This is a genomic window from Hydrogenovibrio halophilus DSM 15072 (genome assembly GCF_000384235.1).
Taxonomy (GTDB): Bacteria; Pseudomonadota; Gammaproteobacteria; order Thiomicrospirales; family Thiomicrospiraceae; genus Hydrogenovibrio; species Hydrogenovibrio halophilus.
The window spans coordinates 746,835-1,208,207 of the sequence record NZ_KB913033.1; the positions used below are offsets into that span (position 1 = coordinate 746,835).

440 protein-coding genes, 4 tRNA genes, 1 pseudogene and 1 riboswitch (2 of these 446 running past the window's edge) are annotated in these 461,373 nt (G+C 55.0%); of the genes and pseudogenes, 204 read left to right on the forward strand and 241 right to left on the reverse strand.

Annotation, left to right across the window (positions count from 1 at the left end; all coding sequences use genetic code 11):
* The 3 genes from A377_RS11790 to A377_RS0103560 all read left to right on the forward strand — a co-directional run.
* Positions 1–279, forward strand: partial view of an ABC transporter substrate-binding protein gene (locus A377_RS11790; RefSeq protein WP_019894780.1) — the end only. 735 nt of this gene lie to the left of the window's left edge; only the last 279 of its 1,014 coding nucleotides appear in the window; the start codon falls outside the window, past its left edge; the stop codon is at positions 277–279.
* Positions 276–4,700 carry an EAL domain-containing protein gene (locus A377_RS12675; protein ID WP_051083139.1) on the forward strand — a complete coding sequence of 1,475 codons (4,425 nt, stop codon included), beginning with the start codon at positions 276–278 and terminating at the stop codon, positions 4,698–4,700. Before A377_RS11790 ends, A377_RS12675 begins: the two co-directional genes overlap by 4 nt.
* A gap of 87 nt (positions 4,701–4,787) precedes the next feature.
* A complete protein-coding gene (locus A377_RS0103560; protein WP_019894782.1) occupies positions 4,788–5,747 on the forward strand; it encodes a DnaJ C-terminal domain-containing protein in 960 nt (319 codons plus the stop codon).
* 65 nt (positions 5,748–5,812) lie between these two features.
* Here A377_RS0103560 and proB read toward each other — a convergent pair whose 3' ends face one another.
* From proB to rplU, 4 genes are all read right to left on the reverse strand, one after another.
* Positions 5,813–6,940, reverse strand: coding sequence for a glutamate 5-kinase (proB, locus tag A377_RS0103565; protein WP_019894783.1), 1,128 nt, complete (start codon positions 6,938–6,940; stop codon positions 5,813–5,815).
* The gene (gene cgtA, locus A377_RS0103570) at positions 6,927–7,970 is read right to left on the reverse strand and encodes an Obg family GTPase CgtA (protein WP_019894784.1); all 1,044 of its coding nucleotides are present in this window, start codon (positions 7,968–7,970) and stop codon (positions 6,927–6,929) included. The genes proB and cgtA overlap by 14 nt, the downstream gene beginning before the upstream one ends.
* Positions 7,971–8,069: 99 nt before the next feature.
* Positions 8,070–8,327: a 50S ribosomal protein L27 gene (gene rpmA / locus A377_RS0103575; protein WP_019894785.1), complete on the reverse strand. Its 258-nt coding sequence runs from the start codon at positions 8,325–8,327 to the stop codon at positions 8,070–8,072.
* 143 nt (positions 8,328–8,470) lie between these two features.
* The gene (gene rplU / locus A377_RS0103580) at positions 8,471–8,785 is read right to left on the reverse strand and encodes a 50S ribosomal protein L21 (protein WP_019894786.1); all 315 of its coding nucleotides are present in this window, start codon (positions 8,783–8,785) and stop codon (positions 8,471–8,473) included.
* Between the two features lie 327 nt (positions 8,786–9,112).
* On the opposite strand from rplU, the gene ispB reads away from it, so the two are divergent.
* Positions 9,113–10,078, forward strand: a complete 966-nt coding sequence (ispB, locus tag A377_RS0103590) for an octaprenyl diphosphate synthase (RefSeq protein ID WP_019894788.1) — start codon at positions 9,113–9,115, stop codon at positions 10,076–10,078.
* A gap of 11 nt (positions 10,079–10,089) precedes the next feature.
* Here ispB and A377_RS0103595 read toward each other — a convergent pair whose 3' ends face one another.
* The 3 genes from A377_RS0103595 to A377_RS0103605 form a co-directional block, all read right to left on the reverse strand.
* Positions 10,090–10,713 (reverse strand): hypothetical protein, encoded by a 624-nt coding sequence (locus tag A377_RS0103595; RefSeq protein WP_019894789.1) that lies wholly within the window; start codon positions 10,711–10,713, stop codon positions 10,090–10,092.
* Between the two features lie 185 nt (positions 10,714–10,898).
* Complete coding sequence (ssb, locus tag A377_RS0103600; RefSeq protein ID WP_019894790.1) at positions 10,899–11,510, reverse strand: single-stranded DNA-binding protein; 612 nt, start codon at positions 11,508–11,510, stop codon at positions 10,899–10,901.
* 61 nt (positions 11,511–11,571) lie between these two features.
* Complete coding sequence (locus A377_RS0103605) at positions 11,572–12,975, reverse strand: MFS transporter (protein WP_019894791.1); 1,404 nt, start codon at positions 12,973–12,975, stop codon at positions 11,572–11,574.
* A gap of 115 nt (positions 12,976–13,090) precedes the next feature.
* On the opposite strand from A377_RS0103605, the gene A377_RS0103610 reads away from it, so the two are divergent.
* The 3 genes from A377_RS0103610 to A377_RS11800 all read left to right on the forward strand — a co-directional run bounded on the left by A377_RS0103610 (position 13,091) and on the right by A377_RS11800 (position 17,519).
* Positions 13,091–13,810, forward strand: a complete 720-nt coding sequence (locus A377_RS0103610) for an SIMPL domain-containing protein (RefSeq protein WP_157760726.1) — start codon at positions 13,091–13,093, stop codon at positions 13,808–13,810.
* A 68-nt stretch (positions 13,811–13,878) separates the two neighbouring features.
* Positions 13,879–16,695, forward strand: coding sequence for an excinuclease ABC subunit UvrA (gene uvrA, locus A377_RS0103615; protein WP_019894793.1), 2,817 nt, complete (start codon positions 13,879–13,881; stop codon positions 16,693–16,695).
* Positions 16,692–17,519, forward strand: coding sequence for a DUF2927 domain-containing protein (locus A377_RS11800; protein ID WP_019894794.1), 828 nt, complete (start codon positions 16,692–16,694; stop codon positions 17,517–17,519). The genes uvrA and A377_RS11800 overlap by 4 nt, the downstream gene beginning before the upstream one ends.
* Here A377_RS11800 and A377_RS0103625 read toward each other — a convergent pair.
* From A377_RS0103625 to A377_RS0103855, 47 genes are all read right to left on the reverse strand, one after another.
* Positions 17,513–18,247, reverse strand: coding sequence for a tRNA threonylcarbamoyladenosine dehydratase (locus tag A377_RS0103625; protein WP_019894795.1), 735 nt, complete (start codon positions 18,245–18,247; stop codon positions 17,513–17,515). The genes A377_RS11800 and A377_RS0103625 overlap by 7 nt on opposite strands.
* Entirely contained in the window at positions 18,240–19,022 is a 783-nt protein-coding gene (locus A377_RS0103630) for a TatD family hydrolase (RefSeq protein WP_083919093.1), read from the reverse strand. Before A377_RS0103630 ends, A377_RS0103625 begins: the two co-directional genes overlap by 8 nt.
* Before the next feature lie 39 nt (positions 19,023–19,061).
* Positions 19,062–19,451 (reverse strand): 50S ribosomal protein L17, encoded by a 390-nt coding sequence (rplQ, locus tag A377_RS0103635; RefSeq protein WP_028485235.1) that lies wholly within the window; start codon positions 19,449–19,451, stop codon positions 19,062–19,064.
* Positions 19,452–19,465: 14 nt separating this feature from the next.
* On the reverse strand, positions 19,466–20,455 hold the full coding sequence (locus tag A377_RS0103640) for a DNA-directed RNA polymerase subunit alpha (protein WP_028485236.1): 990 nt from the start codon (positions 20,453–20,455) through the stop codon (positions 19,466–19,468).
* A 28-nt stretch (positions 20,456–20,483) separates the two neighbouring features.
* A complete protein-coding gene (gene rpsD, locus A377_RS0103645; protein ID WP_019894799.1) occupies positions 20,484–21,104 on the reverse strand; it encodes a 30S ribosomal protein S4 in 621 nt (206 codons plus the stop codon).
* A gap of 15 nt (positions 21,105–21,119) precedes the next feature.
* A complete protein-coding gene (rpsK, locus tag A377_RS0103650) occupies positions 21,120–21,509 on the reverse strand; it encodes a 30S ribosomal protein S11 (protein ID WP_019894800.1) in 390 nt (129 codons plus the stop codon).
* Positions 21,510–21,530: 21 nt separating this feature from the next.
* The gene (gene rpsM, locus A377_RS0103655; protein ID WP_019894801.1) at positions 21,531–21,887 is read right to left on the reverse strand and encodes a 30S ribosomal protein S13; all 357 of its coding nucleotides are present in this window, start codon (positions 21,885–21,887) and stop codon (positions 21,531–21,533) included.
* A 98-nt stretch (positions 21,888–21,985) separates the two neighbouring features.
* The gene (secY, locus tag A377_RS0103660) at positions 21,986–23,296 is read right to left on the reverse strand and encodes a preprotein translocase subunit SecY (RefSeq protein WP_019894802.1); all 1,311 of its coding nucleotides are present in this window, start codon (positions 23,294–23,296) and stop codon (positions 21,986–21,988) included.
* Positions 23,297–23,298: 2 nt separating this feature from the next.
* Complete coding sequence (rplO, locus tag A377_RS0103665; protein ID WP_019894803.1) at positions 23,299–23,733, reverse strand: 50S ribosomal protein L15; 435 nt, start codon at positions 23,731–23,733, stop codon at positions 23,299–23,301.
* A 2-nt stretch (positions 23,734–23,735) separates the two neighbouring features.
* Positions 23,736–23,924, reverse strand: coding sequence for a 50S ribosomal protein L30 (gene rpmD, locus A377_RS11805; RefSeq protein ID WP_033422828.1), 189 nt, complete (start codon positions 23,922–23,924; stop codon positions 23,736–23,738).
* A 1-nt stretch (position 23,925) separates the two neighbouring features.
* Positions 23,926–24,435 carry a 30S ribosomal protein S5 gene (gene rpsE / locus A377_RS0103670; protein WP_019894804.1) on the reverse strand — a complete coding sequence of 170 codons (510 nt, stop codon included), beginning with the start codon at positions 24,433–24,435 and terminating at the stop codon, positions 23,926–23,928.
* A 15-nt stretch (positions 24,436–24,450) separates the two neighbouring features.
* Entirely contained in the window at positions 24,451–24,804 is a 354-nt protein-coding gene (rplR, locus tag A377_RS0103675; RefSeq protein ID WP_028485237.1) for a 50S ribosomal protein L18, read from the reverse strand.
* Positions 24,805–24,819: 15 nt separating this feature from the next.
* Positions 24,820–25,353: a 50S ribosomal protein L6 gene (gene rplF, locus A377_RS0103680; RefSeq protein WP_028485238.1), complete on the reverse strand. Its 534-nt coding sequence runs from the start codon at positions 25,351–25,353 to the stop codon at positions 24,820–24,822.
* A gap of 9 nt (positions 25,354–25,362) precedes the next feature.
* Positions 25,363–25,758, reverse strand: coding sequence for a 30S ribosomal protein S8 (rpsH, locus tag A377_RS0103685; RefSeq protein ID WP_028485239.1), 396 nt, complete (start codon positions 25,756–25,758; stop codon positions 25,363–25,365).
* Between the two features lie 12 nt (positions 25,759–25,770).
* Entirely contained in the window at positions 25,771–26,076 is a 306-nt protein-coding gene (gene rpsN, locus A377_RS0103690; RefSeq protein ID WP_028485240.1) for a 30S ribosomal protein S14, read from the reverse strand.
* Between the two features lie 9 nt (positions 26,077–26,085).
* On the reverse strand, positions 26,086–26,628 hold the full coding sequence (rplE, locus tag A377_RS0103695) for a 50S ribosomal protein L5 (RefSeq protein WP_019894809.1): 543 nt from the start codon (positions 26,626–26,628) through the stop codon (positions 26,086–26,088).
* A gap of 12 nt (positions 26,629–26,640) precedes the next feature.
* Positions 26,641–26,955 carry a 50S ribosomal protein L24 gene (rplX, locus tag A377_RS0103700; protein WP_019894810.1) on the reverse strand — a complete coding sequence of 105 codons (315 nt, stop codon included), beginning with the start codon at positions 26,953–26,955 and terminating at the stop codon, positions 26,641–26,643.
* 10 nt (positions 26,956–26,965) lie between these two features.
* Positions 26,966–27,334, reverse strand: a complete 369-nt coding sequence (gene rplN / locus A377_RS0103705) for a 50S ribosomal protein L14 (RefSeq protein ID WP_019894811.1) — start codon at positions 27,332–27,334, stop codon at positions 26,966–26,968.
* A gap of 125 nt (positions 27,335–27,459) precedes the next feature.
* Positions 27,460–27,723: a 30S ribosomal protein S17 gene (gene rpsQ, locus A377_RS0103710; RefSeq protein ID WP_019894812.1), complete on the reverse strand. Its 264-nt coding sequence runs from the start codon at positions 27,721–27,723 to the stop codon at positions 27,460–27,462.
* A gap of 1 nt (position 27,724) precedes the next feature.
* Positions 27,725–27,913, reverse strand: a complete 189-nt coding sequence (gene rpmC, locus A377_RS0103715; protein ID WP_019894813.1) for a 50S ribosomal protein L29 — start codon at positions 27,911–27,913, stop codon at positions 27,725–27,727.
* Positions 27,914–28,327 carry a 50S ribosomal protein L16 gene (gene rplP, locus A377_RS0103720; RefSeq protein ID WP_019894814.1) on the reverse strand — a complete coding sequence of 138 codons (414 nt, stop codon included), beginning with the start codon at positions 28,325–28,327 and terminating at the stop codon, positions 27,914–27,916. It abuts the gene before it with no gap.
* Positions 28,328–28,342: 15 nt separating this feature from the next.
* Complete coding sequence (rpsC, locus tag A377_RS0103725; RefSeq protein WP_019894815.1) at positions 28,343–29,026, reverse strand: 30S ribosomal protein S3; 684 nt, start codon at positions 29,024–29,026, stop codon at positions 28,343–28,345.
* Between the two features lie 12 nt (positions 29,027–29,038).
* Positions 29,039–29,371, reverse strand: coding sequence for a 50S ribosomal protein L22 (rplV, locus tag A377_RS0103730; protein WP_019894816.1), 333 nt, complete (start codon positions 29,369–29,371; stop codon positions 29,039–29,041).
* 11 nt (positions 29,372–29,382) lie between these two features.
* Positions 29,383–29,655: a 30S ribosomal protein S19 gene (rpsS, locus tag A377_RS0103735; RefSeq protein ID WP_019894817.1), complete on the reverse strand. Its 273-nt coding sequence runs from the start codon at positions 29,653–29,655 to the stop codon at positions 29,383–29,385.
* An 11-nt stretch (positions 29,656–29,666) separates the two neighbouring features.
* Positions 29,667–30,494 (reverse strand): 50S ribosomal protein L2, encoded by an 828-nt coding sequence (gene rplB / locus A377_RS0103740; RefSeq protein WP_028485241.1) that lies wholly within the window; start codon positions 30,492–30,494, stop codon positions 29,667–29,669.
* Between the two features lie 11 nt (positions 30,495–30,505).
* Complete coding sequence (gene rplW, locus A377_RS0103745) at positions 30,506–30,802, reverse strand: 50S ribosomal protein L23 (protein ID WP_019894819.1); 297 nt, start codon at positions 30,800–30,802, stop codon at positions 30,506–30,508.
* Positions 30,799–31,419 (reverse strand): 50S ribosomal protein L4, encoded by a 621-nt coding sequence (gene rplD, locus A377_RS0103750; RefSeq protein ID WP_083919157.1) that lies wholly within the window; start codon positions 31,417–31,419, stop codon positions 30,799–30,801. The genes rplW and rplD overlap by 4 nt, the downstream gene beginning before the upstream one ends.
* Before the next feature lie 10 nt (positions 31,420–31,429).
* On the reverse strand, positions 31,430–32,068 hold the full coding sequence (gene rplC / locus A377_RS0103755) for a 50S ribosomal protein L3 (RefSeq protein ID WP_019894821.1): 639 nt from the start codon (positions 32,066–32,068) through the stop codon (positions 31,430–31,432).
* A 69-nt stretch (positions 32,069–32,137) separates the two neighbouring features.
* A complete protein-coding gene (rpsJ, locus tag A377_RS0103760; protein ID WP_028485243.1) occupies positions 32,138–32,449 on the reverse strand; it encodes a 30S ribosomal protein S10 in 312 nt (103 codons plus the stop codon).
* Between the two features lie 120 nt (positions 32,450–32,569).
* On the reverse strand, positions 32,570–33,760 hold the full coding sequence (tuf, locus tag A377_RS0103765; RefSeq protein ID WP_028485244.1) for an elongation factor Tu: 1,191 nt from the start codon (positions 33,758–33,760) through the stop codon (positions 32,570–32,572).
* A gap of 24 nt (positions 33,761–33,784) precedes the next feature.
* Positions 33,785–35,887, reverse strand: coding sequence for an elongation factor G (gene fusA, locus A377_RS0103770; protein WP_028485245.1), 2,103 nt, complete (start codon positions 35,885–35,887; stop codon positions 33,785–33,787).
* Between the two features lie 60 nt (positions 35,888–35,947).
* Complete coding sequence (gene rpsG / locus A377_RS0103775) at positions 35,948–36,421, reverse strand: 30S ribosomal protein S7 (protein ID WP_019894825.1); 474 nt, start codon at positions 36,419–36,421, stop codon at positions 35,948–35,950.
* Positions 36,422–36,494: 73 nt separating this feature from the next.
* Entirely contained in the window at positions 36,495–36,869 is a 375-nt protein-coding gene (rpsL, locus tag A377_RS12955; protein ID WP_019894826.1) for a 30S ribosomal protein S12, read from the reverse strand.
* A 140-nt stretch (positions 36,870–37,009) separates the two neighbouring features.
* The gene (rpoC, locus tag A377_RS0103785; RefSeq protein WP_019894827.1) at positions 37,010–41,257 is read right to left on the reverse strand and encodes a DNA-directed RNA polymerase subunit beta'; all 4,248 of its coding nucleotides are present in this window, start codon (positions 41,255–41,257) and stop codon (positions 37,010–37,012) included.
* Positions 41,257–45,318, reverse strand: a complete 4,062-nt coding sequence (gene rpoB / locus A377_RS0103790; RefSeq protein WP_019894828.1) for a DNA-directed RNA polymerase subunit beta — start codon at positions 45,316–45,318, stop codon at positions 41,257–41,259. Before rpoB ends, rpoC begins: the two co-directional genes overlap by 1 nt.
* A 185-nt stretch (positions 45,319–45,503) precedes the next feature.
* On the reverse strand, positions 45,504–45,878 hold the full coding sequence (gene rplL, locus A377_RS0103795) for a 50S ribosomal protein L7/L12 (protein WP_019894829.1): 375 nt from the start codon (positions 45,876–45,878) through the stop codon (positions 45,504–45,506).
* Positions 45,879–45,933: 55 nt separating this feature from the next.
* Positions 45,934–46,431, reverse strand: coding sequence for a 50S ribosomal protein L10 (gene rplJ, locus A377_RS0103800; RefSeq protein ID WP_028485246.1), 498 nt, complete (start codon positions 46,429–46,431; stop codon positions 45,934–45,936).
* A 160-nt stretch (positions 46,432–46,591) separates the two neighbouring features.
* Complete coding sequence (rplA, locus tag A377_RS0103805) at positions 46,592–47,281, reverse strand: 50S ribosomal protein L1 (protein ID WP_028485247.1); 690 nt, start codon at positions 47,279–47,281, stop codon at positions 46,592–46,594.
* A gap of 4 nt (positions 47,282–47,285) precedes the next feature.
* The gene (rplK, locus tag A377_RS0103810) at positions 47,286–47,714 is read right to left on the reverse strand and encodes a 50S ribosomal protein L11 (RefSeq protein ID WP_019894832.1); all 429 of its coding nucleotides are present in this window, start codon (positions 47,712–47,714) and stop codon (positions 47,286–47,288) included.
* 52 nt (positions 47,715–47,766) lie between these two features.
* On the reverse strand, positions 47,767–48,300 hold the full coding sequence (gene nusG, locus A377_RS0103815; protein ID WP_028485248.1) for a transcription termination/antitermination protein NusG: 534 nt from the start codon (positions 48,298–48,300) through the stop codon (positions 47,767–47,769).
* A gap of 1 nt (position 48,301) precedes the next feature.
* On the reverse strand, positions 48,302–48,685 hold the full coding sequence (gene secE / locus A377_RS0103820) for a preprotein translocase subunit SecE (RefSeq protein ID WP_019894834.1): 384 nt from the start codon (positions 48,683–48,685) through the stop codon (positions 48,302–48,304).
* A 52-nt stretch (positions 48,686–48,737) separates the two neighbouring features.
* Positions 48,738–48,814 (reverse strand) — tRNA-Trp (locus tag A377_RS0103825).
* A gap of 71 nt (positions 48,815–48,885) precedes the next feature.
* The gene (gene tuf, locus A377_RS0103830) at positions 48,886–50,076 is read right to left on the reverse strand and encodes an elongation factor Tu (RefSeq protein ID WP_028485244.1); all 1,191 of its coding nucleotides are present in this window, start codon (positions 50,074–50,076) and stop codon (positions 48,886–48,888) included.
* A 65-nt stretch (positions 50,077–50,141) separates the two neighbouring features.
* A tRNA-Thr gene (locus A377_RS0103835) sits at positions 50,142–50,217 on the reverse strand.
* Positions 50,218–50,279: 62 nt separating this feature from the next.
* Positions 50,280–50,354: transfer RNA gene (locus A377_RS0103840), tRNA-Gly, on the reverse strand.
* Between the two features lie 9 nt (positions 50,355–50,363).
* A tRNA-Tyr gene (locus A377_RS0103845) sits at positions 50,364–50,448 on the reverse strand.
* A 103-nt stretch (positions 50,449–50,551) separates the two neighbouring features.
* The gene (locus A377_RS0103855) at positions 50,552–51,037 is read right to left on the reverse strand and encodes a GlcG/HbpS family heme-binding protein (RefSeq protein ID WP_019894835.1); all 486 of its coding nucleotides are present in this window, start codon (positions 51,035–51,037) and stop codon (positions 50,552–50,554) included.
* A 48-nt stretch (positions 51,038–51,085) separates the two neighbouring features.
* Between A377_RS0103855 and A377_RS0103860 the strand changes: the two genes are divergently transcribed.
* The 3 genes from A377_RS0103860 (at position 51,086) to A377_RS0103870 (ending at position 54,605) form a co-directional block, all read left to right on the forward strand.
* Positions 51,086–51,841 carry a pseudouridine synthase gene (locus A377_RS0103860; RefSeq protein ID WP_019894836.1) on the forward strand — a complete coding sequence of 252 codons (756 nt, stop codon included), beginning with the start codon at positions 51,086–51,088 and terminating at the stop codon, positions 51,839–51,841.
* A 383-nt stretch (positions 51,842–52,224) separates the two neighbouring features.
* On the forward strand, positions 52,225–53,526 hold the full coding sequence (locus tag A377_RS0103865) for an adenosylmethionine--8-amino-7-oxononanoate transaminase (RefSeq protein ID WP_019894837.1): 1,302 nt from the start codon (positions 52,225–52,227) through the stop codon (positions 53,524–53,526).
* Positions 53,523–54,605: a peptidase M42 gene (locus A377_RS0103870; RefSeq protein ID WP_019894838.1), complete on the forward strand. Its 1,083-nt coding sequence runs from the start codon at positions 53,523–53,525 to the stop codon at positions 54,603–54,605. The genes A377_RS0103865 and A377_RS0103870 overlap by 4 nt, the downstream gene beginning before the upstream one ends.
* Positions 54,606–54,676: 71 nt before the next feature.
* Here A377_RS0103870 and A377_RS0103875 read toward each other — a convergent pair whose 3' ends face one another.
* The 17 genes from A377_RS0103875 to rpe form a co-directional block, all read right to left on the reverse strand.
* The gene (locus tag A377_RS0103875) at positions 54,677–55,093 is read right to left on the reverse strand and encodes an OsmC family protein (protein WP_019894839.1); all 417 of its coding nucleotides are present in this window, start codon (positions 55,091–55,093) and stop codon (positions 54,677–54,679) included.
* A 104-nt stretch (positions 55,094–55,197) separates the two neighbouring features.
* Complete coding sequence (locus A377_RS0103880; protein ID WP_019894840.1) at positions 55,198–55,587, reverse strand: hypothetical protein; 390 nt, start codon at positions 55,585–55,587, stop codon at positions 55,198–55,200.
* Positions 55,588–55,730: 143 nt separating this feature from the next.
* Entirely contained in the window at positions 55,731–56,774 is a 1,044-nt protein-coding gene (locus tag A377_RS0103885) for a restriction endonuclease subunit S (protein ID WP_019894841.1), read from the reverse strand.
* 1 nt (position 56,775) lies between these two features.
* The gene (locus A377_RS0103890) at positions 56,776–58,695 is read right to left on the reverse strand and encodes an HsdM family class I SAM-dependent methyltransferase (protein ID WP_019894842.1); all 1,920 of its coding nucleotides are present in this window, start codon (positions 58,693–58,695) and stop codon (positions 56,776–56,778) included.
* Positions 58,696–58,791: 96 nt separating this feature from the next.
* On the reverse strand, positions 58,792–60,660 hold the full coding sequence (locus A377_RS0103895; protein ID WP_019894844.1) for a site-specific integrase: 1,869 nt from the start codon (positions 60,658–60,660) through the stop codon (positions 58,792–58,794).
* Positions 60,657–62,252, reverse strand: a complete 1,596-nt coding sequence (locus A377_RS11810) for a hypothetical protein (protein WP_033422830.1) — start codon at positions 62,250–62,252, stop codon at positions 60,657–60,659. The genes A377_RS0103895 and A377_RS11810 overlap by 4 nt, the downstream gene beginning before the upstream one ends.
* Positions 62,249–63,415, reverse strand: a complete 1,167-nt coding sequence (locus A377_RS0103905) for a tyrosine-type recombinase/integrase (protein ID WP_019894846.1) — start codon at positions 63,413–63,415, stop codon at positions 62,249–62,251. Before A377_RS0103905 ends, A377_RS11810 begins: the two co-directional genes overlap by 4 nt.
* Before the next feature lie 132 nt (positions 63,416–63,547).
* The gene (locus tag A377_RS0103910) at positions 63,548–64,189 is read right to left on the reverse strand and encodes an MAE_28990/MAE_18760 family HEPN-like nuclease (RefSeq protein WP_019894847.1); all 642 of its coding nucleotides are present in this window, start codon (positions 64,187–64,189) and stop codon (positions 63,548–63,550) included.
* Complete coding sequence (locus A377_RS0103915; protein WP_019894848.1) at positions 64,186–65,289, reverse strand: DUF262 domain-containing protein; 1,104 nt, start codon at positions 65,287–65,289, stop codon at positions 64,186–64,188. Before A377_RS0103915 ends, A377_RS0103910 begins: the two co-directional genes overlap by 4 nt.
* Before the next feature lie 150 nt (positions 65,290–65,439).
* Positions 65,440–67,503, reverse strand: coding sequence for a hypothetical protein (locus A377_RS0103920; protein ID WP_019894849.1), 2,064 nt, complete (start codon positions 67,501–67,503; stop codon positions 65,440–65,442).
* Positions 67,500–68,129, reverse strand: coding sequence for a GNAT family N-acetyltransferase (locus A377_RS0103925; protein ID WP_019894850.1), 630 nt, complete (start codon positions 68,127–68,129; stop codon positions 67,500–67,502). Before A377_RS0103925 ends, A377_RS0103920 begins: the two co-directional genes overlap by 4 nt.
* A 45-nt stretch (positions 68,130–68,174) precedes the next feature.
* Positions 68,175–68,981 (reverse strand): indole-3-glycerol phosphate synthase TrpC, encoded by an 807-nt coding sequence (gene trpC / locus A377_RS0103930; RefSeq protein WP_019894851.1) that lies wholly within the window; start codon positions 68,979–68,981, stop codon positions 68,175–68,177.
* A 51-nt stretch (positions 68,982–69,032) separates the two neighbouring features.
* On the reverse strand, positions 69,033–70,055 hold the full coding sequence (gene trpD, locus A377_RS0103935; protein ID WP_019894852.1) for an anthranilate phosphoribosyltransferase: 1,023 nt from the start codon (positions 70,053–70,055) through the stop codon (positions 69,033–69,035).
* A gap of 45 nt (positions 70,056–70,100) precedes the next feature.
* A complete protein-coding gene (locus tag A377_RS0103940) occupies positions 70,101–70,688 on the reverse strand; it encodes an anthranilate synthase component II (protein ID WP_019894853.1) in 588 nt (195 codons plus the stop codon).
* Between the two features lie 9 nt (positions 70,689–70,697).
* Positions 70,698–72,227, reverse strand: a complete 1,530-nt coding sequence (gene trpE, locus A377_RS0103945; RefSeq protein WP_019894854.1) for an anthranilate synthase component I — start codon at positions 72,225–72,227, stop codon at positions 70,698–70,700.
* Positions 72,228–72,270: 43 nt separating this feature from the next.
* Positions 72,271–72,957, reverse strand: a complete 687-nt coding sequence (locus A377_RS0103950; protein ID WP_019894855.1) for a phosphoglycolate phosphatase — start codon at positions 72,955–72,957, stop codon at positions 72,271–72,273.
* Between the two features lie 101 nt (positions 72,958–73,058).
* Complete coding sequence (gene rpe / locus A377_RS0103955; RefSeq protein WP_028485249.1) at positions 73,059–73,763, reverse strand: ribulose-phosphate 3-epimerase; 705 nt, start codon at positions 73,761–73,763, stop codon at positions 73,059–73,061.
* Between the two features lie 218 nt (positions 73,764–73,981).
* Here rpe and A377_RS0103960 point away from each other — a divergent pair, with 218 nt between their 5' ends.
* The 3 genes from A377_RS0103960 to bioD are packed head-to-tail and all read left to right on the forward strand — an operon-like array spanning position 73,982 to position 76,034.
* Complete coding sequence (locus A377_RS0103960) at positions 73,982–74,446, forward strand: phosphate-starvation-inducible protein PsiE (RefSeq protein ID WP_019894857.1); 465 nt, start codon at positions 73,982–73,984, stop codon at positions 74,444–74,446.
* Positions 74,447–74,449: 3 nt separating this feature from the next.
* Complete coding sequence (locus A377_RS0103965; RefSeq protein ID WP_019894859.1) at positions 74,450–75,337, forward strand: phosphoribosylaminoimidazolesuccinocarboxamide synthase; 888 nt, start codon at positions 74,450–74,452, stop codon at positions 75,335–75,337.
* The gene (bioD, locus tag A377_RS0103970) at positions 75,330–76,034 is read left to right on the forward strand and encodes a dethiobiotin synthase (protein ID WP_019894860.1); all 705 of its coding nucleotides are present in this window, start codon (positions 75,330–75,332) and stop codon (positions 76,032–76,034) included. The genes A377_RS0103965 and bioD overlap by 8 nt, the downstream gene beginning before the upstream one ends.
* Positions 76,035–76,105: 71 nt before the next feature.
* Here bioD and fba read toward each other — a convergent pair whose 3' ends face one another.
* From fba to tkt, 5 genes are all read right to left on the reverse strand, one after another.
* A complete protein-coding gene (gene fba, locus A377_RS0103975; protein ID WP_019894862.1) occupies positions 76,106–77,170 on the reverse strand; it encodes a class II fructose-bisphosphate aldolase in 1,065 nt (354 codons plus the stop codon).
* A gap of 116 nt (positions 77,171–77,286) precedes the next feature.
* On the reverse strand, positions 77,287–78,729 hold the full coding sequence (gene pyk / locus A377_RS0103980) for a pyruvate kinase (protein ID WP_019894863.1): 1,443 nt from the start codon (positions 78,727–78,729) through the stop codon (positions 77,287–77,289).
* A gap of 204 nt (positions 78,730–78,933) precedes the next feature.
* A complete protein-coding gene (locus A377_RS0103985) occupies positions 78,934–80,115 on the reverse strand; it encodes a phosphoglycerate kinase (protein WP_028485251.1) in 1,182 nt (393 codons plus the stop codon).
* Positions 80,116–80,276: 161 nt separating this feature from the next.
* Entirely contained in the window at positions 80,277–81,281 is a 1,005-nt protein-coding gene (gap, locus tag A377_RS0103990) for a type I glyceraldehyde-3-phosphate dehydrogenase (RefSeq protein ID WP_028485252.1), read from the reverse strand.
* A gap of 70 nt (positions 81,282–81,351) precedes the next feature.
* Entirely contained in the window at positions 81,352–83,340 is a 1,989-nt protein-coding gene (gene tkt, locus A377_RS0103995; protein ID WP_028485253.1) for a transketolase, read from the reverse strand.
* Positions 83,341–83,755: 415 nt separating this feature from the next.
* On the opposite strand from tkt, the gene A377_RS11815 reads away from it, so the two are divergent.
* Complete coding sequence (locus A377_RS11815; RefSeq protein WP_019894869.1) at positions 83,756–84,196, forward strand: rhodanese-like domain-containing protein; 441 nt, start codon at positions 83,756–83,758, stop codon at positions 84,194–84,196.
* Between the two features lie 67 nt (positions 84,197–84,263).
* On the opposite strand, the gene A377_RS0104005 is transcribed toward A377_RS11815, so the two are convergent.
* Positions 84,264–87,413 carry an efflux RND transporter permease subunit gene (locus A377_RS0104005; protein ID WP_019894870.1) on the reverse strand — a complete coding sequence of 1,050 codons (3,150 nt, stop codon included), beginning with the start codon at positions 87,411–87,413 and terminating at the stop codon, positions 84,264–84,266.
* The gene (locus A377_RS0104010; protein WP_157760728.1) at positions 87,410–88,771 is read right to left on the reverse strand and encodes an efflux RND transporter periplasmic adaptor subunit; all 1,362 of its coding nucleotides are present in this window, start codon (positions 88,769–88,771) and stop codon (positions 87,410–87,412) included. Before A377_RS0104010 ends, A377_RS0104005 begins: the two co-directional genes overlap by 4 nt.
* Positions 88,772–88,969: 198 nt before the next feature.
* On the opposite strand from A377_RS0104010, the gene A377_RS0104015 reads away from it, so the two are divergent.
* The gene (locus tag A377_RS0104015; protein WP_019894872.1) at positions 88,970–89,524 is read left to right on the forward strand and encodes a Tll0287-like domain-containing protein; all 555 of its coding nucleotides are present in this window, start codon (positions 88,970–88,972) and stop codon (positions 89,522–89,524) included.
* A gap of 72 nt (positions 89,525–89,596) precedes the next feature.
* On the opposite strand, the gene A377_RS0104020 is transcribed toward A377_RS0104015, so the two are convergent.
* The 3 genes from A377_RS0104020 to A377_RS0104030 all read right to left on the reverse strand — a co-directional run bounded on the left by A377_RS0104020 (position 89,597) and on the right by A377_RS0104030 (position 92,985).
* Positions 89,597–90,559, reverse strand: a complete 963-nt coding sequence (locus A377_RS0104020) for a cation diffusion facilitator family transporter (protein ID WP_019894873.1) — start codon at positions 90,557–90,559, stop codon at positions 89,597–89,599.
* 1 nt (position 90,560) lies between these two features.
* Entirely contained in the window at positions 90,561–91,841 is a 1,281-nt protein-coding gene (locus A377_RS0104025) for a multifunctional CCA addition/repair protein (protein ID WP_019894874.1), read from the reverse strand.
* Positions 91,842–92,010: 169 nt separating this feature from the next.
* Positions 92,011–92,985, reverse strand: coding sequence for an SDR family oxidoreductase (locus A377_RS0104030; RefSeq protein WP_019894875.1), 975 nt, complete (start codon positions 92,983–92,985; stop codon positions 92,011–92,013).
* A 207-nt stretch (positions 92,986–93,192) separates the two neighbouring features.
* On the opposite strand from A377_RS0104030, the gene A377_RS0104035 reads away from it, so the two are divergent.
* The 4 genes from A377_RS0104035 (at position 93,193) to A377_RS0104050 (ending at position 95,328) form a co-directional block, all read left to right on the forward strand.
* Positions 93,193–93,480: a YcgL domain-containing protein gene (locus tag A377_RS0104035; protein ID WP_019894876.1), complete on the forward strand. Its 288-nt coding sequence runs from the start codon at positions 93,193–93,195 to the stop codon at positions 93,478–93,480.
* Positions 93,481–93,616: 136 nt separating this feature from the next.
* Positions 93,617–94,225 carry a superoxide dismutase gene (locus tag A377_RS0104040; protein WP_019894877.1) on the forward strand — a complete coding sequence of 203 codons (609 nt, stop codon included), beginning with the start codon at positions 93,617–93,619 and terminating at the stop codon, positions 94,223–94,225.
* A 79-nt stretch (positions 94,226–94,304) separates the two neighbouring features.
* Positions 94,305–94,862, forward strand: a complete 558-nt coding sequence (locus A377_RS0104045) for a thioredoxin family protein (RefSeq protein ID WP_019894878.1) — start codon at positions 94,305–94,307, stop codon at positions 94,860–94,862.
* 37 nt (positions 94,863–94,899) lie between these two features.
* Positions 94,900–95,328, forward strand: coding sequence for a YqaA family protein (locus A377_RS0104050; protein WP_019894879.1), 429 nt, complete (start codon positions 94,900–94,902; stop codon positions 95,326–95,328).
* Positions 95,329–95,357: 29 nt separating this feature from the next.
* Here the strand turns inward: A377_RS0104050 and A377_RS0104055 are convergent, their stop codons facing one another.
* The 3 genes from A377_RS0104055 to A377_RS0104065 all read right to left on the reverse strand — a co-directional run bounded on the left by A377_RS0104055 (position 95,358) and on the right by A377_RS0104065 (position 98,035).
* A complete protein-coding gene (locus A377_RS0104055; RefSeq protein WP_019894880.1) occupies positions 95,358–95,735 on the reverse strand; it encodes a DUF6746 family protein in 378 nt (125 codons plus the stop codon).
* Positions 95,732–96,856, reverse strand: coding sequence for a GGDEF domain-containing protein (locus A377_RS12680; RefSeq protein WP_019894881.1), 1,125 nt, complete (start codon positions 96,854–96,856; stop codon positions 95,732–95,734). The genes A377_RS0104055 and A377_RS12680 overlap by 4 nt, the downstream gene beginning before the upstream one ends.
* Positions 96,857–96,952: 96 nt before the next feature.
* Positions 96,953–98,035 (reverse strand): MBL fold metallo-hydrolase, encoded by a 1,083-nt coding sequence (locus A377_RS0104065; RefSeq protein ID WP_019894883.1) that lies wholly within the window; start codon positions 98,033–98,035, stop codon positions 96,953–96,955.
* 142 nt (positions 98,036–98,177) lie between these two features.
* On the opposite strand from A377_RS0104065, the gene A377_RS0104070 reads away from it, so the two are divergent.
* Both A377_RS0104070 and hisI read left to right on the forward strand, forming a co-directional pair.
* Positions 98,178–99,257: a 3'-5' exonuclease gene (locus A377_RS0104070; RefSeq protein ID WP_019894884.1), complete on the forward strand. Its 1,080-nt coding sequence runs from the start codon at positions 98,178–98,180 to the stop codon at positions 99,255–99,257.
* A 17-nt stretch (positions 99,258–99,274) separates the two neighbouring features.
* Positions 99,275–99,718: a phosphoribosyl-AMP cyclohydrolase gene (gene hisI, locus A377_RS0104075; protein WP_019894885.1), complete on the forward strand. Its 444-nt coding sequence runs from the start codon at positions 99,275–99,277 to the stop codon at positions 99,716–99,718.
* 34 nt (positions 99,719–99,752) lie between these two features.
* Here the strand turns inward: hisI and truD are convergent, their stop codons facing one another.
* Positions 99,753–100,787: a tRNA pseudouridine(13) synthase TruD gene (gene truD, locus A377_RS0104080; RefSeq protein ID WP_019894886.1), complete on the reverse strand. Its 1,035-nt coding sequence runs from the start codon at positions 100,785–100,787 to the stop codon at positions 99,753–99,755.
* Positions 100,787–101,254 carry a hypothetical protein gene (locus A377_RS0104085; RefSeq protein ID WP_019894887.1) on the reverse strand — a complete coding sequence of 156 codons (468 nt, stop codon included), beginning with the start codon at positions 101,252–101,254 and terminating at the stop codon, positions 100,787–100,789. Before A377_RS0104085 ends, truD begins: the two co-directional genes overlap by 1 nt.
* A 240-nt stretch (positions 101,255–101,494) precedes the next feature.
* Here A377_RS0104085 and A377_RS0104090 point away from each other — a divergent pair, with 240 nt between their 5' ends.
* Entirely contained in the window at positions 101,495–102,355 is an 861-nt protein-coding gene (locus A377_RS0104090) for a CHAD domain-containing protein (RefSeq protein ID WP_019894889.1), read from the forward strand.
* Positions 102,356–102,397: 42 nt separating this feature from the next.
* On the opposite strand, the gene A377_RS0104095 is transcribed toward A377_RS0104090, so the two are convergent.
* On the reverse strand, positions 102,398–102,991 hold the full coding sequence (locus A377_RS0104095; RefSeq protein ID WP_019894890.1) for a class I SAM-dependent methyltransferase: 594 nt from the start codon (positions 102,989–102,991) through the stop codon (positions 102,398–102,400).
* Between the two features lie 75 nt (positions 102,992–103,066).
* On the opposite strand from A377_RS0104095, the gene rep reads away from it, so the two are divergent.
* Both rep and A377_RS0104105 read left to right on the forward strand, forming a co-directional pair.
* Complete coding sequence (gene rep / locus A377_RS0104100) at positions 103,067–105,109, forward strand: DNA helicase Rep (protein ID WP_019894891.1); 2,043 nt, start codon at positions 103,067–103,069, stop codon at positions 105,107–105,109.
* 48 nt (positions 105,110–105,157) lie between these two features.
* On the forward strand, positions 105,158–106,351 hold the full coding sequence (locus A377_RS0104105) for an iron-containing alcohol dehydrogenase (RefSeq protein WP_019894892.1): 1,194 nt from the start codon (positions 105,158–105,160) through the stop codon (positions 106,349–106,351).
* Between the two features lie 45 nt (positions 106,352–106,396).
* Here the strand turns inward: A377_RS0104105 and A377_RS0104110 are convergent, their stop codons facing one another.
* From A377_RS0104110 to A377_RS0104120, 3 genes are read right to left on the reverse strand one after another with little or no spacing between them, the layout of a single operon-like run.
* Positions 106,397–107,086, reverse strand: coding sequence for a sulfite exporter TauE/SafE family protein (locus A377_RS0104110; RefSeq protein ID WP_019894894.1), 690 nt, complete (start codon positions 107,084–107,086; stop codon positions 106,397–106,399).
* A complete protein-coding gene (locus tag A377_RS0104115; RefSeq protein ID WP_019894895.1) occupies positions 107,086–108,630 on the reverse strand; it encodes a YifB family Mg chelatase-like AAA ATPase in 1,545 nt (514 codons plus the stop codon). The genes A377_RS0104110 and A377_RS0104115 overlap by 1 nt, the downstream gene beginning before the upstream one ends.
* Positions 108,627–108,884 carry an accessory factor UbiK family protein gene (locus A377_RS0104120; protein ID WP_281168789.1) on the reverse strand — a complete coding sequence of 86 codons (258 nt, stop codon included), beginning with the start codon at positions 108,882–108,884 and terminating at the stop codon, positions 108,627–108,629. The genes A377_RS0104115 and A377_RS0104120 overlap by 4 nt, the downstream gene beginning before the upstream one ends.
* A gap of 124 nt (positions 108,885–109,008) precedes the next feature.
* Between A377_RS0104120 and A377_RS0104125 the strand changes: the two genes are divergently transcribed.
* Positions 109,009–110,064, forward strand: a complete 1,056-nt coding sequence (locus A377_RS0104125; RefSeq protein WP_019894897.1) for a GGDEF domain-containing protein — start codon at positions 109,009–109,011, stop codon at positions 110,062–110,064.
* Here A377_RS0104125 and A377_RS0104130 read toward each other — a convergent pair.
* The 4 genes from A377_RS0104130 to dprA all read right to left on the reverse strand — a co-directional run bounded on the left by A377_RS0104130 (position 110,061) and on the right by dprA (position 116,476).
* Positions 110,061–110,801, reverse strand: a complete 741-nt coding sequence (locus A377_RS0104130) for an SPOR domain-containing protein (RefSeq protein ID WP_019894898.1) — start codon at positions 110,799–110,801, stop codon at positions 110,061–110,063. The genes A377_RS0104125 and A377_RS0104130 overlap by 4 nt on opposite strands.
* Positions 110,798–112,555: an arginine--tRNA ligase gene (argS, locus tag A377_RS0104135; RefSeq protein WP_019894899.1), complete on the reverse strand. Its 1,758-nt coding sequence runs from the start codon at positions 112,553–112,555 to the stop codon at positions 110,798–110,800. Before argS ends, A377_RS0104130 begins: the two co-directional genes overlap by 4 nt.
* An 88-nt stretch (positions 112,556–112,643) precedes the next feature.
* Positions 112,644–115,163 carry a type I DNA topoisomerase gene (gene topA, locus A377_RS0104140; RefSeq protein ID WP_019894900.1) on the reverse strand — a complete coding sequence of 840 codons (2,520 nt, stop codon included), beginning with the start codon at positions 115,161–115,163 and terminating at the stop codon, positions 112,644–112,646.
* 200 nt (positions 115,164–115,363) lie between these two features.
* Positions 115,364–116,476, reverse strand: coding sequence for a DNA-processing protein DprA (dprA, locus tag A377_RS0104145; protein WP_019894902.1), 1,113 nt, complete (start codon positions 116,474–116,476; stop codon positions 115,364–115,366).
* A 116-nt stretch (positions 116,477–116,592) separates the two neighbouring features.
* On the opposite strand from dprA, the gene def reads away from it, so the two are divergent.
* From def to A377_RS0104200, 11 genes are all read left to right on the forward strand, one after another.
* The gene (gene def / locus A377_RS0104150) at positions 116,593–117,093 is read left to right on the forward strand and encodes a peptide deformylase (RefSeq protein WP_019894903.1); all 501 of its coding nucleotides are present in this window, start codon (positions 116,593–116,595) and stop codon (positions 117,091–117,093) included.
* 70 nt (positions 117,094–117,163) lie between these two features.
* Positions 117,164–118,147, forward strand: coding sequence for a methionyl-tRNA formyltransferase (gene fmt / locus A377_RS0104155; RefSeq protein WP_019894904.1), 984 nt, complete (start codon positions 117,164–117,166; stop codon positions 118,145–118,147).
* A complete protein-coding gene (rsmB, locus tag A377_RS0104160) occupies positions 118,144–119,478 on the forward strand; it encodes a 16S rRNA (cytosine(967)-C(5))-methyltransferase RsmB (protein ID WP_019894905.1) in 1,335 nt (444 codons plus the stop codon). The genes fmt and rsmB overlap by 4 nt, the downstream gene beginning before the upstream one ends.
* Positions 119,471–120,112 (forward strand): DUF4390 domain-containing protein, encoded by a 642-nt coding sequence (locus A377_RS0104165; protein ID WP_019894906.1) that lies wholly within the window; start codon positions 119,471–119,473, stop codon positions 120,110–120,112. Before rsmB ends, A377_RS0104165 begins: the two co-directional genes overlap by 8 nt.
* 41 nt (positions 120,113–120,153) lie before the next feature.
* A complete protein-coding gene (locus A377_RS0104170; protein ID WP_019894907.1) occupies positions 120,154–122,388 on the forward strand; it encodes a sensor histidine kinase in 2,235 nt (744 codons plus the stop codon).
* Positions 122,385–123,740, forward strand: coding sequence for a sigma-54-dependent transcriptional regulator (locus A377_RS0104175; RefSeq protein WP_019894908.1), 1,356 nt, complete (start codon positions 122,385–122,387; stop codon positions 123,738–123,740). Before A377_RS0104170 ends, A377_RS0104175 begins: the two co-directional genes overlap by 4 nt.
* A 111-nt stretch (positions 123,741–123,851) precedes the next feature.
* Positions 123,852–125,249, forward strand: a complete 1,398-nt coding sequence (gene trkA, locus A377_RS0104180; protein ID WP_019894909.1) for a Trk system potassium transporter TrkA — start codon at positions 123,852–123,854, stop codon at positions 125,247–125,249.
* A 9-nt stretch (positions 125,250–125,258) separates the two neighbouring features.
* On the forward strand, positions 125,259–126,710 hold the full coding sequence (locus tag A377_RS0104185; RefSeq protein ID WP_019894910.1) for a TrkH family potassium uptake protein: 1,452 nt from the start codon (positions 125,259–125,261) through the stop codon (positions 126,708–126,710).
* 21 nt (positions 126,711–126,731) lie between these two features.
* On the forward strand, positions 126,732–127,325 hold the full coding sequence (locus tag A377_RS11825) for a class I SAM-dependent methyltransferase (protein WP_019894911.1): 594 nt from the start codon (positions 126,732–126,734) through the stop codon (positions 127,323–127,325).
* A gap of 199 nt (positions 127,326–127,524) precedes the next feature.
* Positions 127,525–129,021, forward strand: a complete 1,497-nt coding sequence (locus tag A377_RS0104195) for a SulP family inorganic anion transporter (RefSeq protein ID WP_019894912.1) — start codon at positions 127,525–127,527, stop codon at positions 129,019–129,021.
* Positions 129,021–129,887, forward strand: a complete 867-nt coding sequence (locus A377_RS0104200; protein WP_019894913.1) for a universal stress protein — start codon at positions 129,021–129,023, stop codon at positions 129,885–129,887. Before A377_RS0104195 ends, A377_RS0104200 begins: the two co-directional genes overlap by 1 nt.
* 85 nt (positions 129,888–129,972) lie before the next feature.
* Here A377_RS0104200 and A377_RS0104205 read toward each other — a convergent pair whose 3' ends face one another.
* Positions 129,973–130,872, reverse strand: coding sequence for a lysophospholipid acyltransferase family protein (locus A377_RS0104205; protein ID WP_019894914.1), 900 nt, complete (start codon positions 130,870–130,872; stop codon positions 129,973–129,975).
* A complete protein-coding gene (locus A377_RS0104210) occupies positions 130,865–131,665 on the reverse strand; it encodes a tRNA 2-thiocytidine(32) synthetase TtcA (RefSeq protein WP_019894915.1) in 801 nt (266 codons plus the stop codon). The genes A377_RS0104205 and A377_RS0104210 overlap by 8 nt, the downstream gene beginning before the upstream one ends.
* A 185-nt stretch (positions 131,666–131,850) precedes the next feature.
* Between A377_RS0104210 and A377_RS0104215 the strand changes: the two genes are divergently transcribed.
* Entirely contained in the window at positions 131,851–133,848 is a 1,998-nt protein-coding gene (locus tag A377_RS0104215) for an EAL domain-containing protein (RefSeq protein ID WP_169338006.1), read from the forward strand.
* A 1-nt stretch (position 133,849) separates the two neighbouring features.
* On the opposite strand, the gene A377_RS0104220 is transcribed toward A377_RS0104215, so the two are convergent.
* Together A377_RS0104220 and A377_RS0104225 are read right to left on the reverse strand one after the other, a co-directional pair.
* Positions 133,850–134,656, reverse strand: a complete 807-nt coding sequence (locus A377_RS0104220; RefSeq protein ID WP_083919094.1) for a heme ABC transporter ATP-binding protein — start codon at positions 134,654–134,656, stop codon at positions 133,850–133,852.
* Complete coding sequence (locus A377_RS0104225; RefSeq protein ID WP_019894918.1) at positions 134,649–135,689, reverse strand: FecCD family ABC transporter permease; 1,041 nt, start codon at positions 135,687–135,689, stop codon at positions 134,649–134,651. The genes A377_RS0104220 and A377_RS0104225 overlap by 8 nt, the downstream gene beginning before the upstream one ends.
* 109 nt (positions 135,690–135,798) lie before the next feature.
* Between A377_RS0104225 and A377_RS11830 the strand changes: the two genes are divergently transcribed.
* On the forward strand, positions 135,799–136,311 hold the full coding sequence (locus A377_RS11830) for a HugZ family pyridoxamine 5'-phosphate oxidase (RefSeq protein ID WP_019894919.1): 513 nt from the start codon (positions 135,799–135,801) through the stop codon (positions 136,309–136,311).
* 249 nt (positions 136,312–136,560) lie between these two features.
* Here A377_RS11830 and A377_RS0104235 read toward each other — a convergent pair whose 3' ends face one another.
* Both A377_RS0104235 and trmA read right to left on the reverse strand, forming a co-directional pair.
* Positions 136,561–137,328 carry a sulfite exporter TauE/SafE family protein gene (locus A377_RS0104235; protein ID WP_019894920.1) on the reverse strand — a complete coding sequence of 256 codons (768 nt, stop codon included), beginning with the start codon at positions 137,326–137,328 and terminating at the stop codon, positions 136,561–136,563.
* A complete protein-coding gene (gene trmA, locus A377_RS0104240; protein WP_019894921.1) occupies positions 137,325–138,452 on the reverse strand; it encodes a tRNA (uridine(54)-C5)-methyltransferase TrmA in 1,128 nt (375 codons plus the stop codon). Before trmA ends, A377_RS0104235 begins: the two co-directional genes overlap by 4 nt.
* Before the next feature lie 187 nt (positions 138,453–138,639).
* Between trmA and A377_RS0104245 the strand changes: the two genes are divergently transcribed.
* Positions 138,640–139,656, forward strand: a complete 1,017-nt coding sequence (locus A377_RS0104245; protein ID WP_019894925.1) for a Fic family protein — start codon at positions 138,640–138,642, stop codon at positions 139,654–139,656.
* Between the two features lie 64 nt (positions 139,657–139,720).
* On the opposite strand, the gene A377_RS0104250 is transcribed toward A377_RS0104245, so the two are convergent.
* Genes A377_RS0104250 through A377_RS0104260 form a run of 3 tightly spaced genes read right to left on the reverse strand, consistent with a single transcriptional unit; the run spans position 139,721 to position 142,181 of the window.
* Positions 139,721–140,014, reverse strand: a complete 294-nt coding sequence (locus A377_RS0104250; protein ID WP_211209280.1) for a DUF2442 domain-containing protein — start codon at positions 140,012–140,014, stop codon at positions 139,721–139,723.
* Between the two features lie 7 nt (positions 140,015–140,021).
* On the reverse strand, positions 140,022–140,282 hold the full coding sequence (locus A377_RS0104255) for a DUF4160 domain-containing protein (protein ID WP_019894927.1): 261 nt from the start codon (positions 140,280–140,282) through the stop codon (positions 140,022–140,024).
* A gap of 21 nt (positions 140,283–140,303) precedes the next feature.
* Positions 140,304–142,181: a sensor domain-containing diguanylate cyclase gene (locus A377_RS0104260; protein WP_019894928.1), complete on the reverse strand. Its 1,878-nt coding sequence runs from the start codon at positions 142,179–142,181 to the stop codon at positions 140,304–140,306.
* A 22-nt stretch (positions 142,182–142,203) separates the two neighbouring features.
* Between A377_RS0104260 and A377_RS0104265 the strand changes: the two genes are divergently transcribed.
* The 8 genes from A377_RS0104265 (at position 142,204) to A377_RS13335 (ending at position 149,596) form a co-directional block, all read left to right on the forward strand.
* Complete coding sequence (locus A377_RS0104265; RefSeq protein WP_019894929.1) at positions 142,204–142,647, forward strand: type II toxin-antitoxin system RelE/ParE family toxin; 444 nt, start codon at positions 142,204–142,206, stop codon at positions 142,645–142,647.
* Positions 142,648–142,652: 5 nt separating this feature from the next.
* On the forward strand, positions 142,653–142,964 hold the full coding sequence (locus tag A377_RS0104270) for a HigA family addiction module antitoxin (RefSeq protein WP_245546767.1): 312 nt from the start codon (positions 142,653–142,655) through the stop codon (positions 142,962–142,964).
* A 132-nt stretch (positions 142,965–143,096) separates the two neighbouring features.
* Positions 143,097–143,336 (forward strand): DUF2281 domain-containing protein, encoded by a 240-nt coding sequence (locus A377_RS0104275; RefSeq protein ID WP_019894931.1) that lies wholly within the window; start codon positions 143,097–143,099, stop codon positions 143,334–143,336.
* Positions 143,337–143,463: 127 nt separating this feature from the next.
* Positions 143,464–147,225: a methionine synthase gene (metH, locus tag A377_RS0104280; RefSeq protein WP_019894932.1), complete on the forward strand. Its 3,762-nt coding sequence runs from the start codon at positions 143,464–143,466 to the stop codon at positions 147,223–147,225.
* 13 nt (positions 147,226–147,238) lie between these two features.
* Complete coding sequence (locus A377_RS0104285) at positions 147,239–147,532, forward strand: hypothetical protein (protein WP_019894934.1); 294 nt, start codon at positions 147,239–147,241, stop codon at positions 147,530–147,532.
* Between the two features lie 108 nt (positions 147,533–147,640).
* Entirely contained in the window at positions 147,641–148,303 is a 663-nt protein-coding gene (locus A377_RS0104290) for a cupin domain-containing protein (protein ID WP_019894936.1), read from the forward strand.
* Between the two features lie 59 nt (positions 148,304–148,362).
* The gene (locus A377_RS0104295) at positions 148,363–148,644 is read left to right on the forward strand and encodes a GIY-YIG nuclease family protein (RefSeq protein ID WP_019894937.1); all 282 of its coding nucleotides are present in this window, start codon (positions 148,363–148,365) and stop codon (positions 148,642–148,644) included.
* Positions 148,645–148,783: 139 nt separating this feature from the next.
* Positions 148,784–149,596 carry a DnaJ domain-containing protein gene (locus A377_RS13335; protein WP_019894938.1) on the forward strand — a complete coding sequence of 271 codons (813 nt, stop codon included), beginning with the start codon at positions 148,784–148,786 and terminating at the stop codon, positions 149,594–149,596.
* Positions 149,597–149,688: 92 nt separating this feature from the next.
* Here the strand turns inward: A377_RS13335 and A377_RS0104305 are convergent, their stop codons facing one another.
* The gene (locus tag A377_RS0104305) at positions 149,689–150,366 is read right to left on the reverse strand and encodes a spermine/spermidine synthase domain-containing protein (protein ID WP_019894939.1); all 678 of its coding nucleotides are present in this window, start codon (positions 150,364–150,366) and stop codon (positions 149,689–149,691) included.
* An 89-nt stretch (positions 150,367–150,455) separates the two neighbouring features.
* Entirely contained in the window at positions 150,456–150,671 is a 216-nt protein-coding gene (locus A377_RS0104310; RefSeq protein WP_019894940.1) for a DUF3820 family protein, read from the reverse strand.
* A 358-nt stretch (positions 150,672–151,029) separates the two neighbouring features.
* Between A377_RS0104310 and A377_RS0104315 the strand changes: the two genes are divergently transcribed.
* Complete coding sequence (locus A377_RS0104315; protein ID WP_028485262.1) at positions 151,030–151,410, forward strand: DUF6627 family protein; 381 nt, start codon at positions 151,030–151,032, stop codon at positions 151,408–151,410.
* 89 nt (positions 151,411–151,499) lie between these two features.
* Positions 151,500–152,411, forward strand: coding sequence for a PA2778 family cysteine peptidase (locus tag A377_RS0104320; protein ID WP_245546768.1), 912 nt, complete (start codon positions 151,500–151,502; stop codon positions 152,409–152,411).
* A 6-nt stretch (positions 152,412–152,417) separates the two neighbouring features.
* Here A377_RS0104320 and A377_RS0104325 read toward each other — a convergent pair whose 3' ends face one another.
* Positions 152,418–153,725, reverse strand: coding sequence for a coiled-coil domain-containing protein (locus A377_RS0104325; protein WP_157760730.1), 1,308 nt, complete (start codon positions 153,723–153,725; stop codon positions 152,418–152,420).
* 116 nt (positions 153,726–153,841) lie between these two features.
* Here A377_RS0104325 and A377_RS12685 point away from each other — a divergent pair, with 116 nt between their 5' ends.
* Positions 153,842–154,933, forward strand: coding sequence for an acyl-CoA dehydrogenase family protein (locus A377_RS12685; RefSeq protein WP_019894944.1), 1,092 nt, complete (start codon positions 153,842–153,844; stop codon positions 154,931–154,933).
* 12 nt (positions 154,934–154,945) lie between these two features.
* Here the strand turns inward: A377_RS12685 and A377_RS0104335 are convergent, their stop codons facing one another.
* Complete coding sequence (locus tag A377_RS0104335; protein WP_019894945.1) at positions 154,946–155,251, reverse strand: hypothetical protein; 306 nt, start codon at positions 155,249–155,251, stop codon at positions 154,946–154,948.
* A 130-nt stretch (positions 155,252–155,381) separates the two neighbouring features.
* On the opposite strand from A377_RS0104335, the gene A377_RS0104340 reads away from it, so the two are divergent.
* The 8 genes from A377_RS0104340 to A377_RS0104375 all read left to right on the forward strand — a co-directional run bounded on the left by A377_RS0104340 (position 155,382) and on the right by A377_RS0104375 (position 163,257).
* Positions 155,382–155,870 (forward strand): YeeE/YedE family protein, encoded by a 489-nt coding sequence (locus A377_RS0104340; protein ID WP_019894946.1) that lies wholly within the window; start codon positions 155,382–155,384, stop codon positions 155,868–155,870.
* Positions 155,871–155,888: 18 nt separating this feature from the next.
* Positions 155,889–156,413, forward strand: coding sequence for a DUF6691 family protein (locus A377_RS11840; protein ID WP_157760732.1), 525 nt, complete (start codon positions 155,889–155,891; stop codon positions 156,411–156,413).
* A 100-nt stretch (positions 156,414–156,513) separates the two neighbouring features.
* Positions 156,514–157,152, forward strand: coding sequence for a zeta toxin family protein (locus tag A377_RS11845; RefSeq protein WP_019894948.1), 639 nt, complete (start codon positions 156,514–156,516; stop codon positions 157,150–157,152).
* Between the two features lie 231 nt (positions 157,153–157,383).
* Positions 157,384–159,210: a translational GTPase TypA gene (gene typA, locus A377_RS0104355; protein ID WP_019894949.1), complete on the forward strand. Its 1,827-nt coding sequence runs from the start codon at positions 157,384–157,386 to the stop codon at positions 159,208–159,210.
* Between the two features lie 16 nt (positions 159,211–159,226).
* Entirely contained in the window at positions 159,227–159,676 is a 450-nt protein-coding gene (gene dtd / locus A377_RS0104360; RefSeq protein WP_019894950.1) for a D-aminoacyl-tRNA deacylase, read from the forward strand.
* 78 nt (positions 159,677–159,754) lie between these two features.
* The gene (locus A377_RS0104365; protein WP_019894951.1) at positions 159,755–161,863 is read left to right on the forward strand and encodes an EAL domain-containing response regulator; all 2,109 of its coding nucleotides are present in this window, start codon (positions 159,755–159,757) and stop codon (positions 161,861–161,863) included.
* Positions 161,864–161,995: 132 nt separating this feature from the next.
* Positions 161,996–162,616: a hypothetical protein gene (locus A377_RS0104370; protein WP_019894952.1), complete on the forward strand. Its 621-nt coding sequence runs from the start codon at positions 161,996–161,998 to the stop codon at positions 162,614–162,616.
* On the forward strand, positions 162,613–163,257 hold the full coding sequence (locus A377_RS0104375) for a hypothetical protein (RefSeq protein WP_019894953.1): 645 nt from the start codon (positions 162,613–162,615) through the stop codon (positions 163,255–163,257). The genes A377_RS0104370 and A377_RS0104375 overlap by 4 nt, the downstream gene beginning before the upstream one ends.
* Positions 163,258–163,291: 34 nt before the next feature.
* On the opposite strand, the gene moaC is transcribed toward A377_RS0104375, so the two are convergent.
* The 9 genes from moaC to A377_RS0104420 all read right to left on the reverse strand — a co-directional run bounded on the left by moaC (position 163,292) and on the right by A377_RS0104420 (position 171,640).
* A complete protein-coding gene (gene moaC / locus A377_RS0104380) occupies positions 163,292–163,780 on the reverse strand; it encodes a cyclic pyranopterin monophosphate synthase MoaC (RefSeq protein ID WP_019894954.1) in 489 nt (162 codons plus the stop codon).
* Positions 163,781–163,820: 40 nt separating this feature from the next.
* Positions 163,821–165,191: an ankyrin repeat domain-containing protein gene (locus A377_RS0104385; RefSeq protein ID WP_019894956.1), complete on the reverse strand. Its 1,371-nt coding sequence runs from the start codon at positions 165,189–165,191 to the stop codon at positions 163,821–163,823.
* Between the two features lie 151 nt (positions 165,192–165,342).
* Complete coding sequence (locus A377_RS0104390) at positions 165,343–166,560, reverse strand: molybdopterin molybdotransferase MoeA (RefSeq protein WP_019894957.1); 1,218 nt, start codon at positions 166,558–166,560, stop codon at positions 165,343–165,345.
* 80 nt (positions 166,561–166,640) lie between these two features.
* Positions 166,641–167,117 carry a molybdopterin synthase catalytic subunit MoaE gene (gene moaE, locus A377_RS0104395; RefSeq protein ID WP_033422832.1) on the reverse strand — a complete coding sequence of 159 codons (477 nt, stop codon included), beginning with the start codon at positions 167,115–167,117 and terminating at the stop codon, positions 166,641–166,643.
* Position 167,118: 1 nt separating this feature from the next.
* Positions 167,119–167,370: a molybdopterin converting factor subunit 1 gene (gene moaD / locus A377_RS0104400; RefSeq protein ID WP_019894959.1), complete on the reverse strand. Its 252-nt coding sequence runs from the start codon at positions 167,368–167,370 to the stop codon at positions 167,119–167,121.
* A 17-nt stretch (positions 167,371–167,387) separates the two neighbouring features.
* The gene (gene moaA, locus A377_RS0104405) at positions 167,388–168,383 is read right to left on the reverse strand and encodes a GTP 3',8-cyclase MoaA (protein WP_019894960.1); all 996 of its coding nucleotides are present in this window, start codon (positions 168,381–168,383) and stop codon (positions 167,388–167,390) included.
* 144 nt (positions 168,384–168,527) lie between these two features.
* Positions 168,528–169,607 (reverse strand): c-type cytochrome, encoded by a 1,080-nt coding sequence (locus A377_RS0104410; protein WP_028485263.1) that lies wholly within the window; start codon positions 169,605–169,607, stop codon positions 168,528–168,530.
* Positions 169,594–170,955, reverse strand: a complete 1,362-nt coding sequence (gene soxC / locus A377_RS0104415; RefSeq protein WP_019894963.1) for a sulfite dehydrogenase — start codon at positions 170,953–170,955, stop codon at positions 169,594–169,596. The genes A377_RS0104410 and soxC overlap by 14 nt, the downstream gene beginning before the upstream one ends.
* Before the next feature lie 226 nt (positions 170,956–171,181).
* On the reverse strand, positions 171,182–171,640 hold the full coding sequence (locus A377_RS0104420) for a hypothetical protein (protein ID WP_245546770.1): 459 nt from the start codon (positions 171,638–171,640) through the stop codon (positions 171,182–171,184).
* 148 nt (positions 171,641–171,788) lie between these two features.
* Between A377_RS0104420 and hemB the strand changes: the two genes are divergently transcribed.
* From hemB to A377_RS0104435, 3 genes are read left to right on the forward strand one after another with little or no spacing between them, the layout of a single operon-like run.
* Positions 171,789–172,802, forward strand: a complete 1,014-nt coding sequence (gene hemB, locus A377_RS0104425; RefSeq protein WP_019894965.1) for a porphobilinogen synthase — start codon at positions 171,789–171,791, stop codon at positions 172,800–172,802.
* Positions 172,799–173,635: a shikimate dehydrogenase gene (gene aroE / locus A377_RS0104430; protein WP_019894966.1), complete on the forward strand. Its 837-nt coding sequence runs from the start codon at positions 172,799–172,801 to the stop codon at positions 173,633–173,635. Before hemB ends, aroE begins: the two co-directional genes overlap by 4 nt.
* Positions 173,636–173,656: 21 nt before the next feature.
* Positions 173,657–174,916: an MgtC/SapB family protein gene (locus tag A377_RS0104435; RefSeq protein ID WP_019894967.1), complete on the forward strand. Its 1,260-nt coding sequence runs from the start codon at positions 173,657–173,659 to the stop codon at positions 174,914–174,916.
* On the opposite strand, the gene A377_RS0104440 is transcribed toward A377_RS0104435, so the two are convergent.
* Positions 174,913–175,458, reverse strand: a complete 546-nt coding sequence (locus tag A377_RS0104440) for a gamma carbonic anhydrase family protein (RefSeq protein ID WP_019894968.1) — start codon at positions 175,456–175,458, stop codon at positions 174,913–174,915. The two genes, A377_RS0104435 and A377_RS0104440, sit on opposite strands and share 4 nt — an antisense overlap.
* A gap of 153 nt (positions 175,459–175,611) precedes the next feature.
* Positions 175,612–175,737: riboswitch (TPP riboswitch) on the forward strand.
* 187 nt (positions 175,738–175,924) lie between these two features.
* Here A377_RS0104440 and thiC point away from each other — a divergent pair.
* From thiC to A377_RS0104475, 7 genes are all read left to right on the forward strand, one after another.
* Positions 175,925–177,844: a phosphomethylpyrimidine synthase ThiC gene (gene thiC, locus A377_RS0104445; RefSeq protein ID WP_019894969.1), complete on the forward strand. Its 1,920-nt coding sequence runs from the start codon at positions 175,925–175,927 to the stop codon at positions 177,842–177,844.
* Positions 177,837–178,925, forward strand: coding sequence for a glycine oxidase ThiO (gene thiO / locus A377_RS0104450; RefSeq protein ID WP_019894970.1), 1,089 nt, complete (start codon positions 177,837–177,839; stop codon positions 178,923–178,925). Before thiC ends, thiO begins: the two co-directional genes overlap by 8 nt.
* A complete protein-coding gene (gene thiS, locus A377_RS0104455) occupies positions 178,922–179,137 on the forward strand; it encodes a sulfur carrier protein ThiS (RefSeq protein ID WP_019894971.1) in 216 nt (71 codons plus the stop codon). Before thiO ends, thiS begins: the two co-directional genes overlap by 4 nt.
* A 1-nt stretch (position 179,138) precedes the next feature.
* Entirely contained in the window at positions 179,139–179,930 is a 792-nt protein-coding gene (locus A377_RS0104460; protein ID WP_019894972.1) for a thiazole synthase, read from the forward strand.
* The gene (locus A377_RS0104465; protein WP_019894973.1) at positions 179,930–180,595 is read left to right on the forward strand and encodes a thiamine phosphate synthase; all 666 of its coding nucleotides are present in this window, start codon (positions 179,930–179,932) and stop codon (positions 180,593–180,595) included. Before A377_RS0104460 ends, A377_RS0104465 begins: the two co-directional genes overlap by 1 nt.
* Entirely contained in the window at positions 180,585–181,421 is an 837-nt protein-coding gene (thiD, locus tag A377_RS11850) for a bifunctional hydroxymethylpyrimidine kinase/phosphomethylpyrimidine kinase (protein WP_051083141.1), read from the forward strand. The genes A377_RS0104465 and thiD overlap by 11 nt, the downstream gene beginning before the upstream one ends.
* An 86-nt stretch (positions 181,422–181,507) precedes the next feature.
* Positions 181,508–182,029 (forward strand): DsrE family protein, encoded by a 522-nt coding sequence (locus A377_RS0104475; protein ID WP_051083142.1) that lies wholly within the window; start codon positions 181,508–181,510, stop codon positions 182,027–182,029.
* 88 nt (positions 182,030–182,117) lie between these two features.
* Here the strand turns inward: A377_RS0104475 and gorA are convergent, their stop codons facing one another.
* The 8 genes from gorA to mnmC all read right to left on the reverse strand — a co-directional run bounded on the left by gorA (position 182,118) and on the right by mnmC (position 190,536).
* Positions 182,118–183,488, reverse strand: a complete 1,371-nt coding sequence (gene gorA, locus A377_RS0104480) for a glutathione-disulfide reductase (protein WP_019894977.1) — start codon at positions 183,486–183,488, stop codon at positions 182,118–182,120.
* Positions 183,489–183,674: 186 nt separating this feature from the next.
* Positions 183,675–184,415 carry a glutathione peroxidase gene (locus A377_RS0104485; protein WP_019894979.1) on the reverse strand — a complete coding sequence of 247 codons (741 nt, stop codon included), beginning with the start codon at positions 184,413–184,415 and terminating at the stop codon, positions 183,675–183,677.
* A gap of 165 nt (positions 184,416–184,580) precedes the next feature.
* Entirely contained in the window at positions 184,581–185,246 is a 666-nt protein-coding gene (locus A377_RS0104490) for an OmpA family protein (RefSeq protein WP_019894980.1), read from the reverse strand.
* 292 nt (positions 185,247–185,538) lie between these two features.
* Positions 185,539–185,988, reverse strand: coding sequence for a hypothetical protein (locus tag A377_RS0104495; protein ID WP_019894981.1), 450 nt, complete (start codon positions 185,986–185,988; stop codon positions 185,539–185,541).
* Between the two features lie 51 nt (positions 185,989–186,039).
* A complete protein-coding gene (locus A377_RS0104500) occupies positions 186,040–187,236 on the reverse strand; it encodes a BaiN/RdsA family NAD(P)/FAD-dependent oxidoreductase (RefSeq protein WP_033423007.1) in 1,197 nt (398 codons plus the stop codon).
* Between the two features lie 44 nt (positions 187,237–187,280).
* Entirely contained in the window at positions 187,281–188,066 is a 786-nt protein-coding gene (locus A377_RS0104505) for a competence/damage-inducible protein A (protein WP_019894983.1), read from the reverse strand.
* Between the two features lie 34 nt (positions 188,067–188,100).
* On the reverse strand, positions 188,101–188,298 hold the full coding sequence (locus tag A377_RS0104510; protein WP_019894984.1) for a hypothetical protein: 198 nt from the start codon (positions 188,296–188,298) through the stop codon (positions 188,101–188,103).
* Positions 188,299–188,358: 60 nt separating this feature from the next.
* Positions 188,359–190,536 carry an FAD-dependent 5-carboxymethylaminomethyl-2-thiouridine(34) oxidoreductase MnmC gene (gene mnmC / locus A377_RS11855; RefSeq protein ID WP_083919097.1) on the reverse strand — a complete coding sequence of 726 codons (2,178 nt, stop codon included), beginning with the start codon at positions 190,534–190,536 and terminating at the stop codon, positions 188,359–188,361.
* A 316-nt stretch (positions 190,537–190,852) separates the two neighbouring features.
* Here mnmC and A377_RS0104520 point away from each other — a divergent pair, with 316 nt between their 5' ends.
* Entirely contained in the window at positions 190,853–191,182 is a 330-nt protein-coding gene (locus A377_RS0104520) for a carboxymuconolactone decarboxylase family protein (protein ID WP_019894986.1), read from the forward strand.
* 5 nt (positions 191,183–191,187) lie between these two features.
* Here A377_RS0104520 and A377_RS0104525 read toward each other — a convergent pair whose 3' ends face one another.
* Positions 191,188–191,775, reverse strand: coding sequence for an ABC transporter ATP-binding protein (locus tag A377_RS0104525; protein ID WP_019894987.1), 588 nt, complete (start codon positions 191,773–191,775; stop codon positions 191,188–191,190).
* Between the two features lie 5 nt (positions 191,776–191,780).
* The gene (uvrD, locus tag A377_RS0104530; protein WP_019894988.1) at positions 191,781–194,015 is read right to left on the reverse strand and encodes a DNA helicase II; all 2,235 of its coding nucleotides are present in this window, start codon (positions 194,013–194,015) and stop codon (positions 191,781–191,783) included.
* 611 nt (positions 194,016–194,626) lie between these two features.
* On the opposite strand from uvrD, the gene trxA reads away from it, so the two are divergent.
* The 5 genes from trxA to hemE all read left to right on the forward strand — a co-directional run bounded on the left by trxA (position 194,627) and on the right by hemE (position 198,847).
* The gene (gene trxA, locus A377_RS0104535) at positions 194,627–194,953 is read left to right on the forward strand and encodes a thioredoxin TrxA (RefSeq protein WP_019894989.1); all 327 of its coding nucleotides are present in this window, start codon (positions 194,627–194,629) and stop codon (positions 194,951–194,953) included.
* A gap of 152 nt (positions 194,954–195,105) precedes the next feature.
* Positions 195,106–196,365 (forward strand): transcription termination factor Rho, encoded by a 1,260-nt coding sequence (gene rho / locus A377_RS0104540; protein ID WP_019894990.1) that lies wholly within the window; start codon positions 195,106–195,108, stop codon positions 196,363–196,365.
* 136 nt (positions 196,366–196,501) lie between these two features.
* On the forward strand, positions 196,502–196,753 hold the full coding sequence (locus A377_RS0104545) for a type B 50S ribosomal protein L31 (protein ID WP_019894991.1): 252 nt from the start codon (positions 196,502–196,504) through the stop codon (positions 196,751–196,753).
* Positions 196,754–196,890: 137 nt separating this feature from the next.
* Complete coding sequence (locus A377_RS0104550) at positions 196,891–197,700, forward strand: thermonuclease family protein (protein WP_019894992.1); 810 nt, start codon at positions 196,891–196,893, stop codon at positions 197,698–197,700.
* Between the two features lie 85 nt (positions 197,701–197,785).
* Positions 197,786–198,847: a uroporphyrinogen decarboxylase gene (gene hemE, locus A377_RS0104555; RefSeq protein ID WP_019894993.1), complete on the forward strand. Its 1,062-nt coding sequence runs from the start codon at positions 197,786–197,788 to the stop codon at positions 198,845–198,847.
* A 118-nt stretch (positions 198,848–198,965) separates the two neighbouring features.
* Here hemE and A377_RS0104560 read toward each other — a convergent pair whose 3' ends face one another.
* From A377_RS0104560 to mutY, 3 genes are all read right to left on the reverse strand, one after another.
* Positions 198,966–200,174: an EAL and HDOD domain-containing protein gene (locus A377_RS0104560; protein ID WP_019894994.1), complete on the reverse strand. Its 1,209-nt coding sequence runs from the start codon at positions 200,172–200,174 to the stop codon at positions 198,966–198,968.
* 141 nt (positions 200,175–200,315) lie between these two features.
* Positions 200,316–200,585, reverse strand: coding sequence for an oxidative damage protection protein (locus tag A377_RS0104565; protein ID WP_028485267.1), 270 nt, complete (start codon positions 200,583–200,585; stop codon positions 200,316–200,318).
* 47 nt (positions 200,586–200,632) lie between these two features.
* Positions 200,633–201,727: an A/G-specific adenine glycosylase gene (mutY, locus tag A377_RS0104570; protein ID WP_019894996.1), complete on the reverse strand. Its 1,095-nt coding sequence runs from the start codon at positions 201,725–201,727 to the stop codon at positions 200,633–200,635.
* Between the two features lie 95 nt (positions 201,728–201,822).
* Between mutY and trmB the strand changes: the two genes are divergently transcribed.
* Positions 201,823–202,551 (forward strand): tRNA (guanosine(46)-N7)-methyltransferase TrmB, encoded by a 729-nt coding sequence (gene trmB, locus A377_RS0104575; protein WP_033423009.1) that lies wholly within the window; start codon positions 201,823–201,825, stop codon positions 202,549–202,551.
* Between the two features lie 59 nt (positions 202,552–202,610).
* On the opposite strand, the gene A377_RS0104580 is transcribed toward trmB, so the two are convergent.
* Together A377_RS0104580 and hemW are read right to left on the reverse strand one after the other, a co-directional pair.
* Complete coding sequence (locus tag A377_RS0104580; RefSeq protein ID WP_157760734.1) at positions 202,611–204,833, reverse strand: AsmA family protein; 2,223 nt, start codon at positions 204,831–204,833, stop codon at positions 202,611–202,613.
* Between the two features lie 2 nt (positions 204,834–204,835).
* Positions 204,836–206,101 carry a radical SAM family heme chaperone HemW gene (gene hemW / locus A377_RS0104585; protein ID WP_019895001.1) on the reverse strand — a complete coding sequence of 422 codons (1,266 nt, stop codon included), beginning with the start codon at positions 206,099–206,101 and terminating at the stop codon, positions 204,836–204,838.
* A gap of 245 nt (positions 206,102–206,346) precedes the next feature.
* On the opposite strand from hemW, the gene pta reads away from it, so the two are divergent.
* From pta to A377_RS11860, 3 genes are all read left to right on the forward strand, one after another.
* The gene (gene pta / locus A377_RS0104590) at positions 206,347–208,440 is read left to right on the forward strand and encodes a phosphate acetyltransferase (RefSeq protein WP_019895002.1); all 2,094 of its coding nucleotides are present in this window, start codon (positions 206,347–206,349) and stop codon (positions 208,438–208,440) included.
* A complete protein-coding gene (locus A377_RS0104595; protein ID WP_019895003.1) occupies positions 208,437–209,576 on the forward strand; it encodes an acetate/propionate family kinase in 1,140 nt (379 codons plus the stop codon). Before pta ends, A377_RS0104595 begins: the two co-directional genes overlap by 4 nt.
* Positions 209,577–209,658: 82 nt before the next feature.
* Positions 209,659–209,886: a YjfB family protein gene (locus tag A377_RS11860; protein WP_019895004.1), complete on the forward strand. Its 228-nt coding sequence runs from the start codon at positions 209,659–209,661 to the stop codon at positions 209,884–209,886.
* Positions 209,887–210,021: 135 nt separating this feature from the next.
* On the opposite strand, the gene A377_RS0104605 is transcribed toward A377_RS11860, so the two are convergent.
* From A377_RS0104605 to hemC, 4 genes are read right to left on the reverse strand one after another with little or no spacing between them, the layout of a single operon-like run.
* On the reverse strand, positions 210,022–211,206 hold the full coding sequence (locus A377_RS0104605; RefSeq protein ID WP_019895005.1) for a heme biosynthesis HemY N-terminal domain-containing protein: 1,185 nt from the start codon (positions 211,204–211,206) through the stop codon (positions 210,022–210,024).
* Entirely contained in the window at positions 211,207–212,643 is a 1,437-nt protein-coding gene (locus A377_RS0104610; protein ID WP_019895006.1) for a coiled-coil domain-containing protein, read from the reverse strand.
* A 39-nt stretch (positions 212,644–212,682) separates the two neighbouring features.
* Positions 212,683–213,477 carry a uroporphyrinogen-III synthase gene (locus tag A377_RS0104615; protein ID WP_019895007.1) on the reverse strand — a complete coding sequence of 265 codons (795 nt, stop codon included), beginning with the start codon at positions 213,475–213,477 and terminating at the stop codon, positions 212,683–212,685.
* An 8-nt stretch (positions 213,478–213,485) separates the two neighbouring features.
* The gene (gene hemC, locus A377_RS0104620; protein WP_019895009.1) at positions 213,486–214,424 is read right to left on the reverse strand and encodes a hydroxymethylbilane synthase; all 939 of its coding nucleotides are present in this window, start codon (positions 214,422–214,424) and stop codon (positions 213,486–213,488) included.
* 161 nt (positions 214,425–214,585) lie between these two features.
* Between hemC and A377_RS0104625 the strand changes: the two genes are divergently transcribed.
* A complete protein-coding gene (locus A377_RS0104625) occupies positions 214,586–215,113 on the forward strand; it encodes a thioredoxin family protein (protein ID WP_019895011.1) in 528 nt (175 codons plus the stop codon).
* A 156-nt stretch (positions 215,114–215,269) separates the two neighbouring features.
* Positions 215,270–216,676, forward strand: a complete 1,407-nt coding sequence (argH, locus tag A377_RS0104630) for an argininosuccinate lyase (protein ID WP_019895012.1) — start codon at positions 215,270–215,272, stop codon at positions 216,674–216,676.
* 74 nt (positions 216,677–216,750) lie between these two features.
* Here argH and A377_RS0104635 read toward each other — a convergent pair whose 3' ends face one another.
* Both A377_RS0104635 and A377_RS0104640 read right to left on the reverse strand, forming a co-directional pair.
* The gene (locus A377_RS0104635) at positions 216,751–218,142 is read right to left on the reverse strand and encodes a diguanylate cyclase (protein WP_019895013.1); all 1,392 of its coding nucleotides are present in this window, start codon (positions 218,140–218,142) and stop codon (positions 216,751–216,753) included.
* Between the two features lie 26 nt (positions 218,143–218,168).
* On the reverse strand, positions 218,169–218,690 hold the full coding sequence (locus A377_RS0104640) for an adenine phosphoribosyltransferase (protein ID WP_019895014.1): 522 nt from the start codon (positions 218,688–218,690) through the stop codon (positions 218,169–218,171).
* A 276-nt stretch (positions 218,691–218,966) separates the two neighbouring features.
* Here A377_RS0104640 and A377_RS0104645 point away from each other — a divergent pair, with 276 nt between their 5' ends.
* The 5 genes from A377_RS0104645 to A377_RS0104670 all read left to right on the forward strand — a co-directional run bounded on the left by A377_RS0104645 (position 218,967) and on the right by A377_RS0104670 (position 221,637).
* The gene (locus A377_RS0104645) at positions 218,967–219,404 is read left to right on the forward strand and encodes a hypothetical protein (RefSeq protein ID WP_019895015.1); all 438 of its coding nucleotides are present in this window, start codon (positions 218,967–218,969) and stop codon (positions 219,402–219,404) included.
* Positions 219,405–219,766: 362 nt separating this feature from the next.
* Entirely contained in the window at positions 219,767–220,216 is a 450-nt protein-coding gene (locus A377_RS0104655; protein WP_019895019.1) for a MotA/TolQ/ExbB proton channel family protein, read from the forward strand.
* Between the two features lie 77 nt (positions 220,217–220,293).
* On the forward strand, positions 220,294–220,719 hold the full coding sequence (gene trxC / locus A377_RS0104660) for a thioredoxin TrxC (protein ID WP_157760736.1): 426 nt from the start codon (positions 220,294–220,296) through the stop codon (positions 220,717–220,719).
* 62 nt (positions 220,720–220,781) lie between these two features.
* The gene (locus tag A377_RS11865) at positions 220,782–221,369 is read left to right on the forward strand and encodes a tetratricopeptide repeat protein (RefSeq protein WP_019895022.1); all 588 of its coding nucleotides are present in this window, start codon (positions 220,782–220,784) and stop codon (positions 221,367–221,369) included.
* A 28-nt stretch (positions 221,370–221,397) separates the two neighbouring features.
* Positions 221,398–221,637 (forward strand): hypothetical protein, encoded by a 240-nt coding sequence (locus A377_RS0104670; RefSeq protein WP_019895024.1) that lies wholly within the window; start codon positions 221,398–221,400, stop codon positions 221,635–221,637.
* Here A377_RS0104670 and A377_RS0104675 read toward each other — a convergent pair.
* The 7 genes from A377_RS0104675 to A377_RS0104705 are packed head-to-tail and all read right to left on the reverse strand — an operon-like array spanning position 221,634 to position 228,896.
* On the reverse strand, positions 221,634–223,181 hold the full coding sequence (locus A377_RS0104675; RefSeq protein WP_019895025.1) for a hypothetical protein: 1,548 nt from the start codon (positions 223,179–223,181) through the stop codon (positions 221,634–221,636). The genes A377_RS0104670 and A377_RS0104675 overlap by 4 nt on opposite strands.
* A complete protein-coding gene (locus A377_RS0104680) occupies positions 223,175–225,139 on the reverse strand; it encodes a VWA domain-containing protein (RefSeq protein WP_019895026.1) in 1,965 nt (654 codons plus the stop codon). The genes A377_RS0104675 and A377_RS0104680 overlap by 7 nt, the downstream gene beginning before the upstream one ends.
* On the reverse strand, positions 225,136–226,314 hold the full coding sequence (locus A377_RS11870; RefSeq protein ID WP_019895027.1) for a vWA domain-containing protein: 1,179 nt from the start codon (positions 226,312–226,314) through the stop codon (positions 225,136–225,138). Before A377_RS11870 ends, A377_RS0104680 begins: the two co-directional genes overlap by 4 nt.
* Complete coding sequence (locus A377_RS13340) at positions 226,311–226,445, reverse strand: hypothetical protein (RefSeq protein WP_281168792.1); 135 nt, start codon at positions 226,443–226,445, stop codon at positions 226,311–226,313. Before A377_RS13340 ends, A377_RS11870 begins: the two co-directional genes overlap by 4 nt.
* A gap of 7 nt (positions 226,446–226,452) precedes the next feature.
* Positions 226,453–226,887, reverse strand: coding sequence for a hypothetical protein (locus A377_RS0104695; protein WP_019895029.1), 435 nt, complete (start codon positions 226,885–226,887; stop codon positions 226,453–226,455).
* A complete protein-coding gene (locus A377_RS0104700) occupies positions 226,884–227,918 on the reverse strand; it encodes a DUF58 domain-containing protein (RefSeq protein WP_019895030.1) in 1,035 nt (344 codons plus the stop codon). The genes A377_RS0104695 and A377_RS0104700 overlap by 4 nt, the downstream gene beginning before the upstream one ends.
* Positions 227,919–227,921: 3 nt before the next feature.
* Positions 227,922–228,896 (reverse strand): AAA family ATPase, encoded by a 975-nt coding sequence (locus A377_RS0104705; RefSeq protein ID WP_019895032.1) that lies wholly within the window; start codon positions 228,894–228,896, stop codon positions 227,922–227,924.
* A gap of 238 nt (positions 228,897–229,134) precedes the next feature.
* Between A377_RS0104705 and A377_RS0104710 the strand changes: the two genes are divergently transcribed.
* From A377_RS0104710 to A377_RS13345, 3 genes are all read left to right on the forward strand, one after another.
* On the forward strand, positions 229,135–229,848 hold the full coding sequence (locus A377_RS0104710; RefSeq protein WP_019895033.1) for a DUF3581 family protein: 714 nt from the start codon (positions 229,135–229,137) through the stop codon (positions 229,846–229,848).
* 112 nt (positions 229,849–229,960) lie between these two features.
* On the forward strand, positions 229,961–230,608 hold the full coding sequence (locus A377_RS0104715; protein WP_019895035.1) for an ArsR/SmtB family transcription factor: 648 nt from the start codon (positions 229,961–229,963) through the stop codon (positions 230,606–230,608).
* A gap of 199 nt (positions 230,609–230,807) precedes the next feature.
* Entirely contained in the window at positions 230,808–231,950 is a 1,143-nt protein-coding gene (locus A377_RS13345) for a methyl-accepting chemotaxis protein (RefSeq protein ID WP_281168793.1), read from the forward strand.
* A 16-nt stretch (positions 231,951–231,966) separates the two neighbouring features.
* On the opposite strand, the gene A377_RS0104725 is transcribed toward A377_RS13345, so the two are convergent.
* Positions 231,967–233,229 (reverse strand): GGDEF domain-containing protein, encoded by a 1,263-nt coding sequence (locus A377_RS0104725; protein WP_019895037.1) that lies wholly within the window; start codon positions 233,227–233,229, stop codon positions 231,967–231,969.
* 135 nt (positions 233,230–233,364) lie between these two features.
* On the opposite strand from A377_RS0104725, the gene A377_RS0104730 reads away from it, so the two are divergent.
* The 11 genes from A377_RS0104730 (at position 233,365) to A377_RS0104780 (ending at position 246,208) form a co-directional block, all read left to right on the forward strand.
* Positions 233,365–234,261, forward strand: coding sequence for a DNA/RNA non-specific endonuclease (locus tag A377_RS0104730; protein WP_245546772.1), 897 nt, complete (start codon positions 233,365–233,367; stop codon positions 234,259–234,261).
* Between the two features lie 3 nt (positions 234,262–234,264).
* On the forward strand, positions 234,265–235,407 hold the full coding sequence (locus tag A377_RS0104735) for a murein transglycosylase domain-containing protein (RefSeq protein WP_028485270.1): 1,143 nt from the start codon (positions 234,265–234,267) through the stop codon (positions 235,405–235,407).
* Positions 235,408–235,778: 371 nt separating this feature from the next.
* Complete coding sequence (gene cmoA, locus A377_RS0104740; RefSeq protein WP_245546774.1) at positions 235,779–236,558, forward strand: carboxy-S-adenosyl-L-methionine synthase CmoA; 780 nt, start codon at positions 235,779–235,781, stop codon at positions 236,556–236,558.
* Positions 236,559–236,567: 9 nt separating this feature from the next.
* Entirely contained in the window at positions 236,568–237,566 is a 999-nt protein-coding gene (gene cmoB / locus A377_RS0104745; protein ID WP_019895041.1) for a tRNA 5-methoxyuridine(34)/uridine 5-oxyacetic acid(34) synthase CmoB, read from the forward strand.
* 142 nt (positions 237,567–237,708) lie between these two features.
* Positions 237,709–238,677, forward strand: coding sequence for an AAA family ATPase (locus A377_RS0104750; RefSeq protein ID WP_019895042.1), 969 nt, complete (start codon positions 237,709–237,711; stop codon positions 238,675–238,677).
* Between the two features lie 3 nt (positions 238,678–238,680).
* Positions 238,681–239,586: a DUF58 domain-containing protein gene (locus tag A377_RS0104755; protein ID WP_019895044.1), complete on the forward strand. Its 906-nt coding sequence runs from the start codon at positions 238,681–238,683 to the stop codon at positions 239,584–239,586.
* Positions 239,586–240,101: a DUF4381 domain-containing protein gene (locus A377_RS0104760; protein WP_019895045.1), complete on the forward strand. Its 516-nt coding sequence runs from the start codon at positions 239,586–239,588 to the stop codon at positions 240,099–240,101. Before A377_RS0104755 ends, A377_RS0104760 begins: the two co-directional genes overlap by 1 nt.
* On the forward strand, positions 240,098–241,129 hold the full coding sequence (locus A377_RS0104765) for a vWA domain-containing protein (protein WP_019895046.1): 1,032 nt from the start codon (positions 240,098–240,100) through the stop codon (positions 241,127–241,129). The genes A377_RS0104760 and A377_RS0104765 overlap by 4 nt, the downstream gene beginning before the upstream one ends.
* Positions 241,126–243,120, forward strand: coding sequence for a tetratricopeptide repeat protein (locus tag A377_RS0104770; protein ID WP_019895047.1), 1,995 nt, complete (start codon positions 241,126–241,128; stop codon positions 243,118–243,120). Before A377_RS0104765 ends, A377_RS0104770 begins: the two co-directional genes overlap by 4 nt.
* Positions 243,121–243,124: 4 nt before the next feature.
* A complete protein-coding gene (locus A377_RS0104775; RefSeq protein ID WP_019895049.1) occupies positions 243,125–244,840 on the forward strand; it encodes a BatD family protein in 1,716 nt (571 codons plus the stop codon).
* Positions 244,841–245,089: 249 nt separating this feature from the next.
* Positions 245,090–246,208, forward strand: a complete 1,119-nt coding sequence (locus tag A377_RS0104780; RefSeq protein WP_019895050.1) for a GGDEF domain-containing protein — start codon at positions 245,090–245,092, stop codon at positions 246,206–246,208.
* Here A377_RS0104780 and A377_RS0104785 read toward each other — a convergent pair.
* The 6 genes from A377_RS0104785 to A377_RS0104810 form a co-directional block, all read right to left on the reverse strand.
* Entirely contained in the window at positions 246,205–248,520 is a 2,316-nt protein-coding gene (locus tag A377_RS0104785) for an AMP-binding protein (protein ID WP_019895051.1), read from the reverse strand. The genes A377_RS0104780 and A377_RS0104785 overlap by 4 nt on opposite strands.
* Positions 248,513–249,799, reverse strand: a complete 1,287-nt coding sequence (locus tag A377_RS11880; protein WP_019895053.1) for an MFS transporter — start codon at positions 249,797–249,799, stop codon at positions 248,513–248,515. The genes A377_RS0104785 and A377_RS11880 overlap by 8 nt, the downstream gene beginning before the upstream one ends.
* Complete coding sequence (locus A377_RS0104795; protein WP_157760738.1) at positions 249,800–251,083, reverse strand: OmpP1/FadL family transporter; 1,284 nt, start codon at positions 251,081–251,083, stop codon at positions 249,800–249,802.
* 201 nt (positions 251,084–251,284) lie between these two features.
* Complete coding sequence (locus A377_RS0104800) at positions 251,285–253,354, reverse strand: M3 family metallopeptidase (protein ID WP_019895055.1); 2,070 nt, start codon at positions 253,352–253,354, stop codon at positions 251,285–251,287.
* 70 nt (positions 253,355–253,424) lie between these two features.
* Positions 253,425–255,074, reverse strand: coding sequence for an RNA-binding domain-containing protein (locus A377_RS0104805; protein ID WP_019895056.1), 1,650 nt, complete (start codon positions 255,072–255,074; stop codon positions 253,425–253,427).
* Positions 255,071–258,337, reverse strand: a complete 3,267-nt coding sequence (locus tag A377_RS0104810) for an Eco57I restriction-modification methylase domain-containing protein (RefSeq protein ID WP_019895058.1) — start codon at positions 258,335–258,337, stop codon at positions 255,071–255,073. The genes A377_RS0104805 and A377_RS0104810 overlap by 4 nt, the downstream gene beginning before the upstream one ends.
* A gap of 260 nt (positions 258,338–258,597) precedes the next feature.
* Between A377_RS0104810 and A377_RS0104815 the strand changes: the two genes are divergently transcribed.
* The 9 genes from A377_RS0104815 (at position 258,598) to A377_RS0104855 (ending at position 267,414) form a co-directional block, all read left to right on the forward strand.
* Positions 258,598–260,076, forward strand: a complete 1,479-nt coding sequence (locus A377_RS0104815) for a DUF3375 domain-containing protein (protein ID WP_019895059.1) — start codon at positions 258,598–258,600, stop codon at positions 260,074–260,076.
* A 104-nt stretch (positions 260,077–260,180) separates the two neighbouring features.
* A complete protein-coding gene (locus A377_RS0104820; protein WP_019895060.1) occupies positions 260,181–260,423 on the forward strand; it encodes a ribbon-helix-helix protein, CopG family in 243 nt (80 codons plus the stop codon).
* Positions 260,423–260,788 carry a type II toxin-antitoxin system PemK/MazF family toxin gene (locus A377_RS0104825; RefSeq protein ID WP_019895061.1) on the forward strand — a complete coding sequence of 122 codons (366 nt, stop codon included), beginning with the start codon at positions 260,423–260,425 and terminating at the stop codon, positions 260,786–260,788. Before A377_RS0104820 ends, A377_RS0104825 begins: the two co-directional genes overlap by 1 nt.
* A gap of 115 nt (positions 260,789–260,903) precedes the next feature.
* Positions 260,904–261,521: a DUF4194 domain-containing protein gene (locus A377_RS0104830; protein ID WP_019895062.1), complete on the forward strand. Its 618-nt coding sequence runs from the start codon at positions 260,904–260,906 to the stop codon at positions 261,519–261,521.
* Complete coding sequence (locus A377_RS0104835) at positions 261,518–264,949, forward strand: ATP-binding protein (protein WP_019895063.1); 3,432 nt, start codon at positions 261,518–261,520, stop codon at positions 264,947–264,949. Before A377_RS0104830 ends, A377_RS0104835 begins: the two co-directional genes overlap by 4 nt.
* A gap of 23 nt (positions 264,950–264,972) precedes the next feature.
* Positions 264,973–265,410 (forward strand): nucleotidyltransferase substrate binding protein, encoded by a 438-nt coding sequence (locus A377_RS0104840; RefSeq protein ID WP_019895064.1) that lies wholly within the window; start codon positions 264,973–264,975, stop codon positions 265,408–265,410.
* Positions 265,407–265,742: a nucleotidyltransferase domain-containing protein gene (locus A377_RS0104845; protein ID WP_019895065.1), complete on the forward strand. Its 336-nt coding sequence runs from the start codon at positions 265,407–265,409 to the stop codon at positions 265,740–265,742. The genes A377_RS0104840 and A377_RS0104845 overlap by 4 nt, the downstream gene beginning before the upstream one ends.
* Complete coding sequence (locus A377_RS0104850; RefSeq protein WP_019895066.1) at positions 265,739–266,908, forward strand: Wadjet anti-phage system protein JetD domain-containing protein; 1,170 nt, start codon at positions 265,739–265,741, stop codon at positions 266,906–266,908. Before A377_RS0104845 ends, A377_RS0104850 begins: the two co-directional genes overlap by 4 nt.
* An 86-nt stretch (positions 266,909–266,994) precedes the next feature.
* Entirely contained in the window at positions 266,995–267,414 is a 420-nt protein-coding gene (locus tag A377_RS0104855) for a secondary thiamine-phosphate synthase enzyme YjbQ (RefSeq protein ID WP_028485273.1), read from the forward strand.
* Positions 267,415–267,442: 28 nt separating this feature from the next.
* On the opposite strand, the gene A377_RS0104860 is transcribed toward A377_RS0104855, so the two are convergent.
* Positions 267,443–267,700: a hypothetical protein gene (locus A377_RS0104860; RefSeq protein ID WP_019895069.1), complete on the reverse strand. Its 258-nt coding sequence runs from the start codon at positions 267,698–267,700 to the stop codon at positions 267,443–267,445.
* A 32-nt stretch (positions 267,701–267,732) separates the two neighbouring features.
* A complete protein-coding gene (locus A377_RS0104865) occupies positions 267,733–269,580 on the reverse strand; it encodes a Na/Pi cotransporter family protein (protein ID WP_245546775.1) in 1,848 nt (615 codons plus the stop codon).
* A gap of 198 nt (positions 269,581–269,778) precedes the next feature.
* Between A377_RS0104865 and A377_RS0104870 the strand changes: the two genes are divergently transcribed.
* Genes A377_RS0104870 through A377_RS0104895 form a run of 6 tightly spaced genes read left to right on the forward strand, consistent with a single transcriptional unit; the run spans position 269,779 to position 275,659 of the window.
* Positions 269,779–272,592 carry a monovalent cation/H+ antiporter subunit A gene (locus tag A377_RS0104870; protein ID WP_019895072.1) on the forward strand — a complete coding sequence of 938 codons (2,814 nt, stop codon included), beginning with the start codon at positions 269,779–269,781 and terminating at the stop codon, positions 272,590–272,592.
* Complete coding sequence (locus A377_RS0104875; RefSeq protein WP_019895073.1) at positions 272,580–273,002, forward strand: Na+/H+ antiporter subunit C; 423 nt, start codon at positions 272,580–272,582, stop codon at positions 273,000–273,002. Before A377_RS0104870 ends, A377_RS0104875 begins: the two co-directional genes overlap by 13 nt.
* Positions 272,999–274,546, forward strand: a complete 1,548-nt coding sequence (locus A377_RS0104880; RefSeq protein ID WP_019895074.1) for a monovalent cation/H+ antiporter subunit D — start codon at positions 272,999–273,001, stop codon at positions 274,544–274,546. Before A377_RS0104875 ends, A377_RS0104880 begins: the two co-directional genes overlap by 4 nt.
* A gap of 1 nt (position 274,547) precedes the next feature.
* Complete coding sequence (locus tag A377_RS0104885; protein WP_019895075.1) at positions 274,548–275,057, forward strand: Na+/H+ antiporter subunit E; 510 nt, start codon at positions 274,548–274,550, stop codon at positions 275,055–275,057.
* Complete coding sequence (locus A377_RS0104890; RefSeq protein ID WP_019895076.1) at positions 275,051–275,320, forward strand: K+/H+ antiporter subunit F; 270 nt, start codon at positions 275,051–275,053, stop codon at positions 275,318–275,320. The genes A377_RS0104885 and A377_RS0104890 overlap by 7 nt, the downstream gene beginning before the upstream one ends.
* A 6-nt stretch (positions 275,321–275,326) precedes the next feature.
* On the forward strand, positions 275,327–275,659 hold the full coding sequence (locus A377_RS0104895; RefSeq protein ID WP_019895077.1) for a Na+/H+ antiporter subunit G: 333 nt from the start codon (positions 275,327–275,329) through the stop codon (positions 275,657–275,659).
* Positions 275,660–275,835: 176 nt separating this feature from the next.
* Here A377_RS0104895 and A377_RS0104900 read toward each other — a convergent pair whose 3' ends face one another.
* The 9 genes from A377_RS0104900 to A377_RS0104940 all read right to left on the reverse strand — a co-directional run bounded on the left by A377_RS0104900 (position 275,836) and on the right by A377_RS0104940 (position 286,926).
* Positions 275,836–276,630, reverse strand: coding sequence for an MlaA family lipoprotein (locus A377_RS0104900; protein WP_019895078.1), 795 nt, complete (start codon positions 276,628–276,630; stop codon positions 275,836–275,838).
* A 36-nt stretch (positions 276,631–276,666) separates the two neighbouring features.
* Positions 276,667–277,587, reverse strand: a complete 921-nt coding sequence (locus A377_RS0104905; protein WP_019895079.1) for a hydrogen peroxide-inducible genes activator — start codon at positions 277,585–277,587, stop codon at positions 276,667–276,669.
* A 343-nt stretch (positions 277,588–277,930) separates the two neighbouring features.
* Positions 277,931–279,982 (reverse strand): putative bifunctional diguanylate cyclase/phosphodiesterase, encoded by a 2,052-nt coding sequence (locus A377_RS0104910; RefSeq protein WP_019895081.1) that lies wholly within the window; start codon positions 279,980–279,982, stop codon positions 277,931–277,933.
* Positions 279,982–280,953, reverse strand: coding sequence for a phosphate/phosphite/phosphonate ABC transporter substrate-binding protein (locus A377_RS11885; RefSeq protein ID WP_083919099.1), 972 nt, complete (start codon positions 280,951–280,953; stop codon positions 279,982–279,984). The genes A377_RS0104910 and A377_RS11885 overlap by 1 nt, the downstream gene beginning before the upstream one ends.
* A 16-nt stretch (positions 280,954–280,969) precedes the next feature.
* On the reverse strand, positions 280,970–281,308 hold the full coding sequence (locus A377_RS0104920) for a hypothetical protein (protein WP_019895084.1): 339 nt from the start codon (positions 281,306–281,308) through the stop codon (positions 280,970–280,972).
* 31 nt (positions 281,309–281,339) lie between these two features.
* Positions 281,340–282,983 (reverse strand): acetolactate synthase large subunit, encoded by a 1,644-nt coding sequence (locus A377_RS0104925; RefSeq protein ID WP_019895085.1) that lies wholly within the window; start codon positions 282,981–282,983, stop codon positions 281,340–281,342.
* A 142-nt stretch (positions 282,984–283,125) separates the two neighbouring features.
* Positions 283,126–283,743 (reverse strand): thiol:disulfide interchange protein DsbA/DsbL, encoded by a 618-nt coding sequence (locus tag A377_RS0104930; RefSeq protein ID WP_019895087.1) that lies wholly within the window; start codon positions 283,741–283,743, stop codon positions 283,126–283,128.
* A gap of 12 nt (positions 283,744–283,755) precedes the next feature.
* On the reverse strand, positions 283,756–284,928 hold the full coding sequence (gene ccsB / locus A377_RS0104935) for a c-type cytochrome biogenesis protein CcsB (protein ID WP_019895088.1): 1,173 nt from the start codon (positions 284,926–284,928) through the stop codon (positions 283,756–283,758).
* Positions 284,929–284,937: 9 nt separating this feature from the next.
* Positions 284,938–286,926, reverse strand: a complete 1,989-nt coding sequence (locus tag A377_RS0104940; protein WP_028485274.1) for a cytochrome c biogenesis protein ResB — start codon at positions 286,924–286,926, stop codon at positions 284,938–284,940.
* 101 nt (positions 286,927–287,027) lie between these two features.
* Between A377_RS0104940 and yihA the strand changes: the two genes are divergently transcribed.
* From yihA to A377_RS0104970, 4 genes are all read left to right on the forward strand, one after another.
* Positions 287,028–287,636, forward strand: a complete 609-nt coding sequence (gene yihA / locus A377_RS0104945; RefSeq protein ID WP_019895091.1) for a ribosome biogenesis GTP-binding protein YihA/YsxC — start codon at positions 287,028–287,030, stop codon at positions 287,634–287,636.
* 696 nt (positions 287,637–288,332) lie between these two features.
* Positions 288,333–290,024: an AIPR family protein gene (locus A377_RS0104955; RefSeq protein WP_019895092.1), complete on the forward strand. Its 1,692-nt coding sequence runs from the start codon at positions 288,333–288,335 to the stop codon at positions 290,022–290,024.
* Between the two features lie 521 nt (positions 290,025–290,545).
* Positions 290,546–290,797 (forward strand): DUF6868 family protein, encoded by a 252-nt coding sequence (locus A377_RS0104965; protein WP_019895094.1) that lies wholly within the window; start codon positions 290,546–290,548, stop codon positions 290,795–290,797.
* Between the two features lie 16 nt (positions 290,798–290,813).
* A complete protein-coding gene (locus A377_RS0104970) occupies positions 290,814–291,560 on the forward strand; it encodes an alpha-ketoglutarate-dependent dioxygenase AlkB family protein (RefSeq protein WP_028485276.1) in 747 nt (248 codons plus the stop codon).
* 102 nt (positions 291,561–291,662) lie between these two features.
* On the opposite strand, the gene A377_RS12690 is transcribed toward A377_RS0104970, so the two are convergent.
* Positions 291,663–292,865, reverse strand: coding sequence for a plasmid pRiA4b ORF-3 family protein (locus A377_RS12690; RefSeq protein ID WP_019895096.1), 1,203 nt, complete (start codon positions 292,863–292,865; stop codon positions 291,663–291,665).
* Positions 292,866–293,084: 219 nt separating this feature from the next.
* Here A377_RS12690 and traF point away from each other — a divergent pair, with 219 nt between their 5' ends.
* Entirely contained in the window at positions 293,085–294,359 is a 1,275-nt protein-coding gene (gene traF, locus A377_RS0104980; protein ID WP_157760742.1) for a conjugal transfer protein TraF, read from the forward strand.
* Positions 294,360–294,559: 200 nt separating this feature from the next.
* Here traF and A377_RS0104985 read toward each other — a convergent pair whose 3' ends face one another.
* A complete protein-coding gene (locus A377_RS0104985) occupies positions 294,560–295,843 on the reverse strand; it encodes a HipA domain-containing protein (protein ID WP_019895098.1) in 1,284 nt (427 codons plus the stop codon).
* Positions 295,844–296,083: 240 nt separating this feature from the next.
* Entirely contained in the window at positions 296,084–298,912 is a 2,829-nt protein-coding gene (gene polA / locus A377_RS0104990; RefSeq protein ID WP_019895099.1) for a DNA polymerase I, read from the reverse strand.
* A gap of 120 nt (positions 298,913–299,032) precedes the next feature.
* On the opposite strand from polA, the gene A377_RS0104995 reads away from it, so the two are divergent.
* The gene (locus A377_RS0104995; protein ID WP_019895100.1) at positions 299,033–299,959 is read left to right on the forward strand and encodes a homoserine kinase; all 927 of its coding nucleotides are present in this window, start codon (positions 299,033–299,035) and stop codon (positions 299,957–299,959) included.
* Between the two features lie 48 nt (positions 299,960–300,007).
* Here A377_RS0104995 and A377_RS11895 read toward each other — a convergent pair whose 3' ends face one another.
* From A377_RS11895 to A377_RS0105025, 7 genes and pseudogenes are all read right to left on the reverse strand, one after another.
* Entirely contained in the window at positions 300,008–301,234 is a 1,227-nt protein-coding gene (locus A377_RS11895) for a sensor domain-containing diguanylate cyclase (RefSeq protein WP_169338008.1), read from the reverse strand.
* Positions 301,235–301,557: 323 nt separating this feature from the next.
* The gene (locus tag A377_RS0105005) at positions 301,558–302,319 is read right to left on the reverse strand and encodes a DUF4395 domain-containing protein (RefSeq protein ID WP_019895102.1); all 762 of its coding nucleotides are present in this window, start codon (positions 302,317–302,319) and stop codon (positions 301,558–301,560) included.
* Positions 302,320–302,884: 565 nt separating this feature from the next.
* Positions 302,885–303,043, reverse strand: a pseudogene (locus tag A377_RS13415) (IS256 family transposase); the annotation flags it as partial.
* Positions 303,021–304,253: a PDDEXK-like family protein gene (locus tag A377_RS12695; protein ID WP_019895104.1), complete on the reverse strand. Its 1,233-nt coding sequence runs from the start codon at positions 304,251–304,253 to the stop codon at positions 303,021–303,023. The pseudogene A377_RS13415 and the gene A377_RS12695, both read right to left, overlap by 23 nt.
* A gap of 52 nt (positions 304,254–304,305) precedes the next feature.
* Positions 304,306–305,307 (reverse strand): helix-turn-helix transcriptional regulator, encoded by a 1,002-nt coding sequence (locus A377_RS0105015; protein WP_019895106.1) that lies wholly within the window; start codon positions 305,305–305,307, stop codon positions 304,306–304,308.
* Between the two features lie 87 nt (positions 305,308–305,394).
* Positions 305,395–306,885, reverse strand: a complete 1,491-nt coding sequence (locus A377_RS0105020; RefSeq protein WP_033422833.1) for a DUF2779 domain-containing protein — start codon at positions 306,883–306,885, stop codon at positions 305,395–305,397.
* 112 nt (positions 306,886–306,997) lie between these two features.
* Positions 306,998–307,402: a hypothetical protein gene (locus A377_RS0105025; RefSeq protein WP_019895108.1), complete on the reverse strand. Its 405-nt coding sequence runs from the start codon at positions 307,400–307,402 to the stop codon at positions 306,998–307,000.
* A 196-nt stretch (positions 307,403–307,598) separates the two neighbouring features.
* On the opposite strand from A377_RS0105025, the gene A377_RS0105035 reads away from it, so the two are divergent.
* Positions 307,599–308,776 (forward strand): IS3 family transposase gene (locus tag A377_RS0105035; protein ID WP_096777466.1). Its coding sequence is split into 2 segments (ribosomal slippage): positions 307,599–307,896 and positions 307,896–308,776, totalling 1,179 coding nucleotides; the frame shifts between segments, so codons are not numbered across the junction.
* Here the strand turns inward: A377_RS0105035 and A377_RS0105040 are convergent.
* From A377_RS0105040 to A377_RS0105050, 3 genes are read right to left on the reverse strand one after another with little or no spacing between them, the layout of a single operon-like run.
* Entirely contained in the window at positions 308,773–309,156 is a 384-nt protein-coding gene (locus tag A377_RS0105040; RefSeq protein ID WP_019895109.1) for a hypothetical protein, read from the reverse strand. The two genes, A377_RS0105035 and A377_RS0105040, sit on opposite strands and share 4 nt — an antisense overlap.
* Positions 309,149–309,538: a hypothetical protein gene (locus A377_RS0105045; RefSeq protein WP_019895110.1), complete on the reverse strand. Its 390-nt coding sequence runs from the start codon at positions 309,536–309,538 to the stop codon at positions 309,149–309,151. The genes A377_RS0105040 and A377_RS0105045 overlap by 8 nt, the downstream gene beginning before the upstream one ends.
* Positions 309,535–310,188, reverse strand: coding sequence for a hypothetical protein (locus tag A377_RS0105050; protein WP_019895111.1), 654 nt, complete (start codon positions 310,186–310,188; stop codon positions 309,535–309,537). Before A377_RS0105050 ends, A377_RS0105045 begins: the two co-directional genes overlap by 4 nt.
* Positions 310,189–310,429: 241 nt before the next feature.
* Between A377_RS0105050 and A377_RS0105055 the strand changes: the two genes are divergently transcribed.
* A complete protein-coding gene (locus tag A377_RS0105055) occupies positions 310,430–310,753 on the forward strand; it encodes a hypothetical protein (protein WP_157760744.1) in 324 nt (107 codons plus the stop codon).
* Positions 310,754–311,016: 263 nt separating this feature from the next.
* Here A377_RS0105055 and A377_RS0105060 read toward each other — a convergent pair whose 3' ends face one another.
* Positions 311,017–311,724, reverse strand: a complete 708-nt coding sequence (locus tag A377_RS0105060; RefSeq protein ID WP_019895113.1) for a 2OG-Fe(II) oxygenase — start codon at positions 311,722–311,724, stop codon at positions 311,017–311,019.
* Positions 311,725–311,948: 224 nt separating this feature from the next.
* On the opposite strand from A377_RS0105060, the gene A377_RS0105065 reads away from it, so the two are divergent.
* On the forward strand, positions 311,949–312,416 hold the full coding sequence (locus A377_RS0105065; protein WP_019895114.1) for a Dps family protein: 468 nt from the start codon (positions 311,949–311,951) through the stop codon (positions 312,414–312,416).
* Positions 312,417–312,480: 64 nt separating this feature from the next.
* Here A377_RS0105065 and A377_RS0105070 read toward each other — a convergent pair whose 3' ends face one another.
* Both A377_RS0105070 and A377_RS0105075 read right to left on the reverse strand, forming a co-directional pair.
* A complete protein-coding gene (locus A377_RS0105070; RefSeq protein ID WP_019895115.1) occupies positions 312,481–313,851 on the reverse strand; it encodes an SLC13 family permease in 1,371 nt (456 codons plus the stop codon).
* Positions 313,844–314,830, reverse strand: a complete 987-nt coding sequence (locus A377_RS0105075) for an SLAC1 anion channel family protein (protein WP_019895116.1) — start codon at positions 314,828–314,830, stop codon at positions 313,844–313,846. Before A377_RS0105075 ends, A377_RS0105070 begins: the two co-directional genes overlap by 8 nt.
* Positions 314,831–315,074: 244 nt before the next feature.
* On the opposite strand from A377_RS0105075, the gene A377_RS11905 reads away from it, so the two are divergent.
* The 3 genes from A377_RS11905 (at position 315,075) to A377_RS0105090 (ending at position 319,697) form a co-directional block, all read left to right on the forward strand.
* Positions 315,075–317,540, forward strand: a complete 2,466-nt coding sequence (locus A377_RS11905; protein ID WP_019895117.1) for a bifunctional diguanylate cyclase/phosphodiesterase — start codon at positions 315,075–315,077, stop codon at positions 317,538–317,540.
* A complete protein-coding gene (locus tag A377_RS0105085) occupies positions 317,537–318,781 on the forward strand; it encodes a GGDEF domain-containing response regulator (protein ID WP_019895118.1) in 1,245 nt (414 codons plus the stop codon). Before A377_RS11905 ends, A377_RS0105085 begins: the two co-directional genes overlap by 4 nt.
* A 151-nt stretch (positions 318,782–318,932) precedes the next feature.
* A complete protein-coding gene (locus A377_RS0105090) occupies positions 318,933–319,697 on the forward strand; it encodes an EAL domain-containing protein (protein ID WP_019895119.1) in 765 nt (254 codons plus the stop codon).
* Between the two features lie 153 nt (positions 319,698–319,850).
* Here the strand turns inward: A377_RS0105090 and gluQRS are convergent, their stop codons facing one another.
* On the reverse strand, positions 319,851–320,765 hold the full coding sequence (gene gluQRS / locus A377_RS0105095) for a tRNA glutamyl-Q(34) synthetase GluQRS (protein ID WP_019895120.1): 915 nt from the start codon (positions 320,763–320,765) through the stop codon (positions 319,851–319,853).
* A 99-nt stretch (positions 320,766–320,864) separates the two neighbouring features.
* Here gluQRS and A377_RS0105100 point away from each other — a divergent pair, with 99 nt between their 5' ends.
* Positions 320,865–321,425, forward strand: coding sequence for a hypothetical protein (locus A377_RS0105100; RefSeq protein ID WP_019895121.1), 561 nt, complete (start codon positions 320,865–320,867; stop codon positions 321,423–321,425).
* Complete coding sequence (locus A377_RS0105105; protein WP_019895122.1) at positions 321,418–321,885, forward strand: YaiI/YqxD family protein; 468 nt, start codon at positions 321,418–321,420, stop codon at positions 321,883–321,885. The genes A377_RS0105100 and A377_RS0105105 overlap by 8 nt, the downstream gene beginning before the upstream one ends.
* A 9-nt stretch (positions 321,886–321,894) precedes the next feature.
* On the opposite strand, the gene A377_RS0105110 is transcribed toward A377_RS0105105, so the two are convergent.
* Both A377_RS0105110 and A377_RS12700 read right to left on the reverse strand, forming a co-directional pair.
* A complete protein-coding gene (locus A377_RS0105110) occupies positions 321,895–322,443 on the reverse strand; it encodes a hypothetical protein (RefSeq protein ID WP_019895123.1) in 549 nt (182 codons plus the stop codon).
* Between the two features lie 99 nt (positions 322,444–322,542).
* On the reverse strand, positions 322,543–323,697 hold the full coding sequence (locus A377_RS12700) for a polysaccharide deacetylase family protein (RefSeq protein ID WP_019895124.1): 1,155 nt from the start codon (positions 323,695–323,697) through the stop codon (positions 322,543–322,545).
* Between the two features lie 123 nt (positions 323,698–323,820).
* Between A377_RS12700 and A377_RS12705 the strand changes: the two genes are divergently transcribed.
* Both A377_RS12705 and A377_RS0105130 read left to right on the forward strand, forming a co-directional pair.
* Positions 323,821–324,726 carry a DNA-3-methyladenine glycosylase family protein gene (locus tag A377_RS12705; RefSeq protein ID WP_019895126.1) on the forward strand — a complete coding sequence of 302 codons (906 nt, stop codon included), beginning with the start codon at positions 323,821–323,823 and terminating at the stop codon, positions 324,724–324,726.
* Positions 324,723–325,307: an L-threonylcarbamoyladenylate synthase gene (locus A377_RS0105130; protein WP_245546777.1), complete on the forward strand. Its 585-nt coding sequence runs from the start codon at positions 324,723–324,725 to the stop codon at positions 325,305–325,307. The genes A377_RS12705 and A377_RS0105130 overlap by 4 nt, the downstream gene beginning before the upstream one ends.
* A 3-nt stretch (positions 325,308–325,310) precedes the next feature.
* On the opposite strand, the gene A377_RS0105135 is transcribed toward A377_RS0105130, so the two are convergent.
* The gene (locus tag A377_RS0105135) at positions 325,311–326,141 is read right to left on the reverse strand and encodes a M48 family metallopeptidase (protein WP_019895128.1); all 831 of its coding nucleotides are present in this window, start codon (positions 326,139–326,141) and stop codon (positions 325,311–325,313) included.
* Positions 326,142–326,245: 104 nt separating this feature from the next.
* On the opposite strand from A377_RS0105135, the gene hemF reads away from it, so the two are divergent.
* The 9 genes from hemF to A377_RS0105180 all read left to right on the forward strand — a co-directional run bounded on the left by hemF (position 326,246) and on the right by A377_RS0105180 (position 334,191).
* Entirely contained in the window at positions 326,246–327,190 is a 945-nt protein-coding gene (gene hemF / locus A377_RS0105140; RefSeq protein ID WP_019895129.1) for an oxygen-dependent coproporphyrinogen oxidase, read from the forward strand.
* Positions 327,187–327,561 (forward strand): RNA-binding S4 domain-containing protein, encoded by a 375-nt coding sequence (locus A377_RS0105145; protein WP_019895130.1) that lies wholly within the window; start codon positions 327,187–327,189, stop codon positions 327,559–327,561. The genes hemF and A377_RS0105145 overlap by 4 nt, the downstream gene beginning before the upstream one ends.
* A 212-nt stretch (positions 327,562–327,773) precedes the next feature.
* Positions 327,774–327,992 (forward strand): hypothetical protein, encoded by a 219-nt coding sequence (locus A377_RS0105150; RefSeq protein WP_019895132.1) that lies wholly within the window; start codon positions 327,774–327,776, stop codon positions 327,990–327,992.
* Positions 327,992–328,252 carry a Txe/YoeB family addiction module toxin gene (locus A377_RS0105155; RefSeq protein WP_019895133.1) on the forward strand — a complete coding sequence of 87 codons (261 nt, stop codon included), beginning with the start codon at positions 327,992–327,994 and terminating at the stop codon, positions 328,250–328,252. Before A377_RS0105150 ends, A377_RS0105155 begins: the two co-directional genes overlap by 1 nt.
* A 178-nt stretch (positions 328,253–328,430) precedes the next feature.
* Positions 328,431–328,691, forward strand: coding sequence for a phosphopantetheine-binding protein (locus A377_RS0105160; protein ID WP_028485280.1), 261 nt, complete (start codon positions 328,431–328,433; stop codon positions 328,689–328,691).
* 18 nt (positions 328,692–328,709) lie between these two features.
* A complete protein-coding gene (locus A377_RS11920; RefSeq protein WP_157760746.1) occupies positions 328,710–330,389 on the forward strand; it encodes an AMP-binding protein in 1,680 nt (559 codons plus the stop codon).
* Between the two features lie 18 nt (positions 330,390–330,407).
* Complete coding sequence (locus tag A377_RS0105170) at positions 330,408–331,334, forward strand: LpxL/LpxP family acyltransferase (protein ID WP_019895136.1); 927 nt, start codon at positions 330,408–330,410, stop codon at positions 331,332–331,334.
* On the forward strand, positions 331,331–331,927 hold the full coding sequence (locus A377_RS0105175) for a hypothetical protein (protein WP_157760748.1): 597 nt from the start codon (positions 331,331–331,333) through the stop codon (positions 331,925–331,927). The genes A377_RS0105170 and A377_RS0105175 overlap by 4 nt, the downstream gene beginning before the upstream one ends.
* On the forward strand, positions 331,924–334,191 hold the full coding sequence (locus A377_RS0105180; protein WP_019895138.1) for an MMPL family transporter: 2,268 nt from the start codon (positions 331,924–331,926) through the stop codon (positions 334,189–334,191). Before A377_RS0105175 ends, A377_RS0105180 begins: the two co-directional genes overlap by 4 nt.
* On the opposite strand, the gene A377_RS0105185 is transcribed toward A377_RS0105180, so the two are convergent.
* Positions 334,169–335,392, reverse strand: coding sequence for an NAD(P)/FAD-dependent oxidoreductase (locus tag A377_RS0105185; protein WP_019895139.1), 1,224 nt, complete (start codon positions 335,390–335,392; stop codon positions 334,169–334,171). The two genes, A377_RS0105180 and A377_RS0105185, sit on opposite strands and share 23 nt — an antisense overlap.
* A 127-nt stretch (positions 335,393–335,519) precedes the next feature.
* Here A377_RS0105185 and A377_RS11925 point away from each other — a divergent pair, with 127 nt between their 5' ends.
* Positions 335,520–336,521 carry an ABC transporter ATP-binding protein gene (locus A377_RS11925; protein ID WP_019895140.1) on the forward strand — a complete coding sequence of 334 codons (1,002 nt, stop codon included), beginning with the start codon at positions 335,520–335,522 and terminating at the stop codon, positions 336,519–336,521.
* A complete protein-coding gene (locus A377_RS0105195; protein WP_019895141.1) occupies positions 336,514–337,737 on the forward strand; it encodes an ABC transporter permease in 1,224 nt (407 codons plus the stop codon). The genes A377_RS11925 and A377_RS0105195 overlap by 8 nt, the downstream gene beginning before the upstream one ends.
* Positions 337,738–337,770: 33 nt before the next feature.
* Here the strand turns inward: A377_RS0105195 and A377_RS0105200 are convergent, their stop codons facing one another.
* The 14 genes from A377_RS0105200 to A377_RS0105265 all read right to left on the reverse strand — a co-directional run bounded on the left by A377_RS0105200 (position 337,771) and on the right by A377_RS0105265 (position 348,498).
* Entirely contained in the window at positions 337,771–338,781 is a 1,011-nt protein-coding gene (locus tag A377_RS0105200) for a BtrH N-terminal domain-containing protein (RefSeq protein ID WP_019895142.1), read from the reverse strand.
* Positions 338,774–339,199 (reverse strand): hypothetical protein, encoded by a 426-nt coding sequence (locus A377_RS0105205; RefSeq protein WP_019895143.1) that lies wholly within the window; start codon positions 339,197–339,199, stop codon positions 338,774–338,776. Before A377_RS0105205 ends, A377_RS0105200 begins: the two co-directional genes overlap by 8 nt.
* Positions 339,196–340,368, reverse strand: a complete 1,173-nt coding sequence (locus A377_RS0105210; protein ID WP_028485283.1) for a beta-ketoacyl-ACP synthase III — start codon at positions 340,366–340,368, stop codon at positions 339,196–339,198. Before A377_RS0105210 ends, A377_RS0105205 begins: the two co-directional genes overlap by 4 nt.
* Positions 340,359–341,306 carry a hypothetical protein gene (locus A377_RS0105215; protein ID WP_019895146.1) on the reverse strand — a complete coding sequence of 316 codons (948 nt, stop codon included), beginning with the start codon at positions 341,304–341,306 and terminating at the stop codon, positions 340,359–340,361. The genes A377_RS0105210 and A377_RS0105215 overlap by 10 nt, the downstream gene beginning before the upstream one ends.
* Positions 341,307–341,377: 71 nt before the next feature.
* Positions 341,378–342,130 (reverse strand): glycosyltransferase family 2 protein, encoded by a 753-nt coding sequence (locus tag A377_RS0105220; RefSeq protein WP_019895147.1) that lies wholly within the window; start codon positions 342,128–342,130, stop codon positions 341,378–341,380.
* Between the two features lie 9 nt (positions 342,131–342,139).
* Positions 342,140–342,817 carry a YdcF family protein gene (locus tag A377_RS11930; RefSeq protein WP_019895148.1) on the reverse strand — a complete coding sequence of 226 codons (678 nt, stop codon included), beginning with the start codon at positions 342,815–342,817 and terminating at the stop codon, positions 342,140–342,142.
* Positions 342,818–342,823: 6 nt separating this feature from the next.
* Positions 342,824–343,222, reverse strand: coding sequence for a hypothetical protein (locus tag A377_RS0105230; RefSeq protein ID WP_019895149.1), 399 nt, complete (start codon positions 343,220–343,222; stop codon positions 342,824–342,826).
* 44 nt (positions 343,223–343,266) lie between these two features.
* Positions 343,267–343,824 (reverse strand): hypothetical protein, encoded by a 558-nt coding sequence (locus A377_RS12710; RefSeq protein ID WP_157760750.1) that lies wholly within the window; start codon positions 343,822–343,824, stop codon positions 343,267–343,269.
* Between the two features lie 95 nt (positions 343,825–343,919).
* Complete coding sequence (gene fabG, locus A377_RS0105240; protein ID WP_019895152.1) at positions 343,920–344,657, reverse strand: 3-oxoacyl-ACP reductase FabG; 738 nt, start codon at positions 344,655–344,657, stop codon at positions 343,920–343,922.
* Complete coding sequence (locus tag A377_RS12715) at positions 344,654–345,115, reverse strand: hypothetical protein (protein ID WP_019895153.1); 462 nt, start codon at positions 345,113–345,115, stop codon at positions 344,654–344,656. Before A377_RS12715 ends, fabG begins: the two co-directional genes overlap by 4 nt.
* Positions 345,102–345,899 (reverse strand): beta-ketoacyl synthase chain length factor, encoded by a 798-nt coding sequence (locus A377_RS11945; protein ID WP_019895154.1) that lies wholly within the window; start codon positions 345,897–345,899, stop codon positions 345,102–345,104. Before A377_RS11945 ends, A377_RS12715 begins: the two co-directional genes overlap by 14 nt.
* Positions 345,896–347,101 carry a beta-ketoacyl-ACP synthase gene (locus tag A377_RS0105255; protein ID WP_019895155.1) on the reverse strand — a complete coding sequence of 402 codons (1,206 nt, stop codon included), beginning with the start codon at positions 347,099–347,101 and terminating at the stop codon, positions 345,896–345,898. Before A377_RS0105255 ends, A377_RS11945 begins: the two co-directional genes overlap by 4 nt.
* Positions 347,102–347,149: 48 nt before the next feature.
* Positions 347,150–347,653, reverse strand: coding sequence for a COG4648 family protein (locus A377_RS0105260; RefSeq protein ID WP_019895156.1), 504 nt, complete (start codon positions 347,651–347,653; stop codon positions 347,150–347,152).
* Entirely contained in the window at positions 347,653–348,498 is an 846-nt protein-coding gene (locus tag A377_RS0105265) for a MipA/OmpV family protein (protein ID WP_083919104.1), read from the reverse strand. The genes A377_RS0105260 and A377_RS0105265 overlap by 1 nt, the downstream gene beginning before the upstream one ends.
* A 108-nt stretch (positions 348,499–348,606) precedes the next feature.
* Between A377_RS0105265 and A377_RS0105270 the strand changes: the two genes are divergently transcribed.
* Positions 348,607–350,493, forward strand: coding sequence for a TIGR00341 family protein (locus A377_RS0105270; RefSeq protein WP_019895159.1), 1,887 nt, complete (start codon positions 348,607–348,609; stop codon positions 350,491–350,493).
* Between the two features lie 5 nt (positions 350,494–350,498).
* Here the strand turns inward: A377_RS0105270 and A377_RS0105275 are convergent, their stop codons facing one another.
* The 6 genes from A377_RS0105275 to A377_RS0105300 all read right to left on the reverse strand — a co-directional run bounded on the left by A377_RS0105275 (position 350,499) and on the right by A377_RS0105300 (position 356,674).
* Positions 350,499–350,762, reverse strand: coding sequence for a Txe/YoeB family addiction module toxin (locus A377_RS0105275; protein WP_019895160.1), 264 nt, complete (start codon positions 350,760–350,762; stop codon positions 350,499–350,501).
* Positions 350,752–351,009, reverse strand: coding sequence for a type II toxin-antitoxin system Phd/YefM family antitoxin (locus tag A377_RS0105280; RefSeq protein WP_019895161.1), 258 nt, complete (start codon positions 351,007–351,009; stop codon positions 350,752–350,754). Before A377_RS0105280 ends, A377_RS0105275 begins: the two co-directional genes overlap by 11 nt.
* 161 nt (positions 351,010–351,170) lie before the next feature.
* Complete coding sequence (locus A377_RS0105285) at positions 351,171–352,106, reverse strand: phosphoribulokinase (protein ID WP_019895162.1); 936 nt, start codon at positions 352,104–352,106, stop codon at positions 351,171–351,173.
* Positions 352,107–352,342: 236 nt separating this feature from the next.
* Complete coding sequence (gyrB, locus tag A377_RS0105290) at positions 352,343–354,799, reverse strand: DNA topoisomerase (ATP-hydrolyzing) subunit B (protein ID WP_019895163.1); 2,457 nt, start codon at positions 354,797–354,799, stop codon at positions 352,343–352,345.
* Positions 354,800–354,954: 155 nt separating this feature from the next.
* On the reverse strand, positions 354,955–356,037 hold the full coding sequence (locus A377_RS0105295) for a ChaN family lipoprotein (RefSeq protein ID WP_019895164.1): 1,083 nt from the start codon (positions 356,035–356,037) through the stop codon (positions 354,955–354,957).
* Positions 356,027–356,674 (reverse strand): lipid-binding SYLF domain-containing protein, encoded by a 648-nt coding sequence (locus A377_RS0105300; protein WP_019895165.1) that lies wholly within the window; start codon positions 356,672–356,674, stop codon positions 356,027–356,029. Before A377_RS0105300 ends, A377_RS0105295 begins: the two co-directional genes overlap by 11 nt.
* Before the next feature lie 255 nt (positions 356,675–356,929).
* On the opposite strand from A377_RS0105300, the gene A377_RS0105305 reads away from it, so the two are divergent.
* The gene (locus A377_RS0105305) at positions 356,930–357,586 is read left to right on the forward strand and encodes a rhodanese-like domain-containing protein (protein ID WP_019895166.1); all 657 of its coding nucleotides are present in this window, start codon (positions 356,930–356,932) and stop codon (positions 357,584–357,586) included.
* A 67-nt stretch (positions 357,587–357,653) separates the two neighbouring features.
* Here the strand turns inward: A377_RS0105305 and A377_RS0105310 are convergent, their stop codons facing one another.
* From A377_RS0105310 to A377_RS0105345, 8 genes are all read right to left on the reverse strand, one after another.
* On the reverse strand, positions 357,654–360,824 hold the full coding sequence (locus A377_RS0105310) for an efflux RND transporter permease subunit (RefSeq protein ID WP_019895167.1): 3,171 nt from the start codon (positions 360,822–360,824) through the stop codon (positions 357,654–357,656).
* 3 nt (positions 360,825–360,827) lie between these two features.
* Entirely contained in the window at positions 360,828–361,997 is a 1,170-nt protein-coding gene (locus A377_RS0105315; RefSeq protein ID WP_019895168.1) for an efflux RND transporter periplasmic adaptor subunit, read from the reverse strand.
* 177 nt (positions 361,998–362,174) lie between these two features.
* Entirely contained in the window at positions 362,175–362,459 is a 285-nt protein-coding gene (locus A377_RS0105320; RefSeq protein ID WP_019895169.1) for an addiction module antidote protein, read from the reverse strand.
* Entirely contained in the window at positions 362,440–362,736 is a 297-nt protein-coding gene (locus tag A377_RS0105325) for a type II toxin-antitoxin system RelE/ParE family toxin (protein ID WP_051083143.1), read from the reverse strand. The genes A377_RS0105320 and A377_RS0105325 overlap by 20 nt, the downstream gene beginning before the upstream one ends.
* Positions 362,737–362,866: 130 nt before the next feature.
* Entirely contained in the window at positions 362,867–363,979 is a 1,113-nt protein-coding gene (gene recF, locus A377_RS0105330) for a DNA replication/repair protein RecF (RefSeq protein WP_019895171.1), read from the reverse strand.
* An 18-nt stretch (positions 363,980–363,997) separates the two neighbouring features.
* On the reverse strand, positions 363,998–365,104 hold the full coding sequence (dnaN, locus tag A377_RS0105335; RefSeq protein WP_019895172.1) for a DNA polymerase III subunit beta: 1,107 nt from the start codon (positions 365,102–365,104) through the stop codon (positions 363,998–364,000).
* A gap of 124 nt (positions 365,105–365,228) precedes the next feature.
* Positions 365,229–366,677 carry a chromosomal replication initiator protein DnaA gene (dnaA, locus tag A377_RS0105340; RefSeq protein ID WP_028485289.1) on the reverse strand — a complete coding sequence of 483 codons (1,449 nt, stop codon included), beginning with the start codon at positions 366,675–366,677 and terminating at the stop codon, positions 365,229–365,231.
* Positions 366,678–366,977: 300 nt separating this feature from the next.
* Entirely contained in the window at positions 366,978–367,772 is a 795-nt protein-coding gene (locus A377_RS0105345; RefSeq protein WP_019895174.1) for a sulfite exporter TauE/SafE family protein, read from the reverse strand.
* Between the two features lie 148 nt (positions 367,773–367,920).
* Here A377_RS0105345 and A377_RS0105350 point away from each other — a divergent pair, with 148 nt between their 5' ends.
* From A377_RS0105350 to A377_RS11960, 17 genes are all read left to right on the forward strand, one after another.
* Complete coding sequence (locus A377_RS0105350) at positions 367,921–368,808, forward strand: transporter (protein ID WP_019895175.1); 888 nt, start codon at positions 367,921–367,923, stop codon at positions 368,806–368,808.
* A gap of 13 nt (positions 368,809–368,821) precedes the next feature.
* A complete protein-coding gene (locus A377_RS0105355) occupies positions 368,822–369,121 on the forward strand; it encodes an MGMT family protein (protein ID WP_028485291.1) in 300 nt (99 codons plus the stop codon).
* A gap of 299 nt (positions 369,122–369,420) precedes the next feature.
* The gene (locus tag A377_RS0105360; protein ID WP_019895177.1) at positions 369,421–370,386 is read left to right on the forward strand and encodes a zinc-binding metallopeptidase family protein; all 966 of its coding nucleotides are present in this window, start codon (positions 369,421–369,423) and stop codon (positions 370,384–370,386) included.
* A 76-nt stretch (positions 370,387–370,462) separates the two neighbouring features.
* Positions 370,463–371,785 carry an ATP-grasp domain-containing protein gene (locus tag A377_RS0105365; protein WP_028485292.1) on the forward strand — a complete coding sequence of 441 codons (1,323 nt, stop codon included), beginning with the start codon at positions 370,463–370,465 and terminating at the stop codon, positions 371,783–371,785.
* Between the two features lie 189 nt (positions 371,786–371,974).
* The gene (locus tag A377_RS0105370) at positions 371,975–373,972 is read left to right on the forward strand and encodes a hypothetical protein (protein WP_019895180.1); all 1,998 of its coding nucleotides are present in this window, start codon (positions 371,975–371,977) and stop codon (positions 373,970–373,972) included.
* A 223-nt stretch (positions 373,973–374,195) separates the two neighbouring features.
* On the forward strand, positions 374,196–374,330 hold the full coding sequence (gene rpmH / locus A377_RS12965; protein WP_068581062.1) for a 50S ribosomal protein L34: 135 nt from the start codon (positions 374,196–374,198) through the stop codon (positions 374,328–374,330).
* A 23-nt stretch (positions 374,331–374,353) separates the two neighbouring features.
* Complete coding sequence (gene rnpA, locus A377_RS11950) at positions 374,354–374,830, forward strand: ribonuclease P protein component (RefSeq protein WP_245546779.1); 477 nt, start codon at positions 374,354–374,356, stop codon at positions 374,828–374,830.
* An 18-nt stretch (positions 374,831–374,848) separates the two neighbouring features.
* Positions 374,849–376,543 (forward strand): membrane protein insertase YidC, encoded by a 1,695-nt coding sequence (gene yidC, locus A377_RS0105380; RefSeq protein WP_028485293.1) that lies wholly within the window; start codon positions 374,849–374,851, stop codon positions 376,541–376,543.
* Positions 376,544–376,553: 10 nt separating this feature from the next.
* On the forward strand, positions 376,554–376,895 hold the full coding sequence (locus A377_RS0105385; RefSeq protein ID WP_019895183.1) for a hypothetical protein: 342 nt from the start codon (positions 376,554–376,556) through the stop codon (positions 376,893–376,895).
* A 73-nt stretch (positions 376,896–376,968) separates the two neighbouring features.
* Entirely contained in the window at positions 376,969–378,363 is a 1,395-nt protein-coding gene (gene mnmE / locus A377_RS0105390; RefSeq protein WP_019895184.1) for a tRNA uridine-5-carboxymethylaminomethyl(34) synthesis GTPase MnmE, read from the forward strand.
* A gap of 13 nt (positions 378,364–378,376) precedes the next feature.
* Positions 378,377–378,538 (forward strand): hypothetical protein, encoded by a 162-nt coding sequence (locus tag A377_RS13100; protein WP_019895185.1) that lies wholly within the window; start codon positions 378,377–378,379, stop codon positions 378,536–378,538.
* Complete coding sequence (locus A377_RS0105400; protein WP_019895186.1) at positions 378,538–379,509, forward strand: cation transporter; 972 nt, start codon at positions 378,538–378,540, stop codon at positions 379,507–379,509. Before A377_RS13100 ends, A377_RS0105400 begins: the two co-directional genes overlap by 1 nt.
* 263 nt (positions 379,510–379,772) lie before the next feature.
* A complete protein-coding gene (locus tag A377_RS0105405; protein ID WP_157760754.1) occupies positions 379,773–380,915 on the forward strand; it encodes an efflux RND transporter periplasmic adaptor subunit in 1,143 nt (380 codons plus the stop codon).
* On the forward strand, positions 380,912–384,004 hold the full coding sequence (locus tag A377_RS0105410) for an efflux RND transporter permease subunit (RefSeq protein WP_019895189.1): 3,093 nt from the start codon (positions 380,912–380,914) through the stop codon (positions 384,002–384,004). The genes A377_RS0105405 and A377_RS0105410 overlap by 4 nt, the downstream gene beginning before the upstream one ends.
* Complete coding sequence (locus tag A377_RS11955; RefSeq protein ID WP_051083144.1) at positions 384,005–384,622, forward strand: YigZ family protein; 618 nt, start codon at positions 384,005–384,007, stop codon at positions 384,620–384,622. It abuts the gene before it with no gap.
* 207 nt (positions 384,623–384,829) lie between these two features.
* Positions 384,830–386,461 (forward strand): BCCT family transporter, encoded by a 1,632-nt coding sequence (locus A377_RS0105425; protein WP_019895193.1) that lies wholly within the window; start codon positions 384,830–384,832, stop codon positions 386,459–386,461.
* Positions 386,462–386,574: 113 nt separating this feature from the next.
* Positions 386,575–388,257, forward strand: a complete 1,683-nt coding sequence (locus A377_RS11960; protein ID WP_019895194.1) for an L-lactate permease — start codon at positions 386,575–386,577, stop codon at positions 388,255–388,257.
* Between the two features lie 46 nt (positions 388,258–388,303).
* Here A377_RS11960 and A377_RS0105435 read toward each other — a convergent pair whose 3' ends face one another.
* Positions 388,304–388,888 (reverse strand): invasion associated locus B family protein, encoded by a 585-nt coding sequence (locus A377_RS0105435; RefSeq protein WP_019895195.1) that lies wholly within the window; start codon positions 388,886–388,888, stop codon positions 388,304–388,306.
* A gap of 138 nt (positions 388,889–389,026) precedes the next feature.
* The gene (locus A377_RS0105440; protein ID WP_019895196.1) at positions 389,027–389,221 is read right to left on the reverse strand and encodes a hypothetical protein; all 195 of its coding nucleotides are present in this window, start codon (positions 389,219–389,221) and stop codon (positions 389,027–389,029) included.
* Between the two features lie 55 nt (positions 389,222–389,276).
* Between A377_RS0105440 and queF the strand changes: the two genes are divergently transcribed.
* The 5 genes from queF (at position 389,277) to A377_RS11965 (ending at position 397,082) form a co-directional block, all read left to right on the forward strand.
* Positions 389,277–390,098, forward strand: a complete 822-nt coding sequence (gene queF / locus A377_RS0105445) for an NADPH-dependent 7-cyano-7-deazaguanine reductase QueF (protein ID WP_028485294.1) — start codon at positions 389,277–389,279, stop codon at positions 390,096–390,098.
* A gap of 108 nt (positions 390,099–390,206) precedes the next feature.
* A complete protein-coding gene (locus tag A377_RS0105450) occupies positions 390,207–393,140 on the forward strand; it encodes an EAL domain-containing protein (RefSeq protein ID WP_019895198.1) in 2,934 nt (977 codons plus the stop codon).
* A 31-nt stretch (positions 393,141–393,171) separates the two neighbouring features.
* Entirely contained in the window at positions 393,172–393,597 is a 426-nt protein-coding gene (gene arfB / locus A377_RS0105455; RefSeq protein ID WP_033422835.1) for an alternative ribosome rescue aminoacyl-tRNA hydrolase ArfB, read from the forward strand.
* Positions 393,590–394,231 carry a class I SAM-dependent methyltransferase gene (locus A377_RS0105460; RefSeq protein ID WP_019895200.1) on the forward strand — a complete coding sequence of 214 codons (642 nt, stop codon included), beginning with the start codon at positions 393,590–393,592 and terminating at the stop codon, positions 394,229–394,231. The genes arfB and A377_RS0105460 overlap by 8 nt, the downstream gene beginning before the upstream one ends.
* A gap of 244 nt (positions 394,232–394,475) precedes the next feature.
* The gene (locus A377_RS11965; protein ID WP_019895201.1) at positions 394,476–397,082 is read left to right on the forward strand and encodes a sensor domain-containing protein; all 2,607 of its coding nucleotides are present in this window, start codon (positions 394,476–394,478) and stop codon (positions 397,080–397,082) included.
* Between the two features lie 58 nt (positions 397,083–397,140).
* On the opposite strand, the gene metE is transcribed toward A377_RS11965, so the two are convergent.
* A complete protein-coding gene (metE, locus tag A377_RS0105470; RefSeq protein ID WP_019895202.1) occupies positions 397,141–399,471 on the reverse strand; it encodes a 5-methyltetrahydropteroyltriglutamate--homocysteine S-methyltransferase in 2,331 nt (776 codons plus the stop codon).
* 207 nt (positions 399,472–399,678) lie between these two features.
* On the opposite strand from metE, the gene A377_RS0105475 reads away from it, so the two are divergent.
* The 6 genes from A377_RS0105475 (at position 399,679) to A377_RS0105500 (ending at position 403,508) form a co-directional block, all read left to right on the forward strand.
* Positions 399,679–400,995 carry a GGDEF domain-containing protein gene (locus A377_RS0105475; protein ID WP_245546781.1) on the forward strand — a complete coding sequence of 439 codons (1,317 nt, stop codon included), beginning with the start codon at positions 399,679–399,681 and terminating at the stop codon, positions 400,993–400,995.
* Entirely contained in the window at positions 400,992–401,897 is a 906-nt protein-coding gene (locus A377_RS0105480) for a LysR family transcriptional regulator (RefSeq protein WP_019895204.1), read from the forward strand. Before A377_RS0105475 ends, A377_RS0105480 begins: the two co-directional genes overlap by 4 nt.
* Before the next feature lie 61 nt (positions 401,898–401,958).
* Positions 401,959–402,186, forward strand: a complete 228-nt coding sequence (locus A377_RS0105485) for a hypothetical protein (RefSeq protein ID WP_019895205.1) — start codon at positions 401,959–401,961, stop codon at positions 402,184–402,186.
* Between the two features lie 202 nt (positions 402,187–402,388).
* On the forward strand, positions 402,389–402,892 hold the full coding sequence (locus A377_RS0105490) for a DsrE family protein (RefSeq protein WP_019895206.1): 504 nt from the start codon (positions 402,389–402,391) through the stop codon (positions 402,890–402,892).
* A gap of 119 nt (positions 402,893–403,011) precedes the next feature.
* A complete protein-coding gene (locus A377_RS11970; protein ID WP_033423045.1) occupies positions 403,012–403,227 on the forward strand; it encodes a TA system antitoxin ParD family protein in 216 nt (71 codons plus the stop codon).
* An 11-nt stretch (positions 403,228–403,238) separates the two neighbouring features.
* Complete coding sequence (locus A377_RS0105500; RefSeq protein WP_245546782.1) at positions 403,239–403,508, forward strand: type II toxin-antitoxin system RelE/ParE family toxin; 270 nt, start codon at positions 403,239–403,241, stop codon at positions 403,506–403,508.
* Positions 403,509–403,806: 298 nt separating this feature from the next.
* Here A377_RS0105500 and A377_RS0105505 read toward each other — a convergent pair whose 3' ends face one another.
* Positions 403,807–405,021, reverse strand: a complete 1,215-nt coding sequence (locus A377_RS0105505) for an NnrS family protein (protein WP_019895210.1) — start codon at positions 405,019–405,021, stop codon at positions 403,807–403,809.
* A 147-nt stretch (positions 405,022–405,168) separates the two neighbouring features.
* Between A377_RS0105505 and A377_RS12720 the strand changes: the two genes are divergently transcribed.
* From A377_RS12720 to A377_RS12545, 4 genes are all read left to right on the forward strand, one after another.
* On the forward strand, positions 405,169–405,783 hold the full coding sequence (locus A377_RS12720; RefSeq protein WP_019895211.1) for a TetR/AcrR family transcriptional regulator: 615 nt from the start codon (positions 405,169–405,171) through the stop codon (positions 405,781–405,783).
* Between the two features lie 50 nt (positions 405,784–405,833).
* Positions 405,834–406,328, forward strand: a complete 495-nt coding sequence (locus tag A377_RS0105515) for a hypothetical protein (protein ID WP_019895213.1) — start codon at positions 405,834–405,836, stop codon at positions 406,326–406,328.
* A gap of 145 nt (positions 406,329–406,473) precedes the next feature.
* Positions 406,474–406,671 carry a hypothetical protein gene (locus A377_RS0105520; RefSeq protein WP_019895214.1) on the forward strand — a complete coding sequence of 66 codons (198 nt, stop codon included), beginning with the start codon at positions 406,474–406,476 and terminating at the stop codon, positions 406,669–406,671.
* Between the two features lie 256 nt (positions 406,672–406,927).
* On the forward strand, positions 406,928–407,530 hold the full coding sequence (locus tag A377_RS12545; protein ID WP_281168813.1) for an HPP family protein: 603 nt from the start codon (positions 406,928–406,930) through the stop codon (positions 407,528–407,530).
* 5 nt (positions 407,531–407,535) lie between these two features.
* Here A377_RS12545 and A377_RS0105530 read toward each other — a convergent pair whose 3' ends face one another.
* Entirely contained in the window at positions 407,536–408,036 is a 501-nt protein-coding gene (locus tag A377_RS0105530) for a ferritin (RefSeq protein WP_019895217.1), read from the reverse strand.
* A 174-nt stretch (positions 408,037–408,210) separates the two neighbouring features.
* Here A377_RS0105530 and A377_RS11985 point away from each other — a divergent pair, with 174 nt between their 5' ends.
* From A377_RS11985 to A377_RS0105550, 3 genes are read left to right on the forward strand one after another with little or no spacing between them, the layout of a single operon-like run.
* A complete protein-coding gene (locus A377_RS11985; RefSeq protein WP_211209284.1) occupies positions 408,211–409,299 on the forward strand; it encodes a lysylphosphatidylglycerol synthase transmembrane domain-containing protein in 1,089 nt (362 codons plus the stop codon).
* A complete protein-coding gene (locus tag A377_RS11990; RefSeq protein ID WP_019895220.1) occupies positions 409,299–411,590 on the forward strand; it encodes a glycosyltransferase in 2,292 nt (763 codons plus the stop codon). Before A377_RS11985 ends, A377_RS11990 begins: the two co-directional genes overlap by 1 nt.
* Before the next feature lie 57 nt (positions 411,591–411,647).
* Positions 411,648–412,961, forward strand: a complete 1,314-nt coding sequence (locus tag A377_RS0105550; RefSeq protein ID WP_083919108.1) for a sensor domain-containing diguanylate cyclase — start codon at positions 411,648–411,650, stop codon at positions 412,959–412,961.
* Here the strand turns inward: A377_RS0105550 and A377_RS0105555 are convergent.
* From A377_RS0105555 to A377_RS0105565, 3 genes are read right to left on the reverse strand one after another with little or no spacing between them, the layout of a single operon-like run.
* On the reverse strand, positions 412,912–417,105 hold the full coding sequence (locus A377_RS0105555) for a transporter substrate-binding domain-containing protein (RefSeq protein WP_019895223.1): 4,194 nt from the start codon (positions 417,103–417,105) through the stop codon (positions 412,912–412,914). The two genes, A377_RS0105550 and A377_RS0105555, sit on opposite strands and share 50 nt — an antisense overlap.
* Before the next feature lie 17 nt (positions 417,106–417,122).
* Complete coding sequence (locus A377_RS0105560; protein WP_019895224.1) at positions 417,123–418,214, reverse strand: response regulator; 1,092 nt, start codon at positions 418,212–418,214, stop codon at positions 417,123–417,125.
* Between the two features lie 3 nt (positions 418,215–418,217).
* Positions 418,218–418,820, reverse strand: a complete 603-nt coding sequence (locus tag A377_RS0105565; protein WP_019895225.1) for a hypothetical protein — start codon at positions 418,818–418,820, stop codon at positions 418,218–418,220.
* A 134-nt stretch (positions 418,821–418,954) separates the two neighbouring features.
* Here A377_RS0105565 and mnmG point away from each other — a divergent pair, with 134 nt between their 5' ends.
* The 17 genes from mnmG (at position 418,955) to ubiA (ending at position 433,488) form a co-directional block, all read left to right on the forward strand.
* Entirely contained in the window at positions 418,955–420,859 is a 1,905-nt protein-coding gene (mnmG, locus tag A377_RS0105570) for a tRNA uridine-5-carboxymethylaminomethyl(34) synthesis enzyme MnmG (RefSeq protein ID WP_019895226.1), read from the forward strand.
* Positions 420,859–421,515 (forward strand): 16S rRNA (guanine(527)-N(7))-methyltransferase RsmG, encoded by a 657-nt coding sequence (rsmG, locus tag A377_RS0105575; protein ID WP_019895227.1) that lies wholly within the window; start codon positions 420,859–420,861, stop codon positions 421,513–421,515. The genes mnmG and rsmG overlap by 1 nt, the downstream gene beginning before the upstream one ends.
* Positions 421,512–422,279, forward strand: a complete 768-nt coding sequence (locus A377_RS0105580; protein ID WP_028485297.1) for a ParA family protein — start codon at positions 421,512–421,514, stop codon at positions 422,277–422,279. Before rsmG ends, A377_RS0105580 begins: the two co-directional genes overlap by 4 nt.
* Positions 422,280–422,293: 14 nt before the next feature.
* The gene (locus tag A377_RS0105585) at positions 422,294–423,160 is read left to right on the forward strand and encodes a ParB/RepB/Spo0J family partition protein (RefSeq protein ID WP_028485298.1); all 867 of its coding nucleotides are present in this window, start codon (positions 422,294–422,296) and stop codon (positions 423,158–423,160) included.
* Positions 423,161–423,356: 196 nt separating this feature from the next.
* Positions 423,357–423,707 (forward strand): AtpZ/AtpI family protein, encoded by a 351-nt coding sequence (locus tag A377_RS11995; protein WP_019895230.1) that lies wholly within the window; start codon positions 423,357–423,359, stop codon positions 423,705–423,707.
* The gene (locus A377_RS0105595; protein WP_019895231.1) at positions 423,704–424,087 is read left to right on the forward strand and encodes an ATP synthase subunit I; all 384 of its coding nucleotides are present in this window, start codon (positions 423,704–423,706) and stop codon (positions 424,085–424,087) included. Before A377_RS11995 ends, A377_RS0105595 begins: the two co-directional genes overlap by 4 nt.
* Before the next feature lie 11 nt (positions 424,088–424,098).
* A complete protein-coding gene (atpB, locus tag A377_RS0105600) occupies positions 424,099–424,911 on the forward strand; it encodes a F0F1 ATP synthase subunit A (protein WP_019895232.1) in 813 nt (270 codons plus the stop codon).
* Positions 424,912–425,065: 154 nt separating this feature from the next.
* The gene (gene atpE / locus A377_RS0105605; RefSeq protein ID WP_019895233.1) at positions 425,066–425,350 is read left to right on the forward strand and encodes a F0F1 ATP synthase subunit C; all 285 of its coding nucleotides are present in this window, start codon (positions 425,066–425,068) and stop codon (positions 425,348–425,350) included.
* 54 nt (positions 425,351–425,404) lie between these two features.
* Complete coding sequence (locus A377_RS0105610; RefSeq protein WP_019895234.1) at positions 425,405–425,875, forward strand: F0F1 ATP synthase subunit B; 471 nt, start codon at positions 425,405–425,407, stop codon at positions 425,873–425,875.
* Positions 425,876–425,887: 12 nt separating this feature from the next.
* A complete protein-coding gene (locus tag A377_RS0105615; protein WP_019895235.1) occupies positions 425,888–426,424 on the forward strand; it encodes a F0F1 ATP synthase subunit delta in 537 nt (178 codons plus the stop codon).
* Positions 426,425–426,439: 15 nt separating this feature from the next.
* On the forward strand, positions 426,440–427,981 hold the full coding sequence (gene atpA, locus A377_RS0105620) for a F0F1 ATP synthase subunit alpha (protein ID WP_019895236.1): 1,542 nt from the start codon (positions 426,440–426,442) through the stop codon (positions 427,979–427,981).
* Positions 427,982–427,995: 14 nt separating this feature from the next.
* The gene (gene atpG, locus A377_RS0105625; protein WP_028485300.1) at positions 427,996–428,865 is read left to right on the forward strand and encodes a F0F1 ATP synthase subunit gamma; all 870 of its coding nucleotides are present in this window, start codon (positions 427,996–427,998) and stop codon (positions 428,863–428,865) included.
* A gap of 29 nt (positions 428,866–428,894) precedes the next feature.
* On the forward strand, positions 428,895–430,277 hold the full coding sequence (gene atpD / locus A377_RS0105630; protein WP_028485301.1) for a F0F1 ATP synthase subunit beta: 1,383 nt from the start codon (positions 428,895–428,897) through the stop codon (positions 430,275–430,277).
* A 6-nt stretch (positions 430,278–430,283) separates the two neighbouring features.
* A complete protein-coding gene (locus tag A377_RS0105635; RefSeq protein ID WP_028485302.1) occupies positions 430,284–430,718 on the forward strand; it encodes a F0F1 ATP synthase subunit epsilon in 435 nt (144 codons plus the stop codon).
* A 142-nt stretch (positions 430,719–430,860) separates the two neighbouring features.
* Positions 430,861–432,243: a bifunctional UDP-N-acetylglucosamine diphosphorylase/glucosamine-1-phosphate N-acetyltransferase GlmU gene (glmU, locus tag A377_RS0105640; protein ID WP_019895240.1), complete on the forward strand. Its 1,383-nt coding sequence runs from the start codon at positions 430,861–430,863 to the stop codon at positions 432,241–432,243.
* 126 nt (positions 432,244–432,369) lie between these two features.
* The gene (locus A377_RS0105645; protein WP_019895241.1) at positions 432,370–432,642 is read left to right on the forward strand and encodes a hypothetical protein; all 273 of its coding nucleotides are present in this window, start codon (positions 432,370–432,372) and stop codon (positions 432,640–432,642) included.
* A complete protein-coding gene (gene ubiA, locus A377_RS0105650; RefSeq protein ID WP_019895242.1) occupies positions 432,643–433,488 on the forward strand; it encodes a 4-hydroxybenzoate octaprenyltransferase in 846 nt (281 codons plus the stop codon).
* A gap of 19 nt (positions 433,489–433,507) precedes the next feature.
* Here ubiA and A377_RS0105655 read toward each other — a convergent pair whose 3' ends face one another.
* The gene (locus tag A377_RS0105655) at positions 433,508–434,026 is read right to left on the reverse strand and encodes a hypothetical protein (RefSeq protein ID WP_019895243.1); all 519 of its coding nucleotides are present in this window, start codon (positions 434,024–434,026) and stop codon (positions 433,508–433,510) included.
* On the opposite strand from A377_RS0105655, the gene A377_RS0105660 reads away from it, so the two are divergent.
* Positions 434,027–435,082 carry a hypothetical protein gene (locus A377_RS0105660; RefSeq protein ID WP_169338009.1) on the forward strand — a complete coding sequence of 352 codons (1,056 nt, stop codon included), beginning with the start codon at positions 434,027–434,029 and terminating at the stop codon, positions 435,080–435,082.
* Here the strand turns inward: A377_RS0105660 and A377_RS12000 are convergent.
* The 8 genes from A377_RS12000 to A377_RS0105700 form a co-directional block, all read right to left on the reverse strand.
* Positions 435,058–435,609, reverse strand: coding sequence for a chorismate--pyruvate lyase family protein (locus A377_RS12000; protein ID WP_019895247.1), 552 nt, complete (start codon positions 435,607–435,609; stop codon positions 435,058–435,060). The genes A377_RS0105660 and A377_RS12000 overlap by 25 nt on opposite strands.
* The gene (recG, locus tag A377_RS0105670; RefSeq protein ID WP_019895248.1) at positions 435,602–437,689 is read right to left on the reverse strand and encodes an ATP-dependent DNA helicase RecG; all 2,088 of its coding nucleotides are present in this window, start codon (positions 437,687–437,689) and stop codon (positions 435,602–435,604) included. The genes A377_RS12000 and recG overlap by 8 nt, the downstream gene beginning before the upstream one ends.
* Positions 437,690–437,858: 169 nt before the next feature.
* Positions 437,859–438,470, reverse strand: coding sequence for a DUF3299 domain-containing protein (locus A377_RS12005; protein WP_019895249.1), 612 nt, complete (start codon positions 438,468–438,470; stop codon positions 437,859–437,861).
* Entirely contained in the window at positions 438,467–439,726 is a 1,260-nt protein-coding gene (locus A377_RS0105680) for an ABC transporter permease (protein ID WP_019895250.1), read from the reverse strand. Before A377_RS0105680 ends, A377_RS12005 begins: the two co-directional genes overlap by 4 nt.
* Positions 439,723–440,418, reverse strand: coding sequence for an ATP-binding cassette domain-containing protein (locus tag A377_RS0105685; protein ID WP_019895252.1), 696 nt, complete (start codon positions 440,416–440,418; stop codon positions 439,723–439,725). The genes A377_RS0105680 and A377_RS0105685 overlap by 4 nt, the downstream gene beginning before the upstream one ends.
* A 4-nt stretch (positions 440,419–440,422) precedes the next feature.
* Complete coding sequence (locus A377_RS0105690) at positions 440,423–440,986, reverse strand: ZrgA family zinc uptake protein (protein ID WP_019895253.1); 564 nt, start codon at positions 440,984–440,986, stop codon at positions 440,423–440,425.
* Positions 440,979–441,458 (reverse strand): Fur family transcriptional regulator, encoded by a 480-nt coding sequence (locus tag A377_RS0105695; RefSeq protein ID WP_019895254.1) that lies wholly within the window; start codon positions 441,456–441,458, stop codon positions 440,979–440,981. The genes A377_RS0105690 and A377_RS0105695 overlap by 8 nt, the downstream gene beginning before the upstream one ends.
* Positions 441,459–441,801: 343 nt before the next feature.
* Entirely contained in the window at positions 441,802–442,188 is a 387-nt protein-coding gene (locus tag A377_RS0105700; RefSeq protein ID WP_019895255.1) for a RidA family protein, read from the reverse strand.
* A gap of 105 nt (positions 442,189–442,293) precedes the next feature.
* On the opposite strand from A377_RS0105700, the gene A377_RS0105705 reads away from it, so the two are divergent.
* From A377_RS0105705 to A377_RS0105720, 4 genes are read left to right on the forward strand one after another with little or no spacing between them, the layout of a single operon-like run.
* Positions 442,294–443,214, forward strand: a complete 921-nt coding sequence (locus A377_RS0105705) for a metal ABC transporter solute-binding protein, Zn/Mn family (protein WP_245546786.1) — start codon at positions 442,294–442,296, stop codon at positions 443,212–443,214.
* Positions 443,215–443,225: 11 nt separating this feature from the next.
* The gene (locus tag A377_RS0105710; protein WP_019895258.1) at positions 443,226–444,008 is read left to right on the forward strand and encodes a metal ABC transporter ATP-binding protein; all 783 of its coding nucleotides are present in this window, start codon (positions 443,226–443,228) and stop codon (positions 444,006–444,008) included.
* Positions 443,995–445,389, forward strand: coding sequence for a metal ABC transporter permease (locus tag A377_RS0105715; protein WP_019895259.1), 1,395 nt, complete (start codon positions 443,995–443,997; stop codon positions 445,387–445,389). Before A377_RS0105710 ends, A377_RS0105715 begins: the two co-directional genes overlap by 14 nt.
* Positions 445,386–446,276 (forward strand): metal ABC transporter permease, encoded by an 891-nt coding sequence (locus A377_RS0105720; RefSeq protein ID WP_019895260.1) that lies wholly within the window; start codon positions 445,386–445,388, stop codon positions 446,274–446,276. Before A377_RS0105715 ends, A377_RS0105720 begins: the two co-directional genes overlap by 4 nt.
* On the opposite strand, the gene A377_RS0105725 is transcribed toward A377_RS0105720, so the two are convergent.
* From A377_RS0105725 to gmk, 7 genes are all read right to left on the reverse strand, one after another.
* The gene (locus A377_RS0105725; protein ID WP_019895261.1) at positions 446,264–448,426 is read right to left on the reverse strand and encodes a RelA/SpoT family protein; all 2,163 of its coding nucleotides are present in this window, start codon (positions 448,424–448,426) and stop codon (positions 446,264–446,266) included. The two genes, A377_RS0105720 and A377_RS0105725, sit on opposite strands and share 13 nt — an antisense overlap.
* Positions 448,427–448,435: 9 nt before the next feature.
* A complete protein-coding gene (rpoZ, locus tag A377_RS0105730; protein ID WP_019895262.1) occupies positions 448,436–448,660 on the reverse strand; it encodes a DNA-directed RNA polymerase subunit omega in 225 nt (74 codons plus the stop codon).
* A gap of 108 nt (positions 448,661–448,768) precedes the next feature.
* Positions 448,769–450,073: a 3-deoxy-D-manno-octulosonic acid transferase gene (locus tag A377_RS0105735; protein WP_157760762.1), complete on the reverse strand. Its 1,305-nt coding sequence runs from the start codon at positions 450,071–450,073 to the stop codon at positions 448,769–448,771.
* A 30-nt stretch (positions 450,074–450,103) separates the two neighbouring features.
* The gene (kdsB, locus tag A377_RS0105740) at positions 450,104–450,850 is read right to left on the reverse strand and encodes a 3-deoxy-manno-octulosonate cytidylyltransferase (RefSeq protein WP_019895264.1); all 747 of its coding nucleotides are present in this window, start codon (positions 450,848–450,850) and stop codon (positions 450,104–450,106) included.
* 6 nt (positions 450,851–450,856) lie between these two features.
* Entirely contained in the window at positions 450,857–451,930 is a 1,074-nt protein-coding gene (locus A377_RS0105745; protein WP_019895265.1) for an iron-containing alcohol dehydrogenase family protein, read from the reverse strand.
* Between the two features lie 65 nt (positions 451,931–451,995).
* Positions 451,996–453,180, reverse strand: a complete 1,185-nt coding sequence (locus A377_RS0105750; RefSeq protein WP_019895266.1) for a DegT/DnrJ/EryC1/StrS family aminotransferase — start codon at positions 453,178–453,180, stop codon at positions 451,996–451,998.
* Between the two features lie 11 nt (positions 453,181–453,191).
* Positions 453,192–453,803: a guanylate kinase gene (gene gmk / locus A377_RS0105755; protein WP_019895267.1), complete on the reverse strand. Its 612-nt coding sequence runs from the start codon at positions 453,801–453,803 to the stop codon at positions 453,192–453,194.
* A 124-nt stretch (positions 453,804–453,927) separates the two neighbouring features.
* Here gmk and aroK point away from each other — a divergent pair, with 124 nt between their 5' ends.
* The 3 genes from aroK to A377_RS0105770 are packed head-to-tail and all read left to right on the forward strand — an operon-like array spanning position 453,928 to position 456,484.
* On the forward strand, positions 453,928–454,452 hold the full coding sequence (gene aroK, locus A377_RS0105760; RefSeq protein ID WP_028485305.1) for a shikimate kinase AroK: 525 nt from the start codon (positions 453,928–453,930) through the stop codon (positions 454,450–454,452).
* 38 nt (positions 454,453–454,490) lie between these two features.
* Positions 454,491–455,588 carry a 3-dehydroquinate synthase gene (gene aroB, locus A377_RS0105765; protein WP_019895269.1) on the forward strand — a complete coding sequence of 366 codons (1,098 nt, stop codon included), beginning with the start codon at positions 454,491–454,493 and terminating at the stop codon, positions 455,586–455,588.
* Positions 455,589–455,614: 26 nt separating this feature from the next.
* Complete coding sequence (locus A377_RS0105770; RefSeq protein ID WP_019895270.1) at positions 455,615–456,484, forward strand: D-hexose-6-phosphate mutarotase; 870 nt, start codon at positions 455,615–455,617, stop codon at positions 456,482–456,484.
* Positions 456,485–456,567: 83 nt separating this feature from the next.
* Here A377_RS0105770 and rpoH read toward each other — a convergent pair whose 3' ends face one another.
* Both rpoH and A377_RS0105780 read right to left on the reverse strand, forming a co-directional pair.
* Positions 456,568–457,425 (reverse strand): RNA polymerase sigma factor RpoH, encoded by an 858-nt coding sequence (gene rpoH / locus A377_RS0105775; RefSeq protein WP_019895271.1) that lies wholly within the window; start codon positions 457,423–457,425, stop codon positions 456,568–456,570.
* 241 nt (positions 457,426–457,666) lie between these two features.
* Positions 457,667–458,113, reverse strand: a complete 447-nt coding sequence (locus A377_RS0105780) for a flagellar export chaperone FliS (protein ID WP_019895273.1) — start codon at positions 458,111–458,113, stop codon at positions 457,667–457,669.
* A gap of 325 nt (positions 458,114–458,438) precedes the next feature.
* On the opposite strand from A377_RS0105780, the gene A377_RS0105785 reads away from it, so the two are divergent.
* The gene (locus tag A377_RS0105785; RefSeq protein ID WP_169338010.1) at positions 458,439–459,875 is read left to right on the forward strand and encodes a GGDEF domain-containing protein; all 1,437 of its coding nucleotides are present in this window, start codon (positions 458,439–458,441) and stop codon (positions 459,873–459,875) included.
* Between the two features lie 8 nt (positions 459,876–459,883).
* Here the strand turns inward: A377_RS0105785 and mtnN are convergent, their stop codons facing one another.
* From mtnN to A377_RS0105800, 3 genes are all read right to left on the reverse strand, one after another.
* Positions 459,884–460,588, reverse strand: a complete 705-nt coding sequence (gene mtnN, locus A377_RS0105790; protein ID WP_019895275.1) for a 5'-methylthioadenosine/S-adenosylhomocysteine nucleosidase — start codon at positions 460,586–460,588, stop codon at positions 459,884–459,886.
* Between the two features lie 247 nt (positions 460,589–460,835).
* Positions 460,836–461,357 carry an S-ribosylhomocysteine lyase gene (luxS, locus tag A377_RS0105795; RefSeq protein WP_019895276.1) on the reverse strand — a complete coding sequence of 174 codons (522 nt, stop codon included), beginning with the start codon at positions 461,355–461,357 and terminating at the stop codon, positions 460,836–460,838.
* Positions 461,358–461,361: 4 nt separating this feature from the next.
* On the reverse strand, positions 461,362–461,373 hold the final stretch of the coding sequence (locus tag A377_RS0105800) for a glucosaminidase domain-containing protein (protein ID WP_019895277.1). It continues 756 nt past the right edge of the window; the window shows 12 of its 768 coding nt (coding positions 757–768); its start codon lies off the right edge, out of view — the gene reads right to left on this strand; its stop codon occupies positions 461,362–461,364.

The following is a 461,373-nucleotide window of genomic DNA, read 5'->3' on the forward strand; positions in this document are numbered from 1 at the left end:
GTACTGGATGCCTTGCAGACCAATCCGGGCGATACCCTGTATCAGATTGCGACCCGCCAGAACGTGGCCCTGACCAACGTGCGCGAAGCCCTGCGCGGGGTGATTCTGCCCAGCGTGACCGCCAATATCCGTCTGCTGAAAACGGGGGGCAAGGTGCAGACCGTCGCCGACGAACTGGTGGCACTGATGCGCTCACAGGCACTGTTCCAAAACGACGTGACCGCGTCCCTGACCGACAACTTGACCACATCCCAATATCTGCCCAAGGTGATCCGATGACAGGCATCGCTGGTCAAACGCGGCGTTTCCAATGCCGTCTGCAAGGCGTCATAGCGTTATTCGCTCTCTGGCTGCTGCTCTGGGCCAGCGTTGCCCAAAGCGACTCTCAGTCGCTCACACTGGGCGTGTATGCCGACATTCCCGAAGAGGAAGCGCTGGCCCAATGGCAGCCATTGGCCGATTACCTGGATGCACAGCTGCCCGACCACCGTATTCAGCTGCAGGCCTTGAACGAGCAGGGCGTTCACGAACGCATCTACACCAACCAAGTCGACCTGCTTTTGGTCAACCCGGTGCTGTACGAAATCGTTCGCGCCGAAAACACCCTGACCGGCGCCATTGCCACCGTGCAACGCCAGTACGACGGAATGGCCACGTCTTATCTGGGCGGGGTCATTTTTTCCCGTGCCGACAACACCAAAGCCGGTTTTATGCCCGAACTGGCCCCATTGACCGATCAGCGCATTGCCATTGCCGAACGGGAAAGCGCAGGCGGCTTTGTGATCCCGCTGCAGGAAGTCCTGCAAAAGACCGGTCTGAACCGCAACGCCCTGAGTTTTCAGACCCTGTCCCATCAGGATGCGGTGGTCGAACAGGTCATGGCCGGGCAGGCCGATCTGGGGTTCGTGCGCACCGGTATTCTGGAACGCTGGCTGGATCAGGGGCGTCTGCAACGCCAGGACCTGAAAATTCACACGCCCAGACGCCTTAACAGCTACCCGTTCCTGCTTTCCACCACCCTTTATCCGGAATGGCCGTTTCTGGCGCTTTCGCACATAGATGAGGCCACAATCAAGCAGATTTCGGTGGCACTTTTGCGGTTGCAGGCCGACCACCCTGCCAGTCAGGCCGCTGGCATCAACGGGTTTGTGCCCGCGCGCGACTACATCTCCACCGAAAACTTGCTGCGCGACCTGCGCCTGCCGCCCTACCAGCAGTTGCCCCCTTTCAGCTGGCATGTGTTCTGGCAGACCTACCGCACCGAAGCCCTGATCGGCCTGGCTCTGCTGGTGCTTTTTACGGCCCTGTTCGCCCTCAACCTGGGCATCAGTCACCGCCTGCATCGGCTGGGCAAAGACCATCGCATACAGAAAGAGCGGCTGCACGACATCATCCGCGCCACCAATGCTGGCACTTGGGAATGGGACCTGCTCACGGACGCATTTTCACTCAATGCACAATGGGCCGACAAAATGTGCCACGGCCAGCCGCTGCCAGGCCAGCATACACTCTGGCTGGACTGGGTACACCCGGAAGACCGGGAACGGGTCAAGGCCCATTTGCAGGCGCACCTCTCCGGTCAGCGCGAAGAATACGAATGCGAACTGCGCCTGAAAGATACCAATGGCGACTGGCGTTGGTTTCTGGATCGCGGTCGGGCCATTGAGCATCAGACCAACGGTGAAGTTCGGCGCATGGCGGGCGCATTGTCTGACATCACACCTTTGAAACGGCATGCCCAGTTGCTGGAACGCCAGAACCAGCGCGACAAACTGCTGCTGAACCTGCCAGCCATGCAGGCCCGCCTCAACGAGAACGCTTTTCTCCAGTACGCGCTTGATCAGATGGAACGTCTGACCGACAGCCGCATCGGCTTTGTGCACAAGGTGGACCCGGATCAGAAACGGATTGAGATGGTGGCTTGGTCACGCCAGACCGAAACTCTCTGTCACGCCGAAAACGAAACCCATTATGACGTGGATCAGGCCGGGGTCTGGGCCGACAGCATTCGCCTGAAAAAGCCCCTGATCAACAACGCCTTCCACCCTCCTACCCAACTCAGCCGCCTGCCCGCCGGGCATGTCACGCTCAAGCGCATCTTGACCGTGCCCGTTCTGGACAACGGTCAGGTGGTACTGTTGATTGGACTGGGCAACAAACACCAAGAGTACGCCAGCGAAGACAGCGACACCGTGGAACTGATCGGCAATCAGGTCTGGCGTCTGATGTTGCAGCAACGCAGCCAGCAGGCACTGCAGCGCCAGCAGGCCCAGTACGGCCGTCTGCTCAACGGCATCGGCCAGAACTTCTGTGCCCTGAGCCTCTCCCCCAAAACGCTGGCTTTTTCCTATCTGAGCGATTCGGTCGCCGACATCTTCGGGATTGGCAAAACCGATCTGCTGGATCGGCGCTGGGATCATGTGGTGTCCTGGGACCAGGCCGATCAGCGCAAAGCCGAACAGGCTCTGACCCGGCTGGTACAGGGCCTGGACAGCGAAAAAGCCCTGCAACTGAGCTTCACCACACCGGACGGCGACCACCGGACGCTGCGCATGTTGCTGCACCGGGTCGAGGCACATGACCGCACCCATTCACTGGACGGGCTGATTGAAAACATCACCTACCGCCTGAAGTCGGAAAACGACCTGAAGCAGGCGGCCAATGTGTTCCGCTATGCCCAGGAAGGCATTTTCATTACCGATACCGACGGAGTGATCCTGAATGTCAATCAGGCCTTTGAAAAAGTCACCGGCTACCGCCGTGACGAAGCCATTGGCCAGCGACCCAGTCTTTTGAAGTCCGGGCACCATGACCGGGCCTTTTATCAATCCATGTGGCAACAGTTGCTGGATCAGGGCTACTGGAGCGGCGAGGTCTGGAACCAACGCAAGAATGGCGAGATTTACCCGGAAAAACTGACCCTGAGCGCCATTCACAATCAGCAGGGCGAACCGGTGGAATTCATTGCCCTGTTTTCCGACATTACGGTGCAGAAAAAACAGCAGCAGCAGCTGGAATACATCGCCCATTTCGACAGCCTGACCGGGCTGCCCAATCGCTCGCTGCTGTCTGACCGGCTCAATCAGGCCATGGCTTTTGCCCGGCGCAATCACATGTCGCTGGCCGTGGCCTTTATTGACCTGGACGGTTTCAAGGCCATCAATGACCTTTACGGTCATCAAACCGGTGACCAACTGCTGGTGTCGATTGCCGACCGCTTCAAACTGACCCTGCGTGAAGAAGACACCATTGCCCGTCTGGGCGGCGATGAGTTTGTGGCGGTGATGCTCGACATCAAAGACAAAACCGAAATCTACCCTCTGATGGAACGGCTGCTGGCCAACGCCAATGCCGCGGTCACTCTGTCGGAGGTTGAGGTCAGAGTCTCGGCCAGTATCGGGGTCAGCTTTTACGACCCGCATTCCGAACTGGATGCCGACCAGCTGGTTCGACAGGCCGATCAGGCCATGTACCAGGCCAAAACCCAGGGCAAAAACCAGGTGTTTGTGTTTGACCATGCCAGTTCCAAAACCCTGGCACGGGATTCCGAACTGCTGGCACTGGAAGAGGCCCTGCAGAATGGCGATCTCTGCCTGCATTACCAGCCCAAGGTCAACTTGCGCACCGGGGAAATTCTGGGCTACGAAGCACTGATTCGCTGGCAGCATCCGGAAAAAGGCCTGTTGGGCCCCGGGCAATTTCTGACTCTACTTAAAGATTCTCCCCTGAGCTACCAGCTGGGACTCTGGGTGATTGAAACCGCTCTGACCCAACTGGATGCCTGGCAGAAAACCGGGCTTTACACAGCGGTCAGTGTCAACATCGAAGGCGACCAACTACTGGAACCCGATTTTGCCGAGCGCCTGGCCGAACTGCTGGCGGCGTACCCGGAGATCGACCCTTCGGCCCTGACGCTGGAAATTCTGGAAACTTCGGCGCTGGAAGACCTGTATCGCGTGGCCGAAGCCATGGGCACCTGTCAGCAGCTGGGGGTCAAATTTTCGATAGATGATTTCGGCACTGGCTATGCGTCGCTGACATACCTCAAGGCACTGCCCACGGACGAACTCAAAGTAGACAAGTCGTTTGTGCAGGATTTGCTGATTGACCCGCAGAGCTTGGCCATTCTGGAAAGCGTGGTCGGCATGGGAAGAGCCTTTGATCTGGACGTGATTGCCGAAGGCATGGAAAAAGATGAGGAAGCGGTCGTGCTGCTGAGCTTGGGGTATGAATGGGCACAGGGCTATCACATTGCCCGCCCCATGCCGGCCAGTGACGTGATCGACTGGAAGAATCATTGGATGCCCTCCCCGCACTGGCAAAGCATTCAGCCGCTGGAAAAAAATCAACTGGCACTGCTGACCGCGGCCACCGAACACCGAGGCTGGGTCAAACAACTGGAAGACCATCTATTGGAGCGAACGCCCACGCCACCGCCAATGGCGATCGATGCCTGCCAGTTCGGACACTGGCTGACGCATCATGGTTTTGAACATTTTCACAAAACCGAAATGTATCAGCTGCTGCAGCAGACCCACGGACAAGTGCACCAACTGGGGCAATCGTTGCTTGAACTCAAACAGGAAGGCGCCGACCGTGCCCGGATCGAGACCGGCCTGAACGAACTGCAATCACTCAAACAAACGCTTCTCAAACAACTTCAGGCCCTCTCCGACACCACGCCTTTGTACTTGCAGTAATCATGCGTTCAGGCAGTGCCTGTCCCCTTGAAATCGCACTTTTCGCCCCCATAAAACGGGCATTGCAAAATCCAGACACGGTGACTTATGGAATACAAAGATTATTACGACATTCTCGGGGTGGAACGCGGGGCCTCGGAAGCCGAGATCAAAAAAGCCTACCGCAAACTGGCGGGCAAATACCACCCGGACAAACCCACCGGGGACGAAACCAAATTCAAGGAAATCAGCGAAGCCTACGAGGTGCTCGGCGACAAGGAAAAACGCCGCATGTTCGATCAGCTGGGCCCCAACTACCACAACGGCCAGAACTTTACCCCGCCACCGGACTTTGAAGACATGTTTGGCGGTGGTTTCGGTGGCCAGGGCGGCTTTGGCGGTCAGGGCGGTGCCGATTTCAGCGACTTTTTCGAATCGCTGTTCGGTGGCGGCTTCGGCGGCCAGCACGGAGGCCAGCAACAGGGATTTGGCGGCGGTTTCCAACAAAAGGGTGAAGATCAATCGGTCAAGGTGCTGATTTCACTGGAAGAGGCGGCCAAGGGCGTGGAAAAATCGCTGACCCTGCAGGTCCCCACCGCCGGGCTACAGGGACAGGTCACTCAGGAACGCAAACAACTGAAGGTCAAGATTCCGGCCGGGGTCAAACAGGGATCACGCATCCGCCTCAAGGGCAAGGGCGCGCCCGGATTTGGCGGCGGACCCAATGGCGATCTGTATCTGGAAATCGATCTGCAGAGCCACCCGCTTTACAAAGTGGAAGATAAGGATGTGCAGTTGAATCTGCCTTTGACTCCGTGGGAAGCGGCGCTTGGCACCAAAGTGTCGGTCCCGACCCTGCATGGCAGCGTCAGCCTGAACATTCCCGCTAGCACCCAGTCCGGGGCCAAGCTGCGCCTCAAAGGCCGGGGACTGGGCAAGGGCACCAGCGCCGGGCACCAGTATGTGGTGGTGCAGATTCATACCCCGCCGGCCGACACGGACGAGGCCAAAGCCTTTTATGAAAAAATGGCCGACACCCTGCCCTACAATCCTCGCTCCCATTTTTAAGACCTGAAACCCACCAGGCCTGGTAAAAAAGACAGCCGCTGACGACAAACGCCACCCACCAGGCGTCAGTCGGCAAGCACCAGATTGTCACAATGAATCAGAAATTCGCCTTCGCTGTAGCCCAGTCGGCTCAGTATCTGGCTGGAGGGATGGCCGATGATTTTGGCCACTTCGTAATGCGAATAATTGATCAGACCGCGGGCCACTTCGCGGTTTTCCCGGTCCACGCATACCACCAGCTCACCGCGTTCAAAACGGCCCTCAAACGAGGACACGCCTACCGGCAAAAGGCTTCTGCCAGCCTGACGTAACGCTTCGACTGCGCCATCGTCCAGCACCAGCTGACCTTTGGCCTGAAGGTGGCCGGCCAGCCAGCGTTTGCGTGCGGTCATGGGGGCCAGATCGGGAATAAACAGGGTGCCCAGTTGCGCTTCGCCCTGATGCAAACGCGCCAACACCTCGGATTCACGGCCACTGGCAATCAGCGTGGCGGTGCCGGAGCGGGCCGCGCGCTTGGCGGCCATGACCTTGGTGTACATGCCTCCGCGTCCCAGTGCGCCCCCTTCGGGACTGGCCATGTCGGCCAGGTCGGGCTGGCTGACCGGCACATCATACAGCTGTCTTGCCTTGGGATTGATCCGCGGATTGCTGTCATAGAGCCCACTCTGGTCGGTCAGAATCACCAACAGATCAGCCCCGATCAGGTTCGCGGTCAGGGCGGCCAAGGTGTCGTTGTCGCCAAAACGGATTTCATCGGTCACCACCGTGTCGTTTTCGTTGATCACCGGCACCACGCCCTCCTGCAACAGCGTGTGCAAGGTGTCCGAAGCATTGAGGTAGCGTTGACGGTTGGACAGGTCGTCGTGGGTCATCAGAATCTGCGCAGTGTGAATGCCATGACGGGCAAACGCGGATTCATAGGCTTGAATCAGTCCCATCTGACCCACGGCGGCGGCGGCCTGAAGCTTGTTGATTTCGTGCGGTCGTCGCGGCCAGCCCAGACGCTGCACCCCTTCGGCCACCGAGCCGGAAGACACAATCACCAGTTCGATGCCTGCGCGGCGCAGGGCCGCCATCTGATCCACCCAGCCGGTCATGGCTTCGCGGTTCAGACCCTTGCCATCATCGGTGAGCAGGGCGCTGCCGATTTTCACCACCCAGCGCCGGGTCTGAGTCAGTTCACTGCGTTGCATCCGCTCGTTCCTCATGTTCTCGGCGGCGCTCGGCCAGCGTCTGTGCAATGTCTTCCATCAGGGATTGCGTGCCACTGCGGTTGGCCGCCGAAATGCAATAGACAGGTCCCTGCCAACCCAGGGCCTGCACCCATTCATCGACTTTGGCCCGGGCCTCGTCTTCGGGCAGCAGATCCGACTTGTTGAACACCAGCCAACGGGGCTTGTCGGCCAGGGCATCGCTGTACTGATGCAGTTCGTTTTCAATGGTGCGCACCGCCTCCAGCGGGTCGGAGTCATAGATTGGCGCCATGTCCACCACCTGCAACAGCAGGCCAGTGCGCGACAGATGCTTCAAAAACTGCATTCCCAATCCGGCCCCTTCGGAGGCCCCTTCGATCAGTCCCGGAATGTCGGCCATCACAAAACTGGTTTCCGCCGACAGCCGCACCACCCCCAGATTGGGATAAAGCGTGGTAAACGGGTAATCCGCCACCTTGGGACGCGCCGCCGACACCGCCGAAATCAGACTGGACTTGCCCGCATTGGGCAGCCCCAGCAACCCCACATCGGCCAGCACCGCCAGTTCCAGTTGCAGTTGACGCGCATCGCCCGCATCGCCCGGCGTACACTGACGGGGCGTGCGGTTGGTGCTGCTTTTGAAATGCACGTTGCCCAGACCGTGTTTGCCGCCTCGGGCCACCAGCATGGTCTGGCCCTCCTCGACCAGATCACCGATCTGCTCCTGGGTTTCCAGATCGCGTACCATCGTGCCCACCGGCACCGGGATGTACAGATCCTCACCGGCACGGCCGGTCTTTTGCTGACCCATGCCAGCCTGACCATTCTGGGCTTTGAAATCCTTGGTAAAACGGAAATCCACCAGGGTATTCAAATTGCGGTCGGCCTGCAGATAGACACTGCCGCCGTCACCGCCATCGCCCCCATTGGGCCCGCCAAACGGAATGTATTTTTCCCGGCGAAAACTGGCCACGCCATTTCCACCGCGACCGGCCTGAACCCGGATATGTGCTTCGTCAACAAATTGCATCTTCGACCTCTGACGCCAGGGGGCGTCGCTGTCCTGAAACCAAAAAAGCCCCGATTAACGGGGCTTTCACGCGTCTGACACTCTTACATCTGCGTCAAATCAAGCCGATTTGATGCTCACATACGTGCGCATGGGCTTGCCGCGAGTCACAAAGGCCACTTCGCCATCGGACTTGGCAAACAAGGTATCGTCTTTGCCGCGCCCAACGTTGTCGCCTGCGTGAAACTTGGTGCCACGCTGACGCACCAGAATGCTACCGGCGGAAACCTGCTGACCACCGAAGCGCTTCACGCCCAGGCGTTTGGCATTGGAATCGCGACCGTTTTTTGTACTACCTGCAGCTTTTTTATGAGCCATGGTGTTACTCTCCTGTTGATCTAGGCTGCTCCCTTTTGAAGAAGCAGCGCAGATGTTCTGTCTGTTTTTGCCAGTTCGTTCGATTGCTGGCGTCTTGCCTAACCAGGCGCGACGGCTGAGCCGACCGCGCATTCACCTTTCAATCAGGCGGTGATTTTGGAAATTTCAACTTCCGTAAAGTTCTGACGGTGGCCTTGCTTGAGACGTGAACGGTTCTTACGACGACGGAACTTGATGATGGTAACCTTGTCACCACGCCCGTTGCTCTTGACGGTGGCGGCCACTTTGGCGCCTTCCACCACGGGGGCACCGACTTTCACGTCTGCGCCTTCGCCGACCATCATGACCTGGTCGAATTCAACGGTTTCGCCTTCGTTTGCATTCAATGATTCAACACGTAAAACATCGCCTTCTTGCACACGATATTGCTTGCCACCGGTTTTGATAACTGCGTACATACTTGGAAACTCCCGGTCTTTTCAGTTATATAATTTAAGTTTCTTTCTGAGCCTCTGGCACAAACCAGCGGTTTTTTGCTACAGAAACAGCAAAAGCGGGATTATAGCGCCGTCAAAACACCAGGTCAAATTTATTCCCCAAATTTTAGCAAGCAAGCAATTGAAAAGCCACCGATTTCGTCGTCGTCATAAACCAGCAGAGACTGGTGCGGCTCTGCCATTGACCAGGCCTGGTCAAAAACGCACCGGGGTTTTTTGCCTCCGCCCTTTGTTTCTGCCCCGATTCATACTAAACTTAACGTCATTTTCTTGCAGAGCGCGGATTTTATGACGCTTGACGACATTCGAACCCTGATGGTCGACGACCTCAGAGCCACCGATGCGCTGATACTGGAACGACTGGCTTCGGACGTGGTACTGATCAACCAGATTGGCCATTACATCATCCACAGTGGCGGCAAACGGTTACGCCCTTTACTGCTGCTGCTTTCGGCCAAAGCCTGCGGCTATCAGGGCCAGCAGCATCACACTCTGGCGGCGGTGATTGAATTCATCCACACCTCCACTCTGCTGCACGACGATGTGGTGGACGAGTCCAGCGTCCGCCGCGGACGCGACACCGCCAACGAAGTCTGGGGCAATGCCGCCAGTGTGCTGGTCGGGGATTTTCTGTATTCGCGTTCGTTTGAAATGATGGTCGAACCCGGCGACATGCGGGTGATGGAAATTCTGTCGGAAGCCACCAATGTGATCGCCGAAGGCGAAGTGCTGCAACTGCTCAACTGCCATAATCCCGATGTGACCATGGCCACGTACATGGACGTGATCCACCGCAAAACCGCCAAACTGTTTGAAGCCGCCACCCGTCTGGGCGCGGTGCTGGGACAGCAACCGCAATGGGAAAGCCCGCTGGCCGATTACGGCCGCCATGTCGGAGCCGCCTTTCAGTTGATTGATGACGCGCTGGATTACACGGCTGACGCCGAAACCCTGGGCAAAAGCCTGGGCGACGATCTGGCCGAAGGCAAGCCGACGCTGCCGCTGATCTATCTGATGGAAAATGGTTCGCCGGAAGATGTGGCGCTGGTACGTAAGGCGATTGAACAAGGTGGTCTGGATCAGTTGACACAGATCACGCAGCGCATCCAGCAATCCGGCGCGCTGGAACACACCCGTCGAGAAGCGGAAAAACAGGCCGCGCTGGCTCAGGCGGCGCTCAAGGATCTGCCGGATAGCCCGGTCACACAAGCCCTGCACAGCCTCGCCGATCTGGCCGTCCAGCGCACCCACTGAACGCAGCAGCGTTAACGGGTCAGACGAGCGGCCGGAATTTTGTGCTTGCTGCCTTTGAAATGCTTGTGCAGCGTCTGCTGCAATTCCTCTTCCTTGCGATCTTCTTCGTCGCGGGCAATCGCCTCTTCCAGCTCCTTACGTTCCTGCTCGACAAATTTCTTGTAAAGCTCAAGGTTGTGGATTTTGGTTTTCTCCCAATCAATGCGACGCATCAACCAGTTAATGAAATAACGGATCACGTGGCATTCGTCGTAGCTGGCATACAAAACTTCCGGCTTGGGTCGATAGCCGTGCAGACGTTCCACCAATATCAACTGCAACTGCGAGTCCGGCCGGATGCGGAGAAAGCCCTGCCGACGGTCGTCCAGACTGATGCTGTAATACAGGCGCACCACTTTGTTGATGCTGAACATCGCCTTGGTCAGGATCGTGGATTCGGGCTTGCCATTGAGCCCGACCGTAAAGATAAAAATATTCTGACTCATGATGGCGCGCACAAACTGCTCCAGCCGATCAAACGGCACTGGCTGCCCCTGCTGTGCCTTGACTTCTACCTCACTGCGCAGCGCTTCGGCACGCGTCTCCATTTTCTTGAAGAAATAACGCAGGCTGGGAGTGACTTCCGTTTTATCCATAAATAGCTACCTCTATTCAAACATAACGGCGAAGCCACCGAAATATTAAGCACAAGCCGGCCTTTTTGCATGCATTCTTATGCAGATAGTCGTTTCTTCTGCACGCCAACCATCCCCAGAAAGAAAAAAACCTGCTAAAAAACAGGTTCTTGAGAGGCTTTCTACATTATTCGTTTTTGTAACCGTTAAAAGGGTACGTCATCGTCGTCAAAATCATTGGGCGAATAGGCCGGAGCCTGTTGCGCCGGTGCGCCCTGCGCGGGCTGGTTGAAGTCCGGCTGACTCTGAGCAGGCCGTTGTGGCTGAGCAGGCTGTGATGGCGCTGGTTGCCCCTGGCCGGGCTGGAAACCGCCCTGAGCGCCCATGCCTGCGGCCGCCCCGGCGTTCATACCAGGGTTTGGCGCGCCGCCGCCTTGCTGCCAAGCGGTGTCCTGTTGCCCCTGACGGTTGCCACCACCCAGCATTTGCATCACACCATTAAATGGGTCCAGCACAATTTCGGTGCTGTAGCGGTCCATACCCGTATTCTGATCCTGCCATTTTCGGGTCTGCAGCTTGCCTTCCAGATACACCTGCGAACCCTTGGTCAGATACTGGCCAGCGATTTCGGCCAGTTTGCCGAAAATCACCACCCGGTGCCATTCGGTCTTTTCCTGACGTTCGCCGGAGTTGCGATCATTCCATTGCTCACTGGTGGCCACGCTCAGGTTGGCAATCGGATTGCCATTGGCGCTGTATTTCACTTCTGGGTCGCGCCCCAGGGTTCCGACGATGATTGCTTTGTTGACACCACGCACGTTCTTTACTCCTTCGGTTCCATTGACAACGGGCTTGCACCCGGTTTTTGACCAGGCCTGGTCAGGCCCGTAGCCCTTTTTCCAGATAATCGATCAATCCGACTTCATCAATTTGCTTGCGGTCGATTTTGAAATACACTCGTTGGTCGTCCTGACTCACCACGGCTTCGTAGACGCCCTCATAAGAAAGCAACGTCTGGGTCAATTGCGCCTGCTCCGTTTCGGTCAGAGTCTGATCAAAATGCACGGAAGCGATGCTCAAGGGCTTGGGCTCGGCCATGGTCAAGGCCACCACGCCCCAAAGAGATCCCGCCAGGGCCGTAAACACAAACACGCCTTCGATGCCGTAGACGTCATAGCTTAAGCCCCCCAGCACGCCACCGATGGCCGCACCGAGAAACTGGCTGCTGGAATAGACGCCGCTGGCGGTGCCTTTTTTATCGGCTGGCGACAGCTTAACCACCAACGAAGGCAGGGTGGCTTCCAAAAGATTAAAAGCGGTAAAAAACACCAACAATAACACAAACAGTGACCAAAAACCGTCCGCCAGAAAAATAAACGCCAACTGCATCAGCACCAGCGTCCAGACCGCGCCCACAAACATGGATTTCATCCGCCCCTTGGATTCGGCCTGAATCACAAACGGCACCATCAGCACAAACGAGAGCAACATCACCGGCAGATACAACTCCCAGTGATGCATCGAGCCCAGCCCGGCTTCGTCCCGGATCAACAGTGGCACCACCACAAACATGGCGGTCAGAATCGCGTGCAACACAAACACACCCAGATCCAGGCGCAGCAATTCCGGGTGCTTGAGCACGTCCCGGAACTGGGCCGGATCGGCCTGGGTTTCACGCTGATAAGCGGGCTGGGTGATGGGCGGCACACTGTAGATCACCAGCGCAATGGCGGCCAGCCCCAGCAGCGCCGTGATCCAGAAAATGCCCCGCACGCCGAACCACTCACTGAGCAGAGGCCCGGCCACCAACGAAAGAGTAAACGACAGACCGATGGTAATGCCCACCACCGACATGGCCCGCAGGCGAAAGCGCTCTGAGACCAGATCGGCCACCGACGCCATCAACACCGCTGCGACCGCGCCCATGCCCTGAACCGCACGGCCCACGATCATCCATTCAATGGTCTCAGCCATCGCACAGATCACTGACCCCAGCATGAACACCAGCAAACCGATCACAATCAGAGGCTTGCGCCCAAACCGGTCGGAAAGCATGCCATAAGGAATCTGCAACGCCGCCTGGGTCAGGCCGTAAATGCCCATCGCAATCCCGATCATCAGCCCGGTGGCCTCGGCAAAGGCGTCTTCGGCAAACAGAGCAAACACCGGAAAGATCATGAACAACCCGAGCATGCGGGTGGAAAAAATGCCGGCAATCGACAGGGTGGCACGCTTTTCCAGCGCCGACATTTGTCGCGGAGCTTCGGGCACGGGTTGGGTCATACAGGTTTCCTGACGTTTGTGATTTTGGAAAATGCGTTATTATAACATCATTGCACGACCTGTCGCGGCGACAGGCCGGAAGCGCTTCCCAAAACTCAAATCAGGAGAAACCGGCATGCCAATGAAACGGATCGCTCGAACAGGTGTGGTTCTGAGCCTGTTATCGACCAGCTTGCTGTGGACCGTGTGGGCGGGTGCCAGCTCGGCCCAGCATGAACCCCATCGTGTCCACTTTGAAGCCAGTGTCACCGAAACCGTGATGCCTGACACCTTTGTTGTGACCCTGCGTGCCAACGAAGAAGGCAAGGACCCCACTCAAGTCAGCCGGGAAATCAACCGCCGGATGCAACGCGCGCTCAATCAGCTGCAGTCGTTTGATGCCATTCGTGTTCAGACCGAACGCTATCGGGTCAACCCGATCTACGACCGCCATCAATCCATCAGTCACTGGCGCGGCCAGCAAACCCTGCGCCTGACCACCAGCGACCCGGAACAACTGGGCAAGCTGTTGCCAAAACTGGAAGACAGCCTGCAATACCAGCATCAGACCTATCAGCTGTCTCCCGCCTTGCGACAGAAAACTCAGGCGCAATTACTGGCCAAGGCCACCGAACATTACCAGCAGAAAGCCAAAACGCTGGCCAAACTTCTGGGACAGGGGGCTTACCGGCTGATTGAAACCCACATTGCCCCGATACAGGATCCGTCGCCCCGTCCCATGCTTTCACGCACGACCAGCCAGAGCAGCGCCCCGGACAGCGCGCCCCCTGCCATCCAGGCTGACAAGGTGACACTGACCCAGACCCTTCGGGGCGTGCTGGCCTTGCAAGAGTAAGCCTCTGTCAGCGTTTTTTGACCAGCAGGTTTGTTATAATCGATGCTTTGATTCACTGCAGGTCACCCATGCTCGAAAACATCATTGTCCGTGGCGCACGAACACACAACCTGAAAAACATTGACGTCACGCTGCCCCGGGACAAGCTGATTGTCATGACCGGACTTTCCGGCTCCGGCAAGTCCTCGCTGGCGTTTGACACCATCTACGCCGAAGGGCAGCGCCGCTACGTTGAATCCTTATCGGCTTACGCCCGCCAATTCCTGTCGGTCATGGAAAAGCCCGACATCGATCACATTGAAGGGCTGTCGCCGGCGATTTCGATCGAGCAAAAATCGACCTCCCACAATCCGCGCTCGACCGTGGGCACGGTCACTGAAATCTACGATTACCTGCGCCTGCTCTATGCCCGGGCCGGCACCCCGCGCTGCCCCACACATGACTGTGATCTGGAAGCCCAGACCGTCAGCCAGATGGTTGACCACACTCTGACGCTGCCGGAAGGCAGCAAGTGCCTGCTGATCGCCCCGGTGGTTCGCGGCAAAAAAGGCAGCCACCAGAACCTGCTGGACGAGCTGCAGGCGCAAGGCTTTATCCGGGCCCGCATTGACGGCAAGCTGCAGGAACTGGGCGGCGGGATCGAGCTGGACAAAAACCGGGAGCACACCATCGATGTGGTGATTGACCGCTTCAAAATCCGTCCGGATTTGAAACAGCGTCTGGCCGAATCCTTTGAAACCGCCCTGCACCTGGCCGATGGATTGGCGCAGGTGGTGCCCATGTCGGACGAAGACGATTTTGAGCTGTTGTTTTCGGACCGTTTTTCCTGCCCGCATTGCGGCTACGCCGTCACCGAACTGGAGCCGCGCATTTTCTCCTTCAACAATCCGCGCGGAGCCTGTCCCACCTGTGACGGTCTGGGGATGAAACAGACGTTTGACCCCGAACGGGTGGTGATTCACCCGGAATTGAGCCTGGCCGGCGGCGCGATTCGCGGCTGGGATCGACGCCACAAATACTATTACGACCTGCTCAAAGCCGTGGCCGATTTTTATGAGTTTGACATGGAAACGCCCTGGGAATCACTGTCCCAGAAACAACAGGACCTGATTCTGTGGGGATCGGGGCGTAAAAAACTGCCGCTGCCCCATGGCCGCTACAGCGCCACCCGTCGCTTTGAAGGGGTGATCCCCAATATGGAACGGCGTTACCTGGAAACCGAAAGCAAAGCGGTTCGCGACGAGTTGGAACGCTATCGGGTCTCCCATATTTGCCAGGCCTGCCATGGCACGCGCCTGAACGAAGCCGCGCGCCATGTGTTCGTGGCGGAGCGCACCCTGCCTTCGCTGACCGAACTGCCGGTGGGCGAGCTGCACGACTTTTTTGAAACACTGGCGCTCGAAGGCAGCAAAGGCCAGATCGCGGAAAAAATCATCAAGGAAATCCACGAGCGCCTGTCGTTTCTGGTGAATGTCGGACTCAATTACCTGAATCTGAATCGCAGTGCCGACACCCTGTCCGGCGGCGAAGCCCAGCGCATCCGCCTGGCCAGTCAGATCGGCGCGGGCCTGGTGGGCGTCATGTACGTGCTGGACGAGCCTTCCATCGGCCTGCACCAACGCGACAACGACCGCTTGCTCAACACCCTGACCCGCCTGCGCGATCTGGGCAACACGGTGATCGTGGTCGAGCACGACGAGGATGCGATCCGTGCCGCCGATTATGTGCTGGACATCGGCCCCGGGGCCGGCCTGCATGGCGGCCAGATCATGGCCAGCGGCACGCCGGACGACATCATGCAGACCCCGGCCTCTCTGACCGGACAGTATCTTAGCGGGAAACGCCGCATTGCGATTCCTTCGGAACGCCTGGCACCGAAGGACGCATTCCTGGTGATCGAAGGTGCCTCGGGCAATAATCTGCAGGATGTCACACTCGAGTTGCCTGCCGGGCTTCTGACCTGCATCACCGGCGTGTCCGGCTCGGGCAAATCCACTCTGATCAACGAAACCCTTTACAAAATCACGGCCAATGCCCTGAACCGGGCGCAGTTACAGCCTGCCCCCTACCGAAAGGTGAAGGGACTGGAACATTTCGACAAGGTGGTCAACATCGACCAAAGCCCGATCGGGCGCACTCCCCGCTCCAACCCGGCGACCTACACCGGACTTTTTACCCCGATCCGTGAATTGCTGGCCGCCACCCCGGAGGCCCGAACCCGAGGCTATACGCCGGGGCGTTTCAGCTTTAACGTCAAAGGCGGCCGCTGTGAGGCCTGTCAGGGCGACGGCGTGCTCAAAGTCGAAATGCACTTTCTGCCGGACGTGTTTGTGACCTGCGACGTCTGCCACGGGGCGCGATACAATCGCGAGACCCTGCAGGTTCAGTACAAAGGCCACAATATCCGCGATATTCTGGAAATGACGGTGGAGGATGCGCGGGCCTTCTTTGACGCCATTCCGATGCTGGCACGCAAGCTGCAAACCCTGATGGACGTCGGGCTGGGTTACATCAAACTGGGCCAGAGCGCCACCACCCTGTCAGGGGGGGAAGCCCAGCGAGTGAAGCTGGCCCGAGAGCTGTCCAAGCGCGACACCGGAAGCACCCTCTATATTCTGGATGAACCCACCACCGGCCTGCATTTTCATGACATCGACCTGTTGCTGAAAGTGATCCGCCACCTGCGTGACCAGGGCAATACGGTGGTGGTGATCGAACACAATCTGGACGTGATCAAAACCGCAGACTGGCTGATCGACCTGGGGCCGGAAGGGGGTTCGGGCGGGGGGCACATCATCGCCACCGGGACACCGGAAAACGTGGCGCAAACGTCCGCATCCCACACCGGTAACTACCTCAAAACCCTGCTGGAAAAGCAAAAATGACCAGGCCTGGTCAAAAACAGACTTTGCGTCGCTGTGACTGGCGATTTCTGATTCTGGCCGGGCTTTTGTTTTCAGGACTGACAGGCACGGTTGTGGCCCAGACCGACCCCTTACTGCACTGGCAGGACAAAACTTATATCGAACGGTCGTTTTACAAAATTGCGCTCAACAATGAATATGAGAGCGGCCAACAGCCACTGCGACGCTGGGAAGAGCCCATTCGCTATCACCTTCTGTTTGAAGACCTGCCGAACAATGCGATGGTGCAGACACTGGTCAAAACCCATTTTGACCATCTGGCCGCGATCACGGGCGTGACGATCCGCCCGGTGGAAACCCAGCGCCAGGCCAACTTTCTGGTGGTGCTGACCCGGGACCGCCACTATCAGAAATCGATCCAAACCCATACCCGAGCACGAGAGCCGGGGTTGCATACCGACAGCCACTGCATGGCCAGCATTCAGGTCAGAGGAGATGGGCGCTTGAGTCAGGCACAGGTCGTGATCCCACTGGACCATGCCATGCAAAGAGGGGTACTGCCAGCCTGCGTGGTCGAAGAAACGACCCAGGCCATGGGACTGCCCAATGACGCCGACGATGTGACCCCAAGCATTGCCAACGATGCCAGTCGGCTGGACCTGCTCACGGGACTGGACTATGTGTTTTTGAAACTGCTGTATCATCCGCAATTGCAGGCCGGGATGAGCCAGGCCGCATTGCAGCAACGCCTCCCGGCCATTCTTGACGAATTCGAACAGCAAGGCCTGATTGAGAACGCGGCGCAGGCCGTGAACCGCAAAGGACTGTACCGTCTGCTTTATTGACCTTCGGTCAACGACTGAACGACGTAGCCCGCCAGCATCAGCCCAAAAATACCAGGCATATAGCTGGCCGTGCCATTGACCACACGCCCTCTGGCCCCTTCAATCGTTTCCATCGGCCCTGGCGGCTTGGGGACTTCTTCCGAAAACACCACTGGAACCCCTTTTTTGATCCCGCGTTTGCGCAAACGCTGCCGGATCTGACGGGCCAGACCACAGGAATGGGTCTGAAAAAGATCGGCAATCCGTATCGCACCGGGATCAACCCGACGGCCTGCCCCCATACTGGAAGCAATCGCAACCGGATGCCTCACCGCTGCTTCAATCAAAGCCACCTTGCAGTTGAGACTATCAATGGCGTCCACCACGTAATTGGGGGAGACCTCATTCAGCAAATCGCTCATGGCATCGGCTTCCAGAAAACGGGATTGCGTGACCACCTCACAGTCAGGATTGATGGCCTGAATCCGCTCGGCCATAACCTCGGTTTTCGGTCGTCCCAGGGTATTGGTCAAAGCCACCAACTGACGATTGAGGTTGGACGCGGACACCCGATCATGGTCAATCAATGTGATTCGACCCACGCCCGCCCGTGCAATGGCTTCGGCGGCGAAACCACCGACACCACCGACCCCGGCGATCAGCACATGAGAATCTCTCAATGTTTCCAATGCTTCGGGGGAAAACACCAGCGCACTGCGTTCGAACAACCCTTTCACGGTTTCATTCATAATGATTTGCCTGTTTGAATATTTCACAACTGTTGCGCCAGACCTGCGCTTCAACCGATTCTCTGGAACGGGACAATGCACGGGAAACCGTTTCCAGCAATTCTGTCAGCTGAGACAGCTGTTGCCGGCAGGCCGGGTCTGCCTCATTTGGCTGTGCGTCCGTTTCCAGCACTATGTGATCGACGCCAACGGCTTTCACCGTATCATGGTATCGACGCGCATTCTGGTTGAGGAAAATGGGACCTACCCCAATCAGAAACCCTTCATCAACAAACTGTTTGGCCATTTCCGGGCCACCAGAAAAGCCGTGCATGACGCCACGAACCGAGGTGTACGCTTCGGATTTGAAAAGGCGCAGCATTTCATTCCAGGCCTTGAAACAATGCAGAGAAACAGGCAGATCAAACTGGACCGCCAGTTTTAACTGGGCTTCAAACCACGCCTGTTGCACGCCGAGGTCGGTCTTGTCCGCACGGGCCTTATCCAGTCCTATTTCACCCAGCGCTGTAATTTTTTGTTTCTCAACGAGCTGAGACAGCTTTTGCATGGCATCGTCAAGAGTGTCATTGGACTGATCGATAAACCAGGGGTGAATGCCAATCGCTGATCGGATTCCAGGGAATCCCTTGGCCATTGCCAATGTCTGAGCGCTGTCTGCCAACGTGGTGCTGACGGCCAAAAAACAATCGATTTCAGAATCTGACGTAGGTGTCTGAGCTGGGTGCGTGTTCGAGTCGAAGCACCAGGTGAGGTGGGCGTGGGTATCAAATAACACAGGATAAAAATGAAAAAGCCAGCTTGCGCTGGCTTTGAATTATGCTTCTTCCTGACTGTCGTCGTCAGCGATCGGACGATCCACCAACTCAACAAAAGCCATTGGCGCATTGTCGCCAGGTCGGAAGCCGCATTTCAGAATGCGAACATACCCACCCGGACGCGACTCATAGCGCGGACCCAATTCAGAAAAAAGTTTGCCCACGGCAGCCTTGTCGCGCAAGCGAGAAAAGGCCAGACGTCGGTTATGCACCGAGTCTTCTTTTGCCAGGGTAATCAGTGGTTCCGCAACACCACGAAGTTCCTTGGCCTTGGCGACCGTTGTCTTGATCATCTCATGTTCAAACAGAGATGCCGACATGTTTCGGAACATCGCTTTACGATGGGAACTGTTTCGGTTTAATTTACGACCACTTTTACGATGACGCATGGTTTATCCTTTAATTACGCTGTCTCTCTGCTCACCAGGCTGGAAGGCGGCCAATTTTCAAGCTTGGTGCCCAGTCCGAGCCCGCGTTGAGCCAACACATCCTTGATTTCCTGCAGAGATTTTTTACCGAGATTCGGTGTCTTCAACAGGCTTGATTCGGCTCGTTGAACCAGATCTCCGATGTAATAGATCTGCTCGGCTTTCAAACAGTTGGCGGAACGAACGGTCAATTCCAGATCATCAACAGGTTGCAGGAAGATCGGATCAAATTCACTCTCTTCCTCTTCATGAACCACAATTTCCTTGTGCTTCAAATCCACAAACGCAACCAATTGATAATGCAGAACCGTCGCTGCCTGCTTGATGGCTTCCTCCGGTCCCAGTGTGCCGTCGGTCACAACATTCAGAATCAACTTATCCAAATCTGTTCGCTGTTCGACACGGGCACTTTGCACTTCATAGCTTACGGTTTTCACCGGGCTGTAACTGGCGTCCAGTTTCAGCACACCAATGCTTGAGGAATCGTTGTCGATATCCTGAACCGCTGCTTGATAGCCAATGCCTTTCTGAACTTTCAATGTCATGTTCAGCTCGGCTTCGTCGCTCAAATGCGCGATGACCAGATCCGGGTTCATGATTTCGGTGTCATGGTTAAGCTGAATGTCTGCAGCGGTGACAACAGCCGGTCCTTTTTTGGACAGGCTGAGCTCCGCGGAATCAGATTCATTGAGCTTGATCGCCACCTCTTTGAGGTTCAGCATGATCTCCATGACATCTTCACGAACCCCTTCAATGCTTGAGTATTCGTGCAAGACACCATCAATCTGGGCTTCAACAATGGCCGCACCTGGCATGGAAGACAAAAGAATTCTTCTTAATGCATTCCCCAGAGTGTGACCGAATCCACGCTCCAATGGTTCAAGCGTTACACGGCTATGAAACTCACTGACTGTTTTAATGTCTACTAAACGTGGCGTTAGTAGCTGCTCTAACATCTCTTGCATTAGAAGTTTTCTCCGTGTCAAAGGGGTTTTACTTAGAGTAAAGCTCTACAATCAGGTGTTCAGCAATATCCGCTGAAAGATCAGAACGATCTGGCACCGATTTGAAAACACCTTCGAACTTGGAGGGATCAACTTCTACCCAGTTTACCTGACCACCTTGAGAAGCCAATTCCATTGCAGCCGCGATACGGTTCTGATTGCGTGACTTTTCACGAATGCTGATCACGTCGCCGGCATTAACTTCGTATGAAGGAATGTTGACCGACTGACCGTTAATCATCACCGACTTGTGTGAAACCAATTGTCTGGCTTCCGCTCTGGTGGAAGCAAACCCCATGCGATAAACAACGTTATCAAGGCGGCTTTCCAGCAATTGCAACAGAATCACACCGGTTGAGCCTTTACGACGATCGGCTTCTTTGTAGTAAGAACGGAATTTCTTTTCCATCACACCATACATGCGACGGACTTTCTGCTTCTCACGAAGCTGAAGTCCGTACTCAGTGACACGCTTACGGCCTGCACCATGCTGACCGGGCAACTGATCGATCTTACACTTTGATTCGATGCTGCGAACACCGCTTTTCAAGAAAAGATCTGTGCCCTCACGACGTGACAGTTTACATTTTGGACCAATATATCTAGCCATCTTTTACCTCTGAATTTATACGCGACGTTTTTTTGGCGGACGGCAGCCGTTGTGAGGAATGGGGGTCACATCCGCAATGGATGTGATTTTAAAGCCCACACTATTCAAGCCACGAACAGCCGAATCACGGCCTGGGCCGGGGCCTTTCACCATCACATCCATGTTTTTAACGCCATAATCGGTCGCCATCTGCCCAGCACGTTCCGCCGCTACCTGAGCTGCAAACGGGGTGCTTTTTCGTGAACCACGAAAACCGCTGCCGCCAGAAGTAGCCCAACACAATGCATTACCCTGACGATCTGTGATCGTGATAATGGTGTTGTTAAAGGTTGCGTGAACATGGGCAACGGCGTCAGTTACGACCTGTTTCGTCTTCTTTTTAACTCGTGAATTTGCTTTTGCCATATGTCATCTCTAAATTTGTGCTTATCGCTTGATCGGTTTCTTAGGACCCTTGCGAGTACGCGCATTGTTCTTGGTGCGCTGACCTCTCAAAGGTAAGCTACGACGATGGCGGATACCGCGATAGCAGCCCATGTCCATCAGACGTTTAATGTTCATGGTCACTTCTCGGCGCAAGTCGCCTTCAATTCTGTAACTCGTGACTTCTGAACGAATGGCTTCGAGTTGTTCTTCTGTCAGTTCTCGAACTTTGGTAGTGGGTTCAATTTTGACGGCCTCACAGATTTTCTGCGAAGTTGTCTGCCCGACACCGTAGATCGATCTCAATCCAATAACGATGTGTTTGTTTACTGGAATGTTTACGCCGGCAATACGTGCCATGTTGCGCTCCTTAACTATCCATCTACCGAAAAACGAGCGATTATACTCATTTCAGGAATTAATTACCAGTAGTAACTTAAATTTGCATGAAATTTATGTTACCGCCCTTTCAAATTTGCTTTTTTCATCATGCTTTCGTATTGACCCGATTGCAAATGGGCCTGGATATTGGTCATAAAATCCATTACCACGATCACAATAATCAACAACGATGTTCCGCCAAAGTAAAACGGAACGTTCCAATAAAGGATCAAAAATTCCGGCAGCAGACAAACAAGCGTAATGTAAATCGCACCGGCCAACGTCAGTCGGCTCATAATCGTATCGATCTTACGCGCCGTTTGCGGCCCCGGTCTAACGCCTGGCATAAACGCACCAGACTTACGCAGATTATCCGCTGTTTCATGGGGATTGAAGACAATCGCCGTATAAAAGAAACAGAAAAAGATAATCGCCATTGCATAAAAGGCAATGTAAAGTGGCTGACCGGGGGACATGGTTGTTGCGATGTCCTTGAGCCAACCCATGTTCTCTGCCGTACCGAACCATCCGCCCAGCGTGGCCGGGAACAGAATGATACTGGAAGCAAAGATGGGGGGAATCACACCCGCCATATTGAGTTTCAAAGGCAGGTGACCTTCCTGACCACCGTACATTTTACGGCCACGCATTCTTTGGGCATAGTGAATCGGAATCCGACGTTGGCCACGCTCGACAAAGACAACAAAAGCGATGACGGCAAACACCAGCGCCAATAGCACAAACGCCGTAATCGCATGCAGTGCCCCCGTACTCACTTGTTCAAACGTGCCACCCAATGCGGCGGGCAAACCGGCAACAATCCCTGCAAAAATGATCAGAGAAATGCCATTACCAATGCCACGCTCGGTAATCTGCTCACCCAGCCACATCAAAAAGATGGTGCCACTGACCAGTGTGGTGACCGCAATCACCTTGAACAAAAAGCCTGGGCTGACCACCACAGACATACCGTTCACGTTCTGCGATTCCAGAGCGATGGAAACCCCAATCGCCTGAAACGTCGCCAGAACAACGGTGCCGTAACGTGTGTACTGAGTGATTTTGCGCCGTCCGGACTCACCTTCTTTCTTTAGCTGCTCAAGCTTGGGTGATACCACCGTCAGCAACTGCATGATGATGGCTGCTGAAATGTAGGGCATGATCCCAAGTGCCAGTATCGACAAACGTTCAAGCGCCCCACCGGAAAACATGTTGAACATGTCAAGGATCGTTCCTTGCTGCTGTTCGAACATGGCGGCCAGCGCAACCGGGTCAATCAAAGGAACCGGAATATGCGTCCCCAGTCGATAGACGATCAGAGCGCCGAGTACAAAAAAGATTTTATGACTTAGGCCGCTGCCAGCGGCGGTGTCCGGAGCCTGACTCATAATTACGCTTCTACTGATCCACCAGCGGCTTCAATCGCAGCTTTTGCCCCAGCAGTGGCTTTCAAACCTGCTACTTTGACCGCTTTATTGATCTCGCCGCTGTTAATGATTTTGACGGTTTTGATATTGTGGTTCACAACATTTGCCGCCTTGAGAGCTGTCAGATCAACCACATCCGCTTCGACTTTGGACAAAGTGTCCAGACGAATTTCTGTGGTTGTCAACGCCATTTTGGACGTAAAACCAACTTTGGGCAAACGACGCTGCAAAGGCATCTGGCCACCTTCAAAACCAACCTGCGGCTTACCACCACTACGTGATTTCTGACCTTTGTGACCACGCCCGGCCATTTTTCCATTGCCCGAACCTTGACCACGACCTTTACGTTTCGCGTCTTTTTTTTCACCTTCGGCCGGTGAGAGAGTATTTAAAAACATTATTACGCTTCCTCAACTTTCAGCAAATAGGAAACTTTATTGATCATGCCGCGATTTTCCGGCGTGTCAACAACGGTTACCGAGTGATTCATTTTTCGTAACCCCAGACCTGAAACACAAGCCTTATGCGAAGGAAGGCGACCAATTATGCTTTTGACCAGAGTTACTTTCACTGATTTTTTTTCCGACATATTATTCACCTAAAATTTCTTCAACCGACTTGCCGCGTTTGGCAGCAATCGACTCTGGGCTTCGCATTCCGGTCAGAGCATTGACTGTGGAACGAACCACGTTGACCGGGCGGGTTGTGCCGACACATTTCGCCAGAACATCTTTTACGCCAGCCGCTTCAAGCACCGCACGCATCGCACCACCGGCGATGATTCCGGTACCATCTGATGCTGGCAGCAACACGATGTTCGCCGCCCCTTGTTTAAAGTTGATCGGATACTGCAGCGTGCCATTGTTGAGGTGCACCGGCTTCATATTGATGCGGGCTTTTTCCATGGACTTTTTGATTGCCACGGGCACTTCATTGGCTTTGCCGCTGCCATAACCGACTTTGCCTTCGCCATCCCCAACGACTGACAGGGCAGAAAAGCCAAAGACTCGGCCACCTTTGACAACCTTTGCGACACGACGAACAGAGACCAGTTTTTCTACCAGCCCTTCTTGACCATCCTGTAATTCTCTTGAAGACATTGTGATCCCTTCTTCTTAAAACTTAAGACCGTTTTCCCGTGCGGCATCTGCCAGCTCGAGAACGCGACCGTGATATTTGAAGCCAGAGCGATCAAAGGCAACTTTTTCAACGCCTGCAGCCTTGGCTTTTTCCGCAATGGTTTTACCCACGACTTTTGCCGCATCTTTGTTGCCGGTCGCGGCCACTTGTTTCTTGATGTCAGCCTGTACGGTAGAGCAGGAAGCCAGGATTTTCGAACCGTCCTGATCAATCAACTGCGCATAGATATGCTTGGGAGTGCGATGCACACAAAGACGCACCGCTCCTTGGCTGGCCAACTTTGCCCGAAGCTTTTTCGCTCTACGCAGTCGGGTTGTTTTCTTTTCCATCATCTGTCCCAACCTTTATTTCTTCTTAGCTTCTTTTCGCAGGATGTACTCGTCCACATATTTGATGCCTTTGCCTTTATAAGGTTCAGGCGGACGGTAACTGCGAATTTCGGAAGCAACCTGACCGACGGCTTGTTTGTCGGCACCCTTTACAACAATTTCGGTATTGCTGGGTGTCTCGACGGTAATGCCAGCCGGCAATTGATGCGCCACCGGGTGTGAAAACCCTAGCGTCAGATTCAGAACACTGCCCTGTGCCTGTGCGCGATAACCCACACCAACCAGCTGCAGTTTCTTTTCAAATCCTTCAGTGACACCTAGCACCATATTATTGATGTTTGCACGGGCAGTACCGGCTTGAGCCCAGGCTTTTTTGCTGTCATCGTTTGGATAAACACTGATGACGCCTGAGTCTTCCTTGACCGTGACAATCTTGTTGAACAGATTCGTCAGGTTGCCCTTGCTGCCTTTGACGGAAATCGAATTTCCATCAATAGACACTTCCACACCCGAAGGAATGGTGATAGGAGATTTAGCGATTCTAGACATACGATTCTCCTATGCGACGTAACACATGATTTCACCGCCAATACCAGCTTGACGTGCTTCACGGTCGGACATAATTCCCTTGGATGTGGACACTACGGCCACACCAAGCCCACCGATCACTTTCGGCAATTCATTTTTGTTTTTGTAAACACGCAAACCAGGACGACTCACACGCTTCAACATTTCAATCACCGGTTTGCCTTCAAAATACTTCAGGTCAACCGTCAATTGTGCGAGGCCGTTATCATCACTGATATCGTAGGCATTTACGTAACCTTCATTAGCCAATACTTGCGCCACTGCCTTTTTCACTTTGGAAGATGGCATCGATACTTTCGCGTGTCCAGCAAGCTGGCCATTGCGAATACGGGTTAGCATATCAGCTATTGGATCAGACATACTCATAAATATTTATCCTTACCAACTTGCTTTTCTTAGTCCAGGAACGTCACCTTCCATTGCGAGTTTTCGCAACATGTTACGTGACAAACCAAATTTTCTGTAAACGCCATGCGGACGACCTGTCAGACGGCAGCGGTTTCGCTGACGAACAGGGGATGCATTACGTGGCAGCTTTGCAAGCTTGTCCATCGCATCCATTCTTTCCTCATAACTCAAAGACATATCTACCGATGCCTTCTTGAGCTCCGCACGCTTCGTGGCATATTGCTCCACCATTTTGGCGCGTTTCTTTTCTCTTTCTATCATTGATCGTTTTGCCATAAGAAACCTCTACTGTTTTTTGAATGGGAAATTAAAGGCTTCCAAAAGCGCAAGGGCTTCATCATTGTTTTCCGCCGTTGTGGCAAAACTGATGTCCATGCCACGGATCTTATCGACCTGCTCAAACTCAATTTCCGGAAAAATGATTTGCTCTTTAACACCCAAATTGTAGTTGCCACGTCCATCGAATGCGGTGCGCTTCACGCCCTGAAAATCCCGAACACGCGGCAAGGCTATATTGATCAATCTGTCCAGGAATTCGTACATTTTTGCGCCACGCAAGGTCACCTTGCAGCCCAATGGATACCCATCACGGACTTTAAAGCTGGCAACCGATTTGCGAGCAATGGTTTTTAGAGGTTTTTGACCTGTGATGGTTTCCATATCGGAAATCGCGTTTTCAAGCACTTTCTTATCACCGATCGCCTCACCGACACCCATGTTAACGGTAATTTTTGTCAACTTGGGTGCTTGCATGACAGATTTGTAGCCAAATTTTTCAACCAGGCTGGGAACAATCTGCTCTTGATATAATTTTTGTAGTCGTGCCATATTTCAACCTGCTTATTGGTCTACCGCGTTGCCATTGGATTTGAAGAAACGAACTTTGTTCCCTTCTTCAGACCGAAAGCCCACGCGATCCGCTTTTTTGGTTTCTGGATTGTACAAAGCGACATTTGAAGCATGAATCGGCATTTCTTTTGAAACAATGCCACCTTGCTCCCCTGTCATAGGGTTCGGCTTTACATGCTTTTTCGCCAGATTGATACCATCCACTAGTAATTTATCGTCCTGCATGACTTGAGAAACCGCACCACGCTTTCCCTTGTCTTTCCCAGCAATCACGATAACCTCATCACCTTTTCTTAGACGATTCATTATTCGTTCCTTATATAACTTCTGGGGCCAGTGAAACAATCTTCATAAACTTATCGTTTCGCAACTCACGGGTCACTGGTCCAAAAATACGTGTTCCAATTGGCTCATCTTTCGTATTAAGTATCACCGCAGCATTGCCATCAAACTTAATCTTTGAACCATCCGGCCGTCTGACACCTTGCGCGGTTCTGACGACGACGGCATTGTACACATCGCCCTTTTTCACTTTTCCGCGCGGCGCAGCTTCTTTGACCGCCACCTTGATGACATCACCAACACCGGCATACCGGCGCTTGGACCCGCCGAGCACTTTGATGCACTGGACTTTTCTAGCACCACTGTTATCGGCGACATCCAGAACTGTTTGCATTTGAATCATGATGGAACTCCATCCAAATTAAATAACACGAAAACCGCCAAAACAGCCAGTCCCAAATTTGGCTTAGCTGTTAAGGCGGTAATTATTTCGACTATTATATCAGCAATTACTTGCGATGCAAGTAATTACAACTTAGCCTTTTCATCAACAGAAACGAGCGTCCAGGATTTGTTCTTGGAAATTGGCGCGCATTCTGAAATCGTTACCTGGTCACCAACACCGCAAGTGTTATCGGCATCATGTGCCATGATTTTGGTCGACTTTCTAACGAATTTTTTATACTTCGGGTGCTTGATGAATCGATCGGTCTTGACGACGATTGATTGCTGCATGCCATTGCTGACAACCACACCTTGAAGTGTACGAGGTTTCTTTTCTGTAGCAGCCATCCTACTTACTCACTTTCTCACGAATGATGGTTTTAACACGTGCAACATTGCGACGTACCTTTTTTAACTCTGCTGTATTGGAGAGTTGGCCGGTTGCATGCTGCATTCTCAGGTTGAATTGTTCTTTTGCCAGCTCATTCAACTGACCGCGTAACGCTTCAACGGACTTTTCTCTTAACTCAGACGTCATTTACATCACCGTTCTAGTTACGAATTGTGTTTTAAAAGGCAGTTTGGCAGCGGCCAAATCAAAGGCTTCACGTGCGACCTTCTCATCAACGCCCTGCATTTCATACAAGACGCGACCAGGCTGAACCTGAGCGACCCAGTATTCAACACTCCCTTTCCCTTTACCCATACGGACTTCCAACGGTTTGTTGGTAATAGGCTTATCCGGAAAAACGCGAATCCAAATTTTGGCGCCACGCTTTACCTTACGGGTCATAACGCGTCGAGCGGCTTCAATCTGACGCGAAGTCATACGTCCACGCTCCATAGCCTTGAGGCCGTATTCGCCAAAACTGATTTTGTTTCCAACATTGGCCAGACCGCGGTTACGTCCTTTTTGCACCTTTCTGAATTTGGTTCTTTTAGGCATCAACATAACTAAATATTCCTTTTATTTACGGCCCTTCTTACCTTTGCCTTTATTGTCAGAATCGACCATGGAGATTTTTTCAAGTTTCTCACCATTGAAGATCCAGACCTTTACCCCAATGATCCCATAGGTCGTATGGGCTTCAAATGCAGCGTAATCGATGTCTGCACGCAGGGTATGCAAAGGCACACGGCCTTCTCGATACCATTCGGCCCGGGCGATTTCAGCACCGTTCAGACGCCCTGAGACATGCACTTTGATGCCCTGAGCGCCCAAACGCATGGCGTTGCCCACAGCGCGTTTCATTGCACGACGGAATTGAATCCGTTTTTCCAGCTGCTGGGCAATGCCCTCTGCAACCAGGCGACTGTCAAGCTCAGGCTTTTTGATTTCTTCAATATTAATATTGACTGGCAGACCCGTCTTGGCGACCAGAAGTTGCTTCAACTTTTCGATGTCTTCACCTTTTTTGCCGATGACGACACCCGGTCTTGCCGTGTGGATGCTGATGCGAATCCCGTTCGCAACGCGCTCAATATTAATCTTGGAAACAGAGGCATGCTTGAGCTTTTTTCTCAACATGTCACGAATTTCGACATCACTGACCAGAAAATCTGAATAGGTCTTGCTGTCTGCATACCAACGGGCATTCCAATCTTTGGTAATGCCCAGTCGGATGCCAACGGGTTGAACTTTTTGTCCCATGCTTAAATCTCCTTACTTTTCGCCAACGGCAACTGTAATATGACTGATTCGCTTAAGAATGCGATTTCCACGTCCTTTCGCACGTGCCCGCATGCGCTTCATAATCGGCCCTTCGTTGACGTAAGCCTGGGTCACTTTCAACTCGTCAATATCCGCCCCTTCATTGTTCTCAGCATTTGCAATCGCAGAGTTGAGAACTTTTCCAATCAAGTCGGCAGCCTTTTTATCACTGAATGTCAACATATTGACCGCAGTTTCGACATCTTTCCCACGGATCATATCAGCCACCAATCTCGCTTTTTGAGGAGAAATTCGGGCAAAACGATGTGTTGCGCTAACTTGCATGACCTTTCTCCTTATTTCGATTTTTTGTCGGCAGCATGACCGCGGTAAGTACGGGTCATTGAAAATTCACCCAGCTTATGTCCGACCATGTTCTCGGAGATATAAACAGGAATGTGCTCTTTCCCATTATGAACCGCGATGGTCAAGCCAATCATGTCCGGCAGGATCATGGAACGACGAGACCAGGTCTTAATGGGACGTTTATTACCAGATTCTTGTGCCTCAATCACCTTTTTCGCAAGGTGATGATCTACAAAAGGTCCTTTTTTAACTGAACGTGGCATGGTGTCCTTCCTTATTTGTTTCGACGGCGTACGATCATATTCTCCGTACGCTTGTTACTACGGGTCTTCTTGCCTTTGGTTGGTACACCCCATGGCGTCACAGGGTTTCGGCCACCAGAAGTACGACCTTCACCACCACCATGTGGGTGGTCCACCGGGTTCATGGCAACACCACGAACCGTTGGACGAACACCCTTCCATCGTTTGGCACCGGCCTTGCCCAGTTTTTTCAGTGAGTGTTCTGAATTGCCCACTTCACCAATCGTAGCCCGACAATCTGCCAGAATTTTGCGCATCTCACCGGATCGCATTTTAATCAGAATGTAAGAACCATCCCGACCGGCAATCTGAGCAGATGCCCCTGCTGAGCGGGCAATCTGTGCACCTTTACCTGGGCGCATCTCCACAGCGTGGATGATTGCACCCACTGGAATGTTGCGCAAAGGCAGAGCATTACCGGCACGAATCGGCACATGCAGACCGGAAACCAGTTCATCGCCCACCTTGACGTTGCGTGGCGCCAGAATATAACGACGCTCACCGTCTGCATATTTCAGCAAGGCAATGTGCGCTGTACGGTTCGGATCGTATTCAAGGCGCTCAACCACGGCTGAAACACCGTCCTTGTTACGCTTGAAATCAACCTTACGATAATGCTGTTTGTGACCACCACCTTTGTGACGCACAGTAATACGGCCGCTTGAGTTGCGTCCGCCTTTTTTGGATTTCTTTTCAAGAAGTGGAGCATGAGGCTTACCTTTATGGAGGTCAGGCTCAACCACACTTACCACAAAACGACGTCCTGGTGAAGTTGGTTTGGATTTTTTAATAATCGCCATCGTTATCCCCTTTATTCTGCCCCTGCGAAGTCAATTTCTTGACCCGGCGCCAGACGCACAACCGCTTTTTTTGTACCGTTTCGCTTACCAGCACGTCCTCGGAAAAACTTGGTTTTTCCTTTGATGTTGATCATATTGACCGACTGAACTTTCACTTCAAAAAGTTGTTCAATGGCTTTTTTGACTTCTGGCTTTGTCGCGTCAGGCGTGACTTTAAAAATATACTGGTCCGAAGCGTCAGCCATATTGGCTGATTTTTCTGATACATGAGGAGCCAGCAACACTTTCATCAATCGTTCGTTTGTCATCCCAATCTCTCCTCAAGCTGTTTCAGGGCGCCTTGAGTCAGCACCACAGATCGATACCCAACCAAGCTGACTGGATCAATGGATGCGACATCGCTCACTGCGGCTTCATACAGATTACGTGACGACAAAAACAGATATTCGTCAAAACTTTCGGTCACGACCAATGCATCCTGAAGATTCAGCGTCGATAATTTGGCTTTAAATTCTTTGGTCTTGGGGGCAGAGACCTTAAAGTCATCTACCACAACCAATCGCTCGGTACGCGCCAGTTCAGAGAGAATGGAACGCATGGCACCCCGGTACATTTTCTTGTTCAATTTCTGTGAAAAGTCTCGATTATGCCCTGGGAACGCACGGCCACCACCGACCCATAACGGGCCACGCGTGGTGCCGGCACGAGCTCGACCTGAGCCCTTCTGAGCCCATGGTTTTGCGCCACCACCGCTTACAGCGGAACGGTTCTTCTGCGCTTTCGTACCCGAGCGTGCACCGGCCATATAAGCATTCACAACCTGATGCACCAATGATTCATTGAACGGGATCCCGAAGACGGCTTCGGAAACATCCAGTGAACCTGATGACTTGCCAGTTTGGAGTTCAATTAATTCTAAATTCATCATGCTCACCTTACTTAATTGCCTTACGAACAATAACAGTGCTGCCTTTTGCTCCTGGCAACGCGCCTCTGATCAAAAGCAGTGACTTGTCAGAATCCACCTTTACCAGCTCAAGATTCTGCGTTGTCTGACGGACATTACCCATCTGACCAGCCATTTTCTTACCTTTGAAGACACGGCCAGGCGTTTGGTTTTGACCAATCGAGCCAGGCGCGCGGTGAGCAAGTGAGTTACCGTGCGTTGCGTCCTGCATATTGAAGTTGTGACGTTTGACACCACCAGCAAAGCCCTTGCCTTTCGTGGTGCCGGTGACATCAACCATTTTGGCCTCTGCCAACTGATCTACCGAGACTTCAGCGCCGACTTCAAGACCTTGAAGATCGGAATCAGACACCATACGGAATTCCCAAAGACCAAGGCCAGCTTCTACACCTGCTTTGGCAAAGTGACCAGCCATTGGCTTGTTCACACGACCAGCATGTTTTTGACCCATTGTCACCTGAACAGCATCGTAACCATCAACGTCAGACGTTTTGATCTGAGTGACGCGATTGTTGTCCACTTTTACAACGGTGACCGGAATAGAAACCCCATTTTCATCAAAAACACGAGTCATGCCTTCTTTGGTTCCTACTACACCAATACTCATTTTGTTACCTCATTATTATGTAACTATTAACTATTTCGATTGATAGTTAACTTGAAACAGCTCAATGACTTATCTGAGCTCTAACTGCACATCCACACCCGCAGCCAAGTCCAGCTTCATCAATGCATCAACGGTTTTATCCGTTGGATCAACGATGTCCAGAAGGCGCTTATGGGTACGCAGCTCGTATTGATCTCGCGCATCTTTATTGACGTGCGGAGAAATCAATACAGTAAAACGCTCTTTACGGGTCGGCATTGGAATCGGCCCTCTTACTTGAGCACCAGTTCGCTTTGCAGTTTCCGTAATTTCACGAGCAGACTGATCAATCAAACGATGATCAAATGCCTTCAAGCGAATACGTATATTTTGGGTCGCCATAATCTTTTTCTCATATTTCAAAAAAAGAAAAGCAGTGGCCAAGAATTACCACTGCTCATTGAGGTTGCGGATTCTAGCAATTTAGATACTAGAAATCAAGCATTTATCATCGAGCTTTCATCACTCGATGATTTTCGCGACCACACCGGCACCAACGGTACGTCCACCTTCGCGAATCGCGAAGCGCAGACCTTCGTCCATGGCAATCGGCGCAATCAGTTCAACCGTCATCTGCACGTTGTCGCCTGGCATGACCATTTCGGTTCCAGATGGCAGCTCACAGGCACCGGTCACGTCCGTGGTACGGAAGTAGAACTGTGGGCGATAGCCCTGGAAGAATGGGGTGTGACGCCCACCTTCGTCTTTGGACAGTACATAGACTTCGGCTTCGAACTTGGTGTGCGGGTTGATGGTGCCTGGCTTGGCCAGTACCTGACCACGCTCGATGTCTTCGCGCTTGGTACCACGCAACAAGATACCGACGTTGTCACCGGCTTCACCCTGGTCCAGCAGTTTGCGGAACATTTCCACGCCTGTGACGGTGGTTTTCTGGGTGTCACGGATACCAACGATTTCGATTTCTTCACCGGTTTTGACCACACCGGATTCAATTCGACCGGTGGCAACGGTACCACGACCCTGAATGGAGAAGATGTCTTCGATCGGCATCAGGAAGTCTTTGTCGGTGTCACGCTCAGGTGTCGGAATGTATTCATCCAGTGCGTCGACCAGACGGCCGATGGATGGTTCACCGATTTCTGAGGTGTCGCCTTCGATGGCTTTCAGAGCGGAGCCCATGATGACTGGTGTGTCGTCACCGGGGAAGTCGTACTCGTCAAGCAGTTCGCGCACTTCCATTTCGACCAGTTCCAGCAATTCTTCGTCGTCAACCATGTCGGCTTTGTTCAGGTAGACCACGATGTAGGGAACGCCTACCTGACGTGACAGCAGGATGTGCTCACGCGTCTGAGGCATTGGGCCGTCGGCTGCGGAACAGACCAGGATGGCGCCGTCCATCTGGGCGGCACCTGTGATCATGTTCTTAACGTAGTCGGCGTGGCCCGGGCAGTCAACGTGGGCGTAGTGACGCGACTCGGACTCGTATTCCACGTGAGCGGTTGAGATGGTAATACCACGCTCACGCTCTTCCGGTGCGTTATCAATACCGGCATAGTCCTTGGCTTCGCCACCGAACTTCTTGCCCTGTACAATTGTCAGTGCCGCTGTAAGAGTTGTCTTACCATGGTCAACGTGACCAATCGTACCAACGTTTACGTGCGGCTTATTACGTTCAAACTTTTCCTTTGCCATAATAAGTTTCCTTCCTTAAAGTTATTACTCACCTTTCTGAGATTTATTGATAATCTCTTCCTGGACGTTATTTGGGGCGTCTGCATACTTGTCAAAGAACATGGTATAGGCTGCGCGACCTTGAGACAGAGAGCGAAGCTGTGTGGCATAACCAAACATTTCGGCCAATGGCACTTCCGCCTTCAGTTTTTTGCCGGTCGGAATGTCTTCCATGCTCTGCACCAGACCACGACGACGGTTCAAATCCCCCATCACATCGCCCATATACTCTTCGGGCGTGGTCACCTCTACAGCCATCATCGGCTCCAGGATCACCGGACTGGCTTCTCTGACCCCGCTCTTGATCCCCATGGTGGCCGCAACCTTAAAGGCTGTTTCATTGGAATCCACATCATGATAGGACCCATCAAACAAGGTCACTTTCACATCCACCATTGGATAGCCGGCAATCACACCATTCTCAAGCTGCTCTTTACAGCCTTTTTCGACGGCCGGAATGTATTCTTTCGGAACCACACCGCCAACGATCTTGTTCACGAACTCAAAACCTTCACCCGGCTCTTGAGGCTCGATCTTCAGAACCACGTGACCGTATTGACCACGACCACCTGACTGACGAACGAACTTGCCTTCGGCCTCAACGCCTTTCTTGATGGTTTCGCGATAGGAAACCTGCGGAGCACCGACATTGGCTTCAACGTTGAACTCACGCTTCATCCGATCCACCAATACATCCAGGTGCAACTCACCCATGCCGGACATGATTGTCTGGCCGGTTTCTTCATCGGTTCTAACCTGGAATGACGGATCTTCCTGAGCCAATTTTTGCAGTGCAATCCCCATTTTTTCCTGATCGGACTTGGTTTTTGGCTCCACCGCAATCGAAATAACGGGATCCGGAAACTCCATCCGTTCAAGAATGATCTTCTCTTTCGGATCGCACAAGGTATCACCCGTTGTTGTGTCTTTCAGACCGACCGCACATGCGATATCACCGGTGCGAACTTCCTTGATCTCTTCTCGGGAGTTGGAGTGCATCTGCAGAATACGACCGACGCGCTCACGCTTGTCCTTGACCGTATTGTGAACCGGGCTACCCGCTTCCAGCATACCGGAATAAACGCGGAAAAAGGTCAGTGTACCGACGTATGGGTCGGTCATAACCTTGAACGCCAGCGCAGCGAAAGGCGATTTATCGGATGGCTCACGCGTACTCGGAGTGCCATCTTCAAGCTCACCTTCAATCGCCGGAACATCCATTGGAGAAGGCATGTAATCAATCACAGCATCCAACAATGCCTGGACGCCTTTGTTCTTGAAAGCCGAACCACAGAACATGGGGACGATTTCAACGTCCACGCAACGCTTGCGAATACCGGATTTGATATCCTCTTCAGACAAATCACCTTCTTCCAGATATTTGTCCATCAACTCTTCTGAAGATTCCGCTGCCGCTTCAAGCATGGCTTCGCGATATTCATCGGCCTTGTCTTTCAGATCATCAGGGATCTCTTCGTAATCGAATTCGACCCCCATGTTTTCTTCTTTCCAATAGATGGCTTTCATTTTGACAAGGTCAACAACGCCACGGAATTCGTCTTCCGCACCAATTGGAATCTGCATCGGCACCGGGAATGCGCCCAAACGCTCCCGAACCTGATCAACCACGTTATAGAAGTTGGCGCCGGCACGGTCCATCTTGTTGACAAACCCCATACGAGGGACACCATACTTATCGGCCTGACGCCACACGGTCTCTGACTGGGGCTCAACACCGCCAACGGAACAGAAACACGTTACTGCGCCATCCAGAACACGCAATGAACGCTCCACTTCAATCGTGAAGTCAACGTGACCGGGGGTATCAATGATATTCACACGATGCTCAGGATACTGTTGTGCCATCCCTTGCCAGAAGGTTGTGGTCGCAGCCGAGGTAATGGTAATGCCTCGCTCCTGCTCCTGCTCCATCCAATCCATAACGGCGCCGCCATCATGAACTTCGCCAATTTTGTGTGAAATGCCGGTGTAAAACAGAATGCGTTCTGTTGTTGTAGTTTTACCGGCATCAATGTGTGCCATGATGCCGATATTACGATATCTCTCTAGGGGAGTACGACGTGCCACTTTTATAAACCTTTTTGTTGAATGAAAAAAACAAAGGCCCGATTAAGGGCCTTGATCGGATTACCAACGGAAATGCGAGAAAGCCTTGTTGGCTTCGGCCATCCTGTGGGTATCTTCTTTTTTCTTGATCGCTGCGCCTCGATTTTCAAGCGCATCAGAAAGCTCACCGGCAAGACGGAGCATCATGCCTTTTTCACTGCGCTTTCGGGCCGCTTCGACCATCCAACGCATGGCCAGGGCCGTTTTTCGTTCAGCACGAACTTCAACCGGCACCTGATAAGTGGCACCACCGACACGGCGAGACTTAACCTCAACCATTGGACCGATGTTTTCCAACGCCTCTTCAAGAAGCTTGGCATGCTCACCGCCTTTCTTACGATCAACCACAACATCCAGCGCGCCGTAGACAATCTTCTCGGCCACGGATTTCTTACCGCTGACCATAATCATATTGACAAATTTTGTCAGGGTCTTGTTACCAAACTTTGGATCAGGCAACACTTGTCTTTTAGGTATTTCTCTTCTTCTCGCCATTCTTACTCTTCCGGTATAAATTTACACAATGATTGCAAAACGTATGTTTAAGCCGTTATTCCATTAAAAGGAATTAACCCTTAGGACGCTTCGCACCGTACTTAGAACGACCTTGTTTACGTCCATCCACGCCTGCGCAATCCAGAGAACCGCGAACCGTATGATAACGCACACCAGGTAAGTCTTTTACACGACCCCCGCGAATAAGAATCACGGAGTGCTCTTGCAGGTTGTGCCCCTCACCGCCAATGTATGAAGAAACTTCATAACCATTGGTCAAGCGGACACGTGCAACTTTACGTAGGGCAGAGTTTGGCTTTTTCGGGGTTGTTGTATAAACGCGCGTACAAACACCACGTCTCTGAGGACAGGCTTCAAGCGCCGGTACATTGGACTTCTTTGGCTTGTCTTTACGCGGCTTACGCACCAACTGGTTAATAGTAGCCATTAATCTTTACTCCATCATAAAAACTGATTGTTTTACCAATATTTGAGGCGATCTGCCCCTATTAAATAAGGTTGTGGGATTTTAGTGACCCCACAGCCTCGTGTCAAGCATAAGTTTTTGAATTATCGAAGACAATCCAATCACTCAGTGGCATCGCCTTCCGGGTTTTCCGCTTCCGAGACCGAAGCGTCTGCCTCAGCCATTTCAGATGCAGAGGCTTCCATCTCAGCATTTTCTTCCGCAGCCGCCATGAACGCGGCCAACTCTTCTTGCGTTTTTTCCTGAGCGGTTTTCCGCGCCTGATGATAGGCAAAACCGGTACCGGCTGGAATCAAACGACCAACGATCACGTTCTCTTTCAAGCCAACCAGCTTGTCTTCCTTGCCACTGACAGCGGCCTCGGTCAGAACGCGGGTGGTTTCCTGGAAAGACGCGGCCGAGATAAAGGATTCGGTCGCCAATGACGCTTTGGTGATCCCCAGCAGCACACGAACATAAGTAGCCTCAACCTTGCCTTCTTCGCGGAGACGCTCATTCTCTTCAAGCACCCGGGCATATTCCGCCTGTTCCCCACGAATAAAGCTTGAATCCCCTGGGGATTTGATTTCGACCTTGCGCAACATCTGACGCACCACCGTTTCGATGTGCTTGTCGTTGATGCGCACACCTTGGAGACGGTACACATCCTGCACTTCGTCCACGATGTACTCGGTCAACTTTTCCACTCCCAGCAGGCGCAGAATATCGTGTGGATTGGCGTTGCCGTCCACGACAACGTCCCCTTTCTCCACGCGCTCACCTTCGAACACATCCACCGATCGCCATTTCGGAATCAGGGTTTCATGTTGCTCGCCGGTGTCCTGAGTCACCACCAGTCGTTGCTTGCCCTTGGTTTCCTTGCCAAAACCGATGACACCGCTGACCTCAGCCATAATTGCGGGTTCTTTGGGCATACGCGCTTCGAACAGATCGGCCACACGTGGCAGACCACCGGTAATATCCTTGGTTTTGGACGACTCCTGTGGAATCCTTGCCAGAATGTCACCGGCGCCAACGGGATCACTTTCATTCACCACGATCACGGAATTTTCCGGCAGGTAATACATGGCCGGCGTCTGGGTTCCGGGGAAGCAGACACCTTTGCCGTCAGCACTGACCAGCTCAATGTATGGACGCAGGTCTTTTGACGCGCTGGTGCGCTCTTTGGCTCCTTTGACCACATAAGTGGTCAAGCCGGTCAATTCATCGGTATGCTCTTCAACGGTCCCGTCAAAGTTACCAAACTGAATCACCCCCTCGGCTTCGGTGATCACTGGATGTGTGTGCGCGTCCCAAGTGGCCAGTACGGCACCGGAAGTCAGCTCGACACCGTCTTCCACGTTCAGAGCCGCCCCATAAGGAATCTTATAGCGCTCTTTCTCGCGTCCCATTTTGTCCAGAATCGAGATTTCGCCGGAACGGGCGGTAACCAGAAGCTGGCCTTCCGAGTTTTTAATGGTTTTCAGGTTATCAAACTTGACCTTGCCTTCGTGCTTGACTTCAACCTGGCTTTGCGCGGTTGAGGCTGACGCGGTCCCACCAATGTGGAAGGTCCGCATGGTCAACTGTGTACCAGGTTCACCGATTGACTGTGCTGCCATCACACCAACGGCTTCGCCGATATTGACCTCATGACCTCGAGCCAAGTCGCGGCCATAACACTTGCGGCAAATACCGAAGCGGGTTTCACAGGTAATCGAAGAACGTACCTGAACCATGTCCACACCGGAGGCATCGATTTCACTGACCAGACGCTCATCCAGCATCGTGCCTTTTTCGACAACCAGCTTGCCTTCATGGTCGATCACGTCCTCGGCCACGACACGACCAAGGATTCGCTCCTGCAGCTCCTCGACCACTTCACCGCCTTCGACATGCGCTGTCATGCGGATGCTGCGATCGGTGCCACAGTCATCTTCGGTGACCACCACATCCTGAGCCACATCCACCAGACGACGGGTCAGATAACCTGAGTTGGCGGTCTTCAGTGCGGTATCGGCCAGACCTTTACGCGCACCGTGCGTCGAAATAAAGTACTGCAAGACGTTCAGGCCTTCTCGGAAGTTGGCCGTAATCGGGGTTTCGATGATGGAACCATCCGGCTTGGCCATCAGGCCACGCATACCACCCAGCTGACGCATCTGCGCCACCGAGCCACGCGCGCCGGAATCGGCCATCATGTACACCGAGTTAAACGAGGTCTGACGGACTTCGTTGCCTTCAGCATCGATCACGGTTTCATATTCCAGGTCGTCCATCATGGACTGGGTGACCAGTTCATTGGTATGCGACCAAATATCAACGACCTTGTTGTAACGCTCGCCTTCGGTCACCAGCCCCTGAGCAAATTGCTTCTGAATTTCCGTCACCTGCCCGTGCGCACGTTCAATGATTTCTTCTTTGTTGTCCGGCACCAGCATATCGCCTGAACAGAAAGACAGACCCGCCAGGGTAGACCATTTGAAACCGGCGTACATCAACTGATCGGCAAAAATCACGGTCTCTTTCGGCCCCAGAATCCGATAACACGCATTCAGAGCGTTGGAAATGTTCTTTTTGGTCAGATTGGTGTTGATCAGATCAAAACTCAACCCTTCCGGCAGAATCCGCAGCAGCATGGCACGGCCCGCTGTGGTATCAACCATGTCACGAACCACCGACTCCACACCTGTATCGTCTTTCACTGTCTGTTCCAGCTTCAGTTTGACCCGGGTGTGGGGATGCACAACCTTGGCTTCCAGCGCCCGTTCCACTTCCATCCAGTTGGTGAACGCCTTGCCTTCCCCCTTGGCGTTAATCGCCTCGCGGGTAATGTAATACAAGCCAAGCACCACATCCTGCGACGGCACAATGATCGGATCACCGTTGGCTGGTGACAGCAGATTGTTGGTCGACATCATCAAGGTACGAGCTTCCAGCTGCGCTTCCAGCGACAACGGTACGTGAACCGCCATCTGATCCCCATCAAAGTCGGCGTTGAAAGCGGAACAGACCAATGGGTGCAGGTTGATGGCTTTGCCTTCGATCAAAACCGGTTCAAAAGCCTGGATCCCCAGACGGTGCAGGGTGGGGGCACGGTTCAACAATACCGGGTGTTCGCGAATAACCTCGTCCAACACATCCCAAACCTCGGGCAGACTCTGCTCAACCATCTTCTTGGCGGCTTTGATGGTTGACGCCATACCACGCTTCTGCAGCTTGCTGAAGATGAATGGCTTGAACAGTTCCAACGCCATTTTCTTGGGCAGACCACACTGGTGCAGACGCAGAGAAGGCCCGACCACGATCACAGAACGACCGGAGTAATCGACACGCTTGCCCAGCAGGTTCTGACGGAAACGCCCCTGCTTGCCTTTGATCATATCGGCCAGTGATTTCAACTGCCGCTTATTGGTGCCGGTGACAGCACGGCCACGACGACCGTTGTCCAGCAGGGAGTCCACCGACTCCTGCAACATGCGCTTTTCGTTGCGCACGATGATGTCCGGTGCCATCAGATCCAACAGACGCTTCAAACGGTTATTTCGGTTGATCACCCGACGATACAGATCGTTCAGATCCGAGGTCGCAAAGCGACCGCCATCCAGCGGCACCAACGGACGCAATTCCGGTGGCAACACCGGCAGAACGTCCAGAATCATCCATTCCGGCTTGTTGCCTGACTGCAAAAACGAGTCAATCAGTTTCAGGCGTTTGGAGATTTTCTTTTGCTTGGTTTCGGAATTGGTCGCATCCATCTGTTCACGCAAGCTGGCCGCTTCCGCATCCAGATCAATGGACTGCAACATCTTCTTGATGGCTTCGGCACCCATTTGTGCTTCAAACTCGTCGCCATATTCGTCCAACGCATCCAGATACTCTTCTTCACTGAGCAGCTGCCATGGTTCAAGCGGCGTCAGACCCGGATCCACCACCATAAACGCTTCGAAATACAGAACCGCTTCGATTTCCTTCAGCGTCATGTCCAGAATCAGACCGATCCGCGACGGCAGGGATTTCAAGAACCAGATATGGGCGACCGACGTGGCCAGATCAATGTGCCCCATGCGCTCGCGACGCACTTTGGACTGCGTGACTTCCACCCCGCATTTTTCACAGATGACGCCGCGATGCTTCAGACGCTTGTATTTGCCGCAAAGACACTCGAAATCGCGAATCGGGCCAAAAATCTTGGCACAGAAAAGCCCGTCGCGCTCCGGTTTGAAAGTGCGATAGTTGATGGTTTCCGGCTTTTTCACCTCGCCATAGGACCAGGAACGAATCTTCTCAGGTGAAGCAAGCGTGACTTTGATCGTATCGAAATCGTTCGACACATTCTGTTTTTTCAAAAATCCTAATAAATCTTTCATTATTCTTGCTCCAACTCAATATCAATCCCCAAGGCACGAATCTCTTTGCGCAGAACGCTGAAGGACTCCGGAATTCCGGGCTCCATATATTCGTTGCCATCGACAATATTTTTGTACATGCGCGTCCGCCCGGCGAGGTCGTCGGATTTCACCGTCAGCATCTCCTGAAGGGTAAAGGCCGCACCATAAGCTTCCAGTGCCCACACTTCCATTTCACCGAAGCGCTGGCCGCCAAACTGGGCTTTCCCGCCCAATGGCTGCTGTGTGACTAGGCTGTAAGGCCCGGTGGAACGCGCGTGCATCTTGTCATCGACCAGATGGTTCAGCTTGAGGTAATACATGTAACCAACGGTCACAGGACGGTCGAATGCATCGCCGCTAATGCCGTCATACAAGGTCATCTGCCCGGACTCGGGCAAATCCGCCAGTCGTAGCAGGGATTTGATCTGATCTTCCGAAGCCCCATCAAACACGGGCGATGCCATTGGCACCCCGTTTCTGAGGTTTCCGGCCAGCTCCATGACTTCGTCGTCCGTGAGCTGGTCAAAATCCACTTTCTGACCCTGTGACTCGTTGTAGACCTGGTGCAGGAAGCCACGCAGGGTTTTGAGATCCTCCTGCTGCTTGAGCATGGCATCGATCTTCTCGCCCAGACCGGCGGCAGCCAGCCCCAAATGCGTTTCCAGAATCTGACCGACGTTCATCCGCGAAGGCACCCCAAGCGGGTTCAGGCAGATGTCCACGGGACGCCCGGTTTCGTCAAACGGCATGTCTTCCACCGGACAAATCCGTGAGATGACACCTTTGTTACCGTGACGGCCAGCCATTTTATCGCCTGGCTGAATGCGACGCTTGACCGCCACATAAACCTTGACCATTTTGGAAACACCTGGCTGCAGATCGTCTCCCTGAGTCAGTTTCTTTTTCTTGACGTCAAACGCTTCGTTCAGCTCTTCTTTCTTATCCGTCAGCTGCTTTTCAAACGTTTCCAGTTGCGCGGCCAAAGCCTCATCCTTCACATTGGCCTTCAACCATTGATCGCGATCGGTCTTTTTTAACCAGGCCTGGTTGATTTTGGTGCCATCCACCAGTTCCTGGCCGTTGAGCAACTGCTCAACCCGGGCGTGAATGTCTTCGAACAGAATGCGGTATTGCTCATCGATGTCCTTGCGGACCGCCTGCAACTCGTCTTCCTGGATCGACAGGGCACGGGCATCTTTTTTCACGCCTTCACGGGTGAAGACCTGAACATCGATCACCGTGCCTTCCACGCCTTTGCCCACGCGCAAAGAGGTGTCTTTCACGTCCGACGCTTTTTCACCGAAAATGGCTCGCAGGAGCTTTTCTTCAGGCGTCAGCTGAGTTTCCCCTTTTGGCGTTACTTTCCCAACCAGAATGTCGCCCTGCTTGACTTCGGCACCGACATACACAATCCCCGACTCGTCCAGACGTGACAATGCCGATTCACCAACATTGGGGATATCAGAAGTGACTTCTTCCGGCCCCAGTTTGGTATCACGCGCCAGACAAGTCAGTTCTTCGATGTGAATACTGGTGTAGCGGTCATCGCGCGCCACTTTTTCGGAGACCAGAATCGAATCCTCGAAGTTGTAACCATTCCACGGCATAAAGGCGATGCGCATATTCTGACCAATGGCCAGTTCGCCCAGATCGGTGGAGGGCCCGTCGGCCAGTACGTCACCACGGACCACCACGTCACCGGATTTGACAATCGGCTTCTGGTTGATACAGGTGTTCTGGTTGGAGCGCTGATATTTCACAAGATTGTAAATATCCACACCGGTTTCGCCTTCGGCAATCTCGTCATTATTGGCGCGCACCACAATACGGGCCGCATCGGAAGAAATGATCTCTCCACCACGCTTGGCGACCACCGTCACCCCGGAATCAATCGCCACCGTTTTTTCGATGCCAGTCCCTACCAGCGGCTTGTCGGCACGCAGTGTCGGCACAGCCTGACGCTGCATGTTCGAGCCCATAAGGGCACGGTTGGCATCGTCGTGCTCCAGAAACGGAATCAAGGCCGCAGCCACCGAAACGATCTGCTTCGGCGACACATCCATGTAATTGATTTCATTGGATGGCGACAGGGTAAATTCGTTCTGGTGACGACAGGAAATCATCTCATCCACGAACTTGCCTGATTTGTCGACCTTGGCGCTCGCCTGAGCGATCACAAACTGTGATTCATCAATGGCCGAGACGTATTCGACCTCTTCGGTTACCTTGCCATTGACCACCTTGCGGTAAGGGGTCTCCAAAAAACCGTATTCATTGGTTTTGGCGTAAATCGCCAAGGTATTGATCAGACCGATGTTCGGCCCTTCCGGCGTTTCGATCGGGCAAACACGGCCATAGTGAGTCGGGTGAACGTCCCGGACTTCAAACCCGGCACGTTCGCGGGTCAGACCGCCCGGCCCAAGCGCCGAAACACGGCGCTTGTGCGTGACTTCGGACAACGGATTCACCTGATCCATAAACTGAGACAGCTGACTGGAGCCAAAAAACTCCTTGATCGCAGCCGAAACCGGCTTGGCGTTGATCAGATCCTGCGGCAACAGATTGTCGGTTTCAGCCTGGTTCAAACGTTCTTTTACAGCACGCTCAACTCGAACCAGCCCCACACGGAAAGCGTTCTCGGCCATCTCACCCACGGCACGGATACGACGGTTACCCAACGTATCAATGTCATCCAGTGAGCTCAGACCATTACGGATATTGATCAGCTCTCTGACCACTTCCATAACGTCGTCGTTTTCCAGCACCAGAGAGCCATCGTTTTTCTTGCGCCCCAGTCGACGGTTCAGCTTCATGCGACCGACGGAGGACAGGTCGTAACGCGCTTCATCAAAGAACAGGCTCTGGAACAGCGCTTCGGAGGACTCCTGTGTTGGCGGCTCGCCCGGTCGCATCATGCGATAGATTTCGATTTGCGCATCGGTCGGCGAAGCCGTGGTATCCAGATTCAGTGTGTCCGAAATATAGGAACCGTTTTCCAGGTCGTCCACAAAGAGACAACGGAAAGAAAAGTCCTTGATTCCCTTGATTGTTTCCAGCAATTCCGGCTGAATCATTTCGTTGGCACGAGCCACCAGCTCCCCGGTTTCCTCGTTCATGATACCGGAAGACAAAATCCTCCCAACCATAAAGTCGTCCGGCACTTCTACCTGATCAACACCGGCCTCACGGATTTTCTTGACGTCACGTGCGGTGATCTTCTTGCCTTCCTTAACCACCACATCGCCTTCGGCATTCATCAGATCAAACGGGGCGTTCTGACCTTTCAACTTGCTCGCGTCAATGTCATGCAGCACTTTGCCTTTTTTGACATGGAACTGCAGGTGATCGAAAAAAGTGTCCAGAATTTCTTCGTTGGAGTAACCCATCGCCCGGAACAGAATCGAAACCGGAAGTTTGCGACGACGGTCGATCCGGACATACAGGCAATCGTTGTGGTCGAACTCAAAGTCCAACCAGGAACCACGATAAGGAATGATCCGCGCATTGAACAGCGTCTTGCCGGAAGAATGGGACTTGCCTTTGTCGCTGTCAAAGATCACACCGGGAGAACGGTGAAGCTGAGTCACGATGACCCGCTCGGTACCATTGATGACAAAGGTTCCGTTTTCCGTCATCAGAGGCACATCGCCCAGATACACTTCCTGCTCTTTCACGTCCTTGACCGGACGCTTGCCAGCCGGTGCGTCCTTATCGAACAGAACCAGACGCATCTTCACGCGCAATGGCGATGAATAGGTCACGCCGCGCTGCTTACATTCTTTTACATCAAATTCCGGTTGCCCCATGGTATAGCTGACGTACTCCAAGTCGGCGGTACCCGCCACACCATGAATGGGAAAGACAGAAGAAAACGCAGCATGCAAGCCCATCATCTGGCGTTGAATCGGCTTTTTTTCTTTTTGCAGGAATTCATTGAAAGACTTTTTCTGCAGAGAGAGCAGATACGGCACATCAAGAATGGACGGTTGCGTTGCAAAATCCTTGCGGATGCGTTTCTTTTCGGTCAAAGAATAGGACATCGGTTACCCCAACATTCACATATAAGATACGAAACCGGAATCAGATCGGGTTTCAGCCAATGCATAAAAGAGTAATAACAGCATCAACCAGCGGTTGCGATTCATTACACTTTTACACACTTATAAACAAGAAAAGGCCGGCGTCAGAAACGCCAGCCAAATCGTTAGAAAAACGGATTTAATGCTTACTTGATTTCGACTTCAATGCCGGCTTCTTTCAGCTCTGCTACCAGTTTTTCTGCTTCTTCTTTGTCCACACCTTCTTTCAGTGCAAACGGCGCAGATTCAACAGCGGCCTTGGCTTCTTTCAAGCCCAGGCCTGTGGCACCACGCACGGCTTTGATCGCCGCAACCTTGTTGTCACCAGGACCGGTCAGAATCACATCAAACTCAGTCTGTTCTTCGGCTGCTGCTGCACCATCACCAGCGCCACCACCAGCAACGGCTACGGCCGCAGCGGAAACGCCAAATTTTTCTTCCATTGCTTCTACCAGCTCAACCACTTCCATGATTGACATGTTCGCAACGGCTTCCAGAATATCGTCTTTAGAAATTGCCATCTTATTACTTCCTTAAATTAATCACGTTCGCAAGATTACAAGCCAGCGCTGTCTATCAGGCGGCTTCTTCTTTTTGCTCTTTGACTGCGTTGAGACCACGTGTCAACTTGGCCACAGGCTCTTTCATCACAAACAACAGCTTGCTGACTGCTTCGTCGTAAGTCGGCAGTGCGGCAATGCTTGCCAAGTGTGACGCATCCAGAGCGCCTTCTCCAATTGACAGAGAACGAACCACCAGGGCTTCGTTATCCTTTGCAAAGTCTTTGAACACACGCGCGGCTTTCCCAAGCTCTTCACCCGAAAAGGCAAAGACCAAAGGTCCGCTGAATGTGTCCGCCATATCTTCAAATGGCGTTCCTTGCACAGCGCGCTTGGCCAAGGTATTTTTTACAACCTGAACGGTTACCTTTTCCTCACGTGCCTTGATACGAAGGTTAGTCATCTGTTCAACAGTCAATCCGCGATATTCAGCTGCCACCATCGAGCCGGATTCTGCAATGATTGCAGAGAGCTCTTCGACGACGGCTTTTTTACCCTCGATATTGAGTGCCATATAACCTCCAAAACAGCTTGAATCATCAAGCTCTTCCATCTACGCAGGCCAAAACCATTAAGAGTACGGCTCGTACTCACCTGCGGTCTGAGATGGGCACTCACTCAATCAAGTCGTACTTAATTCAAGGAGACCCAACTCTTTTGCCGAAGCAAAACTTTTACAAACTGGACTGATCGACCTGAATGCCAGGCCCCATCGTACTGGAAATGGAAATCTTTTTCAGATAAGTGCCTTTCGCAGCGGATGGCTTGGCTTTGACCAGGTCTTCCACCAGAGCGTCCAGATTTTCTTTCAGTTTTTCCGGTGCAAAATCCACTTTGCCAATGGCCGCGTGCACAATCCCGGCTTTGTCGGCACGGAAACGCACCTGACCGGATTTGGCGTTTTTGATGGCCGTGGCCACGTCCGGGGTCACAGTACCGGTTTTTGGGTTCGGCATCAGGCCACGTGGGCCCAAAACCTGACCCAGCATCCCGACAACGCGCATCGCGTCCGGCGAAGCAATCACAACATCAAAATCCATCATGCCGCCTTTGACTTCGTCGGCCAGATCTTCCATCCCGACCAGATCCGCACCGGCATCTTTTGCAGCCTGTGCGTTTGCATCACCGGTAAAAACGGCAACACGTACGTCTTTGCCTGTGCCATTTGGCATCACGGTCGCGCCACGAACAACCTGGTCCGATTTACGTGGATCAATCCCCAAACGAACCGCCACTTCAACGGACTCGTTAAACTTGGTATTGGACAATTCCGAAATCAGGGAAAAGCCCTCCAGTACTGGGTAAGCTTTGGTTGTGTCCACTTTTTCCGCGAACACTTTTTGTCTTTTCGTCATTTTCGCCATGCCATTACCCCTCTACTACTAAGCCCATGCTGCGAGCCGAGCCCGCAATGATATTTACGGCCGCTTCCAGGTCGTTCGCATTCAAATCCGCCATTTTGGTATTGGCGATTTCTTCCAGTTGCGCACGGGTCACGGTACCGACTTTGTCCAGGTTAGGCACACCCGAACCGCTCTTGATCCCAGCGGCCTTCTTCAGAAGAATGGACGCGGGCGGGGTTTTGGTCACAAAAGTAAAACTGCGGTCGCTGTAAACCGTAATCACCACAGGAACCGGCAGGTTTTTTTCAACCGACTGGGTCTCTGCGTTGAACGCTTTACAGAATTCCATGATATTCACACCATGCTGACCCAGCGCCGGACCAACCGGCGGACTTGGGTTCGCATTGCCTGCAGGCACCTGCAGTTTGATATAGGCTTCTATCTTCTTAGCCATAACATCTCCTTTTGGGTCCGAACGTCTTTCGACTCCCCGTTTTCACTAACACTCAGTCTTTTTCGACTTGAGTGAACTCCAACTCAACAGGGGTCGAACGCCCAAAAATCAGCACCGACACCTGAAGCTTGTTCTTGTCATAATCCACACGATCCACAACCGCTTCAAATTCCTTGAAAGGCCCGTCCGTGACGCGCACCATCTCGCCTGGCTCGTAGATCACTTTCGGCTTGGGCTTGTCTACGCCGTCCTCAACCTTTTGCAGAATGCGATCGACTTCTTTGTTGGAAATTGGCGCGGGTCGGTCAGACGTCCCGCCAATAAAGCCCATTACCTGAGGCACACTCTTGACCAGATGCCAGGTTTCGTCGTCCATATCCATTTGAACCAGCACATAGCCTGGAAAGAACTTGCGCTCAGACGTGCGTTTTTTGCCATCCCGAATCTCAACCACTTCTTCCGAAGGGACCAGAATCTGACCAAACCGATCTTCCAGACCGGCACGTTCGATGTACTCGCCAAGGCTCTTTTTTACTTTGTTTTCATAACCGGAATACGCGTGGACCACATACCATCTTTGAGCCATATCAACCACCTTGTCCTGTTAACAACTGAACTGCCCACAAAAAGAACATATCAACCAGCCACAAAAAAATGCCCATCAGAATCACGACCACAAACACGATCAACGTCATTTGCACCGTTTCCTGTCGTGTGGGCCAGATGACCTGCTGCACTTCCTTTTTGGCCAAAGTGGCATAACGAAACCAGGACTTGCCTTTGTCAGACTGATAAAACACCCAGGTGGCAACGGCCAAGCCAGCCAGCAACCCAAGCACTCGCACAACCGCATGCTGCTCGGCATAGTAGTAATAGCCCACCACGCTCAGCGCAAGAATCGCCAACGCCAGCAATATCTTTGGCTTCTCCATGGCAGACAGATCACTCTGATCGTTCGATTTTTGACTCATATGACTCAATCTTGAAATAAAAACGACCTGTAAAAACAGGCCGCTGAAATAATGGCAGGGGCAGAGGGACTCGAACCCCCAACACTCGGATTTGGAATCCGATGCTCTACCAATTGGAGCTATACCCCTAAAAACGGTAGCATCTTGCGAAAAAAAAGGGGATTATACATCCCCTTTTCATTAATCGCAAGCGGCTTTCATCACTCGATGATTTTTGCGACCACACCGGCACCAACGGTACGTCCACCTTCGCGAATCGCGAAGCGCAGACCTTCGTCCATGGCAATCGGCGCAATCAGTTCAACCGTCATCTGCACGTTGTCGCCTGGCATGACCATTTCAGTACCAGATGGCAGTTCACAGGCTCCGGTCACATCCGTGGTACGGAAGTAGAACTGTGGGCGATAACCTTGGAAGAATGGGGTGTGACGCCCACCTTCGTCTTTGGACAGTACATAGACTTCGGCTTCGAACTTGGTGTGCGGGTTGATGGTGCCTGGCTTGGCCAGTACCTGACCACGCTCGATGTCTTCGCGCTTGGTACCACGCAACAGAATACCAACGTTGTCACCGGCTTCACCCTGGTCCAGCAGCTTGCGGAACATTTCCACGCCTGTGACGGTGGTTTTCTGGGTGTCACGAATACCAACGATTTCGATCTCTTCACCGGTCTTGACCACACCGGATTCAATACGACCGGTGGCAACGGTACCACGACCCTGAATAGAGAAGATGTCTTCGATCGGCATCAGGAAGTCTTTGTCGGTGTCACGCTCAGGTGTCGGAATGTATTCATCCAGTGCGTCGACCAGACGGCCGATGGATGGTTCACCGATTTCTGAGGTGTCGCCTTCGATGGCTTTCAGAGCGGAGCCCATGATGACTGGTGTGTCGTCACCGGGGAAGTCGTACTCGTCAAGCAGTTCGCGCACTTCCATTTCGACCAGTTCCAGCAATTCTTCGTCGTCAACCATGTCGGCTTTGTTCAGGTAGACCACGATGTAGGGAACGCCTACCTGACGTGACAGCAGGATGTGCTCACGCGTCTGAGGCATTGGGCCGTCGGCTGCGGAACAGACCAGGATGGCGCCGTCCATCTGGGCGGCACCTGTGATCATGTTCTTAACGTAGTCGGCGTGGCCCGGGCAGTCAACGTGGGCGTAGTGACGCGACTCGGACTCGTATTCCACGTGAGCGGTTGAGATGGTAATACCACGCTCACGCTCTTCCGGTGCGTTATCAATACCGGCATAGTCCTTGGCTTCGCCACCGAACTTCTTGCCCTGTACAATTGTCAGTGCCGCTGTAAGAGTTGTCTTACCATGGTCAACGTGACCAATCGTACCAACGTTTACGTGCGGCTTATTACGTTCAAACTTTTCCTTTGCCATGATGCAAACTCCGTTAAACAGCGACAGACTTCAAGCCACGTCCGCCAGATTTAGTGTCGAAAAAATGGAGCTCTCAATCGGAATCGAACCGATGACCTCATCCTTACCATGGATGCGCTCTACCGACTGAGCTATGAGAGCAAATATCAAAAGGTCCCCATATCAACCACCCTGACGGTGATCAACGATGGGAACCTGAAATCTGGAGCGGGTAAGGGGAATCGAACCCCTATCATCGGCTTGGAAGGCCGAGGTAATAGCCTTTATACGATACCCGCAAATTAAATTGGTGGAGGGTAGAAGATTCGAACTTCTGAAGGCAATGCCAGCAGATTTACAGTCTGCCCCCTTTGGCCGCTCGGGAAACCCTCCAATCAAATTGTGTGGAGTATTCTATCGGTTCTTATGCCCATGTCAACCATCTGGTCAATTTTTTTGCAATGGCCCTGATTGCGGCGCCTTGACCCCTAAAACATCACATCGCAAAGTCCAGCCGATCCTGAAACTGATCCAACGCGGCCTGCGCACAGCGCTCGTCCTTTTCACCACCCGGAGCTCCGCTCACGCCAATCGCGCCAATGGTGGTGCCACCCGCCACAATCGGCAACGCGCCGACCATCACAATCAGACCGTCAATGTGGTTGAGCTCCTGGCGTATGTCTTCGCGCATCTGCCGGAACTGGCCCGACTTCAGCCCGGACATGATGGTCATATTGGCCTTTTCCTGAGCAATCTGCAGGGTGTATTTGGCCGCCAGATCATCGCGCATGGCCGTGCGTAGAATGCCATGACGGTCCACCACCACCGCGCTGACCTGATACCCATCTTGCCGACAGACTTCCACACTGGCCTCGGCCAAATCGTTGGCCAACCCCAGGCCGATGGTTTTGCTTGTGACCACGTCCGTTGCCATCGCCGGTATCCCCAGCAGGGCCAATGCCATCCACCACCATTTTTTCATACCTTTCTCCTCGGTATCCGTTGTCTCGGTTTGATCTATAATAGGCGCATGCAAACCCACTGTCAGCTTGAAAATTTGAAAATATTGCACAATGACGCCTGGCTGGTGGCCATTCACAAACCGGCCGGACTGCTGGTGCATCGTACCCATCTGGACAGACAGGCCACCCATTTTGCGCTGCAGATGACCCGCGACGCCATTGACGCACCGGTTTGGCCGGTTCACCGACTGGACAAGGCCACTTCCGGTCTGATGGTGTTTGCCAAATCGCCGGAGGCGGCCCGTCGACTCAGCGCCGATTTCACTTCCAGGCAGGTATCAAAACGCTATCTGGCCATTTGCCGTGGCTGGCTGCCTGACAGCGGTCAGATCGACCGCCCCCTGAAACCCGACCGCGATTCAAAAGGCCCGGCCCAATCTGCGCAGACAGACTATCAATGTCTGGCCCATGCTCAGGTGGCGCACCCAATGGGGCGCTTTTCACACCAGCGCTACAGTCTGGTGTCTTTGCGGCCGGTCACCGGGCGCAAACACCAACTGCGCCGTCACCTCAATCACATCGGTCACCCCATCGTCGGCGACGTTGCGCATGGCGACCGCCATCACAACCACTTCTTTCATCAATGGCTGGGCCAGCACCGCCTGTATCTGGCCGCCACGAACCTCTGGCTGCCGCACCCGGAAACCGAACAGCCCCTCCACCTCCAGTCCCCGCTGGAACCCAGCTTTCAAACCGGTCTTCAGGCACTGGCTTGGGCTTCAGACCCCAACCTGACCGATGGGTCTTTTGACCAGGCCTGGTGATTTTGCACCGTCTCTAGCAGCCTGTCTGACTTAACCCGAATATTTCATAAATTTGCACCGATCTCGCTTGCCCCTTGATTCCACAAGAAATATTTTCTCAGTCGGTCGTAATCATGGATACGACGCTCCTTCGAAAATTTCCTTGTGAAAACAAGTTCCTGCGCGATTTCAGCACAGATTCATGAAACATCCGGGTTAAATGATCGAAGCGAAAAAAGTCTGACTTGAGACAGTTTTTGTTCAATTTTGAGGCGAATAGCCTCGCTATTTAACGAAAAATTGGACAAAAAATGGCCAAGTTCAGGTTTTTTGCAGCCGATTGGCTTAAGTCCGACAGGCTGCTAAACGTATAATGGGTTTTTGTTTTTCACCTGGGGAGCACTATGACTGACTGGCCACGCCTGCAAGCGTTTGATCGGGACCACATTTGGCACCCCTATGCCAAAATGCCCAACCCGCAACCGCCTCTGGCGGTCACATCCACCCAGGGCAGCCGAATCACCCTGGCCAACGGGCGGGAACTGATCGACGGCATGAGTTCCTGGTGGGCCGCGATCCATGGTTACAACCACCCTGACATCGTGCGCGCCATGCATGCCCAGATCGACACCATGCCCCACATCATGTTTGGCGGCCTCACCCACGAACCGGCGATTCAATTGGCGCAACAACTGGTCAAACTCAGCCCCGAAGGCCTGGAAAAGGTCTTTTTTGTGGATTCGGGTTCGGTGGCAATGGAAGTGGCGATCAAAATGGCGCTGCAATACCAGATCAGCCGTGGCAAGCCCTCAAAGAGCCGCTTGCTCAGCATCAAGGGCGGCTATCACGGCGACACCTTTGCCACCATGGCCCTGTGCGACCCCGACAACGGCATGCACACCACCTTCGGCCCCTTACTGCCCCGGCACTTTTTTGCTCCCAGACCCAATCCGGGCATGGACAACACCGACAACAGCGACATCGAGGCGCTGGAAACCATGCTGGCAAAACACCACGACCAGATTGCCGCGATCACGCTGGAACCCATCATCCAGGGCGCGGGCGGCATGCGCCCGTATCGACCCGCCTACCTGAAACAGGTTCGCGCCTTGTGCGACCGGTTTGATGTGTTGCTGATTGCCGACGAAATCGCCACCGGCTTTGGGCGCACCGGCGAATTATTCGGCTGTGACTGGGCCGGGATCACACCCGACATCATGGCGCTGGGCAAAACCCTGACCGGCGGACACATCACGCTGGCCGCCACTCTGGCCACTGAGGCGGTCAGTGACACCATCAGCCAGGGTGAGCCCGGTCTGCTCATGCACGGCCCGACCTACATGGCCAACCCCTTGGCCTGTGCTGCGGCCAGCGCCAACATTGACACGCTGCTCGCCAGCCCCTGGCGAGACAACATTGCACGCATCCAACGGCATTTCGAAACCCACCTGCGGCCCTTGAACGAACAGGATTCGGTCAAGGACGTGCGCATTTTGGGTGCGATTGCGGCGGTCGAGCTGACACGGGCCGATCTGGGGCCTCGCATTCAGGACCTGGCCGTGGAACAGGGTGTCTGGCTGAGGCCCTTTGGCGCATTGATCTACACCATGCCCGCCTACAACATCGGGCACAGTGACCTAACCCGCCTGACCGACGGCATGAAAACCGCCATCGACCAAGCCCTTCAAGAGAGTGCGACCCCATGAACCAACCCAATCTGCCCGACGACGCCAACCGGTTTGGCGACTTTCTGGATTTGCTCAAGGCCCTGATACGTCAGCCCAGCGTGGTCGGTGCCGAGCATGCGTTTTTTCGAGTATTGCAACGCGAGCTGGAAGAACGCGGTGCCAGAATTACCTGGTATGAAGGCCTGCTGGTCGCTCAGGGCAACAAACCGGACAGCTGCCATTTTTCGGCCCACATCGACCGCCACGGCCTGATCTGCACCGGCCCCAACGAATTCCAGTTCGCCGCCTTTGTCGCCGGAAAGCGCACCAATCTGCTTGGCACCGACGTCGACAACGAACTCAAAGAAACCCTGATGAACCGTTTTGACAACACCCCGGTGCTGGCGTACGAACCCTGGTCCGGCGCATACCGTGGTGCGGGGCTGATCGACAACGCCTACATCTGCGAATACCGCAACAACCTGATTTTCGAAGTCGAAGGGCTGGAACATCTGGTCGCAGGGACGCCGGTGGGGTTTTCCGATCGGCTGAAAGTGGATCAGGGCCTGCTCTCCGGACAGCTGGACAATGTGCTCACCGCCGCCATGCTGGTGCATTTGTTCAGTCTGGGCTATGAAGGCACCGCCTTTTTCACCGCCGAAGAAGAATCCGGCGGCAGCTGGCGCTTTTTGCTGGAATGGTATCGTCGTTTCGGCAAGCCGACCAACCAGCTTTATGTGGTCGACACCAGCCCCTATCGCAACCGGGAAGAAGCCGACAAACAGCTGATCACCCTGCGCAACCGGGACGAACATGCCCGTTTCAATACCGACACCACCCAGCAGGTGACCCAACTCTGTCACCAACTGGGCATTTCATTCGGGTTCAAGGACCAATACATCGAACAGCTCAATCAACAGCGGCTGGGGTCCGAACGCCCCGCACAAAGTCTGGGCCGCACCGAACTGGGACGCATTCTCGCCAACGCCGACGGGCTGGTCGATGGCACCACCATCCAGATCCCCACCACCGGCTATCACACCATGAGCGAAACCGCGACCGTGCAAGCCTGCCAGGCGTTTTTAACCCTGTTACGCACCATTGAACAGCAAGCCTGAAAAGCGACCACCCAAGAAAAACTATGACCTAAAGAAAAACCAGCCCTGAAAATCACCAGGCCTGGTAAGTTTTAGGCCTTGGGCGGATGAATGTGATAATCGTGGGTCAGTTCGACGCTGTTTTCCAGCATTTTGGAGACCGAGCAATACTTTTCCGCTGACAGGTTGACGGCACGAGCGACCTTTTTCTCATTCAGGTCTTCGCCGTAGACGTGAAACCGCACGTGAATCCGGGTAAACACTTTGGGGATGGTCTCGGCCCGCTCGCTGGTCAGTTCCACCTCGCAGTCGGTTACGGCCTGTTTGCTTTTTTGCAGCATCATCATCACATCAATGCTGGTGCAGCCGCCCAGACCCAACAGCACCATTTCCATGGGTCTGGGCCCTTTGTTTTCACCGCCCACTTCCGGGGCCGCGTCCATCACCACCTCATGGCCACTGTCTGTGTGACCGCAAAACCGCATGTTCTTCTGCCAAGTGACTTTCATAAATTATACAACCTTTGTAAGACTTACATTAAAGCAAGTAGTTGAAATTATTGACTTACAACCACTGTAAGACTTTTTCTGTTTTTTCATGGTTATAAAACCCTCTAATTTTGATTAATTCTTACAACTTTTTTACTGGCCATTTCAGCTTTGAGTTGAGCATTTTCGTTGCTCAAAGTGGCGTTGATGGAGGTCAGCTTGCGAATGTCAGACTCAAGCTGTTCGATATGTTCTCGAAGCTCTCTGTTCTTAGATTTCTCAAGCTTAAGCTTTTCGATCTTTTCATCCCGTTGAGCTTTATGCTCTTTGCCCATGATTTCACGAACTTCTGCCGCTATTTCAGAATAACGATTATGTATGGTGGAATCAGATACACCCGCTTCTTCTGCAAGAGCTGAGATGCTTAATTTTCGCTTTTTATCGACTACCTTAGGGCGACCATGCTTTAGTCGAATTAGTGCATTAATGATCTCTTTCTCTGTCGATGTACCCATTAGGCTTATCCTTTTATAAGGGCGGATAACTTTTTTGCTTAAGTCAGTTTTTGTGTGGTTTTTAAATAGCATTAAAGTCTATACTTCAAGATAACACTAAAGCTTGTTAGATTGAGTAAACTAATAATAAGCGCTTCTCAAACTTAACCTTCAAAATAGTTAAGATACTGCTTACGTTTCTGATATTCTAGATTCATCATATATTGCTCCATATATTCAAAATCAGGGCTTTCGTCCTCTTTGATAGGAAGCATGACTTTATCTCTTGAAATGCGCTTGTCGTTAATCTCTCTGTTAAAGTTATATTTGCCCGACAACCTGTTTGTTAAAGTCGCTATGAACAGGTAGATATGGCGGTCGAACTTATCTTTTTGTAAATGAGTCACGTGGTCACTTGCGATAAACGCATATGGATGATAGAAGCTTGAGCCGACGCTACCACTGTTTGCTATAGTCAAACACTTTGAGAATATGCGCACACCACTTTCATTTCCAATAAAGTTATCTACCCCATTATTTGATGCTGTTGATGAAATATAAGGGTGACTACCTTCAGTTTGATTTGCTTTGGTTAAACGTTTTCCACGCTGAACAATTTCAAAAATATCTTTTAGGAAAAACTCATGCCACTCTTTTTCTTCAAGTTTCTCAATCTTTTTTGGCGTTAGTTTTTCCAACTCTTTACGGCAAAAATCAATATACTTAGCCTTTTTATTTTCCATCAAGGCTTTTGTATAGCTTTCCATTAATTGCCAGTTTGGTATCCCATCGTCTCCAATTGGTAGCATAACCTTTTGACGTTTTAGCCTACCAGTTCCCATTTTATAACCATAACTGTACTTTTGGCGTTGCGAAGTTATTTGGCTAGATAGGAAAAAAGCAATATAATCAGATTTAACTTTAGGTCGAAGCTTTCGACAATCGTTAGAAAACAGACCTTGATAGGGGTGATAAAATGAGTAGCCTACTGAGCCGTTTCGGTTCACCGAAAGGCAATTACGCTCCAATGTATTATTGTTGTTACCAACAAAATGGCCAATCCCATTATTTTTAGCTGTGGCGGAAATATAAGGAATTTTCCCTTCAAATCTCTCGGCATCATAAATATCTCTACCAGAAATAATTTCTGCAATATCTTCAATAAAAAACTCATGCCATTCAATATCTTCTAGGTTGTTCACCGACATATCAGACCTCCCTAGAATAATCTGATTCAAAAAGATATTCACGATTCTGCATAATCATCGAAAATTCAAATGTCAGATAATCACCGATAGTTTTTTCAAAGTCAGCATCACTTGGTAGCTCATCATTGAAGTAATAGAAGCTATGAAGCCATTCATCATCTTCTTCAATTGTTGTTTTTACACAGAACTTACTTTCCGCTTCAATACGGTCAAACCAAACATCTAAAAGGTGCTGTTTTCTATCTTTAGCCTGTTCTGTTTCAATTAGTCCAACATGTGGACTGACTTTAAAGCCATCTTCTCTAAAATCAATGAACTTACATTCTTTGTACTCTGGATGAGGCTCTCCAGCCGTAAAGATTGCAATGCATGGGATGGTTCCTACGCCATAAAATGTGTCTTTATTGAGCGAAATAACCCCTTCTAAAGTATGTTTCTTTAGGATATTCGCTTTAATTGCTTTTTCTTCTCTGGATTTCCCTGTTAAAGAGGATTGCGGGATGATTACAATTGCACGACCACCTTCTACTAATGAATCTAGTAAATGCTCTGTAAAGGCTATTTCATATAAGTCTGGATTCTTCTTTGAGCCTTGCGAATACGGCGGGTTCATCATTCCAACCGTTGCGCCGTTAAGCTGGATCTTACCAGGGCTCTCTTTCAGGAAGTTGTGATTGACCAAGTTGGATTTGCCATCACCCCGCAAAATCATGTTCGTGGTAGCAATGGTGAACATGTAGGGTTGCAGCTCCAGCCCGTGAAGCTGCTTTTGACGAATGTCCTTTTTCTGCTCCTCGGTATCCGCCTTAGCAATCATGTGGTGCATAGCGGCGATGAGAAAGCCCGCTGTTCCCGCACAAGGATCAAAGACGATATCATCGGGCTGAATATCCAACAATTCACAGAACAGATCCGTTATGTGTTTCGGAGTCAGAACAATGCCGAGGGTTTGGCCATCCCCACCCGAGTAGGACATAAACTCGCCGTAGAACCGTCCCAGATAATCCTCGGAAGAGCTAGTGTAGCGAATACTCCTATATATCCGGTGGTTCAAAAATTCGGTGAAATGCTTCAGAGGGGTCTTGCCGAGCGTGGTATTAATTTCGTTCAGGATTTGAGTATCTTTGATAATCGCAAATTGGCTGAGGATTTTATCACGCTTAACATCAGGCCGAACGTTAGAGCGCTTGAGGTTCGATGCAATGGCTTTGAAGATTTTATCGCCATCGGTGCTAACGGTGTCCTCGCCAATCAGATCATCAGTGGAAAAGTTTTTATATTCTGACTCCCGAAGGGCTAGCAAAATACCTGATACGACAAGCGGTTTGTCTATATCTTTCAGGTTACCGTAGTTCCGCAAATCTTCGTGAAGCTCTGCGGCATCCTTCAGGATTTCATGAAGCTCTTTATCGTAATCAGTTTCTTCTTCCAGAATTTCTCTAGTGTAATATTCTTCGATATTCTCTTCATTGAATGAAATGAAAGATTCTACATCAGGCAATTCTCGGTAGTATTCAGTTTCATCAATGAAAATCGGACTAATATAATGCTGCTTTTGATCGCCAGATATACCAAAGGCAATGATCTTGTTATAACTCGTATTTTTGGCTAAATGTTTGCCATAAAATAAGGCTCCATTCACGGCGCAGTCTTTTACGTCCTTCACAGCCGTGCTGATCGTGTCTCCTTTGGTTCTTTTAACGTGTTTGGCAACGTCCGCTTTGTTTTCAATAATCAACAAGAAATCTTTAACCAGCCCGACGAATTCGGGGAAACCGACCTTGCCAGATCCAGCCTTTGACGCAGTTTTCAGAGCGTCATTGATTTCTTTGATAGAGCTTCCTTGTGGTTCAAGTTCAATGTCTGCTTCTGTGAGAAGCCCATAAACCCAGAAATCTGTTTTTGCTTCCTTTTTTGCCATTTTTTTCACTTCCTATTCGGACTTAATAGGTTTTGATAAAATATTTCTAAAAATATTAAGCAAAACCTAAATCTTTAAACTGCAACTCAACTGCCCTTAAGAAACAAAGTCTTTTACTTCATCCCACATACCAAGGTCTTTCAATACACGCTCACAGCGCTCAATATCACGCTCTACACGCTGTTTTCCCGCCTCACCAATATCATCTATCTGTCTTAGTTCTAATTGCTGTATATAGATGCCTTTGAAGTATTCACCGTGACGCTTCTTCTCGATAATCGATTCATCACAATCAACGCAAGCCGTTCCCTCAATCACAGAACGTCCACCACAGCCTGAATTATCAGAGGTACACCATGAATGCCCTGTTGAACGTAAATGAACCGTATCAGAGATGCGTTCAGCCATCGCCGCACGACTATCAAAGGTCTTAACCGGTTCGTTGTTTGAACGGTACGAGATTAACTTGTTGGCAAGACCGCCTGTAATAATCGTATCTTCATCTAAAAACTCTTCGACTCGTGCAACCTTGAAGCTTTTAATCTGTACCGCAATTTCATCGTAGAGTTCTTCGTCCTGCGATTTATTAGCAGCATATAGCAAGGTCATATCCATGCCCCAATGCTTAAAGTGCTGCTTGAGGTAGCGTAAATCTCCATAAGCCGATTGTGCGACATAGACAGCAAAAGTGCGTCTAAAACGGTGTGCAGTTAATCCCTTAACACCCAATGCATTTCCAAAATCTTTTAAACGCTCACTAAACGCAAAATGGCTCAAGGGATTAATCTGATTTCCTTGTTTCATTGAATTAGTTAAGAACAGATGATGTTTGAAGTTCTCTATTTTTAACCCTCTTGAGTCATGCGGGTCTTGAGCGAACCGTTCAGCTTGTTCTTGCCACAATCTTTGTTGAAAGGATTTTACATAATTTTTTTGCACTTCAATGGCTTGGACAACGATTTCGGGTACAAGCCATTCGGTGTAGCCCTCATAAGTCTTACTCGAATGGGATTTTAGCCAGTAATAGACTTCATCTTGATTATCTTCGACACGGTAGGCATCGATTTGAATCGCACTGAGTTCGTGGATACGAATACCACTGAAGGTTAGGATAATGATTGCCATGGCATCAGGGATGTCACTATACAAAGCACTAAATCCTTTCAGCCCAGAATAGCCTTTAGGCTTTAAAAATTGTTTGGTAATGGCGGTACCGATACCATTTTGAGAGTTAATCTTTTCAGCCAATTTCTCCCGCTCAAGTTCAATCTCTGCTTGAAGCTGTATAAGCTCATTGGCTTGCTCTAAAACCTTGTTGCAGTCATTGATTAATACCTTGAGTTCGTCATCAGGAATGACTTGGGTTTTGGCTGTTTTTTTACCTTGAGAATGAGCACCCGCCAAGTAACTTGCCGAACTCTCAACCCATGGGTGTTCAAACGCCCATTGAGTGCCTTTGAGGTTGTAATACAAGAACTCAATAGCTGAAAATCGATGTGTTAGGGAGATTTTAGATAACGTTTTTTTGGTTTGTTTCGATACTTCTTGTTTGCACTGGTGGACGTAATTCGCACAGTGCAAAGGGGTAATATTTGATGTGCTTTGCACATTGATATTGTCTAAAAAATTCAAAAAAGGTTTTAAATCGTTGAATTTTTTTAATATCGTACCACCCGATGGCGTGTGTTTGATGTCGTAGTGTTTTAAGGCAAACTTTACCGCCTCCACAAATTGATTTGGAATGGTCTTAAAACGGAGTTTCTTTTTATTATCTGGAGTGTTCGAGGGAAAGCGAGCGTCTTCTAGTCGCCATGTATCATCACCGTATTGGCTGATAGCATGATGGGTTCCATCCGTTAACTGATAAGACGACACAGGCAAGGTTTGAAGAACTGAATCTTCAAGTTCATGCAGTTTTTGAGGACGACAATAATCGATTGCGCTGATTAGCATTACTTGACTCATGCGACTTCTTCCAACTGATTACGATGCTTCCATGCAGGGTGCGGATTGGCTTGGGCTTCGGCTTTAATGTTGGCCACATAGTCGGCATCGAATTGCGGGGCGATGTCTTTATCAATGATACGAATAATATGAGCAAAGTATTTGCTCCAACGCTTTGCGCCAATCTGTCCACGCTCATAGACAATCAACCAGTAGAACGAGAAGAGGCGATAGAGGTCTTCTTTTGTGACTACCATGTTGCGACAACGCACACAGCTTAAAAAGTTGGTGCAGTAGATTTTATTGCCGCTCTTGTCAGTACGATTTGGAATATCTGAACACTTTGAAACAGGGGTGTTGTTTTCTATCACCTCTACATTGGAGAGTAGCTCTTTGGTTCGTACCTTTCCCATGTAATTAAAGTTCTTTTCGGCCTCTTTCGGCGCTTCAAGGTAGTGAGTTTGCGATACTTTTACCGAATGATTCGCTAAAGCAGCGGTTACAAAAGGGTCTCCACCAGAGAGTTCCCAAATACTGTTTTCAAAGGTTTTTCTGAAACGAGAGACATTGACTTGTAACGGTTCGCCATTGTCGTTTTTCAGGTCTTTTTCTTTCACCCATTTTTTTGTATTTGTTTTCAGTAAGCTATTTGTGATAGTAGTGATTCCACCATTATTTAAGACTCCGGTGGTTCGATAAGAAAGCACTAAATCGGTTCCGCTTTCAGCTCGTAAAGACTGGTTCATGTCGATGACGTGCTGAATCATTACAGTGACATCTGCCAGTACCGTTTGAACATTCTCAACATTGGTTGAGTGACGAAGATTTTGAATGTGGGTTGCATTGCCACGACGTTTATACAGCACCAATAGCTTGCGGTTTTCTTTTAATGGATGCTCTTGAATCGAGTCCGTAGTCATTTCCAAAAGTGGCGTGGTATTCATGCCTGAACGCAGTGCTATCGCCAATAAAAAGATAGTTAACTCATAACTATTTAATGGCTCGTTTTTTTCAAGAATCTTGTTTACATCGACTTTTAGGGCATGAGCTACACGCTTACGCTCAGCTTTTGAAAACGCAGTTTGACCTTTCACTTTCCGGTTGGAGTTTGGAAATGGATTCTTTGGGAAATCAAACCGCTCCAACCAGCCCATTCCTTGCATTTTGACCAGAATCGATTTGGTATTAGTGTATATTGTTTTGGCTGAAGCGCTATTTGGATAATTTGTTTTTAGATTCTGGATATAGTTTTCAATCAACTCAAAAGTAATATCCGATAACACCAATTCACGATTCATAGCTTTTGCATAAATTGCCAAATAATGAGCAAAATCTTTAAACCCAGAGTGGCAGTAATGAGAAATGGTTGAAGGCTCCACTAACGACTCAGAGAGCATGATTTCAATAGTTTGTTGAGCCGCACTGGTAATCGCATCAAAGCCCTGCCTATAATGTTTCTCGAAGTCGTAAGTCCGATAACTCGTAGGATTCACACCAAGCGAAACAAGTGTATTTTTAGGTATGCCTGTTTTTAAAACAGGTTGGGTGATAACTACCCCATTTCGGTCTGAAACAGATAAAGGGGCTTGATTAAAATCTTTACGTTTTTTCATGCCACTCCCTCGGACCCAAGGCAGATTTGGTCAATATCCTGGTCGTATTCGGTCATTAAATCGCCTTCCAAATCTTCGAGATAATGCAGATAAACTTGTGTTGTTAAGATGCTTGAATGACCTAAACGATCTTGGACGTACACCAATGGATCGCCTCGATAATTTGGGTTGTGTCGAAGTCCATAGAGCTTAAAAGTTGCGTAGGTGTGTCGAAGCTTATGCAGGCTTATTTCTTTTCGACCAACAATTTTTTTCAACTCTGTATTTAGTATCGTGCCTTTGATGGAATAAGGTTTTGCAAATCGGTTCAACAGCAGAGTTTTTTGCTCGCTGACTTCATTTTTCAACAGTAACTCATTTCGCTCATGCAGCTTGTATTGCCACAGTCGTTCATACAGTGATATGGGAATATGAATCGTGCGTTCCTTATTTCCTTTTGTGCCACCCTGACCACTTTTTACTTCCATATCTTTGGTACTCAGCACAACAGGCACAATCGCTTTACCCCGCTTCGTTCTTGGGTCTTGGATATAGCTTTCAGGAAAGGTTAGCAATTCCTCTTTGCGCATCCCTGTTTGTAGGGCTAGACGATAGATTAGATGTTGAGAGATAAAGCATGGATGTGCCATCAGGATTTTGACTTCTTGCTTGGTCAAAACCTGCAATGCCGCCACTTTTTCTTTCAGCATTACATTGACTGCATTTTTTTGATTACCCGACCTATCCGTATGAGCCAAGAAGCCCTTACCTTTATTGATAATCACAGTCTCAATGTCATAGGGTACGGATTCGATCCAATGCTTTCTTTGAGCGAACTCATAAAATTGGATAATGGTTCTTAAACGCCCATTGATCGTCTTTGAGGATAGACCCAAGCTGACTGACCAATCACGATAAGCAGCAATGACTGAATGTTGAGTGTCGGCCATCTTTGAACGCCAATCCAGTCCATTACCCTCCAAATAACCAAAGTAGTCATACAGGTCTTGCCCGTAACGCCACCATGTATTCTTACTCTCGACTCGTCCTCTAGTGATACAGAAGTAAATTAAGAATTGGTGGACTTCAGTCTCCAACTCCATTTCTGAATTAACGATTAACGGAAAGTCCTCATAGGAATGACCATGCAGTTTAAAGTCATTCGTTGCTCTTATTAATCTCATCAAGCCACTCCCGTTAAGGCAATGGTTTAACTATAAATTAACTGTAAGAGCATTACAACTGCATATCATATCGTTTCCTTCTTATTTGCGTCGCTGCAGCCGGACTCATGTAGTTAACGACTAACATTAAAACTAAACTCGATACTGTCCTAAAGAAGCAGCGTTCTCAATGTCGGTTTTGAACCAACGCAACATACTCAAAACTTCATCAGCCAAACCTCGAAACCCTTCCGCCTCCACATCTAGGAATTCACCATGAGCAATGTAATTTCGACGATTAAGCAAACTTTCATCAATGAGATTGAACCTAGCTTCATATTTTTCAGTGTCGATATTTATTGACTTCAATATATTTACAAAAACTTTCGAACTGAGGTTAAATTCAGTTCTTATAGCTGAATCCGCTTTCAACTTAGCAGTTTCACCAAGCTCATTTAACAAAAACTCGATGGTTTCAATTGATACTTTAGACTGTTTTGATTTCGAAAGATCATTTATCTTCTTCTTCAAACCAAAGACAATAAAACAGCTAACCAGCTCACGATATTTCAAAGATTGCCCATTAATAAACTCTACATAATGTGTGGCGGTATTTTTTATAAACCCCTCCCAATGACCATATAAAAGCGGGATGGCGGCTCTTACCGCAGTACTGCTCGTAATATTATCTGCTCTGCGAACTAATATTTTTAGGCTAGCAATCTCTTTAAAACGCCAAGAGAGCTCTTGATCTAGCGTGTTCTGGAGTTCATTTATCGTTCTTATTTTACTCATGGCCTAAAAAAACCTTGGGCCATTGGTAAAAGATTGGTTAGCCGTGACGTACCTCTAACCCCAGCCCCTGAATTCTTTTCGAATGTAGCGTCAGACCAGAGTTCTTTAGCCTTTCGAACCAACAAGTCTTTTTGCTCATCAGGAGGTAAACTTTCGTAATCATTAAGATTTTTAGACAAACCAAATGCTATTGTTTCGTACAGAGACATCAAAAATTTTCCGGAAAATGAAGCTCCATCCCATCTTTTGAAAGCATCACTACCCATCGCATGATTAAGAAGATCAAATGTTTTCTTGAAAACTCTCTTCTCTTCATCCCAGTCGATTTCATCACTTCTTGAAATCTCGATCAAAGCTTCGTCTAAGTATTCATGGACATCTAATCCTCTAGTGTATGTGTGATTTCGAAAAGCGAAAAAACGAAGAACAAGTTCCATCCCGACTTGTTTTTCTAATGCAGTACTTGTCTGGTTAGTGGTTGCTTCAAAGGCTTCGTAGTGCGAAAGATCTTTTAATAAATTATAGAATGTTGTATTTATCATGACCGCAACACAGTTTCTTACTTCCTGCTCAGATAACTGTGCCCCACCAGTATTGAGTCTTTGGAAAAGCTCATACTTAGCATTCTCATCACTCTCCTTCAACAAAATTTCGACACGCAACCTTGCACGTTTAACCTGTAACTGCATCGGTCTGTCGATAGCTTCTTGACCTTCTTCCGATACTTGCCAGCGCTTATCTGCCAAACTAGGGAGAAAATTCGTTCCTTCTAGAACACTTGGTTCAACTTGTCGACCCTCAGAATCTTTGAGAACACCAACAAATTCTAAAATAGTAGATAACCTCTGAAGGCCATCTATTAACTCCCATCCACCATCTTCATCTTGAAATACAAATATCGGAGGAATCGGAATACCTAATAGAATCGATTCAATAAACCGTGTTTTTCTCGTAATATCCCAACGAAAGAGCCTTTGAAATTCTGGATTAATTTTTAATTCATCATCCTTATATAGATTAATAACTTCACCGACAGACATATCATACCCATCAGAAACTATTTCTTTTCGAGCATTTTTAATTTCATCTTCTAATCCCATTTCAACTCCACACCATGATATTTTTACTTTTTAAGACGACAAAAAACCAGATTAACTTTACTAAACAAAAAACTTAATTTTTAGTTTTCATCACCTAAATCCAGATCATAAAATGGCAGCCAAAAAATGAAGATTCATATCGTTTCCTTCTTATTTGCGTCGCTGCAACAGGGTTTCCACCAGAAAATAGACAATGATCAGTGCCATCAGCCCCACGGTGATTTCGATTTCCAGAAACGGCGGCAGTGACACGCCCGAGCCTTTGAGCATGCCAAACAAATCGCTGAGGGCCGAGACCGACAGCAACACCCCCACCACGCCCATCACCAGATTCATCCGTTCGCTGGCCTGCTGCTGAATTTTGTCCACCGCCAGGTGAACCCGCTCCTGCAACCAGCCAATGGTTTCCCGCGATTCGGCCAGAATCGCCTGCAGCCGAGTTTGTTGTGCGTTCACGCCCACGGCCTGAAACAGGGTCTGAATAAACCGATTGTGATCGGGAAAGCGCATCAATCCCCCCGAATCCATGAGATGCACCAGCTTTTTCACCTCCTGATTGAGGTCGTGCAACTGGCGAATTTGCGCGCGATAGGCATCGGCCTGGGCGCGTAATTGACTGGGGCGGACATCACTCAATGACGAATCGTCAAACGGCCTGGCCTGATAGCGCTGCAACCGCTCAAACAACAGCTGATGCAATTGCTGAAAATAATAGCGGGCACTGGTGGCCACCTGCACATTCTCCAGCGCCTGATCGGTGACCCAGCTGGGCTGGTCGAGCATCACCAACAGCGCAAAATGGCCATCGGCCTGAACCCAGTTGTGCTGGTGATACAGGTCTGCCCCCAGGTTCCCCACCCCGGCATGGGGTTGCTGCAAGCGCCAGTTTTCAAAATGACTGCGTACTTCGCGTGGTGGCGTGGTCAGACCCTGCCAGTCGCCGTGCGCCTGAGCCTGGGCAAAACTCAAAGGCCGCTGGGACTGAGGCGTGCAGAATTGTTCGATCAGCACACTGGTGGCGACGTGTTCACTGGTATTGGCCTGCAATGCCTGCGCATGCCCCAACCAGTCTCTGATCGTCGCGAACACTTCGTCGGCGATCTCGCGCAAATAGGCATAGGCGTGATCGCGCCAATCCATCCGCTCGTCCACCGCGTTTTCCAGCGGCAGGTTGTTCAGATGCCGCAACGCATTGACGTCCATGCCGTCCAGATCGGTCTGCAACAGACACTGCACACTGCCCAGATTGTTCAAGCGCACCGACAGCGCCAGCGTCAAGGCCTCGCCTCTGAAATCGGAAACGCGGACCGAAGGCAGGTCAAACTGCCACAGACGAAACGGGTCGGACAGAGACAGGTCCGACAACACATCGGCCGGTTCCGGTTGGTAAAACGCTTCCGCCCCCAGTGCCTGCTCCAGCAAAAGGCGTTTGGGCGCGTCCTGCAAAAAACCCGACAGACAATCCACCGACAAGGCATTCAGGGTGGCATAAAAAGCCGTGCTCCATTGCCCCGAATGAATCACCAGTTTGTCGGTGGAGGGCTGACGCAAGATGGCCACGCTGGCCCAGTGCGCCCTGAGCATGGAGGCAAACACGCGTTGCGACCGGTTTTTTAACCAGGCCTGGTACAAATCGGATTCGACCTGATCCCAATCGGCTTCCGACACCCCCTGGCCCTGATCGCGTCGCTGCAGGGTTTCACTGAGCACGAGCATGGCCTGCAGGTAAGCCTGCCAGGCACTCAGTTGCGATTGGCAGGCCGCCGTTTCGGCCAACCAGCTCAGTTGCTCACGGCAGGCGTCGGCGCACTGGGCAAAGGCATTGTTGTGCATGCCGCGATCCACATCCACCGAGGCCACAGCCAGCTGATGATGCAGACACACACAGTCCTGTGGCCGCAAAGCCGCATCCCACACCTGTGCCAGACACTGTTCGCCCCAAGCAAACAGGGCTTTGGCGTCAATAAAATCATAACTTTGTTCAATCTTCAGGCGCGCGCCGAAATAAGCCAGCCAGTAGGCGGCGACCAGCGCTTCGTCCGAGCCGGACAGGTTGGCCATTTGCTCGACCTGCGGCCGCTGATGCGCCGAGTCCACAGAACAGCCCAACGCCTGCAGACGCGCCTGCATCTGCTCGCGCCCGACTTCAAACGCTTCGTCCTGATCCAGACGCTGGCCCAGTTCGTTGACGTTCCCCCGTTCATGAACGCTCATAAGGAAAACACGCTATGTGGGCAGCGCGCAAGCGCCTGCATCTGCCAGACAAACCGCGGGTCTGCCTCCTTAAGGCCATAACTGCTCAGAAACAGTTCGCGCACAAACGCCGTCACCGCCGCTTTATCAATCTGTTCCACGCCGGCATGAGGATGAATCAACAGGCCCATTCTTTCGGAACCGCTGGCATGGAATTCGGGAATCCGAAAATCGAAATCCAGCACCCGGAAGCCCAGATGCCGATAAAACGGCCACAATTTGGGAGCGGCCTCGAGCCAGAAATAAGGATGACGGCGACTCAAATAGGTCGCCAGTTGCGCGCGCACCAGTTCGCCTGCCAGGCCTTTCCCCTCATAGGGTTTGGCCGTCGCCAGATACGAGAGCAAGGTGCCCTGTTGCAGATATTCGACCATGGAAAACGCTGCCCAGTCGCTGTCGGGCGTCATCAAACCCAATATCACGGCCTGATGGTCGCGTAAGGATTGTTCGATCCCGCTCAAAGGGGCCAGTTCCTGATAGGGAAAACGCCGATGGTACAAGGCCGCCCAGCGACGAAACCGCATGCTGTCGGGATGGCTCAGCAACACGGGGGTCAGCCCGTCGGCCCGCTCAAACAATCGCTCCATTGTCTCCCCCTTTGTTGTTTTCGCCCGATCGCCAGACGGCCGCCCTTACTGAAAAATGGCCTGCAGAGCCGCGCCCGGATCCTCCGCGCGCATAAAGGCTTCGCCGACCAGAAAGCTGTTGACCTTGTGCGCACGCATCCGCGCCACATCGTCCGGCCCCAGAATCCCGCTTTCGGTGATCACAATCCGGTCTTGCGGAATCCGGTCCAACAGCCCCAAGGTCGTGTCCAAAGACACCTCGAAACTGTGCAGATCGCGGTTATTGATGCCGATCATGGGCAGCGGCAAACGCAAGGCGCGTTCCAGTTCTTCTTCATTGTGGACCTCGATCAACACGTCCAGACCCAGTTGCATCGCGGTTTCGGTCAGCTCATACATCTGCGCATCGCCAATGGCGGCCGCAATCAGCAAAATGCAATCGGCCCCGATCAATCGGGCCTCGTACACCTGATAATCGTCGACAATGAAGTCCTTGCGGATGATCGGCAAATCCACCGCGGCATGCACCTGTGTCAGATATTCATTAGAGCCTTGAAAAAAGTCGCGGTCGGTCAGCACCGACAGACAGGCCGCGCCATGTCGGGCGTAGCTTTGCGCAATCGCCACCGGATCAAACGGATCACGCAGCACCCCTTTGCTGGGCGAGGCTTTTTTGATCTCGGCGATCACCGCCGATTCGCCCGCATCCAGTTTGGCTTGCATGGCATCGGCGAACCCGCGCGTGGGCGAGGTGGTCATCATCAACGCCTTTTGCTTGATCTCGCGCAGCGGCAGTTTCTCGCAGGCCGCCTGAATCTCGTCGAGCTTGCGAAAAATGATTTTTTTCAGAATATCGGGGGTTTGTGTTGGCATAAGGATTCCGTGAACTGAATGCGATCCGAAAACCACCAGGCCTGGTGGTTTTCAGGAAAAGGACTGGGTCAGAGTGATAAAGTCTTCAAAGCGCTGGCGTACCTGGCCGCCGGCCAGAAGTTCGCGGGCTTTTTCCACACCTTCGGCATAGGAGTCGGCCAGCCCGGCCACATAAATCGAGGCTCCGGCGTTGAGACAGACAATGTCGGCGGCGGCCGAATGGTCATTGTTAAACACCGCTTTGATGATGTTGAGGCTGTCCTGGGAGGAGTCAATGCTCAAATCCGACAGATCGGGATGATCCATGTCGTAATCGGACGGATCGATCTGCCAGCGTTTGATCCGCCCGCCCTTGAGTTCGGCCACTTCGGTCACGCTGGAAATACTGATTTCATCCAGCCCATCCTGAGCGTGTACCACCATCACATGCTCGGAGCCAAGCGAACGCAGGACTTCTGCAAACGGGTCCAGCAGGCTCTCGTCAAACACGCCCAGCACCTGCGCCGGGGCATTGGCCGGATTGGCCAGCGGTCCGAGAATATTGAAAATGGTGCGCACACCCAGGGTCTTGCGCACGCCCATCACGTGCTTCATCGCCGAATGATGCGCCGGCGCGTACATAAAGCCCACGCCCAATTGTTCGATGCATTGGGCCACGGCTTCCGGGGTCAGATCCAGATTGACCCCGGCTTTTTCCAGCACATCGGCGCTGCCGGACGAACTCGACACCGAGCGCGCACCGTGCTTGGCCACTTTGGCCCCGGCCGCGGCCGCCACAAACGCACTGGCCGTGGAAATATTAAAGGTGTTGGCCCCATCGCCGCCGGTACCACAGGTATCGATCAAATGGGTCTTGTCATGAATCGGCACATGCGTGGCCAGCATGCGCATCACCGAAGCGGCGGCGGCAATTTCCTCGGTGGTTTCGCCCTTGGTGCGCAAAGCGACCAGAATGCCGGCCACCTGAATCGGCTCGGCCTCGCCCGACATCAGCGTGTGCATCACCCACTCCATCTGCTCGGCGGTCAGGTTCTTGCGCTGGATCAGTTGATTGAGTGCGTCTTTGAGTTGCATGCTTCGCTCCTTTTCGCCGCAGGCGGCGGCTACTGACTGAACCTTTCAGCCAGCGTGTTGTGTCAGAAAATTGGACAGCATTCGATGCCCCTGATCGGTCAGAATCGATTCGGGATGAAACTGCACCCCTTCGACCGGCAGAGTCTTGTGGCGCACGCCCATGATTTCGTCCAGCGCACCCGCCTCATTCTGAGTCCAGGCCGTCACCTCCAGAGAGTCGGGCAAAGCGTCCTGTGCCAGCACCAGCGAATGGTAACGCGTGGTCTCGACCGGATTGGGCAATCCCTGAAAAACGCCCAGATCGTGATGATAGACCGGCGAGGTTTTGCCGTGCATCACCTGTTTGGCGCGCACCACTTCGGCCCCGAACGCCTGACCGATGGCCTGATGGCCCAGACAGACGCCCAGAATCGGCACTTTCCCGGCAAAATGTTCAATCGCCGCCACCGAAATCCCGGCCTCGGTCGGCGAGCAGGGACCGGGCGAAATCACCAGATAGGTCGGTGCCAGCCGCTCGATCTCTTCGATCGTAATCTGGTCATTGCGATGCACCGCCACCTCCTGGCCCAGTTCACCGAAATACTGCACCAGGTTGTAGGTAAACGAATCGTAGTTGTCGATCATTAACAGCATGTCGAATCCTCAGCTCGGGCGCGATGACGCATCATGGGGATGCGATGTCTGCAGCCCGCGGTTCACAAACGCGGCCGCCTTGAAAATGGCGCGGCCTTTGTTCAGGGTTTCGTCCCATTCGGACTGGGGATCGGAATCGGCCACCACCCCGGCACCGGCCTGCACAAACAGACGACCGTCCTTGATCACGGCGGTGCGAATCGCAATGGCCGTGTCCATGTTGCCATGCCAGCCCAGATAACCGACCGCTCCGGCATAGACCCCGCGTTTGACCGGCTCCAGCTCATTGATGATTTCCATCGCCCGGATTTTGGGCGCCCCCGAGACGGTCCCGGCCGGGAAGGTCGCCCGTAGCACGTCCATGGCCGATAAGCCGTCTTTGACCCGTCCATCGACATTGGACACAATGTGCATCACGTGTGAATAGCGTTCCACCAGCATTTTTTCGGTCAGTTCGACACTGCCGGTCTGGGCGATGCGCCCCACGTCGTTGCGCCCCAGATCGATCAGCATCAAGTGCTCGGCCAGTTCCTTGGGATCGGCCAACAGGTCTTTTTCCATGGCCAGATCCTGTTCCGGCGTCTGGCCACGGCGACGGGTCCCGGCGATTGGGCGAACGGTCACCTTGCCCGCTTCCAAACGCACCAGAATCTCGGGCGAAGAGCCCACCACCTGAAAATCGCCCAGGTCCAGAAAAAACATGTAGGGCGAAGGGTTCAGGTAACGCAAGGCCCGGTACAGCGCCAGAGGCGAGTGCGCGAAAGGGGCCGACATCTGCTGGGAAATCACCACCTGCATCGCGTCACCGGCCAGAATGTATTCCTTGATCTGGGCGACCGCCTGCTTGAAAGCGCTCTCACCAAAACTGGACACAAAATCCGATTCCTGCAGCTCCTGTGACTGCGCCGGTGGCTGGGCCTGAGACAAGGGCGCATGAATCCGGTCGGCAATCGCATCCAGACGCTGTTGTGCTTTTGACCAGGCCTGGTCATTTTCCAGGTCGGCGTGCACAATCACGTGTACCTGGCCGCTGAGATTGTCGAATACCACCAGTTCGGTGGACACCATCAACACAATGTCCGGCGCGCCGATGTCGTCCCGCTCGGGCGTGGTGTCGCGCAGGCGCGGTTCCACGTATTCGATGCTGTCGTAACCGAAATACCCGACCAGTCCGCCGGTAAACACCGGCAGCCCAGTTTTTTTCGGCACCTTGAAGCGCGCTTGAAAGGCTTCCAGCCAGGCCAAAGGGTCCCGGGTCGATTGCTGTTCTGTCAGCGTTTCCTCGCCACTGGCGTTCAGATCGTACACTGACACCACCGACCCCGACACGGTTACCCGCTGCTGACACGGCAAACCGATGATGGAGTAACGCCCCCACTGGTCGCCGCCCTGCACCGATTCCAGCAGATAGGAATAGGGGGCATTGGCCACCTTGTGATACACGCTCAGCGGTGTATCGTAGTCCGAGAGAATGGTGCGCATCACCGCGACCTTGTCATAGCCTTGCTCGGCCAGCCGTTCAAATTGGGTCTGATCCATATCCGTTTCCAGCTTCAGCTTGCGGTCTCCAAAAGAATGGGTATTACGACGCCGCTTCGATCCAGTTTGACAGTTCGGCAAACGAATCCATCACCGCATCCGGTTCGTAATCACGAATGTCTTCCCCATGATTATAGCCGTAAGTCATGCAGTAAATGTAAAACCCGGCCGCTCTGGCGGCTTTGACGTCGGAACGGGAATCGCCGATCATCAGCGCGTTTTCGGGCGACACACCCAACTGTTCCGCCGCATAAAGCAACGGCATTGGGTGCGGCTTTTTCTCGGCGCAGGTGTCACCGCTGACGACCACTTCAAAATAGTCAAACAGACCCTTGTCCTTGAGCAACGGCAGGGTAAAGTCCGCGGCCTTGTTGGTCACGCAGGCCAGACGGTAGCCCTGTTGCTTCAGCCAGTCCAGCCCCTCAATCACCCCGTCGTACACACAGCTGCGTTTCGAGGTGTTTTGCTTGTAAAGCTCGATGAAAATCGGATAGGCCTTTTGCATCAGGTCGGTCTCGGGCATGCCTTCCAGATCGTTGGTCAGGGCCCTTTCCACCAGACGCTGTACGCCATTGCCGACCCAGTTGCGCACCGCGGCTTCGCCTCGGGCAGGCATGCCCAGTTGTTTCATCATTTCATCGGTACAAAACGCCAGGTCGGGCACACTGTCAATCAGCGTGCCGTCCAGATCAATCAGAATAAAGCCGGGAGCAATTTTGGTTGTTAACATTCGGTTCTTCCTGGGCGCATCGCCCGCTATTACAAACACAAAGCGCCAGCAACAGCCGGCGCTTCCAAATTTAGCCAGAAACGGTCTGGGCGTTAGACTTGTTACGCTTTGGCCAGCTCGTCTCGCATCTGCTGAATCACCGTGTCATAGCGGTTGGCGTCGCTTTGCTGCGCCTTGCCGAAAATGCCCGAGCCGGAAACAAACGTATCGCAACCAGCCGCGGCCACTTCCGCAATGTTATCCACTTTCACGCCGCCATCGATTTCCAGACGGATATCACGCCCGGAGGCGTCGATCATCTGACGCGCCGCTTTCAGCTTATCCAGCGCCTGCGGGATGAAGGACTGGCCGCCGAAACCGGGGTTGACCGACATGATCAGAATCATGTCGATGCGGTCCAGCACATGATCCAGGTAGCTCAAAGGGGTGGCCGGGTTGAAGACCAGACCGGCTTTGCAGCCTTCGTTCTTGACCAACTGCAGGGAACGGTCGATGTGCTCGGAGGCTTCCGGGTGGAAGGTGATGTAATCGGCCCCGGCGCTGGCAAAATCGCCGATGATGCGGTCCACCGGCTTGACCATCAGGTGCACATCCATCGGTGCCTTGACGCCTTCACGGTCCATGAAATTCTTCAGGGATTCCGCCACCAGTGGCCCAATGGTCAGGTTCGGCACGTAATGATTGTCCATGACATCAAAATGCACCACGTCCGCACCAGCCGCGATCACATCTTTCACGTCCTTGCCCAGCTGCGCAAAATCCGCTGACAGAATCGACGGTGCAATCCAGTTTTCTTGTTTTGCCATGTCTGGCTCCTTATTTTTGACTGTAAATTCCGCACATTTTAGCAGATAGCGCATGATTTTGAACAAGACTTTCATAGGCAGGCCGTCCTTTCGATGCCTTTTTGACCAGGCCTGGTAAAAATCGGAATGAACGGTTTTCAAACCCGCCCAATTCCGCTAATATCCAAGCAATAGAGCGAATCTGCCTTTCTTTCACGACAACCACTAAGGGATTCCCCATGCACGAAGACCATTTTCCCGGGCTTTACTCCGTCAAACGCGGCATCCGCATTGTCGAAGTCATCGGCCTGATCGTCATCGCCATTGCCACTGTGATCGCGTCACTCAAGGAAATCTGGAGCATGGTCGAAGCCATGGACGTCACCCTGGGCGACCTGCTGCTGATGTTTCTGTATCTGGAGGTGCTGGCCATGGTGGCCATCTATCTGGATTCGGGCAAGCTGCCGATCCGCTTTCCGATGTACATCGCCATCATCGCCCTGGCGCGTTACCTGATACTGGAAATGAAAAACCTGTCGGAATGGGAAATGATTGTGGTGGCCCTGACCATGTTGACCGTCGCGGCCGCCGTGATTGTCTTGCGCTACGGCCACTTGAAACTGCCCTATGACGACCGAAAAAGACTGGAAGAAAATCTGCGCAAGCTGCCGGAAAAGAACCCCGTCAACCCCAAATCGGAGTAAGCCATGCACGCCCTCTATGAATCCAAATTGACCAGCCTGCCCTTGCTCAACCAGGGCAAGGTGCGCGACCTTTACGATCTGGACGACCACCACATGCTGATCGTCACCACAGACCGGATTTCGGCGTTTGACGTGGTCTTGCCCACCCCGATTCCGGGCAAAGGCAAACTGTTGACCGAAATGGCCCGTTTCTGGATGCACCAGACCGAGTCCATTCTACCCAACCAGCTGGCCGACGACTTGGTGCTGGCCGACTATTTGACCCACGACGAACTGGCGCAGCTGGATGGTCGTGCCATGGTGGCACGAAAGCTCAAACCGCTGCCGGTGGAAGCCATAGTGCGCGGTTATCTGGTCGGCTCCGGCTGGCAGGAATACCAGAAAACGGGTCAGGTTTGCGGCCACACACTGGACAAAGGACTGCAACTGGCGCAAAAACTGCCCGAACCTTTGTTTACGCCTTCGACCAAGGCCGAAGTGGGCGATCACGATGAAAACATTGATTTCGACGCAGTGGTCAGGCTGCTCGGACAAGAAAAAGCCGAGGCGGTGCGCGACTTGAGCCTGCAACTTTACCGCTATGCCGCCGACTATGCGCAGGAACGCGGCATCATCATTGCCGACACCAAATTCGAATTCGGCGAAGACGCGGACGGTCGCATCCATTTGATCGACGAAGCCCTGACGCCGGACAGCTCACGCTTCTGGCCAGCCGCGACCTATCAGGTCGGCAGCAACCCGCCCAGCTTTGACAAACAATACATCCGCGATTACCTTTTGAGCCTCGACTGGGACAAGACGGCCCCCGGCCCGGAATTGCCGCCCAAAGTGGTAGAAAAGACCCTGGAAAAATACCAGGAAGCCGAGGCCAGACTGATGGACAATGCCTGACCTGCCTCCTTCCCTCCGTGACTGGCTGGACAGCCTGCAACAAAGTCAGGCGCACGGGGTCTTTGTCACCGGCACCGACACCGATGTTGGCAAAACCTACGTATCCGCCCGTCTGCTGTCCTACCTCAGCCAATCAAAGCGACCACTGGCACCTCGCAAGCCCGTCGCATCGGGCTGTGAGCGAGGCCCGGATGGGCAGCTTATTTCCGAAGACGTACGCCAACTCTATCTGGCGTGCCGCAAACGGGTCGCCATGCGCACCATCGGCCCCCATCTGTACCAACCCGCCATTTCTCCGGCCCGGGCGATTGCACAGGCAGGCGACGACCTGAATCTGACCGATTTGCTGCGTGCCTGTGAGGTCGATGCGGCAGCCTCTGCAAAGCCATTGCTCTGGGTCGAAGGGGCAGGCGGCTTTTATTCCCCCCTGACCGCCGACACCCTCAACGCCGACCTGGCCAAGGCACTGGGCTTACCCGTCCTGCTGGTCGTCGGCAATCGTCTGGGTTGCCTGAATCATGCCCGTCTGACCCTAGAGGCCATTGCCCGCCACCGACTGCCTTTGGCAGGCGTCGTGCTCAATGACACCCATCCAGACGCCGACCCGGAAAACGAGATGGATCTGATCGACATCCTGCCAGACGAGGTGCCTTTCGCTCACTTGCCTTATTCACCGGAACCCGTTTTTCAGACATAAAAAAACCGGGCAGAGCCCGGCTTCTTCATCGGCTGGCCGCCGAAGCGACCATGCATTTCGTCCGCTTGGACTTATTTCACGCGCTGATCCAGATCGCCCGCCGCATAACGACGCTGCATTTCTTCCAGACCCAGAGATTTGATCTTGGAAGCATGCCCGGCACAGCCAAACGCTTCAAAACGATGCTTACAGATGTCAGACATCGCTTCTTGAGCGGATTTCAGGAACTTGCGTGGGTCAAAGTTGGATGGGTTTTCCGCCAGGTGCTTACGCACCGCACCGGTAGACGCCATACGCAGGTCGGTATCGATGTTGACCTTACGCACACCATGCTTGATGCCTTCAACGATCGCATCCACAGGCACACCAAAGGTCTGACCCATGTCACCACCGTAGTTGTTGATGATTTCCAGCCACTCTTCCGGAACAGAAGAAGAGCCATGCATCACGATGTGGGTGTCAGGAATGCGCTCGTGGATTTCCTTGATGCGGTCGATACGCAACACGTCGTCAGACGGCTTGGAGGTAAACTTGTAGGCACCGTGAGAGGTCCCAACCGCAACCGCCAGAGCGTCCAGATTGGTTTTCTTGACGAAATCCGCCGCTTCTTCCGGATCGGTCAGAAGTGCGTCCATGTCCATTTTCTCATCGGAACCGTGGCCGTCTTCTTCGCCCATCATGCCGGTTTCCAGAGAGCCCAGACAACCCAGTTCGCCTTCCACGGAAACACCGGCAGAGTGCGCGATGTCAACCACGGTACGGGTGACGTCAACATTGTATTCGTAGCTGGCGGGGGTTTTCATGTCCGCTTCCAGAGAACCGTCCATCATCACCGAAGTGAAGCCGGACTGGATCGCACGGGTACAAACGCCTGGATCGGAACCGTGGTCCTGGTGCATGACCACCGGAATTTCCGGGTACATTTCGGTGGCCGCTTCGATCAGGTGACGCAGGAAAGGTTCGCCCGCATATTTGCGCGCACCGGCAGACCCTTGCAGAATGACCGGTGAATCAACCGCTTTGGCCGCATCCATGATCGCGCGGACCTGCTCCATGTTGTTCACGTTGAATGCGGGCATGCCGAAACCATGTTCCGCCGCATAATCCATCAGTTCACGTAGTGTAATCATCGCCATATGCGAGACTCCTCTATTAGTTTAAAAAAATATTCCAGCCATTCTAGCAATGTCCAGTGGCTTTACAACCCTGAACAATGCTGAAATTCTGTGCGTCTCATTCTTTAAAATCCCGCTTATGGGACTTTGACAATCTCCATCTGGTTAGTGCCACCCATTTTGCCTCGGGCCTGACCGCGCGTCACCAATACCTGGTCGCCCGTTGACACCACGCCTTTTGATTTAAGCTCATTCAGAATACCCGCCTGCACTTCGTCATCCGACAAACCACTGTAATCCACACTGGTCGGGTAGACCCCACGATATAGGGTCACTTTGCGGCGGGTGTCGATGTGCGGTGTCAGCGCAATGATCGGAATGCCCGAGCTGATACGTGACATCAACAATGGGGTGTTGCCGGATTCGGTCAGGGCCGCGATGCACTTCACATCAAAATGGTTGGCCGCGTACATCGCTGACATGGCGATGGTTTCATCAATGGCGGTAAACGACTCATCAATACGGTGCGTGGATTCACGCGTGCTACGGGTCTGTTCCGCTTCGTGAGCAATGCCAGACATGGTCTCAATCACCAGACTCGGCGAATGACCGGTGGCGGTTTCACCAGATAGCATCACCGCATCCGAACCATCCATAACCGCATTGGCGACGTCAAACACTTCCGCCCGGGTCGGGATCGCATTCTCAATCATGGTTTCCATCATCTGAGTCGCAGTGATGGTGATCCGATTCAACTGTCGCGCACGCTTGATCATTTTTTTCTGCAGGGCGGGTAGCTGGGCGTCGCCCACTTCCACACCCAGGTCGCCACGGGCAATCATGATCACATCCGAGGCCAGAATGATGCTGTCCAGGGTAAAGTCATCATTGACCGCTTCGGCGCGTTCAATCTTGGACACAATGCTGCAAACCAGACCGGCCTCTTCGGCCAGAGAGCGGCATTCTTCCACGTCCTCGGCACTGCGCGGGAAAGACAACGCCAGATAATCGCACTGAATTTCCGCCGCGGTCAGAATGTCCTGCTTGTCTTTTTCGGTCAGCGCCGCCGCCGACAGTCCGCCGCCCATCAAGTTGATGCCTTTGTTGTTGGACAGATCGCCTCCAACCACAACGGTGCAGTTGACGCGTTCGCCTTCGACATTGTCGACATCCAATACCACTCGGCCGTCGTCCAGCAACAGACGATCACCGGGCTTGACGTCGTGGGGCAGACTCGGATATGTCAGCCCGACTTCGTTCTGATTGCCTTCGTTGGGATCCACATTGTTGTCCAGAGCAAATTTGTCGCCTTTTTCCAGAAACACCTTGCCTTCGGAAAAGCGGGCAATGCGAATCTTCGGCCCCTGCAAATCGACCAGTATCCCGACTTCACGGTCCAGTCGCGCAGACAGTTCGCGCGCCTGACGGGCACGCTCAAGATGGTCTTCGGCATTGCCGTGGGACATATTGATCCGCACCACGTCCACGCCGGACTTGATCATTCGGGCCAGTTCGCCTTCCCGATCCGTGGCCGGACCCAGTGTGGCAACAATTTTTGTTCTTCTTAAACCTGAGGGCATAGTTGTGTGGTTCCTTTTCCTGTTTCTTCTGTCTGAATGGTTTGGGGAAGAAAGCAAGATGTCTCGCAAAATAAACTTCGTCATCCGGGCATCGCCTGCAGTTTATTTACCGAGCCATCCTCATGTTTTCTTCCATCATCAGACGCAATCCAATATAAAATCGGGCCGGGCAAACGCCCGACCCGTGTCACTCAAGACACGCGATTATTTCTGCGCGGCTTTTTCCAGCATGTCCACGGCTGGCAGTTTCTTGCCTTCCAGGAATTCCAGGAAAGCGCCGCCGCCGGTCGAGATATAAGATACCTTGTCGGCAATGTCGTACTTATCGATGGCCGCAAGTGTGTCGCCGCCACCGGCGATGGAGAACGCATCGGATTCGGCAATGGCCATGGAGATCGCTTTGGTGCCTTCACCAAACTGATCGAACTCGAACACACCGACCGGACCGTTCCAAACCACGGTACCGGCTTCCTTGATGATTTTGGCCAGTTCAGCCGCAGAATCGGGGCCGATGTCAAAGATCATGTCGTCATCCACTACCTCGGCGACAGGCTTGGTTTCTGCTTTGGCATTCTCAGAGAATTCCTTGCCGCACACCACGTCGGACGCCAGCGGAATGGCGGCACCACGTGATTCCATGATTTCGTTCAGTTTCTTACAGGTCGGCACCAGATCGGTTTCAGACAGGGAATTGCCCACATTGTGACCCGCCGCTTCGATGAAGGTATTGGCAATGCCGCCGCCCACAACCAACTGATCCACTTTTTCGGACAGGGATTCCAGGACGGTCAGTTTGGTGGAGACTTTGGACCCACCGACGATCGCCACCATCGGACGTTTGGGTTCGTGCAGGGCCTTGCCCAGCGCTTCCAGTTCCGCCGCCAGCAAAGGACCCGCACAGGCCACAGGGGCGTACTCGCCAGCACCATGCGTGGAGGCCTGAGCACGGTGCGCCGTACCAAACGCGTCCATCACATAGATGTCGCACAGGGCCGCGTATTTCTTGGACAGTGCCACGTCGTTTTTCTTTTCACCGACGTTGAAACGCACGTTTTCCAGCAGGACGATTTCGCCTGCGGCCACGTCCACATCGCCATCCAGATAGTCCTTGATCAGGCGAACGTCCTTGCCCAGCTTTTCTGACAGATCCGCCGCGACCGGGGCCATCGAAGATTCCTGGTCGAACTCGCCTTCGGTCGGACGCCCCAGGTGCGACATGATCATCACTTTGGCACCGGCTTCGGCGGCCATTTTCATGGTCGGCAAAGAAGCACGGATGCGCGCATCCGAGGTGACCTTGCCGTTTTTAACCGGCACATTCAAGTCTTCGCGAATCAATACGCGCTTACCTGCCAAATCCAGGTCAGACATTTTCAATACAGACATACTTCGTCCTCTTTTTAACGTTTGAGCCCTGTCGGGCCGGGAATCATTGTGATTGTGTTCACTTATGGAGACGACATCGTCCTTTCATCCACATAAGCGAGCACAAGCATAAAAACCCCTCTGAACCCGAAAATGGGCACAGAGGGGCATCACAAAAACGCTTAGTTGGAGCCGACGTGCTCAACCACTCGCATCATGTTGCAGGTATAACCGTATTCGTTGTCATACCAGGCGACCACTTTCACAAAAGTGCTGTCCAGTGCAATGCCGGCTTTGGCATCAAAAATGGACGGACGTGAATCGCCGCGGAAGTCGGTGGAAACGTTGGGCTCATCGGTATAGCCCAGAACGCCTTTCAGATCACCGGATTCGGAAGCGGATTTCATTGCCGCACAAATTTCGTCATAAGACGCGCCCTTGTCCAGCTCAACGGTCAGATCCACGACCGACACATCGGAAGTGGGCACACGGAAAGCCATGCCTGTCAGCTTGCCGTTCAATTCCGGCAGAACCTTGCCGACCGCTTTGGCCGCACCGGTGGAAGACGGAATGATGTTTTCCAGAATCCCACGCCCACCGCGCCAGTCTTTCATCGAAGGACCATCAACGGTTTTCTGGGTGGCGGTCGCCGCGTGAACGGTGGACATCAAGCCACGCTTGATCCCGAAGCTGTCGTTCAGGACCTTGGCCACAGGCGCCAGACCATTGGTGGTACAGGACGCCGCAGACACAATCGCCTGACCTTTGTATTCGTTGTGGTTCACACCGTAAACGAACATTGGCGTGCTGTCCTTGGACGGCGCCGATTGAACGACTTTTTTCGCGCCCGCATCCAGGTGCGCCTGACAGGTTTCTTCGGTCAGGAAGAAACCGGTACATTCGATCACCAGGTCCGCGCCCACGTCGTTCCACTTCAGGTCGGCCGGGTTGCGCTCGGCGGTAATGCGAATTTCCTTGCCGTTGACAACCAGGTTGCCGCCTTTGACTTCCACGTCCCCGTCAAAACGGCCGTGAACGGAATCGTACTTCAGCATGTACGCCAGATAGTCCGGGTCCAGCAGGTCATTGATGGCCACAACTTCGATGTTGTCAAAATCCTGAGCCGCGGCCCGGAATGCCATACGACCGATGCGGCCGAAACCATTAATACCGACTTTTACTGTCATAGTTTACTCCTGAAATTCACCAGGCCTGGTGAAAAACCGGCCCGGCTTTGGGTTACGTTAAAAAAGTTGTTTATCCGATCAGCGCCTGAGCACGCTTGACCACGTTTTCGGTGGTGAAGCCAAACTCTTTGAACAGGTCTGGTCCCGGTGCGGACTCGCCGAAGGTGGTCATGCACACAATGTCGCCATCCATGCCCACATACTTCCACCAGGAATCGCCAGTACCGGCTTCGATCGCCATGCGCTTGGTGCCAGGGGTCAGAACCGAATCACGGTAAGCCTGATCCTGCTCGTCAAACGCGTCCGTAGACGGCATGGAAACGACACGGACTTTCTTGCCGGACATTTCCGCAGCCGCGTCCATGGCCAGACCGACTTCGGAGCCGGTCGCAATCATAATCAGATCCGGCGTGCCGTCACAATCCTTGAGGATGTAGCCGCCTTTTTCGATGTTCTTGACCTGTTCCGGGGTGCGCTCCATTGGCTCAAGCCCCTGACGTGAGAACACCAGTGCCGTCGGCGCGTCACCACGCATCACGGCCATTTTCCAGGAAACCGCGGTTTCGACCGCGTCACACGCGCGCCAGGTCTGGAAGTTTGGAATCACACGCATGGTCGCCATCTGCTCGACCGGCTGGTGTGTCGGCCCGTCTTCGCCCAGACCGATGGAGTCGTGGGTGTATACATAGATGGTGCCGATTTTCATCAACGCCGACATACGCAGGGCGTTGCGCATGAATTCCATAAACATGAAGAAAGTGCCGCCGAAGACCTTGAAGCCACCGTGCAACACCATGCCGTTCATCATGTGCGCCATACCAAATTCGCGCACACCCCATGACAAGTAGTTGCCATTGGCATGGGCATGGTTGACCTTTTTGGTGCCCGACCAGTTGGTCAGGTTGGAACCGGTCAAATCGGCAGAGCCACCAAACAGTTCCGGCAACAGGCCACCTACATGCTCAATGGCGCTCTGAGAGGCTTTACGCGACGCGACTTTGGGCATGTCTTTCTGCGTATTGGCAATGAACTTGTCCATTTCCACTTCAAAGTTGGCTGGCAGATCGCCGTTGATACGACGCTCAAACTCGGCCGCTTCTTTGGGGAATTCCTTGCGATAGGCTTCGAACGCTTCGTTCCAGGCCGCTTCGTCCTTGGCACCCTGTTCCGAGTGGTCCCAACCGGTATAAATGTCTTCCGGTACGTGGAAAGGTTCGTGTTCCCAGCCCAGGTTTTCGCGGGTCAGTTTGATTTCTTCGTCGCCCAGCGGCGCGCCGTGACAGTCGTGTGAACCACACAGGTTTGGCGAACCGAAACCGATGGTGGTACGAGTACAGATCAGAGTCGGCTTGTCCGTGTCGGCTTTGGCTTCTTCAATCGCTTTGTTGATGGCATCGGCATCGTGACCGTCCACGTCACGAATCACCTGCCAGCCATAGGACTCGAAACGACCGGCCGGATCTTTTTCCATCCAGTCATCAATGTGGCCGTCAATCGAGATGTTGTTGTCGTCCCAGAAAGCGATCATTTTGCCCAGACCCAGAGTCCCGGCCAAAGCCGCCGACTCATGCGACAGGCCTTCCATCAGACAGCCATCGCCCATGAACACATAGGTGTTGTGGTCAACAATGGTGTGGCCCGGCTTGTTGAACTGGGCCGCCAGGGTGCGCTCGGCAATCGCCATCCCGATGGCGTTGGCCAGCCCCTGACCCAGCGGACCAGTGGTGGTTTCGATGCCATCGGCGTAGCCGTATTCCGGGTGACCGGCGGTTTTGGCGTGCAACTGACGGAATTGCTTGAGGTCGTCGATCGACAGATCAAAACCGGTCAGGTGCAGCAAAGAGTACAGCAACATCGAACCATGCCCATTGGACAGAACAAAACGGTCACGGTCGGCCCAGTTGGCATTTTTCGGGTTGTACTTCATGTGGTCGTTCCACAGCACTTCCGCAATGTCGGCCATGCCCATTGGGGCACCCGGGTGACCGGATTTGGCTTTCTGAACGGCATCCATGCTCAAGGCACGAATCGCATTGGCTAGTTCTCTACGGGTTGACATCAAACAACTCCCCTAAGTTATAAAAAATTCGGTATGACGATCGGTCTCAGGCGACGCGCAAACCGTGATCACACACGGCTTTGATGGCGCTAACTGCTTCTTTTTATTGACAGAGTGCACGGTTTTTGACGCAGACACCGATCATAAATTGGAGCAACATTCTCTCTTAAAAAACCACTTTCATCAAGTTTTCTTATCTTTTGCACCCCAAACACCATGGCAAAAAGCGCACGTTTGCGGGCCTTTTCTGACCGATAACAGGCACCATAATCGGCTCAGATGACACCTGTATGAACTTTGCCTGATCATGAAAATTGTGTGAAAAACTACGAGCGCCCCGCCGCCCGTGAGGCGATTGTGCTAGGATAAAATTCGCCAAAAGAACACTTTCCTCACCCAACAAAGGAGTCCCTCAATGCCGATCAAGCTCAAAGACTTTGTCCAAACCGCCAAAAACCACGTCAAAGAAATCACCTGCGATCAGGTGGAAGATTACCAGGCCCGCGGCTACAAATTGCTGGACGTGCGAGAGGCCGCCGAATACCTGGGCGGCACCATTCCCATGTCCCTGCACATCCCCCGCGGCCTGCTCGAACCCAAGTGCGACCCCGACTTTCCCGGTCACGAACCCCAGCTTTCCAACCCCGACCAGCCCTGGCTGATATTTTGCCAGGCCGGAGGTCGGGGCGTTCTGGCGGCCTACACCATGCAGCAGATGGGCTTTACCGACGTGGTCAACCTCGCCGGCGGATTTGGGGCCTGGAAAGAATTCGGCGGCGAAATGGAATGCCCTCCGACCGAAGACGGCCTGATGCGTTGCGATCACCCCTGGAATCCGGGTTACGTCAGCGAATAAGCCTCACCCTGCCATTGATCAACCCAAAAAGCACCAGGCCTGGTGCTTTTGTGTGTCAAACACTTTCTCACACCGCCACGGATTCTGCGCGGCGATCCGCGCGCGTCTGACGCCCGTTTTCATAAAACGACAGAGCCGCCGGAATCACCATCAGAATCAACAGGGTCGAAAAGCCAAGGCCAAAGGCAATGGAAGTGGCCATCGGAATCAGGAACTGCGCCTGCAACGAGGTCTCGAACAACAGGGGCGTGAGCCCGGCGATGGTGGTCAGCGAGGTCAGCAATACCGCACGCACCCGCTGCACCGACGCCTCTTCCAATGCCTCATCCACCTGCATGCCCTGCTCGCGCAATTGCTTGTAAAAGGTGACCAGGATGATCGAATCGTTGACCACGATCCCCGAAAGCCCGAACAGACCAAACAGCGACAGAATGGTCAGATCAATATTGAGCAGCCAGTGTCCGGTGATCGCACCGATCAGCCCGAACGGAATCGCCATCATCACCACCAGCGGCCACACATAGGACCCGAACACCCAGGCCAGCACAATGTAAATCATCGACAACCCGATCACCAGACCGATTTTCATGTCGCCCATGGTATCGGATTGCTGCGCTTTCTGGCCCTCCAGTGAATACTGCAATCCATACTGTTGCGTCAGCTCGGGCAAGGTGCTCTGCTCAAGCTCGGCCAAAATGCGGTTGGCGTTGTTCAACGTCTTGTCGACCTCGCCCACCACCGTCACCGCCAGACGCCCATCCACATGGCGCACCACATCAAACCCGCGCTGGGTGCGCCAGTCGGCAATGGTGCTCAAAGGCACTTTTTCACCAGACGGCGTGGTCACCCGAAAAGTGGACAAGGTACCGAACGATGCCTGTTCGGCCTGCGGCAGTTGCAAGCGCACCTCCACCTCGTCCACGCCGTCGGTGAAAATCTGCACCAATCGTCCGGAAAACGCATCGCTCAACTGACGCCCCAGAGACGCATACGTCATGCCCAGCGCCTTGCCCTGCGGCGTGAGTTCATACACCAACTGATCACGCCCATAGGGCAGATCATCGCGCACACCCGAGACGCCTTTGATCTGATCCAGCACCGCTTGCAGATCCAGCGCCGCCCGTTTGAGTTGACGCGGTTCGGCCCCCCAGAGCCGAATATCAATGTCGCTGCCCGGCGGCCCCATCCGCGGCGATTCAATCGTCAGCACATCCAGGCCTGGTACTTTTCCGGCCCGTTTTTCCCATTCACGAATCAGGTCTTCGTTGCGCGTTTCGCGCTGATCGGAATCGACCATCTCAATGTTCACGCTGCTGAAATTCGACCCCTGCTGTCGCGCGGTTTCGTTGTAATGCACCACCGCGGTTTTGACAATGCCCGGCTCCAGCGCCTGCTCGGCTTCCAGAAGCGATTGATACAGACGCTCGGCATAACGTGCACTCACCTCGGGCGGGGTCCCGGCCACAAAGCGCGCGTCGGCATTGAGCTTGGTCGATTCCGGCGACGGGAAAAACACAAAGGCCAAGCGACCGCCCACCAGCAAGCCCACCACCAGAATCATCATCGCCAGCGTGGACGCAATCGCAATGCCTCGATGGGCCAGCACCCAGCGCACCGCGCAACGGAAAGGCCCATTGCGCCATCGATCAAAACCGGATTCCAGACGATGGCGGACACTGCCGGGCTTGACCGGCTTGACATTGGTCAACGCCATGCGCAAATGCCCGGGCAACACCACAAAACTCTCAATCAGCGAAGCAAAAATCACGGCAATGATCACCAACGGAATCGCAAACAGAATGTTGCCCACTTCGCCGCCGACCAGCATCAACGGCAGAAACGCCCCCACCGTGGTAATGGACGCGGCCGTCACCGGCGGCAGCATCCTGTGGGCCCCGCCTTCGGCCGCCATCAGCGCCGACTCGCCCCGTTCATGATGCGCGAGCGCGTCTTCGCCCACCACAATCGCATCGTCCACAATGATCCCCAACGCCATGATCAGGGCAAACAGGCTCATCATATTGATGGAGCCGCCGGCCAGATACATCACCATCAGCGTCATCATAAACGACACCGGAATGCCCACCGCCACCCAGAAGGCGACGCGCCCGTGCATGAACAGATACAGAATCAGCACCACCAGAATCAGGCCGCCGATGCCATTGTTGACCAGCAGCATGATGCGCTCATTCACCAGTGACCAGGTCTCGTCATACACTTTGAGTTCCAGCTGGGGCGGCAAGGCATCGCGTGTTTGCGCCAGCCATGACTGCATCACCTCCGAAGACACCAGGGTGTCGCCGTCTTCATCCCGCATCAGCCGCATTTCAATCGCCGGCGCCCCATCCACCATCAATTGCGGGCTGTTTTTCATCACCCGGCGTTCAATCCGGGCCAACTCGCCCAGACGTACGCGGTCGTATTCGCTCTCCACCCAGCTCAACCGGGCAAATTCCTTGGGCGTGCGCGCCTGCTCAATCGCGCGGATGTCCCGCGCCGAGTCCTTGTCGCCCAGGGAACCCGCCGGCATGTCCACACTCATGCCATTGATGCGCTCGGCCAGCTGTTCAAATGTGATCTCATGGCTCTCCAGCTGCCCCTGTGACACTTCAATCGCCACCTCTTCACTGGGCAGGCCGGTAAAATTGATCTGATCGATCCCCGCGTCCAGCAACTCTCGCTCAAACTGGCGCACCCAGGGACGCAAGGCTTCGCGATCACCACCATGATGGATCACCAACATCCGTGCCACCGGCTCATATCGCACCACCCGCTGCACAATCGGCTTTTCCGCGTCCTGCGGCAGATTGCGCAACTCACTGACCCGCTGATTGACCTCATCCATGACCTCGATCATGTCGGTGCCTTCCTGGAATTTCAGTGAAATGGACGCCATGCCCAGCGACGAGGTCGAGGTCATTTCATCCAGCGATTGCACATTGCGCAGCACCCGCTCCAGCGGTTCTGTAATGGAGGTTTCCACGTCTTCGGCATTGGCACCCGGCCAGACCACCTGCACCGTGGCCACATCCAGCTCAAAATTGGGGAAAAACTGCACATTCATTTTGAGCAACGCCACCACCCCGGACAGGATCATGATGATCATCACCAGGTTGGGCGCAACCGGATGCCGGGCAAAACGACCGATCAGACCGTAGGAGCCTTCCTTCTCCGACGGCCGGGTGCTGGCCTGAGCCTCGTGCCTGGACTCGCTCATAAATCGCTCCCAGCGTCAGCGGCCTTTTCCGAAGCCCCTTCAACGCCCCCATCAGCCGATTGGGCGGTTTCCTTCACTGAAATTTTCAGCCCGCCCACGGCGTTGGGCAGATGCGTGGTCACCACCCGGTCGCCTTCGGCCAGATCGCCCGCAATCAGTGCCAGAGTCTGACCGGAACGAACCGTTTGCCCCAGCAGTGTCACCGAGCGCATGGCCAGACGTTCGCCCTCGGTGACATAAACCCGGTCCGTGCCGTAAAGCGCCGAATAGGGCACCGCAAACACGCCCTCCTGTTTGGGCAGGTGCAAGGTCACCGACAGCAGGTCGCCCGGGCGCAGTGACAGCAGGGCCTCGGGCAGTGCAAAAAACCCGTCAACCCCGCTGGCGGTGCCTTCCCCATCCAGCCGCAACAGCGGCAGGGTCACGCTCTGTCCCGACTGTTCATAGGTGGCCACCAGGGACTGGCCCGAACGCTGGGCCGCATACAGCTGGCTCAACTGATCCCTCGGCAACTTGGCACGCAACACCAGAGAGTCCAGATCATAAAAACGCATCAAGGTCTCGCCGACATTGACCCGATCACCGGGCGAAACGTCTGCTGAGGCCACCCGCCCGTTAAACGGCGCGTCGATCTGACCGCGTTCCCAGTGCAACCTGGCTTCACGCACATTGGCCTCGGCACGTTTTTTCTGCGCCTGCAAACGTGCCATACGGGCCTCATATTCTTCCACCGCCAGTTGCGCCGTCACCACCGAAAACTCCTGACGCGCCAGCGCTTCTTTGGCCTGATCCACGGCCGATTCCGAAACCATGTCGCGCTTGAGCATGTTCTGGTTACGCGCCAGTTCCGAACGTTTGAGCGCCAGAATCTTCTGTTCCCGTACCAGTTTCTGCTCGTTGGCTTTCTGGGTGAGACGCTGTGACGCCAACTGGGCTTCCACATCGGCCAGTTCCGCCTCCGCCCGGGTCAAAGGCACCTCCAAATCCGCCATCGACATGGCCAGCAGCCGTTCGCCCTGTTCAAAGGTGTCACCAGCCAAAACATGACGCGTCGCCACTTCACCTGCCACCGGTGCCGCCACCGACACCATCCGGTCGGACTCGACCCGCCCGAACAGCGTCTGTGACGGAGACAGGGCCTCGGATTTGAGGGGTTTTACGGCCACCGGCCAGACTTTTTCTTCGACTTGAGCCGACGGCGCTTGCGGCTTGGTCTGTTTCAGCACCACAAAAATGACCAACGCCGACAACAGGATCACCAGCGGCCACAGCAGGGGCTTGAGGCGGACAAAAAAACGGAAAAACAGCGAATTGGGCACAGACGATTCCTTGAACGGCAGACAGGATAAGCCTGTCATTATAAGGACTTCCTCAACGCAAACAATCATCCTGCCATCGACAGCGCATCAGAAATTCCTATCCGCGCCCATCAAAACTTTCGCCAACACAGCGCTTGCAACCGTCTTATTCATAAATACAATCTATAATAGGATTAGTCAAAATTTGATCAAGTGACCTTACTTGATCTGATCACCAACGCAATATTAGGAGGCGTTATGAAAAAAACACTGATGACAGTGGCCATTCTGGCCGGATTCGGCAGTCAGGCCTGGGCTGCGCCCAGCAACGACGAAGCACGTGAACTGGTGAAAAGCTACATGGGACAGCTGAAACCGGAACTGAAAAAAGGCATGAAAAATGGCGGACCGGTCAATGCGATCGAAGTCTGCCACAGCAAAGCCCCGCAGATTGCCGCCGAACTGAGCGAACAGAGCGGCTGGCACATTAACCGGGTCAGCTTGAAACCCCGGGCCGAATCGGGCCAGCCCGATGCCTGGGAAGAAGAGGTGCTGGAGAAATTCAATCGGCAGCTCGAAGACGGCGCCAACCCCAAAAAAATCGAATTTTCACAGACGGTGGTCATGAACGGCGAAAAACAGTTCCGTTACATGAAAGCCATTCCGACTGGCAAAGTCTGTCTCGCCTGTCATGGCACGGATGTCAAAGCCCCGGTCAAGGAAGCGATTGCAGAGCACTATCCGAAAGACAAAGCCACCGGTTACCACAAAGGCGAACTGCGCGGTGCCTTCAGCTTCAGCAAATCTCTGTAAGTCCCTGCCCGGTCAAACTTTTCAAAACGCGCTACGGCGCGTTTTTTTTTATCCCGAAGAGAAATATTCGGGTTATGAGCACTTGTCACAGCAGCCGCCACACTGGCCACGGCAACAGGGCTTGGATTCGATTTCCCACTGGTGATGCCCGGGCTGATTCCGAAAGCTCAATGGTTCCTGATGCACACTGATATCGGCCTGTTCAAAACGGGCATGCAATGCGTCGGTCACTTCCTCGGCGATGTCATGGGCCTTGTGCAGACACATCATGTCTTCCAGCTCCAGGTCAAACTGAATCATGACCTTGGGACCCGAACGAAAGGTGCGCAAGTCATTAAATCCTTCCACCGCAGGATGCGCCAGAATGATCTCGCGGATGCTTTCCCGGTCGGCTTCGGGCAATTCATGGTCCAGCAATTGGTTGGCGCTGTTGAGCGCCAGCCGCACTGCCTGATAACCGACCAGTGCCCCGATCACCAGCCCGAGCGTGGCATCCACCCAGCCGTACGCTGCCAGCAGCAACCCTACCAGCACCGCGGCATTGGCCCCCAGATCGGTCAGATAGTGCCAGGAATCGGCCATGACCGCCGTCGAACCGGTCACCCGCACCACATAACGCTGAAACGTCACCAGCACCAGGGTCAACACCATGGCGGCGATCATGATCCAGACCCCGAATTCCGGTGCCTGCATCGGTTGCGGGTCCATCAGTCGATCCAGCGCGTACACCATCAGATACAAAGCCGACCCGGCAATGAAAATGCTCTGGGCAAACGCCGCCAACGGCTCGGCTTTGCCGTGGCCAAAACGATGTTCGTTGTCGGGCGGTTGCTGCGCCAGCCGAACCGCCAGCAGAATCGTGACCGAAGCCACAATGTCCACGGCGGAATCCAGCAGGGTCGCCAACAGCCCCACCGATCCGGTGACCCACCAGCCCCAGAGCTTAAGCAGCAACAGGAACACCGCCACTCCGACCGAGGCATAGGTGGCCCAGCGGGTCAGGCGGGCTTTCTGTAGCGGTGTCCAACTTGCCATGTCAATCCTTCTGGCTCGGCTCTGCCGCGCCAACGTAAGTACGATGAAAATCGTGGATGGCTTGACGGCGGGCCTGGGTCAACGCTTCGCCCAGTGCCGCGCCCTGAAATCCGTGGTCGATCAGCGGCTGTGGTGACACAGCGGCGACCACGGCTTGCACCGCCAACCAATAGTCGGTCTGAGGGTAAGCAACCTGCTCAAAGCCGGTACGACCGCGCGCATCGGCCTGACACACCTGCAAAAGCGCGCGCAGAGTCTCGACCTGTTTCAATGCCCCGGCGGCTTTCAGTGTTTTCAGAACCGTTTTGGGACGCAATGCCGGTTTGCCGTCGGCATCCAGCCCTTGATGCACCAACCCATGATACCCGGTCACCAGTGTTGCAAAGGCAGTGAGTTTTTTGGACAGACGATAACGTTGACCCAGCGCTTCGACCAGCGGCACACCGGCCTGCTCATGGCCATGGTGTCTGGGCCACAGTTCGGGCGGCGTCACCCCCTTGCCAAGATCGTGCATCAGCGCGGCCCACCTTACGGACAGGGCGTCGCTCAACTGACAAGCCTGATCAAGCACCATGCGGGTATGTGTCCACACATCCCCTTCTGGGTGATATTTCGACGGTTGGGTCACGCCTTTGAGCGCGGCCAGTTCCGGGAACAGAGGCTTCAGAGCACCGACCTCGTCCAGCAGTTCGAAAAAACGCCTGGGGCAAACGGTTTTCAGGGCTTTGGCCACTTCCTGCCAGACCCGCTCCGGGGTCAGAGCATCCAATTCGCCCGAAGCGCTCATCTGTTGCATTAAAACCCGGGTGTCGTCGGCCAGGTGAAAATCAAATTCGGCCAGTTTGGCGGCGAATCGGGCCACGCGCAGCACCCGTAACGGGTCTTCGGCAAAGGCCGGAGACACATGGCGCAGCACCCGATCTTTCAAATCCTGGCGGCCGCCATACGGATCAATGATGTCGCCCTTGGACGATTCCGCCATGGCATTGATGGTCAAATCGCGGCGAAGCAGATCTTCCTCCAGCGTCACATCGGGGGAAAACTGCACCGTAAAGCCGTGATAGCCGCGCCCCTGTTTGCGCTCCTGGCGCGCCAGCGCGTATTCCTCTTTGGTCTCGGGATGCAAAAACACCGGAAAGTCCTGCCCCACCGGCACATAGCCCTGGGCACGCATGGATTCAGGCGTGGCACCGACCACCACCCAGTCCCGATCGGACTGGGCCCAGCCCAACAGACGGTCGCGGACTGCGCCGCCAACCAGATACACGTTTGCTTGCTTCATGTGATCCATTTTATGTCAGCCAGCCGCCGGACTGAAACGCTCAAAGCAAAAAAAGTCTGATTGGAGCCGTTTTTGTCCCAGACTGACCCGAAGAGCCGCCCCAAACAAAAAAGCCGCCTGACAGAAGTCGGCGGCTTGATGGCAAACAAGGGGACAAAAGAAAAGCGCATCAACCCTGATCGCCGCGCCCCGCCTCCTGACGAAACGCCGGGTAACGTTCCCGCATGTGCGCCGGTGCCACCTGGGTTGCCAGCGTCTGCTCAATGCTTTTGGGCGCAAACCCGAACTGGGCTTCAAAATCCGCGTCTGCGGTTTTGTCCGCGCGCAGGGTTTTGAGCTGAAATGCAGAGACCGAACGAATCGGTGCCAACTCGCCCAGTGCGACCATCAAACGGGCATTCAGCCGACACATCGGCAACACAATGGCCTGATCTTTTTCCATCAAATCGGCCACTGTGTGCGCCACATCCTTCAGAGTCATACGCTCCGGGCCCACAACCGTCACCTTCTTGTCAAACCCGTCCGGGCGCTGCAAAACCTGCACCAACGCCTGGGCAAAATCTTCCACAGCCAGAGGCTGAACGGTCAGCGACGCTTGATAGACCGGCAGCAACGCCATGCGTTTGAGCTGCGCCTCGTAACAGCTACTGACCTGATCATTCGCCCCCAGAAGCAGGCCGGTGCGCATGACCGTGGTTTGCGCCTGGGTAATGGTGTGGGTAATGGCATCGGCCTCGCCCAACTGGTACAACCAGTTGTCCCGGGCATTATTGGCGTCTGCGCCAATGTGTGACAGAGCCACTACTCGCGGAACCCTGGCGGTTTCCACCGCTTTTTTGATTTGCTGGGTCGCGCCGACCAACGCTTCCTCATCCAGTGTTTCGGGCCCGGCAGTCAGATCCGCCAGCAGATTCACCACGGCTTTCGCCCCCTTGAAGGCATCCGCAAGAAAGGCCGAATCGTCCAGCGAGGTCAACGGCAGAACCCGAACGCCGGCATAAAGCCGATAATCCCGGAATCGAGCCGGGCGTCGCACCAGCACGTCACACGCCATACCCTGTTTGGACAGAGCATTGATCACAGCGCGTCCGACCATGCCGCCGCCGCCGAGAATCACAGTTTTGGGTTTTTTCGATTCTGACATACCGTTTCCTGTTAAGTTGTGTATGTTGTGCTGGCGTTTTCAGGGCACCACGCCAATCGACCCGAACTAAAGAACAAACAGCGGATAAGAATAATGAAATTGCCCCATCAGGTCAAGCGCACCACGCTCCCCTCTCAACCGGCCAGTGGATTCCGTCCATCCTGCGGACATGCTAGAATGGGGTTTTTTATACGCTGAGACGAACTGATGGAAGTATCCGCTTACAAAAGCCCCAAAAAAGCCGAATTGTATTTGTTTGTGCCCAGAGCGCAGGGGCTGGATGACCTGCCCGATGAGCTCTACGTCATGTTCGGCACCCCCGAGCATGTGGTCGATTTTGAGATTGGCCCCGGGCGCACTCTGGCCCGCGCCAGCGCAGAAGAAGTCAAAGCCGCGCTGGAAGGCAAAGGCTATTACCTGCAGATGCCGCCCAATGAAAACGAAGTGCTTTCAGACATGCCACCGCCACCGGAGCATCTGGACAACATTTTTTAACCAGGCCTGGTGAATTCCTGATCAAAACACTCGGGCATTGCAATAGCCTCACGAGTGTTTACAATAGAACCGGACTGAAGAAACTTGTTAGCTGCCCCACCAACGGGGCACTTAATTCAAATGGAGCGAGATCACTATGGCATTTACTCTGCCCGATTTACCCTATGACTACAATGCATTGGATGCGGCGATTGACGCCCAGACCATGGAAATTCACCACACCAAACACCACCAGACCTACATCACCAAACTCAATGATGCGATCAAAGACTCACCCAATGCGGACAAGTCTCTGGACGAGTTGATTGCCAATGCCGGCAGCATCTCCACCGCCGTGCGCAACAATGGCGGCGGTCACTGGAACCACAGCTTTTTCTGGGAAGTGATGACCGGCGACAGCATGGGCGCCCCTTCCGGTGCTCTGGCGGACGACATCAAAAACACCTTTGGCAGCCTGGAAGAGATGAAATCCCAGTTCAACAACGCCGGTGCCACCCGCTTCGGTTCCGGCTGGGCCTGGCTGACCGTATCGCCAGAAGGCAAACTGGAAATTTCTTCCACGCCCAATCAGGACAACCCGCTGATGGACGTGGCCGAAGTCAAAGGCACGCCGATTCTGGGGCTGGATGTGTGGGAACACGCTTATTATCTGCGTTACCAGAACCGTCGCCCGGATTACATGCAGGCCTGGTGGGACGTGGTCAACTGGAACAAAGTCGAAGCGCTTTACAACCAGGCCAAGTAATCCCATTCGCCCATCAAAACCCCGCTCTGCGGGGTTTTTTGTGTCTGAGATTCATAAAAAAAAACGATAAGGAGACAACATGGTCAGCTTAACCACCCCCGTGTGCGACTTCGGACGCCCGGCCATGGATTTTGAACTGCCCGGTGTGGACGGACAAACCTGGACACTGGACAAGGCCAAAGGCCCGAACGGTCTGCTGGTGATGTTTATTTGCAATCACTGCCCGTACGTCAAAGCGATTCAGGAACGACTGGTCCGCGACACCCGTACATTGCGCGATGACTACGGCGTTCACAGCATTGCGATCATGTCCAACGACCCCAACGAGTACGAGGAAGACTCGTTTGACAACATGAAGGCAGTGGCCGAAAAATACGATTTCCCTTTCCCGTATGTGCTGGATGAAACCCAGGAAGTCGCCAAAGCTTATGGTGCGGTCTGCACCCCGGACTTTTTTGGTTACAACGCCGATCTGGCACTGCAATATCGCGGGCGACTGGACGCCTCTCGCAAGGAAACCGCCGCGGAGGATGTCAGACGGGATTTGCTGGAAGCCATGATTCAGGTCGCGGAAACGGGCAAAGGCCCGCAAGAGCAGATTCCCAGTATGGGTTGCTCGATCAAGTGGAAAGCTTGACCCGGCACCAAAGGTTTAAAAAGGCCGACCGGGTGTTATGACGGTTTATGCCTCCCTGTTTGCCGTCTCTTTTCTGGCGGCAACGCTTTTCCCGACCGGTTCGGAAGCGTTGCTGCTGGCGCTGGCCAGTCAGGGACACAACCTCTGGTGGCTATGGGCCGTGGCCACCCTTGGCAACAGCCTGGGGTCGGTTGTGAACTACCTGATCGGGCGCTACCTGTTGCACTTTCAGGATCGCAAATGGTTCCCTGTCAGCCCGCAGCAACTCCATCGCAGTCAGGACTGGTTTCAGCGCTACGGGCTCTGGGCTCTGTTGTTGGCCTGGTTGCCCATTGTCGGCGACCCTCTCACCCTGATCGCCGGGGTGATGCGAACGCCTTTCTGGTTGTTTGCATTACTGGTGACTCTGGGCAAAGCCCTGCGCTATGGAGTATTGCTCGGCCTGTTGCAACTCTGGACTGGCTGAGCCAAGTCCCTGCCAGGTCCCACGCCAACCTACTTTCCTAGCAACACGCTGGAATCCTGCAGATACTGACGCGCTTGCTTCAAAACCGCTTCATACTCACCGTGCTCGGACCCCTGATGGACTTCCTCCAAGACCTCTTCGATGCGCTCCATTTCTTCTTCCATTCGTTCCAGCGAATTTTCAAGAGTGTAGGTCAGTTGATGCACCTCGCCCATTTCCGCCGGTGTCACCTTGCCGTCTTCCACGATCGCAGCCAGCTTGGCATTGTACTCCGCCATAAAGGCCTGAGCCTCGGCAAAGCTGGCCGGTTTTTTGCCTTCAAAATGCTCGTCGTCACTGGCCAGAACCGCATTCGACGCCAGCCCACCGGCCAAAATCATTGTCATCATTTGCTTTTTTAATTTCATACTTCCTCTCCTGTTTTTGAATCACTTTGAACCAAAACCCGATTTCTCCCGGCCGCTTTGGCCGCATAGAGCAAATCGTCTACGGCTTTCAGCGTATTTTCCACGGGTTCACCGTGGTAAGCCACCACTCCGAAACTGGCGGTCACGGACCAATCAACGGCAAAGGGCGTCAGCTCGATTTTGTGGCGCAACTGTTCGGCCAGACCCTGAGCCTGAGACAAGGTCAGACCGGGACAAAGCACCACAAATTCCTCACCGCCCCAGCGGCCAATGGAAACGCCTTCCGGCAAGACGTCTTTCAGTAGCGTGGCGATTTTTCTCAGCACCTGATCCCCAGCTTGATGCCCCAGGCGATCATTGATGGTTTTAAAATGATCCAGATCCACCATCAACAGCGACAGTGGCGTACCCGCTTCCTGAGCCCCCTGCGACTGCTTTTCAAGCAAATGGGTCAGATAACCGCGGTTATAAAGCCCTGTTAAAGGGTCCTGCTGACTCAGACGGTGCAACTCTTGATTCTGCTGCTGCAACAAATTGCGTCCGATCGATTTGATTTTTTCATTATGGTAGGTCAGAAACATCACCAGAAAATACACAATCACCGACTGGCGCAGTTCGTCCCAACTGTAGGGCAAAGGCAGGACATCCGCCAGACTGAGCCCCACCAGACTGAGCACCACCACAGAATAGGCCAGCACCCAGCGAATCGCCTCTCGCGAAGGGAACAGCAACATGGTGAACAATGGAATGAACAGCAACCAGAGGTAACCGGTATTGCCGAGCCCACCTGACACAAAAATCAGCAGACTCATAAAGTAGACGGAAATCACCAGAAAACGCAGCCCGAACAGCAGCAGGCCGAAACGCCTCACGATCCACAGATTGAGTAGCTGCGCCAAACCGAGAACCATCTCGAAAAGGCCCAACTCCAGCTTTGTGTCCGAGATCACATAGTTGGCTCCGAACAGCAGAAATACCAGCGCGGTGGCAATGGAAAAATGATGCAACAGTCCCAGCGATACCTGATGCCGCACCGCCTGAATGGCTCGGGTGGGCTCATACAGATCGGAATCGCGAGGCGTGCGTTTGGAAAAAGGATCGGGCTCAATCGGGGTGGTCATTGTTATGGTCTCCTAACCGTTCCCTCAAAACCGAACGGCAACAGAAAAAACTATAGCACAAACCACCCTCCGTGACAGCCACCCAACCAAGCCTGGTTAATTTTTGGCATCGGCGATCAGTGTTTCATACACACTCAACGCATTGGGTTTGGCCAGTTGTTCGAACACCGGGCGGTCAGCATACTCGGACTGATCCACCTGTTGCGCCGCATGCGCATCGCCGCCTTCATCGATCACTGCCTGCACCTTTTCCACCAGATCGGCAAAATAATCGTAGGTGCGGGCTTTCAGCGTCGGCAAATCCGAAGGGGTGCCATGCCCGGGGATCACCGTCACGTCGTCCGGCACCATCTCCATCATCCGCTCGAACGACGCCATCCATTCCAGCACATTAGACCCGTGCAACAGCCCCGGCAAACGTTCATTAAAGCCCAGATCACCGGTAAACAACAGATTGCGCGAAGGCACATAAGCCCCGGTCATGCTGGGCGTGTGGCCACCGCCGAAATTGTACAGTTCCACGGTTTCACCACCGCCGACATCGATCACTTTTCTGTCTTCAAACGTGGTGAAATGCTCGGTCACATCCCGTGCCGAATCGGTAATGGCTTTGCCGCGTGCGGTAGCGTAACGGGCCTTGTCTTCGGGAAAACTCCGCTCCCAGTTTTCATTGGCCAGACGCTGCGAGTAAAGATTCCTGACGCCCACGTCCCACCAGTAGCTGCTGCCCAGATAGGCATGGCCCTGATTGTTTTCCACCGCCAGCCACTTCACCGACTTGTCGGTCAGGCGTTTGATCTGCTGATGAAAACTGTACGCCACCGCCGGATTGGGCCCGGCGTTGTAGACAAACACCCCGTCGTCAAACATCACAGCTGTCAGGTTGTTATTCAGGCCGAAATTTTCACGCGTGCCCCAGATAAAACTGCCCACAACCGTATAGACGCCTTCCTGCACTTTCTGTGCCTTCGGAATCGGCAGTTCCGGACCTAGATAGCCTTGCTGCTTTATCACACTCGCCACTTCTTCTGCATAGGTTGTATACCAGTCCGCCTGGGCTTCCTGAGCATAGGTTTTGGCGCTCTGCACAAACGGATCTTCCGATGCCGCCGCGTTCTGGCCCCAGGCCAATAGCGGGAACATCAGCGCCGGCAGTGTCAACAATCTTGCTTGTCTCATAAAACGCTCCTTTGAATCACCATTTAACGTCATTTTAACGCCAACGCGACGTTATTTTTTTGCAACAAAAAAGCAGTTTGCACCCGAGGGCGACAGCAAACTGTTAAAATGCGTTTTTTTGCAACCATCATTCTGACCCCTTATGAGCAACGCCCAGCTGATTCTGATCGACAAACGCAATCAACCCATCAAAGAGTACATCGTCGCGGTCGCCGCGTCCGATGGTCTGGACATCAAAGGCATGCAGGTCATCGCCTCCCCTGCCAAAGGCGAAAAAGCCCTGCTCACCGCCACCTTGCGCATTCCGCCTCTGGAAACCCTGAACTTTGACACCCGCAAAATCGTGGAGCGTATGCTCGAGCAGTTTCTGGTCAAGGACGAGGTCCTGACGGTGGATCAGCTGATCGAACGAGCCAGCGACGACGACGCGGTGCGTCAGGCCCTGACCCGTTCGGTGAAAAAACTGCGTGAAAAACTGACCGAACTGGTCAAGGAATTCACCCGCTCGGAAGTGATCAACCTGATCAATGAGCGCCGCAATGACGCCCTGTTCAAACTGAAAGAAACCGATCAGGAACTCAAAGGCAAAAACGTGGTCTGCATCGACATCGAAGCCACCGACATTGCCACCAAAGACAGCGCCGACATCATTCAGGTGTCTCTGTGCGATCTGGACGGCAACAAACTGTACGACCAGTTGATCAACCCCGGTTACGACATCCCGGAAAACGACAAACACAACATCACCACCGAAATGGTGGCCGAAGCCCCGTTTCTGACCCAGGCCTGGGACGACATTCACCGCCACTTGCACGAGGCCGATGTGGTGCTGGCCTATTCCACCGAGTCGGATTTTGCCTATCTGGAAAAAAGCGCGAGCAAGAAAATGCTCACCTTTGAACTGGACTACAACAACTGGCTGGACGTGGCCGTGCTCACCAAGGATCTGGTCGGGGCCCTGCGCTGGCAGTCGGAAAAAATGTACTGGTTCTACAAAACGCCCAAACTGACCGACGCCTATGAAAAGGTGCTGGGCAAACCTTTTCCCGGCGACGCACACGATGCGCTGGCCGATGCCCAGGCGACCGCCGAACTGTTTCGGGCCCTGCTGGAAAAAGGGCGCAAATCGCAAATCTCGCTCAAGACCAAACCGGCAGAAAAAGAAAGCATTTCCAACAACCCGTTTGCCCAGGCTTTTGCCGCCGCCAAACGACGCAAATAACCGTCAGGGAGCCGACCATGTCCGAGCCAACGCTTACTTTCAAAGCCTTGGAAAGCGCCGAAAAAGACCAATGCTTTGACTGGGACGCGGTGCAGACTCAAATCGGTTTCAGTGAGCAGGGATTGGTGCCGGCGATCGCCCAGCAATACGATTCGGGCGAGGTGCTGATGCTGGCGTGGATGAACCGCGACGCTCTGGCCGAAACCCTGCAGACGGGGCGCGTGTGCTATTGGTCGCGGTCACGTCAGAAACTGTGGCGCAAGGGCGAAAGTTCGGGGCAGGTACAAGTTCTGAAATCCCTGCGACTGGATTGCGACGGCGATGCCTTGCTGCTCATCGTCGATCAGACCGGCCCGGCCTGCCACACTGGCCGCAAAAGCTGCTTTTACACAGAAGTGCAAGGCGATCAGGCCAGAATCCTGAGCGATCCTTTGATCGACCCCAAAGACCTGTATCGCTGATCCTGGATACAACCTGCCAAACCACCAGGCTTGGTTAAAACTGGATCAATTCCCGCAATAGTGTGGTGGCGTAGGTGCCAGCCGGCAGCGTAAACGCCAGTTCCAGCGTATCGTCCCCAACCCAGTGCCAGCTCAGATTTTCAGGCAGCAGACGCAAAGCGCGCCGCGCCTGTTTCATCCCGGCCTTTTCCAGTCCCGCCTGCCAGACAGGGTGACGTGCCATCACGGCCTCTTCCCAATGCCTCGGTTCGCCTTGCGTCATCAGGCGGCCACGCCCGCTGAGCAAGCCTGTGGGTTGCAGCTCCCCGGCCGCCACCCGTCGCATGATCGCCTCATCGAGCTCTTCCATCACAAAGCAGCCGCCCGAATCGGTCATAAGCACATCGCCGACAATGGCCTGATCCCACCGCTCATCGGCCACGCGCTGACTCAGGCAATCGTTGAAAATGGCCGAACGCATCGCCGACAGATACAGTCCGCGCAAATGGCGGGGCAAACGGCGTTTGGGATGAGCCAGCCAATCCGAAGCCGCCGCCAGGTTCTGTCCGTTGTGCCCAAAACGCTGCGGCCCGAAATAATTGGGAACACCGTTTTGCGCCAGTCGCTGCAAGCGCTGAGCCAGCACATCACGGTCGCCGCAAAACCGACGCAGCCGCAATCCGAATCGGTTGGCACGGAGCCCGCCGGTCTGCAGCTTACGGCGATGGCGCCTGGCTTCCAGCACCTGTACGCCGGGCAGAGACACGGCCTGCCAGTCAGGGTCGTCGCAACCGGGCAGATGCACACTGACCCACTGACGGGTGACCGCCTGTCGGTCCTTCTTGCCGGCATAGCCAAACGCTTTCTGCGGCAACTGCCACAATTTGGCCAACTCACGCACCACCCATTCGGTGTTCTGACCGGTTTTTTCCAGCCACAACCACAGATGCTCGCCGTCCCCGTCCAGCTCATAGCCCAGCTGTTCGGTCACCTGAAAATCTTCCGGCAAGGTCTTGAGTTGCGCCTCGGCCACGGGCCCGTCCCAGGCATAAGTCCAATCCGGCAATGGCGAGGAGACGGTTTGCGTCATCAAAGGTCCCGAAACAGTTTTTCAGCGATCGGGCGCACTTTGTTGTCAGGCGTCGGCTCCTGCTCATACACCTGAACCAGCAACTGATCAATGTTGCCGGGCACCATGTATTCCTTGATCATTTCCCGCGCACCGGGGGGCGAGTCCTTGTGAATGTAGTTGTAAATAATGCGCAGATGACACGGATTGTCGGGATCAGAAGCCAGTGGCCGAATCGACGAACCGCCGTCCAGCTTGTACGCCTGCTTGGTCATGATCGTAACCTTGTGCCAGTAATCGGCTTCAATCGGCTCGGCAAAACAGATTTTCAGCAACCGGTCGAAATTGCCCGACCCGGAATCCATGTCGGTCACAATCTGCGCCGAAGCAATGGTCACAGGCGGTTTTTCGCACCCGGCCAACAATCCGAACGCCACAAGCAGCCACGCCAGGCGACCCAATCCATGCTCAATGTTCCACGTTTTCACACCCTTCTCCTTCTTCCCGCTTACAGGCCTCTCAGCCCCCTGTTCCAGCAGCGATTGACTTAAGTCCGACAGGCGGCTAGCGAGGAATGTGCCAAACCCCTTTCGTCACCAGTTTAGCGCGCCTTGTGCACAAATCAAAAACGTCCAGCCTCAATCCTTCAAAGAACCGTCATACCCGACTCAAAATGTTCGTGTTAGAGTAGAAGAGTTGACGCATTCCAATCAGGAGGCATCCTACCCATGTTCAGCACCCACGAAGCAACGGCCATTATTCGATTTGCCCGGTCTCAGGCGCTGGAAGCGATTGAAGCCGAAAACCGGCGTCTGCACGAACACGGACTGACCCACGATGCCGTGCACGACATTCGGGTCCTGACCAAGCGCCTGCGTGCCTGGGCCCGCCTGCTCAAACCTTTCGATCACGATTTCTACACGCGCAGTGAGGCCAACCTGAAAGCCATCGGCAAACAGCTGTCTGGCCATCGCGACCAGAAAGTCCAACAGGAGGCTCTGGCCAAAATCCAACCGACTATGCCAACGGCACTGGCCGACACCCTGGACGATATGATAGAGGCACTGAACGTCGACGAACCCGACACCAACGAACATAAGCAACCAACCCACGACAAGCTGCACCACTCACTGGAAAACGCGCTGGACCTGGAATGGGCGCATTGGCATCAATTCCGCACCGAGCAGATTCAAGACCCGCGCAAACTGGGCAAGCGTCTGCGTAAAACCCAAAAACGGGTACGCGAGCTGGCACGCAGCCGCCGCCATGCGGACGCGACCGACCAACATCATCAGTGGCGCAAATGGGTCAAGCGCTTGATGTTTCAGCAGCAATTGCTGCAGGACGCGCGCGTGATCGACGAACCCGACAGCATCAAGGCACTGAAAAAGCTGGGCAGTCAGTTAGGCAAGGAACACGATTTTGCCATGCTCGAAAACGCGGTACACCACTCCCGTCCGCCTTTCCACCGGCTAAACCAGGCTCAGCAGCATCAATTGCTGAAACACCTGAAAGCGCAGCGCCATCACCATCTGAAAAAAGCCAAAAAACACCACAAACGGATCAAGGCGTCATTGAAAGCAGCGTGACAGGCGTCACCAGGCCTGGTCAAAAACCCATCTGACCGGCCTTCAGTCTTGTCTCACACAGCGAGAAATCGTATAGTCTTTGCCCTGCTTGACCTTTTCGTAATTGCCAAACACTTCCATAAAATTGCGCTTCATATACTGACGCAAGCCATTGATGGTCACCACCACAAATTGCCCGTCCGGTTGCAGGTGTTCCCGCACATCCTGCAACAGAATGGTCAGCATTTCCTTGCCCACTTTGGCCGGAATGTTGGACACCACGGTAGAAAAGCGGGTGTCGGCAGGCACATGACTGAGGCCATTGGAAAGATAGGCCCGGGCATTGTCCAACCCGTTGCGCCGCGCGTTTTCCGCCGCATAATCCACCGCCACAAAATCCTTGTCCACCAGATGCACCTCGGCCTGAGGGCATTGTGCCGCCATGGCCAGCCCCAGCGGGCCGTAACCACAACCGATGTCGAGCATGGCGGTCTCCTGTTCCAGCCGCAGATGCTTGAGCAGCAATTGGGTGCCCGCATCGATGTCTCGCGGGCTGAACAGCCCCCAGGTGCTGTGAAAAGTCAGATCGTGCTCCAGTAAACGGGCGCGAATCACCCGGTCGTTTTTCAGCGGATTTTGTCGGGAATCTTGTGGCATGTCGACCTCATTGGCAGGAGAATTTTGCTATTATAGGCGATCCCTTTTCAGGATGCGAAAGAGCCAGAACCGCCCATGTTTGGATTGAATGACCGACAACGCCAAGGCGTGCGCCACATCGACACCCCGGCTCTGATTCTGGCGGGCGCCGGCTCGGGCAAAACCCGCGTGATCACCGAGAAAATCGCCTACCTGCTGCGCGAAAAAGGGGTGCAACCCCACAATATTTTTGCCCTGACCTTCACCAACAAAGCCGCCCGCGAAATGAAAGAGCGGGTCAGCCAGCTGCTCAAGGACACTCCGACCAAAGGCCTGCATGTGTCCACCTTTCACAATCTGGGGCTGACCATTCTGCGCCGCGAAATCAAGGCACTGGGCTACAAACCCGGCTTTACCATTATGGACGCCACCGACAGCAAGCAGATCATCAAAGAGCTGGTCAAAAAACAGCAAATGCCGGAGGACCAGCTGGATGGCGTGCAATGGGTGATTTCCAGCTGGAAAAACGCCCTGATCACCCCGGAACAGGCGCTGGCCGAGGCCGAAGACGCGCTGGCACAAAGCCAGGCGGTGCTGTACGACTATTACCAGAAACAATTGCATGCCTACAACGCGGTGGATTTTGACGATCTGATCGGCCTGCCGGTGCATTTGTTTCAGACCCACCCGGAGATTCTGGACCAATGGCAGAATCGGGTGCGCTATCTTCTGGTGGACGAATACCAGGACACCAACGCGGTACAGTACCAGCTGGTCAAACAGCTGGTCGGGGTCTCGGCGCGCTTTACCGTGGTTGGCGACGACGACCAGTCGATTTATGCCTGGCGCGGTGCCCAGCCGGAAAACATGCAGTTGTTACAGCAGGACTTTCCGCATCTGCAGGTGATCAAACTGGAACAGAATTACCGTTCCAGCAACCGGATTCTGCATGCCGCCAACCATCTGATCGCCAACAATCCCCACATTTTCGAGAAAAAACTCTGGTCGGAAATGGGCCTCGGTGATCGCTTGCGCGTGATTGGTTGCGAGGATGAAAACGGGGAAGCCGAGCGTGTGGTATCGGAGCTGATGATGCATCGCATGCGCCACAACGCCCAATACCGGGATTACGCGATTCTGTATCGCGGCAATTTCCAGTCCCGGCTGTTTGAACGCGCTTTGCGCGAACAGGACATTCCCTACCGTCTCTCTGGCGGCCAGTCGTTTTTTGACAAAGCCGAAATCAAGGACGTGCTCAGTTACCTGAAATTGCTGGTCAACCCGGACGACGACGCCGCGTTTCTGCGCATCGTCAACACCCCGCGCCGGGAAATCGGCGCCAGCACCCTGGAAAAACTGGCCACTTATGCCACCCGACGCGGCATCAGCCTGTTTGATGCCTCCCAGGAAATGGGGCTGAGCACCGTGCTCGCCGACAAACCGCTCAAACGGGTGCAAGTGTTCGGCCAGCAACTGCTGGACTGGATCAAAGCCGCAGACGAAAAAACCGGCGAGGAAGTGATCGAGTTTGTGCGCCAGTTGCTGGAGACGCTGGAATACGACAACTGGCTGCATGAAACCGCCGCCACCCCGCGCCAAGCCGAGAAACGCATCGAAAACGTGCGTGATCTGCTGCTGTGGATCGAACGACTGATCAAAAAGGCCAAAGACGAGGACGGCGATGAATTGCCGCTGGAAAAAGTGGTGGCGCACATGACCCTGATGGACATTATGGAGCGTCAGGAAAACGAAAAAGAAGACGAAATGAACCAGGTCACCTTGATGACCCTGCATGCCTCCAAAGGTCTGGAATTTCCGCATGTGTTTCTGATTGGCATGGAAGAAGAGCTGCTGCCGCACAAACAGAACCTGGAATCGCCCGGTCTAGAAGAAGAGCGCCGTCTGGCCTACGTCGGCATCACCCGCGCCCAGCGCAGCCTGACCATGACCTACGCCAAAAAACGGCGCAAATACGGCGACACCATCCGTTGCGAACCCAGCCGCTTTCTTGAAGAGCTGCCGGAAGAACATTTACACTGGGAAGGCAAACCCGGCACCGAAATGAGCCCGGAAGAACGCAAAGCCAATTCCCTGGCCCATATCGACCGCTTGAAAGCCATGCTGGAGACGGGCGGCTAGCAGCCTGCCAGACAATTCATTCAACCATGCAAAAACGGGAAACGTTTTATGATCCCCCATTTTCAGATTGCCCAGCTGCCCGCCCTGCATTTCGGTCACGGCCTGCGCGAACAACTGGCTTCACTGCCCCGACAGCAGAACTGGCAACGCATTCTGATTCTCAGCAGCCGCTTTTTAACCAGGCCTGGTGAATTCGGACACACCCTGAGCCAACAATGGCAGAAACAGGGGCTGGCGGTGACGCTGAGCACGGTCAGCGGCGAGCCTTCGCCCGACTCTGTGGACGCGCTGGTGGCCGAGCACCGGTCAACACAACCGGATGCGGTGATCGGACTGGGCGGGGGCAGCGTGCTCGACACCGCCAAAGCCGTGGCCGGATTGCTGCCCTCCGGGCGCTCGGTGATGGATTTTCTTGAAGGCGTGGGCAAAGGCCATCCGTTTCACGAAACCACCACGCCGTTTGTGGCGGTGCCCACCACCGCCGGCACCGGCAGTGAAACCACCAAAAACGCGGTGCTGTCGCGCTTGGGCGAATTCAAAAAATCGTTTCGCAGTGAACGTCTGCTGGCGCACAGCGTCTGGCTGGACCCGGACCTGCTTCGCACCTGCCCGGAAACCGTGCTCTACCCCACGGCCATGGACGCGTTCACACAACTGCTGGAATCCTACACCACCGCCAAAGCCAACCCGGTGACCGACGCACTGGCCTGGCAAGGCCTGACCCTGTGCCGGGAAGCCTTTGAAAAACTGGACCAACCCGAAACACGCGAGGATGCGCTGGGGCCATTGTTGCTGGCGGCAAGCCTTTCCGGCATCACCCTCGCCAATGCCGGACTGGGTGCGGTGCATGGCCTGGCCGGACCGGTCGGCGCTTTTTTCGAGGCTCCGCACGGCGCCGTCTGTGCCCGCCTGCTGGCTCCGATCATCCAGGCCAATATTGATGCCCTTGAAACTCAAACCGACACGCCACAAGCGCCAAACCTGTTGCACAAATACGCCCAGGTCGGTGCCTTGCTCAACGATCAACGCCGGGATGACAGCGAAATCGCCCAGCGACAGGCCCTGATCCAGGCACTGGAAAACCTGACTCAGCGCTATGTGCCCCAGGGATTGGGGCAATACGGCCTGACACCCGACAACCTGTCGCCCGTGCTGGAAAACTGCCGCTCCGGCAGCATGACCGGCAACCCCGTCAACCTGACCGATGACACATTACAAGACGCCATGCTCGCAGCGCTTTAATTCATGTTTGGCGTCTGTACAAACAAATCGGTACGAATATGCCATTTAACCAACCGTTACTGTGTAAGCCAAATACCATTGCCACAAGCCCATCACGATCACGCCCAGGCCTGCGCCGCGTTGGACCCAGCGATTGCGTGACAGACGCGTGAACACGAACGCAAACGACCCCATCAGCAACAGATTCGGCAGTGTCCCCAACCCGAAAGCCAGCATCACACCCGCCCCTTGCAGTGCGCCTCCGGCCGACAACGCCATGATCAGCATGCTGTAGACCAGTCCGCAGGGCAACCAGCCCCAGACAAACCCAAACCCCCAGGCCTGGTGAAAATGGCGCACCGGCAGCATTTTCTGTCCCCAGGGCCGAATCCGCTGCCACACGCCCTGACCCAGTTTTTCAACATGGACCAGTACCTGCCACCAACCGCCCAGATACAGCCCCAGTAAAATCATGAACCCACCGGCCAACCACTGCAGTGTCTGCTGAACCGGCAGCAGATCGGTCAGGCCGATCATGGTGTGGCCGAGATAACCGAAAATGGCGCCCATCAGGGCATAGCTGCTGATCCGCCCCAGGTTGTAGCCCAGTTGATAAGGCAGCATGCGCCAGAAACTGGTCTGCGCCCTGGGTTCCAACTGAAAGGTCAGCGTCCCCACCACACCGCCGCACATGCCCAGGCAATGCACGCCACCAAGCAGACCCACAATCAGAGCGGTCAAATACACCGATTCCATCACGAATTGGCACCCCAACGGTCCAGACGCCGATAAGACAGGGCTTCACTCACTTCTTCGATCCCAATGTCTTTGCGGCCCTGCATGTCAGCCAGCGTCCGGGCCACACGCAAAATCCGGTGATAGCCGCGCGCGGACAACCCCAGACGATCCATGGCTTTTTCCAGCAAAGCATGAGTGGCGTCATCCAGTGGCCATTGCTTCTGCATCGCCGGCACCGGCATCTGCGCATTCAGGCACCCCTGTCTGGCCTGCTGACGCGCCTGACAATCGGCCACTCGGGCACGAATCACGGAAGACGGTTCGACGCTCGCTTCTGTGTTCTGCCCGGCCAGTTCGGCGTATTCCACTGCGGGGACTTCCAGATGGCAATCAATCCGGTCCATCAATGGACCGGACAGCTTACGCTGATAACGGGCAATCTGTTCGGGGGTGTCTTTGCAGCGACCTTGCGGGTCATCGGCAAAAAAACCGCTTGGCGTTGGGTTCATGGCGCAGAGGAGTTGCACTTTGGCCGGGAACTGCACCTTCTGGTTGACGCGGGTGATCTGTACCGTACCGGTTTCCAGCGGCTCACGCAGGGCTTCCAGCACGGGCCGCTGAAATTCGGGCAATTCATCCAGAAACAGCACCGAATGATGCGCCAGCGAAATCGCGCCCGGCTGAATCACACTGCCCGACCCGCCGCCGATCATCGCGGCGGCGGTGGCGCTGTGATGCGGGCTTTCAAAATGGCGGCGATAAAAGCCTTCCGGGCCGCGCTCTTTGCCGGCCACCGAATGGATCGCCGCCAGCTCCAACGCCTGATCTTCGGCCAGCGGCGGCAAAATGGTCGGAAAACGTTCTGCCAGCATGCTTTTGCCCGAACCGGGCGGCCCCACCATCAACAGCGAATGCCCGCCACTGGCGCAGATTTCCAGCACCCGTTTGGCTTGCAACTGCCCCTGAACATCGGCCATGTCCTGCGCATACGCCGGTTCGGGGACCTGCTTCATCGTTGCATCGGGTTGATCCAACTCCGCCTGGCCCAACAGAAAACCACAGACGTCATTCAGATGCGAGGCCCCAAGCACCTCAGCGCCCGAAACCTGTGCGCATTCGGCCAGGCTTTCATTGGGAACGACCACACAACGGCCCTGCTGACTGGCATGAATCACCGCCGGCAGCATGCCCGGTACCGGACGCAAACGCCCGTCCAGCGACAATTCTCCCAAAAACTCAAATCCCTGCAAGTCACGGGAAAACGTCAAGGTGCCGGTGGCGGCCAACACCCCCAGTGCAATCGCCAGATCGTAACGGCTGCCCTGCTTGGGGAGGTCAGCCGGGGCCAAATTCACGGTAATGCGTTTGGGGGGCAAGGCAAACCCATTGGCCGCCAGCGCACTGCGAACCCGGTCACGCGACTCCTTGACGCTGGTTTCGGGCAACCCCACCAGCGAGATATTGGGCAAGCCATTGCTGCTGTGCACTTCCACCTGGATTTCCGGGGCCGACACCCCTTGCAGGGCACGACTGAACACACAGGCATAGCGGGCCTGACTCAAACCGACGACTCCAGTGATGCCTCCAGTTCGGCCACTTGTTTTTCCAGCGCTTCCAACTTCATTCGGGTTTTGAGCAGAACTTGCGTCTGCTGATCAAACGTTTCCCGCGACACGCAGTCCAAATGACTCAACTGCTGCGACAGCACAGCCTGCAAATGCGGTTTCAGCGACTCGGGCAGGGCACCGGCCTGCTCCGGCAACGCCGCGAGAGCGCGTTGCACCAACGCTTCCATTGATGGGGTCCTGGTCATCATTTCCTCCTGTCAGCTATTTCGTTACTATAATCCATCGTAAGCTGTATTACCATCAACCACCTGACACCCGCTGAAACAAGGTGTAAAATATTCGCATCGCATCACACCGAACCGAGAGGCTTCCATGGTACTGGACATCAAAGACGCACCCGAAAAAGCGCAACGCATTTTCAAGCAACTGGTCGAGGTGTTCGACGAACAGGGCATCAACCCGACTCCGCTCAACTATTACATCTGGTACCAGTATTACAAAGGCAACCACCCCAGGTTCCGCCAGGAAATGGACGCAGCCCTCAATGACCCTTTTGGCTACAACGATCGATTGGGACGGCGTCTGTATGACGAATACTTTTCCGATGACGAACCCACCAACGAGTTCGACCGGGCTTTCAAACGACTGATCAACCTGGTCATTCAGAAAATGAATGTCTGGAGCGACAAGCTGGAAAGCCATACCGAGACCCTGAGTCAGTGTACCGACAGCCTCAACTCGGAAGATGTGGACGCCGAACGTCTCAGAGAACTGACCCAGTCGGTGCTGAGCACCGCCTCTTCCATGAAGGAATCCAGTGAAGCCTTTCAGCAGGACATGCTTCAGAGCAATGAGGAAATCAGCCACCTGCGCCAACAGCTGATCGAAGCCAAGGCCGAAACCATGACCGATGAGCTGACCGAAATCGGCAACCGCAAGGCCTTCAACCACAGTGTCCGCGATGCGGTCGAGGCACACAGCGATCAGCCGGAGTCATTGATTCTGATCCTGTCCGACATTGACCACTTCAAACGCTTTAACGATACCTTTGGCCATCTGGTGGGGGACAGTGTGCTGCGTTACTTTGCCAACATGATGAAAAAAACACGGGGCGAAAACGAAAGTCTTTGTCGGTTTGGTGGCGAAGAATTTGCGATTCTGCTGACCCACAGCGATCTGGACGCCGGGATGGAACGGGCGGAAACCATACGCGAGACCCTGCAGCAGGCCCGGCTCAAACGCAAGGACTCCACCAAAAACCTGGGCGAAATCACCGCCTCATTCGGCGTGGCGGCCTTTGCCGGTGAGGAACAGGAAAGCATCGAGGACTGGATTCATCGTGCGGATGAAGCGCTCTATCAGGCCAAAAACAGCGGTCGCAACAAAGTGGTTGCCGCCGAACCTTTTCAACCGGCAACCGACGGTTAATCCGCGCTCCGGTCCTTGATCACCAACGTGTCCACACCCAGACGGCGCAGTTCATTACGCTGTTTGTTCAACGCCAGCCGATCGGTGAAAGGGCCCATGCGCAACCGGTAATAAGTCCTCTGATCGGTGGTCAGTTCGGACACCGTCAGAGCTTGGTCGTGTCGCTGCAGACGCTTCTGTTCGGCCATGGCATGGCGTTTGGCACCGAAAGACCCAGCCTGAATGTAATGCGGCACCGCCAGCTCCACCGACAACGGCATGGCTTCGACCACCACTTCCGCTTCGGCCAAGCCCCGGTAGAAGGTGTAGTGGACTTCTTCCGGTTTGGCCGCTGGCTGGGAAGCGTGCGGATTGGGCAAAGCCTCCACCACCCTGTCCGAAGAAGCACGGGCATCGCCAGCGTCCGTTTCTCCTGCCAGGCCTCGCGGCGTCACCGCCTTCTCACTCTCCGCCGGAGTCAACCCTGCCTCGGAGGGCGCGCTGATGGACGCTTCGCTCGAATCGTCCGTGGTCTGCGCCTCCTCAACCTTTTCGGACTTGACCCCCTGCTGCGCAAAATGGGTCACCACCCAGTAAGCACCCAGCAAAGCCGCACTCAATCCCAGCGCCAGCAGCCAACCGCCAATCGGTCTGGCCCGACGCCGACCGGCCGTGTCTGCGGAATCGGCCTCAACCCGTTGCGACTGACGCTGATAAGGCTGTGAACGGGCCGGACCGTGGCGATAATCCCGGGTCACATCCGCTCCGGGGCGTCCACACCCAGAATGGCCAGACCGTTTTGCAGTACCTGTCTGACCGCGCAGATCAGAGTCAGGCGCGCCTGACGCAATTCGGAGGCTTCGACCACAAACTGGCAGGCATTGTAATAAGCGTGCAAGCCCTGCGCCAGATCCTTCAGATAGTAGGCAATCTGATGAGGCTCATAAGCCGTGGCGGCACGGGCAATCAACTCCGGGTACTTGGCCAGCAAGATCGCCAAATCCTTCTCGGCTTCGGCCTCCAGTAAGTCACAATGCGCCAACCCGACTTGCGTCTCCACGGCCCAGCCTTTTTCGGCGGCCTGATTCAGAACCTGGCAGATGCGGGCATGCGCATATTGAATGTAATAGATCGGGTTTTCATTGCTTTGCGACTTGGCCAGATCCAGATCGAAATCCATGTGCTGTTCCGACTTGCGCTGCACATAGAAAAACCGCGCCGCGTCCGTGCCCACGTCATGGCGCAGCTGGCGCAGGGTCACAAACTGGCCGGAGCGCGTCGACATCGCCAGTTTTTCACCACCGCGCCACAGGGACGCAAACTGAACCAGCAGCACCTGCAGCGCATCGGGATCGGTATTCAGCGCCGCCATCGCCGCTTTGACCCGGGGCACATAACCATGGTGGTCCGCGCCCCAGACATCGATCAGAATGTCGAATTCGCGTTCCAGCTTGTTGAAATGGTAGGCAATATCGGAAGCAAAATAGGTTTTCAGACCGTTGTCGCGTACCACCACCCGGTCTTTTTCATCGCCGTATTCGCTGGAACGGAACCACAGAGCCCCGTTCTGCTCATAGATTTTGCCAGCCTGTTGCAGCTTCTCGATCGCCGCATCCACCAGCCCGGAATCCATCAGCGAACGCTCGGAAAACCATTCGTCAAAGGTGACCCCAAATTCGGCCAGGTCTTCCTGAATGTCCTGCAAAATCGCTTTCAATGCGGCTTGAAACACAATCTCAAAATCGTCTTTCAGCAGTGTTTTGCTGCGCTCGATCAAGGCATCGATAAAGGCTTCCTTGTCGCCGCCATCGCTTTCGTCTGCGGGCAGACCGGCCTGCACCGTCTCCGCCGGATGCGCCAATGAGTTGCCATGCGCCTCAACCAGCGCATCGGCCACGTCGTAAATGTAATCGCCCTGATAGCCATTGGCCGGAAACGCCACCGACTCGCCGCAACGCTGCAAATAACGCACCCAGGTCGACGCCGCCAGAATGTCCATCTGGCGTCCGGCGTCGTTCACATAGTATTCCTTCTGCACCTTGAACCCGGCCAAAGCCAGCAGATTGGCCACACTGGCACCATAAGCCGCGCCGCGTCCATGCCCCACATGCAGCGGACCGGTGGGGTTGGCCGACACAAACTCCACCAGCACGCGCCGACCCTGCCCGACCTGACAGCGACCGTAGTCGTCTTTCTGCGCCAGCACCTGCGCCACCACATCAAACTTGGCCGTATCCGCCATGAAAAAGTTGATGAACCCTGGCCCGGCGATCTCCACTTTGGCAATTTCCGCGCGCTCCGGCAAGCGGTCAATAATGGCCTGAGCCACTTCTCTCGGCGGCTGGCCCACCATTTTGGTCAGCATCATCGCCAGATTGGTCGCCAGATCGCCATGGGCCTTGTCTTTGGTGTTTTCAATGTGCATTTTGGGCGAGGCCGACTCGGGCAAAAGGCCATCGGTTTTGAGTTGATCAACGGCCTGATGCAGGCATTGTTCGATAATGGTTTTCATGCTCTCAATCTCTGATTTAATTAAGGCAAAAACCACCAGGCCTGGTGGTTTTTTGCAACGGTCCGGGGATGTTTATGATCACCGGATTTTACGATGAATCCTTTGCCGGCTTTTTGGCAGGTTTGCGCGCAGGCGTCTTTTTGGTCGTTTTCTTCGCTGCGGGCTTCTTGGCCGTGGTTTTTTTGGCGGTGGTTTTCTTGGCCGTGGACTTCGCGGCCGCCTTTTTGGCCGGCGCCTTTTTCGCGGCCCCGCGTCGGCCGCGTTTTTTCGGTTCCGGCGCTTCGTCCAGACGCTGCTGGCATTCTTCCAGACTCAAAGCCTCGGGGTCTTCGTCCTTTTTGATTTTGGCGTTTTTGCGCGTGCTCACATCGGTGATATACGGCCCCCAACGCCCTTTGAGGATTTTGACGTCCGTGCCCTGAAACACCCGGATGATTTTTTCCGCTTCCGTCTGAATTTTGGCTTCCACCAACGCCACCGCATCGTCCAGCTCAATCGAGAGCGGGTCAAAGCCCTTGATCGGCGCATACATTTTGGGGCCGTATTCCAAGTAAGGCCCAAACGGCCCTTGCTTGGCGATCAGCTTCTGACCTTTTTCCACCCCAAACTGGGTGCCATCCACCGCCGTGGCATGATAGCTTTCGGGCATTTCCCCGACTTCGCGCGGCAGCTTAAACAGTTCCAGCGCGTCTTCCAGCTTGAGAGTGTCCATTTTCTGACCGGGTTTGAGGCTGGCAAAGGTCGGCTTTTCGTCGTTTTCGCCATCGCCTTTCTGCACATAAGGGCCGTAACGCCCGATTTTGACAAAAATCGGTTCGCCGGTTTTGGGGTGTTCGCCCAAAGGCCGGGCCTGCCCCGCTTCTTCCCGCGACACATCTTCGGCGGCGACCACTCTGGGGTGAAACTGCCGGTAAAAGTTTTCCAGCATCTGACGCCAGGACTCTTTGCCTTCGGCAATGGTATCAAACTCCGATTCCACCAGCGCGGTAAAACGGAAATCGAGCACATCACCAAAATGTTTCACCAGAAAATCCGTGACCACCCCGGCAATGTCGGTGGGAAAGAGTTTGCTTTTTTCGGTCCCGGTTTTTTCGGTGAGGGTCTCCGCCTTCAGCCCTTCGGGGGTCAAAACCCACTGACGCACTTCGCGCGGCGTGCCTTCCCGGTCTTCCTTGACCACATAGCCGCGCTGCTGAATGGTGTCAATCGTCGGCGCATAGGTCGAAGGCCGGCCAATCCCCATTTCTTCGAGCGTGCGCACCAGACTGGCTTCGTTGTAACGCGCCGGTGGGCGGGAAAAACTCTGTTTGGCCAGCAACTCAGCGACCTGAAGGGCCTGGCCCACGCTCAACGGCGGCAGTTGCCCGTCCAGCTTTTCGTCGTCCAGATCATAGGCTTTCAAAAAGCCTTCAAAAGTGACCACCTCGCCTTTGGCCGTGAGTTTGTCCGCAGGCAGCTCGCTGATGGCCACGTCCACCGTGGTGCGCAGAATCTGGGCTTCGGCCATTTGCGATGCGATGGCACGACGCCAGATCAGCTGATACAACCGTTGTTCGTTGCGCTCGCCGGTGACGGTTTTGGCCGAAAAATCGGTGGGACGAATCGCTTCGTGCGCTTCCTGCGCATCGGCGTTTTTGGTTTTGTAGCGGCGCGGTTTGGCATAATCGGCCCCATAATCCGCGCTGATCGCGGCTTTGGCCTTGGCAATCGCCTCTTCCGACAGATTCAGCGAGTCGGTCCGCATGTAAGTGATCTTGCCGGCTTCATACAAGCGCTGCGCAATGGTCATGGTCTGCTTGACCGAAAAGCCAAGCTTGGCGGCCGCTTCCTGCTGCAGAGTCGAAGTGGTAAAGGGGGGCTTGGGCGCTTTTTTGGCCGGTTTTTCCTGCAAATCGGCCACCGACAGGGCGCTCTTCTGCACGCTTTGCAAATAGGCCTGGGCTTCCTCTTCGGTTTTGAAGGCCTGAGTGCGTTTGACCGCGACTTCGCCGATCACGTTTTTCTGGTCGTCCAGAATGTCCAGTGTCCCCTGAATCCGGTAACTGGCTTCGGATTCAAATTTTTCGACTTCGCGTTCGCGTTCCACAATCAGACGCACCGCGACCGACTGCACCCGCCCGGCAGACAAACCGGTGCGGATTTTTTTCCACAGAATCGGCGACAGTTCAAACCCGACAATGCGGTCGAGAATGCGTCGTGCCTGCTGGGCCTCGACCAGGTCCATGTCCACGGTGCGCGGCTTGGCAATCGCCTGCTGAATCGCGTTTTTGGTGATCTCGTGAAACACAATGCGCTTGGTGTCGGCCACGTCCAGTTTCAGCGCCTCGGCCAGATGCCAGGCAATCGCCTCCCCTTCGCGGTCCTCATCCGTCGCCAGCCAGACCGAATCGGCCGATTTGGCCAGTTTGCGCAGTTCGGTCACCGTCTTTTTCTTGTCCGGCGACACTTCGTAACGCGGTTCAAAGCCTTGGTCGATGTCGATGCCCATGCCTTTTTTCTGAATATCGCGAATGTGGCCGTAACTTGAGCGCACGGTGAAGCCGGGGCCCAGGAACTTTTCAATGGTTTTTGCCTTGGCAGGCGACTCCACGATCACCAGATCGGTCATGTTTGACTCACTTTATAAATTACTTGTTTGGTCGAATGCATTCCCTTTTTTACCAGGCCTGGTAAAAAAGGGATAAAGCCCCTTGCACGAGGTCAATAAGATACACGAGAAACTTTCGACAGACAAAATTGATCGCGCATTCTACTATGCAACCCTCTGATTTTCCAAGCCTGAACTCCGAATCGGCCTCACCGGACGCTTCAGGCCGGGCCGATTCGTCGCCAGCGTCCGGCGGAAAGCGCTTCCACCCGGCCTTCAAGCTCCAGCATCACCAGCTGGCTCTGCAAATCGGCCACTGACCAGCCACTGGCCTGGGCCAGTTCGTCCAGCGAGACCGGTTCGTATCCCAGCCATTGCAAAAGCGCCGGCTCCTCGTCCGGCGACACAGCTGTCCGCTCTGAGTCGGCGGTGTCAGCCGTTTCCAGTGCCAGCGACGGCTGCAACCAGGGCACCAGCTCTTCCAGCACATGTTCGGCGGTTTCCACCAGCTTGGCGCCTTCCCGAATCAGTTGATGACAGCCCTTGGCCTGAGGGTCGTGAATGGAGCCGGGCATGGCAAACACTTCCCGCCCCTGCTCCAGCGCCTGCTTGGCCGTGATCAGGGAACCGCTTTTCAGCGCCGCTTCCACCACCAGAGTCCCATGGCACAATCCGGCAATGATCCGGTTTCTGGCCGGGAAATGCCGTGCCAGCGGCCGGGTGCCCAATGGGTATTCCGATACCAGCGCCCCCTGTTCGGCAATGGCTTTGGCCAGAGCGTGATTGCTCGCCGGATACACCCGATCCAGCCCCGTGCCCACCACCGCCACCGTCTGCCCGGCTTTGAGCGCGCCTTCGTGCGCCGCTCGATCAATCCCCGAAGCCAGACCGCTGGTAATGGTCAGCCCTTTTTCGGCCAGCGCCTGCGAAAACGCCTCCGCCGACGCCAGACCGGAACGCGAGGCACGCCGCGCACCCACCACCGCCAGTTGCGGGTCGGACAACAAATCCACCGAACCGCGCACATACAACAGCCAGGGCGGATCGGCCATTTCCCGCAACAGCGGCGGATAATCCGGGTCCCAGTAATGCAGCAGGCGCTGGTCAGACGCTTCCTGCCAGGCCAGCGCCTCTGCCTGCCAGCTTTTTTGCTGCGACGCCAGCAACCGTTCCAGCTGGTGATCGGTCAGGCAACGGCTGGCCTGCCAGCGACGACGGTCCGCCCCCAGTGCGGTTGGCAAATCCCCAAACACGTCCAGCACTGTCTGCAAACGCTGAAACCGCACCCCGGCGAAATGAAACGGCAACAAGTTTTCCAGTGAGGGCTCGGACATATCGGGCCTTAATTCGTTTATAATGGTCGGATTCATACACCCTTCGGGCTGGCTTTCATTGTCAGGGCCTGTGCCCTCAAAAGCAAGCTTGTTCGCAATAAACCGTAAGAAACGCTATGACTGACAAACTCGACATTGTGCTTTACCCGGACGATGGGCTTCGTGACGTCTGCGCCCCGATTGAGGCCATGAACGACCGCTATGACCGTCTGATTGACGAAATGTTCTACACCATGTACGACGCCCCGGGCATTGGCCTGGCGGCCCCGCAGGTCGCGGTCCAGGAGCGGTTGATTGTGCTGGATGTCTCCGACAATCAGGATCAGCCCCTTGCCCTGATCAACCCGGAAGTGGTGCAGGCCAAAGGCGAAATCACCTACGAAGAGGGCTGTTTGTCCCTGCCCGGCGTTTACGCCAAGGTCAAACGCCCGGCGCATGTTCTGGTGCGTGGCCTCAACCGGGATGGCGAACCGGTGGAACTGGAAGCCGATGACCTGCTGGCCATTTGCCTCCAACACGAGATCGACCACCTCAACGGCAAGCTATTTGTGGACCATTTATCGCAACTGAAACGCAACCGCGCCCTGCAAAAATACCGCAAGGAAATGGCGGAATGAAAGGCCTCGTCCTGAGCCAGTACGCCAGACCGCCTTTCCTGCCCATCGCCTTGCCTGACTTCGGAACCTTATGATCGACACTGCGACCGACACCAACCCCGCTCAGAACACACCGCTCAACCTCGTCTTTGCCGGCACACCGGACTTTGCGGTGCCCGCCCTGACCGCGCTAATTGACAGTCCGCATCGCATTGCGGGCGTCTATACTCAGCCGGACCGGCCCGCCGGGCGGGGGCGCAAACTGACCCCCAGTCCGGTCAAAACCACCGCACTGGCGCATGACCTGCCGGTCTATCAACCGGAAAATTTCAAGCAGGCATCCGACCGGGACGCTCTGCAAGCCCTGAATCCCGATCTGATGGTGGTGGTGGCCTATGGCCTGATTCTGCCGCAGTCGGTGCTCGACATTCCCACCCATGGCTGTCTGAACATTCATGGGTCGCTGCTGCCGCGCTGGCGGGGTGCCGCGCCGATTCAGCGCGCCATCGAAGCCGGCGATTCGCACACCGGGATCACGATCATGCAAATGGCCGCCGGACTCGACACCGGCCCCATGCTCACCACTCTGTCCACCCCGATTGCACCGGAAGACACCGCGCAGACACTGCATGACCGTCTGGCCGAACTGGGCGCGCAGGCCTTGCAGGAAACACTCACCCAGCTAATCGGGCCGGGACTGACACCGACCCCACAAAATGAAGCCGAGGCCACTTACGCGCCCAAACTGAGCAAAGCCGAAGCCGCCATCGACTGGTCCCAACCGGCACAACAGCTTGCGCACAAAATTCAGGCCTTCAACCCTTGGCCGGTGGCCACAGCGTCGCTGGGCGAGCAGACACTGCGGCTCTGGCAAGCTCTGGCTCTATCGGAAGGCGACGAACGGTCCGGTTCCGACCGGCCCGGCACCGTGCTGGCCGTGACGCCCGAGGGCGTGGACGTCGCAACGGGCCACGGCATCCTGCGTTTGCTACAAGTGCAGCCGCCCGGCAAGAAAGCCATGCCCGCCTACGATTTTGCGCAATCGCGCCAACTGACCGGACAGGAACTGACATGAGCCAATCCCCCAATCCGCGTTTTGCCGCCCTGAAAATGCTGCTGGCCGTCATTGACGAGGGCCGCTCGCTCAGTCGAGTGCTGCCGCCCGGTCTTGCCCAGTTTGAACAAAAACGCGATCGCGCTTTCTGCCAGAACCTGGTCATGGGCACACTACGCTGGCACAACCAGCTGGCGGCCATTCGTGACCGCCTGCTGAAAAAACCGCTCAAACCCAAAGACGAAGACGTCAACCAACTGATTCTTCTGGGCCTGTTTGAATTGCGTCATGCCGACACCCCGTCCCACGCGGCGGTCTCGGAAACCGTCGCTCTGGTCAAAAAGCTGAAAAAACCCTGGGCCAGAGGGCTGGTGAATGCGGTCTTGCGACGCGATCAACGCGAAGCGGCGACCCTCGACAGCTGGATCGCCGAGCAGCCTGCTCTGAAACACGCCCACCCGGAGTGGCTGGTGGCGCGTTTGCAGAGCGCCTACCCGGACCACTGGGAAAGCGTTCTGAGCGCCAACAACCTGCCCGCCCCGCAAACCCTGCGCATCAACCGTCTGGCCGTCCGCCGCGAAGACTACGCCCGGACACTGGCCGACCAGGGCATTGTGGCCCACCCTCACCCCCATGCACCGGACGCGCTGGTACTGGAAAGCAACCAAGTCATTCCGCGCTTGCCCGGTTTTGAGGAAGGTCACTTCAGCGTTCAAGATGCCTCGGCCCAATTGGCCGCACCGCTTCTGGGGCCACTGCCGGGCGAGCGGGTGCTGGACGCCTGCGCCGCACCGGGCGGAAAAACCACCCATTTGCAGGAATGGGCCGACAATCAATTGCACTGTCTGGCACTGGAAAAAGCGCCGGAGCGGATGGAACGTTTGAGCGAAAACCTGCACCGGCTGCAACTGGACGCCCAGTTGGAAAATGGGGACGCCGGATGTCCCGACGACTGGTGGGACGGCCAACCCTTTGACCGAATTCTGTTGGACGCCCCTTGTTCCGGCACCGGCATCATCCGTCGCCAGCCCGACATCAAATGGCACCGCACCACGGAAGACATCGCCCAACTGGTGCAGACCCAGCAACGCCTTCTGCAAGCACTGTGGCCACTGCTTAAACCCGGCGGCACCCTGGTGTACGCCACCTGTTCGGTCCTGCCGGAAGAAAACGGCGAGCAGATACAGGCGTTTGTCGAACAGACGCCGAACGCCCACCTCCTGCCACTTGAGGTAGAATGGGGCCTGACACAGCCTCTGCCGGGACGTCAGATTCTGCCCGGTCAGCCACAGGCTCCGGACATGGACGGTTTCTACTATGCACGACTCAAAAAATCTGCGGCCAATGTCTGATCTGCCTCACTGGTTCGGCCTTCTGTGTCTGCTCATCGGTTTCTCGGGGCCGACCTGGGCACAGGCCAAAACGCCTGCGGACACAACACAGGAAACAGCAACCACCTCTCCGGCGGCCCCCGGCCGGATCGAAGTTCTGTCCCTGTACGATTATCAGGACAATCAACAGCTGATTCTGGACGCCAGAATCCGTCTTTCCCTGCCCCCGGCGGTGATGGACGCATTGCAGCATGAAATCCCCATGACCTTTCAGACCGAAATCACCCTGGACGAATCCCGTTCCCTGCTGGGCATCCCCTATCAACGCAACCGGGTTCAGATTCGCTACCAGACCCGGCTGCAGTATTACCGTTTTAACCAGGCCTGGGTGTTGCACAACCTGCGCAACGAGAAGGTGCAGAGCTTTTCTTCTCTGGAAGAAGCCCTTGAGACACTGGGCACCCTGTCCGGCTTTGCCCTGACCAATCTGGCCACATTGCACCCCAATACCGAATATCATATGGGAGTGCGCATGTTTCTGGATCGCTGGACCCTGCCCAGCCCGATGATGATCGACGCCCTGTTTTCACCGGCCTGGCAATTGGACAGCGGCTGGGAAAGCATTCGGATCCAATCACCCAAAAGCTGGCTATAGAGGGTTATCGCCAGCAGCGACCCACTTTGACGAGGTAACCCATGAAATCCCTGTGGCGCAACCCACTGACATTTTTTCGTCAATACGGCGTCCTGATTGCCATCGCCAGTGTGTTGCTGATGATTCTGGTCATGATGAGCCAGATCCTGCAAAACGCGTCGCAATTTGCCCAAACCTATTCAATTCTGCTGTTCATTTCATTCGGCGGCATTCTGCTGCTGCTGGTGATGCTGGGCCGAACCCTTTACCGACTGCGCCGTGAATACCGGGAAAAAGTCCCCGGCACCCGCCTGACCCGCCGACTGGCCGGGCTTTTCAGCCTGATCATCGGCTTGCCACTGACTGTGATGTTTTATTTTTCCTACACCTTTGTGCAACAAAGCATTGACCAGTGGTTCGATGTCAAAACCGAAACCGCCCTCAACCACGCGGTCGAACTGGTTCAGGTCACCCTGAATGACCAGACCCGACGCTCACTCAACGCCACCGAACAGCAGCTCAACCAGCACCACACCGAATTGCTGAGCACGCCGGTACTGACCTTGAGCAAAATGAGCCAGCAACTGGGCATCCGCGAAATGGCCCTGTATCAGTCTGATGGCCGTCTGGTGGCCTACAGCGCCACCAGCAACTCACGCATTCTGCCGCCCAAACCCGAACCGCGCCTGTTTCAGAATGTCCGCAATGACCGCAATTACGCTGCGATCGAAACCCGGGTCGGAGCAAACAACGCCTACCAGGTGATCAGGGTCATGCTGCCGGTCAAGGATCTGGTCAACAACCAGACCTACGCCCTTCAGGCCATTTTCCCGCTGCCGGAACAGGTCAGCCAGCTGGCCAACAAGGTGCGCATCGCCGCCAACCAGTATCAGGAACTGTCCTACCTCAAAGGCCCACTGAAAACCTCCTTCACCGTGATTCTGGGACTGGTGTGGTTACTGGGGCTGATTGTCGCCATTCTGTTCACCCTGCAGGCGTTGCAGAACATGGTCCGCCCGATCCGCACCCTGGCCGAAGGCACCCGAGCCGTAGCGCAGGGCGATTACAGCGTCACAATTACCGAAACCTCCGAAGACGAAATGGGGCAACTGGTCACCTCCTTCAACGACATGATCCAGCAGATCGCCAAAGCCCGGCATGAAATCAAATTCGGTCACCAGCAGACCGAAATCCAGAAACTCTACCTGCAGGCCATCATCAAAAACCTCAGCAGCGGCGTGCTGACACTGGACACCCAGATGCGCCTGAAAACCATCAACGACGCCACCAATGCCATTCTCGACACCCAGCTGTTCACCCAACAGGGCAACCCCATCGAGGACATCCTCAAGCGGGACGCGCATGAGCATCTCAGGCCCTTTTTTGACGAGGTGTTGCCGTTGCTGACCCAGGACAACAAACCCTGGCATCACCAGATGACCTTTGACACCCCCAATGCCCAGAAAATCCTGTTGATTCATGGCTCCACCCTGCCCAGTCTGGACCAGAAAATCGGCGGTTACGTGCTGGTGGTCGAGGACATCACCCAGCTGGTTCAGGCACAACTGCATGCGGCCTGGACCGATGTGGCCCAACGACTGGCCCACGAAATCAAAAACCCGCTGACCCCGATTCAACTTTCCGCCGAGCGCCTGCAGTTCAAACTGTCACGACATCTGGGCAGCGACGAGGCGGCCCTGTTGCAGAGGCTGACCGACACCATCATCGACCAGGTATCGACCATGCAATCGCTGGTGCAGGCCTTTACCGAGTATGCCAACACCCCCGAACTGGCTCTGAACGAGCTCAATCTCAATCAACTGATCGAAGACGTCGCCGGCATGTACCAGGCTCAGGATGCCAACTGGCAACTGCGCTACGAACTCAACCCCCGCTGCGACAGCGTCATCGCCGACGGGGCCAAACTGCGACAGCTGTTGCACAACCTGATCAAGAATGCGCTTGAGGCCTGCGAAGACCAGACGGACGCCGAAATCTGCATTGAAACCCGGTGTGACGCCGACCCGGCGAAACCTGTTATACTGAAAATCTGTGACAATGGCCCCGGCATCCCGGAAAACGCCAGAAACTGGGTGTTCGAACCCTATGCCACCGACAAACCCAAAGGCACCGGATTGGGGCTGGCCATTGTCAAAAAAATCGTTGACGAACACCACGGACGCATACGGGTCATGTCCAAAGCCGCGCCGTCGCACGGCACCTGCTTTGAAATCACCCTGCCCAGACACACCGGCCATGCGTCCGAGACCACAATGGACAACACCGAAACCTTATGAAAACCGCCAAGATTCTGGTCGTCGATGACGAAAAAGACATCCGCAACCTGATGCAGGAAATCCTCAGCGAAGAGAATTACGACGTCATCACCGCCGCCAATGGTCAGCAGGCCCGCACGGCCTGGCGGGACCAGGCTCCGGACCTGGTGTTTCTCGACATCTGGATGCCCGACATTGACGGCATCACCCTGCTCAAAAGCATGATCGACGAATCCTTGCTTGAACACAGTCGGGTGATCATGATGTCGGGCCACGGCACCATTGAAACCGCGATTGAAGCCACGCGTCTGGGCGCTTACGACTTTCTGGAAAAGCCCCTGTCACTGGCCAAGCTGCTGATCACCGCCGAACGGGCCATTTCCGATCTACATCTGCACACCGAAAACCGGCACCTCAAACAGAAACTGCCCGAACAGATACTGCCCATTGGCAAAAGCAAGCGCGTGGTCGAACTGCGCGACACCATTGAACGTCTGGCCAAATACACCATGCCATTGCTGATCAAGGGCGAATCCGGCACCGGCAAACACCGGGTCGCCGAAGCCATCCACAAACTGAGCGTGCGCCATAAAAAGCCTCTCTACGAAATCCACGCCGACGATTTCGACAAACTGGAAACCGTGATTCTGGGACAGAATCAGACCGGCACCACCCAGCTGGGCGAACTGGTCCGGGCCGATGGCGGCACCCTGGTTGTATCCAATATCGACGCCCTATCGGAACGTGGCCAGAATTTTCTGGCGCAGCTGATTTTCGACCAGAGTTTCGTCCGTCCCGGCGACAGCAAAAAAATCGCCATTGATCTGCGCCTGATCGCCCTGACCCGGGGCGGACTCGACGATCAGGCCGCCCTTGGACACTTCCGAGAAGATCTGTTGCAGCGCCTCAAAGTCATGCCGGTCGAGCTTCCGGCCCTGCGCCAGCACACCGAAGACATTCCCGAACTGACCGACCATTTTCTGGATTACTTTCTGACCCACGAAGGGCTGAATTACCGTGAATTCGACGTGGCCGCCCAGAACGTCCTGCGCCAATACGCCTGGCCCGGCAATTATCGGGAACTGCAGAACCTGATCCAGCGACTGCTGATTCTGGGCGAAGGCAAAATCACCGACGACGAAGTCAAACGCGCTCTGGAGCAAAGCAAAACCGACCAGATGTCGGCCTGCAGCGTCGACACCTCCATTGACCTCAAAACCGCCAAAGAACGGTTTGAAGCGGCCTATCTCAGTCACCTGCTGCGCGAAACCGGCGGCAATGTGACCGAAACCGCCAAACGCTCCGGGGTCGAACGCACCAATCTCTACCGCAAACTCAAAACCCTGAACATCGATCCCAAAGACCCTAAATAATTCATTTTCAAGACTTTTTCGGGCTCGTGCGGCGGGTTCCAATAAAGCGGTTATGTTTCGTGGCTTTTGGCGCTACAATGGGCGCATGTCTTTCTACATTGTGCAGGTTTTATGAACATCATCATCCTCGGAGCCGGGCAGGTCGGCAGTTCTCTGGCCGAACTGCTGGCCAAAGAAAACAACGATGTCACCGTCGTCGATCTGGACCGAACGCATTTGCAGCGCCTGCAGGATCGCCTCGACATCCGCACGGTCAACGGGCACGCCTCCAACCCGGACATCCTCAATCAGGCCGGATTGGAAGAAGCCGACATGCTGATTGCAGCCACCCAGGTGGACGACACCAATATCGTCGCCTGCCAGTTGGCCCACATCATGCACAAAACCCCGACCAAAATCGCGAGGGTTCGCTCCGAGAGCTACCTGAATCACCCGGAACTGTTTGACCGCAACCTCAACACCAATGCGATCCCGATCAATGTGCTGATCAGCCCCGAATCCTTGGTCAAGGACTACATTCTGCAGCTGATCAGTTACCCCGGTTCGCTGCAGGTGGTGGATTTTGCCGAAGGCCGGGTGCGGCTGGTGGCGATGCGTGCCTATTCCGGCGGCCTGCTGGTGGGCAAGAAAATCCGCGAAATCAAACACTACCTGCCCGAAAGCGCACACAACCGGGTGGTCGCCATCTACCGCCGCGACGAAGTGGTCATCCCCACCGGCAATGTCACCATTCAGGTCGGGGACGAGGTGTTCTTTCTGGCCGAGCCCGACAGCATCCCGATGATTGTGCAGGAATTGCGCCGCGACAAGCTGCGCCCCTCGCGCAACATCATGATCGCCGGCGGCGGCAACATCGGTTTCAACCTGGCAAAAGAGCTGGAAAAACAGCATCAGGTCAAGATCGTCGACCACAATATCACCCAGGCCCGGCAGATTTCAGAGAGTCTGGAGCGCACCATTGTCATCAATGGCGATGTGTCCGACCGCGACCTGTTGCTGGAAGAAAACATCGACGAAATCGACCTGTTTGTCGCGGTCACCAATTCGGATGAAGCCAACATCATTTCCGGGATGATGGCCAAGAAACTGGGCGTGCGCCGGGTCATTGCACTGGTCAACAACCAGTCCTATGTGGACCTGATCCACCTCAACAGCATTGACGTGGCGCTTTCCGCCGACCAGATCACCACCAGTCGCCTGTTGCACTACATGCGACAGGCCGACACGGTCAAAGCCTTTACCCTGCGGCGCGGTGCAGCCGAAGCCATGGAAGTCATTGTCCATGGCAGTGAAAACACCTCCGACCTGATCGGGCGCAAAATCAGCGAGATTCGCTGGCCCATGGACATCACCATCGGCTGCATCATTCGCGATGACAAGGTCAAGTTTGCCCATCGGGACCTGACCATCGAAGCCGAAGACCATGTGATTCTGTTCCTCAACGACCGTACGCGGGCCGCCGAAGTCACCGAGCGCTTTTTGCCCCGTGACAAGAAAACCCTGTTTTAGGACCGCACTGTGCACACACGCATTATTCTGAAAGTTCTGGGACTGTTGCTGATGCTGTTCAGCATCACCCTGATCCCGCCGATCATCGTCTCCCTGATCTACAAGGACGGCGGCACCTACGCCTTTACTTCGGCCTTTGTCTGGATGCTGCTGGTGGGCACAACGTTCTGGTTTTTCACCCGCCACGAAACCCATGACCTCAAGATCCGCGATGGTTTTGTGATCGTGGTCATGTTCTGGACCGTGCTGGGCCTAGTCGGGGCGATTCCACTGTATTTTGCCGCCGCCACCGACATTTCGGTGACCGATGCGATTTTCGAATCCTTTTCCGGTCTGACCACCACCGGAGCCACGGTGTTGAACGGTCTGGATCACCTGCCCCATGCCCTGCTCTGGTATCGCCAGCAACTGCAATGGCTGGGCGGGATGGGGATCATCGTGCTGGCCGTGGCCATTCTGCCGATGCTCGGCATCGGTGGCATGCAGCTTTATCGGGCCGAAACGCCTGGGCCGGTCAAGGACAACAAGCTCGCCCCGCGCATCTCCGAAACCGCAAAGACCCTTTGGTACATCTATCTTGGCATCACCATCGCCTGCGCGATCAGCTTCTGGGCCGCCGGAATGAGCTGGTTTGATGCCATTGGTCACAGCTTTTCCACCGTGGCCATTGGCGGTTTTTCCACCCATGATGCCAGCATCGGTCATTTTGACAGTGTCCACATTGAAATGATTACCATGCTGTTCATGTACATTGCCGGCATTAACTTTGCCCTGCATTTTACCGCTTACCGTCACATGTCCGTTCAGCGCTATCTGTCTGACCCCGAATACAAGGCGTACACCTTCATTCTGCTGGGCGGCATTGCGATTGTCAGCTTTTACCTTTACGCAACCCAAACCTACCCGACCTGGGCCGAATCCCTGCGTTATGGAAGCTTTCAGGTGATGTCCATTGCGACCACCGCCGGGTTTGCCAGCGCCGACTTCAGCAGCTGGCCAGTGTTTTTGCCGATATTCCTGATTTTGATGAGCTACATCGGCGGCTCGGCGTACTCCACCGGCGGCGGGATGAAAGTCATCCGGGTCATGCTCCTGTTCAAGCAAGGGCTGCGAGAAATCCAGAAACTGCTGCACCCCAATGCAATGATGCCGGTCAAACTCAACGGCAAGCCCGTGTCAGAAAAAATCATGGCAGCGATCTGGGGCTTTTTCTCCCTGTATGTGTTTACCGTGGTGGTTTCCACCCTGATTTTATTGGCCATGGGCCTGGATCCGATGACGGCCTTTTCTTCGGTCACCGCCACCATCACCAATCTGGGCCCCGGTCTGGGCGACGTTGCTTCCAACTTTTCCAGCCTGTCCGATCCCGTGAAATGGTTCCTGACCTTTTTGATGGTGCTGGGACGACTGGAACTGTTCACCATTCTCATCCTGTTCTCCGCCGCCTTCTGGCGCAAATAACAGGGCGACACTGAGGTCCTTATGACACCAGCGGAAAAATGGGATCAACGTTACGCTAATACCGACCCGACCGCGCCGGTGGCGGCAAGCTGGGTGCTGCAAAACCATCTGGATCAATTGCCGTTTCGCGGTCAGGCACTGGACCTGGCCTGCGGTCTGGGCGGCAACGCCCGTTTGCTGGCCCAATGCGGCCTGCCGGTTGACGCCTGGGACATCAGCGAAGAGGCCCTCAAGCACCTCAACAACTGGGCCGCAGTCCATCGCCTGCCGATTCAGGTCAGCATCGCCGATCTGGAACAGATGCTGTTTCCGTTTCAGCGCTTTGATGTGATCACCGTGACCCACTACCTCCATCGCGCCCTCTGGCCGCAAATCGTCCAGGCGCTCAAGCCGGGCGGAAAGCTGTTTGTGCAGACCTTTCTTGCCCCGGTTCAGCCAAACGGCCCCGGCAATCCGGACTTTTACCTGCAACCGGGCGAATTGCAGCGTTTGCCCCAGCAAGCAGGGTGCGAACCCCTGACCCTGAATCTCTATGGACAAGGCTGGCTCCCTGATAACAAAGACGATGACAAAACTTACCAGGCCTGGTCCATTTACCAGCGAAAGCCGCGCTGACGCCTGTACACCCTCTGCCATTTGCTTGCCTTTCAAGCACTTATTCACTAGAATGCGCGCTTCATTGATTCTTTCCCACTGATACAAAGGAAGCCGTTTTGTCTTTTACGCCGCCATAGTGAACCATCCGCTTCTCTCAACCGAAGCGTCACACAACCGTCATCGCATTTTCATTCGTTTTCGATAGGGTTACCTTACTATGCTGTTATCACAAACCAAAAAAGACTGGCTGGGCAATGTGCGCGGCGACCTGCTTGCGGGCATTGTCGTGGCGCTGGCCCTGATTCCCGAGGCCATTGCCTTTTCCATTATTGCCGGCGTCGATCCCAAAGTCGGACTTTACGCTTCCTTTGCCATTGCCGTGATCATCGCCATCGTCGGCGGGCGTCCGGGCATGATCTCCGCCGCCACCGCCGCCACCGCACTGCTGATGGTGACGCTGGTCAAAGAGCACGGGCTGGAGTACCTGTTGGCCGCCAGTATTTTTGCCGGTGTCTTGCAGATTGTGGCCGGGTATCTGAATTTGCAGACCCTGATCAGCTACATTTCCCGCTCGGTGATGGTCGGTTTTTTAAACGCCTTGGCGATCCTGATATTCATGGCTCAGCTACCGGAACTGACCAATGTGACCTGGCACGTGTATGCGCTGACCGCACTGGGGCTGGCGATCATCTACGGGTTTCCCTACATTCCCAAAATCGGTCACATGCTGCCCTCACCGCTGGTCACCATCATTGTGATCACGCTGATCGCGGTACTGATGGGGCTGGACAATGTCCGCACCATCGGCGACATGGGCGACTTGCCCGACACCCTGCCGATTTTTCTGTTCCCCGACATTCCATTGAATTTTGAGACGTTGTGGATCATTCTGCCCTACTCGGTCGCCATTGCCATTGTCGGCCTGCTCGAATCCCTGATGACCGCGCAGGTACTGGACGAAATGACCGACACCGACAGCGACAAGCAGCGCGAATGCAAAGGCCAAGGCATCGCCAACATCGGTTCGGGCTTTCTGGGCGGCATGGCCGGCTGTGCGATGATCGGCCAGTCGATCATCAACGTCAAATCCGGTGGGCGCGGACGCTTGTCCACCTTCTCCGCAGGCCTGTTTCTGCTGATCATGGTGGTGTTTGTGGCCGACTATCTGTCGGTGGTGCCCATGGCCGCATTGGTCGCGGTGATGATCATGGTGTCCATTGGGACCTTTAACTGGCACTCGCTGGCCGAAATCAAAACCAACCCGCCCAGCGCCACCATCGTGATGCTGGCCACCGTGATCGTCACCGTCTGGACCCACAACCTGGCGTTCGGCGTGATCACCGGCGTGGTATTGGCCGCCTTGTTCCTGGCCGGACGTCTGCGCGAATTCATGACGGTGCAGAACCACTTTGACGACGCCACCGGCACCCGCACCTACACGGTGATCGGTCAGGTGTTCTTCAACTCGTCCGATAAGTTCATAAGTTATTTTGATTTTAAAGAGGCTGTGGACAAGGTTATTATCGACGTCCATCGTGCCCATTTCTGGGACATCAGCGCCATTTATGCGCTGGACAAAGTGGTCATCAAACTCAAACGCGAAGGGGCGGATGTGGACATCATCGGACTCAATGAAGCCAGTGAGACGCTGGTAGACAAATACGCCGTACACGACAAACCCGAACACATCGAAAAAGTCATGGGAGGTCACTGATGCAAGCCTTGGAACAAAAATGGGTCCTGTCCTGCATTGATGGTTCCTACATCAGTGATGCCGTGGCCGACTATTCGGCCTGGATCGCGGGTCGTGTCAACTCGCCGCTGGAACTGGTTCACAGCATTGAACATTCGATGCTGCTGGAACACACCAACCGTTCCGGCAACCTCACGCCCAATATGCGTGAGCATCTGTCCAAAACCCTGGCCGAAGACGAGCAGAAAGAAAGTAAAGCGCTGATTGCCGCCGGCAAGGAAATGCTGGCAAAAGCCAAAGCCCGCATTGACGGTCAGGCCCTGAAAGAAGTGATCACCCGTCAGCGTCACGGCGGCGTGGCCGAAGCGATCAAGGATCTGGAAGACGAAATCCGGGTACTGGTGATCGGCGTGCGCGGTGAAGACCACGAACAGGACGAAAACCACATCGGTGCCCAGATCGAAGAAACCATTCGCAGCCTGCACCGCCCGATCTTCATCGTCAACGGCGACTTCAAGGAACCCAAGTCATTGATGCTGGCCTACAACCGCTCCGAAGGCGCGGACAAGGCGCTGAAAATGGTGGCGGAAAGCCCGCTTTACAAAGGCATGGACGTGCATGTGGTCACGGCGGGCGACAAGCCGTCAGAGGCCAGATCGCTGCTGGACAAGGCCGGTGAAACCCTCAAAGCCGCGGGCATTGAGCCGACTCTGGCCCATGTCGAAGGCGACGCCCAACAGGCCTTGCTGGATTACCAGAACCAGCACGATCTGGACATGACCGTCATGGGCGCGTTCAATCATGGCAAACTGCGCAGTCTGTTTTTCGGCAGCTTCACCCTGAAAATGCTGGCCAACAACCGCAAACCACTGATCCTGATCCGCTAAGATCGGATCGCCAATAAGCCCATGCAAAAACCACCAGGCCTGGTGGTTTTTTTGTCTCTGAAAGGCGACTTAAGATGGTTTGGGTTTATGATTTGGATTTATAAGGGTTGGCGACACCGGCTGGCGGGTGTTTGTAGCGTTTGTAGCTCCATTGATATTGCGCCGGAAATTGGCGCACGAGCGTTTCCACCGTCTGGTTCAGTGCCGTGGCCGCTTCCTGTGATTCCGCGCTGGCAATGGGGGTCTCAACCGGTTGCACATGCAACACATAACCCTGCCCCTTGGGCAGACGCTCGGCCAGAATGGTCACCGCGGCGCAATCGGTTTTCGAGGCCAGTTTCGACACCAGCAGCATGGTCCGCGCCGGATGCCCGAAAAACGGCGCATGGACACTGCCGCGTTTGCCAGGGTCCTGATCGGGCAGAATCCCGACCAGTTCGTTGCGGTCCAGAGCCTGACGCAAACCACGCACCCCCTTGATGTCTGTGGGCAACAATCTGGCTCCGGTACGCTGACGCACTGTCAACATAAACGGCTCCAGCGCCGGCAGATTGGGCGGACGATACAAGGTCGTCATCGGATAATACTGCGCCATGTACAGCCCGGCCACTTCCCAGGCTCCGATGTGAGGGGACAGCATCATCACACCCCGCCCCTGTGCAAACGCCGCCTGCAAATGGGCTTCGCCTTCCACCCGCTGAACTCTGGCCAGCACCTTCTCCACCGGCCAGCACCAGATCGGACCCAGTTCGGTCGCGGTTTTGCCCAGCTCCACCAGGCTCTGCTTCAACAGCGTCCGTTTCTGCTCAGCGTCCTTATCGGGAAAAGCGGTGTCGATATTGATGCGGGAAACCCGTTTGACCGGGTTGGGCAGCCACCACAGCGCCCATCCCAAAGCGGTGCCCAGCGCATGATTGGCACGCAGAGGCAACCAGGACAGCGTTCTGAGCAGACCACGGACCAGAGCGGCCTTGAACTTATCCATCGGATTCGGTCGCGTTCAGTTGTGCCTGACCGGCATGGTTGTCATCGCCAATCAGCGGCTGCATCGCCCGCCACAGATTGGCGTACAGATGTTTGTTGTGCTGCTCTTCGTTCAGCAACAGTTGTTTCATCCGTTCCCGCTCCTGGGGCTTGTCATAGCAGGCCGGGCAATTGTCCTGAATCACCGGCAGGCCCGCCGTTTCGGCAAAATCCCGGCACTGATTCTCACGCACCCGCACCAGCGGGCGGATAATGCGGATGTCCTCGTCGTTGTTCAGATAGTGCGCCTTCATGGTGCGCAACTCCCCGGCATTGAACGCCGAAATCATCAGACTTTCCGCCAGATCGTCCAGATGCTGGGCCAGCGCCAGCACGTTGTAGCCTTCGCGCCGACAGACGGTATAAAGCTTGCCGCGCTTCTGCCGCGCACAAAAACTGCAAAACGAATTGCCTTTCATGTACTGGTCGGCCAGCGCCACCATGTCTTCGGCTTCATAAAAAAACGGAATCTCCAGCTCGCCCAGCCAGTCTTTCAGTGGCGTGGGGTCGAATCCCGGAATTTCCGGGTCGATGGTGCAGGCCGCCAGCTCGAACTTGACCGGGGAGTGACGTTGCAGATGGCGCAACACCATCAGCAGGGAAAGGGAGTCTTTGCCGCCGGACAAACCGAGCAATATCCGGTCGCCTTCGCGAATCATGCTGTATTGCGCCAGCGCGCGTCCCACCGGCTTCAGAATGGCCTTGGGCGGACGGTAATGGCTTGGCAGGGCTTTGACAACGGCATCGACAGACATAAGCAACGCTTTCGGCTCTTGGATAAAAGCCATTATTCTACACCTTCCATGGGGCTTTATCACGCCCAAACCATGCGCCCAACCCCATTGAATCATAGACGAATCGACCGAATTCCATAGGCATAAAACTTTACATTTACAGGGTTTTTGCTTACCATTTAATGTCACTCTCCAAGCTGAATTTTATGACCCAGCCATTCGAAACCTACCTCAACAAAGCCCCGTTCGCGTTTATGCGCTGGGAAAATCGCCCCGGCTGGCCGGTGATTTATGCTTCCACGCCGATTCAGGCGCTGCTTGGGTATGCGCCAGAGCGTTTTTGCAATGGCGATCTGAGCTACGCCGAACTGGTGCACCCGGATGACCGGGACCGGGTCGACAAGGAAGTCGCCCATGCACTGGACAACGGTTCCAGCGAATTCGAGCACCGTCCCTATCGGCTTCAGAACAAACAGGGCGACTGGATATGGGTCAAGGACACCACCGAAATCATCCGCGACGAACAGGGGCAGGCGGTCGAATTTTACGGCTTCCTTCAGGACTGGACCGACCTGATCAGCTACAAAAAACAGGCGCAGAAAGCCCAGCTGATCAACCGCCAGATCAATCAGGCGCTGGACGAAAGCAATCTGGTGTCGCGTTCGGACGCCGCCGGGCGCATCACTTACGTCAACGACCATCTGCTGGCGCTGACCGGCTACACCCGCAAGGAACTCATTGGCCAGCCCCACAGTATCCTGCGCCACCCCGACACCCCCAGAGCCACGTTCCAGGATATGTGGCAAACCATTCAGAACGGGCAGACATGGAAAGGCACCCTCAAAAACCGCAAGAAAAGCGGGGATGCCTATTGGGTGGAAATGACGCTGCTGCCACTGTTCGACGAAAACGGCCAGTTTGCCGAATACCTGGCAATTCGCCACGAAGTGACCGAACTGGTGCGCAAACAGATGGCGCTCAACAACGCCCTGACCACTTCACGACTGCTGAACATTCCCAATCGTCTGGCCCTGATCGAGGCGATTGAAGAAGCCGACAAACCGGTGCTGGCCATGCTGGATCTGGACAACTTCCGTCAGATCAATGAATATTTCGGACACAGCTTCGGCGACCAGCTCCTGATCCACTTCATGCTGCACGTGTTCTACTACAAACCGCTGGAATACCGGCTGTTTCATCTGGGCTCGGACCAGCTGGTTTTGCTGGCCGAAAACGTGCATGCGACCGAATTCAGTCACAACCTGCAGCAACTGCGCGAAAACCTGAACGAAAAGCGCTACTGCATCCGCAATCAGGAAATCATGACAAACCCCACGCTGGCGTTGTCCTTCGAGCCCAAAGACAACCTGTTGCGCTCACTGGAAATCGCCATGCGTTATGCCAAGCGCCACCACCACAACCAGATCACCTATGCCAGTGAAATTGATCAGCCGGAACAACGCGCGCAGAATCTGAAATGGTCGGCCAAACTGAACCAGGCGTTGCAGGACGATCGCATTACCGTGCATTTCCAGCCGATCTACAACTACCAGAGCCAGCGCATTGAACGCCATGAATGTCTGGTGCGCCTGATCGACACCGACCAGACGGTGGTGTCGCCGTTTTATTTTCTGGACGTGTCCAAGCGCACCAAAAAGTATTACCAATTGTCGCGGCGCGTGGCCAGCAAAGCGTTTGAGCAGTTTGAAGCATGCGGGTTGCCGTTTTCCATCAACATTTCGTCATTGGACATGACCCGGCCCAGCTACGCCAAACACCTGCTGCATCTGCTCGACAGCTGTTCCGCGCCCGAGAACGTCACCCTGGAAATTCTGGAATCGGAAGACATCACCGACTTTGCGGCGGTACACCGCTTTATTGAAAAAGTCCGGCAAAGGGGCTGTCAGATTGCGATCGACGATTTCGGGGCCGGCTACGCCAACTACCATCACCTGCTGAGTCTGGACGCCGACTACATCAAAATCGACGGTTCCTTGATCAAAGGCCTGGCCGACAACCAGGATGCCTACGACATCGTCGAATCCATTGTCAGTTTTGCCCGCAAGCGTGGCATTGCCACCATTGCCGAATTTGTCAGCGACCAGCGCATTTTCGACTGCGTTAGAGAACTGAACATTGACTTCGCCCAGGGCTTTTACATCGGCGCGCCCCAGGCAGAGCCGCAACGCGAATTCACGCCCTGACTCAATCGCCCGGCACCACCAACGGCCAACCGCTCGGATGGGTCAGCACCGTCAGCGGACACTGATACACTGCCTGCAACGTGGCCGCTTTCAGAACCTCTGACGGCGCGCCTTCTGCCCTGACTTCGCCCTGATCCAGCAACAGCAGCCGATCGGCGTATTGCGCCGCCAGTTGCAGATCGTGCAACACCATCACCACCGCTGCATTGGCGTCCCGACAGGCGGCCTGAAACGTCTGCAGGCATTGACGCTGATAGCGCATGTCCAGATGCGCCAGCGGTTCGTCCAGAATCACCAGGCCTGGTTGTTTTGTCGACAACTGCCCCTGCTGAAACTGCAGCCAGACCCGGGCCAACTGGGCGCGCTGCTGTTCGCCGCCGGACAGGGTCGGATAGACCCGCTCGGCCAATTCCGACAGCGCGAACCTGGTCAGAGCGTCGCTCAGCAACGCTTGCGCGTCCGCGGCTTTGGGCCAGAGCAAGCCCATCGCCACCACCTCACGCACGGTAAAGGGAAACGTCAATTCGGTGCGCTGCGGCAACACCGCCCGCACCTGCGCCAGCGCTTCCGGCGACCAGTCTGCCAATGGCCGATCCCGCAGACGAATCTCACCGCTGTCTGGTGCAGGGTCCCCGCTCAGGCATTCCAGCAGGGTCGATTTGCCTGCGCCATTGGGACCGATCACCGCCAGACATTCCCCCGGCTTCAGGGTCAAGTCCACGCCGCTCAGGCGAAGCTTTCCGCCCAGACGCACCGACAGCGCCTGCGTTTGCATGAGATGATTATGAATTGGGTGCGTCTCAGGCATGCGGCCCTCCCAGCAGTCCGCCGCGCAAATGCCGCCACAACAGCCACAGGAAAAACGGCCCGCCGACCGCGGCCATGATAATGCCCAACGGCAATTCCGCCGGGGCGGCCAGCCCTCTGGCCAGCGTATCGGCCACCACCACCAGACACGCGCCCATCAGCGCACTGGCAGGCAAAAGCCAGCGATGGTCCGGGCCAATCAGCAACCGCACCAGATGCGGCGCCACCAGCCCCACAAACCCGATCACGCCGCTGACCGACACCGCCGCGCCCACGCCCAGCGCGGTCCATAAAACCACCGCGCGCTTCATCGCCGGCAACGACAGGCCCAGATGGGTCACCACCCGGTCCCCCATCAAAAACAGATTCAAGGCACGGGCGTAACTCATCAGCCCCAGCAACGCGCCGATCAGCACCGGCAGCAGCAGCCCCACCTGCGCCCAGTCCGCCTGACTGAGCGATCCCAGCGTCCAGTAGGTGAGCTGACGCAATGCCTGATCCGAGGCCAGATAACTCATCAGCCCCATTCCGGCCCCCGCCATCGCATTGACCGCGACCCCGGCCAGCAGCATCACCCCGATGTCGGTGCGACCGTAGCGGCTGGCAAAACGGTAAATGAACCAGGTGACCGCCACCCCGCCCAGAAACCCGGCCAGCGGACGCAACCAGAATGCGTTTTCGGGCACAAACGCCAGCGAACTGCCCAGCACAATCACCATCACCGACGCCAGCGCCGCCCCGCTGGACACGCCGATCAACGCCGGGTCCGCCAGCGGGTTGCGAAACAGCCCCTGCATCGCCGCGCCGCACAGCCCCAGAATCGCCCCGACCAGCGCCGCCAGCAACAATCTGGGCAGGCGCAACTCCCACACCACCTGAGTGGCCACGCCCGTCGCCCCGGGCGAATGCAACGCCTGCCACCATTCGGCCCACGACAGCGAATAAACGCCCTGACGCAACGCCCAGATCGCACACAGCACCAGCGTCAGCCACAACAGGCCCAGCAGCGCAGGGCGGCCAATTGGCTGGTTCATCGTGCCCATCCGTTGAATTCAGTATTTGAGGTTCGCTTCATAGACCGCTATCATAAGGAGTCCTTCGCACGAGATCAAACACGGATAAAAAGACCCATAAGGGAAGACCATGACGCAGGATCCCGAAAACAGTGCGCTCCTCAAGGAGTGTCAGAGCTTCATGCAGCAACACCGCACCGCTGTGTTGGCCACCACCGATCCACAGGGCGTGCCCGAAGCCAGCTACGCCCCCTTTATCAGCGACCGCAACCGTTTTTGCCTCTATCTGTCGGAACTGGCGCAACACACCCGCAATCTGCTGGCCGGTTCTCAGGCCAGCCTGCTGCTGATCGAGCCCGAAACCGACGACAACCGCTTCACCCGGCGGCGGGTCACCGTACAGACCAATGTGGCAGAAATCGAACGGCATTCGCCGGAATGGGAAGCAGTGATGGAAAGCATGCAGGCGCAACTGGGCGAGACCGTGGCCATGCTCAAAACGCTGGACGACTTTCACCTGTTTGCGCTGACGCCAATGCGCGGGCGCTTTGTCAAAGGCTTCGCTCAGGCATTCGATCTGGAAGGCGAAACCCTGTCCACCCTGACCCACATCCGCGGCCCCGGCCACCGCAAGGAAGCGTAATACCACATACGATACGGGGCACCAATCACGTCATTCCTGCGAAAGCAGGCATCTTTCAATGATTCAGAAGCCGATTCGATAACCCAGTCATCGTGACCCAACATTTTGTCATCCCGACCGAAGCGGAGGGATCTTTATCGACCCTCTCGGTATCACAGCCAGCCTGGAAATATCCTTCGGCTGCGCTCAGGATGACAAGACTTGACCACCTTTTTCACCAGGCCTGGTCAAAAAGGCCATTCCAAGCGGTCACAACAAGGCCGACACATTCTGCGACAGAATGAACGCCCCCATCACAATCAGAAACACCGCAAACACGCGCTTGAGCAGGGTTTGATCGACCTTGTGGCTGACGCGATGCCCCAGCCAGCCGCCCAGAATGCCCAGCACCGAAAACAAGCCGACCACCTGCCAGTCAATCGACAGGCTCAAGCCGTCCAGCACATTCAGATATTCGTAAAAGCCCACAAACGATTTGGCGGCAATGATCACCAGACTGGTGCCCACGGCCAGCCGCATCGACAAGCCGCCCATCAGCACCAACGCCGGAATGATCAGAAAGCCGCCGCCCACGCCCACCAGACCGGTGATCGCGCCCACCACCAGACCGTCGATACCGACTTTCCAGATCGCGCGCTTTTTCGGGGCCTGACCGGCGGAATCCATTTTCACCGGCTTCAGCATCAACCCCGCCGCCGCCAGCAACAGGGCCGCAAACACCAGCATCTGCACCGGGTTGGACACAAAATGCGCCCCAAAGGCCCCAAGATACGCCCCTAACATGCCCGGAATCCCGAACACCAGCGCGGTGCGCCAATCCACCATCTTCTGGCGCGCGTAAGGCCAGGCTGAAAACACACTGATGATGCCCACAATCAGCAGGGAACCGGCAATGGCCACCTTGGGGTCCTGCCCCACCAGATACACCAGCACCGGCACCGTCAGAATCGAGCCGCCAGAACCCAGCAACCCCAGGCTCACCCCAATCAACACCGCGCCAATCAATCCCAGAATCATGGGGCTTTCCTTTGCAGCAACACGCCGCTTTCAATGTGATGGGTATAGGGAAACTGATCGAACAGAGCGGTATTGACCACCTCATGCGTGGCCTTCAACACCTCAAGATCGCGGGCCAGCGTTTCCGGATTGCAGGAAATGTAAATCACCCAGTCAAACCCGGCCGCCATCGAGCGAGTCAGATCGTCCAGCCCAGCCCGCGGCGGGTCCAGAAACAGAGTGGTAAAACGGTAATCGTCCAGCGGCACGTCTTTCAGGCGCTTGAAGGTTTCGCCCTTCAGCGCCGCCGAAATCTCCTCGGCCGCCATGCGCACCACCGTCAGGTTTTCCACCCCGTTTTGCTCGATATTGATTTTGGCCGACGCCACCGAGGTTTTGGAAATCTCCGTGGCCAACACCCGTCGGAAAAACGGTGCCAGCGCAATCGAAAAATGGCCGTTGCCGCAATAGAGTTCCAGCAGATCGCCCTCGCCTTGTGGGTTGGCCTGCTGCGCCCTATCCTGCGCCCAGGCCAGCATCGCCTGCGCCATGTACGGATTGGGTTGGGTAAAGCTGTTTTCAATCTGCTGAAACGACCAGGCCTGGTCATGTACCTGCAAGCGCTCGGTGACAAAATCCTGATCCAGACACACCTTCTGCTTGCGCGCCCGGCCGATGATGTGATCAATCGGCAACCGTTCGCGCAGGGTTTCGGCCGCCTGCAACCAATCCGGGTCCGTGTGCAAGGTGCCGTGACTGTCCAGGTACTGCAACGGCCGCCGATAAATCAGCGTCACCAGCATCTCGCCACTGAGCGTGGCCAGAAAATCCACCTGAAACAGTTTGCGGCGCAACACCGAATCGGCCACGATGGCGTCCATCAACGGCTCCATCAGCTCCGCAATCGACTCAATCGCCATCGGACAGAAGTGAATCGGCACTTTGCTCTTGGTCTCGGGGTCGAACATGATGTAATCGGTCCGATCCCCCTCATGCCAGACCCGAAACTCCGCCCGCGCCCGATAATGTTCTGGCGGCGGCGCAAAACATTCAAATTGCGGCAGCTCGCCCAAAAGGGACTGCAATCGGGCCTGTTTGCTGGCAAGCTGTTCCGCGTATTGGTCCGGGTCGGTCTGACAGAGCATGGCGCCTCAAAAAAGGAAAGTTTGAAAGAGACCACATTGTACCAAATCCGGTTTCAAGACCCCGACTTTCACCAAGCCTGGTCAAAAGTACACTTCCCCACAAAATGGCTTTGCGCCTGTTCCTTAAAATCGTTCAAGGACATGAAACCGGACAATACGGCCAAAATAAAATAGAAATGTCCGTATAATGATCGATATGGACAAAAAAGCGATTCAAAACAACGCGCTCAGCTTTCTGAAAAACCAAAGCAAGCCGGTCACCACCCTGGAGATTCACCAGCACATCCAACAAACAGTGTCCGAAAGAACCCTGCGCCGATGGCTCGCCGACTGGCAAGCGCAAGGGCTTGTGGAAAGGCTCGGCCACAAACGCGGCACTCGCTACCAATACCGTCCGCAGTCGATTGAACCCAAACTGAGCTTTTTACAAAGCATCCCTAAACATCGTCGCCAGGCCCTGATTCATCAGATCCGTGACGTCTGGACGCATTCCTCCACTGCTCTGGAAGGCAATACCTTCACCCTGGGGGATACGTCCATTTTGCTGGAACAGGGCCTCACCATTTCCGGCAAACCGATCAAAGAACATCAGGAAATTCTGGGGCACGCCAAAGCGATTGATCTGATTTACCAGTTTGTCAGCCAAAACCAACCGATCGATAAAGCGTTTGTCTGCAGGCTGCACCTCGCCGTGCAAACCGAAAACGTGCTGGACATTTACAAGCCCATGGGCGATTGGAAAGTGGAGCCGAATGGCACCAATGCCGTGGATAAGCATGACCGACCGGTTTACATCGAATACGCCCACCCGCTGGACGTTGAAGCGCTCATGAACGAGTTTATGGAAGCGTTAAATGGCATCAAAACAGAAGCGATCACGCCCGAAAACGCGCCTCAGATTTATGCCGGACTGCATATGGGCTTTGTCCACATTCACCCCTTCTGGGACGGCAATGGCCGTCTGGCAAGACTGATCGCCAATATTCCACTGCTCAAAGCCGGGTTACCGCCACTGGTGATCGACCAAACCCAACGCGTGGAATACATTCGAGCCATCGCCGACTACCAAATCAAAACCGGAAAACTCACAAGCCAAACCGGCGTCTGGCCCGATAACGCAAACTACCAATGGTTTGAACACTTTTGCCAGAGCTGCTATCAGCTCACTCAAAAGTTGATCGATGAGGCGAAACAAGCAAAATAACCAGGCCTGGTGGGTTTTACAAAAACTCGTGCTGCCTTCATAACCTGACCGTTTTCTAGCTAAGTCAATCTGACGGTTTATATTCCCCCGCGGATTCGGCGACTTGTTGCATCCGGTTTTTGACTTTTTCATACAGGGTTTCTGGGGCAATATCGGCCTCGTTGGGCCAAACCAGTGTGCCGGATTCGACCTTGGCCTGTTTGAAAAACGTCTGGTCTTTCAACGGGGAAAAAATCGGACCCTTGTCAGGGTAGTCGCTCAGGTCGATTTCGGCTTTTACCTGATCGTCATATTCAATGTAGAAACGATAATCGCCGCGATATTCGGCTTTGGTGATCTGATTAAAGCGCCACATCATAGCCTCCCTAGTCCAAGGGCTGGATTTTTTTGATTTCTTTTCCACTGACCGCCAGTTGCCAGTCTTCTTCAAGTTCTGGCTGGTGTAAATCGATCCATTCACGAACCAGCCTGGTTGCCGTTCTGGACGCCAGATTGCCCTTTAAGATATTGCCCTTAAAATCGAAGATTGCATTCGCGCCAGAATACTCCACATGAACATGGGGTGGATTATGATCATCGTAATACATTCTGATGATGATGCCAAAGAAGCGGGAAATAATCGGCATGGTCGTACTCCTTACCCGGCTTTAACGAGCCGTTTGATCCTTCTTGTGCTGATACATGCCCTGATCGGCCCGTGCCATTAGGGTGTCTACCTGGTCGCCGTCTTCTGGGAAGTGAACTTGGCCGAAGCTGATGCCGACCCAGACGGACTCACCGGTCTCCAGCGTCACTGGGGCCATCACCCTTTCTTGCCAGTCTGCCAGCCATTGGTTCAACTGTGCTTCCTCTGGCGGGTCCGGTATCAGGGCCAGAAACTCGTCCCCGCCCAGACGCCCGAATACCGCCGTTTCCGGCATGGCCTGCTCCAGGCGCTGACACACGGTTTGCAGTACCAGATCGCCTGCGGCATGGCCGTGCTCGTCGTTGATCTGTTTGAACCGGTTCAAATCCATCATCACCAGCGTCAGAGGGTCGCCGCACGCGACCCAATCTTCGAGCTGTTCGTAGAGCCCAAAGCGGTTGTAGACCCCGGTCAGGCTGTCGTGCCGCGCCTGATGGGCGAGTTGTTTCTGACTGACGCGCAAACGCTGGTTGGTTTCTTCCAACTGGCGGGTCCGCGCCTGAACCCGGTCTTCCAGCATGCGTTCGCTGTTTTTGAGTTGTTCCACCATCTGCTGACGGGTTTCCAATACCTGTTCGCGGGCTTCGTCCCGGGCCTTTTGCATGCTGTGCACCCGGTCGGCCAGTGCCAGTGACAGCAACACCATTTCAAACGCCGAGCCGATGAACAGCGCATTGTTGGTGATGCCGTTGGACGGCAGCACGCCGATGTTGTGCAGTGCGATCACCACCACTCCGGTCAGCAGCGACGCCCAGGCCAGCACGAAAAAACGCGCCCCCGGCACCCGGTCATACAAACTGATCGCCCCAATCGTCAACGCACTGAGCGCAAACACCAGCGACACCAGATTGACCGTGACGGCGGCCAGCGCATAAAAGCCAAGCGCCGCGCTGACAAAGCTGAACAGATACACCGCCGAAATCACCGGCATCAGCCAGCGCACCCGCAACCGTTTCGCCGTTTTATGCAAAAACCGCTGCGCAAACAGGGCCCCGAACATCCCGGCCACTGACACCCCGCCGGTCGGACTCAAATGCACCAACCAGGCCTGATCCGGCCACAAAAATTGCCCGGTCAGCCCCGACAGGCCAGCCTGTCCCACCGCCAGAAAGCCGATAAAGCCCACATAAATCAGATACAGCGAATCGCGCAGGGACAAAAACAGAAACAGGTTATAAAACATCAGCCCCAGCAACAGGCCGTAATACATCCCCAGCACCATGTAACTGGTCTGATCCGCCTGCCAGCGGGCTTCCGGTTGCCACAGCGTCACCGGTATGGTCAACGTGCCTTCGGAGCGGACTTCCAGATAAAACTCATACTCCGTGTCCGGCGACAACCGCATCGGGAACAGATGATGCCGATGCCAGCCGGGTTGTTGCGACCAGGGAATGCGATCACCGGAGTGCAACGCTTTCAACGGCTGACCCGACTGGCCCCAGTAAAGCGTGACCCAGTCCAGCGAACCGTGCGCCACCTCCAGCCACCAATCCGGCGGCAGCTGGCTGGCCGTTTTCAGCGTGCCGTGCAGCCAGATGGTGTCGGTGGTCAGGCCAAAATTGGTCGCCCCCTTGCCTTCGCCCGAAAGCGAACGAAACGCCCCCTCTGCCCGCAATTGGCGAACTTCGGACAAGGAAAGCGACGATTCCGCATCCCGCAACACACTCAACTGAGACGAAAGCCGCTGCTGAGTCTGATCACTGACCAATACCTGTTCCGAACCCGGTTCCGACGCCTGCACCGGGCCAGTCGGCCAAAACAGGGCCAACAGCACAAAGCCACCCATCACCGCCCAAAAAAGCAGCGCAAAGCGGTCGGATGTCAAAAAACGTAGGTGCATAACAAAGCGTCTGAGGTCATGATTGAAACAGAAGATCATCTTATCAAAGATTGAAGGGCAAGATACGCAAAGCCGCATAATCAAGCGGCCATCACCTGATGGTTATGCAACTCCACTCGCGCTGGTAATACTCAATCTGAAAATAACATGGAATCCGTGCTATCATGCTAACATGATTGTTTCGTTTAAAAACAAAGCGGTTGAGGATGTTTTTAATGGGCGAGCTTCCAAGGAAGCCCGAAAAACATGCCCTCAAACGATTTGGAAGATTGCCGCTCGAAAGCTCGAACAACTGGATTCGGTGGTGGCGCTTGACGAATTGAAAATCCCACCAGGCAACCGCCTGGAAGCTTTATCTGGTGACAGGCAGGGGCAATACAGTATTCGAATAAACGGACAATTCAGAATTTGTTTTAAATGGAACGATTCAGGCCCAGACGAGGTCGAAATCGTTGATTATCACTGAGGTGAATGATGATTCGTATTCCAACAGATCGAGTGCCAACCCATCCCGGCGAAATGCTGGTGGAGGAATTTCTTCGCCCGATGGGCCTATCGCAAAAAGCGCTGGCAGAGGCGATTCACGTGCCTTACCAGAGAATCAATGAGTTGGTGAATCAAAAACGCGGTGTGACACCAAGCACCGCACTGAGACTGGGCAAATTTTTCGGCATGTCGGCCGATTTTTGGCTGAATCTGCAAATCCGCTGGGACCTGTATAAAGCTCAACAACTCGAAGCCGAAGCCCTGGCATCGATCGAAAACTGCCATTGCCCGGCTTAGCTGGTAAAGCCTTAAAATTGATAGAAAACAACAGAAACAATAACGAGACTTCCTTGCCAAAACCACCAGGCCTGGCCAGAAACAGACCTTTTTATGCTAAAATCAACCTGATCATATAAAAAGGAATCCGTGATGCAACTCAATGAGTTAGTTGAAAAAATCAATCGTCTGCCTGACCTGAAACGTCAGGAAGTGGCTGACTTTGTCGCATTTCTGGAAACGCGCTATGCCAATGATGCCACCAAAGATTCTTCCCCTGCTGCTTGGCATGACCAGCCATTTAAAAGCATGAGCATTGATCAGGCCATGGTCGGGTTGGATGACGAACCTGATTTGTACACTGAGGCTGACCTCAAGGCACATTGGTCATGAAACAAAGCCTGAAAACCACCAGGCCTGGTTAAAAATGCACTTGTCGCACGAACGCTGTGTGCCCTCACCACTTCACCCTCAGGCCTGTGCTAAAATAAAGGATTTCAATGATGATTGAGTTTCCTTTATGGCCCATTCCGACACTGCCTTGACGCTTTCCGACTCTCAGCGCCAGTCGCGCCTGACCCGCATCGCCCAGTTGCGCGACCGTCTGAAAACCCGCATTGTGCGTCTGGACGGGGCCATGGGCACCATGATTCAGAACCTCAAACTGACCGAGTCCGAGTTTCGCGGTGAGCGTTTTTCCGACTGGTCGTGCGACATTCAGGGCAACAACGACATTCTGGCGATGACCCAGCCGCAGTTGATCGAGAACATCCACCGCCAGTTTCTGCAAGCCGGTGCCGACATCGTTGAAACCAACTCCTTTAACGCCACCACCATTGCCCAGGCCGATTACGAGATGGAATCGATCGTCACCGATCTGAACATCGCGGCGGCCGAAGTGGCGCGCAGAGCCTGTGATGCCCTGACCGACCAGGACGGCGAACCGCGTTTTGTCGCCGGGGTGCTGGGGCCAACCAATCGCACCGCGTCGATTTCGCCGGACGTGAACGATCCGGGCGCACGAAACACCACGTTTGACCAATTGGTCGAAGCCTATGAGCAAGCCACCCGCGCCCTGATCACCGGCGGCGCGGACGTGATTCTGATCGAAACCATTTTTGATACCCTCAACGCCAAGGCCGCGATTTTTGCGGTCAAAAACATCGAGACCGAACTGGGCGACGAAATCCCGATCATGCTGTCGGGCACCATCACCGACGCCTCCGGGCGCACCCTGTCGGGCCAGACCACCGAGGCCTTTTACAATGCGGTTTCCCACGCCAACCCGCTGTCAGTGGGCCTGAACTGTGCCCTGGGGCCGGAAGAACTGCGTCGCTATGTGGGCGAACTCAGCCGCGTGTGCGAGGCCTATGTCTCGATTCACCCCAACGCCGGGCTGCCCAATGAATTCGGCGAATACGACGAAAGCCCAGAACAGATGGCGCACGAAATCGCAATCTGGGCGGAAAAGGGCTGGATTAATATCATCGGCGGCTGCTGCGGCACCACGCCCGATCACATTGCCGCCTTTACCCAGGCGATGAAAAATCACACGCCCCGCGCCCTGCCCGAGATCGCACCGGCCTGTCGCCTGTCGGGGCTGGAGCCGCTCAACATCGACGAAGACTCGCTGTTTGTGAATGTGGGCGAGCGCAACAACGTCACCGGGTCGGCCAAATTCAAACGCCTGATCATCGAAGACAATTTTGATGAAGCCATCGACATCGCAGTCAAACAGGTGGAAGACGGCGCTCAGGTGATCGACGTCAATATGGACGAAGGCATGCTTGATGCCAAAGCCTGCATGGTCAAATTTCTGAACCTGCTGGCCAGCGAACCCGACGCTTCGCGCGTGCCGATTATGATCGACTCCTCCAAATGGGAGGTGATCGAAGCCGGACTCAAATGCATTCAGGGCAAAGGCATCGTCAATTCCATCTCGCTCAAGGAAGGCGAAGAGGCGTTCATCAAACAGGCCAAGCTGGTTCGTGACTATGGCGCGGCGGCGATCATTATGGCGTTTGACGAAGACGGTCAGGCCGACACCTATGAGCGCAAAATCGAAATCTGCGAACGCTCCTATCGGGTGCTGGTGGACAAGGTCGGCTTTCCGCCGCAGGACATCATTTTCGATCCCAATATTTTTGCCGTGGCCACCGGGATCGAGGAACACAATCGCTACGGCCTCGACTTTATTGAGGCGGTGCGCTGGATCAAACAACACCTGCCCCACGCCAAAATCTCCGGCGGCGTGTCCAATGTGTCCTTTTCCTTTCGCGGCAACAATCCGGTGCGCGAAGCGATCCACTCGGTGTTTCTGTACTATGCGATCAAGGAAGGCATGGACATGGGCATCGTCAACGCCGGGCAGATGGCGATTTACGACGAGGTTCCGCCCAAGCTGCGCGATGCGGTCGAAGACGTCATTCTGAACAAAGACCCGGAAGCCAGCGAACGCCTGCTGGAGATCGCCGAAGAATACCGTGGCGACGGCACCGCCGCCAGCCGGGAAGCCGATCTGACCTGGCGCGAAGGCGATGTGGAAAGCCGCCTGCAACACGCGCTGATCAAAGGCATCACCGATTACATTGAAGACGACACCGAAGAGGCCTATCAGAAACTGGGCGCGCCGATCAACGTGATCGAAGGCCCGCTGATGGACGGCATGAACATCGTTGGTGACCTGTTTGGTGCGGGCAAAATGTTCCTGCCCCAGGTGGTCAAATCGGCGCGGGTGATGAAGCGCGCGGTGGCCCACCTTGACCCTTACCTGCAGGCGGAAAAAGCCGAAGGCCAGGTCAAGGGCAAAATCGTGCTCGCCACGGTCAAGGGCGACGTGCACGACATCGGCAAAAACATCGTCGGCATCGTATTGCAGTGCAACAACTTTGACGTGATCGATCTGGGCGTGATGGTGCCGGGCGAGGACATTCTGGATGCGGCAGAAAAAGAAAACGCCAATGTGGTGGGCCTGAGCGGCCTGATCACCCCGTCGCTGGAAGAAATGGTCAATGTCGCCAAAATGATGCAGGAACGCGGCATGGAGGTGCCCCTGCTGATTGGCGGGGCCACCACTTCCAAAGCGCATACCGCGGTCAAAATCGAACCGCAATACGAGCACCCGGTGGTGTACGTCAAGGACGCTTCGCGCGCCGTGGGCGTGGCGCAAAGCCTGATCTCGCATGACAAAAAGGCCGCCTTTGCCGACAAAATCCGCGCCGAATACGCCGACGTGCGCGAAGCGCGCAAGGCCCGCGCCAAAGAGGTCAAGCGGGTGTCGATCAAACAGGCGCGTCAGAATCCGGCGCTGAAAACGCTGGACGACCAGGCCTGGTCGGATTTTACCCCGACCAAGCCCAGCTTCCTCGGCAGTCGCGTGATCGAAGACTTTCCGCTGGAAACCCTGCTGGAACGCTTTGACTGGTCGCCGTTTTTCCAGGCCTGGGAACTGCACGGCAAATACCCGCGCATTCTGGACGACAAGGTCGTGGGCGAAGAAGCGAAAAAAGTCTTTGCCGACGCCAAGGAAATGCTGGAAGATTTGATGCGCGAAAAATGGCTGACCGCCAAAGCCGTGTACGGCTTTTACCCGGCCAATCGCGTGGGCGACGACATCGAAGTCTATACCGACGACAGCCGCTCGGAAGTGCTGACCCGTTTCCACCACCTGCGCCAGCAGTCGCAGAAAAAACGCGGCGGGGCCAACAACTGCCTGTCCGATTTTGTGGCCCCCAAAGACACCGGCGTCAAAGATTACATCGGCGTGTTTGCGGTCACAACCGGCATTGGCATCGAAGAACACATTGCCCGCTTTGAAGCCGCGCACGACGACTATCGCGCGATCATGCTCAAGGCGCTGGCCGACCGTTTCGCCGAAGCCTTTGCCGAAACCCTGCACCAGCAGGTGCGCAAAACCGATTGGGGCTATGCACCGGACGAAGCGCTCGACAACGACGCGCTGATTGCCGAACGCTATCAGGGCATTCGCCCGGCCGCGGGCTATCCCGCCTGCCCGGACCACACCGAAAAAGGCCTTTTGTGGGATCTGCTCAAACCCGATGAGCGCATCGGTCTGGAAATCACCGAATCCTTTGCCATGACGCCGACGGCGGCCGTGTCCGGCACCTACTTCGCGCACCCTGACAGCCGCTATTTCGGCGTCGGCTCCATCGGCCGCGACCAGGTCGAAGACTACGCCCAGCGCAAAGACTGGACCATCGAACAAGCCGAAAAATGGCTGGCCCCGAACCTGGGCTACGACCCCGAAGATTTTGCCAACTGAAAAAGCGATCACCATGAAAAAACGTCTGCAACAACTCGCCTCGCCCATTCTGAATCCGCTGGAAAACTCGGAAGGCGATTACCACTACAGCCCGTCGCACCGCAAGGTGCTCAAAATCATGGGCGTTCTGTTTGTGATGCTCGGTGGCGTGGGCCTGTATTTCTCCCTACTTGCCGACATTCTGGCCGGCCTGTTTCCGGTGATTCTGTTTACCGGCATTGGCCTGCTCTGTCTGATCGTGGGCTATCTGGGCAGTGACAAAGCCGTTTCCAAACTCTGGCGCAACCGCAACGAAACGCACCAGTAACCGCAGAAACCACCAGGCCTGGTGGTCAGGCACGGCCACATTGGTGCCCAACGTGGGCCAACGGCGACAACCCAGCAGGGCGCAACGTCACTAAAAAGGTAGGAAGGTATGTCCGATTCAACCCAAGCACTCAACATGGATTTCACCCAAAAAGTGGTCGTGGAAACCGAAAAAATGGACTGGGTCGGCAGTCGTGCCGACCAGGTGTTGCGCAAACCACTGGAAAGAGAATTTGCCGAATCGGGCCGAGCCACCAGCATCGTCCAGTTTTTGCCCGGTGCCAGCTTCCCTGCGCATCAACATGCTCTGGGCGAAGAAATCTTTGTGCTGGAAGGCGTCTTTTCCGATGAAAGCGGCGACTACCCCGCTGGCACCTATCTGCGCAACCCGCCCGGCTCAAGCCACGCGCCCCATTCCAAAGAGGGCTGCGTTATTTTCGTCAAACTGGAACAATTCTCGCCAGAAGACACTCAGCACGTGGCCCTGGATACCCATCAGGCCACCATGCAACCTGGCATCGGTCACTTAAACGTATTGAGCTTACACAGCTTTCAATCCGAACACTCCGCGCTGGTGTATTGGCCAGCGGGCGAACGGTTTCAACCGCATCAGCATTGGGGCGGCGAAGAAATTTTGGTGTTAAAAGGCGAATTGATCGACGAACACGGTCGCTATCCCCAAGGCACCTGGATTCGCAGCCCTCACCTGAGTCAGCACCACCCTTACGTGGAACAAGACACCTTGATTTACGTGAAAACGGGGCATTTATAGCCACAAGCCGGGCTTTGCCCCGGATGAACGGTTTGATAGAGCGGTCAGCGCCTTTAACTATGACAGACAAAACGCCAACCAACACCGACTGGCAAGTGTATCTGTTACGGTGTGCCGACAATACCCTCTATTGCGGCATCACCAACAACCTGCCACGCCGCCTGCGCCAGCACAACGGCGAAATGAACGGCGGCGCCAAATACACCCAGGGCCGTCGTCCGTGCCAACTGGCCTACTGCGAACACCACCCCGACAAAAGCCAGGCCCTAAAACGCGAACAGCAAATCAAACATTACACAAGACCCCAAAAAGAAAGCCTGTGTTCCAAGCTGGTGCCGTAACCAAAACGTACCAGGCCTGGTTAAAACGGTGTTTTAATACGCAGTAACGAAAGACAGGATGAAGAAAAAAGGGTAGCGTCCCCCTTTTTCCCAAAAACAAGCAGAAGAAGACGTGTTTGTTGAGAAACCATGAGACCCTATGAAATTCATTAAATACCTCCTACTTTTTATTGTTTTTATTTTCTTCAAGTTATTCGGTTGGCTGTTTAAAGGCACACGAAAAACCGTCGACATTGGGGTTGATGCCTATAAATCAGTGAAAAACAGTGAAAGCTTTGATGAAGCTTACCGAAACTTCGCATCGAACAAATACGCCAAAGCACGTTTAGGGATCCCCGAAGAAATCATTGCTTTGATGGCCAAGGTCGCCGCCAGCGATGGCAAGATCAGTGAACTGGAAATTGAATACATGAGCGACACCATAAAGTCGATGGCTCAGGCGATGATATCTGCAGGTGTTGATCCAAGGGTCGTCGACCCCATCAAAAAAAGACTTTTTTCGCTGGCAAACGTGGCAAAGCGTGATGACAACCCGGTCTCTTATTACTGCCACGCCTTATCAAAGGCCAATCACGAAATTCGCCAGGGTGCACTCCTGCAAATCATTGCTTTTGCCTCTCTGGATGGGGTGTCCGAAAACACCAGGGCAATGCTATTTGAGCTAGGTGAAAATTTGCATTTCTCGCATTCTGAAACTGAGACTTTCTTTGAGAACGTGAACGGGAACGCTGGAGGATCCACCTATCAGAATGACCCTTATGAGGTGCTTGGCTGCAATGAAGAAGACGACTTTTCAACCATCAAAAAAACTTACCGCAAATTAGTCAAGCAATATCACCCTGACTTTATGCACGGCAAGGGAATGGAGGACGCCCAAATTAGAGAAGCCACAGAAAAGATGCAAGAGATCAATGCCGCCTATGAGGAAATCAAGCGTCGCCGAAATGCATGACAACGAAGTAAAAGGCGTCCCCTTAGCGCCGTTTTTTACCGAAAATAGGCAAAGCCCTTAATGCCATTATCTGCACATTGCCTGAACGAATGCTAAGGCTTTTTCGCAAGGAAAATAGTATGGCGACTGCCTTTACCCGGTCTTGCTCTCACCGTTTTGTTGCTCACTTTGAATCCGGCTTTTTTGAGTTGATTCATGAACTTCGAATCTGGCCCGGCAGACCACACGGCCAGCATCCCTTCAGGGCGTAGACTGTTATATAACGCACTTAAACCTGCGCTTGAATACAGCCAATTGTTCTCACTGTTCGTCATGCCTTCCGGTCCATTATCGACATCGAGCAAAATGGCGTCAAAATCTGGTTTCTGTTGTGTGATTAATTCGGCGATATCGCCTAATCGTACCTGGCTGCGCGCATCTTCTAACGGGTTGCCAGCACATTCCCCTAGCGGGCCGCGGTTCCATTCAACCACTTCTGGAATCAGCTCTGCCACAGTCACCCTTGAGCTAGCCGTCACACACACCAACGCGGTTGCCAAGGTATACCCCATCCCCAAACCGCCCACTAAAACCTCTGCACTGTCTTTGTTTTTAATATGCGCACAGCCAAGCTTAGCCAATTCCTGCTCGGAGCTATAAACCCGACTACTCATCAATACACCGCGTGAACCAGAAAGCTTTATCGTAAATTCATCTTCACGCTGTAATAAAACCAACTCACCGCCGTTGTTGGGAATCATCGCTGTCGCGAGTTTGCTTAATTGCGTCATATTATCTCGTCATGTATGGGGTTGATTGAGTGGCCGTGTATTTTTTAGAAAGGGCAGAGTAAAAACCATGTAAAACCTACCAGGCCTGGTCAATTTTGATTTCTCAACGGATCAAGAAGGTGCTTCAAACCATTGTGATCCAACTCATGCATGAGAGCCAATAACTGCCCTAAATGACCAGATGGAAACCCCTCACGCGCAAACCAATTAAGGTAATTTCCTGGCAAATCAGCAATAATTCGTCCCTTGTATTTGCCGTAAGGCATCGTGACGGTAACGAGTTTCTTTAAATTCTCTGGGTTCATAAGTTAAAGAATAGAGATAAGCAGTGATTAAGCATTTTGACTCCTGAATTCAGGCACAGTTCAGACAGTTGTCCATGGAAGAACGATACCATATTCAGTTTGAATTTGAACTGGGATTGAGCTTAAGGCAAATTGCCAAAACCACCAGGCCTAGTGCGGTTCAACGCCCGGCTGAGCATGGTGCTGGCGCTGTCTGAGCCTGCTTCATTTACCTGATCAACAATTCATAACCCGTTGTGGTACCTTTAATGGAGGGGCGTCTGCCTGAACTGTGTCATCTTTGGCGCACGAATGCTTTGTGTGAAATCGACCATTCCAGGGCAGTTAGCTCCTCACCATTCAACTTTAGGAGATGGTTATGAAGAGACAATGGACCAGCTGGACAATTTTGGTGGCTTTTATGAGTGTTATGACTTTGCCGGTTCAGGCGGCGATGATGTCGACCGAGCAAGTGGTGCAAACCCAGCAGGCGCAGGTGGACCGTCAAAACCTTACGCAAATGCTTGACCGCACCGACGTGCAGGATCAGCTCGTGGCAATGGGCGTATCCGCCGACGATGTGCAACAACGCGTCGCGGCGATGACGGATACGGAAGTGGCACAACTCAACGGACAGCTTGCCGATTTACCGGCGGGTGAAGGCGTTCTTGGCGTGGTGGCACTGATCTTTGTGGTGTTTGTGATCACCGATGTCGTCGGTGCGACGGACATTTTCCCATTCATTCACCCCGTCAGATAATGGCTTTGCCATTCCCGTTTTATCGCGCCCGGCTCTGGCTGGGCGTTTTTTTGTCTGCGTCCCTGATAGCCCTTTCCGGGTGTGGCTCTTTGCCGTATTCACAGGAACTGACGGTGTCGCCACAACAGGCCGAACTGAGCCAGGTGCCATTTTACGCGCAGACAAAATACCAGTGCGGCCCGGCGGCCCTGGCCACGGTGTTGCAACATCGCGATCAGAATGTCTTGCCGGACGACCTGGTCAGCCGGGTTTATACGCCACAAAAACAGGGCAGCCTGCAGGTGGACATGATCGGCGCGGCACGTCAGCAAGGGCTGGTTCCCTACCCGCTCGAACCAAAAATGCAGGCATTGCTGACCGAAGTGGCCCAGGGCAATCCGGTATTGGTGATGCAGAACCTGCGCTTTGGCTGGTGGCCGCTTTGGCACTATGCGGTGGTAGTGGGGTACGATTTGTCTGAAAACGAAGTGGTCTTGCGCTCTGGCGAAACCAAACGCAGGGTGACCACGCTTGGGACATTTGAACGCACATGGCAGCGCGCCGACTACTGGGCGTTGGTGGTGGTGGAGCCGGACCGGATTCCGGCGACGGCCAATCACCAGGCCTGGTTAAAAACCGCTTTTGATTTGGAGCAGACGGGGCAAAAGGCCGCCGCGCTCACGGCTTACCAAACCGGCTGGCAAACCTGGCCGCAAAGCGCCCAGCTGGGCATGACGCTGGCCAATTTGCATTACCAACAGGGTCAGTACGATTCAAGCAGTCAAACGTTTGCAGCCCTGAGCCGAAGACACGGTCAGCAAGCGATGGTCTGGAACAACTGGGCCTATGCTCTGAAAGCGCAGGGCTGCAAGCATGAAGCCCATCAGGCGGCGCAATGTGCAAGACAACTCGCGCCGGACGATCCTGACATTCAATCCACCTCCCAGGAAATGCAAACCTCTGCCCGGCCTGAACCGGATTGCCCCAGAGTTCAGTGCCCGACGGTTCGGTCGGAGAATTAACCCCTCTCAGGATTTCGTCACCGCAGGTGGTTCCGTTTTCTGCGGTGGCTCTGCCGCAGCGTCTTTTCTGCTATGAAAACGCTTGTCGAAATCCAGCCCCCAGACGACCTTGAAAAACCTCACCACAACGTACAGAAACAACAATGGCAACAGAATTGAGCGCAGAATAAAGGCCACCATCGCGTTCAGCATCGCATTGATCGCATTGGTCATCACATCTTTGAGGCCTTCGTAAGTCAGCTTGTCTGTGAGCCCGTCGAACTTGCTTGAGAGACCGGAAATCTTGTCTTTGACCCCGCCCATAAAGCCGATGGATTCGCCGCGAAGCCGTTTTTCCAAATCCCGGATCGCCTGATTCAATTTGCCCATCGCCTCATTCCCCGCAGCCAATTCGTCTTCCAGCGCATCCAGTTTCGCCACGGAACGGTCAAACGCGGATTTGGCAGTTTTCGCGCTGCTTTCAGAACGGAAAGGGTTATAGGTCTCCAGAGTCGAGTATTGATCCAGCGCTTGGCGAAACCGCTCGACTTCGGCTTGCTGGGCGTCAACCTGACCCGCCAGATCACGCACCGTTTCCGCCATTTCGGTCTTCTGCTGTCTGTGGTTTTCCAGCCGAGCTTCCAGTCTGGCTTTAACCTCTTCGGGAATGGCAGGCGGCAGCTCCATCTCTTGGATCGCTTCTTCCGCGCTGCCCAATGCCTGCAGGTTCTGTTCCAGTTTTTCGTCCAGAAACATCTGACTGGCCACGCCACTGAGCAGCGCCATCAAAACCACCAGAAAGCGGATGACCACCAGCGTAATAAACAGTTTGATCGCGATCACTTGGTATTTGACCGCGTTAAGCAGCAAGGCGCCCACAGCGAATCCGGCCGTCAGCGTCAGCAGCAGATTGAAAAAGGCGGTGCCCACAATTTCCACCAGCAGTTTCTGCAATACCAGCGAACCGATCGCCAGTTTCATCACGGTCGAAAAGTCCTCGACCATGTCCAGCAAGGGGGAGATCACTTCGCCCACGGACACCGAAGTGCCCAGCCCGAACTGAAACGTCACCGCAGTGGATTCAATGACCGAGCCCAACGCATTGATGCCGCGGCCGATTCCGAACGCCACCCCCGCATCGATCAGGGCCTCGTCCACATACTCGATGGCCAACAGATCCAGTGCATTGGTCCAGGACAGCGCCAGGACGAAAGCGACCGCAAGCACAAAGAGTTTGCTGTATAAACGATCCGTGTGTTCAAACATCATGTCCCTCAACGGTTGAAAGTCAACGCTGAGCGCGGCCGCTTTTACCCGACCACACTCGCCTACCATTTAACGCCTCTTTTTCCAAACTGGCAATCACAAAACGCTTACGCAAAGCGAAGCTTTCTATGCATAGGATAGTTAAATGAATAGAATGGACGCTTTCCAATTTCCGGTTCCACCCCATGCCCAAAACACACAGATCAAACCCGCTTCTCGATCACGTTGAGGCCCTTTTGCCGTTGATTCGGCGTGATGCGGCGGTGGCCGAGGCGCAGGGACGCCTGACGGATTCGGTGTTGCAGAACCTGTTTGATCTGGGGCTGTTTCGGTTGTTTGTCTCCGAGCGCTATCAGGGCATGAGCGTCGATTTGCCCACGGCCTTGCGCGTGTTTGAACGGGTCGCTTCGGCCGATGGTGCCACCGGTTGGCTGGTGATGATCGGCGCAGGCGGCGGTTTGTTTTCCGGGTTTCTGCCGGAAAAGGCGGCGCGCGCCCTCTTTGAATCCAAATACGCTGTGATTGCCGGGTCGGGCATGCCCTGTGGAATGGCCCGCCCAAACGCTGACACAGCGCCGGATAGGTTTGAGGTCAGCGGACGCTGGCCTTATGCCAGCGGGGCGCACCATGCCAGCACCTTTACCGCCAACTGCAAACTGGCTGGCGACGAAGACCGGATTGTGTCGATTGCGGTGCCCGCCAGCGCGGTGACCATTCATGACACCTGGTCCACTCTGGGACTGAACGCCACCGGCAGCCATGATTTCAGCATCGACCCCATGCCCCTGGATGCGTCCATGACGTTTTCGCTGTCTGAACCGCCTGTTCTGAATGAGCCCATTTACCACTGTCCGCTGGAAACCCTGGCTCATTTGAGCTTTGCCAGCGTGGCGCTTGGGCTCTCTCAGCTGGCGCTGAACACGTTTGAAGCCCATTGTCAGCAAGCGATTGCACCCAATGCGGCGCCCAATCAAAACAAGCAAACGCAGATAAAACAGGCCCGGGATCAGATGGAACACGCCCGTAACACGGTTTACCCGCAGGCCGAGCGCATCTGGCAGTCGTTAACCGGGGAAGGGACGGTCTCGAAAGCGCAGCAGGAAACGACCCGACAAACCTGTCTCGAGCTGGTTCAAACCTGTTTGCAGAATGCGGATGCGCTCAAGGCCCAGGCCGGGATGATGGCGATCAAAACCGATTCGGAATTCGGTCGCGCCTGGCGTGATTTGCATACGCTGGCGCAACACGCGCTGCTGGCCCCGGAGCCAGTGCATTGAAACAGAGGGGACCTACGTCGGGCGTTTGCCATTCGGATTCGGGCGCATGGTCAGCAGGTTTTCGACCTCGTGGGCATGATAGCCTCGGCCCAGCGCATAATCGGCCAGTGCCTGAGCCCGATCCTGCAACCGTTCGGGGGCCACATCGTTTTCAATCGCTTCTTCCAGATGCTCGGACAGCCGCTCCAAGGTGTCCACTTCGTTTTCATCCGGGTCCAGACCCTGCGTGTGCAAACGTGTCAGATTCTGATCAAAACTTTCCAGCAACTGGCGTGCCTTCAGTGTGCATCGGATCGGGATCACCTGTGACTGTGTCATCGTTACTCCAAATTAAAAGCTCTAATACCCCATAAACCTATTTTATAGGTAAACAAAAAACCTCTTTTTGCAGTCTCCATCCCCGCATTCTAAAATGAGGGTTCATTCAGAAACACAGAATCGCGTTGTTATGGAAGTCATTGTCTGGAGCGCCTGGCTGGCCGGTTTGGCCATCGGGTTGTTCGTTATATTTCATTTTTGGCTGATGGGCAAGCCCGCCGGTTGTTCCACCGGTTACGGCAATGTCTGCGGGCTGATGTGCCAGCGTGTGTCCTATTTTCGCGAGGGCGAATACCGTCAGTTAAACAACGCCAAACTCTGGTTTTTGCTGGGCATTCCGCTGGGCGGCCTGATCAGCGCCTTGAGTTCGCCCGAACCTTGGCATTTCAATTTCAGCATGGGCATGTACGACGAGATTCTGCCGCAGACGCTGGCAGGCAAAGCCATCTGGCTGGTGTTTGGCGGTGCGCTGCTGGGCTTTGGCGCACGTCTGGCCGGTGCCTGCACCACCGGGCATGCGCTGGTCGGCGGGGCCATGCTCAATCCGCCCAGTCTGCTGGCGGGGATGATTTTCTTTTTGAGCGCCTTTTTTACCACCCATCTGCTGTTTGGCACCTGAAACCGGAGAAGGTGAATCATGTACGAAGAAACCCTGTTCCTACGCTGCCGTAATATGCTGGTCTCCTTCTTTTTTGTCTACCGCACCCAGATTTTCGGGTTGCTGACCGGTGTGTTGTTCGGGTTCCTGATGAGCCGCGCCGGGGCCACCACTTACGACTATCACGCCAAAATGTTTCTGTTTGAAGACTTTCAACTGATGATCGTGATTGCCACCGCCGTCGTCATCGCCATGATCGGCGTCTGGCTGCTGAAAAAAACCCACATTCATGCGGTCGCCACCGGCGAAGAAGTCGATTTTGTCAAAAAGCCCTACCAGAAAGGCCTGATAATCGGGGCCGCTCTGTTTGGCGTGGGCTGGGGCATGACCGCTTCCTGCCCCGGCACCATTCCGGCCATGATCGGCGAAGGCAAGGTCGCTGGATTTTTCGCCCTCGCCGGCATCCTGATCGGCACCATGGCCTACGGCATTCTGCAAAGCCACCTGCATCTGGCCAGACAACAAGCCGAGCAACAGTCGACCCCTTCCAAAGACACCGACTGACGCCAGCCAGCGACCAAAACCCAAGAATCTACCAGGCCTGGTAAACTTTAGGATATCATAAAGAAAACATGCGCTTGGGGGATGGCCGCTGGAGCATTCAATGAACAAAGAATTGACCATCATTGCCGGGCCCAACGGGGCAGGCAAAACCACGTTTGCCATGCAGCTGATTGATGAAGGTGTGATAGAACACTTTATCAACGCCGACGAGATTGCCAAATCATTGATCGACGTGCCAGCCGAGTTTCGCAACATTCATGCAGGCAAACAGTTTTTACGGCGTTTGAATCAAGCCATCCAACAACAACAAACTGTGTGTTTTGAGACCACTCTTTCAGGTCTTTCTTACCTAAAGCGCATTCAAAAACTCAAACAACAAGGTTGGCAGGTCACCCTTTATTATCTGGCATTGGAAGACGTTGCGCTGTCCAGACAACGGGTCAAAGAACGCGTTCAGCATGGCGGCCACAACATTCCCATCCAGGACATTGAACGACGTTTTCCAAAGAGCGTGTATAATTTGTTCTACCATTATCTGAAAGTCGTTGATTCGATGTATTGCGTCTTGAATATGGACGAACCCGACCTCATTTTTTTCAAAACCGGCAAGAATGTTGAAATCACTCTGCCACAGCATTATCAAAACCTGAAATCGATTGCGGATGCGTATGATGAAAAAAGCGAAAAAACTAGACGGAAAAGACGTTGTCGAAATCCTGAAACGCGCGGTCAAACGTGAAATGAATCGAAAACGCGCACTGGGTCAATACGCTGTGATTTTTGAGGATGGCAAAATCAAAAAGATCCAATTTTAAGCGATCAATCTTCTTACCAGGCCTGGTAGATTTTGGGTTTCGTCCCCTCTGCAAATGGCCTAAGCGCTTGTGAACTAACAAAAAACCGTGGGTTTCACAAAAATCGACAGGGCTTTCTGTATAATACCCCCTTTTCGAAACACCTGAGAGACCCAATGAAAACCGATCATATTCGTAATATCGCCATTATTGCCCACGTTGACCACGGCAAAACCACCCTGGTTGACCAGCTTTTACGCCAGTCTGGCACCTTTGATGAGTCGCGCAAAGACATGGGCGACCGGGTCATGGATTCCAATGACCTGGAAAAAGAGCGCGGTATTACGATTCTGTCGAAAAACACCGCCGTCAACTGGCGCGATTTCCGCATCAACATTGTCGACACCCCCGGCCACGCCGACTTTGGTGGCGAAGTGGAACGGATTCTGTCGATGGTGGATTCGGTGCTGCTGCTGGTCGATTCGGTCGAAGGCCCGATGCCGCAAACCCGTTTTGTGACCGAAAAAGCCCTCAAGCAAGGTCTGAAGCCGATTGTGGTCATCAACAAGATCGACCGTCCCGGCGCGCGTCCGGACTGGGTTCTGGATCAGACCTTTGATTTGTTTGACCGCTTGGGCGCGACCGATGATCAGATGGACTTTGAAGTCATCTACGCGTCAGGCCTGAACGGTTTTGCCGGTCTGGAAGACGACGTGCGTGATGGCGACATGACGCCGATTTTTGAAATCATCACCGAAAAAGTGCCGGCACCCGATGTGGACATTGCCGGACCGTTTCAGTTGCAGTGTATCTCGCTCGATTACGACACCTACAAAGGCGTAATCGGCACCGGACGCATCAAGCGCGGTGCCGCCGAAGCAGGCATGACCCTGACCATCATCGGCGCCGACGGCAAAGAGCGCAAAGGCAAACTGGCCGAACTGTTTGGCTTTCACGGACTGGAGCGGATTAATGTGGACGAAGCCCATGCCGGTGACATCGTCGCGTTTTCCGGGCTGGACCCGCTGAACATTTCCGACACCCTGTGTGATCCCAACCATGTGGAGGCGCTGCCACCTCTGACCGTGGACGAACCGACGGTCAGCATGACCTTCCAGGTCAATGACTCGCCGTTTGTGGGCCAGGACGGCAAACTGCTGACCTCGCGCCAGATTCGCGAACGCCTGGACAAAGAGCTGCTGACCAACGTGGCGCTGCGCGTGGAAGAAACCGAAGACGCCAACAAGTTCCGGGTTTCCGGGCGCGGCGAGCTGCACTTGTCGGTGTTGATTGAAAACATGCGTCGCGAAGGCTACGAAATGGGCATTTCGCGTCCGGAAGTCATTTTCCGCGAAATCGACGGCCAAATGTGCGAACCCTATGAAAACCTGACCGTGGATGTGCCGGAAGAATCGCAAGGCTCGATCATGGAAAAACTGGGCGAGCGCAAAGGCGAAATGCAGGACATGGTGCCGGACGGACACGGTCGCGTGCGCATTGACTTTATTATCCCTTCGCGCGGCCTGATCGGTTTCCGCACCGAGTTTATGACCGCCACCCAGGGACACGGACTGATCTTTTCCAGCTTTTCGCATTACGGCCCGACCTTCAAAGGCGAAATCGGCGACCGCAACAATGGGGTGCTGATCGCCAATGCCAAAGGCAAGGCGCTGGCGTTTGCGCTGTTTAACCTGCAGGACCGCGGCAAGCTGTTTATCGGACACGGCGAAGACGTGTACGAAGGCATGGTGATCGGCCTGCACAGCCGCAGCAATGACCTGACCGTGAACGCGCTCAAGGGCAAGCAGCTGACCAACGTGCGTGCCGCCGGCACCGACGAGGCGCTCACACTGGTACCGCCTCAGCGTTTTTCGCTGGAGCAGGCGCTGGAATTCATCGATGAGGATGAACTGGTCGAAGTCACGCCGCACCACGTGCGCATTCGCAAAAAGGAATTGACCGAAAACGAACGCAAACGTTCGAGCCGTCCCAAAAAGAACTGAGGACGGTTTTCGGTTTATGATTGCGCTGTTGCAACGCGTCACCCAAGGCCAGGTCACGGTTGCGGGCGACACAGTGGGGCAGATTTCACCAGGCCTGGTGGTTTTGCTGGGATTCGAACCCCACGACAGCGCACTGACGCTGGACAAAATGGCGCACAAACTGCTGCATTATCGAGTGTTTGCCGACCAGGACGGCAAAATGAATCTCAATGTGCAGCAGGCCTTTGACAACCGGGGCGGCGAGCTGTTGCTGGTGCCCCAGTTTACTCTGGCCGCTTCCACCCAAAAAGGGCTGCGTCCCAGCTTTCATACCTCCGCCCCACCCGATCTGGCAAAAACGCTTTTTCACGATTTCTGCGAGCGCATCGCTCAGGCTTACCGCCCGCCTCAAACCGGTCAATTCGGTGCCGACATGCAGGTATCGCTCACCAACGACGGACCCGTGACTTTCTGGCTGCAGACCTGACTGGTACGACGGCGGGCGGTTCGCTTTTTTTTTGCGATCAAAGCGTATACACTGATGGTTAAAAACACGAGTGGTACCATGTCCGAATCTCACGCGCCTTCTTCCCAAGACCTGACCCGCCTGCATGGTCAACCGGCCCACATATTGGTGATCGATGACGATCCGGTCATCTGCAAAACCATTGCCAAGGTGCTGGAAAAAAAAGGCTTTCGGGTCACCCAGACCCGGAACGGGCGCGAAGGCTTCAGTGCCTTTCTGGACGATTTGCCCGATCTGGTTCTGATGGACGTGCTGATGCCGGAAATGGATGGCTTTGCCACCACCGAAGCCATCCGCCACTACGAGAAAGAGCGCGCTGTCCCCATTCTGATGCTGACCGCACCGGAAGACATTCCCTCAATTGACCGGGCTTTCAAGGCCGGGGCCACCGATTTCATCACCAAACCCATCAACTGGTCACTGCTCAGTCAGCGGGTCAAATACGCGATCAAGGCCTCTTTGACCGAAGACGCACTGCGCATCAGCCAGACCCAGTTGAGCTTTGCCCAGCAGCTGGCCAGACTGGCCTACTGGGAATGGGACGCGGTCAATGACCGGGTCAGCGGGTCCGGCTTTGCGTTTGAGCTGTTTGGCATTCCCAATCAGGCCGACGTGACACTGGAACAATTTCTGTCCAACATCGAAGCCAAAGACAAGCCACTGGTCCAGCAGGCCATTGCCGATGCCAGTCAGGGCTATGACGACCTTCAGGTCAGCTTCCGGGTTCACCACCATGACGGTAGCAAACTGCACGTGGACCTGCTGGGCGAAGTGTTTTTCAACGAGCGTCACGAAATGATCAGAGTGACCGGTTCGGCGCAGGACATCAGCCGCCTGCACAAGGCCGAAAGCCTGATCGACTATCAGTCCAGCCATGACAAGCTGACCGATCTGGCCAACCGTTCTTTCTTTACCAAAGCCCTCAACACCTTTCTGGCCGAAGCCAAATCCGATTGCTACAGCGCGATCGTGATCTTCGACATCGACAGCTTCAAGAAAATCAATGACAACCTGGGTCAGGAAGAAGGCGACGAATTGCTGCGCAAACTGTCGCAACGCCTGAACCGGGTCACCCGCGAAGACGATTTTGTGGCCCGACTGGGCAGCGACGAATTTGCGATCATCATCAAGAACGCGCAGGACGAACAGGAACTGGGCTTGAGTCTGGCCCGGCTGTTTCAGGCGCTGTCCAAGCCCTATTACATCACCTCCCAGGAACTGTTCATCACCCTGTCGATGGGCGTCAGCCTGCTCAATCAGGACGGAACCGAAGCCAGCGACCTGATTGCCCACGCCAACATGGCCCGTACGCAGGCCAAGCAGGAAGGCGGCAACAAGTACCTCTACTATCAGGCGCAGATGAACGCCCATTCCAAAGAACAGCTGATTCTGGAAAACGATCTGCGCAAAGCGCTGGAACGGGATGAAATCGAAGTCTATTACCAGCCACAGGTCAATGGCCAGACACTCAAACCCTATGGTGCCGAAGCACTGGTACGCTGGAACCACCCGGAAGCCGGGATCGTGTCACCGGGCATCTTTATTCCCATTGCCGAGAGCAGCGGCCTGATTGACGAAATCGGCCATTATGTGCTCAAAACCGCGATGCATCAGGCGCACCTCTGGCATCAGGACGGTTTCAAGGACTTGCACATTGGCGTCAATCTGTCCGGCCGCCAGTTCTCCCACAATGACCTGATCCGTCAGGTACAGACCCTTTTGACCGAAACCGGACTGCCACCGCGTTTTCTGGACCTGGAAATCACCGAAAGCCTGGCCATGAGCAATGCCGACCACAACATCAGCATTCTCAAAAGCCTGAAAGCCATGGGCGTGTCGCTGTCGATTGATGACTTCGGCACCGGCTATTCGTCGCTGGCCTACCTGCAGAGTTTTCCCATCGACACCATCAAAATCGACCGCTCCTTCATCGTCAATCTGGAAACGTCCGAAGGCCAGGCGATTGTGCGCACCATCCTTGCCATGGCCGAAAGTCTGAACCTGCAGGTCGTGGCCGAAGGCATTGAAGAAGAATTCCACGTCGCCTTTCTGCAGAACAAAAACTGTGCGGTGTTCCAGGGCTTCAAATTCGGCAAACCCATGCCCGCTGCGGACTTTGCCGAATTTTTGCGTCATAACAGCGGTTAATCGCCGTCCAGCAACGCTTTTTTCTTTAAAACCAGTCGGAAAAGAATTAGAGTAACACGCTTGAACACAGCGCCATCAGGCAAGTCATCTCCCGATCTTCGCGCTTTTTTTGGATTCGACACAGGAAAAACCATGCGATACCAAGTCAACAAAGACGAAAAATTTCTGGCCAAAAACCCTCACCATATTTTCAACCTGAATGTGCTGATCACGCATCTGGCCGTTTCCAAGGTCGCGCTGGAGCTGGGGGATGGCAACCCCTTTTACTTTTTGCTGGTGCCGGGCCTGTCGATGCTGGTCATCGCCTACCTCTATTTTCACGGCAAAAAGGTGCAGGAACGCGGCTCCTGGTTTGTGTCTGCGCACTGGATGCTGGCTTACCGCCGTGGCCGAAATCTGATGATTTCCTACGCCGTAGCGGTGGCGGTGCTGGTATTGGCAACGATATTGGGCAATGTCTTTGGCGGCGGTCTGATGATGAACGATTTCTCCGAGACCGGTTCCTCCACCTCCATTGTCCAGAAAATCGGCATGTTCTTCGCCGGGGTGCTGGTGTTTTTTACCGTGCTTTATAACTTCCTGCAGACCGGGATTTCGGTGTACGACGCCGGCAGAGGCATCATTGACAAGAAAATCGAGCGCTTCATGCCACGCAATGCCGAAGCCAATGAAGAACTGGGCGAGGGCGACGAGCAGGTCAGAACCGAAGCGCCCGATCCGAAATCGAACGACGAGACTGAGACCCGATCATGAACCTGAAAACCCTGCTTGCAAAACTGCCCATCTGGGCATGGGTCCTGATCGGCGCCACCACGGCCACGCTGATGTTCGTGGTTTTTCCGCCGGAACGCACCCAGACGCCACCGCAATTATTGCCGTGGAACGCCACCTACAATGAACAGGGGCGACTGCAGGCATTGGGACTGTCCGTTGGGCAGGACACCACTCAACAGGCCATCGACCTGTATGGGCACGATTATGAAGTGCGGTTGTTTTCCAAAAAAGACGAGGACGGCAAGACCGCCGAAGTGTTTTTCCCCTCCATTCACATCAGCAGCATCCACGGGGCCATCGCATTGCGCCTCAAAGTGCCTCAAGACGAACTCAACCGCTTCTATTCCGAGGGCATACAAACCACGGTGACCAAACTGGGCAACCGCGAAGTCACGCCCCACAATGAAGCCATCGAAGCACTCAAAAAGGCACCGATCCAGTCGGTCACCCTCGTGCCCAGAAAAAGCCTGACCGAACGCGCCATCAAAATGCGCTTCGGCGAACCCGAACGCACCCAGGTCCAGTCAGACGGCGTGCCCCACTGGTTCTACCCGGAAAAAGGCCTGGAAATCATCCTCAACAACGAAGGCCCGGACGCGCTGCAGTACTACCCGTTTTAACCAGGCCTGGTTAAATAGGATTTTTTGGGGAGGACTATTCGTCTGCTTCTCTGGTCCAGTGGCCGCTTTTTCCGCCTTTCTTTTCTTCCAGCTGAATGCCTTCGATCTGCATGCCTTTGTCCACCGCTTTGCACATGTCATACAGCGTCAGCGCGGCGGCAGAAACGGCGGTGAGCGCTTCCATTTCCACCCCGGTCTGCCCGGCCAACTTGCAGGTGGCTTCAATGTCCACGCAGCTTTCTTTCGGATTTTCCGTCAACTCGACCTTGACCGAGGTCAGCATCAGTGGATGACACATCGGAATCAGGTCGGGGGTGCGCTTGGCGGCCATAATCCCGGCAATGCGGGCGGTGGCGATCACATCGCCTTTTTTGTGGGTGCCGTCCAGGATCATGGCCAGGGTCCGGGGTTGCATCACCACTCGGCCGACGGCCGTCGCTTCGCGCTCGGTCACCGCTTTTTGGGTCACATCGACCATCCGTGCCTGGCCTTTTTCATCAAGATGGGTCAATGCCTCACTCATGACGTTCTCCTTTTCATAGTGATGATCGTTCTAAATACATTTAAGCACCCGCCTCTTCAAGCAGGTCGATGATTTTATCGCCCGCTGCCGTTTTATTTTTGTAGGCGATATCCAAGGGAGTGAGTCGATCGGTTCCATGCATGGACCAGGCTTGCCAGACCGGATTGAGCGCCACACCCTGGTCTATCAAATACGCAACCAGAGACACATGGCCCTTGGCCGCCGCCGTATGGAGCAGGGTTTGGCCTTTTTCCCACTGAGCACCCAGATCGGCACCATGTCTGACCAGCATTTTGGTCATGGTCATGGCGCGGGGTTCATCATCGATCGTACCCAACAAATACATGGGCCAGGGGGCCATACGCACGCCCAACGCCAGCCATTCTTTCAGTGTGTCCAGGTCGCCATGCTCAAGCACCAGGGGCACCTTGGCCTTTTGCGCGTCCAAATTGGCATTGGGGTTTGCCCCTTGATCGACCAGTGTTTGCGCTTTCGCGTACGCCTGATCGGTTTCAAAATAATTTTCAAAAAGGGTGCTGAATGTCTGGGTCGCCTGATAGTGGCTGTATTGTTGCCAACCCAGCACGGCGGCCAGTAGCACCAAGCCCAGGGTCACTGCGGTCACTGGACGATCGGAAACAGTGCTGGCTTTGCCTTTGATCGAACGCAAAAACTGATAGAGCATGCCCGCATAAAGCTTGATGTCTTCGTCACTCGTCCCCGCATCCTGCATGGACGAGACAGCTGAGTCAGTGGCCTGTTCAACGAAGGTCTGATATTCCCTGGATTTTTTACCGTGCTTTTTGATGACCTGACGTGCATCCTTGGCCATGTCCATCAATGTGCCCGGAAAACGCTGTTCGAACGCCCATACCCCCATCTGAAACGCCGTTTCTTCCTGTTTGATCGGGGCCAGATAGACACTCAAAAAGGTACTGGAGACAAACATAAACAGCATCAAAGGCCAGTAAGGGGCCAGGGCAATCCACAAGCCTTGCCCGTTGAGCACTTGATACAGTTGCACCCAGACCAACAGTGCAATCGCCGCATAGCTGAGCACAAGCGCCGTGGTAAAGAGGCGATTGAACCATCCATCGGACGGGTATTGGATGCGTGCGTGCCACTGGAGCTTGAGCGGGGCAAACATCGACTGGGATTTTTCCAGTGCCTCAATGCGTTTGAGCTCCATATACCGCCTGACCATATACACACTGTAAAAAGGGGCCAGGATAAAAAAGGTCAGGCCCACAGTGGCCAGCGTCAGCACCATCAACCCTGCCGCACTTGCCATACTCAGACCGGAGACATTGAGCCGGGTCTGATTGCCTGAGCGGATGAGTTGACCGTTCTGATATTCCTTGACCAACGCCTTTTTGAAGACCGGCGTGTTGGCGATTTGTTTCAAATCCATGTGTGATCCTTCAGCGCGCAACGCGAATTGAGTTTAGCAAGTTCCGAATGAAACCACACATTGTAAGGAATACATCACCGTAATTTAAGCCATATTGCGCAATTTATTACAAAGACCGGCAACTTGATGACAAAACGACCAGGCCTTGTCATTATTGGAACGCATCAAACGGCAAGAAAGCCACGGTATCGCCTTGTGACACCGTCGTGTCCTCTTCGATCACCACAAACCCTTCACCCCAGACGGTGGAAGTCAGAACGCCGGACCCCTGTTGCGGATACAAGACGACTTTGGTTTCCGCGTAATTGGGACCACTGACCAGTTGCGCTCGGGCGAACTCACGCCGAAATCCGGCCTGAGGCCAGTCAAAGTCGGCCTTGACCCAGTAGGGCTTGATGTAGACGTCTTCGGCCCCCTGCATGCGCAGCAGAAACGCGCGGGCAAACAGATAACAGGTGGCAAAGGCGGAAACCGGGTTGCCCGGCAGACCGATAAACGGCGTATCATTCACAAAGCCAAACGCCAGTGGTTTGCCCGGCTTCATTTTCACCCGCCACAAATCCAGCGAGCCCAGTGCCTCCACAGCGGGTTTCAGATGGTCTTCTTCGCCCACCGACACCCCCCCGGTGGTAATGATCGCATCGGCCTGTTCACTGGCTTGCTGCAAGGCACGACGGGTGGCGGTCGCGTCATCGGGAATGCGTCCCAGATCAACCAGTTCAACCCCCCATTGCTGCATCATGCCTTGAATCACCGAATGATTGGCATTGAAAATTTTGCCCGGTTGCCAGTCTTCGCCTGGGGCCAGCAGTTCGTCACCGGTGGTAAAGGTCGCCACTTTCAAAGGGACATACACGGTCACTTCGGCCTGACCAATGGAGGCGATCAACCCCAGATCCTGCGGACGCAGACGCTGTCCGGGTTCCAGAATGGTCGCGCCTTTGGCAATGTCTTCGCCTTTGCGGCGAATGTTTTCGCCCGCTGCCACACTGGGCTGTTTGATCCGAATGCGGGTGTCGTCCACCATCTCGGCGTTTTCCTGCATCACCACCGCATTGGCATCGGGTGGAATCGGCGCGCCGGTAAAGATGCGCGCAGCGGTCCCGCTTTCCAGCGGCGTGTCGGCGTGATCGCCGGCAGCAATGCGCTGGCTGATCGGCAGCTCCTGCCCGTGGGTCAAATCAAAGCTGTGCAGTGCGTAACCATCCATCTGACTGTTGTCATGCGGCGGCACCGCCATCGGCGACACAACCGGTTCGGCCAGTACACGGCCCAGTGCTTCGCCAACCGGCAAGGTCTGAGTGCGTTGAAGGGGTTGGGCCTTTCTGACCAGTTGTGCCAGGGCCTGATCGAAGCTCAGCATTTGCATGATTGGTTCCTTGTTCATCGAAAAAAAACCCCGCGGAGCGGGGCAATGACAGTTAACCGTTGAAGGTCGTTTAAAAAAATTCAGGCGTTTTCGGAAGCCTTAAGCCACTTCTTTTTGGCTTCGTCATCCGAAAGCCGTGCGTCCACCCAGCGGGTGGTGCCATCAGGCAAGGTCTCTTTCTTCCAGAAAGGCGCGTGGGTCTTGAGAAAATCCATAATAAAATGCGCCCCTTCAAAGGCCGCTTCCCGGTGACGCGAGGCCACAGCCACCAGCACTATCTGATCACAGGGACGCATTTCGCCCACGCGATGTATGATCAAGCTGTTCTGCAGGGGCCAGCGCTGATGCGCTTTCTGGCGGATGTTTTCCAGGGCTTTTTCGGTCATGCCTGGATAATGCTCCAGTTCCAGAACGGCCACATCGGCATGGTCATTGACGTCGCGCACCGTACCAACAAAACTGACCACGGCACCAATGTCCTTGTGGCCCTCTCTCAGGGCCTTGACCTCATGACTGAGATCAAAATCGTCGGTTTGTACCCGGATCTGCTCGAACATCTCAGCCACCGGTCACGGGCGGAAAAAAGGCCACTTCGTCCCCGGCTTTGATCGGGGTATGACGCCGCGCCATGTCCTGGTTGACGGCAATCTGAACCTGCTGGCCGTCACCCAGAATCCGTGCCCAGTTGTCGCCGCGCTCGGACAGGTGTTTCAACACACATTCCACCGACTCAAAGCCTTCCATCGGCAATTGCTCGCGACTGGTGCCCAATTCTTCTCTGAAACGTGCAAAGTACTGTACGGTCAACATCTGCTTGTCCTCTTTGTTCAGCCGCCAAGTGAGACCATCTGGCGGAACTCGATGTTGTGAACGTTCTCGTTGAAAAAGTGACGTTCGGGTTTCTTTTTCATGGATTTGACGATCAAGGCCTGTAAGTCCTCGTCTGAAATGCCTTCACGCAACGGCGTTTTCAAATCGACCGAATCTTCCTGCCCCAGACACAACGCCAGAATCCCGGTGGCCGTCAGCCGAACCCGGTTGCAGCTTTCACAGAAATGATCGGACACGGCTGAGATCACTCCGATTTTGGCCTGGGTATCCTGAATTTCAAAATTATTGGCCGGGCCATCATGGCTTTGGCTGGTGCAGGGAATCAAGTCCTTGCCCACATGATCGCGCACCCGTTGCAGAATTTTCTTCTTGGGGTAGTGCTGATCCATCATGCTCACCCCGGCTGGCCCGATGGGCATGGTTTCGATGAAACGCACTTCCACACCGTGTTCGATGCCGAAATCGATCATGTCTTCGATTTCAACGTCGTTGGTGCCTTTCATCACCACCATATTGAATTTCATCGGGTTGAGACCGGCGTCGATCCCGGCTTTGACCCCGGCCAGCACCTTCTCCAGATCCCCGCCGCGGGTGATTTCTTTGAACAGCTTGGGTTTGAGTGAATCAATGGAGATATTGGCACGATGCAAACCCGCTTCTTTCAGGGCCACCGCGTGTTTCTCCAGGTGATGCGCATTGGTCGAAAGCGCGATTTCCTTGAGCCCTTTCAGCGGTGAAATCTGGGAGACAAAGCCCGGGATGCCTTTGCGCACCAATGGCTCCCCGCCGGTAATGCGCACCTTCTTGACCCCCAATGTCACAAACGCGGTGATAATGCGCGTCAGCTCATCAAACGTCAGGTATTCGCTGTGGTGCCCTTCCGGGTGCACGCCCTGTTCTGGCATGCAGTAACCGCAACGGTAATTACAGCGGTCTGTCACCGAAACGCGCAAATATTCAATGTGTCGATCAAACGGGTCAATCAATGGCATCGGGGCCGTCCTTTTTCTCGCTCGTTATTTCCGAGTGGGAATAACGGTTTATTCTACGGATTTCATTGTGTGGTGCAAGTCGAATCCCGGTATTCAGACGAAAAAAAACCCGCCGAAGCGGGTTTTTATGATAAGCGTCAGGCTTTACATGCCTGCGTGACCCACACCTGGTGGATCTTCGTGCATACGTTCAGGTACGTTGTACTGAGGCGTACCATCCGGCAACAAGCGAGCTTGTTCGAAGTTTTGGATATTGCCTTTGCCGTCACCAACCATGTAGTCAGGACAGTCAGACATACAACGTTCGTTGTGAATCACCGGACGGTGGTCACAGAAGAAGTTGCCCTGGTTCTTCATATACTTGTTCTGCTTCATCAGCAGTTCAGAGTTATAGACGGTATCATAATCCAGCTCAATCGGATTACCGTCATCGTCAAAGCCAACCGGAATGTAGTTGGACTGCATGATGTAACCGGTCATGCCCATGTAACCCGCATCACCAATCGCTGGCATGTTAGGCGTCCAGAAAGGCATGGTACGACGGATGTAGTCAAACAGAGTGACCGCATACGGCCAGTAGTTGCCCACGGTTTTCATCGGTGACGAATCATCAAAGTCAGATGTGACCAAGTTGCCGTCTACCGCCAATGGCAAATAGCCTTTGGCGCCTTCACCAAAGTCACCGTGACACATGCCACAGAACTGAACATACAGTTCACCGCCTTCTTCAACGGTCATGCCCACTGAAGGATCGGGCAAATTGTTGCCGTCACCGTCTACAGTGATGTTCCAGACTTTGGTGGCTTCTTCGGCAATGGGCTTACCAAAGCCGTAAGCCTTGAAGTCGGCATCGTTGGTGTAGTTTTTGGCTGCTTCTTCATGCACTTCGGTAAAGGCCGCTGGCACTTTACACTGCGCGTTGCCGTGGTTACCACCATCGATGCTGTCGTCCACTTCGAAGGAGTAAGGGTTGGCCGGGTCCAGCTTAGCCATCAAACCGGTACGACCGTAAGTGGCGTCTTCACCCAGAATGGCTTCGATCACTTTCGGGTCCAAATACTCACCATTGTTTTCTTTGATGATTTCTGCATAGTTTGCAGCGTATTTGCCGTCAATTTTTTCGCCGTTGGCAGAACCGTCGCCGCTGCCGCTCATTGCAAAGGCGGTACCGGTAGCAGCCATGGCCACTGCCGACGCCAGTAGTGTTTGCTTAGTATTGAACATTTTCGATCATACCTCCGTTTTTGCCATCTTCCCATGGGTGAACACGCCAGGTCACCATCGCTGTACGGTGGTAGACGTTGTTGGTGCCTTCCAGCTCACGCATCTGTGGCATCGGCGGCTGTACGTAACCGGTTTCATCGGTTACACGGCTCATCATAAAGGCTTCGGAACCATCCCAGTCCCATTCCACTTCAAAGCGGGTCCAGGCTTTGTCGAGGACCGCGGACGTAAAGTGGGCTTCTTTCCAGTTGCGTCCACCGTCAAAGGAGACGTCAACGTGCTTGACCTTGCCACGACCAGACCAGGCCAGACCACGGACAAAGTATTTACCAGGCCCCTGCATCTTGAAATCTGGTGACGGGTAAGTGATCACCGAGTTGGCTTCCATGTACCATGAGAAACGCTGAGCGGTGCCATCCGGCATCAATTCAGTGTATTTGGAGGTTTCTTCACGATGCTGTGCCGGTACGTCATGCACCTGGATACGACGCAGGTACTTGACCCACATGTTGGCTTCACAGCCTGGCACAACCAGACGAATTGGGTAACCTTGTTCACGACGCAGCGCTTCGCCGTTCTGGGCGTAAGCAATGATGCAGTCGTCCATGGCGATGTCCATCGGGATGGAGCGGGTCAGAGCCGCCGCGTCCGCACCTTCTGGAATCAACCATTTGGCTTCGGGCTTGATGCCCGCTTCTTTCAGCAGATCAGACAGACGCACACCGGTCCATTCCACACAAGACATCATGCCGTGTGTCCACTGGACGGAATCCAGCTGAACCCCTTTCCACTCCATGGCACCGTTGGCCGGACACTCAGCGAAGTGAATGCGGGAAACCGATGGGAAGCGCTTCAGGTCGTCCATGGTAAAAATCAATGGACGCTCAACCAGGCCGTGGATCACCAGACGGTGTTCGGCCGGATCGATGGTCGGAACCCCACCGTGGAAACGCTCAAAGTGCAGACCGTTCGGGGTGATGATCCCGTGCAGGCTTTGCAGTGGCGTCATGGTGATGGACGCCATCGCATCCGGGGTCAGCCATTCCAGCGTACGACGCTGAACTTCTTTTTCGTACGGGGAAGGCATGCCGTATGGGTACTTACGCACACCAAAGCCCAGAGATTTACGCGCAGCGCCGTCTTGCAGCACTTCGGTCATTTCTTCTTTACCGGCATAAGTCGAGACGGCTTTTTTGGGGTCATACTGACCACCTTCCGCCGCTGACGCCGCTTTGGTGAACAGTACACCACCGGCTACGGCTGCACTGCCTTTCAAAAAGGCACGACGACCCTGATCACGGCTCTCGTCGGTTTGCACAGCAACCTTTTCAACGATTTTGTCTGTCATGTTTTGCTCCTTGATTGACAACCGAACCAGTTGCCTCAATTTCAAGAGTTTATATTTAAAAACTTTTATATTATTCAGCGCCACCTGCAACCAGCGACGCACAGCACATTGCTAACCCGTAATAATATGTTTTCCAAGGGTCAAGATCAAGTTTTCCCTCTTGGAAAATTAGAAGTTGCTTATATAAATTTTTTATGGGCAACACACCCCAGTCTATTGACTTGATTTATTGACGCCCTTCATTCTGAGGCAGACGCTGACAAACCGGCCCGGTTTTCGGGTGCTCAATGTCTTCGGCCACCTGATGCAGAAACGCCTGAATTTCTTCGATGCTCAGAACCGATAACAGACGGTTCATGATTTCCGGGTCAATCGCAACGGTGGTGTAGTCGCCCGAACTCAAACGCAACTGCACGCCACAGACATCGGCCTGGGCCCCACCGTCATTGCCTTCGATCAGTGCGGCCTGGTCTTCGAAAAAGCGCTGGTCGTATAAGGCTTCGACCATGTCCATCTGTTCGTCGGTCAATGCCTGACGGACCTGAACTTCGCACACGGTTTCCTCACCGGTTTCGGCCACGGCCAGCACACTGGCCTGAATGCCCTGTTGATTCAATTGCTCGGCAAAACTTTCGGCCAGCGGCCGATCAAAAAACACGTAATCAAAGGTATCCATGTCACTCATTGCATCGCCCTTCGCTTTCAGCCCAAAAGGCCCAATTTTAACCCAACCTCTTACCAGGCCTGGTCAGTTTTATTGATTACCGGGTTGCTTTATTTTTTATGGCCCCGGGAGTATCATGCGATCAAAACCCCTTTCAGGAGCTTCCATCATGATTGAACGCCAATTCCCCATTACCCGCATGCGCCGCATGCGCAAAGACGCCTTTTCCCGCCGACTGATGCAGGAAAACGTCCTCACTGCCAATGACCTGATTTATCCGATGTTTGTGATCGAAGGCGACAACCAGCGCGAAGCGGTCGCCTCCATGCCCGGCATTGAACGCCTGAGCATCGATCTGCTGGTGGACGAAGCCAAAACCCTGGCCTCGCTTGGCATTCCCATGATTGCGCTGTTTCCGGTGCCGGACCCGGACACCAAAACCCTGACCGCCGAAGAAGCGTTCAATCCCGATGGGTTGGTGCAACGCGCCACCCGGGCGGTCAAAGCAGCGGTGCCGGAAATGGGGATCATGACCGATGTGGCGCTGGACCCTTATACCACCCACGGCCAGGACGGCATCATCGACGGCGAAGGCTATGTGCTCAATGACGACACCATTGATGTGTTGATGCAGCAGGCGCTGTCGCATGCGCAGGCCGGAGCCGACGTGGTCGCCCCCTCCGACATGATGGACGGGCGCATTGTCGAGATCCGGGAGCTGCTGGAAGACCACGGTCAGATTCACACCCGCATCATGGCCTATTCCGCCAAATACGCCTCGGCCTATTACGGGCCTTTCCGCGACGCGGTCGGCTCGGCGGGCAATCTGGGCAAGGCCGACAAGAAAACCTACCAGATGGATCCGGCCAACTCTAATGAAGCCCTGCACGAAGTCGCGCTGGACATCAATGAGGGGGCCGACATGGTCATGGTCAAACCCGGTATTCCCTATCTGGACATTGTGTACCGGGTCAAGACCGAATTCCAGGCGCCCACCTTTGTCTACCACGTCAGTGGCGAATACGCGATGCTGAAAGCCGCTGCGCAAAACGGCTGGATTGATGAACGTGCGGTGGTGATGGAAACCCTGCTCAGTTGCAAACGGGCCGGCGCCGACGGCATTCTGACCTACTTTGCCAAACAGGCGGCGATCTGGCTGAAAGAGGACGGAGCGGCACAATGAGCCAACAACCGGACAAATACGCGGTGGTGGGCGACCCCATCGCCCACTCCAAATCGCCCCAGATTCATGCCATGTTTGCCGAACAGACCGGGCAGAACCTGATCTATGAAGCGATTCGGATCGACACCGAAGACGACAACTTTGCCCGGCGCGTGCAGTCCCTGCGCCAGCAAGGCTACAAGGGTCTGAATGTGACCGTGCCCTTCAAACTGGATGCGTTTGAACTGGCCCAGGACCTGAGCGAGCGCGCCCGGACGGCGCATGCGGTGAATACGCTGGTGCTGGATGAGCCCTTGTTTGGCGACAACACCGATGGCGTGGGTCTGGTGAGCGACATCGAAACCAATGCGGGCGTGGCCTTCGCTGGCAAACGGGTGCTGATATTGGGCGCTGGCGGCGCGGTGCAGGGCATTCTGCAGCCGCTGCTGCAAAAACAACCAGGCCTGGTGCACATTGCCAATCGCACGGCCAAACGCGCAGACGTATTGGGGCAACGCTTTGAGACCGACGTGCCTCTGTCGGCCAGCGGCTGGGAAGACATTCCCGTTGATCGGCCCTATGACATTGTGATCAATGGCACCTCGGCCAGTCTGGAAGGCAAGCGCCCGCCCGTGTCCGAGCAAATCATGGGGCCCCAGTCACTGGTCTATGACATGATGTATCAGAATGAGCCCACCGTGTTTATGCAGTGGGCACACCAACACCAGCCGAAATGTCAGACGCGGGATGGTCTGGGCATGCTGGTGGGACAGGCCGCCGAATCGTTTGCGCTCTGGCGCGGCGTCCACCCGCAAACCCAGCCAGTGATCGAGGCCTTGCGCGCACAGATGTAACCCTGTCAAACGAGGAGATGGATGACCGAATTCCAGCAATTGCTTTACCCATTGGGCGTCGCTCTGGCCATCGGCCTGCTGATTGGCACCGAGCGCGGCTGGCAAAACCGCGAAACCCGTGATGGCGGACGCATTGCCGGGGTACGCACCTTCGGCCTGGTCGGCCTGCTCGGCGGATTGCTCGCCATCGTCGATCTCGACCACTGGGTCATTGGGCTGGCGTTTGTGGCGCTGGCCGGTGTCATGACCAGTGTGTATGCGCTCAATCTGCGTCAGGGCGATGACGTGGGCATCACCACACTGATTGCGACGCTGGTCACTTTTATGCTGGGGGTGCTCGCCGGAATGGGCGACGTTCTGCTCGCCAGCGCCACCGCCGTGGTGGTCACTCTGCTGCTCACCTACAAGCCGGCCCTGCATCGCGGGCTGGCGCGTCTCCAACCCAAGGAACTGCATGCGGCCCTGAAACTGTTGTTGATTTCGGTGGTGCTGCTACCCATTCTGCCCAATCAGGGCTATGGCCCCTATCAGGCGCTCAACCCTTACGAAATCTGGTGGATGGTGGTGGTGATCGCCGCCATTTCTTTTGTTGGCTACAGCGCCATCAAAATCGGCGGCGCGCGCAAAGGCGCGGTTTTTACCGGTCTTTTTGGTGGATTGGCCGCTTCCACAGCGGTCACCCTACACTTTTCACGCCTGACCCGCACCCACTCGGAAATGGGACCCATGCTCGCCACCGGCATTCTGATTGCCTGCGGCACCATGTTTCCACGCATGCTGCTGGTGGCCTCGGCCTTGAGCCCCGCATTGTTTTACCCGCTGTGGCTGCCGGCGCTGGTGATGGCGATTCTCACCTACCTGCCGGCCGTGATCTACTGGCGCGCCCAGGCCCATCAGAACCCGATTCAGGAAACGCCCTTGAGGAACCCGCTGGAATTGAAGACCGCGCTGGCATTCGGGTTGCTGCTGACACTGGTGATGCTGCTCGGGCAGACCCTGCGCGACTGGTTTGGGGACGCGGGCATTCTGGCGCTGGCCGCCGCCTCCGGTGTGGCCGATGTCGATGCCATCACCCTGTCGCTGGCACGGATGAGCCAGGAAGAGCTGGGTACCGCCATTGCCGCGACCGGGATTGTGATCGCCGCCGCCGTCAACAATTTGGTCAAAGGCAGCATGGCCGCCAGCATCGGCGGCAGACAAATGCTCACCCGCGTCGCCCTGCCTCTCTGGCTCAGCGGCGGCATCGGCCTGATCACCACCTGGCTTTGGGTCTGGGCTTAGTCGATTTGAGCGTCCTGTTGGGCGTAGGTGTTTTTCAAACGCACATAATGCCCGGCCGAATATTTGAAAAACGCTTTTTCTTCGTCGGTGAGCGGACGGATTTTTTTGACCGGTGACCCCAGATACAGATGGCCGGATTCCAATTCTTTATTAGGCGGCACCAGAGAGTTGGCCCCGATCATCACCTGGGAACGCACCACCGCGTTGTCCAACACCACCGAACCCATGCCGATCAGGCACTGGTCTTCGATCACACAGCCGTGCAATACCACATTGTGTCCCACCGTCACGTCCTCGCCCACCCGGCATTGCGAGCCTTTGGTCATGTCAGAGCTGTGCGTGGTGTGGCAGACACAGCCATCCTGAATATTGGAGCGGGCACCGATCCGGATGGCGTTGACGTCACCGCGCAAGGTCGCATTGGGCCAGACACTGACGTCTTCGCCCAAAGTGCAATCGCCAATCACCACCGCAGAGGCATCCACCCAGGCGGATTCCGCCAACGTTGGAAACCATTCTTTAAAACCACGTAATGCTTTCATCGTCTTTCCTGAAGGTTATTGAATTCATGAGGTTAGTGTATGCGATCCCTGGTTTTCAGCCAACTGCAAAGCACACCAGGCCTGGTGGATTTTCACTGTTTTACTTGAAAGCCGACCAAAGCTTTGCTAACTTAAAAAAGCAATTGAAAAATTGATTCGCTCTCGGGGTGTGTGCCCAAACACTGAGACAGCCAAGCGAACCGTCCGACGGTTCCGGTGGCTGAACCCGCTGAACTTGATCTGGTTAAAACCAGCGTAAGGAAGAGACCTCCCCCCGCTTTGGGTGTTCGCACCCGGTTTGCGTCGGGGTCGATGTGTCGACACCTGACGTGAAGCCGCCGATTCCGCTTCGTTTCCGTCTGTGTCCACTCAGTTTGATGTTCCGATCTTGCCGGTGTTTTTCACCTGCAGAATCGTCCTTTCTTCGCGGTTTTTTCCTGGCTTTTAACACAGGAAACAAACGCACATGACAGCCAACACCACCGCAACCGCCGCCAACGAGCAATTGGCGCAAACCCTCAGCCAAACCCCTTTGCCGGCTTCCAGAAAAACCTATCTGACGCATGACGCCTTTCCCGATCTGAAAGTGCCGATGCGCCGCATTGCGCTGACCAACGGCGAACATTTTGATGTCTATGACACCTCCGGCCCTTATACCGACACAGAGATCGAAGTCGATGTCACCCGCGGCCTGTCCCCGGTACGAGACCAATGGATTGAGGCACGTCAGGACACGGAATCTTACTCCGGTCGCCAGCCCAATCCGGTGGACAATGGCCTCAAAACCGATGCCCAGATGCAACGATTATTGGAGGCGACAACCGGTTTACGCCGCCAGCCACTCAAAGCCAGACACGGTCACAAGGTGACGCAAATGCACTATGCCCGCCAGGGCATCGTCACTCCGGAAATGGTGTTTGTGGCATTGCGCGAAAACCAGCGCCGCCTGGAAGCAACCGCTGACACTTCTGCCGAAACCCCGGTCGAAGCCGAGCGCCGTCAGCGCTTGAAAGGACAGGGATTCGGAGCCAATCTGCCCGAAACCATCACCCCGGAATTCGTTCGGGACGAAATCGCGGCCGGTCGCGCTGTGATCCCCTGCAACATCAACCACCCGGAAGCCGAGCCCATGATCATTGGTCGCAATTTTCTGGTCAAGGTCAATGCCAATATCGGCAATTCGGCCACCACCTCGTCGATTGACGAAGAAGTGGAAAAAATGGTCTGGGCCACCCGCTGGGGCGCGGACACGGTGATGGATCTGTCTACCGGGCAAAACATTCACACCACCCGCGACTGGATTTTGCGCAACAGCCCGGTGCCCATCGGGACCGTGCCGATTTATCAGGCACTGGAAAAGGTCAATGGCGTGGCCGAAGACCTGAGCTGGGAAGTGTTTCGCGATACCCTGATCGAACAGGCCGAACAGGGCGTGGACTACTTCACCATTCACGCCGGGGTGCGTCTGGCGTTTGTGCCCATGACCGCGGACCGGGTGACCGGGATTGTCTCGCGCGGTGGCTCGATCATGGCCAAATGGTGCATTGCCCACCATCAGGAAAGCTTTATTTACGAGCATTTTGCCGAGATTTGCGACACCCTCAACGCCTATGACATCACCGTGTCTCTGGGCGACGGTCTGCGTCCAGGCTCGATTGCCGACGCCAATGACCAGGCCCAACTGGCCGAACTCAAAACCCTGGGCGAGCTGACCAAAATTGCTTGGGAAAAAGACGTGCAGGTAATCATCGAGGGGCCGGGGCATGTGCCCATGCATCTGATCAAGGAAAACATGGATCTGCAACTGGCCGACTGTCACGAAGCCCCTTTCTACACGCTCGGGCCTTTGACGACCGACATTGCGCCCGGTTATGACCACATCACGTCCGGGATCGGGGCCGCACAGATTGGCTGGTATGGCACCGCCATGCTCTGTTACGTCACCCCCAAAGAACATCTGGGGCTGCCCAATCGCAATGACGTCAAAGAAGGCCTGATCACCTACAAAATCGCGGCCCATGCCGCCGATTTGGCCAAGGGACATCCGGCTGCGCGGCAGTGGGACGACCAGATGAGCCGGGCCCGGTTTGAATTTCGCTGGGAAGATCAGTTTAACCTGTCGCTGGACCCGGAACGGGCACGGGCTTACCACGACGAAACCCTGCCGCGCGATTCGGCCAAGGTCGCGCATTTCTGTTCCATGTGCGGCCCCAAGTTCTGCTCCATGAAAATCTCACAGGAGGTGCGCGATTACGCCGAAGCCAAAGGGCTGACCTCTCAAGAAGCGATTGAAGCCGGCATGCGTGACATGTCGGAACGCTTTCAGGAAAAGGGCGGCAAAGTGTATGTGGAACTGGATCAGCTGACGGGCACCGATCATGGCTGAGCGCAGGCATTTTGGCATCGTCGGAGCGGGCCTGCTGGGGCGCATTTTGGCCATGACTTTGATCGGGCATGGTCACAGGGTCACCTTGTTTGATCGGGACGCCAGCTTTGGTGATCAATCTGCCGGTATGACCGCCGCCGGGATGCTGGCCCCTTTCGCCGAGGTCGAAACCGCCGAATCGGACATCCTCACGCTGGGGCTTCGCTCCATGGCCCTTTGGCCAGAATTGGTGCGGACGCTGGGCATCGAAACCGCCTTGCAGCAACAGGGCAGTGTGCTGACCGCCCATCCTGCCGACCAAAACGAACTGGCCCTGTTTATGCAGCGACTGAAAAGCCGGGCACCGGAAGCATCTCAAACGGTTCAGCCATTGGAATCGGCTCAACTCCAGCAACTGGAACCGGATTTGTCCGCTTTTCACCAGGCCTGGTATCTGCCTCAGGAAGGGCAGGTGGACAGCCGCCGGTTTATGGCCGCCAGTGAACGTTTTTTGCACCAACACCCACTTGTTGACTGGCAGATTACCAGTTCGGCCGACCCGACGCGGGAAGGCACGGTGCGCACAGAGGAGGCGTCGCCTCAGGGCTTCGACCATGTCTTCGACTGTCGGGGACTGGGTGCCGCACCGGACTGGCAGAGCCTGCGCGGTGTACGCGGAGAAGTCATTCGGATTCAGGCTCCCGAAGTGCGTCTGCAGCGCCCGGTTCGGCTGATGCACCCGCGTTATCGGATTTACGTGGTGCCTCGGCCTCACAATGAATATGTGATCGGGGCCACCGAAATCGAAGCCAATGACGACAGTCCGCTGTCGGTTCGCTCTGCACTGGAATTGCTGTCCGCCGCCTACAGCCTGCATCCGGGCTTTGGCGAAGCCCGGATTCTGGAAACCCGCACCGCCTGTCGACCCGCTTTGCCCGATAACAAACCGTCGATGGTGCAGGAAGGAAAACGCACCCGCATCAACGGCCTGTATCGACATGGCTATCTGCTGGCGCCCGCATTGGCGCAGGACGCTGCCGCCTGCTTTGTGCCGGCGTTTGTGGCCGATGACAACTTGACCAAAACGGAGGATCCGGCATGAGCGACTCGACTGTGTCCATTGTTGTCAACAATGCCCCGGTACGCTTGAAAGCACCTTTGCGCTTGACGGAGCTATTGAAACACATGGCCTGCGACGACCAATCGGTGGCCGTGGCCGTCAATCTGGATTTTGTGCCCAGAAGCCGCTGGGCCAATCACTTTTTACAACCGGGCGATCAGGTTGAAATCGTCGCCCCCATGCAAGGAGGTTGATATGACCGATTCCTGGCGCCTGGCCGACACCCAGGTAAGCAGCCGCCTGATGATCGGCTCTGCGCTCTACCCATCGCCCGAGGTGATGCAGTCTGCGATTGAGGCCAGTGGGGCCGAAGTCGTGACCGTTTCCCTGCGCCGACAGACCGCCGGGCAAAACACCGATTCCAGTTACTGGTCCTGGCTGAAACAACTGCCGGTCCACTGGCTGCCCAATACCGCCGGTTGTTACGGGGTGCGCGAAGCCGTCACCACGGCCCAAATGGCACGGGAGGTGTTTGGCACCCATTGGCTCAAACTGGAGGTGATCGGCGATGAACAGACCCTGCAGCCGGACCCGTTCGGGCTGGTTGAAGCAGCGGACATTTTAATCCGAGACGGGTTTGAGGTCTTTCCCTATATGACCGATGACCTGGTATTGGCCCAGCGCCTGGTCGATGTGGGTTGCCGCATTCTGATGCCCTGGGCCTCGCCCATCGGCAGTGGTCAGGGGATACGCCATCCGCAAAATATTATGCTTTTACGTGAACGTTTTCCTCAGGTTCAACTGATCGTGGATGCTGGGCTCGGACGGCCGTCGGATGCCACCGAGGCCATGGAGTTTGGATGTGACGGTGTATTGCTGAATTCCGCCATTGCTCTGTCGCCTGATCCGACACGCATGGCCGGCGCCTTTGAGCAGGCCGTTTCCGCCGGTCGCCTTGGGTATCGCGCTGGCATCATGCCCCAGCGCCAGTGGGCGAGTGCTTCCACTCCGACCATCGGCACACCTTTTTGGCATCAGGTACCGTAATGCGATTTGCTTCTTTGCCGACTTTACTGGGCATCTACCCATTGGTTGAAAGCGCACAGAAGGCCTGTGCCATGGCGAACGCTGGAGCCAGAGTGGTTCAACTTCGAATCAAAAACCGACCCATCGAAAAGATCGAAGCCGAAGTGGCGCTGGCGTGCCGCCTTATGGCAGACATGCCCTGCCAACTCATCATCAATGACCACTGGGCACTGGCAATCCGATACGGTGCCGACGGTGTGCACCTCGGCCAGGAAGATTTATCAGAAGTGCATGATGAGATACTCTCGCAACTGAGCCATGCCGGTCTCGCGCTGGGGCTAAGTAGCCATACGCTCGATGAAATCACCCGTGCCCAGCTCTGGTCACCTTCCTATCTAGCAATTGGGCCGATCTTTGAGTCACCCAGCAAACGTTTGCCCTACCCCGCGGTGGGGATGGATCGCCTTACACAGTGGGCCCAAACGGTTCCCTGCCCCGTCATTGCCATCGGAGGCATTCAAGCCCGGCACTTGCCCCAACTGGGTCGATCGGGCATTGCCGGTGTCGCCATGATCGATGCGTTGCAAAGGGCCGATGACCCGGTCACAGAACTGCGCAGCCTGCAAAGCCTTTTTGACCAGGCCTGGTCTGTTTCACATGAAACGGGAGAACGCCATGTCAGTTAATACCAAGCCTTCTGTTTTGACAGTGGCCGGGTCGGACAGCTTCGCCGGGGCGGGCATTCAGGCAGACCTGAAAGCCATTCAAGCCCAAGGTGCACACGCCCTGACTGTGGTCACAGCCATTACCGCTCAAAATTCCAAAGGGGTACAGGCCGTGCATGCCTTGCCTGCTCAGTGGGTGGACGAACAACTGGATGCCTTGCTTTCAGACCAGCAGGTGGACGCCATTAAAATCGGGGCCCTTGCGAACCCGACCATTGTAGAGACAGTGGCCAAACACTTGGCACCCTATGCGACTCTGCCCATTGTGCTGGACCCAGTCGTCATGAGTTCCAGCGGCCATCGTCTTTTATCGCAGGCGGGCGAGAAAGCCTTGATCAAGCAACTGCTGCCACTGGCGACCCTGATCACCCCCAACCAGCCCGAAGCGCAGGCGCTTTCAGGCTGTGCCGCATCCGACAACCCTTCGCCAGGCGCGCTGGCTCAGCGCCTTCTGTCACTTGGGGCGGGGGCCGTACTCATCAAAGGCGGTCATAACCCAGACCCTTTAGCCTGCTGCGACCGGTTATTTCAACGCAAACACCCCGTCAAAACGACGTGTTCTCCCCGCGTGAGTACCTCGGCGACGCACGGCACTGGCTGCTTGCTGTCATCCGCCATCGCCACCCACTTGGCCAAAGGCCATGACTTAGCGACCTCTGTCGAACTGAGTCACCACTGGCTACATCAATGCCTTAAGCAAACCGAAAACATGACCTTGACATGCCTCAACCCGACTGGAGAAGAACCACGCTTTCCAGTACCGGTTATCAAACCGCCTGCAGACTGAGATTACATAAAGATTGAATTTTCTGCCCACCCCGAAAGGTTAAACTGACAATAAACATACATTCATTCAACCAATCAGGAGAAACCATGCCATTAACCTCTTTCCATCACAAAGTGCAAGCGCTCCTTGCCACTATACTGATGAGCGCTCTGCTGTCCATCAGTCCTGTCACACAGGCACAATCACTGAATAATGCCCAAGCTTTGAGCGGCGTGGATCATGTCAAAGCCATCTACGATGTGCGCAAAAGCCACCCGAAACCGCTACTTGGATATCTGAAAGCGATTGAAACCAACGTCACCAACCTGAAAAAAGAAGGCGTCACTTTTGATCTGCAGATGATTTTTATTTCGAAGGCTGTGACCTTCATCACCACCGAACCGGAAGAAACTTTGGCAATGGAACACGATGAAACGCTCGAGCAGATCGCGAAACAGATTGCCCGCCTACAATCGCTAGGGGTGAAAATGGAAGCCTGTGGTGGTGCCACCGCGTATTTCAACGTTGATAACGACACTTTGTTGCCCGGTATTGAACCGGTTCGATCCGGTTTCATCAGCCTGATGGGTTGGCAAGCCAAAGGCTATGGACTGGTCACGGTTTACTGACATTACAGAGCCCAGACCCCAAAAGGCCGTGCATTGACACGGCCTTTTGGGTTTGAGCGGTTGCATAAGCGGTTCTGGGGGAAACGCTTTATTTTAAAATCATCGGGCGCATGGTCACCAGCTCTTCCGACGAGGTCGGGTGAATGGCAATGGTGGCGTCCAGATCGGCCTTGGTCGCACCCATCTGTACGGCCACGGCAAAGCCTTGCAGCATTTCATCCGCGCCTTCGCCCACAATGTGCAGGCCGACTACGGTTTGTTCCTCACCGGCGCACACCAGCTTCAAAGCCGTTTTGACCTGATGCGCGGTAAAGGCATTGCGCATCGGCGTGAACACCGAGCTGTAAACCTGCACATTGTCGTGCCCGTATTGGGCACGGGCTTCGTGTTCGGCCAAGCCCATTGTGCCCACGGGCGGGTGAGAAAAAATCACGGTGGGCACTTTGGACAAATCCATTTTCAAATGCGGCTGGTTGTTGTACAGACGCTCGGCCAGATAGCGTCCGGCGCGGATCGCCACCGGAGTCAATTGCGCCTGACCGGTGACATCGCCGATCGCGTAGATATTGGGCACAGCGGTCTGGTGAAAGTCGTCCACGTCCAGATACCCCTTGCCGTTGACGCTCAAACCAACGTTTTCCAGCCCCAGTGGCTCGGTCACGGTTTCACGCCCGACCGCCCAGATCACCTCGTCAAACCCTTGCAGATGCTGACCGTCTTCGGACTCGACGATCAGAGTTCCGTCTTTGGCTTTTTCCAGTTTTTTGACCTTGAAGTGGTATTCTTTTTTCACACCGCTTTCAATCATCGCATCGGTCAGGGTTTCACGGATCATGTCGTCAAATCCGCGCAGTACCAAGTCCTTACGGCTGATCAAGGTGGTGTCGGTGCCCAGCGCCTGCAGCACCCCGGCGATTTCCACGGCAATGTAGCCACTGCCGATCACCGCCACTTTTTTCGGTTGTTCTTTCAGGGCAAAAAACCCGTCGGAAGTGAGGCCCAGTTCGGCGTTTTCGGTTTCATTGGGAATAAAGGGTTTGCCACCCGGTGCGACCACAATCGTTTCGGCGGTAAATTCCCGACCGGCCACCTCGATCGTGTGCTTATCCACAAAACGGCCCCACCCTTCGAGCACGTCAATCCCCAGCTCGTCAAAATAGCCGGCATACCATTCGGTGATGTTGCCAATCAGGTTTTCACGCTGCTCGACCAGTTTGCCCCAGTCGAACCCCTTTTGTTCCACGTGAAACCCGAAGTCCGATGCATCGCGCAAGGCCTCGGCGATGTGGGAACCGAACCACATGACCTTTTTGGGCACGCAGCCGACATTGACGCAGGTGCCGCCCATTTTATTGGCCTCGACCACCGCGCACTTCTTGCCATATTCCACGGCGCGCTCCACCACAGACAAACCGCCACTGCCGCCACCGATGGCGATCACATCATAATCGTATTGCATGCATGCTCCTTATGCTTTTTGACCAGGCCTGGTACTTAGAGCAGACCGGGGACACATTGTGCTTTGCCCAACACGCCTGAATGCAGGCATCTTAGGCAAAAAACAATGTCCGAAACGGAAACGAAAAAGCGGCTCAACAGCCGCTTTTTCAGATCGTTCAATCAGTGATTGAATTCACAGCAGCCCTCAGGAAGCCAGATACTTGTCCAGCTCTTCCGAGCCACCGATTTTCTTGCCGCCAATAAAGACCTGTGGCACCGTATCGGCATCGGCCACGGCACGCAAAGTGCGCAGGGTCACACCGGCATTGGCAATGGTGATTTCTTCATAGTTGATGCCCGCATCTTCCAGCGCCGCTTTGGCTTTGGCACAGAAAGGACAACCCGGTTTGGTGAAGACGGTCGCGGTGTCAATCGGCTTCGCATTCGGGTTGATGTAGTTCAGCATGGTGTCGGCGTCGGACACTTCAAACGGGTCGCCCGGCTTGTTGGGTTCGATGAACATCTTGTCAACCACGCCGTCTTTGACCAGCATGGAATAACGCCAGGAACGCTTGCCAAAGCCCAGGTCGTTCTTGTTCACCAGCATGCCCATGCCTTCGGTGAACTCACCGTTGCCATCCGGGATCAACGTCACTTTGTCCGCTTCCTGATCCTTGGCCCATTCGTTCATGACAAAGGTGTCGTTCACGGACATACAAACGATTTCGTCGACACCGTTTTCAAAAAACACCGGTGCCAATTCGTTGTAACGTGGCAAGTGGGTGGAAGAACAGGTCGGCGTGAAGGCACCCGGCAAAGAGAAGACCACCACGGTGCGGCCTTTGAAAATGTCATCGCTGTTGACGTTGACCCATTCGTTGTTCTGACGCGTTGGCCAGACAACACTCGGAACTTTTTGACCTTCCATGTTTTTCAAATCAGACATACTCAACTCCTTATCGTTGGTTTATCAATTCTGCGGCCAGGCCGCTTTAAAAGATGGGTTTATCATACCGACTGTGATAAATAAGTAAAATCAATTGTTTTAATAAAGATAATAGCTAAAAGCTATTGCTCGGTGACATAAAAAGGCGCCGAAGCGCCCTGTTGATTATTCGACGATGGTCAGTTCCACTCGACGGTTCTGTTGTCGCCCGTCAGCGGTGTCATTGCTCGCGATCGGGTTGGATTCGCCCTGACCGTCGGTCATGATTCGGTCGGCGTCAATGCCCTGATCGATCAGATAGGCTTTGACCGAGTCAGCACGACGCTGGGACAGATCCTGGTTGTAGGCCTGTGCGCCACGACTGTCGGTGTGTCCGACCACGCGCACCTTCATCTCCGACTCGCGCTTCATGTAATCGGCATAGATGTCGAGCTTGTCTTTTGCCAAAGCACGCAAAGCGGCTTTGTTGGTATCAAAAAAACCACGGAAGGCTTCGGGCTTATTCAACTCGGCCGGGGCTTTGGCTTGTTCCGGCTCAGGCTGAGGTTCCACCACCGTGACCGGCGATGCAGGCTTGGGTGCGGGCGCAGGTTTCGCAGGCGCTGGCTCCGCTACCGCATCAGGATCGGTCCCGCAAGGCAGGGAATCTTCGGTCCAGTGAATGGTGCGCACGCAATTGCCCCAGCGATCACGCACCACCTTGCCATAGGAGTCCCAGACATAAGCGCGGTTGTCATAATGAGGAATGTCTTCAAACGCCTGAGCGGCGGTCATGGACACAGCGGACACCGCCGAAACGGCCAGTGCGGAAAGGATGGTCTTCTTCATCATCGAGTTACCCTCAATTTTAAAATTCGTAATAAAACCCAAGTTCAATCATACCCGAATGTTTCATGAATTTGTGCTGAGATTGCGCAGTGCCTTGGTTTCACAAGGAAATTTTCTCGACTTACCCCTTCGGGCGTCGAGTTCTTCGTTTCGAAGAAGCGTCGTATCCGTGATTACGACCGACTGAGAAAATATTTCTTGTGGAATCAAGGAGCAAGCAAGGTCGGTGCAAATTTGTGAAATATTCGGGTTAATACGGGTGTTTCAAAAAAGAAAGCACCCTGGCAAAAAAGCGTCAGTGCACCGGTGCCCCTTCGAGTTCGCGCATCAGGGTCTCCAGATGACCGACGGCCTGAGCGTATTTCATCAGCACCCCCAGCACGGCCTGATCTTCCTGTTTGCTGGCAATGCGCGCCGTCAGCAGAAACTCTTTGTCGGTCACGCTGCCCTGAAAGGCATTGGCTTCCAGTAGGGCGGCCACCGCACCCACATTTTTCAACAAGGCCGCCGCCTGCAAGGGTTTGACCGTTTCGCCTTCGGCGTCTTCACCCACGGATTGCTGCGGCGACACAAAATGCTCCTGGATCAGCACTTTGATCATCCAGTAATTCATTTCCGGCGCTTCCTGGCTTTCCAGCGCGTTCATAAAAATTTCATTGGGGTCAATGCGGTGTTTCTGCACCAGCATCTGCACCGACTTGGAAAAATGTTCCCGCTGCGCTTCGGGCAAATCCAGTAAATTCATAATCTTCCTTGTCATGGTATCCCTGGCGTTTGTGCAGGGAATCCGTCATCTTCAGGCCACGGAACCGGCGGCATGGCCCGAGGCCCAGGCCCATTGAAAATTGTATCCGCCCAAACGACCGGTCACATCCAGCACTTCGCCGATGAAGTGCACTTTGGGCCAGGTTTTGACCGCCAGAGTTTTGGAAGAAATGGCGTCGGTGTCCACACCGCCCAGCATCACTTCGGCTTTGTCATAACCGCCATCGTCCACCGGATACCAGCTGGCCGAATGAAGCTCGCGGGCAATGGCTTCCAGGGATTCGTTGCCAGCGTCTCCAAGGTTGATGGGGGCATCCGGGTGCCATTTCAACCAGGCCTGCACCATTTTTTTGGGCCAGAAAGTTTGCAACCAGCGATCCAGACGTCCGTTTTCATCGCGCAAGGCTTTCAAGGCTTCCAGTGCGTCCTGGTCCGGCAACCAGTCAATTCGTATGGCCTGACCCGGTTGCCAGTAGTTGGACAGTTGCAACACCGCCGGGCCACTGAGGCCCTGATGGGTAAACAGCAACTGGTCACGGACCTGTCGGTCGGCGGTTTGAAGCGTCACCGGCAAACTGTTCCCTGCCAGCGACTGACAGAATGCCAGCGCCGCTCCGTCCAGATGCAAAGGCACCAATCCCGGACGGGTCGGGCGCACGCTCAATCCCAGCTGCTCGGCAAAACGCAGCCCCCAGTCGGTGGCTTTCAATTTGGGATAGGCTTTGCCGCCTGTGGCCACCACCAGCGTTTCGCAGGCAATGTTGGTCGAGTCGGTTTTGACCAGGCCTGGTGCATTCTGGGTCGGCGCAATCACGCTCTGAACCGGTGTTTTGACCCGGACTTCCGCGCCCGCCCATTTGGCCTGGGTCTGCAGCATGTGAATCAGATCGCCCGCCCGCTGGGCACAGAACAATTTGCCCTGATCGCGTTCTTCGTACTCAATGCCGTGAAGTTCGACCAACGCCAGAAAATCTTCCGGGGTAAAACGGGCCAGCGCGCTTTTGACAAAATGCGGGTTGGCGCAAATGTAATCTTCCGGGGTCACCTTGCGGTTGGTAAAGTTGCATTGACCACCGCCGGAAATGCGAATTTTGGCTGCGGCTTTGGGGGCGTGGTCCAGTACCAGCACCTTTCGCCCCCGAAACCCGGCCGTGGCCGCACACATCAACCCGGCCGCCCCGGCACCGATCACAATCACGTCCACCCTTTCGTCTACGTTTTCAGTCATCTTGTCTTCCATGCGATCCAGCGGGCTTTTTTCAGCGTGGGGTGTCATACCGGGACGGCATCATCAGACAGTTCGTAGGGGGCCTGACGGCGCTGGACTTCCTGCACAATCGCCTGAAACCCCTGCTCGGCCAACGCTGGCTGGCCTTCCACGCCCAGTTCGATGTGACGTTTTCCATCCGGTCGAATGCTGGGCAGGCTGAACAGGCGCAGGTCCGGAAAACGCGCTTCAAACGCCTGCATGAAATCAATCCATTCCGATTCATGGCCATTGACCAGACGCAGACTGCGTTCCACCGTGGGAGTGGACTGATGATCGCGATAATAGGTTTCCAGCACCCACTGCATCATGCCTTTGGCCATCATCGGAAAACCGGGCATAAAATGGTGATCGGCGACACTGAAACCCGGCACCCGGTTATACGGATTGGGAATGATGGACGCGCCCTGAGGGTACTCGGCCATTTTGACCCGGTTGGGGTAGGCCTCGTTGCCGAACTGGGCTTCGATTTCGGCCACCGCTTGCGGATGACGCTCAATCGGCCGCCCCAGGGCTTCGGCCGCACATTGACGGGTCCGGTCGTCCGGCGTGGCCCCAATGCCGCCAAAACTGAACACCAGGTCGCCACTGGCAAACGTCTCTTTCAGAGTGGCCGTCAGACGCTGAGGTTCGTCGCCCAGTATCCGCACCCAGCTCAGGGCAAAGCCTTTGGGCCGCAACAGCGCATTGGCCTGTGCCAGGTGCTTGTCCTGACGTTTGCCGGACAGCACTTCGTCGCCAATGATTAACAGCCCAATGGTGGGTAACGACGATTTGGCCTGACTGCACATGGCAAAGCTCTCCTTTGAGTTATTCAACCTGCTTTTAAGGAACGTTATCCTTGGCTTGCTGGTAAGTTTCAACGGTTTCCTGTACCGAATCTCCCGTCATGGACAAGGAGTCAATCACCGCATCCAGCGCACTGACACCCTCTTCTGCCCAATGACGCGCATCCAGCCAGTCGAACATAATGGCCAGCGCCACAAACAGAGCCAACCCAATAAAAAATAAAACTTTTTTCACGTCATTCCTTTTGCACTATGCCTCTTCGAACACCCAAAAACCCCATCACTGAATCCAGTCTTACTCATCGGGCATAATACTGTATTTTGTCCGGCCTTTGAAGCTACCCTGCCCTTTCTGCCAGGCGCGGATGGCAAAACGGGCCGGGTGCAGCCAGTGGGCCACCGGCGTGGGCATTGGCCAGGGACGCTGAGTGATCTGTGCGGCCAACAGGTCGGCGGCCAGAAACACCGACATCAACCCTCTGGAACCGTGGCCATTATTGACCCAAAGCCCGGCCTGATAAGGCATGTCCGGGTACTGACGCGGCCGCTGGCCCGGTGCCTGAGTCGCATAGGTACGATCAAACACCTCCCAGTCAGGCACAGGCCCCACCACCGGCAAATGATCGGGCGTGGTCGGGCGGTAAGCCAGGCGTCCGGACAGATGTGCCGGTTCTGGCTGGTTCCCGACACATGAGGCGGTCAGCCAATGCGGCAATGCCGACGTCACCGCTTCCAGGTTCTTTTGATGGGCCACTGCGGTCAGCGCCTGACCCGGGTCATCGCCCTCAAAAGTGGCCCCGCATACGGCGGCCACGTCCGGTGCCTGCGGCCAGCTTGCCTGAATGCTGTAGCCTTTGTGATTCACCGGCGCGGACAATACGCCCGACACCGCCGACGCAGGCAAGTGCGTGACCTGACCTTTGGCGGGGCGAATCGGCAGGCGCAGACGTGCATGACCGGTCTTTTCCAGAGCGCCTGTGGCCAAAATCACATGGTCTGCGACAAAACGCCCCTGAGCGGTTTCGACCCACCAGGCCTGGTCATTTTTGCCCCAGTCCGATACCGGGGCGTTGCACACCACTCGAATATTGGGATGCGTCAGGCAGTGTTGCACCACCGTTGGCGGTGACACCCAGCCGCCCTGCGGGAACCACATCCCCGCGACCCCAGTTTGCGTGCCCAGTTGCGCTGAGGCCTGCTTCGTGTCCAGCGGTTTTGCCAGCGCTTCGGGCAATGGCACCGCGCTCAAGGCCTTGTCAAACCGCGCCGACAAGGCATCGGACACAGCCAGCTGCACACTGCCCGCCAGTTCGCCCTGCACCCCGGTAACCGGGTCAGCCAGCCAGGGTTGCAACCAGCGATGCGTGGCCGCCAGCCCCAGCGTGTAAAACTGGCTGCGCCGATTCCAGTCGGCCGTCACCAGCGGGTGCAGGGTGCCGCCCAGATTGCCCGACGCCGCTTGCGCGGGCGCTTCCTGCGCCTCCAGCACCGTAACCTCCAGCCCCGCTTCGGCCAAAGCCCGAGCGGTGGTCGCGCCCGCCAGTCCGCCGCCCACAACCAAAGCGCTCAATCCGCTCTGCCGCTGCTTCACCACCGGTGCCGGGGCAAACCAGGGCGTCAGACAGGCCTCGGCACGGGGGTGGCGCATCTTACCGCAACGCATCTGGTGCCGGTCGTCCAGCCCCGCCTGCGTCCGCACCGCAAACCCGGCCTGCGCCAACACCGGATCCATCTCGCCCGTTGCTGGGCAGACGGAAAAAGTGGACCCGGCATGACTCAACCGGGCCATGGTCTGAAACAAGGCCGGTTGAAACAACGCAGAACCGTGCGTTTCTGAACCCGTTTCTGCGCCCGTTTCGGTTGAATGACCCGCCGGTGCCAGACCATCCAGCAACCAGACGTTCATCGGCGTTTCCAGCTCCCTGAGTCCGGCCAGCACCTCGCCCCAGAACACCTGCAGGGACACCCCCAGATCGGCCCAGTCACATTGGTGCCAGCCAGGAAGACGCAGCGGATAATCGGCTTGCAGGCGTGCCATCCAGTCCGTCCACTCGACATTGAGAGGTGGATTGACTGGGGAATCGACCCGTGAATTCACAAGAGATTGATGGGCTTTTTTTAGTTGGGAGTGGGTCAGCGGGCGTGGTTCAAACGAGAGATAACGCAGTTGCGGCAGATCCTTGCGTGCAAATCGCGGTACCACAAGGGTCTGCCACAACGCGCACACCTGCAAAAACGTCAGGCCAGCGCCAAACCCGACCTGGGCCACCCAAAAATGTTGCCCGGCCTCTAACCGTTGCAAACGCTCGATAAATTGATTTGGCGCAATAAAAACCCGATCCATTTCCGACAGAAAATCTGCCGCAGCGCCATAATAGTTGGAAGACGCACCGACTCCCGGTCTATCCGGGACAGACCCCGCCAACGCAGGCAAGGGCAATAAAGACCGTTTTTCAGAGTCGGGATTCGTCATAGGCGTGTCGTGTGAACGTCATATTTCTGTCAAAGAGGCATTATAAGCTAACCCAGAAAATTCATAAAATTATGCACCATCTCGCTTGCCCCTTGATTCCACAAGAAATATTTCTTCAGTCGGTCGTAATCATAGATACGACACTTCTTCAGAAACGAAGAACTCGACGCCCGAAGGGGTAAGTCGAGAAATTTCCTTGTGAAAACAAGCTCCTGCGCGATCTTGGCGCAAATTTATGAATCGAAGAAACCGAAGGTAAATTTCCGGGCTAAGTAACGGACACACCAAACCACAAACCACGATTCTCAGGAGAACCATGATGGAACGACTTGAACAGACCGGCCAGTTGATGCAGCGACTGATGCAGGACCTGCCCGCACAAACCAAGGAATTCGGCGCTTTCGTCAAAATCGCAGAAAAGCAGGGCGCGCTCGACGAAAAGAACAAGCACCTGATTTTGTTGTCACTGGCCATCGCCTTTCAGTGCGGCTGGTGCATTGCGGTCCACACCCAGGATTGCGTCAAAGCCGGTGCGGCCAAGGCCGAGATTCTGGAATCGGCGATGATGGCCGTGGTGATGGGCGGCGGGCCCAAGCTGATGTACATGGAAGTGCTCTACGAAGAGCTGGACAAATACGACCTGTAACCCGGTCACAACTGGCGTTGCTCGGTGGCGACCCGCTTCAACTGATCGGCGTCGTGTGACACCCAGACCGCGCAGGCCGGGCGCTCTTGCAGATAGTCTCTGACCCAGTCTTCCACCGCATGCGTGGTGTCGGGGTCCAGATTTGCCGTGACCTCGTCCAGCAGTAGCACCTGCGGCTGGTATTGCAACCCTCGAATCAATGCCAGGCGCTGTTTTTCGCCACTGGAAAGCTGCGCCACCGGCTGATCCAGCATGGCTTCGGGCAATTGCAAGGCCGAAAAAGCCGTTTTTAACCAGGCCTGGTCAATCTCTTCTTTAAAATGCGCGCGCACCGTGTCTTCCCACCAGGCGGTTTCGGCGGCAAACAACATCACCTGAGCGCGCCATCGACGGGCCGGGACATCGGCTTGTGCCTCTCCGTTCAGGGTCACCTCACCATCGTGTTCCAGCAAATCCGCCAGTTTTTTCAGCAGGACCGACTTGCCACCGCCCGAAGCCCCGTAAACGCCCAACACCTCTCCGGCCTCGATGGCAAACGACCAGGCAGGTTGTTCGGGTCGCGGCGTCAGCGCTTGCACTTCGAACAATGCCATCGCATTCACCCCATTTTTTCCAGTTTGGCAAACGCGGCCACCAGCCATTTGCTGCCCGCATGTTTGAACTCAACCTGAATGCGCGCATGACTGCCTGCGCCTTCGGTCGCGGTGACCATGCCTTCGCCGAATTTGGTGTGAAACACGGTTTCGCCGATCCGGTAGTCGGTTTGATTGAGGTTGCCACTCTGCTGACCCATGCCCGGTGACACCACCGCTCGCCCGTAAGCCTGGGCCTGACCCTGCATCCGCACCTGCTGCACACAGTCCTGCGGCAATTCATGGATAAAACGCGACGGTTGCGGGAAAATTTCGCGCCCATACAGACGCCGGCGGCTGGCATGGGTCAGCACCAACTGTTTTTCCGCACGGGTGATGCCGACATACGCCAGACGCCGCTCTTCCTCCAGGCGCGTGGGATCTTCCTGCGCCGACTGACCGGGAAACAACCCTTCTTCCAATCCGACGATGCAGACCAGCGGAAATTCCAGCCCTTTGGCCGAGTGCAGCGTCATCAACTGCACCGAGGATTCCCAGCGATCGGCTTGCTGATCGCCCGCCTCCAATGCCGCTTTGGCCAGAAATTCGGCCAGAGGGCTCTCGTAAGCGGTGGGCGAATCCGGGCCGTTGCCATTGTCGGACGCGGCCATGGCTTCGGCCAGTGCGTCCACCTGTTGATCGGGGGTGAATTCCGACACCGCATTGATCAATTCGTCCAGGTTTTCCACCCGGCTCTGACCCTGTTCGGAGCGGTCTTTTTCAAAATGCGCCTGCAGACCCGAGCGCGAGATCACCTGAATCATCTGATCGGTCAGAGACCGGTCTTTCACCGTGTCATCAAGCTGCTCAATCAAACTCAAAAAGCCCTGTACCGAGGTTTTGGCGCGCGCGCTCAGACCGGCCTGCACCAGATTCTGTGCGGCCTGCCACAGCGACTGCTGTTCCAGACGCGCGGTTTCGCGAATCTGATCGGCGGTTTTGTTGCCAATGCCGCGCGGCGGATGATTGTAGACGCGCTCAAACGCGGCATCGTCATCGCGATTGATCAGCAAACGCAAATAGGCGAGCACATCCTTGACCTCGGCACGGTCATAGAAGCGCAGGCCGCCGTAGACGCGATACGGAATCTGCGCCTGCAACAAGGCCTGCTCCAGCAGACGCGACTGGGCGTTGGAGCGATACAATACCGCCACCTCGGAACGGCTGCCACCCAGCTCGCACCAGTCTTTGACCTGCTGCACCACGTATTCGGCCTCATCATAGTCATTAAAGGCCTCGTACACCCGAATCGGATCGCCTTCATCGCCACTGCTCCAGAGGTTTTTGCCCATGCGCTCGCTGTTGTGGTCAATCAGGCCATTGGCGGCCTGCAAAATGGTATTGGTCGAGCGGTAATTCTGTTCCAGACGCACGGTTTTGACGTCGGAAAAGTCCTGGTCAAACTGACGAATGTTTTCCACCCGCGCGCCGCGCCAGCCGTAAATGGACTGATCGTCATCACCGACAATGAACAGTTTGCCCGTGGCCCCGGCCAGCACACGCAACCAGGCGTATTGCAGCGCGTTGGTGTCCTGAAACTCGTCCACCAGAATGGTGCTGTAACGGGCCTGATAATGGCCGAGCAGACCGGGGTTTTTCAGCCACAACTCATGCGCCCGCAACAGCAATTCGGCAAAATCCACCAGGCCTGCCCGCTGACACTGGGTTTCGTAAGCCTCATACACTTTGAGCATGGTCTGCATGATCGGATTGTGACCGGGATCAATGTGTTGGGGGCGCCGCGCCTCTTCCTTTTCGCCATTGATGAAACTTTGCACCTGCCGTACCGGCCACTGAGTTTCGTCCAGTTCCATCGCCTTGAGCAGGCGTTTGATCACCCGTTTCTGGTCGTCGGCGTCCAGAATCTGAAACGACTGCGGCAGCCCGGCTTCACGAAAATGCTGCCGCAACAGACGGTAGGCAATGCCATGAAAGGTGCCCATGGTCAGGCCGCCGGCACGCTGCCCCACCAGCGCCTCCACCCGGCCGCGCATTTCCGCTGCGGCCTTGTTGGTAAAGGTCACGGCCAGAATGTTGTAGGGCGCGATGCCCATTACCTCGACCAGCCAGGCAATGCGGTGTACCAGCACCCGGGTTTTGCCCGAGCCGGCCCCGGCCAGCACCAGCGCATGCTGGTGGGCCAGCGTGACCGCATCGCGCTGGGCATCGTTCAAGTCGTCAATCAGGTGTGAAACGTCCATAAAAAAGGCAGAAAATCCGGTTACTTAATAAGGTTGCTAATAAAGTCGCTTAACGAGAACTCACTGAAAACACAGCCCTCTTAGGTAAGGGCCAACCGCCTATCCTATCCGATTTTGGGAGCGGAAACGAGCCACAAACCGGCGTAACCCGGCACCGGATTACGGGGGGTTGCCGCCAATGAATCCCGGGAAGACGGGCCGCCCCTCACGGTTTACTGCGGGGTTTGCCACAGCTTCCCCCCCGAAAATCCTGAAAAATTTTAATATGAGTTCTTGCAAATGCCCGTTAAAGTCAGTAAATTACATAAATCAGATTTGTCATTCCCGATACGCTGGGCCTGAAAACAACGTCACCAAGCGTTGCATTCGGCCCAGTGTTTCGAAAGAAACTGACCATTCAAACCACCGTGAGTGACGTCATAAAACTTTCACGGCAAGCCGTGGTACGACACTTACAATCAGGTCTATGTTAAAGAACATCCGGTCATCAAATGCATCCGCGTTTGAGTCAAATGGCCCACTTTGGCTGTCCGCTTTTCCCGACGATCCCATTCAATGACATCGCCAGGCATCGCGGGCCGCAGGCCTAAAAGACACCAAGGAGCTTATAAATGAGCGAAAAAATTATTGCCACATCCGACGCCAACTTCGAAAGCGAAGTGCTGCAATCCGACCTGCCTGTGCTGGTCGATTTCTGGGCAGAATGGTGCGGACCCTGCAAAATGATTGCTCCGATTCTGGACGAAATTGCCAACGAATACGACGGCAAGGTCCGAATCGCCAAACTGAACATTGACGAAAACCCGGCCACACCCCCAAAGTATGGTGTCCGTGGTATTCCGACGCTGGTTTTGTTCAAAAACGGTGAAGTCGATTCCACCCAGGTGGGCGCACTGTCCAAGTCACAGTTGAGCACTTTCCTGAACGACAACCTGTAACAGGTTACCGCATTCCATAACTAGCCCCTGCGGGGGCGGTTTTCATCATTCAACGAATTTCCCGCCATGTTGGCACCCTTTCCGATTCGCCCAAATTACCTCCTCATGCAAAATAAACGAACACAAACAACCAACAACCGAACCGAAACCCTATGAACCTATACGATTTAAAAAAAATGTCCGCCGCGGCACTGATTGATCTGGCCGCAGAAACCGGTCTGGATAACCTGGCCCGCTCTCGCAAACAAGACATCATCTTTGCCATTCTCAAAGCCCACGCCAAAAGCGGCGAGGACATCTATGGCGAAGGGGTGCTGGAAATCCTGCCCGACGGCTTTGGTTTTCTTCGCTCTGACGACGGCTCCTATCTGGCCGGGCCTGACGACTTGTACGTCTCGCCCAGCCAGATCCGTCGCTTCGGACTGCGCAAAGGCGACACCATTCAGGGCAAAATCCGTCCGCCCAAAGACAGCGAACGTTATTTTGCGCTGCTGAAGGTCGAGAAAATCAATTACGAAGCGCCCGAAGTCGCCCGTAAAAAGATCGCCTTTGAAAACCTGACCCCTTTGCATGCCGATGAGCGGCTGAAAATGGAAACCGGCAACGGCAGCACCGAAGACGTGACCACCCGGATCATCGACATTGCCGCACCGTTTGGTAAAGGGCAGCGTGGCCTGATTGTGGCGCCGCCAAAATCCGGGAAGACGGTGATCATGCAGCAGATTGCGCAGTCCATCGCCGAAAACCACCCGGACGCCTACCTGATTGTGTTGCTGATTGACGAACGTCCGGAAGAAGTCACCGAAATGCAGCGAACCGTCAAAGGGGAAGTGATTTCTTCGACCTTTGACGAGCCAGCGCAACGCCATGTGCAGGTCGCCGAAATGGTGATCGAAAAAGCCAAGCGTCTGGTTGAGCACAAAAAAGACGTGATCATTCTGCTCGATTCGATCACCCGTCTGGCCCGTGCCTACAACACCGTGGTCCCAGCCTCCGGCAAGATACTGACCGGTGGGGTGGACGCCAACGCGCTGCACCGTCCCAAGCGCTTTTTCGGGGCCGCGCGCAACATTGAAGAAGGCGGGTCACTGACCATCATCGCCACCGCTCTGGTGGACACCGGTTCCAAAATGGACGAAGTCATTTTCGAAGAGTTCAAAGGCACCGGCAACATGGAACTGCATCTGTCTCGCAGCATCGCCGAAAAACGCATCTTCCCGGCCATCAACATCGAAAAATCCGGTACTCGGAAAGACGAGTTGCTGACCACGCCGGAAGAGCACCAGAACATCTGGATTTTACGTCGCTTCCTGCAAGGCATGAACAACGAAGTCGAGGCGATTGAAACCCTGATTGAGCAAATGAAAGTCACCAAAACCAATCAGGATCTGTTCAACGCCATGAAGCGCTGAACCCAGAAGCATTTGAAAAAATTGACTTTTGCCCTTGCAATTGGGCAAAAAGCTTCTATAATTTCGCTTTCTTTTTTGAAACCGCTGAATTCTGGCAACCGTTTCGGAATCAGCCCAAATATAATGGACCGTCACTATGAAAACAGGCATTCATCCAGACTACAACGAAGTCGTTTTCCAGGATATTTCGACGGGTGAAACCTTTCTGACACGCTCAACACTGGAGAAAACTTCCGGTGAAACCATTGAGCTGGACGGCAAAGAGTACCCTTTGGTGCGCATTGAAGTTTCCAGTGCCTCTCACCCGTTCTTTACCGGCAAACAGACTCTGGTCGATACAGAAGGCCGTGTTGAAAAGTTCCGTCAGAAATACGGACTGCGCAAATAAAGAACGTCTGCGCTTTTTCGATACCTGTTCGACAAAAAGGCCCTTTCGGGCCTTTTTTTATGCCTGCGCAAAACCCGGTTCTGGGCTTTGGCAACGAAAACATTGCCACACCGAAACAGTACGCCTAAAATGGCCTCATGAAACCACAACTCATTTTGTCTTTTTTGCTGTCACTGGCTTGGCTGTCACCGTTGCAGGCCGATGATTGCGCGCCCACCAATATCGACGGCTGGACTCAGGCCAGTTATGCCCTGAGCGGCGACCGGATCATTGTCAACAACAAGACACTCAAACTGATCGGGCTGCATGCGCCCCAGCAGGAAAAGAAACAGAAATTCAACGTCAACGCCCAGCCTTTGGCCGAGGCCGCTCAGGACCGACTCAACCGCCTGCTGGCCAACCATGACATGGAAGTCGGCATCGAATACGATCAGCGCCGGGTGGACGAATTCGGCGCGGCTGAGGCCCATGTCTTTATCCGACAGAACGGGCAGATTGTGAGCCTGCAAAAAGCCATGCTTGAAACCGGCTTTGCTCTGGCCAAAACCGAAACCCCGAATCTGGCCCATCAAAGCTGTTATTACCGTGCGGAGCAATCCGCCCGTCAGCGCGGGGCAGGCTTGTGGCAACTGGCCGAACAACGCCCGGAACTGCGTTTTCCCATCGCCCCGTCCAGTGAAATCACCACCGCCAACGAAGGCTTTCACATTTTCAAAGGCGAGATCGTCAAGGTGGATCGAAGCGGTAAAAACTACATTCTGAACATGGACACCACCGGGCTTCGCATCCGCAAGAAAGACTGGTCCCATTTTGATTTTGACCGGCTCAAGGCGTTGGAAGGTCAGGTGGTCGAAGCACGTGGCTACGGCTTTCTTTACGATGGCGCCATGTTTGTCAAAATCCATGCCCCCTATGCCATCGACAAACTCAATCCCGCCCTGGACTGAGCCTGATCCAAACCAGATTCGTCCCACTTTTGGCGTACAAACGTTAAAATAGGCGGATTCGTGTTCCGCATTCAAAGGATTTTTTATGACCGCCCTGCAAAATGACCGCTTTCTTCGTGCCCTGCAAAGACAACCTGTGGACCAGACCCCTGTCTGGATGATGCGCCAGGCCGGACGCTATCTGCCGGAATACCGTGCAACCCGCCAGGTAGCCGGGTCGTTTATGGACCTGTGCCGTAATAAAGAGCTGGCCTGTGAAGTCACCCTGCAGCCACTGGAACGCTACGAGCTGGATGCGGCCATTCTGTTTTCCGACATTCTGACCATTCCAGACGCGATGGGACTGCAATTGCGTTTCGCCCCCGGCGAAGGGCCGATTTTTGACAAGCCGATTCGCACCGATGCCGAGGCCAAAAAGCTGTTTGTGCCCGACATGGCTTCCGAGCTGGGTTATGTGATGGACGCCGTCAGCACCATTCGCAAAGCCCTGAATGGTCGGGTTCCCCTGATCGGCTTTTCCGGTTCGCCCTGGACATTGGCCACCTATATGATCGAAGGCGGTTCCAGCAAAACCTTCTCTCAGATCAAAGCCATGCTCTATGATCAGCCCCAGACGCTGCATCACATTCTGGGCGTCCTGGCCGACTCGGTCACCGCTTACCTGAATGCCCAGATTGAAGCCGGTGCCCAGGCGGTTCAGATCTTCGATACCTGGGGCGGCGTTTTGACACCGCGCGACTATGACGCCTTTTCACTGCAGTACATGGCCAGAATCGTGGACGGTCTGATCCGCGAAAAAGACGGTCAGAAAGTGCCGGTGATTCTGTTTACCAAAGGCGGCGGTCAGTGGCTGGAAAAAATGGCCGAGACTGGCTGTGATGCGCTGGGACTGGACTGGACCACCGATCTGGACGATGCGCGCGCGCGCGTTGGCGACAAAGTGGCATTGCAGGGCAATATGGACCCATCGATCCTGTATGCTTCACCCGAACGCATCCGTGAGGAAGTGGCAACGATTCTGGGCAAATTCGGCAAAAACAATGGCCATGTGTTCAATCTGGGCCACGGCATTCACCCCGAAATTGATCCGGAGCATGCGGGTGCCTTTATCAAAGCGGTCACCGAACTGAGTCCGGCCTATCACTGACCGTTCTTGATCACCCCATCCGGGTGTGAGAACAAACATAACGGACTGTGCCCGGCTTTATGCCGGGTTTGTCATGTCAGGGCGACCCGTTTTTTACCAGGCCTAGTATATTTCAGGGTCATTTCTCGGCCAGAGCCATCACCCCATTGGCGTAGGCCATGGCTTCAAGGTAACTCTGGCTGAGCCAGCCCGGTGTCAGATCGCCAGGGCGTTCAAAATCGATGTTCCCCTGTTCAATCGCCAGCGCCGCTTTCAGGGTCCGACCCGCCTCCCCTTCAAAATCGAGCAGGGCCAGCATCACCCGATCATCCAGATTGAGCTGTGAGAGCACATCCGGCAATCTCAGATCCATCATTGCATCCAGCACCGAAAACAGGCCAATGGTGAAGAAGGTTTCCGCCGGCAGATCCTGTAGATGCCGACCGATTTTTTCACAGAAACGGGCACGAATCAGAGCGGTGCGCATCAGTTCCGGCGGCTTGTCGTCCATTTGCGTCATCGCCAGTAGGCTGACCCAGCTTTGCAGACGGTTCAAACCAAATTGCAGCACCGCCTGATGAATCGACTCGACCTTACCGGCCGACGTGTTGCTGGCCAGCCGCAAAATCTTGTGGCTGAGACTCACATCCTGACTGATCAACCGGGACAGATCCTGCAGAGCGACATCGGGGTCATTGACCTGAGCCAGCAGTTGCACCAGTGTCAGCTTGTTGGCCGCCAGGGATTTGCCCTGTACCAGCTGGGGTTTGGCAAAGAAATAGCCCTGATAAAAATCAAAACCCAGACGCTGGCAGAATTCAAACTGTTCGCGGGTCTCGACTTTTTCCGCCAGCAACCGCACCCCTTGAGATTTCAAACGGGCGGCATGGGTTTTCAGCTGTTTGGGCCCCACCTGCAGAATGTCGACCTTGATGATGTCGGCATAGGCTTCCAGTTCGGCCAGTTCGGGATTGAAGATGTAGTCATCCAATGCCAGTCGATAGCCATGATCTCGCAGGGCCTTGAGCGACGACAACAAAGCCGGCGAAACCGGCGCGTCTTCCAGCACTTCGATCACCACTTGATCTCTGGGGAAAAATGGCCGGTTTTTCGATGTCAGAAGCCCTTCGGTCAGATTGATGAACGCCTTGTGCGACCCGACCACTTCCTTGACGCCCAACTCCCCGAACAGGTTGATCATCACTTGCGCTGAGGCCGCATCGGCCTGGGCAAAATCGGCCTGAGTGCTGGTTTCTGCCGAGCGAAACAGCAGTTCAAATCCGTAAAGCGACTGATCGGCCCGAAAAATGGGCTGGCGCCCCAGAAAGATGTCGGTGAGTTGGGTCATAAGCGTATAAATCGTTCAGAAAGGTCAGTGATACAGTCAGATTCTACGCTTATATTCGGAAAAGTTAAGCGCGTTTTTCTATGGAAGGGACAAAAAAACTAATGGGATCCGACCATCCGGCCGGATCGTTTTTGCGATCCTTTATTCCGGCTGGTAAGCGTCCGGCAGATCGACTTCTTCGTCTCCGAACAGGAACTTTTGCATTTCTTCACGCAAAAACGCCTGCGCTTTCGGATCGAGGCTGGACAGACGGTATTCGTTGATCAAAATCGTCTGATGGCTCAGCCACTGTTTCCAAGCCTCCTTGGAAACCTGCTCGTAAATTTTCTGACCCAACTCTCCCGGAAACGGTGGAAAATCGAGCCCTTCGAGCTCTTCTCCCAGCTTTGCGCACTGTACGGTTCTAGACATGTTGCTCTCCAGTTATTTAGAGTCCTTTGCACGAGATCAATCACGGCTCAAGTGCCCTGCAAAGAGACTCGTTGAACCACCTTTTGGATCGGCGCGGGCAATCCCCGTGCCAGCGCTTCCTCCACGCTCAACCACTGCCCATCTTCCTGCGGAGCCTGGTTGAGCGTGAGGGCCACCGGCGTGATCATCAGGTGGTAATGCGAAAATGTGTGTTGGAATGTTTCCCATTCTATCAAATCGCTTGCGGCCACTGGCAGGGATTCAACCCTGCTTTTGATCAGGGTTTGGCGCTGCTGAAGGGCCTCCTGAGACGACACCGTCTCCTCAAGTCGAACTTCGGGCAGCGACCAGAGTCCTCCCCAGATGCCTTGCTGAGGTCGCCGCACCAGCCAGATTTTGTGCGTGCCCTGCAAGCGCCACAACCAGACAATGGCGTGTCTGGTCGGCTTGGATTTTTTGGGTTTGCGTTTGGGCAACGTCGCCACCTGCCCGGTCAGGCAGGCACGGCAGTCGGACCTGAAAGGGCAGGCGTCACAGCTGGGCTGGCTGCGGGTACAGACGGTCGCTCCCAGATCCATGATCGCTTGCGTGTAATCGCCCGGCCGATCGGTCTGCATCAATTGATCGGCCCGTTGCCACAGGGCGTTTTCGGTCGCCTTTTCCCCAGGCCAGGTGGCCACTGCGTCAAAACGCGCCAGCACCCGTTTGACGTTGCCGTCCAGAATCGGCAGACGCTGGTTGTGACTGATCGCCAGAATCGCACTGGCGGTGGAACGACCAATGCCCGGCAACGCGATCAGCCCTTCCAACGTTTGCGGAAACCGACCGTTGTGTTCCTGTACCAGCTGCCGGGCCGCCTTGTGCAGATTGCGACCACGGGCGTAATAACCCAACCCGGCCCAATAAGACAGCACCGTTTCCTGATCGGCTTCGGCCAGCGCCCACACATCGGGAAAGGCCTGCATAAAACGCTGATAATAACCAACGACCGTCTTGACCTGCGTCTGTTGCAACATGATTTCCGAAACCCAGACCCGGTAAGGGCTTTTGTCGCTTTGCCACGGCAGGTCATGGCGACCAAAACGGTCAAACCAGGCCAGGAGGCGTTGAGCAAAGCTCGATTCCGTGTTTTTTTCCGGCATGCACAAGTGGTCCTTTTCGTTGCTGATAGTTGGCACCCTGTCAGGTTTCAACCAATCGGCTATAATAGCGGGATTTGCCTTTACAGGAAACCGTCATGTCACGCGAACCGGTCACCGAAACCGACAAACCCGCCAACCCTGTCAGCCATCGCATCAAAAGTTTTGTTCTGCGCCAGGGGCGGCTGTCCAAAGGACAGAAACGGGCACTGGAAACCTACTGGCCGCAGTTCGGCTGCGAACGCGGATCGGAAAAGGGCTCACTGAGCGAATGGTTCGGGCGCGAAGCGCCCACCTTTCTGGAGATCGGGTTCGGCATGGGCCACAGTCTGGTGACCATGGCGCAGGACCGGCCTGAGCACAACTTCATCGGGATCGAGGTGCATCGACCCGGCGTGGGCGCGTTGCTCAAGGACATCGGCGAACGGGGCGTGGAAAACGTGCGTGTGTTCAATGACGACGCGGTGGAAGTGCTGGCCAGTACGATCCCGGAAAACAGTCTGGCCGGGGTGTATGTGTTTTTTCCCGATCCCTGGCACAAAAAACGCCACCACAAGCGCCGCTTGATCCAGCCTGGGTTTCTGCAACAACTGGCCCGTTTTATCCAACCGGGCGGGACCTTGCATCTGGCGACCGATTGGGAAGACTACGCCGAGCAAATGATGAGCGTGGCCAGCGACAGCCCCTGGTTTGACAACACCCAGGAGGCCGGACAATACACGCCCCGCCCTGACACCCGCCCGTTGACCAAGTTCGAAAAACGCGGCCACAGTCTGGGCCACGGCGTCTGGGATCTGGTGTTTCAGCGCAACAACACGTCCGTCTGAGCGACACGCAGTCGATTGCGTTAAAGCGGCGTCCCCCAACGTGGTTGAGGCGCGCCAGTTCAGTTCAACAATTGGCGCACCGCGTCCAGCAGCTTCTTCTGATTGTCCGGGGTCTGCAACAGCTTATCCAGCGGGGCCTGCCAGACCATCTGATCGGTCGGCCCAGCCACCGTGACCGGCACGCTCAAGCCTTCCAGCATCGCCAGACCCTTTGGCGGGCGATCATAATTCAGATCAAAACGCATCGACAGTTCACCACGGCCCCAGTCCCAGTTTCCCGAACCCTGGGCGCTGAAACGCTCCGAAGTCACCGCCAGCGTCTCCCAGTCGACCACCCCGTCCTTGACCGGTGCGGCAAAGTTCAGACTTTCAAACCGGGTCTCGCCCGGCTGTGCTGACTGTCCCGACAACAAACGGTTCAAATCCATGCCATGATAGGCACCGTCACGAATCTCCCCTTCAAAGCGACCGGCCGCATTCTGTTTCAATAACTGCGGATTGACCCCTTTTGACGCCAACTGAAATTGCAGAAACAGGTCGCCGCTCAAACGGCTCTGTTGCCAGGCATCGGTCATCAGCGGCTGCATGGCCACGTCGCTGATCTGTCCCGAAGTGCTGTAGGCCGGGGTGTCACCGCTCACATCCAGCGTCAGCTCGGTTTCGATCTGACCTTGATACAAACGCAGCATAAACGGCTGCAAGTGCCATCTGCCCGATTCCGATTGCACCGAAGCGCGAACCTCATCGTAACTCACGCCCTGATGGCGCAGATGGGTCAAAGCCACGTCGCCCTCCACCTGCCAGGTGCGCAGGCCTTTTATCGGCAGGCCCACTGGCAACACGCTCCGGGGTTGCGCTTTGGCGTCGGACAGGGCCGCGTCGGAAACGGACTCGGACGCGGAATCCCCGCTCTCTTTTCCGTTCTCTTCTGTTGTCTGATCCGGTGCGGCGCTGTCCTGCGAACGCGGTTTTAACCAGGCCTGGTAGTGATCCAGATTCCAGTCCGCCCCCTGCCAGTCAAATCGAATCCGACCGTCCGGGTCACGCCGCATCCAGCCTTCCAGGCTGGCCTGATCCAGTTTGGCGACCACCTCTTCCAGTGACCATTGCGCCCCCTGCCACTGCCCCTGCAGCGTCAGAGACACATCCGTCAGGGCCTGATCGGATTGAAACCTGGGCAGATTCAGACCGGTATGACGCGCCCATTGGCGCACATTGACCCGATCCATCGACAAAGAGCCTGCCAGCGGCTTACCGGATTGGAACGGCCAGGGCCCACTGCCAGAGGCTTCCATCCGTCCCAGCACACTGAGCAACGCCGCCTGTTTCACATGAAACGTGTCTTTTTCCCGATCCAGTTGCGCCTGAGCGAGCTTGAAGGTTGCCTGCAAAGGTGGCACCTCGTCGGAATCGATCGGTTGCAAACGCAAGTCGGCCTGCCAGTCGTTCAGGGTCACTGACTGCATCCCGTTTGTCAGAACCATTTGCCCCCGAGCGTCCAATTGGGTCTGAAACGCCAGACCGCTGCTCGCCAGTTGCCCCGAAAGCATGACCTCGCTGGGACGCTCCGGCATCAGATCATAGACCATCAATGAAAGGTGCTTCAATGCCAGGTTGCCCTGTGGAGACTGCCAGGTCAGAACCCCATCGCGCACAATCAATGCTTCCAGGTCCCAGCTTTCCGAGGTCGCCGTATCCGTAGTCGCCGCATTCGCCTCACCGACCCCCCAATTACCCGGCGTCATCCATAAAGGGGAAGAAGAAGGCGACTGAAACATCGACGCCAAGCTCGCTTGAACGGGAGCGAGTCGAGCCACCAGTGGCTGATAATTGCGTTGACCTCCGGCCTTTTCAATCAGGTTCAGGCGCGGGCCGATCAACTCCACTCCCGAGGCTTTGAGGCGCTGCTCCACAAACAGGGCCCACAATGACAAGGTCACTTCGGCCTGGTCGATTTCCGCCAGCGGCTGCTCAAACCCGTCGGGACTGGCCACCGTCACCGTTTCCACGCTCAAGGAAAATGGCCAGACGCTGACCCCGACTTCGCCCTCGACCGAAAGCGCATAGCCGGTGCGTTTTTGGAACTCACTCTCCAGCTGGGGCTTGTATTGATTGAAATCCATAAAATGCACCGCCCCGGCAAAGCCCAGCACGATCACCACCGGCAGCAATACGCCGACATAGATCAGGCGGTGCGACCATTTGGCCCAGCCTTTGAGATGACGTTTGGCTCTGGAATCGGTGGTCGCTTGTTCGGTGGTGGTTTCGGTTGGTTCAGTCATGATCATTCGTCCAGTAAGGTTTGCAAAAGCGTGTTCAGATAACGGTGCCCTGTTTCGGTCAGGGCGCAATGGGTCAGCGGCTCCGGCAAGGGCGAGCTGAGCGTCATCCAACCCTTTTCCTGCCAGTCCAGCAACGTCGGCCAGAGTCTGGACTCGGGCAATCCGGTACGTTCGGCAAACAGCCCCAGCGCAAACCCGGACTGCAGCCGCAATAGATTGAGCAGAAATTCAAACACCCGCTCATCCTCCGCCACCCGAGTCACCCGCCCCGGCAGGGCCGCCGGTTGGCGCCCGAGCGAAACGGCCTGGACTTCGCGCTGATAACTGCCCGGCGACGCCGGCATCTGAGTGCGCAGAATCTCACCGCTGCCGTCACTCTGTAGCAGGGTCAGTTTGCCGTGTGCGCCAGCTCCCAGCCCGATGTAATCCCCGAACTGCCAGTAGTTCAGATTGTGGCGACAGCGCTGATCCACAGGCGCATTCTGTCTGGCCCAGGCAGACACTTCGTAGGCCTCAAACCCGGCGTCCCGCAGCAGCCCGTGCCCCTGCTCCTGAATCAACCAGGCCTGGTCATCGTCAGGCAAAAGCGGCGGCGCACGATAGAACGGTGTATTGGGTTCCAGCGTCAACTGGTAATAGGAAATGTGATCCGGTGCCAGCGCCAGTGCCCGCTTGACGTCTTCGGCGGCCTCGTGCAGGGTCTGCTCAGGCAGGGCAAACATCAGGTCCAGATTGATCCGGTCAAACCCGGCTTCTCTGGCGGCCGCAAACGCGTTTTCCGCCTCTTCGACCGAGTGGATGCGCCCCAGCGCCTTGAGCAAACGGGGCTGAAAACTCTGTACGCCCAAAGACAGGCGGTTGATGCCCGCCTCGCGAAACCCCGTGAACTTGTCGGTGTCCATGGCACCGGGATTGGCCTCCAGCGTCACTTCGGTCTGAGGCCCAAACCCGAGCCGCGCGCGCAATTGCGACATCAGCCAGTTGAGCCCCTCCACCGACATCAGACTGGGGGTGCCACCGCCGAAAAAAATCGTTTCCACAGGGCGTCCCCATATGCGGGGAAGGGTGGCGTCCAGCTGCTGAATCAACGCCTGCAGATACTCCCGCTCTTGCGCCTCCGCATCGTCGGTCTGGCGCTGATGCGAATTGAAATCGCAATAAGGGCATTTTTGAATGCACCAGGGAAAATGCACATACAGACTCAGCGGGATCGGTTGGGTAAAATGGTTCATCAATATGGGATCGGACTCCTTACCCGGAAAAGTCATAAAGTTGCGCCAGGATCGCGTAGGCACTTGTTTTCTCGACTTACCCCTTCGGGCGTCGAGTTCTTTGTTTCACAAGGCAATTTCTGAAGAAGTGTCGTATCGGTGATTACGACCGACTGAAGAAATATGCCTTGTGGAATCAAGGGGCAAGCGAGGTGGTGCATAATTTATGAATTTTCCGGGTTAATGCAACAGTCACACAGTCCTGCTAAGCTAGAAGCCTTTCTCACAGCAATGAGACGACCATGCAAAGCAATCATTTATTCGTCGCTCCCAGAGAACGCCATGCTGGCAGCCTTCTGATTTCGCTGGGACTGATGTCTATTTTAAGGCAAAAGTTTGAAAAAATTGCGTTCTTTCGCCCGGTGGTCACCCAAAAGGCCGACCCGGACGCCGCGTTCATCCGCGAGGTGTTTGATCTGTCGCAACCGCTGGACGACATGACCGGGGTCACGCTGGCCGAGGCCAGTCAGTGGATCGGCCATGACCGCACCCACCAGCTTTACACCCAATTGCTCAGTCAGTTGCAGACCCTGCAGGCCGATTACGATTTTGTGCTGATTCAGGGCGCGGAAATGACCCGTCACACCACCGGGCTGGACCTGGATCTGAATCTGGCACTGGCACGCGAATTCAACAGCCCCTATGTGCCGGTGCTGAACGGCCAGGGGCGCAGCGCCAGCGCGCTGGAAGACGAGATCGAACTGGAACGTCATGCCAGCGGCGAACTCGAACCCTTCGCGCTGTTTGTCAATCGGATTGACCCGGAGCATGTGGCCGCACTGACCCGGTCCGAACGACCTTTCCCCATGTTTTTTCTGCCTGAGTCGGCCGAACTCAACACCCCGACCATGCAGGAGGTGGCCGAAACGCTGCAGGCCGAATGGCTGACCCCGCGCGATCAGGGCTGTGACCGTCTGGTGCAGGAACCGATTGTGGCAGCCATGACGGTGGAACACTATCTGCCAAGGGTCAACGAGGGCGATCTGGTGATTGTGCCGGGCGACCGCAGCGACATTCTGCTGGGATCGGTCATGAGTCTGTTTGCGCGCAATATGCCCAATATCGCCGGGATCATGCTCACCGGCGGTTTTCGCCCCCATGCTGTGATTCAGGATTTGCTGCAGGGCTTTCAGGTGCAGGATCTGCCCATCGTGGTGGTCAAAACCGACACCTACCCCACCGCCATGCAGGCCAGTCAGGTCAGGGCCCGCCTGAATGCCCGGGCACCGCGCAAAACCAACCTGGCGCTGGGGCTGTTTGATCAGGCCGTGGACCGGGCCTGTCTGACCGAACGGCTGCTGGCCCGGGTCAGCGATCACAGTCACGCGATTACCACACCAGTGATGTTTGAATACGGTTTGTTTGAGCAGGCCCGGCGTTCCCTGAAAACCATTGTACTGCCCGAATCCCATGACGAACGCATATTGCGGGCCACCGATGTGCTGCTGCATCGTCAGGTGGTGCGCCCGATTCTGCTGGGCCAGCCCGAAGACATCCGTTACCGGGCCAGTCTGCTGGGGCTGGATTTCAGTCAGGTCGAAATCATTGATCCAACCGAGAGCGACTGGCGCGACGATTTCATCGAAACGCTTTATCAGTTGCGCCAGCACAAAGGCCTGACCCGGGAGGCGGCGGCCGATGCGATCAGTCACGTCAGCGTCTTTGCCACAATGATGGTGCAATGCGGTCAGGCCGATGGCATGGTCAGCGGCGCCACCCACACCACCGCCGACACCATTCGCCCGGCCCTGCAGATCATCAAAACCCGAGCGGATGTGTCGATTGTCTCCAGCGTGTTTTTCATGTGCTTTCAGACGCGGGTGCTGGTGTATGGCGACTGTGCCGTCAACCAGAACCCCAACGCCGAACAGCTGGCCGAAATCGCCATCAGTTCCGCCGACACCGCGCAACGCTTTGGCATTGAGCCCAAAGTGGCGCTGCTGAGCTATTCCACTGGCGATTCCGGGCACGGCTCGGAAGTGGACAAGGTGCGCGAAGCGACCCGGCTGGCCCAGAACAGGCGGCCCGACCTGTTGATCGAAGGCCCGATACAGTACGACGCCGCCATCGACGCCGAGGTGGCGCGCCAGAAACTGCCGAATTCCAAGGTCGCCGGGCAAGCCACGGTGTTTGTGTTCCCCGACCTCAACACCGGCAACAACACCTACAAAGCGGTACAGCGCGCCTCGGGCGCGGTCGCCATCGGTCCGGTCCTGCAGGGGCTGAACAAGCCGGTCAACGATCTGTCGCGTGGCTGCACGGTCGCCGACATCATCAATACCGTGGCCATCACCGCGATTCAGGCCCAACCCAACGACACGGAGACAGCCACATGAAAATTCTGGTCCTCAATGCCGGCAGTTCGTCCCTGAAGTACAGCCTGTTTCAGGGCGACGACTCGCATCTGGTGGCCCATGGCGTGATCGAACAACTGGCTGAACACAGCGAGCGCGACCATGCATGGGCTTTGGCACAAACCGAAGCCGCTCTGATTGAACAGGGATATATCCGGGAACTGGGCGACTGCGAAGCGGTGGGGCATCGAGTGGTGCATGGCGGCGAGCGCTTTCAGGCCCCCGCCAGAATCACGACCGAGGTGCTGGACGCGATCAAAACGCTGTGTGAACTGGCACCGCTGCACAATCCGGCCAATCTGGCCCCGATTCAGCACATCTGGACCCATTATCCCCGGCTGCCGCAAGTGGCGGTGTTTGACACCGCGTTTCACCAGAGCCTGCCCGCCTATGCCTACCATTATGCGATTCCGCAATACTTTTATGACGCCCATCGCATTCGCCGCTATGGCTTTCACGGCACCTCCCACGAATACATTGCCCAGCGCACCGCCTCGCTGACGCAGGTGCCGCGCAACCAAAGCCACCTGATATCCATGCATCTGGGCAACGGGGCCAGCGTCTGCGCAATCGAATACGGTCACAGCATCGACACCAGCATGGGCTTCACTCCGCTGGAAGGCCTGATCATGGGCACCCGCAGCGGCGATCTCGACCCGGCGATCCTGCTCTATCTGATCAACCATCTGGGTTACGATCCCAAAGAACTCGACACATTGCTCAACAAACAAAGCGGACTCAAGGGACTGGTGGGACACAATGACATGCGCCAACTGCTGGACATGGCCGACGCTGGCGATACGCAGGCCCACCTGGCGATTGAAATGTTCGTTTATCGGCTGGTCAAAACCGTGGGCGGGTATCTGGCGATCATGGACAACCTGGAAGCGCTGGTGTTTACCGGCGGCATTGGCGAACACGCCGCCCAAATCCGTGAGCGGGTGATCGGACGTTTCCCCGCGCATTTCGGCTTGAAACTGGACGCCTCAGCCAATCGCAAGGTGGCGGGAGAAACTTGCATCAGCACCGCCGACAGTCGTTACCAGATCTGGGTGATTCCCACCGACGAGGAATGGCAGATTGCGCAACACACCCTGGCACAGCTTGAAACAAAATAATCTTACGAAAAGGGTTAAGTTTGTCCGCAACATGCCGATAGCCTGATTGAGTCAAGCTTTTTTGGCTTTAAAAGGAGTCGAAATGGATATTTCCAATGTGTCAGCCGGCGCCATCGCCGGCCACCTCATGCGGCAGGATCAGGCGAATACGCACCAGCAGGTGCAGGTGTCCATGCTGAAAAAGGCCATGGATTCTCAGGCTGAAGGGGCCATGACTTTGTTGGAGTCGGTACCGGGAGCGAGCAGCGCAGGCGGATCTTCTCAGGCTCTGCCCGCCAACCTGGGCAACCACATCAACACCACGGCCTGATGTCGGACAGAGTTCCGTTTCAGGTCGCCCCTTAACAGGGGTGCCCTATCGTCCACTCCGGCCAGGTGCCGGAGTTTTTTGTTTGGGCGATGCCTTTTTTACCAGGCCTGGTAAAAAAGAGGTTTCACGGGTTTATTACTGACTGAGCGGTTTCTGTTCCAGTTGCAGAATCGCTTCCTTGTAGGTCAATGCGGCTTTGGCGTCCAGCCCTTCGGCTTCGTAGCATTGCGCCAGAGTGTGAAAGGTTTCGATTTCGGGTTGCAGGCGCAGACTCTCCTGCAAAAAGGTGCGTCCCTGGCCCCACAGCTGGCTGCGACAGGCCAGCCGACCCAGTGTCAACAGCAACACCGGGTTCTCCGGGTGCGCTTTGAGCCATTTTTCGGCGTGTTTCAAACGGGTAAAGGCCGGGCCCAGTTCAATCCGCCCGTACTGATACACCAGCCGTTCGTCCCAGTGCTTGCGCAACGCTTTTTCCAGAGACTCCGTCAAGCCGGTTTCATCGGCCAGAGCGCGTTTTCGGTCCACGTATTCGGCCACAATCGACGGCGTCACCTGTTGACCGCGCGTCAGTGACTGCCAGAGGGCTTCCGCCTGCGAAAGATCCACGGCGGTCTGCAGCTGCCCGGCCAGCAAACGGTTCTGCAGGGTCAGCAGGTCGTCTTTGCCCAGGGCCTGATACTGCTTCACATCCGGCATCAGCGTTGCCAGCAGGGACCAGAGCTGCTGATCGGCCAACAGCTGGGCATAGTCGGCCAGCACCGCTTTGTGATCGGGTTCCAGACGGTGCAATTCGGCCAGAATCACCAGCGCTTCTTCGGCATCGGTTTTGGCCAACAGCCGCGCCTCGACCAGTCCAATAGTGGCCAGTTCGTGCGGATAGGCTTCTTTGGCCTGAGCAATGTGATGCTTCTGGCGATCAATCGCGCCCTGATTGTGTGCCATTTTGGCCGCAGCCAAATAATGCATCACCCCATTTTCGCTGTATTTGGCGGTGGCAATCAGATGCTTTTCCGCCTGATGCCAGTCGCCGGTTTCCTGTGCCATCAACCCTTTGGAAAGCCGGTTTTCGGCTTTGGCATAGCGTTTCATCTGGCGGCGTCGACGCCAGTTGCGAGGCACATGCCAGATCCAGAACGTCAACTGCACCAGCGCATAGACCAATAAAAACCCGGCGATCAGCGCCGCCAGGGCAAAGGTCAGACTGGTTTCAATGACCCAGTCAAACCACACCAGCGACAGGGTGCCATTGTCATACAATGCCAGAGTCGCCAGCCCCGTGGCCAGCAGGAACCCCAGCAACCATTTCAGCAAGGTGGCCATTTACTGCACCTCCGCCACAATCTTCAACGGCTGACGCGGCTGAAATTGTGCCGTCTTCAGCGGCGTCAGCAGAGGGTTCAGGCTGTCGACCTGATTGGGGTAATAGGTTTGGCCGTAGCTTTGCATCTGCGTCAGTGCCTGAGTCAGCAGGGGTTCCGATTGCGTCTGCACCGCCCAGCGCATCCGCTCGATCAGCAATAAGCCACGCTGCTGGATCACGTCGGCCTTCACCAGCTTGTCCACCTCGGTCAGGTCCTGATCGCCTTCGCGTTTGCGCACCTCAAACAACTGACTGAAACCCTGCAGAACCCGGCTTGACCAGTCGGATTCGGCCGCTGGTTCGGAAGAGGGCGCTTGCGATGGCGATTCGGATGTTTGATCGGAACCGGGCACATCAGGTGCCCGATTCTGTGCCGCCGTCTGCACCCAGTCGGTCAGTCGTTGAAACACCGGTTCCCACTGGTCGGCACCCTGATCCTGAACGTCTTCCAGACGCGCCAGATCCTTGCCCAGCGTGCGAATCAAAACGGTTTTATTGGGCAGTTCACTGATCGCCAGAGCCTGCTCCACCGCCAACAGTTGGGAGCGCGTTTGCGCCACATTGCCGGTAATCAACCACTGGGTATTGATGTCCACCAGCCACTGCTGCATCTGCAAAGGCGTCAAGCCTTTTTCATCGTCCATCGAAGGCTCGGTGCCGTTTTCGTTTTCCGCGTTCTGACTGGCTTCCTGTTCGGCTTTGAATGAAAACAGTTCGGACAACCGATCCTGCATCTGCTTGAGTTGTTCGCGCACCTGGGTTTCCGCCTGTTTGGCGGCCTGATCCAGTTCGGAACCGGGCTGCAGCTGACCTTCCAGCGATTTCAGAAACCGGTCTACTTTTTCCTGAGCCTGCTGGCGTGCCTGTTCGGCCGCATCCGTGACCGTGGTTTCGGCTTGACTCAGTCGATCCTTGAGGCGGTCGCGCAATTGCTGCACCTCCTGCTCCAGCGCTTTCAGATCGCCTTTGGAGACGGCCGGTTGATGACCGGGGCTTTGCAGAATTTCTTCGAGTTTTTGCTGCTGTGCGCTCAGCGCCTGTTCCAGCTCGGACCGGGCTTTGGACTGATCGGCTTTCAGCGATTGGGTCTCGTTTTGCAATTGCTGTACTTGCGATTGCAGCTGGTTGATGCGTTCGATCTGACGGTTCTGCTGCTGGGTCTGTTGCCAGCGTTCATAGCCCAATGCCGCCACAATGACCAGCAAAATCAGCGCGACCCATTTCAGCCAGCCATGCTTGCCCGGCGTCTTGTCTGAGGCAGGGGATTTGCCGGTGTTGTCGCCCCGATTACGGCGCTCATCGTGTTTGGACGACTCACTGACCTCGCCTTCCAGCACCCGCTGTTCGGCTTTCGGGGTAATCGGATCGTGAGAAGAAGATTCGGTGTGCTCTGCCATGGTCGTTGCCTTTGGTCTGTGAGGTGAAATGTTAGCGGTTTACTCGGTCGTCCATTGTTTCAGGGCCTGAATGATCCCGGCCTGACTTTGGGGGCGGACAACCCGACAGGGACCTTGCCAACCCTGTTCGCTCAAACCCTGTGCAATGCGTTCGCTGAACACCATCGCGGGCTGTTGAAACAACCAGGCCTGGTCATTTCTGTGTCCGAAACGGTCCACCAGCCCCTGCAAATGCTCAAATCCCTGCCAGCTGGAAATCAGCACAACCGGGCAGTCACTTTCCGCCCAGGCCTGCCAGGCGCTTTGCCATTGCTGTCGCGTGTAATCAGGCAGCATGCGTCGATACACCGGCCAAGGCTCAACGTCAGCGCCGGCGGCGCTCAGGCCGTCAATCAGTGCACGACGCCCGCCTTCGCCTTTGATCAATAACACCGTCTGACCGTGCAAATCCTGCCAGTCTGTTCGTGCCAGCAGGGCTTCGGACACAAAATCGTCGTGCGCCAGATCAGCCGTGGGCCAGCCTTGCGCCAGCAACGCCTGTTGCGTGGCTTCGCCGATGGCAAAACACTGTGCGCCCGGCTTCATGTCCTGCGCCGGATTCAGTGGTCGGCCCGTCAGCGTCTGCCAGGCTTGCGCCAGTTGCTGTACCGCATTGCGGCTGACAAACACCAGTTTGTCGGCCCGGGCCAGTGTTTCCACGGCCCGGTCGGGCAACCTCAATGCTTCAATCGCAATCACCGGACAATCCACCGAACCCAAACCGGCGGCGGCCAAGGCCTGTGACAGTGCCTGCGTCTGCCCTTCCGGGCGTGTGTTCAGCAGGGTCGGCGTCATCGGTTGCTTTACTGGTCGGCTTCGGCGTAGACCGCTTCCAGAATCTTGCCGGCCCCCTGGGCCAGCAGGTCCTCGGCCACTACCACACCCAGCTTGTGCGCCTGGATCTGAGGCCCGGTGCATTCCGAGCGCAGAATCTTCGAGCCGTCCAGTTCCCCAACCAGACCACGCACGCGAATCTGTTCGTTGGGCAGCAATTCGGCATAGACCCCGATCGGCACCTGACAACCGCCTTCCAGGCGATGGTTCATCGCACGCTCGGCGGTGGTGCGGATTTCGGTGTCGCGATGGTTCAGCACCTCAATGATCTGGCGCACTTCGTTGTCTTTTTCAAAAAACTCGATGCCCAGTGTGCCTTGCGACACCGCTGGCAGACACACGTCCGGTGACAGCTCTTCGGCAATGCGTTCGTTCAATTCCAGGCGCTTCAGGCCGGATGTCGCCAGCACAATGCCGTCGAATTCGCCCGCATCCAGTTTGCCCAGACGCGTGCCCACATTGCCGCGCAGATTGCGCACATCCAGATCCGGGCGCTGCGCCATCAACTGCGCTTTGCGGCGCAGACTGGAGGTGCCCAGAATCGCCCCTTCGGGCATGTCGGCAAATTGCTTGTGATGGTTGGACACAAACGCATCGGTGGGATCATGACGCTCCAGAATCGCGCCCAGTGCAAAGCCTTCGGGCAACACCATGGGCACGTCTTTCATCGAATGCACGGCAATGTCGGCTTCGCCGGCCAGCATCTGATCTTCCAGTTCTTTTGTGAACAGGCCCTTGCCGCCGATTTTGGCCAGGGGCACATCCAGAATCTTGTCGCCTTTGGTGGACATGGGCATCAGTTCCACTTTCAGCCCCGGATGGGCCTTTTCCAGCTCGGCTTTGACAAATTCGGCCTGCCACATGGCCAAGGGGCTTTTGCGGGTCGCAATGCGCAAGGGTCGATCCATAAAATCCTTCCAATTGATGTTGTTCGCCTGACCCGGTTGTTTCAATGCTGGGGCAAGCGTGAAAATAACGTGAATAAACGGGGTATTGACGCCATTTTACTGAAAAACCCCATGCCTTTTGGATAAAATCCAAGTCAGGCAAAACAAAAGGAGCGAATCCCATGGCTTTCCATTCTTTCTTCCGCACCCTGGCTCTGGTTGGTCTGGGCGTCTGGCTCAGTGCCTGCAACAGCGGGGTTCAGGCTCAGGCCAAAACGGTCCCGGAACTGCAGGACCTGCAAACCCTGGCCCAAAAGGCCGAGGCCAAAAATCTGCCGATCATGATCACCGTCGGTGCCGAGTGGTGCGATTTCTGTTATGTGCTGAAAAAAAACGTGCTTGATCCGATGATGCTGGGCGGCGATTACGAGGGCAAAAAACTCTACATGCGCTATCTGAGCCTGGAAGACGACACGCCCATTCCGGGCATTGCCGGCGAAAGAATGGTGAAACGCGATTGGGCTGAAAAGCACAAGGCCGACCTGACCCCGACTGTGATTTTCATTGACAGCTATGGCCGCGAAGTGGCGGACAAAATCGTCGGCATTTCCGCACTCGAACTCTATATGGGTCTGATTCACCAACGCCTGAACCAGGCTTACCGCAATCTGGGCAACCCCAAACGCGTCGATTCCATGCCCACACCCTGATGGCCGCGCCGCCGCGCCTTGTTTTTTTACCAGGCCTGGTGGTTTTGGGCCCGGCAGCCTGTCGGACGCAAGCCAATCGGCTGTCACCTGACAGAATCCCTGCTTTGCCGCTATAATACGGGACTTATTCAAACGTTTTGATGTCAAAGGGATTCCATGAGCGATCACAGCAACGCCCACAATCAGGCCAAACTTTCCAGCGCCCGTTTTTCGGAAGCCACCGACGCCTTTGTCGAGGCCTTTACCGCCTCGATTGGCTTTGATCAACGTCTGTACAAACAGGACATTCAAGGCTCTCTGGCCCACGCCAAAATGCTGGCGCAGGTCGGCATTCTGAATCAGCAGGAACTGACTGACATCGAATCGGGGCTGGCTCAGGTTCAGGCCGACATCGAAGCCGGAAACATGGAATGGTCGATCGCGCAGGAAGACATTCACATGAACATCGAAGCGCGTTTGACCGACCTGATCGGCATCACCGGCAAAAAGCTGCACACCGGGCGATCGCGCAATGACCAGATCGCCACCGACATTCGCCTCTATCTGCGTGATGAAATCGATGAGGTGATTCTGCCCGAATTGCGCCGCTTGCAAAAAGGGCTGTTGAGCATTGCCGAACGCGAGGCTGAGACCATTATGCCCGGCTTTACCCATTTACAGAGTGCCCAGCCGGTCACCTTCGGTCATCACATGCTCGCCTGGTTTGAAATGATCACCCGCGATGTGGAGCGTCTGCAGGATTGTCGCAAGCGCATCAACACCCTACCGCTGGGTTCGGCGGCGCTGGCCGGCACCACCTATCCGATTGACCGCACCCTGACCGCCGAGTTGCTCGGGTTTGACCGCATCAGCCAGAATTCGCTGGATGGGGTGTCGGATCGGGACTTTGCGATTGAATTCACCGCCTTTGCCAGCACCCTGTTGATGCATCTGTCACGTTTTTCGGAAGAGCTGGTGTTGTGGACGTCGGCCCAATTTGATTTCATTGACCTGCCCGACCGCTTTTGCACCGGTTCCTCGATCATGCCGCAAAAGAAAAACCCGGACGTGCCCGAACTGGTGCGCGGCAAAACCGGACGTGTGTACGGGCACTTGATCAGCCTTTTGACCCTGATGAAATCCCAACCGCTGGCTTACAACAAAGACAATCAGGAAGACAAGGAACCTTTGTTTGATACCGTGGACACGGTGGCGGGGTCCTTGCGTGCCTTTGCCGACATGGTGCCGGCGATTGCGGTCAAACGGGAAAACACCTATGAGTCGGCCCGCAAAGGCTTCTCCACCGCCACCGATCTGGCCGATTATCTGGTCAACAAAGGATTGCCGTTTCGCGACGCACACGAAGCGGTCGGTTTGGCCGTAGCGCATGGCCTGAAAACCGGGCAGGATCTGTCAGAGATGTCGCTGGAAACACTGCAACAGTTTCACCCCAGCATTGCGCCCGATGTGTATGCAGTGTTGACGCTGGAAGGCTCCGTGGCCGCACGCAATCATTTGGGCGGCACCGCACCGGAGCAGGTCAAGGCGGCGGTCAAGCGTGCTCAAGAAGAGCTGACAGGCTAAGGAAACCGCTTAGCGACCCTTACCGGTTGATGCAATAAACTTTTTACCAGGCCTGGTCGTTTTACCGACGGTCTTCAATCTTCAGCAATGGTTTGCTGGGCTTTGGCAAAAGTCACGACCTGATTGCGCCCGGCGTCCTTGGCGGTATAAAGGGCCTGATCGGCCATATCAATCAATCCCATCTCATCCCCGGCGGGTTGTTCTGGATATGACACCAGCCCCACGCTGACGGTCAATTGAATCTGCTGGGTGCCTTCCTTGAAAAACGCATCCTTGACCTGATGTCGAATGCGCTCGCACACATTGAGTGCGTTGCGCGAAGACGCCCCATGCATCAGCACCATAAACTCTTCCCCGCCATAGCGCACCACAATGTCGCCTTCACGCAGACAGTTTTTGATGATCCCCGCGATCATTCTGATCGCTTTGTCGCCGATTAAATGGCCATAGGTGTCGTTGATGGGCTTGAAGTGGTCAATGTCGATCATCGCCAGACTCAAACTCGTCTGGTCTCGCACGGAGCGGGCAAAATCCTCGCGCAGACGGTCCATGCCAAAGCGGCGGTTGTAGATGTTGGTCAGACTGTCGACCGCCGCCAATTTCTGAAATTTGGAATGAATCATGGCGTTGTTAATGGCCAGACCAATGCTGCGGCTGAAAATCTCCAGCAACTGCTCGGTGCGCTCGTCGGCCAACTCTGCGCCGGTGGCCGCCACCAGAACCCCCAAAGTGGACCCCTTGAACTCAATCGGTTTGAGGAACACTTCCGAAGGGGTAAACTGGGTCAGCACCCCATCCAATGCAATGCCGCTGGGCAGGCGGACTTTTTCTTCCTGCCCATCGCTGATGACTTTGCTGATCCGGTCATGCTCCGCCAGCTGTTCGGCCTCCAGAATTCCATAACTGCTGACCACTTCCAGTACCCCATTGCGCACCACAACCACCGCCCCGGCTTCAATATGGGTGGAACGCAACAGCAAATGCAGGGTTTCATCGGCGAGTTTTTCCAGTTGCAGGTTTTCACTCATGACCCGGGTAAAGCGGTTAAACACTCGCTCGACCTCATGCGCCTGCAGCAAAGAGGCCAGCATGCGGTTGTAGGCTTTGGCGGTCACGCCGATTTCATCCCTTGAATCCACGCGGATCTGGCACAAATCCTCATCGCAGCGCACCGTTTGCTCGGAAAAGGTTTTTTTCTCCAAGCCCTCGGCAATGTCGTGCATGCTGTTGGCCAGCAGCTTCAAGTGCGGACGGATCACGGTCGAGACCAGCAGAAAGCTGATCAGCCCCACCACCTGACCGGCGACCTGACAGACCAGATAAAATTCCAGCGTCAGCACCGATGCGGCTTCAAAGCCGTACAGCACCAAAAACTTGGGAAAAGCGAGACCGATCAGGACACCGATCCCTTGCATCAACAGAAATTGATCCAGGAAAATGCTGCGGGTCAATCGTGGAACTTTCATGGCAAAAGCCTTATTGTTTGCGGAATTCAATCTGCAAACTGTATCAGGGAACGCACGCGTTTGCCATGGTATTCAAAGGAATTCAATGCCTTGAGGTCAATCACGCAGGCCATGCCCATGACCTCATAACCGACCTGCTCACACAGCTGCGCCGCCGCACCCATGGAACCACCCGTCGCAATCAAGTCATCCAGCAGAATCACTTTCCTACCATCGCCCTGCTGCATTTCCAGGCTGTCGACCCCATACTCCAGGCCGTAGTCCACCGACGCAGCCACATTGGGCAATTTGCCTGGCTTACGCGCTTTGATAAAGCCTTTGTTGTGTTTGTAGGCCAGAGCGGAGGCGAATATAAAACCGCGTGACTCCACACCCACCAGATAATCCACTTCGGCCCATTCCGCCTCGGTAAACAGGCCAGACAGCGCATCCATGGTCTCGGTAAAATGCGACTTCAATAACGGCGAAATGTCCTGAAACACAATCCCCGGCTTGGGGAAATCGGGAATGGCATCGAGGTATTGGGCCAATGGGTGGGTCTGAGTCATGTGCGCTCCTTAAACGTGATCGATCATGACGGTGATGATACCAGTTTTTTCAGCACCCAACGCGCCGAGGCATGACCGTAGGTGGCTGCCAATTGCAGCCAGTTTTTTGGTTTTGGCCGTATTACTATCCGGGACAGATGAAGAACCCGATGGCGGAATAAGTTTGAATTTGTGTGTGTTTTCATTAGAATGAAAGTAACCCATTGAAATCCGGTCAGAGCAGTTGGCTTTTCAGGAGCCATTTTGCTACCGGATATCAGCAAAAGGAGGGGCGATATGAACAGCGTAAACCCAACACTGGCTTCGGCCACCCAAGCCATGTCGCAACAGGCCAACGGCTTGACCGATGTGTTGAACAACGATCCCAAAGTGACAGACCGTCAGGGCAGCGCGTCCTCCTCGGGTGGTAATACGACTGTGACCTTGTCCGATCAGGCTCAAGCCAATTCGGTGCAGCAGGTAGATTACCGTGATCTGGCTGCCAGCCAGACTGTGAATGCAAACACGGCAGTGGAAGATGCGAACGTGAATGCCAATCAGACCACGTCTGGAACGACCTATGCGTCTGCCTTGGCGTCACAGAGTAATTACAACGCCCAGCAGGCTCAAACAGCGCAAACCACCCCTGAAAGCAACAACACAAGGGCGGATTCGCAGTCGGTCAATATGGCTGAAGTCAGCGGCCAGCAAGCTTCCAATCAGGATCTGGTCTAAACGCTCCGTTTCGGGCCTGGTTTTTTACCAGGCCTGGTTATTTCTGACTTCCACCAAATCTTTTGCCCACGCTTTCTTAAGACTTCTGATCCGCTTTCCATTCTTCTTCAAGACTCTGACCTTGTCGGCGTTTATGAAAATCCTTAGACTGATCACAAGCTTTTACACAATCCGTTTTAAGCTCAGGTATCCCCTTATGATTTTCAGATACCGAACGATTCAAAAGGTTTCCTCAGCTTTTGAGTCAAGCTCCTCAGATTTTTAGCGGCGCCCATGCGCCGCATTTTTCTCAATGATTCCCCCTGTTTTGTTTTCATCAAATCCACTAAACTACGCAATTCTCATTCTATGGATATGATCGTATGAGCGAACATCGGCACTATCGCCACGGACACGGCTCTGATGCAGAGCATTTACAGGATCAGGCACTGTTTGCGCAGCTACTGGAACAGCATGATGAGTTGGCGCGCGAAACTCGATTTGTGGAAAACGGCGTAATGGCACGCACCACCTCCACCAATCCCGAATTGGTCAAAGTCTTGCAGGCGCATGTGGACGGCATGGAAAAACGCTTCGGCAAAGGTCGGGCGATACGCTCCTGGGACCCGCTGTTTGCGGCCCTGTTTGAATACCGCGATCAGATCACGATGGAATATTTTCATTGCGAGGACGGGGTGGAAGCCCTGTTGACCACCGATGACCCCAAGCTGCTGGCACTGATTCACTGCCACGATCAGACGCTGCACAATTTCGTCGAACGCGGTGGCGATGCCAGCCGCCATGAAAGCCCCAAACCGGATTGGCTGGATTGAACCCGGAACCGCCACGCTTGAATTTTTGCCAGCCAACCTTATTCTTTTAAGAGAATCTTATTAGAGGAATGGATACCATGATTGTGATGTGCCCACATTGTGGCGGCCTGAATCGCGTGGCCCCGGATCGGCTGAGCCAGAATCCCAGTTGTGGCAAATGCCACCAAGCCTTGTTTACCGGCCAACCCGTTGAAATGAACGAGACTCAGTTTCGACGTGCGCTGGCCAAAACCGAATTGCCCATGGTGGTCGACTTTTGGGCCAGCTGGTGCGGTCCCTGCAAAATGTTTGCGCCCACCTTTTCCCAGGCTGCCGCACAACTGGAACCCAAAGCCCGTTTTGTCAAAATCAATACCGAACAGGCACAAAGCCTTGCGGGTGAGCTGGGCATCCGCTCCATCCCGACTTTGGCCATCTTCCAGAATGGACAGGAAATCGCTCGACAGGCCGGTGCCATGGACCTGGGCGGGTTCACCCGTTGGGTCAACCAACACCTGAGTTAACCAAAAAAACCCGCCTGTTCCCGGTATAATGGGGTTTTCTTTGCGCAACTTCTGGGTGCTTTATGTCTGAGACCGCCAACGCACATATTTTCCAAACCGACACCGATTCGTTCGACCCGGAAAAGGCATCGGATCGGTTACGCCGTCAGGCCCGTGACAAACACCTGGAAGGCGATGCCGCCGGTGCCATTCAGTTACTGACGCAGGCCATCCAGCAGGACCCCGCCAATGCACGGGTCGCCATGGACATGATTCAGGTCCTGCTCGACATTGGTCAGGCTCAATCCGCGCTGGCACTGTTTGAAAAGCTGCCCGAATCGGCGACTCAGAGCGAGATGGGGAAAGGCCTGAATGGGCAATTGACCTTTGCGCGTCTGGCCAGCCGTACGCCAGGCGTGGATGTTCTGACCCAGACACTGGAAGAAGACCCGGAAAATGCTCAGGCCCGTTTTGATCTGGCGGTCTGCCTGATTGCGGCCCATGCCTATGAAGAAGCGATGAAACACTTGTTTGTCTTACAGGCCGATCAACCCGATTTTGAGCAGGGCGCACCCAGAGAATTGATTCTGACCGTGATCAATTTTCTCGCCCCCACCGACCCAAAACTGGCGAAAACCTACCGACAGAAGCTCAACAATCTGCTGAACTGATTAGATCACACCTTCAAAGGACAATGCCATGGAAATCGGTTCCGACGAACATCGCCGCCTGCTCAAACGCGGCATCCGACAGACCGCGATCAAAACCTTTTTGTTGGGCCTGATCCCCGGCCTTATGTTGATGCTGCCCAACCTGGTGCGCGACAACGATTTTTCGCGCGGCCTCTGGTGGCTGGGACTGGGATTGATTGTGGTCAGTGGTCTTTACGCTGGCGCAATCGCCTACAAAAAAGCCCGCCAAACCCTGTCGCAGCTTTAACGCCGCGTACGCCGTAGCGGCACCCGTTTTGACCAGGCCTGGCAGGTTTTGATCAAAGCATCGCACGCTACCGGCGCATCTTCTGGATGAGCATAACGACACTGATTGAAACAACTGACCCAGGCCCGTGCCTCGGGCGAGGCCCCGAACCGGGCCTCAAAGGCCTGAAGCCACTGTTTGGGACTGGGTGCTTCGCGTTCGTCCCAGCCGGGCAATTGGCTTTTTGACCAGGCCTGCACCGCCTGCCACACCGCCACTTGTGGATGCAGGGCCTGACCGGCACGGCGCAAACGCCAGCGTAACTGCGCTCTGGCCCAGATCCCGTTCAGCGCCTGCCACAACCATCCCAGTGCCCACAATGCCAGCAACAGGCTGACTGCATACAAGGTCCACACCAGCCAGCCGGGCAATACCCAGACCGTTTGCGGCGACAGAACCGACGTTTGCAACTTGCCGGTCTGGGGATTCAACGCGTTCACCGTCACCTCGGGCAGTCGTACCGGACCAAACCCCTTTATACGCAACGGCTGAGTCATCTCCGCCTCGCTGATCAGTCCTTTTTGGGTCCATGTCTGACTGACACGGGTTTTGGCCGACAACCATTCAATCGCCGAATGGCCTTGCATCTGCCTGCTCAAATCGGGCAGACGATTTTGCGCCAGATCTCGGCCAGTCAAGCGCAAGGTCCAGTGATACAAAGCGCCGTCGGTCACCAACCACGGCAACGACTCGGCTTGCAATTGCAACCGACCCACTGGCATTTGCCAGGGCAAAAAACCGGGCAGCGCTTGAATGTTCAATGCCACCGGCGGTGCCGCAAATACCCAGTTCCGGGCGCTTTCATTGCGCACGACCAGCAAAGGGCCCGCCAGAACAGCACGCTCACCAGACTGGTTCGCTTGGTCCGGCTGCTTCGTCTCAAGTGGCGAACGCATTTCACGCCCCAATCGCAGTCGGGTCAGTGAATTGGCTTGCGTCACCACGCTGGGCAGATCGGCGGCGTCCTGCGGCAACACCCAGCCTTTTTCCCGCGGCGTCTGTGAAGACAGGGCCGCTTCCGGCGGACGCAGTTGCGCGGTCCAGCCGTCATCGGCGGCGTCCATTTCGACCTGCCAGCTGATCACCTGACCGGCATAGACCGTTTCCTCCGGCGGCGTCCAATCCACCCCGATGGCAGGGTTTTCGGCCACCCACAGCGGCTGTTCCGGCATTGGAATTGTCGCATCCTTGGCTTGCGGTAATTGAATCTCGCCACTGCGATAAGGGATCAGGCGCACACTCAGGCCCGTGCCGCGTTGCCGAATCCCCTCAATATAAAAGTGTGCCTGAATCGGCGCCCAATCCATTTTTGACCAGGCCTGGTTAAACGCTTCCGTTTGCACGTCCGGCCCGCTCAACACCCAGTTGACGCCTTCGCCCATCTGAATTTCGCGCTGGGAAAATTCACTCTGCACCAGCAGGGCCGACGCCATAGGCGCAAACAGACTCAGCATCACACCCAGCGACAAACCCAGCCAGCCATCACGCCAAAACGCTTTTACCATGGCACCACTCCCGGCAGATCATGCCCTTCTTCCTGTTCGGCCTGAAAGCCTTCTTCGCGCTCAAACAGGCGCTTTAACAGGCCCGCCTGATCGTCCTGAACCGACTCCAGGGTCTGGTTCATCACCGCAATGCGCCGTCGCTTGGCCTGATCGGCCAGCACCGCCTGCCCCGAATCGCTGGTGGTGAGCGACAGGGCGCGGTTGTCCAGCCGATAATCGGTGGCCTCACCGGTCAAGGCCGGATCGGTTTTCTTTTCGCCATCGGGGATGCCCTGATCCAGCTCGTCCTCCATGCCGCTGGGGCCGCCACCGCCGGCGCTCATGCCACCATAAAAAGCGTTTTCATCCTGCTGACGATTCGGGTCCTGATCTCGGCGCTCGCCCTGTTCCGTCTCTGTGGTTTCAGGCGAACGCAACTCGGTCTCCGAATCCAGTCGTGCCTGCGCTACGGCCAGATTGTGTTCGGTGGCCTCGCGGTCGGGGGCATAACGCAGGCTGTGCTGGTAAGCCTCAATTGCCTCCACCAACAAATCGGCTTGCAGATAACTGTTGCCCAGATTGAACAAAGCCTGGCCGCGCTCGGGATCGGTTTTGGCCTGCATCAACGCCTCGCGAAAACTGGCCACCGCCATCGTCAGATTGGGCAGGTAATAGGCCGCGACCCCTGCGCCCATCTGGGCGTCATAGCCATCCAATCCCTGATAAAGTTTGAGCGCAGTGTCATAATCTTTGTTTTGCAGGGCCGCAAACGCCTGATGCGGATTCTCAGAGGCCGGTTCCGCCTGAACCTGAGTCGGTTGCATCAGCGTGGTCAGTCCCAAAGCGGCACTCAAAGCCATCAGAGCCACAGACGCAACTTCAGACTTCGCCCGTCGGCGCACCGACAAAGGGTACATTGCCGCCAGCATGGTCACAAACGCCAGCCAGACAAACGGCAGAGAATGGTCTTCCCATTTGGGATCGGTGGTGGGCAGGGGCCGTTTCGACCCGGGCTGGGTCAAGGTGGTGACCATGTCGGCCAGCGTACCGGCCTGTCCGTCGCCACGCAGATAGGTGCCATCAAACTGCTCGGCCAGTGTCTGCAAGGCCCCTTCCTGCAAACGGGTGCGCGCCGGTTGGCCCAGATGCAGCAAACGGCCGCCCATTTCGGAATCATCCGGGATAAAGGTGTCGCTGCTGCGCCCCATGCCCGTAATCAGCAAAGACGGCTCACCGGGCAAAGCCTGCGGCAATTCGAACGCTTTCTGTTTTTCTTCTTCGTTTGATTTCAACGGCGGTTGCGCCGGACCATCGGTCAATACCCACAAAGCCCGGGCCTCACCCGCCACCTGATCGAGATGGCGCGCCCCAAACACCATGGCCTGCCCCAGATGGGAGCCATGCGTCGGCAACATACCGGTTTGCATCAATCCCAGATAATGCCGGGTCCAATCGCGATCAAAGCTGAGCGGGCTCACCAGATGCGGTTGCGCCGCAAACACCACCAGGCCCACCCGGTCATCGGCTTTCAAATACGGCAGCACCGACTCAACCAGATTGCGCGCCGCATGGAATCGGTCCGGGCGCACATCTTCGGCCTGCATCGAGCGCGACACATCCACCGCGATCAGAATGTCCACGCCTTCGCGGTCCGATTGCTGCGGTGCCTGCACCAGCGTGCGTGGCCCGGCCAGAGCAATCACCAGCGCCACCCAGGCGATGGCCAGTCCCATGCCCGGATGGAACAGGGCTTTGCGAACGCGTTGAAACCAGGCCTGGTCAGTTTTAAGGGCATCCGCCTCGGCCGAATCGGGATTGACTTGAATCCAGGGCAAAAGCGCGGCATCGGCATAGCCCTGCCAATGGCGACGCTGACGCCAAAACAGAAACAGGCTCACAACTAGCGGCACCGCCAAAAACCATAGGGTCTCGGGCTGACGCCATTGCCAATCCATCAGGCTCAACCAGGCGTCATTCATGGTGCGTCCTCCGTTTGCGTGAATGACATCGAGGGCCTGGCGGACTTCACAGCCTGGCGTGCTTGCTGTTTGCTGCCGATCAGGTTGCGTAACACCAGCCACCCCAGATACACCACCAATCCCATCAGCCAGAGTCCAACCACAGACGCGGTCAGCCAATGTTTGTCAAAACCGGCCCGGGTTTCGGTCACCTTAACCCCTTCGGCCTGATCGATTTTTCTGAGCACGCTTTGCAGATCCTGACCGCTGCCCACACGGTAATACTGCCCGCCTGTGGCCTCGGCCAATGTTTCCAGCGGAGCGGGATCCAACGGCTGGTACAACAGACCGCCATGCTCACGCAGGTCGGCATCCAGACTGCCAGCACCCACACCCACGGTGTAAATCGGCAGGCCCAGTGCCTGGGCATAATCGCTCACATCCGAGAGCGGCACGTTTGTCCCCATCTGCTGACCGTCGGACAGCCACACCACCACTTGTTTGCGCGGGGTCTCGCCCGCCGCTTTGTCGGACCCATTTTCTGGCGTTTGCGCCTGCTGCAATGCCAGCCCCAAAGCGGCACCGGCGGCCACGTCATTGCGCCCGGCCAGATAAGGTTTCAGGCGTTTGAGCATCATCCGCGCCGCAGTCTCATCCGACGTCAGCGGCATCAAGGTGTAAGCGTGATCGGCATAGACAATGGTGGCAAAGCGATTGCCCTGCAAACCGGCCACAAAGCGATCGAGAACACGGCGAATCACATCGATCCGACGGGCGGGCTGTCCCTCTACCTGATAGTCTTCCAGCACCATCGACACCGAACTTTCGACTACAAACACCACATCGCGCACGGTTTTGGTCTGTGGTTCAGGCGGCTTGGCTTCGCGATAATAGGGTTGTGCCAGCGCCGTGACGGCCAGCAACAGCAACGCCCCGCGCAGCAGATGCAAATCCCAGATGCGTGGAGGCCGACTCGCGCCGGATTGAGGCGCAAACCGATCCATCAAGGAATGGCGAAACTCGCTTTGCTGACGCTGTTGCAGCCAGGAAAAATCGTCGGCACTTGGGCGCGTTTGCCAGGCACGTACGACCCACAGCAGCGGCCACAGCCCCAGAAACCAATAGGCTTGGGGCCATTCAAAATACAGCGTCAACTCGCCTGACGCAAGGCGTGACCAAAGATCCCAATCGATCATCTCTGCCTCCGTTTAAACAGGCTTTGGCGCAATGTCTGGCCGGTTTTCTGCCAGGCATGATGGACGGTGTGACGCGCTTTCAATTGGGCGGCCTGATCCACACGTCGCATCAACTGAGACAGTTCTGACAAAAGGGTTTCACGTGAAACCGGTTGCGTGGAAAAGCACAAGGTCTGCAAGTGGTTGCGGTGGGTCGTGTCCTTCTGGGCACCGGCCACCGGCTTTTGAGTCTGGATTGAAATTTGCCAGGGGCGCGGACTGAAACAGGGCATACAGCTGCCAGCGCATGGCTTGCGTGGCGTTGTCTTCGCGCCATTCGGGGTGCGGTTTCTGCCATTGGCTTTTCACTGTGCGTGCCTGTCGTCGCCAGCGAGCGGTACGGGCAAAACGGGTGCGCCACAGCCACCAGCCTGCCAGCACCACAACCAGCAAAAGCCCCCAGCCCACCAGCGTCCACACCGCCGCCCAGTCAATGCCCGGATCAACCGGCCAGACCACAGGTTCAATCGGGTCGCTGGGGCCAACGGCCTGTTTTGTCTGAACGGCTTGACTTGCGCCTTTTTCCTCGCTCATGGGCGGCCTCCGATCACGGTGGCGTTCATCCCTGCCACAGACTGGCTCATGGCATTCAGGTCGTCGCAGGTGTCCAGCGCCATCCAGGCCAGTCCGGCCTGACGCAAATGGGCCTGCACCTCGGCAAAATAGTCTTTTGACCAGGCCTGGTAGGCCTCACGCAGAGACTCGGTGACCGCATGCACCGACCCATCACGCCCGCGCAATCTCAGACCGGCCACTTTTGGCAACCGGCGTTCGCTCGGGTCCTGCACCCAGATGGCCTTGATCATCAGCTTCTGCTGCAAGGTCATCAACAGGGTTTCGGTGGCCGCATCCAGATCGGAAAAATCGCTGATCAGAATCAAGCGGTCCCCCGGCTGTGCCCGCGCCTGCAAGTCAATCAATTCGTCATACAGCCGCGGACTCCGCCGCACCTGCTCGTCGTTCATGGGCGGACACGGCTGGCTGGCAAACTGCATCAGCGGTTCAAAACTGGCACTGCCCTCCCAGGTCGGGGAAACGCGCACCGATTCCGACAACACCACCGCCGAAACCGGAATCGCATCGCTCTGGGCCTGCCAGGCAAAATACCCGGCGGCACGCAATGCCTGGGTGGCTTTGAGATGACAGCGCGTCCCAAAGCGCATGGGCTGGCGCAAATCAATCAAGAGTGTCCAGCTTTCCTGGCGTTCTTCCTGATAAAGTTGGGTATAGGCGTCACCAGTGCGCGCCATCAGCCGCCAGTTGAGTCGGCGCACTTCGTCCCCCGGCTGATACAGGCGGCTTTCTTCGTATTCCATGCCTGCGCCCAGATAACGGCTCGCCTGCTCGCCCTGCTTGAAAGCGGCACTGACTTTGGGATTGGGCACCTGCGTTTGCAACAGCCGACCCAGGGCCCGCCCCAGATGGGTAATGTCATCTCCGCTCAACAAAGGCCAGACCGGATCCACCTGCGGTGCCTGAGACAGCTTTGCTCTGCCTGTCAGCGCGGACAAAGCCGAAGACCCGACCTGGTCAAAAAACGGTTTCAGCGAACGCCAGAGCCTCATCGCTTAATCAACGTCCACCGGTACCGGTACCGCCTCGACAATGGCATCAATCACCGCTTGCGGTGTCCAGTTCTGGGCGCGTCCGGCAAAACTCACCCGAATCCGGTGGCGCAACACATCGCCCACCACCGCAATCGCATCGTCCGGGGTCACGTAATCGCGATCGGCCAGCCAGGCATAAGCACTGGCGGCGTGCAGCAACGACAGACTCGCCCGCGGCGAGGCCCCGATTTCCAGCACACCGGCCCAATCCGGGTTGTAATCGCCCAGACGACGGGTGGCCCCCGTCAGCGCCACCATGTATTGCTCCACCGGCTCGGACACATACTGCTCCGCGATTTCATGACGCGCTGCCAACACCTTGTCCGGGGTCAGAAACGCCTCGAATTTTTCCTTGTCTTCGCCAAAGTGATGCGAACGGTCGCGGCGCAGAATTTCCAACTCTTCGTCTTCGGTCGGGTAATCCAGCGCCACATGCAACATAAACCGGTCCAGCTGGGCTTCGGGCAGCGGATAAGTGCCGCTCTGCTCCAGCGGGTTCTGCGTGGCCATCACAATAAACAAATCCGGCAAGGCGCGGGTCTGTCCACCTGCGGTGACCTGTTTTTCCGCCATCGCTTCCAGCAAAGCCGATTGCACCTTGGGTGGTGCCCGGTTGATTTCGTCGGCCAGCACGATCTCATGAAAAATCGGCCCCGGCACAAAGCGCAGCGTATGGGTGTCGGTGTCCAGAATTTCGGAGCCCACCACATCGCCCGGCATCAGATCCGGGGTAAACTGAATCCGCTGAAACCGCGCCTTCACCGCCGTGGACAAGGTTTTCACCGCCGTGGTTTTTGCCAGGCCTGGTGGGCCTTCCAGCAAAATATGGCCGCCTGTGAGCAGGCCGATCATCATTTTATCCAGCAGGGCTTCCTGGCCGACAATGACCTTCTGCAAATGGGCTTTGAGCGTTTTAAACGCCTGTTGGGTCGACATAATTCCGGCTCCTTACACTGTGCCGCGAGGCCTTACATTCAACTAATCGGTTGATTTTAAGCTCTGGTCACGCTCAATGCAATCAAACCCCTCAACCCCGCCACAGATTTTTTTTATGAGTCTCTCATCCCGGTGGCATCGACCACATGCGTCTTTTTGCTTCCAGACCAAAATAGAGATGCTTTTGTTGGCTTTTTTCAGTAAAATCTCGGGTTTTGCAACCTAATTGCGGGTCGATATGTATTTAGCGCCCTATTTCCAAGCCGATCAGGACATTGTCACCATCACGCCCGAGCAAGGCAGTGCCTTTGCCAAGCAGGTGGCCAATGATTTCAATCCACTGCACGATGCCGATTCGCGCCGTTTCTGTGTGCCCGGCGACCTGCTGTTTGCGCTAAACCTGGCCTGGTATGGTCTGTCTCAGCGTATGAGCTTCGATTACACCGGCATGGTGGGCAAAGGAGTGGAACTGGTGTTTCCGCCCACGGGTCCGGCCGAAAACGCCTTTGACATCTGCGACCGACAGGGCAAACCTTATCTGACCATTTCCCGCGAAGGCGACATCACCCAGGACATGGATCTGATTGAAGCCTTCACCCGCGCCTATGTCGCTTTTTCCGGGCAGAGCTTTCCGCACATACTGGTGCCGTTGATGCAGAAACATCAGGTCATGATTCACCCGGACAAACCCATGGTCATTTACGAAAACATGGCCTTTGACTTTGACCGCTTTGACGCGGAAAAACTGGGTTTGAAGCTGGGTGAAAGCGCGCTGGAGATGAAAGGCAAACGCGGATTGGTGCGCATCAATTTTGACATCGTCGACGGCGAGCGTCGCATTGGTTCCGGCTACAAAACCATGGTCCTAAGCAGCCTGCGCCCATACGAACAAAGCGGGGTGGACAAGCTGATTGAGCGCTATGAGGCGGCCAAGAACGCCTACCGCCACTAAGGCTTTTTCCCTGCTCAAACCCCCTTTTCTGGTCAGGTTTGCGTACCCATTTCAGAAAAGGTCGCGTTTATTCAACTGAGTGGTTTATAATCTCTGTATGTCACAGAGTCCCATGAAAATTCATTTGTTTGAACAACTGGCTCAGGTCAGCAAAGCCATCGGTCACGCCAACCGGCTGATGATCCTGGACGTGCTGATGCAGGCCGAGTGCGATGTGGAAACCCTGCACCAGAAAGTGGGGTTGAGCCTGGCCAATGTTTCCAAACACCTGCAAATTTTGAAGCAGGCAGGCCTGGTCAAACACCAGCGCCATGGCCAGCGGATGCTGTATTCCCTCAGTGACCAGCGAGTCCATAACCTGATTGCCGCTCTGCGCGACGTGGCCGAATCGCAACTGGCCAGCATGCAGGCCCTGCTGCAGGAACACCTCAAACCCAACACCCCATTGGCCCCGATTTCACTGGACCAGTTGCAAAAACTGTCACAGCCTTTCAAGCTGCTGGATGTGCGACCACCGGACGAATTTGCCGCTGGGCATATTCCCTCGGCCATCAATGTGCCGATTGACCAGCTGTCTGACAACCTGCCCGATGTCCAGGACGACACCACCATTGTGGTCTATTGTCGTGGTCCCTACTGCCTCTGGTCGCAAGAGGCGGTCGAAGCCCTGCAATCCAAGGGCCTCAAAGCCAAACGCCTGGCGGACGGCTACCCCGAATGGCAGGCCCGAAAAGGGGCACATCATGACGAACCCCTCTGACGAATACGAACTAAGCCAACAGGAACTGGCGGCCTATGCCCGGCAACTGGAAGCACCTCACCTTAAACCCGACGGCTACGCTGTGCATTGACTGCGCCAGCGACCAGAAATCCTGAACCCGAACGTACCCGGGCCATTTATTACGCAATAATGGCACGGGGTTTGCTAAACTGCCCATCCGTGTGACAAGGAGATGACCATGGGCATTTTTGGCAATAAGGCCGCATTGAGCCGATTGGAAAAAGAAAACAGACACTTGAAGCAGCAGTTGCATCAGGCGCAGTCGGATCAGGAAGAAGCCATTGAGCGCCTGAAAGCTGAAAACACCGAATTGAAACAAAGCCTGGATCAGTCACCAGCGGACGACTCGGCCGACAAACTGAGCCACCTGCAGGACCTGACCGTGATCAACCACCAGAGCTTTGACCGTTTCCGGAATCAGATTGCCGGGTTCAGCGGTCAGTTGCGTGACAAACGCCTGGAAATCGTCCAGGGTGGCAATGTGTCCCACGAAGCCTCACAGAACATGAACCAGGTTTCTGACGGCATCGCCAGACTGTCGGCCGAAGCCAGCGAAACCTCGCAATCGGTCACCGAGCTGAAAAACCGGGCCGACGAAATCGGCACCATCATCAGCATGATCGAAGACATTTCCGAGCAGACCAATCTGCTGGCCCTCAATGCTGCGATCGAGGCGGCCCGAGCGGGTGAAGCCGGACGCGGCTTTGCGGTGGTGGCCGACGAAGTGCGCGGCCTGTCTCAGCGCACGGCCAAAGCCACGGCCGAAATCGCCAGTCTGGTTCAGACCAACCAGAAACAGATGACCGGCAGCGAAGAGCGCATGCGCAGTGTCTCGGAAAACGCCCTGGCGCTCAAATCGGAAACCGATCAGGCCTCCGACGTGATCACCCATCTGATCAACATGCAGGGCGATCTCAGCACAAGCTTGGCTTCCAGTGCATTGCGTGGCTTTACCATGACTGCCATGGCCGACCATCTGATTTTCAAAAACGACATTTATCAGGCCCTGCTGGACGTCAAGGCGCTGTCGCCCGATGAATTGAAAGACTCGCGCAACTGCCGTCTGGGCCAATGGTATTATCAGGGCGAAGGGGCGGATTGCTACAGCAAACTGGACGGGTATGCCGATCTGGAAGCGCCGCATCAGGAAGTGCACGAGCTGGCAAAACGCATTCTGGAACTCAAAGCCATGGGCGATTATGACCAGGCCTGGTCAAAAGTGCGTCAACTGGAAACGGCCTCGGATCAGGTGGCCGCGGCTCTGAACCGCATTGCCGACAGTGGCGAAGCCAATGCCGCCATTCTCTGCGCCGCAGAATAAAAGCGACGCAGACGCACTACAGACTCTCAACCCGGTTTCGGCCTTTTTTCTTGGCCAGATACAGCGCCTGATCGGCGCGTTTGAGCAGCATCATTTCGCCTTCATTGGGGTGGTAGCCAGTGGCTCCGATGCTGACGGTGACCCGACCGGCTACCGGAAAATGAATGTCCGCAATCAGTTTGCGGATTTTTTCGGCCAATAAGTCGGTGCGGGCTTTGTTCAACCCCAATGCAATCAATAAAAACTCTTCCCCGCCCCAGCGGCCCAGCTGATCGGATTCACGCACTTCTTCACGCACGGCATCGGCCATCCGACAGAGGACGTCATCGCCGACATCATGGCCAAACGTGTCGTTGATTTCCTTGAAGTGATCCACATCAAACATCACCAGCCCGAACTGGGTGCCGTAACGGTCGGCGCGCTTGATTTCCGCTTCCAGCACCATCGACAGATGCCGCCGGTTATACAAATGGGTCAGCGCATCTTTCATTGCCAGCTCATTGAGCTGCTGCTGCATTTTGACCTGCTCGGACACATCCTTGCCGGTGGACACAAAATACTCAATCTCGCCCTCGGCATTGCACACCGGGCTGATGGTGGTTTCTTCGTGGTAGGTACGGCCGTCTTTGCAGCGGTTGATGATGCGATTGTGGTAGACCTTGCCTTCCAGAATGGTTTCCCAGAGTTCCTTGGCTTTTTTCGGGTCCTGCAGTTCGGATTTGAGCATGCTGGGTTTTCGGCCCAGCATTTCTTCTTCGCTGTAGCCGGTTTTGTCCTGCAGCGCCTGATTCACAAACACCAGACGCCCGGCACGATCGGTGATCTTGACCAGATCCCCGGTCTGCTCCACCACTCTGGCAAAGACTTCCAGCCGCTCGCGGTCCTGAATCTGAGCGGTGATGTCGACCATTTTGCCCAGCAGGTGCGTGACCCTGTTCTCGTCATCGCGCTCAAAGGTAATGCGCATGTCCACCCAGGCGTAATGCTGATCGGCCTTTTTCAGCCGGATCTGACGGGTCACATAGGCCTCACCCGACTCAACCGCCTGTTCGACCGCCTTTTCCAGTTTATCAAGATCTTCCGGATGCACCAGATCACGGTAACTCAAACGACTGTCGTAAAACGCCGCCGGGGTATAGCCGAAGACCTCGAAATTGTCCGACAGGTATTCCACCGGCCAATCCGGCGCATAGCGGCAATAAAAAATCACCGTATCGCTGTGGGTCAGCAGGGTCAGAATTTTGGCCGGGAGTTGTGCGTTACTAATGGGTTGCCACATAAATACGCATCTTAAAGCAAGATTCCTTACAAAAAGTCGGCTTTTGCCCAAATCTTTCTGATTGCTGATAAGCCCGGTTTATTCGAAGCAAAGAGAGCGAGGCATTCACCCATCGGATGCTTTAAAATGAACATCATGCGTATATCTCAATGGTCTGAATTCTGGCGAAGACTGCAACGGCAACCGGCCTGGCTGCGCTGGGGCTTTTTCTGGCTACCGACGGCCACCGGCTTTGTGCTGCTGCTGGCGTCCTTGACCTATTTGTACGAGGTCAAGGCCGCGCGCCCGGCCCTGGCCTTTTCCGGCGTGCCCAAAATCGACCAGGCCTGGTCAAAAATGGCACATGTTCTGCGCAATGAAGCTTTTTTGGTCGGCTACAGCGAAACACTCAAAAACCCGCTCTGGGTGGGCTATTGGGTCACGGACCAGACCCAACGTTTTGGCAAGCGTCCGCGCTTCGAAGCCGACTGGCGCACCCTCAGTTATGTCCACTACCACGATTACACCGGATCGAACTACAACCGCGGTCATCTGGCTCCCAATTATCTGATCGGTTCCCGCTACGGGCGTCACGCCCAGAAGGAAACCTTTCTGATGAGCAACATCACCCCGCAGAAACCGCGCTTCAACCAGAAAATCTGGCAGCGGCTGGAAGAAGTCAGCGCCGACAAATTCACGCAACACTTTCAACGCTTTTACGTGGTCACTGGCCCGGTTTTTGACGACGAACCCAAAACCCTTCGCAACCGTGATGGCGACACGGACATCGCCATTCCCAATGCCTTTTACAAAATCTTTATCCGCCCAACGCAAGACGGTACACCCTCGGCCCTGGCGTTCCTGATGCCCCAGGACGCACCGCCTAGAGCCAGTCTGAGCGATTACGTCACCAGCATTGATGCGATTGAAGCGCGCACCCAAATCGATTTTTTTCATGCCTTGCCCGATGAGATCGAAGACCGGATTGAGGCCAGTTCCGATCCCAAAGCCTGGCATTTGCACCGCTATGCCAATCTGCCGCCCAGGTACTGACGGATGAAACGACGAACCTTTTTGCAACGGCTTTTGATCGCCTCGGGCGTTGGCTTAAGCGGGTGTCAGCCCCATGAAATCCGACGGGGGATTTCACTGGCCCAAAAACTGGAAAACGGCGATGTGGGCTCGGCCGTGGCCTCCCAGATTCCGGGCAGCGGCGTCGCCCCTCTGGACCAACTGGTGCGCAAACAGCTGGCCAATCTGATTGACGAACTCGCGGCCAAATGGGGCGACGAAAAGGTGGCGTCGCCCAAGGAATACGTTAAATACACCGACAAGTATCTGACCCGTGCCATCATCAATTTTGAAAACGGCGCCATTCGGGTGGAAACCATTGACCCGGATCAATCACGGCAAAAATTGCACGACGGCATTGTCTCCACCTTGCTGACGCCGGAAAATCCGGCCAAAGTGGATCTGCTGTCCAGCGAAGCGATCGAAACCGGGCAAACGCCGTTTCTGAAAGGGCTGGTACGCGACACCGACAACAAAGCCATCTGGACCCAATGGCGCGCCAAACGCTATGCGGATCATTTATTGAAAACCGCTTACCAGCAGGACCGTTATCACGACAAGGACCGGCATTTTGTGACCTTTCACATGGTCCAAAACCATCAGGCTTCCCAGGCCAATCAGTATGCCGATCAGGTGCTGCGCCAAAGCCGCCGCTTCGGGATTCCGACCGATCTGACCTACGCCATCATCGAAACCGAAAGCAGTTTCAATCCCTATGCCATGAGCCACATTCCGGCTTACGGCCTGATGCAGATTGTGCCCGCCAGCGCCGGGCGCGATGCCTACCAGCTGCTGCACAAAGAAGCGGGCACGCCGTCGAAAAATTATCTGTTCCAACCCAACAAAAACATCGAAATGGGCACCGCCTATCTCCACATTCTCAACACCCGCTATCTGGCCAGAGTACGCGACCCACAGACACGGCAATACTGTGTGATCGCCGGCTACAACACCGGCAGCGGCAATGTGCTCAAAGCGTTTGACAGCAACCGCGACCGGGCCTTTGCCAAAATCAATGCCTTGAGCCCGGATCAAACCTACCAACACCTGCGCCAACACCTGAAATACGCCGAAGCACGCCACTACCTCAAAAAAGTCACCCAGGCCCAAAAACGTTACCAAGCCTGATACAACCACAAAAAAGGTCATGCTTAATAAGCCCGAACGACCAGGTTTTTCAAGGAACGCCACTGGATCCCATCGCAAAGCTTTCGTCGTGCTTCTTTGCTTTGCCACAGGAAATACCCTTGCGCCTGTCTGAGCGAAGCGAGTTCGCAAGGGTCCTGTGGCAAAGCTTAGACAGCACAGAAAGTGTGCGCTGGGTGTGCTTTTTTGGTTCGTTTTTTGCACAAGCAAAAAATGAATACCCTTCGCATTATTCGGAAAATAAGGATAAGCAAGACAGCAACACAAACTATCATCCTTAACGAAGCAGAGTAATCCCTTAACACCAAGCGAAATACTGAGCCACAACAAAATATCTCTCCGCCCCGGCCGGGATGACAGCATGGCACTTGCCCAAAGGACAGACTATAATAGCCAGCATGAAAGACACCCTCTACGCCCAACCCCACGAAGCCCTTGGCACCTTTCAATTCAACGAATCGGTGGCGGCGGTGTTTCCGGACATGATTCAACGCTCGGTGCCCGGCTACCAGACCATTCTGGCCGGCATCGGCGAGCTGACCGCCACCTACGCCCAGGCCGACAGCCATCTGTACGATCTGGGCTGTTCTCTGGGCGCAGCCACCCTGACCATGCGCCGTCAATGTCCCGAAAGCTGTCGGATTCTGGCGGTGGACAATGCCCCGGCCATGATCGAACGCGCCCGCACCTATCTGGAGGGATACCATTCCAATACGTCGGTAGAACTGAGCTGTCAGGACATTCAGGATGTGGCCATCGAAAACGCCAGTGTGGTGGTCATCAATTTCACGTTGCAATTCATCGAACCAGCACAGCGGCTGACCCTGCTCAAACGGATTTATCAGGGCCTGAACCCAGGCGGGATTCTGATTCTTTCGGAAAAGATTCACTTTGACCAGTCCGGGATTCAATCGGCGATTGAGCACCTGCACCTGCAGTTCAAACGTGCCAACGGTTATTCGGAACTGGAAATCGGCCAGAAACGCACCGCGCTGGAAGACGTGCTGATCAGCGACAGTCGTCAAACTCACCTGGATCGCATGAGCGAGGCCGGATTTGAGCAGGCTAACATCTGGTTTCAGGCGTATAATTTCGCGTCCTTTCTGGCCATAAAAACGACCGATCATTCTTAAAGGTTTCATGTGAAACATTTCTGGCAGGATTACCACACTTTCTGGCCCGCTCTGGAAGACGCCAATCTGCCGCACTGGCAGGAGGCGCTCAAACCAAGGCTGGAGATCGCACTGGACCCACAAGCCAATGGCAATCTGCCCAGATGGTTGCCGGCACTGGAAAGCATCCATCGGTTGCCCGGATCGGAACACGCGGTTCTGGACCAGCCGGTGGTGCAGGCCTGGTCAAAAACGCCCTTTGTGGACCCAGACGAACTGACCCAGACCCTGAAAGCGCTGATGCCCTGGCGCAAAGGCCCGTTTGAAATCGAAGGCGTCTACATCGACACCGAATGGCGCTCGGACCTCAAATGGGCGCGCGTCGCCCCACATCTGAGCGACCTGACCAACCGACGGGTGCTCGACATCGGTTGCGGCAGTGGCTACCACCTGTGGCGCATGCTGGGTGCCGGAGCGCGCTTTGCTGTGGGCGTGGACCCGGGACTGCAATTCATGGCCCAGTTTCTGGCAATGAAACATTTTCTGGGCCCCGATCTGCCTGCCTGGTTCTTGCCCCTGACGCTGGAACAGCTGCCTTTGAGGCAACAATGTCAGCAGTTTGATACCGTGTTTTCCATGGGCGTGCTCTACCACCGTCGTTCCCCCATCGATCATCTGATCGACCTCAAGCGCCATCTCCGCCCCGGCGGTGAACTGGTGCTGGAAACCCTGGTGGTCCCGGACGATTACGGCCAGCTTCTGGTTCCCAAGGACCGCTATGCGCAAATGAACAATGTCTGGTTTCTGCCTTCGGTGAGCGAGCTGCAACGCTGGCTGGAAAAGTGCGGGTATCGCAATGTGCGCTGTGTGGACGTGGACCAGACCGATACCAACGAACAACGCAGCACCGACTGGATGCAATGGAAATCCCTGGCCGATTTTCTCAACCCGGACAACCCCGATCAGACGGTCGAAGGCTACCCCGCCCCCAGACGCGCGGTACTGCTGGCCAACACCCCCAGAGGCTGATGCCATGCTCTGTGCCATGGCCTGACAAAGCCCCGTCCGCACGCCGACTCAAACAGCGGGCTGCGGACGCCCATTGCGTCTGCTCCGGTCCTGATTATAATGAAAGGCTTTCCCATCGCCATTTCCGAGTCATGAGGTGCCCATGTCCCAAGCCCTGCAAGCGCAATGTCAAACCCTGTTACAACAACTCGACACCCAGATCATCGGCCAGTCGCATCTGACCGAACGGATGCTGATCACCCTGTTGTGTGCCGGTCACCTGCTGGTCGAAGGGCCGCCGGGACTCGCCAAAACCCGCGCGATCAAAACCCTGGCGCAGATGATTGAGGGCGACTACCATCGCATTCAGTTCACTCCCGACCTGCTGCCCTCGGACATTACCGGCACCGAAATCTACCGTCAGGAAACCGGCCAGTTTGAATTGCAGAAAGGCCCGATTTTCCAGAATCTGGTTCTGGCCGATGAAATCAACCGCGCCCCGGCCAAAGTCCAGTCGGCATTGCTGGAAGCCATGGCCGAAGAACAGGTCACGGTGGGCAAACACACTCTGGCGCTGGAAAAATTGTTTATGGTGATGGCGACCCAAAACCCGATTGAGCAGGAAGGCACCTATCCCCTGCCAGAAGCGCAACTGGACCGGTTTCTTATGCATGTGCGCATTGACTACCCGGACCGCGAAGCCGAAAGGGCGATTCTGACCCTGACCGAAAACGAAGCCCGCGATGACGTGGAAGCGCCGGCCCTGCCTCACCTGGACCAGGCGGACCTGTTTGCCGCGCGTCAGGCCGTGCTGGACGTGCACCTCAACGACAATCTGAAAACCTACATCATTGAACTGGTCATGGCCACGCGTCAGCCTCAGAATTACGACGCCACTCTGGCCAGTTACATTGACTATGGTGTCAGCCCCCGCGCCACCCTGGCGCTGGCACGCACCGCACGGGCGCACGCCTGGCTGCGGGGACAGGATTATGTGTCGCCGGACAACATTCAGGCCGTGGTCCACGACATTTTCCGTCACCGTCTGCTGTTGAGCTTCGAGGCCGAAGCCGCCAACCAGACACCGGATTCGGTGGTGAACGCCTTGCTGGAACGGGTACCGGTGGTGTGATCGATGGCCAGCCTGTATAGCGACCTGTCCCAACTGACCGCGCTGAGGTTTCATGTGAAACATCGGCGACTGGTGCGCCAGCAAAAGCTGGTTTCGCAGAAAGGCGGTGCCCATCAAGCCGTGCGCAAAGGTCGGGGCATGAGCTTCAGTGAGGTCCGCGAATACCAGCCAGGCGATGACGTGCGCCACATCGACTGGAAAGTCACGGCCCGACAGCAGAAAGCCCACACCAAAGTGTTTACCGAAGAACTGGAAAAACCGGTCATGGTGCTCTGCGAACAAACCCCGGTGATGTTTTTCGCCAGTCAGGTGCGCTTCAAGTCGGTGCAGGCCCTCAATCTGGCCACCGCGCTGGGCTGGATCACCCTGCATCAGGGCGACCGGATCGGCGGCTGGAGTTTTAATCATCAGACGCACACCTTTGTGCCCGCCAAACACCAGCACCGCAGCCTGATGCGTTTTGTCCAGCAAACCCAAACATTGCAACAGAGTCTGAGCGCCCCCGGCCTGCAGGACCCCCATGCCTGGACCCGGCAACTGGAAGCGATCAGCCCCAGCCTGCGCCCGGGCACCCGGTTGATTCTAATCGGGCATCTGCTCAATCAGCCGGACGGTTTTTTTGCCCGCTTACGCCTGCTGAAAAAACACCACCAGCTGGACCTGATTCACGTGTATGACCCGCTGGAACAGCAATTGCCCCACAACGGGATGCTCACGGTCACCGACGGGCACACCCAGACCCGGCTCAACAGTGCCAGTCAGGCCGTGCAGGACGCCTGGCAAAGCGGTTTTCACCAGGCCTGGTCAAATTTGCACTTGCATTGTCAGCGACTGCACTTGCCCCTGCTGGCGATCAACACTCAGGATGACCCGGTCACGGCACTGCAACAGGCGGGGATGATTCGCTGATGCCACAACTGACGCCGCAACAGCAGGAACTGCTGGCCAAGCTCAAGGACATTCAACTGCCGGAACCGGTGGGCTGGTGGCCACCCTCCCAAACCCTGATCGGCCTGATGGTGGGACTGGGCGGCATTCTGATCGGCCTGATCTGGTATTACCTGACCCAGCGTCGCCAGAATCGCTACCGGCGCGAGGCTCTGGCCCGGCTCGACCGCATCACCGCCGACCTCGCCGACCCGCTGGCGCAACTTCAAGCCACGCAAGCCTTGCTCAAACAAGTGGCCATCACCCAGTATGGCCGCAGCCGGGTGGCGTCTTTGAGCGACGCGGACTGGGTGGCGTTTCTGCATGAGACCGCACTCTATCTGCCGCAGCCCGAACACCTGGCGGCCACCCTTTCCTGGCTTTACCGTGACCCATCCAGCGATGGTCTGACCGAATCGGGAGCGGCATCAGACCACGCCCAGATCACAGAAGCCCTCACCTACGCACGGCGATGGATCAAGGGGCACCACAAATGATCGAAACCGTGACCCAACTCTGGCAGCATCTGGATTGGCTGCAACCGTGGCTACTGGCGCTTGCACCTCTGCCCTGGTTGCTCAAGCGTCTGCTGCCGCCGCGAAAAACCCAGACCCTGCCCTTGCACGCGCCACACCTGCTCAATCAATGGCAGCAAGCGCCCAAAGCCCAATGGCAAGCGCCGACTCAGTCGAGTGCCATTCCGCCCCTGCTGACGCTGATCTGGTTGTGTCTGCTGCTGTCTGCAATGCGCCCGGTCTGGTTTCTGGACAATCAGCCGTTTCAGGCCAGTGGCCGCGACATGATGCTGGCGGTGGATCTGTCGGGCAGCATGGAAAAAGAGGACATGCGCCTCGGGGTCGATTATGTGGATCGCCTCACCGCGGTCAAACACGTGGTTCAGGACTTTATCCAGCGCCGTCAGGGCGACCGCATGGGGTTGGTGGTCTTTGGCACTCAGGCCTTTCTGCAAAGTCCGCTGACCCATGACCTGAATACCGTGCGCACTCTGCTGGCGGAAACCGCGATTGGCATGGCCGGCAACAACACCGCGATTGGCGACGCCATCGGCATCAGCCTCAAGCACCTCCAGGCTTCGCAACAGGAAAACGCGGTGCTGATTTTGTTGACCGATGGCTCCAATACCGCCGGCGCTGTCACGCCCATGGATGCCGCGACTCAGGCACAGGCCGCGGGCCTGAAAATTCACACCATTGCCTTTGGCGACGCCGACCCCAATACCCGCGGCAGCATCGAAGAATTCCTGTTCAGCAATCGAAGCAACATTGACTTGCAGACCCTGAAAACCATTGCCGAAAACACCGGGGGCGAATTTTTTGTGGCCAACAAAACCGACCAATTGGAAACCATTTACCAGACCATTGACGAACTGGAAGCCACCGAACACAACGTAAATAGCTACCGGCTACGCGAAGAACTCTACCACTGGCCACTGGGTGCCGCGCTGCTTCTGAGCTGGCTTTATGCCCTGCGATTCGTCTGGCCCGGCAGCGGGAGGTCAATATGAACGAGGCCCTGTTTCATTTTCTGCGACCCCAATGGCTGTGGGCGTTTGTGCCATTGCTGGTCATGTTATGGGCGCTGTGGCGTTCCCAGAAACGAAGCAACCGCTGGCAGTCACTGATTGACCCGGCTTTTCATCGTGTGTTGCTGGGCCAGACTTCCCAGTCGCAACGACAGTACCTTGGGCTGGTTGGGCTGGGGCTTTTGTGGTCGCTGGCCGTGATCGCCTTGGCCGGTCCCACCTGGAGCAAAGTCGACACGCCGGCCGAAAAAACCCGTCAGGGCATGGTGATTCTGCAGGACCTGTCTCTGAGCCAGCGCGCCGAAGACCTCAAACCCAATCGCCTCACCCGCGCCCGTTACCTTCTCACGGACCAACTGACCCAACGCCCATGGCTGCACACCGGCCTGGTCGGCTATGCCGGCAGCGCCCACGCCATCACCCCGATCAGCGAAGCCAACCAGACATTGCTGAGCATGCTGCCGGTACTGGACCCGGTGATCATGCCCGAATACGGGGCCGATGCGTTGGCAGGTTTTGAGCTGGCCAACCGGCTGTTTGACGGTGCCCGGATTGACCGCAAACACCTGCTCTGGGTCACAGACGACATCGAAGCCGACGAGGTGGATTTGCTTGCTGACTTTGTCCAAGCCAATCAGATCGATTTGCGCATTCTGGTGGTCGGCACTCAGACAGGTGGCCCCATTCCCATCCCCGATTATGGCCTGATCAAAAACGATCAGGGGCGAGCAGTAGAACCCGGTGTGCCGCTGACCCGATTTGAAACGCTGGCTCGCCGCACCAACAGCCCGATGATGCAATTGACCCAGACCCCCATCGATGCCGCTCCGCTGTTTCCGTCACCGCTGATGGCCGGCAGCGAGCCCGAAAGCGAACACACCCAACGACGCGATCAATGGCTGGATCAGGGGCTGTGGCTGCTCTGGATCCTGATCCCCGGTCTGCTGATAGGTTTTCGCCGTGGCCTGTTGCTGACGCTGATGCCGGTGTGGGCCTTGTTGCCCGCTTTGCTTCTGAGCGGTCTGAGCTTTGCGCCCACTTCCCTGCAGGCCGAAACCAAAACGGAAACACAAGCCGAGACTGCTTCCCAGTCCCTAAATCTGCTGGAAGTGCTCAAGTCCGGCGACCAGCAGGGCTATGAAAAGTTCCAGCAAAAAGATTACGCTGCCGCCGCCGACCGGTTTGAAGACCCAATGTGGCGCGGCGTAAGCCTCTACCGTCAGGGCCATTACCAGGACGCGCTGAAAGCCTTCAATCAGGCCCAAGGACCCGAAGCCGACTACAATCGTGGCAATGTCCTGACCCAAATGGGTCGTTTTGACGAAGCGATTGAGGCATATGAACAGGCGCTGAAAAAGGCCCCTGACCACGAGAAAGCAAAACACAACCGAAAACTCGTTGAAAAGCTTAAAAATGCCCAACCGCCGGAGAGCGACGATCAGCCCGCCGGACAGGACCCAGGTGACAATCAGGGCGCACCGGATCAGACGCCTCCAGAGCAGGCGGACAGCGGCCAACAGGGCCAGCAGAGCGATCAGGCGCAAGGCGAAAGTCAAAACGGTCAGGGCTCTGCGCCCAACCAATCCGCACAGAACGATCTGGATCAACGCCAGCAAGCCCCGCCAAAAAAGCCGTCCGGCGAAAAAGGCGAAGAGGACACCAATGCGGATGCCAGTGAACAAACCCAGGCGGAAAATCTGGGCCAGGCGGCGGAGGAAACACCCGCATCAGAGTCCGAAAGCGAAGACCCGACCAGGGAAGCCATGAATCCGGTGGATGACGCGGCACAAACCAGTGAGATGGCGGAACAGAGCGCACAGGCACGCGAATCCGAACAGGCGCGACAAACCTGGCTCAACCAGATTCCGGACGAACCGGCCCGGTTTCTGAAACGCAAATTCGACTATCAATATCAGCAACGACAACAGTCCGACACCGAGCGCGCGGATGGGCAGAACGAAAAAATATGGTGACTGCATGAAACCTCGCAAACGCCGATACCACAGCCGGGAACACCGTCGACTGCTGAATTACATCAGTCTGGTCATTTTGGGGGCCGTGCTGATGCTGTTGCTGATTCCCCAATTGTATGCCGCCAATCCACAGCTGGACGTTCACGTGGACCGCGCCGAGATCGAAATGGGCGATGTGCTTAAACTCAAAATCCAGACCAATTTTGAAACCACTGGCACGCCCGATTTCAGCGCTCTGGAAGACCAGTTTGAGATACTCGGACGCCAGCGCAGCAGCCGCATTGAGATCACCAATGGCCGCTACAAAGCGTTCTCACGCTGGGACCTGCACCTGACCCCCAGGCAGACAGGCGAGCTGGCCATCCCGCCGTTTGAAGTCGACAACGCCATCAGCGCGCCCCTGACCATTACCGTCACAGCACCGAGCAAGAACCCGGACGCGCAGCAAGGGCCCAGTTTTGTGGAATCGTTTGTCGACGCCAAATCGGTGTATGTGCAGCAACAGGTGCATTACACCCTGCGTTTTTATCATCTGGGCCAGTTTATCAATGGCAACATTCGTCCGCCCCGCTTTGAGAACGCCCTGTCCTTTTCGCTGCGCAACCAGTTTCAATACCAGAAACAGATCGGGCCTCACCGCTACCAGGTGTACGAATGGACTTGGGTGTTTTACCCTCAGAAAAGCGGCCAGTACACCCTGCCACCTCAGGGCTTTGACGGGCGCATTCAGTACCGTGGGCAACTGCGTCTGGTACAGGACCGGACCCAGCCGATTACTATGGAAGTCAAACCCGTACCCGATGCCTTTCCGTCCGATGCTCCCTGGCTGCCGGCCCGCGAAGTCAATCTCAAACAGACGTTTGAAAAACTGTCGAAAGCCGCGGTCGGTGACACCCTGACCCGAAAAATCACGCTTCAGGCCAACGGCTTGCTGGCTTCGCAACTGCCCGAAATCCAGACGACCAGCTCGGAAGGCCTGTCCCTCTATCCGAAAAAACCGTCTCTGGACAATCAGGCTCATCGCCAGAGCGTGGTCAGCGAACGTCAACAGACCATTGAAACCATTGCCCGGCAAGCCGGAAAACAACACTTTGAAGCTTTGACCCTGCATTGGTGGAACACCCAGACCGACCAGCTGGAAACCCTGACCCTGCCGTCACGTACATTTGCGGTTAGTGAAACCGCCGGTGACCAGGGACAGGTATTTCTGCCGGAGCAGACAACGGCCGAACCGGAAACGCCCCCTGCCACCGAGAGCACAGACTGGGCCCCACCCAAATGGTGGCTCTGGGCGCTGGTGCCCCTGATTCTACTGAGTTTGTTTGCGCTGATGCGTTACCGCCCAACTGGGGGCACAAAATCGGGCAAGTCACATGCTGAACCCGCGCAAAAACACCCGCGGCACCAGTCTGACACCCCGGCAGAAGACGATTTTTGTCAGTCAAACCGCCTCACCGCGACCGAGGTTTATCGACAATTGCAGGCCCGATGCCAGCAAAGCCCCGCGCTTTGGGAAAATGCCGAATCCCAGGCACTGAAGCAGGCGCTGGAAGCCCATTTGTTTGCGCAAAGGCCATTGTCGGACCAATCCCTGAACAAACTGAAAACCCGTTTCTGTGAAACCGCTCAACACCCAACCCTGACCGATTCCAACCAACAACCGGACACACAACTGCGTCCCCTGTATCCGCAAACCCCCAAAAATGACCAGGCCTGGTAATAAACCGTATGTAAAAGTAATTGTTGTTAAAAGTTGTTCACCCGAATGTTTACTTGCGTTTCTTCGATTCATGAATTTGTGCTGAGATTGCGAAGGAACTTGTTTTCACAAGGAAATTTCTGAGGAAGTGTCGTATCTATGATTACGGCCGACTGAAGAAATATTTCTTGTGGAAACAAGGGGCAAGCAAGGTCGGTGCAAATTTATGGAATATTCGGGTTATAATCCCTGTTCAATATACGGGTTTCTATGCGACGATTTCTGACACCATTTCACCATCGGCTCAAGCTGAACAAAAACACGCCCGAATACCACCGGGCGGTTTTTTTGTGGTATTACCTCTGGATCATTGCATCAATCTTTGCTTTTTTCAGTGTATTCAACTTGACCAAAACTCTCAATTATCCTGTGGCACTGGCTGAAATTCTATTATTTTTCAGTCTCATGGGTCTGGTATACCGTTTTCAGAACCGTGAAACGATGCAACAGGTGGTCTGGGCCTTTGTTGGATTAATGACCCTGTTTGCCCTGTTTTACGCGGTCGCTTCCATCAAAACCAATGATCCGTTTGTCTGGATGCCATTGTTTATATTCAGTAATTTTTTTCTGTTGGGTTCCAAAAATGGGTTTCGGGTCAATCTGATTTTTCTGATTCTGTTTCTGGGCTATCTGTGGTCGCCCTTTCTTCAGCAAATGACTATAGCCGGTAAAATAAACAGCACCCTGGCGCTTTTAAGCATTTTTGTCGCCATATATTTTTATGAAATCAGCCGTGAAAAGGCTTACCATCAACTCAATGTCCGAAGCCGACAGATGTATCAAAGTTCCATTACCGATGCCCTGACCCGTTTGCCCAACCGTACAGCACTGGATCAACAGTTCAACGACTTATTCACACAGAAAAAACCTCAACCCGACTGGCATCTGCTCATTCTGGACCTGGATCACTTCAAACGATTGAATGATCGGCTGGGGCATCTGGCTGGAGACGACGCCCTAAAAAAGGTCGCCAGGGTACTCCACCGATATCAGCCGGATGCCATGGCACTGGGACGCTGGGGCGGCGAAGAATTTCTGCTAGCACTCAACCGGCCAGCCAATCAAGTCACTGAACTGGCAGAATCGATCCGCCAGGAGGTTGAAACGCTCTCACCGGAACTGGGGGAAAGCCGTGACCTGACCATCAGTATCGGCATTGCCAACTGGCAGGCATCCTTTCTTGATCTCGATGACTGGATCGCCGCAGCCGACAAACAGTTATATCAGGCCAAAGCCAAAGGTCGCAATCGCGTTGTGATCGCAGAACCGAGTGGTGGGGAGATTTCACATGAAACCTTCCTGAGACCGCCAAATGACCATTTGGCTTAAAACTTCGTCGATTGAAAATGCCCTTCGGCGATTTTCTGCACCGCGGGGTAATCGGTTTTGCCGGTACCCAATACCGGAATCGCTTCCACCAGAATCACGGTTCGAGGCACCATCAGATCCGATACCTGGGCTTCTTTTGCGGCTTCACGCACACTTTGGCGACTGAGCGATTCGTCGTTGGTCACCAGAATCAATTGCTCGCCTTTGCGCGGATCGGCCACGGCCACCACCACGTGATGCCCCTGTGGGTTGGCCGCATTGATGTAAGTTTCCACCGCCGTCAGCGAGATCATTTCGCCCGCAATTTTGGCAAATCGCTTGGCCCGGCCGCGGATGGTGATAAACCCTTCTTCATCGATGGTGACCACATCGCCTGTGTCATACCAGCCATCCTCAGGTGGCTGTAACTGACCGGGCCGGTCGTAAAGCAGATAGCCCAGCATCACATTGGGGCCTTTTACCTGCAAACTGCCGCCTTCGGTGATGCCTTCAATCGACCGCAAACGGGCAGACACGCCCGGCACCAGCTGTCCCACTGTGCCATTTTTGAAGCTCTGTGGAATATTGACCGCCAGCACGGGCGCGGTTTCGGTGACCCCATAGCCTTCCAGCACCGGGGTATGGAATTTGTCGGCAAACAGGCGTCGGGTTTCCGGGCGCAGTTTTTCCGCACCCGCGACCATGTAACGTACGCTGTAGAAATCGTAGGGATCGGCTTTTTTGGCGTAGCCATTGAAAAAGGTGTCGGTGCCAAACAGCAGTTTGGCGTTGAGATGATACAGCTTTTCCGGGATCACCGCGTAATGCAGAGGCGAAGGGTACAAATACACTCTGGCCCCTTTCAAAACCGGCCACAGCAACCCGGCGGTCAGCCCGAAACTGTGAAAGCAGGGCAAGGCATTGAACAACTGTTCATTGGGCAAAAGATTGAGCATCGCCGAAATCTGGTGGATGTTGGCCACCAGATTGTCGTGGGAAAGCACCACGCCTTTGGGCACCCCTTCGGAACCGGAAGTAAACAGCACCACCGCTTCTTCATTGGGCTTTTTGACCAGGCCTGGTAAGTTTTTAGGCCGTTGGACCAGAGCCGACAATTTGTCGACTGCGGTGACGGTTTCGCGCACGTCTTCCAGATAAACCACTTCCACCAAATCCGATAGCGCCGCCAGAGTTTCGTCCAGATCAAACGCGTCCACGAACTTGCGCGAGGTGATGATCGTTTGCAACTGTGCGGTTTGACAGGCTGAGCGCATCGGACCCAGCCCGGCAGTGAAATTGAGCAGGGCCGGTACCCAGCCATAAGCCTGTAGCCCGAAAAAAGTCACCGCCAACCCGGACACATTGGGCAATAACACGCCCACTCGGTTTGGTGCTTTGTTTAATGTCTCATTGGATTCGTCGGAGGTTTGAGCCAGCCGTTGCGCCAGTTTTTTGCCCAGAATCATGGCGCCCAATCGCAGCTTTTTGCGCGTCAACGCGACCTCATTGATGTCTTCCACGCAAATGTCTTTGATGACATCGGCTTTTTCCGCATCCAGCAAGGCCTGCCAGAGGTTCTTGGGCTGGTGATTGGCCTCAAAGCTCACATCGCGCATCAACAGAAACAGCGCATTCTGATAAGCCTTATGCCGCTTATGACCGTGTGAAGACGGCGTGGCACCATTGGGCAAGTCCAGAAACCGTGGCGGGGTCAAGGTCAGGGTGATCCGTGGGAACCAGCGCAGAGGGGTGAAGGCCACCCGCATGCCATCCAGATACGAAAACCGGGAAAACTGTGCCCCTTCGATCTGGATCGGCAAAATCTGCGCGCCGGCCTTGTGCGCCACCAGCCCCGTGCCTTCGTAAATTTTCATCAGACTGCCGGTGGTGGTGACCCGCCCTTCCGGGAAAATCATGCACTGGCGACCGGTTTTGAGCGCCTTGATCACCCGTTTGATCGCATAGGGATTGTAAAAATTGACTTTGAAATGCTCGACAAAACTCAGCAGAAAGCGCTCATGCCATTTTCGGGTATGGCCTTCATCGATCATAAACGCCGTGTGTCCGGGCACAAACACACTGATCAGGACCCCATCGATCAGGGACACATGATTGGCCACCAGCAACAGGGGCGCGTCCGTTTCCAACGCGGTCTGATAATGGGCAAGCCCCTTGACCCGAACCCGATAAAGCACCTTCAGCAAGCCCTTGAACACCAAGCGCATCACCCGATGCCGCAACCCCGGACGGTAATGGGGCAACGGGGCTTTCTTTGGTTCGGATGCCTGAGCGCCTTCGCGCCGGGTCTCGATTTTTTCTTTGCTTTCAGTCATTTTGACTCCGGTTTAACTCTCGCAAACGTCGACGATGCGACCAGATGCTGACGCCAAATACCATCGCGCTCAACATCCACAAAACGGTCAATATTCCGGCCCCCATCGCATACACCGCCATGATCCAGAGCGCAGACAACACCATAAACAAGGCATTGATGATGTTATTCACCGCCAACACGCGAGCGCGCTGGCGTCTGGGCGATCGCTGCAACAACAAAGTATAAAGCGGCACAATCAAACGCCCGCCTATGGCCGCAATCCACAACAAAACCAGTGCCAGTGCCACGCCCTGAGGCAACATCAAAAAGCCTGGCAGGTCCAAGGCTGTTTCACGTGAAACCGGAAAGGTTTGCAGTTGCCAGGCGCTGATCGCCACCAGCAAAGCCAGCAGCAGCCAGCTGCGCCCCAGACCCTTCACCTCATGGAGTGATTCAATTCGGGGATGACGCCAGACCACCCACAAAGCGCCCAGCCCGATGCCCAAGGCAAAACTGACCAGTAAGGCCACGGCCACCGTGTCTTCGGCCCCCAGGCCTTCCTTGACCAACACCGGAATCTGGCTCAAAAAGGTCGCCCCCACAAACCAAAAGCTGGCAATGGACAGAATCGCAAACCAGGCCTGGTGAAACGCTCTGGCCTCGGCCACTTCTCGCCAGGTCAAACGCCATAAATGCGTGTCCAGACGCATCTCGGGCGATTGCGCTTTGGTATCGGGCAGAAACAAGGCGGTCAGCCAACCCAGTAACGCCAGGGTCACCACCGCCAGAGCCATCCAGTATTCACCGTGATCGATGATCACCACCCAGCCGCCCATCAGAGTGCCCAGCAAAATGGCGACAAAGGTGGAGGCATTCAACCAACCGTTGGCCTGCATCAGCCGGATCGGGCTCAAATACTCAGGCAGGATGGCGTATTTGATCGGCCCGAAAAAGGTGGATTGCACCCCCATAAAAAACAAGGTGCCCAGCAACAGCGGCATCGATTGCGCGATCAGGGCCATGGCCCCAAACAACATAATCAGCAACTCGGCCAGTTTGATCCGTTTGATCAGATCGCTTTTGCAATAGCGATCGGCCAGCTGACCGGCAAAGGCCGAAAACAGGAAAAATGGCAGAATGAAAATTCCGGCCGCCATGGCCACCCACAGACCGGCTTCTTCGCCCGATTCGACCAGCGAAAAGGTGATCAGCATCACCAGCGCGTTTTTATACAGATTGTCGTTAAAAGCGCCGGCAAACTGCACCCAAAACAGGGGAATAAAAGGCCGTTTGATCATTTAGTATCGCCACACCATTTGTGCACTGAAAATATTGACCGTGGAATCGTATTTGCCTTTCAGGGTGTTGGTGCCCAGTGAATTGGTCTGGGCATAATTCACCTTGGCCTTGTCGGCCCACAAATGGCTGTAGCCCAGATCCAGGGTCCAGTTTTGGGCCAGATCATAACCCAGCCCCACGGAAAACCAGCGGCGGTCCACATCCGGGTTGCGCGGTGAACGATGGGTTTTGTCCGGCACCGGCGTGTTGTCATAGGCCAGCCCTGTGCGCAAACGTAATGCGTCGCTGGCGTGATAAACCGCGCCCAGACTGTAGCGCCAGCTGTCTTTGAAATTTTGATTGGCGTTGGTCACATTGCCATTTTCATATTTCATCACCAACTCGTCATAGGCCGACCATTGGGTCCAGGTCGTGCTGGCCAATAATTGCCATTTTTCGGCAAGATGGTAATCCACGGCCAGAGACGCCGAAGCGGGCATGGTCACAGACGAACTGGCGTCCATGTCATACAGCGAACCGGAAACGGCCGAATCAATGCCCTGATAATCGACTTTTCCCTGGACATCGTGCTGCACTTGCGAACGGTAAGCCAAACCCATATTCAGCCGATCCAGCGGCTGAAACATGATGCCCGCATTCCAGCCGAGGGCCCAACTGTCGCCGGTGACTTTGGCATTGCCATCCTCGGCACCCAATGCGGATTGATTGATCTTTTGCTCCAACACCACATCCACGTATTGCGCATTCAAACCCAGCCCAACTTGCCACTGATCATTGATCGCTGTGCTCCAGGCCGGATTGAGGTTGACCGTTTTCAGATCGGTTTCGGTGGCGTGATAACGGCCGACCCAATCTTCGTCATAGGAAATATGCTGCCCGAAGGGCACATTGATGCCCAGGCCCAGCGTGTGGTTGCCAAAACGCTGGGCCCAGTACAGGTTGGGCACAAATCCCACGGTTGCACCGTCATCCCCTCCGCTGCCCTCATCCGCTGATCCGGCAAATGTTGAACCTTGATCGCTGAAACGCGCCGTCGGCGCAATCACATGCCCGGCCAACGCGATTTGATTGGATGCCAGATTCGACAACACCGCCGGATTGAACCACATGCTGCTGACGTCCTGACGTTCCGCCGCCGCACCTGCATAAGACAGGCCTTGCCCACTGGCCGATTGTTCCACCAACTGAAACCCGGAAGCCTGCAACGGCGGCGACAGCACCAGGGTCAATGCGGACAGGGAAAACGACAAACCCTGGATGGAAACACGCGCTGCGAGCTTCATAAACGATTCCTGAATGAAAACATCCCTGCATTTTAGCAACTGATCATGCCGGGCGGATTGAATCTGGTTATGGGTCATTAAATCCGCCCGGAGCGGAAACGCCTTCGGCCAAAAAAGTCTGCAAAAGCCCGGTCAAATGCCTTTTTGACCAGGCCTGGTGGTGAGGCCTGTGCAGAGCCCGCTGCACGGGCTGGTGTTTTCTCAGGCCGCTTTGATCCCGGTATGACGGAGCAAGGCATCGATTTTGGGTTCGCGTCCGCGGAATTGTTTGAACAACGCCATTGGATTGACCGAACCGCCTGCGGCCAGAATGGTGTTTTTAAAGCGCGCGCCCGTGTCCGGGTTCAGAATCCCGGTTTCTTCAAACAGACTGAAGGCATCCGCCGACAGCACTTCGGCCCATTTGTAGCTGTAATAGCCCGCAGCGTAGCCCCCGGCAAAAATATGCGCAAAGCTGTGTGGAAAGCGGTGATAAGCCGGTGGTTTGACCACGGCGACCTGCTCTCGCACCTTGTCCAGATGCGCCAGAATCGCCCGGCTGTCTTCGACTGGCTCGGCGGCATGCAAACCAAAATCAAACAGCGAAAATTCCAGTTGGCGCACCATCATCATCGCCGACTGAAAACCGCGGCTTTCACGCAAACGGGCCAGCCATTCGTCCGGCAAGGTTTCGCCCGTGTCCACGTGCGCGGTCATCAGGTCGATGCCTTCACGTTCCCAGCAGAAGTTTTCCATAAACTGCGACGGCAACTCCACCGCGTCCCAGGGCACACCATTGATCCCGGAGACATCAAAATGCTCCATTTCAGTGAGCATGTGATGCAAGCCGTGACCGAATTCATGAAACAGGGTGGTGACCTCGTCATGGGTCAGACACGCCGGCGTGTCACCCACCGGCGGGGTGAAGTTGCACACCAGATACGCCACCGGCACCTGCAAACCGTTTTTGGGATCCTGCCAGCGACTGATCGCCGAATCCATCCAAGCGCCGCCGCGTTTGTGTTCGCGCGCATACAAATCCAGATAGAATCCGGCTTTCAATTCGTCGGCTTCGTCCACCAATTCAAAATAACGCACCTCATCATGCCAGACCGGCACCCCACTTTTTTCTCGCACCCGCACCCCAAACAACCGCTCGGTGACCGCAAACAGGCCCTCGATCACTTTGGTCACGGGAAAATAAGGTTTCAGCGCTTCCTTGGACAGATTGAGCGTGGCTTGCTTGTATTTTTCCGAGGCATAGGCCACATCCCAAGGCAGAAAATCCTGAAGACCCAGTGCCTTTTGCGCAAAGGCTTTCAGCGCGGCCAGCTCTTTTTCCGCCTGGGGTTTGGACTGTTCCGCCAGATCGTTCAAAAATTGAAACACCGCTTGCGTGGAACCGGCCATTTTGGTGGCCAGCGACAATTCGGCAGAGGACTCAAAGCCGAGCAGTTGCGCTTTCTGGTGACGCAATTGCAAAATCTCCGGCATCAGGGGGCTGTTGTCGAATTCGGTGTTGTCGGCCTGATCGGACGCGCGGGTGGCAAAGGCCTGGTAGACTTCTTCGCGCAAATCGCGGTTGTCGGCATAGGTCATCACCGCCAGATAGGACGGAATGTCCAGCGTTACCAGCCAGCCCTTCTGATCTTTTTGCTCGGCCAATTGCGCCAGCAAACCCATGGACGCGTCCGGCAACCCGGCCAGTTCGCTTTCATCGGTCACCAGTTTTGACCAGGCCTGGGTGCCTTTGAGCACATTGTTACCAAATGCGCTGCTCAATTGCGACAACCGCTGAGAAATGCGCTTGTATTCGCCCTGTTGCTCGGCGGGCAAATCAATGCCTGAGAGTTTGAAATCGCGCAAGGCGTCTTCGATCACCTTTTTCTGCGCCAGCGAATAATGGGTATATTCCTCCGAGTGCGCCAGTTGTCTGAACTTATCAAACAGACCTTTGTTCTGCCCGATTTGCGTGCTGTAATCACTGACCATGTCCAGACAACCGGTATAGGCCTCGTGCCAGAGATCGGAATTTTTGACCCCATCCAAATGCCCAATCGGTCCCCAGACCCGTTCAAACCGATTATGCAACCGTTCCAACGGCACCACAAACGTCTCCCAAGTCGGGTCGGCGTCATCCGCCACCAACGCGTCAATCGCCGCCAGATTTTCCGAAATCACGGTTTCCACCGCCGGCGCAATGTGTTCCACGTGAAACGATTCGAATTTCGGTAATCCGCTCACGTCCAGTAGCGGGTTGGCGTCAGAAGTGTGCAGTATTTGTGCGGTCATAAATGTCCTTGTTCTTAATTCAAAATTTTCCAGAAATATCTAAAAATATCTAAAAATATCTAAAGTTATCTTAAAAATCCTTTTTAGACATTTGCCAGGATTTACCTTCTGGCTCGATCAAACCCTCCTTTTTAAGGGCCTGCAGGAGGTTCCTAACCTTATTATCTTTCTGCCGTTCATCTAAAACATCGGGAAGTTTGTCTAAAATAAGTTTGTTAATGTCTAAACGTTTCGCTTTTCCAAACTTCTCTATGTACTCGCAAATAAGCTGCTTGTAATGCTGGTCGTCTAACCCCCGGTTTCGAATATAATCAGCCTGACTTTCACTGTAAGATGCCACGCGAGCAGAGATATAAAAATTCGGCTTTCTTCCTTCAATGAAGCCTTGTCGCTTCAAATACCGGGCTTGTTCAGCCGTCAAAGGTTTTTGTTTTTGAACCCTATCTAACAAAATTATATCGTCCAAACTCAAATCAGGCATTTCCGCCAATTTTCGCGCATATTTAATATCCACCACGCGCCCGGTAATCATGACTTGTACTCGTTCATGGGATAAATCGTATTCAGGCAAAGGAAAAAAACGATCTTTCTGAATCACAAACATTTTTTTAATGCCACTACCAATCGTATCAATCATATTGAGATTGACCATTGCATCTGTAAGAAACCGGTTGCGATAACGCGGTTCAGGCGCATCCGAATGAATAACATGCTCAACGGTTCCCGGAATAAAGCTTCCAGGATTGCTAAAACACAGTCGTCCATCTTCAAATTCAACAACGGTGATCTTTCCCCCCGCTTCATAATCCTGATGAGCAATCGCATTGTTTAAAGCTTCACGAATAATATAAGGATCGTATTGATCTACCTCCTCAGGAAACAAACTCCCTTCATCCATGTAGCGGTATTTCAGATTCCTAATCTTTTTATAAACCTGTTCGGCATTGATGAGCAAAGGGCAGGAAAAGTGTTCATAATCGCGCTCCAACCCATCCCTGTCTTTTAAAAGCCAAGTAATCGTTGCAGAAGCAGGGTTTAACCAATGAGAAGACTCAGGCTTGCCTAACAATAAGATAGCCGCCCTAGTAATTTGACCATGAATTGTTAACTTAGCTTTATTAAGAAAAGTTTCGTCACTCCAACTTTCAAGCTCTCCCACCAGTTTTGAGTGTTTCTTCAAGTAAACACTGCGTGCAAGTTGAATGGCATCAGAATCTAAATCTGCCAAACTCGCCCCAACACATACGTCAGCACTCCAATCTTTTACTTGGTTTTGATTTCTAATGCGCTCCATCTCCACTATATTTAACGCACCAATAGACTCTCCATCCCGCCCATAATAATGACCGTTCCAAGCCACTGGTAACCCTTGAGGCGCGGCAGGAATTTCAAACAACAGGACACGGCCATCAGAATGCAAAACCTCATGAATGTCTATAAAACTCAACCGATTTGTCGTTTTATCAGTGATCTCTTTTTTTAGAGACTGCAAGCTTTTAGCTTCCGGGCGAAATTGAGTACCGACGACTTTTCTATTATCGTTCACGCCAAACAAGAGCCAGGCATGTTTCAAACCCTTTAAATTCGCTTCATTACTCAAAGCAGAAAAATATTTTCCGAGTTTATTGGAATCAAAGTTTTGTTTCGCTTCCTTAAATTCAATGACTTCATTTTCAGTAGAATTCGCAAGCAAAGTTTGCAGTATATTTTGTTTATTCATAAATTCTGCTCGATTAATTCAATCTCTTCTTCCGTCAATTCAAACAATTGGTAGACCGCCTGGTTGAGTTGGGTCTCGGTGGTTTGGATTTGCTGGTTTAGGGTGTCGATTTTGGCTTTTTCGGTTTCAAAATAGGCTTGCCAGTCGTTGCGTTCGGCCACGGGGATGAGCACGTCTTTGGCTTTGAGTTTGAAGCTCTTTTTGAGTTCTTTTTGCAGGGTTTTAAAGTCCCATTTCCACCAGGCCTGGCTGTTTTTATTGAGTTTGGGCGCTTTGTCGTCCGGACAGAGGTCTTCGCTCAGACGACGGGCAAAGCCCGATTCCACAGCAAAGCGCTGTTCGGTCAGGGTCTGACAGGTTTCGGCTAGCTCGGAAATTTGGGATTTTTGGCTCTCATTAACGTCAGGCATTGGAATGCGATTAAGATTTTGAGAAAACATCCTATAAAAACCGCCGCGCACAGCATCAGCGATCCCCGTCAAATAAAACCAAACCAAACCAAACTGGAGTTCAATAAACCCAAAACATAATAATTTCCAATGGGGAAAAAAGTACCCGGTATTTCCTGAAAACGACCCCTTTTGGTCCAAATGGAGCTTAGAACTGTCTGTTATGTCAGGATAAAAAATCTTCGGATTTTCAAACTCTTGAAAATAACCAACCGTGTCCTGAATTTCATACCATTGGTAAGGACCAGACTTTCGACCGGGCCACTTCTTGCCCTTTGGCCAGTCTTTTGGCTTGGGCATTAATCGTTCTTTGTACTGTTCCAGATGGGCTTTGATTCCCGGATATCGATCAATATCGGTGCCGCGCCGGGTAAAAATCAGATACCTGTCTCGAGGTTGCGCATGCCATTTTTTCAGGTCCTTGCCTTCCAGAAACGGTTTGATCAGTTCGGCGCTGTGCGGGTCTTGCGCCACAATGCGGTCGCGGGTGGCGCGGTCGATCACAAAGGCGTCATTGAGGCCGGTCAAAACCCCGCGATATGGTGAACCATAAACGTCTTTCAAGATAGGATACGGCTGACCGTCCTGATCATGGGTGAGTTTATGGCGCAGCTGATACAGACGGGCGTCTTCCAGTTGCCAACTGTCGCCTTGTAGCTGGCTTTGGACCATCACACTCTTTTCCTGCTCAAAGGTCTGGCCCAGATTGGCGGGCAGGCGGTCTTTGAGCACCAGCATCTCGGCCTGGCTGTCGGGTTGTGGCGCGCTGTTTTCAAACACCAGAATCGCCGGATAGGTGGTCACGCCTTCAAACACCTGCAAATCGCCGAAATCCACGGCGGTTTTCAGCGTGGTCTGCTCGGCCAGAAAACGACGCAGATGCGCACCGGAGCCGGTTTTGAAAAAAGTGGACGAGCTGATAAAACCGAGCTTGCCGCCGGGTTTGAGCAAGTTCATCCCCAGCTCGAAAAAGTAGGCGTACAGGTCCACCACCCCGTGATACACCTGATAATGCTCGGCCAGCCAGGGTTTGATCTCGCCCAACCGTTCCTGACGCACATAAGGCGGATTGCCCAGCACCACATCAAAGCCGCCTTGCTCAACAATGTCTGCAAAGGCCTGTTGCCAACAAAAATCCGATCCGGGCACGGGTTCGGTCACGCCCAGACTGTTGCCGGTTTGGAGATTGGCATCCAGACTGGTGAGCGCCTTGCCACGTTCGGCGGTTTTCAGCCACAGTGACAGTTTGCTGATTTCAATGGATTCGGCATTGATGTCCACCCCATAAAGATTGTGATTGAGAATCTCTTTATTGAGGTCGAATACACCGGGCTGACCGGTGAGTTCGGCCAATTTGTCGTTGATGCGCTGGTATTCGCGGTGCAGATGGTCAAACGCGGCCACCAGAAATGCGCCGGAACCGCAGGCCGGATCGACCACCTTGATCTGTTTGAGTTCGTCCTGCCAGGCGTACCAGAATTTGAGTTCGGTCTGCTTGCCTCGCTTCCACTGAATGGTCTCGTCTTTTTTCAACTGACCAAAATCTTGCAGACAGGCATGAAACCGTTCTTGAATGTGCGCGCCGAGGGTGTGTTCGACAATAAAGGTGGTGATGGCATCCGGCGTATAAACCACGCCGTGCTGTTTGCGTTTGCCTTTGACGCTTTTGGTTTTTTCAAACCGTTTGAATTGAGGCAGATCGCCGGATTCGATCTGTTCAATCAGTTCTTCCAAATCCGCAATGGATTGTTCGAAAATGTGCCCGAGGACCGTCACCGAGACGTCAGAGTCAAAATCGTATTCGGCCAGGTTTTTGAAGGATTCGCAAATGGCGTCCGACACTTGCAAGCCGTCCAGAAAGGGGTCTTGCGCAAATAGGCCGCCGTTATAGGCCGGAATCTTGAGCGCGGCATTACCCTGATCCACGGCCTTGAACAACCCTTTGAAGTTGTCGTAAATGGGGCGCGGGTTGTAGGGATCGGCGTGTTCGTAGGCTTGCTGAATGCTGTTGTCGGGAATCAGGCCTTTGTCTTCGGCAAACGCGATGAACAACATGCGATCCAGCAGTTTTTGCGCCGGTTGAATCAGATCAATGGGCTGACGGTCCGGGTTTTCCTGAATCAGATGCACAATCAGATTTTGACGAAGGACCTTGTAGTCCAGATAGAGCTGGTCGGTAATGTCCCGGTCGGCCTGATGACTCTCTTCAAGCAGGGCCTGAGTAGCTCCCTGCAAGAGGTTGTCGGCACTCAACAAGGTCACAAAGCGCCAGTATTGCTCAGGTTGATCGAGTTCGGTCAGGTCAAACCGTTCGAACACCAGTGAGGTTTCACTGACCGAATAAAGCCGGATTTCCAGGTAATTGGACACCAACACCCACTGACAACCCTTGATGTCACGGGCATATTCCCAGGCCTGCTGAACCGGGCTTTTATGTCGGCCAGACATGATCGCATCCAGGTCTTTGGTTTTGGCCCCTTTCAGCTCAAACGGGGCCAGAATCCGGTCCGATGTTTTGTCGGCATCAAAATGCCCCAGTGCCAAATCAACCGCCCCCTTGCCGCCTTGTTTGGCAATGGGATACTCACGGGCAATTGTGTAGGTGTCGTCGCTGCCATAAGGCACATACCCCAAAATATCGACCATGATCTGTTGCATGAAAGGCGCATGCAAAGCCACTTCATTTTGGGTTTGCAGATCACCGATTTCAATGCGTTGTTTCCAGGACTGAATCCCTTTTAAATGATTTTCCGGTATCGGGTTTTGCCGCAACGAATGGAGATGACGCGCAAGAATTTTGGGGTGGAAGAGCATGGACAAAACAGCCTTTTACGATCAGACAATTTCCTCATTGTACCGCAAAACCGTTTTGCCTTGACGGTGCAGGGGGAGACTGAACGCTCAACTGGCGCAGTCAGGCAGTGAGCATTAGATGACGGTGATTCAAGCCAAACAAAGAGATGTTTCCTCTATGATCAGGTCACAAAAACCCGGTTCTGAGACGGCGCAGGCGCTACCTGCAATGCATTAAATCTGATACGATTACGTCATCATCAACAGGTGGAGTCAACCGCTTGGAGTTTTCCTATTGCCACAAACTGCGACAGTCCCATCCGGCCTGGCGCTTGATGCGGGCTGACAATGCCCCCTTGATTGTCAGCTTTTTGCATCAGGTGTTTATTGCGCCCAACCGACGCAGCATCCGGCAATCCGAACTGGTCCTGATGCTGGACGATTACCTGTATCAATTGCGTTTAAGCGAAGGCGAAGACGCTTTTCCAAAAAATCCGCATCAATATCTGGAAGATTGGGCGCACAATGACAAAGCCTGGTTGCGCAAGTTTTATCCGACCCATGCCGATGAGGCCGTGTTTGATTTAACCCCCGGCACCGAAAAAGCGATTAGCTGGCTCAGCAGTCTCGATCAAGCCACCTTTGTTGGCACCGAATCCCGCCTGTTGATGCTGTTTGACCTGCTCAAGCAAATGGTGACCGGTTCTGACACCAATGCCGAACGACGGCTGGCCACATTGCAACAGCGAAAAGCCCGGATTGAAGCCGAAATACGCGCGCTGGAGAATGGTGAGGTGCCAGTGATGGACGATACCGCCCTGAAAGACCGTTTTTTGCAATTTTCACAAGTCTCAAGGGAACTGTTAAGCGATTTTCGGCAAGTCGAACAGAACTTTCGCCAACTGGATCAATCAGTGCGAGATGAAATCGCACGATGGGACGGTAGCAAAGGCCAGTTATTGGACAATGTGTTTGGTGAGCAGGACGCCATTGCCGATTCCGATCAGGGAAGGAGTTTTCGCGCCTTTTGGGATTTTCTGATGTCCAGCCAAAGCCAAAACGAACTCACCGACGGGCTGGAACAGGTCTTTCAGCTTGACGCCATTCAAAGCCTGGCACCGGACACATCGCTGAAAAAAATTCATTACGACTGGCTTGAGGCTGGAGAGCAAACCCAGCAGGTGGTCTCTCGCCTGTCGCAACAATTGCGGCGTTTTCTGGATAACCAGGCCTATCTGGAAAACAAACGCTTGATGCACAAAATCGATGACCTGTTTCGCCAGGCCTTGGAAATCAAGCCGCTTCTGCCCACCAATGCCCAGTTGCGGGGGCCCTTTTCCGATTTTATGACCCTGGACCTCCCCAAACTGAATATCGATGTGCCTATGGAACGACCCCTGTTCAAAGTGCCGCTGGTGCAGAATTTCAGTGGCCAAATCGAAACCGACACCGGCGAAGCAGTCGATATCGATGCTCTGTTTGATCAGGTGTTTGTGGATGAACTGGCGCTCAAAGAGACCATTGAACGCTCGCTGCAAACCCAATCACAAATCAATCTGCCCGATCTGTTACAAAACCATCCACTGACTCTGGGCGTGGCCGAATTGATTGGTTATTTATCACTGGCCAGTCAGGACGATGCCGACGCCCTGTTTGCCGGAGTGCTGGATGACAGCCAACAGGACCTGATTCAATGGCAAGACCTGCAAGGCCAGAATCGCCAGGCCTGGTTGCCCAGAGTCATCTACACCAGGCGGTAAAAAGATGGCTGATGTCATTTGACTGCGCACGAGTTGCCAGTTTTCAGGTCGACTGCTATACTGGTATTACTTAAGTATTACCAAAGCTTTTTAAGGGAGTAGTCATGAAGACGATTACGATTAAAGCATCGGATGACTTTGCTCGGAATCTTGTTGATTTGGCGGGACAGTTACACTTGTCGAAAAGTGAACTGATTCGCCAGGCAGTTGAGCGTTTTCGTCAGCAGCAGGAAGAGACTTTGTTAAAGAAAAAAATGCAGGCTGCGGCACAAAAAGTGCGTTCTCAGACATTGGATGAGCTGGACGATTGGGATGAGACGCTGCAAGATGGGCTCAAAGGATTGTGATGATTGAAACACAACTTCTGCGTGGTGGCGTCTATCTGGCGAATTTAAACCCCTCAAAAGGTTCTGAGCCGGGAAAGGTGCGGCCTGTATTGATATTACAGAATCACTGGCTTAATGAACTCAATCATCCGAGCGTCATCGTGTTGCCTCTGAGTACCGTTTTGATTGAAGATGCCGAGCCATTACGCTTCCGATTACAGCCTAGAGATCGTTTGCACAAAACATCGGATGTCCTCTGTGACCAAATTCGAGCCCTGGATGTTCGTCGAATCACGTCCGATTGCCTGACGCTGTTACCACCCAATGAAATGCAGCAAATTGAGCAGAATTTACAGCAAGTATTGGGCTTTTCCAATAGGCAATAACGTCAAATGTTTCAGTCGATGCAAAGCGTTTGAGGTGCCTTACAATGTGACAAGCGAAACGCCGAGGGTCGTCGATTGAGGGTTGACCGGCAAAGCACGAGAATGAGAGCGAAAAATGACACAGGAACAGGCACAAACATCGGACAATCGGTTATCAGTGGTGTTGATTACGCTGTTCAAAGGCGTGGTGTACCGTGATGAACAGACCGCTGTGTGGCAGGATTTGTTGAAACTGCAAAGCGCTGTGCGCGATTATGTGGCGGTGCTGGGTCTGGAACTCAAGCTGTTTGAAGAGGAAGGGTATGCCTGGCTGGCGCATCGTACGAGCGATCCAGATGACGGCGAACCGGCTTTGCCCAGACTGGTCACACGCCGATCGTTGAGTTTTGCGGTCAGTGTGTTGCTGGCGCTGTTGCGCAAGCGCCTGTTGGAGTTTGATGCCCTGGGCCATGACAGTCGCCTGGTCGTAAGTTTTGAAGAGATTCAGCAGGATATGCAATCCTTTTTGCCAGCGGGCAGTAACGAGGCCAAGCTGATGGATCAGTTGCAGACTCACATCAATAAGGTGGTAGAGCTGGGGTTTTTGAAAAAAATGAAACCACCGTTTGAGGGCGCACCACCAACCTATGAAGTGCGTCGGATTATCGCCGGCTTTATCGACAGCCAATGGCTGGACCAACTGCAAACGCGCCTCAAAGAATATCAGGACTATGCCCAGGGAGTCAATGAATGAGTGACTTTCAGGATACCTTGTTGGATTTTGCCGAGGACAATGCGCTGGCCGGTTTTCGTTTGCATCGGTTGGCGGTGTATAACTGGGGCACCTTTGATCACAAGGTCTATACCCTCAATCTCAATGGCCAGAATTCATTGCTCACCGGGGATATTGGTTCGGGCAAATCCACGCTGGTGGATGCGGTGACCACGTTGCTGGTGCCCGCGCACAAAATTGCTTACAACAAGGCCGCCGGGGCAGACAGCAAAGAACGCTCATTGCGCTCCTATGTGATGGGTTATTTTCGTTCCACGCGCAGCGATTTGGGCGCAAAACAGGAAGCCTTGCGAGATGCCAATGACTATTCGGTGATTCTGGGGGTGTTTTACAACGAAGGCTATGATCACTGGGTCAGTCTTGCGCAGGTGTTTTGGTTAAAGGAAGGCCAAAATCAGCCTGACAAATTTTTTGTAGTGGCCGATCAGGCGCTGAGCATCGTTGACGATTTTTCCGACTTTGGCAAGGACATCTCTGGGCTGAGAAAACGTTTCCGAGCGCGTCCTCTGGTTGAATTGTTTGATACCTACAAAGCCTACGCCGGTGCATTTCGCAAACGTTTTGGCCTGAAAAACGAGCAGGCGCTGGCGCTGTTTCATCAGACGGTGTCGATGAAGCAGGTGGGCAATCTCACCGATTTCGTGCGCCAACACATGCTCGAAGAGAGCCAGTCAACGCAAAAAGTGGACGCGCTGATTCGCCATTTTGATGATTTGAATCAGGCGCATCAACTGGTGCTCAAAGCCAAGCATCAGGTGAGTTTGCTTGAGCCCATGGTGGCAGATGGCCAACGCCATACCCAACTGCAAAACGAGCAGGCGCAATGGGAGGCCATGCGCGAAGGATTGGAAGGTTTTTTTGCCGAGCAGAAACTGGCGCTTTTGCAAAAACGCGAGCAGAGTCTACAAACCGATTTAACCCGCACGGAGGCACAGGTTGCGCAGTTGGAACGGCAAAAACAGGCGCAGCAAGGGCGGCGCGATGAGCTTAAACAGGCCATCAGCGACCACGGCGGTGATCGTTTGGCGGCGCTGCAAAAATCCATAGACGAAGCCAGAGAACATAAAAAGAAGTGTCAAAACAAATCTGAGGCATATCAGACCTTGCTGGCAGAAGTGGATTTGACGATGCCGGAAGATAACGTCGCTTTTGCCCAAGCTCGTCAAACCATCAGCGATTTAACAGAGCAAACGGAACAACAGCAAACCGAGCTTGAAGCCCAGCAAAAAGAGCTGGAGTTTGAATTTCGTCGCCACAAGCAGTCGCATGATGCACTGGATCAGGAGATTCAATCGCTCAAACAACGCAAAAACAATATTGATCAGGCGCAGATTCAAATTCGCCAGGCCCTGTGTGAGGCGCTGGATCTGGACGAAAATGAGATGCCGTTTGTGGGCGAACTGTTGCAGGTACGCGAAGAAGACCAGGCCTGGGAAGGGGCGATTGAGCGGATTCTGCACAACTTTGCCCTGTCGCTGTTGGTGCCCGATCGCCATTATACGGCTGTATCCGACTGGGTGGAACAGACCCGTTTAAAAGGTCGATTGGTGTACTATCGCATCAGACAGACCCAACAATCACCAGGCCTGGTGACTTTGCATCCGCAATCACTGGCGCGCAAAGTGTCCATCAAACCGGACAGCGAATTTTACGATTATCTGCATGGGCAATTGGCAAAACGCTTTGATTACGCCTGTTGTGAGTCGCTGGCGGACTTTCGCCGCGAAAAACAGGCAGTCACCTTGCAGGGACAGGTCAAATCCGGCGGTCAGCGCCATGAAAAAGACGACCGTCGGGCACTCAAGGATCGCCGGTTTTATGTGCTGGGCTGGTCCAATCAGGACAAGATCGCCGCCCTGAAAACCCAGGCCGACGAGTTGGAACAAACCCTGAAGGATCAATCCTCGGAAATCGCTCAATACAGCCAGCGCCTTGAGACGCTGAACCAACAGTTAAAAGCTTTGACCCAACTGAGCCACTATCAGGACTTTGACGAACTCAACTGGTCCCATTGGGCGCGTCAGCTGGATCAGTTGATGGCCGAAAAAGCCGAACTGGAAGCCAGTCACGACCAGCTGACCCTTTTGCAACGCCAGTTGGAAACGCTGGAAGACGAGATTCGCCATACCGATGAGAGCCGTAATGAACGCTATGGCGAACGGGGCGAACTCAAATCCAAACTGGAGACCCTGGCGGAGGATCGGCAACAAACACAGGCGGTATTGACCCAACAACGCGAAAGCGAACGTTTCCATGACGCCTTACGCGAGGCACTCAATCAGGCCCAAACCGATTGGCAGCTGCAGGCGCAGCGGGTGGAAAGCATTGAACCTCGCCAGAGAGCCATGCGCGAGACAATTCAATCGCAAATTGACAAGCTGCGCCAAAAATTGGAACGCCAACATACCAGACTGGTGCAGATGATTCAGGATTTTTGCCACCAGTATCCGGCGGAAACCAAAGACTTCTCAGCGGATATTGCAGGCCTGGTGGAATTTGAAGGGCTGTTGAACCAGCTGTTGGCGGACGATCTGCCGCGATTTGAGGCCCGTTTTAAAGAACAGCTCAATCAAAACACCATCAACCAGATCTCGCACTTTAAAGTCCAGCTCAAACAAGCGCAGCTGGAAATCAAAGAACGCATTGAAATTATCAATCAGTCACTGGCCGACATTGACTATAACCCGGGGCGTTTCATTCGTCTGGAATTGGCCCCCAATCCGGACCCGGAAATCAAAGCCTTTTATCAGGAACTGGAGGCCTGCACCGAAAACACCCTGACCGGTTCCCAGGACGAACAATACAGCGAGGCCAAGTTTTTGCAGGTCAAGGCCTTGATTGACCGCTTTGCCGGGCGTGAAGGCCTGGTGGATCTGGACAAACGCTGGACTGCCAAGGTCACCGATGTGCGCAACTTTTATCAGTTTTCCGCCTCCGAGCGTTATCGGGAAGACGACACCGAGCATGAACACTACAGCGACTCGGCGGGTAAATCCGGCGGGCAGAAAGAAAAACTCGCCTATACCGTTCTGGCCGCCAGTCTGGCCTATCAATTCGGCCTGGAATGGGGCGAAGTCAAATCCCGCAGTTTCCGTTTTGTGGTGATTGATGAAGCCTTTGGACGCGGTTCCGATGACTCGGCACGGTTTGGGCTGGACTTATTCCAAAAACTGAATCTGCAATTGTTGATCGTCACCCCCAAGCAAAAAATTCATGTGATCGAACCCTTTGTCGCCAATGTGGGGTTTGTCACCAACCGGGATGGCCGTGAATCGCAACTGCGCAACCTCACCATCGAACAACATCTGGAACAAAAAGCCAGGTTCCTCAACGCTTCATCCAGTGCTTCGCTTCAACCTGAGCCGACTCACTTAAATACAGACAAATAGAGACAGATAAACAGGCAGCCATCATGACACCGGAAACAGAGCAGGACATCCGTTGGATTCAGCGTTTTGATAACTTTAAACGCGCATTGAAACAGCTTGATAATGCGGTTGCGATAAAAACACAGCGTGATCTATCTGAACTGGAACAACAAGGGATGATTCAGGCTTTTGAATATAACTACGAACTGGCATGGAATGTGATAAAGGATTTTTATCAGCATCAGGGTGAGTTGAATATTCAGGGCAGTCGAGATGCGTTTCGCCTGGCTTTCAGGCGCGGTTTCATCCATGATGAAGCGGTTTGGTTTGAAATGATTGAAAGTCGTGCTTTGAGTGTGAATACGTATGATAAAGACACTTCCTCAAAGCTTGTTGATGCGATTGAGCATTCATACTACCCTGTATTTTGCCGATTAAAGCATGACTTTGAGGCCTATTTGGATCACAAGGAAAATGCATGACAGAAGCACGACAATACGGCTTACGTCTAAGTGTGATTGAAGCCATGCAAGCGGTACTGGCCAGGTTTCCCGAGATCGAAACCGCCCTGCTGTATGGTTCCCGCGCCAAAGGCAATTTCAAAACCGGGTCGGACATTGACTTAACGCTCAAGCTCAAACCCGGCGTTGAACCCAGCTTATCCCTGTTGTTTTCCGTGGATGAAGCACTGGATGATTTGGATTTGATTTATACCATCGACCTGTCGCTGTTTGCCCATATCGATAACCCCAACCTGATTGATCACATTCAGCGAGTAGGTCAGGTCTTTTATCAAGCGCCCGCTGACGCATGATTCCGGTTGTCGAGATCAAAGCCAAACTCACCAAACGCTGGCTATCGCATTATTTGCCAGACAGCTTATCGACCGAATCTGATGTCTTTCCATTGCGTGTCGGCCTAAAACCGCCCACCGATAAGCAACTACGCCAGGATTTTGAGGCGGTCAAACGCTGGGTCCAAGACTATGCACAGTGGGAGAACCCCCCTTTCAGAATCGAATGGCAAAGCAAACGCACCAGTCTGGGTAAAAACGATTTTCCCCGGGCGCTGGTGTTTGAGCATATCGAGCAGCTGGCCGTGTTTATCCAAAAAAAGCAGGAGTTAAAACGTTTCCAGAGATTATCTCATCAACTGATCGAGGCGTTTGCGGCTTTAAAACCCTTTTGTCAACGCGCCCCCGCCAAGGTATTGCATTATGACCAGGCCTGGTCAAAATTGCTGGCGTTTATGCAATGGCGCTGGGACAACCCTGAGCCAACAATCTATTTGCGTCAGGTGCCGCTGACCGGGATCGACAGCAAATTTCTGGAGGCGCATAAAGCCATACTGGCCGAATGTTTCAACGCCATTTTGCCAACCGATCACATTCACAGCGAATTTACCGGGATCAAACAATTCTGTGCGCGTTTTGGTTTTCTGGATCAAACTGAGCAGCTTCAGGCGCGCTTGCTCGACCCTAATCAATCGCTGAACGGCTTTAAGACCTTCAGCGCTCCCATCAACGAATGGCAGACATTTGCACCCCAGGCGTTTGACATCCAGCAGGTGTGGATCACGGAAAACAAAGTCAATTTTCTGGCCTTTCCAGCGCTGCCCAACAGTCTGATTTTATTTGGTCAGGGCTTCGGTTTTGCCCATTGGCAGCAGTTAGGTTGGCTGAAGGATTTACCCATCCGCTATTGGGGCGACATCGACACCCACGGGTTTGCGATTTTAAATCAGCTGCGACAGGTGTGGCCGCAAACCACCAGTGAGCTGATGGATGAGGCCACCCTGTTGGCGCACCGTCCCCTGTGGGGCACAGAGCCCAAACCGACCCGGGCAACACTGAACGCTTTAACCGCGGATGAACAGGCTCTGTACCAAGCGCTGCAACACAACCGGTTTGGACCCGCCATTCGACTGGAACAGGAGCGCATTGGTTATGACTGGTTGCAATCCGCCCTGCCGCCCTGTTAAGCGATTGGTGCCGGAACAGATCAACAGGCTGGGCGATGGCGACGATTTGTGGTAGGGTTTGGAACAAATCAAACGGAATGCACGCCATGAAAACCTATCAGAAAACCTTGAATTTTCATCAGTCTTCGCGCGGAACTTTTAACATTACCACCAATATCAATGAGGTGGTCAAACAAAGCGGAATCAGAACGGGGTTGTGTCAGGCCTTTATTCTGCATACCTCGGCCTCGCTGATGATCACGGAAAACACGGACCCTGCGGTTCGGGAAGACATCGAACACTGGATGCAGACCCATGTCAAAGACGGTGATCCGGCCTACCGACACAGCGACGAAGGCCCGGACGATATGTCGTCACACCTGCGAACGCTGCTGACCCAGACCAGCCAGACCCTGCCCGTGACCAACGGCAAGTTGAATCTGGGTACCTGGCAGGCCATTTTTTTGTACGAACACCGTACCGGCGTGTTCAGCCGTCATGTGGTGGTGACGGTTCAGGGCGAATAAGCGTTTTTCTTTGAGTCCTTGCGCGATATCAGCGGCGCTGGTAACCCATTTCGATCATGCAGTCGGTGTAACTGAGCGGCACCGCTTTCTGGCTGCGTACCTGAACGCTGGACACGCCCTGCCGATTTTCCCACTGACCCATGGCTTCCTGTTTGCAATAAAGCTGATCGGCCCGGAACTGGCCGGGACTCTGACCGGGTTTGGGTTGGAACTCAGCCGTGGTGGCGCAGGCGCTGAGACCCATTGCCAAAACCACCAGGCCTGGTAAAAAAAGCCTTTGTTTCATTTTTGACCTTCCCAGTGCTTTCAACATTTGCCTCATTGTCCTTCCTGGGTGGCGGTGGTGTTGAGCTGATAACGGGCCACGCGTTTGGCCAGGGTATGCAAACGTTTGAATGCATCCACAATCTGCATTTCCAGTCGGAATATCATCACCCGTTGATCATCGGCCTTGAAACGTTTGGTCTGGTGTTCCAATGCATTCTGAATCAGGTGATCGATTTTGGCCTTCACCGCCAGCACTTCGTGCGCGGCTTCGTCACTGGCTTCCACTTGCGATTTCAGCGCGTGGTCAATGCCATGCCCCACTTCCCGCGCCAGATCGCCCAGCAGATTGAGCATGGTTTCGCTGGGTTGGATTTTGTTTTCAAACGCCTGATGTTTCGCTTGAATAATGCCATTGTCCACGGTTTCAATCATGGATTCCAGAATATTGGTGACGCTGATCAGACGCATGTATCGTCGTTGCTGGTTTTCATCCAGATCCGCCTGAGAAATGCGACCCAGATAATACAGAATCTTGCGCTGATAGGTCAGCAGCTTGTCGGTGTAATTGTCTTCAAAAGCAATGCGGTTGATGCTGGTGAATTCCTTGGCATCGATCGTGTGCTTGAAGAATTTTTCAAATTTCTGCCGAAAAATGTTCAATTCGGACAGGGCCGCGTCCATCGCCATACTGGGGGATTTCAGCAGGGCGTCGTCCAGAAACTGGGGGACAAAATGGCGCTGGGCCTTGTCGCTTTCCCCAATGGGTACCAGTTTGTACACCACCCAGATAAACACCGGAATCAACGGCAAAAACAGCAACAGCGCGGTGAATTTGAAAATGGTGTTGGCGTTGGCGATTTCACGCGGGGTGTTGGCCGCCAGAGCCGCCATCTCATCCAACCCGGTCGCCGTGGGGGAAATGCTGGTGGCCAGATAAGCCAGAACGCCGATAAACGGCAACCAGATCAACACGCCCAGCACATTGAACCCCACATGCACCAGAGCGGTCCGCACCGCGTCCCGCGATTTGCCAATCGATGCCAGCATCGCAGTAAAACAGGTACCGATGTCCGCCCCCATCACCAACGCAATCCCGGCAGGCAAGGTCAAAAACCCGTTGCTGGCCATCACAATCACAATGCCAATGGTGGCCGAGGACGACTGCACCAGCGCGGTAAAAAACATGCCCACCAGAATCCCGTAAAACGGGTTCTGCAGTTCGTGCATCAATTCCAGAAACGGTGCGTAATCACGCAACGGGGCCATGCCTTCGCTCATAACATTCATGCCGAAAAAGATCAGACCCAGCCCCAGAATCAATTCCCCCAGACTGCGGGTTTTGCTGATTTTGGCGGCAAACTTGATCACAAAACCGACCGCGATCATGGCCAGCGCCAGATTGGTGATTTTAAAGGCCACAATCTGGGCGGTAATGGTGGTACCGAGATTGGCCCCCATGATGATGCTGGCGGCCTGTGCCACGGTAATCAGCCCGGCGGACACAAACCCCACCACCAGCACCGTGGTCACGGACGACGACTGAATTACCGCCGTGACAATGGCCCCGGAAATGGCCCCGGTGATCCGGTTGACCGTCAGTTTTTCCAACAGAGTTTTCATTTTTTCGCCGGCGACCGTCAGCAGGCCCTTGATCAGCAAATCCAACCCGAACAGAAACAGCGCCAGCCCGCCCAGCAGCTCCATTGACATCGGCAGCCAATCCAATTCGGTTTGGGCGTTCTGGGTAATGTCTGTCGGCTCGGCCGCCCACACAGGCGATACCAGTAACCACCAGGCGGCCAGCATCAAGGAAACACTGAACAAGGTCCAAAGCACCCGCTGAGCGCTCATCTCAGTCGGACCATAGCATTTCAGCCATGAAAACCATTTCTGTTGCAAAACCGCCTCCCGATCTTTTTTGTTTCAATAATACGGCATTATGTCACTGTGAATGGTTTCTGTCACATTCTTGTCATAAAGCGCGCTTAGGGGTGATCAACGCGATGGATTACCCGTTTGGCATCGGCCGTTTGTATTGACAGTAAAAGCGGTTGTGGTAACCTTTTCAGCCTATATATTTAATTGATAGCGACTTTAATGAATCTATTGGCTTTCAATCTTCCGCTGGTGGTTTTGCTGCCTTTTTTCGGTGCAGCTCTGGCGGCCTGGGCATCACGCTTTAACCGACTTGGGGCGGCCTATGCCAGCGGTTTGATCACCTTGCTGGCGCTGGCATTGTTAATGCCATCGGCTCCCCTGCCGTTTCACGACCAGACATTGATCCAATCCTGGTCCTGGGTGCCGGATCTGGGACTGTATTTTGCCTTCCGCCTGGATGGGTTGTCGCTGCTGTTTGCGCTGCTGATTCTGATCATTGGCCTGTTGATCATCATCTATGCCCGCTATTACCTTTCCCAGAAAGACTGCATGGGGCGGTTTTTCGCCTACCTGCTCATGTTCATGGGCTCGATGCTGGGGATCGTGCTCTCGGAAAATGTGATTCAACTGGTCATTTTCTGGGAACTGACCTCCATCACCTCCTTTTTGCTGATCAGCTACTGGCAGCACCGAAAAGAAGCGCGTCAGGGCGCGCGCATGGCACTGGCGATTACCGGGGCTGGCGGCCTGGCACTGCTGGGGGGCGTGATTCTGCTGGGCGAGATGGTCGGCAGTTATCAACTGACTCACATTCTGGCTGCGGGCGATCTGATCCGCGCGCATGACTGGTATCTGCCCGCCCTGGTATTGATTCTGCTGGGCGTCTTCACCAAGTCGGCGCAATTTCCGTTTCATTTCTGGTTGCCACACGCCATGGCCGCGCCCACCCCGGTGTCGGCCTATCTGCATTCGGCCACCATGGTCAAGGCCGGGATCTTTCTGTTGGCCCGCTTTTTTCCAGCGCTTTCCGGCACGTTTGAATGGACGCTTCTGGTTGGCGGTGCCGGGCTGATCACCCTGTTGATCGGCGCTTACACCGCCCTGTTCAAACACGATCTCAAAGGCTTGCTCGCCTATTCCACCATCAGTCATTTGGGGTTGATCACCCTGCTGTTCGGGTTCGGCACGCCACTGGCCGCCGTGGCTGCGATTTTTCACATCATCAACCACGCCACGTTCAAGGCCTCATTGTTTATGGTCGCGGGCATTGTCGACCACGAAACCGGTACCCGCGACATGCGCCGTCTGGGCGGCCTGATTCATTACATGCCCCATACCGCCACTCTGGCGATGGTGGCCGCCGCCGCCATGGCCGGTGTGCCCTTGCTCAACGGCTTTTTAAGCAAAGAAATGCTGTTTGACCAGGCCGTGATTGCGTCTTCCTATTCGCATTGGGCCCTGTTGCTGCCCGTGCTGGTCACCATTGCCGGGCTTTTGTCTGTGGCCTATTCGGTGCGGTTTATCAAGGACACCTTTTTGGGCCAACCCAAAAGCGAGTTGTTGCATACGCCGCATGAACCGCCCCGCTTTATGAAAATCCCGGTGGACATTCTGGTGGTGGTCTGTCTGGCCGTCGGGGTTCTGCCGGCTCTGACCGTATCGCCCATTCTCGAAACCGCGGTGGCGGCCACACTGCAAACCGACGTGCCCGATTTCAGTCTGGCGATCTGGCACGGTTTCAATGCGCCATTAATGATGAGCATTGCCGCCCTGATTGGCGGTGTGGCCCTGTTTCTCAAGCGCGATGCCCTGTTCAGGTTTTACCAACTCCATGAACACATTGATGCCAAAAGCTATTTCCAATCCAGCCTCAATGCCCTGCTCAAACTGGCCAAAGGCGTGACCGAAAGCTTCGACAAAGGCTCACTGCAACACGCCAGCGCCTGGGTGATCGGCACCAGTCTGCTGGCCGGAATCATCGGATTCTGGCATTATTCCGGGCCGCTGATTGGCGACACGCCGGTGCAATCGGTGGACACGCTGACGGTGATTGTGGGATTGCTGGGCGCACTGGCGGCAATCACCACCGCCATCTGGCACCGAAAACGCCTGGTCAGCTTGATTGTGCTGGGCGCGGTCGGTTTGGTGATTGCCATCGGCTTTGTCAAATTTTCGGCTCCGGATCTGGCTTTGACTCAGCTCTCGGTAGAGGTGGTCACCATTGTGTTGCTGCTGCTGGCACTGTATTTTCTGCCCCAGGCTTCACCCAAAGAAATCAATCGGCTCCGGTTGTGGCGCGACGGTCTACTGGCCGCGGCCTCCGGCATCGGTGCCACCCTGCTGACCCTTTCGGTTTTGACCCGTGATTTTGATTCCATTTCCGCTTATTTCCTGGAAAACAGTGTTTCCGGCGGTGGTGGCACCAATGTGGTCAATGTGATTCTGGTCGATTTCCGTGGTTTTGATACCCTGGGCGAAATCGTGGTGCTGGCCCTGGCCGGATTGGGCATTTACAGCCTGCTTCAGGGCATGACCCTGCCCGCGCCCAAAAACGATCTTCATGGCCGTCTGTGGAACCCAGACAAGCACCCATTGATTCTGCAGACCCTGACCCGTCTGCTGCTGCCGCTGATGCTGATGGTAGCGGTGTTTGTGTTCCTGCGCGGCCACAATCTGCCCGGCGGTGGCTTTATTGCCGGTCTGATCGCCTCGGTGGCGTTGATTGTGCAGTATCTGGCCAACGGTATTGACTGGACCCGGCACCGTTTGCAGGTCGACATGCATTGGGTGATCGGGCTGGGTCTGTTGATCGCAATTGCCACCGGACTGGTGATGATGGCACTGGGCTATCCTTTCCTGACCTCGGCCTTCCGCCACATTCACTGGCCGGTTGTCGGTGACTTTGAACTGGCCAGTGCCATTGCCTTCGATCTGGGCGTGTTCCTGGTGGTGGTCGGATCCACGGTCCTCAGTCTGGTTCAGCTGGGTCGACTCAGTCATTCCTCACATGCGGAGTCCACATGGAAATCCTGATTGCGTTTGTTATTGGTGCCATGACCGCCAGTGGCGTGTTTTTGACCCTGCGTGGCCGGACCTTTCCGGTGGTACTGGGACTGACTTTGCTGGCCTATGCGGTCAATGTGTTTCTGTTTGCGATGGGCCGCCTCACCGTCGGCCTGCCCGCGGTGATCGATCCGACCCAGGGCGGCTATGCCGACCCCCTGCCTCAGGCATTGGTGCTGACCGCGATTGTGATTGCGTTCGGGATGACCGCCTTTCTGATTGTGCTTGCGCTCAAGGCCCGTTCGGAAATGGGCAACGATCACGTGGATGGATTGCATCTGTCCGAGGACGAAGCGTCTCTGAAAGACACCTTGCCGCCCAAATCCCGCAAAGCCACGCGCAAAGCCCGGCAGGCGCATAAACAGGAGGCCCGACCATGACCGATTGGCCAAGTCTGCCGTTTCTTGCACTGCTGCTGCCATTGCTCGGCGGCACCGTGATTTTGCTGGCCCGACCCTTGGGACTGCGTCTGCAGCGAGTTCTGGGCTTGCTGTTGATACTGGGACTGCTATTTGTCAGCGTGGATCTGCTCGAAGTCGCCTTTGAACAAGGCCATCGTGTCTACGCCTTGGGCAATTGGGACGCGCCTTACGGCATTGTTCTGGTGCTGGACCCCTTGTCCGCAATGATGGTCAGTCTGACCTCGGTGCTGGCCCTGGCTGCGCTCTGGTATGCAATGGCATCCAGTATCGATCGCCAGGGCGCGCATTTTCATGTGCTGTTTCAAATTCAGCTGTTCGGCCTGAACGGGGCTTTTCTGACCGGCGATGTGTTCAACCTGTTTGTGTTCTTTGAGGTGCTGTTGCTGGCCTCTTACGGATTGCTGCTGCACGGCGGCGGACGTCTGCGCACCCGTGGCGGATTGCATTACGTGGTGATCAATCTGATCGGTTCCACCCTGTTCCTGTTTGCGGTCGGGGCGCTTTATGGCATTCTGGGCACCTTGAATATCGCCGACATGGCACAGGCGGTGGCCGAATTGCCGGCTTCCGATCTGGCGCCAGTCGCCGCCGCCGGTTTGCTGCTGCTGGTCGTGTTTGCAATCAAAGCCGCCTTTTTCCCGCTGTACCTGTGGCTGCCGGGGGCCTATGCCAACACCTCCGCTCCGGTGGCCGCCCTGTTTGCGATCATGACCAAGGTCGGCGTCTATGCCATCATCCAGGTGCATGGCACCGTCTTCGGTCCGGAAGCCGGAGAACTGGCTTTTTTCCATCAGCCTTTTGTTCTGACCGCCGGTCTGATCGGGCTGGGCATGGCTGCGTTCGGCGTACTGGCCGCCAGGGGATTGAAAAATCAGGTGGCGTATCTGGTACTGGCATCGGTCGCCACCCTGTTGGTCGGCGTGGGCCTCAATACCCCACAGGCCCTGGGCGCGACCTTGTATTATCTGATCCATTCCACCCTGATCGCCGCGGCATTGTTCCTGTTGGCCGACATCCTGGCCAAAGGACGTGGGCCTTTTGCCGATCGGTTTGAATCGGCACCGCCCATGCCCAACGCGGTGTGGCTGGGCGGATTCTTTCTGTTTGGCGCGGTGGCCATGACCGGGATGCCGCCTCTGTCCGGTTTCATGGGCAAGGTCTTTATTCTGGATGCCGCACTGGCTCATGACTGGGCGGCCTGGGTACTGGGGATGGTATTGGTCTCCAGTCTGCTGATGATTGTGGCCATGGCCCGCAGCGGCTCGCTGTTGTTTTACAACACACAGGAAACGGTGCCGACACTGGGACAGCCTTTGAATGCCAAGGCGCTGGTATCGGTGACCGGGTTGTTTGTGATCAGTCTGGGGATGGTGGTGTTCGCCGGGCCCATTCTGGGGATGACGCAGGCCATTGCCGACAGTGTCTATGACGTTGGGCCTTATCTGGATCAAGTACTGAATGCGCCAACCCAGGACGCACAATGGCTGAAGGGAGGGCACTGACATGGCGCAGACGCAGCAAAAATCCCGCTGGTTGCCACATCCGATTCTGAGTCTGGCGTTGTGGCTGATCTGGCTGTTGCTCAACAACACCTTTGCGCCGGGCCATATGGTGCTGGGCGCGGTGTTGGCCATCGTGATACCGATGCTGACCGCCGGTTTCTGGCAGGAGCGGGTATGTGTCAGAGCGCCTGGCACTTTGGCCAAATATTTTCTGGTGGTGCTTTGGGACATTCTCATTGCCAATGTGGTGGTGGCCAAACTGATTCTGAGCCCCAACCGGAAACTGCAACCCGGCTTTTTTGTGATCGACCTCGATGCCCGTCATCCGCTGGCCATCAGCCTGCTGGCCAACACCATATCACTGACACCGGGCACCGTATCCTGCGATGTGTCGCCCGACCAGAAACAATTGCTGGTGCATGCGCTGCATCTGGAAGACGAAGCGGCCACCATTCACGACATCAAAACCCGATACGAAGCCCCACTGAACAAGGTATTGCCCCCATGTTAGAAACGGTTCTGCAAATTGCCCTGATTGCGGTGGCATTGGCCATGCTGCTCAGCGCCTGGCGTCTGATCGTGGGTCCGTCCAAACCGGATCGAATTCTGGCGCTGGACACCCTTTACATCAATACCATCGCCCTGTTGATCCTGCTGGGATTGTGGCTGGGCAGCGCGCTGTATTTTGAAGCGGCTCTGCTGATTGCGGTCATGGGGTTTGTGGGCACGGTCGCACTGAGCAAATACCTGCTGCGCGGCGATATCATGGAGTAGACACAGATGGAATGGATTTTAAGCGCATTGATTCTGATCGGTGCCGGCTTCACCCTGGTCGGTTCCATTGGTCTGGCCAAATTGCCGGATTTCTTTACCCGTCTGCACGGGCCCACCAAAGCCACCACGCTCGGTGTGGGCGCGATTTTGATTGCGTCCGCCCTCTATTTCAGCACCCGGCAGGAGGGGATCAGTCTGCACGAACTGCTGATTACGCTGTTTTTGTTTATCACCGCGCCGGTCAGTGCCCATCTGATGGCCAAAGCCGCGATTCACCTCAAAACCCGCATGCTCAAACGCACCCAGGGCACACCGGACTTTAAAAACAATCAGAATTGATCCCGGACAAACGTTCGCTAACCCGTTTTTGACCAGGCCTGGTGATTTTTAGCTTTCCGCCGTGAATCCAATTGGTTTTATGAACGAAAGCGTTGAAAGCCTTTGTCATCCGGAGCGGAGGGATCTTTGGAGACGCTTGAGAATCTTTCGACTCAGTCAGGTGTCACAAACCGGGGTCAGTCAAAGTTAAAGTCATCCAACGGGGCCAACGGCGGATTGCCGTTGTAGAGTTTGTCCGTGCGGTTCTGCAGATAACTTTCCCGCGCAAAGATGTATGGGTCCGGTTCCTGTTTGAGTTCTTCGATCAGCGGCATGATCGCCACATACTGCACAAAACCATTGCCCACACCCATCGCAATCCGCTCTCGCAGGTTGAAATCCAGCAAATGCGGGTAAGTTGGATCGTAAGCGGCATCCACCCCTTTGCCAATCAGACCGCGAGTCGTACTGGGCCCCAGAAACGGCAGGACCAGATAGCTGGCTTCGTTCCAGAATCCCCACACATAAAGCGTTTGCCCGAAATCCTCGTCCTGGTGTTTCAGCCCCGCTTCGGTGCCAATGTCGAGCAAACCGAACAGCCCCAGAGTGGTATTGAGGGCAAACCGCATCAGACTGGTCAGACCGCCTTCGACATTGCCCTGCAAAAACGCATTGGCCATATTCAAAGGTTCACCCAGATTGCGGTAGACATTGCGCACGCCGGTTTGCGCCGGTGTGGGCACATAACGTTTGTAAGCCGTGCCCAGTGGCTGGAAGATGGCATCATTAAACGCCATATTAAAGGCATAGACCGGACGATTGATCGACTCGTAAGGGTCCTGGTCATTAAACGGTTTGGCGTCGCTCTGTTGCGCTCTGATCTCATCGGCGTAATGCAAAACGTCGTCGGAAGCCTGAACGGCCTGAGCCCACGCCAGGCTGATCCCCAGACTCAGCCAGATCGATAACACCATTTCCAAGCTTTTTTTCATGCCCTGTTTTCCAACGTTACGTATTTGTCGGCCATTCTAATCGGATTCCAGGGTCTGTGTACAGGGAATGTGACTGGAATGTAACGTTTTTTTGAACGCATTCAATACCTCGGTATTGGGAAAGCTTTTGCGCCAGGCCAACACCACTGTGCGTTTGGCTTCCGCTTCGGCCAGAGGAATGTAAGTCAGAAAATCGTCGCCATTCTGACAGGCACTGCAAGGCAGAATCGTCACCCCGGCGCCGGAAGCGACCATATAACGAATGGTTTCCAGAGAGCCGCCTTCCAGGGTTTTCTGCAGGGACTGGTCTTTTTTGCGACGCTGAGACAACAACGGGTAGGCATCGAAAATCTGGTCACGAAAGCAATGACCGGCGCCAAGTAACAACAAGGTCTGGTTTTCCAGATCGGAAAGACGCACCGTATCTTGTCCAGCCAATGGATGGGATTTGGGCAGGGCGGCATAAAAAGGTTCTTCATACAAAGGGAGCGTCGCCACATTGGGTTCGTCAAACGGCAGCGACACCAATATGGCATCCAATTCACCCGAATGCAGTTTTCTGGCCAGTTCATGGGTGTAATTTTCTTCGATGGTCAATCGAACCGATTCCTTTGATTGCTGAAAGGCCGAAATCACATGCGGAAGCAAATAGGGACCGATGGTGTAAATGGCACCGATTTTCAATTCCGCGCTGTCTGACTGTTCCGCCCGAGCCAACGCTTTGATTGATTGGGCCTCCTGCAGCATTTTCTGGGCAATCGGCAGCATTTTTTCAGCAACAGGGGTTAATAAAACGTCTTGTTTGCGTCGTTCAAACAGGATCACATCCAATTCGTTTTCCAGTTTTTTGATGGCCACGCTGAGTGTGGGTTGTGACACAAAGCATTTTTCAGACGCTTTTCGGAAGTGTTTTTGTTTGGCCAGTTCGCAAAAGTATTTCAGTTCGTTCAGTGTCATAGGGATTGGATGCTTGAATATGGATATAAAGGATAAAGGTTGTTGTTACTGCTGTTGTGCACAGCCGATTCGGTGCATAAGTTCGCATTTTCCTGATTTATCAAGTCGTTGTCATGTGAACAGCCCTGGGTGAAAGCCTCGGGGCCATCTCTGTATGAGCTGTGGGCGCTTTGTGGATAAAGACAGGATTCGATCTGGGTCATCGGAATCCATCGATTTGGTCCACAATTTTTCGCGGTTGTGCACAACGCTTAAGGATTTGCTCCATAGGGTTGTCCCGGATTTGTCCACAGGCGTTTTGAGCCGTTTCTGGCCAAATCACGCAAACGATGGCACATCAGGGTCATTTTTCGGTCTGGATCAGAGTCAGGAAGTCTTTTTGCTTGATCGGTTTGTGGAAAAAATAGCCCTGACAGAGTTCGCAGGCGTTCTGGGTGAGAAAATCCACCTGTTCCTGCGTTTCCACGCCTTCGGCGATCACATTGATGTTCAGGTGATCGGTGAGATTGATGATGGTTTTGGCGATGGCCACCGCCTTGATCTGATTGGGCAATTCGTCCACAAACGATTTGTCGATCTTGAGCTGATCGATGGGCAGGTTTTTGAGATAACTCAGAGAAGAGAAACCGGTACCGAAATCGTCCAAAGAGATATGAAAGCCGAGTTCCTTGAGCTGTTTGAGCACGTAAATACTGTGGGTCAGGTTTTCCAGAAACACCCCTTCGGTGATTTCCAGTTTGATCGCTTCCGGACGCACGGCATAGGTGTCGAGTAAGCGTTCCATGGTCTCGACCAGTTTGGGATCGAAAAAGTGCTTGGGACTGAGGTTGATCGACACCGTCAGCCTCTGATCCAGCCGGTGTTGTTCGACAAAGGCAAACACCGACTCAAACAGCCAGTTGGAGATGGGGATGATGGTGAGGTTGTCTTCGGCCAGCGGAATGAAGCGAGCCGGTGAAATCAGCTCGCCCCGGAAAATCCAGCGCAACAGCACTTCCGCGCCGACGATTTTGCCGGTTTTGGCTTCGATCTGTGGCTGCAGCAACCAATAGAATTCGTTTTTGGCCACCGCGTTTTCCAGTCCTTCTTCCAGCAACAGATCGTCTTTGACCTTGTTTTCCATTTCGGTTTCAAACAGGGTGACCTGGTTGCGACCGCTTTCTTTGGAAGCATAAAGCGCAATGTCGGCCCGACGGATGACTTCGTTGATATTGAAATCCTGCTGACCGTCAAACAGATCGATGCCAATGGACACCGAGGTTTTATGGTAAAGATCGTCAAGCTGATAAGGCTTGCCCAGGGCTTCGTGCAACGCCTTGGCCAGTTTCTGTGAATGCAGACTGGCCTCGTACAGGGTTTCGCCGATGTTTTCGTAGATGATCACAAACTCATCGCCGCCAAAGCGGAAAGCCTGACCGTTGGTTTCGATGACCTGAAGAATGCGGTTGGCGATTTTCTGCAACAGCAGATCGCCCAGCTCGTGTCCATAGGAATCGTTCAGTTGCTTGAATTTGTCCACATCCAGAAACAGCAGTGCGGAAAAATAGTGGCCTTTTCGTGCCCGGTGGATGGTGCTGCTGAGTTCCTCTTCCAGCAGGGCGCGGCTGCTCAGTCCGGTCAGGGTGTCGTTGTAGGCCAGCTTTTCGATCTCTTTGAGATTGGATCGGTTTTCCTGAAACTGCTGGTGGATTTTTTCTTCCATCTGATTGAAATTGCGCATCAGATTGCCGATTTCATCGTTGTCGATGTCGGTAAAGCGTTGATGGGCCTTTTCCGGGTCAATCTGTTGGGTGGCTTCGATCAGGGATTTGATCCGCCGGGTCAGATTGTTGCCCAGAATCCAGGCGATCAGGGCTCCGAGCAGGATCGCAACCAGAGTGTAGACCAGCCCTTCCTGGGTCAGACTGATCAGGTTTTTCTGCAGATGGCGGGTGCTCATGCCGACTTTGACATAACCGATCACATTCTCACTGACCTGAATCGGGGCGGTGGCATCAATGATCTGGCTGTCCGGAATATGGCGGATTCGGACCGGATGGGCGGGATCAATGCGTTGCAGATTCTGCAGATATTTGCCGACCGTATTCTGGTTGGTGTGTGCCAGAATCAGACCTTCCGGATTGAATATCATGGCGTAACGCAGGTTTTCGTAACTGGATTGCGACTGAATGATTTCCTGCAGTCCCACCACATTATTGGAAAGCATCCATTCGGTGGTATTGGTGGCGACGGTCTGAGCCAGAGAATGGGTTTGGGTGGTCAGTTGCTGAATCAGAAAAGCGCGTTCTTTGTAGACCAGATCAAAAATAAACACGCTCATCATCAGCGCATGCACCAGCGTCACCCCGAGGATGAGCTGATGTTTGATTTTTTTGGGCCAGATACGGGTCAGCACTACTTCGCGTCCTCAGAGGCGTTTGACGAACTTTCGGACTCTGCCAATAGCGCATTGTCGCCGATTTCGGCGCGGAATGTCTGCATAAAGCGTTTGATTGGTTCGTAAGTGTCGTTATCGGCCGGGAACACGCGTTGAATGTTCATTAATCCCAGCAATTCCTGTCCACGTTCATGGGTATGTAACTGGGTCAGCAGCGACTGGATTTTTTCAGCGTGGGCCGCTTTGACCGTGTCGGTGCGATAGGAAAAGCTGTTGTTGGGCAGGGGCTCGGTCTGCCAGCCGATTTTCAGAGCCTTGGCCACATTGGGCTGGTTTTTCTGGAGGTCATACCAGGGAATGGGCCAGGTCGCACCGGCGGCGGTCAACTTGAGATACACATTCATAATGCTCGATTCCTGCGAGCCGACATACAGGGTGGTGGTGTCGCTTTTCAGATCCAGCCCCTGTTGATGCAGAAAATACTGGGGCATCATGGTCGCGGCCAGAGCGGTGGGTGCGGGGTAAGAGATTTTCTGGCCGCGTAAGTCGTCAATTTGGTCAATCTCGCTGTCCTTGCGCACCAGGATGATGCCTCGGAAATTGTCATTGGTGCCCATTTGGGCCAGGGTCTGGTAGCCGTACTGGTAATGGGTGATGGTCTGATAAGGGTTGGGCAAAGTCAGATCGAAGGCCCTTTCTGCCAATTTCTGGTCATAGCTGGGGTAATCCTTGGACGCCTGAACCCGGATGGTGACGCCTTCCAGCTGGTCGCTCAGGTATTTGGCCAGTGGATTGAACACCGAATAGAGTTTTTTGGGGTTGTGCAGCGGGTGCACGCCCAGCGTATAGATTTTCTTGTCCGATTCAGGGGCTTGATCGGCATATTGGGGCAGTGCCTGGTCGGCGCTCTGATCGGAATCGCAGCCGCTCAGGCTGAGAATCCATCCAATGAAAACAAGGAACAATAGTCTGGATGTCGGGTTTGGCATGGGTGGCCCCTTTGAATCACAAATTCAATACGTCTTCGTCTTCGATCAGACTGATGCCCGGCCCCATCGCATTACGGATGGAACGCTTGAAAATCAGTTTGTTCTGAACTGGCTCGGGCAGATCGGTAAAGCGAATCAGGTCCTTGTCGATCATCACATCGATCACGTCTTCGATCACCCGCACCATGTCCATGTCCAGTTGGTTGAGCAGTTGACGGATCAGGGTTTCGTTTTGGGTGTTTTCGACAAAGGCCTTGATTTCCGGCGAAAACAGACTGCTTTCCTCGTACCCCGGTGTGGGGGAAAACTGCAAGTCTTCAATGCTTTGATCGGTTTTGCGTTTGACGTAAATCATAACGGGCCTCACGCTCTCTTTATCAGAGAGATCAGTTGGTCATTTCCGAAATCACATTCCCCAGCAGGTCTGTCAGTCGATCGTTTTCCGAATAATCCACCGGGCAATCAATCAGGGTAACAGTTGGGGTCGCAATGGCGGTTTTCAGAGCGGGCAAGAGCTGATCGGCCGATTCAATGCGCACGCCTGTGGCACCAAACGACTGGGCAAAGGTCACAAAATCGGGGTTTTTGAAATCAATGTAGGCACTGCGCTGAAAACGGCGTTTCTGTTTCCATTCAATCAGTCCGTATTGGCTGTCGTTCCAGATCAGAATCACAATCGGCGTCTGTTCGCGCAGCGCGGTTTCCAGCTCCTGCACATTCATCATCAGACCGGCGTCGCCGGTGACCGCGACCACGGCCTTGTCCGGATGCGCCAGTTTGGCGCCGACGGCACCCGGCAGGGCAATGCCCATGCTGGCAAAACCATTGGAAATGATGCAGGTATTGGGTTGTTCGGCCCGGAAAAACCGCGCCATCCACATTTTGTGCGCGCCCACATCGCAAATGGCAATGGCGTCCTTGTCCATCGCCGTGCGCAGATCCCAGATGATTTTCTGCGGTTTCAAAGGCCAGGCCTGGTCGTTTTCAAACTGGTCCATTTCCGCAATCATGGCCTGACGCAATGGAAACGGTTGTGGGGGGGTGTCATTGGCGGGCAAATGTTCGCTCAGGGCTTTGAGGTTGCGGCCGATGTTGCCCACCAACTCCACATCGGGCATGTAACTGTAATCGACTTCCGCCGCGCAGGTGTCGATGTGAACAATGGTGTGTTCCCGATTGGGGTTCCACAAATGCGGGTGGTATTCGACCATGTCGAAACCGACACAGATCACCACATCGCTGTTGGCAAAGCCGCCGTTTTCGTAATCGCCTTTTTGCAGGCCGGTGGTGCCCATCGACAACGGATTTTTGTAATGCGGGACCGAGCCCTTGGCCATAAAGGTGTTGACCAGCGGAATTTGTCTATGTTCGGCAAACGCCTGCACCTGTTTGCTGGCATTGGCCCGGGCCACGCCATTGCCCACCAGAATCATCGGGCGTTTGGCCTGGTCGATGATCTGTGCTGCCTGCTTGAGCAGTTTGTGATCGGCCAGCGACAGCCGCGTCGGCACCACCGGCAACGGCGTTTCCGGCGTGAGCATTTCCTGAATGTTTTCCGGAAAATCGATGAAGGACGCGCCGGGTTTTTCCGCCTGAGCCAGTTTGAAGGCTTTGCGCACCACTTCGGGCAGGGTCTCCGGTTCCAGCACCTGGGTGGCGTATTTGGAAATGGGTTTGAACAGACTCACCAGATCCACGACCTGGTGCGATTCCTTGTGCAGACGGGTGGTAGCGGCCTGACCGGCAATCGCCACAATCGGGGAACGGTCCATATTGGCATCGGCCACGCCGGTCACCAGATTGGTGGCCCCCGGCCCCAGCGTGGACAGACACACGCCTGCGCGACCAGTGATGCGGCCATACACGTCCGCCATAAAGGCCGCGCCCTGTTCATGTCGACAGGTAATAAAACGGATGTCGGAATCGAGCAGGGCATCGAGAATGTCCATGTTCTCTTCGCCGGGGACGCCGAAGACGAATTCGACCCCCTCGTTTTCCAGACATTGCACAAAGCGCTTGGCGGCTTTCATTGAGCTCCTTGCAGGGTGTATGAAACATCAATACAAAAATCACCAGGCCTGGTGATTTTTATGTATTTTTTGATTATAAACCCAAAGCGGGGCAAAAAGCGAACGCCAAAGCCGAGGAAAGGTGGCTGCAGGCTTTGATGGGCTATTTTTTCAGCAGTGTGTCCACCACTTGCCACAGATTTTCATGGGAACCGGCCATGGGCACATCGGTCAGCCACTGACCATTGACCACCATGGCGGGGACGCCATTGATGCCGAAGTCATTGGTGGCCTGACGTGCTTTGCTGACTGCGCTTTTGACCTGAAAGCTGTCAAACATGGCTTTGTAGTCTGCGGGATCAATGCCCATGGGTTCCACAAACTGCGCCAGTTCATCGACACTGAACACCTGTTTGCGGTCACGGTGGATGGCTTCAAAGTAGGGGCGGTGAAACGCCTCTTCGATGCCGAGCTTTTTGGCGGTGTAAAACACATGCGCCATAAACACCCAGTTGGGATTGTCCAGCACCGCGGGCATCCGTTCAAAGGTCACGGACTTGGGCTTGGTTTCCAGCCAGTCGTGGACACTGTCTTCCAGATCGTAACAGTGCGAACAGCCGTAATAAAACAATTCAGTGACTTTGTTTGATTGCCCCGATTGGGGCTTGGGCACTTTTTTGTAGTGTTTGCCCGCTTCAAACTCGGCCGCCTGCAGCGGCACGGCAGAAAACGAAAGCGCGCTTGCGCCCAGCGAGGCCAGAAAGTGTCGTCGATTCAGCATAGTCGTTCGCCCTTAAAGTTCGCCATAAGAATGCAGACCGGACAGGAACATGTTAACGCCCAGAAAGGCAAAGGTGGTAATCAACAGGCCGATCACGGCCCACCAGGCCATGGGCTTGCCGCGCCAGCCTTTGGACATGCGAATGTGCAACCAGGCCGCGTAGTTCAACCACACAATCAGGGCCCAGGTTTCTTTCGGGTCCCAGGACCAGTAGCCACCCCAGGCTTCGGCGGCCCACATTGCGCCTAGTACGGTGGCAATGGTGAACCAGGCAAAGCCCAGCGCGATGGTTTTGTACATCAGGTCGTCCATGCTCTCCAGACTGGGCATGCGCTGAACGAAGTCGGAATTGGGGTTCTTTTCTTGGAGTTTGGCCACAATCAGATAGGCAATCCCGACCATGGCGGCAATGGAAAAGGCCCCATAGCCCACAAAGTTGGCCGGTACGTGGATTTTCATCCAATAACTTTTCAGCGCCGGCACCAGCGGCTGAATTTCGTGGGCGCCTCGGTCAAAGGTATACCAAAGCAGAAACGCGACCGACGCACTGACGATCAGCATCACAAACCCGCCCATGGCCCGGGTGCGCATTCTCTGTTCGTAAAACAGGTAAATCAATGTGGTCATGACCGCGAACAAAATGAACACTTCATATAGGCTGCTTACCGGGATGTGACCGTAATCCGGATTGATCAGATAGGACTCGTTCCAGCGGACCATCATCCCCACGGAACCCATGACCGACCCGGCCCAGGCGAGGAAGGTGGCGAACTTGCTCACGGATTCGGACTTGCCGAACAGGCCGCCGAAATAGGCCACGGTCGAGAGCACAAACAACGCACTCATCCACATGATCGCCGACTGGCTGGAAACCAGAAATTTCAGGAAAAAGGCGGTTTCACTGACGGAATAGGCGTTGTCGTTCTGCACATAGGTCCAGATAGCCAGTAAAGACAGTAAGGCCGTGGCATAAGTAAAGGGTTGAATACTGGGCCAGTAACGCCCGAACCAGATCCAGAAAATCGCAGTACCGATCAGAATGCCGATTTCATAGACATCCATCAGCGAACCGAACACGTCCCAGGCAAAGTAACTGCCCAGCAGGATCAAAGCCGTCCAAATGGTATCGCGTAAACCCCAGGGTTGGCGTTCGGTTTTCAACATGGCGTCATTGGCTGTGGTCATAGTTTTCACCTATTGTTTGATGCCGGTCTGAGCCTGAATGGCTTCGACCAATCGATTGAATTCTTTTTCCGTTTCCGGCAGGGGTTTGGTGTCCTTTCCGGCAATGGTCAGCGTTTGATGATGGTTGTCAAACGCCAGCCAGAGACGCTTTTGGCGCAGATAAAACAGGAAGAAGACTCCGATTATAAGTAATGTGCTGCCAAAATAAACGACATCTTTCCCGGGGGATTTCGTGATTTGCAGTCCGGTGGATTGAATGTGGGTAAAGTTTTCCAGCTCAAAATACAGTGGAGGGCCATAGTTGGAAAGACTGTTTAGCACCACCATCGCATCTTCAAACCACTGTTTGTTGAATTCGGAAATGCTTTCCAGGTCTTGAGTTTCTTCTTTTTCCAGTACGCTCAAATATAGTGTCTGCAGTGCCAACGATGTTTGATTGATGTAATAATCGCGCACCCTTTTCTGTTCTTCAGGCGGCACGTTTTCTTCGACAAAACTGGTGATGCCGTTGAAGCCCTGGCGGCGAAATAACATAAGCAACTGGTTCATCAGCTTCAGTTGCATCTGATGGGTGCGTTCGTCCACGCCTTCGGCTGGTAAAGCGTCATTCAGAGTGGCTTGAGTGCGTTCTGGGTCGTTGATCAGCGTCAGATATTCAAAGAACCGATCCAACCCGCGGCCTTCATCGGCCGGTAGGAAAAGATATCGGAACGGCTCCGCGGTGGAGGTCCGCATTCCGGTCATAAAAAACCAGCGACCATCCTGTTTGTCCGGAGTCATGAAATTTTCGTATTCCCAGGCCTTGCCCTGATCGTTACGCACTTTGAATACAATGGAAGGCCCGTTGTTGTGCATTTTCTTGCCGGTTTCGTTCTGTTCTTCCTCGCTGGCGGGAATGATGTTGTGCAGCTTGAAATCGTTGAACTCGATTCGGTATTTGCCAACCGGGGTATTGATGGTTTCGACTTGATCCACTGAGGTATTCATCTCCAGCGGTTTGAATTCCCGCGCAAGCAAAGGGTGCACTTTCAGGTCCAGCTTGGAGCCGCCATCGCCGAACGACGACTGATAGATGGCGTAGTTTTTGTAATAAAGCGGTTTGTTGACCTCGATGGTTTTTTCAATCGGTTCTTCCAGCTCGGGCGCGGTCAGAACCAGATCGGAGGCATAGTTTTTGGGCATGCCAGTGTCGTAATACTCGATGCGGAAGTCTTTCACATCAATGGTAAAAGGTAGTTTCTGCACCAGAAAACCGCGGTCATAAGGCAAAAACAACACATCGCTTTTCTGGCCTTCAGCCACATTAACCGTGCCGCGGAAGGAAAAGTTGTCCGATCCGACCCAGGATTTCTGAGGAATTTCGCCCAGCGGCACCGAGCGGGTTTCCGGGGCCAGATTGCCGGTGAGTTCGCGCGCCTTGAGCAACAGGTTGCTGTCGAGCAGACCGCCAATACAGATCACTATGATCGAGACATGGGTCAGAATATAGCCCCAGCGGTTCCAACGTCCTTTCATCCCGGCGACAGTCAAACCATCATCCCTTTCATGCAGGCGAACCTTGTAGCCCTGTTGCTGCAACAGTTTTTCTGCCTGCTCACTGTCAAAGTTCTCGGGGGTATAGGTCACCGACTGGGGCTGGTGTTTGTAGGCATTCAGCGACAGGCCTTCGCTGTACTGTTTCATGTCCTTCAAAAAGCCGGGCGCATTGCGGCTGACGCAGACGCCGGTGGAAATCAGCAGAAACAGCAGAACCAGAATGAACCAGGCCGCGCCATACACATGGAACAGCCCCAGCGAATTGAACACCTGAGTCCAGAAAGGACCGAATTTGATGATGTAATCCTGAAACGCCTGATTCTGTTGCAGAACCGTGCCGATCACCGAAGCGATCGCCAGCATCATCAGCAGGGTAACGGCCAGATTCATGGAGCCGAGAAACGGCAACCACTGAATGCGACGGTGTTTTTTCGGGGCCTTTTCTGGCGTAGGATTTGGCATTTCTGGCTCGCTCATGGCAACTTATTCTGGTCAGCTTCGTTCAAAAGATTGTAAAGTATACCGACTTTGGAACCATTGATAAATGATGAAAGGAAAGTCTCATGCCGCACCCGCTCTACCAGAAAGCGCAATTTCTGACCTCCGCGCCGACACTGGCGGCCTGCCCGCCCGACACAGGGCTGGAAGTGGCGTTTGCCGGACGCTCCAACGCCGGCAAATCCAGCGCCATCAACGTGCTGACCTCGCAGAAAAGTCTGTGCCGAACCAGTAAAACGCCGGGACGCACCCAACTGATCAACTTTTTTGAGTGCGACGAAGAGCGAAAACTGGTGGATTTGCCCGGGTACGGCTACGCCAAGGTTGCGATCCAGACCAAACTGGCCTGGCAGGCGCACCTGACCGACTACATAGAAAAGCGACAGGCCCTGCAGGGACTGGTGCAACTGGTCGACTGCCGCCGTCCGCCCACCGAAATCGACTTGCTGTTGCTGGAATGGACCCTGGACATGAACCTGCCGGTGCATGTGCTCCTGACCAAATCCGACAAACTCAAACGCGGCGCAGGCAAAGAATCCCTGATGCGAATGCAGCAACTGCTCGAAAAAGAATTCCCACACGCCAGCGTGCAACTGTTCTCCGCCCTAAAACGCGAAGGCCTCGACCAGGCCTGGTCAAAAATGGACCAATGGTTTCAGTTTGAGCGGGATTAAATCAAAGATGGCTTTTTAAGCCAGCGTAATATTTACATAATGTGCGTATATGTTAGTATCTGTTAAAATAGCGACAAGCAAATATTATTCTGTGCGACGTTATAAGCGCCAGGATGCCTGCGGCAACGATCAACTTAAATCGTTTTTTAGGATAAAAGAGTAGTGTCCCTTTTCTAGCTTTTTTTATGTGAGCAAACATAAAAACAGGGCACAGGTTGCCCCAAGACTTACATCAGGTGTTCAACGCATCCAAATCCGTGAAAAACCTGATCGCCTCACCCAAAAATTGAATGGTAATTCAAGTACAAAGGTCATGATTGGCTTTGTTGATCGAGGACAGTCTGAAGGAAGGCCTGACGATGTTTGGATTGGAATTGAGTAAGTTGAACCGCAAATTGCTTTGACCGACCAATGCTTTGGAAAGGATTAACCAAACGATCAATAAGCACTCAAAACTGGGGAAATTCTTTCCTAATTGTGGAAAGCTGGGAGCGACTGATAGGTTCGATTCTCTTGGAATAACCGGAATATGGGCTCGATACCATGTCCTATCATCAGCTTGGAACGGACAAGCTGAATTTTAACCGGTGAACTTTTGAACAATTTACAGAAAGAAACATGCTTAATCCCACATCATTATTTTTTTCAAAGTGTTGCGATTACTATCTGAATTCAGAAATCTAAAGGGAGTGAACAATGAACATTAATGCCAGCATCGTTGACCAGCGTTTAGAAGGCCTTGTTGAAGATCATAAAGATGCATTGACAGAGTTAGTAGGGCCGGACGCAATAAGGCAAAAATCGTTGGCGTTTGTTCTGTTGAGCGTAATGACATCGCTTGAGCTAGCCGCTGAAGAAGCATTTGAACTTTTAACCGAAGGTGGCAATGATGTTGGTGTTGATGCCATCCACCTTGGGGATGTTGATGACGGTGAGTTCACCGTTACGATTTTTCAAGGAAAATACACCCACAAAAATTTTGATGCGGAATCAAATTTTCCTGAAAATGGAATTAAAAATGCCATTAATATGGTCTCTGTTCTTTTCGACCCATCAAAATCACTGAGTTTAAACGAAAGATTAAAGCCCCGAATTGAGGAAGTGCGTTCTTTAATTCGTGATGGGTATATTCCAAATGTTCGCTTGATGCTCTGTAATAACGGTAAAAAATGGAAAAAAGAAGCCCAAGATTGGATTGATCAGTCTGGAATGAATAATGACCAAATCCAATGGGTTTACTACAACCATGACAATATTGTCGAGGTGCTTCAGCGCAAAAAAACTGTAAAAGATACGGTAACGCTATCTGGAAAAGCTATTATTGAAGATTTTAATTTTAGAAGAGTGTTAGTTGGGAAAATTGCTGTTCGGGAAATAGCTGAATTATTCAACAGGAATCATGACCTATTACTAGAACGCAACATCAGACGATATCTAGGATTACATTCTAATCGCGTCAATACTTCTATTCATGAGACACTCTCTGATACAGATAAGCAAAGTAACTTTTATTTCTTTAATAACGGCATCACTATGGTATGTCAAAAGTTTCGTCATAATGCGTTACAAGGTGATAACTACCAATTAAAACTTGAAAATATTCAGATTATTAATGGTGGACAAACTTGTAAAACCATTCAGCAAACGCTTAATGAACCAGACAACCAAAATAGCTATGACAACGTTTATGTCCTTTTGCGTTTATATGAGCTTGCTGAAGATGATCAGGGTTTTATACAAGAGATAACTTACGCTACCAATAGTCAAAATCCCGTGGATTTAAGAGATTTGCGTTCCAACGATCAAATGCAATATCAACTTGAAATAGGTATTAATCAGCTTGGATATACTTATAAACGTTATCGTGATGATATTGCCAGCAATAGTAATCAAATTACCAGTTCAATTACCGCAGAATCCGTGATGGCTGTATGGCGTAAAAAACCACATCAAAGTAAATTCAGACGTAGAGAGCTTTTTGGGAAACTGTACGAAGCGGTATTTAAAGACCTTAATGCAGCCCAAGCAGTTTTAGCGGTTCTGATTTTCCGTATTGCAGAAAACGAGCGTAAGCGGCCAACTGTATTAGATCCGGTGCCAGATTTTTTACCCTATTCGGCACATTACATGGCAATGATTGTTGGTCAAGAATTACTTTTGCAAAATAAATTAACGATAGATCAGGTTTCACATAAAGAATTTGAGGTCTTGATAGAATCTTTAGAAGAAAACAAAGCGATTTATTTAAAAAAGGCAGCGGATTCCATTAAACAAGCGCTTAGTCAAATATATGGTGAACGAGAAATTTCTTTGCAACAATTATCCGCTACCTTTAGACGCGGGGATTTACTAGAGTTCTTGCAAGTGCAAACGAAGCAAGTTAGTTGAAAATTGTAATCCGCAGAGATGTAATCGGAACAGGGCATGTCATGCGTTGTTTGACCTTAGCGAAGGCGTTAGCAGAAAAGGAAACAGACGGCTTTTTATTTACCGCATTAAGTTACAGGCGAGCAGGATGGCTGTTGTGGTTCAATAATTTCGGACACTCTTGTAAGATAATGTTTATCAAACGCAGGAGTGGAGCCAATGGAGAAGAAAAAGCCAACTCGCAATCGTTATACCGACGAGTTTCGTAAAGAAGGCGTTGCATTAGTCACAGAGCAAGGCTACAGCGTAATAAGAAGCTGTCCAATCGCTTGGATTGTCCGAACAACTGCTTTACCGCTGGGAATCAATGGGGTCAGACCCTTTTGATTACAAGGTTCTGGATGATGAGATCATTTTACTGGATTTGTTCAAGTGGTAAATCGGCATTAATGCGCGTTGTTCAATTAAGGCGGTTTTAACCAGGCCTGGTCAAAACTGGATATTTAAAAATTCTGGTAGAACCCAAATCAGGAGGTGGGAATATGCTGACGATGGAAGCACTGACGGCGTTTTTTGGCTGGTCCTCTGTGATCAATGTGGTGATTCTTTTGCTGTCAACGCTCAGTGTGATTGCCTTTCGCGGGGCGATTACCGGTTTGCATGCCCGATTGTTCGGGCTGGACGAAACCGATCTGGGCAGAGCTTATTTTCAGTATCTGGCGCAATACAAAATTGCGATCATTGTCCTGAATATCGCGCCTTATCTTGCGTTGAAAATGATGGCGGCATTCTGACTGAATGACCGAATCGATGGCTCTCTTTTCTGAGACAGAGGCGCCGGTTTTGCCCTTTTCACTGTCGGATGACATCAACGGTTCCTATCGTTGGGACGATCGGCTCAAGGTCTTTGTGATCTCCCTTCCCGATGGCGAATTGGTGTTTTCGGATGACTTTTTCGGTCGCAAAATCAGTGATCGATGTGTGGTGTATTTTCAGGAAAATGACCGCTTTGATGGGCCGAATACCGATTGGCGTGCGCTCAGCGATTCGGAACTGACAAAGACCCAATTCACCAATATTCGCTGGCAGCATGATCGGATCAGATTCTATGGCAAAGACATCCCTTTGCCCAGACTGACGGCCTGGTACGGTGAAGCAGGCAAGACCTACACCTATTCCGGAATCACGTCGCACCCCAATCCGTGGAACGAAGGGTTGCTGTATCTGAAAAACGCGGTCGAAACGGTCGCGCAGGAACGCTTCAACAGCGTGCTGTTGAACTGGTACCGAAACGGGCAGGACCACATGAGCTGGCATGCGGACGATGAAGCAGAGCTGGGTAAAAACCCAACGATTGCGTCGGTGAATTTCGGTGCGTCCCGAGATTTTGTGCTGCGCCGAAAGGGCGATCCGTCCAAAAAACTCACCATTCCCCTGAACCACGGCGCGCTATTGATCATGCGGGGTCCATTGCAGCATTTTTGGCAACACTCGGTGCCCAAACGAAAACGGGTGACCGGGTCTCGCTTTAATCTGACCTTTCGGCGGATCGTTTAGAAGCATGGATCAAAATCATCAATTTGCTTGCCGAGGCCGATGAAAGCCGGTTCTGTTCTTGCATGAGGGCAGGAAAACGACCCGGCCTGGTGATTTTTGAGTTTAATTCAGTCCTGCAAGCTGTGCGTTGATTTCATCCCGATCAAAAAGGATCAGAGGGTCCTGTGGGTTTTGATTGAATACGTCAAAAATCCACTCAAACTCTTCGGGCGTTTCTCCTTGGCGGATGCTTTTTACCAGATCGTTGAATAAGTGGATGCCACCACAGTCTTCAATCGGGCCGCTGCGCCGGCCACCGGTACAGAAGGCGATTTGACTGGCGAATCTGTCGGCCTGGCAAGGTTGGATTTTTTCCAGTGTGATGACAAATTCCCAGTCATCGCCAAAATCATAGACATAAAGGCACTGATTGCCTTCAATCGAAAGCAGTTGATGAAGCGGATAATCGACCTCTTCTTCCTCGGTCAAGGGTTCGGAAAACAGAGAGGCATGATCGGGGATGAATTGATGCAGGTGCAGATCAAACAGTCCGAAGGAGGCCTGAATGATCTGGTGCATCTGGGCAAGCGAAAGGGTATCGGGTACTTCGAGTCGCCGCCATACGGGCGGTTTGGCACCCTTGAGGGCGACTTTGAGCACATAGGTGAAGTTGGGTGTCGACGTTTTTGCCGGATGTTTGCGTCTGGTGGCTTCCCGGTCTTTCGGAAAGTCCAGCACATTATCGGCTGCGACCGGGTCGGCGACAAAAGGTTCGTCTTCCGGCGGGTTCATCAGCTCTCTGGGGTGCATGGTCATTGCCTGCAAATCAAAGAACCCTTCTGTGTCCACGCTGGGGTAACGCTGGCGGAACTCGTCCTCGCTGATCGGTTGCAACCTTGCCAGACCGCTTTGTTCGATCATATCCGCATATTGGGTCTGCGAAGTGCTTAACATTTCAAGTTCTTCGCGCTCGATCATGCCGGAGTCTTTTTTTTCCCAATGGCGCAATAACAGGTCTCGCATGGCCAGATGCCTGGACAATTTATCGCGCAACACGTCGGTGTCAGATTCAAACAGGTAATCGCTCCAGAATTCGAGCAAGCCTTCTGTGGCTACGTGGTTCTGGCTTTCTTTATCGAAGGTGATGCCATCCTCACAATCCATTTTGCGGGCGTGTTTGTAAATGTGCTGAGCAATGTGCATGTAAGGCTCCAACTCGATTTCATCCATCAGGGCCTGCTGGTAGAAATCATTGAGCTTGATTTCAGCCAGTGACAGCATTTCGATGAGCGTGCGGTATTGGGTTTTGGATAGATTCAAAATCATGACTTCACCATTTCTGCTTGTTTCTCTGATGTGTTGATGGCTGAGTTTACTGCACGCTAAATACGTTTTCCACCCACTTGGAACCAATATGGAATGGAGTTTGACAAGGCTTGGTGAGATTTCATGTATTGACTTGTTGAAGGCATAACTCCGTCTTGTATTTAATATTGTTTACGTATAATATTGTCGTAAAATTTTCTAGTAACCGGGAGAAAGTAAGTGCAAAAAACGCTGATTACCGCCATGATGGCAGCAATCTCAACCTCAGCGGTGGCCGCCCCCAACGGTGGCCCGCTGGGAACCAATATCGGCTATGGGGACAGCTCCAATAGCAATACCATCTATGGACCGATTGCCAACCCTTCCCACAACGCCCTGAATGTCTCTGACACCGATGGCTATCGTGTCGGGTTTGGTATTTCCGGTAACATTTCAATGAAGTCGAACGGCCTTGAAGGCTCTGAAGACTACATCGATACCAAGATTGATGGCATTCTGGACAAGTCGACTTATGATCCCCAGGATGCTACCGACCTGGCCGAAGCGATCAATGATTTCACCAAAAAGTATGACGAAGGCAGTTTGTCGGTATCCGGGGGCGTCACCGTCCCGATCCTGGTAAAGCATGATGTAATGGGAGGCGGCATTTCCTTTGATTATTCTCGCCAATATGCCGTCAAGGCACAGATGCACCGTGAAGGTAATGTAGCAGCTACCTATGTTGATGCCGATGAAATTACGGTAACCAAAAAAGGCGCAGGCATGGCCTTCCATTACAAGGAAGTGGACGAGTTTGCGCTGGGCTATGGGCGTGAAGCCTATTACCTCAACAAAAACAAATGGTATGACGGCGTTTTGAATGTGGGTGTGAGCGCACGTTACATCAATATGACCGCATCGGCCACGGCAATTGACTTTGGGCAGTACACCGAAGACAACCTGAAAAACAATAATCAGGATGCCGATGATTACCTGGATAACATCGAAAACGGCGCCTCTGACAGCAATATCACCGCTGACATCGGGGTTGATTGGACAGCCGACAACTTCATGGTGTCCTTGGCCGGTAAAAACCTGACCTCACCGACGTTTGATGTCGATGATCAGTCCACCGGTTATAACTTCGGTATCGATGACGAATACACCATGGAGCCGCGTTTCACCATGGGCGGCCAATGGTACAGCAACAATCGAAACTGGACACTGGCCGGCTCCATTGACCTCAATGAAGCCAATGACCTCAATGACAACGACACCCAGTGGTGGTCGGCATCGGCGAGCTACGCGACCAACAGCGCATGGTACATTCCAGACGCACGAATCGGGATGCGTGGCAATATGTCAGAAGACGGCTACAACTACGTGACCGCTGGCCTGACATTAGGCATGCTAACCATGGATGTGGCGACCACAACCACGGATTTCAGTGGCGTGTCGGACAATCAGGAAGACGAAGGTGTGATGGCCTCCGTCGGCTTGGAATTTGATTTTTAAGACAGACTGATTTTGGTAGTCCTCTTTAAGACCTGCACAAAATGCAGGTCTTTCTCATTACCTCAAGACTTTTAAATCATCCTCATAACCTGAACTGTCCCAGTTTTTTGACACCTCTGCTATAGTCACTCATTACCCAGTCTCAAAGTAAGTTTCAACTCTCTCTGTCTGAAATCGCTCATCAGTAATCATTTGATCGGTCAAAATGCTTGATGGATTTCTTTGACGAGTGGGGCAACGACGGTCTTGAACCGGTCGGAAATCATCGGGTTTTCCATGACGGCTTCCCAGAAGCGTACAGCGATTTCCAGAGCTGTTTCCTGCGCCTGATCGGACACATCAATGAACCGCGGAAGTTTGATTTCCGGGTTTCGAATCTCGCCTTGAACGGGCATGTAGGCCATTGGTAGCATGTCGTAAACCGGTGTCACGCCGGCCACCTGCAAGCCTTCCATAAAAAACGAAAGGTTCCCCAGGTGCATGTCCGTGTTGGCAATGTATTTGCCAAAGGCATGGGCCGTTTCGACGATGGATAGGTCTTGTTTCGAGATGATTTTCTGTTGCAAAAGATCTCGGGCAATTTCCGGCCAATCGCCGTTGATACCAGCGAAGGCGGCGTCCAGATATTTCAGGGAGACCACGCCCCGACGACCATATTTTTGCGTGCGGTCGAATCGGTTTATTTCCAGATAGAGGCGGTCATCCGCGTGCAAACGGGTTTCGGATGCGCTGATTCCGGCTTCGTTGAGTGAGGTCAAGGCCAAATGTTCGCAGACCATCAGGTCACGGTGGCGAACGGCGATCGGGTTGTCCTCCGAGCATAAAGGAGAGTATTTGACGATCAGATGGTTCTGACCGTTATAGAGCGTGAATTTGGGTTGTTCACCGGCGATGGAGGACCCCATGTTTTCTGGTTCGCGGTGAATGGCGTGGACGATGTCGCTATAATCGCCTTGCCCTCGAATCGGATGGTCCTTATCCGCGGCGAGAGCCGCCATGCGTTTTCCCAGAACCAGGTTCCCCTGAAGGTCGTCGCCATAGTGGGTCAGGTAGTGCCAGATCTGTCGATCGGACCAATCCTGACTTTTGGCCGTCAGTCGTGGATCGTGATTGGCAAGCTGCTTGAGATGGATGGCACCCAGAAAGCCCGAAGGGATCGCATCATACAAATAGTACGGCAAGCCATCATGACTTTGGTGGCCCGAATCCTGTACCAGCAAAGTGCGATCCTGGGGTTGACGGTAAAGATCGCCGAGTCGTGAAACCCGGCCATTGGCGTTGATTTCGTACAAGGGTTCGCAAGGCCAGGACGCATCCATCAGCGCAAACACGGTTTTGGGCCCAGCGCCCAGCTTCAGGACCGGCAGTTTCTTTAAGGTTCGGCTGACCGTGGGTTGGCTGATCCCGGTCAGTTTGGCCAGGGCCGATGCACTCAGGTTTTCGTACTGAAGCGCTTGCGTAATCCGTGTTTCATGACGCGCCATGAGGCCACCTGAATGGTTTTATGAATAGATAATTGAATAGTTTAATAAAGACAGGATGAATGTCAACAAAATAGATTTTATTGAATTATTTCAGTGGCCTGCGGATACATTCTTTCAAGTAGCATGCGCTCAGACGATTTTCATGAATGGTTACAGCACAAAAATGAATAGATAGTAAAGACAGCGTCCCCATTCAAAGCAAGAAGGGTAGAAATGAACCAGGCCTGGTCAAAACCCGGTTCAGTGGGCTTCGTCCCAGTTTTTGCCCTGGCCGATGTCCACGATCAGGGGCACATCCAATTTGAGCGCCGATTCCATGGTTTCGCGGATTTTGGGTTGGACCGCTTCCAGGTCTTTTTCTGCGACCTCAAAGATCAGTTCATCGTGGACCTGCATCAGCATGGTGATGTCGTGGTCGGTCTGATCCAGCCAGGGTTGGAGTTGGATCATGGCGGTTTTGATGATGTCGGCGGCGGTGCCTTGCATGGGCGCGTTGATCGCGGTGCGTTCGGCGTATTGGCGCAGTTGGCCGTTGCGCGCATTGATTTCGGGCAGGTACAGGCGTCGGCCTTTCAGGGTTTCGACATAACCTTTGTCTTTGGCCAGTTGTTTGGTGCGTTCCATGTAATCGGCCACGCCGGGATAGCGGGCAAAATACAGGTTGATATAGTCCTGAGCCACCGGGCGCGGCACTTGCAGCTGTTTGGCCAGACCGAAGGCGCTCATGCCGTAAATCAGCCCGAAATTGACCGCTTTGGCGCTGCGACGCTGTTCGGCCGTGACCTGATCCAACGGCGTGTTGAAGATTTCCGCCGCCGTGGCCTGGTGGATGTCTTTGCCCTCGGCAAAGGCTTTGAGCAGCCCTTTGTCGCCCGACAGATGCGCCATGATCCGCAATTCGATCTGTGAATAATCGGCGGCGATCAACTGATAGCCTTCGGGCGCAATAAACGCCTGACGGATGCGGCGGCCTTCGGCGTTGCGGATGGGGATGTTCTGCAGATTGGGCTCGGTCGAAGACAACCGCCCGGTGGAGGCTACGGCCTGTTGATAAGAGGTATGCACCCGCCCGGTTTTAGGGTGAATCTGTTTGGGCAGGGCGTCGGTGTAGGTGGATTTGAGCTTGGCCATGGAGCGGTATTGCAAAATCATGTCGGGCAATTCATAACCGTCTTCGGCCAGTTGCACCAGCACCGGTTCGGCGGTGGAGGGCTGGCCTTTGGGGGTTTTTTTGACCACGGGAATTTCCATGCGCTCAAACAGCACTTCCTGCAGTTGTTTGGACGAATTCAGGTTGAATTCGACCCCGGCGCATTCGTGGGCCGTGTGTTTGAGCTGGGTCAGCTTCTGGTCCAGTTCATAGGAGTGGTCGGCCAGCATCTGGCGGTCGATCAGCACGCCGGTGTGCTCCATTTGCGCCAGGACCGGCAGCAGGGGCATTTCAATCTCGCTGAATACGGTTTTCAGTGCGTCATCGGCCTGGAGTTTTTCCCACAGGGTCAGGTGCAGTTGCAGGGTGATGTCGGCGTCTTCGGCGGCGTAAGCGGCGGCCGGTTCGATTTCGATCTGGTTGAACGTTTTTTGCTTTTTGCCTTTGCCAGCGATGTCTTCAAAATGCACGGTGACTTTTTGCAGGTAAAACTGCGCCAGATCGTCCATATTGTGGCGGGTGGCGGTGCTGTTGTAGCAATAGGATTCGAGCATGGTGTCAAAGGCGATGCCGTCGAGCGTGATGCCCGCGTTTTTGAACACATGCCAGTCGTATTTCAGATTCTGACCGATTTTCTGGATGTTCGGGTCTTCCAGCAAGGGCTGGATCGCCGCCAGCGCGTCGGCCTTGTCGAGTTGCTCGGGCGCGCCTTCGTAGTCGTGCGCCAAAGGCAGGTAAGCCGCATGGATTTTATATTGACCACTGTCGGTTTGCTCCGCCCAGGCAAAGCTCAAGCCCACGATCTCGGCCTGCATCGCGCGCAGGCTGGTGGTTTCGGTATCAATCGCAAAACGTCCGGCGTCCTTCAACTGTTTTAACCAGGCCTGGTAAGTTTTGTCATCCAGAATGGTTTCATAAGGCGCCGATTCAAACTGGCTGGCCTGACCGGTCTCTCCCTCGGGCAAGGGGTTCTGCGGTGATGGGTTGGCGTTGTGGGCAGACGGCTTGGCTTTGCCGATTTTCTGCCCACTGAAGGGCAGTTCACCCTTGAGCACTTTATTGAGCCAGTTTTTGAGTTCGTATTTCTGCAACAGGGCTTGGAGCGCGGCCATGTCCGGGGTCTGGCGTTTGATGTCGGACAGGGCAATCGGCAGCTCGCAATCGGTGCGGATGGTGGTCAGTTTCTGTGAGAGTTTGAGCTGGTCGATGTTGTCGCGCAAGGTTTCGCCGATTTTGCCGCCGATTTCGTCGGCGTGTTCGATCAGATTGTCCACCGTTTCGTATTTCGCCAGCCATTTGGCCGCGGTTTTGGGGCCGCATTTGGGAATGCCGGGAATGTTGTCGCTGGTGTCGCCCACCAGTGCCAGATAATCAATGATCTGATCGGGTTTCACGTGGAACTTTTCGGGCACGGTCTTGGGGGTCATCAGAGTGTCGTTCATGGTGTTGATCAGGGTGATGTGATCGTTCACCAGCTGCGCCATGTCTTTGTCGCCGGTGGACAGCAGCGCGTCCATTTTGACTTCGGTGGCCTGATGCGCCAGCGTGCCCATGACGTCATCGGCCTCCACGCCTTCGACCATTAGCAGGGGAATGCCCAGTGCCTTGATCAGATCGTGAATGGGCGCAATCTGCAGCGCCAGTTCTTCCGGCATGGGCGGGCGATGGGCCTTGTAGTCGGCAAACATCTCGTGACGGAAGTTTTTGCCTTTGGCATCAAACACCACCGCAATCCGCTCGGGCTGATATTGTTCGATCAGCTTGCCCACCATATTGACCACACCGTAGATCGCGCCGGTGGGATGGCCTTCGGAATTGGTCAAGGGCGGCATCGCATGAAAGGCGCGAAACAGGTAGGAAGACCCATCCACCAGAATCAATGGGCTGTCGGAATCAAAGGTCAGGGCATTGTGGCTCATAAACTTGCAACTCTGTGAATTTTGGGGGTGCCGGGGGCTGTGCTAAAATAGCGCGGATTTTTTGACATTGGCGACTGCATAGAGTCTCGCCGTATTCTAACCTTTCCGGGAATTTTTGGCATGTCCGTTTATACCCAGGTAACCCGCACCGACCTACAGACGTTTCTGACCCGTTACGATCTGGGCGAGCTCACCGATTTTCAGGGCATCAGTGCCGGCATTGAAAACACCAATTATTTTGTCGACACCACCCGGGGACGGTTTGTGCTGACCATTTTCGAGCAGCACACGCTGGACGAATTGCCGTATTTTCTCAATATCATGGCGTTCATGGCCGAACATGCGATTCCCACCGCGCATCCGATGGCGGACCGGGAAGGGCGCTATCTGCAAACCCTCAAGGACAAGCCCGCTGCATTGGTGGAACGGTTGCAGGGTGCCGATCTGGACAATCCGACGCCGCGTCAGTGCGAAGTCATGGGCGAATGGCTGGCCAAATTCCATCTGGCCGGACAGGACTTTGACGATTTTCGGGCCAATGACCGCGATCTGGCCTGGGCCGAAACCACCTATTCGCGTCTGCAAACCAAGCTGCCTGCCGAAGAAACGGCTCTGATTGCGGATGAAATCGCGTTTCAGCAACAGACCGACTGGTCGCTGTTGCCCGTCAGTGTGATTCACGCCGATCTGTTCTGCGACAATGCGTTGTTTGATGGCGACGAACTGGCCGGGATCATCGATCTGTATTACGCCTGCAACGGGCCGATGCTGTATGACCTGGCGGTGATGATCAATGACTGGTGCCGCCGCCCGGATCAGACGCTGGATTCTGACAAGGTCGTGCGAACCCTGCAGGCCTATGAAACCGTGCGACCGCTGAGTGAGGCCGAACACAGCGCCTGGCTCAGTGTGCAACGCATGGGGGCGCTGAGATTTTATCTGTCCCGACTGCAGGACCAATACCAGCCACGCGAAGGCGAAATGACCCAGATCAAAGACCCGCAGGTCTTCGGAAAACTGCTGCAATCGCTGCGCGCTCAGGTGTGAGGCGTTTTTGACCAGGCCTGGTAAGAAATTGAGGTGACGGAAGGGGCGCTATTCCAGCGGGTCGGCCAGTGGCGAGAAGAGGTGGACCTGGTTTTTGCCATTGAGTTTGGCGTAATACAGCGCTTTGTCGGCTTTCAGGTTCAGTTTGCCCAGATCGTCCTGGGGTGAGGCCAGAGCGGCCCCGATGCTGACGGTGAGTGTCTGATTCAAGGCAAATGCGGCCTGAGCGATTTTGTGGCGAATGTTTTCCGCCAGATTCAGAGCCTGATCCTGACTGACTTCCTGCAACAGCACCAGAAATTCTTCACCGCCCCAACGGGCCACCACATCCAGCTTGCGGGTGCTGCCCAGCAGCAGTTCGGCAATCCGAACCAATACCTGATCCCCTTCTTCATGGCCCAGTGTGTCGTTGACCTCTTTGAAGTCATCGATGTCGATCATCAATATCGCAAAATGACGATTATAGCGTTTGAGGCCTTCCAGCGCCCGCACGGCGGCCGATTCGAAGGCGCGGCGGTTGATCAGCCCGGTCAGAGTGTCGTGGAAGGCCATTTCTTTCAGTCGACGTTCCATTTCGACTCGATAGGTGATGTCTTTGCCGGTGGACACAAAATGGGTAATCTCGCCCCGATCATTGTGAATGGGGGTGATGGTTTTTTCTTCGTAGTATTCGGAGCCGTCTTTGCGTTTGTTGACAAAGGTGTGGTTGAACACCTCGCCCTTTAAAACCGTGTTCCACAGGTTTTCATAAAAATGCTCGTCGTGCTGGCCCGATTGGAGAATGTTGTGTTTTCGGCCCAGAACGTCTTTGGCCTGATAGCCCGTGACGTTTTCAAACGCTTTGTTGATATAAATCGAGTTGCCATCCTTGTCGGTGATGGCGAGGGGATCGCCCAACTGCTCGATGGCCTGGGTAAACACGGCAATGTCTTCCTGAATGGCTTCGATTTCGGTGACATCCAGAAAACTGGCGGTAAAGACCGGGTGTTCAAAACTGGCATTGACCAGCAGTGTGATCGCTTCGCCGTCTTTGGTTTTGCCCTGTATTTTGACGTTGTCGATCGGGGCCTGATGGTGAATCACCGGGCGGAGGTGGCGCATGATGTCGAGCGGTTTGGGAAACAGCTTTTTCAGCCCGACTTTGGCCAGGGCGTCCACGTCTTCGTAGCCGAACAAGGCCACAAAGGCCTGATTGGCATAATGAATCTCGGCATCAAGGTCAAATTGCAGAATGCCGACCAGGCTCTGATTCAACAGCTCGGTGCAGGAGGCCAAAGTTGCTGGTCTGTGGGCGTGGGTGAACGTGTTTTCCAAAGAATTCATTGCTCGCATCAACGTGACTAAGAACCATTTTGGTTAAATTATATTGCTGATTTTAGTAACTTTGATCCAATTGTGCAAAAAATATTGACTGCCTGAAGGTGGTGAAAGGTTATACCAAATTTGTGCAAGATACTGTTTTTACATGGAAATCTTTGAGTTATCGTCGTATTCGTGATGACCACGGATGAGAAAAGCTTTGTTGCGGCATCAGGAGAGCCTGCTTGCGCAGGCTTGTCAGGTCTGGAGGATGGGATTCAGCGAATGAGTCGGTGTGCTCAGTCTGTGGGCGGTTTGTTTTCCGCGGCGTCGCGTTCGGCTTTTTTGCGGGCGATGGCTTCCCAGTCAATGTTGTTGCATTCCAGGCAGTCTTCCTTGAACACGCCCAGCTTGACCAGCAGCGCATGGACTTTGCAACCGACGCAATACCCCAGAATCGCTTCCAGCCACATAAAGCCCAGACACACCCAGACCAGTGTCAGCGGAATCCAGTCCGGCATGTAGTTTTCGGTGGTGGGCAGCAACTTGCTGCCAAAGAGGCCATTGACCCAATTGGCGAAGGTGTCGGGGTTGAAGAAAATCAGACAGACAATGATGAAACTGGCCCCGATGCTCCAGGCAAAACGTTTGGGGACCAGCGGTTTCCAGTTGGGCGCGTCTTTTTTGGCGAGCAGACTGGCGAGGTAAATGGTCGGCGACAGGCGCGAGGTGGTGACAAACAGACCGGCGAGCATTTCAAACAGGCCGTAGAACAGCACCCAGGTCTGGATGGTGTAGTCGTAAGCCCGTTGTGTGGCCTGGACTTCGTAAATGGTGTGCCATTCCCAGGTGGTTTCCAGTGTGTCCACCGCGGTGGTGTTTTCCAGCACGCTCCAGCTGGGACCGAAAATCACATCGGCCAGGGTGTAGGCCATGTACAGCGGGATAGCCAGCAGCATTCCCGCGCGGATTTTGACCGCATTGTCATTGATATAGGTCGGCGATTCCTTGGGGTCGCGGAACCATTGGTTTTTGAAAACGTCTTTCAGCTTGGCCAGCATCGCAGCGATCCTCTTTGATCATTTCAGTGACCAGTAATATAACGCTTTGCTTATAAAAAAATAAGTGGTTGAAACATCAAACTTTTTGATTGCGCAATTAATTGCTCTTACGCTTTTTTTACCAGGCGTGTATGAACACCAGGTTAGTATACGGGTCTGCTTCAATTGTAACGACCCAGAGAACGCTATGGCTTCCGATCTTCATTGGAGGTGCTGGAGGCTAAAAATTTTCGGGCCAGTGTTTCAGTTATTATCTGAATTCAGGGATCGTTGTTTGAGTCCAGAAGTTAACAATACAGAGTCTCTGTCGCCTCAACGGGTGATCAAGTTGATCACCAGCTGTTTGAGAGATGCAAAAGAGGTCGTGATGTTATTTCAAGAATCCAGCGTCGCATTCAAAGTCCTTGTACAACTGCCAAAGCCATCGATGAAACAGGCTCAAAGCTCAGCCGCAATCTGACCCGTCAATGGCGGAGAGATTATTTAGAACTTAAAGATCTCTCAAATCGAGACACAAGAAATACTCGGTGAGCCTGTAAATAATCCTGTGTAAACGCTTGCTTGGTCAGATATATGCTTTCAAGTGTTCCTCGTGAAGAATCATAAACTGGTTCATGGCCCGCATTCCAGTCCCGAATCAGCATGGTCCATTTTTTGAAGACGATTCAATGGCTAGAAAGATGATCTTGAACGCTGAATTGTCATGATTGAAGATCTTGCAGTTTTTCATGGTCAATCTTGTTTTTTATCTTTGTAACCGCTTCAATAAAATCAGTCAGTCCTTTACCGTCTTTTTGTTTTAAAAGAACCGGTCTAGTGGGTTTCCCGAGAAGTCTTTTTGTTGAATCGATTTGTTCTTGAATTGGAATAAAATAGCTATTTATGACACCGAAAACGAACAAATAGTCATGATAGATAAACCCAATATCTTTCCAGTTTTTACTGTGGCCTTTTTTTGTCAACCATTTATAGATTGATTTCTCTGTTATATTGGCATAGCGACGATCGAGATTATTAAAAGCGTCTTCACCAAAAATGTCCAATAAGTCTTGATATAGTTGTTTCGCAACATATTTGTGTAAAGCACTTTGAGAGTGAATCATTAGCTTATACAGCTCTGATTGTTGGCTAGTTGGTTGCCTAATTACGTATTCATCAAAATCCATTACCTTCTTCCATTTGTTATTAGGTTTTAGTCGATCTAATATTTTTTGATACTCTTCAAATGCATACCGGATATCAGGTTTATTCTCCGATTGTTTTATGCATTCCCTGACCCAGTTTTCCAAGCGAGGAAAATAAGGAAAGTGAAAATAAGGGACTTGGAACCCTTCAGGCAGCTTGAGCGCTGATAGCTCTTCTGGTGGGTTACCATCAAAACCATGCCAAATAAGCTCATCCCGGTCTGGCTCTGTTTGATCTGGTGAAAAATGAAACCCAATCAGACTTTCTGATTTTTGACTTGGAAATCGTTTTTTTGCTGACAAGTAAATCACAGCGATTTGACCTGTTACAACCGAATCGTGAAGGTAGTGTTGCTTAATTTTTTGTATATATCTTGTGATTTGGTATTTTTGATCAATGGCATTAATTTTATTTTCAATGATTAAAAAATTAATACCGTCAGTAATCATTAAATCGATATGGTTTTCCTCTTTAATGACTCTTATTTTTTCAATGTCTAAGTTTTTATGAATAGATTCAGGTATACAGCTTAATAAGGCTTCCAGATATGTTCGACCTTGGTAATGTAGTCCGTGCGGATTAATCATAGAGTAGATGAAATTAGAATGGAGCTGATTTTCATTTCCAGCTTTGAGAAGTGAGTGCAAAAGGCTGTAGTCATGTTCATTTCGATCTTTCATCTCCCGGTTATGGATTTCCAGTCTTGTTAAATGTTTTAAACCCATTTGCGCTAAGTTCTCAAAGTCCATTGGCGATCCTTCTGATAAGGTTTATTAATAACTAGTTTTATTATTTTTCAGGCTATTTAAAAGACTGGTATATTGATGATAATTTTTGAGAATTCTTAATCAATTCACTCCTCAAAGCATTAGGTTGCAGAACTTCAACTTCCGCACCCAGACCCATTAACCACCATCGAAGTTGATTAGTGTTCTGGACCGAAGCCTTTAAGAAGTAGTCACCTTCCCTCTGTTCAATCACCTGATCAGTTGAAAGCCTACTCTCTACCAAATGCGGATAGAGTCCCGCGCTTATTTTAAGTTGCAGCGTGATCCATTCTTCTTGCTCGACCACATATTCAAAGTGCCCTTGTCTGACATAGTCATCCAGATCAAACCCATCAAGCTCATTAACCGGGTTTTCTGACAATTCAACTCCTCTAAACCGGTGCAGTGCAAACTGCTTTACATCTTCATACTCCCACAGTGTGCAAACCAGATACATCACCTGGTCGACCACCACCAACCCAAGGGGGTTGATCACATAATCTCTAGGGTCGCCACCACGGGGTTTGTAATGGGCTTTTATTTGTCGATCTGACAGCAGTGCTTCATATACACTCGACAGAATCTGTGGGTCAATCTCCGGGCTGTGTAGCGGCTGTGTCCGTGATACATAGCGGACTTTTTGAGTCCAGTCACTCAACTGGTTGTTAGGGAGACTGTTGAGGATACGATCGGCATAGTCAAAATAGGAACCCAGCTCGGTCATGGTGCTGGGTGGCATAAACCGTTCCAAAAACAGCTTGACCATTCGAAAGCTCAGCGCCACCGAGGGCGACATTTCCGGCAGTTCAAATTTCTCAGCGTCTTTTTGCCAACACCAGCCAGGGATGTCTTTGTTGCCATCATTTTCAATCGGAAACAGTCTGGCCAACGCTTTCAAGTCACGTTGAAGCGAGCGCCGGTCGATTTCAAACCCCTGGTGTTTTAAGTCTTTAAACACATCCGAAACGGATTTTCTTGCAGGGGCTTTGGGCAACGCACGAAGCGTTTGGATTTTTCGGTAGCAGGTATCGTTCATAGATCTACTTCTTGGGAATCGTTGGTTTTGTCTTTAATCATGAATCAAGTCTTCATGGCTTGGGCCCCAAGCCAGCAAAAAAGTTATTTATTCAATATTTCGTTGTTCACCATGGCTGGCAAGTTCATCCAGCTTTTGATAAATCTTGACCATGGCAAGTGTATCCAAGCGGCAATAGGCCAACAAGTCACGCCGAATTTGTTCACGTTGGCTCGGATCTTTCAACCGGTGCAGTTTGGCAAAGGTGTCCATGGCCATTCCGCCATTTTGAATGTTGAGTTGTTTGTAATCCAGCTCCGGGTCATTTGGGAACATGGCTGGCAAAACGGACTTGATGGAAAAACTGCCGTTAAAATCCGGGTGGTAATAGGACTGGTTTCGAAATGGTTTGATTAAATCCTCAAACCGTCCGTGTATGTCCAGAAGCACGTCCTTGTGTTCGGGAAAACGTTTGGCCAATTCTCTTATGATCCGCTTTTCAAAAGATTGGTTAAAGGCGACTAACGTGCCGGTTGGCAAAATGTCCCGTTCCATTTGCTTGACCAGTTCGTATCGGGGATCTGAATGTTCATCGCCTAAAAATTCCTTGTGCTCCAGTCGACCGTCTTCATGCAGGATGTGAAGAGAATACTGAAAAGCCATTTGTTGGTAGGGCGACTGATTATCAAAGCGTGGAATGGCTTCTTGAAAGGTTTCAAAATCGAAGAAGTGCAATGGAAATTGAAGCTCCTTCAGAAAGGACGCAATGTTTTCAGGCTGGAAAACGATCTCCGGATCCGTGGCGCTACGCACTTGCAGGCGTTGAACAGAGGTTAGTTTTTGTTTTATCGGGATTTGGTCCAGTGCCACGATCCCTTGGTGATAGAGTTGAAATTTTGTATTGGCATTCATTCGATACAAATTAAAAACCGATGGCTTGGGAATGGCCTGCCAGCAATGGTGCTTAAAGTCACAACTGTGTGGCGATGAACAGTGTGGTCCAATGTCAATGACAGGTTCATCGCCTTTTAGCATGGTTTCCATCTCAGCGATTGCTTCAGGGACCTGAGGCTGTTTGTCGAGCACATGATCGGTGATCTCTGTGATCGAAAAAAGCCGGTCAATTTCAAGCTCACCTTGGCGCACATAGCTCGAATTGACGTGGACGATAAACGCACGCCCCAAATTCAGAACCTGTGATAAGGCATACCACTGTACTGAGGCATCATCGAGATGATAAGTTTTGACCTTCGTGGATGCCTTGACCTCATAAATATCCCAGCGATCCCCATTTTTGACCAAAATGTCGGCCATGGCAAAGACTCCGGATTGTTTGAATGCGGCCTCATAAATGATGGTTTCGCCATCATTGATCCATTGGCGGGTTTGATCAATCATACCCCGAAAGTCAGATGGATCAAATTCAACCAGCTTTCCACCGGGAAAGAGCTCGCAGGCAAGGTCCCCGACATGGTCGCCGGTCTCAAAAAGTGCGGCTTGTTGAGCGGTGGGTGCCTTGATAAGCTCTTTTCGATGTTTGTACAGCCATAGCGCCTTATGACACTGCAGGCCTCGAACGTATTGGGACTTCGATAGCATTGTGTTTCCTGGTTCGTGATCACAACCAGCCGTGATCCAATTGTAAATTGATTCGTAGTTTTGCCGTGTTTCGATCCCTATCTTACGCAAAAAATCGCTGCTGTTTCATCTTTCATTTGGTTGAGAGGGCCCGTAATCGTTCCAGTAATGCTTTTTGGTATTTCGGATGGTCGTTGTTTTGCGCTCTTGGGTGGGCGATGCGAAAGCAACGAATCCCAGCCGATTCAAATTCCCAGAAGGTTCTTTTGACCAGAGGCTGGATGGTTTTATGCGGTTCAAAATGAGTGCGAAAGAGTCTTTTGATCAAAGGATCGGTCTTCTCTATTAACCCACCGGCAAAGATGATCACATCGGGTTGGAAGTGCTTAATCTGAACGGCCAACAACGTCAACGAAAGGTCGATCAGTACTTCGCGCTCATGTTTGGGCCGATGAATAAAAGATCCCTTGTTGTAATCCCATGCAAACAGGTTGGCATACACCACGGCGTCCACCGGTTGTCCGATGGCGTCGGCCACCTCGATAAAAAATCGCTGAAAGTGACTTTGGTTTTTACGTTTTTTTAGACCATTTTCCCGGCTAGAGTAATGGGATTCATAGCGGCGTATGGCTTCATCGATAATCGTGTCTAGTTCCTCTTTCTCCTGATGTGTAATGGTCTAATAAAGTTGGAAGTTGTGATAGCCTTCCCAAACTGTTATTCAGGAGACCACAATGTCAAAAACAGGATCTAAACGCAAAGGACGACTCAACATCAGTCCAAAACAAAAACTGGAATATGCCAAGCTCATGATCGAGGATGGTTATACCAACAAACAGATCATGGAATTGTCCGGTGCCTGTGCCTCGGCGGTGACTCGCTGGAAACGACAATACCGTCAGGAGCTTAACGGCGAGATCCCTGAAGGCAAAACCGCGCTGACCGAAGAGCATCGACGCATTCAGGAGTTGGAACAGCAACTGGCTGACGCCAAGCGGGACAATGCCCTGTTAAAAAAGGCCACCGCCTTTTTCATTCGCGACAATCCAGCATTACAGTGATTGGGCAGATGAAAAAGGCAGACCCAAAACTGACCACTCACCAGCTGTGCAGGCTGTTTGACGTGGCGATCTCGACCTACTATTACCAGATGCAAACGAAACCCGCCAACCGATCAGATCAAGAGGTCATCCAAGCGATGCACAGGCTTCATGAACAGACCCATGGCACCTATGGTCGCCGACGCATGAAAATCGCTCTGGCGCTGGACGGGATGCAGGTGGGGCACTTTAAAATCAGTCGGTTGATGAAAGAACAGGGACTGGTTGCCAAGGCACCTAAAAAGCCCCATTACTACCGCGGCGGCAATGCACACCCGACGACCGCCAACCTTTTAGACCGTCAATTTAATCCCGGCACCGTGAACACCCACTGGGTTGGTGACATCACCTACATTCGAACGCATCAAGGCTGGAGTTACCTGGCTACTGTGATGGATCTGGGCAGCAGAGAAGTTGTCGGTCACGCTCTGTCGACAACGCCAGATGCTCATCTGGCCAAACAGGCATTGACGGATGCCATTACCCGAATACAGCCTAATACCAGAAACCTGATGTTTCACTCAGATCAGGGCGTGCAATACAGCGCCACAATCTTTACCAATGCTTTGGCATGGCACGAAATTACCCCCAGCATGAGCCGACGGGGCAACTGTTGGGATAATGCCGTTCAGGAACGATTCTTTCGCAACCTGAAAACCGAGCGTTTAAACGATCTGAGTTTTATCAACCACCAATCTGTCGTGACGGCTGTTGAGCAATACATTCGATTTTACAACTATCGCAGATTAAATTCCGCCATAGGTTACTTGACGCCAAACATGAAGCGGCAGGAAATGGCCAATGCGGCTTAGAACGCTTCCAAAAAAACTTGACCATTACAAGGCGCTTTTAATCGATGTAATCCCTTGAGCTCTTTTTTGCTGTTCCAGCCAGCTGTCTCTCGGCCCACAACCATGATTTTTAAGGGAGCTGATAAATACGGCTCAAATGGCTCGGGTAGGAAAACACCGGAATAATGGTCTTCGCTGATCGGTGGCAGAGGATTTACATCAAATGATGAAAGCACATCCAGGTATGCCTGTTTGAGTTCGTAAAAATTGTTCATACGGTAAGAGTTCCTTTCAAAGTCACGATAAATTGTTTGCAGACGCCTTCGTCCGATCAGAATGATCGCGGTGATGGTTGTGAAGATGGCCCCCGTGAAGGCGACATGAAAAACCCACTCAAACATGAATGCAAAGGTGCTTAGGTGAGTAGGGTTCGGGAAAATCGATCACCTTAATTTTGGGATCCGCTAATGACAGGCCATCTTCATCAAACCAGTAATACGCCTTGATTGTCCAAAGTTTTGACGCAATCTGAGTTAAGAATTCGGCGTGTGTCAGGGCGTCTTGGTAGGTTTTAAAACCATGAAAGAAACTGGCTTCAAAGCCTCCTCCTTCCACGCAGGGGTTATAGATATACAGGCTTCCCTGAACGTCAGGATTTTCAGTGACCGTTAGATGTTGCAAACGACCAACAGCCCTGAAGAAAAAGTAATCATCAAAGCTTTCATTCAGCAACAGAAGTTCATAGTCGTAAAGTTGTTGGGGATTGATTTGGAACCAGTTCATGAGGTGCTGGACTCCTTATCCTTAAAGAAGGTTGGTTTGTCTTGGGTCACGTCTTGAATGAATGTTTGTGCGTCTTTGTCCAATTCAATGCGAAGAGACAAAAGCAAAAAGATCACCGCGAGTATGACCGCAGAGGTCGCAATAAGAATGATCGTCCTTTCAATCGGTGGTCCCTGCAGTACAGGTGTGGTCAGAGCCATCAAAGGCATGACAAACAAAAACAGGGTGTTAAACAGAAATCGCATCAGACCATGCATTTCGGGCAGGTGCTCATGCCGATCAAGCAAGCGTTCCAGTGTCTGCCTGTTTTCACGGTTGATTGGCTGCTGTTTGATCTGATCAAGATCAATCACATGTTCGAATGAAAATTTAAGCTGAAGCGTAAACAGGCGCGTATTCATTCGTTTTAGTGCCCAGCCAATCAGTAGGTACCAAACGACCATCATAGCGAGATAAGCCCAATTGGTCGGAGAGACTAACTGATCACCCATGTTCTGCCAAAAGAACGAGCCCTGAATGGTGATGCGACTGATCACCGGCGCCAATAGGTAGGCGATGATCGCTGAGATCAAGAGTAATGAGCCCACCTCTAATTCGGGGATCCATTTATAGGTACGAAGGCTTGTGTGATTATCCGACCGCGTTTTCATTTTGTCTCCTTATCCAATCTTTGTTGCGAATTAGTCTATCGAGGACAGGGTCGGCGGGATAGTCTGGCAGGAATGATTCGCGACAATAGTTGTCGCAACAGGAGTGGTTTGTTTCCGATTAAGCCGAACCGAGCGGATAGCGACAGCTGATGTCGCGATGGTGCAGTGGCGCGCTTTTCTTTATTTTTATTTGCGACAAAATCTAGGCTCTTTCTAACTTTTTAACTTCGCGAGCTTCACCATGAAATATGCAACGCCGGAACAGACCGCTTTACGTGTGAAACAACATAATGAGCAGCAAAGGGCCATTAAGCGCGATAAACCGTATATCCCCTTGGAGATCCCAGCTGGTATCGACACTTCAGGAAAAGAGTGGCAGCTCCATTGCCTGGCAATGAACATCCTGAATGAACCCACATCAGCCAAAAGAGAGGCGCGAATCAATGAGCTTAAGGTAAAAAATCCACGTTTATACGATGAGCTGTTGCCAAAAATGAAGGAACTGAAAGAAAGGTTTTGGGTAAGTGGGTTAGAGGCAGGTTTGGAAAACCACAGTTCTCATTGAAGATAGGGTAGTGTTTAGAAAACCGCGCCATTTCGCTATTATCTGCATAACGTTCAGAAATGACATATAGCAGAAAAGTTTGATTCTGATCAGGCATTGGGTCAATTTGTTCCGGCCAACCCTTAACAACCAATTATCTAACCGAAAAACCAAACCTTAACCTCACCAGGCCTGGTTAAAAACACCTTTGGGCCTGTTTAAGCAGTCAGAATCAGCCAGGTGGAAAGGCTTAGGGGCGACGTAAACATGGTTATGTTGGCCTTTTAGTGTGCCGGATCGACAATGCCGCCCAGACTGGTGTTGCAGCGAAACCAACCGGCAATGCTGACACGGGGGTGTTGCGTTGGCAGAACCTCATGCGGAAAGTCTTCGCTCAGAAACACCACCATCTTGCCCATTTCCGGCAGAATGCGGGCCAGGGGTTGTTCGATTGTCGACGCGTCTGGCGGCTCGTTGGCGGCGTCGGTCAGATCACTCACACGCGGCCAAATGACCAGTTCACCGCCCCAGTCCGCTTGCCAGTCGGGATTGAGATAGACCACGGTGGTGACCATGCGATTGGCCCGGCCTTTGAAGCTGTCGAGGTGTTTTTTGTAAAAATCGCCCTGCTCGTAACGGGCAAAATGGGCTTCGTATTCGAACAGCCCCAGAAAAAAGGCCTGATTCAAAGTGTCTTTCATCTGTGCCATCTGTTGCAGAAATTGGGTCTGGGCCAGACTCTTTCCATCCAGCCAGCGGATTTTGTCGCGTCGGATTTCGGCATTGCGCTGATGAATGCTGCCCCGTCCGATCCCGGCCGGAGCCAGTTTGTCGGCGCGAGCGTAAGCTTCGGATTCCTGCAGCAGTTGCTGGCACAGTTTGGGCGACAGGGCTTGAGGCCATTCGTACCAGCCTTGCGAGGCCAGGGCGTCCAGCATCGCGTCCATATTGCCCGGGGGCGGTGTCGGGTGTTCAATGCGCTCGATTGTCATGGCGGGGTCTCTTGAAACGTCCGATGCTCGACCTCAGTAAAGAGGTGTGACGCCTGCAAAGGAGCTCAGGGTCAGGCAAAACGGACAAAAGGGGTGTATTCAATTATTATCGCTGAAAGCCATCGGTTTCCCTAGCAAATTCTCGATGCGGGCATTTGTGAAAGCTGTATAACTTTGTTAGGCTGGTAATCGAAATCGATAAAACAACCAGTTAGGAGGTTTGTATGGATATTAATATCGGTATTAATCAAAAAGATCGTAAAGCCATTGCAGAAGGTTTGTCTCGTCTTCTGGCCGATTCCTATATGCTGTTTCTGAAAACGCATAACTACCACTGGAATGTGACCGGGCCGATGTTCAATTCCTTGCACCTCATGTTTGAGGAACAATACACCGAATTGTTTACCGCTGTGGACGAAATCGCCGAGCGCATTCGGGCTTTGGGCGAAGTCTCACCCGGTACCTTCGAAGAATTTGCCAAACTGACCAGCATCAAGGAAAACACCGCGCCTTGTGCGGCCGAAGATATGATCAAAGATCTGGTCGTGGGTCAGGAAACCGTGACCAAAACCGCCCGCAGTATTCTGGATGCGGCAGGAAAAGCCGATGACGAGCCCACCGTCGATCTGCTGACCCAGCGCATGCAATTGCACGAGAAAAACGCTTGGATGCTGCGCAGCTTAGTGAACTGATTACTCAACTGATCCAAGCGTCACAAAACAACAGAACCCCGGTTTTTATCGGGGTTTTTTGTGTTTAAAGCACCCATTGCCAGTAAGTCAGGGCGATGAGGGTGACCAGAGCAATCCCCGACAGATTGAACACCAGCCCGTATTGGGCCATGGTTTTGACGTCCACCGCGCCGCTGGTCAGGGCAATGGCATTGGGCGGCGTGGAAATGGGCAGCATGAACGCATAGCTGGCGCTGACGGTGGCGACCATCATCAGCAAACGTGGGTCGAGTCCGCTTTGCTCGCACACCGCGAACACCACCGGCAGCACCATCGCAATCAGGGCGGTGTTGCTGGTGATCACGGTACTGAAGGTGACCATGGCCGAGAGCAATCCCAGCACCAGCCACAAGGGATGCACCGCCAGCGTCTGCAAGGCCCAGGCCAGCCGGTCGGCCAGACCCGTGCTTTCAAAGGCCTGGGCAATCGCAAACCCGGCCCCGAACAGAAACAGAATGTCCCAGGGCAGGCGCCGGGTGTCCAACCAGGTCAGAATCCGAAACGGGGGCAGAAACAACAACAGCCCAAAGCCGAGCAGCAGGCCCTTCTCATTCAAGCCCGACAACCCCCAACCCACTGAAAGCAGGGTATTGACTACCAGCACCGCCACCAGCAGGTAAAGCAGGCGCGCCACCTTTTTTTGGTCATTGCGCATGGGTTTGGGGTCAAACTCGGCCATCAGCGGTGTTTTATCGGTGCCCAGTGCCAGCACCCAGCCTAGGATCACAAACATGGGTCCGATCAGGGGCAGCACCAGCCCAATCCATTCGCCGAACGCAATCGGGGCGATGTTGTGCTGGTCGAAAAAGCCAAACAGAATCAGATTGGGTGGGGTGCCGATGGGGGTGAGGATGCCGCCGACACTGGCCCCGTAAGCAATCGCCAGCGCAAAGCGCATCTGCAGGCCGCGCTGATCGCTCAGAAACATCGCCAGCGGCATCAGCAGCAACGCGGTGGTGGTGTTGGACAAAAACGCGCTCAAGCCGCCGGATGTGATCGCCAGCGCATAAATCATCCCGCGCGGGGTATTGGGAAACACGCTCAGCATCTTGCGCGAGATCAGATGGTGCAGCTCGGTTTTTTCCACCGCCAGTGCGATCAGAAACCCACCGATGAACAGAAAAATGATCGACTGGGCATAGTTGGGCGCGACCTCATTGGTGCCGGTCAGTCCGAACAACGGAAACAGCACAATCGGCAACAGCGACACCCAGCCCAGCGGCATCGCCTGATTGGACCAGAGGGTGACCATCAGCGCAATCAAGCCCAGCAGAATCGATTGGTCCGGGTTCAGAAACACCTGCCCCAGTGCAAAAACCACCAAGCCTGCTGCCAGGGCCCAACCCAGGCCTTTTGCCGAAAAACCGGCGGTGTTTGCAGGGAGGGTGTCAGTCATCCGGCTGGCAGAGTTTCTGCTGCTTCATGGCGCGAAATGTCATCGCCAGCAGCTTCAGACAATAGAGGGCCAGCAGAATCACCATGATCGCGGCCAGCCAGAAATAGCCCTCGTCCAGGGTGGCTCGATGCATGGCGAGACTGGCCATGGCAAAGGCGGCGATGGGAAAGGTATAGGCCCACCAGGACAGGGCAAACGGCAGTTTCTGGAACTTGGGCAGGGAGGCGAGCATCAGCAGCAGCATGAACAGGGCGAGTGAGTACAGTGTCATCCCAAACAGGCTCAGGTGCAGGGGACTTTGCAGGGTCATGTAACTGACAAAGCCGATGGCCGGCGGCGCGATGAAAATAAACAGGGTCGGCAGCATTTTGGGCATCAGAGCCGGATGAAACACGATGCGATAAAACAGGACCGCAAACAAAATCGGCCAGAAAAACAGGCCCACGCTGAAGAAAAACCAGTTGACCTCAGCACTGGCGTGGGCGACTCCGGCCAAGGGGACGACGATGTTGCCCACAATCGGGATAAACCAGGCGGGATTGGCCTGCTCGATTTTGAAGTGTTCGAGATGTAGCCAGTGATAAAACACCCAAATGGTGAGCAGCAGGTGCAGGATCGCGGCAAACAGCCATACCCAGAAAGAGGCGAGCATCCAGTCGAATTCGAGCAAAATTTTGCTGACCAGAAGGCCGCTGATGGTCAGAGTCGGTACGAAAAACAGTTTCAGCGGATGGTTGAGTTCCGCCAGCCAGGCCTGTGGGTGTTTCAAGGCCTTGATGCCGTACAGGGTCAGCAAGCCCACAAAGAGAGCCAGGGTGATCAGAGCCAGTCCGACGGCCACGGGGGCCAGCCAGTTCTGATCAAACAACCAGGTCTGGTGGTTTTTGAGGGTGATCACGGCCAGTGTCAGGCCGCCCAGCCCCATGGTCATGCCAAAAAAAGCGGCAGGAAAATACGCCAGCCGTTGCCAGAAAGACATTGTGCTCTCCCTTTCTCATGTCGGTTACGCAAAGTGTACGAGTTCCATTCGGGTTTGCAATCAGATTGTGTGACAATGGCGTACAAACAACACTGAGAGAGGGGCTGTTTTCGCGGCCGTTGACCTTGGTTTTCGCCATTTCGGCCTCCTAATTGATCCAGCGCAAAGCCGTTTGAAAAATACTCAAAAAATCTCATTTCTTGTGTAAGATGATTGTTTTATTCACGTATGGCTGAACGCAATCATGGCCACACCTTTGATCCCGGACGAATTACAAGCCGCGATGGGGACGACCCATTTCTTTTTTGTCATGGACGCTCAGGGCCAGTTGACCGAGGTCAGTGACAACATTGAATCGGTGCTGGGCTATGCGAAGGCCGATTTTCTGGGCGCGTACGACCGCTTTCTGACCCCGAGACCGGAAAACGAACGGGTTGGCCATTTTCTGGAACAGGCCATCAGCGGTCATCCTTCGCCGGCGTTTTCGATTGAAATCTGCGATGCGTCCGGTCAAAAGCGCTGGTTGCAGGTGCAGTTTTTCCCCAAACCCAATCCGGATGAACACGCGGGTAGGGCATCGGTTCAGGCCGAAGGCTTTGCCACGGACATCACCGTGTTCAGCCAATTGCTGGAGGAATCTTCGCGTCTGACCCAGCGATTGGAACGGGCACAGCGTCTGGCCAAGGTCGGCATCTGGGAATACGACCATGTCGGTGACGACTTTTATTGTTCGCCCGGACTTCATGCCATTCTGGCGGTGTCGCAAGACGATTGCCCGCTGACCATGGACGTGTTTCTGGAGTTTGTGGACCCGGCCGACCGGCATCAGGTGTCTCAGTTGCTGCATTCGGTGGTGACGGCGTCGCATCCGTTGCGCTCGGAATACCGCCTGCGCCTCAGGGACGGGCAATTGCGCCATGTGGTGGGCGAAACCGAAACCCTGTTCGATGCCGAAGGCAACCCGCGTTTGACCACGGGCACCTTGCAGGACATTACCGATTTGCACCTGACCGAGAAAAAGGTCAGCCACATGCGTTCCCTGCTGGCCGAAACCGAAAGCATTGCCCAGATCGGCTCCTGGGAGTTGGAACTCGACACCCACCGCCTGCATTATTCCAAAGGCGCTTATTTGATCCACGGATTTGAGGTCGGCCGAGAGGTGGTTCTGGAAGACGTGTTTGCGCAAATGCCGGAAAACGACCGCCGCAAAATGCAGGCCGAGATCGTCAAAGCCACCGACACGGGCGAAGAGCGGGAACTGGTTCACGCCATCATCCGTGAGGACGGCACCAAACGCTGGCTGTTGCAGCGCGGCGTGACCAAATACGATCTGGCCGGAAAGCCGGTGCGACTGGTGGGCACGGTTCAGGACATTACCGAGCGCAAAGTGGCCGAAGAAGAACTGTATTATCTGGCCCATCACGATGCCCTGACCGGTTTGGCCAACCGCTCGCTGTTTACCGACCTGTTGCATCAGGCCATTGCCGAAAACCAGCGTAATCATGGCGCGTTTGCGGTGCTGTTCATTGATCTGGACCATTTCAAGGAAATCAACGATTCATTGGGGCATTCCAAAGGCGACGAAGTGATCAAGCTGGTCGGTCAGCGCCTGCAGGCACTCAGTCGGGATTCCGACAGCATTGCCCGATTGGGAGGCGACGAATTTGCGTTTCTGGTGCGCGACCTTTATGTGCCCAGCGGCGCCATTGTGGTGGCGGAAAAGATTCTGGAAGACCTGCATCGGGGGCTGGTGATTGACGGCGAACGGTATTACCTGAGTGCCAGCATCGGCATCAGTCTGTTTCCCGAAGACGGCGACACCCCCGACCTGTTGATCCGCAATGCCGATGCGGCCATGTATCATGCCAAAGACAATGAGCGCAATACCTATGCGTTCTACACCCATGAGATGACGCAGCAGGCGCTGGACCATGTCCAGCTCGACAACCAGTTGCGTCAGGCGCTGGTGCATCATCAGTTTGAGGTCTGGTATCAACCCAAGTACGATTGCCGGAGTGGTCGGATCGTGGGGTCCGAGGCGTTGATTCGCTGGCAGCACCCGGAAAAAGGGCTGCTGCTGCCCGGAGCCTTTATCGACGAAGCCGAAAAAACTGACCTGATTGTGGATCTGGGCGAATGGGTGCTGCATCAGGCCTGCGAGCACAATGCCCGCTGGCATCGGATGGGGCTGGCCCCCGGTCGGGTTTCGGTCAATATTTCGCCCAAGCAACTGGCCAAGGATCGGCTCAAGTCCACTCTGCTCAATGCGCTGGGCACTTACCAATGCGAACCCGACTGGGTGGAGCTCGAAATCATCGAGCGCTTTGTGATGTCCGACCCCAAACGGACCCTGTGGCTGCTCAACGAAATTCACGAACTGGGCATTGCGCTGTCGATCGACGATTTCGGCACCGAATATTCCTCTCTGACCTATCTCAAGCAAATGCCGCTGAGTACCCTGAAAATCGACCGGGCCTTTGTCAAAGACATCCCGGATGATCCCAATGACATGGCCATTATTGAAGCCATGTTGGCGCTGGCCGACAAATTTCAGTTGCAGACGGTGGCCGAAGGCGTGGAAACCGAGGAACAGCTGGCATTTTTGAAAAACGCCGGGGCGGATGCGTTTCAGGGCTTTTTAAAAAGCCGGGCCGTGCCCGCCGAGCAATTCGAAGCGTTACTGCAGGCTCAAAGGAAGGATGCCCCATGACCCAAGCCGCATTTTTGATCATTGAAGATCAGGCTTCCATTGCCGGATTACTGAAAAGCGAACTGGCCAGACTGACCGATGCGCCGATTGAGGTGTGTCATGATATGGCCGAAGCCAGAACGCTGATTGACTCCGGACGTTCGATTGCGGTGTGTCTGACCGGGCTGCAATTGCCGGATTCGCACGAGAATGAGATCATTCACCTGCTCAAAGCCCACCACATTCCCACGGTGGTGCTGACCGGGACCTATAAAGAGGCCACCCGTCAGGAAATGTTCGAGCTCAAAGTGGCCGATTACGTGATCAAGGAGAGCATCGCCTCCATCCGCTATGCCGTACAGATGACGCATCGGCTGTATCACAACGCCCATCGCCATGTGTGGTTGCTGGGGCACGGTCATCGAAGCAGTGCTCGGCTGCTGGGGATGCTGCGCACCCACCGTTATCAGGTGCGGGCCTATGACTGCACGCGCACCCTGCTGGCCGACCTCAAAAAAGACCGCCCCAATCTGCTGGTGCTGGACGGCACCCAGACCGAGCCGGGCAATCACACCTTTGACCTGATTAATGCGCTGCGTGAACACTATGTGCCCAGCCAGTTGCCGATCATTGCCTGCGAAAGCAGCGAGACCATTTCCAATGCGATCAAGCTGATGAAATACGGCGTCAATGACTTTTACAACACCAGCTTTACCCCTGAAGAGTTCTATGTGCGCGTCAATCAGAACATCGAGCAGGCCGAGGTGTATCACAAGATCGAACGGCTGTCGCAACGCGACAGCCTGACCGGCCTGTACAACCGGCGCACCTTTTTTGCCAGGGCCGAAGCCCTGCTGGCAGAGATTCGGACCAAAGGGGGCTACTTTTTCGCGCTGATGGCCGACATCGACCACTTCAAACAGGTCAATGACAATTACGGTCACCAGAAAGGCGATGACGCCATTGTGTTCATGGCCCAGTGCCTGACCGAGGTGTTTTCCGATGCCCTGGTGGGACGTTTTGGCGGCGAGGAATTCTGTGTGATCGGCAAAATTCACGACACCCGTGAGGCCGAACAGAGCGCCGAGACCCTGCGCGCCCGGATTGAGGCCGATTCCAAAGCCGAAACCGGGGTGGCGTTTACCCTGAGTCAGGGCATGACCTTTTCCGCTCAGTCGGTGGACGAAGCGGTGCAGAAAGCCGATGATGCGCTTTACCGTTCTAAGGAAAACGGGCGCAATCAGGTCAATGCGGTGTTTTGATCCGGACGGATTTTAATCTTTTCATTCTCGGCTGGGAGAATCATTGGCGCAATTAGGCTTGTGTCGAATCGGCTTTGCCATTACAGTTTGGATTGTGCGACTGTTTTGTAACACGGGCGCAGAAACAACTCCCTAAATTGAGACAGGAACCATGACAATTCCGATTGAAACGGTCAAGGCCGGTTGCCAGCAATGCCAGCGTCCGCTGGGGTTTGATTTTACCTTCGCTTTCCAGCCCATTGTCGATGTCGCGGCCCGGACAGTGTTCGGCTACGAAGCACTGGTGCGCGATCCGGTCGAAAAAAACGCCTGGGCCGTCCTGAAAAAAGTCGATGACAGCAATCGCTATGCGTTTGACCAGGCCTGCCGTCAGACCGCGATTGCGTTGGCCGCGGCGCTGAACATGGACAAAATCCTCAGCATCAATTTTCTGCCCAATGCGGTTTATGAGCCGGAACACTGTATCCAGAGCACCATTCGAGCCGCGAGAAAACACGATTTCCCGATCGAACAAATCATGTTCGAGATCACCGAATCCGAACGGGTGGTGGATCAGCAGCATCTGACCAATATTTTTCAATACTATCAGAAGCAGGGTTTCATCACCGCGCTGGACGATTTTGGTGCCGGCCATGCCGGTCTGAACATGCTGGCCAATTTTCAGCCCGGTCTGCTCAAAATCGACATGGAGCTGGTGCAGGACGTCAGCCACGACCCGGTCAAGGCTATCATTGCCCGGCATCTGGTGGCGATGTGCCAGGAAATGAATGTGACGGTGCTGGCCGAAGGCGTGGAAACGCTGGAAGACGTGCGTTTTTATCAAAATCTGGGCGTGACCCTGATGCAAGGCTACTTTTTTGCCCGACCCGGCATCGAAACCCTGCCCGAACCGGATTTCAGCCAATTGCCATCCTGAGGAAAGACCGTGTCATCCTGAGCGAAGCCGAAGGATCTTCCCATGCCCGCTGTGTGGTCCGACCGCTCCAGCCGCCGACAGACCGAACCGAAGCATAAAGATCCCTCCGCTCCAGTCGGGATGACAGAGAGCCAGTCGGAATAATAGGCTTTTTTACCAGGCCTGGTGATTGTTAACTCGTTCCAACTGCCAGTGGTTTATGGCCCAGTCCCATAATTGGGTCAGGGTTTGAATCTCGGACGGTGGCGGGTGATGCAGAAAGCGCAAGGCTTCGCTCAGTGTGGCCAGCGCCTGATCGGTTCGGATCGCCGGTGCCCGGCTTTTTTTGCTCAGTTTGATGCCTTCCGGGTTCGATGCCAGAGCGTGGTGGGCATAGCGTGGCGGAGTGTGCCCCAGGCTCTGCATGATCGCCAGCTGGGCAAAGCTGCTGGTGAGCAAATCCTCGCCCCGCACCACTTCGGTGACCTGCATGGCGATGTCGTCCACGGCGCAGGCCAGATGGTAGCCAAAAATGCCATCGGCGCGTTTGACCACAAAATCGCCCAGCTCAGTCGGCACATCCAGTGATTGCGGCCCCTGAAGAACGTCGTCAAATGACAAGGTCTCCCGCTCCGGCCGAAAGCGCCAGGCGCTTTTTTCGGGGGTCATGGCCGTGGGGTCGGGTGCCACGGCCTGATGGCGGCAGAAGCCATCATACAGCCAGGGCGTCTGCGGCTGGCGCTGGCGCAACTGCTTGCGACTGCAGGCGCACACATACAGCCGTCCGTTGGAATTCAGCCTGGCCAGGGCCTGTCGGTAGGCGTCAAACCGTTCGGACTGATACACCACCGGCCCATCCCAGACAAAGCCATAGCCCCTCAGTTGACGCAGAATTTCTTCGCTGGCTCCGGTCACCACACGTGGGCCGTCCAGATCGTCGATGCGCAGCCGCCAGTGGCCATTCTGAGTCCGTGCGTTCAGGTAACTGGCCGTGGCCGCGATCAAAGAGCCGAAATGCAAAGGGCCGCTGGGTGTGGGCGCAAAACGCCCGATGGGGCGGGTGGTGGTGTCGGGGGCAGAGGGCGTCATGCGACTATCTTAGCGGAATTGGGGCCGATTTGAACAGAGGCGTTTGTTCCCGCCAGTGGCTGTGGCACAATAAACGAATGAAAAAGGAAGGAGGGCCACATGGGTTCGGAACAAGCCATGGCTGAGACACAATACTGGTTGACGGCCTTGTCATTGACGTCGTGGTGGGCCTGGGCTCTGTTGGCTCTGGCGCTGGGACTGAGCCTGCGCGGCCTGAAAACCCGCGTGGTGGCATTGTGGCAGTTGTCTGTCTGGCCTTTGCTGCTTCTGGTGGTGGCGGGGCAGCAATTGGCGGTGGCCGTGCCGGCCGAGATGACTGGCTCCTTTGGGTTATTGCTGGCGATGGCGCTGGCCTGGCTGTTGGGGTCGGCGGCGGGCATGTTGCTGGTGGCCCGCTTGTCCCTGCACATGGACCCGACCCATCGCCTGATTGAAATGCCGGGCAGCGCTTTTCGCCTGGGCGTGACCCTGCTGTTGCTCGGGTTCAAGCTGGTGTGGTCCTGGCAGTGGTGGTTGTCGCCGCTCAACGTGACCCAGCCCGGCCTGATCTGGGCCAGTGTGTTTTTTAATGTGACCCTGATGGGGTTGGTGTTTGGTTGGGCCATGACGTTTTATCTGCGCCTGCGCCATCTGCAAAAATATGGACCGGACGATGAATAATACCATTTGGGTGGACGCCGATGCCTGCCCGGCGGCGATGAAACAGATTCTGTTCAAGGCCGCAAAACGCACGCAGATTCCGGTGTGCCTGCTGGCCAATCACCCTCTGGCGGTGCCCAACAGCCATTACATTGATTTCATTCAGGTGCCACAGGGCATCGATGCGGCCGATCATGTGATTGTGCAGAAGGTTCGGGCGTCGGATCTGGTGATCACGGCCGACATTCCATTGGCCTCGGAAGTGATTGCCAAAGGGGCGCTGGCGCTGAACCCGCGCGGTCAGCTTTATACCGAAGACAACATCGCCCAGCGTTTGCGGGTGCGCAATGAGTTGGAACAGTTACGCGCCAGTGGCATTCAGACCGGCGGTCCGCCGCCGCTGAACCAGAAAGACAAACAGACCTTTGCCAGCGCGTTGGAGAAATACCTGATCAAGGCATTGCGCGGGACAGGTGCCTAACGGACAACGTCAGTATTTGCCCAGTTCCAGTACCTGTTCGCCAAAGGATTCGACGTTTTTGCCATCAAAATGCACCGCTTTCAGGGTGACATAGTATTCGTGGCCCTTGCCGCCGGAGCAGGGCGGCATGTAAGCACCGGCCTTGTCACGTTTGGGATTGCGATGCGGTTCAAGAATGATGACGCCTTTGGGCAGGCGGAAAGTATGCCCACTCACTTTGGGCAGTTTCAGAAAGGGTTCATTGGGGGTGACGGTAAAGCCCATGCGCCCGTGGCCACCATGGTTCATTGGCTCGTGGTCGCGGTCACTGTATTCGGCAATCACCATATTGACCTGTCTGGGCAGGTTGCGTATCCGAATTTCCGGGGTGGCGGGCATGACGCCGCCGAAACGCTGGCATTGCTGGCCGTCGGGAATGGTTTCACCATCCCAGCCATATTCACTGATTTCGGCCTGCCATTTGACCGGTTCTTCGGCCACGGAGGCGGTGCTTAAGCTGCCCAGAAACAGGCCCAGAACAAACAGAAAAGGCCGAAGCCGTGAAGCGGTCGCAATCATTGGGTTTCCTTTTTGTTTCTCACTGACGCCATTCTGGCAGCGAGTGCTGTGATGGATAAGCAAATTCAATTCGCATTCTAATTTGTTTGATGGGGACGGTCAATTTCCCACCGAATGAAATCCCGGCAGCATCCACAGGTGACTGAACCAGCGAAACTGACCGTCGTCCGTCTGCTGGGTGCAGGCATAGCGGTTGCGCGGCGGCGGGAGCGGGCGGGATTGCGTCATGGTGACGCTTTGGGCATAGTCCCAGTTCAAGGTCAGTGAATCGCCCTGTTGATTGAAGCATTGCAGGCGGTTCTGTTCGGCCTGGGTCATGGCGCTGTGAAAGGTCAGGGTCAGGCTGGGAGGGTTTTGTTCGACCAGGGTGTCGGCCGGCGTCAGGGTTTTGACCGGCAGGGGCCGGGTGTGGGTGATCAAACCAAAACGCTCCATGCCGCCAAACTCGGTATTGACCGGAAAGCGCAGCAAGGCCCCGCGATCGCTCTGGGCGTTGATGGCCCCGGAATGCTGGCTGACCCCGACATAGCCCATGTCCCGAATGGTCTGTTTCACGGCCAGCGAGTATTCGCCATAGGGATAGGCCAACAGCTTTGGCGGCGGTTCGGGCAGATGTTCCGTCAGCAGGGTCTGGGCGGTGTCGATGTCGTTTTTAAGGCGTTTTGACCAGGCCTGGTGGGTTTCGTCCGGGGTGCGCACCATGGTGTCGTGGGTATGACCGTGGTTGGCGATTTCAAAACCGGCGGCCTGCATTTCCGCCAGCTGCGCCCAGGTCATGTGCGAACGGTAATTTTGTTCAACCGGCTGGGTGTTGGCAAACACGGTCATGGCCCAGCCGCGCTTCTGCAAGGCCGGAAATGCGTAGGTGTAGACGCTGCGATAGGCGTCATCGGCGGTCAGGACCAGCGTTTTCTCCGGCAGAGCCTCCCCGTTTTCAAAGGCCTGGAGCACTTTGCCCAGAGTGCGCAGTTCAACCCCCTGCTCTTCCAGATAATCGAGCTGGCGTTCAAATTGCTCGGGGCGGATGCTGGTGCTGGCCGGCGTGTCGTCGGCAAAATGATGGTACACCAGCACCACCGCATGGGATGAGCCATCGGTTTTGGCTGCGCCGGGGGATTCGGCCAATGGCGAAGACATGGCAAACAGCGCTGCCGGAGCCAGCCCTAACAGACTCAGTCCACAAAAACGGAAAAACCGAAGGCTGAAAAAGCGGGTGACAAGACGTTTGAGCGAAAAAATCGTTGTGGTCGACATGGGGTCCTCCATGGATGGAGATCGGAGCAATTTCCGGGGCATGACAACTTCCCTGTTCATCCGTATGATATTGAATACTTTGAGTCCTTGGACTCACTTTATCAGGGTTGAAAGGAAAAAAGTGTGAAACATGACGCGGGGCCATGGCAGACAGATGACATCGCAGCGACGGAAGTGGCGGCGTTCTGGCGTTTTCATGGCCAGTCGGCCCCGGAAGACCCCCTGGTATTGAGTTGGTCTCAGGTTTCAGCTCAGGCCGCTGAGCCTCGCCCGGTGCAATTGTGTCTGACCCATTCAGGGCAGACTCTTCAGGCGCAAATTCCTTCGTCTCAATGGCCCTCGTCTGTGCTGCAAACCGGCCTGAACCGCCTGTTGGGGCAGCGCCAGCCGGTCATGGTCGCGCTGGAAGCCTTGCGGATTCTGGCAAGGGATCAGGGCGTGACCCTGGACTGGCCCACGCCGCAACGACTGCGTCTGTGGCCAATGCCCACGCCATTCGAAGCCGGGGTGCGTGCCATTGTCAGCCAGCAGATCAGCGTCAAAGCGGCCATGGCGATTCGAACCCGTTTGCTGGAAACCATGCCTTCGATTGATGGCGTTTGCACCTTTGCGCCATTGGCACTGCAACGGATGTCGGTGAGCGAATACCGTGCCTGCGGCCTGTCGGCAAGCAAGGCGCGGGCGTTGCAGGCCCTGGCAGCTTCCGAGATTTTGCCCTGTGACTGGCAACCGGGGGCCTTAAGCGAGGCGCAGGCTGTGGAGATCACCCGTGATTTGATGGCCTTGCCCGGCATTGGTCCTTGGACGGCGCAATACGCGCTGGTGCGCGGATTCGAATACGCGGACGCCGATCTGTCCGGCGATCAGGGCGTGCGTCTGGGTCTGCAACAATGGCGAAAACGGGCGGGCGACACGGCACCGGATCTGCCCAGTGTGTCTGAGGCAGGGCACTGGCTACAGGCGTTGGCTCCTTATCGCACTCAGGCCGCTGCGTTTCTGTGGTGGCTGGCTTCGGGGGACGCCGCATGAAGCGCATGAACCCCGTCAATCCCATCAGCGTCGATCAGGCCGTTGCCCAACTCAAGGCCGGAAAGGTGGTGGCCTGTCCGACCGAATCGGTGTACGGCCTGGGTTGCGATCCGTTTGATCGTCAGGCCTTTGACCGCCTGTTGGCGCTCAAGCAGCGGCCTTTGGAAAAAGGCGTGATTCTGATTGCCGCCGATGTGGAGCAGGTCGCGGCGCTGACCTGCCTTTTTGACCAGGCCTGGTCAAAAACGGTGCTGCAAAGCTGGGAAAGGCCTTTGAAACCCGGACAAAGCGCCACCACCTGGATTCTGCCAGCCAGTGACCGGGTGCCGGACTGGGTCACGGGCGGGCGCGAGACGCTGGCGGTACGGGTCAGTCAGCACCCGGTGGTACAGGCGCTGTGCCGGGGATTTGGCGGGGCGTTGGTCTCCACCAGCGCCAACCTGTCGGGCCAACCGCCGATTCGAGAACTCGAAACTCTGGCCGAAACCTTTCCACAAGTGGATGTGGTGGCGGGGGAATTGGGTCAGGCCGAACAGCCCTCTCAAATCTGGTGTGCCCAGAGCCTGACCCGGTTGCGCTGAAACTCAGTTGGACGAGCGTTCGGCCTTGGCTTTTTCGTACAAAGGCATCACTCTCTTGGCGTATTTTTTCAGGTCCTTGATGCGGCTTTCATGCGCCGGGTGGGTGCTCAGAAACTCCGGCGGCGCGTCTTTGGACAATTTGAGCATCTTTTCCCAAACCCGCACCGCGCCATAGGGATCAAACCCGGCGCGGGCCGCCAGTTCCACGCCCATGCGATCGGCCTCGGTTTCGTGGGTGCGGCTGTTGGGCAAAATAAAGGTGGTTTGCACCACCATGTTTGAGGCATCCAATGCCGGGCCCTGAACGCCGCCCAGAATCTGCAACGCGGCCAGACCCACCTGACCGAGCATGGCCTGGGAGGCGCGTTCCCGACCGTGTTCGCGCAAGGCATGCGCCATTTCATGGCCCATGATCGCGGCGATTTCGTCTTCGGTCAGTGCCAGTGTGTCAATGATGCCACTGTAAAAGGCGATCTTGCCGCCGGGCATGCACCAGGCATTGAGCTGGTCGGAGTCAATGTAATTGACCTCCCAGTCCCATGCGGGGGCGTCTTCGCGGTAAATGTCGGTGTGCGGCACCAGACGCTCGGCAATGGCGCGCAGTTGCGCCACCCGCTTGGGATCGGTGTTGAGCTGGCCTTCTTTTTCGGCCTCTTTGAGCACATCGCTGTAAGCTTTTCTGGCCCCTTCGGTCATCTCGTTCTGGGACACCAGCAGCATCTGCTCGCGCTCGATGCCGACGGCGCCTTGCTGTGTGGTGGTTGAGCAGGCTCCCAGGCTCAGAATCAGGGAGACGACCAGACCGGTGCGGGACAAAAAATGGAACGGGTTCATTGACAGTCAGCCCTCTTGGCGATCATGATTATGAGATCATTTTAAGGCAGGGCCGCCGCTTTTTCTATTAAAATGAACGGCAATCACGAATACAGGAAACCAATATGTCGGACACACTTCCCATTGACACAGTCAAAGCCTATCTGCTCGATTTGCAGGACGATATCTGCGCGCAATTGACCGCCGAAGACGGCACCGAATTCATTGTGGACGAATGGGAAAAGCCCGCCAACAGCAAGGGATTGACCGGTGGCGGTCGCAGCCGGGTACTGGAAGGCGGGCCGGTGATCGAAAAAGGCGGGGTCAATTTCTCGCATGTCCGAGGCCAGGCCCTGCCGGCTTCGGCCACCGCGCATCGTCCTGAGCTGGCCGGGCGTTCGTTTCAGGCGCTGGGGGTGTCGCTGGTGATTCATCCGCGCAATCCGTATGTGCCCACCTCGCACGCCAATGTGCGTTTGTTTGTGGCCGAAAAAGACGGGGAAGAACCGGTGTGGTGGTTTGGCGGCGGGTTCGATCTGACGCCTTATTACCCGTTTGATCAGGACGTGATGCACTGGCATTTGCAGGCCAAGGAAGCCTGTGAACCGTTTGGGTCCGAGGTGTATGCCAAATTTAAAAAATGGTGCGACGAATATTTTTATCTGAAGCACCGCGACGAAACCCGCGGTGTCGGCGGTTTGTTTTACGATGACCTCAACCAGCAACCATTCGGCTGGGGTTTTGACAGCTGCTTTGCCTTTATGCGTTCGGTGGGCGATCATTTCATCACGGCGTATCGGCCCATCGTCGGACGACGCAAAGACGTGGACTACGGTCAGCGTCAGCGCGATTTCCAGTTGTATCGTCGTGGTCGGTATGCCGAATTCAATCTGGCGTTTGACCGCGGCACCATCTTCGGTCTGCAAAGCGGCGGCCGCACCGAATCGATCCTGATGTCGATGCCGCCGATGGCGACCTGGCGCTATGACTACCACCCCGAAGCCGGAAGCGAAGAAGCCGAACTCTATGACTATCTGCAACCCAGAGACTGGCTTGACGAACTGACATGAGCGATCTGCGCATCGACAAATGGCTGTGGGCCGCCCGTTTTTTCAAAACCCGCAGTCTGGCGCAGGCGGCGGTCAAAGGTGGTAAGGTGGTACTCAACGGCCAGCGCAAACCCAAGCCCAGCAAAACCGTCGCCGTGGGTGATGAGCTGGTGATCACGCAAGCCCATCGCAAAGTGACCGTGACCGTGGAGGCGCTCAGTGCTCAACGCGGCAATGCCGACATGGCCCGGACGCTATACACCCTGAAAGACGAACAGCTTAACCAGAAAGCCCCGCCACCGGGCATGGCACTGGCCGGTCACCGCGAAAAAGGCAAGGGCCGACCCACCAAAAGAGAACGCCGGGAACTGGAAAAATTTCAGGAGTTTTAAAGCAAGTCGGGACGTGTCAACCGGTTTTCCAGTTTTGTCGGAAGCGTCCTCAGCGCGCCTTCTTTGTGACGAAGTTCAGACAGGCCTGAAAGTTGTGTATGACAAAGCCAGGCAGCGCTGCCCCCAGTTTTTTTATTGACAATAGAGCAAATGAACGCTGTGATAGAATTCTTGCTCAGGCTCATGTTTTTTTATAAAAATGAGTTTTGACTATGAAAACATTAACGCTTCAAGTAAACGACGAAGTCAGTGATAAGTTTCTGTGGCTGCTGACGCATTTTTCACCCAATGAAATTGCCATTCTGGATACCGAAGACGGACTGGATGACGATGCTTTCCTGAGACGTGATCCGCAAATGGTCGAGAGTCTCAAGCAAGCCAGAAATGAGCCCGAGAGCAACGGGGTTTCCCTGGAAGAACTGGACTGGTAATGTACCGGCTGATTTTTATGAGCCAGGCGCAGAAAGACACCAGAAAACTGTCTGCATCGGGCTTGAAACCCAAGGCGATGACGCTGCTTTCGGTCATTGAAAAAGACCCGTTTGCTTATCCGCCTGCTTATGAGTTTCTGAAAGGCGACCTGAAAGGGTTGATCAGTGGTCGAATCAATAAACAGCACCGATTGGTCTATGAGGTGTTTGAGAAAGAAAAGGTCATTAAAATTTACCGCATGTGGACGCATTACCAGTAATGAAAAAAGCGGTGCCAGTGCGCGAACCATTTTGACGAATCCCGTAACCATTGCGATTTGCCTTCTTCTGAAACCACAGTCGAGCTAAAAATCCCCGTCACAATTGCGTAGGTTTTGTGCGAAGCCTGACATCGGTTCTGGTATAATCCGACCGCTTTAAATTAACCGAGGCTTGCCTATGACTCCCTTACAATCGGAATTGGCGCAAATGATCATTGACGCCGTCAATCTTGAAGACGTGACGCTGGAGGAGATCGATCCCAATGCGGCCATTTTCAATGACGGTCTGGGACTGGATTCCATCGATGCGTTGGAAATTTCTCTGGAATTGAACAAACGTTATGGCATCAAAATCAAAGCCGGCGATAAAAATGTCGGCGACGTGTTTGCGTCCATTGCCTCGCTGGCGGATTATGTGGACGCCCACCGCAGCCAATAAGCCGTTGGTGCTGTGAGCGTGAGTCATGCACCCCCTTCTTCCGACATGATTGCAGAGCACTTGCATCAAGCGTTGTGCGCTCACACGGTGCTGTTTCGTTGTTTTGACCAGGCCTGGTCAAAAAACCGGTTGTTGGCTCTGGCCCATCAGGTGGCGCAGGCGCTTCCGGACAATATGGCGGTGATCAATCTGGCACAGCATCGCCCGACCTTTTTTGTGACGCTGCTGGCCGCGGCCCTGAAAAAAGTGCCCGTGGTTTTGCCGCCCAATACGGCGCCCGAGACTTTGAGCACACTGGCGCAGACACTGGCGGACACGCACGGTCTGAACACGCTGACGGTGGAGGACGACCGTTTTGCGCCGGTGATGTCTACGCAGCCGGGGGCCGCAAGCCTGACCCGAAAACAGGCCGAAAGCGTGTTGGCGCAGGAAATCTGGCTGTATACCTCCGGTTCGACCGGGCAGCCCAAACGGGTGGTGAAAACCTGGGGCCAGATGCTGACGCTGGCCCGCCAGGCGCTGGTCAATCTGCCCGGGACTGATGCCGAAACGACGCTGGTGGCGACGGTGCCCAGCCAGCATATGTTTGGTCTGGAAACCACGGTTTTCTGGCCGTTCGTGTCGCAGTGGCAGGTCTGGGCGGACCAGCCGTTTTTTGCCGAAGACATTGCCGAGCGGATGCAGCAAACCGCTTGCACAAGCTGGCTGGTGTCGACCCCGCTGCATTTAAGCAAGCTGGCGCAGTTTGATACGGTATGGCCGACGGCGTTTGAGCGGGTCCTTTCCGCCACCGCGCCTTTGACTCAGACGCTGGCCGATCAGGTGAGCCGCCGCTTTGGCGTCCGCGTCTGCGAAGTGTATGGCAGCACCGAAACCGCCTCCATTGCCTGGCGTGAGCGCGAACGGGAAGCTCCCTGGCGTTTGTATGACGGCAATCGGTTGCAGCCACAGGCCGAAGGCATGACGGTGGAGATCGGTCCTTTGCAGGCCTCCTTTGTTTTGCAGGATCGTCTGCAGTCGCTGGATGCGCATCATTTTGCGTGGCTTGGGCGGGAGCAGGACCTGGTGAAAGTGGCCGGAAAACGCACCTCTCTGGCGTACCTCAATGAGCGCCTGAAGGCGCTGGACGGGGTCAGGGACGGCGTGTTTCTGCTGCCTTCGGTCGGTGAACGCCTGACGGCGCTGGTGGTCTCAGATCGGTCGGCGTCGGAAATCAAGCAGGCGCTGGCCAGGAGCCTGGATCCGGTGTTTGTGCCGCGCCCTCTGCTGAAAGTGGCCAGCCTGCCCCGCAATGAATTGGGAAAAATTCAATATGAGCGTCTGAAAGCACAGGTGAATGCGCTGATGTCAGATAAAGATGACGAAAATCCGCTGTCCTGGTCGTTTGCCATTTCGGCCGGGCATCCGGCGATGCCGGGGCATTTTCCGGGGCATCCGGTGGTGCCGGGCGCACTGTTGCTGGCGCAGGTGGAAAAATATCTGGTCCGTGAATGGCCGCAGGGCTTTCTGGCCGAGGTGCCGGAAACCAAATTTCTGCAAACCGTGTTGCCGGACACCACGGTCACTGTCACGCTGACGGCGGAAAACCGGGAAACCCATCGCGTGGGCCGATTTGAAATGGTGCTGGCAGACACGGGCCGACCCTGTGTTCGCGGCAGACTGATCTGGCAGTGCCACTCACCGGTTCACCCACTATGAGGTTCGTTTGAGGAAGCCATGTCGCAGAATTGGACCGAGCAAAAAGAGCGTAGCAATCGTTTCTGGCTGACGCTGATCCGACGTCTGGCACTGACGCTGCCCAGGTGGCTAGTCAAACCGCTGCTGTATCCGATTGTGGCGTTTTATTGGCTGATTTCACCCTTACAACGTCAAGCTTCGCGCCATTATCTGTCACGAGTGTTGGCGCAGCCGGTTCGTCCCTGGCATACCTATCGACATTTTCTGTGGTTTGCGATCACCATTCTAGATCGGGTCTATTTTCTGACTGGGCGCTGGTCAGCTTTCGATGTGTCTTATGAACACCTGGCAGAATACAAAGCGGCCACCCGCAAAACAGCACATTTGCTTCTGGGCGCGCACTTTGGCAGTCTTGACGCAACGCGTACCCTATCCCAAGACCGGCACGACCGTCCGATCAAGGTGGTGTTGAAGGTGGACCAGAACGCGCAACTGGTGGCGCTGTTGAACGAACTCAATCCGGGGATGGAAAACAACGTTCTGCCCTATCGCGGCATGGAAACCATTTTTGATATTTATCAGACGCTGCAGGACGGGCAATCGGTGGCGATGCTGAAGGACCGCCCGGTGGGAGACGAAACCACTGTGCCGGTCACGTTTTTCGGCGACACTTTGTGCCTGCCGATTTCCGGTTTCAAGCTGGCCAAACGTTTTCGGATTCCCTGTATGGTGTTTTTTGGCCGTTATCAGGGCGGCAACCGCTATCGGGTCAGCAGTGAGATACTTCCGTTTACGCCGGACATGAGCCTGCAGCAGATGGCGCAACTGTATATGGACAAGGTGGCCGAACAATGTCAGCAGGCACCTTACAATTGGTTTAACTTTTACCCTTACTGGTCTGGCCCGTGTTCGGACACGGACGCCAACGCCATGTCGGTGAAGGGGTCACTTGAGGAAAGGCCGTGAGTTGTTTGCGACGATGGGTCACATCCATTTCGGGCTTGGTGTTTGGGCTGCTTTGGGTGAGCTCTGTGTTCAGTGAGGCACCCAACTCCCTGACGGGATTGCTCGCGCATTGGCCGGAACCGAACGACGTTACCGCATTTGAAGAAATCCGTTATGATCATCTGCTGGACCTCTCTACCCGCTATCAGGGAGAATTGCGTTATCAGGGAGCCGATTGGGTATCGATGCATTACCATGCGCCAGTGGAAGGTTTCTGGCAATTGAAAAACGGCCAGTTTGAACTGGTGTTTCCGGGTCAGTCGCTGTCACGACCTCTGGCTCAGATGCCGGAAGTTGCGGCCATGATTCGCCCTATGCAATTTTTGCTCTCCGGTCAGTTGGAAGCGGTCAGGCAAGACTTTGACGTCAGCTACACCGACATGGCAGAAACGACGCGCTGGCAACTGCTTCTGACGGCAAAAACCGTTCTGACCACCGGCCCGCGCCGAATCACCATCCACGGTCACTGGCCTGAGGGGGCACCGCCCCGGGTGACGACTGTGCGGATCGACATGACCAGCGGGGACTGGCGCAAGCTGGTGCTGAACCCATGACCACGCGCCTGAGCCGACGCCGTTGGCTGGGCGCTTTGCTCTGGGTCGGGTTTCTGGGGCTCTGGGCCTTGATCAGTTTGCCGTCGCTCAGTCTGCACACGCATTTCAGTGGGTTCTTTCCCCAGCCAAGCGATCCGGCGCAAGCCACCAAGTGGTCGGCGCTGTCGCATTTGGCGGAAGCGAGTTCTGAGCCTGGGCCCCTGATGGTGTCGATACGTTTGCCTGACAGTGTGTCCGCTCAGGCTGCCGCGAAATTGAGCCGTCACATTGCGACCCCGAAAAATCACCAGGCCTGGTTAAAATCGGTTCAGAACCGGCTACAACCCTTGTCAGACTGGCTGGATCATCCCTTGCGCGAACAGCGCTTTCTGCTGACCGACTTTCACCCGGAAATGTTGACGGCGTCGCTGGAAACCCTCTGGCAGCGCTGGCAGGCCGGTTTTGTGCTCAACAAGCCTCTGGCCCTGTCGGACCCGCAAAACCAATGGCTTTCGTATCTGCAGCAGGGCCTGTCCACGCCTTCGTTGGCCGTGGACGCTGGCGTGTGGCAAATCACAAGCGGAGAGGCGCGCCAACTGTTGCTGTTGTTGACAGTCAGCAAAGACGGGATCGATCAGGTCCAGCCCTGGTTGAGGCAGGCGGTTTCCCGGCATCTGTCGCCTCGGCAGGCGGAAAAAACCGAGGTGCGCGTTTCCAATGCGGCCTGGATTGCCCAGCAGGCACAAGCCGGGATTCAGCAACGGGTGCAATGGGTGTCCCTGACGGCGCTGACATTGATTTTCGGATTTCTGCTGGCGGTGTTTCGCCGAGGTCGCCCACTTGTGGCGACGCTGTTGCCTGTGGCCAGTGCGGTGCTGGTCGGGCTGTTGGCAGTCAATGCCGTGTTTGCCCAGGTGTCGATGCTGACGCTGGCGTTTGGCATGGTGCTGGTCGGGGTCAGTATGGATTACCCTTTGCATTTGTGGGCCGCGGCCAAACGGGGCCATGTCCGCCATGCCCGGCGCCTGGTCGCCATCGGCGGCGTGACCTCGGTGTTGGGCTTTGCCGCGCTCTGGTGGACGGCCGTTCCGGGCATACAGCAAATCGCGGTGTTCAGCGCCGCCGGACTGGTGGCCGCCTTGATCACCAGCTTCCTGAGCGTACCTTCGGCATCGAACGCGTCCAATCCCCCGCTGATATGGCCAGCCCGGAATCGCAAGCGTCTGGTGCTGGGCACACTGGCGCTGGCAGGGATCTGGGGCACATTGCTGGCGCTGCCCACCGTCTGGCAAGACGATTTGCGCAGCATGAGCCCGGTCCCTGAATCCCTGTTGCAGCAGGATGGACAGCTTCGATCCGCGTTCCATTTGCCGGAAGCGGCGGCGTTTTTATTGGTGACGGCCGATACCACCGAAGACCTGTTGCAAAAACAGGAAAGCCTGCAACCGGGGTTGGCGCGATTGCAAGCCGATCAGGCCTTGCAGGGTCGGACCATGCTGGCCGACTGGTTGCCCAGCCAGCAGCGCCAGCGACAACGCCAAAACGCCTTGCCCGATGCGTCGTCCCTGCAGCAGGCCTGGTCAAAAGCGGACACGCCGTTCAAGCCCCATCATGCCCAAGGCCTGATTCAGGCAATCGACCGCAGTCGACAAATGCCAGCGCTCACGCTTGAGCGCTTTCGGTCATTGGCCCTACCCTGGCAGAAAGTCATGCTGGACAAGCTCCATTGGCAGGCGGGCGACAGGCATTTCGGGGTGATTCTGGTGCAGGACGCGAAAGCGGAGGCGCTGCAAAGCTGGGCGCAAACGCAGTCCGACGTGCTGTGGGTGCAACAGAGCACATTGGTGAGCGAACAATTGACCCATTTGCGCGAACAGTTGCTGGTCGGTTTGCTGGCGCTGGTGGCCGCGATGTTATTGGGGTTGAGCCTGTATTGGCGTTCTTTTTACCAGGCCTGGTCACTTTTGCTGCCAATCGGGCTGGGTCTGGGCCTGGCCTGGGTGGGATTGTCGCTGTTGGGGCCCGTCAGTGTGTTTCACCTCATGGCCAGTCTGCTGGTGGTGGCGATTGGCGTGGATTACAGCCTGTTTCTGAATCAGGCGCAAACCGATCCCACTCAGCGCTTTTCGGTGCATGTGACCCTGACCACCAGCCTGATCGCGTTTGGCGGGTTGTTGTTCACCGACGTTGCCCTGCTGATGTCGATGGGCCTGAGCGTGGTGCTGGGGGTGCTTTTGACCTATGTCAGCGCCCGACTGCTGTTCAGCGCGCGTCCATCATCGTGATCAGGGTGTCGATGGCGTGGTCCGGTTGTTTGACGAAAAAGTTTTTGGGATTCCAGACATAGCCGCTGAGCACGGAGGTGATCGCTTTTTTGATCTGTTCGTCTTTTTCTGCGGCAAAAAAGATGCGCTGCAAACGCCCGTCATACCAGGCATTGACAAAGCTGCGGAACACCTCAATGCCGCGCATCATATAATCCTCGTAATCGGTTTGCCAGTTCACGTCCCGGCCTTGCAGTTCGGCCCCGATCAGGTCGGCGGCTTTGGCCCCGCTTTCCAGCGCCAGGGTCACGCCAGAACTGAACACCGGGTCGAGAAATTCCGACGCATTGCCCGCCAGCACAAAATGCTTTCCGTACAATTGTTTGACCGCAGCGGAATAGCCGCTCAGGCTGTTGACGTCATTGAGGGGCCGTGCGTTGCGATAGCGCGCGCGTGCCTGTGGGTTGTCTTCAATGATCCGCTCCCAGAACTCGGATTCGTTCAGGCCAAACGACTGAAAATAGTCTTCGGTGCAGACGATCCCCACCGAGGTGACGCCGTCATTAAACGGAATGTTCCAAATCCAGGCCCGGTTGTGGTCATGAATGTCGACGTAGATGTAGCCGTCGGTGCCGTCGGTGGGGCGCCGGTCGTTTTCCACCCGGCGAAAAGTGGCCCGGCGCATGGCCAGTCCCGGTTCCGCCTCCAGCTCCAGCAGGCGCGGCAACACCCGGCCGTAACCGGAAGCATCGATGACTTTCTGCGCGTGCCAGCATGAGGTGGCACCGTCATGGTGTTTGACGTCAATGGTCCCGGCATCCGGGTCATAGCCGATCACTTCGGCCTGATATTCGACGTCTGCGCCCAGCGATTCGGCGGCTTTGAGCAGTTCGTGGTCGAACCGTTCGCGCTTGACCTGAAAGGAGGAGTCGAAAGGCTCACCCAGGTTGTTGTCAAAGTGGAACACTTCGCAATGCTCACCGTCATCAAAGGCCACACCGCCTTTGTATTGGAAGTCGGCGGCTTCAATGGTTTCAAGCAGTCCGGCCTCGGCCAGCAACTGATTGCAGCGCGGCAGCAGGGATTCGCCAATCACAAAACGCGGGAACGTCTGGCGTTCCACCAGTTTCACGTGAAACCCCGCCTGCACCAGTTTGGCGGCGGCAATCGATCCGGCCGGGCCACCGCCGATGATAAACACATCACAGCGTTTTTCAGACATAAACGAAGCATTTCCAAATAAAAATAATGCGGCATTTTAGCAAACAAACGCACGGATCGATTGTGTTTTTATGCGCAGTATGCGAAAGTTTTCCCTCCCAAAACCGGCTCAAACAGGACGCAGACGAATGCCCGATTCCTATGCCATTGAGGTGCAGGCGCTCAGTTATGATTACCCGCGAAAACGTGATGCACTGGTGGACGTGTCGTTTGACCTGGTGAAAGGTCAGGCGTTGGGGTTGCTGGGGGTCAATGGCGCGGGCAAAAGCACCTTGATCCAGTGTCTGACCGGGCAGTTGCGACCCACGTCGGGAGACGTTGCCATAATGGGCCAGCGTTTTGACACGTCACGCCAAGGCATTCTGTCGCAATTGGCGCTGGTACCCCAGGGCGAAGCGTTTTATCCTCGGTTGACGGTGAGTGAAAACCTGCGGTTTTTTGCCCGTTTGCGCCCGGACCTGCCCGACTTCAATGAACGGGTGAATGAATCCCTTGATGTGTGTCAGCTGAACAATCAGCAAACGGTTCTGGCGGCGCGCCTGTCCGGTGGCTTAAAACGGCGTTTGAATCTGGCCATCGGTTTGGTCAACCGCCCTAGCCTGTTGCTGTTGGACGAGCCGACGGTGGGCATTGATCCGATTTCGAAGGACGCGATTCTGGGGGTATTGGAATCGCTGAAAACCAAAGGCATGACTCTGGTGTACACCTCGCATCAGTTGGCGGAAGTGGAACGGCTGTGCGATCAGCTGGTGGTATTGGATCGGGGAAAAACCGTGTTTCAAGGCACGGTGGCGGCTTTGACCAAGGCGCAGGGGCACAGGTTTGAAGCCAGAATCAACCAGGCCTGGTCAAAAGTGACCCGCAAGCGCCCCGAAATCGCCAAATGGTTGCAACAATGGTCTTTGCAGACGCAGGACGGATGGGTGCAGGGGCAGTTGCCAGCCGAGTGCGATCTTGCGGCTTTCACGGGCAGATTTTTGCAACAGCTTCAAGCTTGCCCGGAGGTGATTCTACAGCAACACAGTGTCCAACCTTTGAGCATGGAAGCGGCGTTTTTTGAATTGTTGGGCGAATCGCATACGGCGCTGGCCCAATGCCTGATCCATGAGTCGGAGTCAAGTCATGTTTAAAGCGCTTTTGCTCAAGGAGTTTCGGCTGTTGCTGCGCGATCCTTATGCGCTCGCGGTCTTGTTTGTGATGCCGGTGGTGTTTGTTTTGATCATGGCCTTGAGTCTGCAAACCGCGTTTTCGGACAAGTCATCGGGCCAGAAACAGGTTGATCAACTGGGGATTGTGCTGTTGGCCGATCCGGACATACCCAAAGACTGGCAGGCGGTGTTTGCCCATCTGGAAAACTTTTCGGTGACGGTATCGGCTGAAACGGCCAACCACCGAATGGTGGCAGAAAAACAGGTGCTCACGGGGGGAAAAATGGCGATGGTGACGCTTCCCAAAGCCTTGATCGATGCGTTGTCAAAGGGGCAGAAAATTGAGACGCCTTTGTCGTTGGCATTTGCGCCCACCGCGCCACCTGCGATGCGGGCCTTGCTCAAAGCCAGTCTGATGCGAATTCTGGTGGAAAAGAAAATCGCAGTGACCTTTCAACGTACATCACCGGTTGCCGCCGCATCGGATTCGGTGCCGGAATCGAATCTGTCGGCGTTTCTGGGGAAATCGGTGATCACGGAATCGACATTGGGGCAAACCTCCGTGACCACAACACCCTCATCGGTGCAGCAGAGCGTGCCCGCCTGGCTGGTGTTTGCCATGTTTTTTATTGTGATTCCGCTTTCCGCCACCTTGTTGATTGAGATTTCACAGGGCACACTGGCGCGTTTGCATACCTACCCGTTTCATTCCGGCTGGCTGTTGCTGGGCAAGCTGTTGCCGTTTATGGGGGTGAATCTGATACAAACCGCGTTGATGTTTGCCACCGGACTCTGGCTGGTGCCCTTGCTGGGCGGAGAAAGCCTGACACTGGGCCAGCAGGCGATCTGGCTGGTGCCGGTGGCGCTGTCGGTGAGCTTGACCGCCATCGCACTGGCGTTGTTGATTTCGGTGCTGGCGCGTACGCATGAACAGGCGACCACGCTGGGCGGGGTGCTCAATCTGTTGATGGGGGCGGTCGGCGGGGTGATGGTGCCGACCTTTGTGATGCCCGAAACCATGCAGACGTTGGCCGCTTTCTCGCCCATGAATTGGGGACTGGAAGCGTTTTTGTCTGTGACCTTGCGTCAGGGCGGCTGGGCTGAAATCTGGCACTGGCTGGCGCAATTGGTCGGATTTGCATTGGTATTGCTGGGAGTGGCCAGTTGGCGATTGCACAAACGTCTGCTTGGCGAATAAATGACCAGGCCTGGTCATTTTGGTGTTCTGCGGTCAGCGGAATTTGGCCATCTGGTTGTAAATTTCGAGTTCGTCATCGGCCAATTGACGCAGCAAATCGGCAGCCTCTTTGAGGCTGTGATCGCCGCGTTCTTTGCTCAGCCGGGCACAGATCAAAGCAAATTCCCGCCACTGATCGCCCAGATCAATAAACCGTTGTGCCCAGTCCTGGCACTCGGATCGGTTCAGAATGTCGCCCGCTTCCTGTAGAAAAGCCGCGTACATATAGCGAAACCCGGCCCCGCCAGTCCCGATTTCTTCCTGCATTCGGACGATGTGTCCCAAAAAAAGCTGGCGATAGCGTTTGCGGTCTTCCGCCAGTTTTTCAATCCGTTTGGCCACCATTTTCATGCCGCCCACGCCGGAGATGGGGGTGAGGTTGCGCTTGCCATTGGCCTTGCCGGTAAAGCGAATCGCTTTGGGCAACAGGCGTTCAAAATCGATGCGTTCGGGCACCGACTCAAAGTAGTAAAGCCGCCCTTTGGGGGCCAGCGCGCCCTTGGCAAAACGGGCCTGATTCAGTGAGTCGGCATCGGTGGTGACGGTGTGCGAAAACACCGGATCGCTGATCTGGTAGTGGGTCTGACCTTGTTCGTCCTGTTCTTTGCCAAACACCAGCAAATTGTGGGCATTGAAGTGAAAGCGCATTTCCTGTGGAAAATAAGGCAGAAAGAACACCGAGGTTTGCAATCCGACCAGTGTGCCCTCATCCAGTTTCCGGTCGAGAAAGGCCTGACCTTCGGCGTCGTTGCGAAAGGTTTTGAATCGGATTTTGAGTCCGGGAATGCGCCAGGAAAGCATTTTCAGAATCAGTCTGGGCGGCATGCGATAAGCCATCAGCGGCAGGCCGTTGATTTTGACAAACGGCAGGTAGGCATAGGTCAGGCCACTGGCCAGACCGAATGCCATGGGTTCGGACACGTCCAATCCATGATGACGAAACAGCGCGGAAGCGGCCCCGGTTTCACAATGGGCGGCTTGTTGATGGTCAAAATTGTCAATCATGCGTGGGGTCTTTGTCTTTGAGGGGTGGCAATTGCATCAATTCGTCAGGCGACAGGCCCAGAACGCGGGCATAGCGTTCACGCTGTCTGTCGGAGAGTCTGGCGAAACGCTTGGGATCAAAATGGCGGCGTACCTGCCATTGAAACCGACCCATGGCCTGCGCCAGCATGGGCAGATCCAGTCGCTGTTGATACATGTGATACTCCAGTGGGGAGGTTTCGCCGACGTGCGCGCGAGCCAGTGCGTCCTGTGCCAGCTGGGCAATCTCATCCACCGCCTGTTTCAAGGCGTCGATTTCGGCTTCCCAGCCCTGGGTCGGCGTCGGCGTCAGCTTGCCATCCGAGTCCTGAGCGTACAGCACTTTGGTTTCGCCTTCGTAGATGGCGTCCGCCTGCTGCGGTACGGCGTCTTTTTTCATTGGTCGTCGGCCTCCGTTTCGACCGCTTCCAGTAACATGAACCCGCTGGAGAAGCGTCCGCTTTCGGGCACAAAGCACAGAATGGTCTCGCCTGCGGTCAATGGGCGCGTGCGTATGAATTCATCCAGCATAATAAAAATCGAGGCCGAGCCGGTATTGCCTTTGGTGGTGAGGTTGGTGAACCATTTGTGATCGGGGATCGAAAAGTGCATCTCATCCAGTGCCCGGGCCACTTTGTCATAAAAATACATGGATGAAATGTGGGGCAGAAAATGGTCCACCTGATCGGGCGTCAGTCCGGTTTCGTCAATGATGCGGCTCAGGGTTTCGGTCACCGCCAGCGGTACAATGTGCTCATTGAGCTGTTTGACGTTCTGCTTGATGCTGAGCACGCTCTGATCAAGTAGGGTGTCGGATGAAACCTGTCGCCAGCCGGTGAGGGTGCTGTCGTCATTCTGTAGAGCCCCGGCAAACATGCAGGCCGGTTGCTGATTGGCAAAGGAATAGGTTTTGATCCAGCGGATACGCAGATTGGTCTGGCCGTGTTGCGGTGTCGGTTGCAGGCACATGGCTCCGGCCCCGTCAGACAGCATCCAACGCAAAAAATCCTTTTCAAAACCGATTTCCGGGCGATCTGCCAGCGCTGCCAGTTTGGCCGCGCTTTCCGCCGTAAAGGTCTGTGACTGCAACAAGGTGGAAGCGGTTTCCGAGCCGGTGGCCACCGCCTGCGTGGCGTCACCGGATTTGACCGCCAGATAAGCGTATTTCAACGCCATCAGGCCACTGATACAGATGCTGCTGGTGGACACGGTTTCGCAGGGCGGGGTTTGCAGTTGACCATGCACCATCACCGCATGGCCGGGAGCCAGCTGATCGGCCAAAGTGGTGCCGCAGGCAATCAGGTCAATGCGTTGCATCGCAGAGGGGTCAGAGAACAGATTGCGAATGGCTTCGGCGGTCAACTCGGCATTGGTGTGGGTATAGGCACCGGTGTCGGGGTCGATCACATAGTATCGGCTTTTGATGCCGTTATTGCGCAAAATCAAACGCCTGGCACGGGAAGGCTTGCCTTGAATCTGTCCCAGTACCGACTCAATCCGCTCATTGTCCACCGGGTCATTGGGCAGGGCGCTGGCGGTATGGGTAATATAGACCGGCTTCATCGACATGGGAACGCCTTCATCCGCGCATTGTCCGAGCCGGAAGGCGCTTCGAAATCCTGTTTCATTCGGGTCAGTTTTTTCTGTAACAGGGGGCGAAGCAATCGCTTGAGCAACATGGTCAGTGGCACCACGGTGACAATCATCGTGATCAAAAACAGCACATAGACCACCAGAACCGGCTTGCGTTGCCAGCTGCCGGGTGGGCCGACCTTGCGGATCAGTTTGCCCCAGATGGCAAAGCTGCGAGCCCCGATTTTTTCAGATTGCAACAGGCCTGGATTGGCTTCAACGGCCTGTAAACCGTGCAGAATCGAGCTTTGAGGTGGGCGGTTTTCTCTGGCAAACCAATCGGCAATGGCGTGGCCAAAGCGTTGGCTGCAACGTATGTCCTGATCCGAAATCCCGGCATCCGGCAGGCCGAATACGCCCTGTTTTTTGCCGGTCAACAACCAGCGTGGCGTGGTGACAAAGGTGGCGAGGCTGTGGCCCTGATCGGTCAGGACCACGTTATCAATGTGTCGGGCCTGCAAGGCTTCCAGCATGGATTGCATTTTGAGGTGTGCCTGCCCCCACATATTGCGACATCCCACCACCGTGATCACTGGCGTGTCTTTAAGCCAGTTCTGGGCTTGTTTGGATTGCAGGAAAGCGGTGGTGGGCAAAGACGGCGACAAAAACCAGGGTTGGTAACCCAGAATCACCAAATCAAATGGACCCTGCGTTTCAATGAGTCGGTTTGGCGGTGGGTCCAGTGCCACAGATTCCGGAAACACATCAAAAAAATCCAGAAAGCGCCAGGGAAAGGCAAAAGAACGGGTCGATTCCAATGCCACCCGCGTTACTTTCACCCGGTCAGACTCGGCCAAAGGATGCTCGATCTGATTGAGAATCTGCGCCAGTTGACCGGTCTGGCTGTAGCCGACGATGAGGATCTTAAACGCCATGGGCGGAACTCGGTTTGACTGTGTGATGAAATTGCGCGTATTTTATCGAAAATGGTGGGGCGAAACAGCGGTTATTTGCTCGGATCATAGACATTCGGGCGTTTGTAGAGTGATTTCACCAGGCCTGGTAAAAAGAACCCTTTTCGAACGAGTTTGCCAGCCACCATCAGGGTGATATGGCTGATGTCAAAACCGGGGCGGAAATGGCTGGCCCGCCGGGTTTCCGGGTAATGAGAGGCAATGGGCACAAACACCAGATCATAGCCTTTTTGCGCGGCATTGATCAGCACTTCGCTTTCAAACACAAATCCGGACGGGCCTTTATGATCGTAATCCAGCTGGCGCAACAGGCTGGCCGGATACAACCGAAACCCGGACTGAGAGTCGGCAATGGGTTTGCCGGCGGCCCAGCTCACCCAGAAATCGGCTATTTTATTGGCAACCTGACGGGCACGAGGGGCGTTTTCCCGATTGGTCAATCTCGCCGCAATCACAAAGTGCTCCGGGAAGCGGTCGAAGGCCTGGTTCAAAAGCGGAATATTGGCCGGATCATGCTGGCCGTCGCCGTCCAGTGTGATCACCCGTTCGTAGCCCTGCTCCAGGGCATATTGAAAACCGGTCAACAGAGCCTGAGCCTTACCGGCATTTTGTGGGTGTTCCAACAGGGTCACCCGGGTTTTTCGTACGCATTCTGCTGTGTCGTCCTCACTGGCATCATTGACCACGATGACCGACGAGGTCTGAGCCAGCGCCTGATCAATCACGGTCTCAATCGTAGCCGCTTCATTATAGGCCGGGATCACAATGCAAAAAGAAGCAGACATGAAGAAACCTTAAGAAATTTTTTTGAGCATACGTGGGTGATTGAGCCAGCGACTCAAGGTGGCACCGGTATGATACCAGTGATAAAGCAACGCTTCGATCAGAAAAGGCTTGCTCAACGGCAACAAGTCCGTTTCGGCCGCGATTAAATGCGTTTCAAAGCCGAGCGCGTTGGCCATGGCCCCACATCTGGCCAGGTGATAGCGGTTGGAGACCAGCCGTATTTGCAATGGCCTGTCATCGTTCTGAAAGACTGAGCGCAATTGCTTTAAATTTTCCAAGGTGTTGCGAGAACGGTCTTCAAGATGAATGCACGGTTCGATTGCGGGAACCATGTTCATGAGAAAATGGGCTCCGGCTTGTGCTTCGCTGATGGCTTGCGGTGCATTGGGTCCGCCCAAGAGCCAAACAGTCTGTTCGGGCGTGCTTTGCCAAAGCGCCAAAGCTCTGGTCAGTCGTTGCTGGTAATCTGCATCCGGTTGTTGTTCGATTAACTGCTTGCCTGGCACCACAATCGGCAGTGGCCTGTCGCAATGAGATGGAAAACGACGTGAAGCGCGGTAGGTTTTTGTCAGGCAATAGAGGTAGGAGAGTCCCAGCGTGATCACAATCAAAACCAGAGTGACCAGGAGCATGAACACGCCGTCCCGATCCACCCCGGTTTGATCAACGCTGGATGTGAGTCTCACTCTGAATCAGAGGCCGCTCAGTTGAACCTGAATGCGATTGTTCAGGTTTTGGACCCAGCTGTTGTAGTTTTTGTGGATGGTGTTTTTCTGCGGATCGTAATCCAGATCCACACTGGACTGGTACACAATGCTGTATTCTTTGGCCGAATACGGAATGGACACAATGGCCTGATGCGTGCGCAAATTCAAAGTGCCCTGCAAGGCATTGTTGTCTTTTTCTGTAATGATCCAGCCCAGTCCAACGCCAGCCTGCTTGATCGCTTCTTTGACTTCTTCAGCGGATGACACCTGAGCAGGTACCGGTTGGGATTCCATGTTCTGAATGTGGGCACCACGGCATGCAGACAGAGCCAGTCCGGTCATAACCAGAAAACCGACAAAAAAAGATTTTCTCAAAGGGCGCATAGGTTTCTCCTATCAGGTTGGGTTAAAACGTGTTTCGTTTGGTTTTAAAGATTTCCCATTCGGGCTTTGTCAACGGGCGTCTGAAGCCACAGGGTGGCGTCTTCGGCATTGGCTTCCACTGTGCGTCCGAGAACCGAACAGGAACTTTTGTAACCGGCAAACATGCCGCCACCAGAATGGCGACCCAAGTCGGCTTCGGCAAGTTTGTCTCCGTCCTTGTACAAAGTCAGGTGGATCTGGGTGAACTTTCGGTGCCCGATAAAAGGGTTGCCTTCACTGATGATCTGATCGTAGCGTGCGGCCAACTGATAGCCTTTTTCGGTTTGATCAAAGTCGGTCGTGGTTTGAACGGTAATGCCTTTTTCTGCCGCTTTTTGCGTTAAAAGTTCTGGGAATTGCGTCTGCAGTTCACATTCATTCAAGGCCGCCTGACTGATGTGAGGGCCTGACTGGATGTCTGTAACACGTGCTATGGTGATGGTTTGAATGGCATCCGTGGTGGCCGGTTCGGCATTTTGCAACCGGACATTCTGATCACCGCCGCCACAAGCGGTCAAGAAAAGCGTTGAAGACAGTAAAGCGAAGGCAGATAAAAAACGCATAAATGGGATTTCCTTAAACATTCGAATTTGTGATTATTTTCGTCAAGTTATTTTAATGCAAAATGCGCAGCCGTCAACAGCTGTGGATGCGTTTTTCAGGCCATGCCGCCGTTGATCTGAAAAACCTGACGGGTGATGTAGTGGCTCTTGTCGCTGGTAAGAAAGCCGACCATGTGGGCAACGTCTTCCGGCTTTCCGGCACGTTTCATGGGGACCAGTGCTTTGGTTTGCTCGGGCGGAAAGGCGTCTTCGCTCATGTCACCTTCGATGATGCCGGGGGCGATGGCGTTGACCGTAATGCCGCGTGAGGCCAGTTCCAGTGCCAGGGATTTCGTGGCTCCGATCAGCCCGGCCTTGGCGGCGGCGTAGTTGGTCTGGCCGCGATTGCCGGTGATGCCGGCAATGGAAGCGATGTTGATGATGCGCCCCCAGCGAGTTCGGATCATGGGCAGCAACAAGGGATGGGTCACATGAAAGAACCCATTGAGCGAGACGTCCATCACGGTGTGCCATTGTTCCGCACTCATGCCCGCCATGGGGGCGTCGTCGTGCAGGCCCGCGTTGTTGACCAGCACCTGAATCGGTCCGGCTTCCAACAGGGTTTCCACCCCGGATTGCGTGGCCTCGGCGTCGGTCAGATCAAACGCGATGGCTTCGGCCAGAGTGGCACCGTTTTCGGTGTTCAGGGTTTGGGCCAGTGCCTGGGCGTTTTCCAATCGCCGGTTGGCATGCAGATACACAAAAAATCCCTGCTCGACCAGTTCCCGGGCAATCGCCTGTCCGAGATCGCCACTGGCTCCGGTAATCAACGCACGTTTTTTTTCCTGGGTCATGATGCGGCTTCCTTGTGTTCGTCTGGATTCAGGACCAACACCTGGCCCTGGCAATAGATCCGGTCACTGTCGTCTGAAAGCCTGAATTGATACAGGGCGGACTGGTCCTGAATCGCCAGTGGTTGAGCGTGTCCAGTCAGGGGGGCGCTGACAGGCGGATCGCTACTGAATTGGATTTTTTTCAAGCGAGCAATGTAACCTGGGCTGGGGGAACCCGGTTCCTCTGCCTGTGTTTGAGCGAGCAGGGCCTGATGCAGGGCACAGGCCTGGGCCCCGTATTCAATCAGGGCGCTGTTGGGCAGGTCGCCGTTTTCAGCCAGCGGATGATCCTTGTCCAAATGCGTTCGGGTATGACAGGTCAATTGCTGCGCATCCCAGTCGCTGACGGTTTCCCAAAAACACATTGGCCCACTGTGCGGAATCAGAGTTTCCAGTGTCTGACGATCAATCGGTTTCATGTTCTGCTCCGGGTTGGAGGTGAACAGACAGGTGTAAGTCGGGAGAAAGCGGGTAGGTGAAAGACGCCGTTTTCTGTCTGGCCAGCGCTTGCAGTAAAGGCAAAATTTGTGCCGCCTGATTGGCCCCGAACCACTCGGATTCGGGCGATGGCTGGCTGCCCGGCTTGACTTGCATTTCCAGCGTGGCCAGCGCATTCGCAGCAGGCTGGATACTCAGCACCAGCCCGGCCCCGAACGGCACAATATCGGGCTGATGGTTTTCAATGATCGGGTCAATCGGCAGGTCATACAGAATCAGCATGGCGTGCGGTTCCACCTCTTCCAACTGGCTGAAGGTTTCCAGCAGACTGTTGCCCAGTTGGTATTCACCGGCTGACAGGGCCGAGGCCGCTTTCTGGTTGCGTTGACCGATCATCCAGTAACCTGCGGGGGCGTTGTGGACAGAGTTATGGAAGTGGATGGGCGAAACCATGGGCTCATCGGACAGAATGGCCTGGGTCATTTTGGCGGAAATGGCGGTGTCGCCATCGACACAGGCAAACACAGCGGGCAACTGGCTGCGTGCTTGCGGGGACAGATGCCGACAGGTGTCTTCGGCGGTACGCAGAGCCAGCTTGATGGTGTCGGTGGTGCGGCGTCGTTCGTTGGCCGGCAGAAATTGAGGGCTGTAGCGGCTTAGTGGTTCGTCCTGATAAGGTTGCACACCCTGCAATACTGGCAGGGCGTGCTCCCAACCTTCCAAGCCCGGAGCTTGAAGACCGATGGTTTGCAGGTAGACTTTCATTGCAAGGCCTCCCTGCGCGAAAAGATCAGTGACGCATTATTGCCGCCAAAGCCAAAAGAGTTGGTCATGCAATGACGGACGCGATGCGCTGTCGGTGTCCGTACCGGGGCGAGGTCCAGTTCGGGGTCCAGTGTGTCCAGATTCTGATTGGGCCAGAGGGCTTGCTCTGTCAAAGCGTATTGGCAGAAAATGGCCTCGACAATGCCGGCGGCCCCGAGGGTATGGCCAGTAAAACCCTTGGTGGAGCTGTGGGCGGGAATCGAGGCTCCGAACAGGTGACGCAGAGCCTTGGCTTCGGCCAGATCGTTGCTGGGGGTGCCGGTGCCGTGCAAATTGATGTAATCGATGTCATCGGTTTCCAGTTGCGCACGTCGCAATGCGGCCTGCATCGCCAGCACCGCGCCCTGCCCTTCCGGGTGCGGGGCTGAAATGTGGTGGGCATCACTGCTTTCACCGAAACCGGTCAAGACCACGTCTGCGTCTGCATTGGAATCGGGTTTTTCCAACAGCATGAAACCGCCCGCTTCGCCGATGTTGATCCCGTCCCGGTTGGCGTCCAGTGGTTTGACCGGCGAGGCACTGATCAGACCAAGCGCGTTAAAACCGTGCAGGGTGGTCAGGCACAGGGTATCGACCCCACCGACGACCACGGCGTCCACAAAGTCGTGTGCCAGCCAGCGCTGGGCCGTGGCAAACACCTTGGCCGAGGAAGAGCAGGCGGTGGAGATGACCACGCGCGGCCCTTGGGTGCCCAGCACCTGAGCGCAGAAATCGGCCAGCGCGTTCATTCTGTGGGTTTGAGGATAATGGTAATTCGGGTCAAATTCGCCGGTTTCGGCTTTTTTCTGCAGGGTCTGCTCGGTGGACAGAATGCCCGAAGTGCTGGTGCCCAGTGCCACACCGACCCGGTGGGCACCGTATCGGCTGATGGCCGCCTGGGCCGATTGGACAAAGTCATCCGTGTGCAGCGCCAGCCAGGCCAGTTGATGATTGCGACAATGCCAGTCTTTGAGCGCGCTGGGCAGGACGACCTCGGCAATGGCTTCGATTTCGCCAAAGGTCGCGTCCAGCTTGGGCGTCAGGGTATTCAGCCCCGGGCGCAATCCGCTCTGGCTGTGGATCAGCGCGTTCAGGTTGGCCGCATGGCCTTGGCCCAGAGCCGTGACCAGGCTGGAGGCGGTGATGTGCGGAAATACATTCATGTTGCGTATTATAGACGAGCGGTTACGTGTTTTCGATGAGGGTTTCATTCAATGCGGCGGATTTTTCCACAACAGCGTCGGCGGGGCCTGAAGCAGCTGTTGGACAAAAGGCCAAAAGCGTTCATTTTGTTTTTCGGGAAAGCGTTTTTGTCGCCAGCAGAATTCCAGTCGAAACCAGAAACCGATGACGATCAGACAGCCGGCAAGGAAAAGACTTTCGCTGAACAGACTGTGTTCAAGCCGTCCGCTGTGAGTCAGGCACATCAGGCCGAGTTTGGTCGCGAGCATCAGGCTGAGCAGGCCCACCCAAACCCAGGTCACCAGCCGGGTGTACCGACGTTCGGCCTGAGTGAGTGACGGGTTCATCCATTGAGCAAAACGGGTGATCATGGGCATGTTGTGGGGGCGCAGACTCAGGGTGAATCCCAGCCATACCGGCAACAGGACGATCAGGCTCAGGCCGGAACGCCAGCTCTGCCAGTCGTCGGGCAGCCACATGCCGAGGCCGATGATCAGGGCAACCATCAGTAATGCCGGAATCAGCCTGGTCATTATTCCAGTCCCTGGACGGTTTCGTCAGACTGGTAAAAATTCCAGGTGAGGCCCATGCCGAAGGTGACGGCGTTGTGGGTGTCCACCAGTGGGCTGTCCTCAATCACCGCTGGGGACAAATCCCGCCAGATCACAAAGCCGCCGACCCAGAGATCCTGAACGTGCCAGTTGAAACTGGCGCCGTAGGCCAGACTGGCCAGGCCGCCATCGGCCTGATAGGTGGGACGTCCCGGGCGTGCATCCTGGGTACTGACGCCGTAAAAATAGGCGTTGTTGCTCTGACTGGCAAATTCGGCGCGGGCGCTCAGGGTCAGTTTCAGGCGGTCTTTGCCCGGAAGATTGCGCCGAAAATAATAATACAGTCCCGGCGATGTGCGCCAACCCTGGGTCGAGACCTGTGAAAAATCGGTGGCCAGAATGCCATACACTGGCCATTCCAATTTCAGTTCATTGAGATCATGCTGGTACAGGCGGTATTTGAAAACCGGGCCGATGCCCAGTGTCGCATCAAGATCGTCCATGCCTTCGCGTGCCTCGTTGTCATCGCTGGCCACCGGGATCGAGCCGGTGGCGCTGAGGTCGAGTTCGGCCCGTCCCCATTTTTGAAGGGGCTTTTTGACTTCCCGCTGGTCAATCTGAAAGTCGTCGCCCCGATAGGTGATATAGGGAAAGGGCACCACCAGCGTGTTGGACTGGTCTGAGCCGGGGTAATCCGGGTAGTGGATAAACGAAGGGCCCAAACCGAACTCCCATTTGGGCAGGGTTTGTTGGGCGACACTGGTGTGGGCAAACAGCAATGAGATTCCCACGGATATGAGCGTTATGATCGGCTGGGGTCTGGGCATAAGCAGGCCTGGTAAAAAATGGGTTGAGAGGGTCTGTATTTTACGCATGCGCGGCTGGAAATGGCATAATGTGATACCAAGTGTATTTGACCGGAGCGACTTTTGCCAGTGACCACCCTCATTTATGACGCCGCACAGAAAGAAACTTTTGACGCCGACATTTTGCCTGAGCTGGAAGCCTTTCTGGGAGAGAACCACGACCTCAAAACGCTGGCCTACGAAGGCCAGTCTCTCACGGACTGGTCGCCGCAAGGCGAGGTCTGGTGCTGGTTGGGCGATGAGGCCCTGTATGATTTGATTCCATTGGCGGTAAAACAGGGCTGGACGCTGGGGTTTTTGCCGCATCCGGAGATGACGCGGTCTCTGCGCGCGTTTCGGGTGGCAGAAGATTTGCCTGACGCTCTGGAAGCGCTGTCGGAGGAGACCGAGCCGTTTGCCACCGATTTAATGTATTGCAATGACTCGCTGGTGTTGGGCTCGGTGATGATTGGCCACCCCAATATCATGAAACCGGCGTCACTGGTGGATGAGAGCCTGTGGTGCAAGCTGAAAAACCTGCTGGTGATGACAGCCAATATCAGCAAAAACTGTCTGCTGCCGTTCAAATGCAAAACCGCCAAAGACACCGAAATCAGTACCGCGGCTTTGGGCGTGACCCTGGTCTATCGGCCCGGCAACAGCGAGTTCACCAAACGCGTGGTGGGCGAAACCGAAAAAGACGAGCCCATGTTGCATGCGGTGATTCTGGCCCCCACCAGCATTGTGCAGGTGCTGCATTTTCTGTTTACCAAAGTGCTGCCGCGCTACGTGCAGGCCAAACAGACGTTGCCGGAGTATGTGGGCTATGTCAAAACCCAGTCGATGGACATCAACGGCAGCGATGACATCCAGTACAGTGTCGATGGCGAAACCCTGCATGCGGACAAGGTGGCGGTACGTGTCGAGGCCGATGTGCTGTCGGTGCGCAATGCGAAATTGCCGGAAAAAGACACCAGCAAGGAGTTAAAGGAAACGGTCAAGATTCAGCGTCTGCCCAAGGGGCAGGCGGTCAAGGAACTGATCAACCGACGCCTGCCTTGGATTCACCACGCCGATCAGGAAGAGGTGCGTGAGACTTTTGTCACCCTGAAGGAGAACGCCCAGACCAGTGAATCCTATCTGGTGTTGATGATTCTGGCGTCCTTGCTGGGCACCGTCGGTCTGTTTGCCAATTCCGCGCCGGTGATCATCGGGGCGATGATTCTGGCACCGTTGATGTCGCCGATCATTTCGTTTTCCATGGGCGTGTTGCGCCAGAATTCGGATTTGATTGTGACCAGTGGCAAAACGCTGGTGGCCGGTGTCGGGGTCAGTTTGCTGTTTGGCACCCTCCTGACCCTGTTGATTCCGTTGCAGGTGATCAACAGCGAAATCGGCGCGCGTTTGAGCCCCAATCTGCTCGATCTGGGCGTGGCGATTCTCTCCGGCATTGCCGGGGCCTATGCCAGTGCGCGGCATGAAGTGGCCAAAAGTCTGGCCGGGGTCGCGATTGCGGTCGCGCTGGTGCCACCTCTGGCCGTGGCCGCCATTGGCATTGGCTGGTGGGACTGGCAGGTCTTCTGGGGCGCGTTTTTGCTGTTTGTGACCAACCTGGTGGGCATTGTGCTGGCGGCTTCGGCCACCTTTCTGCTACTGGGTTTCAGCGCCTTCCATATTGCCAAAAAAGGCTTGATTCTGTCGCTGGGCGTGGCCGCCGTGGTCAGCATTCCGCTGGTGTTTGCGTTCGGGTCCCTGGTGCAGGAACAAAAAGTGGTCTACACCCTGGAAGGCATGAAACTGGAAGGCGTGGAACTGCGAGATGTGCGCATTCGCAGCAATGACCCACTGGTGATTTCATCGCGGCTGTTGTCGGATCAGGCCTTGAGCGTGCAGGAAGTGGACGCGGTCAAGGCCGCGATTGAAACGCGACTGAATCAATCGGTGCAACTGGAAGCCACCACCGCGGTGATTCGCTAACGTCTTTAATAGTGATAGCGACAGGCGATGATGGTGAGTTGTCGATCGTCCACAGCGTAGACCAGACGGTGACTGGCGTCGATGCGTCTGGACCAGAAACCGCTTAAGTTCTCCTTGAGGGGTTCGGGTTTGCCAATGCCTTCAAACGGGGTGCGCAGGGTGGCACGAATGAGTTTGTTGATGCGTTTTAACGTTTTCCTGTCCTGACTTTGCCAATATTCATAATCGCTCCAGGCACGTTCTGTCCAGGAGAGAATCTCAATCGACATCGATCAAGCCTTTTTCCTCCGTCTTGCCTGAACGGTATTGTTCAATCGACGTTTTTAAATGCGATGCGTTCCCGGGCGAACTTAATAAGTGAACCGTTTCCATCAAACTGTCGAAGTAGTCCTGTGACATCACGATGGCATTGTCGGCATCGCGACGGGTAATCAGGGTGTAATCGGCATTATCGACCACGCCATCCAATACGGCTTTCAAGCTGTTTCTTGCGTCTGTGTAGCTGACCACTTGCATGGTTGTGTCTCCAATGAAAAAAGTGTGCTTTTATTTTAAAACATGTACATTTAATTGTCCATGTCTGGCTGTATTGAAACATTTCAGACAATAAAAAACCCGCTTGCGCGGGTTTGAAAATCTTCAAAAACACCAGGCCTGGTGCTTTTTCATCTTGTTGTTTACTGCTTGGCCATGGCTGCGCGTTTGCGCTCGACCAGGTTGTGGATGATGGGGGACATCATCAGATCCATGGCCTGGATCATGTGCTGACCGCCACAGACCAGGGTTTCCTCATTCTGCAGGAAGGCACCGGGAATTTCGTTTTTGACCGCTTCCAGATCGATGTCCTGGTGACGCACGTGGCAGATGATCAGGGAATCTTCCGGTTTGGGGCCTTCCGGTGCGTCCTCGGAGATGGTGGAGAACGGATCGGAGGTGTCGATCAGCGGCACCCGGTGGAAGTTGATGTGGGTGCGGTGGAACTGGGGCACGATGGTTTCGATGTAATCGGGCATGCGCTCCAGAATCACATCACGGACCTGTTCGACCGAATAAGGGCGTTCGGAGGTGTCGCGGTAGATTTTCTGCATCCATTCGATGTTGATCGAAGGGGCGACCCCAATGCCCAGATCCACATACTGAGCCACATCGTGCATGCCTTCTTCCGGACCGTGATCTTTACGTTTGACCATGCCGTGCAGACCTTCATAGAACAACACGTCCGTGCCTTCTGGAATCGGTTCCCAAGGGGTGAATTCGCCCGGGTTCAGATCGGTGCCCAAGCGCGCATTGTGCTCTTTGGCTTCGTCTTCGCTGTGGATGTAATAACGACGCTTTCCGGTCGCGGATTCCTTGTATTCCTTGAACAGCGCTTCCAGTTCATTGAACAGGTTGGCGTGCTCGGAAAAGTGGGTCAGTACCGGACCGCCGCTTTCCTTGGATTCGGCCACGCGTTTTTTCATTTCCACGCGCGGGAACTTGTGGTAGCTGTCGCCTTCGACAATCGCGACTTTCAGACTTTCACGGTCGAAGATTTTTTCGACGGCGCGCTTGACGAACGATGTGCCGGCACCGGAAGATCCGGTAACGGTAACAATAGGATGTTCTACTGACATAGATTGTCTCCTTCAATTGATCACAAGCGATAAAGGGAGCCTTTACAACTTGTGTGGTGTTGCCACCATGCTTAGTTTTAAAAATTCGGTAAATGCGTGCCCGGTTTCTATCTCCGTTTTCACCAGGCCTGGTCAAAATGGCGTCTATTTAATCGGATTTTGGCCTGAGGTGCAATTTTCATTTTTATGACAAGGACTTATCGGCCCTGTTCATCGGTGTGGCCCCGTGTTTCGGGTCACACATCAATGTTTTCGACCTGCAGCGCATTGCTTTCGATGAAGTCACGACGCGGCTCGACTTCATCTCCCATTAAGCAGGTAAAAATCTGATCGGCCTTGACCGCGTCCTTGATCGACACCTGCAGCAAGCGCCGGGTTTCGGCGTTCATGGTGGTTTCCCACAACTGCGCCGGATTCATTTCCCCCAGACCTTTGTAGCGCTGAATGTTCTGACCGCGCTTGGCTTCTTCCATCAACCAGTCCATCGCTTCTTTGAAGCTGTCAACGGCTTGGGTTTTTTCGCCACGTTCGATCCAGGCCTGGCTGCCGAGCAGGTCTTTGAGTTGCGCCGCCAGCTGGCTGATCTGTTCAAATTCGGGGCTGGCAAAGAAATCCTCGTCAAACACCTGAGAACTCATGGTGCCGTGCTCACGGTATTGCAAGCGGATTTGATGTTTCAGTTCGCCTTCCAGAGCGGGTTCGACCTGCAGTTGGTACGCCACTTTCTGACGTTCGCCAATGGCTTTCAGGCGCGGTAGTGCCTCGTCAATCCAGGCCTGGCAGCGATCATAGTCGTTCAGGTCTTTGGCATAAAATGGCGTTAAATCGGTCATCAGTGTCAAAAAAGTGGGGCTGAATCGACGTGACAGGCGCTGAATAATACGCTGGGTCTGCAGGTATTTCTTCGCCAGGCCTTCCAGCGCCATTTCGCGGATCGCTGGGGTGTCCGGGCCGGGATAGAGCGCGGCTTTGTTGAGCGCGGCCTGCAGCAGGTAGTTTTCCAACTCGGCGTCGTCCTTGAGATAGGCTTCCTGCTTGCCTTTTTTGACTTTGTACAAAGGTGGCTGGGCAATGTAGATGTAACCGCGTTCGATCAATTCCGGCATCTGCCGATAGAAAAAGGTCAGCAGCAGGGTACGGATGTGGGAACCATCGACGTCGGCATCGGTCATGATGATGATGCGGTGATAACGCAGCTTGTCGGGGTTGTATTCTTCCGCCCCGATGCCGCAACCCAGTGCGGTGATCAGGGTGCCGACTTCCACCGAGGCCAGCATCTTGTCAAAACGGGCTTTTTCCACATTCAGGATTTTGCCTTTCAGCGGCAAAATCGCTTGACTTTTGCGGTCACGGCCCTGTTTGGCCGAGCCGCCGGCGGAGTCACCCTCCACCAGATACAGTTCAGACAGCGCGGGGTCTTTTTCCTGACAGTCCGCCAGCTTGCCCGGCAGGCCGGCGATGTCGAGCGCGCCCTTGCGGCGTGTCATTTCGCGGGCTTTGCGCGCGGCTTCGCGCGCCCGGGCCGCATCGATGATTTTGGCAAACACCGCCTGAGCTTCTTTGGGGTTTTCCATCAGAAACTCGGACAGTTTTTCATTCATCGCGGTCTCGACCGCGGTTTTGACCTCGGACGACACCAGTTTGTCTTTGGTCTGGGACGAGAATTTGGGGTCGGGCACTTTGACCGAAATCACCGCGGCTAACCCTTCGCGGGCATCGTCGCCGGAGACGGTCATTTTGTATTTTTTGTTCAGGCCTTCTTTTTCCGCGTATTGATTGAGCGTACGCGTGAGCGAGGCGCGGAAGCCGGACATGTGGGTGCCGCCATCGCGTTGCGGAATGTTGTTGGTGTAGCAGAAAATCGATTCTTGATAGGCTTCCGACCACTGCATCGCCACTTCCACGGTCATGTCGTCGCGCTCGGCGGAAAAATAGAAAATGTTTTCGTTGATCGGTGTTTTGTTGGTGTTGATGTAGTCCACAAACGCGCGAATCCCGCCTTCGAATTTGAAGGTTTCATGGCGGTCATCGCGTTTGTCGATCAGTTCAATGTGGACGCCTGAGTTCAGAAACGACAATTCGCGCAGACGTTTGAGCAGATAGTCATAGCTGAATTCGGTCTGGTTGGTAAAGGTTTCCTTGCTGGGCAAAAAACGGATTTCGGTGCCGGTGTCGGTGGTCTCGCCCACCGATTCCAGAGGAGCGACCGGCTCACCGTGGCGATAGGTCTGTTTCCAGACTTTGCCCTGACGTTTGATCGTCAGGTGCAGCTCTTCCGAGAGCGCGTTCACCACCGAGACCCCAACCCCGTGCAGGCCGCCGGAGACCTTGTAGGAGTTGTCATCGAATTTGCCGCCGGCATGAAGCACCGTCATGATCACTTCGGCCGCGGAAACGCCTTCTTCTTCATGCATGTCCACCGGAATCCCGCGGCCATTATCGGTAATGGAAACGGAGCCATCGGTGTGAATGGTGACCACAACCTTGTCACAGTGTCCGGCCAGGGCTTCATCGATGCCGTTGTCGACCACCTCAAACACCATGTGGTGCAGACCGGTGCCGTCGTCCGTGTCACCAATGTACATGCCCGGGCGCTTGCGAACCGCATCCAGGCCTTTGAGGACTTTGATCGAGGAGGAGCCGTAATCGTCTTGCTGGGCGTTGTCGGAATCCGGAATCTGTGAATCTGTCATGGGCGTCTCTGTGTTGATGGTCGATCAGAAAATGGAAGTCAGCCAGCGCCGATTGAAACGTGATGCACCGAATTCTTCCAATCGCGCGATTTTACCACAAATGCTGCCCATTTGTAGGGAGATTCGCATACACGGTTATGGGTGAAGGGAGGGGGTTAAGAGGCCGTACGCATTGGCAGACAGGGCTTCTGCTCGGCCTGCTTGAATTGTTTTTGCATGGCGGCGCGGCGCTTTTGTGCCTGGACGTATTCGGCTGGCTGCGGTTGAATCAGATACAGAAAATCGCCTTTTTCAAACGTCTGTTCATCGGCCTGAGCAAGCCAGCCGTGAGCCTGTTCCGGTTCAATCCGCACCGGGCTGATGACCGCGATCCTGAGTTGGGGGGCACGCTGGGCGAGTGCGGCGACGGTGCCCAGAAATTCGTCACTGTGGAAGGCGCCGTTCAAATGCAGAATTTGGGCATCTGGATGGTCACGTTTGGCGTTTAAGAGGCTTTCGGCCATGGTGTTGTCACGCAGCAATTGGGCCTGGTAGCTTTGCCGTTGGCGTTGGGTCACGTCTGTTTTCTTGGGGGACGTGGATTCGCCATGGGCTTGCCCGGTAACAAACTCGAAAAATCTGGGCTGGTAGCCAGGTGGGTCATAAAATGGGTTCTGTGCCACCCAGTCCCGCTGGTTCGGGGGCAGGCGGTTCAAGTAGTCCGGGCCATGCCGACCCACGCAACGCACAATCCTGCCCGGGGCATTGGCTGCCACCACGGGCAGAAAATGGCGCTTGGCAAATTCGATCATCGGGCGATAGCTGCCGGTGTAATTGGGCCAGGCGTCGGTTTCGTCGGTCAGGGTTTTTTCGCCGATCTGACTTTCCAGATAGCGTTCGATCACGGCCTGGTCATCGCGCTCAAACTGTTCCAGACTCAGAATCTGATTGGGGTGTTGCGCAAACAGCGCGGCCTGCAACTGGGCCTGCAGCAGATGCGAGGCCTGATTGCCGTGGTATTCCCCCACAAAAATGACGTCTGCGTGGGCCAGCTTTTTGACCAGGCCTGGTAAGTTTGTGGGCTCGCGGGTGTCACGATCGATCAGATGGTAGTCGTAAAGATGGGTCAGAGGCGCGAACTGGGCAGGGGGATTCTGAGCAACCGAATCGCTTTGGGACGACGGAAACTGGCTGCAGCCACTGAGGCCAGCCAGCGCAGTCAGCGCCAGCGTGAAAAAGAATGGCTGTTCAGTTTTCATCCGGGAAATCGGAGCCGTGGGGGTTGGCTTCGCGGTACGCCGGTTGGCGCTGGTCCACCACCGCCTTAGGGATGAACGTGAATTTTTGCCCACTGACGACGGCTTCGTACATCAGCCCGCCTCGAGCGATGATGAAGGTGGCCATGCCTTTGTAATAGCCGCCTTTGTTGACGGCGTTGTTCTGTCCGCCGCTGGCGCTGGCATTGGGACCGCGGGTGGTCGCTTCCGCCGAGGCCGATGCGGTGATGACCGTGGCGCTGGCCTGAGCCCCGAATTCATAGGTACCTTGGGTAAATCGGTCATAGTCTTCCTTGTTTTCAAAAAAGATGACCTGACTGTAGGCCTGGCCGCCCAGCTGAAAGCCGAATGTGGTTTGGGTCACGGTGACATCCCCGGTGTATTTGTGGTCCTTAAATACCCGGCCTTCCCCGTAGGCACCGCCCACAAACACCACGCCGGCTTTGCCGATTTTGGGGAAAACGGCATAACCATAAGCGGTTTCAAAGTAAGGTTTGGCGGCTTTGGCGTCCAGAAACATCTTGATGGTGTCCCGGTATTCGTCGGCATGCGCCAGCGGTGCCAACAACATCAGAGCCATAAGCAACGTGCGAAAAAAGGTATGTTTCAGGAAAGTCATGCAAACGTCCTTGAATAGAGTCTTGACCAGCGAAAACCCTATTCTACCGCAAAAGGGTCATCAAGCGGAAGCCGCTCGCAAAGCGAGGCATGAGCCGAAGCCGGACCCGCTTCGAACTTGCCGCAAAGGCAGCGTAACGGCTTGGTTTTCATCGGTTTTTGACAATTATTGCAGGGTTTGCTAAGTTCAAAGAAGACCTGAACCGAAAGGCTCTCTCAATTGTCGGGATCACATTTGGGTCAAAAGGGGGTTGTCATGTTCTACAAATCCAGCATCTTAAGCGCTTGTTTTCTGGCGCTGACACTCAGTCAAACCGCCATGGCGGAAGAGTTGAAAGTCAAAATCACGCCGAAGCTTAGCCAAATCAGTGTCCAGCACAACGGCGAGCCGGTCACAATCCAACTCAATCAGGACCAAAGCAACACCATCGACAAGGATTACGCGTTGACGTCGCGTGCCTGTCCGCCTTTCTGCATTCAGCCGATCAAGATCGCACCCGGCGTGACCACGATTGGCGAACGAGAAATGCTCGACTTTCTGCAACGAAAATCGGACGGTGACAGTTCGATTGTGGTCATCGATTCGCGCACGCCTGACTGGGTGGCGAAAGGCACCATTCCCGGCTCAATCAATCTGCCCTGGACCAAACTGCATCCCGAAGCCAGCGGTTACACGGCTTTTGAAGTGGAGGGCATTTTAAACTCGCGGTTTGATGTCAAGAAGGAGGCAGGAATCTGGGATTTTTCCGAGGCCAAAACCTTGGTGCTTTTCTGTAATGGGCCTTGGTGCGCGCAGTCGCCCACCAATATCAAAGCCTTGGTGAATTTAGGTTATCCTGCCCACAAACTGTTCTGGTATCGAGGCGGAATGCAGGCCTGGCAATCCATGGGCTTGACCACCGTCAAACCCTGAAAAAAACCACATCAGTCAAACCCCGTTTTCACCAAGCCTGGTGAAAACGGGTGTCCAGCCGTGTCTGCTAGCTTTGAAATCGCCGGTGCCAGGCTTCCCGTGTCTGTTGGACGATTTGGAAGAACACGGGGATAAAGAAGATGGCGATGAGAATCAGGGCGAGCATGCCGCCGATGATGGTCAGGCCCACGTAAAAGCGGCTGGTCGCGCCTGCGCCGGTGGCAAACAGCAAGGGCATCACGCCCAGAATGAAGGACAGCGATGTCATCATCACCGGTCGAAAGCGCAGTTTGGCTGCGCTGAGAGCGGCGTCTGCAATGCTCAGACCGTTTTCTTTGCTGCGCTCCTTGCTGGCGAATTCGACCATTAAAATCGCGTTTTTGCTGGCAATGCCAATCAGCAGCACCATGCCGATCTGGGTATACAGGTTGTTGGTAAAGCCGGGCATGAGTTTGAGCGCCAGCAGTGCGCCCCAGAAGGCAATGACGACGGTGGCGATGATGGCAATGGGCAGGCTCCAGCTTTCGTATTGCGCCACCAGAAACAGGTAGGCAAACAGGGTGGCGAGGGCAAAGATGATCAGAACCAGTTCGTTGGCTTTGAGGGCTTGCAGGGTGTTGCCGGTCCATTCGATGAAATAGCCCTCGGGCAAGGTCTCTTTCGCCAGCCGGTCCATGACGTCCACCGTCTGGATTTCACTGATGCCGGTTTTGGGCGTGATTTGCAAGTCGGCACTGCGCACCAGATTGTAACGGTTGATGCTGGACGGCCCGATTTCGGGCACCACTTCCAGCAGGGCGCTGGCGGGGACCAGATCGCCATTCCGAGAGCGGATTTTCAACCGTTTTATGTCATCGATCTGGTTGCGGTTGTCGGCATTGGCCTGTACTTGCACCTGATAATTGCGTCCTTTCAGTGTGAAGTCGTTGACGTATTCGCTGCCCAGTTGCGTGGCCAGGGTCTGATAAATCTGTTGCGGGCTCACGCCCAGCATTTGCGCCCTGTCGCGGAAGATGCGCACCTGGTATTGGGGCGTGGTGGCGCTGAAGGTGGTTTTGGCGCGTTCGATTGCGTCAGATTGATTGGCTTGATAGACCAGCCCGCGCAGGGTTTGCGCCATGGCCTGCACCGATTCGCCGCTTAAATCCTGCAGTTGCGCGCTCATGTCGCCGCTGAGCCCCAGCCCGTTGATCGCAGGCGGCGGGAAGGCAAAGGCGTTGGCCTCAGGCATGGATTCGAGCGATTGATTGATCTGGCCCAGAATGCGATACCATTGGGTGTCTTCGCTGGTGCGTTCGCTCCAGTCGTCGAGAATCGCGATCATAAAAGCGCTGTTGGCCGCCAGCCCGGAGAAGAGGCTGTAGCCGGACACGGCGATGACATCGCTGATGCCGTCAATGGGTTTGAGGGTGTCGGTGACCGTTTTTGTAAAGTCCTCAGTGCGCGCCAGAGAAGCGCCGTCGGGCAACTGCACATTGATCATCAAAGCACCGCGGTCTTCGGGCGGGATGAAGCCGCCGGGCACGGTTTGAAACAGCCAGACCGTGGCCGCGGCAAACAGCACAAACACGCCGAGCACGGTTTTGGGAAAGCGCAAAAGCGTGCCGATGCTGCTCACATAGCCATTGCGCACCTTGTCCAGTGCCCGGCCAAACGGCCGTGTCGGCGACAGTCTGGCCAGGGCGGAGGCCGCTTTGCTCCCGGTTGGGCGCAATAACAGGGCGCACAGCGCCGGAGACAGGGTCAGAGCGGTGAGAGAAGACAGAATCACCGCAAACGACAGGGTGGTGGCAAACTGGCGGTACAATTCGCCGGTGATGCCCGGCATAAAAGTAATGGGCACAAACACCGCCAGCAAGACCAGAGTGGTCGCAATCACCGGCGCGGTCATCTGGCGCATGCTCTCGATGGTGATCCGCTTGCGGTCCAGTGCGTCGCTGTCGGCCTGATCAATCAGGCGCTGGGTGTTTTCGACCACAATGATCGCGTCATCCACCACGATGCCAATCGCCAGAATCAGCGCAAACAAGGTGATCATGTTCAGGTTGAAGCCAAAGGCAAAGAGCACGCCCATCACCCCGATCAAGGCAATCGGAATCGCCGTGGCCGGGATCAGGGTGGCGCGCCAGTCGCCCAGAAACAGCCAGGTCACCAGCACCACCAGTGAGAAGGTCATGGCCAGGGTTTTGACCACCTCCTGCACCGAAGCGCGCACCGACTCGGTGGTGTCATAGAGGATGTCGTAGCTGAGACCGTCGGGCATACGCTTGCCCTGGCGTGCCATTTCGGCATAAACCGCATCGGCCACTTCAATCGCGTTGGCACCGGGGGTTTGAAACACCGCCAGAGTGGCCGAGGCCTGGTTGTTCAAACGTGCATTGGCCAGATAGGATTTGGAGCCCAATCCCACTTCGGCCACGTCTTTCAGGCGTACCAGACCGCCTTCGGAGCTGGCGCGCAGCACAATCTGCTCAAAGGCTTCGGCATCGTTCAAGCGGCCATCGGCTTTCAGGGTGTATTGAAACGCCGGTGCTTCGCCTTGCGCGGTGCTTGAATCGGCAAACGGTGGGCCGCCGATGGTGCCGGCACTGGTCTGAATGTTCTGGCGGCGAATGGCCGTGACCACCTCCGAGCTGCTCAGATTGTGCGCTTCGAGTTTGAGCGGGTCCAGCCAGATGCGCATGGCGTAGTCGTTCTGGCTGAGCTGTTGGGCATTGCCGACGCCGGGCACCCGTGACAGGGGTTGCTCCAGATTGCGCGCGGTGTAGTTGTTCAGAAACAGGGCGTCATAGCGTTCCTCGGGTGAGAACACGTTGATCACCATCAGCATGTTGCCGCTTTGTTTCTCGGTGGTAATGCCCTGTCGGGTCACCGCTTCGGGCAGCTTTGGGTGGGCCAGTGCCACCCGGTTCTGCACCTGCACCGCCGCCATGTCCGGGTCGGTGCCGACTTCAAAAGTGATGGTCAGTTGGTAATGGCCGTTATTGCTGCTTTGTGAGGACATATACAGCATCTTGTCGATGCCATTGACCTGCTCTTCAATCGGGATCGCCACGGTTTCGGCCAGGGTCTCGGCGTCCGCCCCCGGGTAGTGGGTGGACACCTGCACCTGGGGCGGCGCGATATTGGGGTACTCGTTGATTGGCAGGGCCTTGAGCGCAATGCTGCCTGCCAGAACCACCACAATGGCCATGACAAACGCGAATTTGGGGCGGTGCACAAAAAAGGCTGAAAACATGCGCTAGCGCTCCTCAGCCAGATGCGGCGTCACCGTCTGTTGGGGCGAGACTTTCTGCAGACCCTGGGTGATCACGCGCTCGCCTTCCTTCAGCCCGGCTTTGACCACCCATTGATGGGCAAAGGATTCGCCCAGAGTCAGACGGCGTTCTTCGACCTGATCCCGGTCATTGACCACCAGCACAAACGCGCCGTTGCGATCTTTTTGCACCGCCTGCTGCGGTACCATGATTTCCGGGTCGTCACGGGTCTGTTCTATCACCACGGTCACAAACTGACCGGGCAGAAGCTGGTGATCGGGATTGGCAAAACGGGCCCGGATTTTGATGCTGTCGGTCTGGGGATCGACTTCATTGCCCAGAAATGTGAATTTCCCGTTGTGGTCATACTGGCTGCCATCGGACAGGGTCAGTCGCGGTTCCGGGCTGTCGGCCAGCGCCGCCTGCAAAGATTGTTCGCCCAGATTCAAATCACGGCGAAATGGCAAAAGCGCGCGTTCGCTGATCTCCAGACTCACATAAATCGGGTCGAGTTGATGCACGCTTGCCAGGGTGCCGCTGGCCGGGTTGACCAGATTGCCCCGGGTGTAATGGCTGATGCCAATCACGCCGTCAATCGGGCTTTGAATGTCGGTGTAACCCAGTTGGCGCTCGGCGTTTTCCACCGCCGCCTGGGCCAGTTGCACCTGCGCTTTGGCCGAAATGCTGGCGGCTTCGGCCTGATCCAGCTCGGCCTGGGAAATCAGGTCTTTGCGGACCATGTTCTGTTTGCGTCGGAAATCGGCGTCGGCATTCTGACGTTGGGCCTTGGCTTGTAACAGCTGCGCCTGCGCCTCTTTGAGCGCGGTTTGATAGGAGGCCTGCTCAATCTGGAACAGCGACTGGCCTGCTTTGACCGTTTCGCCCTCTGCAAACAGGCGTGCCTGCAAAAAGCCTTCGATGCGAGCGCGCAAGGCCACGGATTCGATCGGTTCGACCCGCCCGAGCAGGCGGTGCGTTTGAGAGGGGGCGGAAGATTGCACTGCGACCACGGTCACCGCGGTCTTGTCCTGGTTTTCAGCCTGGGCGGGCGTCACAACCCCCATTATTCCGGCCATGCCCAGAACCCAAACCACCAGGCCTGGTAAAAAAGACGATTGACCAGCCAGAGTGACGCCAGAAAAACGACAGGACATGGCAACTCCTTCAGAGCATGAACGATGGCAATGGATCCATTCTAATCCAGTTTTCAGCCAGAGACCACACATCCATGTGACATTTGTGTCACACAGTGGCTTCGGCTGCCGGAGGGGCTTTCAGTTAGGTTTTTTGGGGGGTGTTGAAGGGTCGGATGGAAAACGTTAAGAGCCAGGTTAAGAAGCCAGTTTAAAACGCAAGCCCATGGCATCAATGACTTTGTAGACGGTTTCAAATCTGGGGTGTTTGCCAGCTCCGAACGATTTGTAAAGGCTGTGATACCCCAGCCCCGTTTTTTCCGACAGGGTTTTCATTCCTTCAGAGCGTGCGACCACATTCAGCGCATCGATAAAAAACGCTGGGTCGTTTTCATCCAGAGCGGCCTGTAAGTAAGCTTTGACCTCTTCAGGGGTGCTGAGATAGTCACTGACATCAAACCGATCACTTGTTGTCTGGGTCATGTTTTAACCATCCTTTGATTTTTTTAATGTCTTTCGATTGATTGGGTTTGGAGCCAGCAATCAATAGTAAAACCAGTTCACTTTCTTCTTGTTTGTAGTAAACACGCCAGCCCTGACCCACATCAATGCGTAATTCGTAAAGCTGCCCTTCCAGGTTTTTGTGGTCGCCCCGGTTGCCTTGTTCCAAGCGCCGTAATCGCGTTAGCACGCGTGCCTTAGCGACCGGATCTTTTATGGCGCTTAGGCTTTCATCAAAAGGGCAACGTTCGCCCAGCAAAAACTTTTTAATCAGCCTACTTGAACATTATCCATTTGGATAAATCTTAACGCTTAAGCAACTTAAATACAAAAAATTCTTAGCGAAATCGTCAGGCTGATCTGCCAAGCCCCTGTTGATGTTAATCCGTTCAAGTTCGTGGTTTAGGTTGGGCCGGTTGCAGTTGTCCGTTTTCAATGGTCCAGGCTTGCACGTCGTTTCCGCTGCGGGCGCTGTCGGGGATCAGGTTGAGGCTGGTGGTGGTCAGGAGCGATTGTATGCCCAGTTCCTGCAGCAGATTCAGCAGGGTGAGGCGGTGGTGGGCGTCCAGTTCGGCGGGCAGGTCGTCAATGAGCATGATCACTGTCTGCCCGCTTTGCTGCTCATACAATGCCGCTTGTGCCAGCAGCAGGGCGCAGACAAACAGTTTCTGCTGACCGCGTGACAGGGCCATCTGGGCGTCCATTTTGTCAAAACGGAAACGGATGTCGGCGCGATGGGCACCGTATTGGGTAAACCCTTGTTTGAGGTCTTTGTCCAGATGCGAGGTCAGGGCCTGTTCAAAATCGGGTTGCGCCTGGGGCCAGCCCGGACGGAAACTGACACTGGGCGGGGCGCTGAGCTCCGGCATCAGAGCGCGGCAATAGGTTTCCAGAAACGGGGTCAGGTCATGGAGGTAGGTCTGGCGCAGGGCGTGGAGCTGTTGGTTGGCGGCGATCAGTTGCGCGTCCCAGAGTTGCACCTGATCCGCTGGCAATTGTTGGCGCAGGGCCCGGTTGCGTTGTTTGAGCGCACGCTGATACAACCGCCAGTGCTGCATGAAGTCGGTTTGGGCATGAAAGCAGCCCCAGTCCAGATAATGGCGTCGGGCTTTGGGGCCTTCTTCCAGCAGCCGGTGGCTTTCCGGGGTGAGCAGCTGAACCGGGAGGGTGGCGGCCATCTGCGCCTGAGTACGGACGTTTTCGCCGTTCATGCGCACACTGAGTTGCCCGTCCAGCTGGCGGCTGAGCCCCAGACGGTGACGGTGTTCGCCCTGCTCGACTTCACAGAAAATGACCAGGCCTGGTTGCTGGTGCCGGATCAACTGGCGTGGTTGGGCGGTGCGAAACGAGCGCCCGGAAGCCAGTGCCCACAGGGCTTCGATCACCGCGGTTTTGCCCGCGGCATTGTCCCCGGCAAGCAGATTGATGCCGGGACCGAAGCTCAGGCTGGCCTGTTCGATGTTGCGGAATTGTTGCAGTTGAAGTTGAACCAGTCGGGACAAAGTGTCGCCTTGTCGGCGCTATAGCCGCATCGGCATGATCACATGCTGACAATGACAACCATCGGTTTCGACTTCGATCATGCAACTGCTGTTGGCGTCTTTCATGTGCAAGGTGACCTGCTCATCGTGCATGGCATTGATCACGTCCAGCAGGTAGTTGACGTTGAAGCCGATTTCCATTTCCGGCCCCTGATAATCCAGGGTCATGTCTTCGTGTGATTCGTCCTGTTCCGAGTTTTGGGTGTGAACCGCAATCAGATTGGGCTTGAGCGCCAGGCGGATGCCTTTGAATTTGTCGTTGGACAAGATGGCGGCGCGTTGCAGCAGGCTGCGCAACAGTTCGCGCTGGGCGGTGGCCAGCTGATCGTTGTGCTGGGGCAGGACCCGTTTGTAATCGGGGAAGCGCCCGTCCACCAGTTTGCAGGTAAAGACGGTGTCTTCCATCTGGACGGTCAGGTAATTTTTGGCCAGAGCAAACGCCACCAGGGTTTCGTCATCGCTGATGAGTTTCTGCAGTTCCATCACCCCTTTGCGCGGCAGAATCGCCTGGGTCGCGGTCAGACCTTCGGTTTCGAGCTGGGTGGTGCAGGTCGATAGGCGGTGGCCGTCGGTGGCGACCACTCGCAGGGTCTGGTCGCTGATGTCGAACAGCATTCCGTTCAGGTAAAAGCGCACATCCTGATGGGCCATGGCAAAGGCGCTGTTTGAAATCAGCTGCTTGAGCTGGTGCTGCTGCAGCGAAAAGGACAATTCGGTCTGGGTCAGATCAATGGTGGGGAAGTCTTCCGCCGGCAAAGTGGACAGTTTGAAGCGTGAGCGTCCGGCGGTCAGTTGACAGCGGGTCTGCTCAAAATCCAGTGTGACCAGTACCCCGTCAGGCAGAGAGCGCACAATGCTGATCAGCTTCATCGCCGGCAGAGTGGTGTTGAAATCGCCATCGCTGGTTTCGATCTCGGTGGTGGCCCGGGTTTCGATTTCCAGATCCGATGCGGTGATGGTCAGGGTATTTTGGGTAATCTGAAACAACAGATTGGCCAGCACCGGCATGGTCTGGCGTTTTTCGACCACGCCACCGACGGTTTGCAGGGCCGAAAGCAGATTTTCGCGGGATAGTGAGAATTTCATGAGCAATACCTTTGGTGCTTAATTAGGTGCGTTATGAATCGTAATTTTGCCATCATTATGCCAAGATTTGGACTTGGCGGCTATAGGTTCTTGATGAATTTTCAAAGACCTGCAAGCGGTGCGCTTAATTGGTGATGATTCGGATCAATGTTTGCCAGTCTTCGCCCAGTTGGTGATCGGTTTCGGTCAGTTCCTTGATCTTTTTGACCGCATGCATCACCGTGGTGTGATCGCGTCCGCCAAAGGCATCGCCGATTTCCGGCAGGCTGTGATGGGTCAGTTCCTTGGCAATGGCCATCGCCATCTGGCGCGGTCGAGCAATGTTGCGGGTGCGACGCTTGGACAGAACGTCGGCGACCCGGATTTTGTAATAATCGGCCACGGTTTTCTGAATGTTTTCCAGCGTCACCATTTTCTGTTGCAGCGCCAGCAGGTCTTTGAGCGCTTCTTTGGCCAGGGTGACGGTGATGCTTTGCTGGGTAAACTGGGCAAAAGCGCCGACCCGTTTGAGCGCGCCTTCCAGATCCCGCACATTGCCGCGCAGGCGTTTGGCAATGAAAAAGGCCACATCGTCGGAGAGCAGAAAACCGAATTCGTGGGCCTTTTTCATCAGAATGGCCACGCGCATTTCAAACTCCGGCGGCTCAACCGCAATGGTCAGCCCCCAGCCAAAGCGCGATTTCAGTCGATCTTCCAGCCCGTCCACTTCCTTGGGAAAGCGGTCACTGGTCAGAATCACCTGTTTGTTGCCTTCCAGCAAGGTGTTAAAGGTATGAAAAAATTCTTCCTGCGATTGTTCTTTGTTGGCAAAAAACTGAATGTCATCGATCAGCAGGGCGTCCAGCGAGCGGTAAAAGCGCTTGAAAGATTCGATTTTCTTGTGGCGCAGCGCATTGACCATGTCGGCCACAAACCGCTCGGAGTGTAGATAGACCACCCGCGCCTGGGGGTTGCGTTTCATCAGCTGATTGCCGATGGCGTGCATCAGGTGGGTTTTGCCCAGACCGACGCCGCCGTAAATGAAAAACGGGTTGTAGCCGCCGCCCGGATTGTCGGCCACCTGGTGCGCGGCGGCGGCGGCCAGTTGGTTGGCCTTGCCTTCGACAAACGTCTCAAACGTGAAATGGGTGTTGAGGTTGTGTTTGATCCCCGAGGCCTGTTGGCTGGCCTCGTCCGGGTCCGGAACGTTCTGGTAGCTGTTTGGGTGCGATGCGTTTGACGTGGATTGCGTGTCAGAGGGCGAAGTGCTGTGAGAAAAATCCGACAAGGGGCCAGGACCCTGCTGCGCATGCGGGCGTGTGGGGTCGACTTCTTCAATGCGGTCAATCGCATAATCGCCGATTTCAAGGGACACCTTAGGGGTATTGGCCGGGGCCACCTGATGCACGGCCTGCTGAATCTGGTCAATGAGTTTGTCATTGACCCAGTCGTAGATGAAACCGGAGGGCGCGATCAGGCGCAGGGTCTGGTCTGACTCGACCGCTTCCAGCGGACGAATCCAGGTCAGGAACTGAACATTGCTGAGTCCGGATTCCAGATGTTTCAGTGCTTGGGGCCACAAAACCGTGCTCAAGAGGTCACCTCGGTGGATTGAAATTCTGTCTGAGTTGCTGGTCGCCTGCGAATGAAAGCCAGACCTGGCTCCCACCGGCTGGGCGGCTAGCGAAACGAAATTATACGGGCGAACGCCAGCGAAACCTAGAGGGGGTCTGTGGATAAGTTGGGGATAAAGTCTGTGGATAAACTCAGAATGGTGTCAGTTAAGTCGTTGAAAAAACGTCACTCTTTACACAATCGAAAATTCCTTTATAAAAAAACTTCATCCAAGGCATTGGGGAAATCGAAACGCTTGCTGGCAACGCCATCGGCCTGACTAAAACCAGAACATTTTGATGGCCAGAATGATCAACAGCAGTGCAAACACGCGCTTGAGGATTTTGACCGGCAGTTTGTGGGTCAGGGTCGCGCCAACGGGCGCGGTAAAAAAACTGGCGGCGACAATGCCCAGAAAGGCCGGCCAGTAAATGTAGCCAGTGGCAAAGGCTGGCAAGTCCGGCGTCTGAAATCCGCTGAGCATGAAACCCAGAGTGCCGGCCGCCGCGATGGGCAGGCTCAAGGCAGAAGAAGTGGCAATGGCTTCGGGCATGCGCACGTTGTGCCACATCATATAAGGGGTGTTCAGGGCGCCGCCGCCGATGCCCACCAGGGATGAGAGGCTGCCAATCACGGAACCGGCGCTGAAGCGGCCCAGCTTTCCGGGCATCTCGCGGTGGGGGTTGGGTTGCAGGTCCAACAGCAGTTTGATCGCAATTGCCAATTCGATCAGCGCAAACACTTTGGCCAGAACGGAAGCATTCATAAAATGGGCCAGCCAGCCGCCTAGTAACCCGCCCAGAAAAATGCCCGGTGCCAGAGAGCGGAACAGGTCCCAGCGCACCGCGTCATGTTGCTGGTGTTTGCGCACCGAGGCGGCCGAGGTGATGAAAATGGTGGCCAGAGAGGTGCCGATGGCAAGGTGCACAATATAGTCTGTGTCCAAAAACCAGACAAAGGCCGAGGTGAGAATGGGGACAATGATCAAGCCACCACCGATGCCCAGCAGTCCGGCAAAAAAGCCAGCCACGGCCCCCGTCAGCAAATAGACACCCAATTCCATCAAAAATTCCATGATCCTGCCCTTGTCCCCATTAATTCGTCTCTTCGGAAAAAATCATCGCGGTCATTGTACCTGAGCCCTCCCACAAACGTTTAAGCAAAAAAGCTGGTGTTTTGCGATAATGACCGCATTTTTCATCATGAAATAAAAAGGAAAGGCAATGAAGAGCTTGAAATGGAGTGTGGCCATTGGGGTGTTTGCTCTGCTGCAAAATGCCCAGGCAGCGGTGGTTGAAGTATTGCCGGGGCAGTTCAGTCCGCAAACCAAGCCGTTGACGGTGCTCAGTCTGAAAACCCAGTTTGCCGATTACGGCGGTTTTTACAATAGTGGCCAAAGCAGCGATTCGGTTGCGTTGCAGGACACAGAGCTGAAAGTGTCGCTGACCCATTTTAATCGTTTTCAAGGCGTACCGGTTTTGGGCGTGTTGTCGGCCGGTGGCAGCGAAACCCGGAGAGAAAAGCCGTCAAAAGCCAATAACCAGGGTCTGGACGATATTCAAGTGGCCGGTGGATTCTGGCCCTGGGTGAGCCAGGATCGTCGTCATCATCTGGGGCTGGCACTGGCGGCCAGCCTGCCGACCGGGCAATATGATCAGGACGAAGCGGTCAATACGGGCCATAACCGTTACCGCTTTCTGGGGATCGTCAATCTCAAGCTGACGCTGCACCCGAACTGGGTCTGGGAAACCTACGGTATGTATGAACGACAGACCGACTCTACGGACGCCCGCTATGGATCTTATGACGGCACCAACCGCTATGATCCGAGCGGGTCGGTGACAACGTATCTCAGCTATAAATCGGATCAGCATTGGCAGGTGTATGTGGGGCTGGAAGAAAGTCTGGGGGGCGAAAGCACGTTCGAAGCCGACAATGGTGCCGTAAAAGTGACCACCGACGCTCAGGACGATACCCGCATGTCGGTCGGCGGGCGTTTGCCACTCAGTCGCAGCACCCTGCTCTCTCTGCGCTACAGCCAGACTGTGCGGATGCAGACCGGTTATCGTCAGAATGCGCAATGGATACTCGGCATCAGTCAGGTACTTTAAGGATCGCAAAAACGTGTCAACTTTTTCCCAACAGGTGTATGCACTGGTCGCCCGGATTCCGCCGGGCAAGGTGACCACCTACAAGGCGCTGGCCCAAGCGCTTGATAGCCGTGCCTATCAGGCCATCGGTCAGGCCTTGCACCGTAATCCCACACCCGAGACGGTGCCCTGCCACCGTGTGGTCAAAGCCAATGGGGCGTTGGGCGGGTATGCGTGGGGCGTCAGCCGGAAAAAGGCGCTGCTGGAAAGCGAAGGCGTGCCTTTTTTGAATGGCCATCAAGTGGACCTGAAAACAGGTTATTTTCAGGTCTGATGGGTGGCTGAAGTCTTGGAACGCGCTGGTTTTACCCTCTCTTTCCTCGGGTGTGGGATGTCGCCCTTCTTTTTTTATTAAGCTTTTCTGTCTGATTCTTTTCTGTTTTATGCTCTTTGACGGGTGGGTTTTTTGATCTGTGCCCGGTCCCCTTGCAGGCCTTCAAATCGTTGGTTTGAAAATGTGATCTTTTAAGGTGTTACACTGAAGGTCTGTTGTGACCGTCAATGAGCGGAACAGCATTGTTTTGTGCGTCAGCGTTTTCTCGATCAAGACAATCAGGAGTTCGTCACTGCATTATGAAAGCCTTTGCGAATCCGGTTGGTGCCGGCACCTTATGGTTTCACAGTCTGACAACGGCGGGCGGCACGCCGGTGGCTTACGACCCCCAGGCGCGGGCTTTTTTGCCCATGCGGCCTTTTTGTGCCAACCGTGAAATCATTGGTTGCAATTGGATTGCGCCCGAAGAAGGGGCTTTCTGTCGCGCCTGCGCCATGACGGCGCTGGCTCCGGACCCTGACATTCCCAACGCAATGGCCAATTGGGCGGAAACCGAAGCGGCCAAACGTTGGGTGATTGACAATCTGGGCCGCTGGCTCTGGTTCAGACCGGAAGACCCCGGCACAAGACCGGCTTTTCACATGCTCGCCGACGGAAATACGATCGCGGGGATGGGGCATGGCGATGGCATCGTTACCATCAGTGTGACCGAAGCAGACCCGGTGGTGCGAGTGACACGCAGAGAGGCTCTGGATGAGCCTTTTCGGACCATGATCGGGCACATGCGTCATGAAATTGCGCACATGCTTTGGTGGCGACTGAGTTTGCGTGAGGATTTTCTGATCGCTTTTCGTGAAATGTTTGGCGATGAGCGAACTGATTATATGTCCGCGCTTCAAAAACACTACGGGCAAGGCCCACCCCAGGATTGGGAGTTGTTTTACCTCACTTCCTACGCCTCTTCCCACCCGCACGAAGACTGGGCAGAAACAGCCGCACATCTTCTGCATCTAACCGACATCACAGACAGTGCGGTGGCCACCGACCTGATGTCCCCCGAAATGCCCGGCCATCACTGGGATCCCTACTCAGAGCCAGATACTGAAAGGCTGGTCCATGTCGCCGCCACGCTCGCAACTCGGATCAACCACATCAACCGTTCTATGGGATTGTCGGACATTTACCCCTTTGTGCTTTCAGAGGCGGCCCACCGTAAGCTTGCGTTTGTGCACGGTTGGTTGCGTCGAGGCGCTCAAGGGCTTTGAGCACATTATCCAGCACGCTTTCTCAATGCCATCAGTGTTTTTTGCGCGCGCTTCACTTACCAGGAGGATCATTAAGATGTCGAACTCATCAAAATTGAAAATGTCACAAGAAGCCTTGCCCCAAAACGTCATGTCTTGGCGCGATCCAAAAATGGATTCGGTAAAAGGGACCGAAACCCCCAAGGATCCGAACAAAGGGTACATCGCTCTTTTAGGGTGGAGCCTCAACGCCATCAAAGCCGCGCAAAAGTTTGATCGCCGTTATGTTGTGGTTGCCCCGGAATGGGCGGAGGATTTTTGTACCGCAAACAATATCCCTTATATGGCCTGGGATTTTCTCCGCTTGAATGAAAGGTCGGTGGAGATTGCCCAAAAGCTCAAAGCAGAAGGCGTCGATGTGGCCATTCCGCTTTTCGAAGAAACCGTGGAATGGTCGGGTGCGATCAATTCCGTCCTGCTCGATAACCCGCGCATGTTTGGGCAGTCGATTCTCTTCCGCGACAAAGCGCTGATGAAGCGTCGTGCCCAGCTTGGCGGGATTCGAGTCGGGATCTTTGAGGAAGCCCACGAGAAAGAAGACGTGGTCCGCTTTATGAAGCGTGTCAACCAGACGCTGCTCAAGCTTGATGGTGATCCGGACGATCCGATTCACGTCAAAGCCTTCGACAAAGCCGGTTGTTTGGGTCACAGGATGATCCGTACGTTGGAAGAAATTGATCTGATTCCGGATGAAGAATACCCTTTGCTGATGGAAAGCCACCTGGATGGCTGGGAATTTGCGGTCGAGGCCTGGATTCACGACGGCAAAATCCAGTTTCTCAATATCTCCGAGTATGTGACGCTGGGTTACTCGGTATTTGTGCCCGCCACCAAAGAGCTGGAGAGCTGGCGTAATGCGATTACCCAGCAGATCGAGAAGCTGATCAAGACGTTTGATATTAAGTTTGGTTTGATCCACCCAGAGTACTTCGTCACCGCTGACGGCGAAATGTATTTCGGCGAAGTCGCCTATCGCCCGCCCGGGTTTAAGGCGTTTGAATTGATTGAACGGGCTTACGGCTTCAGTGCTTACCAGGCTTCCATGCTGGTGTTTGACCCCAAGAGCACCAAAGAAGAAGTGGCGGCCTTCTTCCCGCGCGAAGTGGTGGATGCGAAAGGCTATGCCGGTTGTTTTGGTGTCTATCCACGCCGTCGCGTGGTCAGCAAGCTGGAAATGCCCAAGGAGTGTGTGGATCACCCTTATTTTGAATCACACGAACTGGTCGCGCCAGCAGAAGAGACCGTGCCTGATCGGTCGGCTTTCGGCACCCACTGGGGGCTGGTTTTCTTCTTTGGTGACGATCCCATCAAAATGCGTGACCTGTTGAAAGCTCAGGAAGACTTGGACTTCTACGTTTAGCGTAGAGAATGAAGAACGTTTTGGGCTAGCTTTGGAACGATCATAACGGGCTTTAAGGCCCGTTTCTATGAATGCAAAGCGCTGCTTAGACAGGAAGCTTAAGCTCGAAGCGTCCATGTTTTTCATTCATTGCGAGATGAAACAGACATAATACCAGGCGTTATATTCACAGTTTAGAAGAGATTGCCAATGACCACGGATAACGTGCACGTGAACGGTGCCCAGGTTCAAGCCATGGAAGACGCACTGACCGCAGCGATCGCAAAATTGCAGCATGCCACCGGTTTTGCCAAAGTGACTCATCAGTCAGAGGTGCTGGAAATGGCGGCTTGGGTGATGCAGCAACCCGAAGGGGTGCCGGCACTTTATCGGCTGGCACCGGCTATGGATGCAGCGGGCCTGTTTGAAGGAACGGACTGGGCAGAGCCGGAGCGATTGCAACCAGGCCTGGTGGTCAGTACCTTGCAGACAGGGGCCAAAGAGACGGTGGTGCTGGATGCGTTAAGCCATCTGCGATTGCTGGCCATTGTTGAAGGCGTGCATCGTCACCCAGGCATCTCTGCCGAGCAGGCCGAGAAGTTCCTGACGCAGGTGTTGGCACTCAACGTCAACCAGCTGTTTGGCGCAGCAGATGAAACGATGCGTGTGCGTTTGGGCGATCTGGGTGCGGTCGTCAATCAGGTATTTCAGTTTTTGTTGAGTCACATCGGCTTTGAGAACATTCTGGGGCGTTTGATCGATGAAATATGGCGCATTCTTGCTCAGCGCCCCATTCAAACCGCGCACATCAAGATGATGGTGACGCAAGTTTCCATTACTCTGGCGCAGGGCGCAGGGGATATTGGCGAAGTCCGGCTGGGGGCCGACCGCTTGACCAGCGCGTTGTTTGGGCCAACCCAAGGCTGTCTTGACGATCCGGGGATTGAGGCTTACCTGGGACGTCTGGCGTCCATGGATTTGCCAAGCCTGCAGCAGGAAGCCAGTGGCTTTGCCCGGGCCATGCACGATGTGGGTCTGGTGTCGGATTACCATGCCATCTTTTTGCGCTTTGCATTGCAAAATGATCGCCAACTCATTGCCGATGCGCTTGGCCTCAGCAGCACCGGGATGGATGCGATTCGCAGTTATCAGGCTCTGGTTTACCAGCTGATCGATGAAGCGATTTATCCGGAAACGGCACAGGCCGTTTATGGTCTGGCCATGCTGCTGGAGCGGGGCATTCTCTATTCGTCTCCGATTGCGCCGGCTCTTTGGCGCCAGATTGGGCTGGAGTTGAGCGAGCCGACAAGCCGCCTCTTGAAATCCGTGTTTGGCGAGGCAAAACCTCCGCGTGTGCATCTGCTGGCCGGGGTGGTTTCGCTGATTGGTCAGCCCCTGGGGGTTGGACAGGGCAATAACCCAACCTGTCAGTCGGCACGTGCCATCTCAATGTGGTCCTATAATGACCCGGATTATTTGTTGCACTTGATTGCCCAGGCGGCTCGGTTTGATGGTCTGTCCATGCATTTTGAAGGCAGGCTGATTGCCTCGGCGGAATTGGCCGATCACTCGGGGCCAATGCTGTCACTGGACACCGATCCGGTCTCCGTTGTTTTGGTGCCCCATCTTGATCGTGTGTACAACGAAATGGGACGCCTGTGTATTGGGCGGGGCGAAGATCCGCATCGTTGGATCAATCCCGAATTTCATGGCTGGTGGGTCGGGCGCGAATTCTGGATTGCGGTCGACATCGCCACCGGTCAACTGTGTGATTATCACCAATACCTCAGCGCGTTCTATACTTATTATCATCCCTACTACAATGGCAACCAGCCGCTGATACACCCTCAGCCAGCGGGGATTGCGATCACCGACAGCAGCGCCCGATTTGTGGGCTGGCACGCCATCACCCTCATTCGGGTGTCGTTGGATCAGGAAGAAGTCATGCGTGTGTATTTCTTTAACCCGAACAATGACAGCGGACAGGACTGGGGCAATGGCGTGATGGTGTCTACCCAGGGACATGGCGAGCGTTTCGGTGAAGCTTCTTTGCCTTTTGCGCAACTGGCTTCGCGCTTATACATTTTTCATGCGGATCCTTCGGTGGTCCACAGCCAGCTGGCCCCCCCTGATGAAGAGATTCAACAAATCAAAGCCCTGGCCGTAAACAGTTGGGCGGCGGATCGCACTTCGGTTGAGGGGGGCTAGATTTTATTATGGTTCTGAGTGGGTTGAATGGTTCGAACACACCCCTGAGAGCCAAGCCAGGATGAAAAATCACCAGGCCTGGTGATAAAGTCTTGTTTTAGCGTGGCTTATTCCTTATAATGCTGCGTTCTTTAGCACATTCCAGAAAAACGGCGGACGGCAACAAGAATGTCCGACCGGTTTTCTGCGCTTCAATCTGGTTACAGCAACAAGGAATTCAATCATGAAACGTACATTTCAACCCAGCGTTCTAAAGCGTGCCCGCACTCATGGTTTCCGTGCCCGTATGGCGACCAAGAACGGTCGTAAAATCATTGCCGCACGTCGTGCCAAAGGCCGCAAGCGTCTGACGCCTTAATCTTTCCGGCCGGTTTGAATTCATTGGCTGCTTCAGACAATGAAACGCGACCCCGCGCCACCGATTCCGGTGTGTCGTCCCAGGCCGTCTGGCCAGAGACACCGGAACTTTCCAGCAATGCCTTCCCCAAAACCTTTCGCCTGACGACGCCGGCCGATTACCGTGCGGTGTTTGCCGATGCCACCAAATTTGCCAATCGACACTGGACACTGATTGTCCGTCCCAATGCCTGTGCTTACCCGCGTCTGGGCTTGGCGCTGTCCAAAAAGCAGTTGCCCAAAGCCGTGTGCCGTAACCGGGCAAAAAGATTGGCCCGTGAGGCATTTCGTCAACAAAAAACCGCTTTGAGCGGGTATGATATTGTGGTTTTGGGTCGGCGCGGCATGACAGAAGTCGACAACGCGACCCTGAGACAGAGTTTTGAACATCTGGTGCGCAAAATCCGGCGCAGTGGCCTGAAAGACGCCGCACCTGTCAAACAATCGAACCCGATGGAATAACACCCAGGAAATAACCGCATGAATATGAGAACCTTTTGGTGGCTTGCGCTCGCTTTTACCCTGTTGTGGCTATGGATGGAATGGGCCAAGTTTCAGCATGCCCAAAGTCTGCCAACCCAGACGCAGAGCCAGTCGCAAACCACTCAGGCACAGGCCGATTCGCCAGACGCTCCTCAGGGATCGGCGTCAACGGATGCGCCGCTGGATGTGCCTACGGCCAATGATCAGGCCACCGATCAGCCGCAGGACGTGCCCACGGCTCAGGAAGAAATTGCCAAGGCCCAGCGTATCCATGTCAAAACCGATGTGCTGGATCTGACTCTGGATACCCAGGGTGGGGACATTCGAGAAGTGTTTCTGCAGGAGTATGCGGCTTCCAATGACCGCGACAAGCCGTTCCAGCTGATGGGCGATTCCGGGCAAATGATGTATGTGGCCCAGAACGGTCTGGCCACGCAATCGGGTGCCAATCTGCCCGCGCCGACCCACCGTTCGGTCTATCAGGCCAAGCAGACCCGTTACGAGATGCAGGGCGATTCGCTCGATGTGCCCATGACGTGGGAGCAGGACGGGATCAAAGTCACCAAAACCTACCATTTCACCCGTGGCGAATATGTGGTGGACGTCAGTTATCAGGTTGAAAACAACTCTCAGCAGGAATGGGCCGGCAGCCTCTATTCTCAGCTCAAACGCAACAAATACGACCCGGATCACAGTGCCTTGATGTACACCTACACCGGCCCGGCCTTGTACGACGGCAATGCCGAAGACCGGTTTGTGAAGCATTCGTTTGACGATCTGGAAAGCGCGAAAATCGAAGGCAAACAAGTCAACGGTGGCTGGGCCGCCATGATTCAGCATTATTTCATGTCTGCCGTGATTCCGGATCAGGACGCGCAGAACCGCTTTTTCGCCAAGCCGGTGGGCAATGGCGAATACGTGGCCGGTGTGGTCGAACCCATGTCCAAACTGGCACCGGGCGAGACGGCCACTCTGAACACCGAGCTTTATATGGGGCCGATCATCCAAAAACGTCTGGAAGACATTGCGCCGGGCCTGGAAATGACGGTGGACTATGGCATCTTTACCCTGATTTCCGAGCCGATTTTCTGGGTGCTGGACAAAATCCACTCGCTGGTCGGCAACTGGGGTTGGTCGATCATTATCCTGACCATTCTGATCAAGCTGCTGTTTTACAAGCTGTCGGAAACCTCGTACCGCTCGATGGCCAAGCTGAAAAAATTCCAGCCCAAGCTCAAGCAGCTGAAAGAAAACTACGGCGACGACAAAGCGCTGTTCCAGCAGAAAATGATGAAGCTCTACAAGGAAGAGAAAATCAATCCGCTGGGCGGCTGTCTGCCGATTCTGGTGCAGATGCCGGTGTTCATCGCACTCTACTGGGTACTGCTGTATTCGGCGGAAATGCGTCAGGCTCCGTGGATTCTGTGGATCGATGACCTGTCCACCAAAGATCCCTACTTTATCCTGCCGATCCTGATGGGGATTTCCATGTGGGTGCAGCAAAAACTGAATCCGTCGGCGATGATGGACGAAATGCAGCAGAAGGTGATGAAAGCCCTGCCGTTCATTTTCACCGTCTTCTTTATGTTCTTCCCCGCCGGTCTGGTTCTGTACTGGGTGGTGAACAACATCCTGTCGGTGGCGCAGCAGTGGTACATCACCCGCAAGATCGAAGCCGGCGAAGAAAAATAGAGGATTTGCGATGCAACTGACTTACGAGAAACCCGGAAAAGACCACCCGATGTTCGGTCGGGTGGATTTCATTGTCGCCGATGGCACCACGCCGCTTTGCTACAAGGTCGGTGACCATTATCTGCCACTGGAAACCTCTGCCGGGAGCACCAGCGCCGCGCAGGATTCCGCCAAGGCCGCCGAGTCGGTCAAAACGCGGGATCTGTTTGTGCTGTCGTTCAAGATCAATGACGAAGACGAGGAAATGACCTTTACCTCGAAAAAGAAGCTCGACAAAGCCCGCGACGCCCTGAGCGCCAAGCCGTTTGTCAGTGACTTTGACGTCAAAACCTATCGCGTGCTGGCGGAGTAGGCATGAGCCTGGCCAAGCGCATTGATCAACGCCCGTTACGGGCGTTTTTTGTCTCTGTCACCGGCGGTCCGGCATGAGCGATCCCCTGTTTATGTCCGCTCAGACCGAGACCATCGCCGCTCTGGCCACGCCGCCGGGTCGCGGTGGGGTCGGCATTGTCCGGGTCTCGGGCCCGCAAAGCCGTGCCATTGCCCAGGCCATGCTGGGGCAGTGTCCGCCACCACGCTATGCTCATTTCGGCCCTTTTTACGGCAAAGACGGCACGGTGCTGGATCAAGGCATCGCACTGTTCTTTGAAGGCCCGCATTCGTTTACCGGCGAAGACGTGATCGAATTTCAGGGCCACGGCGGCCCGGTGGTGATGCAGTGGCTGTTGAATCGGGCCGTGACACTGGGCGCACGTCTGGCCGATCCGGGCGAGTTTTCCCAACAGGCGTTTTTGAATGACAAGCTGGATCTGGCTCAAGCCGAAGCCATTGCCGATCTGATCGATGCCAGCTCGGATCAGGCCGCGCGTTCGGCCCTACGCTCGCTGCAGGGCGAATTTTCCAACCGCATTCACACCCTGGTGGAGCAGTTGATCGCCCTGCGCATTTATGTGGAAGCCGCGATCGATTTCCCCGACGAGGAAATCGACTTTTTGAGCGACGGCAAGGTCGCGGCCGATCTGGCCGAAATCGAATCACAGTTGGCTTTCGTGCTGGCCAGTGCCCGTCAGGGTGCGATGCTGCGCGAAGGGCTGTCGGTGGTGATACTGGGACGGCCCAATGCGGGCAAATCCAGTCTGCTCAATGCCTTGTCGGGCCGCGAATCGGCGATTGTGACCGACATTGCCGGCACCACGCGCGACATTGTTAAAGAAGAAATTGTGATCGATGGCCTGCCATTGCATGTGCTCGACACCGCCGGGCTGCGCGAGGCCACCGATGCGGTGGAGAAAATCGGGATCGAGCGCGCCTGGGCGGCACTGGATCAGGCCGACCACGTGCTGGTGATGGTTCAGGGCGGGGAGGCGATGGCCGAAGAAGACCGTCGCATTCTGGCGCAACTGCCGCGCGGCATGCCGGTGACCCTGATCCACAATAAGATCGATCTGATGGAACAATCACCAGGCCTGGTCAAAAATGACGCCTCGGAACAGGCGCAAAGCGGTGTCGAAACCGAAATCTGGCTCTCGGCCAAACACGGGATCGGTCTGGACCTGCTCACCGCACATTTAAAAGACCGGATGGGCCTGCTCCAGACCAGCGAAGGCGTGGTCATGGCCCGAGAACGCCATTTGCAGGCCCTGCAGGCCGCGCAAAGCCATCTGGAACAGGGCCGGGTGCAATTGCACGATTTCGCCGCCGGCGAACTGCTGGCCGAAGACCTGCGTCAGGCTCAACAGGCGCTGTCGTCCATCACCGGCGAATTCACCTCCGACGACCTGCTGGGCCGGATTTTTTCATCCTTCTGTATTGGGAAATGACATGTTAGCTTTTATGAATTGGGTGACCGGTTGGTTTGGGTACGAGTGGGTGATGGATGAGCGTCCGCGCCCGCTGGAGGACGAATCCGATCCGATTTCGGATGAGGGTTGGGAAGACCTGCACCGGCATTCGCCACGCTATCGCTTGCGGAAAATACCGAAGGAATCGGATTGATGAACCACACGCCTCTGTTGCCGGTGGAAACGCGCCTGAAGCTTGAAAAAACCGCGATCAAGCTGGTGATGGTGGGCGATGCGATCATGGCCATTCTGGGGTTTGCGTTTTTCTATGCGACCTACTCCCACGCCATTCTGATGGACGCGGTGTACCCGTTTATTGATCTGATCGCCGCGTTGCTGACTTTGCGTGTGGTCTCGCTGTTTGCCCGCCAGACCCGCCAGCCGGAATCGGGTCACCATTTTATGGGGTATGCGGTGTTCGAGCCGGTACTCAATTTCATCAAAGGCATACTGATTCTGGGCGTGATTCTGGTGGCGTTTTATGCCTCGGTCAAGGCGCTCTTTACCGGCGGGCGCATGATCGATGCGCACACCGCGGTGTTTTATTCGGTGCTGGCCTCGCTGATCAATTTTGGTCTGGCCTGGTACCTGCATCGGTTGAACAAACTGGCACGTTCCTCCTTGATTGAGGTGGACTTGCAGGGTTGGTTGATTGGTGGCTGGCTGTCGGTGGCGGTGGGGCTGTCGTTCGCTCTGGCCATCTGGCTGGAAAATCTGGGCTGGTATGCCTGGTTGCCTTACACCGATCCGGTGGTGGTGGTGATTCTGATTCTGGTGATCTTGCCGATGCCGCTGAAAATCCTCAAGGAAAATGGCCTGCAGATTGTGCGCCGCAGTGGCAACAGCGACACGGGACGGGCGATCAAGCAACGGATAGTCAGCGCGCTGGAAGGGCTGACCGACCGACATGGCGACCTCGTCTCACCGGAGCAGGTGAAAATGCGCTATCTGCAGATGGGACGCATGGTCTATGTGCAGGCGTATGTGCTGGTACCGGTTGACGCAGAGGTGACGCTGGCGCAGCAGGATGCGGCCAGGGCACGGGCGCATCAGGCGCTGGCGCAGCAACTGGACTATTTTTCGCTGGATTTGGTGTTTACCCAACAGGCTGATTGGCTGGCGTAAGGCGGGTTTGTCCCGGCCGTAGCGGAGAGAATCTTGGCTGGGCGGTACATACCGAACCAGATGCTTCGGCTTCGCTCAGCATGACAGGGATTTGGTCGGCTTGGGCGGTTTATCGCTTATCGGTTGTCATTCGGCGAATGCCCTTGTCATCCCGACCGAAGCGGAGGGATCTTTGGCGGGTTGGCACATGCGAGTAAGATGCTTCGGCTTCGCTCAGCATGACGGTTTATTTAACAATCTCTATATCTCAGAGGAATCAGACAATGCGCAGCGTTCATCCAAACAGGGTCGGGTTGGTCAGTGTGTTTCTGGCGCTGGCGATCGGGGCTGGCTGCTCCGAGTCGGAGCCGGAATCCGGTGCGGAACCGCCGCCGGTGGTGCAGGCGTATGCGGTTACGGCAACCCCTCAGCCGGGCCAGACCCTCAGTGGCGAGGTGGTGCCGCGCTTTCAAACCGCGATGAGCTTTCGGGTCGGGGGCGAAGTGGTGGAACGCCGGGTGGAAGTGGGCGACCGACTCAAACCCGGTGCCGTGCTGATGAAGCTGGACCCGACCGATTTTGAACTGGCGCTGGATGCGTTGCAGGCCAATATGGATGCGACCCGCTCCGAAATCGTCAATGCCCGTTCGGAGCTGGCACGGCTGGAACGTCTGTTTCAAAAAAATCTGACCTCTGAGCAGTCGTTGGATCGGGCACAGAATCAGCTCAATGTGTTGCAGGCCCGTCTGGAAACCCAAAAACGCGAAGCGGCGCAAACCCAGCATCAGATCGACTATGCGACCTTGCGTGTGCCCGACAATCTACCAGGCCTGGTCAAAATCACAGACGTTTTGACCGAGACCGGCGAAGTGGTCAATCCGGGCCAGCCGGTGTTGCGTTTGGCCAGCGTGGCACCCACGGAAGTGGCCATCGATTTGCCTCAATCACTGCGTCAGAACCCGCCGGAAGCCGTTTCCGTCACCTTGAATGAACAGACATTTGAATTGGCGTTGCAGCGAAGCGGCGATCAGGCCAACCCACAAAGCCGTACCTGGCCCGCCTGGTATGGCCTGACTGACACGGACAAAAATCACCAGGCCTGGTTAAAACAGGCTCAGTGGGGCAAGACCGTGGCCGCGCGTCTGCCTCAGGCCGATCAAGCCTTACAAGCCTTCAGGGTGCCGGTGAGTGCCCTGCTGCGTCGTGGCGAGACGGCTCAGGTCTGGCGGCTGCAACCCGACGACAGCACAGATACGGGATACACTCTGGTGGCCGTATCGGTCGAGGTGCAGGCGATCAGCCATGATTGGGCCTGGGTGCAGGCCGACGCCAGCCGCCAAAACACACTGGGCGCAGGCGATGAATTGGTCGCCTTTGGCGTTCACAAACTGCACGCCGGTCAGGCCGTGCGGAGGCTGGCCCCTTGAAACGCTTTAACCTGTCGGCCTACGCGGTCCAGCACCCGGCGCTGAGCCTGTATTTTATTGTGGTGGTGGCGCTGGCCGGTTTGTGGGCGTTTATGAACATGGGCCGCGCCGAAGACCCGAGTTTTGATGTGAACACCATGGTGGTCAGCGCCCAGTGGCCGGGGGCGACGGCGGAACAGATGCAGGAACAGGTCGCCGATCCGCTCAGCCGCGAGCTGTTGAAAATCCGCTATATGGACCGGGTGGAGACCAAAGTCCAGCCGGGCGCGGTCAGTTTGATGGTGACCTTTGCCGATCACACACCCGGCGGTCTGACCCAGGATTTGTATTATCAGGTGCGCAAACGCCTGACCGACATTGCCCCGAGCTTGCCCGATGGCGTGCAGGGGCCGGTGTTCAATGACGATTTTGAGGACGTTTATTTCAGTCTGTATGCCCTGACCGCCGAAGACATGCCGCAGTCGGCCATGCTGAAAACAGCGGATCGGTTGCAGGTGGGGCTCAGTCGCATTGATGGGGTCAAGAAAGTGGATCTGATCGGCGAACAGGCGCAACGGATTTGGGTGGACTTGGATTTGGCGGCGCTGAGCCAGCGGCAATTGAGTCCAGCTCAGATTCAAACGGCGTTGAGCGCGCATCTGGACGTCACCCCGAGCGGGTTTGTCGACACCCAGGGACCTCGAATCTATCTGCGTTCACGCCTCAATGGCGAAGGCGTGGCACCCGATGCCCAGGCGATGGCCGATTTGCCCCTGAATGTGGACGGACAAATGTTGCGTCTGGGGGACGTGGCCGATGTTTATCGTGGTACCGAAGACCCGCCGAGTTTTCTGATTCGCAACAAGGGCGAGCCGGCGCTGATGATCGGGGTGATCATGCAGGATCAGACCAATGGTCTGACGCTGGAACAACGCCTGAAAACGTTTGAACAGACCGCGCATCAGGACCTGCCGGTGGGCATGCGACTGGAAAAAGTCACCAATCAGGCAGATGCGATCAAGCGCGCGGTCTCGACCTTTGAGCTCAAATTCATGACCGCATTGCTGGTGGTGTGGCTGGTGAGTCTGGCCACGCTGGGACTGCGCGCCGGGGTGGTGGTGGCTTTGGCGGTGCCGCTGACGCTGGCGATGACGTTTGTGTTTATGGTGATCGAAGGGTTCAATCTGGATCGGATCACCCTGGGCGCACTGATCATTTCCCTGGGGTTGCTGGTGGACGACGCCATTATTTCGATTGAAATGATGCTGGTGAAAATGAAAGAGGGGCTCGACAAGGCCAAATCGGCGGCGTTTGCCTGGCAGGTCACCGCCGCGCCGATGCTGGTGGGCACACTGGTCACGGTGGTGGGGTTTCTGCCCATCGGGCTGGCGCAATCGCGGGTCGGCGACTACGCTGGTGGGATTTTCTGGGTGCTGGGCACCACCCTGATCGCGTCCTGGCTGGTCGCGGTGTATTTTATTCCCTATCTGGGGGTGAAGCTGCTCAAGGTGCCTGCGAATAAATCCGGCACGGGCGAAAACCGTGACGACCCTTATCAGACCCGGTTTTACCGACGGTTGCGCTCGGTGATCAAAGCTTGTGTGCGCTATCGGAAAACCGTGGTGGCGCTGACGGTGGGCGTGTTTGCGCTGTCGGTGGTGGGCATGGTCACCCAGGTGGAAAAACAGTTTTTCCCCAGCTCGGACCGCCCGGAACTGATGGTGGATGTGTATCTGCCCAAAGGCTCGTCGATTAAGGCGACCGATGCGGTGACCCGAGAGTTGGAAGCGGTGATCAAAGAGTACGACGAAGTCGAATCCCTGTCGGCCTATGTGGGGCAGGGCGCGCCGCGTTTCTTTCTGGCATTGAACCCGGAATTGCCCAATCCGGCCTTTGCCAAAATCATTGCGGTGACCCATGACAAGGACGCACGCATGGCCCTGCGGGAAAAACTGCAGGCACGGATTGATGGCGGTGAGTTTGGCGAGGCGCGGGTGCGGGTGCATCCGTTGCTGTTTGGCCCGCCGGTGCAGTGGCCGGTCAGTTTCCGGGTGATGGGGCCGGAGCTGGAGCAGTTGCGTCCGATTGCCGAGCGCTTGCGGACGATCATGGCCGAACAGACGTTTACCCGTGACCCGCACTTGCAGTGGGGTGAGCAGGCCCCGGTGTTGCAATTGGATTTTGAGGCCGACCGTTTGGCGCGTCTGGGCCTGAGTCAGGCCGAGGTCAAAGCGCAACTGGCGGCGGCGCTGGATGGGATCACCGTCTCTGAAATCAAACGTGATCAGCGCACCCTGGCGGTGAAAGTGCGTGCCGATGCGGCGGCACGCGCCCATCCCGAGCGTCTGGCCGATCTGCCGATTCGCTTGCCCGTGAGCGCCGGCAGCGATGCGCCGCCCACCGTGCCACTGTCGCATCTGGCGAAGCTCAGCTGGGGCTATGAAATGCCGTGGCTGGAGCGACGCAACCGCGAACCGGTGATGCAGGTCAACGCGCAGATCGAATCGGGCATGCAACCGCCGGTGGCGACCGAACGTCTGATGCAGGCGTTTGCGCCGGTGCTCGCCGATTTGCCGCACGGCTATCGGGTCGAGGTGGGCGGCTCGGTCGAGGAATCGGGCAAAGCACAAAGTTCGATCAAGGTGATGATGCCGCTGATGTTACTGGTGATGTCGCTGCTGATCATGCTGTTGGTCAAATCGATCAGCACCTTGTTTATGGTGTTGGTCACGGCCCCGTTGGGACTGATCGGAGCGGTGGCGGCGATGTGGCTGTTCAATCAGCCATTCGGCTTTGTGGCCAATCTGGGTCTGATCGGACTGGGCGGGATTTTGATGCGCAACACCCTGATTCTGACCGGGCAGATCGACGACAACCGCCAGCAGGGCATGGCGCTGGGCGAGGCGCTGGTGGATGCCACCGTGCGCCGCGCGCGGCCAGTGTTGCTGACCGCGCTGGCGGCCATGCTGGCGTTTATTCCGTTGACCACGTCCACCTTCTGGGGGCCGATGGCCTATGTCCTGATCGGCGGGATTGGCATGGGCACGCTGTTGACGTTATTATTTCTGCCGGCTTTGTATGCGCTCTGGTTTCGGGTCAAGGTGGCGTAAATGAGTTATGCGATGCCCGCTCATCCCCATGAGGCCGAAATCGAAATCAAAAAAAGCCGTTTTCTTGCCTTTGCGCATCCGATTGACTCACGCGAACAGGCGATGGCGATTGTGGCCGACTACAAAGCCGCTTATCCGGATGCGCGTCATCATTGCTGGGCTTACCAGTTGGGCGATCCGGCCTGCGCTTACAATGCCGGGATGGACGACGACGGCGAGCCGTCCGGCACCGCGGGCAAGCCGATTTTGAATGTGCTCAGCCACAAAGACGTGGGCGATGTGCTGGTGGTGGTTGTGCGCTATTTTGGCGGCGTCAAACTGGGTGCGGGCGGACTGACCCGTGCCTACGCCCAATCGGCGCAGGCGGTGATGGAAACCCTGCCGGTGATCGAAAAGGTCGCTATGGTTGAGGTTCAGGTCACTGGCGATTTTGCCTGTGAGCAATGGCTGCGCCATCAGGCCGCGCAATTTGACGCCGAAGTGGCGGCGGTCGATTACGGCCAAACCGTGTGTGTGACCCTGCACTGGCCCCAGGCCAGCTGGCCCGAATTCGAAGCCATGCTCGAAGGGCAGGCCAGTATTGAGCATTGGAAACGAATGGATGAACCAAGCACCTGACTCAAAAAAGTTTTCATGCTGGCCCAAACCGAAGCCTCTTTTGTTGGCGGTGCAATTTTTTGAAAGATCCCTCCGCTGCGGTCGGGATGACAATCAGAGTGGCCTCAATCCATACAAAATCGAACAGATGGAGACAAAAACCACCAGGCCTGGTGGTTTTTGCTGTGAAATCAGACAAATTGAAGACGACTGACTCAAGGAGCACGCATGTACAATCAGGCAACGTCGGGATTTTTTAAGGGCATGAACCCGCTGCTGACGGTCAGCGCACTGTTTCTGGTGGTGTTGTCGGTCATGGCAGGCAGTTTTTATACCGATGAGTCGGCGTTGTTGATTTCGGCGTTGCGGGGGGCGCTCAACCCGTTTCTGGAATGGTATTACGTGGTGCTAGTAGCCTTTCTGTTGTTTTTTATGATCTGGCTGGGTGTGGGACGTTACAAAAATGTGCGTTTGGGGCGCGATTTCGAGAAACCGGAGTTTACGTTTTTCTCCTGGGTGAGCATGCTGTTTGCTGCCGGCACCGGGGTCGGGATTCTGTTCTGGTCGGTGGCCCAGCCGATTCTGCAGTTTCGTGAAAACCCGTTTATTGATGTGGCCGCCACCGATGCCGATGCGGCGGTGGTGGCCTTGCGCCTGACCTTTTTCCATTGGGGCATTAACGGTTGGGCGATTTTCTCGTTTGTGGCGCTGGCGATGGGCTATTTTGCGTTTCGCCATGATCTGCCGCTGACGGTGCGCTCGGTGCTGTATCCGATTTTGAAAGAGCGGGTGCATGGGCGTTGGGGCGATCTGGTGGATTTGCTGGCGGTGTTTGCCACCATTTTTGGGATTGCCACCACCCTGGGGCTGGGGGTGCAGCAGATGAACGCCGGGCTGGAATCGGTGTTTGGCTGGGAAACCACCACCCAGTTGCAGTTGATTGTGATCGGGGTGATCATGACCATTGCCACGGTGTCGATTGTTTCGGGCGTGTCAAAAGGCGTGCGTCTGCTCTCGGAAATGAACTTCTGGCTGAGCATCGCCGCGGTGGTGTTTATCCTGACCCTGGGGCCGACGCAGTATCTGATCGGGTTGACGGTGGAAGCCACCGGGGATTACATTCAGAATCTGCTGCGCATGACCTTCCACACCAATGTGACCCACCAGACCGAATGGCAGGCGGACTGGACGGTGTTTTTCTGGGGCTGGTGGCTGGCCTGGTCGCCGTTTGTGGGCATGTTCATCGCCCGGATTTCCCGCGGGCGCACCTTTCGTGAATTTGTGATGGGCGTACTACTGGTGCCGACCCTGATTACCATCGTCTGGATCGGTCTGTTTGGCGGCACCGCCCTGTTTCATGAACTGTTTGGCGGCGGGGGCGTGGTCGCCGCGGTGGAAAACAATGTGAGCACGGCTTTGTACGTCACCATCGAGCGTTTGGATTTGGGGTGGATCGGTACGATGGTGTCCGGCCTGCTGATTGTCCTGATCGGCACGTTTCTGATTACTTCGGCCAATGCCGGGACGCTGGTGGTCAACACCATTCTGTCGGGCGGCGACAGCAATCCGCCGACCCTGCACCGGATTATCTGGGGCATTTTTCTGGGCGGTCTGACCGCGACCCTGCTGGTATTGGGCGGTCTGGAGACCCTGCAATCGGCGGTCATTGCCGCGGCGGTGCCGTTTTCGGTGATTGTGGTGATGATGATTGTGGGGCTGGTCAAGGCACTGGAAGACGAGCGCTACTCCGCCCGTGCCGGTGAGCGCAAGACCGCACCGGCCGAACCCTGGATTGTGGCCGAAACCACGGACGATCCGCGTGATGACACGACAGCCGCCGTGGACAAAAAAGCCAGCTGAGCGTCTGTTGGGGCGAGGATTCTGTTATCGGTTCTGTCATCAAAGCGTCACCCCGGCGGATCCTGCCATCGGGCACAATGCGATAATCGCTTAATAAATAAAAGGGATTTGTCATGACTCTGCTGCAATTTCTGACGGCGGCGATGCCCGTGCTGGCGGTGCTGGTGTTTCTGGTGATTCTGCGTCTGCCTGCCAGCCGTGCCATGCCGTTGAGTCTGGTGATTGTGGCGCTGCTGGCCTGGCAGGTCTGGCAGATGCCGGTGGATTACATTGCGGCCTCGGTGCTGGAAGGCTGGGTGATCGGCGCGGCGATTCTGATCATTGTGTTCGGTGCGATTGTGCTGCTGAACACGCTGAAAGTCAGCGGCGCGGTCGACACCATTCGTCAGGGTTTCAGTGGCATTTCGCCCGACCGGCGAGTGCAGACGGTGATTGTGGGCTGGCTGTTTGTGGCCTTTCTCGAAGGGGCCAGCGGTTTTGGCACTCCGGCGGCGATTGTCGCGCCTTTGCTGCTCGCGCTCGGGTTTCCGGCGCTGGCGGCGGTGACGCTGGCGCTGATTGCCGACAGTGCGGCGGTCTCTTACGGCGCGGTGGGCACCCCGGTGATCGTCGGGATCGGCGAAGGGGTCGAAGGCATCACTTACGAACAAATGATGGAGGTGGCCGTCACTGCCAGCCTGATCGATGTGATGGTGGCGAGTTTTCTGCCGTTGCTGATGGTGGTGATGCTGACCCGTTTTTTCGGCGAAAACAAAAGCTGGCGCGAAGGTCTGGGGGCCTGGAAGTTCGCACTGCTGGGCGGGTTTTCCTTTACCCTGCCCGCCTTGGGCGTGGCCTGGCTGTTGGGCCCGGAATTTCCGGCAATTCTGGGCGGGCTGATCGGTCTGGTGATCACCGTGACCGCGGCCAGGCACAACATTCTCACCCCCAAAACCGTGTGGGGGTTTGCTTCCGACACCCCGGAGACGGCGCAAACCGTACACAAACCGTCACCAGGCCTGGTCAAAATCGAAGGTTGCGAGAAATCCCCGGCTCTGTCGTGTCTGGCGGTGGAGCCGGTGCGCCATGCCTGTCTGCCTTTGTGGCAGGCCTGGCTGCCCTATGTGCTGGTGGCGGCGATTCTGGTGCTGACCCGGCTGGAAGTGTTGCCGCTGAAAGACTGGCTGCAAAGCGTGCAGTTGACGTTTGAGCAGCTGGCCGGGACTGGGATTTCGGCCAAACTGGTGCCATTGTATTTGCCCGGCAGTGTGTTTCTGCTGGTGGCGCTGCTGACCTGGGCTCTGCACCGGGTGCCGGTGCGTCAGGTTACGCTGGCCTGGGGGCGTTCGATCAAAGTGCTGTTGCCTACCATCATCGCTCTTGCCGCCTCGGTGCCGATGGTCAGGATTTTCCTCAATTCCGGCGAAAACGGGGCCGATCTGCTGAGCATGCCGCTGGCTCTGGCGCAGTTGGCCGCCGACACCTTTGCCGGTCAATGGCCACTGGCCGCGCCGTTTGTGGGCGCGCTGGGCAGTTTTGTCGCGGGGTCGGCCACCTTTTCCAATATGATGTTCTCGCAGTTGCAGGCGTCCACCGCCGAGGCACTGTCGATGCCCAGTCATTGGATTCTGGCGTTGCAGATGCTGGGGGCCAATGCGGGCAATATGATCTGTGTGGTCAATGTGGTCGCCGCCGCCTCGGTGGTGAATCTGGCGGGCAAGGAAGGTCAGATTATCCGCTATACACTGGTGCCGATGCTGTTTTACGCCACCGCGGTGGGCGTGGTGGCCTGGGTGCTGATGCGGTTTTTCGCCTGAGTCAGTCTGGATCAGTCTGACTCAGGCCGGTGTTAAGGGGAAAAGGTCATTCCACCTTTTGCATCGCAGCGGTAAAGCCTTTGAGCGAGACATCGATCACCAGCGGTTGTTTCTGGTTGAAAGGGCGGAAAGCCACTTTGGCGACGTTGCCCGCTTTCATGGCGCTGAGCAGTGTGTCGTCGAGTTTGTGAATGCCCAGACAGCCGTCCTGCAGACAGGTCAGAAACGGAATCTGGTATTCCTGGCCCTCATCCACTTTCAGCAGGAGCCCGCTGGCGACATTGATGCCCAGCGGCGTGATCAGTTGCAGGCCCAGATTGCCCTGTGCGTCCTGACTGACCGTGACCTGTAGCATGCGCATCGCGCCCTGCTCGGTTTTGCGTTGCAGTGTTTGCTGGGCCTGACAGCGGGTCTGCCCATCCTGTTCCACACAGACTTCCAGCCAGTCACCGTGTTGCCGGGTTTTCGGCTTGGTTTGCGCATTGGTCTGCCCATTTGTCGCTTGCGCAGTCGGGTTGGCCCCTTGTGACGGCCCTTGTGACGGTATAGGCAATGCGTCTTGTGACCAGGCCTGGTGAAAAGGCAGGCACAGGAAAAAGCCCAGGGCCCATACGCGTGAACGGAATCTCATAACACTCTCCAATTTAGGGGCAAAAGACAGATCAGACAAAGGTTCTGCGATTGTCTGCTCTGGAAGTCGGCGCTTTTTTCAGGCGCTCAGCCAATCAAACGTTTCGGTCATCCCGACCGAAGGTTCATCTTAGCGGAATCAGGCCATGAGATAAATGGTGCCCACCACACCGATGAAATACACCAGCAGGGTCAGTTGCAGCATGCGCTTGTTGGCCTGTCGCGAGTTGAGCGCGTCAAACATCGGCCATTTGCGCAAAACCCAGAACCCGCCCCACAGAAGCGCCAGTGCCAATACGGTCACCAGCATGCCGCCGATTAAAATACTCAACATGGGCGATTCTCCTTCGTATAATGGGCGTTTTATAACGTTTGCAGATGACAGCGCCATGACAACCGCCGAAAAAAGCCAGCTGGGTCGGGCGACCCGTTATTGTAACCAGTATGATCCCACTTTGCTGTTTCCGATTCCGCGCTCGGAAAAACGCGACGAGCTGGGCCTTCGGGCCGGGGACTTGCCGTTTGGCGGCGTGGACGTCTGGCAGGCGTTCGAAGTGTCCTGGCTGGACGCGCACGGCAAGCCGCAGGCGCGCATCGTCCAATTTGAAGTCCCGGCCGATTCGCCCAATCTGATCGAATCCAAATCGTTCAAGCTGTATCTCAATTCGTTTAACGGCACCCGTTTTGACTCGGAACAGGCCGTCAAAGCTCTGTGGGAGCAGGATCTGTCGCAAGCCGCCGGAGCCAGAGTCGGGGTGGCGGTGCAGTCTGTGTCCGAACCGCAAACCCTGATCGGCGGGCCGCAAGGCGTGTGTCTGGATGAGTTGCCTGTGGCGGTGGAGCATTATCAGGTGACGCCTGAGTTGTTGCAGGCCGACAGTGAAAACGTGGTCACGGAGACCTTGTTCAGTCATCTGCTCAAATCCAATTGCCTGGTCACCGGTCAACCGGACTGGGGCAGCGTGGTGATTGCCTACACCGGCCCGAAAATTGACCGAGAGCGATTGTTGCAATACATTGTCTCTTTTCGCGAACACAATGAATTTCACGAACAGTGCGTGGAGCGGGTGTTTACCGACCTGAAACGCCATTGCCAGCCACAGAAACTGACCGTATACGCACGCTACGTGCGCCGAGGCGGGCTCGACATCAACCCCTACCGCTCGGACTGGCAAACGGATTTTGACCTGCGGCGCTGGGTGCGACAGTAAGTTTGAGCGTTGGCTTGCGCATGGATGAAAAAGTAGCGTTTTCTTATATGCCTGATACAAGCCGGGTTTTTTTCGTCATGACCATCTCACTGCGTTAAAATGGGCTTTATGAGTTATCAGAACCGCCAGTCTTTTCCTTCGTCCGATTCCAGCCAGAAGATCGGGGGAGGGCATGCGCCCGACGATACGTCACTGGTGGTGTCGCATTTTATGCATGCCGGCATCGAAACCTGTTCGCCGGATACCCAGATCAAGAAAGTCATTTGCTACCTGAGCCAGAACAACATCGGTTCGATTCTGGTTTCGGACGGGAAGGATGTGGTCGGCATCTGGACCCGAACCGACCTGTTGAAACTCGACATTACCCACCCGGAAATTTTGTCTGACCCCATCGAAACGGTTATGAATGCGCCGGTGTGCCGCATCCACCAGGATGAATTGATTTCCTCGGCCACCTATCTGTTTCACAAAAAACACATTCACCACCTGTTGGTGGTCGATCACGAAGAATACCCGGTGGGCGTGCTTTCGGAAAGCGATCTGGTCAATGCCAAGTTCAGCGACGGATTTCTGGATGCCATTTCGATCCGGGAGCTGCTGAACGGTCACCTGCATTACATTGAAGGCGGGGCGGAGCTGGGCCGAGTCCAGAAAGCCATGGCCGAAAAAGAGATCGATGCGCTGGTGGTGGCGGATCAGGGTGATTACGGCATTGTGTCCATGCGAGATCTGCTGCGCTGTTTTGCCGAGCGCGAAAGTTTTGATGGCATCTGTGCCCGCGACATTGCCTCGTTTCCGCTGCAGTCGGTGCTTCAGACTCAGAGTCTGAGCTATGTGCGCCATTTTATGGTGTCGCACAATTTTCATCACCTGGGTGTGGAGGATGAAAATGGCAATCTGGTGGACCTGATCAGTTTTACCGAACTGCTGCATCAGATCGAAGAAAATTTTTACTACCAGACCAGTCGCAGCATCAAGGAAAAGGAACAGCGCATTCTGGAGGCCGAGACCCTCTATCGGGATTTGCTGAGCCTGTCCAACGACGGCGTGGTGATCTATCAGGGAGATGTGATCACCTTTGCCAACGACGAAGCCTGTCGAATGCTGGGGACGGACACCGAGGCGTTGGTCGGGACCGATTTCATGGGGCTGCTGCCGGAGTCCGACAAGGCCGAGTTCCGGGCGCGATTGGCCGCGTTTGACCATCACAAGTCCGAGGTCACGGTGGCCACGCTGTGTACCGCCGGGCAGCAGTCGATCAATGTGGAACTCAACCACAAGCCCATCACCTACCATGCCGAACCGGCGCATCTGCTGGTGATGACGGATCTGACCTTTCAGGAGGAATCCGAGCGTTTTCAGAAGCTGACCCGGTCGGTGTTTGACAATGCGGGCGAAGGCATTCTGGTGACCGACAAGGACAACCGCTTTGTGCTGGTCAACCGCACCTTTGAGCAGATCACCGGCTATAAGGCGGAAGAAGTGTTGGGTCTGGACCCGGTGATTCTCAGTTCGGGCAAGCAACCTTCGGCGTTTTATGCACAGATGTGGCAGTCGCTGCAAGAAACCGACAGCTGGGAAGGCGAAATCTGGAACCGCAAAAAAGACGGCACCATTTACCCCGAATGGCTTACCGTGAATGCGGTGCGCGACAAGGACGGCGAAGTGCTGCATTACGTGGGGCTGATGAACGACCTGAGCAAGCAGAAAGAAACCGAAGAAGAGATCAATCGCCTGTCGTTTTATGACATTCTGACCGGGCTGCCCAATGTGACCCTGTTCAAGAACCGCCTCAATCAGCTGATGGCCAAAAACCGGCGTACGCAGGACAAAATGGCGCTGCTGATCATCGACATTGCCCGCTTCAAGATGATCAACGACGCCCTGGGTTATGAGCACGGCGACCGTTTGCTGATTCAGATTGCCCAGCGGTTGGAAACCATGTTGGGCACAGAGGATGCGGTCGCGCGTCTGGGGGCGGACAATTTTCTGGTGCTGATCGAGCCGATTCAGGAAGCCGAACAGGCGGCGGCGCTGGCGAAAAAACTGATCCGTGCGTTTGAATCCCCGTTTCAGGTGGACGGGCAGGAACACGTGATCGACATCAAGATCGGCATTGCTTTGAACACCGCGGACAACCAGAAGGCGTCGGACCTGATGAAGTCGGCGGACGAGGCCTTGTACGAATCGAAAAAACTGCCCCACAGCGGCTATGTGTTCCACACTTCGGAATTGACCACCGCCACTTCGGAGCTGTTTTTCTATGAAAAAGAACTGCGCCGTGGCATCGAAAACCAGGAGCTGATCGCCTATTTTCAGCCGCAGATATGTCTGCAGACCAACGAAGTGGTCGGCGCCGAAGCGCTGGTACGCTGGCTGCACCCGGAAATGGGCGTGGTGGCCCCGAATAAGTTCATCGGCATCAGCGAATCCACTGGTCTGATCATTCCGCTGGGGCGTCAGATTCTGAAGCAGACCTGCCAGCAGTGGCAGGCCTGGTCAAAAGCCGGTTTGCGCCTGTCACGCATTTCGGTCAATGTGTCCAAAGTGCAGCTGGTGCATCAGGCGTTTGTGGATTCGGTGGCGTCGGTGCTGGCCGAAACCGGAATTCCGCCGGAAGTGCTGGAGCTGGAAGTGACCGAGAGTTTTCTATTGCAGAACGAGCAGGAAGGGATTCGGGTGCTCAATGAACTGAAGGCGCTGGGCGTGATGCTGTCGATGGACGATTTCGGCACCGGGTTTTCGTCGTTGAGCTATCTGAAAAAACTGCCGCTGGATCAGCTGAAAATCGACCAGTCTTTTGTGCGCTCCCTGCCGGAAAACAACGAAGACCGGGCCATTGTCGACGCCGTGGTGGCGGTGAGCAAGGCGGTCGGGGTCGAGGTGATTGCCGAAGGGGTTGAAACCCGGGTTCAGGCCGAGTATCTGAAAAAACAGGGCTGTGATCTGGGTCAGGGTTATGGTTTTGCCCGGCCCATGCCGCCGGAGGATTTTCCTGGCTGGTGGCGCGAATTCGATGCCTTGAGCAAACACACTTCCTGATATGACCAGGCCTGGTTGTTTTTAGGTTGTCATGTCTGAGTTAGTGCTTTCCAACGGAGTGGCCATTCCCGATCAGGCGCTTGAATGGCAGGCGATGCGTTCGCAGGGGCCGGGCGGGCAGAATGTGAACAAGGTGGCCACGGCGGTTCAGCTCCGGCTCGATATCCACCGTTCCGCTCTGCCCGAGTGGGTACAGCAACGCCTGCTCAGTCAGCGGGACCGGCGTCTGACCAAGGACGGGATTCTGGTGATCAAGGCTCAGAGCGAACGCACCCAGATCGCCAATCGATACGCCGCTCTGGCGCGCTTGCAGCAGCTTTTGGAACAGGCCTTTGTTCGCCCCAAAACGCGGGTGCCCACCCGCCCCAAACGCAGTGCCAAGCGTCGACGACTGGAAAACAAGCGCCAGCAGAGCCAGAAAAAAGCCAATCGCCAGCGGGTCAGCGGGGATGAGTAACCGCTCCGCCCGCTGTCCGTTGTGTGAAAGCACCGATCTGTCCCTTTTGTCTTGTCGGGTTCGCCCCTATTTTCGCTGTCGCCATTGCGATCTGGTGCATTTGCCGCGCGAACATTGTCTGAGCGACGCCGACGAAAAAGCCGAATACGACCGCCATCACAATGACCCGGATGACCCAGGGTACCGGCACTTCCTCAGTCGCAGTTTCGAGCAGGTCACACAGCGACTGCGACCTCCGGCCAAAGGTTTGGATTTTGGCTGCGGTCCGGGTCCGGCACTGATGAAAATGGCCCGGGAACAGGGGTACACCATGCACGCCTACGACAAATTCTATGCGCCCGATGCAGGCGCATTGGCGCAGGATTACGATTTCATTACCTGCACCGAAGTGGTCGAACATCTGGCCGACCCCTTGCCCATTCTGGAACAACTCTGGTCGATTCTCCGTCCGGGCGGGGTATTGGTGATCCAGACCAAGCGTGTGCTCGACGACGCCCGTTTCTGCCAATGGCACTACCCCAACGATCCCACCCACATTGCCTTTTTTGCCGAGGCCAGCTTCCGCTGGCTGGCCCAACGCTGGCAGGTTTCGCCGGTGTTTCCGCATAACGATGTGGTGGTACTGCAAAAATAACCAGTCCTGGTGGTTTTGGCCTTTGCAGACAGTTGTTCCCGCCCAGTTTTAGGATTTTTTACGGACTTTTCTCCAAAAAAACCGATGATTGAGTCGATGTGCCCCGTATTTTTGACTAGAATATAAAAATGTTTTTTCGTTTCTACGGCCCATGGTCGTCCCATCTTCTGCCGTTGGAAATATCTGGTTCCGGCGGCGTGAACGCTGAGGGTTCCGGAGCAAATTCAATGAGTGGTTTTTGAACATGACATATGGCGATGACGAAGCGCGTCCTCTGCATTGGGTGCAGTGCGAGGAGGCGGTGCGTTATTTTGATATGGCCAACACGCTGTTTCTGGTGCTGGATCTGCAGGGCCGGGTCCAGCAGGTCAACCAGTGCGGGAGCGAACTGCTGAAAGTGCCCAGGTCCGAGTTGATCGGTACCAACTGGTTTGACCGCTTTGTCCCAGAAGCGCGGCGCCCGGAAGTGGAAGCCGTGTTTGAACGGTTGTGGCAGGGCGAAGTCGGGGACGCTGAGCATTTTGAAAACCTGATTCTGACCCGGACGGGGGAGGAACGCTGCATTCGCTGGTCGAATGCCCTGCTATACGATGAGCGTGATCGGGCCACCGGTGTGCTGGCGCTGGGGGAGGATGTGACCGATCTGAAGCGTCACCAGCAGGATCTGGTACGTCTGGCGTCTTATCGGGAACTGATTCTGCGCCTGTCTTCCCGTTTTATCCGAGTCCCTGCAAACGAATTGTCCCAGGCCATCCATCAGGCGCTGTCAGACATCGGTGAATTCATGCGAGCGGATCGGGCCTATATTTTTGAGTACGACCTGGTCCATGGATTGGCTGTTAACACCCATGAATGGTGCGGGGAAGATGTAGAGCCGCAGATGGAAAACCTGAAGGCGGTGCCACTGGCGGACATGCCGGATTGGCTGGACGCGCACCAGCGGGGTGAGCGCATTGTGATCCCATCGGTTGCCGATCTCGAAGAAGGGGCGGTAAAAGAGACGTTGCTTCCACAGGGCATTCAAAGTCTGGTGGCGGCGCCGATCATGTCGGACGGTGCTTGCACCGGGTTTGTGGGCATTGATCTGGTTTGTCAGAAAAGCGATTTTGACGACCGGGAGCCGGAGCTGATTTCGCTGTTTGCCGAGTTGCTTTCAAGCGTGGCTTCGCGTCAGAATCTGGAAGAAAAACTGCTGCTCAGTGATCGGGTGTTTGAAGCCAGCCCTTATGCGATTATGGTCACCGACGCCGATTACCAGGTGCTGTCGGTGAACCCGGCATTTGAACAGATGACTGGCTATGCCTTGAATGACGTTCAGGGCAAAACCGCCGCCATGCTGTCTTCCGGGGTGCATGACGCCGAGTTTTATCACCGCTTTGATCGATCCTTGAAAGAAGACGGGGTCTGGGAGGGCGAAATCCACAACCGCCGCCGGAACGGTGAAATTTACCCCCAGTGGCTGACGGTCCAGGCCGTGGACAATCATCAGACAAAAGGGCGCTATTTCATTGTCATCGGTTATGACCTGACCGAGAAAAAGGCGCAGAAACAACTGATTGAGCGTCTCAGTCATTATGATCCCTTGACCGGCCTGCCGAATCTGCTGTTGTTGAAAGACCGGATTGACTCGGAAATCAGTGCTTACCCCCGTCATGGGGAGTCATTTGCGCTGGTCGGGCTGGATCTGGACAATTTTGCCGTCATCAACGATGCTTATGGACTGAGTTCTGGTGACCGGGTCATTCAACGGGTGGCCGAGATCATTCGCCTGCACCTGAGAGAACAGGACACGCTCTGCCACCAGAGCGGGGATGAGTATTTTCTGCTTTTGCCGGAGACGCAAGTCAGCGGTGCTTTGAAGGTTGTGGAAAAGTTGCTGAAGATCCTTTCGTCGCCACTTTGTCTGGACAGCGGTGAATGCTTTAATATGACCGCCAGCGCGGGCATTGCGATTTATCCAGACGACGGGCACAGTTATTATGACCTGGTCAAGGCCTCCGGCATTGCGCTGCATCGGGCCAAACAGCTGGGCAAAAACAGCTACGAATTTTACACACGGGAACAACAGCTGCGCATTCAGGAATCGACGCGGGTGGAAAACGAACTGCATCACGCGCTGACGGAAGACGAGCTTTTACTGTACTTTCAGCCGCAATACGAAGTCGGTACCGAAAAACTGCTCGGTGCGGAAGCCCTGATTCGCTGGCAGCACCCAAAATTGGGAATGATGCCACCGGGGCATTTTATTCCCGTGGCCGAAAAAAGCCATTTGATTCTGGACATCGGCCGTTGGGTGATTGACACGGCCATTGCGCAACTGGTCGACTGGCGGAAAAAAGGCCTGACGGAGCTGACGCTGGCGATCAACCTGTCGGCGGCCGAGTTCCGGCGCACCGATTTGCCGCGCATTCTGTCTGAATTGTTGGCCGAATCCGGTTTGCCGCCGGAGGTGTTGGAAATTGAGATGACCGAAACCGTGGCCATGGAAGACTCGGATCGAACGCTTTCAGTGGTGACGGCGTTGCATCAACTGGGGGTCAAGTTGGCGCTGGATGACTTCGGCACGGGCTATTCGTCCCTGAGCTATCTGAGTCAGTTTGAGATTGACAAGCTCAAGATTGATCAGAGTTTTGTCGCACAAATCGGTCAGCATGTTCAGGCCGAAACCATCGTGGACGCGGTGATTCAAATGGCCAGAAGTTTTGGTTATCAAACCCTGGCGGAAGGGGTGGAAACCCAGGCCCAGTATGAGTATCTGAAGCAACAGGGGTGCAACCAGATACAGGGATTTTACTTCAGCCAACCCTTGCCTGCGCACGAGTTTGAGCAACTGCTGTTGCAGAACAGGTAAGTGTCAGCAACATTCGGGCTGAAAACCACCAGGCCTGGTGGTTTTTGGGTGTGAAGGCTTAGCTGACCAAGGTTTCTCTGAGCACTTTCGCGGCGTTGACCATATTGATCAGGGCCGGTTCGGTTTCTTTCCAGCCCCGGGTTTTCAGGCCGCAGTCTGGATTGACCCAAAGGCGTTCTGCCGGAATGTTTTGCGCCGCTTTCTGAATCAGATCCACCATTTGTTGCACGCTGGGAATATTGGGTGAATGGATGTCATACACGCCCGGTCCGATTTCATTGGGGTAGTCAAAGTCCACAAAGGCGTCCAGCAGCTTCATCTGCGATTTGGAGGTTTCAATGGTGATCACGTCGGCGTCCATCCTGGCGACCGCCGCAATGATGTCATTGAACTCGGAATAACACATGTGAGTGTGAATCTGGGTGTCGTTTTGTACGCCCGAAGTGGTCATGCGAAAGCTGTTGACGGCCCAGCGCAGATAGTCGGCCCAGTCGGACTGCTTCAGCGGAAGCCCTTCGCGCAAGGCGGCTTCGTCAATCTGAATGATGTCGATACCGGCGTTTTCCAGATCCTGTACTTCGTCGCGCAGCGTCAGCGCAATCTGATTGCAGGTGGTTTCACGAGGCTGGTCGTTGCGCACAAACGACCACTGCAAGATTGTGACTGCACCGGTGAGCATGCCTTTCATCGGCTTGTCGGTCTGGCTTTGTGCATACTCGGACCAGCGCACGGTCATGGGCATCGGTCGAGAAACATCGCCGAAAATGATCGGTGGTTTGACGCAGCGTGACCCATAGGACTGGACCCAGCCGAACCGGGTAAAGGCAAAACCATCCAGCTGTTCACCAAAGTATTCCACCATGTCATTGCGTTCCGGTTCGCCATGCACCATTACATCCAGCCCAATGCGCTCCTGACGTTCAATCACGTCGTGGATTTGTGTCTGCATGGCCTTGACATAGGACGCTTCGGACAAATCACCTTGTTTGAATTGGCGTCGGATTTGCCGGATTTCCTGCGTCTGCGGGAAAGAACCGATGGTGGTGGTTGGGAACAGGGGCAGCTCGAACTTGGGTTTTTGCGCTTTGGCACGTTTGGCATACGGGGCGGGCCGATCCAATGCAATGCGATCCAGTTGTGCCATGCGTGTCTGTACAGTGGCATCGTGAATCAGGCTGGATTGGGCTCTTTCGGCCACGGCTTTCTGATTGTTCTGAAGCGCGGTTTCATCGACTTTTTCATTTAGAAGGTCGGCCAGCAGGCGAATTTCGTCCAGTTTCTGGCGGGCAAAGGCCAGATAGTTTTTCAGTTCGGGAGGCAGGTGCTCTTCCACCTCGAGATTGACCGGGACATGCAAAAGTGAGCAGCTTGGAGCTATCCAGAGGCGGTCGCCGAATTTGGCCTGCGCCGCGCTTAGTTGCGCAGCCGCAGCGGTCAAATCGGTTTTCCAGACATTGCGCCCATCCACCATGCCGAGTGAAAGTACCTTGTCGGCAGGCCATTGGCTGATCACTTCGTCCAGTTGGGCTTGACCGCGCAGGCCATCGTAATGCAGACCGGCGACCGGCAAATCACACACGCCTGCCAGATTGTTGCCCAGAGTTTCAAAATAGGTGGTCAGCAGCAGTTTGACCGGGGTTTCGGACAAGGCTTCATAGGCCGTGGTTAAGGCGGCTTGCCAGTCGGCTGTCAGTTCCAGTCCCAAAATCGGCTCATCGATTTGCACCCATTCGATGCCCAGATCGGCAAGTCGGTTCAGAAGGTGTTGGTACACCACCAGCAGTTCGGGCAAACGAGTCAACGGTGGTTTGTCTATGCCTTTGTTTTCGGCCAGATAAAGATAGGTGACCGGTCCCAGCAATACGGGTTTCAGTTGTCGGGCGCTGACACCCTTCAGTTGCGTGGTGGCCTCGTTAATTTCATCAAACAGACGGGTGTCGGTGATCGCAAACCCGGTATCGGCTTCCAGTTCCGGCACAATATAGTGGTAGTTGGTGTCGAACCATTTTTTCATGGCACCGGCGTAATCGGCTTTGGATTGACCGCGATTCTCATGTCCGGGACAGCCACCGTGCCCATCGTCGGACGGGGCGCGACCACGTGCCATGCGGAACGCGACATCAGGGTCAAACGTGTCCTGGCGAAAGCGTTTTGGAATCACGCCCAACAGGGTGCTCATATTCAAGACCTGATCATAGTAGGCAAAGTCATTGATTGGGAGCAGGTCGATGCCGGCGGCCATTTGCGTTTCCAGGTTTTGAATGCGAATGTCTCTGGCCTGTGCGGCCAGATCGGTGAGCGTTTTTTCGCCTTTCCAATACGCTTCCAGTGCGAATTTTAATTCCCGCTTGCTACCAATGCGCGGATATCCCAGGTTGTGAACAGTCATTTTGCTTCCTTTGGTTTTATGTCTAATTTGTGTTGTCGCTTCAAATGGTAGGCGGCTCCAAACATGAGAACAAACGAATAATATTCAGAAAAAGGTGAATAAAATTCATGAAAAAATTTTTAAGGGTGGGGGTTATGCCACAATAGCCGATTATTGCCCCTGGGTTTTCGCGCTATAATGGGGTATCAATCAAACCGTGAGAGCCTTGTGAAACAGACAGTGCAGCGGACACAATTAGTGGTGCTTTTGGCCGGACTGGTGTTTCCGGTGTTGTTGGCGCTGCTGGGTCATCAGTTTTTCGGGTCGCGCCTCTGGCCCAATGTGCCTTTGCACGCGTTGCTGGAAGGGGCCGGGGTGGTGCTGAATTTCAGCCTGGGGATTTATCTGGTGTCTCTGGTTCGGGCCGAATTGCTGGAAAAACGGTTTTTGTGGCCGGCATCGGGCTTTCTGGCGATGGCGGTGATCAGCGGCTTTCATGGCAGTGTGGTGCCGGGCAATACGTTTGTGGGTCTGCACAGTGTGGGAGTGCTCACCGGCGGTGTGTTGTTCAGTCTGATGGTGCTGCCCAGTGCGCTGCATGACCAGGCCTGGTTAAAACACCTGCCGTGGCTGGGGTTGCTGCTGGGGCTGTTGGTCAGTGTCAGTCTGTTGCTGGCCGATCAGTTGTATCCGACCATGCTGGTGTTCCAAAGTCAGTTCAGTCGTGCCGCGATGGCCATGAACAGTCTGGGGGCTTTGGGCTTTTTTCTGGCGACGCTGTACCTGGTGGGAAGCCGGCGACGTGCATTGTCTTACCAGATTCTGGCGGTGGTGACGCTGCTGTTTTCGATTTCGGCCATTTTGTTTGAATACTCGGAGTTGTGGGATTCCACTTGGTGGTTGTGGCATTTTTTGCGTTTTTTCGCCCTGAGCCTGCTGCTGAGTTATTTCTTTTTCTGGTTTTATCGTCAGGCGGAAAAGGCCAGAGTGCAGACCAAAAAGCTGCGATCTCTGGCCTACTACGACAACCTGACTCAACTGCCCAACCGAACCTTGTTTCTGCAGTTTCTGGACAACGCGTTGGTGGACGCCAGACGTCAACAGCATTCGCTGGCGTTGTTTTTCATTGATCTGGACCGGTTCAAACATGTGAATGATACCCTCGGGCATGATGTGGGCGATCGGTTGCTGGTGATGGTGGCCGAACGTCTGGCCAACAGCTTGAGGCAGGTGGATTTGGTCGCGCGCATGGGTGGGGACGAGTTCACGGTGATCTTGCATGGTGACCAGAATCCCGCGGCGGTTGAAACGGTCGCCAAGCATATTCTGCAAGCGGTGCTGCCGCCCTATCATCTGGACGAGCATACGGTTGAGATCGGTGCCAGCATTGGCATTGCGTTTTACCCGGACGATGCGCAGGCCTTCACTGACTTGATGCGACTGGCCGATCAGGCGATGTATCGGGCCAAGGAAGCGGGCGGCAATACGTTTTGTTTTTATCACCATGAAGGCGATGCCGCTCAGGCACAAACGGAAGCCCCATGATTGAAATACGTCATTTGAAAACGCTGCTCAGCCTCGCCAGTACCCATTCGGTGAAACTCAGTGCGGCCGAATTGTCGATGACGCAGTCGGCCCTGTCGCATCAACTGAAAAATCTGGAATCGCAGATTGGCATGCGTTTGTTTGAGCGCAAAACCCAGCCGCTGGTCTGGACGCAGGCCGGGCAGACCCTGCTGAACCTGGCGCAGGACGTTCTGCCGCGTGTGGCCCAGACCGAACAGACTTTGCAGGCCTTGCACAAGGGCGAAGAAGGCCGCCTGCATATCGGCGTGGATTGCCACACCTGTTTCGACTGGCTGTTGCCGCTGCTGCGCGACTATCAGCCCGATTGGCCGGGGGTGGACGTGGATGTGGTGTCGTCACTGGGCGAGCAGCCAGTGGCGGCGCTGGCCTCCCGGCAACTGGATCTGTTGATCACCTCCGATCCGGTCAAAGCCGCTGGCATCGCCTATCTGCCCTTGTTTGACTATGAGTTGGTGGCCTGTGTGACACCGGAACACCCCCTGGCTGACAAACCGTCTCTTTCGCCCAAAGACCTGGCCGAACACACTCTGATTACCTACCCGGTTCCGCACTGGAAGCTGGACGTGTTCAGCCGTTTTCTGATGCCGGCCAAAAGGGCCCCCAAACAGGTGCGTTACAGCGAATTGACCCTGATGATGTTGCAGCAGGTCGAAGCCGGGCGTGGGGTGTGCGTGTTGCCGCGCTGGTTACTGGCGGCCCAGCCGGGGTTTGACAAACTGGTTTTGCGCCCATTGGGCAAGGACGGACTCTGGTCCCGTCTGTACGCCGGGGTGGCAGCGCAACGAGCCAGCCAGCCGTATGTGCAAGACTTTATTCACCGGGTCGCCGACACCATGCAACCGGAAAAACGAGAGATTTGAATCATAGACTGGCCTGGCATCATTTTTCACAGGTCGTTGAAAGATTTGCTAAGATGAAAATATGTCAAGAATTGATACAGCCAAAGAAACCATTGCGTATTTGAAATTCTGGTTGGGGGTCATGGTTGTTTCTGATATTTCATTAGTCGGTTGGTTGTTAACCCATACATCTTCAGCGTCCGATTTAAAGATTCTAAGTGCCGTTTTGGCCGTTTTGGTGATTACACTGGCGGCTTTTATGATTTATAAGAAAATTGAACGATCAATTAAAAAACTGACGAGGTTATAACATGGAATGGTTGTCTGTTATTGTGCTGCTCGCCGTTGTCGGTGCTTTTGTTTTTATGGCTTATGATGCTGCCCATTCATAACCTCCCGCTTGCCCCTTTGTCTTAGAATACCGGATACGTTTCATCACATTGCTTGAGCCATCAAATTCGCCTGACAATGCCTTTCTCAACGAAACATCAAACTCCCCAAGGAGTCCATCAATGAAATTACTTTATCGACTCGGTTCCATTCTGGTCATTGGCCTGTTATTAACGTCGCCGATCACTGCCAGTGCCGAATCGCAGGGCAATGAACATGCGATGGCCGGGGTTGAGAACGGGGATGTGTTGTTTGACATTACCTTGTCGGAACCACGCATGCTGACCGGACAGATGAATGTGATTCGTGAGACCTACCGTGACCTGCAGGCACACGGGATTACGCCGCGAATGGTTTTGGCCTTTCACGGGCAGAATGTGCATTATCTGACCGAAAACCTGGACACAGTGGCGCTGGAGGACCTGAATCAGGTCGAAGCGTTTAATCAGAGTCTGGACAAACTCATGGCCCTGGAAGGGGTGCGGATTGAAGTGTGTGCGATCGCCACCCGAGTGTATGGTGCCGACCGCGACGCCATTCGCGATGGCATCGAAGTGGTAGGCAACACCTATCTATCCAACATCGGTTATGCCAAACAAGGGTATGCCGTGATCGGTATTCGATAAGTCCGACATTCTCCCCGTTCAAGCCAACTAAAAACGACCAGGCCTGGTTGTTTCGGGTTGGTTTTTTTATGTTGATTGACTACAATTGCAGGCAGTTGTCACATATTGTGGAGATGGTCATGAGTACCTCAATCAGAATCAATGATGCGTTTTATCAGGAAGCCAAGTCGCAAGCCAAAGCCGAATTGCGCTCGATTCCCAATCAGGTGGAGTACTGGGCCAGAATTGGCAAAACGGCGATGGAAAACCCGGAGTTGTCGATTGATGCGATCAAGTCCTTGTTGATTGCCAGGCATCAGGATGCCGAACCATTTGAATTCCGCGACAGCGAATGATGGCCCCGGACATGGTTCAGGTTTTCCAAAAACCATCGTTCAAGCGCGTCTACAAAAAACTTCATAAAAATCAGTTAAAAGACGTGAATCACGCGATCCAAACCATTATTGACGCCCCGCAAGTCGGCACGGAAAAGAAAGGGGATCTTGAGGGCGTCTTTGTCTACAAATTTGATTGCGTCAACCAGCAATACCTGATGGCTTACGAGTGGGATGAATGCACCCGAACGCTCTTGTTACTGGGGGTGCATGAAAATTTTTACCGAAAATTAAAAGACTGAAACGCTTTGTTTACTCCATCCCCGGCAGTTGGTTCGGCGCGCGAGAGTGTCGTGTCCTAAACTGTATGGCGCTTTAGCGAGTCAGGAAAATGTTCTCTGCTAGGCACGCACCGCGCGCAGTGAATGGCGCGCCCTTTACAAGGGGCGTAACAACGCAGAGAGCGTTTTCCTGATTCGCCCGAAGGGAAGCGCCCAAATTCCCCAATTCTGCGTTGCTGTTTTTGCCAAGGGTTGGCCATTGCCTGCAAACAGCGCCTTGACTTGGAAAATTTGAGCGGATTCTAAAGCGTCATACAGTTTAGGACACGACACTTGGGCGGGTCAGAATGGGCCAATACAACCAGAGCAGCCAGGCAAAGGCCAGAATCCAGGCCAGCGCACTGACCATTATTGCCCAGTGATAAAACGCCGGCCAGACCAGTGGTACAAAAACGCGCACCACGGCGGCCACCGCGATCAGGACAAACACGGCGCTCACCCCTTTCGGTGGAGCAAACACGTTGCGGTGCGTGTGGCCTAGGCTGATGCGCGCGATCATGCTGGAACAAAGCAACCCGATGCCACCGACGCTCATGGCGTGCATGGCCAGGCTGGAATGGACCCAGGACAGATTCGCCCAGGATAGGGTGCTAAGCGCAAACAAGCCAATGCCCAGCGTGATAAAGGCGTAAGACAGGTGCAACGGCCACAACAGCGGTTGCGTCCAGATGCCCGGTTGGTACCAGACCCAGCCACGCCAGGCAAACACGCCAGTGGTGACAAGGGCGATCCCGAAACTGGCCGGCGCGTCTGGCCAGAACACCCACAGTGGCCAAAGCAGCAGAAACCCGATCATGGCCAGACGATTAAGCCAGGGCATGTCGACGGCTGCGGGCGTGTTCAGGCTGCGCTCGGTGAAAAACGGCATCAGGCGACGCAACATGGTCAGGTTGATCGCCAGCACCAGAATCAATCCCGCCAGCAACCAGTCGGAGGCCGACACCGCCGCAATCGCTGTGAACGATTGCGGCCAGATCAGCGCCGCATAAAACCCGGCATTGGCCACGGCCAGCAACCCGAACTTGGCGGCCAGACCGGCCTGTGCGCTCAAGCGCTTTTGCCAGACCGGCCACAGAAACAGACACGCCAATCCCAGATTGAATGCCAGATCAAACGCCGCCACCCAGCCGAGCGGAATCCCGCCGACCCAGCCGATGCGCGCCAGCACCCACAACAGGAACACAAACGCCAGAACCCCGCCGCTGGCGGTGGTCATGCGCGACCAGTTGAGCACCGCCGTGAGCAGAAAACCGCTGACGGTGGCCAGAGCGTAGCCGAACACCATTTCGTGTCCATGCGCCAGAGACGAGTTCAGCGACAAGGGCAGAGTGCTTGCCCGTTCGGGGGCGAGCCACGCCAGCGCCCACAGGCTCATGGCGACCACACTGACGATCATGGCACCGATAAAAAACGGGCGGAAGGCCCGTTCCCAGAAAAAATGGCGTTGGAAGTGGTGTTGTATGTGATGAATCATGAATGCCTTGTTGGTTGGGTCTGCGCTTTTGACCAGGCCTGGTTAAAAACTGGCTTCTCTCAAAGTTGCGATTGATTTTTTTAACTGTTTGGTTAAACTTTTAAGTTGGATTTCGTTTTCATTGTATAGAAAAATCACGCGGGTGTCATGATGCAAAAGCCAGTCAGTGCGACGGCACAAAAAATTCTAACCTGCGCCACCGAATGGTTTGCGGCCCATGGCTATGAGGGCGCGGTGATGGACGATCTGGCCGGACATTGCGGGGTCAATAAAGCCAGCCTCTATTACCACTTTCAGGACAAGCGCACTTTGTACGAACGCTGCCTGACCTTGCTTTATCAGGCGGTGGTGGATCAGGTACTGGCGGCTGTGGCCGCGCGGCGCACGCCCAAAACCCGGCTTTCGGCGTATGTGTCTGCGTTTGCCGATGCCGCGCTTGGGCATCCGGCGATGCCGACCACCCTGATGCGGGAATTTGCTTCCGGCGGCAAGGGGCTGCCGGTCACGGCACGCGAACAGATGCAACGCATGCTGACCTGCCTGAAGCAGATTTTGGCAGAGGGCAGGCGCCAGCTGGGATGGCGCACGACCGATCCTCTGGTGGTGCATATGATGGTGGTGGGGGCGCTGAGTTTTCACATCACCTCTGCGCCCATGCGGGCGGCGATCAGGCCGGACCCATCGGACGGCGCGAAAGACCCGAGTCATGCGGCGATGGTGGCCGAGGTCAATCGTTTGCTGTTGCGGGCGCTGCAAGCATGAGGATCACGACGCGATCACGAATGGGTAATCAATGTCGAAGGAGAACACAAATGGCATGTCTTTTTAAAAAGCGATTTCTGGTCATGGGGTTGTCGGCCATGCTGGCTTTGCCGCTGCAGGCTGAGGAACCCAGTCAGAATCAGGGGCCCGACCGGAATTCGGCCCAAGCGCACAGCCCGGCGGATTCTCGTGAGATCATCTGGCTGAGTCCATCGGAGCGAGCCACCGTGCTGGCGGAGATGCGTCAGTTTGTGGTGGCCAGTCAGGCGATATTGCAGGGCGTTCTGGACGAAAACTGGCAGACGGTGGAAGACGCCGCCCGCGAGGTCGGTGTGCGTCAGATGCGCCAGACGCCGCCGGGTTTGCGAGACAAGTTGCCGGAGGGCTTTATGCGGCTTGGCCCCAAAGTACATCGCGGGTTTGAAAACATTGCCGATGAGGCCAGCGGCCTGGCCGACAAAACCGTGGTGTTGCAGAAACTCGCCGACCTGCAACAACACTGCATCAGCTGTCATGCCAGTTGGCAGTTCAAGGCACGGCCGTGAGGGGGATGGGGTAAGCATCACGGAAAAACCACGGTCTGGGTCCGTGTTTTCATGACAAAACATGGCGTAATATGGCCGGGCCATAGGGCGGAACAACAGGGCCTGAAGTGGCCGATTGCAACGAACAGTTTGAGTCAGCGTTGACATGAACGAACAAAAAACCGGACAGGGGTTTATCAGCCGCTGGCAACAGACGTTGGGGCTGCGTGCGCCTCAGGCGAGTGAGGCCCTGATCAGCGCGGGTGGGGTACTGGTGGCCATGAGTGCGCTGGTGATCATGATGCACTGGCTTTACCCGCCGGATTGGCCTAAGTGTGGTGTCCCAAACTGTAGGGCACATTAGCGAGTCAGGAAAATGCTCTCTGCTAGGCACGCGCCGCAGTGAATGGCATGCCCTTTACAAGGGGCGTAACAACGCAGAGGGCGTTTTCCTGACTCGCCCACCAAAGAAGACAAAAAGCGGGAAGCGCCCAAATTATCCAATTCTGCGTTGCTGTTTTTGCCAAGGGCTGGCCATTGCCTGCAAACAGTGCCTTGACTTGAAAAATTTGGGCAGCTTCTAATGTGTCCTACAGTTTGGGACACCACACTAACTGCTGATTGCTTCCTTTGGGGCCAGCGCGATCATTGTGTTTGCGTCGCCTCATGCGCCGATGGCTCAGCCGTGGTCTCTGATCATGGGGCAGTTGGTGGCCGGCATCAGTGGCATGGCCAGTTGGTTGTGGCTGAAAGACCCGATGCTGGCGATTCCGGTAGGGGTAACGCTGGCGCTTTTGTGGATGTTGGTGTTGCAGTGCCGCCATGCACCGGGCGGGGCCACCGCGTTGTTTTTCACGTCCGATCCCGCCGTTGTTGATTCGTTGCAATGGACGCTGGTGTGGGGGTATTTGTTACCAGGCCTGGTGGTGATCATGGGGGTGGCGGTGATTTACAACGCGCCCTTTGCCTGGCGGCGTTATCCGTTGATGTGGGCCCATTGGGCCGAGCAGAGCCAGCGCGCCAGACAGGAAGACAAAGTGGAAGAAGCGCTCACCCGCGAGGACCTGGTCGCCGCGCAAAAGCAATTGCGCCATTATTTTGAAATGAGCGAGGCCGAATTCATGGCGCTGTATCGGCTGGCCAGAGCGCATCACCAGGCACAACTCAAATCGCCCACCCAGCCTTCCAAGCCACCCGAACCTCCTCGACCGGACCGGTGCTGAAAGGGTCAGTGCTGCACGTTGGCCAGATAGTTGTCCATAATGTACAACGACTGACCGGGTTCGCCCTTGAAGCCCAGCACTTTGGCCTTGTCGATGATTTTATCGAACAGGACTTCTTCTTCGTGCTGTTCGGCGATGAACCATTCGATGAAGTTGAAGGTGGTGTAGTCTTCGGCTTCAAACGACTGCTTGGCAATGTTTTTGATCATGGCCGTGACTTTGAGTTCGTGATCGTAGGCGGCTTGGATCGCTTCCATCAGGTTGCCGAAAGTGGCGGGTGCTTTTGGAATTTGTTCGATGGTAATGGGCACGCTGCATTCGGCCATGTAATCGAAAATTTTGTCCATGTGGATGCGTTCTTCCATGCTGTGCTCACGGAAAAATTTGGCCGCGCCTTCCAAGCCCTGGCATTCGGACCAGGCGCTCAGTTGCAGATACACATTGGACGCATAAAATTCGGCGTTGACTTGATCGTTCAGCAGTTGGGCAATATGCGATTGAATCATGGAACCTCTCTCCGAAAGCCCTTCGTTTTGTGCAAAGGACGCTTCTTGATAAAAAATGGCAAAAAAATGGTTTGTTAGCCTCAGTATAGGAAGCGCAGGGCACAGGGTCAAGCGGCTGTGATAAGATGCGTTTTTTATGGATTCCGTAACCCTTTGAGATGAGAAGAGACTGAATTGAGCGATTCCGGCATGTTTTCCCAATCGACCTCCCGATTGCTTTTGGCGTTCAGCGCCCGTCAGTGGCTGGGCATGGCCCTGTTGTTTCTGGGACTGACCGGACTGGGTGTGTTATCGGTGTACTGGCAGGTGGAGGGCGTTCGTTGGCAGTGGGACAATGCGCTGCTGGCCCCGACGTTTTTGCTGGCGGCGCTGGGGTTGCTGCTGGTGTATTTTGCCGCCGACGGGCTTAGGCTCTGGTGTACGCTCAAGGCGTTGGGCTACCCGATTCGGGCCAGAGACATGACACAACTGGTGTTTCTGAATATTTTTGTGTCCAATATCACGCCGCTGGCCACGGGCGGCGGGGTGGCTCAAGTATGGTTTTTGCGCCAGCACAGCGTGCCGGTGGGCAAAGCACTGACCGCCACCACCATCCGTACCGTGCTGGCGATTCTGATGATTTTTGCCGCCGCGCCGATTCTGTGGTCGCTTTTGCCCGATTTGGGCGGGAGTGCGCGGGGTCTGATTCAGACCGGTCTCTGGCTGACCATCGGGGTGTATGCCGCCGGGTTTGCTCTGGTGTTGTTCAAAACCGACTGGCTGATCCGGACGCTGCTTGCGCTGCTGGCCGGTTTGTGTCGGATCCGGCTGTTGTCCTATTCGCGCTTTGTGTACCTGAAGCGTCACTGGATTCGGGAAATGCGCCGCTTCAGCCGTGGCTTTCGTCAGTACTTTGCCGGGGGCTGGTTCTGGGTCACGTCTTCGGTGGTGAGTACCGCGGTGTTTCTGCTGGCCCTCTTTTCGTTTCCGGCGCTGATTTTTCATGCCCTGGGCTATGACCTGTCTTACTGGCTGGCGCTGGCCAAAATGGTGGTCACCACCTTTATCATGTATTTCTCACCGACTCCGGGTGGTTCGGGCATCGCCGAAGGCGTGTTCGGACGTTTCTTTTCCGCCGATCTGCTGACCACGCATCTGGTGCTGGCGGTGGTGGTCTGGCGCGGCCTGACCATTTATCTGGGCATGTTGATCGGGCTGATGGTGACGCTTCGCTTGTTGCAGCCCAGTCCCAATGCTTCCCATGCCGGAAGCGGAGCGGCCTGATGCGACGATTGTTGCGCAAACGTTTGCTGGTGCTGCTGATCGTCGTGATCACGGTGATTCTGGGCTATCGTCTCTATCTGCTGTTTTTCGAAACCGATTTTCAATCGGTGCACGGGCGTCAGCTTCAGGCGATTGAACAACGGTTGGCCGATCAGACCGATTACCGTTTTGCGGTGGTGGGCAACATCAATAATTCGGTTGGCCTGTTTGAGCGCAAAATGGTTCCGATGCTCAATGCCGATGAGGCCGCGTTTGTGATTTCGGCGGGCAATGCGGTCAGCGGCGGCGGCGAGGACAAGTATCGGGCCTTGTATGGGTCGCTGGGCCATCTGCAGAAACCCTATCTGCTCACCGTCGGGCCTCATGAAGTGAAGGCGTTGGGCGCGGTGCATTTCTACCGTCATTTCGGGCCGTTTTTCTATACTCTGAGCCGGGGCAATCAGTTTTTTGCGTTTCTGGATGCCACCAGTGAAGAGACTTATGGCTTTCAGCTGCAGTGGCTGGAAAAGCGGTTGCACGAAACCCAAGCGGCCAACCGCTTTGTGTTTGTCAGTCGCCCATTATGGGATGTGGGCGAGGAACCGCCGGTGGATTTCGAAGACCAGTATCTGGCCCGCGACCCGGCTTCCGAGCGTTTCCGGGATGCGTTGATTGAGCTGTTTGAGCAGTATGAGGTGGACGTGGTGTTTTCAACCAATCTGCACCTGTTTGACCGGCGTGAACACAAGGGGGTGCGTTATGTCACCACGGGCGGTGCGGGCGGTCTGGTGATCAATGATGACATCAGTTATTACCATTATGTGGCCGTGGACGTGGACGGTGAGCAAATTCGTTTGCAGGAACACAAGCTCGAGATCGGCCAGCATCCGGTGATGAAGCATCTGGAAAGCCTCTGGTTTTTTGTCCATTCCCTGTTTTATGTGGGCCATTTGAATTTTCTGCTGTTTATGGCCGTACTGATCATTGTGGCGGTCAAGCTGTATGGCGCGGTGTTTGAAGAAAAAGACTATTACCCCAATTACGATCTGGATCCGGGCCCGTTTTTGAAACGGCCATTGCGCATTGCCATGGTCACCAACAATTACTTACCGTTTGTGGGCGGGGTGCCGATTTCGATTGCACGGCTGGCGCGGGGTCTGGTGGCGAAAGGCCATCTGGTCAGGGTACTGGCCCCGGATTATCAGAACGCGGAACAGACCCGGCAGGATCAATCCCAGCCGGGCGGCTTGGATGTGACCCGGTTGCCGTCCTGGTTTCGCATCGGCTCCGGGCACCCGTTTCGCCTGGCCAACCCTTTCTCGCGCCGCTTTCAGAAAGCGCTGAAAGACTTTGCCCCGGATCTGATCCACGTGCATCACCCCTTCTGGCTGGGACGCCGGGGACTTTTCTGGGGGCGGCGACTGGGAGTGCCGGTGGTGCTGACCTATCACACCCGATTGGAACATTACGCTCATTTTGTGCCCTTGCCTGGGCCGCTGTTTCGCAATGTGATTGTGCATGGGGCCATCCGGCGGTTTGCCAATCGCTGCGATGCGGTGATTGTGCCCACGGCTTCGGCCGAAGAATATCTGCGGCTGATCGGGGTGCAGCGACCGATTTACGTGCACCCGACCGGGATTGAGTATTCGGCCTTTCAACAGGCGGACACAGAAGGGGTGGCCGAGCTGAAACAGCGCTGGGGCATTGCGCCGGATGCGACGGTGCTGGTTTCGGTGGCCCGGCTGAGCCCGGAAAAAAACTTTGAATTCATGCTGCAGGCGCTGGCCACACTGAAAACCCGGACTGATACACCGTTTCAGTGTCTGATTGTGGGCGAAGGCGAGGCCCGGGAAGGCTTGCAGGCTCAGATTGAGGCGCTGGGATTGACCGATACGGTGTTGCTGGTGGGAAAAATCGCACCGGAGAAAATGCCGGCCCTGTATCAGCTGGGCGATGTATTTGTGTTTGCCTCGCGTTCCGAAACCCAGGGCATGGTGATTCTGGAGGCGATGGCTGGCGGTCTGCCGGTGGTCGCGGTGCGGGCCAGTGGCATTGACGATGTGATTGAGCAGAACCAGACCGGGATCAAAACCCCGGAAAACTACCAGGCCTGGTCAAAAGCGGTGCAAAAACTGTTGGAAGACCCGTCCCGACGCCAACGCATGAGCGAAGCGGCCCAGGCGTTTGCCGGGGAATTCGATATTGAACCCTACGCCCAGCGGGTGCATCGGACTTATGCTGAGATTCTGGCGGAACACCGTCTGGCTGATCCGACGCAGCTGGCGGAAAAAACCCGAAAAAAAGGGTCGTAACGTTTTGGGTTTTCAGTAAAGTAAACAGAACGCTCTTCAGGAATTTGTGATCCATTTATGATAGTTGCGCCCCATCCATTGTTCGATCAGCCATTGATCAAAAGCTTCTTGCAGGCATTTGAGCATTCGATGATGACGTTTGTGATCACCTCAGCCGAGACGGATGCGGTGCCTTACCGTTTTTTGTACGTCAATGAGCGTTTCAAGCAGCAGACCGGCTACGACGAGCCGGACTTGAAAGACCAGAGCCCCAAAATTCTGCAGGGGCCGAAAACCAGCCCGGAAGTGCTGGCAGAGCTGAAACGCAAACTCCGGCGTCAGGAAACCTTTATCGGCCAGGCGGTCAATTATCGCAAGGACGGGTCGGAATACATTGTGCGCTGGAGCATCAACCCGATTCTGGACGAGCGGCAGCAGGTGGTCGCCTATATTTCCTGTCAAATGGAAGTCAATGAGCGGGTACAGGATCAGGAGCAGGCGTTTTTTCTGGCCGAGGCGATCAACCAGACCGCCGATGCGGCTTTGATTACCGATCTGAAAGGTAGAATTGTCTATGCCAATCGGGCCTTCACCCTTCTGACCGGTTACGAGCTGGAGGAAATCAAGGGCCGAAACACCCGGATGTTCAAATCCGGCAAGATGCCGCCGGATTTTTATCAGAGAATGTGGGAAACCTTACTGATGAATCAGTCGTTCAAAGGCATTTTTCTCAATCGGCACAAGGACGGCCATGCGTTTTTCGAACAGAAAACCATCACCCCGATTGTGGACGAATACAACCAACCCATCTATTTTCTGGCCATTTCCAAGGATTCGTCTGAAGTCATTGAAAAAACCCACCATCTGGAATACAAAGCTTATCACGATGCCTTGACCGGTTTGTTCAACCGCTCCAAGTTTGACGAGCTGATGGTGGCCAAGCTGCGCCATTTTGAACACGAAGGCGCGGTGTTCAGCCTGATACTGGGCGATCTGGATGATTTTAAGCCGCTCAATGATACCTATGGTCATGATGTGGGCGACGAGGTGCTCAAGCAGCTGGCTTCGGTGTTTCGCCATTCGCTGCGCAAAGACGATGTGGTGATCCGCTGGGGTGGCGAGGAGTTCTGTGTGCTGATTGACTCGGATCTGAAAAGCACCGAGTTTGTGGCGCAACTGCTGAAAGACCGGATTGCCGAAATCGATCTTGAGGCACTGCCGGACATTCGACTGACCATGAGTTTCGGTGTGGCCCAGGCGCAATCGGGCGACGACCCGGAAACCCTGTTCAAACGGGCCGATGAGGCGGTGTATGCAGCCAAAAAGGCCGGAAAAAATCGAGTCAGGATTCAGCCTGAGTCCAGCGAAGGGTCTGATCCGGGTAGCGATTGATCGACTGCTGCATGCCCTGAATGTCAAACCCGTCAATGCATTCCAGCAACTCGCTGGCGTAATCTTCCACTGCCTGCACCTTCTGCGTTTGCCCGATCTGCGCCAGCGATTTGGCAAAACGCTTCATGTGATCAATGCTCTGACTGTCACGGGCCCGGTGATACTGCGGTTCGATCTGTGCCAGTGCCTGCGCCAGCCGGTCACGGGCTTCTTCGCTCAATGGGGATGCCGAAGCTGGGGCCATTGCCTTGCTCCGAGCCTCGGGTTCGCGGGTGTCAAACGCCAGATACTGGGCCAGAGCCCGGATCAGATCACGGCGCAGGATCGGCTTGCGCAGAGCGTCATCAAAATACTGGCGCTGATCTTTGTCCAGCTGGTTGTTGAGCACCGACGCGGTCAAGGCAATGATGGGCAGCTCGGGATGGTCCTGTTTGATCCGTCTGGCGGCTTCATAGCCGTCCATCACCGGCATGGCAATGTCCATCAGGATCAGGTCGGGCACCGCTTTGTTCACCGCTTCCAGCGCTTCCTCTCCGTTGCCGGCTTCGATCACGCTCAGGGCCGAGTGGTAAAAGTTCTGCACAATCAGATCACGGTTGTTGGCCACATCGTCCACAACCAGTATCCGGGCCGGGGCAAAAGCGCGGTCCTCGATCCGGTCGCCTGAGTCGCTCGGGTTACTTTGTGCCTCATCGGCTCTGGCGAGTGCGGCGATTTCAATGGCCGGCAGCGAGAGCAGAAAAACACTGCCCTGCTCCGGCTGGCTTTCAACCTCAATGGTGCCGTCCATCATGCGCACCAGTCGCTGTGTGATCGACAAGCCCAGGCCGGTCCCGCCATATGTCTGGCTGTCCTGACCGCTCTGCTGGGTAAAGACTTCAAAGATTTTCTGCTGCTGATCCTCGGGAATACCGATGCCGGTGTCTTCCACCCGGACCGTCAGGCCGACCTGGCTGGAGGAGGTGCCGGCTTTGGCCTGAACGCTCAGGCGAATCTCGCCCTGCTGGGTGAATTTGACCGCATTGCCCAGCAGATTGAACAGAATCTGACGGATCCGCACTTCGTCCAGCAACAGCGCGTCCGGCAGTTCCGGGTCAATCTCCACCTCAAAGTTCAGCCCTTTCTTTTCAATGTTCAAACGGAACATTTCACTGATGTCGGCAAACAGTTGCTTCGGATCGACCGGTCTGAGTTGCAGGCTCATTTTTCCGGCTTCGATTTTGGACAGGTCCAGAATGTCGTTGATCAGCATCAGTAGCGTGTTGCCTGCGTTCTGGATGGTGTGGACAAAACGCTTCAGCCGTGGTGTGGTGATTTGGGCTTCCAGCAATTCGGTAAAGCCCAGAATCGCGTTCATGGGGGTACGGATTTCGTGACTCATATTGGCCAGAAACTGCGATTTGGCCTGATTGGCCTGATCGGCTTCCTGTTTGGCCTGGGTCAGTTCCTGCTCCATCTGAACCCGGTCGCTGATGTCGAGCAGGATGGTCAGTGCCGCGGGTTGCTGGTTGTATTGAATCGGAATCATCGAGGTCAGCATGTGGCGGGTGCGTTTGCGATTGGAAAACAACGGCTTGATCCGCACTTCGATCTGGTTGACTTCGCCTTTGCGGCGGAATGTCTGCTGCAGGTGTTCAAACTGTTCTGGTGCTTCAAAAAAGGCGCGCAGATTCAGCCGTTTTTCGTGGTCGCGGATCTGGTAGTGCGTTTGTGCATGGCGGTTGGCGTGCACGATGGCCCCGTCCGAATCGATGACCAGTACCAGCAAAGGCATGGCGTCGATCATCTGCTGCAACTGGGTTTCATTCTGGCGAAGCTGGGCCTGTGCCGCCTTGCGCTGGTGGATTTCACGCGCCAGCTTGCGGTTCCAGTAGACAATCACGGCCAACAGCAGGACAAAGCCCAGTGAGAGTTGGAGTAGGGTCCAGTAGTCGAATCGCTGCAGATAATGCACCTGACTCCAGCGGTCATGAATCTGCTGGCGATACTGTTGTTTCAGCAGCGGCAGCGCCTGGTTGAGCAGGCGGTATAGTTCGGGTTGGTTCTGGTGTACATAGAACCCATGCTCGTAGGTATGATCGGTTTTGCCGACGATTTTGAGCGTGGTCAGCTGCTGGCGTTCAATCCAGTAACTGGCTTCGGCCAGCGGCACAATGGCCGCATCGTATTGGTTGACGGCCAGGGCTTCCAGCGCGGAACGGGTCGCGGCGACGGGTTTGAAGGCCAGAGCCGGGTGCAGCTGCTGGAGGCGCTGAGTGCTCTCAAGCGCATCGACCAGTGCAATGCGCTGTCCCTGAAGCTCGTTGATGTCGCTGATGAATTCACTGCCATCGGCGGTGACAATCACCAGCGGCGTTTCCAGTAGTGTGGGCAGGGGCCGGTAGGCCGATCCGATCTGATCGCTGGGGTATTCGGCGCTGATCAAAGCCGGTGTTTCGGTGTCGGACGAGGGGGTGATCTGCAGATTCAGGTGTTGCTGAAGCAATTGAATGTATTCGGCCATAATGCCCTGATAATCACCGGTTTCCCGGGTTTCGACCGGCAGGTGATTGCGCAGCACTTTCAAGTTCAGGGTCGTGGCCTCGCTCAGCCATTGCCGGTCGGCTTCCGACAGGGCCAGACGGGCGCGGAAACTTTGCTGATCGGTCAGCGGGGCGTCGCCCAACCATTTCTGGGTCAACGCCTCTTTTTCCTGCGGGGTCAGGGCCTCGAGCGCCTGATTGAGTATGGCCACCAGCTCCGGGGCATCGTCCCGCACCATAAAGTGCAGAGGTTGGCTGCCTTCGCGGCTGGCCTTGAAAGGTTCCATCCGGTTGATGCCCAGTTGAGACAGTTTGAAGTGGATGACCGTGTAATTGCCAAACAGCAGTTCCGCCTTGTTTTCCAGTACCCGGTCAATGGCTTCGTCCAGAGACTGGGTCAGCACCAGTTTCAGGTTGGGGTACTGGCGTTTCAGAAACGGCAGGTGCACATAGTCCCGGGGGATCGCCAGACGCAGGTTCTGGCTCTGCTCCAGGTCATGAATGCTCAGGGAGCGTGGCTTGAAAAAATAGGTCAGAGTCTGGTGATACGGCTGGGTAAAGTGGGCAAAATCCCGGCGTTCTTCGTTGGGGGCGGCGGAGGTCAGCAGGTCGATCTGCTTGCTTTTGAGCTGTTCGATGGCCTGATGCCAGGGCAGGGAGGTGACGTCAAATCGCAAGCCGATTTTGTCGCCCAGTGTTTGCAGCAGGTCTTTGGAAAACCCTTGCGGCTGGCCGTTGTCGCCCAAATAATCAAAGGGTGGCCAGTCCTGATCGGCCCCCACCCGGATCACAGGGTGATTCTGGACCCAGGTCTGTTGTGCCGGACTCAGGGTCAGGCGCTGAACGGTGCGGGACTGATCGAACCAGGTTTTCAGCAGTTGCTGTTTTTGCCGGGCGTCGATTTCGGCCAGCGCTTTTTGAATGATGCCGAACAGCTCGGGGAAGTCTTTGTGGATGGCAATCGCGGTTTTGGTGTGGCGGCCATCCAGCTTGCTGACCACGTGGATGTTGGTCAGAAAGTGGCGTTCGATCAGGTAGCTGGCCACTGCCAGATTGCCGATATAGGCGTCGGCCTGACCGAAGGAGACCGCCTCCAGCGCCTGCTGATTGGAGTCGGTCAGATGCAGCTTGAGGTCGGGGTGGCTGTCGAGCAACCATTCGTGCAGGTAGGAGCCGGTGTTGATGGCAATGGTCTCATCCGTGAAATCGTCCAGTGTCTGTATCCGCTGGGGGTTGTTGACCATGAAAATGGCCAGTGGCATGGACGCATAAGGCTCGGTAAAAAAGAAATCCTGGCGTCGTTCGGCAGTGGAAACCACGCTGGAAAGGCCATGCAAACGGCCTTTAGCGCCTTTTCGGGCTTCCTCCAGTGTCGTTTGCCAGATGGCCGGTGCCACCCGAATTTTCAGGCCGCTTTGCTGGCGGATCAGTTCAATCAGGTCAGCGGCAATGCCGCTGTGTGCGCCCCGGGCATTTTCAAATTCGTATGGCGGCCAGTTGTGATCGCCACCCAGGGTGATCTGGGGATGGTTTTTTAACCAGGCCTGCTCTTGCGGGGTCAGGTCCAGAGCCTGCACCGGCAGCAGGCTGAGGGCCAACCAAAGTGCCCAGAGTCTGCTCATTAAACGGGCCGTTCGATTCATCCCTCTCGCTCATAGAGTTCGTGCGGGGCGGGAGGTTGTCTGTGTTTTTCCAGAATCGCGGCAAACTCGTCCTGATGGGCGTTGAAGAGGTCCACCAGTTTGGGTTCGAATTGTTTGCCGCGTTGCTCGTTGATGTAGGCGACCACGTCTTCCAGTGGCCAGGCCGCTTTGTAGTGGCGGCGATTGGCCAGGGCGTCAAACACATCGGCCAGTGCCACAATGCGGGCGTAGGGATGAATGGCATCGCCCTTAAGCTGATTGGGGTAGCCGCGTCCGTCCCAGCGTTCGTGGTGTTGCAGCGCAATAATGGCCGAGGCTTTCATCAGGGCGCGATCGGAAAAACTCATCATTTCATAGGCCAGTCTGGTGTGGGTTTTGACGATCTCAAATTCCGATTCGGTCAGCTTGCCCGGTTTGTTGAGAATCTCGATCGGGATTTTGATTTTACCGATGTCGTGCATCGGCGCGGCATGAAAAAGGGTGTCTTCGTCTTCTTCGCTCATGCTGGGGTCATAATACGCCAGCAGGTGGGAAAATTCCGCGACCCGGTGGATGTGCTGGCCGGTTTCGTCAGAGGTGGTTTCCATCAGTTCGGCCAGCAGAAAGATCATTTCCTTCTGGTTTTCTTCCAACTCGGTGGCAAAGCGCTGGGTGCGGTGGGTCAGGTGTTGCTTCAGGGTCAGATTGTTCTGTTTGAGCAGTTTTTTGGCATGGGATAGCTCCAAGTGGTTGCGCACCCGGGCGATGAGCTCTTCGCCGTTGAATGGTTTGGTGATGTAATCGACCGCGCCCAGTTCGAAGCCGCGGGAAATGGCGTCAATGTCCACTTTGGCGGTCAGAAAGATCACGGGAATTTCCTGGGTTTGCGGGTCCTGTTTCAGCTTCTGGCACACCTCGAATCCGCTGAGACCGGGCATCATGATGTCGAGCAGGATCAGGTCAAACGGATTGCTCTGAACCAGTGACAATGCCTGTTCGCCATCAGTGGCAAAGGAAAAGTCATAACCTTCTTCCTTGAGCAGATTCATCACCACTTCGATGTTGTCGGTGACGTCGTCGACGATCAGGATGTGGGTCTGGTAGTCCATATTTTACGACTCATTCTGTTGAGAGGCGGCGGAAACAATCTGGCCGATTTCGCCCAGAATGCGGTTGATTTTTTCACGGTCGGGCCGCAGGCTGCGAGGGTAATCGGCGGGGCTGCCATTGCTGAGCGAACCGGCGCAGGTCAAACGCAACAGTGGCGGGTCGGTCTTTTCCCCTGCCAGATACAGGTGAATCACGTCCATGGTGGGCGGCGGGAAATCGTCCCCGGCCAGTGCCAGATTCAATCCGGCCCGGCTGGCTAGATGAATCGGTTGGGAGCGGGTAGCGATTTGTTCCTGATCAATGCCCAGACGGGTGATGTCAAAGGTACCGGGTGCCAGGGTTTCCGCGGTCTCGTTCAGGTGCTGTTTTTCCAGTCGGCAATGGGGGTCGTAACGCTCGAAGTGCTGACGGGTGGTGAAGCGACCGTATTGAATGAACGTGCGGGTGCTGTCGGGGGCAAAGTTGACGGGTTGATTCAGCCGGAGCCGGTCGTTGGGGCCGATGTCCAGCGACTGGGCAGGGGACAGGCCGGAACAGCCACTGAGGCTGAGGATCAGCCAGCTCGCCAGTCCCGTGGCGGCAAGACGAAACAGAAATCGTGACATGGATCCCCCTCTTGGCAATACATGCTCTGTGTTATAATAACGTAATGAACTTTACGTTATTGTACCGTTTTTTAACAGGGGAAAAACCCGTTGGGAAAACGCGTTTTCCAGTGGCAAGGCAATGAGGGCATTCGATGGATTCAGCCATGACCAATTATGATGTGATTGTGGTCGGCGGCGGCCACGCCGGGACCGAGGCGGCGCTGGCGTCGGCGCGTACCGGTGCCAGAACCCTATTGCTGACCCAGAACATCGATACCCTGGGGCAGATGTCGTGCAATCCGGCGATTGGCGGCATCGGCAAAGGGCATCTGGTCAAAGAAATCGATGCGCTGGGCGGTGCCATGGCCGAAGCGATTGATCAGGCCGGGATTCAGTTTCGCACGCTCAATGCTTCCAAAGGCCCGGCCGTAAGGGCAACGCGCGCTCAGGCCGATCGGGTTCTGTACCGTGAGGCGATTCGTACCCGTCTGGAAAATCAGGTGAATCTGACCCTGTTTCAGCAATCGGTGGACGATGTGCTGATCGAAGCCGACGAAGTGATCGGGGTGGTGACGCAGATGGGGTTGCGTTTCCATGCCCGTCAGGTGGTGCTGACCGCTGGGACGTTCCTCGCGGGGCGCATTCACATCGGTTTGCAGAACTACGAAGGCGGTCGTGCGGGCGATGCCCCGGCCAACCGTCTGGCCAGCCGCATGCGTGAACTGGGGTTGCCGGTCGGGCGACTCAAAACCGGCACGCCGCCCCGCATCGACGCTCGCAGTGTCGATTTTGAGGCGATGCAGGCCCAGCCCGGCGATGACCCGGTGCCGGTGTTTTCGTTTATGGGTCGGGCCGAGCAGCATCCGCGCCAGATTCCCTGCTACATTACCTACACCAATGACGCCACCCACGATGTGATTCGCGGCGCGCTGGATCAGTCGCCGATGTACAGCGACGCCGGTGAGATCGACAGTGTGGGGCCGCGTTACTGCCCGTCGATCGAGGACAAGGTGATGCGTTTTGCCGAGCGGGATCGCCATCAGGTATTTATTGAGCCGGAAGGGCTGAATTCGACCGAGTTGTATCCCAATGGCATTTCCACCAGTCTGCCGTTTGAAGCTCAGGTGGATCTGATTCAATCGATTCCGGGGCTGGAAAACGCCCGCATCATGCGCCCGGGCTATGCGATTGAGTACGACTATTTTGATCCGCGCGGCCTCAAACCCACGCTGGAATCGCAGCATCTTACCGGGCTGTTTCTGGCCGGGCAGATCAATGGCACCACCGGTTACGAAGAGGCCGGTGCCCAGGGCTTGCTGGCAGGGTTGAATGCGGCGCGGCGTTCACGCGAGCAAACGCCCTGGTACCCGCGGCGTGACGAAGCTTACATTGGCGTCATGGTGGACGATCTGATCACGCTGGGCACTTCCGAACCCTATCGCATGTTTACCTCGCGTGCTGAATACCGGTTGATGTTGCGCGAGGACAATGCCGATCAGCGTCTGACCCCGGTCGGGCGTGAGTTGGGATTGGTGTCCGATGCGCGTTGGCTGGCGTTTGAAACCAAGCTGGAACGTCTGGAAACGGAATTATCACGGCTCAAGCAGACCTGGTTGTATCCCCAGCATGAGGAGGCGAAAAAAGCCGAAGCGCTGATGGGATTGCCGCTGAGCAAGGAGCAGACCTTGTTTGATCTGCTTAAGCGGCCGCACGTGCGTTATCAGTCTTTGGCGCAGCTGACGATGTTTGGCATGCCTCTGGCCGATCCGCAGGTGATTGAGCAGATCGAGATCGAGGCCAAATACGCCGGTTACATCAAACGCCAGCAGGAAGACATTGATAAGTTGCGCCGCTCCGAATCGGTGGTGATCCCGCCCGATCTGGATCTGGAAACCGTTTCCGGTCTGTCGAACGAGGTCAAGCAAAAGCTGCGCGCCCACCGGCCGGAAACACTGGGCATGGCCAGTCGCATTGCCGGTGTGACCCCGGCGGCGATCTCGGTATTGCTGGTGTCGATCAAAAAGTGGCGTCAGCAATCGTCCAGGCAGGCAGTGTGATGACCGAAGCGCAGGCACAGAAGGCGTTGCAGGCGGCGTTTTCGGAACTGGGAATGGCCGAAAATCACCAGGCCTGGTCAAAACTGGTTCGCTACTGGCAATTGTTGCAAAAATGGAATCAAGCGATTAATCTTACCGCCATTCGCGATCCGGAAACGATGCTGATCAAGCATGTGTTTGACAGTCTGAGCGTGGCCCCGGTGATGCGCTGGCATCGGTTGCTGGACGTTGGTTCCGGTGCCGGGCTGCCCGGTCTGGTGCTGGCGATTCTGTCCCCGCAAAAGCCGGTCACGCTGCTTGACAGCAACAGCAAAAAAACCCGTTTTCTGATGCAGGCCAAACACAGCCTGCAGCTGGACAATGTCGAGGTGGTTCAGGAAAGGGTGGAGTCGCATCGTCCGCACGAACGCTATGACGCGGTGGTATCGCGGGCCTTTGCGTCGCTGCCGGACTTTCTGAATCTGACCCGGCATCTGCTTGCCGATGACGGCTTCTGGTGGGCGATGAAAGCGCAGCAGGCGCAGGCCGAACTGGATGATTTGCCGGGGTTTGCCAGACTGGTACAGCATCACCGTCTGAAGGTGCCGCAGCTTGAGGCCCAGCGCAGTGTGATTCAGCTGGCACCGATCCATTCCAATACGAAGGAGCAGGCATGAGCCGAATGTTTGCCATTGCCAACCAAAAAGGCGGCGTCGGCAAGACCACCACGGCCGTGAATCTGGCGGCTGCGTTTGCGCGTCTGAACAAGCGGGTGCTGCTGGTGGATCTGGACCCGCAGGGCAATGCCACCGTGGCCATTGGCGTGGAAAAGGACGAGCTGGAGGCTTCGGCCTACGACCTGCTGGTCGGGGACGCCAAGGCCAAGTCGGTGATCTGTCAGACCAACGTGGAAAATCTGGATCTGATCGGTGCTAATGGCGATCTGACCGCGGCCGAAGTGGCCTTGCTGGAAGAATCCAAAGGGCCCAAACGCCTGCGAAAAGGTCTGAAAAAAATCCGTGATCAATACGATGTGATTGTGGCCGATTGTCCGCCCACATTGAATATGCTGACTTTGAACGGTCTGGTGGCGGCCGATGGCATACTGGTGCCGGTGCAATGCGAATATTTCGCGCTCGAAGGCCTGTCTGCCCTGATCGATACCATCGAGGCAGTACAGGAAGATTTGAATCCGGACCTGCATCTGGATGGCCTTTTGCGCACCATGTATGACCGGCGCAACAATCTGGCCAACGATGTGTCCAGCGAGCTGGTGGCGCATTTTGGAATGAAGGTGCTTCAGACCATTGTGCCTCGCAATGTGCGCCTGGCCGAAGCCCCCAGTCATGGGGAGTCGATTCTGGATTACGATGCCGGTTCCAATGGGGCGGTGGCGTATCTGGCGCTGGCCAATGAACTTAAGCGAAAAACCCGATTATAAACTAGGATAAATCCATGGCGAAGAAACGTACCGGGATGGGAAAGCGTGGCGTCAATGCCTTGATCGGCGGTCGTCAGAAAGCGCAAAGCAGTCTGCACGATCTGCGCGTTGATAAAATTGAGATCGATTTTCTGGTTCCCGGTGCCTATCAGCCCCGTCACCAGTTTGACGACCTGGCGATGCAGGAACTGGCCGATTCGATCCGGATTCAGGGCATTGTTCAGCCGATTGTGGTCAAGCCGCTGGAAGACGGCCGCTATGAAATCATTGCCGGGGAACGTCGCTGGCGCGCGGCCAGAATGGCCGGGCTGGAAAAGGTGCCGGTGGTGGTGCGGCAGGCCGACAACCAGACCACACTGGCGATGGCACTGATCGAAAACATGCAGCGTCAGGATCTGAATCCGATTGAAACCGCTTATGGGCTCAAGCGACTGATGCAGGAGTTTGAGCTGACCCAGCAGGCGGTGGCCGACGCAGTTGGCCGGTCGCGTACCGCGGTGACCAATCTGTTGCGGTTGCTGAAATTGCCCGAAAAAGTGCAGGAACTGCTGCACCACGGCAAACTGAGCATGGGCCACACCCGCGCCATTATTACCCTGCCCGAAGACATGCAGATGAACATGGCCAGAAAAGCCGTGGACAAAGGCTGGAGCGTGCGGGAAATGGAACAGGCCGTGCAGAAGTTGCTGGTGCCGGGCAAAAAGCCGCCTCGCCGCGAGGCGGTGACATTGAGCGAGCCTTTGCAGAATTACCAGCGTTCGCTGGAACAAAAAGCCGGTACGGCCGTGAACATCGCTCAAAGCCAGAAAGGAAGCGGTCGGATTGAAATCCGCTTCAAAAACGAAAAAGAGCTTGAAGCGTTGCTGCGACGGCTGGTTTGACTGCCCGATGGCACAAAAATCACCAGGCCTGGTCATAAATATAGTGGTTGAACTTCACAGAATCCAATATCTTGTAGTCTTAAAAAATTAATCTGGTCTTGACTGGATTTTGTGGCATAAAACCGCTATGATTCCGTGCGTTTAGGCTGGATTACATTGCCCGGCACGCAAGAATCCGAACGTTAACTGGAAGCGTATGCAAGAAAATGACGACAACGCAAGACAGCGTTCGGAAAACAGAAAAAAGCCGGCCCTGAACTTTCTGCTGATGGGCGCAGGCTCCATGTTCACCAGTATGGTGATTGCCGGCTTTGTGGTCGGCTACATTCTGGATGCGCTGTTTGACACCTTGCCGGTTTTTCTGATGATCTGTGGTCTGCTGGGCTTTATTGGCGGGCTGCTGAAAGTCAATAAGTTGCTGGGTAAGATGGACCTTCTGGATCCGCAGAAACCAGCCAAGGCGGCGGATCGGAATGAAGCGCCGCCTGTGACCGAAGAACCAATGAAAGACAAAACCAAAGAAAAAAACAAAGAACAACAACGATGAATGATGCCGCTCCCTTGAAAATGGTCAGTGCCAGTCGGGCCTGGAAAGCCCAACTGGTTCTGGGGTTGTTGGCGGTGTTTGTGTTTGCGTTCTGGTCGCTCGCGCTGGATGCCCTTTACGGGCTCGCGATCGGGTTGGTGAATGTGGCGATGCTGAGCTGGACGTTTCAGAAGGCCAATGCCAAAGCCGTTGAGAACCCGAAGAGCGGCATACAGATTTTGTATTTGAGTGCAGTCATCCGCTTTGTGCTGTTGGCTGTGTTATTTGTTTTGGGGCTGCAAGCCTTTGAGTTGAACCCAATGCCCGTTGTGCTGACGTTTGTGGTCATGCAGATCGGGCAGATGCTCAACCTCAAAGGCAAGCAGCGTTTGACTGACTAAGGAGAAGACCCTTGAGTGCTGAAAAAATGGGAACCGTCGAGTACATCCAGCACCACTTGACCAATAATACAGTGGGCGAAGGATTCTGGACGTTCAATGTGGACACCATCGTTGTCAGTGCCTTGCTGGGCGCGCTGATTGTTTTTGTGGGCGCACGTCTGGGCAAGCAGCTGGAATCAGGAACCCCGGGTGGCTTTCAGAATTTTGTCGAAAGCATTCTGGATTTTGTGGCGACCAATGTCAGAGACGCTTTTCCAGGGCATAATCCGTTGATTGCGCCACTGGCCTTGACCGTGTTTCTCTGGGTCTGGCTGATGAACTTCATGGATTTAATCCCGGTGGATCTTCTGCCCTATCTGTATCAATTGATCGTTGGTGATTCCCATGCGTACCTAAAGGTGGTGCCCACCACGGATCTGAACACCACTCTGGCCATGGCCTTTACCGTGTTTGCCTTGATTCTGTACTACAACATCAAGGTCAAAGGGTTGCTGGGCTTTCTGAAAATGTTTTTGTTTCACCCGTTTGGCAAGTTCCTGATTCCGGTGAACATTGTGATGACGTTCATCGAAGAAATCGCCAAGCCGATTTCACTGGCTTTGCGTCTGTTCGGGAACATGTTTGCGGGCGAACTGGTTTTCCTGCTGATCGCGTTGATCGGTGGAACTTTGGCAGTGGGTGCCGCTGCCTTATTCTGGGCACCGCTGCAGGCGCTGCTGGATCTGGGGTGGGCCATTTTCCACATCCTGATCATCACATTGCAGGCCTTCATCTTTATGGTGCTGACGATCGTTTACCTGGGGATGGCGCACGAAGATCACTGATCGGCGTGTGCCGCCCTGCCGGGTAACGCAAGAATGCGGGGTGCTCCGGCATCCCAAAGGGTTTAAGCGCACCTGCCTTGAGTTTCATCTCGATTGAGACGAATAGGGTAAAAAGCTTTTTTAACTTTAACTGTAACTTTAAGGAGTAAACTAAATGGAAGCTCAATTTATTGCGGACATTTATGCTGCGACAGCAATTGGTGTGGGTGTGATTCTGGCGGCCGCTGGTGTTGGTTCAGCGATTGGCTGGGGTCTGATTTGTTCCAAGACATTGGAAGGCATTGCTCGTCAACCAGAAATGCGTCCGGCTCTGATGACCAACATGTTCATCTTTGCGGGTCTGATGGAATCTTTCCCATTCATTATCTTGGCATTCGCCATGTGGTTCCTGTTTGCCAACCCGTTCGTTGGTGCCATGCAAGCAGCACTGGGTGCTTAAACCCAGCTGGATAAAACGGCTAATCATTAATCAACGAATGGCGAGGTAACCACTGTGAGTATTAACGCAACGCTTCTCATCCAGATCATTGCATTTGTGCTGTTGATTTGGTTTGTGAACAAAGTGCTGTGGGGGCCGCTGTCGAAGCTAATGGAAGATCGTCAGAAAAAAATTGCTGACGGCCTTTCAGCGGCGGAGAAAGGAAAGCACGAATTGGAACTGGCTGAAAAACGGGCCAAAGAAGTTCTGAAGGATGCAAAGTCTCAAGCACAGACGGTACTCAGCCAGGCGGAAAAGCGCGGCTCTGAAATTGTCGAGGATGCCAAAATCAAGGCAACCGAAGAAGCAGAGCGTATCAAGCAATCCGCACAGGCCGAGATCGAACAGGAAGTCAGCCGGGCCAGAGAAGAACTTCGTAAGGAAGTCTCGGCTCTGGTTGTGGACGGCGCAGAGAAGATTCTGAAAAAAGAAGTCAATGCGGCGACCCACAATGACATGCTTGAATCCCTGGTCAAATCAATCTAAGGGACGGCTATCATGGCAGAACTTATAACTATTGCACGACCCTACGCGGAGGCCGCTTTTGCCGCGGCAAAAGAAGACAATGCAGTCGCGGACTGGTCCGGCCAATTGCAGAAACTGGCCATGATCGCACAGGATGAAACCCTGCAGACCTTTGAAAAGTCGTCGGAAGCGACGGCGGACAAGGTCCTTGAGGTGATCGTCGGTGCCATGGGTTCGGATCTGATGAACCCTGTGCACAACCTGCTCAAAGTGATGGCGGAAAACAAGCGACTGTCAGCCCTGGCTGACGTCGCTGAAATGTTTCAGCAGCTACAGGCAGACGACGAAAAACGCGTCCGTGCGACGGTGATTTCTGCAAAAACCACAACGGTTGAGCAACAATCAAAATTAAGTGCTGCGCTCAATGCGAAATTCGATGCGGACGTTGAAATAACGTACGAAGAAGACCCTTCCCTGCTGGCTGGTATCAAAATCAAAGTCGGTGACTGGGTGGTCGATGGCTCCGCACAATCGCAGTTAAACAAACTTGGCGCAGCAATCGCCCAATAATGGAGAGGAACAAACATGCAATTGAATGCCTCTGAGATCAGCAACCTCATCAAAGACCGAATCAAAGGGTTTGATAGTGCTGCAGAATCTGGCAGTGAAGGCACGGTCGTCAGTATTGCCGACGGCATCGCGTTGCTTCACGGCGTGTCAGACGTGATGTATGGTGAGATGGTTCGGTTTGATGAAAACACCTTTGGTATGGCCCTGAACCTGGAGCGTGACTCCGTAGGTGTCGTAGTCCTGGGTGAATACGAGCACATCTCCGAAGGTGACAAAGTTACCTGTACTGGAAAAATTCTGGAAGTGCCGGTTGGCCCTGAGTTGAACGGTCGCATTGTCGACGGTCTGGGTCGTCCGATTGACGGCAAAGGCGCCATTGATACCAAGGTCACTTCACCGATCGAGCGCATTGCTCCGGGCGTTATTGAACGTCAAGCGGTCGACCAGCCAATGAAAACCGGTATCAAATCAATCGATTCCATGATCCCGGTGGGTCGTGGTCAGCGAGAGTTGATCATCGGTGACCGTCAGACCGGTAAAACCGCCATTGCGATTGATGCGATCATTTCCCAGAAAAACACGGGTGTGAAGTGTATCTATGTGGCCATGGGACAGAAAGCGTCTACGGTCAACAACGTTGCACGCAAGCTGGAAGAATACGGTGCCATGGACAACACCGTGATCGTTGCTGCCAATGCGTCCGATCCGGCCGCTCTGCAGTACATGGCCGCTTACGCCGGTTGTGCGATGGGTGAATACTATCGTGACCGTGGCGAAGACGCGCTGATCATTTATGACGATCTGACCAAACAGGCTCAGGCTTACCGTCAGATTTCCCTGCTGCTGCGTCGTCCACCAGGGCGTGAAGCTTTCCCGGGTGATATCTTCTATCTGCATTCCCGTTTGCTGGAACGCGCTGCGCGCGTCAACACCGACTATGTGGAAGAGTTCACAAACGGCGAAGTCAAAGGCAAAACCGGTTCCCTGACCGCCTTGCCGATCATCGAAACTCAGGCAGGGGACGTTTCGGCGTTTGTTCCGACCAACGTGATCTCGATCACAGACGGTCAGATCTTCCTGGAAACCGGGCTGTTCACACAGGGTATCCGTCCTGCTGTTAACGCTGGTCTGTCGGTTTCTCGTGTGGGTGGTTCGGCTCAGACCAAAGCCATCAAGAAAATGGGCGGTGGTATTCGTCTGGATCTGGCTCAGTACCGTGAACTGGCCGCTTTTGCGCAGTTTGCTTCCGACCTTGATCCGGCGACCAAAGCCCAGTTGGAACGTGGTAAGCGTGTCACCGAACTGATGAAACAACCTCAGTATACGCCTTTGTCCACAGCTGAAATGGCGGTCTCGCTGTTTGCTGCCAACGAAGGTTATCTGGATGACATCGAAGTCGAGAAGGTTCTGGACTTTGAATCCGCTCTGCATGCTTACCTGAATTCTGAATACAAATCGCTGGCTGATAAGATCAATGAAAAAGGCGACTGGAATGACGAGATCATTTCGGAAACCAAAGCAATGGTCGATGCCTTTAAAGCGAACGGCGTATTTTAAAGAAGAGGTGAGCCATGGCAGGCGGTAGTAAAGAGATTAAAGCTAAGATTAGCTCCGTAACAAATACGAAGAAAATCACCAAAGCCATGGAAATGGTGGCGGCTTCCAAAATGCGCAAGGCACAACAGCGCATGGAAGCCACCCGTCCCTATGTCGAAAAAGTGAAGCGAGTGATTAACCACGTCTCAGCCGCGCACCCTGAGTATAAGCATCCTTATACCCAGACGCGTGATTCTGTCAAACGTGTCGCGTTGATCATGATCTCTTCTGATCGTGGCTTGTGTGGTGGTTTGAACTCAAACTTATTCCGCAGAACATTGCCCATGCTGAAAGCTTGGCAGGAACAAAACGTTGAGGTGGAGCTGGCCCTGGTCGGAAACAAGGCGCAGGCCTTTTTCCGCAGTTATGGGGGCAATGTGGTGGCATCGGTGACCGATCTCGGTGACGCGCCCCACATTGAAGACTTGGTTGGGACCATCAAGGTGGTTCTGGATAAATTCGAAGCGGGCGAAGTGGACGAAGTCCATCTTGCCTCCAACGGATTCATCAATACCATGACCCAGCAGCCCACCATCAAACAATTGGTTCCGCTTGAATCTGATTCTGAAGAATCTGCAGATGAAACACACTGGGATTATCTTTATGAACCAGACGCCAAGACGTCCTTGGATCTGTTGATGCGTCGCTATGTCGAAAGCACTGTGTATGGTGCCGTGGTCGAAAATGCCGCCTGTGAACAGGGCGCGCGAATGGTCGCCATGAAGAGTGCGTCGGACAATGCGGGCGAAATGATCAACGATCTCAAACTGTCTTACAACAAAGCTCGTCAGGCAGCGATCACCGCAGAACTGTCGGAGATCGTGGCTGGTTCATCGGCTGTTTAAGTTTGTAGTGTTTCAATAAAAGGTTAAAGATTATGAGTGGAAAAATAGTACAGGTAATCGGCGCGGTCATTGACGTCGAATTCAAAGGTGCTGATTTACCAAAGATCTATGACGCGTTAACCGTAGAAGAAGCTGGTCTGACTCTGGAAGTTCAGCAGCAGATCGGCGATGACCAGGTCCGTACGATTGCCATGGGTTCTTCTGACGGTCTCAAGCGCGGCATGAATGTCACCAATACGGGTGAAGCGATTTCGGTTCCGGTAGGGAAAGCGACTCTGGGTCGTATTTTCAACGTTCTGGGTGAAACCATTGACCATAACGGTCCGGTGGACACGGAAGAACGCAATACCATTCACCGTCCTGCGCCCGCGTTTGACGAGTTGGCAGCGTCTCAGGAACTGCTGGAAACCGGTGTGAAGGTCATCGACCTGATCTGTCCGTTTGCCAAAGGTGGTAAAGTCGGTCTGTTCGGCGGTGCCGGTGTTGGTAAAACCGTCAACATGATGGAACTGATCCGTAACATCGCGATCGAGCACTCCGGTTATTCCGTGTTCGCCGGTGTGGGTGAGCGTACTCGTGAAGGCAACGACTTCTATTATGAAATGGAAGAGTCCAACGTACTGGACAAAGTTGCACTGGTCTACGGTCAGATGAATGAGCCACCAGGTAACCGTCTGCGTGTTGCTCTGACCGGTCTGACCATGGCGGAATACTTCCGTGATGAAGGCCGTGATGTTTTGTTCTTCGTGGACAACATCTACCGTTATACCCTGGCGGGGACCGAAGTATCGGCTCTGTTGGGTCGTATGCCTTCCGCGGTGGGTTATCAGCCAACGCTGGGTTATGAAATGGGGATGATTCAGGAACGGATCACGTCCACCAAAACCGGTTCCATCACCTCCATCCAGGCGGTGTATGTTCCGGCGGACGACTTGACCGATCCGGCTCCGGCCACCACGTTTGCCCACTTGGACGCGACTGTGGTACTGAACCGCTCGATTGCCGAGATGGGGATTTACCCGGCGATCGATCCATTGGATTCGACGTCTCGTCAGCTGGACCCGCAAGTTGTCGGCAAAGAGCACTATGAAACCGCGCGTGGGGTTCAGGAAACCATGCAACGTTACAAGGAGCTCAAAGACATCATTGCCATTCTGGGCATGGATGAGCTGTCAGAAGAAGACCGTGCGATTGTGGCACGTGCGCGTAAGATGCAGCGTTTCTTCTCTCAGCCTTACTTTGTGGCCAAAGTGTTCACAGGCGAAGACGGTCGTTACGTCCCGCTGAAAGAAACCATCCGTGGCTTCAAGATGATCATCAGCGGCGAACTGGACGATGTGCCTGAACAGGCTTTCATGTTTGCTGGTGACATCGACGAAGTGCTGGAAAAAGCCAAAAAATACAAAGGTTAATGAATCATGGCAGTCTCAATGCAAGTCGATATTGTCAGTGCTGAAGGGTCTATGTTCTCTGGTAAAGCGGACAGAGTCTTTGCACAGGCTGCCGATGGTGAAGTCGGTATCCTGCCTAAGCACACTCAGTTGTTGTCCAGTCTCAAACCTGGGCAGGTACGTGTGGTCAGTGGGGATGAAGAAGATCATTTCTTTATCAACAGCGGGATTCTCGAAGTTCAACCGGACGTAGTCACCATTCTGGCTGACACGGCCATCCGCGCGGAAGATCTGGACGAATCGCAGGCTCTCGAAGCCAAGCGTCGTGCAGAAGAAGCGATGGATCAGGCCAAAACGGACACGGACATTGCCCGTGCCCAAGTTGAACTGGCGGAAGCCATTGCCCAGATTCAGACGATCACCAAGATGCGGGATCGTTTGCAGAAAACGGGCATGTCTTAAGTCGATTGACCTTATTAAAGAAAGCACCTTCGGGTGCTTTTTTTTTGCCTGATGGCCAGGGGCGGCTCGTTTATAATGACGGTTTCGGCCATCAATGTTTTGTTTTGATGTGCCCCCGTTTGCAGCAAAAAGAGGAGTTTCGATGGGTCTGAAGGTGATAGTGTTGGCAGCCGGAAAGGGCACTCGTATGCGTTCCAAACGGCCGAAAGTGCTTCAGTCGCTGGCGGGACGCCCTTTGTTGAGTCACGTGGTCGAACGTGCCCAGGCCATCGAAGCCGATGACATTGTCACGGTGATCGGTCATGGCGCCGACCAAGTTCGGACGGCATTTTCCGGACAGGCGGTGTCGTTTTGCGAGCAGACGCAGCAACTGGGCACTGGCCATGCGGTGCAGCAGGCGATGTCGGTCATTGACGATGAGGATACGATCCTGATTCTGTACGGCGATGTGCCGCTGACTGCCCCGGAAACTCTGAAGGATTTGATTTCTCTGGTCAGTGACCAGCATCCGCTGGCCTTGCTGACGATGACCCTTTCCGACCCGGATGGTTACGGACGGATTCTGCGCGATGCGCATCATCAGGTGCAGGCCATTGTCGAGCAGAAGGATGCGACCCCCGAACAGCGGCAGTGCAAGGAAGTGAATACCGGAATGATGGCCGCCCAGGGACGGCTGCTCAAAAGTTGGCTGACGCGATTGAGCTCCGACAACGCTCAGGGCGAATATTATCTGACCGACATCATCGGTTTTGCCGTGGCCGATGGCTACGAAATTGCGACCACAGAGCCGCAATCACTGACCGAGGTACTGGGGATCAACAACAAAGCACAGTTGCAGACCCTGGAACGCCTGTATCAGCGTGAACAGGCTGAAAAACTGATGGCCGCCGGTGTGACCCTGATCGATGCGGACCGCATTGATGTGCGTGGCACGCTCAGCGTTGGCCAGGATGTGACGCTGGATGCCAATGTGCAGTGCATCGGTTCAGTGACACTGGGCGATGAGGTGACCGTGGAATCCCATTGCGTGCTCAAAGACTGTACCATTGAAGCGGGCAGTCATATTGCCGCGTTCAGTCACATTGACGGAGCGAGCGTTGGTTCCCACTGTCAGGTCGGCCCTTATGCCCGGCTGAGACCGGGTACCCAATTGGCCGCGAACGCCAGAATCGGCAATTTTGTGGAGACCAAAAACGCACAGATTGGGGAAGGCTCCAAGGTCAACCACCTGTCTTACATTGGCGACGCTCAAATGGGCGCGGAGGTGAACATTGGTGCCGGGACCATTACCTGCAATTACGATGGCGCCAACAAGCATCTCACTCAGATTGGCGACCAGGTGTTTGTGGGGTCGGCCACTCAGTTGGTGGCGCCGGTTTGCGTAGGCGAAGGCGCAACCATTGGCGCAGGCTCCACCATTACCAAAGATGCCCCGGCGCACACCCTGACGCTTTCACGCGGCAAACAGATCAGCCTCAAAGGCTGGGCAAGGCCGGTCAAAAAAGCTTCTGAAACCAAAAAGTAACCTCCTATTGGCTTAAGCCGGGCCGGCGGTCAAGACCGGGTTTTTACCAGGCCTGGTTGTTTTTGCATTGCTAGCGGCCGATTGGCTTAAGTCCGACAGGCGGCTAGACACGACTCTGGAGTCTTTATGTTGTATCACACCCTGCCAGCGCAATCGGCGGATCCGTTTGAAAAGGCCATGACCGACCACGGCTGGGAACTCGTCGGCAAAGACGGCGGCCAGTCCAATTTCATCGGCTGGGCTTACATCATTCATTGGCAAAAAGATCTGGATGGCAAGTCGGGCGAAGTCAAACTCAATTTTGAAGACAATATGGGCGAACAATCGGCCTGGCTGGAAATGTCACCCGCCGCCAAACCCGAAGTGATGCGGATTCTGGATCGGTTGGAGACAGACTGAATGCGGTGGCGCGATGCCCTTGATTTAACCCGATTGAACCGTCCGGTGGGCATTTATCTGGTGCTCTGGCCGACGCTGTGGGGACTGTGGCTGGCCGCCGAAGGCGTGCCGCCATGGTGGGTTCTGGCCGTGTTCGTGTTGGGGACGGTTTTGATGCGTTCGGCCGGATGTGTGATCAACGATTACGCCGACCGGCATTTTGACGGCCATGTGGCCCGCACCTGTCAGCGGCCGTTGGCCACAGGCCGGGTCACAGAACCTCAGGCGCTGGGGTTGTTTGCATTGCTGGGCGTATTGGCGTTCGCGTTGGTGCTGACATTGAACCCTTTGACCATCGCCTTGTCACTGGTGGCTCTGGGGCTGGCGGCGCTGTATCCGTTTATGAAGCGCCATACCTACTGGCCGCAAGTGTTTCTGGGCGCGGCCTTTGCCTGGGCGATTCCCATGGGGTTTGCCGCCGTTCAGGGACAAGTGCCTGACCAGGCCTGGTTACTCTATGCCACCACACTGGTCTGGGCGCTGATTTATGACACGGCTTACGCCATTTCCGACAAGCCGGACGACCTCAAACTGGGCATCAAATCCACGGCGATCCTGTTTGGCGAAGCGGTGCGGCCGATTGTTTTCGGGTTTCAGTTACTGATGCTGGCCGGATTGGTGGCCGTGGGCTGGGTGTTTGCCTTGGGCTGGGCTTACGGTCTGGCCGTGGTGCTGGCCGCCGGATTGATGGCGTACCATCAGCGGTTGTTGGCTCGAAACACGGCTGAGGACGCCTTCCGGGCTTTTTTGCATAATCATTGGATCGGATTGGTGGTCTGGGTCGGGCTGGTGATTGAATACGTTTGAAGGGATCGCAGTTGATCGATCAATGGTAAAGGCTCTGGTCCGCTGGCTGGAGCGGCTCTTCCCAATCGCTTTTTTCAATCGCCTTTTCCAGCAGGTGCAATAACACCTGAACCACTTTGGGGTCATAGCCCAGCTCCAGACCGGGGCCTTTCTCCGGTTCCAGCGCCATTTTCGGTTGATCGCCATCCAGTCCGCGGAACGTGATTTTGCTCAACAGCACCGGTTCCGGCCCGATCAGATTTTTGGACGACGGAGGTGATTCGTAAGCCTGATCAAAGGCCTCGTCGGACAAATCCGTCTCCGAACCGGACTCCGATTGCTCGTCGTCACGCTGTGCCCAGTTCTTCAGTTGTTGCGGCGTCAGAATCGATTCCCCTGTCTGTGGGTGTTCGCCATGCAGGGCCGGCAACAGCAGCGCCAGAAACCGGCGGGTGATCCAGGCACTGGCCTCATAGCCTTCCTGAGTGTTCAATTTTAGAAGTATCCGATCCTCAATCGCGTTATATTGAGCCTGTATCTGTTGGATGTGGTCGGACATGTGAACCATCGCTTATTGAAACAAAACGCCATTATACTGACTTTGGGTTGTCTTTGGGGGCTGCCCGGGCTCTGTGACGAAGGCTCTAAAAACCAAGAGGGGGCACCGACGGACGCGGCCTTGTCCGAGGAAGCCGCGCAGCCGGACACGGAGACGCCCATGGATGTCGTGCATGCATGGATCGGCTCTTCGGTGGACGGTGTTGGACGAACATTGGATCGTTTCTTTGGTGCGGCGGATGAATTTGAGCAGGCAGGTGGCAGTCGATTGGATGTGACCTTGCCTTTTTCTTATGAAACAACGGATGGTTTGGGTTCAGCGGTGGATTTTGATGCCCGGATTGCCTTGCCGCGCACAGAGCAGCGCTGGCATCTATGGCTGAAGTCGGCCCGTGATCCGTTTTCCGCACAGGCCGGAAGCGACGCGGATGCCGTGGCATCGCCTGAATCAGCCAGAGTCCAAGTCGCCCAGCCCACCGAAGAGCGCCAGACTTCGCTGGGGTTCCAGACTTTTTTTGCATCCAATGAAAACCTGATCTCCCTAATCGATGTGGGAGTTGGGATGAATGAAAACTACATCCCCTCACTCAGTGCGCAGATTGAATCGCAGTATGTCTGGGATTTGGGGGTTTGGGAGGCCCGTACACGCCCCGCCGTTTTCTGGTCGGGCGAAGAAGGTGCCGGCGCCCGGTTGACGCAACTTGTGTCTTATTACTGGACTGACCGACGCTTTGTTCGCTCGGAAACAAGGATTGAAGCCTGGCGGGATGGCGGGGCCCGTGACCTCTCACACGCCTGGACGCTTTACGATCAGGTCACTCCCACTCAGGGGTTTTCTTATCGATTTTCCGCACAGTGGGACAATCGCCGGGATGGATGGGGGCTGCGCGCTTACGGGCCCGATGTCCGTTGGCGTCAGAGGGTCTATCGCGATTGGCTGTTTTTGGAAACCGGCGTGTTTGCCCGCCCGCATCCGGGCGAGTCCTGGAAGAAGGCAGAAAAAGGCGTTCAAATCGAGTTGGAAGCGCGTTTCTACGCGCCTGAATCGGGGCCGTGAGTCAGTCGAGCCGCAAGGGTGTCGGTCAGGACTTCGGTTAACAGCAAGGGCGTGTCTGCATTGGAAAACAAGGACTGACGTGCAAAGCCATTGGCTTGGGTCCGTGCCAATTGAAAACCGGAACGGACCAGATTCGGGGTGTTGAACAGCACTTCGCCCAGGGGTTGGTTGCCCAGTTGTTTCAGTGAATACCAGGGATTGCCGGGCCGCAAGTCGGGAATGACTGTGCGAGCGTAAACCCAGGTTTGGCCGTGGCAGTGCAGCCGCACGGTGCGGACCCAGCAACGACGCTCCGGCCCCAGTTTCAGTGCCATGGCTTCCTGCCAAGTGGGGCGTTGATCCCCTTCGTCCATCACGGCCACGCTCAGGTTTGAGCAAAGGCGGCGCAAATTCTGTGTCAGCGAGCCGCGGTCGGTCAGCCAGGGACGTAGTGAGCGAGTTGGGGCGAGCCGCTGCATCAGGCGCTCGGGTTGCCAGCTTGCCTGTGCCAGGGTCTGACGCAGAGTTTGTACGGTCAAGTCAGGCATGTTGGTACCCCATTTTCTCGCCCAACCACCGTTGATGCAGGACTTCGGCCTGGTCGGGGGCCTGTGCCAGCAGTTGCACCGCCGCCTCCCGGGCCTGATTTAACCAGGCCTGGTCGCGTTCCAGATCGGCGATCCGGAACTGCAGTCCGCCGGTCTGACGCGTGCCCAGAATTTCGCCGGGTCCCCGCAATTTCAGGTCTTCTTCGGCGATTTTAAAGCCGTCGTTGGTTTCACGCATGATGTTGAGTCGCGCCTTGCCCGTCTCGCTCAGGGGCGGTTTGTAAAGCAGCACGCAATGGCTTTTCTTGGCCCCGCGCCCGACCCGTCCGCGCAGTTGGTGCAGTTGCGCCAGCCCCAGCCGTTCGGCGTTTTCAATGATCATCAGGCTGGCATTGGGCACATTGACCCCGACCTCGATCACCGTGGTGGCCACCAGCAGGTCCAGCGCATGGGCCTGAAAATCGGCCATGATTCGTGCCTTGTCGTCGCCCTTGAGGCGTCCGTGAATCAAGCCCAGGCGCAAGTCCGGCCATTGCTGTCGGAACTGTTCGGCAGTGACTTCGGCGGCCTGCGCATCCAGTTGATCCGATTCTTCGATCAACGGACACACCCAATAGGCCTGAACGCCTTGCTGACACTGGGCAACCAGATGGGCCATGACCTCTTCGCGTTTGCTCTGGTTGAGTACGGCGGTGTCAATCGGCTGGCGTCCGGGCGGCAGCTCGTCAATCACCGACAGGTCCAGGTCGCCGTAGGCGCTCATGGCCAGGGTACGCGGAATCGGGGTGGCGGTCATGATCAGTTGGTGGGGATGGGTGTCCTCCTCGCCCGCTTTCTGGTGACCTTTGTCGTGCAACGCCAGCCTTTGATGCACCCCGAATCGGTGTTGCTCGTCAATGATCACCAGGCCAAGCCTGGCAAAGGTCACTTCCTGCTGAAACAGGGCATGGGTGCCGACCACAATTCGTGCATCGCCGTTTTCAATGCGGGCCAGTTGGTCGCGTTTTTCCCCGGCTTTCAGCCGTCCGTTGAGCCAGGCCAGCTCGATGCCCAGCGGTTCCAGCCATTCGGCAAAATGATTGCGGTGCTGCTCGGCCAGAATTTCCGTCGGGGCCATGACCGCGACCTGCAGGCCGGCTTCCGCAGCCTGAATGGCGGCCATGGCGGCGATGATGGTTTTGCCTGAGCCCACATCGCCCTGTACCAGACGCTGCATTGGGTGCGGTCGTTGTAAGTCCTGGGAAATGGCCTCCCAGACCCGGTTTTGTGCGCCGGTCAAAGCGAACGGCAGGGAAGCGACCAGCGTGTTGACCAGTCGGCTGGGGCCGATGGCCGGAGCACGGCGGGTCTGTTCCTGCTGGCGCAGCCATTGCATGCTCAACTGATGGGTCAGCAGTTCTTCCAGAATCAGACGCTTTTGAGCCGGGTGGGCAAAGCGTTTGAGGGCGGCGAGGTCGTCATCGGGTTGTGGTTGGTGCAGCGTGGTCAAGGCCTGGTTGATGGGTGGAATCTGCCAGGTCGACAAAAAGGCCTGCGGCAGACCTTCCGGCAGAGGGTATTGCTGCAACAATGCCATGGCCTGCCGGATCAGTTTCAGCAAAGATGCCTGCCCCAGCCCTTCGGTGGAGGGGTAGACCGGGGTGAGGGTGGTGTCCAGAGGCGGGCGTTTGTCTTCGGAAAAAAGCTGATAAACCGGGTGCACCATTTCCAGCCCCTTGGGGCCGCTGCGCACCTCGCCGAAAGCGCGAATCCGAGCGCCGCGTTTGAACTGCTGGGCCTGACGAAAGCCAAAATGGAAAAAACGCAGGGTCAAACGCTGGCCTTCCGGATCACAGACGCTGACCAACAGACTGCTGTTGCGGCTTTGGGTGAGGTGCTGCGAGACGATTTCCCCTTCGATCTGGGCTTCCTGACCGGGCAGCAACTGGGCGATGGCGTGCAGTCGGGTCTTGTCCTGATAGCGCAGAGGCAGGTGAAACAACAGGTCCTGCACCACGTGCAAGCCGAGTCGAGCCAGTTTCTCGGCCTGCTTGTCTCCCACCCCTTTGAGCGAAGTTAAGCGTTGACGCGCCAGTTGCATGGGCGTTCCTTGGTTGCATTCAATAGGGGTATTTTAGCAAAGCAGCGGGCCAAAAAATGACTGGTCGCCTGTCGGATTGAGACGATCGAAACGAATTGAGACGTTTGGGTTCAAATGCCAGCCTGACAGTGCCACTTTTTACCAGGCCTGGTAAAAAGCGGTCATTGCGCTATGGCGCTTCCGGTTCCAGCCATACCTCGTCTTTGTGGATTTTGCCGCGGGCATTCTGTAGGTGGTAGCCCGAATCGCCCAGCTCGGTGTTTTTCTCTTGCAGGGCAAGTGTGCCGGTCATTTTGAAGGCGTAGTCAATGTCATCCAGACGCAGAGCTTCGCCTTCGGCGGTGGTCACGTAAACGGTCTGGTTCGGCGGTGGGGCCGGCACATGAATGCAGGCACCAAAATAGGGGACCAGCAAAAAACTGTGAACCAGGCCGTTGCGAATCTCCAGTGGGGCAATGTAGCCTGCCAGGGTGACGGTTTGGCCATCCAGTTCCGGGTTGACGGGCAGGTTGTCGAGTTCCTTCTGGATCATTTCCACAATTTCCAGGCCTTCTTCGCTGCCATCCGGCAGAGTGTTGAGGTAGTTGATTTCTTCTTCATACTTGGCCAATACCTTGTCCGGGTGATGGCTGTCTGGAATCAAATCCTGCCAATAGAGGGTTCTGGGCGTGTCCTGCCCCAGAGCGAGCAGCGGCCAGAGCAGTACCAGCAACCCCAGCCTTACCCAGGTCAGGTGGGCCGGGCCTGTGCGATGTGACTGGTTTGGGTGAAACGTCGTCATGGCTGCAGTCCTTTTTTCAGATTGTTGCGGGCGGCCAGCCAGCCGGGCAAGGTGCTGATCAACAGCGCCGCGCCCAGTGCCATCAGAGCCATTTTCAATTGACCGACATCCGGCAGGAAAAAGCCAATCGACAGGCCGTAGTGTGATAACAGCCAGGGTTGCAGCAGCCAGAGCCCGGCTTGCAACAGCCCGATGCCCAATATGAAGCCACCGAGCATGATCAGCAATGTGTCCAGCCAGAACAGGCCCAATATCCCCCGGCGATGCATGCCAATGGCGCGCAGCAAGGCAATTTCGTGACGGCGTTGGTGCAGATTGTTGAGCAGGCTGATCAGTATGCCAGTCAGCGCGGCGACAAACACGCCCCAGGACAGCAGCATGAACGCCTGTTCAAAATGTCTGAGACTTTGCCAAAAACGAGCCAGAGTGGCGCCGGGCAGAATCGCCATAATCGGTTCAGGTTGGTAAGCGTTGATCTGCCGCTGCAGACGAAAGGTCTGAATCTTATCGGTCAGGCCGACCATGACGGCGGTGATCTCTGTGGGTTCCGGCACCAGTTTTCGGGCCAGTTCCGGCGAAAGCTTCAGAGGCGAGGGGCGTCCGCTCTGCCAGTCAAGATGAATCGCTTCCAGAGCACGCAGAGAGACTTGAAGGGTCCGGTCCAGCGGCGTGCCGGTCGGGGCGAGAATGCCGCTCACCCGAAACGGCTTGTCGTCGTGTTCGGGCAAAGATGCCTCGGCGCGAGCGGCCACTCCGTGTGACAGCAGCAGACGGTCTCCCGGTTGGTAGTTGAGTTCTGCAGCCACTTGCGCTCCGATCACCACCTCATAGAGGTCATTGAAACGCTCTCCGCGCTCAAATACCAGTGGCTGGCCTTGAGCATGGCGATAATGGTCAAAAAAGTGACCTTGGGTGCCAATGACCCGGAAGCCACGATGCGAATCCCCCAGTGAGAGGGGAATGGCCCATTGCGTCTGAGGGTGTTTTTGCAGAAACCGATAGGTGTCATACCCCATGTTATTGGTGGGCTGGCCCAGGTGAAACACGCTGTAGAGCAATAAATTGACCGGGCCGGTGCGGGCGCCCACGATCAGATCGGTCTGGGAGACGGTATTGAGAAAATTGTCCTTGGCCTGCTTGCGAACCGTGTCCACGCCGAACAGCAGGGCAAAACTGATCGCGACCGACAGAGCGGCCAACAGAAGCGGCGTTTTCCGGTGCCAGGCACTTTTCAGGCTGAGAGTCAGAAAGTTCATTCACTGCCCTCCGTTTTCCGCCCGGGTGGCTCCGGCAGGACATATTGATGGTCAAACTCAGACGCGAGAGACAGATCATGGCTGACAAACACAATGCTGGTGTGGTGTTCCTCTGCGGCCTCAAACAGGCACTGCATAAACCGGTCACGATGCGCGGCATCCAGGGCCGAAGTGGGTTCGTCGGCAATGATCAGATCCGGTTGCCCGATCAGAGCCCGGGCAATGGCGACCCGTTGTTGCTGGCCAATGCTTAAATTCTTGGATGGCACCTGCAAAAGGTGGTTCGGCAGGTTCAGCTGTTGCAGGTAGGCGATGGCGGTTTTTTCAGGGCTTGGGCACTGTTTGCGGCGTTTGGCCGAGAAGGTCAGTGGCAACAGGCAGTTTTGCACGGGGGTCAAATAAGGCAGCAGGTTGAATTGCTGGAAAATGATGCCCAGGTGATCGGCACGGAACCGGTCACGCCGGGCGGAGGCGTACTGTGTCAGGTCTTGGTCGAGCACACGAATCTGGCCGCTTTGGGGCAGCAGTACCCCGCAGAGCAGATTCAGCAGAGTGCTTTTGCCGCTGCCGCTGGCGCCCTGTATGAACAGGTGTTTGCCTGTCTGCAGGGCCAGATGCTCAATCTGCAACAGATCATGCTTGGTTCCGGGCCAGCCAAAACGCAGGTTTTCAAGTTCAAAAGCTTGGCTCATAAGGCTACGGAACCAGTTGGACGTTTGGGTGTCCGACGGTCACGCTGGCGGCATTGGCCGGTTGATCGGGCAGCAGCCATTCCCATTCCACGGTTTCCAGTCTGGGCCAGTCGTCAAACAGCGCCTCAAAATGCGCATGGGTCAGGCGCTCAGGGGTTTCACAACGGTACTGCCAGGCAATGCGGACATCGGCATGGCCCTGATGGTGTTCGGTGTCGGTGAGAGGGTTCTGCCAGGAGACGTCTGTGATCTCACAGTGGGCGCGTTCGGAAAAACGCACGGCGCTTGTTTTCAATCGCTCATGCCGTTTGGTCAGCATGGCTTGCTGTTGCGGTGTTTGGGGGGCGGTGGCAAACCCGAACAGGGTGTCGGCAGGCACCTGTGCTTCGACCAGAACCGTTTGACCGGAAAGCACCATTTGCATGGTGGCCAGGCCGTGTACGTGAGGCGAGTGTTCTTCGTGATCATGGTGGCCAGCGTGATCGGAATGGTGGTTTTGTGCAAGGCCGGCAGAACTGATCAACAGAAGCCCGAGCAGGCCCAGGGAAGACATCAGGTGGTTAAGCATGGGCGCATTCCTTTGACGGTTGGCAATGGGCACAGAGGCCGTGAAATTCCAGTTCGGATTGTTGCAGGGTGAAGGCATGGCGGTGAAAGCTTTGTTGCAATGCTTCGGACAAGAGGGTGGGAAGCGGCACTTCTTGCGTCTGGCCGCAATTTTCACACAGCAATAATTGGGTTAAGGCATTCCGGGCATGGGCGTGCGGCTGACCGCAGGAAACGTATTGGCGACGACTGCTCAGGTGGTGAACCAGTGATTGCTGCTGCAAAAAATGCAAGGCCCGGTAGATGGTCATCGGTTGGGCGCCCTTGGCGTGGCGGGCCTGATACTGGGCCAGCAGGTCATAGGCGCTCAGCGGTTGCGACGCTTCAAGCAATATCCGTAAGACCCGGGCGCGGGCAGCGGTGAGCCGATGGCCGGTCCTAAGACAGTGTTCTTTGGCCTGGTGCAGCTGGGTGTCAATGTCGGAGCTGGGCATGGTCGGTTCTCGGAGGCAGTCAATGATTGGTGTTATATTTTAACAAAAAAGAAAGGGGGGGGTATCTCTGTATGATTGCGACATGATTGATCGCAAAAATAATGCTTATCTGAACGGATTCAGACCAAAGAGAGCGAAAAGATGGCAAAACGCTGGTATGCGTTGGTCGTTGCCCATGGCGAAGGAAACGGCGATCCCACTGGCTCGAATGTTTACCTTCGGTTTTTTCGATTCACAAATTTGCACCGACCTTGCTTGCCTTGTGATGCCGCAAGCAATGTTTTCCCAGTCAGCCTGGCATTTTGTATGCCGAAGCACACTTTTCACCAGGCCTGGTGAAAAGTCAGTAGGAAGACAACACCATGACCGCGTCCATTTCGACATCGGTGTGTTTGGGCAGGGTCTTGACCGCCACTGCGGCTCGGGCAGGGTAGGGTTCCTGAAAGTATTCGGCCATCAGGCTGTTGACGGTGGCAAAATGGTCCATGTCGGTCAGGAAAATGTTGAGTTTGACGATGTCCTGCAGTGATCCGCCCGCGGCTTCGCACACAGCCGAAAGGTTTTGAAAGACCTGATGAATGCGTTCGCTGATGTCGCCTTCTTTCAGGGTCATGCTTTCCGGTTGCAGCGCGATCTGGCCGGAAAGATAGACGGTGTTGTCGATTTTGACGGCTTGCGAATAAGGGCCAATGGCTTGCGGGGCTTTGTCGGTCTGTATAATCTGTTTCATGGATAAGTGCTCAACTGATCGAATCTGTTTCTGTGTCAGGTTAGTCAGACCTCGTGCAATGGGTCTGTTTAGCGTTTATGATAAGGGTTTTTAGGGGAGAATGCGATGGTTTTTGTCCGGTGGAACCGGTTAAAACACAGCCTGCTGAGCATGGTGTTGTTCGGAGGTTGGTTCGGGCTGATCGCTCCGCTGCAGGCGGAGCCGCTGAAAGTGGTGGCCACCACAGGGATGATCGGTGATCTGGTGGAAAACATTGGGGGTGACCAGGTCGCCCTTGAAGTGTTGATGGGCCCGGGCGTGGACCCGCATTTGTACAAGGCTACCCAGGGCGACTTGCGTCGCTTGCAGCGAGCGGATGTGATTTTCTACAACGGCCTGCATCTGGAAGGGCGCATGCAGGACGTGTTTGAAAAAATGGCTCGTTTCAAAACGGTGGTGGCCGTCACCCATGAGATGAAAAAGGACACCTTGATCGAGGCAGACGGCGGAACAGACCCGCATGTGTGGCTGGATGTGGGCCTGTGGCGTCAGGCAGGTCAGGCGGTGCTGGCGACGTTGAAATCAAAGCGTCCGCAACAGAGTTCGCGGCTGGAAGAGCAAGCCGAAGCCTATTTTGCGCAACTGGCAGAACTGGACGCCTGGGTGCAGGCACAGACGGACACCATTCCGGCGTCGCAACGGGTTCTGATCACCTCGCACGATGCGTTTGGTTATTTCGGTCGGGCCTATGGTCTGGAGGTCAGAGGGTTGCAAGGCTTGAGCACGGCCACCGAATTCGGCTTGAACGACATCAAGCGTTTGAAGGATCTGGTGATCGAACGTCAAATCAAGGCCGTCTTTGTTGAAACCAGTGTTTCGGAAAAATTTCTGCGTTCACTGGTTGAAGGGGTCAGGGAATCGGGCCATCCGTTGCGCATTGGTGGCAAACTGTATTCCGATGCCATGGGCATGCCGGGCACCCCGGAAGGGACTTATCTGGGCATGGTTCGGCACAATGTGTCCACTTTGGTTCAAGCATTGAAATAATCGAGGCGAGTATGGCATTTCCCCCCTTATCCGTTCAGCAATTGAGCATGCGTTACCAACACAATCCGGTGCTGACGGATGTGAGTTTTGAGATTCCCTGTGGGCAGACGGTGGCGATTCTGGGCCCCAACGGTGCCGGCAAATCCACTCTGCTCAAGGGGATGATGGGCCTGGTACCGCTGATGAGCGGTCGGGTTCGTTTTTTCGGCGACCCCCTGGCGAAGCGGCAGCTGTCGATTGCCTATGTGCCGCAGCGCGAAGAGTCGGATTGGGATTTTCCGATCAATGTGATGGACGTGGTATTGATGGGCCGCCATGGGCGTTTGCGTTTCTGGCAGCGCCCTACGGCCGAAGACCGGGCTTTGGCAACGGAGGCGCTGGCGGAAGTCAAGATGCTGGCATTTCAGGATCGTCAGATCAGTGAACTCTCCGGTGGCCAGCAGCAGCGGGTGTTTCTGGCCCGGGCATTGGCGCAGAGGGCCAGTCTGTATCTGATGGACGAGCCCTTTGCCGGGGTGGACATGACCACCGAACGTGCGATGACCGATTTGTTTGCCCGGCTCAAGGCGCAGGACAAAACCATTGTCTGTGTGCACCATGATCTCAATACCGTTGAGGCCTATTTTGACTGGGTGATTCTGATCAATTCACGCCTGGTGGACGCCGGGCCGACCAGCAAAGTCCTGACAGAGGACAATCTGAAAAAAACCTACGGCGGGCGTTTGTCTCTGTTGAACCAGATGACCGAAAAGATGTACCGCTCCAATATCGACAAGGTGCATGATGACGCCTGATTTTGAGCGGGTTGATCCAGACTATTGGCAGCTGTTGGTGGAATTCTGGTCGTTTTCGGACACCAATGCCACCTGGGTGCTGATCGGTGCCGTGTTGCTGGGGATGAGTGCCTCGGTGATCGGCACCTTTTCCTTTTTGCGCAAGCGCTCACTGGTGGGCGACGTGCTCGCACACTCGGCATTGCCCGGGGTGATGGTGGCGTTTATTCTGTCGCATTCCAACCAGCCGCTGGTGATGTTTGCCGGAGCGCTGAGCAGTAGCATGCTCGGCTTGCTGTTGATGGGCTGGCTGCCCAAAAACACCAAGATCAAACCCGATGCGGCCATGGCCATAACCCTGTCGTTTTTCTTCGCGATGGGGCTGCTGGCACTGTCTTACATTCAAGGGTTGCCGATTCCGGGAAAATCCGGACTGGATAAGATTTTGTTCGGTCAGGCGGCAGCGATGCTGCCTGCTGATCTGTATCTGCTTTCTGCGGTGGCGGTGGTGGTGCTGGTGATGGTCTGGGTGTTGTTCCACAAGCTGAGACTGGTGGCTTTCAGTCCCGATTATGCGCGCACACTGGGCCTGCCGCTGGTCGGCTACGAACTGACTCTGGCACTGTTGATTGTTTCGGCCGTGGTGATCGGGTTGCAGTTGGTCGGGGTGGTGCTGATGGCGGCGGTGTTGCTGACCCCGATCGCGGCGGCGCGTTTCTGGCACCGCCAATTGACGGTGATGCTCGGCATTGCTTCGCTGATCGGGGCCTTGAGCGGTGCCATCAGCGCCAACATTTCCTATATGGCACCGACCATGCCGACCGGACCCTGGATGGTAGTGGTGCTGTCGATGATCTTTCTGGTGTCGTTTCTGTTCGCGCCGCAACGGGGACTGCTTTCCAACCTGTTACGCCAACGCCGTTTTAAAAAACAAGTGCGAGCGGAAAACCTGTTGCGCAGCTTTTATCTGCTTAATGAACGGCGTCAGCAGAGCAAGGGCAACTTTTTACAGGCCAGCTTGAACCGGGTGTTTTCCGAAGAAGAGTTGCTGTCCCATCGACCCATGCCATACGGCAGTCTGATGAAAGGCCTGCGCGAGCTGGCCCGCAATGGTTATCTGGTTTATGCCAGGGCCGACAAAGGCTGGGCCTTGACCGAGTGGGGGGCGGCTGTGGCCTTGGAGTTGACGCGGCGTCATCGCCTGTGGGAAACCTATCTGGTGACCGAAGCCGGACTGTCACCGCAAGACGTGCATCGCCAGGCGGAAAAAATGGAGCACCTGCTGACCGCAGAAGAAATCGAACGCCTGGCGGAGTTGCTGGAACAGGGGCCGCAATCGGGCAAAGGCGTGAAAGATCCGCACGGACGTCTGATCCCACTGACCGAGGAGCCGTCCTCATGATTATGGGGGATTTCTGGATTCTGGCCACCGCGAGTCTGGTCGGGGTCAGTACAGCGCTGGTTGGCGTTCTGTTGATTTTGCGTCGGATGAGTCTTCTGGGCGATGCCATCAGTCACTCGGTGTTGTTGGGGATCGTGCTGGCCTATCTGATTTCCGGTTCCCGTTCGGTGATCGCGATGATGATCGGGGCCACGCTGATTGGACTGATGACGGCCTGGCTCTCAAACAGTCTGCATCGTCTGGGCAAGTTGCAGACCGATGCCAGCATCGGCATCATCTTTACCTGGTTCTTTGCCATGGGGGTGATACTGATCAGTGTTTACGCCGGTCAGGTGGACCTGGATCAGGACTGTGTTCTCTATGGTGAAATCACCATGGTTCCGTTCGACATGGTCATTATGGGCGAGAAAATGCTAGGCCCCAGAGCCTTGTGGCTGATTGGTGGCGTGACCCTGCTCAATCTTCTGGTGGTTGTGGTCGCTTTTGAGCGTTTTCGGTTGGTCAGCTACCATCCGTTGCTGGCGCTGACACTGGGCGTGAATGTGACCTTCTGGCATTACCTGCTGATGACGCTGGTGTCTTTGACCACGGTGGCGTCGTTTGAAGCGGTCGGTGCCATTCTGGTGGTGGCCTTGCTGGTGATCCCGGCCAGTTCGGCGTATTTGTGGGCGCGCAGTCTGAAGCAGATGATGTGGGCCGCTGTGGGCTATGCCCAGTCCGCGGTGCTGCTCGGGTATGCGCTGGCCGCATGGCTGGATCTGGCCATTGCAGCGGCCATCGCGACCCTGACCGGCCTGCAGTTGTTGTTGACGATTGCAGTCATGCAGTGGCGTCAGTGGTGGCGTCGCCGCGTCTCCTTCAGAGACAGGGACGCTTATACCCGATGAATCTTTTCAACAATGGCCAGGCGTTTCAGCCTGCGCATGACATCGGCCAGATGTTTGCGTGAATGCACACTGATCACAATGTGCATCAGGCTGTAGCTGTCGTCCTTGTCTTCGGAGCGAACCCGGTCAATGTCGGTTTTCATTTCGGCGATTCTGCTGGCAATGGTGGCCAGAGCCCCGCGCGTATTGCGCACTTCCAGCAACAGTTCCACATCAAAGGTCTGGTTGATCTGGTCTTCCCATTTTACGTCCAGCCACTTTTCAGGGTGGTTTTTAAAGTGGCGGACGTTGGCGCATTCCTGGCGATGGATGACCAGCCCTTTTTCGGCACTGATGAACCCGATGATGTCATCGCCGGGAATCGGGTGGCAGCAACCGGCATAATTCACCACCATGCCTTCGGTGCCGGAAATGACCAGAGGGTGTGACGTTGAGTCGCTTGCCTCGTCCACTGGTATGGCTTCATCCGAGCCAATCAGGCTGTCGTGAATCTGCTTGGCGACCAGCTTGGACAGGCGTTTCCCCAATCCGATCTCTTCCAGCAGGTGGTCCCAGCTTTTCAGCTTCAGCTCCACCACCAGGCCTCCGCGCATGGCGTCGGTCAATTGGCTGTAGGTGATATGGAACCCCCGCAAGGCTTTTTCCAGCAGGCGCTGTCCCAAAATGGTCGCCGATTCCGATTGCTGGTTTTTCAGAAACGCACGGATCTGTGAGCGCGCTTTGGCGGTGGTGACAAAATGCAGCCAGGACGGATTGGGCTGAAGGTCTTTGGAACGGATCACTTCCACTGTCTGACCGCTTTCCAGACGCGTTCTGAGAGGGATCAGTTTTTTGTCGACCCGGCAGCCAACGGTGGCATGGCCAACATTGGTGTGTACGGCATAGGCAAAATCCACGGCGGTGGCCCCGGCCGGGAGGGTGACGATGTCGCCTTTGGGTGTGAACACATAGATCACATTCGGGAACAGATCGATTTTGACGCTTTCCAGAAAGTCGAGCGAATTGCCTGCCCCCTGCTGAATTTCCAGCAGATTTTTTACCCATTCCTGAGCACGGATTTCCACGGCGGACAACACATGGTTCCGGTGGCGATCCGGTTCGCCATCAACGTCCTGTTTGTAGACCCAGTGGGCCGCAATGCCGTGTTCCGAGACTTCGTGCATCTCATTGGTCCGAATCTGCACTTCGATGTAAGCGCCATAAGGGCCGAACAGCACGGTATGCAATGACTGATAACCATTGGCCTTGGGGATGGCGATGTAATCCTTGAAGCGCCCGGGGAAGGGTTTGTAAAGTGAATGCACCGAGCCCAGAACGCGATAGCATTCGTCGGCCCCGTTGACCACCACGCGGAAGGCGAAAATGTCCAGAATTTCATCAAAACTCAGATGCTTGTACTTCATCTTTTTGTACAGGCTGTACAAATGCTTTTCCCGGCCCACCACCTGTGCCGGTATCTGGTCGTCTTCCAGGCGCTTGCTGATGGCCTCGTTGATCTGTTCGATGATTTCGTCGCGGTTGCCACGCGCTTTTTTCACGGCTTTTTCCAGCACGGCCGCCCGAAACGGGTGCATGGCTTTGAAGCCCAGATCTTCCAGTTCGATCCGGATGGCATTGATTCCCAGCCGGGCCGCGATGGGGGCGTAGATTTCCAGCGTTTCCAGCGCAATACGGCGTTGTTTGTCCGGGCGCATGACCCCAAGGGTACGCATGTTGTGAAGGCGGTCGGCCAGTTTGATCAGAATGACGCGAATGTCCCGCGCCATGGCGAGCACCATTTTGCGGAAATTTTCGGCTTGGGCTTCTTTGGGGTTGTCGAATTCGAGCTTGCCCAGCTTGGTGACCCCATCCACCATTTCGGCGACGTTGTCGCCAAAACGGTCAATGATGTCCTGCTTGCTGTAGGGAGTGTCTTCGACCACATCATGCAGCAGCGCGGCAATCAGGCTTTCGTGGTCGAGATGAATGTTGGCCAGAATCTGTGCGACCGCCACCGGATGCCAGATGTAGTCGCCGCCGGTTTTGCGGCTCTGGCCTTTATGGGCTTCGGCACCGAATTCAAACGCCGCTTTGAGCTGGCGCAGCTGTTTTTTTTTCAGATAGGTGCCGGCCTGTTCCAGTAAAGGTTGGAGGCTGGTCGGAGTGGGCATGCCTGAGGGTTAACCGAAAAACGGCGGCGTGTCCGGATCGGACATGACCACGTCCTTGTCAACGGTGTTGTCGGCCAGTTCGCGCAAAGCCATCACCGACGGTTTGTCATTTTCCCATTCCAGAGTGGGTTCCGCGCCGTAGGAAAGCTGGCGTGCGCGCTTGGAGGCCAGAATAACCAGTTCAAACCGGTTTTCAACCTGGTCCAGACAATCTTCAACGGTGACTCGTGCCATATTCAGGGTTTCCTGTTCTTTGAGTTGGGTGGACCGAGTATTTTACCCTTATCCGGCCTGGGGTTTCAAATATTTAGGCCAATGCCTGTGGTTTGATCCGGTGCGAGGTCAGGATAAAGGCAAAAGCCATGCCCGGTAGTCATCAATCAGGGCGTGGTGTTGCCGCAACCAGGCCTGAGCATTTTCGCCCATGGCCTGTCTTGTCTGTGGTGTTTCCAGCAAGTGGCAGAGTGCGTCCAGCAAAGCGTCGTAATCGGCGCACTGTTGGAGTCCGTCCGCCTCAAGCAGTGCCTGCGTTTCCGGTTCGAAATCACGCATGTCCGGGCCGGTCAGCAGGCAGGCCCCCAGCGAGGCCGGTTCCAGCAGGTTGTGGCCGCCTTTGGGCACAAAGCTGCCACCCATGATCACCACTTGAGCATGGGCATACAGCGGCATGAGTTGACCAAAGGTGTCGGCCAGATGCACCTGGGTCTCAGCTCGGATGGGGTCATGCTGACTGACCAGCGTCAGTGAGTGGGTCAGGCCGCCCAGTTGGGTCTTCAGTGATTTTCGCCGCTGCGGGTGGCGGGGCACAATCACCAACAATTCCGGGCGTTGTCGCGCCAGCCAGCGTTTGGCGATCTGGAATTCCTCATCCTGATGCGAGGAAGCGACCAGCACATAAGGACATGGCATGGGGTTTGGATCATTGGCGAGGGCACGGTAATTGGTCAGTTTGAGGTTGCCGGCGGCCTGGACGCGTTCGGGTGGGACGCCCAGCGCCACAAACCGTTGAGCTTCCTCTTTGTTTTTGGCCAGGACCCGTGTCAGGTAGCGGCAGGTCTGGCGATACAAGCGCTGCAACCATCGCCAGAACCAGGCCGGGGCTGGCGGATGCTCGGCGGTCAGTCTGGCGAAGGTCTTTTGCGACAGCCGGGCATTGATCAGGGTTATGGGCCCACGTTCCGCCATGGCCTGATAAAGGTTGGGCCAGATTTCGGACTCCATCATCCAGGCATTTTCGGGTTGAAAGCGTTGCAGAAAACGCCGCACCGCAGACGGATAATCCAGCGGCAGGTAGGCATGGCTGATCTGTTCAGGCGTGTTTTGCATTGATCGCCATTGCAGCAGGGCATCGCGCCCGGAAGGGGTGCTGGTGGTGACCAGCAATTCATGGCCATCATTGAGCATGGATTCGGCCAGGGCATCGATGGCACGGACTTCGCCCACCGACGCGCAGTGAATCCACAAAGAGGTGGCGCAGGGTCCGTCGTCGGGTCGATATCCGCCCAAGCGTTGGCGAACGTACTGCCAGCCGCCCTGACGACGCACCGCCTGGTGGAGGGTGATCAGTAAAACCAGCGGACTGAGCAGCCAGAGCAGAATCCGATAAAAACGCCAGTCGGTTCGATCAGCGGGGGTGTCGGTTGGCATGGGCGCGGACATGGCGGCAATGAAAAGCGGTCAGTGGCCAGCTTGCATCAGGCTGTTCATCAACTCAATGTCGCCTGGCACGTCGACTTCGGGCGAGTCCCACTGGCTTTCAATGACTCTGATCCGGTAGCCGTATTCCAATGCCCGCAGCTGTTCCAGTTTTTCAATGTTTTCCAGTCGGCTGGCCGGCAGCTCGTTGAACTGGTCGACGAATGCCTTGGTGTAGGCATAAACCCCAAGATGCTTGAAGGAGTCGTGATCCCAGTAATCACGGCCATGCGGAATGGTGGCACGGGAAAAATACAGGGCATTGCCATAATAGTCGCAGACCACTTTGACGTCTTTGGGGCTGGTGATTTCGGCTTCATTGACGATCTTGAACGAGAGGGTGGTCATCGCAAAGTCGGGCGTCTCTTCCTCGTAAAAAGGCGCGACCACGGCTTCGATCGAACCGGGGTGAATCAAAGGCTGGTCTCCCTGCACATTGACAATCAGGGTGTCGTCGCTCAGGTTCAGGGTGTTGGCGGCCGCGGCGATCCGGTCGGTCCCGGATTCGGCTTCGGCCGGGGTCATTACCACCTGGCCGCCGAATTTTTCGACCGCCTCCCGAATGCGATCGTCGTCGGTGGCAACGTAAACGGCGTCAAGCCCCCGGGCTCGCTGGACCCGTTCAACCACCTGCTGAATCATGGGTTTGCCGCCAATGGTTTTGAGCGGTTTGCCCGGCAGGCGCGAAGAGTCGTAGCGGGCCGGGATCAGGGCGATGGTACGCATCATGGTCTCTTACATTCTCTCATACAGGCTGCGCAGCAGTTCCGGGGTGACCTTGCTCCGCCAATCCGGCCCATAGACATTGTCCCACAGCGGTGCCAGTCCCGACGCCACCTGAATCATCTTGTCCATTTCGGCGTCGCTGAGGTCGGCGCAGACATTTTGCGGTAGGGTGATGTTGTGTTTGGCCATCATCTTGCGGAAGATTTTAACCCCTTCCGGATAAAATTCGTCGAGCACATTGAACACAATGCAGTTGCCGATGCCGTGGTGGTAGCCCATCACGTACGACAGACCGTAAGACAGGGCATGACAGGCCCCCACCTGGCTGTAGGCAATGGACTGGCCGCCGAAATAGGACGCCATCATCAGTTTTTCGTCGGCGTCCGGGTGGTCGTCCAGAAACACTTCGTGGCACAGAGACTGGGATTTTTCCCCAAAGGCGCGGGCAAATTCATTGATGTAGGTGCCGTTGAGGGCCTCCACATTATGAATGAAACAGTCCATGCCGGTGTAGAACCACTGGTCTTTGGGCACGCCAGCGACCAGATCCGGGTCCATAATGATCTGATCGAACACCGTGTGGTCGGAGTTGATGCCCAGTTTTTTCTCCGGGCCGGTCAGTACCGTGGTGCGTGAGGCTTCGGCCCCGGTGCCGGAAATGGTGGGAATGCCGACATGATGCACGGACGGGTTTTTGATCAGATCCCAGCCCTGATAGTCGGCGGCACGGCCCGGGTTGGTCAGCATCAGAGACACCGCTTTGGCGATGTCCAGTGAGGAACCGCCGCCAAGACCGACCACGCTGACCGGGCGCTGGTCGGAGGCAAACGCCTGCACCTGCTCGACCAGACGGTCAATGTAAGCCGTTTTGGGTTCGTCGGTCACGTCCAGCCAGATCAGTTGATCCGTTTCGGCCAGTGGCAAGCGCTCGGCCAGTGGTTTGTTCCGGTGGACTTCGTCCACCAGAAATACGGCAAAATCTTTGGGTGTTTGGCGCTGTTCGTTCAGCACGTCGTCCAACTGGTCGAAGCTGCCACGCCCGAAAATCATGCGTGGCACGGTTTTAAAATTGCGGTATTTCATGAAATTCCTTCGGTTTTTTCCGCCCGACCCACTTTTTACCAGGCCTGGTAAAAAGTGGGGTTTGATCAGTGAAAAATGGTGTGAAACGCGGCCAGACGTTTCTCGATTTCCGCCTCGTCCCAAGACAGTTGAATCAAAAACGACACCGTCCGGCTGATGAGTTCATCCGACTGCGGCAAGGCAATCTCGGAATAATCGGGGCGGTCTTTGATCAGGTCAATCGGCAGACGGGCCGAGCTGTGCATGGCGTGAATGTGGGGCCAGTTTTTCAGGTAATGCCAGTTGTTGGCATACCAATAGAAAACCCCGCCGATGCCGGCGTCACCGAGTTGTCTGACCACTTCCTGCGCGCGCGCGGGCGTTGGCAGAAAAATGCTCAGGAAGCCAGCGTTGTCGCCGTCGGGGTCGGTCAGGCGACGGAAGGTGACCTCGTCATACTGGGCCAGCGCGTCTTTGAGTGCGGCTTTGTTGGCGCGCTGGATTTCGAGAATCCGATCCAGTTTCTGCCACTGGGCCACACCGACGGCGGCGTTCATTTCGGAAATCCGGTAGTTGGTGCCCATGATCGGGTGATCTTCCGCGCCCCGGTCATTGCCGATGTGATCGTGACCGTGATCGGAATACTGATGCGCGTTCTGATGAATGCGTTCGTCGTTGGTCAGGACCGCGCCGCCTTCGCCACAGGAAATGGTTTTGACCGAATCAAAGGAAAAGGTGCCGACCTGACCGATGGTGCCCAGCGCCTGACCTTTGTAAGTGGCACCAGTGGCCTGACAGGCGTCTTCGAGCAAGACCAGGTTATGGCGGTCGCATACGGCCTTGACCGCGTCCATGTCACCGCCGGTGCCGCACATGTGCACAAAATTGACCGCTCTGGTGCGCGGTGTGATCGCGGCTTCGATGCCCGCGGCAGACAGGGTCAGGGTGTCATCGATTTCGGCAAAGACCGGCACCGCACCGGCCAGCACGATGGCTTCGACCGAGGCGACAAAGGTAAAGGGCGGCACGATCACTTCGTCGCCGGCCCCGATGCCGGCGGCCGCCAGAGCGGTGGACAGAGCCGCCGTGCCGCTGGAGACCAGGTGGGCGTGTTTGACCGGCAGGCGCTGACAGATCAGCTGTTCCAGTTCGCGCGCTTTCCAGACGTCGTTGCGCAAACCGTCAAAGTTGTAGCGGAAGGTAAAGCCTTGGTCCATGACCTCGGCGACCTGCTGTTTTTCCTGGTGGTCGAACAGTTCAAAACCGGGCATGCAAACTCCTGTTATTTGGTCAGTGCTTTGATCAGGGCACGATGTTGTTCCGCCTGGCGGGCGCGCGTCTGGCGCTGGGCCAGAAAGATGTGGTGCAGCTCGCTCAGGGCAATGTCAAAGTGGTTGTTGATGACCAGAAAATCGAATTCGTCATAATGACGCATTTCATTGACCGCATCCTGCATGCGTCGGGCGATGATCTCGTCGCTGTCGGTCTGACGGTTTTTCAGTCGTCTTTCCAGTTCGCTCAGGCTCGGCGGCAGAATGAAAATGCTCACGGCGTCGGGCATCAACTGCCTGACCTGTTGGGCGCCCTGCCAGTCGATTTCCAGAATCACGTCCTTGCCATTGGCCAGTTGCGATTCCACGGCGGTTCTGGAAGTGCCGTAATAATGGTCAAACACCTGGGCATGTTCCAAAAAATCGCCCTGGGCGACCTGTTGTTCAAAGGTGGCGACATCGACAAAATGGTAGTTGACCCCGTCTTCTTCCCCCGGACGTTGCGCACGGGTGGTGGTGGAAACCGACACGTCCACCAGCGGGTCTTTTTCGGTCAGTTTGTGGACCAGTGAGGTTTTGCCCGCTCCGGAAGGGGCGGAAATGATAAACAACGAACCCGGCATGTCAGTGATCCTTCCTGCTGAGGCGAAATAATTTCCCATTTTATCAGACTTGATGGCGACTTGTTGCAAACAAAATGCGGTGCCTGGCTTCTTGCCGGGGTGGACTTGGGCTACAATATTGGTTATGCAAAAACAAAGTATTTTTCTGGTCGGGCCGATGGGCGCGGGCAAGTCAACCGTTGGGCGCATTCTGGCAGACAAGCTGCATTATCGGTTTCTGGACAGCGATCACGAAATCGAAGCCAAGACCGGGGTGTCGATTCCGATGATTTTCGACATTGAAGGCGAGGCCGGTTTTCGCAGGCGTGAGTGCAAGCTGATTGACCAGTTGACCCAGCAACCACAAGTGGTTCTGGCCACAGGTGGCGGGGCCGTACTCAAGCCGCAGAATCGCAGGCACCTGCGTTCGCGCGGGTTTGTGGTGTATTTGCGCTCGTCGCTGGATGCACTGTTGGCGCGCACCCGTCAGGACCGCAATCGCCCTTTGTTGCAGAACGACAACCCCGAAGAGGTGCTGAAAAACATCATGACCGAGCGCGATCCCCTGTATCGGGAAGTGGCGGACCTGGTCGTTCAGACCGAGCAGGCCTCTGTGCATCGGGTGGTGCGTCAGATTATGGAACAACTGGCCGATGAGGCTGTGATTTGAAGGAGATGGTGTGACCCAGACGCAAGAGACGCAACAGAATGAACGCTGATACCGCGGAACCGGTCACCCTGGGTGTGGAGTTGGCCGAACGCAGCTACCCGATTGTGATCGGTCAGGGGTTGATGGGCCAGTCGGAATGGGTTCGTCCCTACGTTCATGGTACCCAGGTGCTGATCGTCACCAATACCACCGTGGCCCCTTTGTATCTGCAGCAGGCCTGTGAGGCCTTTGCCGAGTATGAGGTACAGACGGTGGTGCTGCCCGATGGGGAGCGTTATAAGAATCTGGAGATCCTCAATCGGATTTTTGATGTTGCGATTGCGCATCACTTTGACCGCCACTGCACGTTTGTGGCATTGGGCGGCGGTGTGATCGGTGATATGACCGGTTTTGCCGCCGCCAGCTATCAGCGAGGGGTACGGTTCATTCAAATGCCGACCACACTGCTGGCTCAGGTGGATTCGTCCGTGGGCGGCAAAACCGGGGTCAACCACCCTCAGGGCAAGAACATGATCGGCGCCTTTCACCAGCCGGAATCCGTGTTGATTGATGTGGCCACCCTCAATACCCTGCCGGATCGGGAACTGTCTGCCGGTCTGGCCGAGGTGATCAAATACGGACTGATTGGAGACGCCCCGTTTTTTGACTGGCTTGAAGCGCACATGGGGCAGCTGTTGGCGCGGGAACCGGCGATTCTGACCGAAGCCATTCGTCGCTCCTGCGCCAACAAAGCGGCGATTGTGGCCAAGGACGAAAAAGAAGCCGGTCTGCGCGCCTTGTTCAACCTGGGCCATACTTTCGGCCACGCGATCGAAGCGGGCATGGGCTATGGTGTCTGGTTGCATGGCGAAGCGGTGGCCGCTGGGATGATGCAGGCGGTGTATATGTCGCGTTTGCTCGGCGATCTGACTCACGCGGACCAACAGCGCATTGAACGGGTGATGCGTGCGGCCAGATTGCCGGTGACCCCGCCTGAGGCACTGAGTACGGAGCGTTTTCTGGCATTGATGGCCGGAGACAAGAAAGTTCAGGCCGGACGCATTCGTCTGGTATTGCTCAAGCAAATCGGCGAGGCGTATGTGACCGGCGATTACCCGGATGCATTGCTGACACAGACATTGGAGTCGTATCGTTGAAACGGGGAGCGGAATTTCCACAAGGCATGCACCTTTATCGTCAGGGTGAGTTGACGCTGATTGAAGTCAATAACGATTTTGCGCGGCTGGTGATGACCACGCATGGGGCCAGTGTGCTCAGTTTTGCGCCTCGCATGGACGACGGGCGTCTGCAACCGGATTTGCTATGGGTATCAGAGCGCGCGCATTACAGTGGAGAAAAGCCGGTGCGGGGCGGGATTCCCATCTGCTGGCCCTGGTTTGGGGCCTCAAGCGAACCGGGGCTGCCCGCCCACGGGTTTGTGCGCAATATGACCTGGCAGCTGATGTCTTCGGACAGTGATGATCTGGGGCGAACCCGTTTGACCTTTCGCATCCAGTCCAATGCTCAGTCGCTGGCCTTGTGGCCGTACCGGTTTGAGCTGACGCTGGACGTGTTTGTGGGTTCCGAATTGACTTTGACTCTGACCACGCGCAACCTGGACAGCAAGGCGTTCACTGTGACCGAGGCTCTGCACAGTTATTTCTCGGTGTCGAAGGCCAGCGAGGTGTTTGTGACCGGTCTGGGCAACAGCGAATGTCATGACAAACTGGCCGACCTGCCGCCCTATCGTGCCGAAGATGTGCTTTCCATTGTGCCGCCGCTGGATCGGGTCTATTTGCAGCAACCAGGACAGGTGCAGCTACACGATCCGGGACTGAAGCGCAATATCGAAATCGAAAAATGCGGTGCGGCCTCCACTGTGGTCTGGAACCCCGGGGCCGAACTGGTGGGCGGGTTTGATGACATGGACAACCAGGCCTGGTCAAAAATGTTGTGCGTTGAGACCGGCAATGTTCTGGAGTCGCAAGTGGTGGTCGAGCCGGATACGCCCCATGTGTTCAGCATGCATTTGCGCGCCAAGCCTTTGGCCTGATGCGTTTGCACATCATTCGCACATAAAAAAACGCGCCGAAGCGCGTTATATTTAAACGGGTTTGACGTTTTGGTCGTTCGTTGTCATGCCGCTTCGGCCATGGCCAAACGCAGCTTTTTGATCGCCTGCTGTTCAATCTGACGGATGCGTTCCATGGAGACACCATAGGCTTCCGACAGCGCTTTCAGACCGGTTTTCTGGTCCGACAGCCAGCGTTGCCGGATAATGTCCAGGCTGCGTGGATCCAGTTGTTTCAAAGCCGTTTGCATGTGGCCCAGATCAAACTCGGATTGCGATTGCGCCACCAGTTGCGATTCCGGGTCCAGTTCCTGACTGACCAGCACCGGATAGTGTTTGTTCTCGTTTTCTTCTTCATCGGCCGACATGTCCACCGGCATGTCCTGACCATACAGACGCGATTCCATCTCCAGCACGTCCTTGCGGGTCACGCCCAGTTTTTCGGCGACGGTGTCGGCGTCGTCATTGCCCAGCCACGCCAGGGATTTTTTGGCTCCGCGCAGCTTGAAGAAAAGTTTGCGTTGGGCCTTGGTGGTCGCGGTTTTGACAATGCGCCAGTTTTTGATCACGAATTCATTGATTTCGGCACGCACCCAGTGCACGGCAAAGGTCATCAAACGCACTTTTTCCATCGGATTGAAGCGTTTGACCGCCTTCATCAGTCCGATGTTGCCTTCCTGAATCAGATCGGCCAGCTGCAGGCCGTACCCTTTGTATGAGCGTGCAATCGGCACCACGTAACGCAGGGACGACAAAATCAGCTGACGTGCCGCCTCCAGATCCTGATGATGGTACAGACGTTCGGCCAGGGCACGCTCTTCTTCCGCAGTCAATTGCGGAAAAGTCTGCACTGTGCGCATGTACGTCTCCAGGTTCTGGCCTGGAACCAGATTCTGCTGGAATGCCATCAGTTGCTTTGACATGTCTCTCACCTCATGAATTGGTTTTTGATACCCATTACTATACAAGATTTAGCACTCATGTCAAGGGACTGCCAAAAAGCGGATTTAAATAAAAAGTGTTGTTTAAAGAATGGCTTGGAAAAGATAATTCATCCAGATTGTTTTAAGAGGAAAGGGCGGCAAAAAAAAGACCCGCGCGGCGATGCTGAACGGGTCAGAGCTGCTCTGAATCAGCGCACAGATGAGGCGCTAGGCGGAATGGTCAGTCGTTGTCAGACATCTGGCCATTGCTGTGCATCATTTCCAGCCAGGCATCGCGGATTTCGGTCAGAATCTCCACGGCACTGTCCAGATAGAAGCATTCTTTTTCGTAGACCGCTTCCTGAATGGCCTTGTCCGAATAACGATACAATTCTTCCAGGTCATACGCCAGCGGGGTTTCGCGGGTCAGGGCCAGACGGTCACGCAATGCATCCAGAATGGTGGTCATGCGTCCCAGGTGAAAGCCTTTTTCCACATAGGCTTCCGAGGTGTGGCACAGTTTGGCCAGGTTGCCCTTGTCCACAACGCCCTGAAGCAGCAACATCACGGTTTTGGCCGGGTTTTCAGCCAGCTGGTCCTCGGTTTGAGGGTTGCGGTGGTAATCCTGCAGTAGTGGGGCAGCGTCGTTTTCGGTCGGATTTTGGGTCAGTGTCGGGTTCATGGTCATAATAAAGCTCCTTGTGCTTGGCTTCTGTTGTTTTGCTTGTGTTTCGTTGCCGAAACCCCTAAAGGTTATCGTTATTGGTCGATAAGCAGAAGCCGTGCCAACAAGGTGTCAAAAAAGCTGCAGCCTTGTGCCGCCTGTTGATCACAGGCGTTTTGACAGATTTGTTCAGGAATGGCACCCCCTTTGCTTGCATCCAGGCACAGAACCGGCTGACACAATACATGGCCACAGGGGAAACACCATGCTGGAATTGGCTCATCAACCAACAAATTCGGATCAGAAAATCGCTCACACATCGTGGCTGCGCGATCTGACTGATGCTTGCATGCTCGATCATGACCGAAAATATTTGGCTGACATGGCAAAAGAAGTCGATAGGGTCGATGCAGGCCGATCGGAAGGATTGAGCGGCGTGCTGGCACGTCTGCAGCACAAGTTTGCTTACCCGCCTGATATGGCGTTGCGGATCGAAGCCGAAGTGCAGGCCCGAACCCACCACCTTTACAAGCAGGCTCATTACGATTTTCTGACGCATTTGCCCAATCGCGCTTCGTTGTATGAGTATCTGGCCGATTGCATTGCGAACGCGCAATCCAGTCAAAAATCCTTTGGTCTGATCTTTATGGATCTGGACGGCTTCAAGCAGGTCAATGATTCACTGGGTCATCATGTCGGGGATGAATTGCTGCGACTGGTCAGTGCCCGGGTGTTGGCGGTAATGAAAGCCAACGACTTTGTGGCGCGGCTGGGCGGGGACGAGTTTGTGCTGGTAATGCCGGATGTGGCAAAACAGGCAAGTCTTGCCGCCATCTGCGAACGGCTGATCCGAGAAGTCTGCCGTCCTTACTGGATTGAAAATCATGCGGTGTTCACATCGCCCAGCATGGGGGTGGCACGTTTTCATGAAGACGGGCGGGTGGCCTCGGATCTGATTGACCGGGCCGATCAGGCTCTGTATTACGCCAAAGAGCAAGGCGGGAAAACCTACGCCTTCTATCAGTCATTGCCTGCGTTTCGGACGCATCAGGATCAGCCGATTCAGGCCTGTCTGTCCGAGGCGGTGGCCACAGGCGGATTGCAGCTTCGGGCGCAGCATCAGGTGGACATCAAACATGACCGGTTTGTGGGCGTAGCACTGACATTGCATTGGCCGGATGCCCCGGACGTGCATGCGATTTCGGACCTGGAGGCCTTGCTGATCGATCATGTTGATGCGCCATTGGTCAACCGCTGGCTTTGGGATTCGGTGTGTTTTTACTTGTCGCGCTGGCAACATTGGGCCGCCGACTGGAGTGTGAGTCTGCCCCGGTTGTCCAGTGTTCTGACCAGGCCCGAAACGGTGGCGTTATTGACCGATGCGTTGCAGCAAAACGCCATTTCTCCGGAGCAGGTGCATCTCAGTGTGGATGTGGCGCAAATGGGCGATGCCCTTCAGCGCCCGGTGCTGGATGCGCTGGCCGCGGCAGGATTTCAACTGACGCTCAGTGGTGTGGGCCGGGTGCCTTTGGATTTGTCGCAACTGGGACAGCTTTCCCTGTCCGAAATTCAGCTGGACGAAACCTGGCTGGCTCAGCAACTGGAGACCGTAACAGGCACCCGCTGTGTGCGGGCAGTGATTGATCTGGCACACACACTGGACGCTTCGGTTGTGGCCACCGGCGTGACCGACTCAGGACGGGTCGAGCGCCTGCGCAATTTGGGCTGCGATTTGGCTCAGGGCCCTTTCTGGGGGGCGCCAACACCGATCGAAGAGTTTATGTAAACCTTGATTCAGTTCAGTTCGTCGGCTTTGTGAATGATTTCCAGAATCAGCTTGGCCGAATGGGTGGCCGCCTGATCCAGGTATTCGGTGAAGGTCTGGGCGTTTTCCTTACCGGCAATGTCCGACAATGAACGGATGATCACAAACGGCACCTCAAACCGGTGACAGGTTTGGGCGATGGCCGCAGCTTCCATTTCACAGGCAATCATATCCGGGAACCTGGCTCGGGTCGCGGCCACGTCTTCCGGATGATGCATAAAGCGGTCGCCGGTGGCAATCTGGCCATGCATGTGCGCCACTTCCCCCAATGATTCGATGGCCTTCTGGGTGATCTTGACCAGTTTGGGATCGGGGGTAAAGTGGTGCGGACTGCCCGGCACCTGGCCGGTTTCATAGCCAAAAACCGACACATCCACGTCGTGATGCAGCACCGATTGACTGATCACGATGTCGCCCACTTCCTGATCCGGGTGAAAACCTCCGGCCGAACCGGTGTTGATCACCGCATCCGGTCGGTACAGTTCCAGAAGCAACGCCGTGCTGATGGCGGCATTGACCTTGCCGATGCCTGAGCGCAGCAAAATCACATCCGTTTTGTGGATGCGACCCAGATAATATTCAAACCCGGCATGGGTTTCGGTTTTCACGTCTTGAAGTTGGTTGCGCAACAGAGAAACTTCTTCTTCCATTGCACCAATGATCGCCAATCGCATAAGTTTTCCGTCGTGTGAACGGCCCCGGAAATGACCAGGCCTGGTTAAAAAGTACTTACCTGACACTCTGTCGGCCGATCATCCCCCCCCTTGTCATGCCGACCCTTCCCACCTTGTCATCCCGACCGAAGCGGAGGGATCTTCTTCAGGATGGCACTGTCGGTTGGAGATCCTTCGGCTTCGCTCAGGATGACAGAAAAAAGCTTCGCTCAGGGTGACAGTGTTTTGCCATGCCCCCAGAAAGGGGTTATACAGCATTGCCCAGTGATTTCAGGGTGGCCTCATCCATGGCCAGGTCTGCGTTTCGGTTGACGCCAATGCCTTGGTCGAGCACATTGCGGGCGATGTTTTGGGCTTCGTCCAGCGAGTGCATGGTGTAGGTTCCGCACTGGTATTTGTTCAGTTCCGGAATGTCTTCCATTTTTTCGACCTTCAGCACGTCTTGCATCGCCGCTTCCCAGGCCTTGGCCACGCGCTGTTCGTCCGGGGTGCCGATGGTGCTCATGTAAAAGCCGGTGCGGCAGCCCATGGGCGAAACGTCAATGATTTCCACGTCATCGCTGTTCAGGTGTTCGCGGATAAAGCCGGCGAACAAGTGCTCCAGCGTATGAATGCCTTTTTCACCGAGTATGTCGATGTTGGGTCGGGTAAAGCGCAAGTCAAACACGGTAATGGTGTCGCCAGCCGGCGTCTGCATGGTTTTGGCCACGCGCACGGCGGGCGCATTCATAATGGTGTGATCCACGGTAAAGCTGTCAAGTAATGGCATAGATTCAATCCTTTTG

Bases quoted from the DNA above. Each gene is read 5' to 3' on its own strand.
- A377_RS12675 (WP_051083139.1), top strand. From the start codon at position 276: ATGACAGGCATCGCTGGTCAAACGCGGCGTTTCCAATGCCGTCTGCAA.
- A377_RS0103560 (WP_019894782.1), top strand. From the start codon at position 4,788: ATGGAATACAAAGATTATTACGACATTCTCGGGGTGGAACGCGGGGCC.
- proB (WP_019894783.1), bottom strand. From the start codon at position 6,940: ATGCAACGCAGTGAACTGACTCAGACCCGGCGCTGGGTGGTGAAAATC.
- cgtA (WP_019894784.1), bottom strand. From the start codon at position 7,970: ATGCAATTTGTTGACGAAGCACATATCCGGGTTCAGGCCGGTCGCGGT.
- rpmA (WP_019894785.1), bottom strand. From the start codon at position 8,327: ATGGCTCATAAAAAAGCTGCAGGTAGTACAAAAAACGGTCGCGATTCC.
- rplU (WP_019894786.1), bottom strand. From the start codon at position 8,785: ATGTACGCAGTTATCAAAACCGGTGGCAAGCAATATCGTGTGCAAGAA.
- ispB (WP_019894788.1), top strand. From the start codon at position 9,113: ATGACGCTTGACGACATTCGAACCCTGATGGTCGACGACCTCAGAGCC.
- A377_RS0103595 (WP_019894789.1), bottom strand. From the start codon at position 10,713: ATGGATAAAACGGAAGTCACTCCCAGCCTGCGTTATTTCTTCAAGAAA.
- A377_RS0103605 (WP_019894791.1), bottom strand. From the start codon at position 12,975: ATGACCCAACCCGTGCCCGAAGCTCCGCGACAAATGTCGGCGCTGGAA.
- A377_RS0103610 (WP_157760726.1), top strand. From the start codon at position 13,091: ATGCCAATGAAACGGATCGCTCGAACAGGTGTGGTTCTGAGCCTGTTA.
- uvrA (WP_019894793.1), top strand. From the start codon at position 13,879: ATGCTCGAAAACATCATTGTCCGTGGCGCACGAACACACAACCTGAAA.
- A377_RS11800 (WP_019894794.1), top strand. From the start codon at position 16,692: ATGACCAGGCCTGGTCAAAAACAGACTTTGCGTCGCTGTGACTGGCGA.
- A377_RS0103625 (WP_019894795.1), bottom strand. From the start codon at position 18,247: ATGAATGAAACCGTGAAAGGGTTGTTCGAACGCAGTGCGCTGGTGTTT.
- rplQ (WP_028485235.1), bottom strand. From the start codon at position 19,451: ATGCGTCATCGTAAAAGTGGTCGTAAATTAAACCGAAACAGTTCCCAT.
- A377_RS0103640 (WP_028485236.1), bottom strand. From the start codon at position 20,455: ATGCAAGAGATGTTAGAGCAGCTACTAACGCCACGTTTAGTAGACATT.
- rpsD (WP_019894799.1), bottom strand. From the start codon at position 21,104: ATGGCTAGATATATTGGTCCAAAATGTAAACTGTCACGTCGTGAGGGC.
- rpsK (WP_019894800.1), bottom strand. From the start codon at position 21,509: ATGGCAAAAGCAAATTCACGAGTTAAAAAGAAGACGAAACAGGTCGTA.
- rpsM (WP_019894801.1), bottom strand. From the start codon at position 21,887: ATGGCACGTATTGCCGGCGTAAACATTCCAGTAAACAAACACATCGTT.
- secY (WP_019894802.1), bottom strand. From the start codon at position 23,296: ATGAGTCAGGCTCCGGACACCGCCGCTGGCAGCGGCCTAAGTCATAAA.
- rplO (WP_019894803.1), bottom strand. From the start codon at position 23,733: ATGTTTTTAAATACTCTCTCACCGGCCGAAGGTGAAAAAAAAGACGCG.
- rpmD (WP_033422828.1), bottom strand. From the start codon at position 23,924: ATGTCGGAAAAAAAATCAGTGAAAGTAACTCTGGTCAAAAGCATAATT.
- rpsE (WP_019894804.1), bottom strand. From the start codon at position 24,435: ATGTCTTCAAGAGAATTACAGGATGGTCAAGAAGGGCTGGTAGAAAAA.
- rplR (WP_028485237.1), bottom strand. From the start codon at position 24,804: ATGGAAAAGAAAACAACCCGACTGCGTAGAGCGAAAAAGCTTCGGGCA.
- rplF (WP_028485238.1), bottom strand. From the start codon at position 25,353: ATGTCTAGAATCGCTAAATCTCCTATCACCATTCCTTCGGGTGTGGAA.
- rpsH (WP_028485239.1), bottom strand. From the start codon at position 25,758: ATGAGTATGTCTGATCCAATAGCTGATATGCTAACCCGTATTCGCAAT.
- rpsN (WP_028485240.1), bottom strand. From the start codon at position 26,076: ATGGCAAAACGATCAATGATAGAAAGAGAAAAGAAACGCGCCAAAATG.
- rplE (WP_019894809.1), bottom strand. From the start codon at position 26,628: ATGGCACGACTACAAAAATTATATCAAGAGCAGATTGTTCCCAGCCTG.
- rplX (WP_019894810.1), bottom strand. From the start codon at position 26,955: ATGAATCGTCTAAGAAAAGGTGATGAGGTTATCGTGATTGCTGGGAAA.
- rplN (WP_019894811.1), bottom strand. From the start codon at position 27,334: ATGATTCAAATGCAAACAGTTCTGGATGTCGCCGATAACAGTGGTGCT.
- rpsQ (WP_019894812.1), bottom strand. From the start codon at position 27,723: ATGGCTGCTACAGAAAAGAAACCTCGTACACTTCAAGGTGTGGTTGTC.
- rpmC (WP_019894813.1), bottom strand. From the start codon at position 27,913: ATGACGTCTGAGTTAAGAGAAAAGTCCGTTGAAGCGTTACGCGGTCAG.
- rplP (WP_019894814.1), bottom strand. From the start codon at position 28,327: ATGTTGATGCCTAAAAGAACCAAATTCAGAAAGGTGCAAAAAGGACGT.
- rpsC (WP_019894815.1), bottom strand. From the start codon at position 29,026: ATGGGACAAAAAGTTCAACCCGTTGGCATCCGACTGGGCATTACCAAA.
- rplV (WP_019894816.1), bottom strand. From the start codon at position 29,371: ATGCAAGTTAGCGCAACACATCGTTTTGCCCGAATTTCTCCTCAAAAA.
- rpsS (WP_019894817.1), bottom strand. From the start codon at position 29,655: ATGCCACGTTCAGTTAAAAAAGGACCTTTTGTAGATCATCACCTTGCG.
- rplB (WP_028485241.1), bottom strand. From the start codon at position 30,494: ATGGCGATTATTAAAAAATCCAAACCAACTTCACCAGGACGTCGTTTT.
- rplW (WP_019894819.1), bottom strand. From the start codon at position 30,802: ATGACAAACGAACGATTGATGAAAGTGTTGCTGGCTCCTCATGTATCA.
- rplD (WP_083919157.1), bottom strand. From the start codon at position 31,419: ATGAATTTAGAATTAATTGAACTCCAAACTGGCAAGTCATCAGGTTCA.
- rplC (WP_019894821.1), bottom strand. From the start codon at position 32,068: ATGAGTATTGGTGTAGTAGGAACCAAAGAAGGCATGACTCGTGTTTTT.
- rpsJ (WP_028485243.1), bottom strand. From the start codon at position 32,449: ATGGCGACCCAAAATATACGTATTCGCTTGAAGGCATTTGATCATCGT.
- tuf (WP_028485244.1), bottom strand. From the start codon at position 33,760: ATGGCAAAGGAAAAGTTTGAACGTAATAAGCCGCACGTAAACGTTGGT.
- rpsG (WP_019894825.1), bottom strand. From the start codon at position 36,421: ATGGCGAGAAGAAGAGAAATACCTAAAAGACAAGTGTTGCCTGATCCA.
- rpsL (WP_019894826.1), bottom strand. From the start codon at position 36,869: ATGGCTACTATTAACCAGTTGGTGCGTAAGCCGCGTAAAGACAAGCCA.
- rpoC (WP_019894827.1), bottom strand. From the start codon at position 41,257: ATGAAAGATTTATTAGGATTTTTGAAAAAACAGAATGTGTCGAACGAT.
- rpoB (WP_019894828.1), bottom strand. From the start codon at position 45,318: ATGTCCTATTCTTTGACCGAAAAGAAACGCATCCGCAAGGATTTTGCA.
- rplL (WP_019894829.1), bottom strand. From the start codon at position 45,878: ATGGCAATTTCTAAAGACGATATTCTGGAAGCCGTTGCGAACATGTCA.
- rplJ (WP_028485246.1), bottom strand. From the start codon at position 46,431: ATGGCACTCAATATCGAGGGTAAAAAAGCCGTCGTCGAAGAGCTCTCT.
- rplA (WP_028485247.1), bottom strand. From the start codon at position 47,281: ATGGCGAAAATGACGAAAAGACAAAAAGTGTTCGCGGAAAAAGTGGAC.
- rplK (WP_019894832.1), bottom strand. From the start codon at position 47,714: ATGGCTAAGAAGATAGAAGCCTATATCAAACTGCAGGTGCCTGCAGGC.
- nusG (WP_028485248.1), bottom strand. From the start codon at position 48,300: ATGGCTCAAAGATGGTATGTGGTCCACGCGTATTCCGGTTATGAAAAC.
- secE (WP_019894834.1), bottom strand. From the start codon at position 48,685: ATGAGTCAAAAATCGAACGATCAGAGTGATCTGTCTGCCATGGAGAAG.
- tuf (WP_028485244.1), bottom strand. From the start codon at position 50,076: ATGGCAAAGGAAAAGTTTGAACGTAATAAGCCGCACGTAAACGTTGGT.
- A377_RS0103855 (WP_019894835.1), bottom strand. From the start codon at position 51,037: ATGAAAAAATGGTGGTGGATGGCATTGGCCCTGCTGGGGATACCGGCG.
- A377_RS0103860 (WP_019894836.1), top strand. From the start codon at position 51,086: ATGCAAACCCACTGTCAGCTTGAAAATTTGAAAATATTGCACAATGAC.
- A377_RS0103865 (WP_019894837.1), top strand. From the start codon at position 52,225: ATGACTGACTGGCCACGCCTGCAAGCGTTTGATCGGGACCACATTTGG.
- A377_RS0103870 (WP_019894838.1), top strand. From the start codon at position 53,523: ATGAACCAACCCAATCTGCCCGACGACGCCAACCGGTTTGGCGACTTT.
- A377_RS0103875 (WP_019894839.1), bottom strand. From the start codon at position 55,093: ATGAAAGTCACTTGGCAGAAGAACATGCGGTTTTGCGGTCACACAGAC.
- A377_RS0103880 (WP_019894840.1), bottom strand. From the start codon at position 55,587: ATGGGTACATCGACAGAGAAAGAGATCATTAATGCACTAATTCGACTA.
- A377_RS0103885 (WP_019894841.1), bottom strand. From the start codon at position 56,774: ATGTCGGTGAACAACCTAGAAGATATTGAATGGCATGAGTTTTTTATT.
- A377_RS0103890 (WP_019894842.1), bottom strand. From the start codon at position 58,695: ATGGCAAAAAAGGAAGCAAAAACAGATTTCTGGGTTTATGGGCTTCTC.
- A377_RS0103895 (WP_019894844.1), bottom strand. From the start codon at position 60,660: ATGAGTCAAGTAATGCTAATCAGCGCAATCGATTATTGTCGTCCTCAA.
- A377_RS11810 (WP_033422830.1), bottom strand. From the start codon at position 62,252: ATGAAAAAACGTAAAGATTTTAATCAAGCCCCTTTATCTGTTTCAGAC.
- A377_RS0103905 (WP_019894846.1), bottom strand. From the start codon at position 63,415: ATGAGATTAATAAGAGCAACGAATGACTTTAAACTGCATGGTCATTCC.
- A377_RS0103910 (WP_019894847.1), bottom strand. From the start codon at position 64,189: ATGAGTAAAATAAGAACGATAAATGAACTCCAGAACACGCTAGATCAA.
- A377_RS0103915 (WP_019894848.1), bottom strand. From the start codon at position 65,289: ATGGGATTAGAAGATGAAATTAAAAATGCTCGAAAAGAAATAGTTTCT.
- A377_RS0103920 (WP_019894849.1), bottom strand. From the start codon at position 67,503: ATGAGCGTTCATGAACGGGGGAACGTCAACGAACTGGGCCAGCGTCTG.
- A377_RS0103925 (WP_019894850.1), bottom strand. From the start codon at position 68,129: ATGGAGCGATTGTTTGAGCGGGCCGACGGGCTGACCCCCGTGTTGCTG.
- trpC (WP_019894851.1), bottom strand. From the start codon at position 68,981: ATGCCAACACAAACCCCCGATATTCTGAAAAAAATCATTTTTCGCAAG.
- trpD (WP_019894852.1), bottom strand. From the start codon at position 70,055: ATGCAACTCAAAGACGCACTCAATCAACTGATCCAGCGCAAGAACCTG.
- A377_RS0103940 (WP_019894853.1), bottom strand. From the start codon at position 70,688: ATGCTGTTAATGATCGACAACTACGATTCGTTTACCTACAACCTGGTG.
- trpE (WP_019894854.1), bottom strand. From the start codon at position 72,227: ATGGATCAGACCCAATTTGAACGGCTGGCCGAGCAAGGCTATGACAAG.
- A377_RS0103950 (WP_019894855.1), bottom strand. From the start codon at position 72,957: ATGTTAACAACCAAAATTGCTCCCGGCTTTATTCTGATTGATCTGGAC.
- rpe (WP_028485249.1), bottom strand. From the start codon at position 73,763: ATGGCAAAACAAGAAAACTGGATTGCACCGTCGATTCTGTCAGCGGAT.
- A377_RS0103960 (WP_019894857.1), top strand. From the start codon at position 73,982: ATGCACGAAGACCATTTTCCCGGGCTTTACTCCGTCAAACGCGGCATC.
- A377_RS0103965 (WP_019894859.1), top strand. From the start codon at position 74,450: ATGCACGCCCTCTATGAATCCAAATTGACCAGCCTGCCCTTGCTCAAC.
- bioD (WP_019894860.1), top strand. From the start codon at position 75,330: ATGCCTGACCTGCCTCCTTCCCTCCGTGACTGGCTGGACAGCCTGCAA.
- fba (WP_019894862.1), bottom strand. From the start codon at position 77,170: ATGGCGATGATTACACTACGTGAACTGATGGATTATGCGGCGGAACAT.
- pyk (WP_019894863.1), bottom strand. From the start codon at position 78,729: ATGCCCTCAGGTTTAAGAAGAACAAAAATTGTTGCCACACTGGGTCCG.
- A377_RS0103985 (WP_028485251.1), bottom strand. From the start codon at position 80,115: ATGTCTGTATTGAAAATGTCTGACCTGGATTTGGCAGGTAAGCGCGTA.
- gap (WP_028485252.1), bottom strand. From the start codon at position 81,281: ATGACAGTAAAAGTCGGTATTAATGGTTTCGGCCGCATCGGTCGTATG.
- tkt (WP_028485253.1), bottom strand. From the start codon at position 83,340: ATGTCAACCCGTAGAGAACTAGCCAATGCGATTCGTGCCTTGAGCATG.
- A377_RS11815 (WP_019894869.1), top strand. From the start codon at position 83,756: ATGCCGATCAAGCTCAAAGACTTTGTCCAAACCGCCAAAAACCACGTC.
- A377_RS0104005 (WP_019894870.1), bottom strand. From the start codon at position 87,413: ATGAGCGAGTCCAGGCACGAGGCTCAGGCCAGCACCCGGCCGTCGGAG.
- A377_RS0104010 (WP_157760728.1), bottom strand. From the start codon at position 88,771: ATGACAGGCTTATCCTGTCTGCCGTTCAAGGAATCGTCTGTGCCCAAT.
- A377_RS0104015 (WP_019894872.1), top strand. From the start codon at position 88,970: ATGAAAAAAACACTGATGACAGTGGCCATTCTGGCCGGATTCGGCAGT.
- A377_RS0104020 (WP_019894873.1), bottom strand. From the start codon at position 90,559: ATGGCAAGTTGGACACCGCTACAGAAAGCCCGCCTGACCCGCTGGGCC.
- A377_RS0104025 (WP_019894874.1), bottom strand. From the start codon at position 91,841: ATGAAGCAAGCAAACGTGTATCTGGTTGGCGGCGCAGTCCGCGACCGT.
- A377_RS0104030 (WP_019894875.1), bottom strand. From the start codon at position 92,985: ATGTCAGAATCGAAAAAACCCAAAACTGTGATTCTCGGCGGCGGCGGC.
- A377_RS0104035 (WP_019894876.1), top strand. From the start codon at position 93,193: ATGGAAGTATCCGCTTACAAAAGCCCCAAAAAAGCCGAATTGTATTTG.
- A377_RS0104040 (WP_019894877.1), top strand. From the start codon at position 93,617: ATGGCATTTACTCTGCCCGATTTACCCTATGACTACAATGCATTGGAT.
- A377_RS0104045 (WP_019894878.1), top strand. From the start codon at position 94,305: ATGGTCAGCTTAACCACCCCCGTGTGCGACTTCGGACGCCCGGCCATG.
- A377_RS0104050 (WP_019894879.1), top strand. From the start codon at position 94,900: ATGACGGTTTATGCCTCCCTGTTTGCCGTCTCTTTTCTGGCGGCAACG.
- A377_RS0104055 (WP_019894880.1), bottom strand. From the start codon at position 95,735: ATGAAATTAAAAAAGCAAATGATGACAATGATTTTGGCCGGTGGGCTG.
- A377_RS12680 (WP_019894881.1), bottom strand. From the start codon at position 96,856: ATGACCACCCCGATTGAGCCCGATCCTTTTTCCAAACGCACGCCTCGC.
- A377_RS0104065 (WP_019894883.1), bottom strand. From the start codon at position 98,035: ATGAGACAAGCAAGATTGTTGACACTGCCGGCGCTGATGTTCCCGCTA.
- A377_RS0104070 (WP_019894884.1), top strand. From the start codon at position 98,178: ATGAGCAACGCCCAGCTGATTCTGATCGACAAACGCAATCAACCCATC.
- hisI (WP_019894885.1), top strand. From the start codon at position 99,275: ATGTCCGAGCCAACGCTTACTTTCAAAGCCTTGGAAAGCGCCGAAAAA.
- truD (WP_019894886.1), bottom strand. From the start codon at position 100,787: ATGACGCAAACCGTCTCCTCGCCATTGCCGGATTGGACTTATGCCTGG.
- A377_RS0104090 (WP_019894889.1), top strand. From the start codon at position 101,495: ATGTTCAGCACCCACGAAGCAACGGCCATTATTCGATTTGCCCGGTCT.
- A377_RS0104095 (WP_019894890.1), bottom strand. From the start codon at position 102,991: ATGCCACAAGATTCCCGACAAAATCCGCTGAAAAACGACCGGGTGATT.
- rep (WP_019894891.1), top strand. From the start codon at position 103,067: ATGTTTGGATTGAATGACCGACAACGCCAAGGCGTGCGCCACATCGAC.
- A377_RS0104105 (WP_019894892.1), top strand. From the start codon at position 105,158: ATGATCCCCCATTTTCAGATTGCCCAGCTGCCCGCCCTGCATTTCGGT.
- A377_RS0104110 (WP_019894894.1), bottom strand. From the start codon at position 107,086: ATGGAATCGGTGTATTTGACCGCTCTGATTGTGGGTCTGCTTGGTGGC.
- A377_RS0104120 (WP_281168789.1), bottom strand. From the start codon at position 108,884: ATGATGACCAGGACCCCATCAATGGAAGCGTTGGTGCAACGCGCTCTC.
- A377_RS0104125 (WP_019894897.1), top strand. From the start codon at position 109,009: ATGGTACTGGACATCAAAGACGCACCCGAAAAAGCGCAACGCATTTTC.
- argS (WP_019894899.1), bottom strand. From the start codon at position 112,555: ATGAAAACCATTATCGAACAATGCCTGCATCAGGCCGTTGATCAACTC.
- topA (WP_019894900.1), bottom strand. From the start codon at position 115,163: ATGACCGATCTGGTGATCGTGGAGTCGCCTGCCAAGGCAAAAACCATT.
- dprA (WP_019894902.1), bottom strand. From the start codon at position 116,476: ATGTCCGAGCCCTCACTGGAAAACTTGTTGCCGTTTCATTTCGCCGGG.
- def (WP_019894903.1), top strand. From the start codon at position 116,593: ATGACTGACAAACTCGACATTGTGCTTTACCCGGACGATGGGCTTCGT.
- fmt (WP_019894904.1), top strand. From the start codon at position 117,164: ATGATCGACACTGCGACCGACACCAACCCCGCTCAGAACACACCGCTC.
- rsmB (WP_019894905.1), top strand. From the start codon at position 118,144: ATGAGCCAATCCCCCAATCCGCGTTTTGCCGCCCTGAAAATGCTGCTG.
- A377_RS0104165 (WP_019894906.1), top strand. From the start codon at position 119,471: ATGTCTGATCTGCCTCACTGGTTCGGCCTTCTGTGTCTGCTCATCGGT.
- A377_RS0104170 (WP_019894907.1), top strand. From the start codon at position 120,154: ATGAAATCCCTGTGGCGCAACCCACTGACATTTTTTCGTCAATACGGC.
- A377_RS0104175 (WP_019894908.1), top strand. From the start codon at position 122,385: ATGAAAACCGCCAAGATTCTGGTCGTCGATGACGAAAAAGACATCCGC.
- trkA (WP_019894909.1), top strand. From the start codon at position 123,852: ATGAACATCATCATCCTCGGAGCCGGGCAGGTCGGCAGTTCTCTGGCC.
- A377_RS11825 (WP_019894911.1), top strand. From the start codon at position 126,732: ATGACACCAGCGGAAAAATGGGATCAACGTTACGCTAATACCGACCCG.
- A377_RS0104195 (WP_019894912.1), top strand. From the start codon at position 127,525: ATGCTGTTATCACAAACCAAAAAAGACTGGCTGGGCAATGTGCGCGGC.
- A377_RS0104200 (WP_019894913.1), top strand. From the start codon at position 129,021: ATGCAAGCCTTGGAACAAAAATGGGTCCTGTCCTGCATTGATGGTTCC.
- A377_RS0104205 (WP_019894914.1), bottom strand. From the start codon at position 130,872: ATGGATAAGTTCAAGGCCGCTCTGGTCCGTGGTCTGCTCAGAACGCTG.
- A377_RS0104210 (WP_019894915.1), bottom strand. From the start codon at position 131,665: ATGTCTGTCGATGCCGTTGTCAAAGCCCTGCCAAGCCATTACCGTCCG.
- A377_RS0104215 (WP_169338006.1), top strand. From the start codon at position 131,851: ATGACCCAGCCATTCGAAACCTACCTCAACAAAGCCCCGTTCGCGTTT.
- A377_RS0104220 (WP_083919094.1), bottom strand. From the start codon at position 134,656: ATGCCTGAGACGCACCCAATTCATAATCATCTCATGCAAACGCAGGCG.
- A377_RS0104225 (WP_019894918.1), bottom strand. From the start codon at position 135,689: ATGAACCAGCCAATTGGCCGCCCTGCGCTGCTGGGCCTGTTGTGGCTG.
- A377_RS11830 (WP_019894919.1), top strand. From the start codon at position 135,799: ATGACGCAGGATCCCGAAAACAGTGCGCTCCTCAAGGAGTGTCAGAGC.
- A377_RS0104235 (WP_019894920.1), bottom strand. From the start codon at position 137,328: ATGATTCTGGGATTGATTGGCGCGGTGTTGATTGGGGTGAGCCTGGGG.
- trmA (WP_019894921.1), bottom strand. From the start codon at position 138,452: ATGCTCTGTCAGACCGACCCGGACCAATACGCGGAACAGCTTGCCAGC.
- A377_RS0104245 (WP_019894925.1), top strand. From the start codon at position 138,640: ATGATCGATATGGACAAAAAAGCGATTCAAAACAACGCGCTCAGCTTT.
- A377_RS0104250 (WP_211209280.1), bottom strand. From the start codon at position 140,014: ATGATGTGGCGCTTTAATCAGATCACCAAAGCCGAATATCGCGGCGAT.
- A377_RS0104255 (WP_019894927.1), bottom strand. From the start codon at position 140,282: ATGCCGATTATTTCCCGCTTCTTTGGCATCATCATCAGAATGTATTAC.
- A377_RS0104260 (WP_019894928.1), bottom strand. From the start codon at position 142,181: ATGCACCTACGTTTTTTGACATCCGACCGCTTTGCGCTGCTTTTTTGG.
- A377_RS0104270 (WP_245546767.1), top strand. From the start codon at position 142,653: ATGATGATTCGTATTCCAACAGATCGAGTGCCAACCCATCCCGGCGAA.
- A377_RS0104275 (WP_019894931.1), top strand. From the start codon at position 143,097: ATGCAACTCAATGAGTTAGTTGAAAAAATCAATCGTCTGCCTGACCTG.
- metH (WP_019894932.1), top strand. From the start codon at position 143,464: ATGGCCCATTCCGACACTGCCTTGACGCTTTCCGACTCTCAGCGCCAG.
- A377_RS0104285 (WP_019894934.1), top strand. From the start codon at position 147,239: ATGAAAAAACGTCTGCAACAACTCGCCTCGCCCATTCTGAATCCGCTG.
- A377_RS0104290 (WP_019894936.1), top strand. From the start codon at position 147,641: ATGTCCGATTCAACCCAAGCACTCAACATGGATTTCACCCAAAAAGTG.
- A377_RS0104295 (WP_019894937.1), top strand. From the start codon at position 148,363: ATGACAGACAAAACGCCAACCAACACCGACTGGCAAGTGTATCTGTTA.
- A377_RS13335 (WP_019894938.1), top strand. From the start codon at position 148,784: ATGAAATTCATTAAATACCTCCTACTTTTTATTGTTTTTATTTTCTTC.
- A377_RS0104305 (WP_019894939.1), bottom strand. From the start codon at position 150,366: ATGACGCAATTAAGCAAACTCGCGACAGCGATGATTCCCAACAACGGC.
- A377_RS0104310 (WP_019894940.1), bottom strand. From the start codon at position 150,671: ATGAACCCAGAGAATTTAAAGAAACTCGTTACCGTCACGATGCCTTAC.
- A377_RS0104315 (WP_028485262.1), top strand. From the start codon at position 151,030: ATGAAGAGACAATGGACCAGCTGGACAATTTTGGTGGCTTTTATGAGT.
- A377_RS0104325 (WP_157760730.1), bottom strand. From the start codon at position 153,725: ATGGTAGGCGAGTGTGGTCGGGTAAAAGCGGCCGCGCTCAGCGTTGAC.
- A377_RS12685 (WP_019894944.1), top strand. From the start codon at position 153,842: ATGCCCAAAACACACAGATCAAACCCGCTTCTCGATCACGTTGAGGCC.
- A377_RS0104335 (WP_019894945.1), bottom strand. From the start codon at position 155,251: ATGACACAGTCACAGGTGATCCCGATCCGATGCACACTGAAGGCACGC.
- A377_RS0104340 (WP_019894946.1), top strand. From the start codon at position 155,382: ATGGAAGTCATTGTCTGGAGCGCCTGGCTGGCCGGTTTGGCCATCGGG.
- A377_RS11840 (WP_157760732.1), top strand. From the start codon at position 155,889: ATGTACGAAGAAACCCTGTTCCTACGCTGCCGTAATATGCTGGTCTCC.
- A377_RS11845 (WP_019894948.1), top strand. From the start codon at position 156,514: ATGAACAAAGAATTGACCATCATTGCCGGGCCCAACGGGGCAGGCAAA.
- typA (WP_019894949.1), top strand. From the start codon at position 157,384: ATGAAAACCGATCATATTCGTAATATCGCCATTATTGCCCACGTTGAC.
- dtd (WP_019894950.1), top strand. From the start codon at position 159,227: ATGATTGCGCTGTTGCAACGCGTCACCCAAGGCCAGGTCACGGTTGCG.
- A377_RS0104365 (WP_019894951.1), top strand. From the start codon at position 159,755: ATGTCCGAATCTCACGCGCCTTCTTCCCAAGACCTGACCCGCCTGCAT.
- A377_RS0104370 (WP_019894952.1), top strand. From the start codon at position 161,996: ATGCGATACCAAGTCAACAAAGACGAAAAATTTCTGGCCAAAAACCCT.
- A377_RS0104375 (WP_019894953.1), top strand. From the start codon at position 162,613: ATGAACCTGAAAACCCTGCTTGCAAAACTGCCCATCTGGGCATGGGTC.
- moaC (WP_019894954.1), bottom strand. From the start codon at position 163,780: ATGAGTGAGGCATTGACCCATCTTGATGAAAAAGGCCAGGCACGGATG.
- A377_RS0104385 (WP_019894956.1), bottom strand. From the start codon at position 165,191: ATGGATTTGAAACAAATCGCCAACACGCCGGTCTTCAAAAAGGCGTTG.
- A377_RS0104390 (WP_019894957.1), bottom strand. From the start codon at position 166,560: ATGCAAATGCTGAGCTTCGATCAGGCCCTGGCACAACTGGTCAGAAAG.
- moaE (WP_033422832.1), bottom strand. From the start codon at position 167,117: ATGTTCGAGCAGATCCGGGTACAAACCGACGATTTTGATCTCAGTCAT.
- moaD (WP_019894959.1), bottom strand. From the start codon at position 167,370: ATGTTGACCGTACAGTACTTTGCACGTTTCAGAGAAGAATTGGGCACC.
- moaA (WP_019894960.1), bottom strand. From the start codon at position 168,383: ATGCCATTGATTGACCCGTTTGATCGACACATTGAATATTTGCGCGTT.
- A377_RS0104410 (WP_028485263.1), bottom strand. From the start codon at position 169,607: ATGTTCAATACTAAGCAAACACTACTGGCGTCGGCAGTGGCCATGGCT.
- soxC (WP_019894963.1), bottom strand. From the start codon at position 170,955: ATGACAGACAAAATCGTTGAAAAGGTTGCTGTGCAAACCGACGAGAGC.
- A377_RS0104420 (WP_245546770.1), bottom strand. From the start codon at position 171,640: ATGAGTGACATGGATACCTTTGATTACGTGTTTTTTGATCGGCCGCTG.
- hemB (WP_019894965.1), top strand. From the start codon at position 171,789: ATGATTGAACGCCAATTCCCCATTACCCGCATGCGCCGCATGCGCAAA.
- aroE (WP_019894966.1), top strand. From the start codon at position 172,799: ATGAGCCAACAACCGGACAAATACGCGGTGGTGGGCGACCCCATCGCC.
- A377_RS0104435 (WP_019894967.1), top strand. From the start codon at position 173,657: ATGACCGAATTCCAGCAATTGCTTTACCCATTGGGCGTCGCTCTGGCC.
- A377_RS0104440 (WP_019894968.1), bottom strand. From the start codon at position 175,458: ATGAAAGCATTACGTGGTTTTAAAGAATGGTTTCCAACGTTGGCGGAA.
- thiC (WP_019894969.1), top strand. From the start codon at position 175,925: ATGACAGCCAACACCACCGCAACCGCCGCCAACGAGCAATTGGCGCAA.
- thiO (WP_019894970.1), top strand. From the start codon at position 177,837: ATGGCTGAGCGCAGGCATTTTGGCATCGTCGGAGCGGGCCTGCTGGGG.
- thiS (WP_019894971.1), top strand. From the start codon at position 178,922: ATGAGCGACTCGACTGTGTCCATTGTTGTCAACAATGCCCCGGTACGC.
- A377_RS0104460 (WP_019894972.1), top strand. From the start codon at position 179,139: ATGACCGATTCCTGGCGCCTGGCCGACACCCAGGTAAGCAGCCGCCTG.
- A377_RS0104465 (WP_019894973.1), top strand. From the start codon at position 179,930: ATGCGATTTGCTTCTTTGCCGACTTTACTGGGCATCTACCCATTGGTT.
- thiD (WP_051083141.1), top strand. From the start codon at position 180,585: ATGTCAGTTAATACCAAGCCTTCTGTTTTGACAGTGGCCGGGTCGGAC.
- A377_RS0104475 (WP_051083142.1), top strand. From the start codon at position 181,508: ATGCCATTAACCTCTTTCCATCACAAAGTGCAAGCGCTCCTTGCCACT.
- gorA (WP_019894977.1), bottom strand. From the start codon at position 183,488: ATGCAATACGATTATGATGTGATCGCCATCGGTGGCGGCAGTGGCGGT.
- A377_RS0104485 (WP_019894979.1), bottom strand. From the start codon at position 184,415: ATGTCTGATTTGAAAAACATGGAAGGTCAAAAAGTTCCGAGTGTTGTC.
- A377_RS0104490 (WP_019894980.1), bottom strand. From the start codon at position 185,246: ATGATGAAGAAGACCATCCTTTCCGCACTGGCCGTTTCGGCGGTGTCC.
- A377_RS0104495 (WP_019894981.1), bottom strand. From the start codon at position 185,988: ATGAATTTACTGGATTTGCCCGAAGCGCAGCGGGAACATTTTTCCAAG.
- A377_RS0104500 (WP_033423007.1), bottom strand. From the start codon at position 187,236: ATGACTGAAAACGTAGACGAAAGGGTGGACGTGATTGTGATCGGTGCC.
- A377_RS0104505 (WP_019894983.1), bottom strand. From the start codon at position 188,066: ATGTGCAGTCAGGCCAAATCGTCGTTACCCACCATTGGGCTGTTAATC.
- mnmC (WP_083919097.1), bottom strand. From the start codon at position 190,536: ATGACGAATCCCGACTCTGAAAAACGGTCTTTATTGCCCTTGCCTGCG.
- A377_RS0104520 (WP_019894986.1), top strand. From the start codon at position 190,853: ATGATGGAACGACTTGAACAGACCGGCCAGTTGATGCAGCGACTGATG.
- A377_RS0104525 (WP_019894987.1), bottom strand. From the start codon at position 191,775: ATGGCATTGTTCGAAGTGCAAGCGCTGACGCCGCGACCCGAACAACCT.
- uvrD (WP_019894988.1), bottom strand. From the start codon at position 194,015: ATGGACGTTTCACACCTGATTGACGACTTGAACGATGCCCAGCGCGAT.
- trxA (WP_019894989.1), top strand. From the start codon at position 194,627: ATGAGCGAAAAAATTATTGCCACATCCGACGCCAACTTCGAAAGCGAA.
- rho (WP_019894990.1), top strand. From the start codon at position 195,106: ATGAACCTATACGATTTAAAAAAAATGTCCGCCGCGGCACTGATTGAT.
- A377_RS0104545 (WP_019894991.1), top strand. From the start codon at position 196,502: ATGAAAACAGGCATTCATCCAGACTACAACGAAGTCGTTTTCCAGGAT.
- A377_RS0104550 (WP_019894992.1), top strand. From the start codon at position 196,891: ATGAAACCACAACTCATTTTGTCTTTTTTGCTGTCACTGGCTTGGCTG.
- hemE (WP_019894993.1), top strand. From the start codon at position 197,786: ATGACCGCCCTGCAAAATGACCGCTTTCTTCGTGCCCTGCAAAGACAA.
- A377_RS0104560 (WP_019894994.1), bottom strand. From the start codon at position 200,174: ATGACCCAACTCACCGACATCTTTCTGGGGCGCCAGCCCATTTTTCGG.
- A377_RS0104565 (WP_028485267.1), bottom strand. From the start codon at position 200,585: ATGTCTAGAACCGTACAGTGCGCAAAGCTGGGAGAAGAGCTCGAAGGG.
- mutY (WP_019894996.1), bottom strand. From the start codon at position 201,727: ATGCCGGAAAAAAACACGGAATCGAGCTTTGCTCAACGCCTCCTGGCC.
- trmB (WP_033423009.1), top strand. From the start codon at position 201,823: ATGTCACGCGAACCGGTCACCGAAACCGACAAACCCGCCAACCCTGTC.
- A377_RS0104580 (WP_157760734.1), bottom strand. From the start codon at position 204,833: ATGACTGAACCAACCGAAACCACCACCGAACAAGCGACCACCGATTCC.
- hemW (WP_019895001.1), bottom strand. From the start codon at position 206,101: ATGACTTTTCCGGGTAAGGAGTCCGATCCCATATTGATGAACCATTTT.
- pta (WP_019895002.1), top strand. From the start codon at position 206,347: ATGCAAAGCAATCATTTATTCGTCGCTCCCAGAGAACGCCATGCTGGC.
- A377_RS0104595 (WP_019895003.1), top strand. From the start codon at position 208,437: ATGAAAATTCTGGTCCTCAATGCCGGCAGTTCGTCCCTGAAGTACAGC.
- A377_RS11860 (WP_019895004.1), top strand. From the start codon at position 209,659: ATGGATATTTCCAATGTGTCAGCCGGCGCCATCGCCGGCCACCTCATG.
- A377_RS0104605 (WP_019895005.1), bottom strand. From the start codon at position 211,206: ATGGCCACCTTGCTGAAATGGTTGCTGGGGTTCCTGCTGGCCACGGGG.
- A377_RS0104610 (WP_019895006.1), bottom strand. From the start codon at position 212,643: ATGGCAGAGCACACCGAATCTTCTTCTCACGATCCGATTACCCCGAAA.
- A377_RS0104615 (WP_019895007.1), bottom strand. From the start codon at position 213,477: ATGACGCCGACCCTGCTGAACACACGCCCGGAAGGGCAGACGCAGGCA.
- hemC (WP_019895009.1), bottom strand. From the start codon at position 214,424: ATGGATCGACCCTTGCGCATTGCGACCCGCAAAAGCCCCTTGGCCATG.
- A377_RS0104625 (WP_019895011.1), top strand. From the start codon at position 214,586: ATGGCTTTCCATTCTTTCTTCCGCACCCTGGCTCTGGTTGGTCTGGGC.
- argH (WP_019895012.1), top strand. From the start codon at position 215,270: ATGAGCGATCACAGCAACGCCCACAATCAGGCCAAACTTTCCAGCGCC.
- A377_RS0104635 (WP_019895013.1), bottom strand. From the start codon at position 218,142: ATGAAAGTTCCACGATTGACCCGCAGCATTTTCCTGGATCAATTTCTG.
- A377_RS0104640 (WP_019895014.1), bottom strand. From the start codon at position 218,690: ATGACTCAGACCCACCCATTGGCCCAATACCTCGATGCCATTCCCGAT.
- A377_RS0104645 (WP_019895015.1), top strand. From the start codon at position 218,967: ATGAACAGCGTAAACCCAACACTGGCTTCGGCCACCCAAGCCATGTCG.
- A377_RS0104655 (WP_019895019.1), top strand. From the start codon at position 219,767: ATGAGCGAACATCGGCACTATCGCCACGGACACGGCTCTGATGCAGAG.
- trxC (WP_157760736.1), top strand. From the start codon at position 220,294: ATGATTGTGATGTGCCCACATTGTGGCGGCCTGAATCGCGTGGCCCCG.
- A377_RS11865 (WP_019895022.1), top strand. From the start codon at position 220,782: ATGTCTGAGACCGCCAACGCACATATTTTCCAAACCGACACCGATTCG.
- A377_RS0104670 (WP_019895024.1), top strand. From the start codon at position 221,398: ATGGAAATCGGTTCCGACGAACATCGCCGCCTGCTCAAACGCGGCATC.
- A377_RS0104675 (WP_019895025.1), bottom strand. From the start codon at position 223,181: ATGGTAAAAGCGTTTTGGCGTGATGGCTGGCTGGGTTTGTCGCTGGGT.
- A377_RS0104680 (WP_019895026.1), bottom strand. From the start codon at position 225,139: ATGAATGACGCCTGGTTGAGCCTGATGGATTGGCAATGGCGTCAGCCC.
- A377_RS11870 (WP_019895027.1), bottom strand. From the start codon at position 226,314: ATGATCGATTGGGATCTTTGGTCACGCCTTGCGTCAGGCGAGTTGACG.
- A377_RS0104695 (WP_019895029.1), bottom strand. From the start codon at position 226,887: ATGAGCGAGGAAAAAGGCGCAAGTCAAGCCGTTCAGACAAAACAGGCC.
- A377_RS0104700 (WP_019895030.1), bottom strand. From the start codon at position 227,918: ATGAGGCTCTGGCGTTCGCTGAAACCGTTTTTTGACCAGGTCGGGTCT.
- A377_RS0104705 (WP_019895032.1), bottom strand. From the start codon at position 228,896: ATGTCGACCCAACAGGCGTTTAAAACGCTCAAAGCCCATTTGCAGAAG.
- A377_RS0104710 (WP_019895033.1), top strand. From the start codon at position 229,135: ATGTATTTAGCGCCCTATTTCCAAGCCGATCAGGACATTGTCACCATC.
- A377_RS0104715 (WP_019895035.1), top strand. From the start codon at position 229,961: ATGAAAATTCATTTGTTTGAACAACTGGCTCAGGTCAGCAAAGCCATC.
- A377_RS13345 (WP_281168793.1), top strand. From the start codon at position 230,808: ATGGGCATTTTTGGCAATAAGGCCGCATTGAGCCGATTGGAAAAAGAA.
- A377_RS0104725 (WP_019895037.1), bottom strand. From the start codon at position 233,229: ATGTGGCAACCCATTAGTAACGCACAACTCCCGGCCAAAATTCTGACC.
- A377_RS0104730 (WP_245546772.1), top strand. From the start codon at position 233,365: ATGCGTATATCTCAATGGTCTGAATTCTGGCGAAGACTGCAACGGCAA.
- A377_RS0104735 (WP_028485270.1), top strand. From the start codon at position 234,265: ATGAAACGACGAACCTTTTTGCAACGGCTTTTGATCGCCTCGGGCGTT.
- cmoA (WP_245546774.1), top strand. From the start codon at position 235,779: ATGACAGCATGGCACTTGCCCAAAGGACAGACTATAATAGCCAGCATG.
- A377_RS0104750 (WP_019895042.1), top strand. From the start codon at position 237,709: ATGTCCCAAGCCCTGCAAGCGCAATGTCAAACCCTGTTACAACAACTC.
- A377_RS0104755 (WP_019895044.1), top strand. From the start codon at position 238,681: ATGGCCAGCCTGTATAGCGACCTGTCCCAACTGACCGCGCTGAGGTTT.
- A377_RS0104760 (WP_019895045.1), top strand. From the start codon at position 239,586: ATGCCACAACTGACGCCGCAACAGCAGGAACTGCTGGCCAAGCTCAAG.
- A377_RS0104765 (WP_019895046.1), top strand. From the start codon at position 240,098: ATGATCGAAACCGTGACCCAACTCTGGCAGCATCTGGATTGGCTGCAA.
- A377_RS0104770 (WP_019895047.1), top strand. From the start codon at position 241,126: ATGAACGAGGCCCTGTTTCATTTTCTGCGACCCCAATGGCTGTGGGCG.
- A377_RS0104775 (WP_019895049.1), top strand. From the start codon at position 243,125: ATGAAACCTCGCAAACGCCGATACCACAGCCGGGAACACCGTCGACTG.
- A377_RS0104780 (WP_019895050.1), top strand. From the start codon at position 245,090: ATGCGACGATTTCTGACACCATTTCACCATCGGCTCAAGCTGAACAAA.
- A377_RS0104785 (WP_019895051.1), bottom strand. From the start codon at position 248,520: ATGACTGAAAGCAAAGAAAAAATCGAGACCCGGCGCGAAGGCGCTCAG.
- A377_RS11880 (WP_019895053.1), bottom strand. From the start codon at position 249,799: ATGATCAAACGGCCTTTTATTCCCCTGTTTTGGGTGCAGTTTGCCGGC.
- A377_RS0104795 (WP_157760738.1), bottom strand. From the start codon at position 251,083: ATGAAGCTCGCAGCGCGTGTTTCCATCCAGGGTTTGTCGTTTTCCCTG.
- A377_RS0104800 (WP_019895055.1), bottom strand. From the start codon at position 253,354: ATGACCGCACAAATACTGCACACTTCTGACGCCAACCCGCTACTGGAC.
- A377_RS0104805 (WP_019895056.1), bottom strand. From the start codon at position 255,074: ATGAATAAACAAAATATACTGCAAACTTTGCTTGCGAATTCTACTGAA.
- A377_RS0104810 (WP_019895058.1), bottom strand. From the start codon at position 258,337: ATGCTCTTCCACCCCAAAATTCTTGCGCGTCATCTCCATTCGTTGCGG.
- A377_RS0104820 (WP_019895060.1), top strand. From the start codon at position 260,181: ATGAAGACGATTACGATTAAAGCATCGGATGACTTTGCTCGGAATCTT.
- A377_RS0104825 (WP_019895061.1), top strand. From the start codon at position 260,423: ATGATTGAAACACAACTTCTGCGTGGTGGCGTCTATCTGGCGAATTTA.
- A377_RS0104830 (WP_019895062.1), top strand. From the start codon at position 260,904: ATGACACAGGAACAGGCACAAACATCGGACAATCGGTTATCAGTGGTG.
- A377_RS0104835 (WP_019895063.1), top strand. From the start codon at position 261,518: ATGAGTGACTTTCAGGATACCTTGTTGGATTTTGCCGAGGACAATGCG.
- A377_RS0104840 (WP_019895064.1), top strand. From the start codon at position 264,973: ATGACACCGGAAACAGAGCAGGACATCCGTTGGATTCAGCGTTTTGAT.
- A377_RS0104845 (WP_019895065.1), top strand. From the start codon at position 265,407: ATGACAGAAGCACGACAATACGGCTTACGTCTAAGTGTGATTGAAGCC.
- A377_RS0104850 (WP_019895066.1), top strand. From the start codon at position 265,739: ATGATTCCGGTTGTCGAGATCAAAGCCAAACTCACCAAACGCTGGCTA.
- A377_RS0104855 (WP_028485273.1), top strand. From the start codon at position 266,995: ATGAAAACCTATCAGAAAACCTTGAATTTTCATCAGTCTTCGCGCGGA.
- A377_RS0104860 (WP_019895069.1), bottom strand. From the start codon at position 267,700: ATGAAACAAAGGCTTTTTTTACCAGGCCTGGTGGTTTTGGCAATGGGT.
- A377_RS0104870 (WP_019895072.1), top strand. From the start codon at position 269,779: ATGAATCTATTGGCTTTCAATCTTCCGCTGGTGGTTTTGCTGCCTTTT.
- A377_RS0104875 (WP_019895073.1), top strand. From the start codon at position 272,580: ATGGAAATCCTGATTGCGTTTGTTATTGGTGCCATGACCGCCAGTGGC.
- A377_RS0104880 (WP_019895074.1), top strand. From the start codon at position 272,999: ATGACCGATTGGCCAAGTCTGCCGTTTCTTGCACTGCTGCTGCCATTG.
- A377_RS0104885 (WP_019895075.1), top strand. From the start codon at position 274,548: ATGGCGCAGACGCAGCAAAAATCCCGCTGGTTGCCACATCCGATTCTG.
- A377_RS0104890 (WP_019895076.1), top strand. From the start codon at position 275,051: ATGTTAGAAACGGTTCTGCAAATTGCCCTGATTGCGGTGGCATTGGCC.
- A377_RS0104895 (WP_019895077.1), top strand. From the start codon at position 275,327: ATGGAATGGATTTTAAGCGCATTGATTCTGATCGGTGCCGGCTTCACC.
- A377_RS0104900 (WP_019895078.1), bottom strand. From the start codon at position 276,630: ATGAAAAAAAGCTTGGAAATGGTGTTATCGATCTGGCTGAGTCTGGGG.
- A377_RS0104905 (WP_019895079.1), bottom strand. From the start codon at position 277,587: ATGACACTGAACGAACTGAAATACTTTTGCGAACTGGCCAAACAAAAA.
- A377_RS11885 (WP_083919099.1), bottom strand. From the start codon at position 280,953: ATGCCAAACCCGACATCCAGACTATTGTTCCTTGTTTTCATTGGATGG.
- A377_RS0104920 (WP_019895084.1), bottom strand. From the start codon at position 281,308: ATGATTTACGTCAAACGCAAAACCGATCAAAGCATTGAAGACTTGCAG.
- A377_RS0104925 (WP_019895085.1), bottom strand. From the start codon at position 282,983: ATGAAAGCCGCCAAGCGCTTTGTGCAATGTCTGGAAAACGAGGGGGTC.
- A377_RS0104930 (WP_019895087.1), bottom strand. From the start codon at position 283,743: ATGCTGAATCGACGACACTTTCTGGCCTCGCTGGGCGCAAGCGCGCTT.
- ccsB (WP_019895088.1), bottom strand. From the start codon at position 284,928: ATGACCACAGCCAATGACGCCATGTTGAAAACCGAACGCCAACCCTGG.
- A377_RS0104940 (WP_028485274.1), bottom strand. From the start codon at position 286,926: ATGCCAAATCCTACGCCAGAAAAGGCCCCGAAAAAACACCGTCGCATT.
- yihA (WP_019895091.1), top strand. From the start codon at position 287,028: ATGCCGCACCCGCTCTACCAGAAAGCGCAATTTCTGACCTCCGCGCCG.
- A377_RS0104955 (WP_019895092.1), top strand. From the start codon at position 288,333: ATGAACATTAATGCCAGCATCGTTGACCAGCGTTTAGAAGGCCTTGTT.
- A377_RS0104965 (WP_019895094.1), top strand. From the start codon at position 290,546: ATGCTGACGATGGAAGCACTGACGGCGTTTTTTGGCTGGTCCTCTGTG.
- A377_RS0104970 (WP_028485276.1), top strand. From the start codon at position 290,814: ATGGCTCTCTTTTCTGAGACAGAGGCGCCGGTTTTGCCCTTTTCACTG.
- A377_RS12690 (WP_019895096.1), bottom strand. From the start codon at position 292,865: ATGATTTTGAATCTATCCAAAACCCAATACCGCACGCTCATCGAAATG.
- A377_RS0104985 (WP_019895098.1), bottom strand. From the start codon at position 295,843: ATGGCGCGTCATGAAACACGGATTACGCAAGCGCTTCAGTACGAAAAC.
- polA (WP_019895099.1), bottom strand. From the start codon at position 298,912: ATGAGCCACAATGCCCTGACCTTTGATTCCGACAGCCCATTGATTCTG.
- A377_RS0104995 (WP_019895100.1), top strand. From the start codon at position 299,033: ATGTCCGTTTATACCCAGGTAACCCGCACCGACCTACAGACGTTTCTG.
- A377_RS0105005 (WP_019895102.1), bottom strand. From the start codon at position 302,319: ATGCTGGCCAAGCTGAAAGACGTTTTCAAAAACCAATGGTTCCGCGAC.
- A377_RS12695 (WP_019895104.1), bottom strand. From the start codon at position 304,253: ATGGACTTTGAGAACTTAGCGCAAATGGGTTTAAAACATTTAACAAGA.
- A377_RS0105015 (WP_019895106.1), bottom strand. From the start codon at position 305,307: ATGAACGATACCTGCTACCGAAAAATCCAAACGCTTCGTGCGTTGCCC.
- A377_RS0105020 (WP_033422833.1), bottom strand. From the start codon at position 306,885: ATGCTATCGAAGTCCCAATACGTTCGAGGCCTGCAGTGTCATAAGGCG.
- A377_RS0105040 (WP_019895109.1), bottom strand. From the start codon at position 309,156: ATGTTTGAGTGGGTTTTTCATGTCGCCTTCACGGGGGCCATCTTCACA.
- A377_RS0105045 (WP_019895110.1), bottom strand. From the start codon at position 309,538: ATGAACTGGTTCCAAATCAATCCCCAACAACTTTACGACTATGAACTT.
- A377_RS0105050 (WP_019895111.1), bottom strand. From the start codon at position 310,188: ATGAAAACGCGGTCGGATAATCACACAAGCCTTCGTACCTATAAATGG.
- A377_RS0105055 (WP_157760744.1), top strand. From the start codon at position 310,430: ATGAAATATGCAACGCCGGAACAGACCGCTTTACGTGTGAAACAACAT.
- A377_RS0105060 (WP_019895113.1), bottom strand. From the start codon at position 311,724: ATGACAATCGAGCGCATTGAACACCCGACACCGCCCCCGGGCAATATG.
- A377_RS0105065 (WP_019895114.1), top strand. From the start codon at position 311,949: ATGGATATTAATATCGGTATTAATCAAAAAGATCGTAAAGCCATTGCA.
- A377_RS0105070 (WP_019895115.1), bottom strand. From the start codon at position 313,851: ATGACTGACACCCTCCCTGCAAACACCGCCGGTTTTTCGGCAAAAGGC.
- A377_RS0105075 (WP_019895116.1), bottom strand. From the start codon at position 314,830: ATGTCTTTCTGGCAACGGCTGGCGTATTTTCCTGCCGCTTTTTTTGGC.
- A377_RS11905 (WP_019895117.1), top strand. From the start codon at position 315,075: ATGGCCACACCTTTGATCCCGGACGAATTACAAGCCGCGATGGGGACG.
- A377_RS0105085 (WP_019895118.1), top strand. From the start codon at position 317,537: ATGACCCAAGCCGCATTTTTGATCATTGAAGATCAGGCTTCCATTGCC.
- A377_RS0105090 (WP_019895119.1), top strand. From the start codon at position 318,933: ATGACAATTCCGATTGAAACGGTCAAGGCCGGTTGCCAGCAATGCCAG.
- gluQRS (WP_019895120.1), bottom strand. From the start codon at position 320,765: ATGACGCCCTCTGCCCCCGACACCACCACCCGCCCCATCGGGCGTTTT.
- A377_RS0105100 (WP_019895121.1), top strand. From the start codon at position 320,865: ATGGGTTCGGAACAAGCCATGGCTGAGACACAATACTGGTTGACGGCC.
- A377_RS0105105 (WP_019895122.1), top strand. From the start codon at position 321,418: ATGAATAATACCATTTGGGTGGACGCCGATGCCTGCCCGGCGGCGATG.
- A377_RS0105110 (WP_019895123.1), bottom strand. From the start codon at position 322,443: ATGATTGCGACCGCTTCACGGCTTCGGCCTTTTCTGTTTGTTCTGGGC.
- A377_RS12700 (WP_019895124.1), bottom strand. From the start codon at position 323,697: ATGTCGACCACAACGATTTTTTCGCTCAAACGTCTTGTCACCCGCTTT.
- A377_RS0105130 (WP_245546777.1), top strand. From the start codon at position 324,723: ATGAAGCGCATGAACCCCGTCAATCCCATCAGCGTCGATCAGGCCGTT.
- A377_RS0105135 (WP_019895128.1), bottom strand. From the start codon at position 326,141: ATGAACCCGTTCCATTTTTTGTCCCGCACCGGTCTGGTCGTCTCCCTG.
- hemF (WP_019895129.1), top strand. From the start codon at position 326,246: ATGTCGGACACACTTCCCATTGACACAGTCAAAGCCTATCTGCTCGAT.
- A377_RS0105145 (WP_019895130.1), top strand. From the start codon at position 327,187: ATGAGCGATCTGCGCATCGACAAATGGCTGTGGGCCGCCCGTTTTTTC.
- A377_RS0105150 (WP_019895132.1), top strand. From the start codon at position 327,774: ATGAAAACATTAACGCTTCAAGTAAACGACGAAGTCAGTGATAAGTTT.
- A377_RS0105155 (WP_019895133.1), top strand. From the start codon at position 327,992: ATGTACCGGCTGATTTTTATGAGCCAGGCGCAGAAAGACACCAGAAAA.
- A377_RS0105160 (WP_028485280.1), top strand. From the start codon at position 328,431: ATGACTCCCTTACAATCGGAATTGGCGCAAATGATCATTGACGCCGTC.
- A377_RS0105170 (WP_019895136.1), top strand. From the start codon at position 330,408: ATGTCGCAGAATTGGACCGAGCAAAAAGAGCGTAGCAATCGTTTCTGG.
- A377_RS0105180 (WP_019895138.1), top strand. From the start codon at position 331,924: ATGACCACGCGCCTGAGCCGACGCCGTTGGCTGGGCGCTTTGCTCTGG.
- A377_RS0105185 (WP_019895139.1), bottom strand. From the start codon at position 335,392: ATGTCTGAAAAACGCTGTGATGTGTTTATCATCGGCGGTGGCCCGGCC.
- A377_RS11925 (WP_019895140.1), top strand. From the start codon at position 335,520: ATGCCCGATTCCTATGCCATTGAGGTGCAGGCGCTCAGTTATGATTAC.
- A377_RS0105195 (WP_019895141.1), top strand. From the start codon at position 336,514: ATGTTTAAAGCGCTTTTGCTCAAGGAGTTTCGGCTGTTGCTGCGCGAT.
- A377_RS0105200 (WP_019895142.1), bottom strand. From the start codon at position 338,781: ATGATTGACAATTTTGACCATCAACAAGCCGCCCATTGTGAAACCGGG.
- A377_RS0105205 (WP_019895143.1), bottom strand. From the start codon at position 339,199: ATGAAAAAAGACGCCGTACCGCAGCAGGCGGACGCCATCTACGAAGGC.
- A377_RS0105210 (WP_028485283.1), bottom strand. From the start codon at position 340,368: ATGTCGATGAAGCCGGTCTATATTACCCATACCGCCAGCGCCCTGCCC.
- A377_RS0105215 (WP_019895146.1), bottom strand. From the start codon at position 341,306: ATGGCGTTTAAGATCCTCATCGTCGGCTACAGCCAGACCGGTCAACTG.
- A377_RS0105220 (WP_019895147.1), bottom strand. From the start codon at position 342,130: ATGTCTGCTTCTTTTTGCATTGTGATCCCGGCCTATAATGAAGCGGCT.
- A377_RS0105230 (WP_019895149.1), bottom strand. From the start codon at position 343,222: ATGCGCCCTTTGAGAAAATCTTTTTTTGTCGGTTTTCTGGTTATGACC.
- A377_RS12710 (WP_157760750.1), bottom strand. From the start codon at position 343,824: ATGCGTTTTTTATCTGCCTTCGCTTTACTGTCTTCAACGCTTTTCTTG.
- fabG (WP_019895152.1), bottom strand. From the start codon at position 344,657: ATGACCCAGGAAAAAAAACGTGCGTTGATTACCGGAGCCAGTGGCGAT.
- A377_RS12715 (WP_019895153.1), bottom strand. From the start codon at position 345,115: ATGAAACCGATTGATCGTCAGACACTGGAAACTCTGATTCCGCACAGT.
- A377_RS11945 (WP_019895154.1), bottom strand. From the start codon at position 345,899: ATGAAAGTCTACCTGCAAACCATCGGTCTTCAAGCTCCGGGCTTGGAA.
- A377_RS0105255 (WP_019895155.1), bottom strand. From the start codon at position 347,101: ATGAATGTATTTCCGCACATCACCGCCTCCAGCCTGGTCACGGCTCTG.
- A377_RS0105260 (WP_019895156.1), bottom strand. From the start codon at position 347,653: ATGACCAGGCTGATTCCGGCATTACTGATGGTTGCCCTGATCATCGGC.
- A377_RS0105265 (WP_083919104.1), bottom strand. From the start codon at position 348,498: ATGCCCAGACCCCAGCCGATCATAACGCTCATATCCGTGGGAATCTCA.
- A377_RS0105275 (WP_019895160.1), bottom strand. From the start codon at position 350,762: ATGTCGATTGAGATTCTCTCCTGGACAGAACGTGCCTGGAGCGATTAT.
- A377_RS0105280 (WP_019895161.1), bottom strand. From the start codon at position 351,009: ATGCAAGTGGTCAGCTACACAGACGCAAGAAACAGCTTGAAAGCCGTA.
- A377_RS0105285 (WP_019895162.1), bottom strand. From the start codon at position 352,106: ATGTCAGTAGAACATCCTATTGTTACCGTTACCGGATCTTCCGGTGCC.
- gyrB (WP_019895163.1), bottom strand. From the start codon at position 354,799: ATGACAGATTCACAGATTCCGGATTCCGACAACGCCCAGCAAGACGAT.
- A377_RS0105295 (WP_019895164.1), bottom strand. From the start codon at position 356,037: ATGAAAACTGAACAGCCATTCTTTTTCACGCTGGCGCTGACTGCGCTG.
- A377_RS0105300 (WP_019895165.1), bottom strand. From the start codon at position 356,674: ATGACTTTCCTGAAACATACCTTTTTTCGCACGTTGCTTATGGCTCTG.
- A377_RS0105305 (WP_019895166.1), top strand. From the start codon at position 356,930: ATGTTCTACAAATCCAGCATCTTAAGCGCTTGTTTTCTGGCGCTGACA.
- A377_RS0105310 (WP_019895167.1), bottom strand. From the start codon at position 360,824: ATGTTTTCAGCCTTTTTTGTGCACCGCCCCAAATTCGCGTTTGTCATG.
- A377_RS0105315 (WP_019895168.1), bottom strand. From the start codon at position 361,997: ATGTCCTGTCGTTTTTCTGGCGTCACTCTGGCTGGTCAATCGTCTTTT.
- A377_RS0105320 (WP_019895169.1), bottom strand. From the start codon at position 362,459: ATGACCCAGACAACAAGTGATCGGTTTGATGTCAGTGACTATCTCAGC.
- dnaN (WP_019895172.1), bottom strand. From the start codon at position 365,104: ATGAAATTCTCACTATCCCGCGAAAATCTGCTTTCGGCCCTGCAAACC.
- A377_RS0105345 (WP_019895174.1), bottom strand. From the start codon at position 367,772: ATGGAATTTTTGATGGAATTGGGTGTCTATTTGCTGACGGGGGCCGTG.
- A377_RS0105350 (WP_019895175.1), top strand. From the start codon at position 367,921: ATGAAGAGCTTGAAATGGAGTGTGGCCATTGGGGTGTTTGCTCTGCTG.
- A377_RS0105360 (WP_019895177.1), top strand. From the start codon at position 369,421: ATGAAAGCCTTTGCGAATCCGGTTGGTGCCGGCACCTTATGGTTTCAC.
- A377_RS0105365 (WP_028485292.1), top strand. From the start codon at position 370,463: ATGTCGAACTCATCAAAATTGAAAATGTCACAAGAAGCCTTGCCCCAA.
- A377_RS0105370 (WP_019895180.1), top strand. From the start codon at position 371,975: ATGACCACGGATAACGTGCACGTGAACGGTGCCCAGGTTCAAGCCATG.
- rpmH (WP_068581062.1), top strand. From the start codon at position 374,196: ATGAAACGTACATTTCAACCCAGCGTTCTAAAGCGTGCCCGCACTCAT.
- yidC (WP_028485293.1), top strand. From the start codon at position 374,849: ATGAATATGAGAACCTTTTGGTGGCTTGCGCTCGCTTTTACCCTGTTG.
- A377_RS0105385 (WP_019895183.1), top strand. From the start codon at position 376,554: ATGCAACTGACTTACGAGAAACCCGGAAAAGACCACCCGATGTTCGGT.
- mnmE (WP_019895184.1), top strand. From the start codon at position 376,969: ATGAGCGATCCCCTGTTTATGTCCGCTCAGACCGAGACCATCGCCGCT.
- A377_RS13100 (WP_019895185.1), top strand. From the start codon at position 378,377: ATGAATTGGGTGACCGGTTGGTTTGGGTACGAGTGGGTGATGGATGAG.
- A377_RS0105400 (WP_019895186.1), top strand. From the start codon at position 378,538: ATGAACCACACGCCTCTGTTGCCGGTGGAAACGCGCCTGAAGCTTGAA.
- A377_RS0105405 (WP_157760754.1), top strand. From the start codon at position 379,773: ATGCGCAGCGTTCATCCAAACAGGGTCGGGTTGGTCAGTGTGTTTCTG.
- A377_RS11955 (WP_051083144.1), top strand. From the start codon at position 384,005: ATGAGTTATGCGATGCCCGCTCATCCCCATGAGGCCGAAATCGAAATC.
- A377_RS0105425 (WP_019895193.1), top strand. From the start codon at position 384,830: ATGTACAATCAGGCAACGTCGGGATTTTTTAAGGGCATGAACCCGCTG.
- A377_RS11960 (WP_019895194.1), top strand. From the start codon at position 386,575: ATGACTCTGCTGCAATTTCTGACGGCGGCGATGCCCGTGCTGGCGGTG.
- A377_RS0105435 (WP_019895195.1), bottom strand. From the start codon at position 388,888: ATGAGATTCCGTTCACGCGTATGGGCCCTGGGCTTTTTCCTGTGCCTG.
- A377_RS0105440 (WP_019895196.1), bottom strand. From the start codon at position 389,221: ATGTTGAGTATTTTAATCGGCGGCATGCTGGTGACCGTATTGGCACTG.
- queF (WP_028485294.1), top strand. From the start codon at position 389,277: ATGACAACCGCCGAAAAAAGCCAGCTGGGTCGGGCGACCCGTTATTGT.
- A377_RS0105450 (WP_019895198.1), top strand. From the start codon at position 390,207: ATGAGTTATCAGAACCGCCAGTCTTTTCCTTCGTCCGATTCCAGCCAG.
- arfB (WP_033422835.1), top strand. From the start codon at position 393,172: ATGTCTGAGTTAGTGCTTTCCAACGGAGTGGCCATTCCCGATCAGGCG.
- A377_RS0105460 (WP_019895200.1), top strand. From the start codon at position 393,590: ATGAGTAACCGCTCCGCCCGCTGTCCGTTGTGTGAAAGCACCGATCTG.
- A377_RS11965 (WP_019895201.1), top strand. From the start codon at position 394,476: ATGACATATGGCGATGACGAAGCGCGTCCTCTGCATTGGGTGCAGTGC.
- metE (WP_019895202.1), bottom strand. From the start codon at position 399,471: ATGACTGTTCACAACCTGGGATATCCGCGCATTGGTAGCAAGCGGGAA.
- A377_RS0105480 (WP_019895204.1), top strand. From the start codon at position 400,992: ATGATTGAAATACGTCATTTGAAAACGCTGCTCAGCCTCGCCAGTACC.
- A377_RS0105485 (WP_019895205.1), top strand. From the start codon at position 401,959: ATGTCAAGAATTGATACAGCCAAAGAAACCATTGCGTATTTGAAATTC.
- A377_RS0105490 (WP_019895206.1), top strand. From the start codon at position 402,389: ATGAAATTACTTTATCGACTCGGTTCCATTCTGGTCATTGGCCTGTTA.
- A377_RS11970 (WP_033423045.1), top strand. From the start codon at position 403,012: ATGAGTACCTCAATCAGAATCAATGATGCGTTTTATCAGGAAGCCAAG.
- A377_RS0105500 (WP_245546782.1), top strand. From the start codon at position 403,239: ATGGTTCAGGTTTTCCAAAAACCATCGTTCAAGCGCGTCTACAAAAAA.
- A377_RS0105505 (WP_019895210.1), bottom strand. From the start codon at position 405,021: ATGATTCATCACATACAACACCACTTCCAACGCCATTTTTTCTGGGAA.
- A377_RS12720 (WP_019895211.1), top strand. From the start codon at position 405,169: ATGATGCAAAAGCCAGTCAGTGCGACGGCACAAAAAATTCTAACCTGC.
- A377_RS0105515 (WP_019895213.1), top strand. From the start codon at position 405,834: ATGGCATGTCTTTTTAAAAAGCGATTTCTGGTCATGGGGTTGTCGGCC.
- A377_RS0105520 (WP_019895214.1), top strand. From the start codon at position 406,474: ATGAACGAACAAAAAACCGGACAGGGGTTTATCAGCCGCTGGCAACAG.
- A377_RS0105530 (WP_019895217.1), bottom strand. From the start codon at position 408,036: ATGATTCAATCGCATATTGCCCAACTGCTGAACGATCAAGTCAACGCC.
- A377_RS11990 (WP_019895220.1), top strand. From the start codon at position 409,299: ATGCGACGATTGTTGCGCAAACGTTTGCTGGTGCTGCTGATCGTCGTG.
- A377_RS0105550 (WP_083919108.1), top strand. From the start codon at position 411,648: ATGATAGTTGCGCCCCATCCATTGTTCGATCAGCCATTGATCAAAAGC.
- A377_RS0105555 (WP_019895223.1), bottom strand. From the start codon at position 417,105: ATGAGCAGACTCTGGGCACTTTGGTTGGCCCTCAGCCTGCTGCCGGTG.
- A377_RS0105560 (WP_019895224.1), bottom strand. From the start codon at position 418,214: ATGGACTACCAGACCCACATCCTGATCGTCGACGACGTCACCGACAAC.
- A377_RS0105565 (WP_019895225.1), bottom strand. From the start codon at position 418,820: ATGTCACGATTTCTGTTTCGTCTTGCCGCCACGGGACTGGCGAGCTGG.
- mnmG (WP_019895226.1), top strand. From the start codon at position 418,955: ATGGATTCAGCCATGACCAATTATGATGTGATTGTGGTCGGCGGCGGC.
- rsmG (WP_019895227.1), top strand. From the start codon at position 420,859: ATGACCGAAGCGCAGGCACAGAAGGCGTTGCAGGCGGCGTTTTCGGAA.
- A377_RS0105580 (WP_028485297.1), top strand. From the start codon at position 421,512: ATGAGCCGAATGTTTGCCATTGCCAACCAAAAAGGCGGCGTCGGCAAG.
- A377_RS0105585 (WP_028485298.1), top strand. From the start codon at position 422,294: ATGGCGAAGAAACGTACCGGGATGGGAAAGCGTGGCGTCAATGCCTTG.
- A377_RS11995 (WP_019895230.1), top strand. From the start codon at position 423,357: ATGCAAGAAAATGACGACAACGCAAGACAGCGTTCGGAAAACAGAAAA.
- A377_RS0105595 (WP_019895231.1), top strand. From the start codon at position 423,704: ATGAATGATGCCGCTCCCTTGAAAATGGTCAGTGCCAGTCGGGCCTGG.
- atpE (WP_019895233.1), top strand. From the start codon at position 425,066: ATGGAAGCTCAATTTATTGCGGACATTTATGCTGCGACAGCAATTGGT.
- A377_RS0105615 (WP_019895235.1), top strand. From the start codon at position 425,888: ATGGCAGAACTTATAACTATTGCACGACCCTACGCGGAGGCCGCTTTT.
- atpA (WP_019895236.1), top strand. From the start codon at position 426,440: ATGCAATTGAATGCCTCTGAGATCAGCAACCTCATCAAAGACCGAATC.
- atpG (WP_028485300.1), top strand. From the start codon at position 427,996: ATGGCAGGCGGTAGTAAAGAGATTAAAGCTAAGATTAGCTCCGTAACA.
- A377_RS0105635 (WP_028485302.1), top strand. From the start codon at position 430,284: ATGGCAGTCTCAATGCAAGTCGATATTGTCAGTGCTGAAGGGTCTATG.
- glmU (WP_019895240.1), top strand. From the start codon at position 430,861: ATGGGTCTGAAGGTGATAGTGTTGGCAGCCGGAAAGGGCACTCGTATG.
- A377_RS0105645 (WP_019895241.1), top strand. From the start codon at position 432,370: ATGTTGTATCACACCCTGCCAGCGCAATCGGCGGATCCGTTTGAAAAG.
- ubiA (WP_019895242.1), top strand. From the start codon at position 432,643: ATGCGGTGGCGCGATGCCCTTGATTTAACCCGATTGAACCGTCCGGTG.
- A377_RS0105655 (WP_019895243.1), bottom strand. From the start codon at position 434,026: ATGTCCGACCACATCCAACAGATACAGGCTCAATATAACGCGATTGAG.
- A377_RS12000 (WP_019895247.1), bottom strand. From the start codon at position 435,609: ATGCCTGACTTGACCGTACAAACTCTGCGTCAGACCCTGGCACAGGCA.
- recG (WP_019895248.1), bottom strand. From the start codon at position 437,689: ATGCAACTGGCGCGTCAACGCTTAACTTCGCTCAAAGGGGTGGGAGAC.
- A377_RS12005 (WP_019895249.1), bottom strand. From the start codon at position 438,470: ATGACGACGTTTCACCCAAACCAGTCACATCGCACAGGCCCGGCCCAC.
- A377_RS0105680 (WP_019895250.1), bottom strand. From the start codon at position 439,726: ATGAACTTTCTGACTCTCAGCCTGAAAAGTGCCTGGCACCGGAAAACG.
- A377_RS0105685 (WP_019895252.1), bottom strand. From the start codon at position 440,418: ATGAGCCAAGCTTTTGAACTTGAAAACCTGCGTTTTGGCTGGCCCGGA.
- A377_RS0105690 (WP_019895253.1), bottom strand. From the start codon at position 440,986: ATGCTTAACCACCTGATGTCTTCCCTGGGCCTGCTCGGGCTTCTGTTG.
- A377_RS0105695 (WP_019895254.1), bottom strand. From the start codon at position 441,458: ATGCCCAGCTCCGACATTGACACCCAGCTGCACCAGGCCAAAGAACAC.
- A377_RS0105700 (WP_019895255.1), bottom strand. From the start codon at position 442,188: ATGAAACAGATTATACAGACCGACAAAGCCCCGCAAGCCATTGGCCCT.
- A377_RS0105705 (WP_245546786.1), top strand. From the start codon at position 442,294: ATGGTTTTTGTCCGGTGGAACCGGTTAAAACACAGCCTGCTGAGCATG.
- A377_RS0105710 (WP_019895258.1), top strand. From the start codon at position 443,226: ATGGCATTTCCCCCCTTATCCGTTCAGCAATTGAGCATGCGTTACCAA.
- A377_RS0105715 (WP_019895259.1), top strand. From the start codon at position 443,995: ATGATGACGCCTGATTTTGAGCGGGTTGATCCAGACTATTGGCAGCTG.
- A377_RS0105720 (WP_019895260.1), top strand. From the start codon at position 445,386: ATGATTATGGGGGATTTCTGGATTCTGGCCACCGCGAGTCTGGTCGGG.
- A377_RS0105725 (WP_019895261.1), bottom strand. From the start codon at position 448,426: ATGCCCACTCCGACCAGCCTCCAACCTTTACTGGAACAGGCCGGCACC.
- rpoZ (WP_019895262.1), bottom strand. From the start codon at position 448,660: ATGGCACGAGTCACCGTTGAAGATTGTCTGGACCAGGTTGAAAACCGG.
- A377_RS0105735 (WP_157760762.1), bottom strand. From the start codon at position 450,073: ATGCCAACCGACACCCCCGCTGATCGAACCGACTGGCGTTTTTATCGG.
- kdsB (WP_019895264.1), bottom strand. From the start codon at position 450,850: ATGATGCGTACCATCGCCCTGATCCCGGCCCGCTACGACTCTTCGCGC.
- A377_RS0105745 (WP_019895265.1), bottom strand. From the start codon at position 451,930: ATGAAATACCGCAATTTTAAAACCGTGCCACGCATGATTTTCGGGCGT.
- A377_RS0105750 (WP_019895266.1), bottom strand. From the start codon at position 453,180: ATGCCCGGTTTTGAACTGTTCGACCACCAGGAAAAACAGCAGGTCGCC.
- gmk (WP_019895267.1), bottom strand. From the start codon at position 453,803: ATGCCGGGTTCGTTGTTTATCATTTCCGCCCCTTCCGGAGCGGGCAAA.
- aroK (WP_028485305.1), top strand. From the start codon at position 453,928: ATGCAAAAACAAAGTATTTTTCTGGTCGGGCCGATGGGCGCGGGCAAG.
- aroB (WP_019895269.1), top strand. From the start codon at position 454,491: ATGAACGCTGATACCGCGGAACCGGTCACCCTGGGTGTGGAGTTGGCC.
- A377_RS0105770 (WP_019895270.1), top strand. From the start codon at position 455,615: ATGCACCTTTATCGTCAGGGTGAGTTGACGCTGATTGAAGTCAATAAC.
- rpoH (WP_019895271.1), bottom strand. From the start codon at position 457,425: ATGTCAAAGCAACTGATGGCATTCCAGCAGAATCTGGTTCCAGGCCAG.
- A377_RS0105780 (WP_019895273.1), bottom strand. From the start codon at position 458,113: ATGACCATGAACCCGACACTGACCCAAAATCCGACCGAAAACGACGCT.
- A377_RS0105785 (WP_169338010.1), top strand. From the start codon at position 458,439: ATGCTCGATCATGACCGAAAATATTTGGCTGACATGGCAAAAGAAGTC.
- mtnN (WP_019895275.1), bottom strand. From the start codon at position 460,588: ATGCGATTGGCGATCATTGGTGCAATGGAAGAAGAAGTTTCTCTGTTG.
- luxS (WP_019895276.1), bottom strand. From the start codon at position 461,357: ATGCCATTACTTGACAGCTTTACCGTGGATCACACCATTATGAATGCG.